This is a genomic window from Streptomyces sp. NPDC021100 (assembly GCF_044333095.1).
Lineage (GTDB): Bacteria > Actinomycetota > Actinomycetes > Streptomycetales > Streptomycetaceae > Streptomyces.
On the sequence record NZ_JBIRQH010000003.1, the window covers coordinates 1 to 424,127 of the forward strand.

The 424,127-nt window shown below is 72.2% G+C and carries 385 protein-coding genes, 14 tRNA genes, 1 rRNA gene, 12 pseudogenes and 1 riboswitch; of the genes and pseudogenes, 199 read left to right on the top strand and 213 right to left on the bottom strand.

The window, feature by feature from the left end:
• Together ACH4PU_RS06520 and ACH4PU_RS06525 are read right to left on the bottom strand one after the other, a co-directional pair.
• Positions 1-173 (bottom strand): 16S ribosomal RNA (locus ACH4PU_RS06520); the annotation flags it as partial.
• A 607-nt stretch (positions 174-780) separates the two neighbouring features.
• On the bottom strand, positions 781-1,329 hold the full coding sequence (locus ACH4PU_RS06525) for a MarR family winged helix-turn-helix transcriptional regulator (protein WP_185944422.1): 549 nt from the start codon (positions 1,327-1,329) through the stop codon (positions 781-783).
• A gap of 151 nt (positions 1,330-1,480) precedes the next feature.
• Here ACH4PU_RS06525 and ACH4PU_RS06530 point away from each other — a divergent pair, with 151 nt between their 5' ends.
• Positions 1,481-2,782, top strand: coding sequence for an MFS transporter (locus tag ACH4PU_RS06530; RefSeq protein ID WP_398267025.1), 1,302 nt, complete (start codon positions 1,481-1,483; stop codon positions 2,780-2,782).
• Positions 2,783-2,926: 144 nt separating this feature from the next.
• Here ACH4PU_RS06530 and ACH4PU_RS06535 read toward each other — a convergent pair whose 3' ends face one another.
• Together ACH4PU_RS06535 and ACH4PU_RS06540 are read right to left on the bottom strand one after the other, a co-directional pair.
• A complete protein-coding gene (locus ACH4PU_RS06535; protein ID WP_398267028.1) occupies positions 2,927-4,663 on the bottom strand; it encodes a SpoIIE family protein phosphatase in 1,737 nt (578 codons plus the stop codon).
• Positions 4,664-4,938: 275 nt separating this feature from the next.
• Complete coding sequence (locus ACH4PU_RS06540; protein ID WP_398267031.1) at positions 4,939-6,282, bottom strand: NAD(P)/FAD-dependent oxidoreductase; 1,344 nt, start codon at positions 6,280-6,282, stop codon at positions 4,939-4,941.
• A 380-nt stretch (positions 6,283-6,662) separates the two neighbouring features.
• On the opposite strand from ACH4PU_RS06540, the gene ACH4PU_RS06545 reads away from it, so the two are divergent.
• Together ACH4PU_RS06545 and ACH4PU_RS06550 are read left to right on the top strand one after the other, a co-directional pair.
• Positions 6,663-7,418: a TetR/AcrR family transcriptional regulator gene (locus ACH4PU_RS06545; protein ID WP_398267034.1), complete on the top strand. Its 756-nt coding sequence runs from the start codon at positions 6,663-6,665 to the stop codon at positions 7,416-7,418.
• 966 nt (positions 7,419-8,384) lie between these two features.
• Complete coding sequence (locus ACH4PU_RS06550) at positions 8,385-10,346, top strand: sigma-70 family RNA polymerase sigma factor (protein WP_398267037.1); 1,962 nt, start codon at positions 8,385-8,387, stop codon at positions 10,344-10,346.
• 442 nt (positions 10,347-10,788) lie between these two features.
• Here ACH4PU_RS06550 and ACH4PU_RS06555 read toward each other — a convergent pair whose 3' ends face one another.
• On the bottom strand, positions 10,789-12,972 hold the full coding sequence (locus tag ACH4PU_RS06555; protein ID WP_398267040.1) for an asparagine synthase-related protein: 2,184 nt from the start codon (positions 12,970-12,972) through the stop codon (positions 10,789-10,791).
• A 762-nt stretch (positions 12,973-13,734) separates the two neighbouring features.
• Between ACH4PU_RS06555 and ACH4PU_RS06560 the strand changes: the two genes are divergently transcribed.
• From ACH4PU_RS06560 to ACH4PU_RS06575, 4 genes are all read left to right on the top strand, one after another.
• Positions 13,735-15,186 carry an MFS transporter gene (locus ACH4PU_RS06560; protein ID WP_398267043.1) on the top strand — a complete coding sequence of 484 codons (1,452 nt, stop codon included), beginning with the start codon at positions 13,735-13,737 and terminating at the stop codon, positions 15,184-15,186.
• Between the two features lie 292 nt (positions 15,187-15,478).
• On the top strand, positions 15,479-16,687 hold the full coding sequence (gene lhgO, locus ACH4PU_RS06565) for an L-2-hydroxyglutarate oxidase (RefSeq protein ID WP_398267046.1): 1,209 nt from the start codon (positions 15,479-15,481) through the stop codon (positions 16,685-16,687).
• A 300-nt stretch (positions 16,688-16,987) separates the two neighbouring features.
• Entirely contained in the window at positions 16,988-17,710 is a 723-nt protein-coding gene (gene trmB / locus ACH4PU_RS06570) for a tRNA (guanosine(46)-N7)-methyltransferase TrmB (RefSeq protein ID WP_398268449.1), read from the top strand.
• A gap of 134 nt (positions 17,711-17,844) precedes the next feature.
• Entirely contained in the window at positions 17,845-19,293 is a 1,449-nt protein-coding gene (locus tag ACH4PU_RS06575) for a PrsW family glutamic-type intramembrane protease (protein WP_398267049.1), read from the top strand.
• 76 nt (positions 19,294-19,369) lie between these two features.
• Here the strand turns inward: ACH4PU_RS06575 and ACH4PU_RS06580 are convergent, their stop codons facing one another.
• Positions 19,370-20,602 (bottom strand): MFS transporter, encoded by a 1,233-nt coding sequence (locus tag ACH4PU_RS06580; RefSeq protein ID WP_398267052.1) that lies wholly within the window; start codon positions 20,600-20,602, stop codon positions 19,370-19,372.
• Positions 20,603-20,675: 73 nt separating this feature from the next.
• On the opposite strand from ACH4PU_RS06580, the gene ACH4PU_RS06585 reads away from it, so the two are divergent.
• Positions 20,676-21,653 (top strand): helix-turn-helix domain-containing protein, encoded by a 978-nt coding sequence (locus tag ACH4PU_RS06585; protein ID WP_398267055.1) that lies wholly within the window; start codon positions 20,676-20,678, stop codon positions 21,651-21,653.
• Positions 21,654-21,825: 172 nt separating this feature from the next.
• Positions 21,826-22,137 carry a hypothetical protein gene (locus ACH4PU_RS06590; protein WP_398268452.1) on the top strand — a complete coding sequence of 104 codons (312 nt, stop codon included), beginning with the start codon at positions 21,826-21,828 and terminating at the stop codon, positions 22,135-22,137.
• Between the two features lie 128 nt (positions 22,138-22,265).
• Here ACH4PU_RS06590 and ACH4PU_RS06595 read toward each other — a convergent pair whose 3' ends face one another.
• From ACH4PU_RS06595 to ACH4PU_RS06625, 7 genes are all read right to left on the bottom strand, one after another.
• Positions 22,266-23,222 (bottom strand): aldo/keto reductase, encoded by a 957-nt coding sequence (locus ACH4PU_RS06595; protein ID WP_398267057.1) that lies wholly within the window; start codon positions 23,220-23,222, stop codon positions 22,266-22,268.
• Positions 23,223-23,287: 65 nt separating this feature from the next.
• Positions 23,288-24,865, bottom strand: a complete 1,578-nt coding sequence (locus ACH4PU_RS06600; protein WP_398267060.1) for an MFS transporter — start codon at positions 24,863-24,865, stop codon at positions 23,288-23,290.
• A gap of 157 nt (positions 24,866-25,022) precedes the next feature.
• Positions 25,023-26,534, bottom strand: a complete 1,512-nt coding sequence (locus ACH4PU_RS06605; RefSeq protein ID WP_398267063.1) for a peptidoglycan DD-metalloendopeptidase family protein — start codon at positions 26,532-26,534, stop codon at positions 25,023-25,025.
• A gap of 346 nt (positions 26,535-26,880) precedes the next feature.
• A complete protein-coding gene (locus tag ACH4PU_RS06610; protein WP_398267066.1) occupies positions 26,881-28,065 on the bottom strand; it encodes a PP2C family protein-serine/threonine phosphatase in 1,185 nt (394 codons plus the stop codon).
• 172 nt (positions 28,066-28,237) lie between these two features.
• Positions 28,238-29,809 carry a DEAD/DEAH box helicase gene (locus tag ACH4PU_RS06615; RefSeq protein WP_398267069.1) on the bottom strand — a complete coding sequence of 524 codons (1,572 nt, stop codon included), beginning with the start codon at positions 29,807-29,809 and terminating at the stop codon, positions 28,238-28,240.
• Between the two features lie 452 nt (positions 29,810-30,261).
• On the bottom strand, positions 30,262-30,465 hold the full coding sequence (locus ACH4PU_RS06620; protein ID WP_109282060.1) for a cold-shock protein: 204 nt from the start codon (positions 30,463-30,465) through the stop codon (positions 30,262-30,264).
• A 230-nt stretch (positions 30,466-30,695) separates the two neighbouring features.
• Complete coding sequence (locus ACH4PU_RS06625) at positions 30,696-31,496, bottom strand: DUF6227 family protein (RefSeq protein WP_398267073.1); 801 nt, start codon at positions 31,494-31,496, stop codon at positions 30,696-30,698.
• A gap of 216 nt (positions 31,497-31,712) precedes the next feature.
• On the opposite strand from ACH4PU_RS06625, the gene ACH4PU_RS06630 reads away from it, so the two are divergent.
• Positions 31,713-32,042: a nuclear transport factor 2 family protein gene (locus tag ACH4PU_RS06630; RefSeq protein WP_398267076.1), complete on the top strand. Its 330-nt coding sequence runs from the start codon at positions 31,713-31,715 to the stop codon at positions 32,040-32,042.
• Between the two features lie 258 nt (positions 32,043-32,300).
• A complete protein-coding gene (locus ACH4PU_RS06635) occupies positions 32,301-32,672 on the top strand; it encodes a winged helix-turn-helix domain-containing protein (protein WP_398267079.1) in 372 nt (123 codons plus the stop codon).
• A 257-nt stretch (positions 32,673-32,929) separates the two neighbouring features.
• Here the strand turns inward: ACH4PU_RS06635 and ACH4PU_RS06640 are convergent.
• From ACH4PU_RS06640 to ACH4PU_RS06655, 4 genes are all read right to left on the bottom strand, one after another.
• Positions 32,930-33,005, bottom strand: a tRNA-Lys gene (locus tag ACH4PU_RS06640).
• A 159-nt stretch (positions 33,006-33,164) separates the two neighbouring features.
• A complete protein-coding gene (locus ACH4PU_RS06645; RefSeq protein WP_398267082.1) occupies positions 33,165-35,417 on the bottom strand; it encodes a DEAD/DEAH box helicase in 2,253 nt (750 codons plus the stop codon).
• Positions 35,418-35,657: 240 nt separating this feature from the next.
• Positions 35,658-36,218: a hypothetical protein gene (locus ACH4PU_RS06650; RefSeq protein ID WP_398267085.1), complete on the bottom strand. Its 561-nt coding sequence runs from the start codon at positions 36,216-36,218 to the stop codon at positions 35,658-35,660.
• A 230-nt stretch (positions 36,219-36,448) separates the two neighbouring features.
• Positions 36,449-36,799, bottom strand: coding sequence for a metallopeptidase family protein (locus ACH4PU_RS06655; RefSeq protein WP_004947857.1), 351 nt, complete (start codon positions 36,797-36,799; stop codon positions 36,449-36,451).
• Positions 36,800-36,971: 172 nt separating this feature from the next.
• On the opposite strand from ACH4PU_RS06655, the gene ACH4PU_RS06660 reads away from it, so the two are divergent.
• The 6 genes from ACH4PU_RS06660 to ACH4PU_RS06685 all read left to right on the top strand — a co-directional run bounded on the left by ACH4PU_RS06660 (position 36,972) and on the right by ACH4PU_RS06685 (position 41,929).
• A tRNA-Glu gene (locus ACH4PU_RS06660) sits at positions 36,972-37,044 on the top strand.
• Between the two features lie 39 nt (positions 37,045-37,083).
• Positions 37,084-37,158, top strand: a tRNA-Asp gene (locus tag ACH4PU_RS06665).
• A gap of 24 nt (positions 37,159-37,182) precedes the next feature.
• A tRNA-Phe gene (locus tag ACH4PU_RS06670) sits at positions 37,183-37,256 on the top strand.
• A 135-nt stretch (positions 37,257-37,391) separates the two neighbouring features.
• Complete coding sequence (hrpA, locus tag ACH4PU_RS06675; protein WP_398267088.1) at positions 37,392-41,330, top strand: ATP-dependent RNA helicase HrpA; 3,939 nt, start codon at positions 37,392-37,394, stop codon at positions 41,328-41,330.
• Between the two features lie 105 nt (positions 41,331-41,435).
• Positions 41,436-41,510 (top strand) — tRNA-Asp (locus tag ACH4PU_RS06680).
• Positions 41,511-41,719: 209 nt separating this feature from the next.
• Positions 41,720-41,929 (top strand): DUF6274 family protein, encoded by a 210-nt coding sequence (locus ACH4PU_RS06685; RefSeq protein ID WP_398267091.1) that lies wholly within the window; start codon positions 41,720-41,722, stop codon positions 41,927-41,929.
• A gap of 499 nt (positions 41,930-42,428) precedes the next feature.
• Here ACH4PU_RS06685 and bldC read toward each other — a convergent pair whose 3' ends face one another.
• Entirely contained in the window at positions 42,429-42,635 is a 207-nt protein-coding gene (gene bldC / locus ACH4PU_RS06690) for a developmental transcriptional regulator BldC (protein WP_003980577.1), read from the bottom strand.
• 475 nt (positions 42,636-43,110) lie between these two features.
• Positions 43,111-43,980 carry a hypothetical protein gene (locus ACH4PU_RS06695; protein ID WP_185944398.1) on the bottom strand — a complete coding sequence of 290 codons (870 nt, stop codon included), beginning with the start codon at positions 43,978-43,980 and terminating at the stop codon, positions 43,111-43,113.
• A 202-nt stretch (positions 43,981-44,182) separates the two neighbouring features.
• Between ACH4PU_RS06695 and ACH4PU_RS06700 the strand changes: the two genes are divergently transcribed.
• Entirely contained in the window at positions 44,183-45,325 is a 1,143-nt protein-coding gene (locus ACH4PU_RS06700) for a Leu/Phe/Val dehydrogenase (protein ID WP_398267096.1), read from the top strand.
• Positions 45,326-45,693: 368 nt separating this feature from the next.
• Positions 45,694-45,948, top strand: a complete 255-nt coding sequence (locus tag ACH4PU_RS06705) for a DUF3073 domain-containing protein (RefSeq protein WP_004947845.1) — start codon at positions 45,694-45,696, stop codon at positions 45,946-45,948.
• A gap of 76 nt (positions 45,949-46,024) precedes the next feature.
• Here the strand turns inward: ACH4PU_RS06705 and purM are convergent, their stop codons facing one another.
• From purM to ACH4PU_RS06725, 4 genes are all read right to left on the bottom strand, one after another.
• Positions 46,025-47,125: a phosphoribosylformylglycinamidine cyclo-ligase gene (gene purM, locus ACH4PU_RS06710; RefSeq protein WP_398267100.1), complete on the bottom strand. Its 1,101-nt coding sequence runs from the start codon at positions 47,123-47,125 to the stop codon at positions 46,025-46,027.
• Positions 47,126-47,151: 26 nt separating this feature from the next.
• Positions 47,152-48,669, bottom strand: a complete 1,518-nt coding sequence (gene purF, locus ACH4PU_RS06715) for an amidophosphoribosyltransferase (protein ID WP_185944395.1) — start codon at positions 48,667-48,669, stop codon at positions 47,152-47,154.
• A gap of 114 nt (positions 48,670-48,783) precedes the next feature.
• Complete coding sequence (locus ACH4PU_RS06720) at positions 48,784-49,617, bottom strand: sterol carrier family protein (RefSeq protein WP_398267104.1); 834 nt, start codon at positions 49,615-49,617, stop codon at positions 48,784-48,786.
• Between the two features lie 36 nt (positions 49,618-49,653).
• The gene (locus ACH4PU_RS06725) at positions 49,654-50,316 is read right to left on the bottom strand and encodes a TetR/AcrR family transcriptional regulator (protein ID WP_398267107.1); all 663 of its coding nucleotides are present in this window, start codon (positions 50,314-50,316) and stop codon (positions 49,654-49,656) included.
• Between the two features lie 79 nt (positions 50,317-50,395).
• Between ACH4PU_RS06725 and ACH4PU_RS06730 the strand changes: the two genes are divergently transcribed.
• Positions 50,396-51,901 (top strand): MFS transporter, encoded by a 1,506-nt coding sequence (locus tag ACH4PU_RS06730; protein ID WP_398267110.1) that lies wholly within the window; start codon positions 50,396-50,398, stop codon positions 51,899-51,901.
• A gap of 139 nt (positions 51,902-52,040) precedes the next feature.
• Here the strand turns inward: ACH4PU_RS06730 and purL are convergent, their stop codons facing one another.
• The 3 genes from purL to purS are packed head-to-tail and all read right to left on the bottom strand — an operon-like array spanning position 52,041 to position 55,233.
• Positions 52,041-54,302: a phosphoribosylformylglycinamidine synthase subunit PurL gene (purL, locus tag ACH4PU_RS06735; protein WP_398267113.1), complete on the bottom strand. Its 2,262-nt coding sequence runs from the start codon at positions 54,300-54,302 to the stop codon at positions 52,041-52,043.
• Positions 54,302-54,982, bottom strand: coding sequence for a phosphoribosylformylglycinamidine synthase subunit PurQ (gene purQ / locus ACH4PU_RS06740; protein WP_398267116.1), 681 nt, complete (start codon positions 54,980-54,982; stop codon positions 54,302-54,304). Before purQ ends, purL begins: the two co-directional genes overlap by 1 nt.
• A complete protein-coding gene (gene purS, locus ACH4PU_RS06745) occupies positions 54,979-55,233 on the bottom strand; it encodes a phosphoribosylformylglycinamidine synthase subunit PurS (RefSeq protein WP_004947817.1) in 255 nt (84 codons plus the stop codon). Before purS ends, purQ begins: the two co-directional genes overlap by 4 nt.
• A gap of 317 nt (positions 55,234-55,550) precedes the next feature.
• On the opposite strand from purS, the gene ACH4PU_RS06750 reads away from it, so the two are divergent.
• From ACH4PU_RS06750 to ACH4PU_RS06785, 8 genes are all read left to right on the top strand, one after another.
• The gene (locus ACH4PU_RS06750) at positions 55,551-55,868 is read left to right on the top strand and encodes an Lsr2 family protein (protein WP_185944390.1); all 318 of its coding nucleotides are present in this window, start codon (positions 55,551-55,553) and stop codon (positions 55,866-55,868) included.
• Positions 55,869-56,092: 224 nt separating this feature from the next.
• Positions 56,093-56,164, top strand: a tRNA-Gly gene (locus tag ACH4PU_RS06755).
• Positions 56,165-56,208: 44 nt separating this feature from the next.
• A tRNA-Gly gene (locus tag ACH4PU_RS06760) sits at positions 56,209-56,283 on the top strand.
• Between the two features lie 41 nt (positions 56,284-56,324).
• Positions 56,325-56,396: transfer RNA gene (locus ACH4PU_RS06765), tRNA-Gly, on the top strand.
• Positions 56,397-56,474: 78 nt separating this feature from the next.
• A tRNA-Gly gene (locus ACH4PU_RS06770) sits at positions 56,475-56,550 on the top strand.
• Between the two features lie 36 nt (positions 56,551-56,586).
• A complete protein-coding gene (locus ACH4PU_RS06775) occupies positions 56,587-58,077 on the top strand; it encodes a sensor histidine kinase (RefSeq protein ID WP_398267121.1) in 1,491 nt (496 codons plus the stop codon).
• Complete coding sequence (locus ACH4PU_RS06780) at positions 58,074-58,679, top strand: DNA-binding response regulator (RefSeq protein ID WP_398267124.1); 606 nt, start codon at positions 58,074-58,076, stop codon at positions 58,677-58,679. Before ACH4PU_RS06775 ends, ACH4PU_RS06780 begins: the two co-directional genes overlap by 4 nt.
• Positions 58,680-58,713: 34 nt before the next feature.
• Positions 58,714-58,786: transfer RNA gene (locus ACH4PU_RS06785), tRNA-Gly, on the top strand.
• A gap of 53 nt (positions 58,787-58,839) precedes the next feature.
• Here ACH4PU_RS06785 and ACH4PU_RS06790 read toward each other — a convergent pair.
• The 6 genes from ACH4PU_RS06790 to purD all read right to left on the bottom strand — a co-directional run bounded on the left by ACH4PU_RS06790 (position 58,840) and on the right by purD (position 67,451).
• The gene (locus tag ACH4PU_RS06790) at positions 58,840-60,231 is read right to left on the bottom strand and encodes an ATP-binding protein (RefSeq protein WP_398267127.1); all 1,392 of its coding nucleotides are present in this window, start codon (positions 60,229-60,231) and stop codon (positions 58,840-58,842) included.
• Positions 60,228-60,965 (bottom strand): response regulator transcription factor, encoded by a 738-nt coding sequence (locus ACH4PU_RS06795; RefSeq protein WP_398267130.1) that lies wholly within the window; start codon positions 60,963-60,965, stop codon positions 60,228-60,230. Before ACH4PU_RS06795 ends, ACH4PU_RS06790 begins: the two co-directional genes overlap by 4 nt.
• Positions 60,966-61,076: 111 nt before the next feature.
• Complete coding sequence (locus ACH4PU_RS06800) at positions 61,077-61,979, bottom strand: phosphoribosylaminoimidazolesuccinocarboxamide synthase (RefSeq protein ID WP_398267133.1); 903 nt, start codon at positions 61,977-61,979, stop codon at positions 61,077-61,079.
• Positions 61,980-62,047: 68 nt separating this feature from the next.
• Entirely contained in the window at positions 62,048-63,409 is a 1,362-nt protein-coding gene (locus ACH4PU_RS06805) for a N,N-dimethylformamidase beta subunit family domain-containing protein (RefSeq protein WP_398268455.1), read from the bottom strand.
• Positions 63,410-64,087: 678 nt separating this feature from the next.
• Entirely contained in the window at positions 64,088-65,782 is a 1,695-nt protein-coding gene (locus ACH4PU_RS06810) for a hypothetical protein (protein ID WP_398268458.1), read from the bottom strand.
• A gap of 427 nt (positions 65,783-66,209) precedes the next feature.
• A complete protein-coding gene (purD, locus tag ACH4PU_RS06815) occupies positions 66,210-67,451 on the bottom strand; it encodes a phosphoribosylamine--glycine ligase (RefSeq protein WP_398268461.1) in 1,242 nt (413 codons plus the stop codon).
• Between the two features lie 295 nt (positions 67,452-67,746).
• Here purD and ACH4PU_RS06820 point away from each other — a divergent pair, with 295 nt between their 5' ends.
• Entirely contained in the window at positions 67,747-68,463 is a 717-nt protein-coding gene (locus tag ACH4PU_RS06820; protein WP_185944428.1) for an SLATT domain-containing protein, read from the top strand.
• A gap of 84 nt (positions 68,464-68,547) precedes the next feature.
• Here ACH4PU_RS06820 and ACH4PU_RS06825 read toward each other — a convergent pair whose 3' ends face one another.
• The 4 genes from ACH4PU_RS06825 to ACH4PU_RS06840 all read right to left on the bottom strand — a co-directional run bounded on the left by ACH4PU_RS06825 (position 68,548) and on the right by ACH4PU_RS06840 (position 74,121).
• Positions 68,548-69,198, bottom strand: coding sequence for a hypothetical protein (locus tag ACH4PU_RS06825; protein ID WP_185944384.1), 651 nt, complete (start codon positions 69,196-69,198; stop codon positions 68,548-68,550).
• Between the two features lie 146 nt (positions 69,199-69,344).
• Positions 69,345-71,816 (bottom strand): dolichyl-phosphate beta-glucosyltransferase, encoded by a 2,472-nt coding sequence (locus ACH4PU_RS06830; protein WP_398267136.1) that lies wholly within the window; start codon positions 71,814-71,816, stop codon positions 69,345-69,347.
• A gap of 157 nt (positions 71,817-71,973) precedes the next feature.
• Positions 71,974-72,645, bottom strand: a complete 672-nt coding sequence (locus ACH4PU_RS06835) for a GntR family transcriptional regulator (RefSeq protein ID WP_398267139.1) — start codon at positions 72,643-72,645, stop codon at positions 71,974-71,976.
• Positions 72,646-72,765: 120 nt separating this feature from the next.
• The gene (locus ACH4PU_RS06840) at positions 72,766-74,121 is read right to left on the bottom strand and encodes an aspartate aminotransferase family protein (protein WP_398267142.1); all 1,356 of its coding nucleotides are present in this window, start codon (positions 74,119-74,121) and stop codon (positions 72,766-72,768) included.
• A 429-nt stretch (positions 74,122-74,550) separates the two neighbouring features.
• On the opposite strand from ACH4PU_RS06840, the gene ACH4PU_RS06845 reads away from it, so the two are divergent.
• Positions 74,551-74,754, top strand: a complete 204-nt coding sequence (locus tag ACH4PU_RS06845) for a cold-shock protein (RefSeq protein ID WP_185944380.1) — start codon at positions 74,551-74,553, stop codon at positions 74,752-74,754.
• Between the two features lie 131 nt (positions 74,755-74,885).
• A complete protein-coding gene (locus ACH4PU_RS06850) occupies positions 74,886-76,688 on the top strand; it encodes a serine/threonine-protein kinase (protein ID WP_398267145.1) in 1,803 nt (600 codons plus the stop codon).
• A 79-nt stretch (positions 76,689-76,767) separates the two neighbouring features.
• Here ACH4PU_RS06850 and ACH4PU_RS06855 read toward each other — a convergent pair whose 3' ends face one another.
• Positions 76,768-78,054, bottom strand: a complete 1,287-nt coding sequence (locus ACH4PU_RS06855; protein WP_398267148.1) for an adenylosuccinate synthase — start codon at positions 78,052-78,054, stop codon at positions 76,768-76,770.
• 176 nt (positions 78,055-78,230) lie between these two features.
• Between ACH4PU_RS06855 and ACH4PU_RS06860 the strand changes: the two genes are divergently transcribed.
• Complete coding sequence (locus ACH4PU_RS06860; RefSeq protein ID WP_398267151.1) at positions 78,231-79,073, top strand: diacylglycerol kinase; 843 nt, start codon at positions 78,231-78,233, stop codon at positions 79,071-79,073.
• Between the two features lie 203 nt (positions 79,074-79,276).
• Here the strand turns inward: ACH4PU_RS06860 and ACH4PU_RS06865 are convergent, their stop codons facing one another.
• The 13 genes from ACH4PU_RS06865 to ACH4PU_RS06925 all read right to left on the bottom strand — a co-directional run bounded on the left by ACH4PU_RS06865 (position 79,277) and on the right by ACH4PU_RS06925 (position 91,297).
• Entirely contained in the window at positions 79,277-79,936 is a 660-nt protein-coding gene (locus ACH4PU_RS06865) for a response regulator (RefSeq protein ID WP_398267154.1), read from the bottom strand.
• The gene (locus ACH4PU_RS06870) at positions 79,933-81,246 is read right to left on the bottom strand and encodes a sensor histidine kinase (protein WP_398267157.1); all 1,314 of its coding nucleotides are present in this window, start codon (positions 81,244-81,246) and stop codon (positions 79,933-79,935) included. Before ACH4PU_RS06870 ends, ACH4PU_RS06865 begins: the two co-directional genes overlap by 4 nt.
• 24 nt (positions 81,247-81,270) lie before the next feature.
• The gene (locus tag ACH4PU_RS06875; RefSeq protein WP_398267160.1) at positions 81,271-82,059 is read right to left on the bottom strand and encodes an alpha/beta hydrolase; all 789 of its coding nucleotides are present in this window, start codon (positions 82,057-82,059) and stop codon (positions 81,271-81,273) included.
• The gene (kynU, locus tag ACH4PU_RS06880; protein WP_398267162.1) at positions 82,056-83,249 is read right to left on the bottom strand and encodes a kynureninase; all 1,194 of its coding nucleotides are present in this window, start codon (positions 83,247-83,249) and stop codon (positions 82,056-82,058) included. Before kynU ends, ACH4PU_RS06875 begins: the two co-directional genes overlap by 4 nt.
• The gene (locus tag ACH4PU_RS06885; RefSeq protein ID WP_398267165.1) at positions 83,242-84,063 is read right to left on the bottom strand and encodes a tryptophan 2,3-dioxygenase; all 822 of its coding nucleotides are present in this window, start codon (positions 84,061-84,063) and stop codon (positions 83,242-83,244) included. The genes kynU and ACH4PU_RS06885 overlap by 8 nt, the downstream gene beginning before the upstream one ends.
• A gap of 248 nt (positions 84,064-84,311) precedes the next feature.
• Positions 84,312-84,725 (bottom strand): DUF3151 domain-containing protein, encoded by a 414-nt coding sequence (locus ACH4PU_RS06890; RefSeq protein WP_398267168.1) that lies wholly within the window; start codon positions 84,723-84,725, stop codon positions 84,312-84,314.
• Positions 84,726-84,769: 44 nt separating this feature from the next.
• Positions 84,770-86,248: an MFS transporter gene (locus ACH4PU_RS06895; RefSeq protein WP_398268465.1), complete on the bottom strand. Its 1,479-nt coding sequence runs from the start codon at positions 86,246-86,248 to the stop codon at positions 84,770-84,772.
• Positions 86,249-86,418: 170 nt separating this feature from the next.
• Positions 86,419-87,441: a class II fructose-bisphosphate aldolase gene (gene fbaA, locus ACH4PU_RS06900; protein WP_398267171.1), complete on the bottom strand. Its 1,023-nt coding sequence runs from the start codon at positions 87,439-87,441 to the stop codon at positions 86,419-86,421.
• A 204-nt stretch (positions 87,442-87,645) separates the two neighbouring features.
• Positions 87,646-88,182 (bottom strand): orotate phosphoribosyltransferase, encoded by a 537-nt coding sequence (pyrE, locus tag ACH4PU_RS06905; protein ID WP_398267174.1) that lies wholly within the window; start codon positions 88,180-88,182, stop codon positions 87,646-87,648.
• A gap of 10 nt (positions 88,183-88,192) precedes the next feature.
• Complete coding sequence (locus ACH4PU_RS06910; protein ID WP_185944369.1) at positions 88,193-88,993, bottom strand: aldose 1-epimerase; 801 nt, start codon at positions 88,991-88,993, stop codon at positions 88,193-88,195.
• 109 nt (positions 88,994-89,102) lie between these two features.
• Positions 89,103-89,876 carry an SRPBCC domain-containing protein gene (locus tag ACH4PU_RS06915; protein ID WP_398267177.1) on the bottom strand — a complete coding sequence of 258 codons (774 nt, stop codon included), beginning with the start codon at positions 89,874-89,876 and terminating at the stop codon, positions 89,103-89,105.
• 87 nt (positions 89,877-89,963) lie between these two features.
• Positions 89,964-90,614, bottom strand: coding sequence for an NAD(P)-dependent oxidoreductase (locus tag ACH4PU_RS06920; RefSeq protein WP_398267180.1), 651 nt, complete (start codon positions 90,612-90,614; stop codon positions 89,964-89,966).
• A gap of 38 nt (positions 90,615-90,652) precedes the next feature.
• Complete coding sequence (locus tag ACH4PU_RS06925; RefSeq protein WP_398268468.1) at positions 90,653-91,297, bottom strand: DsbA family protein; 645 nt, start codon at positions 91,295-91,297, stop codon at positions 90,653-90,655.
• A 109-nt stretch (positions 91,298-91,406) separates the two neighbouring features.
• Here ACH4PU_RS06925 and ACH4PU_RS06930 point away from each other — a divergent pair, with 109 nt between their 5' ends.
• The gene (locus ACH4PU_RS06930) at positions 91,407-92,327 is read left to right on the top strand and encodes a helix-turn-helix domain-containing protein (RefSeq protein WP_398267183.1); all 921 of its coding nucleotides are present in this window, start codon (positions 91,407-91,409) and stop codon (positions 92,325-92,327) included.
• Between the two features lie 154 nt (positions 92,328-92,481).
• Here the strand turns inward: ACH4PU_RS06930 and ACH4PU_RS06935 are convergent, their stop codons facing one another.
• From ACH4PU_RS06935 to ACH4PU_RS06945, 3 genes are all read right to left on the bottom strand, one after another.
• The gene (locus ACH4PU_RS06935) at positions 92,482-94,023 is read right to left on the bottom strand and encodes a polyamine aminopropyltransferase (protein ID WP_398267186.1); all 1,542 of its coding nucleotides are present in this window, start codon (positions 94,021-94,023) and stop codon (positions 92,482-92,484) included.
• Positions 94,024-94,093: 70 nt separating this feature from the next.
• Complete coding sequence (locus ACH4PU_RS06940; protein ID WP_398267189.1) at positions 94,094-94,681, bottom strand: DUF2617 family protein; 588 nt, start codon at positions 94,679-94,681, stop codon at positions 94,094-94,096.
• Positions 94,682-95,070: 389 nt separating this feature from the next.
• Entirely contained in the window at positions 95,071-96,360 is a 1,290-nt protein-coding gene (locus ACH4PU_RS06945) for an aminotransferase class I/II-fold pyridoxal phosphate-dependent enzyme (RefSeq protein WP_398267192.1), read from the bottom strand.
• 306 nt (positions 96,361-96,666) lie between these two features.
• On the opposite strand from ACH4PU_RS06945, the gene ACH4PU_RS06950 reads away from it, so the two are divergent.
• Positions 96,667-97,875 carry a hypothetical protein gene (locus ACH4PU_RS06950; RefSeq protein WP_398267195.1) on the top strand — a complete coding sequence of 403 codons (1,209 nt, stop codon included), beginning with the start codon at positions 96,667-96,669 and terminating at the stop codon, positions 97,873-97,875.
• A gap of 26 nt (positions 97,876-97,901) precedes the next feature.
• Here ACH4PU_RS06950 and ACH4PU_RS06955 read toward each other — a convergent pair whose 3' ends face one another.
• Entirely contained in the window at positions 97,902-98,450 is a 549-nt protein-coding gene (locus ACH4PU_RS06955) for a YbjN domain-containing protein (protein WP_185944362.1), read from the bottom strand.
• A 146-nt stretch (positions 98,451-98,596) separates the two neighbouring features.
• The gene (gene clpB / locus ACH4PU_RS06960) at positions 98,597-101,218 is read right to left on the bottom strand and encodes an ATP-dependent chaperone ClpB (protein ID WP_398267199.1); all 2,622 of its coding nucleotides are present in this window, start codon (positions 101,216-101,218) and stop codon (positions 98,597-98,599) included.
• A gap of 228 nt (positions 101,219-101,446) precedes the next feature.
• Between clpB and ACH4PU_RS06965 the strand changes: the two genes are divergently transcribed.
• The 3 genes from ACH4PU_RS06965 to ACH4PU_RS06975 all read left to right on the top strand — a co-directional run bounded on the left by ACH4PU_RS06965 (position 101,447) and on the right by ACH4PU_RS06975 (position 103,011).
• On the top strand, positions 101,447-102,001 hold the full coding sequence (locus ACH4PU_RS06965; protein WP_398267202.1) for a Uma2 family endonuclease: 555 nt from the start codon (positions 101,447-101,449) through the stop codon (positions 101,999-102,001).
• Positions 102,002-102,026: 25 nt separating this feature from the next.
• Complete coding sequence (locus ACH4PU_RS06970) at positions 102,027-102,443, top strand: pyridoxamine 5'-phosphate oxidase family protein (RefSeq protein ID WP_398267205.1); 417 nt, start codon at positions 102,027-102,029, stop codon at positions 102,441-102,443.
• Positions 102,444-102,534: 91 nt separating this feature from the next.
• Positions 102,535-103,011, top strand: coding sequence for a GNAT family N-acetyltransferase (locus tag ACH4PU_RS06975; RefSeq protein WP_398267208.1), 477 nt, complete (start codon positions 102,535-102,537; stop codon positions 103,009-103,011).
• 1,148 nt (positions 103,012-104,159) lie between these two features.
• On the opposite strand, the gene ACH4PU_RS06980 is transcribed toward ACH4PU_RS06975, so the two are convergent.
• From ACH4PU_RS06980 to dnaK, 4 genes are read right to left on the bottom strand one after another with little or no spacing between them, the layout of a single operon-like run.
• On the bottom strand, positions 104,160-104,630 hold the full coding sequence (locus tag ACH4PU_RS06980; RefSeq protein WP_185944354.1) for a heat shock protein transcriptional repressor HspR: 471 nt from the start codon (positions 104,628-104,630) through the stop codon (positions 104,160-104,162).
• A 5-nt stretch (positions 104,631-104,635) separates the two neighbouring features.
• On the bottom strand, positions 104,636-105,808 hold the full coding sequence (dnaJ, locus tag ACH4PU_RS06985) for a molecular chaperone DnaJ (protein WP_398267212.1): 1,173 nt from the start codon (positions 105,806-105,808) through the stop codon (positions 104,636-104,638).
• Between the two features lie 51 nt (positions 105,809-105,859).
• Positions 105,860-106,495, bottom strand: coding sequence for a nucleotide exchange factor GrpE (gene grpE, locus ACH4PU_RS06990; protein ID WP_004945730.1), 636 nt, complete (start codon positions 106,493-106,495; stop codon positions 105,860-105,862).
• Positions 106,492-108,357 carry a molecular chaperone DnaK gene (gene dnaK, locus ACH4PU_RS06995; protein WP_398267216.1) on the bottom strand — a complete coding sequence of 622 codons (1,866 nt, stop codon included), beginning with the start codon at positions 108,355-108,357 and terminating at the stop codon, positions 106,492-106,494. The genes grpE and dnaK overlap by 4 nt, the downstream gene beginning before the upstream one ends.
• A 276-nt stretch (positions 108,358-108,633) precedes the next feature.
• Here dnaK and ACH4PU_RS07000 point away from each other — a divergent pair, with 276 nt between their 5' ends.
• The 5 genes from ACH4PU_RS07000 to ACH4PU_RS07020 all read left to right on the top strand — a co-directional run bounded on the left by ACH4PU_RS07000 (position 108,634) and on the right by ACH4PU_RS07020 (position 114,221).
• Positions 108,634-110,904 (top strand): 4Fe-4S dicluster domain-containing protein, encoded by a 2,271-nt coding sequence (locus ACH4PU_RS07000; RefSeq protein WP_398267219.1) that lies wholly within the window; start codon positions 108,634-108,636, stop codon positions 110,902-110,904.
• A 118-nt stretch (positions 110,905-111,022) separates the two neighbouring features.
• Positions 111,023-111,577, top strand: coding sequence for a Uma2 family endonuclease (locus tag ACH4PU_RS07005; protein ID WP_398267222.1), 555 nt, complete (start codon positions 111,023-111,025; stop codon positions 111,575-111,577).
• A 52-nt stretch (positions 111,578-111,629) separates the two neighbouring features.
• Positions 111,630-112,130: a MarR family winged helix-turn-helix transcriptional regulator gene (locus ACH4PU_RS07010; protein WP_398267225.1), complete on the top strand. Its 501-nt coding sequence runs from the start codon at positions 111,630-111,632 to the stop codon at positions 112,128-112,130.
• 106 nt (positions 112,131-112,236) lie between these two features.
• Positions 112,237-112,827 carry a hypothetical protein gene (locus ACH4PU_RS07015; RefSeq protein WP_398267228.1) on the top strand — a complete coding sequence of 197 codons (591 nt, stop codon included), beginning with the start codon at positions 112,237-112,239 and terminating at the stop codon, positions 112,825-112,827.
• Positions 112,828-113,030: 203 nt separating this feature from the next.
• A complete protein-coding gene (locus tag ACH4PU_RS07020) occupies positions 113,031-114,221 on the top strand; it encodes a Yip1 family protein (protein WP_398267231.1) in 1,191 nt (396 codons plus the stop codon).
• Positions 114,222-114,299: 78 nt separating this feature from the next.
• On the opposite strand, the pseudogene ACH4PU_RS07025 reads toward ACH4PU_RS07020, so the two are convergent.
• Positions 114,300-114,593, bottom strand: a pseudogene (locus ACH4PU_RS07025) (phosphoribosyltransferase); the annotation flags it as partial.
• Positions 114,594-114,629: 36 nt separating this feature from the next.
• Here ACH4PU_RS07025 and ACH4PU_RS07030 point away from each other — a divergent pair.
• The gene (locus ACH4PU_RS07030; RefSeq protein WP_398267234.1) at positions 114,630-116,372 is read left to right on the top strand and encodes a recombinase family protein; all 1,743 of its coding nucleotides are present in this window, start codon (positions 114,630-114,632) and stop codon (positions 116,370-116,372) included.
• A 57-nt stretch (positions 116,373-116,429) separates the two neighbouring features.
• On the opposite strand, the gene ACH4PU_RS07035 is transcribed toward ACH4PU_RS07030, so the two are convergent.
• Both ACH4PU_RS07035 and ACH4PU_RS07040 read right to left on the bottom strand, forming a co-directional pair.
• Positions 116,430-116,633, bottom strand: a complete 204-nt coding sequence (locus ACH4PU_RS07035; RefSeq protein ID WP_398267237.1) for a hypothetical protein — start codon at positions 116,631-116,633, stop codon at positions 116,430-116,432.
• A 101-nt stretch (positions 116,634-116,734) separates the two neighbouring features.
• Complete coding sequence (locus ACH4PU_RS07040; protein ID WP_398267240.1) at positions 116,735-117,193, bottom strand: hypothetical protein; 459 nt, start codon at positions 117,191-117,193, stop codon at positions 116,735-116,737.
• Positions 117,194-117,404: 211 nt separating this feature from the next.
• Here ACH4PU_RS07040 and ACH4PU_RS07045 point away from each other — a divergent pair, with 211 nt between their 5' ends.
• The 34 genes from ACH4PU_RS07045 (at position 117,405) to ACH4PU_RS07210 (ending at position 144,015) form a co-directional block, all read left to right on the top strand.
• Entirely contained in the window at positions 117,405-117,554 is a 150-nt protein-coding gene (locus ACH4PU_RS07045) for a hypothetical protein (protein WP_398267243.1), read from the top strand.
• 14 nt (positions 117,555-117,568) lie between these two features.
• Positions 117,569-117,847: a hypothetical protein gene (locus tag ACH4PU_RS07050; protein WP_398267246.1), complete on the top strand. Its 279-nt coding sequence runs from the start codon at positions 117,569-117,571 to the stop codon at positions 117,845-117,847.
• On the top strand, positions 117,844-118,881 hold the full coding sequence (locus ACH4PU_RS07055; RefSeq protein ID WP_398267249.1) for a YqaJ viral recombinase family protein: 1,038 nt from the start codon (positions 117,844-117,846) through the stop codon (positions 118,879-118,881). The genes ACH4PU_RS07050 and ACH4PU_RS07055 overlap by 4 nt, the downstream gene beginning before the upstream one ends.
• Entirely contained in the window at positions 118,878-119,780 is a 903-nt protein-coding gene (locus ACH4PU_RS07060; RefSeq protein ID WP_398267252.1) for a recombinase RecT, read from the top strand. Before ACH4PU_RS07055 ends, ACH4PU_RS07060 begins: the two co-directional genes overlap by 4 nt.
• A 186-nt stretch (positions 119,781-119,966) precedes the next feature.
• Positions 119,967-120,914: a mucin-2 gene (locus tag ACH4PU_RS07065; RefSeq protein WP_398267255.1), complete on the top strand. Its 948-nt coding sequence runs from the start codon at positions 119,967-119,969 to the stop codon at positions 120,912-120,914.
• Positions 120,911-121,723, top strand: coding sequence for a hypothetical protein (locus ACH4PU_RS07070; RefSeq protein WP_398267258.1), 813 nt, complete (start codon positions 120,911-120,913; stop codon positions 121,721-121,723). The genes ACH4PU_RS07065 and ACH4PU_RS07070 overlap by 4 nt, the downstream gene beginning before the upstream one ends.
• The gene (locus tag ACH4PU_RS07075; protein WP_386563531.1) at positions 121,720-121,962 is read left to right on the top strand and encodes a hypothetical protein; all 243 of its coding nucleotides are present in this window, start codon (positions 121,720-121,722) and stop codon (positions 121,960-121,962) included. The genes ACH4PU_RS07070 and ACH4PU_RS07075 overlap by 4 nt, the downstream gene beginning before the upstream one ends.
• Entirely contained in the window at positions 121,959-122,150 is a 192-nt protein-coding gene (locus ACH4PU_RS07080) for a hypothetical protein (protein WP_398267261.1), read from the top strand. The genes ACH4PU_RS07075 and ACH4PU_RS07080 overlap by 4 nt, the downstream gene beginning before the upstream one ends.
• The gene (locus ACH4PU_RS07085) at positions 122,147-122,512 is read left to right on the top strand and encodes a hypothetical protein (protein ID WP_398267264.1); all 366 of its coding nucleotides are present in this window, start codon (positions 122,147-122,149) and stop codon (positions 122,510-122,512) included. The genes ACH4PU_RS07080 and ACH4PU_RS07085 overlap by 4 nt, the downstream gene beginning before the upstream one ends.
• Positions 122,509-123,291 (top strand): hypothetical protein, encoded by a 783-nt coding sequence (locus tag ACH4PU_RS07090; RefSeq protein WP_398267267.1) that lies wholly within the window; start codon positions 122,509-122,511, stop codon positions 123,289-123,291. Before ACH4PU_RS07085 ends, ACH4PU_RS07090 begins: the two co-directional genes overlap by 4 nt.
• A gap of 107 nt (positions 123,292-123,398) precedes the next feature.
• Positions 123,399-123,848, top strand: coding sequence for a helix-turn-helix domain-containing protein (locus ACH4PU_RS07095; RefSeq protein ID WP_398267270.1), 450 nt, complete (start codon positions 123,399-123,401; stop codon positions 123,846-123,848).
• The gene (locus ACH4PU_RS07100; RefSeq protein WP_398267273.1) at positions 123,848-125,080 is read left to right on the top strand and encodes a PBSX family phage terminase large subunit; all 1,233 of its coding nucleotides are present in this window, start codon (positions 123,848-123,850) and stop codon (positions 125,078-125,080) included. Before ACH4PU_RS07095 ends, ACH4PU_RS07100 begins: the two co-directional genes overlap by 1 nt.
• Before the next feature lie 68 nt (positions 125,081-125,148).
• Complete coding sequence (locus ACH4PU_RS07105; RefSeq protein WP_398267276.1) at positions 125,149-125,598, top strand: HNH endonuclease signature motif containing protein; 450 nt, start codon at positions 125,149-125,151, stop codon at positions 125,596-125,598.
• A complete protein-coding gene (locus ACH4PU_RS07110; RefSeq protein WP_398267279.1) occupies positions 125,585-127,057 on the top strand; it encodes a phage portal protein in 1,473 nt (490 codons plus the stop codon). The genes ACH4PU_RS07105 and ACH4PU_RS07110 overlap by 14 nt, the downstream gene beginning before the upstream one ends.
• 17 nt (positions 127,058-127,074) lie before the next feature.
• Positions 127,075-129,330 (top strand): phage minor capsid protein, encoded by a 2,256-nt coding sequence (locus ACH4PU_RS07115; RefSeq protein ID WP_398267282.1) that lies wholly within the window; start codon positions 127,075-127,077, stop codon positions 129,328-129,330.
• A 3-nt stretch (positions 129,331-129,333) separates the two neighbouring features.
• Positions 129,334-129,510: an Rmf/CrpP family protein gene (locus ACH4PU_RS07120; RefSeq protein WP_398267284.1), complete on the top strand. Its 177-nt coding sequence runs from the start codon at positions 129,334-129,336 to the stop codon at positions 129,508-129,510.
• A gap of 80 nt (positions 129,511-129,590) precedes the next feature.
• Positions 129,591-130,292: a hypothetical protein gene (locus ACH4PU_RS07125; protein ID WP_398267287.1), complete on the top strand. Its 702-nt coding sequence runs from the start codon at positions 129,591-129,593 to the stop codon at positions 130,290-130,292.
• A gap of 17 nt (positions 130,293-130,309) precedes the next feature.
• Positions 130,310-131,320 (top strand): major capsid protein, encoded by a 1,011-nt coding sequence (locus ACH4PU_RS07130; RefSeq protein WP_398267290.1) that lies wholly within the window; start codon positions 130,310-130,312, stop codon positions 131,318-131,320.
• Complete coding sequence (locus tag ACH4PU_RS07135; RefSeq protein ID WP_398267293.1) at positions 131,320-131,568, top strand: hypothetical protein; 249 nt, start codon at positions 131,320-131,322, stop codon at positions 131,566-131,568. The genes ACH4PU_RS07130 and ACH4PU_RS07135 overlap by 1 nt, the downstream gene beginning before the upstream one ends.
• 2 nt (positions 131,569-131,570) lie before the next feature.
• Positions 131,571-131,966, top strand: a complete 396-nt coding sequence (locus ACH4PU_RS07140; protein WP_398267296.1) for a hypothetical protein — start codon at positions 131,571-131,573, stop codon at positions 131,964-131,966.
• Entirely contained in the window at positions 131,960-132,283 is a 324-nt protein-coding gene (locus ACH4PU_RS07145) for a hypothetical protein (RefSeq protein ID WP_398267299.1), read from the top strand. Before ACH4PU_RS07140 ends, ACH4PU_RS07145 begins: the two co-directional genes overlap by 7 nt.
• The gene (locus ACH4PU_RS07150; protein WP_398267302.1) at positions 132,280-132,627 is read left to right on the top strand and encodes a hypothetical protein; all 348 of its coding nucleotides are present in this window, start codon (positions 132,280-132,282) and stop codon (positions 132,625-132,627) included. The genes ACH4PU_RS07145 and ACH4PU_RS07150 overlap by 4 nt, the downstream gene beginning before the upstream one ends.
• Positions 132,624-133,055: a minor capsid protein gene (locus ACH4PU_RS07155; protein WP_398267305.1), complete on the top strand. Its 432-nt coding sequence runs from the start codon at positions 132,624-132,626 to the stop codon at positions 133,053-133,055. Before ACH4PU_RS07150 ends, ACH4PU_RS07155 begins: the two co-directional genes overlap by 4 nt.
• Positions 133,056-133,066: 11 nt before the next feature.
• Complete coding sequence (locus tag ACH4PU_RS07160) at positions 133,067-133,591, top strand: phage tail tube protein (protein ID WP_398267308.1); 525 nt, start codon at positions 133,067-133,069, stop codon at positions 133,589-133,591.
• Positions 133,591-134,079 carry a hypothetical protein gene (locus ACH4PU_RS07165; RefSeq protein ID WP_398267311.1) on the top strand — a complete coding sequence of 163 codons (489 nt, stop codon included), beginning with the start codon at positions 133,591-133,593 and terminating at the stop codon, positions 134,077-134,079. Before ACH4PU_RS07160 ends, ACH4PU_RS07165 begins: the two co-directional genes overlap by 1 nt.
• A 233-nt stretch (positions 134,080-134,312) precedes the next feature.
• Positions 134,313-136,724, top strand: a complete 2,412-nt coding sequence (locus ACH4PU_RS07170) for a phage tail tape measure protein (protein WP_398268471.1) — start codon at positions 134,313-134,315, stop codon at positions 136,722-136,724.
• A gap of 4 nt (positions 136,725-136,728) precedes the next feature.
• A complete protein-coding gene (locus tag ACH4PU_RS07175; RefSeq protein ID WP_398267314.1) occupies positions 136,729-137,634 on the top strand; it encodes a phage distal tail protein in 906 nt (301 codons plus the stop codon).
• A 13-nt stretch (positions 137,635-137,647) separates the two neighbouring features.
• Positions 137,648-138,631, top strand: a complete 984-nt coding sequence (locus tag ACH4PU_RS07180; RefSeq protein ID WP_398267317.1) for a hypothetical protein — start codon at positions 137,648-137,650, stop codon at positions 138,629-138,631.
• Between the two features lie 12 nt (positions 138,632-138,643).
• Positions 138,644-139,750 carry a hypothetical protein gene (locus ACH4PU_RS07185; RefSeq protein ID WP_398267320.1) on the top strand — a complete coding sequence of 369 codons (1,107 nt, stop codon included), beginning with the start codon at positions 138,644-138,646 and terminating at the stop codon, positions 139,748-139,750.
• Positions 139,750-140,649 carry a hypothetical protein gene (locus tag ACH4PU_RS07190; protein WP_398267323.1) on the top strand — a complete coding sequence of 300 codons (900 nt, stop codon included), beginning with the start codon at positions 139,750-139,752 and terminating at the stop codon, positions 140,647-140,649. The genes ACH4PU_RS07185 and ACH4PU_RS07190 overlap by 1 nt, the downstream gene beginning before the upstream one ends.
• A 37-nt stretch (positions 140,650-140,686) precedes the next feature.
• Positions 140,687-142,456 (top strand): phage tail protein, encoded by a 1,770-nt coding sequence (locus ACH4PU_RS07195; RefSeq protein ID WP_398267326.1) that lies wholly within the window; start codon positions 140,687-140,689, stop codon positions 142,454-142,456.
• A gap of 72 nt (positions 142,457-142,528) precedes the next feature.
• Positions 142,529-143,422 carry a peptidoglycan-binding protein gene (locus tag ACH4PU_RS07200; RefSeq protein WP_398267329.1) on the top strand — a complete coding sequence of 298 codons (894 nt, stop codon included), beginning with the start codon at positions 142,529-142,531 and terminating at the stop codon, positions 143,420-143,422.
• A 78-nt stretch (positions 143,423-143,500) separates the two neighbouring features.
• The gene (locus ACH4PU_RS07205) at positions 143,501-143,764 is read left to right on the top strand and encodes a hypothetical protein (protein ID WP_382637637.1); all 264 of its coding nucleotides are present in this window, start codon (positions 143,501-143,503) and stop codon (positions 143,762-143,764) included.
• Complete coding sequence (locus tag ACH4PU_RS07210; RefSeq protein WP_398267332.1) at positions 143,761-144,015, top strand: hypothetical protein; 255 nt, start codon at positions 143,761-143,763, stop codon at positions 144,013-144,015. Before ACH4PU_RS07205 ends, ACH4PU_RS07210 begins: the two co-directional genes overlap by 4 nt.
• 129 nt (positions 144,016-144,144) lie before the next feature.
• Here ACH4PU_RS07210 and ACH4PU_RS07215 read toward each other — a convergent pair whose 3' ends face one another.
• A complete protein-coding gene (locus ACH4PU_RS07215) occupies positions 144,145-144,477 on the bottom strand; it encodes a hypothetical protein (RefSeq protein ID WP_398267334.1) in 333 nt (110 codons plus the stop codon).
• Positions 144,474-144,905: an ATP-binding protein gene (locus ACH4PU_RS07220; RefSeq protein WP_398267337.1), complete on the bottom strand. Its 432-nt coding sequence runs from the start codon at positions 144,903-144,905 to the stop codon at positions 144,474-144,476. The genes ACH4PU_RS07215 and ACH4PU_RS07220 overlap by 4 nt, the downstream gene beginning before the upstream one ends.
• Before the next feature lie 247 nt (positions 144,906-145,152).
• Between ACH4PU_RS07220 and ACH4PU_RS07225 the strand changes: the two genes are divergently transcribed.
• The 6 genes from ACH4PU_RS07225 to ACH4PU_RS07250 all read left to right on the top strand — a co-directional run bounded on the left by ACH4PU_RS07225 (position 145,153) and on the right by ACH4PU_RS07250 (position 150,384).
• Positions 145,153-146,007 (top strand): helix-turn-helix domain-containing protein, encoded by an 855-nt coding sequence (locus tag ACH4PU_RS07225; protein ID WP_398267340.1) that lies wholly within the window; start codon positions 145,153-145,155, stop codon positions 146,005-146,007.
• A gap of 10 nt (positions 146,008-146,017) precedes the next feature.
• Positions 146,018-146,221 carry a DUF397 domain-containing protein gene (locus ACH4PU_RS07230; RefSeq protein WP_398267344.1) on the top strand — a complete coding sequence of 68 codons (204 nt, stop codon included), beginning with the start codon at positions 146,018-146,020 and terminating at the stop codon, positions 146,219-146,221.
• A gap of 768 nt (positions 146,222-146,989) precedes the next feature.
• A complete protein-coding gene (locus tag ACH4PU_RS07235) occupies positions 146,990-147,832 on the top strand; it encodes a hypothetical protein (protein ID WP_398267347.1) in 843 nt (280 codons plus the stop codon).
• Positions 147,792-149,288 carry a B12-binding domain-containing radical SAM protein gene (locus tag ACH4PU_RS07240; RefSeq protein ID WP_398267350.1) on the top strand — a complete coding sequence of 499 codons (1,497 nt, stop codon included), beginning with the start codon at positions 147,792-147,794 and terminating at the stop codon, positions 149,286-149,288. Before ACH4PU_RS07235 ends, ACH4PU_RS07240 begins: the two co-directional genes overlap by 41 nt.
• On the top strand, positions 149,285-149,941 hold the full coding sequence (gene tmk, locus ACH4PU_RS07245; RefSeq protein ID WP_398267353.1) for a dTMP kinase: 657 nt from the start codon (positions 149,285-149,287) through the stop codon (positions 149,939-149,941). Before ACH4PU_RS07240 ends, tmk begins: the two co-directional genes overlap by 4 nt.
• Positions 149,938-150,384 (top strand): NUDIX domain-containing protein, encoded by a 447-nt coding sequence (locus ACH4PU_RS07250; protein WP_398267356.1) that lies wholly within the window; start codon positions 149,938-149,940, stop codon positions 150,382-150,384. Before tmk ends, ACH4PU_RS07250 begins: the two co-directional genes overlap by 4 nt.
• Positions 150,385-150,458: 74 nt before the next feature.
• Here the strand turns inward: ACH4PU_RS07250 and ACH4PU_RS07255 are convergent, their stop codons facing one another.
• From ACH4PU_RS07255 to ACH4PU_RS07270, 4 genes and pseudogenes are all read right to left on the bottom strand, one after another.
• On the bottom strand, positions 150,459-150,956 hold the full coding sequence (locus ACH4PU_RS07255; protein ID WP_360633485.1) for a phosphoribosyltransferase: 498 nt from the start codon (positions 150,954-150,956) through the stop codon (positions 150,459-150,461).
• A 211-nt stretch (positions 150,957-151,167) separates the two neighbouring features.
• Positions 151,168-151,392 (bottom strand): annotated as a pseudogene (locus ACH4PU_RS07260) (phosphoribosyltransferase); the annotation flags it as partial.
• 48 nt (positions 151,393-151,440) lie between these two features.
• Positions 151,441-152,016 (bottom strand): dCTP deaminase, encoded by a 576-nt coding sequence (gene dcd, locus ACH4PU_RS07265; RefSeq protein ID WP_004947512.1) that lies wholly within the window; start codon positions 152,014-152,016, stop codon positions 151,441-151,443.
• Between the two features lie 84 nt (positions 152,017-152,100).
• On the bottom strand, positions 152,101-152,265 hold the full coding sequence (locus ACH4PU_RS07270; RefSeq protein WP_004947509.1) for a hypothetical protein: 165 nt from the start codon (positions 152,263-152,265) through the stop codon (positions 152,101-152,103).
• Between the two features lie 258 nt (positions 152,266-152,523).
• Here ACH4PU_RS07270 and ACH4PU_RS07275 point away from each other — a divergent pair.
• A tRNA-Gly gene (locus tag ACH4PU_RS07275) sits at positions 152,524-152,597 on the top strand.
• 51 nt (positions 152,598-152,648) lie between these two features.
• Here the strand turns inward: ACH4PU_RS07275 and ACH4PU_RS07280 are convergent.
• The 4 genes from ACH4PU_RS07280 to ACH4PU_RS07295 are packed head-to-tail and all read right to left on the bottom strand — an operon-like array spanning position 152,649 to position 155,689.
• Positions 152,649-153,812 (bottom strand): tyrosine-type recombinase/integrase, encoded by a 1,164-nt coding sequence (locus tag ACH4PU_RS07280; protein ID WP_398267362.1) that lies wholly within the window; start codon positions 153,810-153,812, stop codon positions 152,649-152,651.
• On the bottom strand, positions 153,812-154,015 hold the full coding sequence (locus tag ACH4PU_RS07285) for an excisionase family DNA-binding protein (protein WP_398267365.1): 204 nt from the start codon (positions 154,013-154,015) through the stop codon (positions 153,812-153,814). The genes ACH4PU_RS07280 and ACH4PU_RS07285 overlap by 1 nt, the downstream gene beginning before the upstream one ends.
• Entirely contained in the window at positions 154,008-155,441 is a 1,434-nt protein-coding gene (gene repSA / locus ACH4PU_RS07290; RefSeq protein WP_398267368.1) for a replication initiator protein RepSA, read from the bottom strand. Before repSA ends, ACH4PU_RS07285 begins: the two co-directional genes overlap by 8 nt.
• A complete protein-coding gene (locus tag ACH4PU_RS07295) occupies positions 155,438-155,689 on the bottom strand; it encodes a hypothetical protein (RefSeq protein WP_398267371.1) in 252 nt (83 codons plus the stop codon). The genes repSA and ACH4PU_RS07295 overlap by 4 nt, the downstream gene beginning before the upstream one ends.
• Before the next feature lie 247 nt (positions 155,690-155,936).
• On the opposite strand from ACH4PU_RS07295, the gene ACH4PU_RS07300 reads away from it, so the two are divergent.
• Both ACH4PU_RS07300 and ACH4PU_RS07305 read left to right on the top strand, forming a co-directional pair.
• Positions 155,937-156,710 (top strand): GntR family transcriptional regulator, encoded by a 774-nt coding sequence (locus tag ACH4PU_RS07300; RefSeq protein WP_398267374.1) that lies wholly within the window; start codon positions 155,937-155,939, stop codon positions 156,708-156,710.
• A 14-nt stretch (positions 156,711-156,724) separates the two neighbouring features.
• Positions 156,725-157,237: a GNAT family N-acetyltransferase gene (locus tag ACH4PU_RS07305; protein ID WP_398267377.1), complete on the top strand. Its 513-nt coding sequence runs from the start codon at positions 156,725-156,727 to the stop codon at positions 157,235-157,237.
• Between the two features lie 592 nt (positions 157,238-157,829).
• On the opposite strand, the pseudogene ACH4PU_RS07310 reads toward ACH4PU_RS07305, so the two are convergent.
• From ACH4PU_RS07310 to ACH4PU_RS07370, 13 genes and pseudogenes are all read right to left on the bottom strand, one after another.
• Positions 157,830-159,002 (bottom strand): annotated as a pseudogene (locus ACH4PU_RS07310) (tyrosine-type recombinase/integrase).
• The gene (locus ACH4PU_RS07315; protein ID WP_398267380.1) at positions 159,002-159,211 is read right to left on the bottom strand and encodes an excisionase family DNA-binding protein; all 210 of its coding nucleotides are present in this window, start codon (positions 159,209-159,211) and stop codon (positions 159,002-159,004) included. The pseudogene ACH4PU_RS07310 and the gene ACH4PU_RS07315 overlap by 1 nt, the downstream one beginning before the upstream one ends.
• Positions 159,212-159,264: 53 nt before the next feature.
• Entirely contained in the window at positions 159,265-160,272 is a 1,008-nt protein-coding gene (locus tag ACH4PU_RS07320) for an AAA family ATPase (RefSeq protein WP_398267383.1), read from the bottom strand.
• Positions 160,269-161,159 (bottom strand): bifunctional DNA primase/polymerase, encoded by an 891-nt coding sequence (locus tag ACH4PU_RS07325; RefSeq protein WP_398267386.1) that lies wholly within the window; start codon positions 161,157-161,159, stop codon positions 160,269-160,271. Before ACH4PU_RS07325 ends, ACH4PU_RS07320 begins: the two co-directional genes overlap by 4 nt.
• 91 nt (positions 161,160-161,250) lie before the next feature.
• Complete coding sequence (locus ACH4PU_RS07330) at positions 161,251-161,595, bottom strand: hypothetical protein (RefSeq protein ID WP_398267389.1); 345 nt, start codon at positions 161,593-161,595, stop codon at positions 161,251-161,253.
• Positions 161,592-162,212 (bottom strand): hypothetical protein, encoded by a 621-nt coding sequence (locus ACH4PU_RS07335; protein ID WP_398267392.1) that lies wholly within the window; start codon positions 162,210-162,212, stop codon positions 161,592-161,594. Before ACH4PU_RS07335 ends, ACH4PU_RS07330 begins: the two co-directional genes overlap by 4 nt.
• A gap of 112 nt (positions 162,213-162,324) precedes the next feature.
• Complete coding sequence (locus ACH4PU_RS07340) at positions 162,325-162,561, bottom strand: hypothetical protein (RefSeq protein ID WP_398267395.1); 237 nt, start codon at positions 162,559-162,561, stop codon at positions 162,325-162,327.
• A 25-nt stretch (positions 162,562-162,586) separates the two neighbouring features.
• Positions 162,587-162,781, bottom strand: a complete 195-nt coding sequence (locus ACH4PU_RS07345; RefSeq protein ID WP_185944337.1) for a hypothetical protein — start codon at positions 162,779-162,781, stop codon at positions 162,587-162,589.
• A gap of 17 nt (positions 162,782-162,798) precedes the next feature.
• A complete protein-coding gene (locus ACH4PU_RS07350; RefSeq protein ID WP_398267398.1) occupies positions 162,799-163,050 on the bottom strand; it encodes a hypothetical protein in 252 nt (83 codons plus the stop codon).
• Between the two features lie 139 nt (positions 163,051-163,189).
• Positions 163,190-165,268, bottom strand: coding sequence for a cell division protein FtsK (locus tag ACH4PU_RS07355; RefSeq protein WP_398268474.1), 2,079 nt, complete (start codon positions 165,266-165,268; stop codon positions 163,190-163,192).
• A gap of 131 nt (positions 165,269-165,399) precedes the next feature.
• Positions 165,400-166,662, bottom strand: a complete 1,263-nt coding sequence (locus ACH4PU_RS07360) for a hypothetical protein (protein WP_398267401.1) — start codon at positions 166,660-166,662, stop codon at positions 165,400-165,402.
• Entirely contained in the window at positions 166,632-166,937 is a 306-nt protein-coding gene (locus tag ACH4PU_RS07365; RefSeq protein ID WP_398267404.1) for a hypothetical protein, read from the bottom strand. The genes ACH4PU_RS07360 and ACH4PU_RS07365 overlap by 31 nt, the downstream gene beginning before the upstream one ends.
• An 88-nt stretch (positions 166,938-167,025) precedes the next feature.
• Positions 167,026-167,409 carry a hypothetical protein gene (locus tag ACH4PU_RS07370; RefSeq protein ID WP_398267407.1) on the bottom strand — a complete coding sequence of 128 codons (384 nt, stop codon included), beginning with the start codon at positions 167,407-167,409 and terminating at the stop codon, positions 167,026-167,028.
• A gap of 332 nt (positions 167,410-167,741) precedes the next feature.
• Between ACH4PU_RS07370 and ACH4PU_RS07375 the strand changes: the two genes are divergently transcribed.
• Both ACH4PU_RS07375 and ACH4PU_RS07380 read left to right on the top strand, forming a co-directional pair.
• Positions 167,742-168,530, top strand: coding sequence for a GntR family transcriptional regulator (locus ACH4PU_RS07375; protein WP_398267410.1), 789 nt, complete (start codon positions 167,742-167,744; stop codon positions 168,528-168,530).
• Positions 168,524-169,291 carry a glycosyltransferase family 2 protein gene (locus ACH4PU_RS07380; protein WP_398267413.1) on the top strand — a complete coding sequence of 256 codons (768 nt, stop codon included), beginning with the start codon at positions 168,524-168,526 and terminating at the stop codon, positions 169,289-169,291. The genes ACH4PU_RS07375 and ACH4PU_RS07380 overlap by 7 nt, the downstream gene beginning before the upstream one ends.
• Here the strand turns inward: ACH4PU_RS07380 and ACH4PU_RS07385 are convergent.
• Positions 169,281-170,021 carry a GntR family transcriptional regulator gene (locus ACH4PU_RS07385; RefSeq protein ID WP_398267416.1) on the bottom strand — a complete coding sequence of 247 codons (741 nt, stop codon included), beginning with the start codon at positions 170,019-170,021 and terminating at the stop codon, positions 169,281-169,283. The two genes, ACH4PU_RS07380 and ACH4PU_RS07385, sit on opposite strands and share 11 nt — an antisense overlap.
• 80 nt (positions 170,022-170,101) lie before the next feature.
• Here ACH4PU_RS07385 and ACH4PU_RS07390 point away from each other — a divergent pair, with 80 nt between their 5' ends.
• The 6 genes from ACH4PU_RS07390 to ACH4PU_RS07415 all read left to right on the top strand — a co-directional run bounded on the left by ACH4PU_RS07390 (position 170,102) and on the right by ACH4PU_RS07415 (position 174,230).
• Positions 170,102-170,389, top strand: coding sequence for a hypothetical protein (locus ACH4PU_RS07390; RefSeq protein WP_398267419.1), 288 nt, complete (start codon positions 170,102-170,104; stop codon positions 170,387-170,389).
• A 416-nt stretch (positions 170,390-170,805) separates the two neighbouring features.
• Positions 170,806-171,012 carry a hypothetical protein gene (locus ACH4PU_RS07395; RefSeq protein ID WP_398267422.1) on the top strand — a complete coding sequence of 69 codons (207 nt, stop codon included), beginning with the start codon at positions 170,806-170,808 and terminating at the stop codon, positions 171,010-171,012.
• Entirely contained in the window at positions 171,009-171,785 is a 777-nt protein-coding gene (locus tag ACH4PU_RS07400) for a GntR family transcriptional regulator (RefSeq protein WP_398267425.1), read from the top strand. The genes ACH4PU_RS07395 and ACH4PU_RS07400 overlap by 4 nt, the downstream gene beginning before the upstream one ends.
• The gene (locus tag ACH4PU_RS07405) at positions 171,769-172,341 is read left to right on the top strand and encodes a hypothetical protein (protein ID WP_398267428.1); all 573 of its coding nucleotides are present in this window, start codon (positions 171,769-171,771) and stop codon (positions 172,339-172,341) included. The genes ACH4PU_RS07400 and ACH4PU_RS07405 overlap by 17 nt, the downstream gene beginning before the upstream one ends.
• A gap of 408 nt (positions 172,342-172,749) precedes the next feature.
• Positions 172,750-173,481, top strand: a complete 732-nt coding sequence (locus tag ACH4PU_RS07410) for an FkbM family methyltransferase (protein WP_398267431.1) — start codon at positions 172,750-172,752, stop codon at positions 173,479-173,481.
• Between the two features lie 194 nt (positions 173,482-173,675).
• Positions 173,676-174,230 (top strand): hypothetical protein, encoded by a 555-nt coding sequence (locus ACH4PU_RS07415; RefSeq protein ID WP_398267434.1) that lies wholly within the window; start codon positions 173,676-173,678, stop codon positions 174,228-174,230.
• A 116-nt stretch (positions 174,231-174,346) separates the two neighbouring features.
• Here ACH4PU_RS07415 and ACH4PU_RS07420 read toward each other — a convergent pair whose 3' ends face one another.
• The 4 genes and pseudogenes from ACH4PU_RS07420 to ACH4PU_RS07435 form a co-directional block, all read right to left on the bottom strand.
• Positions 174,347-175,432 (bottom strand): hypothetical protein, encoded by a 1,086-nt coding sequence (locus tag ACH4PU_RS07420; RefSeq protein ID WP_398267436.1) that lies wholly within the window; start codon positions 175,430-175,432, stop codon positions 174,347-174,349.
• A 7-nt stretch (positions 175,433-175,439) separates the two neighbouring features.
• On the bottom strand, positions 175,440-175,769 hold the full coding sequence (locus ACH4PU_RS07425; RefSeq protein WP_398268521.1) for a hypothetical protein: 330 nt from the start codon (positions 175,767-175,769) through the stop codon (positions 175,440-175,442).
• A 66-nt stretch (positions 175,770-175,835) separates the two neighbouring features.
• Positions 175,836-176,261 (bottom strand): annotated as a pseudogene (locus tag ACH4PU_RS07430) (DUF4365 domain-containing protein); the annotation flags it as partial.
• A gap of 544 nt (positions 176,262-176,805) precedes the next feature.
• A complete protein-coding gene (locus ACH4PU_RS07435) occupies positions 176,806-177,180 on the bottom strand; it encodes a hypothetical protein (RefSeq protein WP_398267439.1) in 375 nt (124 codons plus the stop codon).
• A gap of 108 nt (positions 177,181-177,288) precedes the next feature.
• On the opposite strand from ACH4PU_RS07435, the pseudogene ACH4PU_RS07440 reads away from it, so the two are divergent.
• The 3 genes and pseudogenes from ACH4PU_RS07440 to ACH4PU_RS07450 all read left to right on the top strand — a co-directional run.
• Positions 177,289-177,611 (top strand): annotated as a pseudogene (locus ACH4PU_RS07440) (5-methyltetrahydropteroyltriglutamate--homocysteine methyltransferase); the annotation flags it as partial.
• Between the two features lie 147 nt (positions 177,612-177,758).
• The gene (locus ACH4PU_RS07445) at positions 177,759-178,346 is read left to right on the top strand and encodes a DUF2975 domain-containing protein (RefSeq protein ID WP_398267442.1); all 588 of its coding nucleotides are present in this window, start codon (positions 177,759-177,761) and stop codon (positions 178,344-178,346) included.
• A 25-nt stretch (positions 178,347-178,371) separates the two neighbouring features.
• Entirely contained in the window at positions 178,372-178,605 is a 234-nt protein-coding gene (locus ACH4PU_RS07450) for a helix-turn-helix domain-containing protein (protein ID WP_398267445.1), read from the top strand.
• 32 nt (positions 178,606-178,637) lie between these two features.
• On the opposite strand, the gene ACH4PU_RS07455 is transcribed toward ACH4PU_RS07450, so the two are convergent.
• From ACH4PU_RS07455 to ACH4PU_RS07465, 3 genes are read right to left on the bottom strand one after another with little or no spacing between them, the layout of a single operon-like run.
• Positions 178,638-179,279 carry a response regulator gene (locus ACH4PU_RS07455; protein ID WP_398267448.1) on the bottom strand — a complete coding sequence of 214 codons (642 nt, stop codon included), beginning with the start codon at positions 179,277-179,279 and terminating at the stop codon, positions 178,638-178,640.
• Positions 179,276-180,565: a sensor histidine kinase gene (locus ACH4PU_RS07460; RefSeq protein WP_398267451.1), complete on the bottom strand. Its 1,290-nt coding sequence runs from the start codon at positions 180,563-180,565 to the stop codon at positions 179,276-179,278. Before ACH4PU_RS07460 ends, ACH4PU_RS07455 begins: the two co-directional genes overlap by 4 nt.
• A gap of 5 nt (positions 180,566-180,570) precedes the next feature.
• The gene (locus ACH4PU_RS07465) at positions 180,571-182,775 is read right to left on the bottom strand and encodes an MMPL family transporter (protein ID WP_398267454.1); all 2,205 of its coding nucleotides are present in this window, start codon (positions 182,773-182,775) and stop codon (positions 180,571-180,573) included.
• 101 nt (positions 182,776-182,876) lie between these two features.
• Here ACH4PU_RS07465 and ACH4PU_RS07470 point away from each other — a divergent pair.
• Positions 182,877-183,034: pseudogene (locus tag ACH4PU_RS07470) on the top strand (heme-binding protein); the annotation flags it as partial.
• Between the two features lie 214 nt (positions 183,035-183,248).
• Here the strand turns inward: ACH4PU_RS07470 and ACH4PU_RS07475 are convergent.
• The gene (locus ACH4PU_RS07475) at positions 183,249-183,452 is read right to left on the bottom strand and encodes a cold-shock protein (protein ID WP_010986199.1); all 204 of its coding nucleotides are present in this window, start codon (positions 183,450-183,452) and stop codon (positions 183,249-183,251) included.
• Between the two features lie 569 nt (positions 183,453-184,021).
• Between ACH4PU_RS07475 and ACH4PU_RS07480 the strand changes: the two genes are divergently transcribed.
• Entirely contained in the window at positions 184,022-184,360 is a 339-nt protein-coding gene (locus tag ACH4PU_RS07480) for a MerR family transcriptional regulator (RefSeq protein WP_398267457.1), read from the top strand.
• A gap of 174 nt (positions 184,361-184,534) precedes the next feature.
• Here ACH4PU_RS07480 and ACH4PU_RS07485 read toward each other — a convergent pair whose 3' ends face one another.
• A complete protein-coding gene (locus ACH4PU_RS07485; RefSeq protein WP_398267460.1) occupies positions 184,535-185,062 on the bottom strand; it encodes a DUF4232 domain-containing protein in 528 nt (175 codons plus the stop codon).
• Between the two features lie 384 nt (positions 185,063-185,446).
• Between ACH4PU_RS07485 and ACH4PU_RS07490 the strand changes: the two genes are divergently transcribed.
• Complete coding sequence (locus ACH4PU_RS07490; RefSeq protein ID WP_398267463.1) at positions 185,447-187,222, top strand: helix-turn-helix domain-containing protein; 1,776 nt, start codon at positions 185,447-185,449, stop codon at positions 187,220-187,222.
• Between the two features lie 32 nt (positions 187,223-187,254).
• Here ACH4PU_RS07490 and ACH4PU_RS07495 read toward each other — a convergent pair whose 3' ends face one another.
• From ACH4PU_RS07495 to ACH4PU_RS07520, 6 genes are all read right to left on the bottom strand, one after another.
• Positions 187,255-188,061, bottom strand: a complete 807-nt coding sequence (locus ACH4PU_RS07495; RefSeq protein ID WP_398267466.1) for a nucleotidyl transferase AbiEii/AbiGii toxin family protein — start codon at positions 188,059-188,061, stop codon at positions 187,255-187,257.
• 67 nt (positions 188,062-188,128) lie between these two features.
• On the bottom strand, positions 188,129-188,950 hold the full coding sequence (locus ACH4PU_RS07500; protein WP_398267470.1) for an SDR family NAD(P)-dependent oxidoreductase: 822 nt from the start codon (positions 188,948-188,950) through the stop codon (positions 188,129-188,131).
• Between the two features lie 62 nt (positions 188,951-189,012).
• Positions 189,013-190,482 carry an MFS transporter gene (locus ACH4PU_RS07505; protein ID WP_398267473.1) on the bottom strand — a complete coding sequence of 490 codons (1,470 nt, stop codon included), beginning with the start codon at positions 190,480-190,482 and terminating at the stop codon, positions 189,013-189,015.
• Between the two features lie 146 nt (positions 190,483-190,628).
• Positions 190,629-191,030, bottom strand: a complete 402-nt coding sequence (locus tag ACH4PU_RS07510; protein ID WP_398267476.1) for a rodlin — start codon at positions 191,028-191,030, stop codon at positions 190,629-190,631.
• Positions 191,031-191,278: 248 nt separating this feature from the next.
• Entirely contained in the window at positions 191,279-191,683 is a 405-nt protein-coding gene (locus ACH4PU_RS07515; RefSeq protein ID WP_398267479.1) for a rodlin, read from the bottom strand.
• A gap of 279 nt (positions 191,684-191,962) precedes the next feature.
• Positions 191,963-192,199, bottom strand: a complete 237-nt coding sequence (locus ACH4PU_RS07520) for an acyl-CoA carboxylase subunit epsilon (protein ID WP_351505912.1) — start codon at positions 192,197-192,199, stop codon at positions 191,963-191,965.
• A 509-nt stretch (positions 192,200-192,708) separates the two neighbouring features.
• On the opposite strand from ACH4PU_RS07520, the gene ACH4PU_RS07525 reads away from it, so the two are divergent.
• Complete coding sequence (locus ACH4PU_RS07525; protein ID WP_398267484.1) at positions 192,709-193,299, top strand: TetR/AcrR family transcriptional regulator; 591 nt, start codon at positions 192,709-192,711, stop codon at positions 193,297-193,299.
• A gap of 119 nt (positions 193,300-193,418) precedes the next feature.
• Here ACH4PU_RS07525 and ACH4PU_RS07530 read toward each other — a convergent pair whose 3' ends face one another.
• The gene (locus tag ACH4PU_RS07530; RefSeq protein WP_398267487.1) at positions 193,419-194,120 is read right to left on the bottom strand and encodes a ScbR family autoregulator-binding transcription factor; all 702 of its coding nucleotides are present in this window, start codon (positions 194,118-194,120) and stop codon (positions 193,419-193,421) included.
• A gap of 957 nt (positions 194,121-195,077) precedes the next feature.
• Here ACH4PU_RS07530 and ACH4PU_RS07535 point away from each other — a divergent pair.
• On the top strand, positions 195,078-196,151 hold the full coding sequence (locus ACH4PU_RS07535) for an alpha/beta hydrolase (protein ID WP_398267490.1): 1,074 nt from the start codon (positions 195,078-195,080) through the stop codon (positions 196,149-196,151).
• A gap of 66 nt (positions 196,152-196,217) precedes the next feature.
• On the opposite strand, the gene ACH4PU_RS07540 is transcribed toward ACH4PU_RS07535, so the two are convergent.
• On the bottom strand, positions 196,218-197,615 hold the full coding sequence (locus ACH4PU_RS07540; RefSeq protein WP_398267493.1) for an alpha/beta hydrolase: 1,398 nt from the start codon (positions 197,613-197,615) through the stop codon (positions 196,218-196,220).
• 316 nt (positions 197,616-197,931) lie between these two features.
• Here ACH4PU_RS07540 and ACH4PU_RS07545 point away from each other — a divergent pair, with 316 nt between their 5' ends.
• From ACH4PU_RS07545 to ACH4PU_RS07565, 5 genes are all read left to right on the top strand, one after another.
• Positions 197,932-199,299, top strand: a complete 1,368-nt coding sequence (locus tag ACH4PU_RS07545; RefSeq protein ID WP_398267496.1) for a carotenoid oxygenase family protein — start codon at positions 197,932-197,934, stop codon at positions 199,297-199,299.
• A 174-nt stretch (positions 199,300-199,473) separates the two neighbouring features.
• A complete protein-coding gene (locus ACH4PU_RS07550) occupies positions 199,474-200,733 on the top strand; it encodes a VWA domain-containing protein (protein ID WP_398267499.1) in 1,260 nt (419 codons plus the stop codon).
• A 215-nt stretch (positions 200,734-200,948) separates the two neighbouring features.
• Positions 200,949-201,272 (top strand): hypothetical protein, encoded by a 324-nt coding sequence (locus ACH4PU_RS07555; RefSeq protein ID WP_398267502.1) that lies wholly within the window; start codon positions 200,949-200,951, stop codon positions 201,270-201,272.
• Positions 201,273-201,447: 175 nt separating this feature from the next.
• Positions 201,448-203,166, top strand: coding sequence for a methionine--tRNA ligase (metG, locus tag ACH4PU_RS07560; protein ID WP_398267505.1), 1,719 nt, complete (start codon positions 201,448-201,450; stop codon positions 203,164-203,166).
• A 162-nt stretch (positions 203,167-203,328) separates the two neighbouring features.
• A complete protein-coding gene (locus ACH4PU_RS07565; RefSeq protein WP_398267508.1) occupies positions 203,329-203,703 on the top strand; it encodes a DNA-binding response regulator in 375 nt (124 codons plus the stop codon).
• A 141-nt stretch (positions 203,704-203,844) separates the two neighbouring features.
• Here ACH4PU_RS07565 and aspS read toward each other — a convergent pair whose 3' ends face one another.
• Positions 203,845-205,611 carry an aspartate--tRNA ligase gene (gene aspS, locus ACH4PU_RS07570; RefSeq protein WP_398267511.1) on the bottom strand — a complete coding sequence of 589 codons (1,767 nt, stop codon included), beginning with the start codon at positions 205,609-205,611 and terminating at the stop codon, positions 203,845-203,847.
• Between the two features lie 151 nt (positions 205,612-205,762).
• Here aspS and ACH4PU_RS07575 point away from each other — a divergent pair, with 151 nt between their 5' ends.
• On the top strand, positions 205,763-207,907 hold the full coding sequence (locus ACH4PU_RS07575) for a SpoIIE family protein phosphatase (protein WP_398267514.1): 2,145 nt from the start codon (positions 205,763-205,765) through the stop codon (positions 207,905-207,907).
• A 231-nt stretch (positions 207,908-208,138) separates the two neighbouring features.
• Here the strand turns inward: ACH4PU_RS07575 and ACH4PU_RS07580 are convergent, their stop codons facing one another.
• Positions 208,139-209,086 carry a pirin family protein gene (locus ACH4PU_RS07580; protein ID WP_398267517.1) on the bottom strand — a complete coding sequence of 316 codons (948 nt, stop codon included), beginning with the start codon at positions 209,084-209,086 and terminating at the stop codon, positions 208,139-208,141.
• Positions 209,087-209,196: 110 nt separating this feature from the next.
• Here ACH4PU_RS07580 and ACH4PU_RS07585 point away from each other — a divergent pair, with 110 nt between their 5' ends.
• Positions 209,197-210,195, top strand: coding sequence for a trypsin-like serine peptidase (locus ACH4PU_RS07585; RefSeq protein WP_398267520.1), 999 nt, complete (start codon positions 209,197-209,199; stop codon positions 210,193-210,195).
• Positions 210,196-210,421: 226 nt separating this feature from the next.
• Here the strand turns inward: ACH4PU_RS07585 and ACH4PU_RS07590 are convergent, their stop codons facing one another.
• Positions 210,422-210,874, bottom strand: a complete 453-nt coding sequence (locus ACH4PU_RS07590; protein WP_185940286.1) for an SseB family protein — start codon at positions 210,872-210,874, stop codon at positions 210,422-210,424.
• 142 nt (positions 210,875-211,016) lie between these two features.
• Here ACH4PU_RS07590 and ACH4PU_RS07595 point away from each other — a divergent pair, with 142 nt between their 5' ends.
• The 4 genes from ACH4PU_RS07595 to ACH4PU_RS07610 all read left to right on the top strand — a co-directional run bounded on the left by ACH4PU_RS07595 (position 211,017) and on the right by ACH4PU_RS07610 (position 215,422).
• Positions 211,017-212,843, top strand: coding sequence for an acyl-CoA dehydrogenase (locus ACH4PU_RS07595; RefSeq protein ID WP_398268477.1), 1,827 nt, complete (start codon positions 211,017-211,019; stop codon positions 212,841-212,843).
• A 107-nt stretch (positions 212,844-212,950) separates the two neighbouring features.
• A complete protein-coding gene (locus ACH4PU_RS07600) occupies positions 212,951-214,240 on the top strand; it encodes a M18 family aminopeptidase (protein WP_398267524.1) in 1,290 nt (429 codons plus the stop codon).
• 93 nt (positions 214,241-214,333) lie between these two features.
• A complete protein-coding gene (locus tag ACH4PU_RS07605) occupies positions 214,334-214,942 on the top strand; it encodes a DUF4232 domain-containing protein (RefSeq protein ID WP_398267527.1) in 609 nt (202 codons plus the stop codon).
• A gap of 255 nt (positions 214,943-215,197) precedes the next feature.
• Positions 215,198-215,422 carry a DUF6458 family protein gene (locus ACH4PU_RS07610; protein WP_398267529.1) on the top strand — a complete coding sequence of 75 codons (225 nt, stop codon included), beginning with the start codon at positions 215,198-215,200 and terminating at the stop codon, positions 215,420-215,422.
• 15 nt (positions 215,423-215,437) lie between these two features.
• Here the strand turns inward: ACH4PU_RS07610 and ACH4PU_RS07615 are convergent, their stop codons facing one another.
• The 3 genes from ACH4PU_RS07615 to ACH4PU_RS07625 form a co-directional block, all read right to left on the bottom strand.
• On the bottom strand, positions 215,438-217,267 hold the full coding sequence (locus tag ACH4PU_RS07615; protein WP_398267532.1) for an NHL domain-containing thioredoxin family protein: 1,830 nt from the start codon (positions 217,265-217,267) through the stop codon (positions 215,438-215,440).
• A gap of 170 nt (positions 217,268-217,437) precedes the next feature.
• Positions 217,438-217,626 (bottom strand): hypothetical protein, encoded by a 189-nt coding sequence (locus tag ACH4PU_RS07620; protein ID WP_398267535.1) that lies wholly within the window; start codon positions 217,624-217,626, stop codon positions 217,438-217,440.
• 3 nt (positions 217,627-217,629) lie between these two features.
• Complete coding sequence (locus ACH4PU_RS07625) at positions 217,630-217,764, bottom strand: hypothetical protein (RefSeq protein ID WP_398267538.1); 135 nt, start codon at positions 217,762-217,764, stop codon at positions 217,630-217,632.
• A gap of 452 nt (positions 217,765-218,216) precedes the next feature.
• On the opposite strand from ACH4PU_RS07625, the pseudogene ACH4PU_RS07630 reads away from it, so the two are divergent.
• A pseudogene (locus tag ACH4PU_RS07630) lies at positions 218,217-218,417 on the top strand (helix-turn-helix transcriptional regulator); the annotation flags it as partial.
• A 120-nt stretch (positions 218,418-218,537) separates the two neighbouring features.
• The gene (locus tag ACH4PU_RS07635; RefSeq protein WP_398268480.1) at positions 218,538-219,464 is read left to right on the top strand and encodes a transcriptional regulator; all 927 of its coding nucleotides are present in this window, start codon (positions 218,538-218,540) and stop codon (positions 219,462-219,464) included.
• 158 nt (positions 219,465-219,622) lie between these two features.
• On the opposite strand, the gene ACH4PU_RS07640 is transcribed toward ACH4PU_RS07635, so the two are convergent.
• From ACH4PU_RS07640 to ACH4PU_RS07650, 3 genes are read right to left on the bottom strand one after another with little or no spacing between them, the layout of a single operon-like run.
• On the bottom strand, positions 219,623-219,799 hold the full coding sequence (locus ACH4PU_RS07640; RefSeq protein ID WP_398267541.1) for a hypothetical protein: 177 nt from the start codon (positions 219,797-219,799) through the stop codon (positions 219,623-219,625).
• Positions 219,796-220,011 carry a hypothetical protein gene (locus tag ACH4PU_RS07645; RefSeq protein WP_398267544.1) on the bottom strand — a complete coding sequence of 72 codons (216 nt, stop codon included), beginning with the start codon at positions 220,009-220,011 and terminating at the stop codon, positions 219,796-219,798. The genes ACH4PU_RS07640 and ACH4PU_RS07645 overlap by 4 nt, the downstream gene beginning before the upstream one ends.
• Positions 220,004-220,174 (bottom strand): hypothetical protein, encoded by a 171-nt coding sequence (locus ACH4PU_RS07650; RefSeq protein ID WP_398267547.1) that lies wholly within the window; start codon positions 220,172-220,174, stop codon positions 220,004-220,006. The genes ACH4PU_RS07645 and ACH4PU_RS07650 overlap by 8 nt, the downstream gene beginning before the upstream one ends.
• Before the next feature lie 219 nt (positions 220,175-220,393).
• Here ACH4PU_RS07650 and ACH4PU_RS07655 point away from each other — a divergent pair, with 219 nt between their 5' ends.
• A complete protein-coding gene (locus tag ACH4PU_RS07655) occupies positions 220,394-221,500 on the top strand; it encodes a helix-turn-helix domain-containing protein (RefSeq protein WP_398267550.1) in 1,107 nt (368 codons plus the stop codon).
• Positions 221,497-222,003: an NUDIX hydrolase gene (locus tag ACH4PU_RS07660; RefSeq protein ID WP_398267553.1), complete on the top strand. Its 507-nt coding sequence runs from the start codon at positions 221,497-221,499 to the stop codon at positions 222,001-222,003. Before ACH4PU_RS07655 ends, ACH4PU_RS07660 begins: the two co-directional genes overlap by 4 nt.
• 21 nt (positions 222,004-222,024) lie before the next feature.
• Here the strand turns inward: ACH4PU_RS07660 and ACH4PU_RS07665 are convergent, their stop codons facing one another.
• Positions 222,025-222,804: a carbon-nitrogen family hydrolase gene (locus ACH4PU_RS07665; protein ID WP_398267556.1), complete on the bottom strand. Its 780-nt coding sequence runs from the start codon at positions 222,802-222,804 to the stop codon at positions 222,025-222,027.
• 130 nt (positions 222,805-222,934) lie between these two features.
• Between ACH4PU_RS07665 and ACH4PU_RS07670 the strand changes: the two genes are divergently transcribed.
• Complete coding sequence (locus ACH4PU_RS07670; protein ID WP_398267559.1) at positions 222,935-223,765, top strand: maleylpyruvate isomerase family mycothiol-dependent enzyme; 831 nt, start codon at positions 222,935-222,937, stop codon at positions 223,763-223,765.
• Between the two features lie 23 nt (positions 223,766-223,788).
• On the opposite strand, the gene ACH4PU_RS07675 is transcribed toward ACH4PU_RS07670, so the two are convergent.
• The 6 genes from ACH4PU_RS07675 to pdhA (ACH4PU_RS07700) form a co-directional block, all read right to left on the bottom strand.
• Positions 223,789-225,090, bottom strand: coding sequence for a nitrate/nitrite transporter (locus ACH4PU_RS07675; protein ID WP_398267562.1), 1,302 nt, complete (start codon positions 225,088-225,090; stop codon positions 223,789-223,791).
• Positions 225,087-225,764, bottom strand: a complete 678-nt coding sequence (locus ACH4PU_RS07680) for a GntR family transcriptional regulator (RefSeq protein WP_398267566.1) — start codon at positions 225,762-225,764, stop codon at positions 225,087-225,089. The genes ACH4PU_RS07675 and ACH4PU_RS07680 overlap by 4 nt, the downstream gene beginning before the upstream one ends.
• Positions 225,765-225,905: 141 nt before the next feature.
• Positions 225,906-226,736, bottom strand: coding sequence for a helix-turn-helix transcriptional regulator (locus ACH4PU_RS07685; RefSeq protein ID WP_398267569.1), 831 nt, complete (start codon positions 226,734-226,736; stop codon positions 225,906-225,908).
• A 273-nt stretch (positions 226,737-227,009) separates the two neighbouring features.
• Positions 227,010-228,494 carry a dihydrolipoamide acetyltransferase family protein gene (locus tag ACH4PU_RS07690; RefSeq protein WP_398267571.1) on the bottom strand — a complete coding sequence of 495 codons (1,485 nt, stop codon included), beginning with the start codon at positions 228,492-228,494 and terminating at the stop codon, positions 227,010-227,012.
• A 21-nt stretch (positions 228,495-228,515) separates the two neighbouring features.
• On the bottom strand, positions 228,516-229,496 hold the full coding sequence (locus tag ACH4PU_RS07695) for an alpha-ketoacid dehydrogenase subunit beta (protein WP_398267574.1): 981 nt from the start codon (positions 229,494-229,496) through the stop codon (positions 228,516-228,518).
• Positions 229,496-230,647 carry a pyruvate dehydrogenase (acetyl-transferring) E1 component subunit alpha gene (pdhA, locus tag ACH4PU_RS07700; RefSeq protein ID WP_398267577.1) on the bottom strand — a complete coding sequence of 384 codons (1,152 nt, stop codon included), beginning with the start codon at positions 230,645-230,647 and terminating at the stop codon, positions 229,496-229,498. Before pdhA (ACH4PU_RS07700) ends, ACH4PU_RS07695 begins: the two co-directional genes overlap by 1 nt.
• A 370-nt stretch (positions 230,648-231,017) precedes the next feature.
• Between pdhA (ACH4PU_RS07700) and ACH4PU_RS07705 the strand changes: the two genes are divergently transcribed.
• From ACH4PU_RS07705 to ACH4PU_RS07720, 4 genes and pseudogenes are all read left to right on the top strand, one after another.
• Positions 231,018-231,677 (top strand): response regulator, encoded by a 660-nt coding sequence (locus tag ACH4PU_RS07705; protein WP_398267580.1) that lies wholly within the window; start codon positions 231,018-231,020, stop codon positions 231,675-231,677.
• A gap of 123 nt (positions 231,678-231,800) precedes the next feature.
• Positions 231,801-232,256: a pyridoxamine 5'-phosphate oxidase family protein gene (locus tag ACH4PU_RS07710; RefSeq protein ID WP_398267583.1), complete on the top strand. Its 456-nt coding sequence runs from the start codon at positions 231,801-231,803 to the stop codon at positions 232,254-232,256.
• 15 nt (positions 232,257-232,271) lie between these two features.
• A pseudogene (locus ACH4PU_RS07715) lies at positions 232,272-232,727 on the top strand (phosphotransferase); the annotation flags it as partial.
• Positions 232,728-233,186: 459 nt separating this feature from the next.
• Positions 233,187-233,753 (top strand): annotated as a pseudogene (locus ACH4PU_RS07720) (phosphotransferase); the annotation flags it as partial.
• Between the two features lie 53 nt (positions 233,754-233,806).
• Here the strand turns inward: ACH4PU_RS07720 and ACH4PU_RS07725 are convergent.
• Positions 233,807-235,510, bottom strand: coding sequence for a protein kinase (locus ACH4PU_RS07725; protein WP_398267586.1), 1,704 nt, complete (start codon positions 235,508-235,510; stop codon positions 233,807-233,809).
• A 371-nt stretch (positions 235,511-235,881) separates the two neighbouring features.
• Here ACH4PU_RS07725 and ACH4PU_RS07730 point away from each other — a divergent pair, with 371 nt between their 5' ends.
• Positions 235,882-237,612, top strand: coding sequence for a protein kinase (locus ACH4PU_RS07730; protein ID WP_398267589.1), 1,731 nt, complete (start codon positions 235,882-235,884; stop codon positions 237,610-237,612).
• An 81-nt stretch (positions 237,613-237,693) separates the two neighbouring features.
• Here ACH4PU_RS07730 and ACH4PU_RS07735 read toward each other — a convergent pair whose 3' ends face one another.
• Together ACH4PU_RS07735 and ACH4PU_RS07740 are read right to left on the bottom strand one after the other, a co-directional pair.
• Complete coding sequence (locus tag ACH4PU_RS07735; protein ID WP_185940311.1) at positions 237,694-238,257, bottom strand: bacterial proteasome activator family protein; 564 nt, start codon at positions 238,255-238,257, stop codon at positions 237,694-237,696.
• 1,020 nt (positions 238,258-239,277) lie between these two features.
• Positions 239,278-240,258: an NAD(P)H-quinone oxidoreductase gene (locus tag ACH4PU_RS07740; RefSeq protein ID WP_398267592.1), complete on the bottom strand. Its 981-nt coding sequence runs from the start codon at positions 240,256-240,258 to the stop codon at positions 239,278-239,280.
• A 165-nt stretch (positions 240,259-240,423) separates the two neighbouring features.
• Here ACH4PU_RS07740 and ACH4PU_RS07745 point away from each other — a divergent pair, with 165 nt between their 5' ends.
• Positions 240,424-241,605 carry a potassium channel family protein gene (locus ACH4PU_RS07745; RefSeq protein WP_398267595.1) on the top strand — a complete coding sequence of 394 codons (1,182 nt, stop codon included), beginning with the start codon at positions 240,424-240,426 and terminating at the stop codon, positions 241,603-241,605.
• A 12-nt stretch (positions 241,606-241,617) separates the two neighbouring features.
• Here the strand turns inward: ACH4PU_RS07745 and ACH4PU_RS07750 are convergent.
• The 7 genes and pseudogenes from ACH4PU_RS07750 to pdhA (ACH4PU_RS07780) all read right to left on the bottom strand — a co-directional run bounded on the left by ACH4PU_RS07750 (position 241,618) and on the right by pdhA (ACH4PU_RS07780) (position 250,152).
• Positions 241,618-242,191 (bottom strand): annotated as a pseudogene (locus tag ACH4PU_RS07750) (Uma2 family endonuclease).
• A gap of 182 nt (positions 242,192-242,373) precedes the next feature.
• Positions 242,374-243,000: a hypothetical protein gene (locus ACH4PU_RS07755; protein ID WP_398267598.1), complete on the bottom strand. Its 627-nt coding sequence runs from the start codon at positions 242,998-243,000 to the stop codon at positions 242,374-242,376.
• 51 nt (positions 243,001-243,051) lie between these two features.
• The gene (locus ACH4PU_RS07760; protein WP_398268483.1) at positions 243,052-244,575 is read right to left on the bottom strand and encodes a molybdopterin molybdotransferase MoeA; all 1,524 of its coding nucleotides are present in this window, start codon (positions 244,573-244,575) and stop codon (positions 243,052-243,054) included.
• 1,013 nt (positions 244,576-245,588) lie between these two features.
• Positions 245,589-246,461 (bottom strand): NTP transferase domain-containing protein, encoded by an 873-nt coding sequence (locus ACH4PU_RS07765; RefSeq protein ID WP_398267601.1) that lies wholly within the window; start codon positions 246,459-246,461, stop codon positions 245,589-245,591.
• Between the two features lie 87 nt (positions 246,462-246,548).
• Positions 246,549-247,886 (bottom strand): dihydrolipoamide acetyltransferase family protein, encoded by a 1,338-nt coding sequence (locus ACH4PU_RS07770; protein ID WP_398267604.1) that lies wholly within the window; start codon positions 247,884-247,886, stop codon positions 246,549-246,551.
• The gene (locus ACH4PU_RS07775) at positions 247,886-248,986 is read right to left on the bottom strand and encodes an alpha-ketoacid dehydrogenase subunit beta (RefSeq protein ID WP_398267607.1); all 1,101 of its coding nucleotides are present in this window, start codon (positions 248,984-248,986) and stop codon (positions 247,886-247,888) included. Before ACH4PU_RS07775 ends, ACH4PU_RS07770 begins: the two co-directional genes overlap by 1 nt.
• Positions 248,983-250,152 carry a pyruvate dehydrogenase (acetyl-transferring) E1 component subunit alpha gene (gene pdhA / locus ACH4PU_RS07780; RefSeq protein WP_398267610.1) on the bottom strand — a complete coding sequence of 390 codons (1,170 nt, stop codon included), beginning with the start codon at positions 250,150-250,152 and terminating at the stop codon, positions 248,983-248,985. The genes ACH4PU_RS07775 and pdhA (ACH4PU_RS07780) overlap by 4 nt, the downstream gene beginning before the upstream one ends.
• Before the next feature lie 181 nt (positions 250,153-250,333).
• Between pdhA (ACH4PU_RS07780) and ACH4PU_RS07785 the strand changes: the two genes are divergently transcribed.
• Positions 250,334-250,828, top strand: coding sequence for an Lrp/AsnC family transcriptional regulator (locus ACH4PU_RS07785; RefSeq protein WP_398267613.1), 495 nt, complete (start codon positions 250,334-250,336; stop codon positions 250,826-250,828).
• 116 nt (positions 250,829-250,944) lie between these two features.
• On the opposite strand, the gene ACH4PU_RS07790 is transcribed toward ACH4PU_RS07785, so the two are convergent.
• Together ACH4PU_RS07790 and ACH4PU_RS07795 are read right to left on the bottom strand one after the other, a co-directional pair.
• Positions 250,945-251,535 carry a TetR/AcrR family transcriptional regulator gene (locus tag ACH4PU_RS07790; protein ID WP_351504068.1) on the bottom strand — a complete coding sequence of 197 codons (591 nt, stop codon included), beginning with the start codon at positions 251,533-251,535 and terminating at the stop codon, positions 250,945-250,947.
• Complete coding sequence (locus ACH4PU_RS07795; RefSeq protein ID WP_398267617.1) at positions 251,532-253,058, bottom strand: 3-hydroxyacyl-CoA dehydrogenase; 1,527 nt, start codon at positions 253,056-253,058, stop codon at positions 251,532-251,534. The genes ACH4PU_RS07790 and ACH4PU_RS07795 overlap by 4 nt, the downstream gene beginning before the upstream one ends.
• Before the next feature lie 233 nt (positions 253,059-253,291).
• On the opposite strand from ACH4PU_RS07795, the gene paaN reads away from it, so the two are divergent.
• Positions 253,292-254,989, top strand: a complete 1,698-nt coding sequence (gene paaN / locus ACH4PU_RS07800; RefSeq protein WP_398267620.1) for a phenylacetic acid degradation protein PaaN — start codon at positions 253,292-253,294, stop codon at positions 254,987-254,989.
• Between the two features lie 37 nt (positions 254,990-255,026).
• On the opposite strand, the gene ACH4PU_RS07805 is transcribed toward paaN, so the two are convergent.
• The 3 genes from ACH4PU_RS07805 to ACH4PU_RS07815 all read right to left on the bottom strand — a co-directional run bounded on the left by ACH4PU_RS07805 (position 255,027) and on the right by ACH4PU_RS07815 (position 257,863).
• Positions 255,027-255,788, bottom strand: a complete 762-nt coding sequence (locus tag ACH4PU_RS07805; RefSeq protein WP_398267623.1) for a TrmH family RNA methyltransferase — start codon at positions 255,786-255,788, stop codon at positions 255,027-255,029.
• Positions 255,789-255,869: 81 nt separating this feature from the next.
• Positions 255,870-257,174: an HTTM domain-containing protein gene (locus tag ACH4PU_RS07810; protein ID WP_398267626.1), complete on the bottom strand. Its 1,305-nt coding sequence runs from the start codon at positions 257,172-257,174 to the stop codon at positions 255,870-255,872.
• Positions 257,171-257,863 carry a DUF5819 family protein gene (locus ACH4PU_RS07815; RefSeq protein ID WP_398267629.1) on the bottom strand — a complete coding sequence of 231 codons (693 nt, stop codon included), beginning with the start codon at positions 257,861-257,863 and terminating at the stop codon, positions 257,171-257,173. Before ACH4PU_RS07815 ends, ACH4PU_RS07810 begins: the two co-directional genes overlap by 4 nt.
• Positions 257,864-258,247: 384 nt before the next feature.
• Between ACH4PU_RS07815 and paaA the strand changes: the two genes are divergently transcribed.
• The 5 genes from paaA to ACH4PU_RS07840 are packed head-to-tail and all read left to right on the top strand — an operon-like array spanning position 258,248 to position 261,918.
• The gene (gene paaA, locus ACH4PU_RS07820) at positions 258,248-259,285 is read left to right on the top strand and encodes a 1,2-phenylacetyl-CoA epoxidase subunit PaaA (protein ID WP_398267632.1); all 1,038 of its coding nucleotides are present in this window, start codon (positions 258,248-258,250) and stop codon (positions 259,283-259,285) included.
• On the top strand, positions 259,282-259,569 hold the full coding sequence (gene paaB / locus ACH4PU_RS07825) for a 1,2-phenylacetyl-CoA epoxidase subunit PaaB (protein WP_004939950.1): 288 nt from the start codon (positions 259,282-259,284) through the stop codon (positions 259,567-259,569). Before paaA ends, paaB begins: the two co-directional genes overlap by 4 nt.
• Complete coding sequence (paaC, locus tag ACH4PU_RS07830) at positions 259,566-260,312, top strand: 1,2-phenylacetyl-CoA epoxidase subunit PaaC (RefSeq protein WP_398267636.1); 747 nt, start codon at positions 259,566-259,568, stop codon at positions 260,310-260,312. Before paaB ends, paaC begins: the two co-directional genes overlap by 4 nt.
• Positions 260,306-260,836 carry a 1,2-phenylacetyl-CoA epoxidase subunit PaaD gene (gene paaD, locus ACH4PU_RS07835; protein WP_398267639.1) on the top strand — a complete coding sequence of 177 codons (531 nt, stop codon included), beginning with the start codon at positions 260,306-260,308 and terminating at the stop codon, positions 260,834-260,836. Before paaC ends, paaD begins: the two co-directional genes overlap by 7 nt.
• Positions 260,836-261,918, top strand: coding sequence for a 2Fe-2S iron-sulfur cluster-binding protein (locus ACH4PU_RS07840; protein ID WP_398267642.1), 1,083 nt, complete (start codon positions 260,836-260,838; stop codon positions 261,916-261,918). The genes paaD and ACH4PU_RS07840 overlap by 1 nt, the downstream gene beginning before the upstream one ends.
• A 272-nt stretch (positions 261,919-262,190) precedes the next feature.
• Here the strand turns inward: ACH4PU_RS07840 and ACH4PU_RS07845 are convergent, their stop codons facing one another.
• The 3 genes from ACH4PU_RS07845 to ACH4PU_RS07855 all read right to left on the bottom strand — a co-directional run bounded on the left by ACH4PU_RS07845 (position 262,191) and on the right by ACH4PU_RS07855 (position 264,490).
• On the bottom strand, positions 262,191-262,538 hold the full coding sequence (locus ACH4PU_RS07845) for a rhodanese-like domain-containing protein (protein WP_185940329.1): 348 nt from the start codon (positions 262,536-262,538) through the stop codon (positions 262,191-262,193).
• 81 nt (positions 262,539-262,619) lie between these two features.
• Positions 262,620-263,420 carry a hypothetical protein gene (locus ACH4PU_RS07850; RefSeq protein WP_351504173.1) on the bottom strand — a complete coding sequence of 267 codons (801 nt, stop codon included), beginning with the start codon at positions 263,418-263,420 and terminating at the stop codon, positions 262,620-262,622.
• A gap of 38 nt (positions 263,421-263,458) precedes the next feature.
• Entirely contained in the window at positions 263,459-264,490 is a 1,032-nt protein-coding gene (locus ACH4PU_RS07855; RefSeq protein ID WP_398267645.1) for a hypothetical protein, read from the bottom strand.
• A gap of 93 nt (positions 264,491-264,583) precedes the next feature.
• Between ACH4PU_RS07855 and ACH4PU_RS07860 the strand changes: the two genes are divergently transcribed.
• A complete protein-coding gene (locus tag ACH4PU_RS07860; RefSeq protein WP_398267648.1) occupies positions 264,584-265,018 on the top strand; it encodes a MarR family winged helix-turn-helix transcriptional regulator in 435 nt (144 codons plus the stop codon).
• 149 nt (positions 265,019-265,167) lie between these two features.
• Here ACH4PU_RS07860 and ACH4PU_RS07865 read toward each other — a convergent pair.
• Positions 265,168-265,251, bottom strand: a tRNA-Leu gene (locus ACH4PU_RS07865).
• Positions 265,252-265,714: 463 nt separating this feature from the next.
• Between ACH4PU_RS07865 and ACH4PU_RS07870 the strand changes: the two genes are divergently transcribed.
• From ACH4PU_RS07870 to pknB, 6 genes are all read left to right on the top strand, one after another.
• Positions 265,715-266,584 carry an FhaA domain-containing protein gene (locus tag ACH4PU_RS07870; RefSeq protein WP_398267651.1) on the top strand — a complete coding sequence of 290 codons (870 nt, stop codon included), beginning with the start codon at positions 265,715-265,717 and terminating at the stop codon, positions 266,582-266,584.
• 10 nt (positions 266,585-266,594) lie between these two features.
• Positions 266,595-267,137 carry an FHA domain-containing protein gene (locus ACH4PU_RS07875; protein WP_185940333.1) on the top strand — a complete coding sequence of 181 codons (543 nt, stop codon included), beginning with the start codon at positions 266,595-266,597 and terminating at the stop codon, positions 267,135-267,137.
• A 21-nt stretch (positions 267,138-267,158) separates the two neighbouring features.
• Complete coding sequence (locus ACH4PU_RS07880; RefSeq protein ID WP_398267655.1) at positions 267,159-268,772, top strand: Stp1/IreP family PP2C-type Ser/Thr phosphatase; 1,614 nt, start codon at positions 267,159-267,161, stop codon at positions 268,770-268,772.
• A 38-nt stretch (positions 268,773-268,810) separates the two neighbouring features.
• Entirely contained in the window at positions 268,811-270,226 is a 1,416-nt protein-coding gene (locus ACH4PU_RS07885) for an FtsW/RodA/SpoVE family cell cycle protein (RefSeq protein WP_398267658.1), read from the top strand.
• On the top strand, positions 270,223-271,680 hold the full coding sequence (locus ACH4PU_RS07890) for a peptidoglycan D,D-transpeptidase FtsI family protein (RefSeq protein ID WP_398267661.1): 1,458 nt from the start codon (positions 270,223-270,225) through the stop codon (positions 271,678-271,680). The genes ACH4PU_RS07885 and ACH4PU_RS07890 overlap by 4 nt, the downstream gene beginning before the upstream one ends.
• A 155-nt stretch (positions 271,681-271,835) precedes the next feature.
• Positions 271,836-273,902, top strand: a complete 2,067-nt coding sequence (gene pknB, locus ACH4PU_RS07895; protein WP_398267663.1) for a Stk1 family PASTA domain-containing Ser/Thr kinase — start codon at positions 271,836-271,838, stop codon at positions 273,900-273,902.
• 72 nt (positions 273,903-273,974) lie between these two features.
• On the opposite strand, the gene ACH4PU_RS07900 is transcribed toward pknB, so the two are convergent.
• The 5 genes from ACH4PU_RS07900 to ACH4PU_RS07920 form a co-directional block, all read right to left on the bottom strand.
• Positions 273,975-274,697 carry a class E sortase gene (locus ACH4PU_RS07900; protein ID WP_185940337.1) on the bottom strand — a complete coding sequence of 241 codons (723 nt, stop codon included), beginning with the start codon at positions 274,695-274,697 and terminating at the stop codon, positions 273,975-273,977.
• A gap of 32 nt (positions 274,698-274,729) precedes the next feature.
• On the bottom strand, positions 274,730-275,989 hold the full coding sequence (locus tag ACH4PU_RS07905; RefSeq protein ID WP_398267666.1) for a class E sortase: 1,260 nt from the start codon (positions 275,987-275,989) through the stop codon (positions 274,730-274,732).
• On the bottom strand, positions 275,986-276,624 hold the full coding sequence (locus ACH4PU_RS07910) for an aminodeoxychorismate/anthranilate synthase component II (protein WP_398267669.1): 639 nt from the start codon (positions 276,622-276,624) through the stop codon (positions 275,986-275,988). Before ACH4PU_RS07910 ends, ACH4PU_RS07905 begins: the two co-directional genes overlap by 4 nt.
• Positions 276,625-276,628: 4 nt before the next feature.
• Positions 276,629-276,817, bottom strand: coding sequence for a hypothetical protein (locus tag ACH4PU_RS07915; protein WP_185940340.1), 189 nt, complete (start codon positions 276,815-276,817; stop codon positions 276,629-276,631).
• Between the two features lie 121 nt (positions 276,818-276,938).
• Positions 276,939-277,721: a DUF881 domain-containing protein gene (locus ACH4PU_RS07920; protein WP_398267672.1), complete on the bottom strand. Its 783-nt coding sequence runs from the start codon at positions 277,719-277,721 to the stop codon at positions 276,939-276,941.
• A gap of 136 nt (positions 277,722-277,857) precedes the next feature.
• Between ACH4PU_RS07920 and crgA the strand changes: the two genes are divergently transcribed.
• Positions 277,858-278,112 (top strand): cell division protein CrgA, encoded by a 255-nt coding sequence (crgA, locus tag ACH4PU_RS07925; RefSeq protein WP_004939905.1) that lies wholly within the window; start codon positions 277,858-277,860, stop codon positions 278,110-278,112.
• A 318-nt stretch (positions 278,113-278,430) separates the two neighbouring features.
• Here crgA and ACH4PU_RS07930 read toward each other — a convergent pair whose 3' ends face one another.
• Positions 278,431-279,291 carry a rhomboid family intramembrane serine protease gene (locus tag ACH4PU_RS07930; protein WP_398267676.1) on the bottom strand — a complete coding sequence of 287 codons (861 nt, stop codon included), beginning with the start codon at positions 279,289-279,291 and terminating at the stop codon, positions 278,431-278,433.
• A gap of 109 nt (positions 279,292-279,400) precedes the next feature.
• On the bottom strand, positions 279,401-279,928 hold the full coding sequence (locus tag ACH4PU_RS07935) for a peptidylprolyl isomerase (RefSeq protein WP_398267679.1): 528 nt from the start codon (positions 279,926-279,928) through the stop codon (positions 279,401-279,403).
• Positions 279,929-280,155: 227 nt separating this feature from the next.
• On the opposite strand from ACH4PU_RS07935, the gene ACH4PU_RS07940 reads away from it, so the two are divergent.
• Positions 280,156-280,842: a DUF5324 family protein gene (locus tag ACH4PU_RS07940; RefSeq protein WP_398267682.1), complete on the top strand. Its 687-nt coding sequence runs from the start codon at positions 280,156-280,158 to the stop codon at positions 280,840-280,842.
• 79 nt (positions 280,843-280,921) lie between these two features.
• On the opposite strand, the gene ACH4PU_RS07945 is transcribed toward ACH4PU_RS07940, so the two are convergent.
• Positions 280,922-280,994 (bottom strand) — tRNA-Ala (locus tag ACH4PU_RS07945).
• 117 nt (positions 280,995-281,111) lie between these two features.
• Between ACH4PU_RS07945 and ACH4PU_RS07950 the strand changes: the two genes are divergently transcribed.
• Both ACH4PU_RS07950 and ACH4PU_RS07955 read left to right on the top strand, forming a co-directional pair.
• Positions 281,112-281,657, top strand: a complete 546-nt coding sequence (locus tag ACH4PU_RS07950) for a DNA-binding protein (RefSeq protein WP_171164647.1) — start codon at positions 281,112-281,114, stop codon at positions 281,655-281,657.
• A gap of 9 nt (positions 281,658-281,666) precedes the next feature.
• The gene (locus ACH4PU_RS07955) at positions 281,667-282,836 is read left to right on the top strand and encodes a serine/threonine-protein kinase (RefSeq protein WP_398267685.1); all 1,170 of its coding nucleotides are present in this window, start codon (positions 281,667-281,669) and stop codon (positions 282,834-282,836) included.
• 115 nt (positions 282,837-282,951) lie between these two features.
• Here ACH4PU_RS07955 and ACH4PU_RS07960 read toward each other — a convergent pair whose 3' ends face one another.
• From ACH4PU_RS07960 to dnaA, 10 genes are all read right to left on the bottom strand, one after another.
• Positions 282,952-283,086, bottom strand: coding sequence for a DLW-39 family protein (locus ACH4PU_RS07960; protein ID WP_003958712.1), 135 nt, complete (start codon positions 283,084-283,086; stop codon positions 282,952-282,954).
• A gap of 183 nt (positions 283,087-283,269) precedes the next feature.
• A tRNA-Ile gene (locus ACH4PU_RS07965) sits at positions 283,270-283,343 on the bottom strand.
• 84 nt (positions 283,344-283,427) lie between these two features.
• Positions 283,428-284,171: a DUF3566 domain-containing protein gene (locus tag ACH4PU_RS07970; protein ID WP_398267688.1), complete on the bottom strand. Its 744-nt coding sequence runs from the start codon at positions 284,169-284,171 to the stop codon at positions 283,428-283,430.
• A gap of 3 nt (positions 284,172-284,174) precedes the next feature.
• Positions 284,175-286,808 (bottom strand): DNA gyrase subunit A, encoded by a 2,634-nt coding sequence (gene gyrA / locus ACH4PU_RS07975; protein ID WP_398267691.1) that lies wholly within the window; start codon positions 286,806-286,808, stop codon positions 284,175-284,177.
• 46 nt (positions 286,809-286,854) lie between these two features.
• Positions 286,855-288,921 (bottom strand): DNA topoisomerase (ATP-hydrolyzing) subunit B, encoded by a 2,067-nt coding sequence (gene gyrB / locus ACH4PU_RS07980; RefSeq protein WP_398267694.1) that lies wholly within the window; start codon positions 288,919-288,921, stop codon positions 286,855-286,857.
• Between the two features lie 344 nt (positions 288,922-289,265).
• Positions 289,266-289,814, bottom strand: a complete 549-nt coding sequence (locus ACH4PU_RS07985) for a DUF721 domain-containing protein (protein ID WP_398267696.1) — start codon at positions 289,812-289,814, stop codon at positions 289,266-289,268.
• Complete coding sequence (gene recF, locus ACH4PU_RS07990) at positions 289,811-290,944, bottom strand: DNA replication/repair protein RecF (RefSeq protein ID WP_398267700.1); 1,134 nt, start codon at positions 290,942-290,944, stop codon at positions 289,811-289,813. The genes ACH4PU_RS07985 and recF overlap by 4 nt, the downstream gene beginning before the upstream one ends.
• A 35-nt stretch (positions 290,945-290,979) precedes the next feature.
• A complete protein-coding gene (gene gnd, locus ACH4PU_RS07995) occupies positions 290,980-291,855 on the bottom strand; it encodes a phosphogluconate dehydrogenase (NAD(+)-dependent, decarboxylating) (RefSeq protein ID WP_185940350.1) in 876 nt (291 codons plus the stop codon).
• Between the two features lie 276 nt (positions 291,856-292,131).
• Positions 292,132-293,262, bottom strand: a complete 1,131-nt coding sequence (gene dnaN, locus ACH4PU_RS08000) for a DNA polymerase III subunit beta (RefSeq protein ID WP_004939840.1) — start codon at positions 293,260-293,262, stop codon at positions 292,132-292,134.
• Positions 293,263-294,110: 848 nt separating this feature from the next.
• Positions 294,111-295,931, bottom strand: coding sequence for a chromosomal replication initiator protein DnaA (dnaA, locus tag ACH4PU_RS08005; RefSeq protein WP_398267705.1), 1,821 nt, complete (start codon positions 295,929-295,931; stop codon positions 294,111-294,113).
• A 447-nt stretch (positions 295,932-296,378) separates the two neighbouring features.
• On the opposite strand from dnaA, the gene rpmH reads away from it, so the two are divergent.
• From rpmH to ACH4PU_RS08050, 9 genes and pseudogenes are all read left to right on the top strand, one after another.
• Positions 296,379-296,516, top strand: a complete 138-nt coding sequence (rpmH, locus tag ACH4PU_RS08010; RefSeq protein ID WP_003949374.1) for a 50S ribosomal protein L34 — start codon at positions 296,379-296,381, stop codon at positions 296,514-296,516.
• 24 nt (positions 296,517-296,540) lie between these two features.
• Positions 296,541-296,906, top strand: a pseudogene (gene rnpA / locus ACH4PU_RS08015) (ribonuclease P protein component); the annotation flags it as partial.
• A gap of 71 nt (positions 296,907-296,977) precedes the next feature.
• A complete protein-coding gene (yidD, locus tag ACH4PU_RS08020) occupies positions 296,978-297,295 on the top strand; it encodes a membrane protein insertion efficiency factor YidD (protein ID WP_004939828.1) in 318 nt (105 codons plus the stop codon).
• Positions 297,296-297,298: 3 nt separating this feature from the next.
• Complete coding sequence (gene yidC, locus ACH4PU_RS08025; RefSeq protein ID WP_398267712.1) at positions 297,299-298,435, top strand: membrane protein insertase YidC; 1,137 nt, start codon at positions 297,299-297,301, stop codon at positions 298,433-298,435.
• Positions 298,436-298,504: 69 nt separating this feature from the next.
• Entirely contained in the window at positions 298,505-298,972 is a 468-nt protein-coding gene (locus tag ACH4PU_RS08030) for a R3H domain-containing nucleic acid-binding protein (RefSeq protein ID WP_221902454.1), read from the top strand.
• A gap of 169 nt (positions 298,973-299,141) precedes the next feature.
• Positions 299,142-299,858: a 16S rRNA (guanine(527)-N(7))-methyltransferase RsmG gene (gene rsmG / locus ACH4PU_RS08035; RefSeq protein ID WP_185940354.1), complete on the top strand. Its 717-nt coding sequence runs from the start codon at positions 299,142-299,144 to the stop codon at positions 299,856-299,858.
• A 267-nt stretch (positions 299,859-300,125) separates the two neighbouring features.
• Positions 300,126-301,208, top strand: a complete 1,083-nt coding sequence (locus ACH4PU_RS08040) for a ParA family protein (protein WP_398267716.1) — start codon at positions 300,126-300,128, stop codon at positions 301,206-301,208.
• Positions 301,205-302,311, top strand: coding sequence for a ParB/RepB/Spo0J family partition protein (locus ACH4PU_RS08045; protein WP_398267719.1), 1,107 nt, complete (start codon positions 301,205-301,207; stop codon positions 302,309-302,311). The genes ACH4PU_RS08040 and ACH4PU_RS08045 overlap by 4 nt, the downstream gene beginning before the upstream one ends.
• 329 nt (positions 302,312-302,640) lie before the next feature.
• Complete coding sequence (locus ACH4PU_RS08050; protein ID WP_398267722.1) at positions 302,641-303,258, top strand: GNAT family N-acetyltransferase; 618 nt, start codon at positions 302,641-302,643, stop codon at positions 303,256-303,258.
• 67 nt (positions 303,259-303,325) lie between these two features.
• On the opposite strand, the gene trxA is transcribed toward ACH4PU_RS08050, so the two are convergent.
• The 7 genes from trxA to ACH4PU_RS08085 all read right to left on the bottom strand — a co-directional run bounded on the left by trxA (position 303,326) and on the right by ACH4PU_RS08085 (position 312,958).
• On the bottom strand, positions 303,326-303,655 hold the full coding sequence (gene trxA / locus ACH4PU_RS08055; RefSeq protein ID WP_398267725.1) for a thioredoxin: 330 nt from the start codon (positions 303,653-303,655) through the stop codon (positions 303,326-303,328).
• 38 nt (positions 303,656-303,693) lie between these two features.
• Positions 303,694-304,662 (bottom strand): thioredoxin-disulfide reductase, encoded by a 969-nt coding sequence (gene trxB, locus ACH4PU_RS08060; protein WP_398267728.1) that lies wholly within the window; start codon positions 304,660-304,662, stop codon positions 303,694-303,696.
• 119 nt (positions 304,663-304,781) lie between these two features.
• Positions 304,782-305,708, bottom strand: a complete 927-nt coding sequence (locus ACH4PU_RS08065) for a zf-HC2 domain-containing protein (RefSeq protein WP_398267731.1) — start codon at positions 305,706-305,708, stop codon at positions 304,782-304,784.
• Positions 305,705-306,418, bottom strand: coding sequence for an RNA polymerase sigma factor SigM (gene sigM, locus ACH4PU_RS08070; protein WP_398267734.1), 714 nt, complete (start codon positions 306,416-306,418; stop codon positions 305,705-305,707). Before sigM ends, ACH4PU_RS08065 begins: the two co-directional genes overlap by 4 nt.
• Before the next feature lie 94 nt (positions 306,419-306,512).
• A complete protein-coding gene (locus ACH4PU_RS08075) occupies positions 306,513-308,225 on the bottom strand; it encodes a serine/threonine protein kinase (protein ID WP_398267737.1) in 1,713 nt (570 codons plus the stop codon).
• 109 nt (positions 308,226-308,334) lie between these two features.
• Entirely contained in the window at positions 308,335-310,593 is a 2,259-nt protein-coding gene (gene murJ, locus ACH4PU_RS08080) for a murein biosynthesis integral membrane protein MurJ (protein WP_398267740.1), read from the bottom strand.
• Between the two features lie 46 nt (positions 310,594-310,639).
• Positions 310,640-312,958, bottom strand: coding sequence for a DUF6049 family protein (locus ACH4PU_RS08085; protein WP_398267743.1), 2,319 nt, complete (start codon positions 312,956-312,958; stop codon positions 310,640-310,642).
• 235 nt (positions 312,959-313,193) lie between these two features.
• Between ACH4PU_RS08085 and ACH4PU_RS08090 the strand changes: the two genes are divergently transcribed.
• Positions 313,194-314,636 carry a CCA tRNA nucleotidyltransferase gene (locus ACH4PU_RS08090; protein WP_398268487.1) on the top strand — a complete coding sequence of 481 codons (1,443 nt, stop codon included), beginning with the start codon at positions 313,194-313,196 and terminating at the stop codon, positions 314,634-314,636.
• 19 nt (positions 314,637-314,655) lie between these two features.
• Here the strand turns inward: ACH4PU_RS08090 and ACH4PU_RS08095 are convergent, their stop codons facing one another.
• The 3 genes from ACH4PU_RS08095 to ACH4PU_RS08105 all read right to left on the bottom strand — a co-directional run bounded on the left by ACH4PU_RS08095 (position 314,656) and on the right by ACH4PU_RS08105 (position 317,781).
• Positions 314,656-315,987, bottom strand: coding sequence for an MFS transporter (locus ACH4PU_RS08095; RefSeq protein WP_398267746.1), 1,332 nt, complete (start codon positions 315,985-315,987; stop codon positions 314,656-314,658).
• Positions 315,988-316,055: 68 nt separating this feature from the next.
• On the bottom strand, positions 316,056-317,138 hold the full coding sequence (locus ACH4PU_RS08100; RefSeq protein ID WP_398267749.1) for an inositol-3-phosphate synthase: 1,083 nt from the start codon (positions 317,136-317,138) through the stop codon (positions 316,056-316,058).
• Between the two features lie 49 nt (positions 317,139-317,187).
• Positions 317,188-317,781 (bottom strand): PadR family transcriptional regulator, encoded by a 594-nt coding sequence (locus ACH4PU_RS08105; protein WP_004950660.1) that lies wholly within the window; start codon positions 317,779-317,781, stop codon positions 317,188-317,190.
• A gap of 385 nt (positions 317,782-318,166) precedes the next feature.
• Between ACH4PU_RS08105 and ACH4PU_RS08110 the strand changes: the two genes are divergently transcribed.
• Entirely contained in the window at positions 318,167-320,824 is a 2,658-nt protein-coding gene (locus ACH4PU_RS08110) for a transglycosylase domain-containing protein (protein ID WP_398267753.1), read from the top strand.
• A gap of 144 nt (positions 320,825-320,968) precedes the next feature.
• A complete protein-coding gene (locus tag ACH4PU_RS08115; protein WP_398267755.1) occupies positions 320,969-322,459 on the top strand; it encodes a glycosyltransferase family 87 protein in 1,491 nt (496 codons plus the stop codon).
• Between the two features lie 47 nt (positions 322,460-322,506).
• Here the strand turns inward: ACH4PU_RS08115 and ACH4PU_RS08120 are convergent, their stop codons facing one another.
• The 3 genes from ACH4PU_RS08120 to ACH4PU_RS08130 all read right to left on the bottom strand — a co-directional run bounded on the left by ACH4PU_RS08120 (position 322,507) and on the right by ACH4PU_RS08130 (position 325,142).
• Positions 322,507-323,538 (bottom strand): alanine racemase, encoded by a 1,032-nt coding sequence (locus tag ACH4PU_RS08120; protein WP_398267758.1) that lies wholly within the window; start codon positions 323,536-323,538, stop codon positions 322,507-322,509.
• A gap of 45 nt (positions 323,539-323,583) precedes the next feature.
• The gene (locus ACH4PU_RS08125; RefSeq protein ID WP_398267761.1) at positions 323,584-324,702 is read right to left on the bottom strand and encodes a lipid II:glycine glycyltransferase FemX; all 1,119 of its coding nucleotides are present in this window, start codon (positions 324,700-324,702) and stop codon (positions 323,584-323,586) included.
• A gap of 101 nt (positions 324,703-324,803) precedes the next feature.
• Positions 324,804-325,142 carry a hypothetical protein gene (locus tag ACH4PU_RS08130; RefSeq protein WP_051072700.1) on the bottom strand — a complete coding sequence of 113 codons (339 nt, stop codon included), beginning with the start codon at positions 325,140-325,142 and terminating at the stop codon, positions 324,804-324,806.
• Positions 325,143-325,445: 303 nt separating this feature from the next.
• Between ACH4PU_RS08130 and rpsF the strand changes: the two genes are divergently transcribed.
• From rpsF to rplI, 4 genes are all read left to right on the top strand, one after another.
• The gene (gene rpsF, locus ACH4PU_RS08135) at positions 325,446-325,736 is read left to right on the top strand and encodes a 30S ribosomal protein S6 (RefSeq protein ID WP_030366820.1); all 291 of its coding nucleotides are present in this window, start codon (positions 325,446-325,448) and stop codon (positions 325,734-325,736) included.
• Between the two features lie 81 nt (positions 325,737-325,817).
• The gene (locus ACH4PU_RS08140; protein ID WP_398267766.1) at positions 325,818-326,402 is read left to right on the top strand and encodes a single-stranded DNA-binding protein; all 585 of its coding nucleotides are present in this window, start codon (positions 325,818-325,820) and stop codon (positions 326,400-326,402) included.
• 101 nt (positions 326,403-326,503) lie between these two features.
• A complete protein-coding gene (rpsR, locus tag ACH4PU_RS08145) occupies positions 326,504-326,740 on the top strand; it encodes a 30S ribosomal protein S18 (RefSeq protein WP_004950692.1) in 237 nt (78 codons plus the stop codon).
• 18 nt (positions 326,741-326,758) lie between these two features.
• On the top strand, positions 326,759-327,205 hold the full coding sequence (gene rplI, locus ACH4PU_RS08150) for a 50S ribosomal protein L9 (protein ID WP_398267769.1): 447 nt from the start codon (positions 326,759-326,761) through the stop codon (positions 327,203-327,205).
• 93 nt (positions 327,206-327,298) lie between these two features.
• Here rplI and ACH4PU_RS08155 read toward each other — a convergent pair whose 3' ends face one another.
• Entirely contained in the window at positions 327,299-328,639 is a 1,341-nt protein-coding gene (locus ACH4PU_RS08155; RefSeq protein WP_398267772.1) for an MATE family efflux transporter, read from the bottom strand.
• A 504-nt stretch (positions 328,640-329,143) separates the two neighbouring features.
• On the opposite strand from ACH4PU_RS08155, the gene dnaB reads away from it, so the two are divergent.
• Entirely contained in the window at positions 329,144-330,649 is a 1,506-nt protein-coding gene (dnaB, locus tag ACH4PU_RS08160) for a replicative DNA helicase (RefSeq protein WP_398267775.1), read from the top strand.
• 244 nt (positions 330,650-330,893) lie between these two features.
• Here dnaB and ACH4PU_RS08165 read toward each other — a convergent pair whose 3' ends face one another.
• From ACH4PU_RS08165 to ACH4PU_RS08175, 3 genes and pseudogenes are all read right to left on the bottom strand, one after another.
• Entirely contained in the window at positions 330,894-331,907 is a 1,014-nt protein-coding gene (locus ACH4PU_RS08165) for an NADPH:quinone reductase (RefSeq protein WP_037664631.1), read from the bottom strand.
• A gap of 262 nt (positions 331,908-332,169) precedes the next feature.
• Positions 332,170-333,285: an FAD-dependent oxidoreductase gene (locus tag ACH4PU_RS08170; RefSeq protein WP_398267779.1), complete on the bottom strand. Its 1,116-nt coding sequence runs from the start codon at positions 333,283-333,285 to the stop codon at positions 332,170-332,172.
• Positions 333,286-333,376: 91 nt separating this feature from the next.
• Positions 333,377-334,269, bottom strand: a pseudogene (locus ACH4PU_RS08175) (NADP-dependent oxidoreductase).
• 121 nt (positions 334,270-334,390) lie between these two features.
• On the opposite strand from ACH4PU_RS08175, the gene ACH4PU_RS08180 reads away from it, so the two are divergent.
• Together ACH4PU_RS08180 and ACH4PU_RS08185 are read left to right on the top strand one after the other, a co-directional pair.
• Positions 334,391-334,969, top strand: coding sequence for a TetR/AcrR family transcriptional regulator (locus ACH4PU_RS08180; RefSeq protein ID WP_398267782.1), 579 nt, complete (start codon positions 334,391-334,393; stop codon positions 334,967-334,969).
• Between the two features lie 188 nt (positions 334,970-335,157).
• Positions 335,158-335,943, top strand: a complete 786-nt coding sequence (locus ACH4PU_RS08185) for an oxidoreductase (RefSeq protein ID WP_398267785.1) — start codon at positions 335,158-335,160, stop codon at positions 335,941-335,943.
• A gap of 58 nt (positions 335,944-336,001) precedes the next feature.
• On the opposite strand, the gene ACH4PU_RS08190 is transcribed toward ACH4PU_RS08185, so the two are convergent.
• Positions 336,002-336,646, bottom strand: coding sequence for an NAD(P)-dependent oxidoreductase (locus ACH4PU_RS08190; RefSeq protein ID WP_398267788.1), 645 nt, complete (start codon positions 336,644-336,646; stop codon positions 336,002-336,004).
• Between the two features lie 63 nt (positions 336,647-336,709).
• Positions 336,710-337,597 carry an EamA family transporter gene (locus ACH4PU_RS08195; RefSeq protein ID WP_185940380.1) on the bottom strand — a complete coding sequence of 296 codons (888 nt, stop codon included), beginning with the start codon at positions 337,595-337,597 and terminating at the stop codon, positions 336,710-336,712.
• A gap of 87 nt (positions 337,598-337,684) precedes the next feature.
• Here ACH4PU_RS08195 and ACH4PU_RS08200 point away from each other — a divergent pair, with 87 nt between their 5' ends.
• Positions 337,685-338,200: a MarR family winged helix-turn-helix transcriptional regulator gene (locus ACH4PU_RS08200; RefSeq protein WP_398267793.1), complete on the top strand. Its 516-nt coding sequence runs from the start codon at positions 337,685-337,687 to the stop codon at positions 338,198-338,200.
• Positions 338,201-338,329: 129 nt separating this feature from the next.
• On the top strand, positions 338,330-339,520 hold the full coding sequence (locus tag ACH4PU_RS08205) for a MerR family transcriptional regulator (protein ID WP_398267797.1): 1,191 nt from the start codon (positions 338,330-338,332) through the stop codon (positions 339,518-339,520).
• A 19-nt stretch (positions 339,521-339,539) separates the two neighbouring features.
• Here the strand turns inward: ACH4PU_RS08205 and ACH4PU_RS08210 are convergent, their stop codons facing one another.
• Positions 339,540-339,917 carry a cupin domain-containing protein gene (locus tag ACH4PU_RS08210; protein ID WP_398267801.1) on the bottom strand — a complete coding sequence of 126 codons (378 nt, stop codon included), beginning with the start codon at positions 339,915-339,917 and terminating at the stop codon, positions 339,540-339,542.
• 185 nt (positions 339,918-340,102) lie between these two features.
• On the opposite strand from ACH4PU_RS08210, the gene ACH4PU_RS08215 reads away from it, so the two are divergent.
• The gene (locus ACH4PU_RS08215; protein ID WP_398268490.1) at positions 340,103-340,525 is read left to right on the top strand and encodes a MarR family winged helix-turn-helix transcriptional regulator; all 423 of its coding nucleotides are present in this window, start codon (positions 340,103-340,105) and stop codon (positions 340,523-340,525) included.
• 11 nt (positions 340,526-340,536) lie between these two features.
• Here ACH4PU_RS08215 and ACH4PU_RS08220 read toward each other — a convergent pair whose 3' ends face one another.
• Together ACH4PU_RS08220 and ACH4PU_RS08225 are read right to left on the bottom strand one after the other, a co-directional pair.
• On the bottom strand, positions 340,537-340,896 hold the full coding sequence (locus tag ACH4PU_RS08220) for a thioredoxin family protein (RefSeq protein ID WP_398267804.1): 360 nt from the start codon (positions 340,894-340,896) through the stop codon (positions 340,537-340,539).
• Complete coding sequence (locus ACH4PU_RS08225) at positions 340,893-341,408, bottom strand: MerR family transcriptional regulator (protein WP_398267807.1); 516 nt, start codon at positions 341,406-341,408, stop codon at positions 340,893-340,895. The genes ACH4PU_RS08220 and ACH4PU_RS08225 overlap by 4 nt, the downstream gene beginning before the upstream one ends.
• Before the next feature lie 101 nt (positions 341,409-341,509).
• On the opposite strand from ACH4PU_RS08225, the gene ACH4PU_RS08230 reads away from it, so the two are divergent.
• The 4 genes from ACH4PU_RS08230 (at position 341,510) to ACH4PU_RS08245 (ending at position 346,095) form a co-directional block, all read left to right on the top strand.
• A complete protein-coding gene (locus ACH4PU_RS08230; protein WP_398267810.1) occupies positions 341,510-342,931 on the top strand; it encodes a serine hydrolase domain-containing protein in 1,422 nt (473 codons plus the stop codon).
• A gap of 212 nt (positions 342,932-343,143) precedes the next feature.
• The gene (locus ACH4PU_RS08235) at positions 343,144-344,271 is read left to right on the top strand and encodes a pyridoxal-phosphate-dependent aminotransferase family protein (protein ID WP_398267813.1); all 1,128 of its coding nucleotides are present in this window, start codon (positions 343,144-343,146) and stop codon (positions 344,269-344,271) included.
• Positions 344,272-344,398: 127 nt separating this feature from the next.
• Positions 344,399-345,337 carry an ATP-binding cassette domain-containing protein gene (locus tag ACH4PU_RS08240; protein ID WP_398267816.1) on the top strand — a complete coding sequence of 313 codons (939 nt, stop codon included), beginning with the start codon at positions 344,399-344,401 and terminating at the stop codon, positions 345,335-345,337.
• Positions 345,334-346,095, top strand: coding sequence for an ABC transporter permease (locus ACH4PU_RS08245; protein ID WP_398267819.1), 762 nt, complete (start codon positions 345,334-345,336; stop codon positions 346,093-346,095). The genes ACH4PU_RS08240 and ACH4PU_RS08245 overlap by 4 nt, the downstream gene beginning before the upstream one ends.
• Before the next feature lie 49 nt (positions 346,096-346,144).
• On the opposite strand, the gene ACH4PU_RS08250 is transcribed toward ACH4PU_RS08245, so the two are convergent.
• Positions 346,145-349,348 (bottom strand): BTAD domain-containing putative transcriptional regulator, encoded by a 3,204-nt coding sequence (locus tag ACH4PU_RS08250; RefSeq protein ID WP_398267822.1) that lies wholly within the window; start codon positions 349,346-349,348, stop codon positions 346,145-346,147.
• Positions 349,349-349,478: 130 nt separating this feature from the next.
• Here ACH4PU_RS08250 and ACH4PU_RS08255 point away from each other — a divergent pair, with 130 nt between their 5' ends.
• Positions 349,479-350,258, top strand: a complete 780-nt coding sequence (locus ACH4PU_RS08255) for a TetR/AcrR family transcriptional regulator (RefSeq protein ID WP_398267825.1) — start codon at positions 349,479-349,481, stop codon at positions 350,256-350,258.
• A 46-nt stretch (positions 350,259-350,304) separates the two neighbouring features.
• Here ACH4PU_RS08255 and ACH4PU_RS08260 read toward each other — a convergent pair whose 3' ends face one another.
• Positions 350,305-350,757: a GNAT family N-acetyltransferase gene (locus ACH4PU_RS08260; protein WP_398267828.1), complete on the bottom strand. Its 453-nt coding sequence runs from the start codon at positions 350,755-350,757 to the stop codon at positions 350,305-350,307.
• A gap of 126 nt (positions 350,758-350,883) precedes the next feature.
• Complete coding sequence (locus ACH4PU_RS08265) at positions 350,884-351,345, bottom strand: MarR family winged helix-turn-helix transcriptional regulator (protein WP_398267831.1); 462 nt, start codon at positions 351,343-351,345, stop codon at positions 350,884-350,886.
• A gap of 355 nt (positions 351,346-351,700) precedes the next feature.
• Between ACH4PU_RS08265 and ACH4PU_RS08270 the strand changes: the two genes are divergently transcribed.
• The 4 genes from ACH4PU_RS08270 to ACH4PU_RS08285 all read left to right on the top strand — a co-directional run bounded on the left by ACH4PU_RS08270 (position 351,701) and on the right by ACH4PU_RS08285 (position 356,598).
• A complete protein-coding gene (locus tag ACH4PU_RS08270; protein WP_398267834.1) occupies positions 351,701-352,930 on the top strand; it encodes an MFS transporter in 1,230 nt (409 codons plus the stop codon).
• A 76-nt stretch (positions 352,931-353,006) separates the two neighbouring features.
• Positions 353,007-353,645, top strand: a complete 639-nt coding sequence (locus ACH4PU_RS08275; protein WP_398267837.1) for an HAD family hydrolase — start codon at positions 353,007-353,009, stop codon at positions 353,643-353,645.
• A 281-nt stretch (positions 353,646-353,926) separates the two neighbouring features.
• Positions 353,927-355,879 (top strand): globin domain-containing protein, encoded by a 1,953-nt coding sequence (locus tag ACH4PU_RS08280; RefSeq protein WP_398267840.1) that lies wholly within the window; start codon positions 353,927-353,929, stop codon positions 355,877-355,879.
• Positions 355,879-356,598, top strand: a complete 720-nt coding sequence (locus ACH4PU_RS08285) for a pyridoxamine 5'-phosphate oxidase family protein (RefSeq protein ID WP_398267843.1) — start codon at positions 355,879-355,881, stop codon at positions 356,596-356,598. The genes ACH4PU_RS08280 and ACH4PU_RS08285 overlap by 1 nt, the downstream gene beginning before the upstream one ends.
• A 21-nt stretch (positions 356,599-356,619) precedes the next feature.
• Here the strand turns inward: ACH4PU_RS08285 and ACH4PU_RS08290 are convergent, their stop codons facing one another.
• Both ACH4PU_RS08290 and ACH4PU_RS08295 read right to left on the bottom strand, forming a co-directional pair.
• Positions 356,620-357,144, bottom strand: coding sequence for an NUDIX domain-containing protein (locus tag ACH4PU_RS08290; protein WP_398267846.1), 525 nt, complete (start codon positions 357,142-357,144; stop codon positions 356,620-356,622).
• Positions 357,145-357,186: 42 nt separating this feature from the next.
• A complete protein-coding gene (locus ACH4PU_RS08295) occupies positions 357,187-358,083 on the bottom strand; it encodes a LysR family transcriptional regulator (protein ID WP_398267849.1) in 897 nt (298 codons plus the stop codon).
• A 449-nt stretch (positions 358,084-358,532) separates the two neighbouring features.
• Between ACH4PU_RS08295 and ACH4PU_RS08300 the strand changes: the two genes are divergently transcribed.
• Positions 358,533-358,799, top strand: a complete 267-nt coding sequence (locus tag ACH4PU_RS08300) for a hypothetical protein (RefSeq protein ID WP_351507663.1) — start codon at positions 358,533-358,535, stop codon at positions 358,797-358,799.
• Between the two features lie 78 nt (positions 358,800-358,877).
• Here the strand turns inward: ACH4PU_RS08300 and ACH4PU_RS08305 are convergent, their stop codons facing one another.
• Complete coding sequence (locus ACH4PU_RS08305; RefSeq protein WP_398267853.1) at positions 358,878-359,258, bottom strand: phage holin family protein; 381 nt, start codon at positions 359,256-359,258, stop codon at positions 358,878-358,880.
• Positions 359,259-359,339: 81 nt separating this feature from the next.
• Between ACH4PU_RS08305 and ACH4PU_RS08310 the strand changes: the two genes are divergently transcribed.
• The 3 genes from ACH4PU_RS08310 to ACH4PU_RS08320 all read left to right on the top strand — a co-directional run bounded on the left by ACH4PU_RS08310 (position 359,340) and on the right by ACH4PU_RS08320 (position 361,267).
• A complete protein-coding gene (locus tag ACH4PU_RS08310) occupies positions 359,340-359,657 on the top strand; it encodes a cupin domain-containing protein (protein WP_398267856.1) in 318 nt (105 codons plus the stop codon).
• A 357-nt stretch (positions 359,658-360,014) separates the two neighbouring features.
• Positions 360,015-360,236 (top strand): DUF5326 family protein, encoded by a 222-nt coding sequence (locus ACH4PU_RS08315; protein WP_185940397.1) that lies wholly within the window; start codon positions 360,015-360,017, stop codon positions 360,234-360,236.
• A 584-nt stretch (positions 360,237-360,820) separates the two neighbouring features.
• Complete coding sequence (locus ACH4PU_RS08320) at positions 360,821-361,267, top strand: SsgA family sporulation/cell division regulator (protein ID WP_004948386.1); 447 nt, start codon at positions 360,821-360,823, stop codon at positions 361,265-361,267.
• On the opposite strand, the gene ACH4PU_RS08325 is transcribed toward ACH4PU_RS08320, so the two are convergent.
• From ACH4PU_RS08325 to ACH4PU_RS08335, 3 genes are all read right to left on the bottom strand, one after another.
• Positions 361,264-363,036: an SPFH domain-containing protein gene (locus ACH4PU_RS08325; RefSeq protein ID WP_398267860.1), complete on the bottom strand. Its 1,773-nt coding sequence runs from the start codon at positions 363,034-363,036 to the stop codon at positions 361,264-361,266. The genes ACH4PU_RS08320 and ACH4PU_RS08325 overlap by 4 nt on opposite strands.
• Before the next feature lie 76 nt (positions 363,037-363,112).
• A complete protein-coding gene (locus ACH4PU_RS08330) occupies positions 363,113-363,313 on the bottom strand; it encodes a hypothetical protein (RefSeq protein WP_185940399.1) in 201 nt (66 codons plus the stop codon).
• Positions 363,314-363,396: 83 nt separating this feature from the next.
• Positions 363,397-364,890 (bottom strand): YibE/F family protein, encoded by a 1,494-nt coding sequence (locus ACH4PU_RS08335; protein ID WP_398267864.1) that lies wholly within the window; start codon positions 364,888-364,890, stop codon positions 363,397-363,399.
• A gap of 61 nt (positions 364,891-364,951) precedes the next feature.
• Positions 364,952-365,086: riboswitch (TPP riboswitch) on the top strand.
• Between ACH4PU_RS08335 and thiC the strand changes: the two genes are divergently transcribed.
• Complete coding sequence (thiC, locus tag ACH4PU_RS08340) at positions 365,081-366,892, top strand: phosphomethylpyrimidine synthase ThiC (protein ID WP_398267867.1); 1,812 nt, start codon at positions 365,081-365,083, stop codon at positions 366,890-366,892. Its footprint overlaps the riboswitch before it by 6 nt.
• A gap of 104 nt (positions 366,893-366,996) precedes the next feature.
• Positions 366,997-368,319 carry a VWA domain-containing protein gene (locus ACH4PU_RS08345; protein WP_398267870.1) on the top strand — a complete coding sequence of 441 codons (1,323 nt, stop codon included), beginning with the start codon at positions 366,997-366,999 and terminating at the stop codon, positions 368,317-368,319.
• A gap of 13 nt (positions 368,320-368,332) precedes the next feature.
• On the opposite strand, the gene ACH4PU_RS08350 is transcribed toward ACH4PU_RS08345, so the two are convergent.
• The 3 genes from ACH4PU_RS08350 to ACH4PU_RS08360 form a co-directional block, all read right to left on the bottom strand.
• Positions 368,333-369,214, bottom strand: a complete 882-nt coding sequence (locus tag ACH4PU_RS08350) for a hypothetical protein (RefSeq protein WP_398267873.1) — start codon at positions 369,212-369,214, stop codon at positions 368,333-368,335.
• A gap of 181 nt (positions 369,215-369,395) precedes the next feature.
• Complete coding sequence (locus tag ACH4PU_RS08355; protein WP_398267876.1) at positions 369,396-370,577, bottom strand: metallophosphoesterase; 1,182 nt, start codon at positions 370,575-370,577, stop codon at positions 369,396-369,398.
• A 437-nt stretch (positions 370,578-371,014) separates the two neighbouring features.
• The gene (locus tag ACH4PU_RS08360; protein WP_398267879.1) at positions 371,015-372,127 is read right to left on the bottom strand and encodes a LacI family DNA-binding transcriptional regulator; all 1,113 of its coding nucleotides are present in this window, start codon (positions 372,125-372,127) and stop codon (positions 371,015-371,017) included.
• 419 nt (positions 372,128-372,546) lie between these two features.
• Here ACH4PU_RS08360 and hisC point away from each other — a divergent pair, with 419 nt between their 5' ends.
• The 7 genes from hisC (at position 372,547) to ACH4PU_RS08395 (ending at position 385,915) form a co-directional block, all read left to right on the top strand.
• A complete protein-coding gene (hisC, locus tag ACH4PU_RS08365; protein WP_398267882.1) occupies positions 372,547-373,662 on the top strand; it encodes a histidinol-phosphate transaminase in 1,116 nt (371 codons plus the stop codon).
• Between the two features lie 352 nt (positions 373,663-374,014).
• Positions 374,015-375,616 (top strand): cytochrome ubiquinol oxidase subunit I, encoded by a 1,602-nt coding sequence (locus ACH4PU_RS08370; protein ID WP_398267885.1) that lies wholly within the window; start codon positions 374,015-374,017, stop codon positions 375,614-375,616.
• 29 nt (positions 375,617-375,645) lie between these two features.
• Positions 375,646-376,647: a cytochrome d ubiquinol oxidase subunit II gene (gene cydB / locus ACH4PU_RS08375; protein WP_398267888.1), complete on the top strand. Its 1,002-nt coding sequence runs from the start codon at positions 375,646-375,648 to the stop codon at positions 376,645-376,647.
• A 22-nt stretch (positions 376,648-376,669) separates the two neighbouring features.
• Positions 376,670-380,269, top strand: a complete 3,600-nt coding sequence (cydD, locus tag ACH4PU_RS08380) for a thiol reductant ABC exporter subunit CydD (RefSeq protein WP_398267891.1) — start codon at positions 376,670-376,672, stop codon at positions 380,267-380,269.
• A gap of 93 nt (positions 380,270-380,362) precedes the next feature.
• Positions 380,363-382,036, top strand: a complete 1,674-nt coding sequence (locus ACH4PU_RS08385) for a GAF domain-containing sensor histidine kinase (RefSeq protein WP_398268493.1) — start codon at positions 380,363-380,365, stop codon at positions 382,034-382,036.
• 221 nt (positions 382,037-382,257) lie between these two features.
• Positions 382,258-383,571, top strand: coding sequence for a M23 family metallopeptidase (locus ACH4PU_RS08390; protein ID WP_398267894.1), 1,314 nt, complete (start codon positions 382,258-382,260; stop codon positions 383,569-383,571).
• Positions 383,572-384,172: 601 nt separating this feature from the next.
• Positions 384,173-385,915, top strand: coding sequence for a mycolysin (locus ACH4PU_RS08395; RefSeq protein ID WP_398267897.1), 1,743 nt, complete (start codon positions 384,173-384,175; stop codon positions 385,913-385,915).
• A 30-nt stretch (positions 385,916-385,945) separates the two neighbouring features.
• Here ACH4PU_RS08395 and ACH4PU_RS08400 read toward each other — a convergent pair whose 3' ends face one another.
• On the bottom strand, positions 385,946-386,851 hold the full coding sequence (locus ACH4PU_RS08400) for a Cof-type HAD-IIB family hydrolase (RefSeq protein ID WP_398267900.1): 906 nt from the start codon (positions 386,849-386,851) through the stop codon (positions 385,946-385,948).
• A gap of 147 nt (positions 386,852-386,998) precedes the next feature.
• Here ACH4PU_RS08400 and ACH4PU_RS08405 point away from each other — a divergent pair, with 147 nt between their 5' ends.
• The 3 genes from ACH4PU_RS08405 (at position 386,999) to ACH4PU_RS08415 (ending at position 389,671) form a co-directional block, all read left to right on the top strand.
• Positions 386,999-387,901, top strand: a complete 903-nt coding sequence (locus tag ACH4PU_RS08405; RefSeq protein WP_398267903.1) for an LLM class flavin-dependent oxidoreductase — start codon at positions 386,999-387,001, stop codon at positions 387,899-387,901.
• Between the two features lie 258 nt (positions 387,902-388,159).
• Complete coding sequence (gene htpX / locus ACH4PU_RS08410; protein WP_398267906.1) at positions 388,160-389,077, top strand: zinc metalloprotease HtpX; 918 nt, start codon at positions 388,160-388,162, stop codon at positions 389,075-389,077.
• A gap of 9 nt (positions 389,078-389,086) precedes the next feature.
• A complete protein-coding gene (locus ACH4PU_RS08415; RefSeq protein ID WP_398267909.1) occupies positions 389,087-389,671 on the top strand; it encodes a hypothetical protein in 585 nt (194 codons plus the stop codon).
• Between the two features lie 5 nt (positions 389,672-389,676).
• On the opposite strand, the gene ACH4PU_RS08420 is transcribed toward ACH4PU_RS08415, so the two are convergent.
• The 4 genes from ACH4PU_RS08420 to ACH4PU_RS08435 form a co-directional block, all read right to left on the bottom strand.
• Positions 389,677-390,642: a MerR family transcriptional regulator gene (locus tag ACH4PU_RS08420; RefSeq protein ID WP_398267912.1), complete on the bottom strand. Its 966-nt coding sequence runs from the start codon at positions 390,640-390,642 to the stop codon at positions 389,677-389,679.
• Between the two features lie 31 nt (positions 390,643-390,673).
• On the bottom strand, positions 390,674-391,576 hold the full coding sequence (locus ACH4PU_RS08425; RefSeq protein WP_398267915.1) for a metal-dependent hydrolase: 903 nt from the start codon (positions 391,574-391,576) through the stop codon (positions 390,674-390,676).
• Positions 391,577-391,658: 82 nt separating this feature from the next.
• Positions 391,659-393,491 carry an SDR family oxidoreductase gene (locus ACH4PU_RS08430; RefSeq protein WP_398267918.1) on the bottom strand — a complete coding sequence of 611 codons (1,833 nt, stop codon included), beginning with the start codon at positions 393,489-393,491 and terminating at the stop codon, positions 391,659-391,661.
• A complete protein-coding gene (locus tag ACH4PU_RS08435) occupies positions 393,488-394,363 on the bottom strand; it encodes a M24 family metallopeptidase (protein ID WP_398267921.1) in 876 nt (291 codons plus the stop codon). The genes ACH4PU_RS08430 and ACH4PU_RS08435 overlap by 4 nt, the downstream gene beginning before the upstream one ends.
• Positions 394,364-394,566: 203 nt before the next feature.
• Here ACH4PU_RS08435 and ACH4PU_RS08440 point away from each other — a divergent pair, with 203 nt between their 5' ends.
• The 4 genes from ACH4PU_RS08440 to ACH4PU_RS08455 are packed head-to-tail and all read left to right on the top strand — an operon-like array spanning position 394,567 to position 398,204.
• Positions 394,567-395,598, top strand: coding sequence for an ABC transporter ATP-binding protein (locus tag ACH4PU_RS08440; RefSeq protein WP_398267924.1), 1,032 nt, complete (start codon positions 394,567-394,569; stop codon positions 395,596-395,598).
• The gene (locus ACH4PU_RS08445) at positions 395,588-396,487 is read left to right on the top strand and encodes an ABC transporter permease (protein ID WP_398267927.1); all 900 of its coding nucleotides are present in this window, start codon (positions 395,588-395,590) and stop codon (positions 396,485-396,487) included. Before ACH4PU_RS08440 ends, ACH4PU_RS08445 begins: the two co-directional genes overlap by 11 nt.
• Before the next feature lie 49 nt (positions 396,488-396,536).
• Entirely contained in the window at positions 396,537-397,448 is a 912-nt protein-coding gene (locus ACH4PU_RS08450) for an ABC transporter ATP-binding protein (protein ID WP_398267930.1), read from the top strand.
• Between the two features lie 27 nt (positions 397,449-397,475).
• On the top strand, positions 397,476-398,204 hold the full coding sequence (locus tag ACH4PU_RS08455; protein WP_398267933.1) for an ABC transporter permease subunit: 729 nt from the start codon (positions 397,476-397,478) through the stop codon (positions 398,202-398,204).
• Between the two features lie 208 nt (positions 398,205-398,412).
• Here the strand turns inward: ACH4PU_RS08455 and ACH4PU_RS08460 are convergent, their stop codons facing one another.
• From ACH4PU_RS08460 to ACH4PU_RS08480, 5 genes are all read right to left on the bottom strand, one after another.
• Positions 398,413-399,360: an aminoglycoside phosphotransferase family protein gene (locus tag ACH4PU_RS08460; protein ID WP_398267936.1), complete on the bottom strand. Its 948-nt coding sequence runs from the start codon at positions 399,358-399,360 to the stop codon at positions 398,413-398,415.
• 51 nt (positions 399,361-399,411) lie between these two features.
• On the bottom strand, positions 399,412-400,674 hold the full coding sequence (locus ACH4PU_RS08465) for a CynX/NimT family MFS transporter (protein ID WP_398267939.1): 1,263 nt from the start codon (positions 400,672-400,674) through the stop codon (positions 399,412-399,414).
• 58 nt (positions 400,675-400,732) lie between these two features.
• Positions 400,733-401,449, bottom strand: coding sequence for a FadR/GntR family transcriptional regulator (locus ACH4PU_RS08470; protein WP_398267942.1), 717 nt, complete (start codon positions 401,447-401,449; stop codon positions 400,733-400,735).
• A gap of 227 nt (positions 401,450-401,676) precedes the next feature.
• Complete coding sequence (locus ACH4PU_RS08475; RefSeq protein ID WP_398267945.1) at positions 401,677-404,760, bottom strand: AAA family ATPase; 3,084 nt, start codon at positions 404,758-404,760, stop codon at positions 401,677-401,679.
• A gap of 56 nt (positions 404,761-404,816) precedes the next feature.
• Positions 404,817-405,389, bottom strand: a complete 573-nt coding sequence (locus ACH4PU_RS08480; RefSeq protein WP_398267948.1) for an NADPH-dependent FMN reductase — start codon at positions 405,387-405,389, stop codon at positions 404,817-404,819.
• 248 nt (positions 405,390-405,637) lie between these two features.
• Between ACH4PU_RS08480 and ACH4PU_RS08485 the strand changes: the two genes are divergently transcribed.
• On the top strand, positions 405,638-407,173 hold the full coding sequence (locus tag ACH4PU_RS08485) for an MFS transporter (RefSeq protein WP_398267951.1): 1,536 nt from the start codon (positions 405,638-405,640) through the stop codon (positions 407,171-407,173).
• A 110-nt stretch (positions 407,174-407,283) separates the two neighbouring features.
• Here the strand turns inward: ACH4PU_RS08485 and ACH4PU_RS08490 are convergent, their stop codons facing one another.
• Positions 407,284-407,475 (bottom strand): hypothetical protein, encoded by a 192-nt coding sequence (locus ACH4PU_RS08490; RefSeq protein WP_398267954.1) that lies wholly within the window; start codon positions 407,473-407,475, stop codon positions 407,284-407,286.
• Between the two features lie 77 nt (positions 407,476-407,552).
• The gene (locus ACH4PU_RS08495; RefSeq protein ID WP_398267957.1) at positions 407,553-407,915 is read right to left on the bottom strand and encodes a hypothetical protein; all 363 of its coding nucleotides are present in this window, start codon (positions 407,913-407,915) and stop codon (positions 407,553-407,555) included.
• A gap of 166 nt (positions 407,916-408,081) precedes the next feature.
• On the opposite strand from ACH4PU_RS08495, the gene ACH4PU_RS08500 reads away from it, so the two are divergent.
• Positions 408,082-408,837 carry a rhomboid-like protein gene (locus tag ACH4PU_RS08500; RefSeq protein WP_398267960.1) on the top strand — a complete coding sequence of 252 codons (756 nt, stop codon included), beginning with the start codon at positions 408,082-408,084 and terminating at the stop codon, positions 408,835-408,837.
• A 142-nt stretch (positions 408,838-408,979) separates the two neighbouring features.
• Here ACH4PU_RS08500 and ACH4PU_RS08505 read toward each other — a convergent pair whose 3' ends face one another.
• From ACH4PU_RS08505 to ACH4PU_RS08545, 9 genes are all read right to left on the bottom strand, one after another.
• Positions 408,980-409,792, bottom strand: a complete 813-nt coding sequence (locus ACH4PU_RS08505; RefSeq protein ID WP_398267963.1) for an HAD family hydrolase — start codon at positions 409,790-409,792, stop codon at positions 408,980-408,982.
• Positions 409,789-411,066: a serine--tRNA ligase gene (serS, locus tag ACH4PU_RS08510; protein ID WP_398267966.1), complete on the bottom strand. Its 1,278-nt coding sequence runs from the start codon at positions 411,064-411,066 to the stop codon at positions 409,789-409,791. Before serS ends, ACH4PU_RS08505 begins: the two co-directional genes overlap by 4 nt.
• A 628-nt stretch (positions 411,067-411,694) precedes the next feature.
• Entirely contained in the window at positions 411,695-412,645 is a 951-nt protein-coding gene (gene pheA / locus ACH4PU_RS08515) for a prephenate dehydratase (RefSeq protein WP_185940731.1), read from the bottom strand.
• A 260-nt stretch (positions 412,646-412,905) separates the two neighbouring features.
• Positions 412,906-414,237 carry an iron uptake transporter deferrochelatase/peroxidase subunit gene (gene efeB, locus ACH4PU_RS08520; protein WP_398267969.1) on the bottom strand — a complete coding sequence of 444 codons (1,332 nt, stop codon included), beginning with the start codon at positions 414,235-414,237 and terminating at the stop codon, positions 412,906-412,908.
• A gap of 36 nt (positions 414,238-414,273) precedes the next feature.
• On the bottom strand, positions 414,274-416,196 hold the full coding sequence (locus ACH4PU_RS08525; protein ID WP_398267972.1) for a copper resistance protein CopC: 1,923 nt from the start codon (positions 416,194-416,196) through the stop codon (positions 414,274-414,276).
• Positions 416,197-416,202: 6 nt separating this feature from the next.
• Complete coding sequence (locus ACH4PU_RS08530) at positions 416,203-416,667, bottom strand: copper chaperone PCu(A)C (RefSeq protein ID WP_398267975.1); 465 nt, start codon at positions 416,665-416,667, stop codon at positions 416,203-416,205.
• A complete protein-coding gene (locus ACH4PU_RS08535; protein WP_398267978.1) occupies positions 416,667-417,329 on the bottom strand; it encodes an SCO family protein in 663 nt (220 codons plus the stop codon). The genes ACH4PU_RS08530 and ACH4PU_RS08535 overlap by 1 nt, the downstream gene beginning before the upstream one ends.
• A gap of 80 nt (positions 417,330-417,409) precedes the next feature.
• Complete coding sequence (locus ACH4PU_RS08540; RefSeq protein ID WP_398267981.1) at positions 417,410-418,171, bottom strand: YcnI family protein; 762 nt, start codon at positions 418,169-418,171, stop codon at positions 417,410-417,412.
• A gap of 98 nt (positions 418,172-418,269) precedes the next feature.
• A complete protein-coding gene (locus ACH4PU_RS08545) occupies positions 418,270-419,055 on the bottom strand; it encodes a hypothetical protein (RefSeq protein WP_398267984.1) in 786 nt (261 codons plus the stop codon).
• 177 nt (positions 419,056-419,232) lie between these two features.
• Between ACH4PU_RS08545 and ACH4PU_RS08550 the strand changes: the two genes are divergently transcribed.
• Entirely contained in the window at positions 419,233-419,736 is a 504-nt protein-coding gene (locus tag ACH4PU_RS08550) for an ATP-binding protein (RefSeq protein ID WP_398267987.1), read from the top strand.
• A gap of 190 nt (positions 419,737-419,926) precedes the next feature.
• On the opposite strand, the gene ACH4PU_RS08555 is transcribed toward ACH4PU_RS08550, so the two are convergent.
• Positions 419,927-421,114: an RNA polymerase sigma factor gene (locus ACH4PU_RS08555; RefSeq protein ID WP_398268497.1), complete on the bottom strand. Its 1,188-nt coding sequence runs from the start codon at positions 421,112-421,114 to the stop codon at positions 419,927-419,929.
• Positions 421,114-421,527 (bottom strand): YciI family protein, encoded by a 414-nt coding sequence (locus ACH4PU_RS08560; RefSeq protein WP_398268500.1) that lies wholly within the window; start codon positions 421,525-421,527, stop codon positions 421,114-421,116. The genes ACH4PU_RS08555 and ACH4PU_RS08560 overlap by 1 nt, the downstream gene beginning before the upstream one ends.
• A gap of 298 nt (positions 421,528-421,825) precedes the next feature.
• Between ACH4PU_RS08560 and ACH4PU_RS08565 the strand changes: the two genes are divergently transcribed.
• From ACH4PU_RS08565 to ACH4PU_RS08575, 3 genes are all read left to right on the top strand, one after another.
• A complete protein-coding gene (locus ACH4PU_RS08565; protein ID WP_398267990.1) occupies positions 421,826-422,212 on the top strand; it encodes a type VII secretion target in 387 nt (128 codons plus the stop codon).
• A 3-nt stretch (positions 422,213-422,215) separates the two neighbouring features.
• Positions 422,216-423,529 (top strand): amidase domain-containing protein, encoded by a 1,314-nt coding sequence (locus ACH4PU_RS08570; RefSeq protein WP_398267993.1) that lies wholly within the window; start codon positions 422,216-422,218, stop codon positions 423,527-423,529.
• A gap of 83 nt (positions 423,530-423,612) precedes the next feature.
• On the top strand, positions 423,613-423,966 hold the full coding sequence (locus ACH4PU_RS08575; protein WP_398267996.1) for a hypothetical protein: 354 nt from the start codon (positions 423,613-423,615) through the stop codon (positions 423,964-423,966).
• Positions 423,967-424,127 lie beyond the last annotated feature (161 nt).

Consider the following 424,127-nt stretch of genomic DNA (forward strand, 5'->3'; position numbering starts at 1 on the left):
ATCCGGTATTAGACCCCGTTTCCAGGGCTTGTCCCAGAGTGCAGGGCAGATTGCCCACGTGTTACTCACCCGTTCGCCACTAATCCCCTCCCGAAAGAGGTTCATCGTTCGACTTGCATGTGTTAAGCACGCCGCCAGCGTTCGTCCTGAGCCAGGATCAAACTCTCCGTGAATGTGTACCCGTAATCGGGTTCAACACTCGCGTTGAGCGGAACAACCGAGCGGAATAAGCCCGGTCGTTCACAGCGTCCTCGCTGTGTTTTTCAAAGGAACCTCATCCAGGACCACAAGGATCCGTGGACGGGGTTGTTTTATAGTCTGGCGTTGACTTTTGGCACGCTGTTGAGTTCTCAAGGAACGGACGCTTCCTTTGTACTCACCCGAGAGACTCTCTCAGGCTTTCCTCCGGGCGCTTCCCTTCGGTGTTTCCAACCTTACCAGATCCTTTTCCGTTCCGTTTCCGGCCCGGATTTGAAATCCGATCCCCGTTGGAGGGGGTTTCCCGCCGTGGAGCGGCTATTTGTTACTGCCGCGCCTTCCGGCGTGATCACTACTTTAGCGGATTTCCCCGGCGGCGCCTAATCGGCGCCTGGGTCTCAAACCGAACCGAATTCCGGCATGCCGAAATCAATCCCGTTCAAGGGCCGTGCAGTAGTGGATCCCGCCGAGCTGGCGTGAAGTGCCGCCGTGAAAAGCCCTTCGGCTTCGCGGCAGCTCGGAGTACATTACGGATCCGCCGACCCGGTGTCAACCCTCGCGCTGCCGTGCGCCACGGACGGGTCAGTCGAGGTCCCTGAGGCGCCCGCCGGCGTCCGGCTGGGCCGTTTCGACGCGGCGGAGGAGGCGGATCAGGAGCTCGCCGAGCTTGCCGCGGTCCTCGCAGGAGAGGTCCTGGAGGAGTTCCTCCTCGAAGACGGAGGCGAGCCGCATGGCCTCCAGCCACTTCTCCCGGCCGTCCTCCGTGATGCCGACGATGACGCGGACCCGGTTGCTGCCGTCGCGCTCCCGGGTGACGAGGCCCTCCGCGACCATGCGGTCGATGCGGTGGGTCATGGCCGCCGGGGTCAGGCCCAGCCGCTTCGCCAGGTCGCCCGGGCCCAGGCGGTAGGGGTGGCCGGCGAGGACCAGCGCCTTGAGGACCTCCCACTCCGCGTTGCTGATGCCCAGCTCGGCGGTCTGCCGCCCGTAGGCGACGTTCATACGCCGGTTGAGCCGGCTGAGGGCCGAGACGACCTTCTCCACCTGCGGATCGAGGTCCTGGAACTCGCGCTGGTAAGCGGCGATCTGCTCTTCGAGGCTCGGCTCGGCGGAGCCGGGGGTGTCGGCCATGTGCCGCAGTATGACAGACCCCTTGCCGTTAAAGCCCTTTGATGTGTACTCTTTAGCTTCGAAGTTTAGCTCTGAAGTCTTCAGGTCTGGACTGTTGCCGTACGCGGCACGGTCCGGGCCATTTTCGTGATCAAGGCAAAGGAAGGTGAGTGTGACCACCGCGATGGGCGCGGCACTGCGCCGGATCCAGCTGGGCAACGCGCTGAGTGCGTTCGGCAACGGCTTCACGGTCCCGTTCCTGTTCATCTATGTGTCGCAGGTACGGAACCTCGGGGCGAGTACGGCCGGTGTCGTGCTGGCGACGTTCGCCGTGGCCGCGTTGTTCGTACTGCCCTTCGTCGGGCGGATGATCGACCGGCGGGGCCCCGTGCCCGTCGCCGTCGCGGGTACGGTGTCGGCCGCCGTCGGCTCCATGGGTCTCGGTCTGGCCGACAGCGAGTTCCTGGTGGTCGCGGCCGCCGCCGCGCTCGGTGCCGGCATCGCGGTGGTGCAGCCGTCGCTGGCCACGATGATCGTCTGGTGTTCCACGACGACCACCCGGTCGCGGGCGTTCGCCACCCAGTTCTTCCTGAACAACCTCGGTCTCGGCGTCGGTGGCCTGCTGGGCGGCCAGCTGGTGGACACCTCCGACCCGTCGAGCTTCGTCCGGCTGTTCGCGATCGAGGCCGTGATGTTCCTGGTGCTGGGCGCCACCATCGCGACCGTGCGGCTGCCGAAGGCGCCGCGGGTCGAGGTCGCCGTCCCGACGGACGGCTCCGCGCGGAACGGGTGGCGGGCACTGCTCGCCGACCGGGCGATGGTGCAGCTGTGCGTGCTGGGCTTCGTGATGTTCTTCGCCTGCTACGGGCAGTTCGAGTCGGGCCTGTCCGCGTTCGCCGTGGAGGTCACGCGGATCTCGCCCGCGACGCTCGGCATGGCTCTCGCGGCGAACACGATGGCGATCGTGCTGACGCAGTTCGTGGTGCTGCGGCTGGTCGAGCGGCGGCGGCGGAGCCGGGTCATCGCCCTGGTCGGTCTCATATGGACGGTGGCCTGGGTGGCGGCCGGGGTCTCCGGTCTCGTACCGGGGGCGCACGCGGTCGCGACCACGCTGCTGATCTCGACGTACGCCCTCTTCGGCATCGGCGAGTCGATGCTGGCGCCGACGATGGCCCCGCTGGTCGCGGATCTGGCCGCGCCGGGGCTCGTGGGGCAGTACAACTCGGCCTTCGCCCTGGTGAAGCAGCTGGCGCTGGCCGCGGGGCCGGCCGCCGGCGGGCTGATGGCCGGTTCGGGTCTCTACGCGCCGTACATCGTGCTGCTGATCGCCTGCTCGCTGGGCATCTCCGTGCTGGCCCTGCGGCTGGGACGCCGGCTCACGCCCGCGCAGGAGAACCCGCTGCGGGCCCAGGAACAGCGCACGGTGGCCGCGCGCGTCGTTCCGCAGGAGGAGGGGGCCACGGTCGGCGCCTGACGGCCGACGCGGTACGAACGGCGGAGTACGGACGGTGGAGCGGTGCGGCGGAGCGGTGGGCTCCGGCCGCACCGCTCCGCCGTTTTCATCGTTGTCCGGCCGGCTCGTGTGTGTCGTCCCGGTGGCCGTCGGCGGCCGGCGCGGTCACACGTGCGCGTGCTTCGTGGGCAGGGCGAATTCGCACCAGACCGCCTTGCCGCCGCCGGGGGTGCGGCGCGAGCCCCAGGACGAGGCGATGGTGGCGATGATCGAGATGCCGCGGCCGGCCTCGTCGGCCGGTTCGGCGCGGCGGCGGCGCGGGAGGTGGTCGTCGCCGTCGGTGACCTCGATGATCAGGCGGCGGTCGGTGCGGCGCAGGCGCAGCTTCATCGGGGGCGTGCCGTGTTGGAGGGAGTTGGCGACGAGTTCGCTGGCGGCGAGGACGCCCAGGTCGCGCAGGTCCGGTGGGAAGCGCCAGCTGGCGAGGACGCCGGAGGCGAAGGCGCGGGCGCGGGGTGCGGCCTCGACGCCGCCGAGCAGTTCGAGCGCCGCGTTGTGGAACAGCTCGGCGTCGTGGCCGGTGCGGGCGGGGTGCTGGAGGACGAGGACGGCGACGTCGTCGTCGTGCTCCTCGGTGATGCCGAGGGCGCGGATGAGGCGGTCGCACATCACCTGGGGCGTGCCCGTGGCGCCGGCGAAGGCGCGTTCGAGGGCGGCGACGCCGTCGTCGATGTCCTCGTCGCGGCGTTCGACCAGGCCGTCGGTGTAGAGGACGGCGCTGCAGCCGGGGCCGAGCGGGACGCTGCCCGAGGTGTGCAGCCAGCCGCCGGTGCCGAGGGGCGGGCCGGTGGGTTCGGCGGCGCGGTGGACGGTGCCCTCCGGGTCGCGGACGAGGATGGGCAGGTGGCCGGCGGAGGCGTAGACCAGGCGGCCCTCGTTGGGGTCGTGGACGGCGTAGACGCAGGTCGCGATCTGGGTGGCGTCGATCTCGGCGGCCAGGCCGTCGAGGAGCTGGAGGACCTCGTGGGGCGGCAGGTCGAGGCGGGCGTAGGCGCGGACGGCGGTGCGGAGCTGGCCCATGACGGCCGCGGCGCGCACTCCGCGGCCCATGACGTCGCCGATGACCAGGGCGGTGCGGCCGGCGCCGAGGGTGATGACGTCGTACCAGTCCCCGCCGACGGCGGTGTCCTGGCCGCCGGGCTGGTAGGTGGCGGCGACCCGGAGGTCGTCGGGTTGTTCGAGCTCCTGGGGGAGCAGGCTGCGCTGGAGGGTGACGGCGGCCTCGCGCTGGCGGCGTTCGCTGGTGCGCAGCCGTTCGGCGGCCTCGACCTGGTCGGTGACGTCGGCGGCGAAGATCAGGACGCCGGGCTGCGGCGGGCCGCCGCCGGGGACGCCGACGCGCAGTGGGGTGCAGGTGAAGGTGTAGTAGCCGTGCCGGGGGCGGGTGGTGGTGCCGTCCGGGTCGGCGGGGGTGTCGGGGGTGGTGCTGACGCGGCGGGATTTCACGGTGCGGGGTTTGCCGCTGCGCAGTACCTGGTCCATGAGGGCGAGGAGGCCGAGCTCTTCCAGCTCGGTGAGGGCCTCGCGGGCGGGGGCGCCGGGGGTGCGGGGGCCGAAGAGGGCGGCGTAGGCGTCGTTGACGTAGGCGATGCGGTGATCGGGGCCGTGGACGACGGCGACGAGGGCCGGGACCTGGCCGAGGACGTCGTGGACGGACAGTCCGTCGAGGGTGGCGACGGGGCCGTCGGGCGCGGAGAGCGGGCCGGAACCGGCGCGGGCGGCGGGGACGGATCCCGTGGCGGGCGTCGCCGCGGCGGGGGCGGCCGGGGCGTTGCGGTCGGCGCGCGTCGCGGCCCGGCGCTGTGTGCCGGGGAGCCGGGCGCTCCAGCGGGTGAAGTTCACTGAGGATTACCTCGCGGAGTCGGTCCGGATCAGCTCGGCGACGCGTGGCGGCCGAGCCGCGCGCCCGGCGCGGGGGCGCGGTGGTCGGTGCGGGGGCCGGCCCCCGGAGGAATGCGGCAAACGTCTGATTCCTTCGAATCCTCGCGATCGTTACTCTTCGGAAGTGCGAACCCACCCATGGTCACACGTCCAGTGTGGCCGACCGGACTGACATCCGTGAGACGTCGGAGCCGTCGGCGGGAGTTCCCCGCTCCGGTACCGGCGTGGCGCGTGCGTCACCCGGCCTCCGGATGGCGGCCGGTGCCGGCGGCGAGTTCGAACTCGGCCCGGGGGTTCTCCAGTGAGCCGAGCGAGACGATCTCGCGCTTGAAGAGGCCGGCGAGGGTCCATTCGGCGAGGACGCGGGCCTTGCGGTTGAAGGTGGGGATGCGGCTGAGGTGGTAGGCGCGGTGCATGAACCAGGCGGGGTAGCCCTTGAGTTTCTGCCCGTAGACCTGGGCGACGCCCTTGTGCAGGCCGAGGGAGGCCACCGAGCCGACGTATTTGTGCCGGTAGTCCGTGAGGGAGTGGCCGCGGAGGGAGCACAGGACGTTGCCGGCGAGGACCTTCGCCTGGCGGACGGCGTGTTGCGCGTTGGGGGCGCATTCGACGCCCGGTTCGTGCGCCGTCAGGTCGGGGACGGCTGCGGCGTCGCCGGCGGCCCAGGCGTGGTCGACCCCTTCGACGCGCAGGTCGGGGCGGCACTTCAGCCGGCCGCGCGCGTTCAGCGGCAGGTCGGTGGCGGCGAGGAGGGGGTGCGGTTTGACGCCCGCGGTCCACACGAGGGTGCGGGCGGGGAGGCGGGAGCCGTCGCTGAGGACCACGACGCGGTTCTCGCAGGAGTCGAGGCGGGTGTCGAGGCGGACGTCGATGTTCCGGCCGCGCAGCACGCGGACGGCGTAGCGGCCCATCACCTCGCCGACCTCCGGGAGGATGCGGCCGGTGGCCTCGACGAGGACGAAGCGCAGGTCGTCCGGGTCGATGTTGTGGTAGTACCGGGCGGCGTAGCGGGCCATGTCCTCCAGTTCGGCCAGGGCCTCCACGCCGGCGTAGCCGCCGCCGACGAAGACGAAGGTGAGGGCGGCGTCGCGGACCTCCGGGTCGCGGGTGGAGGAGGCGATGTCCAGTTGCTCCAGGACGTGGTTCCGCAGGCCGATGGCCTCCTCGACGGTCTTGAAGCCGATGCCGTGCTCGGCGAGGCCGGGGATCGGGAGGGTGCGGGAGACGGAGCCCGGGGCGATGACCAGCTCGTCGTAGTGGACGGTGAGGGCGCCCTCGCCGGACTCCTCGGTGGCGGCCGTCCGGACGGTGGCGGTCCGCGCCGCGTGGTCGAGGGCGGACACCTCGCCGACAAGGAGTCGGCAGCCCTTGAGGACGCTGCGGAGCGGGACGACGACGTGCCGGGGCGAGATGGAGCCGGCCGCGGCCTCGGGGAGGAAAGGCTGGTAGGTCATGTAGGGGTCGGGGCTGACGACCAGGATCTCGGCCTCGCCCTTCCGCAGCTTGCGCTGGAGGTGCAGTGCGGCGTACATGCCCACGTAGCCGCCCCCGACGACCAGAATGCGCGTCGCTTCCTTCACCGCCGGTTCTTTGGCCAAGGCTGTCCCTTCACATCCTCGCGGTCACACGGCTCCCTTCCATGACGCACCGGGTACCGGTGTTTGTCCACAGGGCCGGGCGAAACGTATGACCGGAGGCGTAGCCGGAGGGCGGAGCCTCCGCTTGCCCCGCCCTGGACAAGGTATGCAGGTCAGCGCGGATCCGCCGGGGTGGTGAGGTGGTGCGGAATCAACCGCGGACCGGCGCGTACTCCTATTGGGGGCAGGCTGTGCGGAACTACCCTCTTCTTTCTTGACCTGGGCTCAACTATGTTCGTACTTCGTCGGGGTTCAGGCAGCGGTCTGCTCCGGCAGTCAGGGCGGGGAGTCTCCGGGGGGAGACGTCATAACCGGGGGAACGTATGCACATTCAGGGCTCTCATTGGTCTACCGCTGTCGCACCCTCCGACGGGAACGGCGGCCGTAGTACGCCGCTCCGCGTGGACGCGCAGCGCAATCTCGAACATGTGCTGCGGGCGGCTCGCGAAGTCTTCGGCGAGCTGGGGTACGGAGCGCCGATGGAGGACGTGGCGCGCCGGGCCCGGGTCGGCGTGGGAACGGTCTACCGGCGGTTCCCGAGCAAGGACGTCCTGGTCAGGCGGATAGCCGAGGAAGAGACGGCACGGCTGACCGAGCAGGCGCGGACGGCGCTGGGCCAGGAGGAGGAGCCGTGGTCGGCGCTCTCCCGGTTCCTGCGCACCTCGGTGGCCTCGGGCGCCGGGCGGCTGCTGCCGCCGCAGGTGCTGCGGGTCGGCGTCGAGGGCGAGTCCGCCCCGGAGCCGGTGGCGCCGCCGCAGGCCCGGGTGCCGCAGCAGCGGCAGCCGGGGGCGGCCGGGGGCCAGCTCCACGAGCTGCGCCTCGTCGAGCAGCGACCGGTACCGGTGCCCGAGGGGCAGCGGGACGGCTCGGGCGCGGCGGCGCTGCTGGAGGTCGTCGGGCGCCTGGTGGACCGGGCGCGGGCGGCGGGCGAGCTGCGCCCGGACGTGACCGTCGCGGACGTGCTGCTGGTCATCGCCACGGCGGCGCCTTCGCTGCCGGACGCGGCGCAGCAGGCGGCGGCGTCCTCGCGGCTGCTCGACATCCTGCTGGAGGGGCTGCGGTCGCGGCCGGCGGCTTGACCGGGCTGACCGCCTGACGGCTTGACGGCGGGCGCGCGGTGGCCGGCTGAGGGCGGTCGTCCGTCGCCGGTCGTCCGATGGCGGCCTTCCGGTGACAGCTGTCCGACGGCGGATCGGGGGGATCGGTGGGGCGTGCTTCGGCTCGTTCCGGCCCATCCGGTTGTTCCAGCCGGACGGGCCGGGGCGTTCGCGGTGTGCCGGTCCGGTCCTTGCCGGACGTGGTGGGTCGTGACGGGCGGTCGTATCCCTGTGCATCTGGAGGTGACACCGGAAGCGGCGCCCGAAAGCCGCACCCGAAAGGAGGGTGGGCCTTCGGAAGGTTGTTCCCGTTCGAGTGACTCCGAGTCACTTCGAGAGCGATGGAAAACCGGTTAAGGCGTGGGTATTTCCACGCTCCGGTGTGCGAACGCTCCTCGGACGAGTGGTTGCCGTTCGCGCGTCTGCCATCGCCGTGTGCGTCTGTGCCACGCTGACCCCTGTTTTGTTCGGTGTCCGGCGTGCACGGGAGCTTCCGCTATGGGTCGTGACGGGCGGGAAGAGCCGTACGGGAACGAGGAGTCGGGCGCCTCGGCGTCGCACCGGACGCCGTCCGGGGTGCCCGGGCAGGGCGGTCCGCACAGCCGTGGCCGAGGGCGGCGCGGAGGCTCCCGGGCGAGCGTTCCCCAGCAGCGCGGCAGCGCGTGGGGCGGCGCGTTCGACGCGGCCATCGCCCACCCCACCGCCGGCAGGCCGCTCCCGCGGCCGTCGGCTCCGGCGGCGCTGCCCGGGCCCGCTCGTGACGACGCCGGCGGACCCGACGCCGCCGCCCGTCCTGACGGTGCGTCCGATGCGGACGGCGTACCCGACACATCCGGTGCGCCCTCCGCGCCGGATGCGGTGGAAGCCGTCCCGGACGGTGCCGGAAGCGGGCCCCGAGCCGGACGCGGGCCCCGGGCCGGAACCGACGACGACCGCGCACCTGACGGAGTGCACGCCGGCGGCGCCCGGGACGCGGGGGGCGCCGAGGGCGGTTCGGCGCTCTCGGACACGGAGTTGGTGGCCCGGCTGCGGGACGGTGAGGACGTGGGCGGGGAGGCGTACGCCCTGCTCTACCGGCGGCACGCCGCCGCGGTCCGCGGCTACGCCCGGACCTGCTGCCGCGACGTCCACACCGCGGAGGACCTCACCAACGAGGTGTTCGCCGCCACGCTGCAGGCGGTGCGCCGGGGCGGGGGGCCCGACACGGCCGTGCGCGCCTACCTGCTCACCACCGTGCGGCGGGTCGCCGCCGCCTGGGCGCGAACGGCCAGGCGGGAGCGGCTCGTCGATGACTTCGCGGTGTTCGCCGTGTCCTCGGCCGGAGCTTCGGTAGATCCGGAGGACACGCCCGTCGACCCGGGCGCGGACGTGCGCGCGATGCGGCAGGCCGAGACGTCCCTCGCCGTGCAGGCGTTCCGCAGCCTGCCCGAGCGGTGGCAGATGGTGCTCTGGCACACCACCGTCGAGGAGGAGTCGCCCAGCCAGGTGGCGCCGCTGCTGGGGCTGAGCCCCAACGCCACCGCCGTACTCGCGCACCGGGCCCGCGAGGGGCTGCGGCAGGCGTATCTGCAGGCGCACGTCAGCGCGTCGTTGACGTCCGCGGGGAGTTGCGCGCAGTACGCCGACCGGCTCGGGGCCTACGCGCGCGGCGGGCTGCGGACGCGGGCCGAACGGGGGCTGAGCAAGCACCTGTCGGAGTGCGCCCGGTGCCGTACCGCGGCGCTGGAGCTGGCGGACGTCAACGCGCGGCTGCGGGCGGTGCTGCCGGTGGCGCTCGTCGGATGGTTCACCGCCGGCGCCTCGGTCAAGGCCGTCGCCGGGCTGGCGGCCGGGGCGGGAGCGGGAGCCGCGGTGAGCGGCGGGGCGGCGGGCGGTGGCGCGGCGGGCGGTGGTGCCGCTTCGGCGGCCGCCGGTTCGGCCGGTTCCGGTGGCGGTGCCGCGGTGGGCGAGGGTTTGGGGGCGCCCGCGAAGGTGGCACTCGGGGTGGGGGCGGCCGTCGTCGCCGCGGGTGTGGCCCTCGCCTGCGTCCTGGCGGGCGGTTCCGGCGAGTCGCCCGGGAAACCGCGGGCCCTGCGGTCGGCCCCGCCACCCGTCGTACCGTCCCGCACGCCTCGCCCGTCCCCTCCGGCCCACTCCGCACCGCCCGTGGTGAAGGCGCAGCAGGCCGCCGCTTCCCCGGCGCGTACGTCGGCGAAACCCACGCCCGCCCCCTCGCCCTCGTCTGCCCACCGGACGACGCCCGCTCCCCCGCCCCGGCCCGCGCCGCCGTCCGTTTCCCCGCCGCCGAAACCGTCGCCGAAACCGTCGCCCGTCCCGCCGCCACCCCTGCCCGCCCGTGCCGTCTACCGGCTCGACGACCTGGACTTCGACGTGTTCGGCGACGGGCACGAGCCGCACGTGCGGATCGACGAGGGCAGTCTGGTGTGGCAGCGGGACGGCCTGCGGATCGGGGGCGTCGCCTACCGCCACGGGGTGAGCGTCGGGCCGGCGTCGTCCGTCGCCATCGACCTGAACCGCTCCTGTACCGCCTTCGACGCGGTGGTGGGCGTCGACGATCTGTCGCTCGGGCGCCCTGCGCTGCGGTTCTCGGTGCTCGCGGACGGGGAGTCCGTGTGGCGGTCCGGCGTCGTCCGCGGGGACGGTCCGGCCGTGCCCGTCCACGCGGCGCTGACCGGGCGGCGGACACTGCGGCTGGTGGTACGGACGGTGGCGCCGGCGGAGGACGTGGTGCCGGCGCCGGAGGGCCCGGCCGAGGCCGTCGGTGACGGGCCGGGCCGGTGGTGGGACCGGTGGCCGGACGGCCGTCCGGGCGGCGCCGGCGCGGCACCGGCGGCCCGGCGGGCGGCGCTCGCACCGGTCGCCGGGCCGGCGCTCGCGGACTGGGCAGCGGCCCGGATCACCTGCTCGTAGCGCCGGGGCCTGCCGGGGGCCGGGGGTGGCGGACGCCTGCCGTGCGGGCGCGCTGGGCGGCCGGGCAGTCCGAGCGTGCCGAGCAGTCCGGCCGGGCACCCTCACGGCCGCAGGTCCGACACCCCCCTGCCGGGCGACGGCTCACGGCACCCGCTTACGACACCGACCGCCGCAGAGGGCACTCCCGTGTCATCCGACGGCGCGGTGGGCACGGCACGCACCGCAGCTGCCCGGCATGACGGCTGTCGGCGTGTCGGGGGGGTGGACGCCCGGTGCTCGGTGCGGTGGCTGTCGTCGTGGGACGCCCCGGACCCGCCCTTTCGCCGTGTCCGCGGGAGAGCCCGCGTTCCCGCATCGCGGTTTCGCCGCGACGTCCCCGAACTCCCCCAGAGGGGGCACCCCCAACGGGCTGAACAGCCCGTTGGTACGGCGCCGCCACGCGTTACAGGCTCGGCCGCGGCACCACTCCCCCCGCCACCGCCCGCATGCGCGGCGCCGCCGGGCCCGTCCAGCAGGTGCCGCGGCGGGACAGCAGACGGCGGAGCCAGAGCTCCGTGGCGACCAGTTCGGCGAGGCCGTCGAGGGGCAGGGGCGCGCCCTCGGCCGCCGAGCGGAGGGCGTCGCGGACGACGCCGGCCTCGATCAGGCCCGCGTCCGCGAGCAGGGGCGCGTCGAAGAGGCGGAGGAGGAGGGCCGCGTACGCGCGCAGGCCGGCTCGGGCCGCCGCCGCGTGGGCCGCGTGGGTGGGTGCGCCCCAGCCGGGCGGCAGTTCGCGGATGCCCGCCCCCGCGAGGACGGAGCGCAGGACGGTGGCGCGCGCCCCGGGTTGTACGCGGAGCGCTTGGGGCAGCGCGCGGCAGGCCCGTACGACCTGGTTGTCGAGGAAGGGGGCGTGCAGGCGCTGGCCGCGGATCTCCGCGGCCTGTTCGAGGACGCGGAGATCCGCCGCGTGCCGGGCGAGGGCGGCGGCGGCGCGGCGTTCTCCCGGGCGCTGTGCCGCGCCGGTCGGCCGGACGGCGGCGGCCTGGAGCCGGACCGACACCTCCGCGAGCGCCGCTCCGGTGAGCCAGCGGGCGGCGGGGCCGGGCCGGCACCAGGTGAGCGCGGCGAGGGAGGCGTCCACGGCTCCGGCCGCGCCGGTGAGGTGTTCGGCCGTGGCGAAGTCCGGTGCCAGGAAGCGGGCCGCGGCGCCCTCCAGCCCTTCCCGGTAGGAGGTGCGGGCCAGCCGGCGCGCCGCGCGGTAGACGGTGAAGGGGACGGACGCCGAGAACCCGGCGATCGCCGTCGGACCCGGGCCGTCCGCGCGGGCCAGGGCGGAGACCGGGCGGAGGAGGTGGCGGCGGCGCCGGCCCAGCAGGAGGTCGGCGAGGCGTGCCGGGTGGGCGTCGAGGACCTGGCGGGCGCCGTGTCCGGTGAAGTGGTCGGCGCTGCCGGCCGCGAGCCGGTGGCGGTGGCGGGTGGCGGTGACGAGGGCGGGGGACGGTTCGTCCGTGAGCGGGCCGTCGAGCAGGTCGGCGTAGGGCAGGGCTTCTTCGGCCGCGGCGACGACGACGTGGTGGAGGCGGGGGTCGGCGGCGAGCGCGCGGGCGCGTTCGAGTTCGGCCTCGCGGGCTCCGCCCTGGTCGGCCACCAGGTCGTTGAAGGTGACGACGAGGAGTCGTTCGCCCGCGCCGGTGCCGTGGCCGAGGGGGGTGCCGGGTGCGCCGGGGAGACCCGCGGCGAGCAGGGCCAGGGTGGCGGAGGCGCTGCCTCCGGAGAGGTCGGCGCCGATGCCGGGGACGGGACCGCCGCGAGCGGCGCGGCGGAACGCGGGGCCCATGCCGGGTACGGGTCCGGGGTCGGGCGCGGGGGTGCGGGGGAAGCCGTTCGGGGCGTGGCGGGGGGCGGCGAGGCGGGTACGCACCGCTTCCACGAGGGCGTCGCGGACGCCGTCGACGGCCTGGGCCGCGTCGGGTTCGGGGGCGGCGACGACGAGGGAGGCCGACGGCTCGTAGCTCGTGACGTCGCGTGCGCCGTCGCGCACCACCAGCGCGTGCCCGGGCGGGACGCGCCGTACGCCGGTGTAGGGCGTGCTGTCGCCCAGCGCTTCCGTGGAGTCGGGGCAGGCGAGGAGGGCGGCGAGGTGGCCGATGTCGAGCTCGGCCTCGACGAGGTCGGCGAGGGGCAGGGCGGCGGTGGCGTAGGCGGTGCCGCCGGCCCACGCGGCGTGGAAGACGGGCCGGGCGCCGGCCAGGTCGCCGGTGACGGTGACGCGGCGGCCGATCTGGGCGACGGCGGTGTAGCTGCCGGGCCAGGCGGTCAGCGGGCGGAGGGCGCCGCCGCGGGTGGCGAGGAGGCCGGTGCGCAGCTGGTGGTCGTCTGCTCCGCAGCGGCCGAGGACGGCGAGGCGGGCGACGGGCGGCGCGGCGGTGCGGCCGGTGGCGTCGGGGTGGGGGCCGGCGGGGCGGGTGCCGTTGGGGTGCGGTCCGGCGTGGACGACGCGTACCTCGTCGGGCCGCCAGTCGCCGACCGCCCACAGCGGATCGGGGTCCTCCCACAGGAGCCGGGCGCCCACGGGCTGGACCGCGGGCGCGGCGGGGACGCCGGGCCGGGAGCCGGCGCGGCTCCACCCCACCAACCAGCGCATCGCCGCCTCCACAGGCTGTGGACAACCATCGGGTAGCAGTCATCATGCACAGCGGGACGGGCGGCGCGACATCGATCGGGCCACTCGGACCGGCCGACAGGGGCCCAACTGACGGGAAACCGGGACGGAATGGCGGCCGACGACGTCACACCGTGGCGCATGCGCACCCCATGCTGCCACGACCGCACCGGACTTGGCCGTTCCGGGCTGCGGTCCGGCCATGCGGCTCCGTCGGCGTACGGCGGGTTTCGGCCGTTTCCCGCGCGCCCCGCGCGCGGTACGGGCGGCGCACTCCCACCGCGCGTTTCCGCTCGCGAACACCACTGAGACCTACCCTCGGGGGTTACCCTCCGTACCGTGAACTCCGCGCCCCGAAAGGGGCGTTCACTCTCGTACGGGCCCTCGCCATCGGGGCGCGCCGTGGAGTCCGCGCAGCCCGGGAGGCACGAGCCGTACCCCCCGGGCCGGTCCGCCGCCCGCGGGGAATGGGGCGACGGCTTCCCCCAGCCCACTGGATCCAGTACAGCGGGCCAACCCACGCAGAACCATGGAACCGCCCCGGCGATGGCGTATACAAGGCGCACAGCAGGCGCACGGCCACACTCTGCCGGAGCACGTGCCCCTCCGTGCACGCGCATGCGGACCAGAATCTCGCCATCCGGGACAACGCCCCTTAACGGTCGGGATGTGGGGAACTACGCTGGGTTTACGAATGCCCCGCGCCTATGCCGGGGCGGGCATCGTTGTTGCCGAGGGGTGCGCATGTCCAGGGAGCCACGCGGACCGAACGAGAAGCTGGGCACGGTCCTCGCTCTCGCGGGGATCAGCAACGCCGGTCTGGCGCGGAGGGTCAACGACCTTGGTGCGCAGCGGGGATTGACGCTTCGGTACGACAAGACGTCGGTCGCCCGGTGGGTCAGCAAGGGCATGGTGCCGCAGGGCGCCGCGCCCCATCTGATCGCCGCCGCGATAGCGGGCAAGCTGGGCCGGCCGGTGCCGCTGCACGAGATCGGCCTCGCCGAGTCCGATCCGGCGCCGGAGGTCGGCCTCGCGTTCCCGCGCGATGTCGGCCAGGCGGTCCGGTCGGCGACGGAGCTGTACCGGCTGGATTCCGCCGGTCGCCGCGGGGGCGGCGGGATCTGGCAGAGTCTCGCGGGTTCGTTTTCCGTCAGCGCGTACTCCACGCCCGCCTCGCGCTGGCTGATCACGCCCGCCGACAGTTCGGTGGCGCGCGAGCCGCAGCAGGCGGCCCGGGAGCGCGACGCCGGCGCGGTGCCCGACTGCGGTCTGCCGCAGCGCGTCGGCCACAGCGACGTGGCCAAGCTGCGGGAGGCGGCGGAGGACGCGCGCCGCTGGGACTCCAAGTACGGCGGCGGGGACTGGCGTTCGTCCATGGTGCCGGAGTGCCTGCGCGTCGACGCGGCGCCGCTGCTGCTGGGGGCGTACAGCGACGACGTGGGGCGCGCGCTGTTCGGCGCGACCGCCGAACTCACCCGGCTCGCCGGGTGGATGGCCTTCGACACCGGGCAGCAGGAGGCGGCGCAGCGCTACTACATCCAGGCGCTGCGGCTGGCCCGCGCGGCGGCCGACGTGCCGCTGGGCGGCTACGTACTGGCCTCGATGAGCCTCCAGGCCACCTACCGCGGCTACGCGGACGAGGGCGTGGACCTGGCCCAGGCCGCGCTGGAGCGCAACCGCGGCCTGGCCACCGCGCGGACGATGAGCTTCTTCCGGCTCGTCGAGGCGCGGGCGCAGGCGAAGGCCGGCGACCAGCCGGCCTGCGGGGCGGCGCTCAAGGCGGCCGAGGGCTGGCTGGAGCGGGCCCGGTCGGGCGACCCGGACCCGTCCTGGCTGGACTTCTACACGCAGGAGCGGTTCGCCGCCGACGCCGCCGAGTGCTACCGCGACCTGGGCATGCCGCGGCAGGTCCAGCGCTTCACCGAGCAGGCGCTGTCCCGGCCCACCGAGGAGTTCGTGCGCTCGCACGGGCTGCGGCTGGTGGTGTCGGCGGTCGCGGAGCTGGAGTCCGGCAACCTCGACGCGGCGTGCGCGGCCGGGGTGCGGGCGGTGGAGGTGGCGGGGCGGATCTCGTCGGCGCGGACGACGGAGTACGTACGGGACCTGCTGCACCGGCTGGAGCCGTACGGGAACGAGCCGCGGGTGGTGGAGCTGCGGGAGCGGGCGCGGCCGTTATTGGTGGCCACGACGGCGTGAGGGCGGGGCGGGCGGGGTGGGCTTGGCGGCTTGGCGGGCTTGGCTGCGATCATCCCGGGGCCGTCTCCTCCCGTTCGCCGGACGTTGCGGCGGTGTTCGTCCGGGGGCGGTGGCGGCTGCCCGCGCGCCCCTCGCGTGGCGCCGCCGGCTCCACCCGGAAAGATCCTTTCCGTCTTTCCCCTGGTCCGACGATGTTTCGGCCCGTTGTCAGTGGCGCACGTCATGATAGGAGCCGTTGAGTCGGCCGCAGCGGAGACGGCCGGTGGGTGCGGGAGGGCGGGGAGGTGAGCCCATGGGGGCGTACGACTGCGACGTGCTGGTGATCGGCGGCGGCATCGTGGGCCTGTCGACGGCCTACGCGGTCACGCGCGCCGCGCCGGGTACGAGCGTGGTCGTGCTGGAGAAGGAACCCGGCCCCGCGCGGCACCAGACGGGGCGCAACAGCGGGGTGATCCACAGCGGGATCTACTACCGGCCGGGCTCACTGAAGGCCGGGTTCGCGGTGCGGGGCGCGGCGGAGATGGTGAAGTTCTGCACGGAGCACGGCCTGCCGCACGAGGTCACGGGGAAGCTGATCGTGGCGACGGAGCGGGCCGAACTGCCGCGGCTGCACGCCCTGGTGCAGCGCGGGCGGCAGCACGGCATTCCCGTTCGCGAACTCGGCCCGGCCCAGATAGCCGAGTTCGAGCCGGACGTACGGGGGGTGGGCGCGATCCACGTCGGCACCACGGGCGTCTGCGACTTCGGCGCGGTCGCCGCGCACCTGGCCCGGCTCGCCGAGGACGCGGGGGCCTCGGTGCGGTACGGCGCGGAGGTACGGGTCGTGGGGCGGCGCGGCGCGGCGGTCGCCGTGCGGACGGCGGACGGCACGGTGGTACGGGCCCGCGCCCTGGTCAACTGCGCGGGCCTGCACAGCGATCGGGTGGCCCGGCTCGCGGGCGACGACCCCGGGGTGCGGATCGTCCCGTTCCGCGGGGAGTACTACGCGCTGACGCCGACCGCGGCGGCGCGGGTGCGCGGCCTGGTCTACCCGGTGCCGGATCCCGCCTTCCCGTTCCTGGGCGTCCACCTCACGCGGGGCGTCGACGGCGGGGTGCACGTGGGGCCGAACGCGGTGCCCGCCCTGGCGCGGGAGGGGTACGCGTGGCGGACCGTACGGCCGGCGGAGCTCGCCGCCACCGTGGCGTTCCCCGGCACGTGGCGGCTGGCGCGCCGGCACTGGCGGTACGGGGCGGCCGAGGCGCGGCGCTCGTTGTCGAAGGCGGCCTTCACCGCGGCCGTCCGCCGGCTCCTGCCGGGCGTCACGGAGGACGATCTGATACCCGCGCCGTCCGGGGTGCGCGCCCAGGCGGTGCTGCGGGACGGCACCCTGGCGGACGACTTCCTGTTCGCCGGCTCGCCGCGGATGGTGCACGTCCTGAACGCGCCGTCGCCGGCGGCGACGGCCTCGCTGCCGATCGGGCGGGAGGTGGCGCGGAGGGTGCTGGCGGAGCTGCGGTGAGCGGTCGGACGGCCGGGGGTTCCGCATGGGGGCTCGGCTGACATGTACGGAACCAGCCGGTGCGGGCCTCGCCCGTACTATGGAAGAACTGTGTCCGAGAAGTCCGTGAACCCCGCCCGCCACGCCGTCTCCGCCGCGCCCGCGGCCGAGGACGCCCTGGCCGCCGCCCCGGCCGATGTCTCCGTAGATACCTCTGTCGATGCCTCCGTCGCGGAGCCGACGTGCGAGTCGACCGTCGAAGCCGCCACTGTCCCGGCTCCGGCCGGTGACGGTGCTCGCGCCCGTGCCCGCCGGGAGCCGATGTTCCCCGACGGCCCCGCCCCGGACCCGGCCGGTTCGCACCACGAGCGGCGCATCCGCTCGTTCCAGCCACGCCGCAGCCGGGTCACGACCGGGCAGGGCGAGGCGCTGCGCCGGCTCTGGCCGGCGTGGGGTCTGGACATCGACGGCCTGCGCCGGATCGACCTGGGCGAGCTCTTCGGCGACCCGGGACTGCCGGTGGTCCTGGAGATCGGCTTCGGCATGGGCGAGGCCACGGCGGAGATGGCCGCGGCGGACCCCGGCACGGGCATCCTCGCCTGCGACGTCCACACCCCGGGCCAGGGCAACCTGCTCGCGCTCGCGGAGCGGCGGGGCCTGAAGAACGTCCGGGTCGCCAACGGTGACGCGATCATCCTGCTCCGCGAGATGCTGGCGCCCGACGCGCTGGCCGGCATGCGCGTGTACTTCCCGGACCCGTGGCCCAAGAAGCGGCACCACAAGCGCCGGCTGATCCAGCCCGAGTTCCTGGCCCTGGCGGCGACGCGGCTGGCGCCGGGCGCGCTGCTGCACTGCGCGACGGACTGGGAGCCGTACGCGGAGCAGATGCTGGAGGTACTGACCGCCAGCCCGGACTTCGAGAACACCCAGGCGGACGGCGGCTTCGCCCCGCGCCCGGACTTCCGTCCGCTGACCCGCTTCGAGGGCCAGGGGCTGGAGAAGGGGCACGCGGTGCGCGACCTCCTCTTCCGCCGCCGCGGCTAGCGGAGAGCGGACGCGGGGGCGGGGGGAGCGAGAGGCGGGGAGCTCGGGGCCCTGGGAAGCCGGGAGCCCGGGAAGCCGAGAGCCCGGGAAGCAAATCGCTCCGCCCGCGCCGCCGCCTTGGCTAGGGTCGTCCAGTGCATGAGTCCCAGCCTCACCCGCCCCAGCCCGCCGATCCGGGGCCGATACCCGCGCCCGGGGCCCCCGGGGCGCCCGGGATCCCGCCGGCCTTCGGCGCCCTGCCCGCTCCGGCGCGCTGGCACTACCGGCCGCGTCGTGCCCTCTGGGACAACAAGGCGGTCCGCGCGGGCACGGTCGTCCTCCTCCTGGCCCTCTGCGGCCTGCTGATCCTCGCCCTCGTCCGGGAGCAGACCGGAACCCGGGGCTTCCTGGTGGGGCTGGGCCTGGCGGTGCTGCCGGTACCGCTGCTCATCGCCGCGTTCCGCTGGATGGACCGCGTCGAGCCGAAGCCCTGGAAGAACCTGGTCTTCGCGTTCGCGTGGGGCGCCTGCGCGGCCACCCTGGTGGCGCTCATCGCCAACAGCTACGCGACCGAGTGGATCATGAACAGCGTCGACGTGGCCCACCGCGAGGACGCCGGCACGTTCGGTGCCACGTTCGTCGCGCCCGTGGTCGAGGAAAGCGCGAAGGGCGCGGCCCTCCTGCTCCTCTTCCTCTTCCGGCGCCGCGACTTCAACGGCATCGTGGACGGCGTCGTCGTCGCCGGCATCACCGCCACCGGCTTCGCGTTCACCGAGAACATCCTCTACCTGGGCAACGCCTACGCATCCGACCAGAGCTTCGGCGCCTCGGGCTTCTCGACGACGGCGGCCACGTTCTTCGTCCGCGTCCTGATGTCCCCGTTCGCCCACCCCCTCTTCACCTCCATGACGGGCCTGGGCTTCGGCATAGCCGCCGGCCTCCCCACCCGCCGCCGCGTCCTGCGCGCCCTGGTCCCCGTCGCGGGCCTGCTCACGGCGATGGTCCTGCACGGCGTCTGGAACGGCTCGGCGTCCCTCCCCGGACTGGGCTTCCTGGCCGTCTACTCGCTCTTCATGCTCCCGGTCTTCGGCACCCTCACCTGGCTGACCATCTGGTCCCGCCAAACCGAACTCCGCACCGTCCGCACCCACCTCCCCGAGTACCAGGCGGCCGGCTGGCTCACCCCGCCGGAGCCCCTGGCCCTCTCCTCCATGCGCGCCCGCGGCATCGCCCGCGCCGTGGCCAAACGCACCGCAGGCCGGGACGCCGCCCGCACGGTCGCCGAGTACATCTCCTTCGCTACGTCCCTGGCCTTCCTCCGCCAACGCGCCTACGCGGGCCGCCTCACCCCGGACTTCACCGCCCGCGAACAGGAACTCCTCCACCACCTCTGGCAACGCAAACACATCGCCCAACCGGCCTTGGAACGCGCCGCGTTGTCAGTGCCCCGCCCGATGCCCGGCCCCGTGGGGGCGTACCCCGGCCCGATCACGCCCGGCCCGTACGGCGCCGCGCCCGGATACGGGATCGGGCCCGCGTACCGGCCGACCGGCACGGCCCACGCCCCGGGGGCCTACGGGCAGTGGCCACCACGCTCGTCCTGACCACCTGCCGAACCGCTCGTATGGGGCGGAACACCCGGTGGGCGGGGATGACACGGCCGCCTCGCGTCCGCTTCCCCTACGCCTCGGCCGGCGCCCCGGTCGGCCGCCCCTGCTCCTGGGGGGTCTGCTCCCCCATCCCCGTCCGCCGGCCGATCGCCGGGGTCAGGGCGCCGACGCCGAGGGCTGCTGCCGTGCCTGCCACCGCGCTGAACCACCAGATGGTGGCCGGGCCCGTGGTGGCGTAGAGGGTGGTGCCGAGGGAGAGGGCGGTGAAGCGGGCGGTGCCCCAGGTCCACTGGTAGGCGCCCTGGTAGCGGCCGCGGGCGTGGTCGGGGGCGAGGGCGGCGACGATGGAGCCGGCCACGCCGCCGATGGTGGATTCACCGATGGACCAGAGGACGACCGTGGCGGCGTAGGCCCAGGGGGTGTGGGCGACGCCGGTGAGGGCGACGCCGAGGGCGATGAGGATGCTGCCGGCCACGTAGACGGGGATCTGGCGGAAGCGGGCCAGGACGGTGATGGCGACCGGCTGGAGGGCGACGACCAGGGCGGCGTTGAGGGTGGACATCAGGCCGAGGGTGGTCGTGGAGAGGCCGTCGTCGCGGATGGCGAGGGGGAGGGCGACCTCGGTGAAGGTGTAGATGACGAGGGCGATGTAGAAGAGGGGGAGCAGGGCGCGCATCAGCGGGTCGCGGAGGACGACTCCGTAGCCCATGCCGCCGGCCGCGTCGCGGGGGGTGCGCTCGGCGCGGCCCGCCGGGAGGAAGGACGCGGCGATCACCGCGTAGGTGAGGGTGCTCACCACGTCGACGGTGAAGAGGAGCCAGTAGCCCCGGGCCGCCAGGAAGCCGCCCAGCATGCCGGCGACCGCGGTGCCGATGTTGACGGCCCAGTGGAACAGGGAGAACGCCGCCCGGCGGCGGTCGGCGGTGACCTGGTCCGCGAGGAGGGCGCTCGCGGCCGGGCCGACCATGCTGCCGGCGCCGCTGAGCAGGACGGCGGCGAGGGAGAGGGTGACGGTGTCGGGGGCGGTGAAGAGGAGGCCCTGGCCCGCCGCGGTGCCGACGAGGCCGGCGATCATCGTGGAGCGGCGGCCCACCCGGTCGGCCAGCAGGCCGCCGAGGGCCGGGCCGATCAGGTTGCCGGCGCCCAGGGCACCGAGCACGTAGGGGATCTGTTCGGTGGGGATGCCGCGGGAGCCGAGGAAGAAGACGAGGAAGGGGGTGACGAGGTAGCCGAGTCTGTTGACGACCGTGCCGGTGAAGACGATCCAGGCGGCGCGGGGAAGACCGCTGAAGGTGGAGAGCATGCCCCGACCTTCGCCCGGTGCCCGCGCGACCTCCATTGATTAAGCTCAGGCCGAATGCAACCGGACGACGGGGGTGTCCGTGCTCTCCGAACTCGCCTTTTCCGCCGACGATCTGGCGCTCACCCGCTTCGCGGTCTCACCGATGTGGGAGGTGGTCGCCGGCTTCCGGCTGCTCGTGTCGCGGGCCGCCCACCCCGTCCACCGCCCCTGGACCGACCAGGTCCGGAGCCGGGTCGACGACGCCGGGCTGACGGCCGGGTGGCTGGCCGACCTCATCCCGCCGCAGAACTACCTCTGCGACTTCCTCACCCCGTTCCCGGCCGAGTCGGCGCCGTCCCTCGACGTCGAACTGGCCGCCATCCGGGCCACACCCGCCGCGTTCGTCCGCCATGACATCGGCAAACTCACCCGGGACTCCGCGCGGATCCGAGCGCTGCGCGCCGATCCGGAACGGTGGCTGCCGCAGATCACGGAGGAGATCGAGACCTTCTGGGAACTCGCCCTCGCCCCCTACTGGGCAAAGATCCGCGCGGTTCTGGACGCGGAGGTCTTCCACCGCGCCCGCCAGGTCGCCGAATACGGGACCGCGCGCCTCTTCAACGACCTTCACGCGACGGTGAGCTGGGATGACAGCACCCTCCGGCTGGTCCGCCGGTGCTGTGTCCTGTCCCGGCAGACCGCGGGCCCGGGGCTGCTGCTCGTCCCGTCCGTGTTCGCCGCCGGCGTCCTGACCTGGATGCGGCTCCCCGACCCACCGCAGCTCGCCTACCCCGCCCGCGGCACCGGCACCCTGTGGGAACGGCGACCGCCGGCCCGGGCCGAGGCCATCGCCGCGGTCCTCGGCCGCTCCCGGACCCGGCTGCTGACCGAGCTCGCGGCCCCCGCCTCCACCACCGAACTGGCCGGCCGCACCGGCATCTCCGCCGCCGGCGTCTCCCAGCACCTGGCGGCGCTGCGCGGGGCGGGCATGGTCAGCGCGCACCGCGCCGGACGGTCCGTCCTCTACGCCCGGACGGCCGTCGCCGAGACACTGCTCTCGGCGACGGGGTGAGGCCGTGCCCTGGCGGCCACGCGGGGTGCGCAGGGTACGGAAGGGCGCCTTCCGGCCGCTCGCCGACGGGGCGCGCACACCGGCGGGTTAGTGTCGGGAGAGACGTGCGCGTCTCCAGATGTCTTTGGTGCGGAACGATGCGGAGGTTGCCGGCATGGCAGTGATGAGTGCAGTGACACGGGTTCCGGCGTCCGTGGTGGCCGCGGCCGGGCTCGTCGGCGGGTACGGCGTGGCCCGGCTGACCAAGAAGCGGCCGCTCGGCGGGATCGCCCTCGGCGCGGCCGGCGTGGCCGCGGCCCGCCGGTGGACCGGCACGGTGGGGTCCGGCAAGGCCGCCGCTCTGACCGGGCTGTACGTGGCCGCGTTCGCCGGCTCCCACCCGCTGGCCAAGAAGGTCGGTGCCTGGCCGTCCGTCCTGGGCGTGGCCGGCGCGGTCGCGCTCGCCGCCTGGGGCGTGGAGCGCGGGGCGGCGCGCGAGGGCTGACGGCGCGGGGACGGGCATGGGGGCGAGAACGGGCGCGGGGACGAGGCTACGCGCGAGCGCCGAGCACTCGCGCGGGCGCGCCCGCCCCTGAGCGCGCCCCCGCCGCGCCCCGCACCCCGCCCCGTCCGCTACGCCGACGCCTCCGTCAGCCTCGCCAGCTCCTCCTCCGTCAGCCGCAGATCCGCCAGCGCCAGCAGCGGCGGCAGCTGCTCGACGGTCCGGGCGCTCGCCAGCGGGGTGGCGACCGTCGGCCGGCTCGCCAGCCAGGCCAGGGCCACCGTGGCGACCTCCGCGTCGTGCGCGGCGGCGATCTCGTCGAGGGCGGCCAGCACCCGCAGGCCGCGTTCGGTCTTCAGGTGCCTGGCGGCGCCCTCCGCGCGGGCGCTGTCGACGGCCGCGTCCGGCCGGTACTTGCCGGTCAGGAAGCCGGACGCCAGGGCGTAGTACGGGACGGCGGCGAGGCCGTGCCGGGCGGCGACCTCGGCGAGCGGGCCCTCGTAGCTGTCGCGCGCGACGAGGTTGTACTCGGGCTGGATCGCGACGTACTTGGCGAGCCCGGCGGAGTCGCTGAACTCCAGGGCGCGGGCGAGCCGTTCGGGAGTGACGTTGGAGGCCGCGATCTCGCGGACCTTGCCCTCCTTCACCAGCCCGTCGAGCGTGGCGATGTAGTCCTCGACCGGCAGCGACGGGTCGTCGTAGTGCGTGTAGTACAGGTCGATGTAATCGGTGCGCAGCCGGCGCAGGGAGCTCTCGATGCCCTCCTTGATGACGGCCGCGGAGAGGCCCGGCCGCTCCGGGTAGCCCGCGCCGACCTTGGTGGCCACCACGACGTCGTCGCGGTTGCGGCGGGAGGCCATCCAGTCGCCGATGATGGTCTCGGACTCGCCCCCGGAGTTGCCGGGGACCCAGGCCGAGTAGGCGTCCGCGGTGTCGATGAAGTTGCCGCCGGCCGCGGTGTAGGCGTCCAGGACGGCGAACGACCGGTCCTTGTCGGCCGTCCAGCCGAAAACGTTGCCGCCGAGGGCGAGCGGGTGGACGGAGAGGCTGCCGATCTTCCGGGTGTGCTGACGGTGCTTGTCGGTCATGTCTTATTCCAGCGTGCCGCGTCCGGAGCGTATTCCTCCGCTGACTCTTGTACGCGCTGCCCCCGCTACTCCTCCGACACCGGCGCCGGCGCCGGCTCCCCGCCCGTCCCGGCCCTGAGGGTGCTGCTCCAGCGCGCAGATGAAGGCGGCGAAGACGATGAGGGCGACGAAGAGGACGAAGACGAAGTCTGCGAGGGCGGCAGCGGTTCGGGCTGGACGGAGAGCGGGGTGGCGATGTCCTCCAGGGAGCGGCCCTCGGCGCGTACCGCCAGGAAGGCGGCGGTCACCCCGGCCAGGCACATCAAGGTCGCGCCGATCTGGAAGGCCAGCACCGCGTCGCTCACCACACCCGTGGTCGTCAGCTGGGCGAAGAGCAGGGGGCCGCTGATGCCGCCGGCCGCCGTGCCCACCGCGTAGAAGAAGGCGATGGCCATGGCCCGCGTCTCCGTCGGGAACACCTCGGAGACGGTGAGATAGGCGCTGCTCGCGCCGGCGGAGGCGAAGAAGAGGACGACGCACCAGCAGGCGGTCAGGGTGTTCGCGGTCAGGTGGCCGGCGTCGAAGAGCCAGGCGGTGACGAAGAGCAGCGCTCCGGACAGCAGGAACGTGGACGAGATCATCACGCGCCGGCCGATGGTGTCGAACAGTTTGCCGAGGAAAAGCGGACCGAGGAAATTGCCCAGCGCCATGACCGCGAAGAAGTATCCGGTCCGCGCGGTGGCGACGCCGAAGAACTTGGTGAGGATCTCCCCGAATCCGAAGGTGATGGCGTTGTAGAGGAACGCCTGGCCGATGAAGAGGACAAGGCCGAGAACGGCGCGCCGCCGGTAGTCCGTGAAGACCGTCCGGGCGATGGCCCGGAATCCCGTGCGCTTGCGCTGGCGAATGGTGATCCGCCCGGCGGCCGGGGCGAGCTTGATGCCCTTGTCCGCCTCGATGCGCCGCTCGATGGCGTCGACCAGCCGTTCGGCCTCCTCCGCCTTTCCGTGGATGAACAGCCAGCGGGGGCTTTCCGGAACCTGGCGGCGGACGAGCAGGATGACGAGGCCGAGCACCACACCCAGCCCGAACGTCAGCCGCCAGCCGATGTCCTTGGGAAAGATCCGGGTGTCCAGGAGGACGATCGACAGCAGCGATCCGGCGATGGCGCCCAGCCAGAAGCTGCCGTTGATGACGAGGTCGACGCGGCCCCGGTAGCGGGCCGGGATCAGCTCGTCGACGGCCGAGTTGATGGCCGCGTACTCGCCGCCGATGCCGAAGCCGGTGAGGAAGCGGAAGGCGAAGAACCACCAGGACGAGTACGAGAACGCCGTCAGGGCCGTCGCCCCCAGGTAGACCGCGAGGGTCACCATGAACAGCCTTTTACGGCCGAACCGGTCGGTCAGCCGGCCGAAGAACAGGGCCCCCAGGCAGGCACCCGTCACATAGAGGGCGGCGGCCACACCGGTCACCTGGGCCCCGGTGATGGGCAGTCCGCTCCCCCGCTCGGAGAGGCGTCCCGCGATGTTGCCGACGACCGTGACCTCCAGGCCGTCGAGGATCCAGACCGTGCCCAGCCCGATCACCACAGTCCAGTGCCACCGGGACCAGGGCAGCCGGTCCAGGCGCGCGGGCACAGAAGTGCTGATGGTCGCGGTCGTCACACAATCTGAGTTCCCGATCGCACTCGGAACATTCGCGGCAAATTTCCGGATTGGAGTGCGGGGGGACGATCACGGCGCACGGCCGGACCTTCGAGCCCCGGGCCCGCGCGGGCGGCGCCCGCCACCACCGCGGACCCGGGGGACCGGCGCCCGCGGCCTACGGGCGCAGGCCCTTCGACCGCAGCCAGTGCAGCGGATCGACGGGGTGCCCGCCGTGCGGCCGGACCTCCAGGTGCAGGTGCGCCCCGGTGACGTTGCCCGTCGCCCCGACACGGCCGATGACCTGCCCGGCGGCGACCTTGCCCTTCGTCCTGACGATGGACGACAGGTGGCAGAACCACACCTCCGTCCCGTCGTCGAGGCGCAGCACGATGCGGTAGCCGTACGAGCCGGCCCAGCCGGCGTGGGTGATCGTGCCCCCGTGCACCGCCTTGACCGGGGTGCCCGTGGGGGCGGCGAAATCCGTGCCGGTGTGCCGGTGGGACCACATGCCGCCGGCCTGGCCGAAGCGGGCGGTGATCCGGTACGAGGAGACCGGCAGGACGTAGCCGCGCTTGGCCCGCGCGGCGGTGATCCGCTCGGCGGCGCGCCGCGCCTCGGCCTGGGCCTGGCCCGTGGCCTTGACCACCGAGGCCTGGGCACCGCCCGCGGCGTCGGCCCGGGCCTTCGGCGCGTTCCCCGCGGCGTGCGGCCGGCCGGCGTGCGCCGCGCTGTCGGCACGCTGCGACGCCGTGGGGTGCGCGGTGGCGGCACGGGCGGTCGCGGCGTGCGCCGCCTGCACCGCGCCGCGGGCCTTCCGGTCCGCTGTGGCCTTCGCCGCCGCCATCCGCTGGGCGTCCGCGGCGGCCCGCTCCTGCGCCTCGTGCGTCTCCGGCGCCTTGTGCGTCTCCTGCGTCTCGTGCGCCTTCTGCACCTCGTGCGTCGCCTCGGCACCGGCGGACTGCCGCTGGTGATCGGCCTGCTGGAGGATGCGGGCGCGCAGCGCCTCACCGGCGTCGGACGTGTCGAACGTGTCCGATGTGTCGGAAGCGGCAGGAGCATCGACGGCACCGGCCTGGTGCGCGCCCGCCTGCCGCGCGTCGGACTCGACGTGCGCCGGGGCGACGGCCTCCGGGACGCCGCCCTCGTCGTCGTCCCCGTCGTCGATCAGGTACGGGCCCGCGCCCGGCAGATGGGAGACGTCCGGCACGGATATGGCCGCCGGGCGCTCCTGCGCGCTGGCCATGCCGCCGGCGCCGACCGCGGCGATCACGCCGACGCCGAGCACCGCGCCGCTGCGGGCCATGGAGCCGCCGCGCTGCTTGGGGACCCGGTGCCGGCCGCGGGCCGGAGGCTCGTACTCCGTACCGGGCCCGGGCTCGGCCGGATTCACGGATTCCGCGTCCATACCGCCGTCCATCGCACTCGGCCCGGCCTCTCCTTGCGGGGCAATGCCGTCGTAGGAGCCGGCAGTACCGAATACGTCGTAGGCGTCATAGGGAGCGGAAGAGCCGGGCGATTCGAAAGAGCCGTACGAGTCGTACGAGCCGTAGGGACCCTGAGCTTCGAGCGGGCCGTCGACGCCGCCGGGAGGGGGCGGGACGGGGGAGGAGCCGGGTTCGTCCCCGTAGGGGGACTCCGCCCAGGAGCCGTGCGAACCGTCTCCGCCTGCGGACCTGTTGGACGCCACGGGGGCGCTCTCCTTTCCTTCCCTCTCGCCTGCCGCGTCAGCGGTGGAAGTCCCCGGGACGTTCGGGCACCGGGAGGGTGCGGAGCAGGCCGGAGAAGGTCGTCCCCTACAGGCCGGGCGCGGCCCGGTGCGATCCCGAGGGCTGATGGTTCCCCGGTTCCCTCTCGTGCCCACGGGCCCGTACCCACGGGATTCGGCGAAAGCGCGCGGTGCCGCTTTGTGCGGCGGTATGAGGAACGCGCTGCGTTATCGAACGTTAATAGACAGGACTGGTTGTTTCCAAGCCGAAAGCGTGAATCCACGGGCCCGTTGGCAAGATCTGCCGGCGATATCCACTGATGGTGTGTCACTCGTTATGCAGCGTGGCGGCGGCGGTGCGGCGCGGGACGGGCGGGTGGTGGTGCTCGACGCGCCGGACGGCCAGCAGGGCCATGTCGTCGTCACCGTGACCGTCCGTGTGCCGGTCGACGTCGGCCACGAGGTGGTCGAGCAGGGCGTCCGGGCTCCGGAACCGCCGTCCCGCGAGCCGCCGCAGGGGGTCGTAGAAGGCGCCCGCCGCGTCCCGCGCCTCCGTCACCCCGTCGGTGAACAGCAGCAGCGTCGCCCCCGGCGGGAACGGGTGCTCCTCCACCCGGTCCGGCCCCTCCCCCGAGTCCCCCAACTCCGCCATGCCCAGCGGCAGTGCGTGCGCGCCCGGCGGGACCTCGGCCACCGTGCCGTCCGGATGCGCCAGCAGCGGGGGCGGGTGGCCGCGGTTCACCAGCCGGACGACCGGGGCGTCGCCGTGCGGCACCTCCGCCAGGACGGCGGTGGTGAAGCCCTCGAACTGGTCGATGCCGGCCCGCCGGCCGCCCTCCCGCCGCAGCGCGCGCTCCAGCCGCAGCGCGACCCCGTCCAGCGTCGGCTCCCCCTCCGCCGCCTCGCGGAACGCGCCGATCAGCACGGCCACCGCCTCCACGGCACCCAGTCCCTTGCCGCGCACGTCGCCGACGATCAGCCGGATGCCGTGTGGGGTGTCCTGGACGGCGTACAGGTCTCCGCCGATCCGGGCGTCGGCCTGCGCCGCCACGTACCGGGCCGCGACGCGCAGCCCGTCGAGTCGGGCCGGCGGGGCGGGCAGGACGGCCCGCTGCGCGGCCTCGGCGATGCCGCGGGCGGAGCGGAGGCGGCTGTCGCTGCGGCGCACCACGCGGTTGATGCCCAGGGCGAGGAGCGAGACGGTCAGCACGGTGACGTTCTCGGTGACCGATTCGCCGGTGCTCGGGGAGCCGCGGTGGACGGTGATGTCCACGGACGCCACCACGGCGATCACCGCCGCCACGGCGGTGGCCCGGGCGGAGAGCAGGGAGGCGGCGACGAGCGGGGCCGCGGAGAAGAAGGGGGCGGAGTTGTAGTTGGGAGGGGTGAGGAAGGAAAAGACCTCACCCGCGACGAGCAGCACGGCGGGCAGCCAGCAGGCGGCCCGCCACAGCACGTTCGGGGCCGCGTCCGCCGGGTGCTCCGGGCGCTCCGGCCTCTCTCGCTTCCCCACCGTGCGCTCCCTGACCCGGCCGGCACCCGACCCGGCCGGCCTCCGCTGCTCCTCCCAGCGTCGGGGCCGGGAGGGGTCACGTCCATCGGAGGGGGGCCGTGCGGGGGGGGGGCGTACGGCGGAGAGGGTTCGTGCCGGGGGGCGGCGTACAGCGGGTGGGCCCCGCCGGTCCTCAGCCCGCCGACGGCCGCCGCGTACGGCCTCCGCCGCGGGGCGCCGGGGCGGCGCCGTCCGGGCGGGGGCGGCGACGGGGGCCGCGCGCGCCGGTGGTGCCCTGCTCGGTGCCCGCCTCCGGGCCCGCGCCGGAGCGGCCACGGCCGCGGCCACGCCCGCGCCCCGAGCGCGAGGAGGACGAGGAGCCGGACGAGGACGAACCCGGGGACGACTTGCGGGCCGGGGCCGGCGGAGGCGGCGGCGGAGCGATCACCACGGGCACGCCGCTGGGCTCACGCGCCCCGGTGACCCGGCTGACCTCGGCGTCCGCGGGCTGCACCCGGGACACCTGCGGCGAGATCTTGGCGTTCGCCATCATCCGGGTCATCTCGCGGCGCTGCTCCGGCAGCACCAGGGTGACCACCGTGCCGGACTCCCCCGCGCGGGCCGTGCGGCCGCCGCGGTGCAGGTAGTCCTTGTGGTCCACGGGCGGATCGATGTTGACGACCAGGTCCAGGCCGTCGATGTGGATGCCGCGGGCCGCGACGTTGGTCGCGATCAGCGCGGTGACCTGGTCGGTGCGGAACTGCTCCAGGGTCCGGTTGCGCTGCGGCTGACTCTTGCCGCCGTGCAGCGCCGCCGCGCGGACGCCCTGCGACAGCAGCCGCTTGGTCAGCCGGTCGGCACCGCGCTTGGTGTCCACGAACATGATCACGCGCCCCTCGCGGGCGGCGATCCGGGTCACCGTGTCCTTCTTCGTGGTCTCGTCCGCGAGGTGGAACAGGTGGTGCTCCATCGTCACGACCGCGCCCGCCGAGGGGTCCACCGAGTGGGTGACGGGGTCGGTGAGGAAGCGGCGGACGAGCCGGTCGACGTTGCGGTCGAGCGTCGCGGAGAACAGCATCCGCTGGCCGCCCGGCGCGACCTGCTCCAGCAGCCGGGTGACCTGGGGCAGGAAGCCCATGTCGGCCATCTGGTCGGCCTCGTCCAGGACGGTGATCGCCACGTCGGCCAGGGAGCAGTCGCCCCGCTGGATCAGGTCGGCCAGCCGGCCCGGCGTGGCCACGAGCACCTCGGCGCCGCGGGCGAGCTGGTTGGCCTGGCGGCCGATGGACATGCCGCCGACCACGGTGGCCGTCCGCAGGTTCACGGCCGTGGCGTACGGGGCGAGCGAGTCGGTGACCTGCTGGGCCAGCTCGCGGGTGGGGACGAGGACCAGCGCGAGCGGCCGTCGGTGGTCGGCGCGCCGGCCGGCGGTCCGGGCCAGCAGGGCCAGCCCGAAGGCCAGCGTCTTGCCGGAGCCGGTGCGGCCGCGGCCGAGCACGTCGCGGCCCGCGAGCGAGTTGGGGAGGGTGGCGGCCTGGATCGGGAAGGGCGCGGTGACACCCTCGCGGGTCAGGGTGGACAGCAGCCCGGCGGGCAGGCCGAGCTCGTCGAAGGCCTCCACCGGCGGCAGCGCGGGCGTCGTGCTGACCGGGGTCTCGAACTCCGCCGGACCGTCGGCGGGCGGGGCCGGCCTGCGGCGCGCCGACTGGCCGCCGCGCGTACCGGTGGAGCGGGGCGGACGGGCGGGGCGGGCGGAGCGTGACATGCGGGACCTTCCCTGGTGGTGGCCTGAGGTGAAGCGGGTGCGGATGGGACGTGGCCGACGGGGTCCGGACGGGCCGGCTCCGGCCGCGCGGACGAGCGGTGTCGCCGACGAGCGGTGTGGCCGACGGCCGGATACCGACAACGATCGGATACCGACAACGGCCCGGGTGCCGACAGCGACCGGGTGCCGGCGACAACCCCGGTGCCGGCAACGACCGGGTATCGGCGGCGGCCGCATCGGCGACGGCCGCGTCGGCTCTGCCCGCCGTATCGCCGTATCGACAATGGGGCCCGCACCCAGTGGTGCGGGCCCCATGGCCTCGTGCGTCGGGCTACACCCCGCGTGCCGAGGGCCGTCCGCCACCGGGACGGGGCCGTTCGTCACGCGGGCGTCGCCCGTGCGTCGAGAATCGTCCGCCGATGGCCGGAGCCGTCGGACAGTGACGACAGTCGTCAGATGGTGACGATGTTCTCCGCCTGCAGGCCCTTCTGGCCCTGCGTGACGTCGAAGGACACCTTCTGGCCCTCGAGGAGCTCACGGAAGCCGCTGGAGGCGATGTTCGAGTAGTGGGCGAAGACGTCCGGGCCGCCGCCGTCCTGCTCGATGAAGCCGAAGCCCTTCTCCGAGTTGAACCACTTCACGGTGCCAGTAGCCATGTCTATCTCCTTAGGAATGGGATGGCCCCACGCCGGAATAGACCGGCAAAACAAAAATGCGCCTTCGGCTACATGGCCGAGGCGCACACGAGTTCATGGGTACCACAACTGCAACTTCGTCGACAGTAGCACACGGCGAACGGGCCGCGCTGTGACCCCGGTCTCACCGGACACCGGCAGGGGCGGGCGGCCCTGAACCGCCCGCCCTGCCGCTTCCACCGCACCACGCCTTATAACTCGACCCCCAGCGCCCGCGCGTGCCGGTCCGCCGCCACTTCCGCCTCCGCTTCGTCCAGGTACACCTCGCACACCAGCCGCCCGTCGGACGTCATGTTGTGCTCCAGCTCCCAGAGCGAGACCTCGCCTCCGCCCTCCAGCAGGAACGCGTGCTCGTAGAACCGGCACCAGGTGGCGTCCCGGTCGGGACCGCGCCGTCGCGGCTTGGTGATCAGCGCGATGTGGTGGCCCAGGGCGCCCCGCAGGATCTCGCCGACCACCTCGCCCGGTCCGTCCGGGTTCTCGGCCCGGCGCAGCAGCCGCCGGGCGTGGTCGGGAGACGCCTCGGAGACGTACTCGCGGCGGGGCCGCACCGGGCCCATGGCGAGCAGCAGCTCCTCGGCCAGCCAGGCAGGCAGCTCCTCGTCCTCCGCGCCGGGGCCGATGCCGCCGCCGATCCGCTCGTGGACCCGCCGCTCGGCCTCGTCGAGGGCGTCCTCGCGGGCGTACAGCTCGTACAGCAGCTCCCCGCTCGGCCCGGTGTCGTGCTCCAGCTCGTACAGCAGCAGGCTGCTGCCGTCCGCGAGGAGGAAGACGTGCCGGTACGTGTTGCACCGCAGCGGACGGTCGCCGTCGTTGCGCTGCCGGTACGAGCGGAGCTCGGCCTGGTGCATCAGCGCGGTGCGCAGCCGCTCCAGCAGCGGCTCGCCGATCTCGAACCCGTTCTGCGCGCGTGCGAGCAGTCCGGCGACGTGCTCGGCGGGCGTCGGGCCACCACCCCGGTTCGCTCCCCCGCCCGTGCGCATCTGCTCCATGCCCCTCGACCTCCCGGCCTTCTCCTGCCCACCCCGCGCACTTACGGTAGCGGCGCGAACACGGGGCAGGGGCGGGTTCGCCGCATCCGCCGGGGCGCCCGTTTGACCGGCGAACGCGCGCCCCTCGGGCCCCCGGCCTACAGTCGAAGGCGTGTGCCGGGCGCCGTGCGGGGCCCGTGGCACCGTCCACCGGGACCCGACGCGCAGGAGGCCGCCGTGACCGCCGCCCCGCCCCCCGAGGAACTCAGCGAGCCGGTCGTCCGCGCGCTCGTCGTCGCCATGCGCGACGGCGACCGGGACGCCTTCTACGCCGCCTTCGCCGCCGATGCCGAGCTCACCGACGACGGCGCCCTCCAGGACCTGCGCTCCTGGGCGGAGCGCGAGGTGTTCGAGGCGCGCGGGCGGCTGGAGGTGGCGGAGGAGCGGCAGCACGGGCGGTATCTGCTCGGCCGCTTCCGCTCGGACCGGGCGGATCTGCACGGAACGTACTGGCACTTCCAGATCACCGACGGACGGATCACCCGGCTCGACGTCGGCCAGGGCTGAGAGGCCCGGCCGACGGACCCGAGAGCATCGACGGACCCGAGAGCATCGACGGACCCGAGAGCATCGGCAGACCCGAGAGCATCGGCAGACCGGAAAGCACCGGCGGACCGGTGGGCGCAGGCGGACCCGGAGAGCACAGGACCCGCCAAGCGTGAGGATGTTGTGCACACGGCCGGCGCCGAGGCAACCCGCGCCCCGGCCCCCTCTTCTTACCGCCGGTGGGAGGCGGCCGCCTCCCGGGGTCAGAGGAGGACCGAGATGCCCCCGTACGAGACGCCCCTGTGCTCCCCGCGGACCCTCAGCCGTCCACCGCGCCCCGCCGGCCACCGGGTCGCCCTGGACTACCGGCGGCGCACGGCCGTCGTCGACGGCCGGGAACTGCGGCTCACCGGCCGGGAGTTCGAGCTCCTCGCGCATCTGGTCGGCCGCCCGCACCAGGTGCACACCCGGCGCCAGCTGCTGGCCTCGGTCTGGGGGCCGACCTGCGTCGGCGGCGGGCGCACCGTGGACGTCCACATCGCCCGGCTGCGCGGCAAGTTGGGGCCGGGATACCGCGAGACGATCGTGACGGTGCGGCACGTCGGATACGCGTACGACCCGCCACGCGCGGCGGCGACCGAGGTCCCGTGAGCCGGGCGACCCGGCGCGGGGACGAAGTCGGTAAATCACCGACTGCCGCCGCGGAAGCGCGGGGCCTGTGCCGTGAATCACTCCCGGCCGCCGCGGAGAGCATTCGGACGGCGGCCCTCCGGAAGCCCGTCCGTCTCACCGCCGCCGCCTTTGCCCGATCGTCGGCATTTCGGCCGGACATCGGACGGGACGGCGATCCCCGCCGGCCCCAATAACGCCACGAAGCCCAGGTCAGATGTCTCTGACCTGGGCTCCCGTGGTAGGCCGTGTGGGACTCGAACCCACAACCAATGGATTAAAAGTCCACTGCTCTGCCAATTGAGCTAACGGCCCGCACCCCGCAGCATAGCCCGGCAGGGCGCCGGATCCCGAGTCGTTATCCCCGGCACTTTTCCGGAAGGGCTCCAGGAAGGAGCCCTTCCGCTACCGGGGCGCCGTACGGGCCCTCAGTTCCGCTGGTGGGAAGGGTGCTTGCCCTTCCCGTCAGCGTGATCAGCCGTTGCGCTTCCAGCGCGGCTTGTCGGCACGGCGGTCGAACGACGAGCCGGCGCCGCGGTGGTCGTCACGGCGGCCGTAGGGGCGGTCACCGCCGCCGGAACGGAAGCCGGAGGACGGACGGTCGTCGCGGCGGTCGCGGTTGAACGGGCGGTCGCCGCCACCGGAGCGGAAGCCACCGGACGGGCGGTCGCCGCCGGAGCGGAAGCCGGAGGACGGACGGTCGTCGCGGCGGAAGCCACCGGAGTGCCGGTCGTCGCGACGGTCGCGGTTGAACGGACGGTCGTCACGGCGCTCGTCGCGGCGGAACCCGCCACGGTCGCCCCCGCGGTCCTCGCGGTCGTCACGGCGGAAGCCACCCGACGGGCGGTCGTCACGACGGAAGCCGGAGGACGGACGGTCGTCGCGACGCTCGTCGCGGCGGAAGCCACCGGACGGGCGGTCGTCACGGCGGAAACCGGAGGACGGACGGTCGTCACGACGGAAGCCGGAGGACGGACGGTCGTCACGACGCTCGTCGCGGCGGAAGCCACCCGACGGGCGGTCGTCACGACGCTCGTCACGACGGAAGCCGCCACGGTCGCCCCCGCGGTCGTCGCGGCGGAACCCGCCACGGTCGCCGCCCCGCTCCTCGCGGTCGTCACGGCGGAAACCGCCCGAGCGGCGCTCGAAGTTGCCCCGCTCGTCGCGGCGCTCGGTCTGCGCGGGCACGGCGGCGGCAGCGGCCTCCTCCGCGATCCGGACGGCCTCGGCGGCAGCCTCCTCGGCGGCGGCGGCCACGGCGGCCTCCGGGTCCTCACCGCGCTCGCGGGCGGCGCGGGCCAGCAGGCGGTCGGCCTCCTCGCGCAGCTCGGTGGCGCGGCGCTGGGCGCGCTCCAGCTGGCGGTTGAGGTCGGCCAGGTCGCGCTCCGCCTGCTTGGCGGCGTTCGCGGCCGAGTCGGCCTGCACCTCGGTGAGCGAGCGGGCGCCGGTGATCTCGGCGACCTCGGGGTCGAAGGCGCCGGCGCCGCCGACGATGTGGCGCGAGGCGTCCACGCCCGCGTCCTCCATCAGGCGGAAGATCTGCCGGCGCTGGTGCGGCAGGGCCAGCGAGACGACCGTGCCGGACTGGCCGGCGCGGGCCGTACGGCCGGAGCGGTGCAGGTAGTCCTTGTGGTCGCCGGCCGGGTCCACGTTGAGGACCAGGTCGATGCCGTCCACGTGGATGCCTCGGGCGGCCACGTCGGTGGCGACCAGGCAGTTGACGCGGCCGCCCTTGAAGTCCTCCAGGACGCGGGTACGGGCGCCCTGGGTCATGCCGCCGTGCAGCGCGTCCGCGCGGACACCGGCGTCGAGCAGCTGCTCGGCGACGCGGTCGGCGCCCATCTGGGTGCGGACGAAGATGATGGTGCGGCCCTTGCGGGCGGCGATGGCGGCGGTGACCGGCGCCTTGTCCTTCGGCTTCACGACGAGGACGTGGTGGGTCATCGTGGTGACCGCACCGGCGGACGGGTCCACCTCGTGCGTGACTGGGTCGACCAGGTAGCGCTTGACCAGGGTGTCGATCTCGTTCTCCAGCGTCGCGGAGAACAGCAGGCGCTGGCCGCCGGACGGCACCAGGTCGAGGATCTCGGTGACCTCGGGCAGGAAGCCCATGTCGGCCATCTGGTCGGCCTCGTCGAGGACGGCGACCTTGACCTTGTCGAGGGAGGCGGCGCCGCGGTTGATGATGTCGCGCAGGCGGCCCGGGGTGGCGACGAGGATGTCGACGCCGCGCTCCAGGGCGTAGATCTGGTTGCCCATGGACGTACCGCCGCAGACGACCTTCATCTTCAGGCCGAGGACGTCGCCGTAGGGCTGGAGGGCGTCGGCGACCTGCATCGCCAGCTCGCGGGTCGGGGTGAGGATCAGACCGCGCGGACGCTTCTTCTCGGTGTGGCCGCCCGCGAGGATCGACAGCAGCGGCAGACCGAACGAGAGGGTCTTGCCGGAGCCGGTACGGCCGCGGCCCAGGATGTCCTTGCCGGCCAGGGCGTCCGGGATGGTCGCCGCCTGGATCGGGAAGGGGGTGGTGACACCGTTCTGGGCGAGCTTGCGGACGATCGCCTCGTCCAGGCCCAGGTCGGCGAAGGTGATCGTCGGCTCGTCGGCCTCGGGGGCCTCTGCGGCGACGTCGGTCGCGGGGGCCTCGGTGGCCTCGGCGATCTCGGGGGACTCGACGATCGTCTCGTCGGCCTCGGGCATGACGGTCTGGTCAGTGGAAATGGACATGCGAAATGCGAAACCTTCCGGAGTTTCGGCACGCGCCCAAGCTCCGTGTCGGCTTCACAAATGACCGCCTCGATGCGGTCAGCCACGGCAAGGTAAGGAACGCGCCACACGGCGCGCATCTGACAGGCGCCGGGCAAATGGGATCAAACGATCTACCACCATACGCACTCGACACCACCGAGCGCAACCCCGCCCTCCCCGCCGCTCCCGTGACCCGCCCCACAGCGCTCATCGGACCGCCTAAGCGACCGGCCCGGCCTGCGGCGTCGGGTGCGGGGCCGGCGAGTCGGTGACGGGCGCGGGCGGCGACGGCGGAACCGGCGGGTCCGGGTTGGGTGCCGGCCGGCTGGGCGGCGCGGGCGAGGCGGGCGGCTTCGCGGGGGCGGGGGACGCGCCCGGCGCCGGGGGTTTCTTCCGGTCGCCCGGCTTGGCGGGCTTGCCCTGTGGCGAGGGCGCCGCCGGCCCCCCGTCCGCGCCGGCGGACGGAGCGGCGCTCGACGACCCGTCGCGCGCGTCCTTGGTCCCCGGGCTCCCGCCGGCGCCCCGCACGCCCTTGGCGTCCGCCCGCTCCGGCCGGCCGTCCGGCGCCGTCTTCCCGCCGTCCGGCCGGGCCCCGGCCTCCCGCTGCCGCCCGGACGCGGAGGGCGCCGGCCGGCCGGGCTCGCTCACGCTCATGCAGCCGCCGAGGGCCAGGGTCGCCACGGCCACCGCCGCGAGGCGGGTGGCGGCCGACCGCCGCCGGCCGGACGCAGGGTGCACCCGGCCCGCGGGGGGTTCGGAGTGCACGGGAATCGCGCGCATGGGAGGGACCGCCTTCGGGACTCGCGGGGACAGGCTCCCTGCCCAACTGGCCCCACACCGCGCAGGACACGCGCCCCGCCGCACCGGCCCGAGACGGAACGCCCGCCTCCGGCCGCGCACCCGCCGGGATCGGCGAAGAACACCACGGGCCGGGACGCACGACGCGCCTCCCGGACGCCCCTCGCGTCCCGGCCGGCCGCGCGGGCGGCCGCGCCCGCGGCCGCCCGGCCTCAGCCGTACCCGAGCGCGTGCAGCCGCTCGTCGTCGATGCCGAAGTGGTGCGCCACCTCGTGCACCACGGTGACCTCCACCTCCGCCACGACCTCCTCCCGCGTCGCGCACATGCGCAGCGTGGGACCGCGGTAGACGGTGATCCGGTCGGGCAGCACCCCCGCGTACCACTCGCCGCGCTCCGTCAGCGGCGTCCCCTCGTAGAGCCCGAGCAGCTCCGGGTCGTCCGCCGGGGGCTCGTCCTCGACGAACACGGCGACGTTGTCCATCAGCCGCGTCAGCTCCGGCGGGATCCGGTCCAGCCCCTCGGCGACCAGCTCCTCGAACTCCTCGCGCGTCATCTCTAGCACGCTCGCCATTGTCCGCCACGGAGGGCCGCGGCGCGGGGCGCGCGGGGCCTTCTCCGGCCGCCGCGACCCCCGCCGCCCTTGGCCTCGGCAAACCGTTTTGGCGTTCGCTCCCGACATCCCATATGCTTCTCACGTCCCCGAGGCGCCGCAAAGCGCCCAGGTGGGCCATTCAGCCCTCATCGTCTAGTGGCCCAGGACGCCGCCCTTTCAAGGCGGTAGCACGGGTTCGAATCCCGTTGGGGGCACGCTGTACCGTGTGCGAGACTAGTGCTCGCACATAGCAAGGTCCTGTGGAGCAGTTTGGAGTGCTCGCCACCCTGTCAAGGTGGAGGCCGCGGGTTCAAATCCCGTCAGGACCGCTGCAAGCATCTCGGTGCTTGCGTGGCTGGGTAGCTCAGTTGGTACGAGCGTCCGCCTGAAAAGCGGAAGGTCGCCGGTTCGACCCCGGCCCCAGCCACTGTGAGGCCCCCGTCTTCGGACGGGGGCCTCGGTGTTTGAGGTGCCCCGGTCCTCCCAGAGAGCACCCCCACGCCGCGGCCGCCCCTAAATGCGTTCGCCGCTTCGTCCCGCCTGGTGCGATCCTGGGGTCCGTATGTCTACGCAGCCTGCCCTCACCCCTGCCGGCCTCGCCGCGCGCCTGTCCGAGCTGTCCCTGCGCGATGCGCAGCGGCTGGGCCGCAGGCTGGACGGTGCCCGCCGGATCCGCAAGCCCGAGGCCCGGGAGGCGGTCCTCACCGAGATCGACGCCGAGATCGGCCAGGCCGAGGAGCGCGTGGCGCGCCGCGCGGCCCGGGTGCCGGCCGTCACGTACCCCGAGCAGCTCCCGGTCAGCCAGAAGAAGGACGCGATCCTGGAGGCGATACGCGACCACCAGGTCGTCATCGTCGCGGGTGAGACCGGTTCCGGCAAGACCACGCAGATCCCCAAGATCTGCCTGGAGCTGGGCCGGGGCGTCCGCGGGCTGATCGGGCACACCCAGCCCCGCCGGCTCGCCGCCCGTACGGTGGCGGAGCGGGTCGCGGAGGAGCTGCGCACGCCGCTGGGCGAGGCCGTCGGCTGGAAGGTCCGGTTCACCGACCAGGTCGGGCCGGACACCATGGTCAAGCTGATGACCGACGGCATCCTGCTGGCGGAGATCCAGACCGACCGCGAGCTGCGCCAGTACGACACGATCATCATCGACGAGGCCCACGAGCGCAGCCTCAACATCGACTTCATCCTGGGCTACCTCGCCCAGCTGCTCCCCCGCCGCCCCGACCTCAAGGTCGTGATCACCTCGGCGACGATCGACCCGGAGCGCTTCTCCCGGCACTTCGGTGACGCTCCGATCATCGAGGTCAGCGGGCGGACGTACCCGGTCGAGGTGCGCTACCGGCCGCTGCTGGAGGAGCAGTCCGAGGACTCCGACCGCGACCAGATCACGGCGATCTGCGACGCGGTGGACGAGCTCCAGCGGGAGGGCGACGGCGACATCCTGGTCTTCCTCTCCGGTGAGCGGGAGATCCGGGACACGGCGGACGCGCTGGAGAAGAAGAAACTCAGGTTCACCGAAATCCTGCCGCTGTACGCGCGCCTCTCCCACGCCGAGCAGCACCGCGTCTTCCAGCGCCACACCGGCCGTCGCATCGTCCTGGCCACCAACGTCGCCGAGACGTCCCTCACCGTCCCCGGCATCAAGTACGTCATCGACCCCGGCTTCGCCCGGATCTCGCGCTACAGCCACCGCACCAAGGTGCAGCGGCTGCCGATCGAGCCGGTCTCCCAGGCCAGCGCCAACCAGCGCAAGGGCCGCTGCGGCCGGACGAGCGACGGCGTCTGCATCCGGCTGTACTCGGAGGACGACTTCCTCTCCCGGCCGGAGTTCACGGACGCGGAGATCCTGCGGACGAACCTCGCCTCCGTCATCCTCCAGATGACCGCCGCCGGGCTCGGGGACATCGAGAAGTTCCCGTTCATCGACCCGCCGGACCGGCGCAACATCAAGGACGGCGTCGACCTGCTCCAGGAGCTGGGCGCGCTCGACCCGCAACAGAAGGATCCCAAGAAGCGCCTGACGCCCCTCGGCCGGAAGCTGTCGCAGCTCCCCGTGGACCCGCGCCTCGCCCGCATGGTGCTGGAAGCGGACCGGAACGGCTGTGTCCGCGAGGTGATGGTGATCGCCGCCGCGCTGTCCATCCAGGACCCGCGCGAGCGGCCGTCGGAGAAGCAGCAGCAGGCGGACCAGCAGCACGCCCGCTTCAAGGACGAGACGAGCGACTTCCTCGCCTTCCTCAACCTCTGGCGCTACGTGCGCGAGCAGCAGAAGGCGCTGTCGTCCTCGGCGTTCCGGCGCATGTGCAAGTCGGAGTTCCTGAACTACCTGCGGATACGCGAGTGGCAGGACATCTACACGCAGCTGCGCACGGTCGCGAAGTCGATGGGCGTGCACCTGAACGACGAGGACGCGGTCCCGGAGCGGGTCCACCAGTCGCTGCTCGCGGGTCTGCTCTCGCACCTCGGACTCAAGGACACCGAGAAGAACGAGTACCTCGGCGCCCGCAGCGCCAAGTTCGCGGTCTTCCCCGGCTCGGCCCTCTTCAAGAAGCCGCCGCGCTGGATCATGTCGGCGGAGCTGGTGGAGACCTCCCGGCTGTGGGCCCGGGTGAACGCCCGGATCGAGCCGGAGTGGATCGAACCGCTCGCCCAGCACCTGGTGAAGCGCACCTACAGCGAGCCGCACTGGGAGCAGAAGCAGGCGGCCGTCATGGCGTACGAGCGGGTGACGCTCTACGGCGTGCCGATCGTGGCGCAGCGCAAGGTCAACTACGGCCGGATCGACCCGGAGACCAGCCGCGAGCTGTTCATCCGCAACGCGCTGGTCGAGGGCGACTGGAAGACGCACCACCAGTTCTTCCACGACAACCGCAAGCTCCTCGGCGAGGTCGAGGAGCTGGAGCACCGGGCGCGCCGCCGGGACATCCTGGTGGACGACGAGACGCTGTTCGACTTCTACGACCAGCGGCTGCCCGAACACGTGGTGTCCGGCGCGCACTTCGACTCCTGGTGGAAGCACAAGCGGCGTGAGGAGCCGGGGCTGCTCGACTTCGAGCACTCCATGCTGATCAACGAGAACGCCGAGGCGGTCACCAAGGACGACTATCCGGACTCCTGGCGGCAGGGCCGGCTGAAGTTCCGGGTGACGTACCAGTTCGAGCCGGGGGCGGACGCGGACGGCGTGACGGTCCACATCCCGCTCCAGGTGCTCAACCAGGTCTCCCCGGAGGGCTTCGACTGGCAGATCCCGGGCCTGCGCGAGGACCTGGTGACCGAGCTGATCCGCTCGCTGCCGAAGCCGCTGCGCCGCAACTGCGTGCCGGCACCGAACTACGCGCGGCGCTTCCTGGACGGCACGGTCCCCGTGCAGGAGCCGCTGACGACCGTGCTCGCCCGCGAGCTGCACCGGATGACCGCCGTCCGGATCGAGGCCGACGACTTCGACCCGAGCCGCGTCCCCGACCACCTGAAGATCACCTTCCGGATCGTCGACGAGCGCAAGCGCAAGATCGCCGAGGACAAGGACCTGGAGGCGCTGCGCACCCGGTTGAAGCCGAAGACGCAGGCGGCCATCACCAAGGCCTTCGAGAAGGCCACGACGGCCTCCGGGAGCGCCGCCGGGCCCGAGCAGCGGTCCGGGCTCACCCAGTGGACGATCGGGGCCCTGCCGCGCACCTTCGAGACCCGGCGCGCGGGGCAGCCCGTCAAGGCGTACCCGGCGCTGGTCGACGAGGGCGCCTCGGTGGCCGTCCGCCTCTTCGACACCGAGGAGGAGCAGCGGCAGGCCATGTGGCGCGGCACCCGCCGCCTCATCCTGCTCAACCTGCCCTCCAACCCCGCCAAGTTCGCCCAGGACAAGCTGAGCAACCAGCAGAAGCTCGCCCTGTCCCGGAACCCGCACGGCTCCGTCCAGGCCCTCTTCGAGGACTGCGTGGCCGGTGCGGCGGACAAGCTGATCGCCGGGCACGGCGGGCCCGCCTGGGACGAGGAGGGCTTCCGGAAGCTCTTCGACGCGGTCCGGGCGGACATCGTCGACGTGACGCTGGACACCATCCGCAAGGTGCAGGAGGTGCTGGCCGCCTGGCAGGCGTGCGAGCGCCGGCTGAAGGCCACCACCAGTCCCGTGCTGCTCACGTCCCTCACGGACATCAAGCAGCAGCTCGCGGAGCTGGTGAAGCCCGGCTTCGTGACCGCCCACGGCGTCCGCCGGCTGCCCGACCTGCTGCGCTACCTGGTGGCCGTGGACCGGCGGCTGACCCAGCTGCCCACCAACGCGGAACGGGACCGGGCGCGGCTGGCCAAGGTCAAGGAGATGCAGGACGAGCACGCGTGGCTGCTGGAGCAGTTCCCGAAGGGGCGTCCGGTGCCCCAGGAGGCCCTGGACATCCGCTGGATGATCGAGGAGCTGCGGGTGAGCTACTTCGCGCACGCGCTCGGCACGGCGTTCCCGGTCTCGGACAAGCGCATCGTGAAGGCCATCGACGCCCTCGCGCCCTGACCCCGGGAGAGCATCGGGACGGCCTCGGGAAGGCGAGTTCGACCGCACCCCCTGACCTGCTGTAGAGTCTTGCCACGCAGCACCGCGAAGGCGGGAAAGCAGCAAGGTCCTGTGGAGCAGTTTGGAGTGCTCGCCACCCTGTCAAGGTGGAGGCCGCGGGTTCAAATCCCGTCAGGACCGCATCGGAAGAGGCCCGTTCTCCGCGAGGAGAGCGGGCCTCTTCGTTCGCCGTGATCCACCAGGGTCCGTCGCGCACGGCCTGCCGGATGGCCGAAACGCGCCCCTCCCCCGCCCTGCCGGCGGATGGCCGAGGGCACCCGCCCGCCGCACCCCGCTCCTTGACGGCGACACGTGCCAGGGGTACGCAGTCAGTGGGAGGTGCGCGCCCGATGACCACGACCAGCCCGACCGCGAGGACCCGGCACGAGACCGGGGCGCTGCTGCGAGCCCACCTCTCGGCGTCCGTCCGCTACCGCCATCTGACCCGTCACTGCGCAGTCTGCCACCGGCTCCTGCGGCTGGCCCTGGAGACCGCGCCCGGTGGCCCCGCGGGCGCCCAGGGCGGCCCGGAGGGGTCCGGGGAGGGCCCGGCGGCATGACGGACGGCGTGGGTCCCCGAAACGGCGGACGACCGGCCGTACGGTACGGACGTAGGACCGGCGGCGGCGCACCGCGGCCGGCCTTTCCCGGGAACAGACGGGACGGTCGGCTTCTCTATACCGGCCGGTGACGGGCGGCAACCTCGGGATGCTGTGACGGGAGTCACCGAAAGAGTTACGGAGATGACGGAACTCACGCCCCGGTCATCACCGGTCAATTTAATATGTGCAATTGCACCGACTGCTCAACCATTCCCGAATGGGAGCCGGCGGTACACCCGGGGGTTCCGCGGCACGGCACGGATCCGGGAGCGGACACAAAAAAGACCGCGCTGGACCCGGCGGAGCCCAGCGCGATCGACGACGTCACCCGTTCCGGGCGCGGATCCCTGTTGGGGGCAGGTCTCCGCAGTCGTGTGGTGCCTGGTGGAACGTGTGGAGCTGAGGGTGGGCGGTCACCGGGTTGGGGGCCCCGGAAAACGCCCGGTCATACGGTGGTTCAGGACTCGCTGCGCTGCTGCGGGATGCCTGCCAGCAGCGCCCGGACCTCCGCCTCGCGGTAACGGCGGTGGCCTCCGAGCGTACGGATCGACGTGAGCTTGCCTGCCTTCGCCCACCGCGTGACCGTCTTCGGGTCCACGCGGAACATCGTGGCAACCTCAGCCGGGGTCAACAGCGGCTCGGCATCAGGGGTGCGAGCGGTCATGAGCGGCCTCCTCGGGAGAACCGAGTTCAGGATCGGTTCTTTCCTCTAAATTCTGCACCTTGACCCGCGTTGCCCGAAATGGCGGACGCGGGCCGAGTCGGTTATAGGACGAACGGCTTGTCCTCGGCACTACAACTACACCATCTGTCCAGCCACGTCGGCCAAACCGATGGAATTGCCCTCTCAGGTGTTCAACCTCGACGGAAGCCGATGGACCATGCCATAGCGGACAGTCACGCCACCGTGACGATCAGTCACAGCGGGATCAGGGGTCACCAGACCCGCCAAGGAGTGCAATACCGATCCATCCACCCTTACTCGGACGGAAGGAGTCCTTCCCGGACTCCTTGTCCTATTTTGCCACGAGGGTGGGTGATGGGCGCAAGACCTGACGTAAGTGCGTTAGATCACGGTTGCGGCAATTGGCCGGATCAGGACCTAGGTCCTGGAATCGCCAAACTCCCGCCCTCATTGCTCAGTTCGCGAACTGACGGTCCCGCACCGCGCGCCAACGCTCCGTCAGCCGCTCGTACGCCTCGCCCGCCCGGACGCCGTCCCCGGCCCGGAGCGCGGCCAGCCCCTCCGCCGTGTCCGCCGCGGAGCGGTCGTCGGCGAGCCGTGCCTCCGGCACCATATGCACCAGCCCGCCGTAGTCCAGCTCCACCAGGGACCGCGGATGGAACTCTTCCAGCCATCTGCCCACGTCCACCAGGCCGTCGATCAAGGGGCCCTCCTCGATGGCGTCCCGCAGCGTGCGCAGTCCGCGGGCCACCCGCCGCCGGGCCTCCACCATCGCCGTCCGGTAGCGGAGCACCAGCCCCTCCCGCACCGGGCCGCCCGGGCCGCCGGCCGTCTCCGACGCCTTGCCGTACTCGCGTTCCTCGTCGGAGAAGAGTACGAACCAGCGCAGCGGCACCTGCCAGGTGGCCGTCCTGATCCACGGCCGGGCGTCGGGGTTGCGCTCCAGCCAGCGGGCGTAGTCCGCTTCGGCCTGGCGCCGCACCACCGGCGGCAGGACGGCGTCGAGCACCGGCGCGGGGAACCGCTCGGCGAGCTCCTCCAGGGCCAGCCAGCCGCGCAGCCGGGTGCGCCAGGGGCAGACGCAGACGACGCCGTCCCGGACGGTCACGAAGGCGTCGCCGCTCTCGTGCACCGGCACCGCCACCGGCGGGGTGGGCAGCAAGTCGGCGAGCGAGCGGCGGAGTTCGTCCTGCGCGGTGGGGAGCGTCGCGCGCCGGGCGTACTCCTCCCAGTACCGGCGCTCGGCCCGCGGGAACGCGCTCAGCGGCTCGTAGACCCGCAGATAGGCCGCGTACGGGACGGTCACCGACGACGCCAGACCCACGCTCGCTCCCTCAAGCAGCAGGACACCTCGGGGGGCCGTGCGGACCTCCCCGTACGGAGCGAATCGTCCCACGGGACGGGGGCCCGGGAGAGTGATCCTCGGCACCGGACCCTTACGCGGGGCCGGCAGGCCCTACCCTCGTGCCAACCGGCCCTCCTCCACCCCCGGGAGGGCGAAGCGCGAGACATATGGAGTCACCACCGTGACTGACGTACGTCCCACCACCCCGGCCGAGTCCGAGAGCGTGCTGCACACCCTGTTCGGCTCCGAACTCGGCGGGCACGAGCAGGTCGTGCTCTGCCAGGACCGCGAGACCGGCCTCAAGGCCGTGATCGCCCTCCACTCCACCGCCCTGGGCCCGGCGCTCGGCGGTACCCGCTTCCACCCCTACGCCTCCGAGGAGGAGGCCGTCCGCGACGCCCTCAACCTCGCGCGCGGCATGTCGTACAAGAACGCGCTGGCGGGTCTGGAGCACGGCGGCGGGAAGGCCGTGATCATCGGCGACCCGGACACGATCAAGACCGAACAACTCCTGCTCGCCTACGGCCGTTTCGTGGCCTCCCTCGGCGGCCGCTATGTCACCGCGTGCGACGTCGGCACGTACGTGCGGGACATGGACGTCGTCGCCCGGGAGTGCCGCTGGACCACCGGCCGCTCCCCCGAGAACGGCGGCGCCGGCGACTCGTCCGTGCTCACCGCGTTCGGCGTCTTCCAGGGCATGCGGGCCGCGGCGCGCACCCAGTGGGGCGAGCCCACGCTGCGCGGCCGGCGGGTCGGCGTCGCCGGAGTCGGCAAGGTCGGGCGCTACCTGGTGCGGCATCTGGTCGAGGACGGCGCGGAGGTCGTCGTCACCGATGTCAAGCAGGCCGCCGTCGAGGCGATCATCGAGAAGTTCCCACAGGTCACGGCCGTTTCGGACGTGGACGTGCTCGTTCGTGACTCCAGAGCCCCGCTCGACGTCTACGCCCCCTGCGCCCTCGGCGGCGCCCTCGACGACGAGACGGTCGCGGCCCTCACGGCGACCGTCGTCTGCGGCGCGGCCAACAACCAGCTCGCCCACCCGGGGGTCGAGAAGGACCTCGCCGACCGCGGCATCCTCTACGCCCCCGACTACGTGGTGAACGCCGGCGGCGTCATCCAGGTCGCCGAGGAGCTCAAGGGCTTCGACTTCGACCGGGCGAAGGCCAAGGCGGCCAAGATCTACGACACCACGCTGGCCATATTCGAGCGGGCGGCGGCGGACGGCATCCCGCCCGCCGCGGCGGCCGACCGGCTCGCCGAGCAGCGGATGGCGGAGGCGCGCGGAAGCCGGACGGCCGGGGTGCCGCGCCAGGTACGGCAGTGACGGCCGGGACGCGAGGGAGATAGCCGGCGCCCGGCCCGTCCGCTCGGGTGGTCGGGGCCCGCACAGTGGTCCCGACAGAGCGGCCCGCCGGGGGCGGTGGGGGACGACAAGCGAGACATCGCTCACCACCCCTCGGCGGGTCGCCGGGCGGGACGGGTTAAAATCGCAGCTGACCAGCGGGGACGGGGCGCCCCTAAGGTTGTGCTCCGTGGCACGTCATGCGGGCGACGTACCGTATGGCCGCGGAAGCAGGTACCGTTGAAGTCCTACAGGCCGGATTCCTCTGCGGGAATCCGCTCTGACTCATGACAGTGAACGCGTGTCAAGACTCTGGGGCCGTCGAGCCCCGTAATTGAGGGGGTCGAGCCATGGGGCGCGGCCGGGCCAAGGCCAAGCAGACAAAGGTCGCCCGCCAGCTGAAGTACAACAGCGGTGGGACCGACCTCTCACGCCTGGCCAACGAGCTGGGCGCATCGCCGGTAAAGCAGCCGCCTAACGGTGAGCCGCTCGACGATGAGCTGGACGACGACCCGTACGCTCAGTACGCGGCGCGTTACAACGACGAGGACGACGAGGACGAGCAGCACTCGTCCGGTCAGTCCGCCTACCGTCGCCGCGCTTGACGCGATAACGCGATAGCTTTCTCCGACCCGGTCCGGGGCCCCGCCCCGGACCGGGTTCTGTGCTGCCCGGGCCCGGTCAGGCCGTGCGGCCACCGTCGGTACCGCCGTCGCCGTAGTCACCGGTCAGCACCGCGGCCTCGGCACGGTCGCCACGCCCGGTGATCTCGCCGGCGACCCAGGACTCGACGCCCCGGTCGGCCAGCGTGGTCAGGGCGGCGTCGACCGACTCCGCGGGTACGACGGCCATCATGCCGACGCCCATGTTGAGGGTCTTCTCCAGTTCCAGGCGCTCGACCCCGCCCACCTCCCCGACCAGGGTGAACACCGGGTCCGGCGTCCAGGTGGCGCGGTCGACCTCCGCGTGCAGGTGGTCCGGGATCACCCGGGCGAGGTTGTTGGCGAGCCCGCCGCCGGTGATGTGCGAGAAGGCGTGCACCTCGGTCGTCCGGGTGAGCGCCAGGCAGTCCAGCGAGTAGATCCGGGTCGGCTCCAGCAGCTCCTCGCCGAGGGTGCGGCCGAGCTCGGGGACCTCGCGGTCCAGCGACCAGCCGGCCCGGTCGAGGAGCACATGGCGTACCAGCGAGTACCCGTTCGAGTGAAGTCCGGAGGAGGCCATCGCGATGACGACGTCACCCTCGCGGACCCGCTCCGCGCCGAGCAGCCGGTCGGCCTCGACGACTCCGGTGCCGGCGCCGGCCACGTCGAACTCGTCCGCGCCGAGCAGCCCGGGGTGCTCGGCGGTCTCGCCGCCGACCAGCGCGCAGCCGGCGAGGGTGCAGCCCTCGGCGATGCCCTTGACGATCGCGGCGACCCGCTCGGGGTGGACCTTGCCGACGCAGATGTAGTCGGTCATGAACAGCGGCTCGGCACCGCAGACCACGAGGTCGTCGACGACCATGCCGACCAGGTCGTGGCCGATGGTGTCGTAGACGCCCATGCGGCGGGCGATGTCCACCTTGGTACCGACGCCGTCGGTGGCGGAGGCGAGGAGGGGGCGCTCGTAGCGCTTGAGGGCGCTGGCGTCGAAGAGGCCGGCGAAGCCGCCGAGGCCGCCGACGACCTCGGGACGGGTGGCCTTCTTCACCCATTCCTTCATGAGTTCGACGGCGCGGTCGCCCGCCTCGATGTCGACGCCCGCGCTTGCGTAGCTGGCACCAGTGGTCTCTGCAGAGGGCATTGCTCTCGAGATCTTTCGTGTCGTTCTTACGGGCGGCGCAGGGCGTCCGCGGCGTCGTGGCCGCCTGCGAGCTCGGTCTCCAGCAGGTGCTTGCCGAGCAGCTCGGGGTCGGGCAGGTCCATCGGATACTCGCCGTCGAAGCAGGCGCGGCAGAGGTTCGCCTTGGGGATGGCGGTCGCCTCGATCATGCCGTCGATGGAGATGTACGCCAGGGAGTCGGCGCCGAGGGACTTGCCGATCTCGTCGACCGTCATGCCGTTGGCGATCAGCTCGGCGCGGGTGGCGAAGTCGATGCCGAAGAAGCAGGGCCACTTGATCGGCGGGGACGAGATCCGGATGTGGACCTCGGCGGCGCCGGCCTCGCGGAGCATCCGGACGAGGGCGCGCTGGGTGTTCCCGCGGACGATGGAGTCGTCCACGACGACCAGGCGCTTGCCGCGGATGACCTCCTTCAGCGGGTTGAGCTTCAGCCGGATGCCGAGCTGGCGGATGGTCTGGCTGGGCTGGATGAAGGTCCGGCCGACGTAGCTGTTCTTGACCAGGCCCGCGCTGTAGGGGATCCCGCTGGCCTCGGCGTAGCCGACGGCGGCCGGGGTGCCGGACTCCGGGGTCGCTATCACCAGGTCGGCCTCGGCCGGGGCCTCGGCGGCGAGCCGGCGGCCCATCTCCACCCGGGAGAGGTAGACGTTGCGGCCCGCGATGTCGGTGTCGGGGCGCGCGAGGTAGACGTACTCGAAGACGCAGCCCTTGGGGCGGGCCTCGGCGAACCGGCTGGTCCGGACACCGTTCTCGTCGATGGCGACGAGCTCGCCCGGCTCGACCTCGCGGACGAAGGCCGCGCCGACGATGTCCAGGGCGGCGGTCTCGGAGGCGACCACCCAGCCACGCTCCAGCCGGCCGAGGACCAGCGGGCGGATGCCCTGCGGGTCGCGGGCGGCGTAGAGGGTGTGCTCGTCCATGAAGACGAGCGAGAAGGCGCCCTGGACGGCGGGGAGGACCTTGGCGGCCGACTCCTCGACGGTCAGCGGCTTGCCGTCGTCGTCGGTCTGGCCGGCGAGCAGGGCGGTGACCAGGTCCGTGTCGTTGGTCGCGGCGACCTGGGTGGCCCGGCCGCCGTCACGCGGCAGCGCGGCGACCATCTCGGCCAGCTCGGCCGTGTTGACCAGGTTGCCGTTGTGACCGAGAGCGATGGAGCCGTGCGCGGTCGCGCGGAAGGTCGGCTGGGCGTTCTCCCACACCGAGGCCCCGGTGGTGGAGTACCGGGCGTGGCCCACGGCGATATGGCCGCTCAGTGAGCCGAGGGAGGTCTCGTCGAAGACCTGGGAGACCAGGCCCATGTCCTTGAAGACCAGGATCTGGGAGCCGTTGCTCACCGCGATGCCCGCGGACTCCTGTCCACGGTGCTGCAGCGCATACAGCCCGAAATAGGTGAGTTTGGCGACCTCTTCACCCGGAGCCCAGACACCGAAGACGCCGCAAGCGTCCTGGGGGCCCTTCTCGCCGGGGAGCAGGTCGTGGTTGAGTCGTCCGTCACCACGAGGCACACCTCGAGTCTATGGCAGGGACGAGGTTCATCCGAACCGGGGACGACCGGGGATGGCTCACACCACGGACAGCAACGCCCCGTCACACGGCCCCGGATCGGGACACACGCGCGCTCAGCCGAACAAAGGGAGTTGTCCGGACAGATCGGCCCGTTCGCCGCTCGCGGTGACCAGCGCGTCCTCGACGGCGGCGGCCCAGTCGGCACGGCCGGAGGCCAGCCGGATCCAGGTCAGCGGGTCGGTCTCGACGACGTTCGGCGGGGTGCCGCGGGTGTGCCGGGGGCCCTCGACGCACTGGACGACGGCGAAGGGCGGAATCCTGACCTCCACCGAGCCGCCGGGCGCCGCGCCGGCCAGCGCGTCGGCGAGCATCCGGGTGACGGTGGCCAGGGCCTGCCGGTCGTGGGCGAAGGGCACGCCGGTGGCCGCGGCGAGGTCGTCGGCGTGGACGACGGCCTCCAGCAGGCGGGTGAGCGTGTAGTCCGCGACGGTCATGGGGCCGAGCACGGTGGCGAGCGGAGCGGCGGGGTCGGCGGCGGCGACGGCGGCGGAGAGCCGGCCGGCGGCCTCGTCCAACCGGGCCGCCGAGGCGGCCGGTTCGTCGCCCAGGGCGCGGGCGGCGGCCGGCGCGGCGGCGGCGACGGGCTCGGCCCCGGACCGCATGGCGGCCAGGTAACCCCGCAGGTCCACGCGGGGTTCGGCGGGGCCGGGCGCGGGCTGGGCGAGCCGGACGGGCAGGGACTCCAGGGCGAGGGCGAGGTGCGCGATCAGATCGCGGACGGTCCAGTCGCCCAGCCGGGTGGGCGCCGCCAGCGACGCGGTGGCGCCGGGGCCCGCGCAGAGGCCGGCCACCGCCCGGCGCAGGGCGGTCAACTGGCCGTCCAGGGCGGCCCGGACCTTGGCGGGGTCGTAGGTGCGGGGCTTCGGCTTGCGCTGCGCGGCGGTCATGGGGCGAGCGTAACCAGGGGGGCCTCGGCGACGTTCTCAGCCCGCCGTGTCCGGCCGTACCGCTCCGTAGTCGCCGAGGCCGAACTCCAGCGAGTCGAAGGCCCGTTCCGCCAGCGCCCTGGCGTCGTCGGCGAAGGAGGCGGCGGGCTCCCCGGCCAGCAGGCGGCGGTGGTTGAGGGCCACGAGGGAGTAGCGGAGGCCGATGAGCTGCCCGGCGACGATGTGGGCCGTCTCGTGGTCGCCCGGGGCGGCGCTCGCCGCCAGTTCCTCGGCGAGCAGCCGCTCGCTGCGGTGGGCGATCTCCCGCGCGCGGGCGAGCAGGACGGGGGTCTCGATGATCAGACGGCGCATCCGCAGGACGAACGGTTCGTCGCTCATCCCGACCGCCGGTTCGAACGCGTCGACGGCGGCGAGGAACTGCCGGCGGACCGCGTGGACCACGGACTCGCCGGGCGCGCGCTCGCGGACCGCGCGGGCGACGTCGTCGACGTGGTCCTCCAGGGCGCCGACGAGGATGTCCTCTTTGCTGCCGCAGTAGTTGAAGACCGTCATCTTCGAGACCTCCGCGGCGGCGGCGATCTCAGCCACGGAGACCTTGTCGTAGCCGCGCTCCTCGAAGAGGTCGACGGCGACCCGCATCAGCTTGCGGCGGGTCTGGAGCTTCTTGCGTTCCCGCAGTCCCGGCTGCTCTTGCGTCATAGCAGGACTGTACCAGGATGAAATTTAGGCCGGGAAAAAGAATTGACCGGATACATGTTCATGGTCCAGGCTGTGCCGCATGACCGCACCCATGACCGCCGCCCGGCGGCGCGTCGGCTTCGGCGTCTGCCTCGTGACGATGCTGCTGGCCGTGCTCGACCAGAACATCGTCTCGGCCGTCACCGTCCCCATCGCCCGGGACCTCGACCCCGTCCACGGCATCGACCGCATCCCGTGGCTCATCACCGCGTTCGCCCTCGCCGCCACCGCCGCCCTGCCGCTCTACGGCAAGCTCTGCGACACCCTCGGAGCCAAGCGGGTCTTCCTGGGCGCGGTCGCGGTCTTCCTCGTCGGCTCGGCGCTGTGCGGCGCGGCCGGCTCGATGGAGTGGCTCATCGCCTTCCGGGCCCTCCAGGGCATCGGCGGCGGCGGGCTGATGAGCGTCACCATGGTCGTCATCGCCCAGCTGAAGGACCCCGCGAAGAAGGGCGCCGGCAAGGGCTCCGCCGTCGGCGGCCTCGTCGCCGGGGCCGGCATGGCACTCGGCCCGCTGCTCGGCGCGTACCTCGCCGACCACGCGGACTGGCGCTGGATCTTCTACGTCAATCTGCCCGTCGGAATCGCCGTGCTGGCCGTCTCCGCGGTGGTCCTGGACCTCCCCGCGCCCGGCGCCCGGCACCGCGTCGACTACCTCGGGGCCGCGCTGGCCGCCGCCTTCTCCACCGCGCTGCTGCTGGTCACCGAGTGGGGCGGCCGGGAGTACGCCTGGGCTTCACCGGTCGTGCTCGGGCTGATCGGCGCGGCGGCGGTGCTGCTGGCGCTGTTCCTGTGGCGGCAGGCCACGGCGGCCGAACCGGTGCTGCCGCTCGGGCTGTTCCGGGTGCGGACGGTGCGGCTGGCGTTCGCGGTGCAGGCCCTGTCCGGGGTGGCGATGATGGGCTCAATCGTTTACGTGATGCTGTATCTGCAGGTCGCCCGGGGGGTCGAGCCGACCGCGGCCAGTCTCTTCATGCTGCCCCTGGCTTTCGGCCTGACCGCCGTCGGCCTGCTGACCGCCCGGCTGGACCGGTCGCCGCGTACGACGGTGATCTCCGGGGCGGTGTGCGCCGGTGTCGCCATGGGGCTGCTGGCGCTGTCCGGCACGGGTACGGACCTGTGGGCCGTGCGCGGTGAGATGCTGCTGCTGGGCGTCGGGTTCGGGCAGCTCCTCGGTCAGCTGATCGTGATGGTGCAGCAGGCGGTGCCGCTTCGGCAGCTTGGTGTGGCGACTACCGGGATTCGCTTCTTCCAGACGCTCGGCGGTGCGCTGGGCACCGCCTTCTTCGGGACGGTCCTGGCGCGGGTGTACGCGGCCGAGGGGCCGGGTGGGGCCACGAGCGGGATCGCGGGCCTGCGCGGGGGCGAACGCGCCGACGCTGTCGCGGCGTTCACGTCCGGAGTGGATGTGGTGTTCCTGTGCGCGGCGGGGGCGATAGTGCTCGCGTTGTTGCTGGCGTTGCGGTTGCCGAAGGGTGCGGGCGTCGCGGAGGCGAGCCCCGGTCCCACCCCTTCGCCGATTCCCGAGGCCGCGCCCCAGACCCCCTGAAAGCGGCTTCGCCGCTTGTCCTCAAACGCCGGACGGGCTGACTTCAGCCCGTCCGGCGTTTGAGGGCGCTGCGCGCAGCGCGGCTCGGGGGTCCGGGGGCGGAGCCCCCGGTTTCGGGAAGGGGCGGGGCTGGGGACTCCTACCCGAACAGCCCCGGCAGCGTCGCCTCGTGCGCCTCGCGCAGCTCCGCCAGCGGCAGCTCGAAGTGGCCCTGGACCTCCAGGGACTCGCCGTCGACGACGCCGACGCGCGTCGCCGGCAGGCCCCGCGCCCCGCACATGTCCGTGAAGCGGAGCTCCTCGCTGCGCGGCACGGAGACGACCGCCCGTCCCGCCGACTCCGAGAAGAGGAAGGTGAACGCGTCGAGGCCGTCCGGGACGACCAGGCGCGCGCCCTTCCCGCCGCGCAGGCAGGACTCCACGACCGCCTGGACGAGGCCGCCGTCCGACAGGTCGTGCGCCGCGTCCACCATCCCGTCGCGGGATGCCGAGATCAGGATCTCGGCGAGGAGCTTCTCCCGGGCCAGGTCCACGGCCGGCGGCAGGCCGCCGAGGTGGTCGTGGATCACCTGGGACCAGGCGGAGCCGCCCAGTTCGTCCTTGGTGTCGCCCAGGAGGTAGAGGAGCTGGCCCTCCTCGGCGAAGGCCATCGGCGTGCGGCGGGCGACGTCGTCGATGACGCCCAGCACGGCGACCACCGGGGTCGGGTGGATGGCCGTCTCGCCGGTCTGGTTGTAGAGGGAGACGTTGCCGCCGGTGACCGGCGTGCCGAGCTCCAGGCAGCCGTCCGCGAGGCCGCGCGTGGCCTCGGCGAACTGCCACATGACGCCCGGGTCCTCCGGGGAGCCGAAGTTGAGGCAGTTGGAGATCGCCAGCGGGCGGGCGCCGGTGGCGGCCACGTTGCGGTACGACTCGGCCAGCGCCAGCTGCGCGCCCGCGTACGGGTCGAGCTTGGCGTAGCGGCCGTTGCCGTCTGTGGCGACGGCGACGCCGAGGCCGGTCTCCTCGTCGATCCGGACCATGCCGGAGTCCTCGGGCTGCGCCAGCACCGTGTTGCCCTGGACGAAGCGGTCGTACTGGCCGGTGATCCAGGACTTGGACGCCTGGTTCGGGGACGCGACGACCTTGAGGACCTGCGCGCGCAGCTCCTCGGCCGTCTCCGGCCGGGGCAGCTTGGCCGCGTCGTCGGCCTGGAGGGCGTCCTGCCACTCGGGGCGCGCGTACGGGCGCTCGTAGACCGGGCCCTCGTGGGCGACGGTGCGCGGCGGGACGTCGACGATCTGCTCGCCGTGCCAGAAGATCTCCAGCCGCTCGCCGTCGGTGACCTCACCGATGACGGTGGCGATGACGTCCCACTTCTCGCAGATCTCCAGGAAGCGGTCGATCTTGCCGGGCTCGACGATCGCGCACATGCGCTCCTGGGACTCGCTCATGAGGATCTCCTCGGGCGAGAGCGTCGCGTCGCGCAGCGGCACGGTGTCCAGCTCGACGCGCATGCCACCGGAACCGGCGCTGGCCAGCTCGCTGGTGGCGCAGGAGAGGCCGGCGCCGCCGAGGTCCTGGATGCCCTCGACGAGGTCCTCGCGGAAGAGCTCCAGGGTGCACTCGATGAGGAGCTTCTCCTGGAAGGGGTCGCCGACCTGGACGGCGGGGCGATTGGCCGACGCCCCTTCGGGACTGTCAGCGTCGAAGGTCTCCGACGCGAGGACGGAGACGCCGCCGATGCCGTCGCCGCCGGTGCGGGCGCCGTAGAGGACGACCTTGTTGCCGGTGCCGGACGCCTTGGCGAGGTGGATGTCCTCGTGCTTCATCACGCCCACGCAGAGCGCGTTGACCAGCGGGTTGCCCTGGTAGCAGGGGTCGAAGACGACCTCGCCGCCGATGTTGGGCAGGCCCAGGCAGTTGCCGTAGCCGCCGATGCCCGCGACGACGCCCGGCAGGACGCGCTTGGTGTCGGGGTGGTCGGCGGCGCCGAAGCGCAGCGGGTCCATCACGGCGACCGGGCGGGCGCCCATGGCGAGGATGTCGCGGACGATGCCGCCGATGCCGGTGGCCGCGCCCTGGTAGGGCTCGATGTACGAGGGGTGGTTGTGCGACTCCACCTTGAAGGTGACCGCGTAGCCCTGGCCCACGTCGACGACGCCGGCGTTCTCGCCGATGCCGACGAGGAGGGCGTCGTTCTCGGGCGCCTTCTCGCCGAACTGGCGGAGGTGCACCTTGCTGCTCTTGTACGAGCAGTGCTCGGACCACATCACGGAGTACATGGCGAGCTCGGCGCCGGTGGGCCGGCGGCCGAGGATGGCGCGGATGCGCTCGTACTCGTCCTGCTTGAGACCGAGTTCGGACCAGGGCTGCTCGACGTCGGGGGTCTCGTTGGCGTGCTTGACGGTGTCGAGAGTCATCAGGCGTTGACCAGCTTCTTGAGGATCGACGTGAAGAAACCGAGGCCGTCGGTGCGGCCCGTGCCGATCAGCGGCTCGACCGCGTGCTCGGGGTGCGGCATCAGGCCGACGACGTTGCCGGCGGCGTTGGTGATGCCGGCGATGTCGCGGAGCGAGCCGTTGGGGTTGCCGTCCAGGTAGCGGAAGACCACCCGGCCCTCGGCCTCAAGCTCGTCCAGGGTCCGCTCGTCGGCCACGTAGCGGCCGTCGATGTTCTTGAGCGGGACGGAGATCTCCTGGCCCACCGCGTAGTCGGCCGTCCAGGCGGTGTCCGCGTTCTCGACGCGGAGCTTCTGGTCACGGCAGATGAAGTGCAGGTGGTTGTTGCGGAGCATCGCGCCGGGCAGCAGGTGGGTCTCGGTGAGGACCTGGAAGCCGTTGCAGATGCCGAGGACGGGCAGGCCGCCCTTCGCCTGCTCGATGACGGTCTCCATCACCGGCGAGAAGCGGGAGATGGCGCCGGCCCGCAGGTAGTCGCCGTAGGAGAAACCGCCGGGCAGGACGACCGCGTCGACCTGGTGGAGGTCCTTGTCGCGGTGCCAGAGGGCTACGGGCTCCAGGCCTGCGATGCGGACGGCGCGCTGGGTGTCGCGGTCGTCGAGGGTGCCGGGGAAGGTGACGACCCCTACGCGTGCCGTCACGAGCCGGCCTGCTCGACTCGAACGGTGAAGTCCTCGATCACGGTGTTGGCGAGAAACGTTTCCGCCATCTCGTGGATCCGGGCGAGGGCGGCGTCGTCGACCGGGCCCTCCACCTCGAGTTCAAAGCGCTTGCCCTGACGGACGTCGGCGATCCCCTCGAAGCCCAGGCGTGGCAGCGCGCGCTGCACCGCCTGCCCCTGCGGGTCGAGGATCTCCGGCTTGAGCATGACGTCGACTACGACGCGTGCCACTGGCACTCCCGGTGGTGTGGTGCGTGAGCTGAAGCGGTGAGGCCAGCGTACCGCCCTCGAAAATCTACGCGGGTAGATATCACGGGCGCTCCGAGCGCTTTACCGCACCCTCTCCCCCGGGTCCCGTCGAAAAAATCCGGGAAAAACCCCGGAAGACCACACGGTTCCCATTGCACCCGGGCGGGCGGACGGAATTAACTGGGCCCCGTCAGGCAATACCCTTTGCGGAACCTCGGAAAAGGCATTGCCCGAGAACCACCTAAACCCATGCATCGCCGCAGGTCAGCGCGGCGGTACAGGCTGAAAGGACCCATTCCGTGGCGCAGCGTGTGGTAGTGACGCTCTTTGATGACATCGACGGGGGCGAGGCCGCGGAGACCGTCACCTTCGGCATCGACGGCAAGTCGTACGAGATCGACCTCAGCACCGCCAATGCGAAGAAACTCCGGCACGCGCTGGAGCCTTACCTGGACGCCGGCCGGAAGCGCTCCCGTTCCGGGAAGGCGTACCGCCGCACCTCCGTCGAGCCGGACCCGGCGGCCGTCCGGGCCTGGGCCCGCTCGCACGGCATGGACGTGCCGCCGCGGGGCCGGATCCCGAAGAAGGTCTACGAGGCGTTCGAGGCCGCGAACTGACGAGCGGGGGAGCTTGGCGGCCCGGGGTGGCGCGGCCGGCGCCGCCCCCTGCCGGGCATCCCCCGCAGGGGTGAGCCGCGCCCCCGCCCCCGGGCCGGGCGCCCGGATCCGGCCACCCCTCAGATTCCGGCCCCCGCACCGGATTTGCATTCCCCCCCGCATGATCCGCTAGAGTCTGGAACACGCCGAGGGGCGAGACCGAAAGGCCGAACCCCACGAGACGCGCGGGTGTAGCTCAGTAGTAGAGCGCCCCCTTTCCAAGGGGGAGGCGCAGTGTGCGATCCCTGTCACCCGCTCTCGCCGTTCATCGGTCCGCTTCGGTGGTCCGATGGGTGGACGCGCGGGTGTAGCTCAGTAGTAGAGCGCCCTCTTTCCAAGAGGGAGGCGCAGTGTGCGATTCCTGTCACCCGCTCCAGCCGTTCACCGGCCCACGTTCGTGGTCCGGAGGATGGTCTCGCGGGTGTAGCTCAGTAGTAGAGCGCCCCCTTTCCAAGGGGGAGGCGCAGTGTGCGATCCCTGTCACCCGCTCTCATCGCTCGTCCCGACCACTCCGGTGGATCAGGTAGAGTGGTGTTCGCACCGCCCGGTGAAGCCGGTCGGGAGCATGCGGACGTAGCTCAGTTGGTAGAGCGCAACCTTGCCAAGGTTGAGGTCGCGAGTTCGAGCCTCGTCGTCCGCTCCAGAGAAAGACCCCGGTCCCCGTGGCCGGGGTTTTTTCATGCCCGACGACAGGGGGTCGATCATGGGGGCCGCGGGGGCCAGGGGCGTCACAGGGGTACGGACGCGCGTCGGCGGCTGGCGGGGGCGCAGCAGGATCGCCCAGGTCGACAGCTACATGCGCTGGACGCTGTATCTGCTGCCGGGCCTCTTCCCGCTCACCCCCACCCTCGCCCTCTTCGGTGGCTCCGGCGGCTTCCGGACCGGTGACCTCGTCCTCCTGTTCTTCGGCTGGGCGCAGTGCGGTGCGGGCGCGGTCCTGTTCCGGCGGGCGCTGGAGCACTACCGGATGCGGCACCCCGCGCCCTGGCGGTGGATCGCCCTCTCCGGCGCACTCCTCTTCCTCTCCGTGGTGCAGCTGGTCGCCCTGGTGCGGGCGGACGGGCCGGAGCACCTCACGTCGCGGCCGATGGTGCTGATGGGCGGGGCGCTGGTCTTCTTCGGCGCGCTCAGCCTGGTGGCGCCCCGGGTGCGGACGTACCTGTGGTGGTGCCTGCTGGGCGGCATCGCGGCGGCCGTCGCCATCCTGCCCTTCGGCGGGCGGGCCGCCGGCGCGGCGATCACCATGGTGATGGTCTGGCTCGCCGCCCTGTGGTCACTGGCCACCGTGCGCACCACGGGCTGGATGCTGGCGGTGATGTGGGAGGCGGAGAACGCCCGGACCGTCCAGGCGCGGCTGGCCGTCGCGGAGGAACGGCTGCGCTTCGGCCGGGACATGCACGACGTCCTCGGCCGCAACCTCACGGTGATCGCCCTCAAGAGCGAGCTCGCGGCCGAGCTGGCCCACCGCGGCTCACCGGCCGCGCTGGAGCAGATGGCCGAGGTGCAGCGCATCGCGCGGGACGCGCAGCGTGACATGCGCGAGCTGGTGCGCGGCTACCGGCAGGCGGACCTGCACACGGAACTCGTCGGCGCGCGCGGCGTGCTGGGCGCGGCGGGGATCGCCTGCCGCATCGAGGACGCCTCGGGGGACGCGCTGCCGGACGCGGTGCAGTCCGTCCTGGCGTGGGTGGTGCGCGAGGGCACGACGAACGTGCTGCGGCACGCGGAGGCGCGGCGCTGCGCGGTACGGCTGCGGGTCGGCGGGGCCTCGGCGGTGCTGGTGATGGAGAACGACGGGGCCTCGGGCGACCGGTGCGACTCGGGTGGTTCCGGGCTGGCGGGGCTGCGGGAGCGGGTGACGGCGCTCGGCGGCACGTTGGAGGCCGGGCACCGGGGTCGGGGGATGTTCCGGCTGACGGTGGAGGTGCCGCTGGCGGCGGTGGAGGTGCCGCCGGTGGTGGAGGAGGGGTCCGCGGAGGACGTCGTGGGAGCGGACGTTGCGGGTGCGGGCGTCGCGCGAGCGGGCGTCGCGACAGGGGCCGGCGCCCCGGCGGCCGGTGTCCCTGTGACCGTCGACGGCGGGCCGGACGCGTCGGTCGTCGGGAGATCCGGCGGAGAAGGGCCGCCGGAGCCCGCCGCCCTCACCCGGGACCGAGGAGGGAACTCGTGATCACCCTGCTGCTCGCCGACGACGAACACCTCATCCGGGGCGCGCTCGCCGCCCTGCTGGGTCTGGAGGACGATCTCCGGGTGGTGGCGGAGGCCGCCTCGGGGACGGAGGCGATCGCCATGGCGCGGGCGCACCGGCCCGACGTGGCGGTGCTGGATCTCCAGATGCCGGGGGCGGACGGTGTGACGGTGGCCACAACCCTGCGGGCCGAAGTCCCCGGCTGCCGCAGCATGATCGTGACGGGGCACGGCCGGCCCGGGCATCTGAAGCGGGCGCTGGAGGCGGGGGTCCGGGGGTTCGTCCCGAAGACCGTCTCGGCCCGGCGGCTCGCCGAGATCATCCGTACCGTGCACGCGGGAAGCCGTTATGTCGACCCGGAGTTGGCGGCCGACGCGATCAGCGCCGGTGATTCGCCGCTGACCGCGCGGGAGGCCGAGCTGCTGGAGCTGGCGGAGGACGGGGCCCCGATCGCGGAGATCGCGGAGCGGGCCCGGCTGACGCCGGGGACGGTCCGGAACTACCTCTCCGCGGCCGCGGCGAAGCTGGGTGCCGAGAACCGGCACGCGGCGGCGCGCATCGCACGGTCTCAGGGTTGGCTATAGTGGTACCCGCACCGCACGGAAACGCGCGGGGCGTGCGGACGTAGCTCAGTTGGTAGAGCGCAACCTTGCCAAGGTTGAGGTCGCGAGTTCGAGCCTCGTCGTCCGCTCAGAGTGAAGGCCCCGGTCCTGGTGACCGGGGCCTTCGTCGTGTGTCCGCGGTTCACTCCACGGCCGGGAAGCGCAGGCGGAAGAGGGCGCCCGGGCCGCTCTCCGGCCGTTCCGCCGCGAGTTCCGCGCCGTGGGCGCGGGCGATCTGCCGGGCCATGGCCAGGCCGAGCCCGGAGCCGGGCAAGGCGCGGGCCTGCCGGGAGCGGTAGAAGCGGTCGAAGACGTACGGCCGGTCCTCGTCGGAGATGCCCGGCCCGTGGTCGCGGACGGTGAGGTCGACCGCGTCCGGACGCCGGTCCAGACGGACCTCGACGGTGGCGCCGGGCGGGCTGAACTTGGCGGCGTTGTCCAGCAGGTTGGACAGCAGCCGGGCGAGCCGGGCGGGGACGCCCGGCACGGTGACGTCCGTCACGTTCCCGGTGCGCAGGGTGAAGGGCGTGGCCGGCCAGTGACCGCGCGCGGCGGTCACACAGCTCTCCGTGAGCAGGTCGAGCCGCACCCGCTCGACGAGTTGGCGCGGTTCCTCGTCGCGGGCCAGCTCGATCAGGTCGTTGACGAGGCCGGTCACCTCGCGGAGCTGGCGGCCCAGGGCGCCGGCCGCGCGGTCGCGCTGGGCGGGGGTGAGCCGTTCGGCGCGGGCGAGGAGTTCGGCGTTGGTGCGGAGGGCGGTGAGCGGGGTGCGCAGCTCGTGCGAGGCGTCGGCGACGAGGCGGCGCTGGGCGGCGACCGCGTCCTCCAGCTCGGCCAGCATGGTGTTGAAGCTGGTGGCGAGCCGGGTGATCTCGTCCCGCGAGTCCTGGGGCCGCGCCTCGTCCGGCGGCAGGGCGATCCGGTGGGCCGGGTCGCGGGTGGCGGCGATGCGTTCGGCGGTGGCGGTGAGCCGGGTCACCGGGCGCAGGGCGGTCCGCGACGCGGCGTAGCCGAGGCCGGCCGCCAGCAGCACCCCTCCCCCGCCGACCGCGCCGAGCAGCAGTCCGGCCTGTTCGACGCCCTTGTCGACGGTGTCCGAGCGGACCGCCACCTGCAGGGCGCGGCCGTGACCGAGCGGGGTGGTGAGCATCCGCAGCGAGCGGCCTTCGCGGACAATGTCGCTGTAGTGGGCGCCGAGTGTGCCCGCGGCGATGCGGCGGGTGGCGCCCGTGACGGGCAGCACCAGGTCGCGCTGGCCGGGCGCGGCCGGGTCGGCGGGGACGACCTGGGCGCAGGCGGGCGCGGCCAGCCAGGCGCACTCGGCGTAGAGCACGCCGGTGCCGCTGGTGCGCGCCTGTTGGGCGAGGGTGCCGGACTGCTGCTTGAGCTGGAGGTCGAGCTGGTTCCTGATCTCGTAGCGGATCACCACGTACGCGGCGGCCAGCACGCCCAGCGCGACGAGGGCCACGGCGGCGGAGGTGACGACGGCCAGGCGGGTGCGCAGCGGGCGGCGGCGGAACACTCTGGCGATCACTGGTCGGCCAGCCGGTAGCCGATGCCGTGCACGGTGTGCAGCAGGCGGGGCGCGCCGGCCGCCTCCAGTTTGCGGCGCAGGTAACCGATGTAGACGGAGAGGGAGTTGGACTCGGGGCCGAAGTCGGCGCCCCAGACGTGCTGCTGGATGGTGTCGCGGGGCAGCACCTGGCCGGGGTGGCGGAGGAACAGTTCCAGCAGGGTGAACTCGGTGCGGGTGAACTCCAGGGGCGTTCCGCCGCGCTCGCCGGTGCGGGTGGCGGGGTCGACGGTGAGGTCGGCGTACCCGAGCCGGCCGGGCGCGTCCCCGGGCCCGTCGGCCGCGCCGGACGGGCCGGGGGCGGCACGGCGCAGCAGGGCGCGCAGCCGGGCCAGCAGCTCGTCGAGGGCGAACGGTTTGACGAGGTAGTCGTCCGCTCCGGCGTCCAGGCCCGCGACCCGGTCGGAGACGGCGTCGCGGGCGGTGAGGACGAGGATGGGCGTGCGGTCGCCGAGTTCGCGCAGCCGGCGGCAGACGGCGAGGCCGTCGAGGACGGGCATGGCGAGGTCGAGGACGATCGCGGCGGGCGGGGCGGCGGCCACGGCGGACAGGGCCGCGAGCCCGTCGGCGGCGTCGCGGACGTCGTAGCCCTCGACGGCGAGGCCGTCGACGACGGCGGCGCGGACGTCGGGGTCGTCGTCGACGACGAGCACGGTGGGGCCCGGGGGACTGACGGGAGGGACAGGAGCGGCCATGGTGTCCCACTGTGGCAGAGGGAGTCTGAGAGACCTCTTAGGACTCTGCTGTAGTGACCGGTCCGGGCGGGCCCGGATGAGCCCGCCCGCGTCCTTCGGCCCGTCAGCCCGTCACGTCCAGCGGGTGAGCGTCAGCCGCTCGTACGCCTCCACGTAGCGGGAGCGCGTCTGCTCGACGACGTCCTCCGGCAGCGGGGGCGGCGGCAGTTGGCCGTGCCGGTCCCAGCCGGCGGCGGGCGAGGTCAGCCAGTCGCGGATGTACTGCTTGTCGAACGACGGCTGCGGGCGGCCCGGCTGCCACTGGTCCGCAGGCCAGAAGCGGGAGGAGTCCGGGGTCAGGACCTCGTCGGCGAGGATCAGCTCGCCGTCCTCGGCCCGGCCGAACTCGAACTTGGTGTCCGCCAGGACGATGCCGCGGTCGCGGGCGATGGCGCGGGCGCGGGCGTAGACGGCGAGGGTGATCTGGCGGAGTTCGGCGGCCGTCTCGGCGCCGACGCGCCGGGCCACCTCCTCGTAGGCCACGTTCTCGTCGTGCTCGCCGACCTCCGCCTTGGTGGCGGGGGTGAAGATCGGCGAGGGGAGTTCGGCGCCGTCGGTCAGGCCCTCGGGGAGGGCGAGGCCGCAGACGGTGCGGGTCTCCTCGTACTCGCGCAGCCCGGAGCCGGCGAGGTGGCCGCGGGCCACGCACTCGACGGGGAGCATGTCGAGGGAGCGGCAGACGAGGGTCCGGCCGGCCCAGTCGGCGGGGGCGCCGGGCGGCAGCTCGGTGGAGAGGACGTGGTGCGGGACGAGGTCGGTGAGGCGGTCGAACCACCAGAGGGAGAGCTGGGTGAGGATGCGGCCCTTGTCGGGGATCTCGGTGGGCAGCACCCAGTCGTAGGCGGACATGCGGTCGCTGGCGACCATCACCAGCCGGCCCTCCGCGTCGCGGTAGAGGTCGCGCACCTTGCCGGTGTGCAGATGCACAAGGCCCGGCACCTCTACGGGTTCGGGCTTCTCGACGAATCCGGACACGCGTCCTCCTGGTGGTTTGTCCAAACGCCTCGATTCTGCCGTATACGCCTGCCCGGCCGGAGCGGGGGTCAGGCCCGTTTGCAGATGTGGTCCAGGAGGTTGGCGGTGGCGCGCTGGACGCGTGGGTCCGCATGGCCGGGACGGTCCAGGGCCGGGGCCCAGCCGGAGGTGCCGGAGGCGAAGACCAGAGCGCCGCCGGGCGCCCGATACAGGGAGGTCTCCTGGTGGCGGCGGGCCCCGTCGGCGTCGCGGTACGGGGAGTGGGCCAGCAGGATGCGTTCGGTGTGCGGGGGGAGGGCGGTGCGCGGGTGGTAGCGGTCGGCGTCGCCCGCGACCAGGCCGGGCAGCTCGTCGCCCTCGGCGGCGCCCGTGCACTCCCACAGCCAGTGGTCGGTGTTGCGGACGACGAGGGGGGCGGGGCGGGGGACGCGGCCGGCGTGCTGGATGCCGAGCAGCTGCTGCTCGGGGGCGGTGTCGCGCCAGGGCGCGGCCCGGCTCCCGGAGCGCTGCCTGCGGCAGGTCAGCAGCCGGTCGGGGCCGGCCGGCGAGGGCGCGGTCACGACCTGCCGGGCCAGGGCGCCGGCACCGAGGAAGACGAGCGAGGTGCCGGCGTCGCGGGCGGCCTCGACGGCGCGGCGGAGCGGGGCGGTCCAGTACCGGTCCGGGCCGGGGAAGACCAGGCCGCGGTAGCGGGTGGGGTCGACGCGGCCGGCGTGCAGGTCGGTGGCGTGGGCGTAGCCGAGGTCGTAGCCGTAGCGCTCGGCCCAGCGGATGACGTCGTAGACGGGCCCGGCGTCGGGCGGCAGGCCGGTGCCCGCGTACGGGCGGTCGGCGCTGACCGTGACGGCCGCGTCCGCCTCCCCGAGCAGCCGCCCGCGCTCGTCCCAGGCGTGCCGCAGCCCGGCACCGGTGCGGCCGTCCTCGGGGTAGACGTTGTGCGCCTGCCAGGTGAGGTCGGGGAGGACGAGCAGCAGGTCGGCGGCCATGCCGTCGCGGACGGTGAACGGGACGTGCGCCCGCTCCCCGTCCGCCGTGGCGAGGACGGCGACGTACGCGCCCGGCGGCCAGTGCGGCGGCACGTCCAGCCGCCAGGACAGCCACCAGTGGTGGCAGGCCACGGCTCGCCCCGCCACCAGCGGCGGCGGCTGGGTCAGCCCGTCCAGCGGCGGGCTGACGGCCATCCGCGCGGCGCCGTGGCCCGCGTAGTGGCCGACCCGGTACACCTCGACGGTGAACGGGCGCGGCGGCTCCACGGAGACCCGGAACGCCACGGACTCGCCGGGGGCGACGGCGGCGTCGGAGGTGAAGCCGCGGATGGGGCGGTGGACGTCGTCGGCGGCGGTGTACCAGGGCCGGGGGCCCGCCGTCGTGGAGCCGGCCAGCCAGGCGAGCGGGGGCTCGGGGAAGGGATCGGCCGCGGCGCGGGCCATCGCGGCGGACTCCCAGGCGCGGCGGCCGACGCGGCCCGCGTCGGCCGGGCGGGGCGCGGCGGGCTCCCGGGCGTCCGGGACTCGGGCGTCCGGCTCCCGGGCGTCCGGGACCGGACCGGAGTCGGCCACTGCGGTCCGACCGGGCACGGCTGATTCCCGGGCGTCAGCGGCCCGGTCAACAAGGCCCCGGTCGGCAGGGCCCCGGTCGGCAGGGCCCCGGTCGGCAGGGCCCCGGTCGGCAGGGCCGCGCCGCGGCGACGGCCCCGGGTCCTTCCGGCCCGCCCCACCCCGGCCTGGCAGCTCCCGATTCCCCTGGTCGCTCCGGCCGCCTTGGCCACGCCGGCGCGGGACGGCGCGGTCGGCACGCGCCCCGGCCGTCTCGGACGGAAACGCCGAGGGCCTCCGGGTCCCCCTGTCCGCCCCGCCCGGCGGGACGCGGCCCGCACCGGCCCGGCTGCCGTCCGGCGCCGGGGACTCCGCGGCCTCCGGGACCGGCCCGGAGTCGGCCGGGTGGGGCGGGAGTGGTTCCCGGGCTGTTCGGCCGGGGGTGGTGTCAGGGGCTCGGTTCCAGGGGCGCCTGCGGGACCCGTCGGCCTCCCGGGCGGCGCGGCCCCGGTGGTCTTCCCGGTCGTCCGGGCCGTTCGCGCCCCCCTCGTCCACGCCGTCCCCCTCGCGTCCTCAGCCCAGCCGTACGGGTTTTTCCGGGCGGACCCCGACCTCGCCCAGCCAGGCGCGCAGGGGTTCGCCGTCGCCGTCCTCGACCAGGGAGAGGACGGTGCGGGCCAGGTCGGCGCGGCGGGTGCCGCCGACGAGGAGGGCGGGGCCGTCGAGCCAGTCCAGGCCGGGGGTGGCGCCCGCGGTGTCGACGGCGGCGCAGCAGATCATCGCCGTCACGTGGTCGGTGAGCAGCTCGCGACCGCTGCGCGGGGGCTGGAGCGGGAACAGCGGGGCGAGGCCGTCCAGGCCCGGTTCACAGGTGGCCGGCGGGGTCTCGGGGCCGGCACCGGCCTCCCGGGCGAGCTCGGCGCTGAGCCGGTGGCCCAGCCGCTCCCCCACGCCCGGGCCCGCCGGGCCGGTGAGGCGGTCGAGGACGCGGTCCACGGTGGGCGGGACGGGTGGGGCGGGCGGGACGGGGGTGGCGGGCCCTTCCTGGGCGGGTGACAGGGCGGGCGCGGTGCCGGGGGCCGTGACGTCGTCGAGGACGTCCTCCAGGACGCGGTGCAGCCGGGCGGCCTCCACCCGCCATTTGCGGTCCACGACCTCCTCCGGGTACTGGCTCCAGCTCACCGGGGACCAGTCGGGGCCCGGCTCCGGGGGCCCGCCGTGGAACAGCCGGGCGGCCAGCAGGGAGGCGGCCTCGTCGATGACGCCCGGCTCCTCCAGGAGGTCGCAGGCGGGCCGCTCGCCCAGGCGGGAGGCGAAGCCCTCCGCGAGCCGGTCCCGGCGGGACAGCTCGGTGAGCGCCGAGACGACGCCCGCGTCCAGCCGTGACGGCCAGCGGCCCATCCGCCAGGCGGGCAGCGCGACCCGGTTGAGCAGCCGGTCCCAGCCCGCATAGGCCAGGCCGACCTGCTCCTGGGCGACGACCCGCAGCCCGTAGTCGACGGTCTGGGCGCGCTCGGACGCCGCCGCCGCGACGCCGCGTTCCATCTCGGCGGCGTGCTCGCGGCAGGAGCGCAGCAGGAGGCGGGCCGCCCAGCCCACGAAGGCCAGCAGCGGGCGGCCCGCGGCGACCGCGACGGCCGCGTCGAGGCCGCGCACGAAGCGGCGGGCGGCCGCTATGTCCGGATGGGCGGCCGGGCCCGTGCCCGCCACCACCGGGGCCAGCAGGGCGCGCAGCTCGGCGACGCGCATCCACCACAGGAACGGCGAGCCGATCACCAGGACCGGCGCGGCGGCCGTCCGGCGGCGGGGCAGCGCGCCGGTGCGTCCGGCTCCGGGGACGGCGGCCCGGTGCGCCGGGTGGGTGCGGTCCTCCAGCCAGCTGTCGCAGTCCGGGGTGAGCGCTATGGCCGAGGGGGCCGGGACGTCCATCCGGTCCGCGAGGTCGCGCACCAGGCGGTAGAGGTCCGGGGCGGTCTCCTCGGGGATCGGCACGGTGGGGCTGAGCGCGGGCCGGGCCCGGGCCACCACGGCGGCGACGACGCCGGCGACGGCCAGCGCGGCGAGGGCCGCGACGACGACGGCGGGACGGGCCGCGTCCCCGACGCTGCCGTCCGGGATCCGGCCCATGAGCGTGCCGGCCAGCAGCACCACCGCGGCTGCCGCGGGCAGCAGGGCGACGGCGAGCGCGGTGCTGCGGACGCGCAGGACCGCCAGGGCCCTGAGGCGCGCGGTGTGCGCGCCGGCTTCCGTACCTGCCACGAGACCGATCACCCCCAGTCGCCTGTAGTGCTCCGTCCGCCAGTTACCACCCCCCACTGTGGCACCGGCCTCTGACATCGCAATGCCGGTGGGCCAGTTGCCGGACGTTCGGCGGTCGGCCTGCGCGGCACCCTAGTGGGGCGTGGGGCGTTCGTCAGCCGGTTGGCGGATCGGTCACTCGATGGAATGGCTTTGCCCAAGGGTTCGGGCGTGGGGTGGGGCGCCTGCGGCGGGCTGGTGCCCCGGTCCCTCCCCTTCGCCGTTTCCTGGGGCTGCGCCCCAGACCCCCTCTTTTCGCGGCTTCGCCGCTCGTCCTCAAGCGCCGGACGGGCTGAAATATCAGCCCGTCCGGCGATTGAGGACAACCGCGCGGAGCGCGGTTTCGGGGTGCGGGGGCTGGCCCCCGCAAGAAACGGTGAAGGGGCGGGCCGGGGGCCTACTCCTTGCCCGCCGCGATGTCCGTCCGGTACTGCGCCCCGCGCATCCGCACCCGCGCCACCGCCTCGTAAGCCCGCTCCCGCGCCGCGGGAATCCCGGCCCCCGTGGCCGTCACGGACAGCACCCGCCCCCCGGCGCTGACCACGGCGCCCGAAGCGTCGCGCGACGTCCCCGCGTGCAGGACGTACGCGCCGTCCACGGCGTCCGCCTCGTCCAGGCCCTCGATGGCGTCGCCCGTACGCGGCGTCCCCGGGTAGTTGTGCGACGCGACGACGACGGTGACGGCCGCGTCATCGGCCCATCGCAGGGCCGGGAACGAGGCGAGCGTGCCGGTCGCGGCAGCGTGCAGCAGCCCCGACAGCGGCGTCTTCAACCGCGCGAGCACGACCTGCGTCTCCGGGTCCCCGAAGCGCGCGTTGAACTCGATCACCCGCACCCCGCGCGAGGTGATCGCCAGCCCCGCGTAGAGCAGGCCGGAGAACGGCGTGCCGCGCCGCCGCAGCTCGTCGACGGTCGGCTGGAGGACGGTCCGCAGGACCTCGTCCACCAGGCCGGGGTCGGCCCAGGGCAGCGGGGAGTAGGCGCCCATGCCGCCGGTGTTCGGCCCCTGGTCGCCGTCGAGGGCGCGCTTGAAGTCCTGCGCGGGCTGGAGCGGGACGACCGTCTCGCCGTCGGTGACGGCGAACAGCGACACCTCCGGCCCGTCCAGGAACTCCTCGATGACGACCTGGTCGCAGGCGAGCGCGTGGGCGCGGGCCACGTCGACGTCGGGGGTGACGACGACGCCCTTGCCGGCCGCGAGGCCGTCGTCCTTGACGACGTAGGGGGCACCGAACGCGTCGAGCGCGGTGTCGATCTCGGCGGGGGTGGTGCAGACGTAGCTGCGGGCGGTGGGCACGTTCGCCGAGGCCATGACGGACTTGGCGAACGCCTTGGAGCCCTCCAGCCGCGCCGCCTCGGCGGACGGCCCGAAGGCGGGGATGCCGCGCGCGCGGACGGCGTCGGCGACCCCGGCGACCAGCGGGGCCTCCGGGCCGACGACGACGAGGTCGGCTTCGAGGGAGGCGGCCAGTTCCGCCACCGCCGCGCCGTCGAGGGCGTCGACCGGGTGCACCTGAGCGGTCTCGGCGATGCCGGCGTTGCCGGGAGCGCAGTGCAGGGCGGTGACGTCGGGGTCGAGGGACAGGGAGCGGCACAGGGCGTGTTCGCGGGCGCCGCCGCCGATGACGAGGACCTTCACGGGTGTCACCCTATTGCCTTCCGGAACGATCAACGCCGTGCGTCCCGGCTCCCCCACCTCTCCCGTCAGACCTCGTCAGAACGTTTCGCCGCACCCGCCCCGTCACGTCCACACAGGCCACCCACTCTTTCGGGTGAGGGGGATATCGCCCCCTATACCCGATTCCCTGGCACTTACGGGCGGCAAAGGAGCGATCCGGTGCACAAGGCCAACCGTTCGGCGGTAGGAAAGAGGCGGTGACAGGGGTACGGAGCAGCAGCGGTGTAGAGGGAGTGCAGGGGTGAGCCAGCCTGAGATGCAGCCCGAGGGGCTCCCCAAGGAGCAGGACGGGAGGCACCGGGGAGATCTGCGCGGCCGGACCTTCCCGCTCGGCGACTGGGGGGAGCCCGCTCAGCGACTCGACGAGCTGTACCGGTGGGTGGAGAGCGGCGCGCTCCTCCTGGCCGACTGGTATCTCGCCGACCGCGCCTGGAAACGCCGTTGGGCCCGCGCCCTGCGGGTGGCCGCCGCGGTCTTCGCCGTGGTCGGCGCCGCGCTGCCGCTGCTGGAGCTGACGAAGGCCATCCGCACCGGCTCCACCTGGGCGTTCCTCGCCCTGCTGGGCGCCGTCGCGTGTGTCGCCTGCGACCGCTACTTCGGGCTGACGACGGGCTGGATGCGCGCGGTGTCCACGGCGCAGGCGGTGCAACGGCGGCTTGAAGCGCTGCAGTTCGACTGGGCGTCGGAGTGTGTGCGCGAGGTGCTGGGCCCGACCGAGGGGACGGCGAGCGAGGCGGCCGAGCGCTGCCTGACGGTGCTGCGCCGCTTCTCCGAGGACGTCTCGGAGCTCGTCCGCGCCGAAACCGCCGACTGGATGGTGGAGTTCCGGGCCGGTCCGGCGCCCCTGCTGACGCAGTCGCTGGTCGCGTGGGGGCCGCGCGGGGAGAACGGCGGGCCCGTCGGCCGGTTCCCGCTGCCGCCCGGCTCCCGGCCGAACATGCCCCGGCAGCGCCCGCCGGAGTCGCCCCGCTGAGGACGCGGACGAGAACGAGGACGAGAACGGTCCGGCCCGGTACGCCCGTACCGGGCCGGACCGTTTCCGCGGAAGCCCGGCCGGTCAGCTGAACACGATCATCGAGCCCTGCCCCAGGCTGCGCGTGACCGCCGCGTGCAGCCCCAGCCAGACGTGCCGTTCCCGGGCGAACGGGCTGTCGTCCGCCGGCCCCGGCGCGGCCCGTTCGTCCAGGGTCGTGGGCTGCCGGGGGGCGGCGGGCGCGGCCGGCGGGTTGCCGGGGTCGATGCCGAGCACCGGTGCCACGCTGAGGAGTTCGCGTAGCAGACCATGGCTGGATCCCAACGGTCCGCCGCCCTCCAGCAGTTCGTCACTCGTCAGCGGATGCGCGAAGTCGACGGGCACATAGGCGCCCGCGTGGTCGTAGTGCCACACCAGGTGCGACTGCTGGGCCGTGGTCTCGAACATCTCCAGCAACTGCTCGTAGTCCCCGCCGAGTTCGTCGACCGGGGTGACGGTCAGCCCGCACAGGTTCAGCAGATGGGCGCGGCGCAGGAAGTGGAGCGCGTCGTAGTCGAAGCCCGCGACCGGGGCCACGTCCCCGGACAGGCCCGGCATATAGCCGAAGACGGGGACGGGGGGCAGTCCGGCCGCGCCGAGGGCCCGGTCGTAGACGGCGATCTCTTCGGCGAAGGGGTTGTCGGGGCTGTGGCACAGCACGTCGACGAGGGGGACAAGCCAGAGGTCACATGCCACGTGAGCTCACTCTCTGTTCGCCTTCAGTGCGATGGTCGGGCCAGGGTAGTGCCGCTGAGCTGGTTGTCACACAGGGGCGACGGACATGGAGGAGCGGGTTCCGTCCGGTTTCGGGCACGTCCGGATCCCCTCGGGGACACCCGGGTTCACACCCCGTCCCGCACGTCCCACACCCAGACGCCGCCCACCCGCTCCGGCGCCCGCCCGGTCAGCCGTTGCAGGGTCTCCCGCAGCGGAGCCCCCTGGTCCTGCGGCGGCAGGACGATGGCGTCGGCCCGCCAGGTGGCCAGGTCCCGGCCGAAGGCGCGCCGCGTCCGCTCGTCGACGTCCGCCGTCCGGCCGGTCTCGCGGACCTTCTTCAGCAGCTCGGACGTGACCGTGGGCACCGGGCCGTAGATGCCGCGCCGGTCCGGTCCGTAGGGCCCGTTGAAGTAGCCGCCGGGCAGGGCGAAGCCGAAGTCCGCCCGCACCTGCCAGTCCAGCGCCGCGACCTGCCCCGGGTCGGGCACGGGTACGGGCACCAGCGTCCGGCCGGGCCGGACGTGGTCCCGCCAGTGCCCGTCCGCGACGAACGCCGGCACCGGCGCGCGCTCGACGGTCCGGTACGGCGTCGGCAGCAGCGGCACCAGCGCCGCGGCCAGCGCCGCCCAGGCCAGCAGCCGGCGGCTCTGCTCGCGATCGCCGCGCGGCCGGCGGGCCGCCGCCCGGTCGCAGGCCAGGGCGAGGAGGATGCCGAGGGCCGGGACGCAGACCATGGCGGTACGGGACTCGATGACGGACTCGAACAGCGGCAGCTCGCCCACGACCCGCCAGGGTCCGGGCAGCGTGTGGACCGTGCCCGGCAGCGGGATGTCCCGGCCGAGCGACAGCACGGCGGCGGCGAGGGCGGTGAACCCCAGGGCGCGCACCAGCGGCCGCCGCCGCATCCGGACGACGAGGACGGTCGCGAGCAGCACCAGCGGCCAGCCGAAGAACGCGTTCTCCTCGGTCCGGTTGAGGGACAGGGCCGCCGCCTTGTGCTCGTCCCCGGCCAGCGACCGGGTCGCGAACTCCAGCAGCGCCATCGGGTTGTTGCCGACCGATCCGTGGAGCACGCTGTGGTAGCTCTGCGCCCCGAAGAACTGCCGGTACAACGGCACCGCCAGCAGCGGCACCGCCACCGCCGCCGCGACGCCCAGCCCGCGCAGCAGCGGCCCGGCGGCCGCCCGCGCCGCCGCGGGCGCGGCGACCGCGTACCCGAAGGCGAAGAGGAGCAGCCCGGTCACGGCCAGCAGCAGCACCTCCTCGCCGAGGAAGACCTGGTAGACGAGGAGCAGGCCGAGGATCACGCCGTCGCGCCGGATCCGCCGGCCCTCGCAGAGCCGCAGCGCCCGCTCGATGATCAGCGGGATGACGAAGAGCACGGCGAAGTTGGGGTGCGCGGTGCCGTGCGAGACCATCGGCGGCGCGAAGGCGCAGAACCCGCCGCCCAGCGCCGCCGCCCACCGGGCGCGGACGAAGCGTTTCGCCAGCAGCCGGTACCAGGCCCAGGCCGTGGCGGCCACCCCGCCGGTGAGCACCACCGCCCAGGTGACGTGCGGGCCCAGGGCCAGCGTCAGGGGCGCGAGGGGGACGGAGACGCCGAGCATGGCCGTGTTGGCCATGAGGTTGACGCCGTAGGGATGGTTCTGGAGGTCGGTGAAGAACGGATCGCGCAGGTGGGCGACGTTGTCCGCGGTGACCGCGAAGAACCACTCCCACTGCTGCTGGTCGGAGGCGGAGTCGACGAGGTACGCCGCGTTCGGCGCGGCCCACAGCCCGCCGTACAGGAAGAGGGCGAGCAGCAGGTAGAGGCCGGCGATGGCGGGCCCGGCCGGGTGGACCGCCCGGATCCGCAGCCGGACCAGGTCGCCGAGGACGGCGGCGTACGCCGGCGCGCGCACCTTGGAGCCGGGCCGGTGGTCCCAGCGGACCGGCACCTCGGCGACCGCCCAGCCGCGCTGGCGGAAGAAGCGCAGGATCTCGACGTCGAACGCCCAGCCGTTCAGCCGGGACGCGGCGAACGCGATCCGCGCCCGGTCGCCCTCGAAGAGCTTGAACCCGCACTGGGTGTCCCGCACCCCGGGCGCGGCCAGGGCGCGGATGACGCCGGCGCCCGCCCGGCCCAGGGCCTCGCGCAGGGCGTGCTGGCGGATGCCTATGCGCGATCCCGGCAGCGCCCGGGAGCCGACGGCCGCGGCGGCGCCCTCGTCCAGCCGGGCGGTCAGGAGCGGCAGTTCCGCGATGGGCGCGGCCAGGTCGGCGTCGGTGACCAGGACGCGCCGGCCGCGCGAGGCCAGCACGCCGGTGCGGACGGCGTGCCCCTTCCCGCGGTTGGCGGGCGAGCCGAGCAGCCGGACGCGGGGGTCCTCGGCGGCGGCGGCCCGGACCACGTCGGCCGTGCCGTCCGTCGACCCGTCGTCGACGACGATCAGTTCCCAGGTGTCCGGCCCCTCCGCGTCGAGGTGGGCCCGGATCGCCTTGAGGCTGGGTGCGAGGCGGTCTTCCTCGTTGTAGGCCGGGACGACCACGGACAGGCCGACGGAGCCGGCGGCGGGGGGTCCGTCGGCGGGCGGCGGCGGAGGGTTCTGGGACGTCATGTTTTCCAGACGTGTCCGGGTGATCGTTGGGTTGCACACCCGGATGCGATCGGCCCGGAAAAGTGACCGAAAATACTCGTCATGCCGGGCGCTTCGCCCGGGAGTGTCCGAAATTCGCCCCTACGTCGGCTCGCGTCTCCCGCTCCGCCCGCGCCCCTCATCCCGTCAACGACCTGATCAGCGTCAGCGCGTGCGTGTTGTACCCCGTGATGATCCGCTGCACCGCCCGCCCCTCCTGCCGGGCCAGTGCCTCCACCATCTCGACGTGCCCGCACCACAGCCGTCCGCGCAGGTCGCCGACCCGGCGCAGCAGCGGCACCATGAAGACCCAGCACTGCACCCGCACCCGGTCCAGGAAGTCGGAGATGTAGGGGTTGCCGACGAGGGCCGCGAACTCCCGCCAGAAACGCAGGTCGTAGCCGATGAGGATGTCGAGGTCCCCGGCGTTCGCGGCCCGGGACGCCTCCTCGGCGCGCCGCCGGACGGAGGCCAGTACGGCCGGGGTCGCGGCGCCCAGGGCCTGCTCGGTGGCGTGCCGGAACATCCCCTCCAGCATCATCGTGCGCGCCTCGACCATGGCGAGGAAGTCCGCGTACGAGAACTCCCGCACCCGGTAGCCCTTGTGCAGCTCGACGTGGAGCAGGCCCTGGGAGCACAGGTCGAGCAGCGCCTCGCGGACGGGGGTGGCCGAGACCCCGTAGCTCTCGGCTATCTCCTTGACGGTGAACTGCCGTCCCGCCGGGAGCCGGCCCGCGATGACCTCCTCGCGCAGGGCGTCGGCGATCTGTGAGCGCAGCGTCGTGCGCTTGACAGCGTCGCTGCCGGGCATGGTGTCCGTCTCCCCTTCCGTGACCGCGCGCCGGCGCGCGAACGGCCCTCGCAACAAGATAGGCGAGGGCCGCCGGGGAGCGTACCGGCCCGTCCGTGCCCGGAGGGGTCCCGGTGCCCGTCAGCCGGTGTGCGCGTCGGCCACGGTGAGCGCCTCGTCCAGCAGGGCGAGGCCGTCCTTGGCCTCCGTCTCGGTGACGGTGCACGGCGGGACGGCGTGCGTCCGGTTCATGTTGACGAACGGCCACAGCCCCGCCGCGCGGCAGGCGGCGGTGAAGGCGGCCATCGGGGCGTTGTCCTCCCCGGAGGCGTTGTACGGCACCAGGGGCTCCCGGGTGGCGCGGTCGCGGACCAGCTCCAGCGCCCAGAAGACGCCGGTGCCGCGCACCTCGCCGACCGACGGGTGGCGCTCGGCGAGCTCGCGCAGTCCGGGGCCGAGGACCTCCTCGCCGATCCGGGCGGCGTTCTCGACGATGCCCTCCTCGGCCATCGCCCCGATCGTCGCCACGGCGGCGGCGCAGGCCAGCGGGTGCCCGGAGTAGGTGAGGCCGCCCGGGTAGGGGCGCCGGTCGAAGGTCGCGGCGATCTCGGCGGAGATCGCGACGCCGCCGAGCGGGACGTAACCGGAGTTGACGCCCTTGGCGAAGGTCAGCAGGTCCGGGACGACGTCCCAGTGGTCGGCGGCGAACCAGCGGCCGGTGCGGCCGAAGCCGGCCATCACCTCGTCCAGGACCATGACGACGCCGTACTTGTCGCACAGCTTCCGCACCCCGGGCAGATAGCCGGGCGGCGGCACCATGATCCCCGCCGTGCCGGGCACGGTCTCCAGGACGATCGCCGCGACGGTCTGCGGCCCCTCGAAGACCAGCACGTCCTCCAGGTGCCGCAGGGCCCGCTCGCACTCCTGCTCCTCGGTCTCCGCGTGGAACGGGGAGCGGTAGAGGAAGGGGGCCCAGAAGTGCACCACGCCGGCGGAGGCGGTGTCGGAGGGCCAACGGCGCGGGTCGCCGGTGAGGTTGATCGCGGCGGCGGTCGCGCCGTGGTACGAGCGGTAGGCGCTGAACACCTTGGACCGCCCGGTGTGCAGCCGGGCCATGCGGACGGCGTTCTCGACGGCCTCCGCGCCGCCGTTGGTGAAGAAGATCTTGTCGAGGTTGCCGGGCGTCCGCTCGGCGATCAGCCGGGCCGCCTCCCCGCGGACGTCCACGGCGAAGCCGGGCGCGATCGTGCACAGCCGCGCGGCCTGCTCCCGGACGGCCGCGACGACCTTGGGGTGCTGGTGGCCGATGTTGGTGTTGACGAGCTGGGAGGAGAAGTCGAGATAGCGGTTGCCGTCGTGGTCCCAGAAGTACGAGCCGTCGGCGCCCGCGACGGCGAGCGGGTCGATGAGGGCCTGGGCGGACCAGGAGTGGAAGACGTGGGCGCGGTCGGTGGCCTTGACGGCGGCACCTCGGGACGGATCGGGCTGCGTGCTCACGGGCGGCGACCTCGGCGGTTCGGCGGTTCTCTGGCGGAGCTCCCATGCGATGCCGGCCATGGGGCTGTCCTGCGCTGACGCGGGCCCAGCGTACGGTCCCGGCCCGTCCGGAGGCACCGGCACACTGTCCGGAACACGGCACGCGCGGCGACACACTGCCGGATCCGCGCACCCCGTACGGGGCCGCCGCGGCCCCGCGAATCACCGCGCCGGAAATCCCGATTCGCCTCGGTTTCGCATGCTACGTTCGTCGCGAGTTGCAGTGGTGGTACCCATATGACATGTGCGCCCGACGGTCTGTGACCTCGGGCGCATTTCTCTTTCCGGACCCCGGCCTCCCCGGCCCTCCGGAACACCCTCCCAGCCCCCGTCCCCCCGGAATTCCGCGCCGTGCGGAAATCCCGCGCACCCACCTATCGAGGAGTCACCTTGGCTACCGGCATCGTGAAATGGTTCAACTCGGAGAAGGGCTTCGGCTTCATCCAGCAGGACGGCGGCGGCGCCGACGTCTTCGCGCACTACTCCAACATCTCGACCACCGGCTTCCGGGAACTGACGGAGGGCCAGAAGGTCACCTTCGACATCACCCAGGGCCACAAGGGCCCGCAGGCGGAGAACATCATCCCCGCCTGAACCGGCCGCACCCGGAACAGAGGGCCGGAGCCCCGCACTTTCCCGCGCGGGGCTCCGGCCCTCTTGCCGTACGACTATCCTCCGGCTCTGGAACAACGGGGGAAATCACGGGGGGAAGGAGTGCTGACGGCATGGATGCCCTGTCGCCCGAAGACCCACGCACACTCGGCGCCTACCGGCTGCTCCGCCGGCTCGGCGCGGGCGGCATGGGCCGGGTCTATCTGGCCCGCTCGGACCGCGGCCGTACGGTCGCGGTCAAACTCGTCCAGCCGGAGCTGGCCGGTCGGGAGGAGTTCCGCGACCGCTTCCGGCGCGAGGTGCGGGCGGCCCGCCGGGTGGGAGGGGAGTGGACCGCCCCCGTCCTGGACGCCGACACCGAGGCGGCGGTGCCCTGGGTCGCCACCGGCTACATCGCCGGGCCCTCCCTGCGGCAGGTGATCGGACGGGACTTCGGGCCGCTGCCCGAGCGTTCCGTCCGGATCCTGGCGGCGGGGCTCGCCCGCGCGCTCCAGGCCATCCACGCCGCGGGCATCGTCCACCGCGACCTCAAGCCGTCCAACGTGCTGATCACGCTCGACGGGCCGCGCGTCATCGACTTCGGCATCGCGCGCGCCCTGGAGACCGTCACCGACGGGGACGGCCTCACCCGCACCGGCGCCGCCGTGGGCTCCCCCGGCTTCATGTCGCCCGAGCAGGTGCGCGGCCGCGAGGTGACACCGGCCAGCGACGTGTTCTGCATGGGCTCGGTGCTCGCCTACGCGGCGACCGGGCGGATGCCCTTCGGGACGTCCGACAGCGGCGTCCACGCCCTGATGTTCCGGGTCGCGGAGGAGGAGCCGGACCTCGCCGGCGTTCCGGAGCCGCTGCTGCCGCTGATCACCGACTGTCTGGCCAAGGACCCCGCCGCCCGGCCCACCACCGAGCAGGTGCTGGAGCGCACCGGTGCCCGCGAGGAGCTGGCCGACCTGCGGTCCGCCGAGCCGTGGCTGCCGGCCGGGCTCGTCGCCCAGCTCGGGCGGCACGCGGTGGGGCTGCTGGACGCCGAGGACCCGGTGGAGGCCGATACGCCGCCGGGTCCCATATCCGCTGCCGGAATACCCACTGCCGGAACGCCCTCCGCCGGGACACCCGCGTCCGAGCGGCCCACGGACGTCGTCCCCCTCACGCCGGGGACGCCGCCGTCCGCGTACCCGCCGGTGGACCCCGCGACCACGACGGCCGCCACCACGTCCGTCGGCCACCCCGGCGGCTCCGGTGCCCATCCGCCGCCGCCCGGCTACGGGTACCCGCACCACCACCCCGGCCCGTACGGCCCGCCGCCCGCCGCGTACCCGCCGGCCCCGGCGCCGGCGTCCCGGTCCCGGAAGCCGCTGGCGCTCGTCGCCATCGCGGCGGCGGGACTGCTGGCGGGCGCCGGAACGGTGTACGTGGTGAAGCACCAGTCCGGGGACAAGGCGTCGCCCGCCCCGACCGCGGCCCCGCGGAGCGGCGGCGACGCCAAGCCCGGCTCCAACGCCGGCAGCACCCCGCCGACGCCCTCCACCAGCCCGTCCGCGACGCCGACGGCCACCGGGGTGGAGCGGTACAAGGGCACCTGGCAGTCGGAGTTCGGCACCGCCGGGCACCGCAGCAGGCGCGTCCTCTCCGTCCGGCCGGGCGTCTCCGGCGCCCTGGTCGAGATCACCGGCGACGGCACCCTGGACGACGGAACGAGCTACCGCTGCGTCTGGGAGGCGTCCGTGACCGGCGGCGCCAACGCCACCGCCCCCGGCCCCCTGGCCCTCGGCCCGTCCACCGTCACCAGCGCCCAGCCCGCGTCCGCCTGCCAGCCGGGCTCCCCCTCGGAGCTGGTCCTGCTGCCGGACGGCCGGATGCGCCGCGACTTCGTCGACTCGGGGACGAAGGACGCCTCGCTGGTCTACTCCAAGCAGTGACAACGCTCCGAGCAGTGGGAACGGGGAGCGCCCCGGTGGCCGTGACGGCCACCGGGGCGCTCCCCGTACTGCGCTCCCGTTACGACAGGAACGAGTTGATCTCGATCGTCTCGGTGCGGCCCGGGCCGACGCCGATGGCGGAGATCGGGGCGCCGGACATCTCCTCCAGCGCCTTCACGTACGCCTGCGCGTTCTTCGGCAGGTCGGAGAAGGTCTTGGCCTTGCTGATGTCCTCGGACCAGCCCGGCAGCATCTCGTAGACCGGCTTCGCGTGGTGGAAGTCGGTCTGGCTGTAGGGCAGCTCCTCGACGCGCTTGCCGTCGATCTCGTACGCGACGCAGACCGGGATCTGCTCCCAGCCGGTGAGCACGTCGAGCTTGGTGAGGAAGAAGTCCGTGAGGCCGTTGACGCGGGTCGCGTAGCGGGCGATCACCGCGTCGAACCAGCCGCAGCGGCGGTCGCGGCCGGTGGTGACACCGCGCTCGCCGCCGATGGTGCGGAGCTTCTCGCCGTCCTCGTCGAACAGCTCGGTCGGGAACGGACCGGCGCCCACGCGGGTGGTGTACGCCTTGAGGATGCCGATCACCCGGTTGATCTTCGTGGGGCCGACGCCCGCACCCGTGCAGGCGCCGCCCGCGGTCGGGTTCGAGGAGGTCACGAAGGGGTACGTGCCGTGGTCGACGTCCAGCAGGGTGCCCTGGCCGCCCTCGAAGAGGACGACCTTGCCCTCGTCGATGGCGTTGTTCAGGATCAGCGTGGTGTCGGCCACGAACGGCTTGATCTGGTCCGCGTAGCCGAGCATCTCCTCGACGATGCGGGCCGGCTCGATCGCGCGGCGGTTGTAGAGCTTCGCCAGGATCTGGTTCTTGAAGTCGAGGGCCGCCTCGACCTTCTGGGTCAGGATCGACTCGTCGTAGAGGTCCTGGACCCGGATGCCCACGCGGTTGATCTTGTCGGCGTAGGTCGGGCCGATGCCGCGGCCGGTGGTGCCGATCTTCCGCTTCCCGAGGAAGCGTTCGGTCACCTTGTCGACCGTGGTGTGGTACGGCGTGATCAGGTGCGCGTTGCCGCTGACCAGGAGCTTCGACGTGTCGACGCCGCGCTCGTTCAGTCCGCTCAGCTCGGAGAGCAGGACCGCCGGGTCGACGACGACGCCGTTGCCGATGACCGGGGTGCACCCCGGCGAGAGGATCCCGGAGGGGAGGAGATGCAGCGCGTATTTCTGGTCACCGACGACCACCGTGTGACCGGCGTTGTTGCCGCCTTGGTAACGCACCACATAGTCCACGGAGCCACCGAGCAGGTCGGTGGCCTTTCCCTTGCCCTCGTCACCCCACTGAGCACCGAGCAGCACAAGTGCGGGCACAGGCGTACACCCCTTCCGGGCGGGGCATGTCCAACGTGCGACGGGTGGCGTGAGCCCATGTTTCAGGGCGTCCACCACCGCGAGAGCCGTCGAACCGGTGCCCCGGATAGACGAAGCCCCTGGCGCAACAGCGACAGGGGCTCTTGCACCGAGAGGTTACCTGAGGAAGGACGAACGTGTCGGCTGCAGACCCGACTGGACAGCAGCTGCTGATCGTCGTCGACCCGGTCGCACGGCGCGTGGACGGTGAATCCGTGCGGATCGCCAAGGACGTGCTGACGGCCGGGTCGATGGCCAGAATCTGCCTCCCGGACGGCCCCGGCGAGGTCGCCCGGGCCGTCGCCCGGCGCGGCCGGCGGCGGACGGTCGTCGTCGGCGACGACCGCGCCTTACTGCGGGTCGTCGGGCTGCTGCACCGGGAGCGGGAGCTGATGGACGCGTCCCTCGCCTGGGTGCCCGTCGGCCCGCTGCCCGCCCTGTCGGTCGCCCGCGCGCTGGGCGTCCCCCTGGGCGCCGTGGCGGCGGCCAGGGCGGTCCTGGACGGCGTCGAACGGCGGCTGGGCCTGCTGGCCGACGAGGACGACGGCGTGGTCCTCGGCGGGCTCTGGGCGCCCGCGGAACGGCCGCGGACCCGGACCGGCTACACGGCGGCGCCCCGCCCCGCGGACCGCCCGTGGTGGTCCCCCGCCGCGCGGACGGCCCGCACCGCCCTGGCCCTGCTCTCCCGCCCGGCGGCCCGGCCCATGACCGGCCCGCGGCTGCGGGTGGAGGCGGACGGGGTACTGCTGGCCGACGAGGACCGGCCGCTGGAGCGGGTGGCCGTCACGGCGGCCGGTGGGCTGGCGGAGGTGTCCGTGCACCCGCAGGGCGCTGTGGCTCCGCTGCGGTGCCGCGCCCGGACGGTCACCCTCTCCGGCCCCGACTTCCGTTACCGGGCCGACGAGCGGCTGCGGGGGCCGGTGGGGGAGCGGACGTGGACGGCGCTGGGGGAGGCTTGGCGGTTGGTGTTGCCGGGGTGAGGAGCCCCAGCCCCGCCCTTTCACCGTTTCTTGCAGGAGGGCCCGCACCCCGGCATCGCGGCTTCGCCGCGAGGTCCTCAAACGCCGGACGGGCTGAATCAGCCCGTCCGGCGTTTGAGGACAAGGGGGTCTGGGGGCGCAGCCCCCAGGAATCGGCGAAGGGGCGGGCCTGGGGCTCAGCCCGCCGCAGGCGCCCCCGCCCGCTACCCACCCGGCGTGATCAGCCCCGCCTCGTACGCGAACACCGCGGCCTGCGTCCGGTCCCGCAACCCCAGCTTCACCAGGATCCGGCTCACATGCGTCTTCACCGTCGACTCGGCCACCACCAGGTACTCCGCGATCTCCGCGTTCGACCGCCCCTGGGCGACCAGCACCAGCACCTCCGTCTCCCGCTCCGTGAGCTCCCCGATCCGCTCCTGCGTCGGCTGCCGCGGCGTGCCGAGCCGTGAGAACTCGTGGATGAGCCGCTTCGTCACCGTGGGCGCGAGCAGCGCCTCGCCGGCGGCGACGACGCGGACGCCGTCGGCGAGCTGCCGGGCGGAGGCGTCCTTGAGCAGGAAGCCGCTCGCCCCGGCGCGCAGCGCCTGGTAGACGTACTCGTCGAGGTCGAAGGTGGTGAGGACCAGCACCTTCGCGTCCGCGTCGGCGGCGACGATCTCCCGGGTGGCGTCGATCCCGTTGAGCCCGGGCATCCGGATGTCCATGAGGACGACGTCGGGGCGCAGCTCCGCGACACGCTCCAGCGCCTGGCGCCCGTCCACGGCCTCGCCGACGACCTCGATGTCGGTCTGGGCGTTGAGCAGGACGGAGAAGCCCTCGCGGACCATCATCTGGTCGTCGACGATCAGCACCCTGATGCTCACGCGGCGGCCTCCGCCCGGACGTCGACGGGCAGGAAGGCGCTGACCTCGTAGCCACCGTCCGCCGTCGGCTCCGCCGTCATCTCCCCGCCGAGCATCCCGACGCGCTCGCGCATGCCGAGGACGCCGTGGCCGGCGCCGGGCGACGGCTTGGCGGTCCGGTCGGGCGGCCCGTTGACGACGCGCAGGCCGAGCCCGCCGAGGACGTACGCGACCTCGACGCGCGCCGTGGAGCCGGGCGCGTGCCGCAGGACGTTGCTCAGCGCCTCCTGGACGATCCGGTACGCCGAGAGCTCCACGCCCTGCGGCAGCGGCCGCACCGCGCCCGTGACGACGTGCTCGACGGTGAGCCCGGCCTGCCGGACGTTGGCCAGCAGCCCGTCCAGCGCGTCCAGGGTCGGCTGCGGGGCCTCCGGGGCGTCGAAGACGTCCGAGCTGTCGGAGCGGATGACGCCGAGGACCCGGCGCAGCTCGGTGAGGGCGGCCACGGCGTTCTCCCGGATGGTGGCGAACGCGGCGGCCAGCTCGGGCGGGGTGTCCTGGACGCGGTAGGGGGCCGCCTCGGCCTGGATGGCGACGACGGACATGTGGTGCGCGACGACGTCGTGCAGCTCGCGGGCGATGGTCGTGCGCTCCTCCAGGACGGTCCGCCGGGACCGCTCGACCTCGGTGACGGCCGTCTGGACGGCCACCTGCTCCCGGGATTCCCGCAGCACGCGGAACGCGAGGACCGCGAAGAGCAGGACGCCCGAGATGACGAGGTACTCGAAGAGCGAGGGGCCGGCGATCACCGGGTGGATCACGGTCAGGAAGACCCCGATGCCCGCCGTCGCCAGCCACATCTCGCCGGCCACCCGCGGCCGGCTGCGCATCGCGACGAGCAGCATGACCAGGGCGTGGACGGCGAACGGGATCGACATCGACAGGCCGGACCCCATGACGGCGACGCTCGACAGGAAGATCACGGCGACCGAGCACCACCACGCGCCGATCGGCCGGACCAGGGTCAGCAGGATGGGCACCCCGACGAGCAGCGAGGTCATCGGCGTCCCGCCCTGCACCAGCGCCTGGAGCATCAGGAACAAGGTGAACGCCACCAGCGCGGCGTGCGGCAGCCACCGGACGTAGCGGCGGGTCGCGCGCGGCACCATGGCGAGGAGCCGGCTGCCGTCCGCGAGCGGTGCCAGCGGCCGGAAGGCGAAGGCGTCGGCGAAGAGGTCGCGGTGGATGCCGTCGAGGGCGCTCTTCAGCACGAGCAGCTCACTGCGGAGGGTCGTCCCGGGGGAATGGTTCACGCGTTCCACCGTAAGCATCCGGACGGCGTACGTCGTCCCCGTTCATGGGGATCCGTCGGCGTCCGTCTCAAGTACTACGCGGCCGGTGCCGGGCCCCGGCCGGACGCTCGACTCCACCAGCGCCAGCAGCGCGTCGCAGGCCGGGGTGCCGGGGGTCACCGGCGCGTAATGCCCGACGCCGGGCAGGACGCGCAGCCCGGCCGTGCCCAGCAGCCGGGCGGCGACGGCGTAGCGGTGGGACAGCTCCACCGGTACCTCGGGGTCGGCCGAGCCGTGCAGCAGCGCGACGGGGACGCGGGGCCGCAGCAGCGCCGGGTCGGCCTCCGTCGCCGGACGGTCGCCGAGCAGCGCGTCGACGGCGCCGCCGCCGGTCCCCAGCTCCCGGGCCCGGGCCAGGTCGGCGACGGCGGCGACGGCCACCACCGCGTCCACCCCCGTGTCCTCCCGCGCGGCGGCGCACAGCGCGAGGTGGCCGCCGGCCGAGTGGCCGACGAGGACGTGCGGCCAGGAGCTCGGTGGTCCGACGGCGAGCGCGGACCGCACATCCTCGAAGGTGGCGGGCCAGCCGCCCCCGCCGCCGACCCGCCGGTACTCGGCGAGGACGGTGTCGAACCCGCGCGCGGCCAGCGCGGCCGCGAGCGGGGCCAGGTGCCGCCGGTCGCAGGCGGCGCGCCAGAAACCGCCGTGCAGCAGGGTGACGCGGACGCCGTTGGGGACGGGGGTGGTGGGCAGGTAGTGGTCGACGAGCTGGTCGGGGTGCGGGCCGTAGGCGGTGGTGGCGTCGGGCGGGACGTACGGGAGCCCGAACAGCGCCTCTTCCTCGCCCTTCACAGCACCTCCGCGAGGGTCCGCGCCGCCCGCTCGGCCTCCGCGAAGGTGGTGTACAGCGGCGCGAAGCCGAACCGGAGCACGTCCGGGCGGCGGAAGTCGCCGACGACGCCGCGCCGCACCAGCGCGGCCATGACGTCCTCCGCGCCCGACGGGCAGCGCAGCGACACCTGGCTGCCGCGCTCGGCGTGCGCGGCGGGGGTGACGGGCTCCACCCGGCCGGGCGGGACGAGCGCGGCCACGCGGCGCAGGAAGAAGTCGGTGAGCGCGAGGCTCTTGGCGCGGACGGCGGCGAGGTCGACGCCGTCCCAGACGTCCAGCGCGGCGTCCAGGGCCAGCAGGGAGAGGATCTCGGGCGTCCCGGTCCGGCCGCGCGCCGCGCCGTCGGCCGGCCGGAAGGCGGGATCCATGGAGAACGGGTCGGCGTGCGAGTTCCAGCCGGGGAGCGGGGAGTCGAAGCGGTCCTGGTGGTCGCGGCGGACGTAGAGGAACGCGGGCGAACCGGGGCCGCCGTTCAGGTACTTGTACGTGCAGCCGACCGCGAGGTCCACGCCGTGCTCGTCCAGCCCGACGGGCAGCGCGCCCGCGCTGTGGCACACGTCCCAGACGGCGAGCGCGCCCGCGGCATGCAGGGCGGCGGTGGTGCCGGGCAGATCGTGGAGCCGGCCGGTGCGATAGTCGACGTGGTTGACCAGGGCGGCGGCGGTCCGCGGACCGGCCGCGGCGGCGAGGTCGGGGGCCGGGACGGCGCGGATCCGGTGGCCCGTCAGCCGGGCGGCGGACGCGGCGATGTAGCCGTCGGTCGGGAACGTGGCGGCGTCGACGAGGATCTCGTCGCGGCCGTCCCCCGCCAGGCGGACGGCGGCCACCACGGCCTTGAAGACGTTGACGCTGGTCGAGTCGCCCACCACCACCTGCCCGGGCGCGGCCCCGACCAGCCGTCCGATCCGGTCGCCGACGCGCTCGGGCGCGGCCCACCAGCCGGACTCCTCCCAGGAACGGATCCGCAGCCGCCCCCACTCGCGGCGGACGACGTCGGCGAGGCGGGGGGCGACGGTACGCGGCAGGGCGCCGAGCGAGTTGCCGTCGAGGTAGACGGTGTCGTCGTCGAGCTCGAACGCGGCGCGCTTCGACCGCAGTTCGTCAGCGGCGTCCAGGCGGGCGGCCTCCGGGGTGCCGTCGGCGTCAGACACGGCCGCGCGCCGTCCACAGCTCCGGGAACACCGTCTTCGAGGCCCGCTTCTCCAGCCAGGCGACGCCCGACGAGCCGCCGGTGCCCGGCTTGGCGCCCATCGCCCGCCGGGTGGCGACCAGATGGTCGTTGCGCCAGCGCCACACCCGCTCGGCGATCTCGGTCAGCCGCTCGCCGAGCCGGTACGCGTCGCCGCCCTGGTCGTCGGCGTAGACGCGCCGCCACACCTCCTCCACGCCCGGATCGGGCTCGTAGCGCGCCGCCACGTCCCGGTCGAGCACCGCGCGGGGCACCGGGTGGCCGTGCCGGGCGAGCCAGCGCAACGCCTCGTCGTACAGCGACGGTTCGTGCAGCGCCTTCTCCAGCCGGGCGTGGACGCGCGGCACGTTGCGGTAGGGCACCAGCAGGGACGTGGTCTTCTCGCCGAGCAGGAACTCCACCCGGCGGTACATGGCCGACTGGAACCCGGACGCCTCGCCGAGCGCCGGCCGGAACCGGTTGAACTGGGCGGGCGTCAGCCGGGCGATGGGCTCCCAGGACGCGTTGAGCGACCCCAGCTCGTGCACCGAACGCTCCAATGCGGCGAGCGCCGTGGGCAGGTCGTCCCGGCGCAGCGCGCGGGCGGCGGTCTCCCACTCGTGGACGAGGAGCGTGAACCACAGCTCCATCACCTGGGTGGTGACGAGGAACGCGAGCTCTCCCGGATCGTCGGTGACCGGGTGCTGGAGGGTGGAGAGGACCTCGGCGCGGACGTAGTCCTCGTAGGGCGTCGTGGCCTCGAACTCGAGGGAGGGGGGCGTGGGCGGCTGCGGCATCGTGGGCTCCTCGGCGCTGCATGCGGCTTCCGGGTAGCGGTCCGCCCCTTTCCGTCGCGTTGGAGCCCCGGTCCCCTGTTCGCATCATGCGTCCCTGGGGGCGCGCCCGCAAGGGGTGTGCCGGACGGGCTGATTCAGCCCGTCCGGCGCTTGAGGACGAGCGGCGGAGCCGCGATCGGGGGGGCTGGGGGCTAGCCCCCGGGAAACGGAGAAAGGGAGGGACCGGGGCACCGGCCCGCCGCAGGCGCTCAGCCCAGCGTGTTGGCGGCAGTCGGCGAGCTGTCCCGCAGGAACGCCGAGCACCGCTCGTACTCCTCCTGCTCCCCGATCGCCTGCGCGGCCCGCGCCAGCGCGTGCAGCGCCCGCAGGAAGCCCCGGTTGGGCTCGTGCTCGAACGGCACCGGCCCGTGCCCCTTCCACCCGCTGCGGCGCAGCGCGTCGAGGCCGCGGTGGTAGCCGGTGCGGGCATAGGCGTACGACTCGACGACCCGGCCGGCCTCGAACGCCTCGTCGGCGAGCTGCGCCCAGGCGAGCGAGGAGGCGGGGTACTTGGCGGCGACCTCGGAGGGCGCGGCGCCGGAGGCGAGCAGTTCGCGCGGCTCGGGGTCGTCGGGCAGGTGGGTCGGGGGCGGTCCCCCGAGGAGGTTCTGGTGAATGGCCATGGGCTCCAGTCTGCACTGTCGCCGCGGGGGCGCCAGGAGAGGCGTCACCCCGGCTCCGGCGGCTCCGACGGGCGGCGGGATCCGTTCTCCCCGGGATCCAGCGGAGGCGAGGTCACTCCGCAGTGAAAGTCGCACTCCGGGTGGCAGCCGCCGCGACGCGGCTCGCGGATCGTCGTCCAGGCCAGGACCGCGCCCACCACCAGCGACCCTGCGCACCAGGCCATCGCCCGCCGGAAGGCGCTCCCGAAGGCGCCGGGGTCGCGGTACGCCTCGGGGCCCATCCCGGCGAGCAGCGGCAGCGCCGCCACCGCGACCAGGCCGGCGGCCCGGGCGGCGGCGTTGTTGATGCCGCTGGCCAGGCCGGCCCGGCCGACGTCGACCGAGGCCAGGACGGTGGCGGTGAGCGGGGCGACGAGGAGGGTCATGCCGAGGCCCAGGACGACGAGGGCGGGCAGCACGTCCCGCCAGTAGACGGCGCCCGCTCCGGCCCGGGTCATCAGCAGCATGCCCGCCGCGCACAGCAGCGGCCCGGCGGTGAGCGGCAGCCGGGGGCCGATCGCCTGCCCGAACCGGCCCGCGCGGGAGGAGAGCAGCAGCATCAGGACGGTGGTGGGCAGCAGCGCGGTGCCGGCGGCCAGCGCGGACCAGCCGGCGACGATCTGGAGCTGGAGCACGGAGAGGAAGAAGAAGCCGCTGAAGGCCGCGTAAACGCAGACGGTGACGGCGTTGACCGCCGAGAACGTCCGGATCGCGAAGATGCCCGGCGGCAGCATCGGGTCGGCGAGGCGCCCCTCGACGTACACGAAGAGGACGCCGAGCAGCACTCCGGCGACGGCCGGGCCGATGACCCAGGGGGACGCTCCCCGGTGGGGGGCGGCGATCAGGGCGTAGGTGACCAGGGCGAGGGCCAGGGCGCCGAGGGCGGCGCCGGCCGCGTCGAAACGCCCGCGGGCCGTGGGGTCCCGGGTCTCGGGGACGTGGCGGAGGGCCACCGGGACGCAGACGGCCGCGACCGGCAGGTTGATCAGGAAGACCCAGCGCCAGCCGGGCCCGTCCACCAGCCAGCCGCCCACGAACGGGCCGATCGCGGAGGCCACGCCGCCCAGGCCGGACCAGGCGCCGACGGCGGCGGCCCGGTCGTCGGGCCGGAACACGGACTGGAGGAGGGCGAGGGAGCCGGGGGTGAGCAGGGCCCCGCCGACGCCCTGGAGCGCGCGGGCGGCGATCAGCACCCCGGCGTTCGGGGCGATCCCGCAGAGCAGGGAGGCGAGCGCGAACCACACCACGCCGACGACGAACACCCGGCGCCGCCCGAACCGGTCGCCGAGCGATCCGCCGAGGAGGATCAGACCGGCGAGGGTGAGCATGTAGGCGTTCACCGTCCACTGGAGGACGGCCAGGTCGGCGCCCAGATCCGCGCCGATGTGCGGCAGGGCGACGTTGACGACGGTGCTGTCCAGCATCGCCATGCCGGACCCGAGGACGGCCGTGAGCAGCACGAACCGTCCGGTGGCCGTGCCCATCCGGATCCCGGGGCCGGTGTCCGCGGCCGGTGCTCCGGGCGCGGTGGCCGCTTGCCGTTCCGCCGGGGGCCGCTCGGATTCGCTCATGCTTCCGATGGTCCCCCGAGGCGCCTGGGGAGGCCACGCGAAAGGGCCCGGCGACCGCCGGGCCCTTTGCCGTGGCTCTGCGACTACTTGAGCTTGGTGCCCGTCGAACGCAGGTCGGCGCACGCCTTGGTGACGCGCTCGGCCATGCTCGCCTCGGCCAGCTTGCCCCAGGTGCGCGGGTCGTAGGTCTTCTTGTTGCCGACCTCGCCGTCGACCTTCAGGACGCCGTCGTAGTTCTTGAACATGTGGGCCGCCACCGGGCGGGTGAAGGCGTACTGGGTGTCGGTGTCGAGGTTCATCTTCACGACGCCGTTCTCCAGCGCGGTGCGGATCTCCTCCTCGGTGGAGCCCGAGCCGCCGTGGAAGACGAAGTCGAACGGGTCCTGCTTGCCGTGCTTGGCGGCGATGCCGTCCTGGAGCTCGCGGAGCAACTCGGGGCGGAGGACGACGTTGCCCGGCTTGTAGACGCCGTGGACGTTGCCGAAGGAGGCGGCCAGCAGGTAGCGGCCCTTCTCGCCCAGGCCCAGCGCCTCGGCGGTCTTCTCGACGTCGGCGACGGTGGTGTAGAGCTCGTCGTTGATCTCGTGGGTGACGCCGTCCTCCTCGCCACCGGTCGGGGTGATCTCGACCTCGAGGATGATCTTCGCCTTGACGGCCTCGGCGAGCAGCTCCTTGGCGATGGCCAGGTTCTCGTCGAGCTTCTCGGCGGAGCCGTCCCACATGTGGGACTGGAACAACGGGTTCTGCCCGGCGGCCACGCGCTCCTGGGAGATCTTCAGCAGCGGGCGGACGTAGCCGTCCAGCTTGTCCTTGGGGCAGTGGTCGGTGTGCAGGGCGATGTTGACCGGGTACTTCTTGGCCACGACGTGCGCGAACTCGGCCAGCGCGACGGCGCCGGAGACCATGTCCTTGCTGTACTGGCCGCCCAGGAACTCCGCACCACCGGTGGAAATCTGGATGATGCCGTCGCTCTCCGCCTCGGCGAAACCGCGCAGCGCGGCGTGCAGCGTCTGCGTCGAGGTCACGTTGATGGCCGGGTAGGCGAACTTGCCTGCCTTCGCCCGGTCGAGCATCTCGTTGTAGACCTCGGGAGTTGCGATGGGCATCTGTCCGCTCCTTGTGATGTGCGGGTGAAGCTACGGATGGGCCCTGACCTAGGGGCGACGTTCATCGTCGTCCCCATCTTCCCAGACTCCCCGATTCGCTCCACACGGTGCGTCCCGGCCAGGCCATGGCCGCATACGCCGACGGGTGCGTGGTTTCACGTGAAACCACGCACCCGTCATCGACACCCTTGGGGAAACCGCAGGTCAGCCCAGTTCGAGGTCCCCGAGCTGGTAACCGGTGACGTACCGCAGGCCGGCGTCGGCGATGGCCTGGGCGGCCCCGCGGTCGACGATCGTCGCCACGGCGACGACCTCGGCGCCCGCCTCGCGGGCCGCCTCCACGGCGGTCAGCGGCGAGCCGCCGGTGGTGGAGGTGTCCTCGACGACGAGCACCCGGCGGCCCTTGATGTCCGGGCCCTCGATGCGGCGCTGCATGCCGTGCGTCTTCTGCGCCTTGCGGACGACGAAGGCGTCCAGCTTCCGGCCGCGCGCGGCGGCGGCGTGCAGCATCGAGGTGGCGACCGGGTCGGCGCCCAGGGTCAGCCCGCCCACGGCGTCGTACTCCAGGTCGGCGGTGGCGTCCAGCATCACCTGGCCGACCAGCGGGGCGGCCTCGGCGTCGAGGGTGATCCGGCGCAGGTCGATGTAGTAGTCGGCCTCCTTGCCGGAGGAGAGGGTCACCTTGCCGTGGACCACGGCCTTGTCCTTGATCTGCTGCAGCAGGGCGTCACGCGCGTTCATGGGCATGAGCCTATGCCAGGCTCCGCCAGCTCCACGTGGTGGAGATCTCCAGCGGGTCGATGGGGGTGACCAGGCGGGGCATGGTGTTCAGCCCGTTGGGTGGTCCGGACTGCGGCTCGACGCAGACGGCCTCGTCCTGCTCGTCGTAGACGACGACCCACTCGGCGCGGCTGGTGATCTTGAGCTCCAGGACCCCGGGCCAGGTCAGGGTCACCGCGACGCCGTCCGGCATGCCGAAGCAGTCGTCCCACGGGCCGGGGAGCGGGTCGATCCGCCGGCCGGTCGGCAGGTGGTCGTCGCCGCGCTCCTCCTGCCAGGCGGGGGCGAAGTCCAGCTCGGCGTCGCCGCCGGTGCCGAGGTTGCGCAGGAACCAGGGGTGCCAGCCGGCCTGCGCCGGGAACGAGTCCGAGGCCGCCTCGACGCCCATGGTGAGCGTCAGCGAGTCCTCGGCCAGCTCCACCAACTGGGTGACGCGGCCGGGGTACGGCCAGGGGGCTGCGAGGTCGTAGGTGAACGCGGCGAAGGAGTCCTCGGCCCGGGAGACTCGCCAGGCCGTGTCGCGGCCGGTGCCGTGCAGCGCGTGCGGGTGCGGGAGGTGGTTCAGTGGCATCTGGTGCGTCTCGCCGCCGTTGCGGAACCGGCCTTGGGCGATCCGCCCGCACCACGGGACCATGGGGAAGGAGCCGTACTTCGGTCCCTGGCGGAGGAGTTCGGTCCCGTCGATCCTGAGGCTGGAGAGGCGGCAGCCGTTCTCCTGGTCCACGGTCACCGCGGCCTTGCCTGCGGTCAGTGTCGTCTGAGCGTTGGTCACCCTCCCGACGATAGGCGCGCTCCGGCGCACGCACGCGGCGGCGTCCCGCCCGGGACGCCGCCCTCGGGTCACCGCCCCCGGTCACCGCCTGCGGGTCACGGCCCTCCGGTCACCGTCTGCGGCGCAGCACCCGGCCGACGACCACGGCGGAGGCGAGGGCGACGGCCGCCGCCGGGGCCGCCCAGCGCAGGGCCGCCCGGCCGGACGTGGTCTCGGGCGCGGGGACCGGTGCGTACCGGCCGCGCGGCGGGGCGTGGTCGACCTCCTCGGCGCTGCGGCCGATCATCGTCCGGCGGGCGTGGGCCGCCTCGGCCGGCGGCTCGTCGTCCGGCAGGACCTCGGCGGGCAGCACCTCGGAAGCGGGGACGAACGCCTCGTCGTCCAGGGGCGGCAGCTCGTCGCGGAGCGCCGCGTCCCGGACGTCCTGGGCCAGTTCCTCGGCGAGCGCGGTGGCGAAGCGGTCCAGCAGCCGGCGGGCCGTGCCCTCGGCCGTCCGGGTGTCGAACTCGGCCAGCCGGCCGGCCCGGGAGACCGTTCCGGAGCAGGCCACCCGGGTGCCGCCGGGGGCCTCCTCGGGCAGGGCGCTCAGGGTGAGCGACACGGACGCCGAGCCGCGGGCCTCGGTGCCCTCGGCGGACAGCTCGTACGCGCCGTCGTGCTCGGTCAGCCGCAGCGACCCCCGGTAGGTGATCGTCGACCCGCCGATGCGCAGCCGCAGCCGGCCGGCCACCGTGATGCCGGTGTTCGCCGGCGCGCCGCCCGCGTCGTCCGCCCCGCCCTCGTCCTGCTGGAGGCCCGGGACGCACCGGACCACCCGGGCGGGGTCGGCCAGGGCCCGCCGGACGTCACCGACGGGGAACGGAACGAAAACCTCGTGCTCCATGGCAAGCGAGCCTACCCACCGGGTCCTTCACCAGGGACTCCCCGGTCGAATCCGATCGAACTTTCCGGTGGGCACGGCTTCGTGAGGTCAGTCGGCGACCGTGAAGCGCTCGCCGATGTGCCGCGGCTTCTCGATCTCGTCGACGAGGGCGACGGCGTAGTCCTCCGCCGAGATGCGGCTCTTGCCGTTCTCGTCCACGACCAGGTCGTCCAGGCCGGTGCGGTAGGCGCCGGTGCGCTCGCCGGGCTCGATCAGGCCGGCCGGGCTGAGGTTGGTCCAGCGCACGTCGGTGACCGTGCGGTAGAAGTCCAGGGCGTCACCGTGGGCGTGCATGATCTGGAGCAGGAACTCGGGCAGCCCCTCCGCGTCCCAGACCTGCTTGCCGTCCGGCGTGCGCAGCGAGCCGGCGCCGCCGACCGCGATCAGCCGGGGTGCCGCGTCGCCGAGCGTACGCAGGCCGGCGACCAGGGACTCCGCGGCGGGCTTGATGGTGGCGACGTGGCCCGGGCCGTCGCCGCCGCCGACCGCGCTGACGACGACGTCCTGGCCCTGGGCCGCGGCGGCGACGGACTGCGGGTCGAGCACGTCACCGGTGGTGACCGTGAGGTTGGCGTGCTGCTCGGTGAGCTTGGCGGGGTCGCGGACGACGGCCGTCACCTGGTGTCCGCGGTCGAGGGCCTCGCGCAGCACGCGGCTGCCGATCGTTCCGTTGGCGCCGAAGAGGGCGATCTTCGCCATGGGGTTCTCCTGAGGGGTTTGGTGGGGTTCGAGAGGGATTACGCGCCGGTTCCATGCTCGTCGAGAGCACGGGTGAGCGCCTGCGCGGAGGTCGCGGGGCCGCCGAGCCGGCGGACGCCGCCGTCGGCGGTGTGCAGCAGCAGGGTGGGGAAGCTGTCGACGCCCAGCCGCCGGACCTCGCGGAAGCCGGCCAGCGCCTCCTGCCGGACGTCGGGACGGGCGTAGGCGGCGGCCGCCGCGTCCGCGTCCAGGCCGGCCTCGGCGGCGACGGCCTTGAGGGTGGCGGGGTCGGACAGGCTGCGCCCGTCGCGGTACCAGGCGCCCTGGAGCGCCCCCGCCAGTTCGAGCGTCCGCTCGGGCGCCTGCCGGGCCAGCGCGGCCAGCGCCGTCGCCGCGTCGGCGGAGTCGAGCACGGTCGTGCCCTCCGCCACCGCCCGGGAGTACGCCGCGCCGAAGACCGCGCCCGTCAGCTCGGCGATCCGGGCGTCCGACTGCGGGATGTACGAGGCGTACGCGCCTACCGGCTGTGCCCGGGCGCCGGTGAACAGGCCGCCGCTCAGCACCCGCAGGTCGAGCCGGTCGGCGTTCACGGCCGCGAACTCGCGGACGGTGGGGCCGTAGCCGTAGCACCAGCCGCAGTAGGCGTCGAATGCGTAGGTGACGGTCTGCCGGGGCCGTGCCATGGCGTTCACCTCGTTCTCCTCTGAGTAGTTGTCCGTGAAATCACTGTGGTGACTGATGACAACGCTACGAGGGCTGTGTCAGCCCGGCCAGGTACGCTCGGGTCCTGTCATGGTGAAAAAGCGACACGAGTGCACGGACGCCATCGGCGGCACCAGCCAGGCCGACGGCATCGTCGAGCTCACCTACCGGCCGCCGCCGGGCACACCGCAGGGCATCGAGGTGATGACCGTCGCCGAGCTGCGCGCCCGGGCGCCCGAGGGACTGCTGCCCCGGCCGCAGCGGCTGGACTTCCACCAGCTCGTGGTCGTCGACTCGGGCGCCACCTCGCACACCGTGGACTTCACGGGCTACTGGCTGACCGAGGGCTCGGTGCTCTGGGTGCGCCCCGGCCAGGTGCAGAGCTTCGGGGACGCGGCCCGGATCGAGGGCACGGTGATCCTCGCCCAGCCGAACTCCCTGCCGCCCGGCTCACCCGTCGCGGCGCTGGCCGACGACCCGTTCCACCCCGTGCTGTGGCAGCCCGTCGGCACCGACCGCGAGGCGGTGACCTGCGCGGTACGCCATCTCGCGGCCGACTTCCGCACCGGCGCCGGGCTCCCCGCCGACGTACACGCCGACGTCCTGCGCCACCTGCTGTCCGTGCTGGTCCTGCGACTGGCGCACCTCACCGCGCCGGTGGGCAGCCGGGTCCCGGCACCGGCGGACGCGTTCCTCCGCTTCCGCGCCGCGGTGGAACGCGACTTCGCCACGACCCACCGGGTCGCCGACTACGCCCGCGCCCTCGGCTACGCGCCCCGCACCCTCTCCCGCGCCACCCTGGCCGCGGCCGGGGTGGGCGCCAAGGAGTTCATCGACCGGCGGGTGGTGCTGGAGGCCAAGCGGCTGCTGGCCCACAGCGACCTGGCGGTCGTCCGGGTCGGGGAACGCCTGGGCTTCGAGGACGCCGCGAACTTCTCGAAGTTCTTCCAGCAGCGGGCCGGGGTGACCCCGGGAGCCTTCCGCGAGACGGCCCGCGGGGCGGGGCGGTAGGGGGCGCCGGGGGTCGGGGGCGGGTTCGACGGCGGGGGCCGGACGCCACGGGCCGGGCGCGGCGCCGGAGGACGAGGCCGGGCACGACGCGCGTCGTAGGGCCACCGGGCGCGGCCCCCGGCCACGGCGCGCCACCGCCGAGCCCCGGCCACACTCACTCCTCGTACCGCGGACGCATCAGCGTCGACGGCGGCTCCGCCGCGCCCGGCGGCCGTACGACGGGCCGGGCGCCCGCGGCGGACGCCTCGGGCAGCCCCGCGGGCGGTCCCTCGCCCCGATCCGGCCCGCGTCCCGGAGCGCTCTCCTCCGCCCGGCCGGCCAGCAGGAACCCCCACTCCTCGTCCGCCGTCCCGGCCCGGTACGCCTCGGTGGCCAGGCCGACCGACCGCAGGGTCGCGTCCACCGTCCAGAAGTCGTGCGCGTTCCCTGACACGCGCCCGGCGTGCACCACCAGGCGCCCGCCGGGTGCGAGGCGCCGCGCGGCCAGCCCGTAGAACTCCTGCGAGTACAACTTGGCGCCCCCGGGCCCGTCCGGCCCCGGCAGGTCGCAGACCTCCACGTCGTAGGGGTCCTCGTCGGTCGCGGCGCGCCGCAGCCAGGCGAAGGGGTCGGCGTGCGCGACGGTGACCCGGGGGTCGGCGTAGGCGTCCCGGTTGAGGCGGCGCAGGCCGGGGTCGGTGCGGGCCAGCCGCACCACCGCCGCGTCCGGCTCGACGACCGTAGCCGCCGCCACCCCGGGCCGCCGCAGCACCTCGCGCAGGGCGAGCCCGTCACCGCCGCCGAGCACCAGGACGCGCCGGTGGGGGCCGGCCGTCGCGGGCCGTACCAGAGCCTCCTGGTAGCGGGAGGAGCCGCCGGCGGCACGCAGCCGCCCGTTGAGGAAGAGGGAGAGCGGACGTCCGCCGCGGCCGCCCCCGGTGAGGACGACCTCCTGGAGCTCGGTGTGGAGGGCGACCCGGACGTCCCCGCCGTACACCGCGTGCCGGGCGGCCCGCTCGAACGGCCCCGTGAGGGCCGAGCAGAGCGCGAGCAGGGCCAGGACCAGCGCGTTGGCCGCCGTCACGGCCCGGCGGGCGCGGGCGCTCAGGTCGCCCCGGAACACCGAGAGCACCAGCGCCCCGCCCGCCACGGCGTTGATCGCGCCGGTCACCAGCGCCCCGGTCAACTGGCCGAGCATCGGCAGCAGCAGGAACGGGAAGGCGAGCCCGCCGACGAGGGCGCCCACGTAGTCGGCGGCGAAGAGGTCGGCGACCGCGCCGCCCGCGTCCTGCCGCCGGACGCGCTGGATGAGGGTCATCAGCAGCGGCACCTCGGCCCCGATGAGCACCCCGATGACCAGGGAGAACACCACCAGGGCGGGCCACGCGCGGCCGTACCAGGCGAAGCAGGCGTACAACGCCATCGCCGACAGCCCGCCGGCCAGGGCCAGTACCGCCTCCACGGCCGCGAAGCCGAGCGCGGCGCGCCGCCGCAGCCGTTTGGCCAGCAGCGATCCCACGCCCATGGCGAAGACCATCACCGACAGCACGACGGACGCCTGGGTGACGGAATCGCCGATGAGGTACGAGGCCAGGGCGACCAGTTCCAGCTCGTACACCAGGCCGCAGGCGGCGCAGACGAAGACCGTGATCAGCACGAGCAGACGGCCGAGCCCGGCCGGTACGGGCAAGCGTGCGGGTACCGGTCGGTAGATCATGCCGGAACGCTACGTCACGATCCGGCCACACCACGTCACCCACACGAGTTCAATGCGGGGGTCGCACGAGCTAGTTGAGGGACGGGCCATTCGCCAGGGGGCTCGCGCCAGGGCGGGGGGCGGCGCCCCGCGCACCCACCGGTGTGACGCAGTCGGCGCGCACGCCCACCCGGGTACGGGTGACGACCAGCCGCCCCTCCTGCGGGTACGCGTGCCAGGTGCGCCAGCTCACCTGGCCGTCCCGGCGCTGGGCGAGCAGGGCGGTGAAGGCGTGCGGGTCGCCCGGAAACGTTCCGGCGAGCCCCTGGGGGTGCTCGGCGACCAGCGCCAGCAGCTCCTGCGCGCGCCCGGCGAAGGAGCACCGGGTCAAGGTCTCGACGCGGGCCGCGAATTCGTACTCCCAGCAGCCGACACGCTTGGCGACGCCCAGGGGCAACGGGGTGCTGCTGCCGGGTATGCAGGCGACCGTCTCCGAACAGCTACCGCTGTCCTCCTCCAGAAGGACCTGGTGGGAGGCGCCGAGCAGGCGCAACTGCACGGACGACGCGTCGAGTTGGAGATCCAGTACGGCCAGCGCCGGCAGCGGTTCCCGGCCCAGGCACCAGGCCAGGTCGGCCGCGCGGGTGTCGGTGTAGCCGGTCTTGAGGGTGGTGAGCATGGGTCGGCTCCGCGAGCGAACAGTGGGGGGATGGCCGGCCCACCCGAGGAGGACCAGATCTTCGAGGCGCCGGCTCATGCCCGCTTTGGAGGCTCCCGGATCCGGCGGAGGCGATTCCGAGAATCCCAGGAGTTTTCTCTGAACGTGGCTCTGATCGAAAGGAAATCATGAAGCCAACGGCGCCCACAGCATTTTTACCCATCATCGTCGATTTTCCATCCACGCGTGGGCCGTACAGCTCACATGTTCAACGAAACAACGCCCGGCGGCAGTTGTCGCCGCCGGACGCATATGCGGTCAAGCATGGGCCACTTGCAAATCCCCAGATCAAACGCCCTTTGCCAGGGGTTTCCCGGCGGGTTTACCCGCCCGGGGCGCACACTCCGGGCTCATCGCGACCCGGCGGACGCCGCCCGCTCCAGCCGTTCCACGGCGTCGAGAACGGCTTCCTCGCGCTTGCAGAACGAGAATCGCACCAGATGGGACGGGGCGCCCGGGCGCACAAAGAAGGCGGATGTCGGAATGGCCACCACCCCGGCGCGCAAAGGGAGTTCACGGCAGAATCGCACGCCGTCCCCATGCCCCCACGCGCGGATGTCCGCCTGGACGAAATACCCGGCGTCCGCCCGGTACGGGCGCAACCCGGCGCGCGTCAGTCCGTCGCTCAGCAGATCCCGGTTGCGCCCCAGCGTCCGCCGCAGCTCCGCCGCCCACTCCTCCACGCCCCCCAGCGCCCGGGCGAGCGCATCCTGGAAGGGCGCGCCCGAGGTGTAGGTGAGGAACTGCTTCACTCCCGCCACCGCCGCCACCAGCGGCGCGGGCCCGCAGACCCAGCCGACCTTCCAGCCCGTCACGCCGAACGTCTTGCCGGCCGACGAGACGGTCAGCGTCCGCTCCCGCATCCCGGGCAGCGCGGCGATCGTCCGGTGGACGGGCCCGTTCCCCTCTGCTCCTTCCTCACACCCCTCACCGACCCCTCCTTCACCGAACACCAGGTGCTCGTACACCTCGTCCGTCACGACCGTCAGCCCGTGCTCGCGGCACACCGCGGCGACGGCCTCCAGTTCCGCCGGCGTGAACACCTTGCCCGTCGGGTTGTGCGGCGTGTTCAGCACCAGCACCCGGGTCCGCGGGGTGACGGCGGCCCGCAGCGCGTCCGCGTCCAGGACGAAGGCGTCCCCTTCCGTGACCAGCGGCACGGGCACGAGCTTCGCGCCCGCGAAGCGGGCCACCGCCGCGTAGGCGTCGTAGCAGGGGTCGAAGGCCAGCACCTCGTCCCCCGGGTCGCACAGCCCCAGCAGCGCCCCGGCGAGCGCCTCGGTGGCGCCCGTCGTCACCAGCACCTCGCCCAGCGGGTCGTACTCCAGCCCGTACCGCCGCCGCTGGTGCGCGGCGACCGCCTCGCGCAGCGCGGGCGTGCCGTGCGCCGGCGGGTACTGGTTGGCCCCGGCCAGCACCGCCGCCGCGACGTCCTCCAGCAGCGCGCGCGGGCTGCCCAGCTCCGGCACGCCCTGCCCCAGGTTGACCGCCCCGGTGCTCCGGGCCAGCTCGGTCATCTCCGTGAACACCGACGTACCGAGTCCCGTGAGCCGTGCCGCCGGCCCCCGCGTCCCGTTCCCCGTGCCGCTCGGCGCGCCGCCGTGCGCCTCGCTGTGCGCTCCACCGTGTTCCGCGCTCATCCGCGCCCCTCCCGGTCGTCCTCCGGACTGTCCGTGACCCGGACCACCCTAGGGGGACGCGAACACCCGTGCCCGGGTACCGGGCGCCGCCGTCCCGGTGCGCCAGCCGGGTGGAAGCCGCGCCCCCTACGGGCGTGACGCGCCACGCGCGCGAGGCCCCGGACGCATGGTCGGTATGCCGCACGTTCCGTACCGTCCGTACCGGCGCCGTCCCCGGCGCCCCGTCCGGTCCCGCCGCCCGGCCCGTCCCCGCGGGGCCCGGCCGCGCCTCCCCGGCCGGCCCGGGAGGTGCCCCGAGGAGGTCCCGTGTCCGCCGACACCGCCGTGCCCGTCCGTGCCCCGGAGCCGCGCCGCGCCCCCGCCGGCGGCGCGGCCCGGCGCCGGGAACGGGTACGCGAGGCGCTGCGCCGTGCCCTGCCCGCGCTCGTGCTCTACGCCGCGGCCCGGCTGGCCGGCGTGGCCACGATGGCCTCCTGGGCCTGGTCCACCGGCCGCCACCCGCGCACCCTGCTCGGCCACTCCTGGGACGCGATCTGGTACGCGGGCATCGCCGAGGACGGCTACGGGCTGATCCTCCCGTCCCCCACCAGCCACTCGGTCATCTACAGCGACTACGCGTTCTTCCCGCTCTTCCCCGGCCTGGTGCACGCGCTGACGGCGCTGATCCCGATCTCGATCGTCTCCGCGCAGCTCGTCGTCGCCTGGACCGCCGCGGCCTGCGCGGCCTGGGGGATCTACGCCGTCGGCGAGCGGCTGTACGGGCGGCGGGCGGCCACCTGGCTGGTGCTCCTCTGGGGGCTGCTGCCGCACTCCATCGTGCAGACGATGGGCTACACGGAATCCCTGATGACCGCCCTCGCCGCGTGGGCGCTCTACGCCGTCGTCACCCGCCGGCACCTCTGGGCGGGGGCGCTCGCGCTGGTCGCCGGGCTCTCCCGGCCCAACGCCGTCGCCGTCGCCGCCGCCGTCGGCTGCGCCACCCTGGCCGTCCTGCGCCGGGAACCGCGCTCCCGCGCCGACTGGCGGCTGTGGACCGGCCTCGCGCTCGCCCCGCTGGGGTGGGCCGGTTACGTACTGTGGGCCGGCTACCGCTCGGGGTTCGGCCCGCTGGGCTACTTCACCGTGCAGCGGCGGTGGGGGTCGCGGTTCGACTTCGGCGCCGACGCGTTCCGGTTCGTCCGGCACCTGTTCACCGGCCGCGACGGGATGGCGTACTACGGCTCCCTGGGCGTCCTGGTCGTCGCGCTGGTCGCGCTCGTCTTCCTCGTGCTGGAACGGCCGCCCGCCCCGCTGCTCGCCTACACCCTGGTGCTGTGCGTGATCGCCCTCGGCGGCTCCAGCTACTTCGCGTCCAAGCCGCGCTTCCTGCTGCCCGCCTTCCCGCTGCTGATCCCGCTGGCCCTGGGCATGACGAGAGCCCGGTCGCGCACCGTCGCGGTGACGGTCGGCGCGCTGGCCGGGCTCTCGTTCGTGTACGGGACCTACCTGGTGACGGCGGCCCGGCTGCCCATGTAGGCCCCGGGCCGGCGTCGTCCGGAGGATCAGGCGTCGGCGTCGGGCTTGTCGCCGCCGTCGCCGTCGCCGGACTCCAGGTCCTCCTCCAGACCCAGCTGCTCCACCAGCCAGCGGTCGAACTCGACCGAGGCGCGGACCCAGCTGACGGTGCTGGACACGAAGTGCTCCAGCGACACCCCGACGCCGATCAGCATCTGGGCCTCGCCGATGAGGCGGACCGTGCCGTCGTCGTTGGTGTGCGTGTAGACCTTCGGCCACAGAGTGCGGCGGTTCCAGTCGTCGATGACCTCGAGCAGCTTGCCCTTGTCGTCGATGCCGTGCGGCCGGTCGTAGAACGTCCGCACGGAGAAGACCTGCTGCTCCTCCTCACCGCGGAACATGAAATACGTACGGAACTGCTCCCACGGAGCCGCGAGGTCACCCTCGTCGTCCACGAGGTACTTCAGCTCCATCTGCTCCAGGAGCTGCTTGACCAGGTCCTGGTCGGGGATGACGGGACCGGCCGGGCCCGTCTCTTCGGGCTGCGGCTCGGGCTGGCCCCCGAAATTCGGAATCGAGGACGGGTCGATGCTCACCGTGGATTTCCCTTCGTACGGTTGCGGCCATCCTCCCCCACACCAGCCCCTGCCCCGCAACCCCTGGCGCATGCGTCGCTCACCGACCACGCGCCAGGGGGTGCGTTCCCGGGCCGTCCGGAGTCCGGTCCGGCGGGCCGCCGCCGTTACGACGCCGCTCGCACCGACAGGCCGTCCCCGTCCGGGACCCGCTCGACGCGGACCGTGTCGCCGTCCCGCACCTCGCCGGCGAGGATCGCGCGCGCCAGCCGGTCGCCGATCGCGGTCTGCACCAGCCGGCGCAGCGGCCGGGCGCCGTAGGTGAGGTCGGGCGCCTCGTCCGGGCCCTCGTGGCCGAGCGCGGCCAGCCAGCGCAGCGCGGACTCGTCGACGTCCAGGGTGAGCCGCCGGTCGGCGAGCCGCCGCTGGAGCTGGTCGATCTGGATCCGGGCGATCCGCTCCAACTGGCCGGTGCCCAGCGGGTGGAACACCACGATGTCGTCGAGCCGGTTGAGGAACTCCGGGCGGAACGCGGTCCGGACCGTCTCCAGCACCTTCTCCCTCTTCTGCTCCTCCTTCAGCAGCGGGTCGACCAGGAACGTCGAGCCCAGGTTGGAGGTGAGGATGAGGATGGCGTTGCGGAAGTCGACCGTCCGCCCCTGGCCGTCGGTGAGCCGACCGTCGTCCAGCACCTGGAGCAGGATGTCGAAGACCTCGTGGTGGGCCTTCTCCACCTCGTCCAGCAGCACCACGGTGTACGGCCGGCGCCGCACCGCCTCGGTGAGCTGGCCGCCCTCCTCGTAGCCGACGTAGCCGGGGGGCGCGCCGACCAGCCGGGCGACCGAGTGCTTCTCGCCGTACTCGCTCATGTCGATGCGGACCATCGCCCGCTCGTCGTCGAACAGGAAGTCCGCGAGCGCCTTGGCCAGCTCGGTCTTGCCGACGCCGGTCGGGCCGAGGAAGAGGAACGAACCGGTGGGCCGGTCGGGGTCGGCGATCCCGGCGCGCGAGCGGCGCACCGCGTCGGAGACCGCCCGGACGGCCTCCTCCTGGCCGATCAGCCGCTTGCCCAGCTCCTCCTCCATGCGCAGCAGCTTCTGGGTCTCGCCCTCCAGCAGCCGGCCCGCCGGGATGCCCGTCCAGGCCGCCACCACCTCGGCGATGTCGTCGGGGCCGACCTCCTCCTTGACCATGAGGTCCCGGGAGGCCGCCTCCTGCTCGGCCTCGGCCTCCGCGGCCTCCTCCAGCTCCCGCTCGACGGCCGGGATCTCGCCGTAGAGCAGCTTGGACGCGGTGTCGAAGTCACCGTCGCGCTGAGCGCGCTCGGCCTGCCCGCGCAGGTCGTCGAGGCGCTCCTTCAGCTCGCCGACGCGGTTGAGGGACTGCTTCTCCTTCTCCCAGCGCGCGGTGAGCCCGCGCAGCTCCTCCTCCTTGTCGGCGAGGTCGCGGCGCAGCTTGGCCAGCCGCTCCTTGCTCGCCTCGTCCGTCTCGTTGCGGAGCGCCAGCTCCTCCATCTTGAGCCGGTCGACGGCCCGCTGGAGCTCGTCGATCTCCATCGGCGAGGAGTCGATCTCCATCCGCAGCCGAGAGGCGGCCTCGTCGACCAGGTCGATCGCCTTGTCCGGCAGGAACCGGGAGGTGATGTAGCGGTCGGAGAGGGTGGCGGCGGCGACCAGCGCCGCGTCCGCGATCTGCACCTTGTGGTGCGCCTCGTAGCGGCCCTTGAGCCCGCGCAGGATCGCGATGGAGTCCTCCACCGACGGCTCGGCGACCAGCACCTGCTGGAAGCGCCGCTCCAGGGCCGGGTCCTTCTCGATCCGCTCCCGGTACTCGTCCAGCGTCGTCGCGCCGACCATGCGGAGCTCGCCGCGGGCGAGCATCGGCTTGAGCATGTTGCCCGCGTCCATCGCCGAGTCCCCGCCGGCGCCCGCGCCGACGACGGTGTGCAGCTCGTCGATGAAGGTGATGATCCGGCCCTCGCTGGCCTTGATCTCCGCCAGGACGGTCTTCAGCCGCTCCTCGAACTCACCGCGGTACTTGGCGCCGGCCACCATCGCGCCCAGGTCCAGCGAGACCAGCCGCTTGTCCTTCAGCGACTCCGGGACGTCGCCTTTCACTATCCGCTGCGCCAGCCCCTCCACGACGGCCGTCTTGCCGACGCCCGGCTCGCCGATGAGCACCGGGTTGTTCTTGGTGCGGCGGGAGAGCACCTGCACCACGCGGCGGATCTCGTGGTCCCGCCCGATGACCGGGTCGAGCTTGCCGTCCCGCGCGGCCGCGGTGAAGTCCGTGCCGAACTTCTCCAGCGCCTTGTACGTGCCCTCGGGATCGGCCGTCGTCACCCGCTGCCCGCCGCGCGCCTTCTCGAACGCGTCGAGCAGCCGCTTGGCGGAGGCCCGCTGCTGCTCCAGCAGCTCGGCGACCCGGCCGCCCTTGGCTGCCAGCCCGATCAGCAGGTGCTCGGTGGAGATGTACTCGTCCCCCAGGTCGCGGGCCCGCTCCCCGGCGTCCACCAGCACCGCCTGCAGCTCCCGGGTGGGCTGCGGGGGCGCCACGGTCGACCCCTGCACGCTCGGCAGCCCGGCCAGCACCCGCTCGGCCCCGCCGCGCAGCACCGCGGCGTCCGCCTCCACGGCGGCCAGCAGGTCGAGCAGGTTCTCGTTCTCCTGCCCGGCCAGCAGGGCCAGCAGCAGGTGGGCGGGGGTCATATCGGCATGCCCGGCCGACACGGCCCGCTCATGGGCGGCGCTCAGCGCCTCACGGCTCTTGTTGGTCAGCTCGGCATCCACGACGGGGAGCTCCTCCTCGGGTTCGCTTTCGCTTCTGGGTCCTGCTTGAGGCAACGTGCGATAAGTTGAGTCTATTCCACTCAACCCACGCACCGGTAGTCCGGCCGGGCACTCCCCCTTGCGAGTGAACCGGTACGACGAACGGCCCGCCACCGGGGGCGGGGCGCGATGCTGGCGTTCGACCACGGGGAGGTGCAGCATGACGGCTATGGCACAAGACCAAGGCTTATGACGCCGGAAGAGACCCTCCTGGACTACTTCCTGACCATGGAGACCCCTGAGGGGTTCCGGGCGGAGTTCATCGAGGGGGAGATCGTCGTGTCACCGGCGCCGGACGGCGACCACGAGGACGCCATCGAGCTGATCGTCGCGCAGATGTACGACCACGCGAAGGTCCGCATGCAGTACTCGGGAAACAAGGGTCTGAAGTCGCCCCGAGGGGGCTCCTGCCCGAAGAACTACGCCATCCCCGACGCCGCATTCGCCCCACGGGAACGACGCCTCTTCCGTGGCGCGCCGACCTGGATGTCCCCGGACGGCATCGCCACGGTCGCGGAAGTGACCAGCAGCAAGCCGGAACGCGACCGCGTCGCCAAGCGCCACTGCTACGCCCGCGCCGGCATCCCCCTCTATCTCCTCGTGGACCGCGACGAGAGCACCGTGACCCTCTTCGCCGAACCGGTGAGGGAGGACTACGCGGAGGTTCACAGCATCCCCTTCGGCAAGGCCCTCCCCCTCCCCGCCCCCTTCGACTTCGATCTCGACACCACCGACTTCCTCTGATTCCCGGACCACTACCCTGGCGGCCATGGCCCACGACCTCCGCAACCTGCCGGACGCCTACGTCGCGTTCTGGCGCGAGCGCCATTTCCCGACCCTCACCACCCTCCGCCGGGACGGCAGCCCGCACGTCGTGCCGGTCGGCGCCACGTTCGACCCGGAGACGTCCATAGCCCGGGTGATCACCCGCAAGCAGAGCGCCAAGGTCTCCAACGTCCTCGCGGCCGGCCCGGACGGCCTCCGCGTCGCGCTCTGCCAGGTCGCTCCGGGCGGGCTGTGGGCCACCCTGGAGGGCACGGCCGTCGTCCGGACGGAGCCGGACGCCGTCGCCGACGCGGTCGCCCGCTACGCGGAGCGCTACGAGCGGACCCCCGAGCCCAGCCCCGACCGCGTCCTGATCGAGATCACGGTGACGCGGGCCATGGGTTCGGTGCGGCTCGTATGAGAGACCACGGAGAGCGCGGAAGCGGCGCGGCGGCCCACGGAGGAGCGGAACCCGAGTGACGCCTCCGACCCCGCTGCCTAGGATGCCGCGCATGATCCCCGTGCACTGCGAACCGGTCACCGTGGACACCTACGAGGCAGTCATCGCCCTGGACGTGGGGCCCGGCCAACGGGAGTTCGTCGCCCCCAACGTCCGCTCGCTGGCCGACGCCTGGGCGTACCCGACGGCCGACCCGCTCGCCCTGCTGCACGGCTCCGAGCTGATCGGCTTCGCCCTGCTGTACCCGTCCGAGGACATCCCCGGGACCGTCTCGCTCTCCCGCTACATGATCGACCAACGCTTCCAGGGACAGCGGCTCGGCCACGCCGGCCTGGCCGCCGTCCTCGACCGAGCCCGCACGGCGGGGCACACCCGTATGCGCCTCAGCGTCGTACCGGGCAACCACGTCGCCTTCCGGCTCTACCGGGCGGCCGGCTTCGGCGAGACGGGCGACCTGGACGACGGCGAGATCGTGCTCGCCCGCGACCTCACGCCGGAGGACGCGACGTCCCGCCGGTCCCCCGCCTGACGTCCGGCGAAGCAGTCCTCCGGGAACGACCCGTCGCCGCCGTCCCGATCCGGACGGCGAGGGGACGCCCATCGGCTGCCCTCCAGCACCCGGCCGACCGTCCGCACCAGCGATACCGGCCGGTGACACATCGTCGGCTGTGAACCGGAGCACCCGCCGCACCTCGGGGCAGCGCGTCAGCTCGTTGTAGCGGGCGATGTCCCGCTGGTGCCGGGCCCGGCCGCCGTGCCAGGCGTAGCCCTCGATCTCCACGACCAGCCCCCGCTCCCTGAAGAAGAAGTCCGGGTACACCCGGCGTCCGCCGGGGAGCAGCAACTCGGCCTGGGGTTCCGGGTACAGGCCCGCGTCGTTCATCCGCAGCCGGGCGATCGTCTCCGCCGGGGAGCCCGCCCGCTCGTCGGCGAGGGCCAGCCAGTCCAGCGCCCGTCTCCCGCCGCGCATCCCCGCGCCGTCCCGCACCGCGTCCCGGACGGCGTCGAGAACGGTCAGCGGTCCGCGCGAGCCCCGTTCTCCGCCCGGCCGGCGGCTCACCGCGGACTCCACCGCCACCAGCGCGTCGTCCCGCGGCCCCGCGCGTAAGAGGTCGGCCAGGGTGCGGGGGACCGTCGTCACCGTGAGCCCCGCGCTGCGCGTCACCTCGTCCGGGCGCAGCGGAAGGCGGTGCACTCCCCGCCCGCCGGCCGGAGCGGTGAACTCCGGTCTCTCCACGCGCCGTTCGACACCGTGCACCAGGGCTGCCGCCCAGTGGCTGACCACGAGTTCCGGCCGGGCCAGCTGCTGTGCCCAGAGATGCGCCGTCAATCCGGCCGACCGCCCCGGCGCCGCGAAAGCGCCCGGACGCACCGCCTGCCAGCCCTCCTTCCTGAGCCGGCGCCGCAGCCCGCACCGCGACCAGCCCAGCCCCTCCGCCTGGGACAGGGCCACGACCCCGTCCTGTGTCTCCGCCAACGCGGTCACCGCCGCGAACTTCCGTGCTCCACCGCTCTTTTCCGCGCTCATGCTCACTGAGTGTGACGGCCTCCGGCGGCCTCCGCCACGCCTGTGGAAAACCCCCTGTGGAGAATCATTTCCCCAACGCGAGAGGCCCGCCCCCTCATCGGGGACGGGCCTCTCGGACGACGAACGGATCAGCGGTCAACGCGCGTTGATCAGCGATCCCGCTTCGGCGGATGCCAGACGACCAGCGCGCTCGTCTGCTGCATCTCCTGGTACGGGACCAGGTCCCGCCGGTACGACGCGTGCACCGCCGCCTCGCGCTGCTGCATCGCCGCGGCGGCGCCGTCGACGACCGCCTGGAGCTCGGCGACCCGGGCCGACAGCGCGGCGACCTGGTTCTCCAGTTCGATGATGCGCTTGATGCCGGCCAGGTTGATGCCCTCGTCCTGCGACAACTGCTGCACCTGGCGGAGCAGTTCGATGTCGCGGGCCGAGTAGCGGCGGCCGCGCCCGGCCGTGCGGTCGGGCGAGACCAGGCCGAGGCGGTCGTACTGGCGCAGGGTCTGCGGGTGCAGGCCCGAGAGCTGAGCCGCGACCGAGATGACGTACACGGGCGACTCATCGGTCAGCTCGTACGGCTGAGCGGGTTCGAAGCGCCGACGGGTGCGGCCGTCGCCGTTCATCACGGTCACTCTCCCTTCGCCGCCCGGAACAGCTCCGCGCGCGGGTCCTCACCCGCCGTGGCGTCGCGGAAGGTTTCCAGGGCGTCCCTGGCCTTGTCGTCGAGATCCTTGGGAACCACGACCTCCACGGTGACCAGCAGGTCGCCGCGGGTGCCGTCCTTGCGCACCGCGCCCTTGCCGCGGGCCCGCATGGTGCGCCCGTTGGGCGTGCCCGGCGGGATCCGCAGGGTGACCGGCGGGCCGCCGAGCGTGGGCACCTTCACCTCGCCGCCGAGCGCCGCCTCCGGGAAGGAGACGGGCACGGTGACGGTGAGGTTGTCGCCCTTGCGTCCGAAGACCGGGTGGGAGCCGACGTGCACCACGACGTACAGGTCGCCGTTGGGTCCGCCGCGCTCGCCCGGCGCTCCCTTGCCGCGCAGCCGGATCCGCTGGCCGTCGGAGACGCCCGCCGGGATCCGGACCTGCATGGTGCGGGAGGACGTGGCCCGGCCGCTGCCCTTGCAGACGTCGCAGGGGTTCTCGGGGATCAGCCCGCGGCCCTTGCAGTCGGGGCAGGGGTCGGTCAGCGAGAAGCCGCCGCCGGAGCCGCGCGACACCTGGCCGGTGCCCACGCAGGTCGGGCAGACCCGCGGGGTGCCGGCCTTGTCGCCGGTGCCGGAGCACGCCTTGCAGGCCGCCGAGGAGGACATCCGCAGCGGGACCGTGGCCCCGTCCACCGCCTCGGTGAAGCTGAGCGTCACCTCGGACTCGATGTCCTGGCCGCGGCGCGGCTGGGTGCGCGTGGTGCCGCCGCCGCGGTTGAAGAGGCCGCCGAAGACGTCGCCCAGCCCGCCGCCGAAGCCGCCGGCCCCCGCCCCGCCCTGGGCGCCCCCGAAGAGGTCGCCCAGGTCGAAGTTGAAGGAGCCGCCGGCGCCTCCCGGACCGGGCCGGAAGCCACCGTTGCCGAACAGCGCCCGCGCCTCGTCGTACTCCTTGCGGCGCTTGGGATCCGCGAGGACGTCGTACGCCTCGGAGATCTCCTTGAACCGCTCCTCGGCCGAGGCGTCGCCCTTGTTGGCGTCCGGGTGGAACTCGCGGGCGAGCTTCCGGTACGCCTTCTTGATGTCGGCCTCGGCCGCGTCCTTGGGCACGCCGAGGACCTTGTAGTAGTCCTTCTCCACGAAGTCCTTGGTGCTCATCCCCGGCGTCCCTCCTCCCGGTGCGTGCGGTCAGTGCCGTGCTTCATCGCGTCAGCCCTCGTCCGGGCCACCGCTCTCCTCGTCCGACTCGCCCTCGGCCTTGCCCTGGGCGCCCGGCTGCGGCTCGGCGACCGCGACCCGCGCGGGGCGGATCGTGCGCTCGCCGATGCGATACCCCGGCTGCAGGATCTGCACGCACGTCGTCTCGGTGACGTCCGGCGCGTAGCTGTGCATCAGGGCTTCGTGGACCAGCGGGTCGAAGGGCTCGCCCTCCTTGCCGAACTGCTGGAGGCCCATCTTCGCCACGACCGTCTCCAGCGATTCGGCGACGGACTTGAAGCCGCCGACGAGCTCGCCGTGATCACGGGCGCGGCCGATGTCGTCGAGCGTGGGGAGCAGTTCGGACAGGAGGTTCGCGACGGCGACCTCCTTGACCTGCACCCGGTCGCGCTCGACGCGCCGGCGGTAGTTCTGGTATTCCGCCTGGAGCCGCTGGAGGTCCGCGGTGCGCTCGTTGAGCGCGGCCTGCGCCTGGTCCAGCTGCGCCTGGAGGCCTACCTCGACCAGCTCCTCCCCGGCCGGGGCCGGGCCCGCCTTGTCGGCGGGACCGGCGCCCTTCTCGTCGGCCGAGTCGTCGGAGGGAGTGCCTTCAGGCTTTTCGTCGAAGCCCGGGGTCTCCTCCGTCACGCCGACGCACCGCCCTTCGGCTTGTCCTCGTCCACGATCTCGGCGTCGACGACGTCGTCCTCGGCCTTGGCCTGCTGGCCCGCACCGGCACCGGCGGCACCCTCGGCGCCCGGGGCGCCCTGGGCGGCCTGCGCGTCGGCGTACATGGCCTGGCCGAGCTTCTGGCTGACCGCGGCGACCTTCTCGGACGCGGTGCGGATCTCCGCGACGTCCTCGCCCTTCAGCTTCTCCTTCAGCTCGGTCACCGCGGTCTCGACCTCGGCCTTGACCTCGCCGGGGACCTTGTCCTCGTTGTCCTTGAGGAACTTCTCCGTCTGGTAGACGAGCTGCTCGGCCTGGTTGCGGGTCTCGGCGGCCTCGCGGCGCTTGTGGTCCTCCTCCGCGTACTTCTCGGCCTCCTCGCGCATCCGGTCGACCTCGTCCTTCGGCAGCGAGGAGCCGCCGGTGACGGTCATCTTCTGCTCCTTGCCCGTGCCGAGGTCCTTCGCGGCCACGTGCATGATGCCGTTGGCGTCGATGTCGAAGGTGACCTCGATCTGCGGGACGCCGCGCGGCGCCGGGGGCAGACCGGTGAGCTCGAACATGCCGAGCTTCTTGTTGTACGCCGCGATCTCGCGCTCGCCCTGGTAGACCTGGATCTGCACGGACGGCTGGTTGTCCTCGGCCGTCGTGAAGATCTCGGAGCGCTTGGTCGGGATCGTGGTGTTGCGCTCGATCAGCTTGGTCATGATGCCGCCCTTGGTCTCGATGCCGAGGGACAGCGGGGTGACGTCGAGCAGCAGGACGTCCTTGACCTCACCCTTGAGGACACCGGCCTGGAGCGAGGCGCCGATGGCGACGACCTCGTCCGGGTTGACGCCCTTGTTGGCCTCGCGGCCGCCGGTCAGCTCCTTGACGAGCTCGGCGACGGCGGGCATCCGGGTGGAGCCGCCGACCAGGACCACGTGGTCGATCTCGGAGAGGGCGATGCCCGCGTCCTTGATGACGTTGTGGAACGGGGTCTTGCAGCGCTCCAGGAGGTCTGCGGTGAGCTGCTGGAACTGGGCGCGGGTGAGCTTCTCGTCCAGGTGCAGCGGGCCCTCGGCGGAGGCCGTGATGTAGGGCAGGTTGATCGTGGTCTCGGTGGACGAGGACAGCTCGATCTTGGCCTTCTCGGCGGCCTCGCGGAGGCGCTGGAGGGCCATCTTGTCCTTGGACAGGTCGACGCCGTGACCGTTCTGGAACTGCTTGACCAGGTAGTCGACGACGCGCTGGTCCCAGTCGTCACCACCGAGGTGGTTGTCGCCGTTGGTGGCCTTCACCTCGACGACGCCGTCGCCGATCTCCAGCAGCGAGACGTCGAAGGTGCCGCCACCGAGGTCGAAGACGAGAATGGTCTGGTCGTCCTTGTCGAGGCCGTAGGCCAGCGCGGCGGCCGTCGGCTCGTTGACGATGCGCAGGACGTTGAGGCCCGCGATCTCGCCGGCCTCCTTGGTGGCCTGGCGCTCGGAGTCGTTGAAGTACGCCGGGACGGTGATGACCGCGTCCGTGACCTTCTCACCCAGGTACGCCTCGGCGTCCCGCTTCAGCTTCTGCAGGATGAAGGCGCTCATCTGCTGCGGGTTGAAGTCCTTGCCGTCCAGGTTGATCTTCCAGTCGGTGCCCATGTGGCGCTTGACCGACCGGACGGTCCTGTCGACGTTGGTGACGGCCTGGCGCTTGGCGACCTCGCCGACCAGGACCTCGCCGTTCTTCGCGAAGGCGACGACGGACGGCGTGGTCCTGGCGCCCTCGGCGTTGGTGATGACGGTGGGCTCACCGCCTTCGAGAACACTGACGACGGAGTTCGTCGTACCCAGGTCGATGCCGACCGCACGTGCCATGTCGATTCCTCCAGCTGACTTGAGTGGAACAGACTCAAGGGTGCAACACGGATGGCGGACTGTCAACGGAGCTGAGTCGACCGGGCTCAACTCTTATGCGTCCCTTATTCGTGGGTCCGGCCGGCGCCGTCGCTCCGCGGCCGCTGAGGGTCGCCTGCGCGACGCAGATCACCGGCGGTGCGGGTATATCGCACGCGCGAGAGTGAGTAGTCTCGTACGGACTGGATAAGTTACCGAGTAGTAATCCCGCTTTCGCAGGTCCGAGGAGCCCCAACCATGCAACTCGCCGCGATCATCGTGTCGCTGGTCCTCATCGCGGTCGGCTTCGCGCTGCTCGGCCGTGCCGTCCTGCAGATCTACCAGCACATGCGACTGGGCCAGCCGGTGCCCAAGGGCACCCGCACCGACGACCCGGTGGGACGCACGGTCACGGTGGCGAAGGAGTTCCTGGGCCACACCCGCATGAACCGGTGGGGCCTCGTCGGCGTCGCCCACTGGGGCGTCGCGCTGGGCTTCTTCTCCCTCCTGATCACCATCGTGAACGCCGTCGGGCAGCTCTTCAAGGCCGACTGGCTGCTGCCCTTCATCGGCGAGTGGCTGCCCTACGAGCTCTGGGTCGAGTTCTTCGCCACGACGACCACGCTGGGCATCCTCGCCCTGATCGTCGTCCGGCAGCTGAGCAAGCCGGGCAAGCCGGGACGCAAGTCCCGCTTCGCGGGCTCCAACTTCGGCCAGGCGTACTTCGTCGAGGCCGTCATCCTCATCGTCGGCTGCTCGATCGTGACGCTGCGCGGCCTGGAGGGCGCCCAGCACGGGGTCGAGAGCTACGAGGCCGGCTACTTCGCCTCGTACCCGCTGGTCGCGGCCTTCCGGGGGCTGAGCACCGAGACGCTGCAGAACCTCACCTACCTGGTCGCCATGATCAAGATCGCGACGTCCTTCATCTGGATGATCACGATCTCCCTCAAGACCGACATGGGCGTGGCCTGGCACCGTTTCCTGGCCTTCCCCAACATCTGGTTCAAGCGCGAGTCCAGCGGTGACGTCGCCCTCGGCGCGCTGCAGCCGATGACGAGCGCGGGCAAGCCGATCGACTTCGAGGACCCGGGCGAGGACGACCAGTTCGGCGTCTCCCAGATCGAGCACTTCTCCTGGAAGGGCCTGCTCGACTTCGACACCTGCACCGAGTGCGGCCGCTGCCAGTCGCAGTGCCCCGCCTGGAACACCGGCAAGCCGCTCTCCCCGAAGCTGCTCATCATGTCGCTGCGCGACCACGCGCATGCCAAGGCGCCGTACCTGCTCGCGGGCGGCGGCAAGGACATGGAAGGCAACGAGAAGGCCACCGAGGAGCAGCTCAAGGACGTCCCGGCCGCCGCCCTCGCCGAGGCCGAGCGCCCGCTCATCGGCACCCTCGAGGAGAACGGCGTCATCGACCCCGACGTCCTGTGGTCCTGCACCACCTGCGGCGCCTGCGTCGAGCAGTGCCCGGTGGACATCGAGCACGTCGACCACATCGTCGACATGCGCCGCTACCAGGTGATGATCGAGTCCTCGTTCCCGTCCGAGGCAGGCACGATGCTCAAGAACCTGGAGAAGAAGGGCAACCCCTGGGGCCTCGCCAAGAAGCAGCGCCTGGCGTGGACCAAGGAGGTCGACTTCGAGGTCCCGGTCGTCGGCAAGGACATCGAGGACCTCACCGAGGTCGACTACCTGTACTGGGTCGGCTGCGCCGGCGCCCTGGAGGACCGCGCCAAGAAGACCACCAAGGCGTTCGCGGAGCTGCTACACATGGCGGGCGTGAAGTTCGCCATCATGGGCGGCGACGAGGCGTGCACCGGTGACTCCGCGCGCCGCCTGGGCAACGAGTTCCTCTTCCAGCAGCTCGGTCAGCAGAACGTCGAGATGCTCAACATGGCCTTCGGCGAGGATGCGGAGGAGGGCGTCAAGGTCGAGAAGTCGAAGAAGAAGATCGTCGCGACCTGCCCGCACTGCTTCAATACGATCGCCAACGAGTACCCGCAGCTCGGCGGCGAGTACGAGGTCATCCACCACACGCAGCTGCTCCAGCACCTCGTGGACGAGGGGAAGCTGGTCCCCGTCACCCCGGTCGAGGGTCTGATCACCTATCACGACCCCTGCTACCTGGGCCGCCACAACAAGGTCTACACGCCGCCGCGCGAGATCATCGCCAAGGTGCCGGGCCTGCGGAACGAGGAGATGCACCGCCACAAGGAGCGCGGCTTCTGCTGCGGCGCCGGCGGCGCGCGCATGTGGATGGAGGAGCGCATCGGCAAGCGCATCAACAACGAGCGCGTGGACGAGGCGCTGTCCCTCAACCCGGACATCGTCTCCACCGCCTGCCCGTTCTGTCTCGTCATGCTCACCGACTCGGTGAACGGCAAGAAGAACGACGGCAAGGCCAAGGAGTCCATCCAGGTCGTGGACGTCGCCCAGCTGCTGCTGGAGTCGGTGAAGACGCCGGTGGAGCCGGAGGGCGACGGCGAGACGGCCGCCGCGCCGGAACCGGACCCGGAGCCGGTGAAGTAGCGCCTGTCGTACGGTGACGACGGCCGGGCCCCGCGGACTTCGCGGGGCCCGGCCGTTGTCAGTGGGGCGTGGGACGATGACTCCGTCAGCGCTCGCCCGGACCGAGCAGGAGATAGTCATGGACTACGCCCGCATGCGCGCCATCGCCGACGAGCTGTCCGCCCTGCCCGACGCGGGCAAGGTCGAGATCTCGGACGGCACCATCGTCATGATGACGAGCCCGTCCGGCACGCACGAGCTCGTGGCCATGCGGCTGCGCCGGCAGCTCGACCGGCAGCTCCCGGACGATCTCGTGGCCCACACCGGCGGAGACGTGGAGGACCCGGAGCTCGGCATCCTCCGTCGGCCGGACCTCGTCGTCCTGCCCGAGCCGGCCATGGACACACCCGGCCCGTTCCACCCCAGGGATCTGGAGCTCGCCGCCGAAGTCGTCTCCCCGTCCAACCATGCGAACGACTACGCGCAGAAGGCGCGCGACTATCCGGCTCTGGGCATCCCCCTCTACCTGCTGATCGACCCGCGCAAGGGCACCGTGATGGTCATGTCCGATCCCGGGCCGGGATCCGACGGGCAGCGGTGCTACCGCGGTCGTCACGAGTACGCGTTCGGGGAGAAGGTCCCCGTGGGCGAGTGGACCGTCGACACCTCCGAATTTCCGCGTTACCACTCGTAACGCGTGCCACTCCCTTGATCTCAACCTCGGTCGAGGTTCTAGCGTCACGTTCATGACGCCGCATCAGCCCATCAGCCCGCGCCCCGCCGACCCCGCCGTCCCCGACGACTTCGCCGCCCTCGCCGCCCAGCCCATCGGCTACTGGAGCGGCGTGGCCCACGACGCCGTCATCCGGCACATCCGCGACGGGATGGCCGGTATCGACGTCACCCAGCCGCAGTGGTGGATCCTCAACCAGGTCGCGGGCGCCGGCTCCGCCGGACGGACCCGCGACGAGCTCGTGGCACGGCTCGCCGGCACGATCGGCGTCGCGCCGGAGGAGATCGCACGGGCGGCCGACAGCCTGCTCGCCCGCGGCTGGCTGACCGCCGACGGTCCGGACGCGCTCCGGTTGACGGACGCCGGGCGGGCCGCCAAGGCCCGTACCAAGGAGCTGGTCGACCGGATGCGGACGGAGATCCACGAGGGCATCACGGACGAGGAGTACGTGGGGGCGCTGCGGGTGCTCCGGCGGATGATCGACAACGTCGCGGCGGCACGCGGCGCGGCGTGAGCGGGGCAGGAGCGGGGGCGGCTGCTCCGAACCGCCTCGATTCCCGCCGTCTTCCGAGTACGCGTACTCAGGACACGGCCACTTCCGGGCGGGAACACTCGTTCCCATGACCGTTCACCCGCGCCTCCGGCGCCTCGCACCGCCCCTGACGGCCCTGCTCTGCGCGGCCGGTGCCCTCACCGCGTGCGGCGGCGGGAGCACGGACGACGCGGCGGGCGTGCCCGATCCGGCGTCCCCTCCGGCCGCCTCGGCACCGCCGACGCCTTCCGCGGCCGCCCCGACGACGGAACCCCCGGCTCCGGTCACCCCCGGGGACGGCGTTCCCAGGGACGGCGTCCCCGGCGACGCCCCGCCGCACTACGCCGAGAACCACGCTTACCGGGCCACCGCCCCGCTCTCCGCCGCGCAGCGGCACGAGGGCGACTCCCAGGCGGCCCGCGTCCGTGGCGCCCTGGGGAGGCTGCGGACGGCGAGGACCACCGGGCCGCGGGCCGTCGGCCCGGCGCTGTGGGACCTCGGCTACCGGCCGGACGCCCTGACCCTCACCCCGCTCGGCGAGGGGACCGCCTACACGGTCGCCCTCCCCGAGGTCTGCGTGGAGGGGACGGTCGACCGGTCGCGGGTCCGGGCGGAGGTCCACGGCCACTACGTGGAGGGCGGCGGCGACGGCTGCACGGAACCGCGCGGCGGGCACTGAAGGACGTCCGGAGTCCACCCGGCGCGACGCTTCCGAGGCTCCGCCCCAACCCGTCCCGAACCCGTACCGCAGCCCCGTAAACCCCTGCTTCCCCTACTTCCCCCGGGCCTCTCCCCTAGGGGATGTCACAGCTCAGCAGCAAGGAAGCCCCTGCGCCCCCACCCCCGCACCACCGCTCCCCGGGAGCGGGTACGTTCGAAGGCGTGGCTGGATTCAGGATGGGACGCGGACGGGACTCGGAAGAGGGCAACGCCGCACGACAAGCAGGACACCCCGGGCAGCAGGCGCCGTACGGGGGCGCCCCGTACGGCGGTCCGGGCGGCGGTGCCCCCTACGGGCCCGGCCCGGCCGGCGCGCCGGGCGCGCCCGGCGCGCCCGGCGCGGCGCCCGGGCACGCCCCCGGCGCCCCCGGCGGCGGCTGGGACGGGCGGCAGTGGCAGGGCGGGCCGGCCGCCGGCGGGGACGAGCCGGAGTACTTCGGCGGCGAGCCGTCGCACCAGCGGCCCCCGCAGGGCCCGGGGCCGTCCTACGGCGGGCAGCAGACCTACGGGGGACCGGCCTACGGCGGGCACGGCGGACCCGGCGCCCCGGGCGGCCACCCCTACCCGGGGCAGGGCCGGAATCAGGGCCAGGGTCACGGTCAGGGCCACCGCCCCCCGCAGCCGTACCCCCAGCAGGGCAGCACCCAGCAGTTCGGCCTCGGGGAGGCCCCGGACGCGTACCCGCCCCAGGGCGGCAACGCCCCCTACGGGGACGGCTCCCACGACGGCGGATACGACGACAGGCACGGCGAGGGCGGGTACGGCGACGACGGCTACGGCGACGCCCAGACCTACAACGGCCCCCCGCCCGGCCCCAAGCTGCACTGGAAGGACCTGCTGACCGGCCTGGTGCTGCGCCCGTCCGCCACCTTCTGGCGGATGCGCGACCACCCGATGTGGATCCCCGCGCTGCTCGTCACCTTCATCTACGGCCTGCTCGCGGTCTTCGGTTTCGACAAGGCCCGCTCGGACGTGCTCAACGCGACGTTCGCCAACAGCATCCCGCTGGTCCTGATCGCCGGTGTGATCGTCCTCGTCTCCGGGCTGATCCTCGGCGCGGTGACCCACACCCTGGCCCGGCAGCTGGGCGGCGACGGGCTGTGGCAGCCGACCATCGGCCTGTCCATGCTCATCATGTCGATCACGGACGCCCCGCGGCTGGTCCTCGCGGTGTTCCTGGGCGGCGACAACCCGGTCGTGCAGCTGCTCGGCTGGGCCACCTGGCTGCTGGCCGGCTACCTCTTCACCTCGATGGTGAGCAAGTCGCACGACCTGCCCTGGCCGAAGGCGCTGGGCGCGTCGGCGATCCAGCTGGTCGCCCTGCTGTCGATCATCAAGCTGGGCACGCTGTAACCGCGCCGCCCGGCCCACGCGAAGGCCCCGGCTCCTCGTACAGGAGCCGGGGCCTTCGCGGCGGAACGGGTCATCGCCTCACGCGTCGAGGACCTGGCCCTCACGCCGCACGACCGGCGGCTCGACGCTCCACGGGAAGTTGATCCACTCGTCGGTGCGCTTCCAGACGTACTCGCACTTCACCAGCGAGTGCGACTTCTCGTAGATCACCGCGCTGCGGACCTCGGCGACGTGCTCCAGGCAGAAGTCGTGGACGAGCTTGAGCGTCTTGCCGGTGTCCGCGACGTCGTCCGCGATCAGGACCTTCTTGTTGGAGAAGTCGATCGCGTTCGGGACGGGCGACAGCATGACCGGCATCTCGAGAGTAATCCCGTGCAAGACCCAGTCTTGAAGTGTGAGGGTGGGTCCATGACAACGTCTGTTGTTGCTGGTCAGCGCGAGGAAGCTCGCGCGGTGGTTCTTCCTGGGGAGCGGGGCGAGGGTCCTCGTCCTCTCTCCGGTTTGCGCGGTGGTAGGTACGCACGCAAGAGCGCGTACCGCGGCAAGTCCGCGCGCCGAGGGTTCTCGGTGCGTGAGCAGCTCACTGCCACGCAGGGTGACGCCGACCGTCTCGGCGTGGGCATCGTCGAGGACTTCATCGACGATGACCGTTCGGCTTCTCGCTTCCGCGACCGCGAGCGCGAAGAGTTCGAACGAATGATCGAGTGGATCGAGGGTGGAAAGCTCGACATCGTGTTCGCGTGGGGGTCGAGCCGGCTCCAGCGCGACCTAGAGGTTTACACGCGCCTGCGTAACACCTGTGCGAAGTACGGCGTTCTGTGGTGCTACGGCGGCAAGGTCTACGACCTGTCGAACAAGGACGACCGTTTCCGCACGGGCCTCGACGCGCTGATCGGCGAGCGCGAGGTCGACGAGCTGCGCGACAACGTGAAACGAACGCTGCGCTCGAACGCGGTGCTCGGCCGGCCGCACGGGACCTCGGCATACGGGTATCGGCGGGTGTACGACCCTCGGACGGGCGCGTTCGTGCGAGAGGAAGCGGACCCGACCAAGGCATCTGTCGTGCTGGAAATCTGCAAGCGGGTCGCGAACGCGGAGCCGTACAAGACGATCGCCAAAGACTTGCATGGGCGGGGAATCCAGCCCCCGGCGCTGCGGTGGTCTAAGGGCATGGTCACGCGGTTGTCGCTTGACCGGCCCTCGGACCCGGCGCACGAGGCGTTGTGGCGTGAGGCGGTCGAGCGACTCGCGCAGGGCGAGGAACCGCTGTCGATCGCGCAGGACTTCAACGAGCGCGACGAACCGCTGATCGCGGCCGTGTGGCACGGCGCCACGATCAAGGACATCGCCATGGATGTGCGGTACACCGGGGCTCGGCGGCATAACGGCCAGGTGACCAACGAAGAAGCGTGGCCACGGATCGTGCCCCCGCACATTCACGCTAAGTGCGTGGCGCTCGACAAGGCCAAGGGGAGGAAGGCAAGCAACTCGCGCCCGGGGGTCGCTAAGTACCTCTTGTCGTCGATCATGTGCTGCTCGGAGTGCAAGCACCCTGTCGTATCGGACCCGACCGAGTACGGCATGAACTACCAGTGCAAGACGCCTGGCAAGGATGGAGCCAAGGGGTACCACGTGAGCGGCAAGCAGGCGCCCATCGACGAGTACGTGCTCGCCGAGTTGTTCGACTGGCTCGCCTCGCCGGCGTTCGTGAAGGCGTACACCGAGGGCGACCGGGAGCTGCAAGAACGAGTCGCGAACGCTCAGGCCGAGGCCGAGCTGCTGTCTGCGCGGCTGGAAGAGTTCCGCGACAAGGCGGCCGAGGGTGAGCTGTCGCCTGATGGGCTCGCCGCGATGGAAGCGCGGTTGCTGCCGAAGATCAAGAAGGCGGAGGAGGTAGCGAGGGCTCTGCGGGCGCCGGAGGTGGTTGCGGATCTGGCGGGTGCTTCCCGTAAGGAGATCGAGAAGGCGTGGGCAAACCTGCACGTGGCGCAGCGGCGTGTGATCGTCGAGTCGCTGCTGACGGTCACCCTGCACCCTGTCGGTAAGGGCCGGCACAGCAGGGCGGGGGTGCCGATCTCGTCGTACGTGACGGTTACCCGGAAGGTGCTGCGGCCGGATATCGACCGAGCGTCGCTCGCCGCGGCGGCGTAGCAGCGGACGCAGCGAGGGCCCCGCGGGATCGTTCCTGCGGGGCCCTGTCGTTCTCGGTCAGGTCGAGCTCGCTCTGCCGTCCTCGACCTCGGCCGCTTCACCCTGGCGCATGGGGGGAAGGGCGTTCAGGACGCCCTCTAGAGCTATGGCGCCGGTGTCGGTGATGTGGCTCTCGTCGATCAGGATGTGTCGATCGTCAGCGTCGGCGACGCCGGCGGCTGGCGTGTGTTTGTCGAGTTGGGTACGGCGGACGCGGAACAAGGTGTGCCCCCCCTTGTGGCATGGCGGAACCTCGCACTCGAACATATGCCCGAGGCAAAGGCTCATTCACACTACCGCCCATATCGCCGCAGGTCACGCGACTAGGACCCTCCGTCACGACCCCCCGAGGGCAGGATTCGCAGGTCGCCCAAACCCAGCTCTTTCAGGCGTTCTTGAAGAACGGGCAGATCCTCCGGATTTGTTCCTTCCGCATAGGCAACGACCACGGTCGTGCCCGGCCTGTTGGTCTTGAGGGTGGCGACATCCAACTCTGTCCACTCCCTTGATGCGGCCAACTGGACTCGCCCACGGTCGATGCCGAGGCCAGCGGCGAGGGCTCGCAGCAGCCACGGTTCACCACGTCGATACCCCTCGCCCTTGGCGATCTTGGGCAGCGTGGTGTGCGGGATGCCTCTACCGGTCTCGGGATCGACGGAGCGGGCCGCGATGTCGCGCAGCGGCTCGGCCTTGATGGCGGCTTGCACGATGTCGCGCAGCAGCTCGGCCGGCTTGTCTCCCTCGGCCGCGGGGGCGCCTATGGCGGCGTCGCTCTCCGGCACGGTTTTCTCATCTCCGTTCTTGTCGCGAAACGCGAACAGTCTTATCTAACCAGCCATTAGGCCGGGTTGCCCACATCGGAACCTCGTTGACGTCGCCTTTTTGCCATGTCTAGCCTGTAGCTGTTCGGAAACACGAACAGGCAAACCGCTCAAAGCGGATACCCCCGGGGGTAGGTCTGTTCGCGTTCAGCAACAGATGGGAGGGGGACCCATGAGTGATCAGACGACCGCGCCGACGCCGAGCGAGGCGCCCGACAACGGCCGGCCGAGCGCCGAGCAGATCGACCTCATTCGCCGAATCCTTGCCCCTCACGTTCACCGGGCGCGCGCCGAGCGTGCCGAGCAGCAGACCGCAGCGTGAGGAGAGGACAGGACATGTCGAACGTCGATTTCATCGGCCCGCCGCCGAACAAGCGGAAGAACACTAAGCACGCCGTCGCCGCCTCGGCGTTGCGCGAGCACCCGAAGCAGTGGGGGGTCGTGCAGCGCGCGGCGACCGGCAAGCGCGCCGCTGCCGCGGCGCAGGCGATTCGTCGCGCACGGCTGAGTGCCTACGCTCCGGCCGGATCGTACGAGGCCGCTGCGCGGACCGTGGTTGTCGCGGGAGTGCCCGAGCACCGGGTGTACGTCCGGTACGTGGGCGGGGAACAGTGACCGCCCTTGTGACGCCGACCGGTGTCGTCGTCGCTCCGCCAGGGTTGGATCACGATGCGTGGCTCGCCGCCCGGCGCGCCGGCGTCGGCGGCTCGGACGTCGCCGCGGTGCTCGGGATGAGCAAGTACACGTCGCCGATCGAGCTGTACCTCGACAAGGTCGGCGAGCTTGGCGAGGTGCCGCGCTCGCCGGAATTGGAAGAGGCTGCGTTCTGGGGCCACCGGCACGAGCCGACGGTCGCGCGGGTCTTCGCCGAGCGGACCGGGTTCGGTGTGGTCGAGGGTCCGGGGATGCTCGCGCATGTCGAGCGTCCATGGATGCTGGCCAACGTCGACCGGTTCGTGATCGAGCAGGACTCGGCGCCGTCGAGCCTGCTGGAGATCAAGACCCGCAGCGCGTTCCAGCTCGACGAGTGGCTGCTCGGCGTGCCGGACGGTCCCGCTCTGCAAACGCACTGGTACCTCGCCGTCACCGGGTACGAGCACGCCCACGTCGCCGCCCTGCTTGGCGGAAACCGGCTGGTCATTCACCGTGTGACCCGCGACGAGACCCTCGTCGAGCACCTCGTCGAGATCGTCGGGGAGTTCTGGCAGAACGTGCTCGACCGGGTGCCGCCGGCCGTCGACGGTTCCGAGGCGACCGCGGCTCTGCTCGGGCACCTGCACCAGGGGCGCCCGAACGCCGTGACGGTCGCCGATCCGGGCGACGTGCTGCCGCTTCTGGAGCGGCGGCGCGAGCTCAAGGCGCGGGAGCAGCGCACCGCCGACGAACTGCGGGAGATCGAGAACCGGTTGAAGTACCTCGCCGGCGGGGCCGAGATCGTCAAGGTGCAGGGGTCCGTCGCCTACACCTTCCGGCAGAACGGCCCGCTCTCGCAGAAACGATTCACCGCCGCGCACCCCGACCTCGCGCAGCAGTACACGCACCGCGTCGACGCGCTCGATACCGCGCGCCTCGCCGCCGAGCGCCCCGACGAGTTCCGGGCGCACCGCGCCCGACGCCTCGTCGTCCCGAAAGAGAGCACCGCAGCATGAGCAGCAACCTTGCCGAGCGCGTCGCGAACCGCACCGCGCAGACCCGTACGCCCGCCGTTCCCGCGGCCCGCGGACCGCAACCGGGCACCTCTCTTGCGCAGTTCGTGCAGCAGATGCGCCCCGAGATCGAGCGCGCTCTGCCCGCACACATGGGCGGCGCCGACCGCATCGCCCGTATCGCGCTTACGGAGCTGCGCAGGGTCGAGCACCTCGCCGAGTGCAGCCGCGAGTCGTTCGCCGGCGCGCTGATGACCTGTTCTGCCCTCGGTCTGGAGCCGGGCGGCGTTTCGGGCGAGGCGTACCTGCTGCCGTTCTGGAACAAGAAGATCCGCGGCTACGAGGTACAGCTCGTCATCGGCTATCAGGGCATGATCCGGCTGTACTGGCAGCACCCGCTCGCCGCCGGCCTCGACACGCACACCGTGCACGAGGGCGACGAGTTCGAGTACGAGTACGGTCTCGACCCCAAGCTGCGGCACGTCCCCGCGCGCGGCTCGGCCAAGGGCCCGGCAACGCATTACTACGCCGTTGCCCGACTGGCCAACGGTGGCAGCGCGTTCGTCGTGCTGGACGTCGACGACGTCGAGGCGATCCGCAAGCGCAGTAAGGCCAAGGACTTTGGGCCGTGGTCCACGGACTACGACGCGATGGCCCGGAAGACGTGCGTACGGCAGCTCTTCAAGATGCTGCCGAAGTCTGCGGAGCTCGCGCGTGCCGTGGCCCATGACGGGACCGTGCGGCGGGATGCGTCCCCGGAGGGGCTCGACGCGCCCGGGGAGTTCATCGAGGGCGAGATCGTCGAGCAGACGCCCGTGCAGGGTGGCGAGCAGACCTCGGTCGAGGACGTGCCCGCGCAGTTCGCCGGGTGGCCCGAGGCCGCCGAGGCGATCGCGCAGTGACCCCGGGGCCGGTCATCGACTACCGGTGCCGGCACTGGAGCGGGGCGGGGCGTCGCTACTGCGGCGCCCCGGGCGCCCGCCGCTACCTGCCCGGTTACCGCTGCCCGTCGCACACACCCGCCGCCCTCGCCGGCCGGCCCGAACCGGGCACCCCACCCCCCGCAGATCAGGAAGGAGTCACCCGCCGTGGCGTGGTTCAAGATCGACGACAGCTCGCACATGCACCCGAAGATCGTCAAGGCAGGTAACGCCGCCCTCGGTCTGTGGGTGAGGGCGGGCGCCTACTCCGCGCAGCACCTCACCGAGGGCACCGTGCCCGCCGTGGTCGCCCGGCAGTACGGGACCGCCCCGCAGGCCCGGAAGTTGGTCGCGGTCGGGTTGTGGCACGAGCACGGGCACACCTGCCCGCGCTGCCCGCAGCCTCCCGTCGGCGACTTCATGGTGCACGACTTCTTCGAGGGCGGGCGGAACAGCACCCGGGCGCAGGTCGAGGCCAACCGGGCCGCCGCTGCGGAGCGCAAGGCAAAGAGCCGCACGCGAAACGAGGCCCGAACCGGCGGCGAATCGTCCGCGGAACGTGCGCGAAACGAGCGCGGACCGACGCCGAATCAGACCCGAAACGCACCCCCGTTTCAGAAGGAACCCGCAGGTCAAGAGGGGATGTCACACCGTGACACCGTCGATAGCGTCACAAGCCCCCTAGCCAACACCAAGCCTTACCCCTCTACTTCCTTCGGAAGTAGAGGGGAACAAGCTAGCCCCGACGGACCCCGGATCGCCGAACCCGTACGGCCCCTCGTCGACGCCATGAGCGCCGCCGGAATGGTCGTCTCCTGGGAACTTTCCTCCGCCGAGTGGCTGCTGCTGCACGCCCTGATCGAGCGGTGCGGCGTATCCGTCCTCGTCGACCACGCCGGCGGTGCGTGGCAGGCCGCCCGCACCCGCCCGCGCTCCGCCCGCTACTTCGTCTCGGGTTGGCGCTCCCTGCCGACGCCGCCCCCGCGCGCCCCCGGGGCCGGCCCGAACGTCGTCCCGCTCAACCCCGGCGCCGCCCGCCCCTCCACCACCGATCAGCGCGTACGCGCCGGCCTCGACCTCGCCGCCCAACTCCGAGAACAGGAGAACGCCCAATGACACCCGCAGACGCCGCCGAAGTCCTCGCCCTGTGCGCCGCGTTCGACCTGCGCACCATCGGCGAGGCGGACGCCCGAGCATGGGCCTACGCCCTGCGCGACCTCCCCCTCGACGACGACACCCGTCGCGCGGTCGCCGACCACTACGGCGTAACCGAGAAGCGGGCAACCCCCGCGGACGTGCGCAGGATTCGCGCCCGTATCCGCGAGGCCCGGATCGGCGCCGCGCACCCGGTCTACGACGGCAACCCGACCGAGACCGGAGCGCAGTTCACCGAACGCCGTCGCGCGCAACTCGCCGCCGCGGCCGATGGACACCTGCCGGCGCGGTCGATCACGCAGGCACTCGACGCCGCCCCGCCGGCCGCCGTCCTCGCTCTGACCGCGGGAGTCGGCCGCCCCGTCGACGACGAGCCGCGCCCGTACATCACGCCCGAGCAGCGCGCCGAGATCCGTTCGACTCTGCCCAACCAACGGGCCGCACTGCCCGCCCTCGCCGTCGCGTGCCCTGTCGAGACATGCCGAGCGGCACCTCGCCGCCTGTGCAAGCGGGGCGCAGGGATCGAGCTGCGGACCAACGTCCACGGCCGCCGCCGCGACGCGCACGCCGTTCAGTTCGCCACCTGCCCCGAGTGCGACGCCGGCCCCGGCCAGCACTGCACCGCACCCGAGCCGCACCCCGCCCGCATCCGGGCGACGTCGGTCGAGGACGACGAGGCCGAGCACGACCGCCTCGCTCGCCTCATGTCCACCCCGCCCACACCGCGAGAGAACCGCGCCCGCCACACCGCCGGAGGAATACGCCGATGACCCCGCCCGCCGCCCGCGCCTCGATCGCCGCCCACCTGACCGACGTACTCGACGTGCACCCCCACCTCGCCACGCTGACCGCCGCTTCCCTGCTCGACCGCCTCGCTATCGACGGATGGGAGATCAACAGCAACCACCACGCGCGACCGGTCGCGCCTCGCGCGCGGGAGCCGCGCGCTCGGCGCTCCCTCGTCCGGCTGTTCCGCCGTGCCCGTACGGACGGAGACAGAACCGCATGACCTCGGTCCTGCTCGCCCTCGTCGCCGCGCTCGCCCTCGCCCTCGTCGCCGCCCTCGTCGGTTCCCTGCGGCTCGACGGCCGCCTCGACCGCGAGGCGCGCGCCCTCGTCCGTCGCCCTTGCCCAACCCACTGCACCGCCTGCTCGTCGGCCGCCCGCCGAGCCTCGAACGGAGACACGCCCGCATGACGCTGCACGCCCGCACCCGTACCGACTCCCGCCGCGGCCGAGTCCTCGTTCGCGAGGTCACCCGCGAGGCCCGTCGCGAGCGCTTCCGGCTGTTCCTCGCCCGCGCCGACCGAGGCGTGCTGACCCCCGAGGACTGCGCGGCCCTGCGCGCCGACATCGAGGCCGAGGTCGCCGAGAGCGACACCCACCGCCGCAGCGCCGGCGGACAGCAGGCAGCAGCGATGCGTCTGCACACCCGGATCGAGGCCGCCGAGCAGGCCCTCGTCGAGACCGAGGCGGACCGCGACCGCGCGCTCGCCGAGGTCGAGGCCCTGCGCGAGCAGCTCGTCGACCGCCAGCACGTGACGGAGGGGGACCGATGAACCAGACCCGAGCCATCGATCAGACCGTCGCCGCCCTGCGCCTCGTGCGCGAGAAGTGGGGCGCGCTGCTCGCCGCCGTCGAGGCGCCGCCCACCCCGGCCGACTGGCCCCCGAGGGAGACGACCGCGTTCCTCGACAAGGTCGCCGCCGACGGGCCCCTGCTCGTCGCCGACCGGGCGCCGTACGCCCTGCGCGCGCACCCGGCGCCGCTGAACCTTGACGCTCACGATGCCGTGGTCGCCGTCGAGACCATGCTGTTCGACCTCGCCGACACGTGCGCCGCTGTTGCGCAGGAACACACTCCCCTCGACGAGCTGCACCGCTGGAACTACCGCACGCAGCACGGGCCCGGATCGCGGGCGCAGGGCGCGCACTGGGCGAGCGTGTTCGTCGAGGGGCGCGTGCTCGGCGAGCAGACCGACGGGCCCGACCCGCTGTTCGCTCCCCTGCCCGGGTGGGCGCTGCACGAGGCGCACCGCGTCGCGCGGCAGTGCGCCGACGGCGTACTGCGCACCCTGCGCCATGACGAGCGGGGAGCGGCCGGCCGGTACCCGTGCCCGTGGTGCGCGGCCCCCCTCACCCTGTACTCGGCCTCGGGGGACGTGCAGCGCATCACGTGCTCGGGTGGCCCGGAGTGCCCGGCGCCGGCCCGCCTCGACCTCGACGGACACCGGGTGTGGGAGCGGTCCGACATGGGCCCCCTGCTTGCCCGGTTCGCCGCCTCGATGGAGTCGGGAGAGATCGTCACCGAACAGGCTTGCGCCGTTATCAGTTCGTGACCTAATGTTGGGGGCGTCTCCGGCGTGCCCGGAAACCCCCCGATCCCGTACGCCCCGCCGCGCCCCCCTGCGGCGGGGCGTACTCATGTCCGCCGGGAGGTGAGCACGTGGCCGAGCCGATCCGCGAGCGCGACCGCGAGCAGGTGCGCCGCCTCCACGCCGAGGGCAAGAGCCGCAACGAGATCGCCCGACTCACCGGGCGCAGCGCAGCGACCGTAAGCAAGATCGCAAAGGCCGAGGGGCTCACCTTCGCAGGGGGCGCCCGCGTCGCCGCCGCGACCGAGGCCCGACGAGCAGACGCTGCCGCACGTCGCGAGCAGCTCGCCGACGAGGCCCTCGACGGCGCCCTCGGGCAAGTCGCCCGCACGGCCGGCGCCGAGTCGGCCCGCGATGCCCGCGACCACGCAACGGCCGCCCGCGCCCTCACCGAAGTGCACGCCCGCGTCGCCGAGCTCGCCCGCCACAGCAGCACCGGGAGCAGCGGCGGCTCGATGCTCGACCGCCTCGCCGATGCCCTGCTCGGGCCGCCGGCCGGAGGTGATCACGAGGGGGTGTAATGACCGCCCTCGCCCCGCTCTCCCCGAAACAGGTCGCCTCGATCCGGGGCGCCACCCGCCGTATCAACATCTGGCACGGCAGCGTCAGGTCGGGAAAGACGATCGCGAGTCTCGTCTGCTTCCTGCTCATGATCCGCCGCGCCCCCGCCTCGGGCCTGATCGTGATCTGCGGCAGGTCGCTCCAGACGATCGAGCGGAACTGTCTCGACGTCCTCGCCGACCGGAACCTGTTCGGCGATGTGGCGGCCGAGGTCCACCACACCCGCGGCGCCACCACGGCCGTGATTCTGGGGCGCGTCGTACACCTCGTCGGGGCCTCGGACGCGCGCGCCGAGGGACGCCTGCGCGGCATGACCGCCTCGCTCGCCTACTGCGACGAGGTCACGCTACTGCCGGCCGCGTTCTTCCGGCAGTTGCTCGCCCGCCTGTCGGTGCCCGGGGCGAAGCTGATCGGCACCACGAACCCCGACTCGCCGCAGCACTGGCTGCGCCGCGACTACCTCGACCGCGCTGGCGAGCTCGACCTCGCCGCCTTTCACTTCCGCCTCGCCGACAACCCGAGTCTTTCCGAGGCGTACGTCGCCGCGCTCGCCGCCGAGTTCACCGGCCTTTGGCGCCGGCGCATGATCCTCGGCGAGTGGGTCGTCGCCGAGGGCGCGATCTTCGACGCCTACGACGAGGCACAGCACGTCGTCGACGAGCTACCCGCGATGCGCCGCCATTGGGTCGGCGTCGACTACGGCACCGCGAACCCTTTCTCGGCGCTGCTGCTCGGCCTCGGCGACGACGACCGCCTGTACGTGGTGAGCGAATGGCGCCACGACTCCCGCACCGCGCACCGCCAGATGACCGACGCGCAGTACAGCCGCGCCGTCCGCGACTGGCTCGCCGCGATGGACGTCGTCCCCGAGTGGACGTTCCTCGACCCGAGCGCCGCCTCGTACTCACATCAGCTTTGGGCCGACGGACACCCCGGGGTCACCCGTGCGGTGAACGACGTGATCGACGGCATCCGGTCCGTATCGGTCGCACTCGCCGCCGACCTGCTGCGCATCCATCGCTCGTGCGAGGGGCTGCTCGGCGAGCTGCCCAACTACGTGTGGTCGGAGCAGGCAGCAGCGACCGGTGAAGACAAGCCGGTGAAGAAAGACGATCACAGCGTCGACGCACTGCGCTACGTGATCCATTCGACGGCGCACGAGTGGCGCCCCCTGCTGGCCCACGCCGCATAACCCGACCAACCACGGCCCCCGCCGCCGAGTTGGCGCGGGGGCTTTGCCATGCCCAAGGGGGGCCGCCCATGCGTGCCGACTGGACCGACCGATTCCTCGCCCGAGTCACCGACACCCCGGCCGGCTGCTGGCAGTGGACCGGCTACCTCATGCCCAACGGATACGCCCGATTCAGCATCGACGGCGAGCGCCAGTACGCGCACCGTGCGGCGTACGAGGCACTTGTCGCGCCGGTACCCGAGGGTCTTGTGATCGACCACCTGTGCCGCAACCGCGGGTGCGTGAACCCCGCCCATCTGGAACCGGTCACGCAGCGAGTCAACGTGCTGCGGGGCGAGTCGCATGTCGCCGCTCGCGCCCGTCAGACCGAGTGCATCCACGGCCACCCGTTCGACGAGGCCAACACCTACCGCGTAGCCAACGGCACCCGCCGGTGCCGCACGTGCCGCACGGCCGCGCGTGCCCGCGCCCGTGCGCGCGCTCGGAGCAGGACGGGGGTGGACTGTGCCGCTGCCTGACAACAACGCCCCTTGGCCCCCGCCGCACCTCGCAAAGACCCTCGCCGAGATCCGCATCGATGATGCTTGGTACTCCGGTGATCACGCCAAGCTGACCGCCGCCTACCGAACCGAGCCGACCCGCAGGGACGGCACGGCCCGCCTGTGGGGCCGCCGCCGCGCCCCGCAGCCCGGCAAGCGCGACACGCGCCTGCACATCCCGCTCGCCGGCGACATCGCCACGACAAGCGCCGATCTGCTGTTCAGCGAGCCGCCCACGTTCACCGTGACAGACCGCGCCACGCAGGATCGGCTCGACGAGTTGACCGACGCCGACGGCATCGCGAACACCCTGCTCGAATCCGCCGAGATCGCCGCCGCCCTCGGCGGCGTGTACCTGCGCGTCACGTGGGATCACGAGCTCGTCGGCCGGCCGCTGCTCACCACCGTGCACCCCGACGCCGCGGTGCCCGAGTTCTCGTTCGGGCTGCTGCGCGCCGTCACGTTCTGGCACGAGCTCGCCGCGGACGGAGCGACCGTGCTCCGCCACCTCGAACGGCACGAACCCGGTCGCATCCTGCACGCCCTCTACCAGGGCAGCGCCGACAACCTCGGCCGACGCGTACCGCTGACCGAGCACCCGGCGGTCGCACCGCTCGCCGACGCGCTCGGCCCCGATGGCGAGTCGATCGAGACCGGGATCGGCCAACTGACGGCCGCCTACGTCCGCAACATCGGACCGAACCGCAAGCACCGCGGCTCGCCCCTCGGCCGTTCGGACTACGCCGCTCCGTTGTACGACTTGTTCGACGCGCTCGATACGACATGGACCTCGTGGATTCGCGACATCCGCCTCGCGCGCGCCCGCCTGATCATCCCTGACGCCTACCTGCGCGACCACGGCCCCGGCCGCGGCGCCTCGTTCGACGACGACCGGGAAATCTGGCAGTTGCTGAACATCCCGCCCACCGAGCAGGGCGGCATCACCCTGAGTCAGTTCGCGATCAGGGTCGAGGAGCACGAGAGGAGCGCCGAAGCAGCCACCCGGCAAGCCGTCCGGTCCGCCGGCTACAGCGCGCAGACCTTCGGCATCGGCGATCAGGTCGCCGCGACCGCGACCGAGGTCAAGGCGCGTGAGCGCAAGAGCATGACCACCAGGGGTAAGAAGACGCGGTACTACTCGCCGCCCCTCGGCGACATGCTGCACGTCGTGCTGCTGCTCGATCAGCGCATGTTCACCCCGGGCATCACGCCCGAGCGCCCCCGGACCGTGTTCGGGGACACCGTCGCCGAGGACGTCGCCACGCTCGCGCAGACCTTGAGCCTGTTCCAGCAGGCGCAGGCCGTAAGCGTCGACACCAAAGTGCGGATGATCCACCCCGAGTGGGACGAGGCCGCGGTGCAGGCCGAGGTCGGCCGCATCCTCACCGAGACCGGGCAGGCTGTGCCCGACCCCATGCAGGCCGGCGCCCTCGTCTGACCATGTGAGGGGGTGCGATGCCGATCCACCCCGGCATGGTCGAGGATCTCTCGGCCGGCGTCCGCGACCTCTACGCGGACGCCGAGCAGCGGCTGCTCTCGATCGTGGCCCGCCAGTTGGCCGACGGATTCGAGGCCCCGGGGTGGGCGACCAACAAACTGCGGGACGTGCAGGCACTGCGCCGCGGCGCGCAAGGTGTCGTCGACGCCCTCGCCGAGGCGACGCGGTTGGAGGTGTTCGACGTCGTCGCAGAGGCGTACAACGTCGGCGCCCGCTCCGGCCTCGCCGAGCTCGGAGCGCTGCACGATGCCGACCTGCGGCGGATCGCCGAAACCACTCCGAACACGAGGGCGGTCGATCGGCTCGCCGCCGAGACCGTCGATCTCGTCACGGCCACGCACCGCGGGATTCTCCGGGGCGTCGAGGACGGGTACCGGCAGGTGATCGCCGAGGTGTCGGCGACCCCCCTCCTCGGGATCGACACCCGCAGGCAGGCCACCCAATCCGCGATGGAGCGATTCAGTGACCGGGGCCTGCGAACGTTCGTCGACCGCGGCGGGCGCGCGTGGCAAATGACGAGCTATGCCGAGATGGCCGTACGGACGGCGACGGGAAGGGCCGCGGTCGAGGCGCACGGCGACAAGCTGCGCGCCGCCGGCCTCGACCTCGTGATCGTCAGCAACGCCCCGCACGAGTGCCCCATCTGCAAGCCGTTCGAGGGCAAGGTATTGAGCCTCGGCGGACCGGGCGGCGCCCGCACGGTCGAGGTCGAGCACGCCGTCGAGGACGGGCGCACCATGCAGGTGCACATCGCGGGCAGCGTTGACGAGGCGCGGCAGCGCGGTTTCCAGCACCCCAATTGCAGGCACAGTGTCGCCGCGTACTTGCCCGGGGTGACCCGGGCGCCCGTCGAGGCGTCCGAGGACCCCGACGGGTACGAGGCGACACAGCGACAGCGTGCAATCGAGCGCGGGATCAGGAAGTACAAGAACCGGGCCGCCGCGGCGACGAGCCCCGAGGCCCGTCGGGCGGCCGAGGCCAAGGTGAGGCAGTGGCAGGCCAAGCAGCGCGCCCACCTCGCCGAGCACCCCGAGCTCATCCGCCGACGGGAGCGCGAGCAGCCCGGCGCCGGCAACCTTCCGAGCACCGCACCGCGCCCGCCGCAGGATGCGATCGAGGCGGCGCGCGTCCGCTCCGGCGACGAGCGCACCCTGCCCGAGATGACCGACGAGCAGCTCGGCGCCGCGATCCGGCCCGGCGTTCTCGATCAGCGCGACCTCGACCGCATCCGGGGCGAGGCCGGCCGGCGCGACGAGCAGGTGCTGCTCGACCGCATCCGGCCGCAGGGCCGGCTCGTCGAGTCCCTCGCCGAGTTCAGCGACGACGAGCTCGCCGCCGTCGCCGGCCGCCTCGGCGACGACGACATGCTGCGGATCATGGGCGAGATGGACCGGCGCGACATCGACGCCGCCATGCCCGGTATCCGCCGCGACCTCGTCGGCATGTCCGAGCGGGACCTCGCCGCCCGCGCCCGCAACGTTCCCGAGGACGTAGCGGCGATCGGCGCCGAGATCCACCGCCGGCGCGCGCTCGCAGAGCTGTTCCCCGCCGGCCGCCTCGCCGGCGACCTTTCCGCCCTCGGCGACGACCTGCTCGTGTGGGGGGTGCGCTACGCCTCTCCGGAGGATGCCGCCCGGATCGCCGCCGAGATCGACCGCCGGTACCCCGTCCCGCCGCCGCTCGCCCCGACGGGCGCGCGGGTCGCCGACACCCTCGCCACCCGGGCCGCGCTCGACGAGGCCATGCAGCCCGTGCGCCTCGACGACCCGGCGCCGGCCGACCCCAACGAATGGGGCGCCTACGGCCGCGACCTCGAACGGGGGCCGGACGGGACCGAGCACATGTCGGCCGCCGAACGGTGGGCGTATGAGCGGGAACTCGAAGCGCGGGCGGCGCGCGAGGCGTACAGCCGCGAGGAGATTCGCGAGATGTACCGCGAGCACGTCTATTTGCAGGTGCTCGCCGCCGAGGACTACACCCGCGGTTTCATGCTGAACCGCAAGGCGCGCGCCGCCGGCGTCGACCCGTTCTCGCTGTTCAGCGGCCCCGCTCACGTCGCCTACGCGAGGGCGAGTGAGGACCTGATTCGTTTCTGGGAAGAGGTCTCACCCCGCGTCACGCTGACCGAGTTCACCGAGCAGGTGACCGGCGTCAAGAACGCCGCGGCCGAGATCGCCCGCGCAGCGCGTGAGGACCAACGCCGCAAGTTCTAGGGGGTGATCGTGGGATTCCGCGAGGACGCCGTGCGCGCTCGCGAGGCCGGCGCCGCCGCGGCGGTCGCCGGCCGAGCGGCGACTGACTGCCCGCACCGCGGCGACGAGCCGCTGCTGCGCTCCGCATGGGTGCGCGGCTACGTCGCCGCCGAGCAGCAGCTCGCGCCGCCCGACCAGTAGCCACTCTCACCCCTGCCTAGGGCCGCCGATCCGGCGGCCCTTTTTTCATGCCCGCACGAGCCCCGGAGGGCCGACCCACCATGCCCGAGAACATCCTCGACGGCGCCCTGCCCATTCATCCCCGTACGGGCGAGAGCGCCCTCGGCTTCCGTCGTGACGGACGCCCGATCTGGCCCATCAAGGGAGGCTCTGGCGAGGGCGGCGAGGGCGGTACGCCGCCCGCCGCAGACCCTGCCGGCGCGCCGAACGCCGACCCTTCCGCGCCGCCCGCCGGACCGCCGGCCGCCGAGCAGCAGCTCGCCGAGGCGACGACCCGCGCGGAGCAGGCCGCGGCCGAGCGCGACGAGCTGCGCGCCGCCCTCGACGCCGTGACCCGCGCGCTCAACCCCAACGGGGGCGAGGCCGAACAGGACCCGGCCAAGCTCGCCGCCGCGGTCGCCGAGCGCGACAGGCTGCTCGCCGACCACGCGACAGAGCTGCGGTCGGCGCGCGTCGAGCTCGCCGTCGCCCGCGCCGCGGCCGACGCGGGCGCGCGCGGCGACCGCCTGCTCAACAGCCGCTCTTTCCTCGCCTCGGTCGCCGACCTCGACCCGACCGCGGCCGAGTTCGACACCAAGCTCACGGCCGCAATTACCGCCGCAGTCACGGCCGACCCCGACCTCTACCGCGCAGCGCCCGCAGGGCCGCCCCGCGGCGGCGCCGAGTTCCACGGCGCCCCGGCCGGCGAGCGCCGCGCCGCCACGCTGCACGACGCCGTCGCCGCCCGCATGAGCGGCGCCTAACCCCTAGGAGAAACGCTTTGCCTACCTCCCTCGCCGAGGCGCGGAACAACGCGCAGGACGACGTCGACGTGCAGGTGATCGACGAGTTCCGCAAGTCGAGCGACATCCTCGACCGCCTCACCTTCGACAACGTCGTGTCGCCGACCGGCGGCGACACCCTCACCTACGGATACCGGCGGCTCATCTCGCAGCGCTCGGCAGACTTCCGCGCGCTGAACACCGAGTACGTGCCGACCGAAGTCCAGACGCAGCGCTACACGGTCGACCTCGTGCCGCTCGGCGGCTCGTTCCAGATCGACCGGGTGATTGCCCGTATCGGGCCGGCCGCCTCGGGCGCCGTCACCCTCAACATGCAGCAGCTCATCAAGGCATCGCGTGCGAAGTTCGCCGATGCCGTGATCAACGGCGACAAGGGCGTCGAGACCAACGGGTTCGACGGTCTCTCGAAGATTCTCACCGGCAGCTCGACCGAGTACCTGCCGCTGAACAACGGGGTCACGGCCGGCTTCCTCGACTGGACCACGATCAACGACAAGGCCGCGGCGCTCGCCGCGCAGACCCACATCGACAACTGGCTCGCCGCCATGGATGACGCCCCCGATGTGATCTACGGCAACCGCAAGACGCTGAGTCTCTTCAAGCGGATTGCGGCATGGACCGAGCAGCTCGACAAGAGCACCGATGCTTTCGGCCGCCCGGTCACCGCGTACAACGGCATTCCCCTGGTGGACCTCAAGAGCAAGGCGGGCAGCAATGCCGACGTGATCGGCCTCGTGACCCGCGACCCTGACGGCGCCGGCGGGGGCGGGAACGTGACCGGCCTCGGTGACCTCTACGCCGTCCGGTACGGGCTCGACGGATTCCACGGCGCCTCGGTCGGGGGCGGCGCCCCGCTCGTCTCGACGTGGCTCCCGGAGTTCGACCGGGCCGGCGCCGTCAAGACCGGCGAAGTCGAAATGGGGCCCGTCGCTCCGGTCCTCAAGGCGACCAAGGCCGCCGCGGTCCTGCGCAACATCAAGAGCGCGTGATGCCCATGATCGTGCGCATCACAGCCCCTGTCGCCGACTTCACCGGCGACGGCCCCGGCGGCATCCCGTTCGTGGATGGCACCGCGACCACCGGCGACCCGGCAGTGATCGGCTATTGCCAGGGGGCCGGTTACACGGTCGAGCCCCTCGGCGACGATCCGCCGGATACCGAGAACAGCAGCGAGCAGGACGGCCCGGCCGACACCACGTCGACGGGCCGTTCTGCTGCCCGCAGCAAGAGGGGGTGATCGTGGCCCGCCAGCCCTACGCGACCCCTGAGCAGCTCGCCGCATGGACCGGGCGACCGGCCCCGGCGGACGCCGAGCGACTCCTCGCACGGGCCGGCGAGGACGTCGACAGTGCCCTGCTCACCGCGATCTATCCCGTGGACGAGGACGGCGACCCCCTCGACCCCGAGGTGCGCACCGCCCTCGCCAACGCCACTTGCGCGCAGGTCGAGTTCCAGCTCGCCGGCGGCGACGACGGGACCGGCGCCGGCGGACAGTGGGACTCGGTCAGCATCGGCCCCGTCAGCCTGTCGGGGCGCAGCTCGCGCACTGCGGCGGCCGGCGTCGAGCTCGCCCCGCGCGCCGACCGGGCGCTGCGCCGCGCGGGACTGACCCCGGGGCGGGTGATCGGATGGTGACCCGAGTTCCCGAGGTGCTGCTGCGCCACCGCATCACGATCGAGCCGTACCTCGGCGACGGCGCGTACGGGCCGCGCTACGGCGCACCCGTTCCCGAGGTGCCCTCGCTCGTCTCCCCGTCGGCCCGCATGGTGCGCGCACCCGACGGGCGCGAGGTCGCCAGTAGCGCGCAGATCATCACCGCGCCCGGCCTCGACTGCCCGCCCGGATCGCGGGTCACCCTGCCCGACGGCCGGATCACGACGGCGCTCTCGATCACGCACCACACCGCCCCGGGCCTACCGGTCCCGGCCTGCTCGGAGGTGATGTGCGAATGAGCCGCGCCCGACTGCGCTGGACCGGCGACGCCGCCACCGCGGCGATCAAGCAGGCCGCCGCCCGTGGGCTGCTGCTCAGTGCCGAGCATGTGCTCGGCGCGAGCAGGCAGCGCGTGCCGATCGCCGAGGGCACCCTCGAACGCTCCGGCGCGACCTCGGTCGACGAGGCCACCATGACGGCCGCCGTGTCGTACGACACCCCGTACGCCGCGCGGGTTCACGAGGACATGACCGCCCGGCATTCCCCCGGCCGCTCGGCGAAGTACGTCGAGAGCGTGCTGCCCGAGACCGCCGGCACCGTGCAGGAACTGATCGCCGCGCAGATCCGGCGCGCGCTGCGATGACCTACACCGTCGACCTGCTCGACGGTCTCGCCCGCCTGCTGCACTCCGCCGGCGTCGGCATCTACCGCCCCGACGGCGTGTACGCCGCGGGCGAGACCGCGATCACCATCGCCGCTCTTCCCCCCGCTCCCGACCGCGTGATCTGCCTCGCCGCCTACCCGGTCACCGACTCCCCCGTGCTCACCGACACCACCACCGGCGTGCAGGTGCGTACCCGCGCGGGGGCCGACCCCCGCGAGGTCGACGCGCTCGACGACCAGGTGCACGAGGTGCTGCACGGCAGCGGCCCGCACCTACTCGGCTCGGTCCGGGCGCAGCTCGTCTTTCGCGTCTCGGCCGCCCCGATCGGCGCCGACTCGGCCGGCCGCTGGGAGCGCTCCGCCAACTTCCACGTTCGCGCCCACCGGGCGCACCCCAACCTCGAATAGGAGGCGCCCACTTGAGTACCCCGACGCCCCCGGCCGAGACCGTAACCGCGCTCGCCCGCAGGTACCGGCTTGAGCTGGACATGGGCACCACACCCGGTACCCCGCTTTGGACCCTCGTCCCCGGCGTCACCGAGTTCACGCCGAAGGTGGAGCCCACGCAGCAGGAGGTGACGACCTACGACGCCGAGGGCTGGAGCGAGCAGGCCGTGACCATGCTCGCGTGGAGCATCGAGGCCACGATCGCCCACCGCGCCCACCCGGTGACCGGCAAGTTCAACGCCGCGCAGGAAGCCCTGCGTAAGGCATCCCGTAGCTTCGGCGCAAAGTCGTACGTGAGCGTCCGCTACTACGACCGCAACGGCGCCGATGACGCGCAGCAGGGTCTCGCGCTGGTGACGTGGGAGCCGGACGGGGGCGGCCCGGATGAGGTCGACACGATCAAGGTCACGCTTACCGGGTCCGGCCCGCTCGCCGAGATCACCAACCCCGCGGCCGGCGGGGGAACGCTCGCGGCCAAGACGGGGGGTGGGGCGTAGTGGCGTTCGAGGAACTCGGGGAGCTGCTCGACGAGTCGATCGAGCTTCCTGTCGCCGGCCGCCTCTACAAGGTGCCCGCGCCGTCGGCTGAGATCGGCCTGCGGACACAGGCACTCATCCACGCCGCCGCGGTCGCCGCGGACGGCGGACGGGCCGACGAGCAAGTGCTCGGCGACGCCGCCGAGCGCGACCTGTACCGCGACGTCCTCGGGCCGGCGCACGACGAGATGATCGCCGACGGCGTGAAGTGGCCGACGCTCAAACACTGCGCGATCACCGCCATGGTGTGGATCGCGCAGGACAAGGCCGCGGCCGAACGCTACTGGGGCGCGGCCGGCGACCCTTCTCGTTTGGCCCCGAACCGGGCGGCCCGCCGCAGCCAGTCGGGTGCGGCGAGCTCGACCCCGTCTCGGGGCTCTACGAGTGGTACGAGTACCCGCCCGGCACCCGCCCGCGGCGCGGGCAAGAAGGGCCGCAAGCGTCACTGACGTGGGCGGCGATCCTTGGCGAGTGGCCGCTCGTCGAGGCTGATCTGCATGAGGTCTACGGCATCGACGTAGGCGACCCCGGGCTGCTACAGGCCCGGTCCTGGCGATGGCTGCGCGTGCGCATCCTCGCTCTTCTCTCGGCCGAGTCTCGCCTCGCCCGGGTGCTCACCCCTCCGCCCGACTCCTCCCCGACGGGAGGTGCACCCGCCAGGAGGTGAGTCCCCGTGGCCCTCATGGTGGGCGAGCTCGCCGCCACAATCACGATCGACGATGCCGGCGCAGATGCAGGTATGGCGCGCGCCCGCGCTGCGGTGCAGGCGGGCGGCGACCAGATCGCCGCCGCGGCCGATCAGGCGGGGCAGGAAGCGGGCGACCGCCTCGGCGACGGTCTCGCCGAGGGCGCGGCCGACGGCGGCGACCGGGCGGCCGGCGGTATCGGTACCGCGCTGAAAGGTTTCGCCGCCGCCGCGGTGGGCGGGGCGATCGGTACCGCGCTCATGGGCGGCATCGCCGAAGCGATGGACCGCGGCAAGGTCGCCGGCCGGTTGCAGGCGCAGCTCGGCACGTCGGGCCCGGTGGCCAAGGAATACGGCAAGGTCGCCGGACAGCTCTACTCGGGCGCGATCGTCGAGTCGGTCGCCGACGGCGCCGACATCCTGAAAGGGATCGCGCAGCAGGGTCTCTTGCCTCCCGAGGCGACGCAGGGCCAGATCAAGACCATGGCGACGCAGGTCGCCGATACCGCCTCGGTCCTGGGCGAGGACGTCGGGAAGGTCTCGCGCGCGGTCGGCGTGATGCTGAAATCCGGCATCGCGAAGAACGCCGAAGAGGCGATGGACGTCCTTGTAAAGGGCAGCCAGAACGGCGTCAATTCGGCCGAGGATCTCCTCGACACATTCGCCGAATATCCCACGCAGTTCCGCGACTTGGGGCTCGATGCGCAGACCGCAATGGGCCTCATGCAGCAGGGTCTGCAAGGGGGCGCGCGCGACGCCGACACCGTCGCGGACGCCCTGAAAGAGTTCGCGATCCGCTCAAAGGACATGAGCAAGACGTCCGTTGACGCCTTCACGTCGATCGGACTCAACGCCGACAAGATGGCGTCCACGTTCACCAAGGGTGGACCGGAAGCCTCGAAAGCCCTCGGGGAAGTCCTCACCCGCATCAAGGCGATTAAGGACCCCGCCGAGCGGAATGCGACCGCGGTCGCGCTTTTCGGAACCAAGGCCGAGGATCTACAGCAAGCCCTTTTTAAGCTCGACCCGAAAACCGCTGTCGCCGCTCTCGGTAACGTCAAGGGCGCGACGGACGCAGCGGGCGATGCGATGCGCGACAATGCCGCGACCAAATTCGAGGCATTCAAGCGAGCGGCGATCGACAAAGTCGTAACCGTCCTCGGAAGCAACGTTGTACCCGCCCTCGAAAAGGCCGCCGATTTCATCGGCGAGGGTGGCCTCGGCGGCGCGCTGCGCGCGTCCGTGGGGTGGTTCTCCGAGCACTCGACGGCGCTCTCGATCGCCGCCGGCGTGATCACGCTCCTGATGCTGCCGACGCTCGTCGCGCTCGGCGTTACCGCATGGACGACGACGACAGCAGTCGTCACCGGATGGGCCACTCAGACCGCGGCCGGCGTAGCCGCTGCAGCCCGGTTTGTGCTGGTCAACGCCATGATGTTGGCGGGTTGGGTGGCGCAGGGAGTGAGCGCCGGCGCCGCCGCGCTGCGGGTGGTCGGCGCATGGGTGCTCATGGGTACGCAGTCCATGATTCAGGGCGCGCGCATGGCTGCTGCCTGGCTACTGGCGATGGGCCCCGTCGGGCTGATCATCGCCGCCGTAGTCGGCATCGTCGCGCTTGTCGTTGCCAACTGGGACACGATCAAGAGCGCCACGTCGGCCGCTTGGGATTGGGTGTGGGGAAAGCTCAAATGGGTTGGAGAAACGATTCTCCAATTCTTTTTGAATTGGACCCTAGTCGGCTTGATTATCAAGCACTGGGATTCCATCAAGAGCGGGACCGTATCCGCGTGGAATGCAACCGTGGATTGGGTACGCGGCATCCCGGGCCGGATCGTCGACTTCTTCCTTAATTGGACGCTCGTCGGACTGATCATCAAGCATTGGGATTCGATCAAGATAGGCACCGTGCGCAAGGCCGGTGAAATGCTCGATTGGGTCCGTGGCTTGCCCGGAATGATCGCCGGATACTTCGGCAATTTCGGCTCGATGCTGTACGACAAGGGCCGTGATCTGATCACGGGCCTGTGGAACGGCATCAAGGGCATGGGTAGTTGGCTGCGCTCGACTCTCATGTCTTGGGCCAAGAATTTGATTCCGGGGCCGATCGCAAAGGCACTCGGAATTCACTCTCCGTCGCGCCTCATGCGAGACAAGATCGGCAAGTTCATTCCGGCGGGAATCGTCGAGGGCATCAAGGCCGGTGCTCCCGCGATCGACCGCACGATGCGCAATCTCGTCTCGGTCCCCGCCGGCCCGCAGTTCGCCACCGCGGGCGCGCCCGCCAACGGCGGCAGCGCGGGCGGGGGTTGGGGCGGTCCGGCAGTCCACATCGAGAACTGGGTCGCCGGCGAGGCCACCGCCGATCAGACCGCGGTCGCACTCGCGTGGCACGCCAAGGCAAGGGGGTGACGAGTTGGCCCCTGGTGATCTCGTCACCCTCCCCGGACACGTGCAGATCGGCGACCTGCTGCTCGGCCCCCGCACCGGCTACGGGTGGCAGACCTTGACCGGGTGGGAGGAGACACCCGCGTACGACTCGGGGACCGTCAACCGGTCCGACGCGCACGGCGCCTATCCGGGCCGGCTGCTCGCTCAGCCGCGGACGATCACCCTCGATGGTGTGGTGATCCGCACGGACCCCGGCCACATGGGCGCCGCGGTCCGTGCTCTTTCCGCGGCGACTGCGCTGCGGGACGACGAGCAGCCGCTCGTGATCCGCCTCGACAACTCCCCGCCGCTGCTGTCGTGGGTGCGGTGCATCCGACGGGTAGTGCCGGTGGGGACGGGCGGGTACGCGATCGGCGTCGTGACGGGGGCCGCAGCTCAGTTCGAGGCGACCGACCCCCGCCGGTACAGCGTGGCCGAGCAGCAGGCGACCGCGAACCTGCCACGGGCCGAGCCTGGTCTCGACTGGCATCTCGCCCCCGGCCCCGAGGGGGTGACGTACCCGCTCGACTTCGGCGCCCCGGGCAGCACGGGGTCGCTGCGCGCCGTCAACGAGGGCGACGCGCCGGCACACCCCACCCTGTTGATCCGCGGCCCGGTCTCCCGTCCCTCGATCACCAACATCACTACGGGCGAGCTCGTCGAGTACGACCTCGACCTCGCCCCCGACGACGAGCTGCTCGTCGATACCCGCGACGGCACGGTGACGCTGAACGGCACCGCGAGCCGCCTCTACACCGCGACCGCGCGCAGCAGCCCCGAGAACCTGTTCACCCTGCCCCCGGGGTCGACCTCCCTTCTCTTCCGCGCGGCCCCTGGCTCGACCGACCCCCGCGCCTTGGCCGAGATCCGGTGGCGCTCCGCCTACTGGTAAAGGAGGACACGACGTGACCGTGCGCGCCGGATGGCTGCTCCCCGCCGGGCAGACCCGTGAAGACACTCGCCTCGTACCGCTCGGCGCCATGGCGCCCGAGTCCGCGATGGCCACCCGCGACGGCGTGATCGCCGGCGGTACGGCGCTGAACGCCAGCGGGTCCGGGCCCATGCAGGTACAGATCGGCGTCGGCCGCGCCGTCGTACAGGGCACCGACGCACAAGGCGCCTACCCCGTGGCGATCACCGCCCCCGAGACCCTCACGATCGCCGACGGAAACGCGCTGAACCCGCGGATCGACGCGGTGGTGCTGCGCGTGTACGACTCGCTGTACGACCTCGGCGACCAGACCCTCGCTCGCCTCGAAGTCCTGCAAGGCCAGCCCAACGCCAACCCGAGCGCGCCCTCGCTCCCCTCGGCCGCACTGCGACTGTGGGAAGTCACCGTGCCCGCCGGAGTGTCCGCCGGCACCGGCGGGATCACGTGGGCGTCGGCGCTGAACGACAAGCGCCGGTACACCTCGGCGTACGGCGGGATCATCCCGCGCGGGTACGGACTCTCTTTCTCCGGGGCCTACCCGGGCCAATACCGCGACAACGGGAGTGGCCTCGATCGCTGGGACGGCTCGGCGTGGCAGACCCTCGACCCCGTGATCGGCTGGACAGCCCTCACCCTGGCCACGGGCTACACCAACAACGGCAACTCGCAGGGGAACGTCAGGTACCGGCGGATCATGCTCGGCGGCGTGCCGCACCTGCAACTGCGCGGCGGCGTCTCGTGGACCGCGTCAGGCAACCCGCCCAACACGGGGAACCTGCTCGCCTCGATGCTGCCGACGAACTGCCGGCCCGCGGCCCTCACCTCCGTAGCGATCGCCGGCGGCGGCGCAGCGATCAAGCTCGATGCCCAGACGAACGGACAACTCCGCCTGATCTCCACCACGGGACTGACGACGTGGGCCGCGCTCGGCGGAGTGCAGTACCCGCTCGACGCGTAAGGGGGGTGATCCTTGATCGCCCCCACCTACCGGGCCGTACTGTGCGACGTCCGCACCGACCAAGTGCTCGACGTCCTGCCCGTCACCGACGTCTCGTTCGACGACTACATAGGCAAGATCGGCTCGGCCTCGGTCACCATCCCCCTGCCAAACCGCGCCATCGCCGCTCGCGCCCGCGCCGCCGTCGAACCGGGCCGTACGGCCCTGTGGATCGAGCGCGGACGGGAAATCTGGTGGGGCGGCATCCTGTGGACCGCGAACCTCACCAGCAACAACCGGGGGTTTCTCGCCCTACAGGTGCAGGCCGGCGGGTGGGCGTCCTACCTCGACCACCGCGCCGTACTCGACACCCAACTCGCCGAGCAGGTCGACCAGTTCGACATCGTGCGCGGACTGATCGACTACTCGGCCAGTCTGCCCGGCGGCGATATCGGCATCGAGGCGGACCGCGAGCAGCTCTCGGGCGTCAAGCGTGACCGGGTGTTTCGCCGCTACGACGTCCCGCGCATCCGTGAACTGATCGACCAACTCGCCGCCGTCGAGGGCGGATTCGAGTGGAGGATCGCGAGCTACCGCGATCCGAACACCGGCCGGCGGATCAAAGAGCTGCAACTCGGCTCCCCCGTGATCCGCACCGGGGCGAGCGACATCATCCTCGACCACCCGGGCCCGATCACCTCGTACGGCTGGCCCGTCGATGCCACCGTGCAGGCGAATACGTGGCAGTCCCGCGGCGCATCCGACAACCGCAACCAGACGAAAGAGTCCCTGCCGCTGATGAGCGAGCCGCTCGTCGACGACGACATGCTCAGGGCCGGATGGCCGCGGCTGGACGGGACCTCGGACTATTCGACGATCACCGAGCAGCAGACCCTCGACGCCCACGCTCGCGCCGATCTCGCCGCCGCGCTGCACCCGCAGACGATCCCCGAGGTGACGGTCGCGCTCGATCGCACGCCGCTCTCGCCGGCCCTGCTCGGGGCCACCATCCGCGTGCGTATCCGTGACCTGTGGTGGGCCGAGGGGCTCGACCGCAGGTATCGCGTCGTCGGCCTCGCGATCTCACCCGCACTCCGCGGGCGGCCCGAAACCGCCCGCCTGTTCCTGGAGGCCGCCTAGTGGCAGCGATCCCCCTCGACCTGCTCGACCGCATCCGCGCTCTCGAACGCGAGGTGCGCACCCTCGCCGGCCGCGCGAACATCCGCCCCGCGCTCGATCAGATCCTGCACGGCGACATCACCATCGGCGAGGGCGGACAGCTCATCGCCCAGACGCCCGAGGGAACCGCGACGTTCAAGGTCGGCCAGACCCCCCAAGGTGACTGGGGCGTGTTCATCCGCCGCGCCACCGGAACGCGAGCGCTCACGGTCGGCGACGACATCCTCGAAGAGGATCAGATGATCCGCATCTGGAGCCGCGACAAGGAACGCCCGACACCCATCCTCATGGATGACGCGTTTAGCGACCGGTTCCTCGGCCGCCCCATGCTGCCGATACAGCTCCACCCCACCGAGCGACAGAACACCGCACTCACCACCTATCAACCGGCGTGGTGGGGCTCGGGGCCGGCAACGCACGCGGTCGCCGAACTCGAACTCTTCACCTACGCCAACACCGGCGGCGGACAGGTCAAGGTCACCATGGCGCCCGAGGGGGGAACCGCCGTCACGGTCGCCGAGTACGACTGTGCCCCCGGCCAGTGGACCAACAAGTTCATTCAGCAGCCCATGCATGACGTGGAGTTCATGCAGTGGGTCACGTGGACGGTCGAACACCGCAACAAGGAACCGAACCGCGACGTCGAGACGCGGCTCTATTCGGCCCTCTACCGCCACACCTACACGCCCGACGAGGCCCCCCGCGTGCCGACCCGCCCCCCGACGGCCACGGCCACCGCGCAGCAGGGCACCGGCCCCGCGGCGACCGAGGCACCGCCGGCCGAGGCACCGCCGGCCGAGGCCAAGCGGCGGCCCGACCCGGTGCGCGCCCCATCGGGACTGCGCACGATCGACGACTAAGGAGGGTCCCGCCCTGCTGCCCCCGTCCATACCCACCGTGACCGTGAGAGCACGGTTCCTCGCCCCCGACGGCACGCCGCTGTCGGGGGCGCTCGTCTTCCGCGCACCCGCGACGCTCACGTTTCCCGCGGCCGATGTCATCCTCGGCGGCCCGGTAACCGTCCAGCTCGACGCGCAGGGAGGTATCGAGGTCACCCTGCCCGCGACCGACGCCCCCGACATGGACCCCTCGGGGTGGGCGTACATCGTGACCGAGCAGCTCTCGGGAATCCCCGTGGGCCGCTCGTACAACATCGTGTTGCCCCGGGCGCAGCCCGAGGTCGACCTCGCCGACATCGCCCCGACCGACCCCTCGAAACCGAACTACGTAGGTGTACCGGGCCCCAAGGGGGACGCTGGCCCAACCGGGGCGCCCGGATCGCGGATCTACAGCGGCACCGCCGCCCCCGGGACCGCCCTCGGCGTCGATGGCGACCTCTACGTGCGGTACGAGACGACGACGTTCCTCGGCGTCACCTCGACGACCGTCTCGACGTGGCAGCGCTCCGCCGGAGCGTGGGCGCAGATCGGCGGCGATGTCCGCGGCGCCGCGTGGTACCTGAACAACACGACCACCCCGAGCACGAACACCAAACCGGGCGACCTGCTGCTGCGCACCGATACCGGCGATCTCTGGCAGCGCACCGCCTCGGGTTGGGGAAGCGTCCTCGGCAACTTGAAGGGACCGAAGGGAGACACCGGAGCAACCGGGCCGACCGGAGCAACCGGCGCGGCCGGCGTCGTCCAGTCCGTGAACGGCAAGAGCGCCGCATCGGTCACCCTCACCGCGGCCGATGTCGGCGCCCTCGCCACCACCGCGGCCGGCGCCGCGAACGGCATCGCACAGCTCGACGCGACTGGCAAGGTCCCCGCCGCGCAGCTCCCCGCGTCCGGCGGCGCGGTCGCCTCGGTCAACGGCAAGACCGGCGCCGTCGTGCTCACCGCGACGGACGTCGGCGCGCTCGACCAGGGCACGGCCGATGCGCGGTACGTCCAGCCCGCAGCGATCCCCGTTCAGTCCGTCGCGGGCAAAACCGGCGCCGTGACGCTCGCCGCCGGCGACGTCGGCGCCGAGGCCGCGGGTACCGCGGTGCTGCTCACAGGAACGCAGACCGTCGCAGGGAGTAAGACATTTTCGAGCGTGCCGAGCAGCTCGGCCTCGCCGACCACCTCGAACCACCTCGCCCGCAAGTCGTACGTTGACGGGCTCGGGGGAGGGACTTGGCTCCCGAGTGACCTCGGGTTCGTCGGTTGGACGTTCGACCCCGCGCTCACCAACTCGGGGCAGAACCTGCTCGCCGGATACGTCTACCTGTGCGGGATCAACTTGCGCGCAGCGACCACGATCAACAGTCTCGTCTTCTACAGCTGCGGGTACGCCGGCGGCACGCTGAACGCGAGCAGCTTCGCCGGCCTCTACACCTCGGCCGGCGCCCGCGTCGGCCTCACCGCGGCGCTGAACGGCACGTTCACCGCGAACGAGGGCGCGACCGTGGTCTGCCCGCTCACCGCGGCCTACTCCGCGGCGGCCGGGAACTACTGGGTCGCCATCGTCACCAACGGCCAGACCGCGAGCCCCTATAACGGGCCCGTACTCGCCCGCGGCGCCAACCTCGGCACCTCGCCGGCCGGCGCCGCCGCCATGCCGAGCGGATTCCGCCGGCACGCACGGCTCACCGCGACCGGGCAAACCGCCCTGCCCGCCTCTTTCACCCCGGCGTCCGCTCTCACCTACGACGCGAACGCGCTGTGGGCCGCCGTCGCCTGACCGAGTCGGCCCTCGAAACCTCAGCCCCGTGCCTGCTGGCCGGGGCTTTCTTCATGTCTGGAGACACCCCATATGGCAGTTCCGTTCAGTCCTGATCGACTCGTCGCGATCCTGCGCGCCGAGGGCGTGCGCGTCGTCGAGGTCGACGAGTGGCGTACCCACAACCGCAACCACCGCGGGCCGTTCGGCCCGATCAACGGCGTGATGATCCACCACACCGTTTCGAGCGGCACCGACTCGTCGGTGCGGCTCTGCTACGACGGGTACGACGAGCTGCCCGGCCCGCTCTGTCACGGCGTGATCGCTAAGGATGGCGTGGTCTACCTGATCAGCTCGGGCCGCGCGAACCACGCCGGCGGGGGCGACGGGCGGGTGCTCGCCGCGGTCGTCGCCGAGCAGTCCCTGCCCGAGACGACCAAACACGAGGGCTCGGCCGGCGCCCTCGACGGAAACGCCCACTTCTACGGGTTCGAGTGCATCAACCTCGGCGACGGCCGCGACCCGTGGCCCGACGAGCAGCTCGACGCGATCGAACGGACCTCGGCCGCGATCTGCCGCGCGTACGGGTGGTCGGCCGCATCGGTCATCGGCCACAAGGAGTGGAGCGACTGGAAGTCGGACCCGCGCGGGTGGTCCATGGACGACATGCGCGAGCGGATCGACCGCCGCCTCGGCCGCGCACCCGAGCAGCCCAAGCCCACCGAGCCGCCGGCCGGGCAGTTCGCGCCGTTCCCCGGCACCGGCTGGTTCAAGCAGAACCCTCGCTCGCCGCTCATCACCGCGATGGGGCGCCGCCTCGTCGCGGTCGGGTGCAGCCGCTACTCGCAGGGACCGGGCCCGCAGTGGACCGAGTCCGACCGCCAGTCGTACGCCGCGTGGCAGCGCCACCTCGGCTACTCCGGCGACGACGCCGACGGGTGGCCGGGCCCGTCCTCGTGGGCCGCGCTCAAGGTCCCCAAGGTCTGAGCACTCCCCCCGCGCCCGCCCGCACGCCGTGGGCGGGCGCCCTTTCCCCAAGCTGTGGACAGAAGAGAGGTACACCCCATGACCGATGCGACTCGCCGCACCGTCCGTACCGTGGTGCAGACCGTGCTCGCCCTCGCGGCCGGACTCCCCCTGATCATCGACGCCTCGGGTATCCCGCAGACCGCGGCCGGCGTCGGTCTCGCGCTCGCCGTTGCGGGTGGCGTTACCCGCGTGATGGCCCTGCCGGTCGTCGAGGCCCTGCTGCCCGCGTGGCTGCGGACCGGCCCGGACCGCGACGCCGAGCTGCTCGCCCTCGACCGCCGCCCGGACGGCCGCCCGTGACCGACCCCTCTCCGTCCGACGTCGCCCTCGAACTCGAAAGGCTGCGGGGGGTCGTCGAGGCAGGATTCGCCCGCCTCGACGGACAGCTCGCCCTCGTAGTGCAACGCGGCGATCAGGTCGACCGGCAGCTCGCCGACCATGAGGCGCGGCTCGACGCACTCGAAAAGAGCCGGTGGCCACTGCCGAGCATTCTCGCCCTCGTGGCCGTTCTCGGTTTCGCTCTCACCCTTTGGCAGACCGCCACCCGCTGAACGCAGCGCCCCCGCTACCGGCCTCGTGCCGGTAGCGGGGGCGCTCTTTGTCGTTGTCCGAACGGGCGAGAGGGCCCTCGGCGGTGCACTCGCCGAGGGCTCCCTCGTTGGGGTCACCGTGCACGCGATCTACGCGACCGCGCGCACGGGAGGTGCTCCCCTGCCACCGCCGCCCGCCCCCGCGTGGGAGGCACATTCCGGGCGGGCGGCGGGGTCTGTGATGTAGAGGGGGCGGCGGTGTGCGCCCCGTCGGCGCTTCCCGCCGGCGGGTTCGGCAACGCGGACGACGATGGGCGACTGCCAGCAGTAGCAGCGGTAACTCTCGCCCGGGTGGGTCGGCGGGTCCACGAGCCATCGTCGGGCGCTCGGCATGGATGCCCACACCGCTGTGAGCCCGAGCAGGGCGACGGTCCCCGAGATGATGATCGCGAGCAGGACGAGCGGGTTCTCGAAGGTGCTCACGCCGCCTCCCCGTACGCGAGGGTGAACTGCACTCGCTTGCCGATGTCAGTCGGGACGGTTCGCAGGTCGCTGGTGTGCGCCCGGATCAAGGTCAGACCCCGCCCGTGATCCTCGCGCCACGAGGGGAGCGGCCGGGGCGGCGGAAGCCACGCGGGCCGATCATCGTCTACCCACACGGTGACGGACGTCGAGCCGACGACAACCTCGACCGTGATGCGGTCGACCCGGGTGTGCAGGCAGGCATTCGTTACTGCCTCGGAGGCGCACAGGCGCGCCTGATCGACGATCTCGCCGTGCCCGAAGGCCACCAGGAGCATGGCGAGCCAGTCTCGGACGATCTTCGGTGTGGTCGCGGCGCGGGGCGCCGTCATGCGGTAGCTGCCCCCGTCCTCGGGCGGACGGACAGCGGGTAAGGCGTTTGTGGTCATCTCGTCGTCTCCCAACGCGGTTGAGCTCGCGCTGCCCGCCATGCGTGGCGATGGCCGCTCCCGGGTGACTGCACGTCAAGGCGCGTGTCAGCGGCTGCACTTCGGTCTTACTGGCGTGCGACGCGGTGCTGCCAGGACCATAGGGTAAAAGGTTGGACCGGTACAACCCTGTACCCCCAAGAACCTCTGCGGGTGGACCCGTGACGCCGCAACCGGCAAACTCAGGTAGGACAAGGGGAAGGGACACATGCCGCCGAGGGACAATCCGACCGCCCGACAGATCCGCTTGGGCTCTGAGCTGCGGAAGCTCCGCGAACGGGCCGGCCTGACCGCACGAGACGCCGGCGGGTTGCTCTCCACCGACGCAGCCAGGATCAGCAACATCGAGGCGGGCCGCCTCGGCATCAGCGAGGAGCGCATTCGCCGGTTGTTCACGTTCTACCAATGCGACGACGACGCGCTGCTCTCCGCCCTGTGCGTCATCGCTGGAGAGCGGCGAGGTACGCACTGGTGGGACGAATACCGCGGGATTCTTGCCCCCGGGTTCCTCGATATCGCCGAACTCGAACACCACTCCCCGAAGCTCCGATGCCTGCAACCGATGACGTTCCCTGGCGTCTTGCAGACCGAGGAGTACGCGCGAGCGCTGTTCGCCGGCGTCATCCCCCAGGTACCAAGGGACGAGGTAGACGCCCGAGTCGAGCACCGCATGAAGCGCCGCGCGATTTTCGACCGCGACACGCCGCCGCGGTTCGAGGCGATCGTGCACGAGGCTGCACTGCGAATGCGGGTCGGCGGTCGGAAGGTGGCCCGAGCGCAGCTTGAACACCTGCTGCAAGCGTCCGAGCAGGAATGGATCACGCTCCGGGTGATCCCCTTCACGGCCGACGACTTCATCGAGGTCACACAGACCGTGATGTACGCGGCCGGCGCGGTCCCGCAGCTCGACACCGTCCATATCGACACACCTTTCGGCGGTCGCTTCTTGGACACAGCCGCGGACCTCGACCGGTACAGAGCCCTGCTCGACTTCGCCGAGCAGACCTCACTCGACCCCGACGAGTCGCGCAGCTTCATTCACCACATCGCAAGAGAACTGTGAGAGATCAGGAATGAACAGCGAATTCACTTGGCAGAAGTCGAGCTTTTCCGGAGGCGGCGGCGAGCAGTGCCTGCACGTCGCCGCAGGGCCCGACGGTGCGATCCTGCTCTGCGAGAGCGACGAGCCGACGAACATCATCACCACGTCACCCGAGAAGCTCGCAGCGTTCATCAAGGGCGTGAAGAACGGCGAGTTCGACCACTTCGTCAACTAGGGACGCCTGCTCGCTCGGCGCCGCCGCGTCGACAACCCCCCACCTGACCAGGGCCGGGGGGTTTTTGCATATGCCAGTCTGCATGTTTGTACCGGTCCACCCTTGCAACCCTCATCTGCGTGGCGCTACGGTCTCCCTGCGTTACCACGGTGAGGCGGATTCACTACCCCACACCGTGCCTGACGTGCCCTAACTCTGCCTGCCGTTAGGCACGTTGGGCGAGGGTCTCCCCAGTGTTGCACCATGCCTGCCGTTCCAACCATGGCCCGGCAGCGAGCAGCCAAGACGCCGCGGCAGGGAGGTACGAATGCAGGCATTACCCCCTCACCCCGCTTACGTGGGTGCAAGGTTGCAAGCGGGAGCGCGCCACGGCCCGGCCGCCGCCGTGAGCGTCATAGCGCAAGGATTCCTGCTCACCACCGTGCGGCACTCATCACAGACCAGGTACGACGCCCAACCGGTCAAGCCGCCCCGCGCCCACCCCACCGCGTCTGGGGCGATACGAGCGATGCGGATCGAGATCCGCTCGGCGCATGTGTTCGGCATGACTCCCAGGGAAACAGCGCGGGCGGTCGAGTGGGCGGAATCCGGGTGGCTCTACGCCCTCGGACTTCTCAACTCGGGTCACCACGCCGGGTTCACCGTGGTATTCGGGAGCGGGACCGTCGCCGAATGGACGGTGCGCCCCTTGCGGTACCTCGAACTGCGAACGGCTGACGACCTCTCTCGCCATGTCGAACGCTCCCATCCTCGACCGGAATTGAGCTCATGAGTACGACGATCATCACGGAACACCCGGCGTGGCTGACCACCGACGAGGGCGAGCGTGCCCGCCTCGTCGAGCACCAGGGCGCCGCGTGGCTCGCCACCTGGAGCGACAAGGCCCGACACCTGGCTCTGTGGCCTCTCATGGGTGACGCCGCCGCCGAGCAGCCCCCCGTCGCCTACACCTCGTCGATCGAGCTGCCGGCCGCGCCCGACGGCGCCGAGCCGCTGCTCGACGAGCTCGTGTCTCTCGGCACCGTGGCTCGGCTCAACAATCCCTCGCTGTGGGACGCGATCGTTACCGCACTGCTGCGGCAGGTCGTGACCGCAGGGCAGGCCCGGAAGCGGCACCACAGCCTCTACGCCGCGTACGGGCGCAGCTTCACCACGGCCGCCGGCGAGCTCGCCCTCGTCCCGACCCCCGAGACCCTGCTGCAACTCTCCGACGAGGGGTACGCCGCCGTGGGGTGCAAGTTCAACACCAGCGCCCTGCGCGCCGCCGCCGAGGCATACCTCGATTGCGGCGAGAAGTGGGCGACCCTCGACGCCGAGAGCCTGATCAAAGAGCTCGTCGAGGTCCCCCGTATCGGCCCGTGGACGGCGGCAGCAGCCGCGGCCGACTACACGGGCGATTTCTCGATCTACCCGCACGGCGACCTCGCCGTGCGCACGTGGGCCGGCAAAGCGGCTCCCGGGCTCACCTTCCCGAGTTCCGACCGCGAGTTCGAGGCGCTTTGGCGCCGATGGGCGCCGTCCCGGTCCCACCTGCACGCCCTGACCCTGTTCACACTCACCTGGGGGAGCCATGACCTTAACGGCCACGGAGGACAACCGCACCGCCCCTGATCTGATCGCCGGCGCCGACCCCGACCGGGTGCTCGACGCCCTATTCGTGAACGCTCCGCTCCGCGACTACACGCTGCGGCCCCGCATGAACGACTACACCCTGCCGGTGCTCGGCATGGCGTACATCGCTACGTACGCGCAGCAGGCCGGGTTCAACGTCGGCGTACTGGACGCCGAGGCTCACGGGCTCGGCATCGACGCGACCGCCCGCCTAATCAACAAGGTACGGCCCCGATGGGTGGGCATGAACCTGCTCGCCCCCACGTACGAGATGTCGGCCCGGATCGCCGCCGAGATCGACGACGGGATCGCCCTCATGGTCGGCGGACACCACGCCAAGGCCATGCCCGGCCGCATCCTCGCCGACCCCCGAATGCGCGCCCTGCGCGCCCTGGTGATCGGCGAGGGCGAGACCCGCGTCGCCGCGCTGCTCGCCGACGAACGCCGTCGCGCCGACCTGCCCGGGGTCATGTGGCGCGACCGCATCCTCGGCACGCACGCCGCCGGGATCGCGCAGGGTGACACGGCTAAATGGCTGAGCCCCGATATCGACGCCCTGCCGCTGGTGAACCGCGAGTTCCTGCCCCAAGACCCGTACATCGCGGACGACGGCCGGACCGAGGCGAACATCGTCGGTGCGCGGGGGTGCCCTTACGACTGCACGTTCTGCGGCGCCGCGGTCTCGGCAAACCCTGACGTCAAGATCAGGACCCGCACACCCGAGGGCATCGTCGCCGAGCTCGACCACCTGCACGACACTTACGGGACCACCGCATACCGATTCGTCGACGACCTGTTCCTCGGCGCCAAACGCGTGATCGTCCCCCAGATGGAAGCCTTCACCCGCCACAAGATCGGCGACCGGTACGTGTGGGACGCAACGGGCCGTATCAACGTTCTCGACCGCCTCGACGACACCATGCTCGACACACTCAAGACCAACGGGCTGCGCGAGGTCGCCCTCGGCATCGAGTCGGGCAGCGACCGCGTGCTCGCCGGCATGGACAAGCGAATCACGGCCGAGATGACCGAGCGCGTCGCCGGCCGCCTGCTCGAACGCGGCATCGGCGTGAAGGGCTATTTCATCCTCGGCTACCCCGGGGAGGAGCAGGAAGACCTCGACGCCACCGTGCGCCACATTCACAATCTGTGGACGATCGCCGACCGGCAAACAGGCGCCCGATTCCGAGCGTCCGTGTTCGAGTTCCGGCCCTACCCCGGTACTCCGGTCTGGAACACGCTCACCGAGGCCGGACACGACCCCGACGCCCTGCTCGCGTACTCCGACGTCGACCTCACCGCGGACGGCGCCAACGAGTCCATGCGCGCCCGCGACGAGTTCAATTTCACCGTGGGCATCCAGTTCGGCACGGTCCCCCTCCCCAAGCTGCGCGCAACCCTCGCCAAGCTCACCCGCGAGCAGCACGACCGCAACCGGATGGGGATCGCAGCATGAGCCCGCACGCCGGCGTGTTCCTCTCCCTCGACGGACCGAGCGGGGTCGGCAAATCCACCACGGCCGCCGAGCTCGGCCGCCTGCTCGCGCACCAGGGCGCCACGGTCCACCGGACGACCGAACCCTCGACGAGTGAGCTCGGCGAGTTCACCCGAGCCAAGGCGAACCACATCCACGGACGGGCCCTCGCCTGCCTCGTCGCCGCGAACCGGTACGAGCACATCGACGTCGAGCTCGCTCCGCTCCTCAAGGACGGCTGCACCGTCGTCTGCGACCGGTACCTCGCGTCGAGTCTCGTACTCCAGCGGCTCGACGGCGTACCCGAACCGTTCGTGCTCGCACTGAACCGGCACGTCCTACTGCCCGACCTCGCCGTAATCCTCACCGCAGACCCCGAGAGCATCGCGGCCCGCATCGCCAAGCGCGGGAAGCGCCACCGTTTCCACGACGACCCCAACGGCCCGGCCCGCGAGTTCGAGCTCTACCGCGAGGCAGCACAGACCTTGATGACCCTCGGCGTCGAGGTGCTCGTGCTCGACACCACCGACGCCACCCCTACGGACGTAGCGAAGCGAATCGCCGACGCCGTACCCCCGCCCAGGGGTAGCGTCGAAAGTCCCAACCGGCCCGACGACCCCACGGTGAACTCATGAACGCGGCAGCACCTGCAACCCCCGTGATCGACACGCACGTGATCCTGCGCGACGGCGACAAGATCCTGCTGTCGCAGCGCGGCGGACCGTACGGCTACGGCCGGTGGCACGCCCCCTCGGGCAAGCTCGACGCCGGCGAGCCGCTCACCGTGGGCGCGGCGCGCGAGCTGCGCGAGGAAACCGGCGTCAAGGTCGATCCTGCGCACCTGCGGCTCGTGCACATCGTGCACCACAAGCAGAGCCCCGAGGTCGAGCGGATCGGTCTCTTCTTCGAGGCCACCGAGTGGGACGGCGAGCCGGTGAACCGCGAGCCCGAGAAGTGCCTCGATCTGCGGTGGTGGACCGTTCACGAGCTGCCCGAGGACATCATCGAGTACCCCGCCGCCGGCCTGTTCGGCTACCTGCGAGGCGACGCACAGGCCCTCACCGAACACGGCTGGTAGGTCCGGAACGCACTCCGCCCGCCGAGCGCAGTACGCGCTCGGCGGGCGGAGTCGTGTTCAGCGGCGAGCGCCGGTCAGGCGTCGAGCACCTGACCCTCGCGCTTGACGACCGGCGGCTCGGTCGACCACGGGAACTCGATCCAGTCGTCGGTCTTCTTCCACACGTACTCGCACTTCACGAGGCTGTGCGACTTTTCGTAGATCACGGCCGAGCGGACCTCGGCGACGTGGCCGAGGCAAAAGTCGTGCACGAGCTTGAGCGTCTTGCCCGTGTCGGCGACGTCGTCGGCGATCAGCACCTTTTTATCGGTGAAATCGATCGCTTCCGGCACAGGGGCCAACATAACGGGCATTTCAAGAGTGGTGCCCACTCCTGTGTAAAATTCAACATTCACGAGGTGAATGTTTTTGCAGTCGAGCGCGTACGCCAGACCACCCGCCACGAACACGCCGCCGCGGGCGATGCTCAGGATGATGTCGGGCTCGTACCCATCGTCGGCGATCGTCTGCGCGAGCTCGCGCACCGCCCGGCCAAAGCCCTCGTAGTTCAGCGTTTCGCGTACGTCAGTCACAGCGTTCAGTGTCCTTCGCAGCCCTCAGAGCCGCACTCGGGGTGATTCAGATACGGCCGGCCGGACGGCGAGCGCCGGCACATCGAGCAGCGGCAGCAGGGCGACGCGTGGACCTGCGGGAAACCCCGCCACGCACCCGACCGTGTGATTTACTCGGGACAACCAACGTCATCCCGAGTTCGCCCCGGTGATGGCTACACCGGGCCTTGCGCGGCATCTCCAGCGTCGAACCCACACCGGTGTAGAACTCGACGTTCACCAGGTGGATGTTCTTGCAGTCCAGCGCGTAGGCGAGGCCGCCGGCGACGAAGACGCCGCCGCGCGCGATGGACAGGATGATGTCGGGCTCGTAGCCGTCGTCCGCGACGGTCTGGGCCAGCTCCCGGATGGCCTGCCCGAAGATCGGGTAGGTCAGGTTCTCGCGGATGTCACTCACTTGCTCTTCGCCCTGTTCCCTGGTCGTCGGACCTGCGCGACTGCGCGGTCAGACCTGCGTGCGATGGAAATTCTGGAAGGACCGCGACGGCGTCGGACCGCGCTGGCCCTGGTAGCGGGAACCGTGCTTCGCGGACCCGTACGGGTGCTCGACCGGCGACGTCAGCCGGAACATGCACAGCTGCCCGATCTTCATGCCCGGCCAGAGCTTGATCGGGAGCGTCGCCATGTTCGACAGCTCCAGCGTCACATGGCCGGAGAACCCCGGGTCGATGAAACCCGCGGTCGAGTGCGTCAGCAGGCCGAGCCGGCCCAGGCTGGACTTGCCCTCCAGCCGCGAGGCGATGTCCCCGGGCAGCGTGATGACCTCGTACGTCGAGGCCAGCACGAACTCGCCGGGGTGCAGGATGAACGCCTCGTCCCCCTCCGGCACCACCTCACGGGTGAGGTCCGCCTGCTCCACGGCGGGGTCGATGTGCGGGTACCGGTGGTTCTCGAACACCCGGAAGTAACGGTCGAGGCGCACATCGATACTCGACGGCTGCACCATCGATGCGTCGTACGGATCGATCCGCACCCGGCCGGCGTCGATCTCGGTCCGGATGTCCTTGTCTGAGAGAAGCACGGGTCGAGGATACGCGGAGAAGAAGGACGACGCGGGCCCGGTCCTGACCGGACCGGGCCCGCGTTGCCGCTCAGCGCGCGGCGATCACCGCTTCTGCTGCCCCACCGGCACCGAGTGCCGCAGCCGCGCGCAGCGCGGACAGCGCAGCAGACGGCCGGGACCGATCCGGCCGGGACCGAGGTTCTGCATCGGGAACGAAGCGGTGCTGAACACGTGCCCCTCGGCACAACGGACGACGGTGCGCTCCATCGAGTCCCTTTCCCCATGGACGTGAAAGACAAAAGCCACATTAGGGGATGTATGGGACGCGCTCGCGCGCGGCACTCCCACCACCCCCAGGGCCGACCACCGCGCCCCACGGTACGCCCCAACTCCCGCACCCCACGCCCCCGTCCTCACCCCTTCCACACCACCCCCGCAAACGAAAAAGCCCCCTGCGGCACGTGCGCCGAGGGGCTCGAATGGGGTACAGTGTGCGACGATGCGACGCCCTGATGGGGCGTCCTCGCGGGCGTAGTTTAATGGTAGAACATGAGCTTCCCAAGCTCAGAGCGCGAGTTCGATTCTCGTCGCCCGCTCCATACGAAAGGCCCAGGTCACCGACCTGGGCCTTGTTCGTTGTCTGGACCACACTAGGCGTTCCGTGCCCGATGCGTGCCCGATCGCTTCTGATCACGGACCGCCGTGGCTTTCAGTCGCTCGGCGCGGACGTGCGCGTCGATACCGTCGGCCACTACCTGCTGCCGCTCCATGTCCGAGTGCTGATAGATCAGCGCGGCGCGCTCCGAGGACTGGCCGGCGCGCACCATCGTGTCCTTGAGCGTCGCGCCCGATCGTGTCGAGAGTGTATGCCCGGTGTGCCGCAGATCGTAGAACCGGAAGTCGTCCGGCAGCCCCACCGCCGCCCGCGCCTTACGCCACTTCCGCCCGAACGTGGACCTCCGGAACGGCTTGCCTCGCTCCCCTACGAACAACAGACCGTCCGCTTCCTTCTCCGCGTACCAGGCGAGATGCCGCACCAGGTCGACCGCCATGAACTTCGGCAGGACGAGGAAGCGCTTCCCGGCGGCCGACTTGGTGTCGCCCGGTGCGCGACGGCCGGTGGTGAGTTCCGGTTCGGCTGTGCGTATCCACACCCCGACGTTTTCCACGTCCACATCCCTACGGCGCAGCGCGGCCTGTTCCTCCGGTCGAGCAGGGCCGTACGCGGCGATGTAGACCATCAACCGCCAGCGCGGCCCCATGGCGTCAGCCAAGGCGTCCACCTGCTCAACCGTTGCGGTAGGCCGTTCCTTCGCCGACTCCTTCCCACCCCCCTTGATGCGGCACGGGTTCCGGCGGATCAATTCGTCCTCCACCGCCGTTTCCATGACCGCCTTCAACAAGCGGTACGCCTTGGCCACAGTCGTAGCGGCCCCGGTCGTCTTCAACCGTTCGGCACGCCACGTCCGCACCCGTGGAGGGGTGATCTCGTCAAGGTTCATGCCCTCGAACGTCGGCAAGATGTGGAGCCGCAGCAGTCGGCGGTACAGCTCGTCCGTGGTCGGCGCGAGCCCGCGTTCTTCGACCCATTGCAGGGCGTAGACCTTGAAGTCCACCGCCCCCGCATCAGGGTCCTGCCAGTCACCCGCGCGGATCTCACTCTGGCGGTCCGCAAGCCAGTCATCCGCCTCCCGCTTCGTGCGGAAAGTACGGGGCGCCGGCCGGTCGATACCGTCGGGCCCCAAGTAGCGCGCCTGATACCGCCCGGACGGGAGCTTGCGAACCCGACCGAACGAACGCTTCTTCCCTGCCATCAGGCCACACCCCGCAGACGCCTGACTGCAGGCGCAACCGTGTGCGCCGCGATGAAGGATTCGACAACCCGCTCAGGGATGCGCACGTGCCGACCGATCTTGACGTACTCGATCCGCCGTTCCTCGATGAGCCGCCGGGGAAACCGGACCGACGTCCCCAACCGGTCGGCAACCTCTTCCACGGTCAGCAGGCGATCAGACATGCCACCACTCCCCCTCTTCGTCCGGTGCAGACCAGTCGGCAAGTGCTTCGCGGGCGGTTTCGCGGTTGGCCCGGATTTCGCGTGCGAGTTGTGCGGCGAGCCAGGACTCGCCGGGGGTGTGCCCCTGCCCGGCGTAGGTCCAGTGCGCGAGGACGAACGTGGCCCCCTCCGTGTCGTCGAGGTCCTCAGGGAGCCCTCGTTCGCGGCGTTCCTGGCGGGCGCGGTAGTCGGCGCGGACCTGACGACGTTCGCCGAGGGTGGTGGAGTAGGCCCGCGACTTGGTCATGAAGTGCCCGCGAAAGCCGAGCATGTGAGCCCAGCGCCACAGCAAGCGACCGGGATAGGCGTCGTCCAGGTACCGGCATGCCTCAATCAGCCGCCGCGTGTGCGTGGGCAGGGGCAAGCCGTCGAGTTCGGCCAGTTCCCCGATCCGGCGGTCTACGGTCTCGGTCGTCTCGGCCGCCTTGGTGGCGTACTTGGCCACGTAGGAGGCGACCGCACCATCGGTCAGTTCAACACCCTCCAGGCCGCCGATGGCTTGCACATCCACCTGGGCACCCCACCGCAGGACCCGGGCCGGGAACCCCTCGGCCGCAGGGACGGGCACGGCGACGCGGGCGGCAGCCGCTTTGATCGACGCGTCCAGGAGGGCGACCGTGGCCCACGCCGGCGGGCAGCTGTCGGCACCGTCGGGACCGTCCAGGCGGATGACCGCATGAAAGTGCACCGCCCCGCGCTTTTGGAACTCAGCCACCTTCCCGAAGGAGACCCGGCACACCTCCCGCAGAGCCGACTGGGACAGGCCCGCACGGGCGGCGATCTCCCGCCGCAGGTAGATCGTGAAGCGGCGCCACAGGTCTCCGGCATGGTTGTTCCACAGCACCGCCCCGGCATAGTCGTAGCGGTCAGAATCCAGTGCCGTGCCAAGTGCCGGATCGCCCTCCGCATGCTGGGTCCCGCAGCGGCAGCGGCCGGAGGCGGGCCGGTTGTGGACCGGACCGAAGGAGGGAGCCGTCAGCGTGGCGAAGACCCCGGGATGCTGGCGGATCTGCCGGGAGATGCCCATGCGGGGGTCGCCGGTGATCCCCGCGCGGATCAGGTGGTAGACGTCCCCGGCATAGGTCCAGGCGCACGAGGGGCAGCGGGAGGCCCGGCGGTTGCCGCAGGCGACCCGGAGCATGCCGCCCGGCTCACGCTCGGTGCTGTAGGAGTACAAGACGTCCCCGGTCCGTGCGTCGCGGGTGACGGTCTGGCCCATGAGGCGGATCGGCTGGGCACAACCGCCGGTGCGGCGGACCTGTTCTTGCCAGCGGTCGAAGCCCGGCGAGTTCGCGACCCGGAGCAAGTCGACCATGGTCATGGGGTCGGTGCCCAAGGAGGCCGCAGCATCAGCCGCAGCCTCCAGGGGAACGGGGAATACCGTCATGCGGCACCCACCAGCAACTTAGCGACGGCCTTCGCACGGGCAGGCGAGTGCACCGAGCACGGACGGAAGAACGGCGTGTCGTCGTTGAGAGGAAGGTCAACGACCCAGCCGGTGAAGCCGCCGTCAAGGGGATAGCCCTCGATGTGGCAGGCGCACAGCGGCCTTTGACCCTCACTGAAGGTCGTGCAGTAGCACGGGACGAGAGCGCCGACGAAGCCCGTCAGCGAACCATCAACGTCCAGGTCCACGAGCGTCCCAGCGCAAGACGGACAGTCGCTCGGGGCGACCGAGACCGCAGGCTGAGGGCGCGAAGCAACCAAGGTTCCAGGCATGATGGAGACTCCCTTCGAGGGAGCCGGGGTGGTGACTGCTTGGCGGTAGGACACCACTCCGGCGCGTCCAACTGGCTTGAGCCAGTGCTGGCTTAAGCCAGTTTGGAGGACGAGGACTCCGCGCGTCAAGGCACTGGCTTGAGCCAGTTGCTATGCTGCATGTATGAGCACACCCGGGACCTCCCCACAGCCGCCAGCGAGCAGGCGCATTGCGGAGGCTCTGCGCACTGCCATCGAGTCCGGGCAGCTTTCGCCCGGGGACAAATTGCCCTCGGAGCGGGCTCTGGCGGAGCAGTACAGCGCCGCCAGGAACACCGCTCGGGAGGCGATCCGACTCCTGGCCGAGCAAGGGCTGGTGACGGCACGCCACGGGCGCGGAGTGTTCGTGCGGGAGCCCCGACGACTCTTCCGGTTTGGCAGCGATCGTTATTCGCTAAAAAATCGTGAGACCGGCCTTACGCCGTTTCGACTCGAAGCCCAGAGGCAGGGCAAAGTCGCTCGCATTGACGTCGTGAGTATCGCTCAGGAAGTCCCACCGCGTGATGTCGCCGAACGACTGAACGTCTCTGCCAGCGAAGCAAGTGTGATCCATCGGGAAAACCACTACTTCGCTGATGACGAACCCGTTCAGATCGTCTCGACCTATCTCCGATGGGACGAGGCTCAAGGGACCTTGCTCATGCAGCCGAAGACCGGAAAGGACGGGATCTACGGTCGACTTGAAGAGCTGGGCCACGTCATGACCCGCGTACGCGACGAGATTAGTGCTCGGATGCCAACGCCCGAAGAGGCTTCCGTACTCGACCTCCTGCCTGGCGTCCCGGTTCTTGAAGTCCTTCATACGAGCTTGGACCAAGAGGGAGTTCCATTCGAAGTCTCTCGGTACGTGCACCGCGCGGACCAAACCGGATTGCTGTACGAACTGCCCGTCGAGTAAACGAGGAGCCCGATATGGCAAGCACCATAGTCCGCCCCTTCGAAGACGCGGACCTTCCCGGCGCAGCAGCAGCCTTGGTCGAAGTACACGCCACCGATGGGTACCCGGTTGAAGGGGTTGACCAGCCTGAGCGTTGGTTGCGATCAGCGGATGTCCTTGCCGCATGGGTAGCGGAGGTGAACGGCAAGATCGTTGGTCACATCTCGGTAATGCGCCCCAACGACGAAGGCGCCGTCTCCATGTGGACCGAGCAGAACGGCGCCAGCAAAGAGCAAGTTGCAGTACTAGCCCGGCTCTTCGTACTCGCGGAAGCGCGAGGGCGCTCCACCGGTGAACGTCTAATCCGAGTGGCAACCGACTATGCGCACCGCCAAGGGCTCCGCCTGGTGGGCGACGTGATGACCAAGGACGAGGCAGCCATCCGGTTGTACAAACGGCTCGGCTTTCGGATCATCGGAACAACGATGCACACCTACGGAAACGGCGAACAGACTTCGGCTCTCTGCCTCGTCGCCCCAACTCCATGACCAGGTAACCGGTTACAGGTTTCTCTACCTCATCAAGGCCCCGCCGCGCACGGCGCGGCGCGCGGACCCGCTCGCTCGGGCTCGCCCGGCCTGCCTACGGCGCCGGGCAGCCCGGCGGCGGACCCGCGCCACGATAGGGCGGGGCCGAGGAAGACTTTGCCCGTTGCTGATCAGCGGGGCCCCTCCGGAAGCAAGAAGGGGGGCCGAGGGGCGCTTCGCTGCGGTGAGGGCAGTAGCCCTCTCCATTGGCACAAGTGTAATGGCCCCCCTTCATGCTCCCGCCCCGCAGATCACCAACGGGCAAACTCTTCCCCAACCCCTCACGCAGTCCGCCGGCTTACCGTCGCCGTAATCGCAGGCATCAGAATCCCGTGCCCGTGGCGTGCCCGGTGCACCGGGAAGTAACGGTGAACGACGGGGTAAGTGGCAGCTCCACCAGACCCACATCCACGGCTTATCCGCAGGTCAGGACCGAGAAGCCACGAGATCGCCCGCGATTCCCAAGCTCAGAGCGCGAGTTCGATTCTCGTCGCCCGCTCTTGCAAGAAGCCCCAGGCCAGCGGCCTGGGGCTTCTTCGTTGTCTGGACCACGCTAGGCGTCTTGCACCAGATCCGCACCAGAAGGTGCGTCCCGCTCGGCGGCGGCGGCCTTCTCCCGCTCCGCTCTGACCCGGGCGTCTATCCCGTCGGCCACCTCACGCTGCCGCTCGGTCTCCGAGTGCTGATAGATCATCGCTGCCCGCTCGGACGACTGGCCGGCGCGGACCATCGTGTCCTTGAGCGTCGCACCGGAACGGGTCGAGAGCGTGTGCCCGGTGTGGCGCAGGTCGTAGAAGCGGAAGTCGTCCGGCAGGCCGACCGCGGCCCGTGCTTTCCGCCACTTCCGCCCGAAGGTCGAGCGCCGGAAGGGGGCGCCCTTCTCCCCGACGAAGAGCAGGCCGTTCGAATCCTTCTCCGCGAACTAGTTCAGGTGGCGTACGACATCCTTGCGCATGAACTCCGGCAGGACGATGAACCTCTTGCCCGCCTCGGACTTCGTCTCACCGACCGCCCGCCGCCCGGTGCACAGCTCCGGCGCGGCACGGCGGACCCACAGCCCCAGGGGTTCGAGGCTGACGTCAGGCCGCCGCGCCTCTGCCTGCTCCTCAGGGCGCGCGGGACCGTAGGCGCCGAGCTAGACCATGAGCCGCCAGCGAGGGCCCACGGCATCCGCGAGGGCGTCCACCTGCGCGACGGTCGCGGTCGGACGCTCCTTCGCACGCTCCCGGCCGGCGCCTCGAATCCGGCACGGGTTCCGGCGGATCAGCTCGCCCTCGGTCGCCGTCTCAAGGATCGCCTTCAAGAGGCGGTACGCCTTGGCAACCGTCGTCGGAGCCCCGGTGGTGGTCAGGCGCTCCGTCCTCCAGGTACGCACGCGCGGCGGCGTGATCTCGTCCAGGTCCCACACGCCGAACGTCGGGGCCAGGTGCAGCCGGAGCAGCCGCCGGTACAACTCTTCCGTGGTCGGCGACAGGCCCCGCTCCGCGATCCATTGCGACGCGTACACCGTGAAGTTGACGGCGCCGGCGTTCGGGTCCTGCCAGTTGCCCCGGGTGAGGTCCGCCTCGATCTGGGACAGCCAGATCTCCGCGTCGGTCTTCGTCGCGAAGGTGTCCGGCGACCGATGCTCCTCACCGTCCGGTGCCCGGTAACTGGCTGTCCACCGACCCGACCGGTACTGACGCACGGCACCGAACCGACGGCGCTTCCCTTGGTTGTTGCCCATCAGGCGGCCCTCCCGTAGCGCGGACGGCGGTGGATGGGCTGGACGGTGTTGTTCTCGATGAAGGCCACCAGGGCGCTTTCCGGGATGCGGACGTGCCTGCCGACCTTGACGAAGGTCACCCGCCGCTCGGCGATCAGGCGGCGCGGGAACCGCTCGGTCGTGCCAAGCCATTCGGCTACCTCTGCAACAGTCAGCAGGCGTTCCGCCACCTTGTGGCTCTCCTTCCGCTCTTGTGCTGTGACACTGTGACTGCTGTGACTCGTCACGCCTGTCCCCCATCCACCGACGGCACGGCGTATCCGCCGTTGTCACGGATCAGTTGGACGTCGTTGGTCATCCGGGAGCAGGTCTGCCGGACGAGGGCGGGGTCGAGGCCGGTGCCCTCGGCGATCTGCTTGGGCTTGGCGCCCGGGTGGTCGCGGACGTAGCGGAGGACGGTGGCGCGGGTGTCGCCGATGGTGTGGGCGGCGGCCGGGCCTTCGAGGAGTTGCCAGGCGCCGGCCTCGGCGTGGAAGCGGAGGGCGTACTCGGCCTCGTCGACGTCGCGGCCGGTGACGTGGAGGACGCCGTCGGCCTGGCCGCGGGAGCGCTTGAGGACGAGGGTGGCGTCGGCGGCGCCCGCCAGGCCGTTGGTGCCGGAGACCTCGGCGAGGAAGTCGTCGGAGCCGGCCTTGCGGACGTGGTGGACCAGGACCATGGCGATGCCGTAGTGGTCCGCGATCCGCTTCGCGTGGCCGACCGCGGCGTAGTCGGCGTCATAGGCCGAGGTGCCCGGCGCGGACGGGCCGCGCATCTTCGCGAAGACGTCCACGATCACCATCCGGGCGTCCGGGTTGCGCTCCACCCACTGAGCGATGGCCTCGTTGCCGCCCTGCGGGAGGGGCGGGCAGGAGGTGGCCAGCGTCAGCGCGGCCGGCGCCGGCTCGCCGCCGAGGATCTTCCGCATGCGCGTCTGGAGCCGGCGCGGGGTGTCCTCCAGGGCGAGGTAGAGCACCGGGCCGCCCTCCACCGGGACGGTGTCCATTGCCTGGCCGCCGGCGGCGACGGAGAGGGCCAGGCCCAGGGACAGCCAGGACTTACCGACCTTCGGCGGACCGGCGAGGAGGTTCACGCCCTCGGAGATGATCCCGGGCACCGCCCAGCGCGGCTCGGGGAACTCCGCCGCCATCAGCTCGTCCGCCGTCCAGGCGGTACGGATGCGCTGCTGGGCGGGTTGGAGGGGCTGCGGCTCCGCGTGGGTGGAGTAGAGGTGCGGCTGGGGCTCGGTCATGCCGCCCTCCTCGCCACGGTCCGCGGGCGGCGGGCGCCGGCCTTCAGACCCGAGGCGATCGTGCGTCGGGCCTCGCGGTCGCTCTGGCCGACGCGGAGCGCGGCCACCACCAGCCACTCAGTCACGTCGGCAGCGCTCAGTTCTCCCCCGGCCACGAGCTGCCCGAGGGCGACGGCCGCGAGGTAGAGGGCGTTGTTGTGGCCGTGTGCCGGAGAGTTGGCGACCTTGGCCAGCTCGCCGTTCACGGCCGCCTTGAGGTAGCCGCTGCGGCGGTCGGAGCCGAGCGACACGGTCACCGGCTTCTGCGGGGGCAGGCTCGCCGGTCGGAGCAGGTCGAGCAGCCAGTGCGGCAGCGGGGCCGGGGTGACGTCGATGACGCGGGTGTACGGCTTGCCGTTGACGGTGCTGCCAGCCCCGACGACGCAGCCGCCCGCCGCCCGGGTGTCGATCTTCCATCCGAGCGTGCCCGCGGTGTTGCGCAGCTCGACGCCCTGCGGCGCGGCGAAGTAGAGGTGGGTTCCACCGCCGGCCGTCCGGACGGTGTGGGTGTCGGCGGGGAACGGCTGCCCGTGCTCCGCCGCGAGGTGGGACAGCGCGTCCGCGCCGGTGGTCACCCTCGGCGGCGTTCCGGCGGGCGGCAGGTCCTGGCCGTGCTTGGGCACGTCCAGGTCGATCACGACCAGCTTCGACGGGCCGGTGGCGATGCCGACGTTGAAGGGGGACGCGGTCCAGCAGCGGGAGATGCGCGTGACATCGGTCGTCGCCCGCCGCTCCCACGCTCGCACCGCCGGGCACTTGCCGCCGTGCCGGATCGGGAAGACCCTCCAGCCGCGCTCGGCCGCCGCAAGAGCGGCGTCCAGCAGCGGGCGAGAGCTGTTGTGAGGCATGCTGGTGACACCTCCTGTGTCTTGGTTGGGATGGGAGGCCGGGGCAGCGGGCGTCCTTGACCCGTCGACCGCTGCCCCGGGATTCGCAGACCTACGAACGGCTCCAGGCCAGGTAGGCGCGGCGGACGTACTCGCGGTGGTCGTCCGCGGTGACCAGTTCGAAGCCCCTCAGACTCAGCCCCTCGTGCGTGGCGTCGTAGCGCACCAGCTGGAGCGCCGCGTCGGCGGCGGCCTCAATCGCCGGCGCCGCCACCTCCGGGGCGTAGCTCGCCGCCTCTTTGAGCGCGATGCGGTCGAACACGGCGGCCTTGCGGAGCCAGAACTCACGGTCCGCCTGCGAGCCTCGCTGCCTCGCCACCCAGCCGATCTCGGTGATGATGCTGGGGGCGTCCGCGTACGCGGTGGCGGGGCCGGGGGTGGGCGCTTCCGTGGTCACCAGGTCTCCTCGTCGTTCCTGCTCGTGGTCATGAGGGCGAAGTGGAGGGCGCTCTCGGCCTGCTCGCCGAAGGCGTACGCGGCGTCGGCGAGCCCCACCACGAACTCGTCCGCCCCGCAGCGCGGCTCCTCCCGAGCCGCGTCGGCCTCGTCCTGGCGCTGCAGGAGCACACGACGCAGCTCGACGAGTCGGGGGCCGCCGTTCCACCCGCCCAGAAGGCCGGTCGGGTCGGGGAGGCCAGTGGCCGGCAGCGTGTACTGGCCCTTCTCGCGCTGCAGTTCGGCGCGGTGCGGGCGTTCGCCCCGGAGTACGGCCAGCGCCGCCGCAGCCGCACCATGGGCATAGGCGAGGGCGGTGTTCTCGTACAGCCGCTTCGTGCAGTTCTCCAACTGCCGGTAGGCGTTGCCCAACTGGTACACGGCGGCGTCGTGCGGGCGGAAGAAGGGGTTCTCGGGAACGTTCAGCTCACCGTTGACGGGGAGCAAGCGGTGCTGGTCGACGCTCCAGGCGGCGACGCGGGCCGCGTCGTTGGCCATGCGCAGTTCCCTAGCCGCCGCGCCGAGGGCGAAGACGCTCTCGGTCAGGCTCTGGAACCAGGCAACAGCAGGCTTGGTCACGAATGGTCCTCCCTGCTCGTTCGGGCCGGGCTGTCCGGTCCTCCGCACGGCCTCACCTCCGAACTTCGGACGAAGGGGAGTTGAGGCCGCACGGGGGCCCGTCAGACAGGCGTCAGCGGAGGGCGTACCGGCTGGTGTCGCCCTCGTCGGCCGCCTCCAGCAGGGCGCGGAGGTCGCCGCCGGCCGCGGCGAGGCGGTGCTCGATCGCCTGCCAGGACTCGGGGTCGATGGCCATCAGGGCGGCGATGGCGACCGGTCCCTTACCGCGTTCGAGGGCGTTGAGGACGTCGCGGAGTTCCGCGGCGGCCATCAGGGAGACGCGAGGGACGGTGGTCCGGCACTCGCACATGGTTGTCTCCTTGTCGGTTGGTCGGTCACTTGCCGAAGTCGCGGACCGCGCCGCTCAGGGCGGTCATGATCTGGTCGATGGAGCCGGCCGCGCCGGTCCGGGAGAGGTAGAAGCCGAAGAGGACGGCCACCACGGCGGCGCCGATGCCCAGGGCCTTGAAGCGGAGGAGCAGGGCCAGGAGCACGCCGAACAGCGCGAGGGCCGAGATCGACACGAACACGGTGGGCTCCTTCGGAGTCAGCGGGTGCCGTCGCGGTGGACCCGCGAGGCGAGGTTGTAGAGGTGGCGGCCGACGCGGACGCGCTTGCCGTAGCCGCGGCAGCGGCGGCAGTCGCGGCCGCGGGTGATCCGGCCGCGGCGGTTCTTCCGGACCTGGAAGCCGAAGCCGCGGCACTTCCGGCAGGTGCCGAGGGGACTGACGGCGCAGAGCGCGGCGTAACACAACGTGATGAGGAGCAGGGCGGGTATAGCGGAGAGGGTGGAGCTCATCAGGGGCCTCCCGGGCCGGTTCAGGGGCGTGCTCGGGGAGGGCCGCTAACCGCTAGCGGCCAGGTCACAGCAGGTTCTGGGTGCTAGCGGGGCCGCTAACGTTAGCGGGGTGCGCTGCTAGCGCCGGCGGCCCCGGCGGTCATCCCGCTTCCGGCCTTCCGTCACGGTCGGCGATGGTTTCGGCGATGTCGGCGCGGACGATGCCGCGCCGGTTGACGACCTTGCCGTTGAGGCGCCGGCCGATCTGCACGGTCTCGATCCCGAAGGGCTTGAGCGCGGCGGTCAGCTGCTCGGCTGCCCAGCCGGCGTAGACGTCGGGTCGCAGCTCCTCCAGGCGCCCGACGACCGTCTCGTTCCAGACCTTCGGTTCGTTCGCGGGGACGACGGCGAGAATGTCGCGAAGGAGGTCGAAGGCGGCGACGGCTTCGGCGACGGGGTCGACGCCGAGGGCGTGGCCGGTGAGGGTGCCCGCCGCTTCCCGCAGCGCGAATGCGCGGGCCACCACCGCGTCGGCCACCGGGGCGTCGACGTACGCCGCGGCGACGATCCGGGCGTCGGCGCCTTCGCCGACGAAGTAGTGGATGCCCTTGTCACCCCACGCGAACATCGTCGCCCGAACGCCCCGCTTGTACGCGGAGGTGCCCAGCACCATGTCGTTCTCCATCTGCCCCATGACCTTGAGGCACCACCGGTTGGAGGCGTTCGCCGAGATGCCGGTGGGCAGGGACCGCGCGTCGGGCCGCTGGGTGGCGAGGAGGAGGGTGATGCCGAGAGCGGGCCCCCGCTTCACGAGGTCCGTGCAGATCTCCTCGAACTCCTTGCCGTGCTTGGGGTGCTCGAACCACACCTGGCACTCGTCCGCGCCGATCACGATCGGGTGCAGGCCCAGGGACTTGTTGTCGGCGAGCTCGCTGGTGACCTTGGACTCGGGGCAGAGGTCCCGCGGCAGGTTGCGGATCACCTTCGCCCGGCGGCGCAGTTCCTCCCGGATGCCGCGGAGCACTGCCAGGGCGTAATCGATGTCCTCGTCCTCGTCGCCGGCGCGGTAGCTGTGGGCGACGCGCTCCAGCGGGCCGAGGTCACCGGTTCCCTTGAGGTCGAACGCGTGCAGGGTGGCGCGCGGGTCCAGGGCGGCGACGAGCAGGAGCAGCCGGAGGAGGAACGTCTTTCCCATGCGCGGGATGGCGCCGATGATCCCCGAGATGTACATGAGGGTGACGTCGACCCAGCGGCCGCGCTGGTCCGTGCCGTAGGGAGCCGGCTTGAACAGGTCGACGGCGCCGCCCTTCAGCAGCGGCCACGCCGGCTTCTCGGCCTTCGACATGTCCTGGTCGCCGACCCACAGCACGAGCCGGCCGGTGTGCTCCTCGGGCACGGCCTCCGGCCAGACGCAGCCGAGCGGCCGGCGGAGACCCGACGCGAGCCGGTCGCGGCGGTCGATCACGTCCGTGACGGTCACGCCGTACGGGAGGTCGCCCTCGGCGCGCCAGCCCGGGCCGTCCCGTGTGATGGGGGCCGTGAAGACGAAGCCGTCCTGGCCCTTGCTCTGCGCCTGGCCGATGGCCGAGATGCCCAGAGCGCCGAGGGCCCGCAGCACGATGTCACTGGTGAGCTTCTGCGTCTTCGGCGTCTCCACGGCGCGGGTGATCACGGGGGCATCCGCCGGGGTGCCGAAGTGGCCGAGCGCCAGCGCCAGGGCGCCGAGGGAGACGGCCTGGAGCCAACCGGGGGCCAGCACGTACAAGGCCAGCGCGGCCCCGAGACCGACGAGCGACGCCAGGACGGCGACGAGCGTCCGCAGCCGCACCCGGCCGTCCCGCTGCCTGCAGAGCTTGAGGTACTCGCCGACGTCCTCTCGCCGCACCGCGGCGCGGCGGACCGGCTCCCCTTCGGTGTCGGACACCCACCGCATCGTCCCGCCGACGAAGCGGGCGGCGCCGCGCGGTGCCTGCAGGGTGAGGCGCGCGGCGTACACCGGGGAACGCCACAGGTGGTACGCGGTGACGTGACCGTAGTGGCCGGCGGCCCAGGTCGCGGCGGTCTTCAGCTCCGCCCGGTCGCGCATCCACGACGGGACGATCGGGCGGCGCTTGGCGCCGGTGATCCGTGCCATGAAGCCGGGAGCCGCCGGGGCCGGACCGTCGACCATGACCATGGTGTCGGGGTCCTGCGTGACCGCCTGGGAACGGGCGGCGCGGACGTCGTTGAGGTGGTGCACCGTTCCCTCGTCGCCGGTGCGCTGGTCTCGACCGTCGTCCTCGTGTCGCACTGACAGTCCTTCCTCGTGGGGCCCGGCGCAGCCCGTCAAAGGGCATGGCCGGACCGGGATTTCCGCGTGCAGGAGGGGAATCAGGAATCGGCCGCGTCGGGCAGGGCTTCCCCCTGGCCGTTCACCAGGGCGAGCTGTCCGGCCCCTGGCAGCCGCCCGCGCTCGGTGTCGAGCCTCACGAAGACGCCGTGCACGTAACTGGGCGCGCGGGTGGCCCGCTTCGCCGTCTCGCGGACGCTGAGGCCGGCGGTCCAACCGTTCTCGATGACCGCTTGAGCGTCGGCGGTGCTCAACTTCGCGGTCGGCTCGTCTCCTGCGGGGCCCTCGGGGCGTTCAGGTGAACGGTCCGAGCCGTTCACCCCCTGATCAGCGGAGACTTCCGTGGTTCGGGGCAGATGCGGGTACCCCTGCCGGCGGATCGCTTCCGTCGCCTGGCGCATCTGGTCGCGCACCTGAGCGGCCAGGGCGGATGCGGCGGGGTCCGGAGCGGAGTCGGCCCACGGCGAGGGGAGTTCGACGGTGGCAAGCCCGGCCGCGTGCCGCCGGGCGGCGAGCTGTTCGAGCAGCCGGCGCCGCTGTTCGGCGTCGACGCCCACGGACGCCCGCGCCACCGCCACCGCGAGCCGCCGGTTGAGCCGCCGGCCGCGCCGAGTCGCGCGCTTCTCCGGTGCCGTGTCGGCCAGGCGGGCGGCGAGTGCGACCGCCCGCGCGGTGGCCCGGTCGCGGGTGATCTGCGCCGCGTCGCGGTTCCGCTCGGCGACGCCGAGGTGCGAGAGGAGCCGTTCCCGCAGTTCCTTGCCCAGCACCGCGACAAGACCTTGGGACTTCGCTTCCGGGCGGCGGTGGCGGAGCTCGATGCCCATCGCCAGGTGCCACAGCATCGCGGCCATGACCGGCCCGACGAAGGCCCGCACGGTTCCGCCGACCGCGCCGGATTCGGCGTACGCCGGGATGACCTGCACGCCGGTGATCACCCAGACGAGCAGTCCGGGGGCGCCGGGCGCTCCGGTGGGCCCGTTCAGGTTCTGCCGGGCCATGAGCGCGGTGGCGAAGAGGGCGAGCTCCGCGGCCGCGAACATCGCCGCCCGCTCGGCCGCGCTCCCCATGTCGAGGTAGTCGGCGGCGAACCGCCAGCTGGTGTCGGCGCTGTAGGCCGTGCAGCCGGCGGCGGCCAGCGCGGCCACGACCACAGCGACCGAACCGCGCTTCCGGCCGGCGCGCCGACCGCGCAGCCCCCGCCACATCAGCCAGACGGCCGGGACGGCGGCCGCGGAGCCGGCGGCGGGAGCCCAGGAGGGCAGGGACGCGATCATCACGCCGCCCTCTTGGCCCAGTTCGGCCACGCGTCGATCTTCACCCTCCACAGCGCGGTGCTGTTGAGGTGGGTGGCGTACAAGGCGTCCTCCGCCGCGACCTCGTCCGTCTCACCCAGCTCCAGGAGTTCCGTGAGGACGGACTCGGCCACCGCCAGGCGGGCCGCCCGCTCCTCGGCGGTCTCGCCCGGGACGCCGTGGAAAAGCTCCCTGAAACCCTCCAGGGACGGCCGGCTCCCGGAGAACGCCCGGCCCTGTACCCGTAAAACCTCGTTGCCCTGCTGGTCTTCTACGTACGAACGCATCGTCTCTCCTGCGCCGTCGGTGGGATGGAGAGCCGGGCGGTGAGCCTCCGTTGACCCGTCGATCACCGCGCCGGCCCGAGTTGGGCTATCAGACGCGGAACCGCCGGGGACGCACGAGGCGGAGCACGACCCCGTAGAGGTACGACACGGCCATGTAGCCGCCGAGGCTCGTCAGGCCGACGACGAGCCAGTCCGCGCCGAGCCCGTAGACGGTGTTGCCGCCGAGGTACGCGACGAGCAGGGCGAGGACGAAGGCGGTCGCGGTTCCCACGGCCCGCCTGGTCGTCATCGGCTCGGACCGGCGGGCCACCATCTCGACGTCCTTCGGCTCGACAAGCCGGACGCCGCCGGTGACCTGCAGGGCCACGAGGTTGCCGGTCGCCTGGGCGGCGATGCCGGACACCGTGCCGAGCGTCTTGCTGTCGCGGTCACGGACGACGTCACCGATCGAGAGCTTGATCGCGCGCTTCATCTGGGTCCCCCCATGGGATCAGAGGCCGGAAACCGGAGGGCGGTACGTGCCGCACCGGTGCGGTTCCACCGCGGCTCGCCGGCTGGAACACCGGGGGGACGCGCCCCTCCGGCACCGCCGCCGCTGGTGACGGCCCCGAAGGGGATCACTCGTCGCCCTGATGCGCGAGCCGCGAAGCAGCCGTCACCAAGGCGGAGCAACTCATCAGGAGGTCTTGAAGACAACTCCTCTTTATGAGTTGCGTTGACTATGGCGGACGCCCACCGACTCGTCAAGACCTCTTGATGACTCGTATGCTGAGGGCCATCGCACGACGGGATGGGTGAGCACCAATGGCCAAGGCGTACGAGCGCATCGCGGACGACCTCCGCCAGTCCATCCGCGCAGGTGAACTCGTCCCCGGCGACCGGCTGCCCTCAGAGGCGAAACTCGCCGAGCGCTACCGTCGAAGCGTCCCGACCGTCCGGGACGCGCTCCGCCTCCTCCAGGCCGAGGGGCTGATCGACAAGGAGCACGGCCGGGGCAACTTCGTCCGGCGCCCGCGCACGTTGGTGCAGCGCTCGAACCTCCGCCATCAGTGGGAGAAGGACCGGGTCCGCGAGCCGGAGGAGAAGCGCGCGGAGACCGGAGCCACCGAGCACGACACCGGCCTGGAGCTCCCCGACCTGGAGTTCCAGGCGGCGTACCGCGAGATCCCGGCCGACAAGGAGCTCGCGGAGGCGTTCGGCGTCTCCGAGGGGACGACCCTCCTGGAACGCACCTACCGCACCCGCTACCGGGCCGAGAGCGCTCCCTTCACCCTCGTGACCTCCTACCTCGTCCGCGACATGGTGGCGGCGAACCCGGCCTTGCTGGACGCGGCGAACGAGCCCTGGCCGGGCGGTACCCAGAACCAGCTGTTCACGGTGGGCATCGAGCTCGGGCGCATGGAGGAACGCGTCACGGCACGCCCCCCGACCGCGGAGGAAGCGGAGGAACTCGACCTCCCGCCCGGGACCGCCGTCCTGGTCCTCCGGAAGACGTCGATCGACGTCGACGATCGCCCCGTTGAGATCTCCGACGTCGTCCTGCCCGGCGACCGCACGGAAATGCTCTTCACCACTCCCCTGGAAAGGTGGTGACCGCCGTGCGCCGGCTCGTCATCATTACGGCCGTCCACGAGCCCGCCGCTCCCTACCTGGCGGACGCCTACAAGTCGCTGTGCGCGCAGGAGCTCCCGGACGGCTGGGAGTGGCACTGGGTGGTCCAGGAGGACGGCACGAGCGACGCGGTGGCCCCGCACATACCGGACGACCCTCGCGTCACCTTCAAGCAGGGCCGACCGGGCGGTCCGGGCGTCGCCCGGATGATGGCCCTGGCGCACGCGGACGGCGAGTACGTCAAGGTGCTCGACGCCGACGACCAGTTGACGCCGGGCGCCCTGGCCCGCGACCTGGCCGTGCTCGAAGGCGACCCCACCCTCGGGTGGACGACGTCCCGCGTGCTGGACCTACTCCCCGACGGCTCGACGTTCGGCTTCGACCAGGACCCGGACGAGGGGCCGATCGAGCGCGGCGAGGTGCTGGAACACTGGCAGGCGCACAACTACCGGGCCCAGGTCCACCCGGCGACCCTGTTCATCCGCCACGATCTGCTGCTGGCTCTCGGCGGCTGGATGGCCCTGCCGGCGTCCGAGGACACCGGGCTCCTGCTCGCCCTCAACAGCGTGGCCCGCGGCTACTTCACACGCGAAGTCGGCCTGCTCTACCGCAAGTGGCCCGGACAGGCCACGAGCCAGGCGACCCACACCGACGCCGGCGAACGCGACGCCCGCATGGCCGTCATCGAGGCCCGCGCCCGGGCCCTGTCGTACTCGAACTGGCGCTACCCGATCACGGGTTGACCGGCACCTCGTACACGATCTCGCCGACCGACACCGGGACGACGATGTCGGCGGTCTCCACCGGCCGCCCGTCGTCGCCGTAGTACGTCCGCCGGACGCGGGTGACGAGGGAACCGCGCTGCACGCCGAGGAGGTTCGCCTCCTCGGCGGTGGCCTGCCCCGCCTCCACCGCTTCCTCGGCGTGGCTGACGGTGATCCCGATCTCGGCCATGCGGGCGGGCACACCCTTGCCCGCCAGCGGCCCGCCCTCGGGCAGCACGACGATCGTGCCGCCGGTGAGGGAGTAGGGCTCCCAGCTAGTCATGAGCTGGGCGGGCCGGCCGTCGCCCATGAACTCGTAGGCGGTGCGCACGCACAACTCGCCGACGTCGACCGCCAGGCGGGCCGCGATGGGTCCCGGAGCCGGCACCTTCGCCTCGCTGTGACTTTCCCAGGTGGCTCGTGGGCCGAGCCCGAAGCCGTCACCGGGTTGCCCGTCCCGCCACCCCGAGCGCAGTAGACGCGCCCGCTCCCGCGGCTTCGCCACGTAGGTGCCCGAGCCCGCGCGCCCCTCAAGAACGCCCTGGGAGATCAGGAGTTCCTGTGCCCGGCGGACGACGTTCTCGCCGACACCGCATTCCTGGGCAATCTGGGCGCGGGACGGAAGACGCGTCCCGGGCGTCCACTCCTGATCCGCGATCCGCTGCCGAAGCACGTCGGCGATGCGGAGGTAAGGCGGCTGCTCACGCATGTTGGAAATCTAGTCCACTAGCTCTAACCTAGTTAACCAGCATCACACCGTGTAACTTTGCTGTGACGGAGGACCGCCTTGTGCCCTCACCCGAAGCTCGTGCCGAAGCGCTCGTACGCCGCTTCGCCGCAGCCGGCCTCACACCCCGCAAGAGGGACCGCGGCAACCACACGCTCATCGAGATGAAGGTCCCGGACTCGGCGTCGCACTCGCGCCAGTCCTGGCAGGAACTCCTGACGCTGCTCGGAACGGCCGACTGGTTCGGCCTCGCCAGCAGCCCGCGCGGCCTCGTCGCCTGGGCCGCCGTCCTCAAGAACCCCCGTCCGGCGGCGAAGACCGCCCGGGGCCCCCACCGCGATCAGCCATAAGGAGCTGACAGGTGCTCGAACGACTTCGCGCCGCCTTCGCACGGACGCGGCAACGGCTGTTACCGCCGTCCAGCTCCACCGGACTCCGGGCCACCGCGCGGCCGGTCCGGCCGAGGAGCAGGGAAACGCTCCGGCGGGTCTCCCGCCGCGAGAACCGTCTCAGGTTGCGACCGCCCTCGCGCGGCCCTGCACGCGGGAGACCGTCCTCGCCCGTCCCATGCTGCCGACCACGCTCGGCGGCGCCCAGCCCTGGTCGAAGCGCTACCGGGCCACGTTGCTGGCGGCCCGGTGCGACAACGCGCCGGAGGCATGCCGATGACGCCGCCCAACCATCAGTCAGCCGCCTGGCTGCACCGCTTCTTCGCCTGCGTGCTTGTCCTCCACGGCAAGGCACGCAGCATCGAGGGAGGCGCCACGTGAACACCGTGTACACGCTCCTGGAAGTCACTGCGGCGACAGTACGGCGCGGAGACCTCATAGAGATCGGCCGTAAGCAGTTCAAGGTGCGGAACCTCGTCGACGTGCCTGGTGGCGGCAGGCGCGTCTATTTCGGCTCCGGTGAAGCCTTCGTCTTCCGCCGGGGGACCCGTTTGTTCGCGATGCGCGCCTTGAGGAAGTGGTGACGTTGCCCCTTCGCTACCAGGCAATCGTCGATGAACTGCGCCACCGCATCCGCTCCGGTACCTACAGGATCGGCGAACGCCTCCCTTCGGAGGAGGCCCTCGCTGCGGCTTTCGACGTCGGCAGGCCCACGCTCCGGGACGCGTTGGAGGTGCTCCAGGCCGAGGGCCTCCTGAAGAGGCGCCACGGCAGCGGGACCTACGTGACCCGCCCGAGGCCACCCATCCGGTACTCCCCTGGCGACCACACGGAGCAGGCGGACACCGCCGCCCAACGCGTAGTCCGTACGACCCTCAGCGCCACCAACATCAAGGCCAGCGCGGAGCTCTCCGTCCTCTTGGGAGTGTCACCAGGCTCCTCGGTGGCCAAGTACCGATACCTCAACCGGGAGGGGGAGACCCCGCACAGCGTGGCCCACGTCTACGTACCCCAATCCGTGGCGTACAGGGACCTGCGGGAAATCCAAGTGGTCCGCTCCCCGTGGGGGGAGGACGTCCGGCAGCTTCTCGTCAAGGCCGGCGTGCAGGTGGAGGCCAGCGCACAACGCCTGACGGCCCGCCTCGCGACGACGGAAGAAGCGAACCTCTTGCAGATCACCATCAGGACGCCGGTTCTGTCCATCGAACGCGTCTCCACCGACGCCACGGGCCGGGTGGTGGAGGCCGCGCACCTGGTGCTCCGCGGCGAACGGTCCGAGGCCATGTTCACCACGCTCGTGCCCATTCCGGATGAGGAGGCGACCGATGACGGAACCAGCGATGTCGATGCCGATTAGGGCCAACTCGCCGAGGGACCACGGCGCCGGGGCCGAACTCCGGCTGCTGCCCTGGGCCGGGTTCGAGAACAAGCCGCTCTACCTGGTGGGGGGCGACCACGGCAGCTTCCTCGGGCGTATGGCCGACATGGTCGAGGAGGAGCAACTGGCCTTGGCGGACGCCCTGCTGAACCACGTGGAGGAGATGACGAACCGTCCCGATGGCGGACCGAAGGAGATGCACTACATCGTCAGCCCCTTGGCGATGGCGTTGCGCGATGTCCTCCGGGTGGCTGTCAGCCGGGGAGTGCGCCTCACTGCCCGAACACACGAGGGACAGGAGGGAAGGCCGTCGCTCGCTCCTGCGGACGAGGAGCACTGGGAGGTGACGGCTCACGCCGCAGGTCCCGACCGCTTCCGGGGAACGTGCGAGGACTGCGGCGAGGAGCAGCCGGGGAGTACTCCGAGCGCCAGGCGCGCCTACTCCTGGTTCGTGCGGCACGCCGCATCGACGGGTGACAGCACCTTCACGGTGATGGCGTCCGAGACCTTCACCCTCAGCCCCACAGGCAGGTAGGAACGGACCACGACGGGCGGGCCGACTCCCCACGGAGTCGGCCCGCCCGGCTTGTGCGGCCGCGTGCCGGTGCCGCGGCACGGAAGCCGGCCTGGTGCCCCGTGCCCCCCGCTTCTTGCACCGACCGGCCCCTGTCTCTGAACGGCTTGGCACCGTACGGTCGCGCGCATGGCCCCTTCCTCAGGAAAGCGCCGTCCACCGTCCGAGACCCACTTGATTCCGCCGCCGTGGCGACCTTTGCTGACAGCAGCTCGCTGCTACGTGCGGTACGGCCCGGGCACCACGCTGAAGCGAGCGCTCCTACGGGAATGGCTCGACGTCGGCCTCCGAAAAAACCCGGCCACGACCAAGACGGTCACCACCCGATACGGATGTCGCGTCCGAATCCGCACGACGGAGGACCTCATCATGAGGTCGCTCTACACGTCCGGGTGCTGGGAGCCGGTGATTTCCGCCTTCATCGCTTCACGGTTGCAGCCGGGTGACGGCTTCCTCGATATCGGGGCGAACGTCGGCTACTACACCACCATGGCCTCACGGCTCGTCGGCCGGAACGGCGTCGTGGTGGCCATCGAGCCGGCGCCGGCGCTCCACGCCGAACTGCAGGCGAACGCCGCCCTGAACCACTGCGAGAACGTCCGTCCCGTCCGCGCTGCCATCACCACTTCCCGGGGCGACGTAATCCTCTACGTCCCCCACACGGGCAACCTCGGCGCCACGACCATGGTCAAGCCGGAGCACCACGAGAACCGGCTGACCGTCCCCGGCCTCCCCCTGGCGGACGCCGTCTCGACCGCGGAGCTCGAACGGGCCCGGATCATCAAGGTGGACGTGGAGGGAGCCGAGGGCACGGTCCTGGACAGCCTCGCCGAACTCCTGCATCTCCAACGCCCGGACTGCGAGATCGTCGCCGAGATCAGCCCGGCCCGCCTGGCGGCCGGCGGACGCACTGTCGACGACGTCCTGACCCCGTTCCTCCACCACGGCCTGCACCCGTACAGCCTCGTGAACTCGTACATGCCGGAGGACTACCCGGTGATGCTGAGCCGTCCGACCGCCCCTGTCCGAATCCGAAAACCGATCACTGCCCAGACAGACGTCGTGCTGTCACCCGTCGACGCGGACGTGCTGCCTCTATGAGGACGTGAGCAGCTGAAACAGCCGGGGGGGTGTCACACCGGTCACCCTGTCACAGTCACCCGTCCCGGGCTTTGGCCACCTCACGCACGCCAACCCCTCCCGTGTTCCAGCCGTTTGTCACCCCTGACCCAACCCACCGCCGTGTTCCTGCGATCCTCAAAGTCGTCCGGACGACTTGCCAGGGGGCCAGCACGGTGGAGTTCAGCGAACAGCTTGTGACGATCGCTGCCGTGCTCCTGGGCGCGGTGACCACTCACCTGGCCAACCAGAGGATGGAGAAGCAGCGGCACCGCCAGTCTCTTCAAACCCGCTGGGACGCCAAGAAGCTGGATGCCTACGCGAACTACATCGACCAGATGCGCTCCTGCATCTTCCTCGCGGTCCACCTGCACCACCACCGCGAGGGGATACGCCCCAGCGACCAACCGGAGCAGGAGCTCCGAGCGCAGATGTCCGAGGCCAGCCGCCTCCGCGGCCGCGCCTTCGAGCGCGTCACGCTCCTGGGCGGCGACGACGTCGTCGAAGCGGCCCACGACCTCAACGCCATCGCCCTCAAAATCGACTGGCAGGCCACAGGCGAAACCACCGGCACCCTGGACGAGTGGCGCAACCTCCACCGCGCCACCTTCAGAGCCATCAACGCGTTCCACGAGGCAGCCCGCGAAGACCTCGGCGTCCAGGGCCGCGTCACCGGCGACAGCCACCCGGAGCGGGACCTCCTACTGCCGCCGTCAAGCGGAGAAGAATGACACCTCTAATAAGCTGCACCCGTCAGCCGAGGGTAGGAGCGAGGACTGACTGAGGCATGGCCCTGATGCCGGCTTGCCCAGTCTCCCAAAAATGACCCCTGAATAGAATTCGATAGCTAGGAAAGCGCTGGCGGGCATGCTTGAGCAACAGAGATGGGGCTGCAATCTTGCACTTCTCCGTTCAGCACTTCGACCAGGAAGTGGGAAGAAATGCGCATGTCATACAAGACCTGACCGTCCATCCTCACTTCACCATCGGCATCTATCTCATAAGTTGAGACATCGAGATCAACCAGGAATTCCACGGTGCACTCCACCACCACATTACCGCACCCTGAAGCCCCTCCGCGCTTCTCAGCGCCTCTTTCAATCCCTCCCCTCAAATCATGAGCCCCTAGAACCTTGCGCACACAACGAACCTCCACATCGTGAACATGGACATCGCCGCCGTAAACACCTGACTGCAGCAGACGTCGGTCAACTTCAACCACACCAAGATTAAAATCTGGGGCAGTGTAGCCGTAATGGCACACATTCGAGTCGTGCTCGACGATCAAATCAGTGAAGTGTGCTGTGATCAGGCGCGCCAGTCCTTCCGGGCAATCGATGTACCGAAGGAGAGAGCGACGCAGGTCATAAACACTCATCATCAAAGGAGGTTCCACCAACAGCCCTCTACAGGCTGCCACCACATCAGCATCCCTACTCAAAAGAATGAGGTCCTCGAAGGAACCCCCAGCCTTCGATAGAACATCTCTCAGCCAGGCAGAATCAGACCCACCGGCCTTAACCCCTTCTTTCCTGCGTCCGGGCCCATCCAACAATATCTGGTCCCTCAAGCCATCCCGCGCAGCTTCCCCCGAGAGACGCACTATCACAACTCCCGGAATAGCCAATAGGTCGGCCTCTAGACGCCACAGCATTTCATCCTTGCCAGGCCACGCCACGGGCTTACCAGGGATTCCCGCTATGCGCAAATTACGCAGCGCAGCGTTGGAGGACCGGCGAGCCTTTTCCACTTCCCCGTCAAGATGCTCCACCCATTCCCATATAACTGGCTCAGGAATCCATACCTCTATGCCATATCGAGTTGCTAGTTCCGCTGTTAGGCGTACGACATTCACATCGGGGCGCCCGCCGCTAAGAGCGTTGGCATCAAACACGACAGCGCGTAATGTTTTGCTGACCAGCGACTGGTCCATAATTCCCCTAAGACAGCATCTCGCCAAAGTAAATCTCACGGATCATATCCGCCAGTTGCAGAAGAAGAACTGAAGGCAGGCCATTCCCGGCACAATTGTCCCAAGCCAGACCCAAAAGGGCCGCAAACAGGGATCCATTGATCGCCGAAATACCAGCCGCCTCATGCCACTCCGACGCAAATGTCAGGATTTCATCCAGAAACTGCTTGGTTATATCGCCTTCTCGCGTAAAGGCGCCGATATCAATCCCGAAATCAACGAGAAGCGAGACCACGACAGATCGATGGAACTCGATGTATTCAAGAGGCTGCGGATCCTCCTCCACCGCCTCATCCATGCAAGAGAGGGCATGACGAAGACTGCGATCCGCGTGGTCAATCCGCGCCAACCACGCCAGGTGGTCAACCGCGCTCCGATCAAAGGCTCTCGCCCGAGAGAACTCCAGCTTCAATTTTCCCGCTTCAGCGTCCTTTAGCTGTACATGGTCGTACCGTCCTCCAGGAATTGCGTACCATCCGCAGCAATTCACGACATCCCACAGGACAACAACCACGAGATCTGCGCTTCGCGACCACCGAAGAATCTGATCGGCCTTGAGGAATACAGATGGCAGAGCCTTAGCGCCATTACCGAACTCTCGCCTGGTCCCTTTCACTTGAACCCAAATCCTGCAAGGATCAACTCGCCCATTAAGGCAGGTCTGAACCAGAAGGTCTTCGCCGTAATCTTCTCGAATCTCATCAACGGCGTGGCCGAGTTCCAACCAAAGTGCCCGAACAGCAGTCTCAGCACGCGCGCCTGTCTGGTGTTGCGATGGCCGCTTCGGCACAGATCCCCCCAGCGCTCGCTCCGCGACAGCACCTGTACATGAGGGTATCGAAACGGCTCAGGCTGGGATGGTTGAAATGCCCCGGTCGGGGTCGGTTGGGCGGCACAGAACAGTCTCGCCCCACCTGACCTGGGTCGAACGGCTGCGGCTATGGTCCTCAACTGGCGCCACCACAAGCCCGTAGACGTGTCAGCCGGCCTAGGCAGGGAGAGTGCCGAGCGCGTGAGCCGCACGAGATGTGCACCAGAACGGGGGGTTACCTGCAGACAACGGCGGTCAAGCTTGCCGCTCTGACGGCACGTCACCGCTATCGCTTATACAGGTTACATCCAGGATCGGGTCAATCCGCCCGTGATTCCCAAGCTCAGAGCGCGAGTTCGATTCTCGTCGCCCGCTCTTTTCGAGAAGCCCCGGACCGATGGTCCGGGGCTTCTTCCTGTTCCGGCTCTCCGAACCCTTTCCCCGTCCGATCGTTGTCATAGGTATGACGGTACGACGGCGGGCGGGGAGGGAGCCGGCCTCTGGCGGCTTCGGAGCTTCCGCACTACCGGACCGCGTTCTCGTTCCCGGGCGGACGCCGAGGCGCACGCGCCACCCCACGGCTACCCCACCGGCACCCCGCCGTGCAGCGCCTCGCCCATCGGGGAATTCTCGCCGGTGACGTGGGAGCGGATCGACGCGATGTAGTCGGCACGGCGGACAACACGGCCGGTGCCTCGGGGGGGGCGAGGACCGCGAACGCCGCCGCGGCGTTGCCGGCCGGATTGTTCAGCGCCGTGCGGAGGGCCGTGAACGCGGCGAGGCCGAGGGTGCCGCCCCCGCCGGTGTCGGCGAGGTCGAAGAGGGCGCCGAGGACCGGAGCGCAGACGGTGTCGAACGCCTCGGCGCCCGCCCAGGCCGTGTACTCGTCGGACGTCATCCGCCCGTCGCCGTCGGCGTCCGTCGACGCCCACGCCCGCGCGTGCCGAGCGTGCGCGCGGTGACGACGTGGGGGTCGTCCTCCTCGCGCCCCGCCGCCAGGGCCGCGGCCGGCGCCTTCTGCCTCCAGCTCGCGAGCGAGCGCGACCCGGAGAAGGTCCTGGCCGTCCTCGCGGCCATCTCCCGGAGCACGCCCAGGTGTTCATCGGCGTGACCGATCCGGTCGACCCGCGCGTCGAGACCCCCGAGGAGGTCCGCGACCGCGTCCTGACCGCCGCCCGCCACGTGCCCGCCGACCACCTCGGCACCTGTGACGACTGCGGTTTCTCGCCCTTCGCCGACGACACCTCCACCTCCCGGGGCACCGCCTTCACCAAGGTCCGGGCACGCGTCGAGGGCACCGCGCCGGCCGCGCGCGAACTGCTGGGCTGAGCCCGCGAGGGCATCCGGTCTTCGCCGCGCCTCCGGGACAACGGCCCGGGAGCGCGCTCCCGCTCGCCCTCCGCCCACCCTCCGACTTGTCGATTATCGATATGCCACCTACGCTACGGCTTATCGAAAATCGATGGGGTGGATGAGATGAACACGCGACTCACGAGGGCCCTGGCCTCGGTGACCTTCGCGCTGGCGGCGCTCTGCGGGCTCACCTTCCTCGGTGTGGGGGTGACCCACCTGCTCGACGACGGGGCGGTCTGCGCGGAGACGGGCTTCTGGGCCAACGCCCCGCTGGCGGCGGACGGCCTGCCGGTCGGCCACGGCGTGACGGCCTCCAGCAGTGCCGCGCGGCTCTGCCAGGACGGCCCCTCCACAGGGCAGCGCGCCGCCGACCTGGGGAGCGGACTGCCCTGGCAGCTGTTCGGCTCCCTCGCGCTGCTGCTGTTCTCCCGGCTGCTCAAGGCCGTCGTGGAACGGGGGCCGTTCACCGACACGGTGGCGCGTCGGCTCTCCGTCCTCGGCTGGACCGTCGCCGTGGGCACGCCCCTGGCCGGACTGGTCGCCGGCTGGTCCCACTCCTGGCTCGTCGCCAGCATGGCGCCCATCGTGGGCTCCGGGCCGACGGTCTCCGGGCCACAGGTCCTCGTCCTCGCCGGTCTCGCGGCCGTCATCATGGGGAGGATCATGCGCGAGGGCGTGCGCATGCGAGAGGATCTCGAAGGGACCATCTGATGCCCGAACCGGAAGCGGCCGTCTGATGGCCGAAGAGGAACTCCACGCGATCCGGATCCACTTGGACCGGCTCCTGGCCGAGCGCGGGATGACGCTCACCGAGCTGTCCGCGCACGTGGGCATCACCGTCGTCAACCTGTCCGTGCTCAAGAACGGGCGGGCCAAGGCCATCCGCTTCTCGACCCTGTCGAAGATCTGCGAGGTCCTCCGGTGCCAGCCGGGGGACCTGATCAGCCACGACCCCGCCGGAACCGCCTGAGGCCCCGGGGGGCGTGACCACCCCGTCCCGCGCTACGAGGGCCGGCGGAGCAGGCCGCGTTCCATGGCGACGACCACGGCACGCGTCCTGTCGTTCACGTCGAGCTTGGCGAAGAGCCGCAGCAGGTGCGTCTTCACCGTGGCCTCCGCGATGACCAGCCGGGCGCCGATCTCGGCGTTGGTGAGCCCGTCGGCGACCGCGTTCAGCACGTCCACCTCCCGTGCCGTCAACGGCACCTCCGCGGGCTGCCGCATCCGGGCGACGAGCTTCGCGGCCACGCGCGGGGCGAGGACGGTCTCGCCGCGCGACGCCGAGTGGATCGCGTCGACGAGTTGGTCGCGGGTGGTGTCCTTGAGCAGGTAGCCGATGGCACCGGCCTCCACCCCGCGTTCGATCTCGGCGTCGGTGTCGTACGTCGTCAGGATCAGGACCCGGGTCCGTGGATGCCGGGCGACGATCTCGGTGGTGGTGGCGACGCCGTCGAGGACGGGCATCCGCAGGTCGACCAGGGCGACGTCGGGCTCGTACCGGTCGACGAGGTCGAGCGCCTGACGACCGTCGGCGGCCTCGCCGATGATCTCGATGCTGGGCTCCGAGGCGAGCAGGGCGACGACGCCCGCGCGCATGACCGCGTGGTCGTCCACCACGACGACGCGGAGCTTCCCGCTCGTCATGCCGCCACCCCGCTCTCCGTGGGATCCACGGGATCCACCGGATCCATGGGCTCCAAGGGAATCACCGCCAGGACGCGCGTGCCCTCGCCGACCGAGCTGGTGACGGTGAGCCGGCCGCCCAGCTCGGCGAGCCGTTTGCGCATCCCGTCGAGCCCGAACCCCCGCGACCGGCCGACCACGAAGCCGCGCCCGTCGTCGGTGATCTCCAGCTCGACGCCGAACGGCTGCCGCGCGAGGACGACGCCGACCGTGGAGGCCGCCGCGTGCTTGCGGACGTTGGCCAGCGACTCCTGCGTACACCGCAGCAGCGCGATCCTGGTGGGCTGGTCGCACACGATGTCGGCCAGGTCGGCGTCGACCGTGAGCCCGGTGTCCTCGGTGAACCGGTCCAGCGTCCGGCGCAGGGTCCGGGCCACCGAGCCCGCGGCCACCTGGCTCGGCTGGGCCGAGCCGACCAGCACGCGCGCCTCGGCGAGGTTCTCGCGCGCCGTGCTCTCGATCGAACGCAGCTGCTGGGCGCTCCGCTCCGTATCGGTGTCGAGGCCTGCCCGCGCGGCTTCCGCGAGGACGACGATCGACGCGAACCCCTGTGCCAGCGTGTCGTGAATCTCCCGCGCCATGCGCTCCCGTTCCTCCGTGGCGCCCTGGCGCTGGTACGCCTCGGACAGTTTGAGTTGTGTCTCCTCCAATTCGGCGATCAGCCGGCCCCGTTCGCGGCTCTGCTCGACGACGGAGTGCACCCACAGGCCCATCAGGACGCTGGCGGCGACCACGACGAGCGTGGAGACGAGGGTCTCGCTGAGGAACTCCGCGCTCCAGCCCTGCCGCAGCCAACTCCCGGTGAGCGACGAGACGGTGGCGAGCCCGGTGAAGACCACGGAGGTGCGCGGGGTCCTGCCGAAGAGCCAGAAGTGCGGCAGCGCCACGATGAACAGCGCCGCGTAGCCGCTCCGCAGGTAGGAGAGGCCGCCGATGCCGAGGACGAGCATCCACAGGTAGGTGTGCGGCCGGAGCACGGGGTTGTCCGGGAACCGGTCGAGGACCGTGTAGCCGATCACGATGCAGCCGAGCAGCGCCAGCACCCCGTACCGCGTCCCGCCGCCGCGGTCCGTCAGGACGAGCCCGACGGCCATCGCGCCGAACAGCACCTGGCAGACGGTGTTCCACTGGCCGAGCGTCCTGACCCGGAACGGGTCGGCGGGAAGGCCGGGGACCGGGCCGTGAGCGGGATCCTCACCGTTGCCGGCCCCCGCGCCACGGCTGCCGATCCTCGACCAGAGATTCATGGGGATCAACGTACGTCGATCGGTACGTCGACCGGTACGACGACGGCCGCCCCACCCCGCGGCGGAGCCTCCTGTGCCCGCCGCATCCCGCGCGAAGGCCACCAGCTCGCCTTGCCGAGCAGCAGCATGACCGACGGCAGGATCATGATCCGGATGACGAACGCGTCGAGCAGGACGGCCGCCGCCAGGACGAAGCCGATCTGCTTCATCTCGATCAGGTGCAGGAAGACGAAGCTGGCGAAGACCGTCACCATCACCACCGCGGCACTGGTGACCACGCTCGCCGAGCTGCCGATGCCGTCGAGCACCGCCTTGCGGGTGGGCACACCACGCAGTGTGGCCTCCCTGATCCGGCTCACCACGAACACCTGGTAGTCCATGGAGAGTCCGAAGAGGATCACGAACAGGAACAGCGGCACCCGCGATCCGATCGTCCCGGTGGAGTGGAAGTCCAGCAGCCCCTCGGCCCACTCACCCTGGAACACCAGCACCAGCAGTCCCAGCGCCGCCGCGGCGGACAGCAGGTTGAGGACGACGCCGACCAGCCCGAGCACCACCGAGCGGAACGCCGGCAACGTCATGACGAAGGTGACGGCCAGCAGCGCCCCGATGACCAGCGGCAGTCTGTCCCTCTGGTGTGCCGGGTAGTCGGCGTACCGCGCGACGTCCCCGGTCACCCCCGTCTCGGCGCCCGGGATCCGGCCGACCGTCCCGGGCACGTAGTCGTCCCGGAGGTGGGCGAGCGACTCCCGCGCCTCGTCCGAGTCGCCCAGGTGGGGAACGGACAGGCTCAGCACGCTGATCCGGTGGTCGGCCGAGGTCCCGAGCCGCGGCTCACCGGTGAACAGCCGGTCGGCCCGCGCGCGCCGGCCCAGCTCCCGCAGCTTCTCCGCCACCTCGCCGGCACGGTCCGCCTCCGCGCGGACGACGACCTGGTGGGTGACCCGCAGCTCGGGGAACGCCTCGTTCAGCCGGTCGTAGGTCCGCATGGCGGGGATGGCGCGCGAGTGGGTGTCCTGGCTCATCTCGGTCAGCTTCAGCCCGGCCACCGGGGCGGCGAGGGCGAGCATGGCCAGCGTCGAGACGCCCAGGGTGATCGCGGGGTGCTTGCTCGCGGGCCGCATCAGGACGGTCCACACCCGGCCGGTACCGGACGTCCGCGCCCAGCGGGACGGGCGCGTCCTGCGCGCCGCGCGGCGCTGGGCCCGGTGCCCGATCTTGACGAGCAGGGCGGGCAGCACGGTCAGCGAACTGGCCACGGCGACCAGGACGACGAGGACCGTTCCGGTGGCCAGCGAGGAGAAGATGACGTCGGAGGCCAGGTACAGCGTCGCCGTGGAGACGACGACCGCGAGCCCCGCGACCACGACCGCCCGCCCCGACGTCGCGGCGGCCAGCTCCACCAGCGCCTCGGGCCCGATCCGGCCGCCGGAACGCTCGCGTTCCTCCCGCTCCCGCTTGAGGTAGAAGAGGGTGTAGTCGACGCCGACCGCGAGGCCGATGAGCAGAATGACGTTGTTGCCGACCCCCGCGTCGGGAGAGACGTGCGAGGCGATCATCGACAGCCCCATCGCCGCGGCGATCGACGAGAGCGCCAGCAGCACGGGCACCAGCGCCGTGATCAGCGAACCGAACGCGATCAGCAGCGTGATCAGGGTGACCGGCAGGGTGATCTTCTCGGAGAGCGCCAGGTCACTGTCCCGCTGGCCGTCGGCGCCCTTGCCGACGGAGGGGTGCCCGGTCTCCTCCACCAGCAGCCGCGGGTTGCCCCTCTGCACGGCCTCCGTCTGCTCCCGCAGCGGATCGACGTGCTTCTGGGCGCCCAGTTCCGAGCCCTTCATGGTCACTTCGACCACGAGCGCCCGGCCGCTCTTCGCGGCGCGCGGGGCGGCGACCTTCTCGACCTCGGGCAGCTTCGCCATCCGCGCCACGACGTCCCGCGCGGCGGCGTCGGCGGCCGCCCGGTCCAGAGCGCCGGCCCTGGCCGATATCAACACCTGCTCTGTGGGCTTGCGTTCCAGATGGCCCTCGGCCGCCATCGCCTCGGCACGGCCGGCCTCGCCGACCCGGTAGTCCTCCGTGGTCGCGCTGTTCGTCCCGACCGCGATGCCGACGCCCAGGCACAGCACCACGAACGCCAGCCATCCGGCGATCGCGCGCCAGGGGTGCAGAGCGCTCCATCGAGCGGCGCGCACAGGTAGCTCTTTCATACGGAAGAGCCTGGTCGAACGGGGTCCGCCCGCGACAGCACCGCCCGGTTGTACTTCCCGTCCACCGGACGGTGGACCCCGGTGGTGGGGATGTCCCCACCAACCTCAAGGACACCCCCGGTACCCTCTTCCTGCCGGGCGGCGCGCCCGCCCGGTCGAAGGGCACGCCGGTCGCCGCCATCGGGGTGGCGGGGGCGCCCAGCGGCGACCTCGACGACAAGTACGCCCGGGGGCCGGTGTCGCGGCGCTGGGCGGCTGAGCGTACGCCCGCTCGTAAACTCCGGTGAAAGCGGCGCGAAACCGGCGGATGTGCGAATGCCGCGCGTCCGCTCGGTAACGGCCGGGCGTCTGGAGAATACGGCGGCGCGGCCCGCCCGCCGTATCACCGACGCCCCTACGCGAAAGCGCCGGAAAACAGCGAAACGCCGGTCCCCGCATCCGAGGATGCGGGGACCGGCGTCGAAGGTTCGCGATCAGGCGGGAACGATGTTCTCCGCCTGCGGGCCCTTCTGGCCCTGGGTCACGTCGAAGGTGACCTTCTGGCCCTCCTGGAGCTCACGGAAGCCCTGGGTGGCGATGTTCGAGTAGTGGGCGAACACGTCGGCGCCGCCGCCGTCCTGCTCGATGAAGCCGAAGCCCTTTTCCGCGTTGAACCACTTGACGGTGCCGGTAGCCATGATGTTTCTCCCTCAGGGAATGCTCTGGACCCGCACTGCGCGAGCCTCGCGTCGCCGCGATGATTTCCCCGTACGGAGAGACCCGGTCACGCCGAGCGCCCGCTCCGGCCGGAGAGCCGGGAGGCGCGTCTGGGTTTTCGGGAACCACAACTGCAACTGACATCGACGGTAGCACGGCACACCCCGCCCTGCGGAGGGAATTTTCCACCCGTCGGGAACGGCGGGAAAAAAGCGTGGGCGGCCCTTTTCGGGATTCTGCGACGGCGGAATGAGAAATGCGTATCGCATTACGCGGCATACGGTCGCCACCCCCGCCTGCTCACCGGCCCCGCCCGTCCCGCCGGTCGCCCGGACGGGCACCGAAAGCTATCGTGGCGACGACAGACATGCCTCCCGGCCCCTCCGTTCGATAGGGTCCGCGCGTGGCGCGACGCCGTCCGGCAGGCGCACCCCGCCGAACAGGCGGCGGCCGGCCGGCACCGTTCACCGGGCCGACGGCGATGACCCACCCGTGGGGCCCGGGCACGCACAGGCCCGACGCCCCTCCGAGGCCCCGACGAAGGGTGTGCATGGCTCCGGAGGCCCGTCTGAACGCCGCCGACAACCTCGACGACGACGATTACCCCGCCTACACGATGGGGCGCGCCGCGGAGATGCTCGGCACCACCCCCGCGTTCCTCCGCGCGCTCGGTGAGGCGCGGCTCATCACCCCGCTGCGGTCGGGCGGCGGCCACCGCCGCTACTCGCGCCGGCAGCTGCGCGTCGCCGCCCGTGCCCGCGAGCTCGTCGACCAGGGAACGCCGATCGAGGCGGCCTGCCGCATCATCACTCTGGAGGACCGGCTGGAAGAGGCCCTCCGCGTCAACCAGGAACTCCGGCGGAGCGGAAGCCGGCCGGACGCGAGCTGACGGGACGAACCCGGGCTGACGGGACGGACTCCGCGGCCCGCCCCGTGTCCCCGTGCCCGGCCGCGCCGATCGACGGCCGGGCACGAGAGCCCACGCCCGCGCCCGCGAGTCCGCTCGTCCGGCGGCGGTCGACACACCCCCGCCGCGCCGACGGGACCCTGTGAGGGCCCCGGGTCACCAGACGAGCGCGTCGGCGGGGTCCGTCTGCCAGTAGGTGACGGCGACCGAGTCGTCGATCCACGTACCGGCGGGCAGCGCGACCCTCGCCGACTCCCCGGCCGGACCGGACCCGTTGTCGAGGGCGACCCGGACAGCACGAGCCCAACGGCCGTGGCCGGAGCTCCCGTCGGCCGCGGAGAGCGCTGTTCCGGCGTACGCGGACTCGCCCGGCGCGAGGGTGACCACCGCCTGCGGCTTGCTGTCCTCCACGACGCCGGTCACCGACTGGTCGTCGTCGAAGCCGAGGTACGGGTGGGCGTAGGCATTGCACTTGGTCTTGCCGGTGTCGGTGAGGGTGAGGAGCTGGTGGTTGACCGGCCGGGGCACGTTCCGCACGGTCACCGTGGCATGGGCCACGGAACACGCGGCGGTCACGGGCGTCGCCGCCGGACGGGCCGCCGGCGCGGCCTGGCTCGTCCCGGCGGCGAGTGCGAGGGTGGTGACCTCGAGGAGAGAGGAGGCGGCGAGGCGCGAAGTACGCATGAGGGGACTCCTGTTGCCGAAGTGGACGTTCTTATCGGTCACCGCCGCGTCGTCATACCCCGGGCCCGGCAGCGCCTTTCCCGGATGACGCGCTCACAGGTGACCCGGGAGCGCCACGACCATCAGGACGGACGCGGCCGGCACTCTCAGGGCCACGACGTCGACGAGTTCGAGACGGAGGCGGAATCCGATCCGCGCGGCAGCTCCTGTTCCGACCGCGCCCGGCGGTGCGTTCGGGCCGCGGTCCGCGCCGACAGCCTGTGCCGTGGCGCGTTCCGGCGGCAAGGCGTGTCGCGCGCTTGGGGAAGCCGGAACGGCTGCATATAGTCCGACCTGGGAAGATGCCGCGCCCTGGAACGCGGATATGGGACGGGAAGAGCCTGTATGTCCGAGGGGATAGCCGAGTTCGCGGCCCGTTTACGGGAGCTGAAGGGCCGTTCGGGACAGAGTTACGGAGCCCTGGCCAAGCGGCTGCACATGAGCACGTCCACCCTCCACCGGTACTGCCACGGTGTCGCCGTGCCCACGGAGTACGCCCCCGTCGAGCGCTTCGCGCGGCTCTGCGGCGCCGCCCCGGACGAGCTCGTCGAGCTGCACCGCCGCTGGATCATCGCGGACGACGCCCGGCGCCGGAAGGCGCAGTCGCCCGCGGACGCGGCGCCGCACGGCGACGCGGGCGAGTCCGGTGGCGCGGACCGGCACCCCGAGGCGGAGACGCCCCCGGACGCGCAGGTGGCGCAGACATCCCGGCAGGCACAGACACCGCGGCAGGCAGAGACACCGCAAAAGGCCCAGGCACCGCAGGAGACTCAGGCGCCCGGGGAGACGCGGGCGGACCGGCGGGCCGCCGCCGACGCCGGCCCGGTCGCGTCCCCGGAGCCGGCAGCGACCGCCGGGGAGCCCGCCGAAACCCCGGCCGCGGCCCCCGCCCCGGCGGCCACACCCCCGGAGGGACCGAAACCGGCCGTTTCCGAAACGGCACCCGAAACGGAACCCGCATCCACGCCGGACGCCGCCCCCGACGAAGAAGCCACCGCCCCGGCCGTGCCGAAACCTTCCGCTCCGGGCCGGGTCCGGCAGGCGATCGGAGCCCGTGGCCCGAGAACGGCCTCCGCACGGCCGGCCACCGCCCGGAGCGGCTCCCGGAAGCGCGTCCGGCGCGCCCTGATCGCGGCGGCCGTGGCCGTCGCGGTCCCGGCGGCCGTCGTCGCCAGCTACGCCGCCACCAAACCCGGCTCCCGCGCGGACGCGAGCGCCGGCGGAACGCCGACGGGCGGGCCGGACCGGGCCCTCTCGGCCGACCGACGCCCCGGGGGACCGGGCTACGCTCCCACCCCGCCGGTCCCGGGCCTGTCCGGGCTGTCCAGTCCGGGCGCCACTGCCGTCCCGTCCACCCCTCCCTTCGCGGGCGGCGCCCCCGTCCCGGGCGGCCCGCAGGGCGACCCGTCGGACACCGCGCGCGAGCCCGCGGCCCCCGGGCCGACGCTCCCCGGGACCGGCACACCCGCCCCCGACGCGCCCTCCGGGACGCCCCTGACGGTGACCACCAGCCCGTACACCGTGATCGACCGGTGCGACCAGGTGTTCGTCACGGGCCGCACCCCGGCCGAAGTGCCCCCGCCCCCGCCGGACGGGAACGCGCGGGGCTGGGTGAGCGCGCTGCGCGCGGTGCCCGGCGGGCGGATGCAGATCGAACTGGCCGTCCAGGGCACGTCCCGGCAGGCGGTCGTGCTGCGCGCGCTCCATGTGCGCGTCGTGGGACGCACGGCGCCGCTGGCCTGGTCGGCCTATGTGATGGCGGACGGCTGCGGCAGCGGTGTCACACCGGCCACGCTCGACATCGACCTGGACCGCGACAACCCGCTCGCCCGGCCGGTGGCCGGCCGGCAGGGGGACATCCGCATCCCGGCGACGGACTTCCCGTACAAGACGTCCGCCACCGACCCCCAGGTCCTGGACGTGGTCGCCCACACCACCGGCCACGACGTGCAGTGGTACCTGGAACTGGAGTGGAGCAGCGGCGACCGGCACGGCACCCTGCGCATCGACGACCGCGGCCGGCCCTTCCGCACCACCGCGATCAAGGACCGCCCCCAGTACCTCTACCGGTCGGACACCGACGTCTGGGAGGCCCTGCCGGACTACGCGCGCAGGGAGTGACAGGCGTCCGGATCCGTCCGGCGCCCGAGGACCTACTCCTCCGGGGGCTCCTCCTCGTACGGAGTCTCCTCCGCGAGCCGCTCGCCGATGTCGTCGGCCCAGAACTGCGCCCAGCGCCGCACCGCCTCCGTGCCCGCCTCGTCCAGCCCGCAGGCGCTGAACTCGGCGTCACCGCGCCAGTCCAGCCCCTCCAGCCGGGCCTTCAGATCGGCGAGGTCGAAGGGGTCTCGGGCGTGCCGGCGCCCGAGTTCCTCCAGTTCGACGCGCGACCAGCGGTCCGACGCGGCGTGGACGTCGACGAGGTCGCGCGCGAGCCCCCGGTCGGCCAGCGCCCGGACCTTCGTCCCCACCACGTCCTCCACCGCGAGGACGCGTACGGCTCCGCTGCGGGCCGGCGGGCGCCACAGCGTCTCCTTGGCGATCCCGACCTCGCACTCCTCGTCGTTCAGGGAGTCCGTGACGACGAACCGCGCGGCGAGCGGCTCCGCCGCCGCGTCCCGCACCCGCCACCCGCGGGCCTCCAGCCCGGTGCGCACCGTCGCCAGGACGTCGGGCATGGGCGTCTGGGTGTCGGTGGCGAAGTCGAGACCGGGGCCGGCCCCGGGGTGACGTTCCCCGGGGCGGCCGGATCCCCGCGACAGGCCGTGGAACCGCGCCGCGAGCCCGCCGGCCAGGACGAGCGGGAACGCGGCGCCCACGTCGGAGACGTCGTCGAGCAGCCGCCGCCGCGTCCCGGCGAGGAGCGCGCCGAGGCGCGGGTCCTCCACCCGGTCGGACGGCGTGGACGGCACGGAGGGCACGGACGGCGTCGGGGGCGTGGGCGGCGAGTTCGTCATCACCCGGATTATCCGGCCGCACACCGCGAGCCGCGAGCCGCGGCGCCTCCCTGCTCGTCCCCACTCGTCCCTACGCGCTCGCGCCCCCGTCCACCACCAGGTCGTGTCCGACCACGAACGCCGCGTCGTCCGAGGCCAGCCACGCCACCGCGGCGGTGATCTCCCCGATCTCCGCGACCCGTCCGATCGGCACCACGGCCCGTACCCGCGCGTCGCGCTCCTCGACCGTCTCGCCGGGACGGAAGGACATCGGCGTGTCCGTGCCGCCCGGGCTCACGGCGTTGATGCGCACGCCCTCGGCTATGTACTCGCGCGCGGCGGTCCGGGTGAGGACCGACACCGCGGCCTTGGACGCGGCATAGGCGCCCAGGCCCGGCCGGCGGGCGTGGAAGCCGATGTTGGAGGCGGAGTTGACGATGGCACCGCCGCCGTGGGCGCGCATGTGCTCGATCTCGTACTTCATCGAGAGCCAGACGCCGGTGGTGTTGACCGCGAGGACGGACGCCCACGCGTCCTCGTCCTGTTCGGCCACCGGAGCCGGCCTGCCGAAGACGCCGGCGTTGTTGAAGGCGATGTGCAGGCCGCCGTGGCGTTCCACGGCCGTGGCCACCATGGCCGCCGCGTCGGCGGCGCGGGTGACGTCCGCGACCACGGCGGAGCCCCGGCCTCCGGCGGCCTCGATCAGCCGGACGGTCTCCTCCAGGTCGGCCGGGGTGGGCCCGGCCACGACCACGGTGGCGCCACCGCGGGCGAAGGTCAGCGCGGCCTGCCGGCCGATGTTCCTCCCGCCGCCGGTCACCAACGCCACCTTCCCGGCGAACCGTTCGGGATCGGCGGGCGTGCGGGAGGGACGGGCGGTGGGTGCCGTAGCAGGCAGGGACGGATGGCTCATGACGCATACTCCTCGGTTTCCGGTGGTGGAACGGTGCTGGTGGTCCATGCGGCGGAGGGGGATCAGGGGACGGGACCGGCCCCACCGCCTCCCCCGCCGTCGCGCTCCCCGTCCGGCCCGCCCCGCCGCAGCGCGTACGCGACGAGCGCCGCCCCGCCCGCGCACACCGCCGCGGCCACCGTCAGCCCGTACCCGTACCCGGCCGACACGGCTTCGGCCGCGGCCGTTCCGCCGTCCCGCAGGCGGTCCGCGCGGGTGGCCGCGAGGGTCACCAGGACGGCCAGGCCGACCGTCGGCCCGACCTCCATGACGGTGTTGACGACGCCGCCGGCGAGCCCGGCCCGGTCGTCCCGCACCCCCTCCAGGGCGGCGACCGTCGCCCCGGAGAAGACGCAGGCGATGCCGACGGGGAGGAGGAGCAGCCCGGCCAGGGTGCCGCCGAGGTACGGCGTGTCCGCGCCGAGCCGGCCGAGCAGCAGCAACCCGCCCGCGCAGAGCACGAGTCCGCCCGCCGTGACGAACCGCGCCCCCCGGTTCCGGACGGCCCACGCCGCGAGCGGGCCCGCCGCCAACTGCGCCGCACCGAAGGGCAGGAAGGCCGCGGAGGTCAGCAACGGCGTGGCGGAGCGCACCTCCTGGAAGTACAGGGAGAGGAAGAAGAAGATCGCGGACATCGCGGCGGAGCCGACCAGAATCGCTCCCAGGGCCGCCGCCCGCCGCCGCGACATCAGGAACCCCAGCGGCAACAACGGCTCCCGGACTCTCAGTTCCACCACGACGAAGGCGACGAGCAGCAACAGCCCGGCGACGACCGGAACCCACACCCGCGGCGCGCCCCACGCCCGTTCGCCCGCCTCGACCAGGCCGTGACTCAGCACCGACAGCCCGGCCGTCACCAGGACGGCCCCCGGCACGTCCAGCCGGACCCGGACCGGCGCCGGGCCCGCGGGCAGCACGCGCGGCGCGGCGAGGACGACGCACAGCGAGACGGCGGCCGGGACGGCGAACGTCCACCGCCAGGACGTCCAGGTGGTCACGGCGCCCGAGAACAGCGTGCCCGCCGTCGCCCCGAAGCCGCCCAGCCCGCCCCAGACGGCCAGGGCGCGGGCACGCCGCGCCGCGTCCGGGTACAGGGACCGGACGAGCGTCATGGCGGAGGGCGCCGCGAGGGCCGCGCCGGCGCCCTGGGCGAACCGGGTCGCCAGGAGCGTGCCGAAACCGGGGGCGAAGGCCGACGCCGCGGAGGCCGCCCCGAAGACCGCGACGCCGGCGACGAGCAGCCGGCGGCGCCCGTAGAGGTCGGCCAGCCGGCCGCCGAGCAGCAGCAGGCCGCTGAAGGACAGCCCGTAGGCGGCGCTGACCAGGGTCAGCCCGGCCCCGGAGAGACCCAGGTCGCGCTGGACGGCCGGCAGGGCCGGGGAGAGCATCGTGATGGCGAGGATCAGGACGACCTGGACGGCGCCCAGCAGGACGAACGCGGGCGCGGTGGCACGAAGTGGTCCCGCGGCGCGTGCGGCGGCTGACGAGGGCATGCGAGAACTGTCGGCCGGAGCCCGGCGGGGTCCTAGCCGTGCCGGGAGAGTACGTCAGGTGCGCGCCGGGCCCCCAGGGTGCGCCCCGCATGCGCGGAAGCCGCCCCCGGGAGGGCCGGGGGCGGCTTCGCCGTGATGCCGACGGGTCAGTGCGAGCGGTTGTGGTCGGCGTTGAACGACAGGATCGCGACGTTGTCCAGGAAGTGGGACAGCGGGTCGTCGCCGTCGTTGATCGTCGAGTTCTCGGTGCACATCTGCTGCTGCTGCGAGGACAGGATCGGAATGTCCTGCAGGCCGATGTTCACCAGGCCGACGACGTCCTGGAGGTTCAGCCTTCCGATGGCGATACACGGCTTGTTGAACGAGCCGTTGATGAGACCCATCTGGGGGCTCATATAACCGCCGGTGTAAGTGTTTCCGTACATCTGGACGGCCTGGTTGCCATTGGCGACGTCCTGGCTGCGGGGTCCGTCTGCCAGGGCGGGGCCGACGGAGCCGCCGACTGCCGACGCCGTCAGGGCGGCCGTGGCCACTACCTTCTTGATCACAATGGTTCCTTCGCTCTGGTCGATTAAACGAGCGCTACTTGCCTAACTCGGCGCAGTGGGGGAAGTTTCGGGCTTCATTCATTCGGGCCTCCGTCATTCGGCCCACGGCCGGCGCCGCGGTACGCGGCTTTTCCCCCTGCGCCCGGCTCGTTTCCACCGGAACCCGAGCCGTACCGCCGCCCGGAAAACGGAAACCCCCTGCCGCGGGGCCCGCACACCCGCAGCAGGGGGGAATCCCGTGCTCGTTCTTACCAGAGCCGGCCGTTGGCCGAGCCGTTGCCCGAGATGATCGGGATGTCGTCGAGCAGGTGCGACAGCGGGTCATCGCCGTCGTTGATGGACGAGTTGTCGGTGCACTGCTGCTCCTGCTCCGACGAGAGGATCGGGATGTCCTGGAGCCCGATGTTGATGAGGGCCACGATGTTCTGGATGTTGGCCCGGCCCAAGCCGATGCACGGCTTGTTCAGCGTGCCCTGGATCAGGCTCATCTGCGGGCTTTCCTTGCCCCCGGTCTTGGTGTTGCCGTAACCGGTCTTCGCGCCGTTCGCGTTGGCGATGTCCTGCGAGTCGTGACCCACGGCCATCGCGGGGCCGCTGATGGCTCCGACCGTGGAGACCGTCAGTGCGGTCGTGGCGAGTACCTTCTTGAGCACGTCCATAGCCTTTCGATCGTGTAGCGCCCCCACTGAGAAAGCGATCTGGATAACTTCGACCGGAAGGAGAGGTTCCGGGGTTTCACTCATTCGAGCCAGTGAGCGCACGGGGTCGGAAGGGTAAAGAGGCGGGACGCTTCCGGTACGAAAAGAGGCTGGTCTTCGCGGACGCTTTCCGGGCATCCCTTCCGGGCATCCGTCACGATTTCCCGGGTGCCTGACGATGTGATTTCCGTGATGCGGGGAAACGCGGGGAGGGGGGAATGGGGCGTGCGCCGGTCAGGCCCAGCCCTGCCAGCTCGTGGGGGCGGTGAATCCCGTCGGACGCCAGCGGGCCGGGGTGCACGACAGGCCGTACTCGGAGATCTCGGGGGCGGGTCCCGCCCCGAGGACGGCCTCGGGCTCGGGGCCGGCGTCGCAGCCCGTGGCGGCGCAGGCCAGGAGCACGGTGGTCACGGCGGCGAGTTCCTCCTCGCCCGCGACGCCCTTCTCGACCCTCACGAACATGTCGGTCATAGCCGTTCCACTTCCTCGGCGCAGCGGACGTCCGTGCGGCGACGCCGCGAGTGTCCGGTTCTTCCACCGTGCTCCCACCGGCGGCGGGGAGGAACCCCGGTACCTCCGAACGGGTGACGGCGGGAGCGCCGGGCGGTTCGCGCATCCGGATGAACCGTTCCGCCGGCCGTCCGCCGCCGGACCGGGTCCGGGCCACCGGCGGCCCGCCCGAAGAACGGCCGAAGAGCGGCCACAGAGCCGCCGAGGCGCGCCCTTCAGCGGTCCGCGAGGCCGGTCCGGGCGGCCGCGGTCCGCGGCCGCGGTCCCGGACGGAGGGGGCGCGCGGCCCGGCGCCGTCCCGCCGCGGGCGGCGCCGGCGCACCCATGGGCGGCCGTCCGCAGGGTAGGAGGCCCGGGAGCCGATGGTTTCCTGAGCCATGATCTCTCTCCTTGCGGGCGGACGCCGCCGCGGGGAGACGCTCCGACGACGGAAGTACGGGCACAGCGGAACGAAGGAGAGCAGGGACCACATGGGCAGCACCCCCCACACGCGCAGGAGCGACACCCGTGAGCGCATCCAGCGGACCGCGCTCGACCTCTTCGTCACCCGGGGCTACGAGAAAACCTCCCTGCGGGAGATCGCCGAGCGGCTCGGAGTCACCAAGGCGGCGCTGTACTACCACTTCAAGACGAAGGAGGACATCCTCGTCGCCATCTCGGACCAGGTGGGGGCGCCCGTGGACGAGCTGATCGCCTGGGGCGAGGGCCGGCCGTCCACGCTGGAGACGAAGCGCGAACTCCTGTGCCGCTACAGCGAGAAGCTGCGGGAGGCGGTGCCGGTGTTCCGCATCCTGCAGGAGAACCAGGCGTCGCTGCGGACGCTGGACATCGGGGCCCGGCTCAGAGAGCGGGTCACCCGGCTCTCCCGGCTGATCCACTCGGGCGCCGACGACCTGGCCACCCGGGTGCGCTGCGCCAGCGCCCTGCTCACCGTCCACTTCGGGGCCCTGGCCCTGGACGACCTGGCGGGCGACCCCGAGGAGCGGCGGCTCGCCGCGCTGACCGTCGCCCTGGAGATCCTGGACACGACGGCCCCCGGCCCGGCCGCGGCGACCGCCTGACGTCCCGTACCGGGGGCCGGCCGCGTATGCGCCCCTTACGGCCCGGGGTGGCCGGGCCGTAAGGGGCGGGGACCCGTAGGGGGCATGCGCCCCTTACGGGTCCGGGATCCGGGATCCGGTCAGCCGACCCCGACGGGGGCAGGGGTCGGTGCCGGCCCGGTGGTCTCGTCCGCGCGGAGCCGCTCGGCCTCGGCCAGGGCCCGGGCGCCCCGGCCGGGGGCGATGTCGAGGCGGGCCAGCACGGAGGGCACGGCGACGCTCGGCATCACGTGCTCGTACAGCGAGATGGCGCGGCGTTCCAGGTCGGCGCGGCCGGTCACGACCTGGGACATGATGTTGATGCCGGCGTAGGCGCCGACGATCAGCTCCGCCGTGTCGGCGGGCACCACGTGCGGCAGCACCTCGCCGCGCTCCTTGCCCTCGGCGAGGACACGGCTGTGCACCTGGCTCCAGCCGTGGAACGGGCCGCTGCGGTTGAGCGAGGTCGAGCCGTGCTCCAGGGTGAGCCGGACGCTGCCGCGCAGCAGCGGATCCGTCCGGAGGCGGTGGGCGAAGACCAGCCCCATGTCGACGAGTTGCTGCATCCTCGACGTCACCAGCGGCTCGGGGATGGCCGGCGACTCGGTCAGCTGGGCGTCTATGACGGCCAGGGCGAGGTCTTCCTTGGAGGCGAAGTGGAAGTAGAGCGCGCCCTTCGTCACCTCGGCCCGCGTCAGGATCTCGGTGATGGTCGCCGCGTCGTAACCCCGTTCGTCGAACACCGCCGCGGCCGCTTCCAGGATCGTCCGGCGCGTTCTGATCGCGCGGTCCTGCTTTGCCACGGTCTGCCTCCGAATCGATAGCCCGCCCACCGCGCGGCCGACGACGGGGCGGCGCATGACCGTGTCGTCCGACGCCTTGACGCGCTCCCCGAAGCAAACCGACGCGTACGTATCGTAAGTCGCCCGGCAAGCGCGGACCCGCCCGGGGAGTTCGCGGAACGAGCCTACGCAGCCGAGGTCGCCCGGCGCGACGGTGAACCGGCCATGTACGGCGGCCCGCGGCCGGTGCCGGAGCATGAAGAACCGCCGGACACCGACCGGTTGGTATGGAACCGCGCCGCGTCCGCGACCGGCGGCGGCGCTACGACCCCGGGCTCGGCCTCGGCCGGGCGCGATGACGGCCCGTCGCGGCTCCCGGCGCGCGTGGGCCGAAGTCCACGCGCGGCACGGCGGATTGCGACGGGCCGGAGATGATGCGGTCGCTACGGAAGGGAGTTCGAGGCCGGCAGCGGTGGCGCGGGGGGGGTGCGGCCGGCCGGCCCGCGGTGGCGGGACGGGCGTCCGGACCGGGGTGCGGCCCGACGGCCGGCGCCGAGGAGCGGAACGGGTGTTCGGATCCGAGGTATGGAGTCGCGCGTCGAAGTCGAGGGTCAGGGCTGAATGTTGCCGATCATGTAGCAAACGATCGCGATCACTATGAGGGCCAGAACGACAACGGTCTTTCTTTCCTTGCGCGTCATGGATTCCATCACGCCTCCCAGACAACAGCCGGTGATTCGGACCGCCCTGACCAGGAAACTACTCGTGATGGGAGGGCGACACTACGGATGCATCGAAAGTCTGAGCTGGACTTGAGGTTGCCCCTCCGGTTGCCCGTGCGCCGGACATATGACCGTTTGGACCACCGGACCCATCCGGGTTCTCGTCCTCCGTTCCGCCCGATACCCGCACGTTCTGTCGTTATGGTCTGCCGTGCCGTCGCCTGTCGGCGGCCCGACCGAGGGAGATCACAGCGGGATGACTCTCAGCCTCACCGGAACCGCCTTCTTCGCCCTGCTCGTCGCCTTCACGGTGCTGTCCGTCCTGGCCACGCTGCTGTTCTGGGCGAGGATCCCGGGCCCCGGAGCGGTGCGCTGGGCGGCCCGCGTGCTGTTGATCGTCGCATGCCAGCTCACCGCGATCTGCACGGTGGCCACCTGGATCAACACGAGTTACGGCCTCTACGCGTCGTGGGACGACCTGCTGGGCCGCACGGACGGAGCCGGGCCCATCGCCATGCAGGGGCCGCCCGCCGAGCACGCCCAGTTCGCCGAGGACGACCACGGCATGCGGGAGACGTACTTCCACGGCACCCGGTCCGCCCTGTCGGGGCAGGTCCTGGTGTGGACGCCGCCGGAGTACGACGACCCCCGCTACCGCCGCGCCACGTTCCCCGTCGTGATGCTGCTGCACGGGGTGCCGGGGACGCCGCAGTCGTGGATCGACCAGGGCCGGATGCCCCGGTCCTACCGGAAGCTGCTCGCCGAGGGGCGGACCCGCCCGTTCATCCTCGCCGTGCCGGTCATCAACCCCGGCGGGCGGGACACCGACTGCTCCGACGCGTCCGGGCGGAAGGTCGCGACATGGCTCGCCCGGGACGTCCCCGAGCTCGTCCGGCGGCACTTCCGGGCGGCGCCGCAGCCCGGGTCGTGGGGGCTGCTGGGGATCTCCACCGGCGGCTTCTGCGCGGCGAAGCTGCCGCTGCAGTTCCCCCGGGTCTTCGCCGCCGGCGCGGCCCTCGACCCCGACCCGCTCAACGGTGACGGCGGGGCCCTCGCCGACCCCGCCCTGCGGCAGCGCAACAGCCCCACCTGGCTCGTCGGTCACACGAAGGCCGATGTGTCCCTCTTCCTCGCGACCTCGCGCCAGGACCGCGACAGTCCGCCCGCCTACATCGAGGAGTTCCAGCGGGAGGCGGCGAGCAGCCGGGTGCGGCTGAAGACGATGCTGCTCGACAAGGGGGGCCACAACTACCGCACCTGGTCGGCGCTCTACCCGGAGGCCTTCGCCTGGCTCGCCCAGCAGCTGCCGGGCGGCCCGCCGGCGCGCTGATGCCGGGGCGGGCCGGGGCTGGGGCGGGCACGGCGTGCGGCGTACGCCGTGGCGGTGGCGAGGACGTCAGTCCCGCTCGCCCTCCTCGTCGCCCGGCCGGTCGTCGCCCTGCCCCCGCGGGGCGGCGTCTCCGTCGGCCTTCCCGTCGTCGGCGTTTCCGGCACCGGCCTTGTCGTCGGCCTTCACCTCGGCGTCCTTGCCGCCGGCCTTCCCGGCGTCCTCCTGCTTCTTCTCCTCCTGCTTCTTCTCCTCCTGCTTCTTCTCCTCGCCCGGCTTCTTCCCGCCCTCCGTGTCCTGCGGGAACGTGAGCTCCTTGCTCATCCACTCCATCACCGGCCCGATCTCCCGGCGCCAGGTGGAGAACTGGTGGCTGCCCTCGGGCAGGACGATCGTCGCGGTGCGGAGCTTCTTCTCGTTGGCCAGGCGCAGGAACTCCTCGGTGTCGTGGAAGTTCTTCTCGCCCTTGCGGCTGGTCGCGAGGAGCAGGGAGACGGGCGGGGTCGGGAGGTTGCGGAGGCGCCACATCAGGTCGTGCTCGCGCTTGCGCTGCTTGCCCTTCTCGCCGCCGCCGAAGAGGTCGCCGGTGGCGATGTCGTTCTTGACCGAGAGGTCCCCGGAGAGGGAGGCGGCCACCGGGTAGACGTCAGGGGCACGCATCGCGAGCTGGAGGGCGCAGGTGCCGCCGGTGGAGTAGCCCATGATGCCCCAGCCGGTGGCGTCCTGGCCGACGCGGTAGGTGCTGCGCAGCGCGTCGGGGAGGTCCTTGGTGAGGAAGGTCTCGGCCTGCGGGCCGTCCGGCACGTCGACGCACTCGGTGTCGCGGGGCTGGGCGATGGTCGGGCTGATCATCACGATGACCGTAGGGGCCATCTTCTTCTCCTCCAGGAGGCGGGCCGCGTTCAGCGGGACCTGGAGGTTGCGGGCGAGGCTGACCCGGCCGCCCGGGTAGCCGCTGACGACGACCATCACGGGGAAGTGGGCGCGCTCGTACTGCTTCTGGAAGTACTCGGGCGGCAGGTAGACGTACGCGGAGTTGACGGCCAGGGTCCGCTTGCCGATGACGCGGACCGAGCGGACGGCGCCCACCTTGTCCTCGGGGCCCTTGGGGTACCCGGCGAACTTCTCGACCTTCTCACCGCCGGTGGGCTGGATCAGGCCGTCCTTCGTCTCGCTGACCGAGGCGCGGGGGCCGGTCCCGCTGTTCATCTGCGTCACGTTGACGGGGGCCTTGTCGACGCGGCCCAGCAGCTGGTTCCAGGTGCCGAAGAAGCCGACGCTGGAGTTGACCACCAGCAGCACCGCGGCCATGATCGACAGCTGCGTGAGCAGGATGGCGCCGAGCCGGCCGAAGACGGGCAGCGGTCCCCGCCCGGAGAGCCGCGGCCAGATCCACACCATGAGAGCCACACACAACACGGCGGCGAACGCCACCGTGTACATCAGCGACCTGCTGGTCAGGCCCATGCGGTGCTCACTCCCTGCCTCCGATTTCCGTGGGTACTCACGTTCGGTTCCGCCGGTTCATCGGATAAGAGGCGAGAAAGGGGCGGCAGGGTTGCCCTGCCCCCCGTTTCTTCCTCGGCCCTTCCCTGCCCGTTTCCTGCCCGTTTCCCGTTCGAGTCCCCGGCTTCCCCGGTGGTTCCCGCGAGGGAAGGGACGCCCCGACAGCCCCGGACACCTGCCCGGGACACCGGCGCGGTCTGGCCGAACGCGGCCTTCCGCCGGATGGTGGAGAAAGGTTCCGCGGGGGCGGACCGGGACACCGGTGGAGGTGGAGGGCATGCCGAACGACGCCGCCAGGGCGGTCACCTCGGGGGCGAACCCCTGGCTCAGTGGCTTGTTCGAGCCGGTGCGCGAGGAGATCACGGCCCTCGACCTCCCGGTGACCGGCCGGCTGCCGGACGCGCTGCGCGGCCGCTACCTGCGCAACGGGCCGAACCCGCTCCAGGTGGACGATCCGGGCTCCCACCACTGGTTCTCCGGGGAGGGCATGGTGCACGGCGTCCGGCTGCGGGACGGGCGGGCCGCCTGGTACCGCAACCGCTGGGTGCGCTCCGACGCGGTGGCCCGGCGGCTGGGCGAGAAGGTGCTGCACGGGCCCCGGCACCTGGTGGACTTCGCGCCCAACACCCACGTCCGCCGGTTCGCCGGGCATCTGCTGACCCTGGTCGAGGGCGGGGCGCTCCCCTACGAGCTGGACTCCGAGCTGGACACGGTGGGCCCGTTCGACTTCCACGGGACGCTGCCCGGCGGGCTGGCCGCGCACACGGTCCTCGACCCGGCCACCGGCGAGCTGCACGCCCTCGCCTACTGCCCGGCCTGGCCGTACGTGCAGTACCTGGTCGCCGGGACGGACGGCCGGATCCGCCGGCACGTCGAGGTGCCGGTGACGGGCCGGCCGATGATGCACGACTTCTCGCTCACCGAGCACCACGTCCTGCTCTACGACCTGCCGGTCGCTTTCACCCTCGGCCCCGGCCTCTCGGTGACCGCCTTCGGCTGGGACCCGGACCGCCCGGCCCGGCTCGGGGTGCTCCCCCGGGAGGGGACCGCCCGGGACGTGCGCTGGCTGGAGCTGGAGCCGTGCTTCGTCTACCACGCCATGAACGCCTACGAGCGGGACGGGCTGATCACCGTCCATCTCGCCCGCTACGAGCGGCTGTTCGACGGCACCCGCAAGGGTCTGGACAAGCAGCCCGCCCACCTGGAGCGCTGGACCGTGGACCCGGCCGCGCGGACCGTCCGGCGGCTCCGGCTGGACGACCGCGCGGTGGAGTTCCCGCGGATCGACCCGCGCCGGCCGACCCGGGAGCACCGCTACGGGTACGCGGTGCGCGAGCCGCTGGGCGAGGACCGGGCCGGGTTCGGCGTCGGGCTGCTCAAGTACGACCTGGAGCGCGGGACATGCGACGAGTACCCCGTCCCGCCGGGCGGCGACGTCGGCGAGGGCGTGTTCGTCCCGGCGGCGCCCGGGGCGGCGGAGGACGACGGGTGGGTGCTGGCCTACGCCTTCGATCCGGAGCGCGGGGCCACCGACCTGCTGGTGCTGGCCGCCCAGGACCTGGCGGCGGGGCCGGTCGCCCGGGTACACCTGCCGGTGCGGGTGCCGGTCGGGGCGCACGGCGATTGGATCCCGGATCCGGGGTAGACGAAGGGCAGCGCTCCGGTGGCTGGACAAGGACCCGGCGCACGGGGCCGGCCCCGGCTCCGGACCCGGTGCAATCGGGACCAGCGAGGAGCACGTTACTGACGAGGCGTTAGAGCTAGCCTTACCGGAGTCGCACAGTAGGTACATTCCAGACAAAGGTAAGGATTTCTCCTCATGGGAATTCGCAGCCTGCTGCGGAACGCGTTCGGCCGGTCGAAGACGGGTGACGACGGAAGGCCGGGCCTCCCCCAGCAGAGCACCGCCCCCGCGCCGGAGCCGGCCCCGGCCGCAGCCACGGCGTCGGCCCCAGCCGCCACGACGTCCGCGGCCCGTACGGCCTCCAAGGCCCCCAAGGGCTCCAAGGTCCCGGCGTCCGTCCCCGCCCAGACCACCACCGACCGGGTCCCCGACCCCGGCCCGCTGCACCCCGTCCCCGGGCCGCCCACCCCGGGCCCGCGCCCCGATCCGGTGCCGGACCCGGAGCCCGCCCCGACGCCGATGCCCGAGCCCAAGCCCGTACCGCAGCCGGAGCCCGTACCGACCCCGGACCCCAACCCGGTGCCCGAGCCGGCGCCGGGCCCCGAGCCGGAGCCTTCGCCGGCGATGACGGCGGCGGCCGCGGCCCCGGCGGCCGTGGCGGCGCCGGTCGCGCCCACCGCCCCGGCCGCCGCCCCGGGCCCCGCCCCCGCCGACGGCGAGCGCGGTTCCGCCATCAGCCTGGAGAAGGTCGAGAAGTCCGCCCCCGGCCTGGTCAGCCTCTACAAATCGGCGGGCGTCTCGCTGCGCAAACGCGGCCTCGCCGGGCAGCGGGCCGCCGTCTACCTCGTTCTCGACCGCTCCGGCTCGATGCGCGAGTACTACAAGGACGGCAGCGTGCAGCGCCTCGCCGAGCAGGTGCTCGGCCTCTCGGCGCACCTCGACGACGACGGGATCGTGCCCGTCGTCTTCTTCTCCACCGAGGTCGACGGCGTCGCCGAGCTCGACCTCACCGACTACGCGGGCCGCATCCAGGAACTGCACTCCTCCCTCGGGCACATGGGCCGCACCAACTACCACCTCGCCATGCGCGAAGTGATCAAGCACTACAAGAAGTCCGGCGCCACCGACCCGGCGTTCGTCGTCTTCCAGACGGACGGTGGCCCCTACAGCAAGTCCGCCGCCGAGAAGGCCCTCTGCGAGGCCGCGAAGCTGCCGATCTACTGGCAGTTCGTGGCCTTCGGCGACCCCGAGGGCAAGGGCTTCGACTTCCTGCGCAAGCTGGACGCGCTGCCCGTGCCGGAGCGCCGCGCGGTGGACAACGCGGGCTTCTTCCACGCGGGCCGCGACCCCAAGGGCCTCGCCGACGACCTGCTCTACGAAGAGCTGACGGCCGGCTTCCCCGCCTGGCTGGAGGAGGCCCGCGAGGCCCGCGTCATCCGGCAGCGCACCCGCTGATCCCCGGCCCCGACGCCCCTCGCCCCCGCAGGACCCACCCGGGAGCCGTCCCAGCCGGACGGGGACGGCTCCCGGAGCCGGGGAATCCGGCAATTGGGGCGACAGAGAGTAACCACCTCACCGATCGCACCGCGTAAGCATGACGCCCGGACAGATCACCCTCCGTACTCCGCCTCTCGCCGATCAGAAGCCGTTGAAGTGGGCATCGTAGGAATGTGAACGATGAATTCCCCCTCGGCAGCTACGTCGTCGACACCCGCACCGGCCGGCTCGGGCAGGTCATGGACACCCATGCCGGTTACGTTCAGCTACGGCCGCCGCGCGGTGGGATCGAGTGGTCCTGCCCGCCGTCGGCCATCCGGTTCCCGTCCGACGCCGAGGCGGAGGCCCAGGTTCCGGCGCAGTCCCAGGCCGGTGCGGCGGGCCGCGGACGGATCGGTGGCCGGACCGGCGGACGGACCGGTGGCCGGCCGGGTGACCGGTCCGGCGGCGGGGCGGACGCGGGCGGCAACGCCGGGGAGCGCGGCCGGAGTCGGTGAGCCCGCGCCGCGCCTCCCGCCCCGGCCCCCCAGGCGGCGCGCTCCGCCCGCGCGCCCGACACGGGACCGTCAATAATGCCGCGCTGCCGCCGCCTGGCACTCGGATACGCTAAAGGTGCCTGTGGACACAGGGTCACAGGCTCCGTACCCGAGCACCGACCAGGGAGCAGCCGGCATGGCTCGACACCTCATCACCAGCGCCCTTCCGTACATCAACGGGATCAAGCACCTGGGCAACATGGTGGGGTCCATGCTCCCGGCGGACGTGTACGCGCGCTACCTGCGCCAGACCGGGCGCGAGACGCTCTACATCTGCGCCACCGACGAGCACGGCACCCCGGCCGAACTGGCCGCGAAGGAGGCCGGCCTGCCGGTGGACGCGTACTGCGCCCAGCAGCACGAGGCGCAGAAGGCGATCTACGACGGCTTCGGCCTCTCCTTCGACTACTTCGGCCGCAGCTCGTCCGCGCAGAACCGCGAGATCACCCAGCACTTCGCGCGGCAGCTGCAGAAGAACGGGTTCATCGAGGAGCGCGCGATCCGCCAGGTGTACTCGCTGGCGGACGAGCGCTTCCTGCCCGACCGCTACATCGTGGGCACCTGCCCGCACTGCGGCTACGACAAGGCGCGCGGCGACCAGTGCGAGAATTGCACGCGCGTGCTGGACCCCACGGACCTGATCGACGCCCGTTCGGCGATCAGCGGCAGCAGCGACCTGGAGGTGCGGGAGACCAAGCACCTGTTCCTGCTCCAGTCCAAGCTCCAGGGCGAGGTCGAGGCGTGGATCGACGAGCAGGGCAAGGACTGGCCGGTCCTCGCCTCGTCGATCGCCCGCAAGTGGCTGACCGAGGGCCTGCACGACCGGGCCATCACCCGCGACCTGGACTGGGGCGTCCCGGTCCCGGCCGACACCTGGCCGGAGCTGGCGGCCGAGGGCAAGGTCTTCTACGTCTGGTTCGACGCTCCGGTCGAGTACATCGGCGCCACCAAGGAGTGGGCCGACGAGCTGCCGGCGGAGCGCGACTGGAAGTCGTGGTGGTACGAGGCGACGGACGTCCGCTACACCCAGTTCATGGGCAAGGACAACGTCCCGTTCCACACGGTGATGTTCCCGGCGACGGAGATCGGCACCCGCGAGCCGTGGAAGCGGGTCGACTACGTCAAGGCCTTCAACTGGCTGAACTACTACGGCGGCAAGTTCTCCACCTCGCAGCGGCGCGGCGTCTTCACGCACGACGCACTGGAGATCCTGCCGGCCGACTACTGGCGCTACTTCATGATGGCCAACGCCCCCGAGTCGGACGACACCTCGTTCAGCTGGGAGCTGTTCTCCGCGACGGTCAACAAGGACCTGGCCGACGTGCTGGGCAACTTCGTCAACCGCGTCCTGTCCTTCTCCCGCAAGCGGTTCGGCGACGAGGTGCCGGCCGGCAGCGAGGCGGGCGCGGCCGAGACGGAGCTGGGCCGGGAGGTCGCGCGGCTGCTCGCCGAGTACGAGGGCCACATGGAGGAGATGCAGTTCCGCAAGGCGGCGCAGGCGCTGCGCGCCCTGTGGAGCGCGGGCAACTCCTACCTGGAGACCAAGGCCCCCTGGCTGGAGATCAAGACCGACCCGGACGCGGCGGCGCTGACGCTGCGCACGGCGATGAACCTGATCCACCTGTACTCGGTGGTCTCCGAGCCGTTCATCCCGGCGACGGCCGCCGCGATGCGCTCGGCGTTCGCGCTCACCGGCGACGACCGGACCTGGGTGACGCAGGACGAGGCCCGCTCGCTGTCGTCCGTCCCGGCCGGTACGCCGTTCACCGTGCCGCCGGTGCTCTTCGCGAAGATCACGGAGGAGGACCTGGAGTCCTACCGCGAGCGCTTCGGCGGGGGCGACGAGGCGGCCTGATCCGCTCCTCGCACCCTTACGCGCAGGGCCCGGGACCTCAGGTTCCGGGCCCTGTCCCGTACCCGGTCGACGCGCGTTGATCGTTCGGCAATCGTTCGTTGAGCGGGGCGCGCCAGGCTGTGAGGTGTTGGCCGTGGGGGAGACCGAAGGAAGACCGGACCAGTGTTGGATGACCGAATCACCGTGAGCGTGCACGCCTCCGACGAGGTGGGCCGCGCCCGCCTCGTCCGCGGCCTGCGGACCCTGCCCGCCCTCCGGGTCGTGAGGAACGGCGCGGCGGTGCAGATCCTGCTGCTCGGGCGGCACGACCGCGACGCCGCGGGCGAGCTGCGCCGGCGGAGCGCCGGAAGCTGGGCGCCGCTGCTGGTGGTGGCCGACGGGCTCGGCGACGCGGAGCTGATGGCGGTGTGGGAGTACGGCGCGCGGACCGTCCTCCCGATGCACCGGGTCACCCCGCGGCGGCTGGGCCGGGCGGTGCACGCCGCGGCCGGCTGCTGTCCGCCGGAACCGCTGCCGGATCTCGGTGTGCTGGTGTGAGCCGGCCGACGGCTCCCCACGGGGGTGGGGGCCGCCCCGGGCACCCCGGACACCGGAGCGCCGGTACCGGAAGGACAACACGGAAGGGCCCGGCACATCGGCGCCGGGCCCCTCGTCGTACCTCAGCCGGACGGCCCCCGGTTACTTCACCGTCGGCGGCTTGCGCAGCGACAGGTGGAGTTCCTTCAGCCGGGAGTCGTCGACCTCGCTCGGGGCGCCCATCAGCAGGTCCTGGGCGTTGCCGTTGAGCGGGAAGGCGATGGTCTCGCGGATGTTGGGCTCGTCGGCCAGCAGCATCACGATGCGGTCGACGCCCGGGGCGATGCCGCCGTGCGGCGGGGCGCCGAACTTGAACGCGCGGAGCATGCCGCCGAACTCGCGCTCGACCTCCTCCTGCGAGTAGCCGGCGATCCCGAACGCCTTGTACATGACCTCGGGCTCGTGGTTCCGGATGGCGCCGGAGGAGAGCTCGACGCCGTTGCAGACGATGTCGTACTGCCAGGCGAGGATGTCCAGCGGGTCCATCGTCTCCAGGGCCTCGAGGCCGCCCTGGGGCATGGAGAACGGGTTGTGGGAGAACTCGATCTTGCCGGTCTCCTCGTCCTTCTCGAACATCGGGAAGTCGACGATCCAGCAGAACCGGAAGACGTTCTCCTCGAACTGGCCGGCGCGCTTGGCGGCCTCGACGCGGACCGCGCCCATGATCTTGGAGACCTCGTCGAACTCGCCGGCGCCGAAGAAGACGGCGTGGCCGGCGGCCAGGCCGAGCCGCTCGGTGAGGACCTTGACGTTCTCCTCGGTGAGGAACTTGGCGATCGGGCCGGACAGCGTCCCGTCCTCGCCCACGCGGACCCAGGCCAGGCCCTTGGCACCCTGCTCGACGGCGAACTCGCCGAGACCGTCGAAGAACTTGCGCGGCTGGTCCTGCACGGACGGCACCGCGAGGGCGCGCACGTGCTTGCCGGCGAACGCCTTGAACTCCGAGCCCGCGAAGACATCGGAGATGTCCACCAGTTCCAGCTTGGCCCGCAGGTCCGGCTTGTCGGAGCCGTACTTGAGCATCGCCTCGCGGAACGGGATGCGCGGGAACGGCGAGGTGACGTGGCGGCCGTTGCCGAACTCCTCGAAGAGCTCGGTCATGACCTTCTCGATCACCTGGAAGACGTCCTCCTGCTCGACGAAGGACATCTCCATGTCGAGCTGGTAGAACTCGCCCGGCGAGCGGTCGGCGCGGGCGTCCTCGTCGCGGAAGCAGGGCGCGATCTGGAAGTAGCGGTCGAAGCCCGCGATCATCAGCAGCTGCTTGAACTGCTGCGGCGCCTGCGGCAGCGCGTAGAACTTGCCGGCGTGCAGCCGGGACGGCACCAGGAAGTCGCGCGCGCCCTCGGGGGAGGTGGCGGACAGGATCGGGGTGGCCAGCTCGTTGAAGCCCTGCGCGGTCATCTTCTCGCGGATGGCGCGGATGACGGCGCCGCGCAGCATGATGTTGCGGTGCATGCGCTCGCGGCGCAGGTCGAGGAAGCGGTACTCCAGGCGGCGCTCCTCGTTGACGCCGTCCTCGGTGTTGATCGTGAAGGGCAGCGGCTCGGCGGCGCCGAGCACCTCGACCTCGGTGACCTCGACCTCGATCTCGCCGGTGGGCAGGTCGGGGTTGACGTTCTCGGCGCCGCGGCTCATGACCCGGCCGTCGATACGGACGACGGTCTCCTTGGTGAGCCGGCCCAGCGCCTCGTTGGCGGGGGTGCCGGGGCGGGCGACGAGCTGCACGAGACCGTGGTGGTCGCGGAGATCGATGAAGAGGATGCCGCCCAGGTCGCGCCGATTGTGCAGCCAGCCACTCAGCCGCACGTCGGTGTCGACGTCAGCCGCACGGAGCTCGCCGCAGGTGTGGGACCGGTAACGATGCATCGTTCATCCAAGTCGTGGTCGAAGGCGTGGTTCGAGGGGCGCGCTGCACTGGCTCGCCGCACTGGGTTAGCGTGCATACAGCACTGAGCAAGGGTACTGCCCCACCCGCCATCGGTGGTCTGCACCGAGCGAACCCGCATAAAGTGGGGCAATGCGCACCGAGGATGTGCTGGCCGCCGTAGCGACCGGCCTGTGGCACTGGGACGGGGCCACGGGACGCGTCACCTTCGACGCCGAGGCGGCCCGGCTGCTGGGGCTGCCCGCCGAACGGACGGAGCTGTCCGAGTCCGCCGCGCGCGCCCGGTTCCACGCGGTGGACTGGGTGGAGTTCCAGGGCATCGTCAGCGTGGCCGTCGCGGAGGACGCGCTCGCCGAGGCCCGGATCCGGGTGGTGGACGAGGCCGGCCGGGTACGCCGCACGGTCCGCGCCCGCACCCGGCAGTCGGCCCACGGCGGCCCCCGGTCGCTCGTCGGCATCCTGGAAGAGGTCCCGGCGCCGCACCCCGGCACCTCGCCCGCCCGGACGACCGTCACCGGCGACTGGCGCCGCAACCGGGAGGCGTTCCTGCTGGACGCGGGCCGGGCGCTGGCCGAGGCCCGGTCCACCGCCGAGGTGCTGCGGGTGGCGGCGGGCCTGTCGATGCCGGGGTTCGAGCCGTCGGCGCTGGCGGTCTTCGGCACCGACGGCGGCCGGGTGACGCTGATCGGCCACCACGGCTACGCGCTGGAGGACGTCTCGGCGTTCCTGGAGATACCGCTGGACGGCAACCACCCGGCGCCCGAGGTCGTCCGCACCGGCCGGGCGATCTACATCCCCTCCCCCGAGGAGTACGCCCGCCGCTTCCCGAAGGTCTGGCCGCTCGTGGCCCGGTTCGGCCGGCGGTCCTGGGCCTTCCTGCCGCTGATCAACGCCGGGCAGACGATCGGCGCCTGGATGGCCGGTTTCAGCGTGCCGGTGGCCTTCACCCCGGACGAGCGGTCGGTGCTCACCACGGTCGCCCGGATGCTGGCGCAGGCGCTGAGCCGGGCGAGCGTCCACGAGTCGGAGAAGGAGCTCTCCGTCGGCCTCCAGCGCTCGATGATGCCGACCGTCCAGCCGGACATCCCCGGGATGACCGTGGCGGCCCGCTACGTGCCGACCGGCGGCGGGCTGGAGGTGGGCGGCGACTGGTACGACATGATCCCGCTGCCCTCCGGCCGGCTCGCGCTGGTCATCGGGGACGTCCAGGGGCACGACGTCCGGGCCGCCGGGCTGATGGGCCAGCTCCGCATCGCGCTGCGCGCCTACGCCTCCGAGGGGCACCACCCGGACGCCGTCCTCTCCCGCGCCTCCCGCTTCCTGTCCGGCATCAACGACAGCGGTCTGTCCGGCGTCGACGACGGCGTTCCCCAGGACCCGCGCTTCGCCACCTGCCTCTACATCGAGGTGGACCCGGCGACCGGGATCCTGGTCATCGCCCGGGCCGGCCACCCGGACCCGGCGATCCGGACGGGCGACGGCACGATGCTCGTCCGCTCGACCGCGGGCGGCCTGCCGCTGGGCATCGACCCGGACACCGACTACCCCACCACCCGGCTGCTCCTGGAACCCGGCGAGACCATGCTGGTCTGCACCGACGGCCTGATCGAGACCGGCGGCCACGACCTGGAGACCGGCTGGTCGCGGCTGCGGGAGGTCATCGAGGGCGAGCCGGCGGCGGACGACCCGGAGTTCCTGGAGACCCTGGCGGACGCCCTCGTCCAGGCCGTCCACGGCCCGTCCTCGCACTACACGACCGGTCCGCTGGTGGACCGGCGGGAGGACGACATCGCGCTGCTCCTGCTCCGCCGCGAGGCACCGGCCCCCGCCGCCGCGCGGGCCGCGGAGCCGCCGCCGCGGCGGACGGTGATGAGCATCGCCCAGGCCGAGCCGGAGCGCATCGCGGAGGCCCGGCAGCAGGTGCGGGACCTGATGCACGACTGGCCGGACCCGGACCAGACCGACTCGGCGGTGCTCATGGTCTCCGAGATGCTCACCAACGTGCTGGTGCACACGGACGGGGACGCGCTGCTGAGGGCGTCCGTATCCGGGGAGCACGGGCGCCGGCGGGTGCGGGTGGACGTCGCGGACACCAGCGACGAGCTGCCGCACCGGCGCCACCCCGGCGAGATGGCCTCGTCGGGGCGCGGGCTGGTGCTGATGGAGCTGCTCGCCGGGGCCTGGGGGGTGGACCCGCGGGGCGAGGGCAAGAACATCTGGTTCGAGCTGTACGAGGCGGGGCGGCCGTCGCCGGACGAGCTGGCGGCGATCACCTGACACGCCGGAGCGGGGGGCGGTGGGGGCTCACCCCCTGAACCGGGTGAGCCCCCACCGCGTCCGGAGCGCCCCCCCGGGTGGACCCGGAGGGGCCGGGCCCGCGTGGGAGGGGCGGGCCCGATTTCTTCCCCCGCGCCGGGTGAGGGGAACACCGACCACCTTCACTCGTTGGAGTGATTCACCGGATGAATGGACCGGTCATCGCGTTCGACGACGACGGCGGTCGCGGGGTCAGGACGCCGGGACCGTCCCCAGCCGCCCGGCCTTGAAGTCGTCGAAGGCCTGGGCGAGTTCGGCGTGGGTGTTCATGACGAACGGGCCGTAGTGCATCATCGGCTCGCGCAGCGGCAGCCCGCCGAGCAGCACCACCTCGAACCGCTCGCTCCGGGAGTCCTGGGCGTCCCCGGCCTGGACCACCAGCGCGTCCCCGGCCCCGAAGACCACCGTCTGCCCGCTGCGGAACGGCCGCCGCTCGGTACCGGCCGTGCCGTGCCCGGCCAGCCCGTAGGCCAGCGCGTTGAAGTCGGGCCGCCAGGGCAGCACCAGGCGGGCGCCGGGGCTGAGCGAGGCGTGGATCATCGTTATCGGGGTGTGCGTGGCGCCCGGGCCGGCGTGGCCCGCGACATCCCCGGCGATCAGCCGGACCAGCGCGCCGCCGTCCTCCGATGCGAGCAGCTTGACGTTGCCGCCGCGGATGTCCTGATACTTCGGCGCGATCATCTTGTCCTTGCGGGGCAGGTTGACCCACAGCTGGAGGCCGTGGAACAGCCCGCCGGAGACCACCAGTTCCTCGGGCGGCGTCTCGATGTGCAGCAGCCCGGAGCCGGCGGTCATCCACTGGGTGTCGCCGTCGGTGATCACGCCACCGCCGCCGTGCGAGTCCTGGTGCACGAAGGTGCCGTCGATGATGTACGTGACCGTCTCGAAGCCGCGGTGCGGGTGCCAGGGGGTGCCCTTCGGCTCCCCGGCCGCGTAGTCCACCTCGCCCATCTGGTCCATCATGATGAACGGGTCGAGGTGCCGGTAGTCGATGCCGGCGAAGGCCCGGCGGACCGGGAAGCCCTCGCCCTCGAACCCGGCGGGCGCGGTGGACACCGCCAGCACCGGGCGGGCCGCCGGGCCCACGGGTGCCGTCACGCGCGGCAGGGTCAGCGGGTTCTCCGCAGTTACAGCAGGCATGTCGCCCTCCTTCGGACGTTCCGTCCCCCGGGTTGCCTCCAATTTAGTTGAAGAGTGAACAACCTGCAAGGAGTGGGTGTTCCCGGCCTGTCTCCTGGGACACTTGATCAATGCGTGCCAGATCCGCCCGGACCGGAACGGGCCCCGGACCCCGGCCCGGCCCCGGCAAGGCCGGGTACACCGTCCTCTTCGCCACCGTGCTGGCCCTGGCCCTGCTGGGCGTACTCGTGGCGACCCGCGGCGCGGCCACCGACGGGCCGCTGGCCGCCGGCGAGTCCTCGGGGCACTACGCCGAGCCGGAGGGCGTGGGGGACGCGGCCGCGGACGCCATGGCCTCGGCGGTACGGACCGAGCCCGGTGCGCCGGGGCGGGGCGCGGCGCGGGCGGCGGACCGGGGCGCGGGCCGCGGGACGGACCGAGGGGCGCGTACCGATCCCCTGCCACCCTCCAGCCCCCTGGAAGCGGCCCCCCGGGACCCCTCGCCCGCCATCGGGCCCCTCTTCTACACCGACCAGGACGAGCCCGGCCACGGCTGCACCGCGAGCGTCGTCCACAGCCGGAAGGGGGACCTGCTGGTCACCGCCGCGCACTGCGTGTACACCGACGGCTTCCACACCGACGTCGCCTTCGCCCCCGGCTACCACGACGGCGAGGCGCCCTACGGCGTCTGGGTGCCGACGTCGATCGACGTCGACCCCGAGTGGATGACCGCCCGGGACGAGGACCACGACGTCGCGTTCCTGCGGGTGCGCCAAGTAGGCACCGGCACACGGGTGGAGGACGTCACGGGCGCCGAGCGCATCGCCTTCCACCCGGCGGTGGACCGCCCGGCCCGGGTCCTCGGCTACCCGGGCGAGGGCGAGCGGCCGCTGGCCTGCCAGAGCGTGGTGCGGCGGGAGAGCGCTTCGCAGCTGCGGTTCGACTGCGCGGGGCTGCCCGGGGGGACGAGCGGGAGTCCGCTGCTCACGGATGTGGACGCGGGCTCGGGGCTGGGGACGGTGGTGGGCGTCTTGGGCGGCAAGGACGAGGGCGGGGACGACGAGACGTCGTACAGCTCGTACTTCGGGGACGCGGCGGAGCGGCTGTATCGGCGGGCGACCGCCGGGTGAGGGTGCCCCGGCCCCTCCCCCAGAGGGGGCACCCCCATTCACCGTTTCTGCGGGGGCAAGCCCCCGCACCCCCTGAAACCGCGCTCCGCGCGGTTGTCCTCAAACGCCGGACGGGCTGGATAGTCAGCCCGTCCGGCGTTTGAGGACGAGCGGCGGAGCCGCGACAAGCGGGGTCTGGGGCGGCAGCCCCAGGAAGCGGCGAAAGGGTGGGACCGGGGCGAACCCCCTACCCGTACATCCGCCGCATCGCGAAGTCCACCATCTGCTCGACCGCCTTCGCGTCGAACACCATCCGGTGGTCCCCCTCCATGTCGAGCACGAACCCGTACCCCGTCGGCAGCAGATCGATCACCTCCGCCCCCGTGATGACGAAGTACTTCGACTCCTTGCCCGCGTAGCGCCGCAGCTCCTTCAGGGAGGTGAACATCGGGATCACCGGGTGCTGGGTGTTGTGCAGGGCGAGGAAGCCGGGGTTCTCGCCGCGGGGGCAGTAGACCTTGGAGTTGGCGAAGATCACCTGGAAGTCCTCGGCGGACATCGAGCCGGTGGTGAAGGCCCGTACCGCGTCGGCGAGCGACGGCGGGGACGGCTCGGGGTAGAGCGGCTGCTCGCCGTAGCCGCCGGGCTGCTGCGGCGGCGCGTAGCCCTGTTGTCCCACGTTCTGGTCGTAGCCGTACATGGGCCAAAGCGTAACCAGTCACAGTTGGCCCAACAGGGGTTGCTTCTTATTACCGGTGGGTAGCATCATGCAGATTACCGATCGGTACGCACTCGGTAAGCACGAGGAACGCCCTCCCGTCACCCCTTACGGAGCCGTTGTCATGGGCCACTACAAGTCGAATCTCCGCGACATCGAGTTCAACCTCTTCGAGGTGCTCGGCCGCGACAAGCTGTACGGCACCGGCCCGTTCGCGGAGATGGACGTCGAGACCGCCAAGGACATCCTGTCGGAGATCGCCCGCCTCTCGGAGAACGAGCTGGCCGCGTCCTACGCCGACACCGACCGGAACCCGCCGGTCTTCGACCCCGAGACCAACACCGCGCCCGTCCCGGACACCTTCAAGAAGAGCTACCAGGCGTACATGGACGCCGAGTGGTGGCGCCTGGGCATCCCGGAGGAGATCGGCGGCACGGTCGCGCCGCGCAGCCTCCTGTGGGGCTTCGCGGAGACGATCCTGGGCTCCAACCCGGCCGTCTGGATGTACTCCTCCGGCCCGGCCTTCGCCGGCGTGCTGTTCGCGGAGGGCACCGAGCAGCAGAAGCACATCGCGAAGATCGCGGTCGAGAAGCAGTGGGGCTCGACCATGGTCCTCACCGAGCCGGACGCCGGTTCGGACGTGGGCGCCGGCCGCACCAAGGCCGTGCAGCAGGAGGACGGCTCCTGGCACATCACGGGCGTGAAGCGCTTCATCACCTCGGGTGAGCACGACATGGCCGACAACATCCTCCACTACGTGCTGGCCCGCCCCGAGGGCGCCGGTCCGGGCACCAAGGGCCTGTCCCTCTTCCTCGTGCCCAAGTACGAGTTCGACTTCGAGACCGGTGAGCTCGGCGCCCGCAACGGCGTCTACGCCACCAACGTCGAGCACAAGATGGGCCTCAAGGCGTCCAACACCTGCGAGATGACCTTCGGCGACAAGCACCCCGCCAAGGGCTGGCTCATCGGCGAGAAGCACGACGGCATCCGCCAGATGTTCATGATCATCGAGTTCGCGCGGATGATGGTCGGCACGAAGGCCATCGCCACCCTCTCCACCGGCTACCTCAACGCCCTGGAGTACGCCAAGGAGCGCGTGCAGGGCCCGGACCTGGCCAACTTCACCGACAAGAAGGCCCCGAAGGTCACCATCACGCATCACCCGGACGTGCGCCGCTCGCTGATGACGCAGAAGGCGTACGCGGAGGGCATGCGCGCCCTCGTCCTCTACACGGCCGCCGTCCAGGACGAGATCCTGGTCAAGGAGGCCGCCGGCGAGGACACCAAGGCGCTGAACGGCCTCAACGACCTGCTGCTGCCGATCGTCAAGGGCTACGGCTCCGAGAAGTCCTACGAGCAGCTGGCGCAGTCGCTCCAGACGTTCGGCGGCTCCGGGTACCTCCAGGAGTACCCGATCGAGCAGTACATCCGCGACGCCAAGATCGACACCCTCTACGAGGGCACCACCGCCATCCAGGGCCAGGACTTCTTCTTCCGGAAGATCGTCCGCGACCAGGGCCAGGCGCTGACCACCCTCTCCGAGGAGATCAAGAAGTTCCTCGCCGAGGCCGCCGGCGGCGAGGAGCTGGCCGCCGCCCGCGAGCAGCTCGCCAAGGCCGCCGGTGAGCTGGAGGCCATCGTCGGCACCATGCTGACCGACCTCGCCGCCACCGAGAAGGACGTCAAGTCCATCTACAAGGTCGGCCTCAACACCACCCGCCTGCTGATGGCCTCCGGTGACGTCGTCGTCGGCTACCTGCTCCTCCGCGGCGCGGCCGTCGCCGCCGAGAAGCTGCCGGCCGCCGCCGCCAAGGACAAGGCGTTCTACACCGGCAAGATCGCCGCCGCGAAGTTCTTCGCCGCGAACGTCCTGCCGGGCGTCTCGGTCGAGCGCGCCCTCGCCGAGGCCGTCGACCAGTCGCTGATGGAGCTGGACGAGGCCGCGTTCTAACCGGTCCGACGGCCCCTCGCCTCTTGACGCACGAGGCCCGCTCCACGCCGGAGCGGGCCTCCGCGCGTTCCCGCCGCACTCCTTGCCGCGCTCCTTATCCTGAGGCCATGAGCACTGCGCACCGCTTCGACCGCGGCCACACCGACGACCTCATGTCCTTCCTGGCGGCGAGCCCCTCGCCGTACCACGCGGTGGCCAACGCCGCGGCCCGGCTGGAGAAGGCGGGTTTCCGGCAGCTCGCGGAGACCGACGCGTGGGACGCGTCGGCGGGCGGCAAGTTCGTCATCCGCGGTGGTGCGCTCATCGCCTGGTACGTGCCCGAGGGCGCGACGGCCGCCACCCCCTTCCGCATCATCGGCGCGCACACCGACTCCCCCAACCTGCGCGTCAAGCCGCGGCCCGACACCGGCGCGCACGGCTGGCGCCAGATCGCCGTCGAGATCTACGGCGGCACCCTGCTCAACACCTGGCTCGACCGCGACCTGGGCCTCTCCGGGCGGATCACGCTGCGCGGCGGCGAGCACCGGCTCGTCCACGTCGACCGCGCGCTGCTGCGCGTCCCGCAGCTCGCCATCCATCTGGACCGCGCCGTCAACGACGGCCTGACGCTGGACCGGCAGCGGCACATGACCCCGCTGTGGGGCCTGGGCGACGTCCGCGAGGGCGACCTCGTCCGCTTCGTCGCCGAGGAGGCGGGCGTCGGCGCCGACGAGATCACCGGCTGGGACCTGATGACGCACAGCGTCGAACCCCCGGCGTACCTCGGCCGCGACCGCGAACTCCTCGCCGGGCCGCGGATGGACAACCTCGTCTCCGTCCACGCCGGCACCGCCGCCCTGGCCGCCGCCGTCGCCTCCGAGTCGCTGCCGTACATCCCCGTCCTCGCCGCGTTCGACCACGAGGAGAACGGCAGCCAGTCCGACACCGGCGCCGAGGGCCCGCTGCTCGGAAACGTCCTGGAGCGCTCGGTGTTCGCGCGCGGCGGGGCGTACGAGGACCGGGCGCGCGCCTTCGCCGGCACCATCTGCTTCTCCTCCGACACCGGCCACGCCGTGCACCCCAACTACGCGGAGCGGCACGAGCCCGGCCACCACCCCGTCGCCAACGGCGGCCCCATCCTGAAGACCAACGCCAACCAGCGCTACGCGACGGACGGCGGCGGGCGGGCCGCGTTCACGGAGGCGTGCGAACGGGCCGGCGTGCCCTGGCAGCACTTCGTCTCCAACAACTCCGTCCCCTGCGGCAGCACGATCGGCCCGATCACCGCCGCCCGGCACGGCATCGCCACCGTCGACATAGGCATCGCTATCCTCTCCATGCACTCCGCCCGCGAACTCTGCGGCGCGGACGACCCGCATCTGCTCGCCTCGGTGCTCACCGCCTTCGTGGCGGGCTGACACCCCGTCGGGGCCCTGGCTTCGAACCGGCGGTTCCCGCAGGCGGGTTGGGCGGCGCACCACCGATCCACCACATCCCACCCGGGGGAACCCATGACCCACCGCCTCCTGCGGACCACCGCCGTCGCCCTCACCGCCGCGGCCGCCCTGACGCTCACCGCCTGCGGCGGGGGCGGTGGCGGCGGCAAGGGTGACGGTGACGGCAAGAGCGACCAGTCGGCGGCGACGGCTTCCGACGCGCCGCCCGGCGCCGCGGGCGAGGACAGCGCGGGCAAGGGCGCCAAGAAGGGCGACGCCTGCGCGCCGGCCGACGTGAAGGTCGAGGCCCGGCCGGCGAAGAAGCCGGCGGGCGCGCTGCTCCTCGTCGCCACCGCGAAGAAGGAGTGCACCGCCTACGGCTTCCCCTTCCTCCGCTTCGACAAGGACCAGGCGACCGCCGACATGGACGCCGCCAGCAAGCCGAAGGAGCCCGTACGGCTGGCTGCCGGGAAGGCCGCGTACGCCGGCGTCCGGCCCACCTCCCCCGACGGCGGGACGGCCCGCGAGGCCAAGGAACTGTCCGTCGGCCTCCAGGCGGCGAACGGGGACCCGGTGGAGGGCGGCGAGATCCCGGCCGCGCTGCCGGGCGGGAAGCTGCGGATCGACGACTCGGTGCGGACGTCGTACTGGGTGGCGAGTGAGGCGGCCGCGCTGGGCAAGTGAGGGTGACGCGCCCTCAGCCCCCAGGTCCCCGCACCGCGGCTTCGCCGCTCGTCCTCAAACGCCGGACGGGCTGAATAGGGCGCCCACTCCAGCCCGTCCGGCGTTTGAGGACAACCGCGCGGAGCGCGGTTTCGGGGGCGCGGGGGCGCAGCCCCCGCACGAAACGGTGAAAGGGCGGGACCGGGGCACATCCCCGCCCCACCCGGGGGTAGGCGCGTCGATGAACGGCCGACCGCTCCCGGAAGGAGACACCCCATGGGCATGGGATGGTGCATCGGCCTGATCGCGACAGGAGCGATCCTGACCTTCGCGGTCGACTGGCACATGGAAGGCGTCAACCTCACCCTCGCCGGCCTGATCCTCATGGCCGCCGGCCTCATCGGCCTCAACGCGTACGTCGCCATCTTCAAGCGCCGCCGCACGCAGCCGCCCCCGCCGGCGGCGCCGGTGGTCGAGGAGGACCACCGGTTCGTCCGCTGACCCCCGGCCGGGCAATCAGGCGTCGAGCCCGGCCAGGACCAGCGGCAGCCGGTCCGCCCCGCCGGGGACGACCCGGACCGGAACACCCCAGTCCTGCTGGTGCACATGGCAGGCGGGGTACTCGTTGGCAGGGTCGTCGTCGCAGGACGCGGCCATCGCCGAGACGTGCAGCACGCCCTCCCCGGCGCCGTCCGCGAGGACGACGCGCCGGGCGAGGTCGGTGCCCGCGCCGGCGCCCTCGGCGAGCAGCTCCGGCGGCGTGGCGCTGATCAGCAGCCGCGTGGACGGCCCGTACCGGGTGTCCAGCTTCTGGCCGGCCGGCGCGTGGAAGACGACGTCGAGCAGCAGTTCGCCGGGGGCGACCTCGGTCGCCTCGCGCCGGGTGCGGTGGGCGACGGACTCGACGCGTACCGCCTCCTCCGGCAGCCGCAGCCGCGTCAGCCGGTGCCGGGCGGACTCCACGACGACGATGTCGTCGCCGTCGAGGACCGCGTCGGAGGGCTCGCGCAGGTCGGTCGCCAGGGTGGTGACCTGGCCGGTCGCCGGGTCGTAGCGGCGGAGGGCGTGGTTGTAGGTGTCCGCGACGGCGACCGAGCCGTCGGGCAGCGCGGTGACGCCGAGCGGGTGCTGGAACAGGGCCTGGGCCGCGTCGCCGTCCCGGTGCCCGAAGTCGAACAGGCCGGTGCCGACGGCGGTGCGGACCGCGAAGCCGTCCCCGTCCCCGGCGCGCTCGACGTAACGCAGCGCGGACGTCTCCGAGTCGGCGACCCACAGCCGGTCCTCCGCGGCGGCCAGCCCGGACGGCTGGGCGAACCACGCCTCCGCGGCGGGCCCGTCGACCAGGCCCTCGTTGGTGGTGCCGGCCGCGACGCCGACGGTGCCGGTGGCCGGGTCGTAGGCCCAGAGCTGGTGGACGCCGGCCATGGCGATCCAGAGCCGGTCCGCGAACCAGGCCAGGTCCCACGGCGAGGACAGGGCGACCTCGCGCGCCGGCCCGGCGGTGTCCGCGCCCTGCCACCACTGGCGGCCGGTGCCGGCCAGGGTGCCGACCTCGTGGGTCTCCGGGTCGTAGACGCGCAGCGCGTGGTTGACGGTGTCGGCGACGGCCACCCGCCCGTCGGGCAGCAGCGCGAGCCCCTGCGGCTCGCTGAACCGTGCCGGGCTGTCGCTGAACCCGCGCTCCCCGGTCCCGATCCGCCGGACGACGGTCTCGCCGTCCGCGGCGAGCTCGACGAGCTGGTGCCGGGTGGTGTCCGAGACCAGGTAGCCGCCCCCGGGCAGGGCCAGCGCCTTCCCCGGGAAGCGCAGCTCGCCCGCGACCGGCTCGGGGGCCACGTAGGGGGTGTCCCCGCGCCGCAGCGTCCCCTTCGCCTCGTGCTCCGCCTCCAACTCGGTGACCAGCGCCTCCAGGGCGTGCGCGTGCCCCTCGCCCGCGTGCTGCGCCACGACGTACCCCTCGGGGTCGACGACGACGAGCGTGGGCCAGGCCCGGACGGCGTACTGCTTCCAGGTGACGAGCTCGGGGTCGTCCAGGACGGGGTGGTGGACCCCGTACCGCTCGACGGCGTCGACGACGGCCTGGTGCTCGGCCTCGTGCACGAACTTCGGCGAGTGCACTCCGATGATCACCGTGGTGTCCCGGTGCTTCTCCTCCAGCTCCCGGAGCTCGTCCAGGACGTGCAGGCAGTTCACACAGCAGAACGTCCAGAAGTCCAGGATCACGATCCGGCCGCGCAGCGCGGCCAGGGACAGCTCCTCGCCCCCCGTGTTCAGCCAGCCACCCGCACCGACGAGCTCGGGGGCGCGGACACGGGGGCGGCGGGGGGCGGGCGAAGCGGCGTTCATGACACCAGGGTGCCATCCGCTTGTGAACGCGGGATCACAGGCACCTGACGCGGCCGGGCGGTCGGCCCGCCCCTCAGACGCGGGAGCGCCCGGCGACGTCGTGACGTCATGGGCTCATGGCACCAGCCCGCCCCCCAGGCGCGGGAGCGCCCGTGCGCGGCCGCCGGGACTCAGCCGGGGCCGATCCCGGCCTGCGCCTTGATGGTCGCCACGGCGTCACCGGTGAGCCACCGGAGCGGCACGACGGTCCAGCGGTCGCCCTTGCGCATGATCACGGCGTTGCCGTCCCTGGTGCGCCCGATGTGCACGAACCCGTGGTCGCGTCGCAGGTCTTTCGCCAGGTGCTCGCCGTGGATCATGCGCTACTTCCCTTCGCGCTCCTCGTCGTCGGCCAGACTGCTGTAGACGCTACCGTTCTGGGAGACTTGTGTATCGGGGTCGGTGACCTGGTCACGGTTTCCGTCCGGGTCCCAGCTGTCGTGCTTCTCCTCGCTCATGGACACGTACTCCTTTCGGGTCGGTGCTGTGTGGGCACAAGGGGGCCTCATGCCGTTGTGCGGTGTCGGCGCTCCACCGGGTCTCGACCGCCGCACGGAAACCGGAGCCGTCACGCCGGCCTGTGCGGGACCCGCGCGAGGTGTTCTCTCCACCCCTTGCGGTAGTCGGCAGCCTCGCGGCGAATGGCGTCGGCTTCGTCCTGAAAGCCTTGGACACGGGCCCATTGGGCGCGTCCCAGCGCGCCGTTGACAGCGCTGCGGTACCGGCCGCAGATCCCGCACTCGTCCCGGGTCGGATACATGGGCGGGCCACTGGTGTGCGGCACGGCCGGTGCGCGTTCCAGGGCGGCCGGTGGGGCATTTCCTCGCTTGGCCATGCCGGTGATCCTCCTGCCGGAGCAGTGTGCCGACTAGCGGCCCCGTGTAGGCCGGGTATCGGCCAGACTGAAGGCATGACGGGAAGCGTCGCGGCCAACATCAGGCGGTTCCGTGAACAGCGCGGATGGAGTCAGGCGCGGTTGGCACGCGAGGTATGCCGCATCGCCGGTGTTCTGGGGCAGCCGGTCGGGCGGCAGGAAGTCAGCAGGTGGGAAACGGGAAAGCGGACACCCCGCGAGTGGTTGCCCTTTATCTCCGCGGCTCTTGGGGTGCCTGTGGAAGCGCTCCGGGCGTCGCGCGAGCCCGTTGAGCCGCCCCCGCCGTCGCTGACCGACTACTTGCCCGAGGGCGATCCGCTCGCCCCGCTCGGCGCTCGTGAAGGGCGACGCGTCGGTGTGACCACCGTGGCCGACCTGCAGCGGCGCGTCCACGGGCTCAGGCTCGCCGACGATGTGATCTCCGGGGGCGACTTGCTGCGCCCCGCACTGCGCGAGTTCGGCGCCGCCGTACGGCTGTTCAGGGAAGGGAACCACACGGAGGCCGTGGGCCGATCGCTGCTGCGGGTCATCGGGGAGTTGGCACAGATCGCCGGATGGATCGCGAGTGACGCCGGCCGGCACGCGGAAGCCGAGCGGATCTACCGGCTGGGGTTGTCGGCAGCGCATACGGCGGAGGACACGACGCTGGCGGGCAACGTGTTGGGCTCGCTGGCCTACCAGCACACGAACACGGGCGACGCGCGGGAAGGGCTCGGCATGGCCCGCGCGGCCCTGGAGAACGCCCACTGCGCACCTCCACGAGCGCGCGCCCTGTACCTGGACCGTGTGGCATGGGCGCACGCCAAGGCCGGGGAGGACCAGGCGGCCATAAGGGCCGTCAACGAAGCGGGCGAAGCACTGGCGGACCATGGCGGAGAGGACGAACCCGGCTATCTCTACTGGGTGGACGCCGGGGAGCTGCGGATCATGGAAGCCCGCGTCTACACGGAGCTGCGCCGTCCGCTTCGAGCCGTCCCGGTGCTCCGCGACGTCCTCGGCCGCTACGACGCGACACACACGCGGGAACTCGCGCTCTACCTGTCGTGGCTGGCCGTCGCCCTGACCGACGCCAACGAGCCGGAGGAAGCGGCGGAGACGGCGGAGCGGGTCATGATGCTGTCCGCGAGCCTGGCCAGCGACAGGACGGCGCGGCGCACCGAGGTCGTACTCTCGCGTCTGGAGCGGTTCCGCGAGGTCCCGGAGGTGCGCTCTCTCCTCGACAGTGCCGGGGCCCTCCCGGGCGGAGGCGCGGCACGACGGTCCAGCGGTCGCCCTTGCGCATGATCACGGCGTTGCCGTCCCTGGTGCGCCCGATGTGCACGAACCCGTGGTCGCATCGCAGGTCTTTCGCCAGGTGCTCGCCGTGGATCATGCGCTACTTCCCTTCGCGCTCCTCGTCGTCGGCCATGCTGCCGTAGACGTCTCGTCGGCCCCCGGCTTCATCAGCGCCACCGCTCGTGAGGCATCCGAAGGTGGTCCTCCCGGTTGGTCCGGTAGTTACCCAGCTCTTTCGCCAGGCGCGCACGCTCCCACCGGTCCGGGGCGTCGCGCGCCCGTCGCTCCGTCCTGGCGATCACGTCGTCCCACCAGGCGCACCCTTCGCAGACTCCGTCGCTCATCGGCGCCCCTCCCGGTTCTGCTGGATCACCCGGGCGCGCAGCCGGTCCATGGCGTCGGCCCGGCGGTACCTCGCCGGGCGCCACGTGCGTCCGCCCGCCACGGGCCGGAGGGTGAGCCGCCGGGTGTCGCAGTCCCAGCCGACCACCACGCCGAGCTCGTCCCGGTCCGTGTCCAAGACCAGTTCGAGCGGCTGGGGGATCCAGTCAGCCACGGTGCGCCTCCACGTGCTTCAGGCTGTCCCGGCGCAGCAGCTCCGCGCGGGCCCAGTCGCCCGAGCGTTCTGCGGCGCGCCGGGGGTCGGTGATCCGGGTGCACTCGGCGCACGGAGCGTGCGGGTTGGGAACGAGGGCTCCCCCGGATGACATGTGCGTCACGCGTCGCCCCCTCGGGTGATCACGCCAGGCCTGGCCATGGCTGTCCCCCTCTTCGGGTAGTCCGCGTCCCGGGCCGTCACCCGAGCCCGCGGTTCCTGCTTCCGGCTCTCAAGATCTCGCCACGTGCGCTACGCGCGCAGGGGCATCGATAGGGGCAAGTACGGCTCGAACACCGGTTCTTGGGCCCCGAGGGGGCAGCCATGAGGGCAGGATGGGTCCATGGCCATCGGCGCATTGATCAGAGACCTGCGTGAGGCGCGAGGCTGGTCCCAAGGACGGCTGGCGGACGAGATCAACAGCGCCTTCGGAACGGCGTTGGGCCGGGAGTACGTCAGCCGTTGGGAACGTTCCAAGGTGTCCCCCGGGGCGTTCTACCTCCGATGCCTGTCGGCCGTCCTGGACGTTCCCCTAGCAGCGCTCGAGGGCGAAATGAGACGTCGTACGTTCCTCTCCGATGCGGCGGCCACCGCCATAGCGCCGATTGTCGCTTCGGATTTGCTGAGCGCCGGGTTCGCGGCCAGGCTCCATGGCGGCCCTGCCGTCGAAGAGTGGGAAAGCCGGCTGGACGCCTACGGCACGGACTACATGAGTCTGGGTGCGTCGGATATCCAACGGCGGGTGGCCGGCGCATTGGTCTCGGTGCAGCAGCAGTTGGACGAACCGAGGCTGTGGGGCGTTGCCGCGCGGCTCATGACGCTCTATGCCAAGACGTTTCCCGGCTCCGACGGGTCCAAGGCGGTTCAGTGGTACCGCATGGCAGCGGAAGCGGCGGACCGGTCGGGCGATGACGAATCCCGGATCTGGGTACGGGGGCGCGCCGCCATCGCCCTGGGGTACGAGGGCGCCGCGCTCGGGGTCGCCGACGTACTGGCCGATCAAGCCATCGCGATATCGGGGCGCCCTTCGCTCGGTGTCCTCAACGCCGTCATGGGAAAAGCGCACGCGGCAGCGATCCGAGGGGACCGGGCAACGACGCTCCGCTTGGCGGACCAGGGCCGGCGCATCTTCGACAAGGCGGGCTCACACGAGCAGACCAGCGATTACGCCGTGCCCTGGTGGCGTATGAACGTCTTCCTGTCCCTTCTCCTGGCCCGTCTGGGAGACGAGCGGGGAGCCATGTCGGCCCAGGAATCGGCGCGCCGCGAACTGCCCGCGGAACTGCCGCGATTCGCTACGCACCTCGAAATGCACCAGGGGCTCATGCTCGCACGGTCCGGGGATCCCTCCGGCGGAGCCGCCTATGCCCGAACGGCTCTGAACGCACTGCCACCGGAAAAGCACTCCCTCACGCTGCGGCTGCTCATGTCGGAGATCGAAAAGGCATGACGGCCGACGGACCGGGAAACCGTACTCAGCCGGAGACACGCACCGAGTACTACGACGATCCGCACGCGCCGGAGCCGAACAGCATGGTCGTAGCCGCCTCCGCGGTCGTCACGGACGGCCAAGGCCGCATCCTGCTGCAGCGGCGCCGCGACAGCGGCCTCTGGGCGCTTCCGGGCGGCGGCATGGAGCTCGGCGACTCGCTGCCCGGGGCCGCCGTGCGGGAGGTCAAGGAGGAGACCGGGTTCGATGTGGAGATCACCGGGCTCGTCGGGACGTACACCGATCCCCGGCACGTCATCGCGTACGGCGACGGAGAAGTGAGGCGGCAGTTCAACGTCTGCTTCACCGCGCGGATCACGGGTGGGGAACCGGCGGTCTCGGAGGAGAGCACGGAGCTTCGTTTCGTGCGGCCGGACGAGCTGGACGCGCTTCCCATGCACCACACCCAGCGGCTGCGGCTCCGGCACTTCCTGGAGAGGCGCTCCGCGCCGTACTTGGGATAGGCACCCGGGACGAGGGCCGCGCTACCGCCCCAGCACCCGGTTCCGCAGCGCCGGGAACTCCTCGCGCGTCGTCGCCACCCGGTCCATGTCCAGGTCGGCCGTGAGCACCTGCTCGTCCGGGCCGGCCTCGGCGAGGACCTCGCCCCAGGGGTCGATCACGAGGCTGTGGCCCGCCTGCCGTACGCCCGCGTGGGTGCCCGCCGTGCCGCAGGCCAGGACGTACGCCTGGTCCTCGACGGCGCGGGCGCGGGCCAGCAGGGTCCAGTGGGCGCGGCGGCGTTCGGGCCAGCCGGCCGGGACGACGAGGGTCTGGGCGCCGGCGTCGACGAGGGCCCGGAAGAGTTCGGGGAAGCGGAGGTCGTAGCAGGTGGCGAGGCCGAGGACGGTCTCCGGGAGGGGGGCGGTGACGATGTCGTGGCCCGCGCTCAGCAGGACGGCCTCGCCCTTGTCGAAGCCGAAGAGGTGGATCTTGCGGTAGGTGCGGGCGAGCGTGCCGTCGGGGGCGAAGAGGAGGGAGGTGTTGAACAGGGCTCCGTCCGGGTCCCGTTCGAGGATCGAGCCCGCGTGCAGCCAGACCCCGGCGTCCCGCGCGGCGGCCGACATCGCCGTCGCCGTGGGGCCGTTGAGCGGCTCGGAGCCGGTGGCGAAGGAGTCGAAGGCGAAGGCGCCGACCGTCCAGAGTTCGGGCAGGACCACCAGGTCGCGGCCCCGCTGGGCGCGGACGAGGCCGGCCGCGCGCTGCCGCCGGGCGTCCGTCGTCTCGGCCGGGTCCACGGCGAGCTGGATCAGGGAGACGCGCACAGTACCACCACTCTCGGCCCGGGAAACCTCTGCCGTGCTGCCCGTGCGCAGCGTAACTTAACTGCTGAGACCCAGACAGCACTTGCCCCGTAACCATGCCGCCGAACGCACGCACCGCACGAGGGATCACGTGACCGTCCACCCCAGTCTGCAGCCCGCCATCGACGCCTGGACCCATTCCATCGAAGCGATCAACGAGTTGGTGAAACCGCTCGCCGAGGGCGACTGGAACCGGCCCACGGAGTGCCCGGGATGGTCGGTGCGGGACGTCGTCTCGCACGTCATCGGGGTGGAGAGCGAGATGCTGGGCGAGCCCCGGCCGATCCACACGCTGCCCCGGGACCTGTTCCACGTCACCGACGAGTTCTCGCGGTACGTGGAGGTGCAGGTCGACGTCCGGCGCTGCCACACCGCGCTGGAGATGACGTCCGAGCTGGAGTTGACGATCATCCGGCGGTCGCGGCAGCTGCGGAACGAGACGCGCTCGCCGGGGACGCCGGTGCGCTGGCCGCTGGGCGCGGGGCCGGAGCGGACGCTCGAACACCAGCTGACCATGCGGGCCTTCGACGTGTGGGTGCACGAGCAGGACCTGCGGCGGGCGCTGGGCGTGCCGGGCAACCTGGACGCGCCCGGCGCCCTGGTCGCCCGTGACGTGCTGCTGGCCGGGCTGCCGAAGGTGGTGGCCAAGGACGCGGGGGCGCCGCCCGGCAGCGCGGTGGCCGTGGACGTGCACGGGCCGGTGGAGTTCCTGCGGACCGTCCGGGTCGACGCGGACGGGCGCGGCACGCTCGACTCCAGCGTGTCGCTCGGGCCCGCGGTGACGCTCGCCATGGACTGGGAGACGTACCTCCGGCTGGCCTGCGGGCGGGTCCGCCCTGAGGGGGTGCCCGGCCGGGTCTCGGCGGAGGGTGATCTCCGGCTGGCGGAGGCGATCCTGCGGGCGTTCGCGGTGACGCCCTAAGGCGCTCACGGGTCCCGCACCCGTCACACCGGTACGTGCACCGTCTCCACCCGTGACGCCACCACCCGTTCCCGCTCCCGCCGCCTGACCCGGTCGCGCAGCCGCAGGATCTGGGCCAGGCCCACCGCCTGGACGGCGAAGAAGGTGGCGAAGGCGGCCCGGTAGTCGTCGTCGGTCGCGTCGAGGATGACGCCGATGGCCAGCAGGGTGGTGATGGACGCGGTGAAGCCGCCCATGTTGACGATGCCGGACGCCGTGCCCTGCCGCTCCGGCGGGTTGGCGGGCCGGGCGAAGTCGAAGCCGATCATGGAGGCCGGGCCGCAGGCGCCGAGGACCGCGCAGAGGGTGATCAGCAGCCACATGGGCGCGTGCGGTCCGGGCCAGGCCAGGGTGGCCGCCCAGAGGAGCGCGGTCGCGCCGATCGTGCCGAGGACGAGCGGCAGCCGGGCGGCGTGGTGCCGGGCGACGATCTGGCCGTAGACCAGGCCGACGGCCATGTTCACCAGGACGACGAGGGTGAGCAGCCGGCCCGCGGTCTCCCGGCTCAGACCCTCGGCCTCGACGAGGAACGGCATGCCCCACAGCAGCAGGAAGACGATGGCCGGGAACTGCGTGGTGAAGTGCGCCCACATGCCCAGCCGGGTGCCGGGCTCCCGCCAGGCGCGGCCGATCTGCTGCCGGACGTAGCCGGCGCCCGGGTGCGGGGCGGGGGCCGGTGCGTACCCCTCCGGGTGGTCCCGGAGGAAGACCAGGAGCAGGACGAGGACGACGACGCCGGCCGCCGCGCTGCTCCCGAAGGTCGCGGTCCAGCCGCGGGAGTGCAGCAGCGGGGCGAGGACGAGGGTCGAGACGAGGTTGCCGGCCATCCCGAACAGGGCCGCCACCTGGGCGACCATCGGCCCGTGCCGGACGGGGAACCAGCGGGCGCCGAGCCGCAGGACGCTGATGAACGTCATCGCGTCACCGCAGCCGAGGAGGGCACGGGCGGCGAGGGCCATCGCGTAGGAGTGGGAGAGCGCGAAGCAGAGCTGCCCGGCGGTGAAGAGGACGGCGCCGAGGGCGAGCACCTTCTTGGTGCCCATGCGGTCGACCATCAGGCCGACGGGTATCTGCATGCCCGCGTAGACGAGCAGCTGGAGTATGGAGAACGTGGACAGGGCCGAGGCGTTGATGTGGAACCGCTCGGCCGCGTCGATCCCGGCCACGCCGAGGCTGGTGCGGAAGACGATGGCGACGAAGTAGACGCCGACCCCGACGCCCCAGACCGCCGCCGCCCGCCGGCCGCCCGGTGGGTCCCCGGGCAGGCCCGGGCAGGGGGCGGTCATCGGTCGTTTCCCTGGGCGAGGGTGCGCACCCAGCTGACGTGCCGGTCGACGACGGCGATGGCCGCGGGGGCGTCGCCGGCCCGCAGGGCCTCCAGGATCTCGGCGTGTTCGGCGATGTTCTTGGCGATGCGGTCCGGGTGGGCGTGCATCGCGGCGACGCCCATCCGGAGCTGGCGGTCGCGCAGCTGGTCGTAGAGGCGGGACAGGATCTGGTTCCCGGCACTGCGGACGATCTCCGCGTGGAAGGCGCGGTCGCTGACCGAGACGGCGGCCAGGTCGCCCTCGGCGGCCTGCCGGCGCATGTCCGCGAGCAGTTCCTCCAACCGGGTGATGAGGGCCGGTGGCGCGGGTACGGCCTTGGCCGCCGCGTGCTTCTCCACCAGCAGCCGGGTCTCCACCACATCCGCGATCTCCTGGGCGGACACGGCCAGCACGAGCGCCCCCTTCTTCGGGTAGAGCTTGAGCAGTCCCTCGCCCTCCAGCCGCAGCAGCGCCTCCCGTACGGGTGTCCGGGAGACGCCTACGGCCTCCGCGAGACCGCCCTCCGTGAGCAGCGTCCCACCGGCGTACCGCCGGTGCAGGACGCCGTCCTTGACATGGGCGTAGACGCGGTCGGCCGCGGCGGGCCGGCCCGCGGACGCCACTGCGGGGGTCACAGCGGGGGTGGGAGGCATGCACACAGCATAGATACAAGACAGATGCCTTGATGAGGGGCTGTCCGCGATATGGACGGGGCGTGGTACGGACCGCGTCGACACCGGCACCCCCGCCTCGGCCGGGCAGGACGGACGCCTCAGTCCGGCAGGACGGACGCCTCAGTCGGGCAGCGGTGTGATGAAGACGAAGCGCAGATCCGGGCGCTGTATCGGCAGCAGCACATGGCTGGTCACCCGGATCTCGGCGTAGTCGTGGTACGGCAGCCGGAGGCGGAAGACGTGGCCGTCGCGGTGCTCGACGACGTCGTGTTCCTCGGCCCAGATGCGGCGGCAGTCCGCGTCGGAGTCGAGGACCTCGCGGACCAGGGCCCGCAGTCCGGCGTCGCCCGGGTTGCTGTTGGCGGCGACGCGGAGCATGGCGAGGTAGGCGCGGGCGCAGTTGTTCTCCCAGTCGAGCATCTGCTCGCGGGCCTCGGGGTGCAGCAGGGCCCACCGCATCAGGTTGGCTCCCGGACGGAGCACCCAGGGGAACCACTCGCCCATCAGGCGGTTGGCGGCGACGACGTTCCAGGCGTTGTCGGAGAGGTAGGCGGGGTACGACGTCTGCTGGACGAGCAGGTTCCGGACGCCCTGGGGGAGTTCACCGGCCGGGCACGGGGAGCCGGGCGGGCGCCGGCCGCAGACGGCGAGGAAGAGCGTCAGCGTCTCCGCCTCGCTCAGCCGCAGCGCCGCGGCGACCCGGAGCAGGAAGTTCTCGGAGAAGTCCTGACGGCGGCCGGCCTCCAGGGCGCGGTACCAGCCCTCGCTGACGCCGGTGAGCCGGGCGACGTGCCGCTGCGAAAGCAGACGGCCCGGTCGGGGATGGACGCCGCGCAACTCGGGGACGGTCCGGGCGTCGACCCGGGTCCGCCAAGCGCGGAGCAGGCGGCTGATGGATTCGCCGTCCTCCGCGGGATCCGGAACGCCTCCGTCCGCGCTCGCGCCGGTCAAGGGGAGCCTCCGATTCCGACACTGCAAGTGTCGGTCAATCTTAAGTAAATTGCCCCACACGGGCCATTCCACCCTGCCGATGGAATGGTTCGAGGCCGCTCTGCCGTGAGAACGGAGGGCCCGGACGGCGTCCGCTCCTCACCGGAGGGGGGTGAGGAATGGACGCGTCCGGGCCCTTCGTCGTATCCGGTGACGGAAGCCACCCCGCGGCGCGGAACCGGCACCCCGGTACGGAAGACGTACGCTGTGCCGCCCGCCCCGGGGCCGGCCCCGTCAGCCCCAGGTGAGCAGCCGCTTCGGGTGCTCCAGGACCGCCGCGATGTCGGCCAGCACCCGCGAGCCGAGCTCCCCGTCCACCAGGCGGTGGTCGAAGGAGAGCGCGAGCGTGGTCACGTGCCGGGGCTTGACCTTGCCCTTGTGCACCCAGGGCTGGAGCTTGATCGCGCCGAACGCCAGGATCGCCGACTCGCCCGGGTTGAGGATGGGCGTCCCGGTGTCCACCCCGAACACGCCGACGTTGGTGATGGTGACCGTGCCGCCGGACATCTCCGCCGGGCTGGTCTTCCCCTCGCGCGCCGTGCTCACCAGGTCGGAGAGCGCCCGCGACAGCTCGGGGAGCGTCTTGGCCTGCGCCTCCTTGATGTTGGGCACGATCAGCCCGCGCGGCGTCGCCGCGGCGATGCCCAGGTTGACGTAGTCCTTGCGGACGATCTCCTGGTTCTCCTCGTCCCAGGAGGCGTTGACGTCCGGGTTGCGGCGGATCGCCACCAGGAACGCCTTGGCCACCAGCAGCAGCGGGTTGACCCGCAGCCCGGCCATGTCCGGGTCGTCCTTCAGCCGCTGGACGAGCTTCATCGTGCGGGTGACGTCGACGGTGACGAACTCCGTGACGTGCGGCGCGGTGAAGGCGCTGGCCACCATCGCCTGCGCGGTCGCCTTGCGGACGCCCTTGACCGGGATCCGGGTCTCCCGGGCGGCCCACGCGCCGGCGGCCGGGGCCTCGGCCGGAGCGGCGGCGACGGGCGCCTCCGTCACCGGCGGGACCACGCTCGCCTGGTGGGCGGCGTGCACGTCCTCGCGGGTCACGATGCCGTCCGGCCCGGTCGGGCTGACGGCGGCGAGGTCGATGCCGAGGTCCTTGGCCAGCTTCCGGACGGGCGGCTTGGCCAGCGGACGGGCGTTCCCCGCGACGGCGGGGGCGCCGGTGACGGCAGGGGCTGCGGGGGCCTCAGGGACAACGACGGGCGCCGCGTGCCCGTTCAGCTCCGCCTGGACCGCCGCGCCGACCGACGACGCCTCGGGCCGGGCCTTGCGCGGCCGCCGCTTGGTGGACGACGGCGCCGCGCCGTACCCCACCAGGACGGCCTGCCGGCCCTGCCCCTGGCCCTCGCCCTCCGGCGCGGCCGCCGTCTCGGCGTGCGCGGCGGGCTCGGCCGGGGCGCCGGCGGTGGTCGGGTCGATCACGCCGGCCGGGGTCACCGGCCCCTCACCGGGCCGGGTGTCGACCGAGATGATCGCCGTACCGACGTCGACCGTCACGCCCTCCTCGAAGCGCAGCTCGTGCACCACGCCGTCGAAGGGGATGGGCAGTTCGACGGCGGCCTTGGCCGTCTCGACCTCGCAGACCACCTGGCCGTCGGAGACGGTGTCCCCCACCGCCACGTACCACTTGAGGATCTCGGCCTCGGTGAGGCCCTCGCCCACGTCGGGCATCTTGAACTCGCGGAAGCGCTGGTCGCTCGCTGTGCTCGCAGTCATCGTCACGACTCTCCTCAGCCCTCAGTACGCAAGCGCGCGGTCTACGGCGTCGAGCACCCGGTCCAGTCCCGGAAGGTACTCGTCCTCCAGCCGCGACGGGGGGTAGGGGGCGTGGTAGCCGCCGACCCGCAGGACGGGGGCCTCCAGGTGGTAGAAGCAGCGCTCGGTGATCCGGGCCGCGATCTCGGCGCCGGAGCCGAAGAAGACCGGGGCCTCGTGGACGACCACGAGCCGGCGGGTGCGCTCCACGGACGCCTGGACGGCGTCGAAGTCGATCGGGGAGATCGACCGCAGGTCGAGCACCTCCAGGTTCTTGCCCTCCTCGGCGGCGGCCGCGGCCGCCTCCAGACAGGTCTTGACCATCGGCCCGTAGGCGACGAGCGTCAGGTCCGTGCCCTGGCGCACCGTACGGGCGGTGTGCAGCGGGCCGGGGATCGCGTCGGTGTCGACCTCGGAGCGGTCGTGGTAGCGGCGCTTGGGCTCGAAGTAGATCACCGGGTCGTCGCTCTGGATGGCCTGCTGGAGCATCCAGTACGCGTCGGAGGCGTTCGACGGCGACACGATCTTCAGGCCGGCGACGTGCGCGAACAGCGACTCCGGGGACTCGCTGTGGTGCTCGACGGCACCGATGGCACCGCCGTAGGGGATGCGGACGACGACCGGCATCTTGATCTTGCCGAGCGCGCGGGCGTGCATCTTGGCCAGCTGGGTGACGATCTGGTCGTACGCCGGGAAGACGAACCCGTCGAACTGGATCTCCACGACCGGCCGGTAGCCGCGCAGGGCCAGGCCGATGGCGGTACCGACGATGCCGGACTCGGCGAGCGGGGTGTCGATGACCCGCTCCTCGCCGAAGTCCTTCTGCAGGCCGTCGGTGACGCGGAAGACGCCGCCGAGCTTGCCGACGTCCTCGCCCATGATGACGACCTTGGGGTCGTTCTCCAGGGCGGTGCGCAGGGAGGCGTTGATCGCCTTGGCGATGGAGAGCTTCTCGGTGGCCATTACTTGCTCTCCTCGTCGGCGAACGAAGCCTGGTAGGCGATGAATTGTTCGCGTTCCTCGTCGACCAGCGCGTGGCCGTCCGCGTAGATGTTCTCGAAGATGGCCGTGCTGTCCGGGTCGGGCATGGCGCGCACGGTCTCGCGGACGCGCTTGGCCAGCGCGTCGCTCTCGGCCTCCAGGGCGGCGAAGAACTCCTCGTCGGCCAGGCCCTCGCGCTCCAGGTGGCGGCGGAGCCGCAGGATCGGGTCCTTGGCCTCCCACAGCTCCCGCTCCTCGTCGCGGCGGTAGCGGGTGGGGTCGTCGGAGGTGGTGTGGGCGCCCATGCGGTAGGTGAACGCCTCGACGAAGGTGGGGCCCTGGCCGGTGCGGGCGCGCTCCAGCGCGGCCCGGGTGACGGCGAGGCAGGCCAGCACGTCGTTGCCGTCGACGCGGACGCCGGGGAAGCCGTAGCCCTGGGCGCGGCGGTAGAGGGGCACGCGGGTCTGCTTCTCGGTGGGCTCGGAGATGGCCCACTGGTTGTTCTGGCAGAAGAAGACCACGGGGGCGTTGTAGACGGCGGCGAAGGTGAACGACTCGGCCACGTCGCCCTGGCTGGTCGCGCCGTCGCCGAAGTAGGCGACGACGGCGGAGTCGGCGCCGTCCTTGGTGATGCCCATGGCGTAGCCGGTGGCGTGCAGCGCCTGCGAGCCGATGACGATCGTGTAGAGGTGGAAGTTGTTCTCGTTGGGGTCCCAGCCGCCGTTGTTGACGCCGCGGAACATCCCCAGGAGGTTGGTCGGGTCGACGCCCCGGCACCAGGCGACACCGTGCTCGCGGTAGGTCGGGAAGACGTAGTCGTCGTCGCGGGTGGCCCGGCCGGAGCCGATCTGGGCGGCCTCCTGGCCCAGCAGGGAAGCCCACAGGCCCAGTTCGCCCTGGCGCTGGAGGGTGGTCGCCTCGGCGTCGAAGCGGCGGGTCAGCACCATGTCGCGGTAGAGGCCGCGCAGTTCCTCGGGCGTCACGTCGATGGCGTAGTCCGGGTGCTCGACCCGCTCGCCCTCGGGCGTCAGCAGCTGTACGAGCTCCGGCTCGCCCGCCCCGGCGGCCGGCTTCTTCGCTCCGGCGCGTTTGCCGCCCCGCGGCTTGCGCGCGGCGGTGCTGTCCACGGTCACGTGTGCTCCTCCGTCTGTCCGGCCCCCGGGGTCGCCGGTGGCCGTAGGGGGTCCCCCCGCCGTGGGGCTGGGGGATGCTCGCCCGCTTCCCGACGGCACACGGGGTGGGTGTGCCGAGGCCGAACCGGGCGTGACAGGTGTCCCGCCGAATGGCCTGCAATAAGCACGTTACCCAGTACTCCGCATTCCTGCGAAACCCTCTCTGACCTGCGATTTTGCTTGGATTTCCAAGTAAATCGAGAAAGGGCCGACAAAGCACTGGTCACAGCGTTGCGAGCCGTCCCCGCCGAGGCAGGGTTACCGCCGGAACGACGGCACGTTATCCCGGAGGACAAGAGCAGGGGAAGACTCGATGTGTGAGACTGACACTGTGCGCGAACAAGGAAAAATCACGGTATTTCTGCTCGACGACCACGAAGTCGTGCGGCGCGGCGTTCACGAGATGCTCTCCACGGAGGAGGACATCGAGGTCGTCGGAGAGGCCGGTACCGCCGCGGACGCACTGGTGCGCATTCCCGCCACCCGGCCCGACGTCGCCGTTCTGGACGTTCGCCTTCCGGATGGCAGCGGGGTCGAGGTCTGCCGTGAGATTCGTTCGCTCGACGCGGGAATCAAGTGCCTCATGCTGACGTCGTTCGCCGACGACGAGGCGCTTTTCGACGCGATCATGGCCGGGGCCTCGGGTTATGTACTGAAGGCGATTCGCGGCAATGAGCTGCTCTCCGCCGTCCGGGACGTGGCGGCCGGGAAGTCGCTGCTCGATCCGGTGGCGACCGCGCGGGTGCTGGAACGGCTGCGCGACGGCAAGAGCCCGCGCGGCGACGACCGGCTGGCCTCACTGACGGAACAGGAACGGCGGATCCTCGACCTGATCGGGGAGGGGCTGACGAACCGCGTGATCGGCGAGCGGCTGCACCTGGCGGAGAAGACCATCAAGAATTACGTCTCCAGCCTGCTCTCCAAGCTGGGCATGGAACGGCGTTCGCAGGCCGCGGCCTACGTCGCGCGTCTGCAGGCGGAGAAGCGCTGAGGGGAGGGGGCTTTACAGCTCCGGGGGATCCCGTACGGGGTGCCCGTTTAGGGACCAACGTCCCGGCCGCGACGGGGCGGGTGGCTCTACGTGTACCGGGCGTGACGGTGCAGAGTAAGGCGCATGCCTGCACCGGTACCGCCGGCCGCCCCGCCGGCCACAGACGAACACCGAGCGCTCGACCTGCTCGGACGCGCCCCCTACGGGCACCTCTCGGTGACCCTGCGCGCCCTCCCGTTCGTCATCACCACCCGGCACATCGTGTCCGACGGGCGCGTGCTGGTCCGGCTGCACGGCGGCTACGGCTACAGCCGGGCCTGCGACGGCAGCGTCATCGCCTACAACGCCGACAACTTCGGCGGGCGGGAGGAGGGCGACGAGGACGTCTGGCACGTCCAATTCGTGGGCACCGCGCGGCGGTTCACCCCCGGACCGGCGGAGCTGCTGCGCTTCGGGCCGGCCCCGCGGGCGGCGGACAACGCACCCTTTCTTCCCGAATACCTGTGCATAGAACCGCAGTTCATCACCCTGCACCACCTCGAAGGCGTACCCGCGCGACAGGCCGCGCACTCGTCGTGAACTAACATTTGGGGCGTGCCGCGCTCACTTGTCCCCCCTGTCGCACCTCCCGACGGCGGCACCCTGCGCACCCTGCTACGCCGCTACCGGCACGCCGGCGAACCCCTCGCCTGCGAACCGCTCACCGAGGGCCTGCTCAACCACGGGTACCGCCTCTCCACCAGCCGGGGCCACTTCTTCCTCAAGCACCACCTCGACGGCGACCGGGCCGCCATCGCCCGGCAGCACGCGGCGACGCAGCGGCTCGGCGCCCTCGGCCTGCCGGTCGCCCCGCCGGTGGCGGCGGAGGACGGATCGACCGTCGCGGTCCTGGGCGGCCGCTGCTACGCGCTGCACCCCTGGGTCGAGGGGCGGCACCGGGACGGCGGCGAGCTCACCACCGCGCAGTCGCGCGGTCTGGGCGCGCTGCTCGGCACCGTCCACGTCAGCCTGGAGACGGTGATGCGGGAGGTCGCCGGGCCGGGGGGTGCCGGAACGTGGGATTCCGCCGCCGGTGCGGACGGCCGGGTGGCGGGCACCGGGGCCGGCGTCCGGGCGGCGGGGTTCGGCGCGGCGCCGGGCGCGGGTGCGGGCGTGGCGTCGTACGCCGGGGCGGGCGGCGGCGCGGGCGCGCGGAACGGGACGCTGACGGCCACGCGGGCGGGAACCAGCGCGCGGCGCGGTGGCGGCCCGGGGATCCGGCTCGGTGCGGGCCTTCCCTACGGGTCGGGAACGGTCCTCGTACCCGGCTCGGCAGAGGCCACCGTCGGGGCCGCGGCGGGCAGCGGGCTCCTCATCGCCCCGGGAAGGCGCCCGGCGGGCCTCAGGGACGCGCCTCCCGGGGCGACGGCGTGCCGGGCCCCCGAGAGCGCCCCTGAGGGCCCTCAGGGCGCCCCCAGGGGCGCGGCGCACGCCCCCGACCCGCGCGGCAACGCCGACACCCTGGACGTGGCCGCCGACCCCGAGGACACGTACGCGCTCATCGAGGAACTGCTGGTCCTGGTCCGCCGGGGCCCCCGCGACTCCTTCGACGAACTCGCCGAGCACCGCCTCGTCGAACGCCGGTCCCTGCTGGAGCGGCACGCCCACCGCCGCCCGCCCCCGGCCGCGACCCCGGCGCGCGGCTGGGTGCACGGCGACTTCCACCCGCTCAACCTGCTGTACCGGGACGCCGAACCCGCCGCGATCGTCGACTGGGACCGCCTCGGCGTCCGCCCCCGCGCGGAGGAGGCCGTCCGCGCCGCCGTGATCTTCTTCCTGCGCCCCGACGGCACCCTCGACTTCGCGAAGATACGCCCGTACGCCCGCGCCTACCGCCGCACCACCGGCGCCGGCCCGGAGGAGCTCGCGGCGGCCGTGCACCGCGTGTGGTGGGAGCGCCTCAACGACTTCTGGATGCTCCGCTGGCGCTACCAGCTCGGCGACCACCGCGCCGACCCCGGCTTCCCGGCGTCGGCGGCGCTGGCGGTGTGGTGGACGGGCGCGTACGAGGACGTCCGGGACGCGTTCACGGACTGAGGCGGGCCGCTGGATACGGGACGAGACGGGGCCCGTGGCCCCGCCTCGTGGTGTCAGGGGGTCGTGCTGCCCTCTGTGGTGTTGCTCCCCTGGGACGCGCCCTGGCTGGTGCCCTGGCTGGTCCCCTGCGAGGTGCCCTGGCTGGTGCCCTGGCTCGTCCCCTGGGACGTGCCTTGACTGGTGCCCTGACTGGTCCCCTGCGAGGTGCCCTGGGACGTACCCTGACTGGTCCCCTGCGAAGTGCCCTGGGATGTACCGGGTTTGTTGTCCCCGGTCGGCTTGTTGCCGGTCGGCTCACCCGAGGGTTGCTGGGTCGGATCCGTGGTGGGCGCCTTCGTGTACCGGTGCCTCGTCCCGCCGGTGCCGCCGGAGCTGTCGTTCTCGTCGGAACCGCCGCCCGTCGTTCCGGTCCCGGGGTCGGGCTCGGACGACTTCTCGTGCTTGGGGGTCGAGGAGGAACCGGTGGGCTCGGGGGTCTGGGACGCGGAGTGGCTTGGTTTCTTGGTCGGGCCCGTGTCCTCGCCCTTCCCCTCGCTCTTGTTCCCCGTCATCGCGTACGCCGCCACCGCGATCACCACCGCCGCCACCAACGCGACGATGGCGATGATCTTGCCGCGGCCGCTCCCGCCGCCCCGCCCGTGCCCGCCCGGCTCGTAATCGTCGTCACCGGACCCGCCCATGCCCTGGGGCAGGATCCGCTGCGGCGAGGTGTCGCCGTGCTGCGGGCGCTGCATGGCCGTGGTCTGGCCCAGGCCGACGCCGCCCAGGACCTGGGTGGCCGCGGCGGCCGGGATCTGGCCGGTGTCCCAGGAGCCGGTGTGGCCGCCGGCCTCGTGCAGCATCTGGAGGCTGTACTGGACCAGCCCACGCATCTCCTCGGCGCTCTGGAAGCGGTCGTCCGGGTCCTTGGCCAGGGAGCGCATGACGAGCCCGTCGAGCTCCGGCGGGACGGAGTCCAGCACCTGGGACGGCGGGACCGGGTTGTCCTGAACGTGTTGGTAGACGACCGAAAGCGGGGTCTCGCCGGTGAACGGCGGGCGCAGCGCCAGCAGTTCGTACAGCATGCAGCCGGTCGCGTAGAGGTCGGAGCGGGCGTCGACGGTCTTGCCGAGGGCCTGCTCGGGCGACAGGTACTGCGGGGTGCCCATGACCATGCCGGTCTGGGTCATGGTGGACGCGGCGCCGTGCAGGGCGCGGGCGATGCCGAAGTCCATGACCTTGACGGCGCCGTTGTTGGTGATGATGACGTTGGCGGGCTTGATGTCGCGGTGCACGATGCCGTGCTGGTGGCTGTAGGCCAGCGCGTCGAGCACCCCGGAGACGATGATCAGCGCCTGCTCGGGCGGCGGTGCCTCCGCGTTGAGCAACAGGTCGCGGATGGTGCGGCCTTCCACCAGCTCCATGACGATGTACGGCACGGTCTGGCGGCCGACGATGTCCTCGCCGGAGTCGTAGACGGCGACGACGGCGTGGTGGTTCAGCCCGGCGACGGACTGTGCCTCGCGGGTGAAGCGGGCCTTGGAGACCGGGTCCTCGGCCAGGTCGGCGCGGAGCAGCTTGACGGCCACGGTGCGGCCGAGGCGCACGTCCTCGGCGGCGAAGACCTCGGCCATGCCGCCGCGGCCCAGCCGGTGGGTGAGGCGGTAGCGGCCGTCGCCGACCATGCCGCCGTTACCCCACATTTCCGGCACATCGGGCATTCCGCCCCCGTTGGCGTCAGGGTCGGACGGACCCTGGGCGCTCTGCGTCTGTGCCATCAGTCCTCGCCGTCGTGTCTGGCCGCTCGCGGGGGCCAAGCCTTGGGGCAGTGCTCACGCTGCTGAGCCGTACGCGGAGCAATGCAGTCTTCCGATAAGGCACGCTACAGGTTCCGCGACGCGCGCCGGTCGGGGATGGACGGGCAATCAAACCCGCAGCGGCCCGGGCAAGGCAAATTCCGTGACGGCTTGTCGCGCATCCGGTCACGGAACGGGCACGCGGCTTGACGTGCCCCTGGCCTGCGGCACACTTGGCCGGGATACGTGTCCGGCCGGATGGGATCCGGCCGGATCCAACCTATGAGCCGGGCCCGGCCCGGGTGTCGCGTCACCGACCCGACGCCGGTCGGCGCCGAGGGGGAAGCAACACCATGAGCCAGGACGGCGCACAGGGCGGCTACGCGGGACGGGCCGTCGGCGGCGGCCGCTACCAGCTGCGCGACCTGCTCGGCGAGGGCGGCATGGCTTCCGTGCACCTCGCGTACGACTCCGTGCTCGACCGCCAGGTCGCCGTCAAGACCCTCCACACGGAACTCGGCCGGGAGTCGTCGTTCCGGGAGCGGTTCCGCCGCGAGGCCCAGGCCGTGGCCAAGCTCACGCACACCAACATCGTCTCCGTCTTCGACACCGGCGAGGACGCGCTCGACGGCACGACGATGCCGTACATCGTCATGGAGTACATCGAGGGTCGGCCCCTGCGGTCCGTCCTCGACGCGGACGTCGCGCAGTACGGCGCGATGCCGACGGCCAAGGCGCTGAAGATCACGGCCGATGTGCTGGCGGCGCTCGAGGTCAGCCATGAGATGGGCCTGGTCCACCGGGACATCAAGCCCGGCAACGTGATGATGACCAAGCGTGATGTGGTCAAGGTCATGGACTTCGGCATCGCCCGCGCCATGCAGTCGGGGGTCACCTCGATGACGCAGACGGGCATGGTCGTCGGCACCCCGCAGTACCTCTCCCCCGAGCAGGCCCTGGGCCGCGGCGTGGACGCGCGCTCCGACCTGTATTCGGTCGGCATCATGCTCTTCGAGCTGCTGACCGGCCGGCTGCCCTTCGACGCGGACTCGCCGCTGGCCATCGCGTACGCGCACGTCCAGGAGGAGCCGGTCGCGCCCTCCACGATCAACCGCTCGATCCCGCCGGCGGTGGACGCCCTGGTGGCCCGGGCGCTGAAGAAGAACCCGAACGAGCGCTTCCCGAGCGCCGCCGCCATGCGGGACGAGTGCGCGCGGGTCGCCGGTACGGCACGGACGGCCGGCTCGCCGGTGATCTCCGGGAACGCGCCCGCGCCGGGCAGCGGCGCCGGTGTCTCCTCGGCGGTCTTCCCGCCGGTGGACCAGCAGGCGGTGCCCGGCCCGGGCATCCAGTCCGTCCAGACGCCGTACCAGGCGCCGCCGCAGCAGAACCCGTACGGGTCGTACGGGGCGGGCTACGGAGCTCCTCAGGGTCCGGGCCAGCCGCCCGCCCCTTCCCCGGCGTATCAGACGCCCCCGCCGTACCAGGGCGCCCACACGCCCCCGCCCGGCGGCATGCCCGCGCCCTCCGTCGGCGGTGGCGGCGGGAACGGGAGCGGTGGCAGGGGCAACAAGCCGGTCATCATCGGCTCGGCCATCGTCGCCGCGCTGGCGGTCATCGCCGTGATCACCGTCGTCGCCCTCAAGAACAACAAGGACGACGGCCCGGCCAAGGCGGACGAGCCGGTCGTCCGGGTCACCCAGTCCGCAGCCCCGGCCCCGGTGGGCGGCTCGTCCGGCGGCTCCAACGGCTCGACGAGCGGCGGCACCGGGGGCGGCGGTGTGGGCAGCAAGCACGTCGAGGGCGACAAGGCCAAGGTCATCGAGACCGAGAAGTGCACGCAGGCACGCCCCAGCTTCCTGGACAAGACGAAGACGAGCATGCCGGACGTCAGCTTCGTCTACATCGACTCGGTGAAGAAGTGCTTCCAGGACGCCGGCTGGAAGTACCGCGAGGACAAGCAGAACGAGAACGTGTTCGGCAAGGGCACGGTCGTGATGCAGAACCCCCAGAAGGGTGATCCCTTCGACCCGAAGACCACCACGATCGTCCTCACGGTCTCGACGGGCGACCCGGCTTCCTGACGGCGAAAAGCCGGGGGCCGGCCGCCGCTGTACGGCAACCGGCCCCCGGCGTACGCCCCTTGGCCTTCAGGTCCCTGACGATTACAGGTACGGACCCGAGCGCGCCCCCTGCTGGCCCCGCCCGCCGCCTTCGCCGTCGTCGTCGCCGATGCCGGCCGGGAGGGCGCGGCGCATCTGCTCCAACTGGGCGCGGGCGGCCATCTGCTGGGCGAACAGCGCCGTCTGGATGCCGTGGAAGAGCCCTTCGAGCCAGCCGACGAGCTGGGCCTGGGCGATGCGGAGTTCGGCCTCGGTGGGGATGTTGTCGTCGGTGAACGGGAGCGACAGGCGCTCCAGTTCCTCCACGAGCTCGGGGGCGAGCCCGTCTTCCAGCTCCTTGACGGAGCTGTGGTGGATCTCCTTGAGCCGGACCCGGCTCGCCTCGTCCAGAGGCGCGGCGCGTACTTCCTCCAGCAACTGCTTGATCATGCTTCCGATGCGCATGACCTTCGCGGGCTGTTCGACCTGCTCCGTCACGGGGACCTCGCGCGACTCGTCGTCACCCGCCCCGCCGCCGGGGCTGGTGCTGCCGAGAGCCATGCCATCCGGGCCTACGACCAGGATGTGCGGGCTCTCCTGCGACCGTTCGTTCCTCGGCATATCCATGCCGCCATTCTCTCGCACAGATGATTTCCCCCTGGTGATGCCCCCGTACGCGTCTGATCCACCGGGGTGCGCGGTGCGGTGGTGCCCGGCCGGACGGACCGGCGCGTGCGCCGGTCAGCGCCGCCGCAGGCGCAGGGCGAGGAACCCCAGGCCCAGGCCGGTGAGGGTCATGCCGGTCCCCAGGGGCAGGACCCGCATCACGGGTTCCTCGTCCGGGGCGGTCCCGCCGTTCCGGCTGCCGGCGCGGGCGGGCGCGGGCCGTACCGGGGGTTCCGGGACGATCTGTGCCGGGGTCCAGGCGGGTTCCGGGTCGGCGCCGGTGTCGGGGGCGGGGGACCCGTAGGGGTCCTGCTCCGGCCCGGAAGGGTTCTCGGGGCCCCCAGGGGCGCGTCCGGGGTGCGGGCGCCCCTGACCCGCGACGGTTCCCGCGAGGCGCCCGGCGTCGGTGGCGGGAGGGGTGGAGGGATGCGCGGCAAGGGGTGCGGGTGGCGTGAGAGGTAGTGGCGAGGCGAGGGGCAGTAGGGGAGTCAGGGGCAGTGGTGAAGCCAGGGGCTGGAGAGGCGCTGGCGACGAGAGCGCTGGGAGGGAAGGCAGCGGCGCAAGAGGAACGGGTGGCACCAGAGGTGCCGGCGGAGCCAGGGGGGCCGACGGAGCCACGGCCGGCCGCGCCAGAGGCGTGGGAGGCGCCAGGGACAGGGACGGCAGGGGCGGGACGCCGTCGGCCCGCGCCGCATCGAACGGCCCGGCGAGGGCGGCCGTCAGCGTCAGGCCGGCCAGGACGGCCAGGCGCCCGGCCCTCCGGGACGCCCGGGACGGCGGGGCCACCCGGCACGTCCGGGGCACCCAGGACGTACCCGGCCGGACGGTCACGGCCCGGAGCGTTCCGGCGATCACTGCGATCACCCGTCCACCGTCACACGCCCGCCCGGCCCGGGCACGCCGGGCGGCCGGACGGGTGACGGCCCGGCCGCCCGCCGACGCGGGCCGCGCGGACCCGCGCCGACCGGCCCGGGGCTCCCCTCAGCCCGTGGTGAGCAGCACCTTCCCCACGTGGGAGCTGTCCTCGACGATCCGGTGTGCCCCGGCCGCGTCCCGCAGCGGCATCGTCCGGTCGACGACGGGACGGACCCGGCCGCCGGAGACGAGGGGCCAGACGTGTTCGCGGACGGCCGCCATGATGGCCGCCTTCTCGGCGAGCGGCCGGGAGCGGAGGGCGGTCGCCATGACGGCGGCCCGCTTCGTCAGCAGCTTGCCGAGGTCGAGTTCGGCCTTCCGGCCGCCCTGCAGGCCGATGATGACGAGGCGGCCGTTGACGGCCAGGACGTCCACGTTCCGGTCCAGGTACTTGGCGCCCATGATGTCGAGGACGACGTCGGCCCCGGCCCCGCCGGTCACCTTGTGCATCTCCTCGACGAAGTCCTGCTCCCGGTAGTCGACGAGGATGTCGGCGCCGAGCTCGCGGCAGCGCTCCAGCTTCTCCCGGCTTCCGGCGGTGACCGCGACCCGCGCGCCGACCGCCTTGGCGAGCTGGACGGCCATGGTGCCGATGCCGCTGCCGCCGCCGTGCACGAGCAGGGTCTCGCCGGGCCGCAGGTGGGCGAGCATGAACACGTTCGACCAGACGGTCGCGGTGACCTCGGGCAGGGCGGCGGCGGTCACGACGTCCAGGCCGTCGGGCACGGGCAGCAGCTGGCCGACGGGGACGGCGACCTTCTCCGCGTACCCGCCGCCGGCGAGCAGCGCGCAGACCTCGTCGCCGACCGCCCAGCCGCTCACCCCGGGGCCGAGGGCCGCGATCCGGCCGGAGCACTCCAGTCCGGGGTACGGGGACGCGCCGGGCGGCGGGTCGTAGAACCCCTGCCGCTGCATCAGGTCGGCGCGGTTGACGGCCGTCGCGGCGACCTCGACCAGCACCTCCCCCTCACCGGGCACGGGGTCGGGTACCTCGGACCAGACCAGGGCGTCGGGTCCGCCGGGCTCGGGAATGGTGATCGCATACATGGCGCGAGGCTACTCCCCGCCCGTCGAACCCCCTAGGGACCCGCAGGGGAAGCGACGACGCGGCCCCCGCGACCCGTAAGGGGCCGCCGAGACCCGTAGCGGCCGCTCCGAGACCCGTAAGAGCCGCTACGGACCCCCCGAGCCCGCATAAGGGATCATGGACGGGTGCCGAACCCCTCGTCCTCCGCGCCCCGGAACCGGATGACCGGCGGCAACCACGCCCACCACGCCCATTCCCCGGAGCCCCCGGCCGTCCCGGACCACCACAGGGGCGGCGGGCTGCTCCTCAAGTCGCTCTGGCGCCGCACCCGCGCCGAGGCCGAGGACGCGGAGGCGGGCCGCTCCATCGTGCTGCCCGTCCAGCGGGTGACCGCACCCTTGCAACAGGTGCTGCGGCGCCTGGTGATGGCGCTGATGGTGCTGGTGCTGACGACGCTCGTGGTGTGGCTGGACCGCGACGGCTACCACGACAACGCGGACGGCCCGGTCGGCTTCGTCGACGCCGCGTACTACGCGACCGTCACCCTCTCGACCACCGGCTACGGCGACATCACGCCGGTGAGCGACGCGGCCCGGCTGACGAACATCTTCGTCGTCACCCCGCTGCGCGTGCTGTTCCTGATCATCCTGGTCGGCACCACGCTGGAAGTGCTGACCGAGCGGACGCGTCACCAGGTCCGCATACACCGTTGGAGGTCCCGGATGCGCGACCACACCGTCGTCATCGGCTACGGCACCAAGGGCCGGCACACCATCGAGACGCTGGTCGGCCAGGGCCGCCCGAAGGACCGGATCGTCGTCGTCGACCCGCAGAAGAAGGCCGTGGACGCCGCCGCCTGCGACGGGATCGTGGGGGTCGTCGGCGACGGCACCCGCTCCGACACCCTGCTCCGCGCCGAACTCCAGAACGCCTCCCACGTGGTGATCACCACGGAACGGGACGACACCGCCGCCCTCGTCACCCTGACGGCCCGTCAGCTCAACAAGCGGGCGACGATCGTCGTCGCCGTCCGCGAGGACGAGAACGTGCCGCTGTTGCGGCAGAGCGGCGCCAACACGGTGGTGACGAGCTCCAGTTCGGCGGGCCGCATGCTCGGCATGTCGATGGTCAGCCCGTACGTCGGCACGGTGCTGGAGGACCTGCTGACCTACGGCACCGGCCTGGACGTCGCCGAGCGCCCGGTCACCAAGGCGGAGGCGGGCCGGTCACCCCGCGACTGCGCCGACCTCGTCGTCGCCGTCGTCCGCGGCCACCGCCTCCTGAACTTCACCGACCCCGAGGCGACACCCCTCCGCCTCACGGACCGCGTGATCACCATCCGGCAGGCGTCGGGGGCGGCCGAGTAGCGCGCGAGGGGGTCAGTCGGCGAAGTCCTTGAGCTTCTCCGTGTCCGGGGCGAACCCGACCGGAGCCGGGAGTTCGATCTTCCCCCCGAAGGGCTGATTGACGACGTTCCGGTACTTGCCGCCCTCGGGCTCCGAAAAGACGTACACCAGGTGGTCGTCCCGGTCGATCAGCAGGTAGACAGGGATGCCCGCGGCGGCGTAACCGTCCGGTTTGTCGAGCCGGTCACGGGCGTTCGCGTCCGAGTCGCCGGACGTCACCTCCACCGTCATCAGCACCCCCTCCGGACCCGCCCACTCCCCCTGCCCCAGGAAGTACTCCTCAGGCGCCAGTACTCCGCCGGGCCCGGCCCTTGCGGTACTGCTCCACCTTCAATCCCTGCTCGGGGTAGAGCCAGGCTTCCGGGACGTGCTGCATGCACTGCTTCTGGAGCCACCTGATGATTTCGCCGTGATTACCGTTCGGCACCGGCTTGACCCCGACCTTCCCCTTGATGAACTCCAGACGCACGGTCTCAGGAGCGTTGTGCGCGAGCTGCTCGAACTCTTCGACATACATCTGAGGCCGGTCGGCGGGGATGGGGATCATGGAATCGCCTCCTCGCCTCCGTGGTGCCCCGGCGAGCGGTGACGCGTGAGGCATCGCGGCGGTGGGCAAGCCTCCTCTCGCTCCGACGGTCGACTATCGCCGCACGCCAGACCGAGGAAACCCACAGTCACAAATCAACTGCATAGCGCGATTGCTCTGTGGTAAGGCGCCTTGGCCCGCCGCTAACGCTTCACCCCGTGAGCACCCCGCAGCCACGCGTCGAGGGTGGTGAAGTCCCCCTCGGTGAGGCCCCTTACGGGATCGACCCGGTGGAGAAGGGCCTCTGCGGGGTGGTGGGCGCGGACCCAGCGGTCGTCGGCGGGGCCGATCTCGTCGTCGACCCAGGCGAACCGGCGCCCGTCCGCCCACTCGACGAGAGCCCGGGTCTTCCAGTGGACGCCGCCTCGCCGCCAGGGCCCGCCCGGTGCGCCGGACTCCTCCGGTGCGTCAGGCTCGTCCAGTGCGTCGGCCCCGTCCAGTGCGTCGGGCTCGTCCATCGGGTCGGGCCAGACCACGACGCGAAGTGGGGGCAGGCCGAGCCACGGACTGAGGCAGTCGTTGGCGTCGGACATCCACGTCGTCGCCCACACCAGTTCGCAGGGCAGGGCCGCGAGCCGGGGTCCGAGGGCGGGGTCGACCCTGGCGATCAGGGGGTTGCCCCCGTCGCCCGGCGACCCCGGGGCGAGCCAGGGGCTGCGGTACGTCGGGTAGCCGCCCGGGAGTTGCCGGCTCGTCGCGCCGAAGGGGATGAGGGGGCCGTCGACGTCGAGGAAGAGGAGGGGCGGGCGGGCGTCCATCGTGCCGGTCATGTCCGGAACCTAGCGGGCGGGCGGCCGGGGTGGCCGTCGCGCCCCCGGCCGTCAGCAGACGCCGCCGCCGGTGGCCGTCCACGGCAGGTCCAGGAGGGCCACCCGGCCCCGCGCCGTGTTCCCGCCCGGCGGGATCACCGCGATGGCGTCGGCCGCGGCCAGGCCGCGCAGCATCGCCGGGCCGTGGAAGCGCAGCGGGCGCGCCCCGTCGCCGCCGCGCAGCACGACCGGCACCAGGCGGGTGTCGGACGGGTGGCTCGGTACGGGTCCGGTGAGCACGGCACGGCGCAGGGACGGCGCGGCGCGGCCGGAGAGGCCGCGGAGCAGGGGTTCGGCGAGGGTGAGCAGGCCCGCGACCGCCGCCAGCGGGTTGCCGGGCAGGCCGACGAGATGCCGCTCGGGGGTGAGGCGGGCGAGCAGCATGGGGTGCCCGGGGCGGACGGCGACGCCGTCGACCAGCAGTTCCGCGTCGAGGCGGCGCAGGGTGGGGTGCAGGTGGTCGCGCGGGCCGGACGCCGTACCGCCGGTGGTGATCACCAGGTCGGCGTCGGTCGCGGCGAGCGCGTCGTGCAGCGCGTCGGCGTCGTCGCCCAGGCGCACGGTGCCGACCGCCTCGGCCCCCAGGGAACGCAGCCAGGGGGCGAGCATCGGCCCGAGCGCGTCCCTGATGCGGCCGTCCTCCGGCAGCCCCTCGTGGACGAGTTCGTCCCCGAGGACGACGATCAGCACGCGCGGCCGGGCGGTCACGGGCAGCTCGTCGTGGCCCGCGGCGGCGGCCAGGCCGAGGACGGCCGGGGTGATCAGCGTGCCCGCGGGCAGGAGTTCGTCGTCGCGGCGGCATTCCTGGCCGCGCGGGCGGATGTCCTGGCCCTGGGCGGTCCGACGGGTGGCGTGCAGTTCGTCGCCGCTCGTCCGGCCGTGTTCGGTGCGCAGCACGGCCGTGGCACCGGCCGGTATGCGGGCGCCCGTCGCGATCGGCACGGCGTGTCCGTCGCGCAGCGCCTCGTCACCGGTGTGGCCCGCGAGGATGCCCTGGCCCGCGTCCTCCGGCAGGCGCCATGGCCCCGGGCCCGCGACCGCCCAGCCGTCCATCGCCGAGGTGTCGAACGACGGCAGGTCCGTCAGCGCGGTGAGCGGCGCGGCGAGCGTCCGGCCGACCGCGTCCGCCAGGGGCGCGGCCAGGGCGGGCAGGGGCTCGGCCGCCCCGGCCGCGACGCCACCGGCCGTGGCCCAGGGCAGGGGACGGCGGGGGGTCGCTGTCAGGGGGCGGCCGTGGCGGGGGTGCCGACGGGGTTCGTGCTCGCTCGCGTCCGTCGTCCCGCGGGCGGCGTCCGCGTCTCCGCCGGCCTTGTCGTCTCCGGCGGTCTTCGCGTCTGCGCCGGCCTTCTCGGCTGCGGCGGTCTTCGCGGCTCCGCGCGCCTTCTCGCCTCCGCCGGCCTTCTCGGCTGCGTCGGCGGGGCGGGCTCCGGCCGCGTTCCCCTTGCCTTTCGCGGTATCCGCTCCGTCCCCGTCCCCGTTCCCGTTCCTGTGCCCGGTCGCGCCCGTGCCGTCGGCGGGTGCCGGTGACGGCGAAATCCGCACCGCCTTACGGTGCTTGGCGGACTTGCGCGTTCCACCCTGCCCCTGACGGGTCCCGGCCGGCCCGGCAGCGGCCGGTTCTCCTCCGACGGTCCCGCTGCCGTCACCGTGATCGGGCCGGCGTTCCCCGTCATCCGTGCCGACGGTCACGTCACAGACCGACCGCCAGACATCGGTCAACTCCTCGTGGTCGCCGGCCTCGCCGGCACGTTGCCGCCGCCTGCCGCGCCGCGGGCCCTCGCCGTCGTTCCCGGCCCCGGGCGCCGTCGCGTCCACCGGGGCCTCCGGGCGGCGTCCCGGCCCGTCGTCTCCCCCGGCGCGCGGGGAGCCGCCGGAGACGGCGGCGTCCCGCACGGACCGCCAGATGTCCGTCAGCCCCTCGCCCGCGTCGGCATCCGGTTCCGGTTCACCGGCTCCGCCGGAGCCGTTCCGCACCGGCGCGGACGCCGGCCCGGAGCGCGGACCGTCATCACCGGTGCCGCCGGTCATGTCGCGGATCGACCGCCACACGTCCGTCAGGACCTCGGCGCCGCGGTGCCCGCCGTCGGGCTCGCGGCCGGGCGGGCCGGACGGGGTGCTTCCGGCCGGACACGCCCCCACCCCTATGGCGCCCCGGGCGCGGGACGGCTCGTCGGCGCCGGCCACCTCGCGGATCGACCGCCAGACGTCCGTCAACGCCTCACCGGCCCCCGGCCGTTCCCCAGGGGCCCCGAAAGCCCCAGGAGCCCCGGAGATCCCGAAGACCCCGGGAGTCCCGGGGGGAACACGCGCATCACGCGCGCCCGGCACGGCCGCTCCCCTGGCACCGGGCGCGACACCGCTCGTACCGCCATCGAACACATCCCCGACAGGGGCGCCCGCACCCGCTTCCGGCTCCTCGAAGGGCAGGTACCCGCCCTCGACCGGCGCCACCTGCCGTTCCTGATCGCCGTGTTCGCCGGAGAGCAGGGCCAGGGCCTCGTCCGTGGCGCGGTCCAGCGCCGCCGCGTCCGCCTCTCGGTCCCGGCCCCTCATGAGGGGGGACCCGCGGGGGTGCCGGCCGGGGAGCCGTCCTGTTCGGCCGCCCACCGTTCCGCCAGGGCGGCGGCCTCACGGGCGGCCTGGGCGACCGCTTCGGGGGCGCCGCCGCGCAGCGCGGCGGCATAACCGACGAGGAAGGTGGTCAGGGGGGCGGCGGGGCGGGCCACGCCGTGCGCGGCGTCACGGGCCAGGTCGAGCAGGAGCGCTCTGTCGACGTCGAGTTCCATACCGAGTTCGGCCTTGACCGCGGCGATCCATTCATCCAGCACGGTCCCATCGTCCCTGATCCTGGCGCGGGCCGCGCCGATGTCGTCCCAGGTGTCGCAGTCGAACGACGCTTCGTGGTGCGGCAGCCGTCTCAGGGACAGCCCCTGGGTGAGCAGCCGTACGGGAAGTCCCGTAAGGGTCCCGTGCTCGGTCGCCAGCAGGGCCAGTTCCCGGCGGACCGGTTCCGCGCGGTACGCGGCGACGAGCGGCTGGTCGTGCCCGTCGGCGTCGGCGAGGAGCGCCCCTTCGGTGCCGGCCGACGCGGCCGCCTCCAGCAGGTTCCGTACCGTCGCGGCGTCGAGGAAGGGCAGGTCGGCCGAGAGGGCGAGGACGACCTCCGCCGAGGTGTGGCGCAGCCCGGCGGACAGGGCGGCCAGCGGGCCGCCGCCGGGCGGCTGTTCGCGGGCCCAGGTGACCGGCCGGACCGTGGCCCGGCGCGGCCCGACGACGACGGTGGTACGGGCGGCGGCGCACGCGCCGAGCACGCGGTCGAGCAGGGCGCGCCCGCCGACGCGCAGGCCGGGTTTGTCCGCCCCGCCCAGCCGCCGGGCGGCCCCTCCGGCGAGTACGACCGCGTCGAAAACCGTGTCCGTCACCCCCGCAGTATGCGCCCGCCGGGAGACGGCCGTACGCCGGAGGGCGACGCCTCGCCCCCGGAGCGAGCGGACGCGGAGCGAGCGGGCTCAGAGCGAGCGGAGGAGCAGGGCGGGCCGCTCCACGCAGTCGGCGACGTACCGGAGGAATCCGCCGGCCGTTCCCCCGTCGCACACCCGGTGGTCGAAGGTGAAGGAGAGCTGGACCACGTGGCGTACGGCCAGTTCGCCGTCGTGCACCCAGGGTTTGGGGACGATCCGGCCGACGCCCAGCATGGCCGCCTCGGGGTGGTTGATGATCGGTGTGGAGCCGTCGACGCCGAAGACCCCGTAGTTGTTGAGGGTGAACGTGCCGCCGGTCAGCTCCGCCGGGCTCAGCCGGCCCGCGCGGGCGGCCTCGGTGAGGCGGGCGATCTCCTCCTGGAGGGAGGCCGCGCTGCGCGTGTGCGCGTCCTTGACGACCGGGACGACCAGGCCGCGTTCGGTCTGGGCGGCGAACCCCAGGTGCACGGCCGGCAGCCGGACGATCTCCCGGGCCTCGGTGTCCACCGTCGCGTTGAGCTCCGGAAACTCGGCGAGCGCGGCGGTGCAGACGCGGGCCAGGAGGGCGAGGAGGGAGATCTTGGTGCGGCCGGGCCCGTCGTTCATGGCCCGGCGGGCGGCGAGCAGTTCGGTCGCGTCGGCGTCCACCCAGCAGGTGGCGTCCGGGATCTCGCGCCGGCTGCGGCTCAGCTTCTCGGCGACGGTCCCGCGCAGTCCGCGCAGGGGGACGCGCTCGCCGGACGCGCGCTCCGGCGCGGGCGTTGACGCGGGCGCCGGGGCGGGCGCCGGTGCGGTGGCGCGTTCGACGTCCGCGCGCAGGATGAGCCCCTCGGGCCCGGTGCCGCGCAGGCTCGCGAGATCCACTCCCCGTTCCCGGGCCAGCCGCCGGACGAGCGGCGATATCACGGCCACGGTCGCGGGCGCCGGGGCCGCGCCGCCGTCCACGACCGCGCCGTCCACGAGCACACTGTTCGTGATCGCACCGTGCACAGGCGCCGCCTCCACCGGCTCCGGCGCGCGCCGGCCCGGCGGCCGGATCCGCGCCCGGCGGGCGGCCGGCGCCTGGGTCCCGTACCCGACGAGGACGTTCCCCGACCCCTCGTCGCCCGACCCCGCGTCGCCCGTGACCTCGTCGGCCGACTCGCCCACCGCCACCGTCAACAAGGGGGCCCCTACAGGCAGTTCCGCCCCCTCGTCACCGAAGCGCGCCGTGACGACACCCCCGTAGGGGCACGGCACCTCGACCATCGCCTTGGCCGTCTCCACCTCCACGACCGGCTGGTCCACGGCGACGACGTCACCGACGTCCACGAGCCAGCGGATCACCTGCGCCTCGGTGAGCCCTTCCCCGAGGTCGGGCAGCGCGAATTCCTTCACGACGGCCATCAGCGCGCACCCCCCTGCGTACCCGGGACTCCACGCGCCCCCAAGGCGCTCCCCCGGGACTCCCCGGAGTCGCTCCCCGGAGCGGTCCAGTCCGCCTCCCACTGCAACCGCGCGACCGCGTCCAGCACCCGGTCCACGCCCGGCAGATGGTGCTTCTCCAGCATCGGCGGCGGGTACGGGATGTCGAAGCCGGTCACCCGCAGCACCGGCGCCTCCAGGTGGTGGAAGCAGCGTTCGGTGATCCGGGCGGCGAGCTCCCCGCCGGGGCCGCCGAACCCGGTCGCCTCATGCACCACGACCGCCCGTCCGGTGCGCCGGACGGAGGCGCAGACGGTCTCCTCGTCGAGCGGGACCAGCGAGCGCAGGTCGACGACCTCCAGGTCCCAGCCCTCCGCCGTGGCGGCCTCGGCCGCCTCCAGGCAGACGGGCAGGGACGGCCCGTAGGTGATCAGCGTCGCCGAGGTGCCGCGCCGGCGGACCACGGCGGTGCCGATCCCGGGCACCTCCTCGGGCCGGTCCGGCTCCCAGCCGGCCTTCGACCAGTACAGCCGCTTGGGCTCCAGGAAGACGACCGGGTCGTCGGAGGCGATGGCGGCGCGCAGCAGCCCGTAGGCGTCGGCCACGGTGGCGGGCGTGACGACGTGCAGACCAGGGGTGGCCATGTACAGCGCCTCGGACGAGTCGCTGTGGTGCTCGACGCCCCCGATGCCGCCCCCGTAGGGGACGCGGACGGTGATCGGCATGGGGAGGGCGCCGCGGGTGCGGTTGCGCATCCGGGAGACGTGGCTGATGAGCTGCTCGAGCGCCGGGTAGGCGAACGCGTCGAACTGCATCTCGACCACCGGGCGCAGCCCGTACATCGCCATGCCGACGGCCGCGCCCAGGATGCCGGCCTCGGCCAGCGGCGTGTCGGTGCAACGGTCCTCGCCGAACTCCTTCGCCAGCCCGTCGGTGATCCGGAAGACGCCGCCCAGGGTGCCGACGTCCTCCCCGAGGACGTGCACCGCCGGGTCGTCGGCCATGGCGTCGCGCAGGGCCCGGTTGAGGGCCTGGCTCATCGTCGCGGGCTTGCGGCCCGTCGCGGCGACCGCGGTGGTCATCGGTCCGTTCCTTCCCGCCCGCCGCCGTGCGCGGAGCCGTCGGCGGCACCGGCCGCCGCGAGCTCGGCGCGCAGCAGCTCGGCCTGTTCGCGCAGGCGCGCGGTGCGCCGGGCGTAGACGTGGTCGAAGAGCTCCATCGGATCCGGCTCGGGATCCTCGTTCATGCGTTCACGCAGGTCGGCGGCCATGCGCTCGGCGGTCTCACGGACGGCGGCGAGGCCGTCGGCGTCCACCAGGTCGCGCCGGACCAGCTCCCGTTCCACCAGCTCGACGGGGTCGTGCGAGCGCCAGGCGGCGACCTCGGCGTCGCTGCGGTACCGCGTGGCGTCGTCGGCGTTGGTGTGGGCGTCGAGGCGGTAGGTGACGGCCTCGACGAGGGTGGGACCGCCGCCCGCGCGGGCCCGCCTGACGGCCTCGGCGAGCACCTCCAGCACGGCCGGCGCGTCGTTGCCGTCGACCAGCCGGCCGGGCATGCCGTAGCCGACGGCCTTGTGGGCGAGGGACGGCGCGGCGGTCTGTTTGGACAGCGGTACGGAGATCGCGAAGCCGTTGTTCTGCACCAGGAAGACGACGGGAGCCCGCCAGACCGCGGCGAAGTTCAGCGCCTCGTGGAAGTCGCCCTCGCTGGTGCCGCCGTCGCCGACCATGGCGAGGGCGACGACGTCGTCCCCCTTGAGCCGCGCGGCGTGCGCCAGCCCCACGGCGTGCGGGAGTTGGGTGGCGAGCGGGGTGGCCAGCGGGGCGACGCGGTGCTCGTGCGGGTCGTAGCCGGTGTGCCAGTCGCCGCGCAGCAGGGTGAGGGCCTGGACGGGGTCGAGGCCGCGGGTGACGGCGGCGAGGGTGTCGCGGTAGCTGGGGAAGAGCCAGTCGCGGTCCTCCAGGGCGAGGGCCGCCGCGATCTCGCACGCCTCCTGGCCCGTCGAGGACGGGTAGACGGCCAGCCGGCCCTGCCGGGTGAGCGCGGTGGCCTGGGTGTTGTAGCGGCGCCCGCGCACCAGGTGGCCGTGGAGCAGCCGGAGCAGCTCGGGGTCCAGCGCGTCCGCGGCGGGGGTGCCCAGCAGCCGGTACGGCTCCTCGTCGGGCAGCAGCGGAGCGGGATCGGTGCGGGGCTGCCAGGCGGGGGGCGGGGTCGGCCGGTAGGCACCGGGCTGCTCCAGGACCGTCATGACGAGCACCTCCTCTGGGGGCAGGCGTGAGGCAGGCGTGACCGGAAAGCGCCCTGCACTCTCCCTACCGATTGTTCGGTTGCCGGTGCATTTTGGCTACAGGCGGCCCGGGCCTGTGGACAAACGGTTCTCCACAGCCTGAGATATGAACAGCGCGTCCACCCAGGGGAGGCATGGCGGTATGCCGGACGAACAGATGGCCAAAACGAGCCCCAGAACGCCCGCACGACCGCTCGACGAGATCGACCGCTCGATCCTGCACATGCTCCAGACCGACGGACGGGCGTCGATACGCTCCGTGGCCGAGCGGGTGCACGTCTCCCGTGCCAACGCCTACGCGCGGATCAACCGCCTGATCGACGACGGGGTGATCCGGGGCTTCGGGGCACGCATCGACCAGGAGCGGGCCGGGCAGGGCGCGTCCGCGTACATCACGCTGAAGATCGTGCAGAACTCCTGGCGCACCGTGCGCGAGAAGCTCCGGGTGCTGCCGGGGGCCGCGCACATCGCCCTGGTGAGCGGGGACTTCGACGTCCTGCTGCTGGTCCACACCAGGGACAACCGTGCCCTCCGCGAGCTCGTGCTCACCCGGATCCAGGCCATAGAGGAGGTGCTGAGCACCCGCACTCTGCTGGTCTTCGAGGAGCAGGACCTCAAGGAGGGCGTGGACGGATGAGACGTTCAGGGCGGCCGGGCACGGCGTCCGGGCGGCCGGGCGCGGGGCACGGCGTCCGGGCGGCCGCGCGCGCCCGCCTCAGTGCACCCGCCTCAGTGCGCCGCCGGCGCCCCGCCTCAGTGCGCCCGCAGCCCCGCGAACGCCGTGTTGATCACCGCGTCGGCGACCTCCTCGCTGGTGGCCGCGTTGCCGCGCTGCGGCCGGTACCACTCCACCACGGAGTTGATCATTCCGAAGAGGAGCCGGGTGGCCAGCCGGACGTCCACGTCGGCCCGCAGGTCGCCGTCGGCCGCGGCCTCCTTGAGGAGGGCCGCGACCCGGTGGTCGAACTCGCGCCGGCGCTCCATCGCCCAGCGCTCCGTGTCGGTGTTGCCGCGCACGCGCAGCAGCAGCGTCACATAGGGCAGTTCGGCGATCAGCACCTCGACCGTGCGGCGGGTGACGTGTTCCAGCCGGTCCACGGCGGGCCCGGTGGTGGCGCCCGGCTCGTCCAGGACGGCGAACAGCCCGTCCAGCGCACGGCTTATGGCGCGCCGCAGCAGCTCCTCCTTGCTCCTGACGTGGTGGTAGATCGAGGACTTGGAGATTCCCGCGGCGCGCGACAGGTGCTCCATGGAGGTGCCGTCGTAGCCGCGCTCGTTGAACACCGCGACGGCGACCGCGAGCAGCGAATCCGGCGTGTAGGTGTCGCGCTTGGGCATGGTCATGATGGAAGCAGGCTCTCCTTGACGGCGGCGGCCGCTCGGCGGCGCAGCGGCTGGGACGGGGCGTAGCGACCGCCCGGGTACTCGTACTCCATGTTCGCCAGGAAGCGGCGGACCCAGGCGGCACCCAGCTCCCGGCCCCACTCCAGCGGTCCGCGCGGGTAGTTCACGCCGAGCCGCATGGCGGTGTCGACGTCCTCCGGCCCGGCGACGCCCCGGCCGGCGGCGTCCTCGGCGAGGTCGACGAGCAGGGCGACGGTCCGCGCGACGATCAGGCCGGGCGCGTCCGCCACGACGCTGACCTTCTTGCCGAGCGCCTGGAACAGGCCCACGGCGGCCCGCAGATCGTCCTCTGACGTGCCGGCGGAGGCGGCGAGGGCGACACGGGCGCAGGAGCGGTAGTCCAGGGCCAGGTCGAAGCGGACGGCCGGCTCCCCGGCGTCGCCCGTGGCGGAACGGCCGTCGGTGAGGGCCAGCCGGGCGCCGCCCGGCAGCGCGAAGTACCCGTCACCGTCGGCGTCCCCTCGCGTCAGGGCTATGCCCGCGGCGACGATCAGCTCCGGCAGGACGGCCGCGGCGGGGGGCGGGGCGCCGTGCAGGATGAGCGCGGCGGGCGCCTTCTCGGGGGCCGCGGTGTGCGGTTCCGGCCGGGCGGCGCCCTCGGCGTGGTCGTACCAGCCCCGCCCGCTCTTCCGCCCCAGCAGTCCCGCCTCCACCAGGCGCCGCTGGGCGAGGGAGGGCGTGAGCTTCGGGTGGTGGAAGAAGGCTTCGTACACCGAACGGGTGACGGCCTCGTTCACGTCCTGCCCGATGAGGTCGGTCAGTTCGAACGGGCCCATGGCGAATCCGCCGCTCTCGCGCAGCACCGCGTCGATGGTGGCGGGATCCGCGGCCCGCTCCTCCAGGAGCCGGAACGCCTCGGCGTAGAAGGGCCGGGCGAGCCGGTTGACGATGAAGCCGGGGGTGTCGGCGCAGCGTACGGGCGTCTTGCCCCAGGCCGCGGCGGTGGCGTACGCGCGGTCGGCGGCGGCGGGGTCGGTGGCGTGCCCCCGGACGACCTCGACCAGCGGCAGCAGCGGCGCCGGGTTGAAGAAGTGCAGGCCCACGAGGCGTCCGGGGCGGCGCAGCGCTCCGGCGACGGCCGTCACGGGCAGGGACGAGGTGTTGGTGGCGAGCAGGCAGTCGTCGCCGACGACCTCCTCCAGCTCGCGGAACAGCCGCTGCTTGACGTCCAGCCGCTCGACGACGGCCTCGACGACGAGCGCGGAGCCCGCGAGCCCGGCGGGCTCGGCGACGGGGCGCAGCCGGGCGACGGCCGCGTCCCGGGCGTCCGCCGGCAGCCGGCCCTTGGCCACGAGGCGGTCCAGCCGGGCGGCGACGGACCGCGCGGCGTCCTCCGCGCGACCCGGGAGGGCGTCGTACAGCCGCACGGGATGGCCCGCGACCAGGGCGACCTGGGCGATGCCCTGGCCCATGGTGCCCGCGCCCACGACGGACACGGTCTGCTCCGGCTCGATTGCGGTCATGGCAGTGATCCTCCCCGATGAGGTGGTCCCGGATTCGCCGGGCCCCCTTGTCCCGACCGATCGTTCGGTTAATGTATCTGGCGGGTACGACAACGGCACCCGGCCGTACGGATCCGGCACCACCGCTTCACCTGGTTCCACTGCTTTCCCAGCTTTCACCGCGCTCGCAGCAGCGCTGTTCCCAGGTCCACCGCCACCGCATCCATGCCCGTCCGACGAGGAGTTGGTCAACCGTGACCGCCGGACTCACCATCGACCAGTTGGCCGAGAAGCACTCCGCCACGCTCGACACGGCCCTCGACGTCATCCGCACCCGCGCCTACTGGTCCCCGCACCCCGAGCACCCCAAGGCGTACGGCCCCGACCAGGACGGCGGCCTGGACGCCGCCGCCGGCCAGGCGGCCTTCGACGCCCTCCGGGACCGGCGCTTCGAGCTCGACCAGCCCGGCACGGACGGCTGGACGGGCTCCGAGGTCTCCCCCTACGGCCCGCGGCTCGGCGTCGAGTACCCCCACGCCGACCTCTCCGTGCTGCTCCCGGCCATGCGGTCCGCGATGCGCCCCTGGCGCGACGCGGGCCCCCGCCACCGGGCGCTGGTGTGTCTGGAGATCCTCAAGCGGATCAGCGCCCGGACGCACGAGATGGCGCACGCGGTCATGCACACCAGCGGCCAGGCGTTCATGATGGCGTTCCAGGCCGGCGGCCCGCACGCCCAGGACCGCGGCCTGGAGGCCGTCGCCTACGCGTACGCCGCGCAGGCCGAGGCGGAGCGGACGGCCGAGTGGGTCAAGCCGCAGGGCAAACGCGACCCGCTGAAACTGGCCAAGGAGTTCACCGCGGTGCCGCGCGGCATCGCCCTCGTCATCGGCTGCAACACCTTCCCCACCTGGAACGGCTACCCCGGCCTCTTCGCCTCGCTCGCCACCGGCAACCCCGTGCTGGTCAAACCCCACCCGCGCGCGGTCCTGCCGCTCGCGCTGACCGTGCGCGTCGCCCGCGAGGTGCTGCGCGAGGCCGGCTTCTCCCCCGACCTCGTCGCGCTCGCCGCCGAGCGGGACGGCGAGGGCGTCGCCAAGGCGCTGGCCGTCCACCCGGACGTCCGGATCATCGACTACACCGGCTCCACGGCGTTCGGCGACTGGCTGGGGGCCAACGCCAGGCAGGCGCAGGTCTTCACGGAGAAGGCCGGCGTCAACACCGTGATCGTCGACTCCACCGACGACTACAAGGGGATGCTGGGCAACCTCGCCTTCTCGCTCTCCCTCTACAGCGGCCAGATGTGCACCACCCCGCAGAACCTGCTGATCCCGCGCGGCGGCATCGGCACGGACGCCGGCCACAAGACGTACGACGAGGTGGTGGCCGACCTGGCGGAGGCCGTCGGCGCGCTCCTGGGCGACGACGCCCGGGCCAACGCCCTGCTCGGCGCCATCGTCAACGACCAGGTCAAGGAGCGCGTCGAGGCGGCCGGCCGGCTCGGCGAGGTGGCACTCGCCTCCCGCACGGTGGCCAACCCCGACTTCCCCGACGCGACCGTCCGCACCCCGGTGATCGTCAAACTCGACGGCGCGAAGCCGGACGCCGAGGCCGCCTACTTCTCCGAGTGCTTCGGCCCGGTGTCGTTCGCGGTGGCCGTGGACTCCACGGCGGAGGCGGTGGAGCTGCTGCGCCGCACGGTGCGGGAGAAGGGCGCGATGACGGTCGGCGCGTACACCACCTCGGCGGAGGCCGAGCGGCTGATCGAGGAGGCGTGCCTGGAGGAGTGCGCACAGCTCTCGCTGAACCTCACCGGTGGCGTCTACGTCAACCAGACCGCCGCGTTCTCCGACTACCACGGCTCGGGCGGCAACCCGGCGGCCAACGCGGCGCTGTGCGACGCGGCGTTCGTGGCGAGCCGGTTCCGCACGGTGGAGGTGCGGCGGCAGGCGTGACCCCGCGGCGGGCTCGCCGGCGGGCCGACGCGGCCCGTCAGCCCGCCGCCTTCGGACCGCCCCAGTGGAACAGCGTCATCCCGACGCTCGTGGCGAGGTTGTAGCTCGACACCTGCGGGCGCATCGGCAGCGAGACCAGCCGGTCCGCCCGCGCCCGCACCTCGTCCGAAATGCCGTGGCGTTCGGATCCGAAGGCGAGGACGGCGTCGTCCGGCAGGACGACGGTCCTGACGTCCTCGCCCTCCGGGTCGAGCGCGAACAGCGGCCCCGGGGGCAGGATGTCGGTCTTCACCCGCTCCACGGCCGTGGCGTAGTGCAGCCCCGCGCCCGCACGGACGGCGTTCTGGTGCCACGGGTCGAGGTCCCCGGTGGTGACGACGCCGGTCGCGCCGAAGCCGGCGGCCAGCCGGACGACCGCGCCGACGTTCCCGAGGTTGCGCGGGTTGTCGAGGAGCACGACGGGCGCGGGGCGGGGGCGGCGGGCCAGCGCGGCGAGGTTGTCCTCGCGGGCGGGCCGGGCGGCCAGCGCGGCGACCTCGGTGGTGTGGCCCCGGGGCACCAGCCCGCGCAGGACGTCCCGGTCCACCTCCGTCAGCAGCCCGCGCAGCGCATCGGTCACGTCGTCGGCGAGCCCGTCGGCCAGCGCCAGGACGGCGGCGGCGTCGGTGGTGAGCACCGGGCCGACCCGGGCCCCGAAGCGCAGGGCGTGCTTGATGGCGTGGAATCCGTCGAGCAGCACGGCACCGGGGGCCAGCTCGCCCCACTGCCGCACGGCGATACCGGTCGCGTCCTCGGTCATGGGCTCAGCCTACGGCGCTGACCTGGGAAGTCGGGGAGCTGAGGCGAGCAGGCCGTTGGGGAAGGGCCCGCTCGCCGTCGCTCAGCCGGTCTTCGAACGGGCCGGGTCCGCTTCGATCACCTCATCCCTCACCCGGGCTTCGGACGCTCGGTCCGCCGCCTTCCGGTTCCACTGGGCCGGGATCTCGCGCCGGTTGAACCGGACGAGCGTGTTCCAGCCCCGTGTCGCCGTCCGCCCCACGGCTCCGCCCGCGCACACCAGGAAGGCGGTCGGCAGGAACACGGCGTCCGCGAAGATCATCACCAGGGAGAAGAAGGGCAGTCCCAGCAGGACCGCGATCCCCAGGTGCTCCGCGATCATCACCACCACCAGGGCGTTCTTCACCCGGCGGTTGATCAGTGTGAGGGGGAAGGCCGCCTGGACCGCCACCGTCCCATAGCTGAGCAGCAGCACGACGACGCCGCTGGCGGCCAGGGCGTGCGACAGGCCCGGCCAGGGGGAGAAGTAGTCGAGGTGCAGGGGGTAGTAGAGCGCGGTGCCGTCCTGCCAGAGCGAGCCCTGCACCTTGTACCAGCCGGCCGCCCCGTAGATCAGGCAGACCTCGGCGAGTATCACCAGCAGGGCGGCGTTGTGCATCAGGTGCCCGAACGCGGCCATCACCGCGCGCGGTTCGGTGCCGCCGTACCGCCGCACGGCCCACCAGAGCCCGTGCCCGCACCACAGGGACCACAGCACCGTGGCCCAGCCGATGCCCGGGACCGGCCCGTGAGCCGCCCAGGCGAGCCGGGTGCCGGCGTCCGTCGTCGCCAGTGCCAGCGCGAGGCCGCAGAGCGTCCACAGCACGACCCCGGTGACGTCCCGGTCCCGGCCGGGATCCCGTTCCGCGTCCGGCCCGGCCGCCGCCCGGCGCCGGGCGCGCCGGGCGTCGAGCGACCACACCTGACCGCAGCGGGTGAACACCGTGTAGATCGCCATCAGGTGCAGGACGTTGTCCCCGCCGTCGCCGACGAAGACGCTGCGGTTCTGCAGCGACAGCAGGCCGATCATGTAGAGGACGGACATGGTCCTGGTCCGCCAGCCGAGCATCAGCAGCAGGGCCGACACCATCGCCATGAGGTAGACCAGCTCGAACCACCAGCCGCTGTCGGACCACATGAGCACCGTGAAGGAGCCGTTGTCGTCCGTCAGCCGCCGGGCGAGGTCCCAGCTCCAGGCGGCGTCCGGGCCGTACAGCTCATGGCGGTTGACCCACTCGCGGGCCAGGAAGAACAGCCAGGTGAAGGAGAACCCGATCCGGATCAGGGCGGTCTGGTACGGGCCGAGGGAGCGGCCCGTGACCCGGGCGTAGGCCGTCGAGCAGGCGGTACGTACGGAGGAGAGGCTCACCAGGACCGCACCGCCTTCAGGTCCTCGGCGCTGACCTGCCACCAGGCGAGCTCACGCCGGACGGGGTCGCCGGTCTGGCCCTTGCTCCAGGGCGGCGGCGCGACGTTCGAGGTCACCGAGCGGAGCTGGACGCGCTCCAGCTCGCCCGCCTCACGGTCGAGACCGATCCGGGAGACGGCGAGCCGGCGCAGGTACTCCTCCGCGAGCGGGCTCCGCTTCCCCAGCGGCCGGCCCTGTTCGTCGTGCCAGGAGAGGTAGAAGTCCCAGGCCCGGCGGAGCTGGTTCTGCCGCGCGTGGCTCGGGAGGGGGTTGTGGTGGATGGCGGCACCGTCCTGGGCGGAGAGGTCGGTCCACGGGGTGACCGTGACCTTGCCGTCCGGGGCGCGCACCTGGGCACGGACCTGGACGTGGATGTTCTGCTGGAGCGGATTGGGCGCGAAGAACTTCCAGTTCTGCTCGAACTCGGGCAGGACGTAGTCCGCGATGGTCGAGGCGTGCTGCTTGCTGACCGTGTTCGGCGGCGCCACATGCAGGAACATCATGCCGAGATGGACCGCCGTCACCAGGGCGACGACCAGGGCACCGAGCGCGATGACGCAGCGGGCGGGCCGGGACAGCCCGGCGGGGGCGGCCGGAGCCGCCCGTTCACCGGCGCCGTCCTTCCGCTCGCGTCCGTCGTCCGTGTCCATGTACGCCCCGTTTTCCGCTCGTCCGATCGCGCGCGGACGCCTTCCGCGCACCCGAACGGTACCGACCCGACCGCGGCCGACACAGCGGCCATAAGACCTCGGTCCCGCCGACCGGCCCGCCGCCGGGGCCCCCGGCCCTTCGAGCCGTCGGCCCGTGGGGAGCCGATCGCCCATCCCGTAAGGGTTTCGCGCCCCCCGAGACGCTTCGGCGCGGTTGTCCACAGGCGGTCACAGCCGGTTATCCACAGGCTTGACACCGCTCGGGAGCCACCTCACCATTGAACCGAACGATCGGTCGGTAGGGCGCCGAGCATTCCCCACCCAGGCGCCGCCGCTCGTGCGTTCACGCGTTCACATCGGACGAGGGGGCAGAGGGGCATCGACATGACCACGACGGCACCGGAAACGGTGGACACGGCGGCTCTGGAGGCGGTGTTCGACGCCGCGGTGGCGGCGGACGAGCGCATCGAGCCGCGCGACTGGATGCCCGACGCCTACCGCGCCACCCTCATCCGGCAGATAGCCCAGCACGCCCACTCCGAGATCATCGGCATGCAGCCCGAGGCCAACTGGATCACCCGGGCCCCGTCGCTGCGCCGCAAGGCCATCCTCATGGCCAAGGTCCAGGACGAGGCCGGCCACGGCCTCTACCTCTACAGCGCCGCCGAGACCCTGGGCGTCGGCCGCGACGAGCTGCTGGACAAGCTGCACACCGGCCGCCAGCGCTACTCCTCGATCTTCAACTACCCCACACTCACCTGGGCCGACGTCGGTGCCATCGGCTGGCTGGTGGACGGCGCGGCCATCACCAACCAGGTCCCCCTCTGCCGCTGCTCCTACGGCCCCTACGCACGCGCCATGATCCGCGTCTGCAAGGAGGAGTCGTTCCACCAGCGCCAGGGCTACGAGCTGCTGCTCGCCCTCAGCCGTGGCACGGAAGCGCAGCACGCCATGGCCCAGGACGCGGTGAACCGCTGGTGGTGGCCGTCGCTGATGATGTTCGGCCCGCCGGACGGCGAATCCCCGCACTCCGCCCAGTCCATGACCTGGAAGATCAAACGGCACTCCAACGACGAGTTGCGCCGGCGCTTCGTCGACATCTGCGTCCCGCAGGCCGAGTCCCTGGGCCTCACCCTCCCCGACCCCGACCTGCGATGGAACGAGGAGACCGGGCACTACGACTTCGGCCCGATCGACTGGGACGAGTTCAACGAGGTCCTGCGCGGCAACGGCCCCTGCAACGAGCAGCGGCTCGCCCGCCGCCGCGAGGCCCACGAGGAGGGCGCCTGGGTACGGGAGGCCGCCGCCGCGTACGCCGCCAAGCACGCCCCCGGCCCCCGCCCCGGCGGCACCCCGCACAGCACCCCCGAGCGCGGGACCGCCGCGTCCGGCCCCACCGAGCACCCGGAGGCGATGGCATGACCGGCACCGACTGGCCGCTGTGGGAAGTGTTCGTCCGCAGCAGGCGCGGCCTCTCGCACACCCACGCCGGCAGCCTGCACGCCCCGGACGCGCGGATGGCCTTGCGCAACGCCCGCGACCTGTACACCCGGCGGTCCGAGGGCGTCTCGATCTGGGTCGTGCCCTCCGACGCCATCACCGCCTCCTCGCCGGACGAGAAGGACCCCTTCTTCGAGCCGGCCGGCGACAAGGCGTACCGCCACCCGACGTTCTACGAGATCCCCGAAGGGGTGCGGCACCTGTGACCACCACGACCACCCGCGCCTCCACCGGATCCGTGCCCGTCACGGCCGCTCTCGCGCTCGGCGACGACGCCCTGGTCCTCGCACACCGGCTGGGGGAGTGGGCGGGCCGCGCCCCCGTCCTGGAGGAGGAGGTCGCGCTCGCCAACATCGCCCTCGACCTGCTCGGCCAGGCCCGCACCCTGCTCTCGCTCGTCGGCGACGAGAACGAACTGGCCTACCTCCGCGAGGAGCGCGCCTTCCGCAACGTCCAGCTCGTCGAACGGCCCAACGGGGACTTCGCCCACACCATCGCCCGGCAGCTCTACTTCTCCGCCTACCAGCACCTGCTCTACACCCGGCTCGCCGAGGGCGACGGGCCGTTCGCCCCGCTGGCGGCGAAGGCCGTCAAGGAGGTCGCCTACCACCTCGACCACGCCGAGCACTGGACCCTGCGGCTCGGTGACGGCACGGCCGAGAGCCACGAGCGGATGCGCCGCGCGACGGAGGCCCTGTGGCGGTACACGGGCGAGCTGTTCGCGCCCGTGGAGGGCCTCGACGGCGTCGATCCGGCCGCCCTCCGCGAGGCGTGGACGGAACGCGTCGGCGACACCCTGCGACGGGCCACCCTGGAGCTGCCCAGCGGCCCGGCAGCGGTCGCCTGGGCCGCGGGTGCCGGACGCCAGGGCGTCCACACCGAGCCCTTCGGCCGCATGCTCGCCGAGATGCAGCACCTGCACCGCAGCCACCCGGGGGCGTCATGGTGACCGGATCCGCGCCCCCACCCCGGGCCGCCGAGAGCCTGACGTCCCTGGAGGAGCGGCTGCGCGCGCTGGCCGGCGCCGTCCCCGACCCCGAGCTGCCCGTCATCTCGCTGGAGGAGCTCGGCGTTCTGCGCGGCCTGCGCGTCACCGCCCCCGGCCGGGTGGAGGTGGACCTCACCCCCACCTACACCGGCTGTCCCGCCGTCGAGGCCATGTCCGCCGACATAGAGCGCGTCCTGCACGCCGAAGGGGTCGCCGACGTCGAGGTCCGCACCGTGCTCTCGCCGCCCTGGACCACCGACGCGATCAGCGCCGAGGGCCGGCGCAAGCTCGCCGAGCACGGCGTCGCCCCGCCCCGCCCCTCCGGCCCCGGCGGCCCCGTGCCCGTACAGCTCGCCATTCGCTGCCCACACTGCGGCTCCACGGACACCACGCTGCTCAGCCGCTTCTCCTCGACCGCCTGCAAGGCCCTGCGCCGCTGCGAGGCGTGCCGCGAACCGTTCGACCACTTCAAGGAGTTGCACTGATGGCAGCGGCCCGCCACGGCACCTTCCACCGCCTGCGGGTGGCGTCCGTCGAACCGCTCACCGACGACGCGGTCGCCGTGACCTTCGCCGTCCCCGAGGAGCTCCGGGACGCCTTCCGCCACGCCCCCGGGCAGCACCTGACCGTGCGGCACACCGCCCAGGGCGCCGAGATACGCCGCACCTACTCCGTCTGCGGGCGGGCTCCCGGCCCCGAGGGGCCGAGCACCCTGCGGGTGGGCGTGCGGCTGGTCGACGGCGGCGCGTTCTCCACCTACGCGTTCAAGGAGCTGCGGGCGGGGGACGAGCTGGAGGTGATGACGCCGGCGGGGCGGTTCGTCCTGGAGCCGCGCCCCGGGCACTTCGCCGCGGTCGTCGGGGGCAGCGGGATCACTCCCGTCCTGTCCATCGCGACGACCCTGCTCGCCCGTGAGCCGGCGGCCCGCTTCACGCTCCTGCGCAGCGACCGCACCACGGCCTCCACGATGTTCCTGGAGGAGGTCGCCGACCTCAAGGACCGCTACCCCGGCCGGCTCCAGGTCGTCCAGACCCTCTCCCGGGAGGAGCAGCAGGCCGGCCCGGCCTCCGGGCGGCTCGACGAGCGGCGGCTGACCGGCCTGCTGCCCGCGCTGCTCCCCGTCGGTGCGGTGGACGGCTGGTTCCTGTGCGGCCCGCACGGGCTGGTCCTGTCCGCCGAGCGCGCCCTGCACGGCCTGGGAGTGCCCCGGGACCGCGTCCACCAGGAGATCTTCCACGTCGAGGACGGCCCGGCCGCTCCGGCCCCGCCCCGGTCCGCCGCCGCGCCCACCCGCGGCACGGTCACGGCCACACTGGACGGCCGCGGCGGCCGCTGGCCCGTCCGCGAGGACGAGTCCCTGCTGGAGGCCGTCCTGCGCAACCGCCCCGACGCGCCCTACGCCTGCAAGGGCGGCGTCTGCGGCACCTGCCGGGCGTTCCTGGTCTCCGGCGAGGTGCGGATGGAGCGGAACTTCGCCCTGGAGGACGACGAGCTGGCGGCGGGATACGTCCTGGCCTGCCAGTCGCGGCCGGCGACGGAGGAGGTGGAGCTGGACTTCGACCGCTGACCGTCGAACCCGGCACGCGGCGCGAGGCGGCCGACTCCGGCTCCGCGACTCCCGCCGCCGGCGCCGGTCCCGGCCGCGCCACCACCCCCTCGATCAGCGATGTGGGCAGCGGGTAGCGATGCGGGGGCAGCGGATAGGGAGGCGGTCTCAAAACGGCGACAGCGGCCGACGACGGCTCACCACTCGCGCCCCGGCCCCACGCCCACGCTTCCCGCTTCGGCTCCGCGCCGGCTCCTGCTCCGGCCGCGGACTCCGTGGCGCCGGCGCCCGCCTCAGATCACCGCGCCGGGGCCCCCGCCGGACGCGACGACCGGACGGCCCGCGGCCTCCCATGCCTGCATGCCACCGCCGACGTTCACCGCGTCCATGCCCTGCTGCACCAGATAGGCGGTGACCTGGGCCGAGCGGCCGCCCGAGCGGCAGATCACGTTGATCCGGCCGGCGTCGGGCGCCTGCTCCGTGAGCTCGCCGAAGCGCGCGGTGAACTCGCTCATCGGGATGTGCAGGGCGGCCTCGGCGTGCCCGGCCTCCCACTCGTCGGCCTCGCGTACGTCCAGCAGGAAGTCGTCCGCCGCGAGCGCGCCGACCTCGACCGTGGGAACCCCGGAACCAAACATCATGGGCCCGACGCTACCCGACCGCCGGACCCCTCGGTCGCCCCAGTCGTCCCAGTCGCCCCGGTCACCCGGAGCCGCCGCCCGCTACCCGACCAGCGAGGCCAGCCGGGTCTCGCGCTCGGCGATCTGCGCCAGCAGCCCGCCCGCGATCTCGTCGAGCAGCCCGTCGGGGTCCTCCGGCGCCATCTTGATCATGGCGCCGATCGCCGAGGACTCCAGCTCGGCGGCCAGCTCGGCCAGCAGTTCCTTGCGACGGGCCAGCCACTCCAGCCGCGCGTAGAGCTCCTCGGCGCGGTCCGGGCGCCGCTGCCCGGGGACGGGCCCGGCGGCCCACTCCTCGGCCAGCTCGCGCAGCCGCTCCTCGTCACCCGCCGCGTACGCCTCGTTGACCCGGACGACGAACTCCTCGCGCCGCCGCCGCTCCCCTTCCTCCGTGGCCAGGTCGGGGTGGGCCCGGCGGACGAGGTCGCGGTACGCCTTGCGAGCCGCGTCGCTGGGCCGGACGCGCTCCGGTGGCCGGACCCGCTGCCCGGTGAGCATGGCGGTCGCCTCGGGCGACAGCCCGTCGGAGTCCATCCAGCCGCCCAGCAGCTCCTCGACGTCCGGCATCGGCTGCACCAGCGCCCGCGCCTCGCGCGCCCGCCGCAGGTCGTCCGGGTCGCCGGAGCGGGCGGCGACGGCCTCGGCGATGCGCGCCTCCAGCTCGTCCAGCCGCCCGTACAGCGGGCCGAGCCGCTGGTGGTGGAGCCGGGAGAAGTTCTCCACCTCCACCCGGAACGTCTCCACCGCGATCTCGAACTCGATCAGCGCCTGCTCGGCGGCCCGCACGGCCCGCTCCAGCCGCTCGGTGCCCGGTTCGGCCGGCACATCGGTCTCCGGATTCATCACCCGCCCAGCCTACGAGCTCCGGCCCCCCTCCCGCCTCAGACGCCGACGGCTTCCTCCATCTCCTCCTCGGCCTCGGCCCGGGCCGCCTCGGCCGCCCGCACCCCGCGCCGGCGTTCCACCGCCCAGGCGGCCCCCAGCACCACGAGCCCCACGGCCAGCCAGACCAGCAGCGTGGTCACGTGGCCGCCCAGCCCGGAGTGGCCGAAGTAGACGAGGCTGCGGGTGCCCTCCACAAAGCCCGCGCCGTTCCAGAAGCCGTGCAGCCCGGCGAAGAACCCGTTCTGCAGCTCGGGTCGGAAGACCCCGCCGGCGCTGGTGAAGTTCAGCATGACGAACAGCACCATCACCCCGAGCGTGGTCCACCGCTTGAGGAAGGTGTGCAGCCCGGTACCGACGAAGAGCACACCCGCCGAGTACAGCCACGACAGGCCCCACAGCCCCCACAGCCCGTGGTCCACCAGGTTGAAGACGGGCCCCGCCAGCACCACGCCGATCACGCTGACCACGAGCGACGTCGCGGCGGCCAGCACGGCCCGTATCCGCAGCGCCAGCGCCCCACCGGCCCCGCCGATCACCGCGACGGAGGCGTACGAGCCGATGCTGAGCGCGACCAGCAGGAAGAAGATGCCCTGCCCGGTCGGGTCGCCCTCGGAGGGCGGCACCACGTCCGTCACCTTCAGCGGGGCGTTCTGCCGGGCGGCGACGGGCGTGAACACCTTCTGCACCGCCGACGCCGTGGTGTCCGAGCCGGCCGAGGCGATCAGCAGTTCCGGCGCCCGCCGGTCGGGGACGTAGGCGCCGAAGACGTCCTGGTCCTTCAGCTCCCGGACGGCCTCCGCGCGGTCGGCGACGGTGTGGACGGACAGCTTGTCGCCGGCCCGCTCCCCGATCGCGCCGGCCAGTCGCTCCGCGCTCGGTCCGGAGCCGACGACCGCCACCGGCAGTTCGTGCGGCGTCGGGTCGGCGAAGGCGCCGAGGTAGGCGAGCCCCATGCCGACGCACATCAGCAGCGGCGTGAGCAGATGGGTCAGTACATGCCGGAGCGCGGCGCGCGTCGCGGGCCTCATGGGCACCCCTCTCCAGGATGATCAAGATGGTTGGCTTATACAACTTTCACTTTCAGTTGTACTATACAACCAAGCGGGCAGGAAGGGACTTCCGTGGCACATCGAGCCGATCACCTCGACACCATCCAGCGGGAACTGACCGCCTTCGCACGCCGCGCCCGCGCCGCCGCTGCCCGGCTGCACCCCGAGCTGTCGCTGGTCTCGTACACCCTGCTCGCCCACCTCCAGGACCAGCGGGGCTGCCGGGCCACCGACCTCGCCGCGCACTACCTGCTCGACAAGTCCACGGTCAGCCGGCAGGTGGCGGGTCTGGAGCGGCTGGGCCTCGTCGAGCGCCGCGCCGACCCCGACGACCAGCGGGTGCAGGTCCTGCACCTCACCGACCGCGGCACCGAGGTCCTGGACCAGGTCGCGGCCAGCCGCCGCACCGCCTTCGAAAACCGCCTCGCCGACTGGGACGAGGCCGACCTCGCCCGTTTCGCCGGTTACCTGCTGCGCTACAACGCCTCGGGGGCGGAAGGGGATTGATCAACCCACCGGACGGGCGGTCCCGCCGAGAGAGCTGAGAGATACGGCACAGGGACGCCCCCGGCCCACAGCGAGCGGACGCCGGATGAACGCCAGGGCAAACAGAAGAACGGGCCCCGTCGTTTTCACGACGAGGCCCGTTCTCACGGTGCGCGAGGGGGGAGTTGAACCCCCACGCCCTTTCGGGCACTGGAACCTGAATCCAGCGCGTCTGCCTATTCCGCCACCCGCGCATTGGGTGTGTCTTCCGGCTTCTGCTCTCTCCCCGGACTTTCGTCCGGTTCGCGGCGTGTCCGCCTTCCGACATGCAGAACATTAGCACGCTCCGGAGGGTGCCTTCACACCCGTTGTCCACCGGCCGCCCCCCGACCGCCCCCGGCCGGTCACCGGGGTACCGGCGGGGACCCCGCCGGTTGCGGGACACTGGCCTCCGGGCGCCTCTACGATCCCCCGTGGAGGATCCCGGCAGGACCCGGAGGATCCGGGCAGGACCCGGAGGATCCGGGCAGGACCCGGGGGATCCCGCAGGACCGCACGGAACGCGGAGGGAAACACGGCACGGGCGCGAGGGCGACACTCGTCACTCCTGGCGCCGAAGGGGAACCAGCCGTTTTCCCGGCGCGTGGATACGATCAGTAAGCAGTATCAGGAACGGCACCGGGCATCACAGGCGTCACCGAGGGAAGGAGGTGCCCCGTGGGAGTACTGAAGCGCTTCGAGCAGCGACTCGAAGGTCTCGTGAACGGCACCTTTGCCAAGGTGTTCAAGTCCGAGGTCCAGCCCGTGGAGATCGCGGGCGCACTCCAGCGGGAGTGCGACAACAACGCCACCATCTGGAACCGTGACCGCACGGTCGTTCCCAACGACTTCATCGTGGAGCTGAGCGGCCCGGACTACGAGCGGCTGAGCCCCTACTCCGGCCAGTTGGGCGACGAGCTGGCCGGCATGGTCCGCGACTACGCGAAGCAGCAGCGGTACACCTTCATGGGGACCATCCAGGTCCACCTGGAGAAGGCGGACGACCTCGACACCGGTCTGTACCGCGTCCGCAGCCGCACCCTCGCGGCCAGCGAGTCCCAGGAACCCCAGGCGCAGCAGGGCCACCAGGCCCCCCACGCTCCGTACGGCGGCGGCGCTCCCCGCGGCGGCGGCCCCTCCCCCGCCACCCAGGGCGGCGGCTACCCGCCGCAGCCTTCCGGCGCCCCGCCCATGCCGTCGTCCCCGCCGCCCGGCGCGGCCCGTCCCCAGCCCCGCGCGGGCGGGCCGGGAGCCGGCGCGGCGGAGCGGACGCGGCGCTGGATCGAGATCAACGGTGCCCGGCACCAGATCTCCCGTCAGACCCTGGTGCTGGGCCGCAGTACCGAGGCCGACGTCCGCATCGACGACCCCGGCGTCTCCCGCAGGCACTGCGAGATCCGGGTCGGCACCCCCGCGACCATCCAGGACCTGGGGTCGACCAACGGCATCGTCGTGGACGGGCAGCACACCACGCGCGCTACGCTCCGCGACGGCTCACGGATCGTCGTGGGCAGCACCACCATCGTTTATCGGCAAGCCGAAGGGTGAAGCGGGGGCAATGTCAGAGCTGACCCTCACGGTCATGCGGTTGGGTTTCCTCGCCGTACTGTGGCTGTTCGTCATCGTGGCCGTGCAGGTCATTCGCAGTGATCTGTTCGGCACGCGGGTGACCGCGCGCGGCTCGCGCCGCGGCGGCGACGGACGTCCGGCGCAGCGGGCGGCCCAGCAGGCCACCCCGCCGCCGCAGCGCCAGCAGTCCGGCGGGCGTCGGGGCGCGGGCCGTGCCGAGAGCCGCGGCCGCCGCGGCGCCCCCACCAAGCTGGTGATCTCGGAGGGCACGCTCACCGGCACCACGGTGGCCCTGCAGGGCCAGACCATCACCCTCGGCCGCGCCCACGACTCGACGATCGTGCTGGATGACGACTACGCCTCCAGCCGGCATGCCAGGATCTATCCCGACCGCGACGGCCGCTGGATCGTCGAGGACCTCGGGTCGACCAACGGCACCTATCTCGACCGGACCCGGTTGACCACCCCGACCCCGATCCCGCTCGGCGCGCCGATCCGCATCGGCAAGACCGTCATCGAGCTGCGGAAGTAGTAGGACCATGACGACCGGAGGGTGGGCAGCGAGGTGGGCAAGGGGCTGTACCTGGAGCCGACGGGCGAGGTGCGCATGAGTCTGACACTGCGTTTCGCCGCCGGATCGCACAAGGGCATGATCCGGGAAGGCAACGAGGACTCCGGTTACGCCGGCCCCCGCCTGCTCGCCATCGCCGACGGCATGGGCGGCCAGGCCGCGGGCGAGGTGGCCAGCTCCGAGGTGATCTCCACCCTGGTGACGCTGGACGACGACGTCCCGGGTTCCGACCTGCTCACCTCGCTCGGCACCGCCGTCCACCGCGCCAACGAGCAGTTGCGCGTGATGGTCGAGGAGGACCCGCAGTTGGAGGGCATGGGCACCACGCTCACCGCCCTGCTGTGGACGGGCCAGCGGCTCGGCCTCGTGCACGTCGGCGACTCCCGCGCCTACCTGCTGCGCGACGGCGTCCTCACCCAGATCACCCAGGACCACACCTGGGTGCAGCGGCTGGTGGACGAGGGCCGGATCACCGAGGAGGAGGCCACCACCCATCCGCAGCGCTCGCTGCTGATGCGCGCGCTGGGCAGTGGCGACCACGTCGAGCCGGACCTGTCCATCCGCGAGGTGCGGGCCGGCGACCGCTATCTGATCTGCTCCGACGGCCTCTCCGGCGTGGTCAGCCACGAGACGATCGAGGAGCGGCTGGCGAGCTACCAGGGCCCGCAGGAGACGGTCCAGGAGCTGATCGAGCTGGCCCTGCGCGGTGGCGGCCCGGACAACGTGACGGTGATCGTCGCGGACGTCCTGGACGTGGACGGCGGGGACACCCTCGCCGCGCAGCAGCACAGCGACACCCCGGTGGTCGTCGGCGCGGTCGCCGAGAACCAGTTCCCCACGGGGGACCACGGCGCCATGCAGACCCCGGCCGGCCGGGCGTCCGAGCTGGGCCGCACCCCGCCGCCGGAGCCGGCGGGCGGCGGTTTCGGCCCGCCCGGCAGCGGTCCGGGCGGCGACGCGGCCCCGGCCGGCGAGTTCGGCGCCTTCCACGACGACTACGACGAGAGCGGCGTGGAGACCGGCAAGCCCCGCCGGCGCGGGGGCTGGGTCAAGCGCTCCCTGATCATCGCGGTGGTGCTCGGCGTCGTCGGCGGCGGCCTGTACGGCGGCTACCAGTGGACGCAGACGCAGTACTACCTGGCGGCCAAGGACAACACCCATGTCGCCCTCTACCAGGGCATCGACCAGGACCTCGCCTGGATCAGCCTCAGCAAGCTGTACCAGGACCACCCCGAGATCGAACTCAAGTACCTCCCCGTCGACCAGCGCGGCCGGGTGGAGGACACGATCGCGGTGAGCAGCCGTTCGCAGGCGGAGCAGAAGGTCAAGGACCTCGGCACGCTGGCGAGCGCCTGCAAGAAGAAGGACGAGCAGCAGAAGGCCGAGCGCCGGCAGCGCGAGAGCCAGAAGCCCGAGACGGCCAAGCCCGACGCCGGCAAGCCCGACGCCGGGAAGCCGACGGGCAAGCCCACCACCCCGGCGGCCGGTGCGGGTTCCGGCCTCGCCCTCCAGGCCGCACCGACCCCGGCGCCCGGTCCCACCCTCAGCGAGGAAGAGCAGAAAGTGGCAGCGCAGTGCAACGGCTCCCAGCAGTAAGGCTGTAGGGGGCCAGCGACGTGTCAGCCATCTCACCCATGCCGAACACCAACACCACCACCGTCAGCACGGCGGGCCAGCCGAGCCGGCGCAACACCGAGTTGCTGCTGCTCGCCTTCGCCGTCATCCTCCCCTGTTTCGCGTACGCCAACGTGGGCCTGGCGCTGGACGGCGAGATGCCCTCCGGCATGCTCGGCTACGGCATGGGCCTCGGCCTGCTCGCCGGTGTCGGCCATCTCGTGGTGCGGAAGTTCGCGCCGTACGCCGACCCGCTGCTGCTGCCGCTGGCCACGGTCCTCAACGGGCTGGGGCTGGTCATCATCTGGCGGCTGGACCAGTCCAAGCGCCTCCAGGCGTCCAAGACGTTCGCGCCGGCCGCCACCAACCAGCTGCTGTTCTCGGCGCTGGGCATCGCGCTGTTCGTGGCCGTGGTGATCTTCCTCAAGGACCACCGGGTCCTCCAGCGCTACACGTACATCTCGATGGCCGTGGCGCTGGCCCTGCTGATCTCCCCGCTGTTCTTCCCCGCGAAGTTCGGCGCCCGCATCTGGATCACCGTTCCCGGTCTGGGCAGCCTGCAGCCGGGTGAGTTCGCCAAGATCGTGCTGGCGGTGTTCTTCGCCGGCTATCTGATGGTCAAACGGGACGCACTGGCCCTGGCCAGCCGCCGGTTCATGGGCATGTACCTGCCGCGCGGCCGGGACCTGGGCCCGATCCTGGCCGTCTGGGCCTTCAGCATCCTGGTCCTGGTCTTCGAGACGGACCTCGGTACCTCGCTGCTGTTCTTCGGCATGTTCATCGTGATGCTCTACGTCGCGACCGAGCGCACCAGCTGGATCGTCTTCGGTCTGCTGATGTCGGCGGCGGGCGCGGTGGGCGTGGCCTCGTTCGAGTCCCATGTGCAGCAGCGTGTCCAGGCGTGGCTCGACCCCATGCACGAGTACACCCTGAGCTTCAAGACGGGTGTGGGTGTCCACTCCGGGCAGTCGATGCAGGCCCTGTGGGCCTTCGGCTCGGGCGGGGTCTCCGGCACCGGCTGGGGCCAGGGCAACTCCGACCTGATCGGCTTCGCCGCCAACTCCGACTTCATCCTCGCCACGGTCGGCGAGGAGCTCGGTCTGGCCGGTCTGATGGCCGTTCTGCTGATCTACGGCCTGATCGTGGAGCGCGGTGTGCGCACCTCACTCGCCGCCCGCGACCCGTTCGGCAAGCTGCTGGCCATCGGGCTCGCCGGCGCGTTCGCCATCCAGGTGTTCGTGGTGGCCGGCGGTGTCACCGGACTGATCCCGCTGACCGGTATGACGATGCCGTTCATGGCCCAGGGCGGATCCTCGGTGATCGCCAACTGGGCGCTGATCGCCATCCTCCTCAAGATCAGTGACGCGGCGCGCCGCCCGGCCCCGACGCCCGCGAGCAACCCCGACGCCGAGATGACCCAGGTGGTCCGACCGTGAACAAGCCCGTGCGCCGGATCGCGATCTTCTGCGGAATCCTCATCCTCGCGCTGATGATCCGCGGCAACTGGCTCCAGTTCGTCAAGGCCGACGAGCTCAAGAACGACAAGCACAACATGCGGGTCAACATCGCCCGCTACAGCCAGCCCCGCGGCAACATCATCGTCGACGGCCAGGAGATCACCGGCTCCAAGGAAGTCAACGGGATCAACTACAAGTACAAGCGCACGTACAAGAACGGCGAGATGTGGGCGCCGGTGACCGGCTACAGCTCGCAGGTCTACAAGCCCACCCTGCTGGAGGGCGTCGAGGACAAGATCCTCACCGGTGACGACGACCGGCTGTTCTTCAACCGGACGATCGACATGATCACCGGCAAGGGCAAGAAGGGCGGTGACGTGATCACCACCCTCAACGCCAAGGCCCAGGAGGCCGCTTTCAAGGGGCTGGGCAACAAGAAGGGCGCCGTCGCCGCCATCGACCCGCGCACCGGCAAGATCCTGGCGCTCGCCTCCACCCCGTCGTACGACCCCTCGCGGATCGCCGGGGCCAACGACGGCGACGCCTGGACGAAGCTCAACGACGACAAGAACAAGCCGATGCTCAACCGGGCGCTGCGGGAGACCTACCCGCCCGGTTCGACGTTCAAGGTCGTCACCGCCGCCGCGGCCCTGGAGAACGGCCTCTACAAGGACGTCGACGAGAAGACGAACTCGCCCAAGGGCTGGACGCTGCCCGACACGCGGAACCTGCCGCTGCCCAACGAGACGCCGATGCCCTGCGACAACGTCTCGATGCGCGCGGCCCTCCAGTGGTCCTGCAACAGCGTCTTCGGCAAGATCAGCGCCGATCTCGGCAACAAGAAGATGATCGAGCAGGCGAACAAGTTCGGTTTCAACAACGACGACCTGCAGATCCCGGTCGGCGTCACCAAGAGCGTCTACCCCCCGGACAACCGCCCGCAGAACGCCATGGCCGGCATCGGCCAGGCGTCCAACCGCGCCACCCCGCTCCAGATGGCCATGGTCGCCGCCGCCGTCGCCAACAACGGCAAGCTCATGGAGCCGTACATGGTGGACAAGCTGCGCGCGCCCAACCTGAACGTCATCGAGACGCACCAGCCGAAGGAGCTGAGCCGGCCGCTCAGCCCGGAGCACGCCCAGACGCTGCAGAGCGCGATGGAGACGGTCGTCGAGGAGGGCACCGGCACCGAGGCCAAGATCGACAACGTCAAGGTCGGCGGCAAGACGGGTACCGCCCAGCACGGTGTGGACAACAGCGGCAACCCCTACGCGTGGTTCCTCTCCTACGCCAAGAAGGGGGACGGCTCGCCCGTGGCCGTCGCGGTCGTCATCGAGGGCTCGAACACGATGCGCGACGACATCGCGGGCGGCAAGCTGGCCGCGCCGATCGCCAAGAACGTCATGGAGGCGGTGCTCAACTCCTCCAAGTGAGCCCCGGCACGCACCGGCGTCGCGCGCCGGTACCAGGTACGTATCGGGTGCCGGTCACGCCCGGGTGCCGTACGGGACGCCGGGTACGGTAAGCGCGGACAGCACACCGCCGGACCCACGTCGGTGCGGTCGGGAAGAACGGAAGGGCTGGAGCTATGGAAGAGCCGCGTCGCCTCGGCGGCCGGTACGAGCTGGGCTCGGTGCTCGGCCGTGGTGGCATGGCCGAGGTCTACCTCGCCCACGACACCCGGCTCGGCCGCACCGTCGCCGTGAAGACGCTCCGGGTGGACCTCGCCCGGGACCCGTCCTTCCAGGCCCGGTTCCGCCGTGAGGCCCAGTCGGCCGCCTCGCTGAACCACCCGTCCATCGTCGCGGTCTACGACACGGGCGAGGACTACGTGGACGGGGTCTCGATCCCGTACATCGTCATGGAGTACGTGGATGGGTCCACCCTCCGCGAGCTGCTCCACTCCGGCCGCAAGCTGCTGCCCGAACGTTCGCTCGAAATGACGATCGGGGTGCTCCAGGCGCTGGAGTACTCCCACCGCGCGGGCATCGTCCACCGCGACATCAAGCCCGCCAACGTCATGCTGACCCGCACCGGCCAGGTCAAGGTCATGGACTTCGGCATCGCCCGCGCGATGGGCGACGCCGGCATGACGATGACGCAGACGGCCGCCGTGATCGGCACCGCCCAGTACCTCTCCCCGGAGCAGGCCAAGGGCGAGCAGGTGGACGCCCGCTCCGACCTGTACTCGACGGGCTGCCTCCTCTACGAACTGCTCACCGTCCGGCCGCCGTTCATCGGCGACTCGCCGGTCGCGGTCGCGTACCAGCACGTCCGCGAGGAGCCCAACCCGCCGAGCGCCTTCGACCCCGAGATCACGCCCGAGATGGACGCCATCGTCCTGAAGGCGCTGGTCAAGGACCCGGACTACCGCTACCAGTCGGCCGACGAGATGCGCGCCGACATCGAGGCCGCCCTGGAGGGCCGCCCGGTGGCCGCCGCGGCCGGCTACGGCGCCATGGGCGCGGTCGGCTACGGCGGCGAGGACCAGCCGACGGCCATGCTCGGCCGGCACGACCCGAACGCCGCCGGACAGACGTCCATGCTGCCGCCCGTACGGGACGGCGGGGGCTACGGAGGCGGCGGGTACGGCGGTTACGACGACGGCGGGGAAGGCACCGGCCACGGCGGCAACGGCCGGAAGAAGAGCAGCCTCTCGACGATCCTCCTGGTGGTCGCGGGCATTCTGGTCCTCGTCGGCGCGATCTTCATCGGGAAGTCGCTGTTCAGCGGCGACGGCAAGAGCGGTGACGTCACCGTGCCCAACCTGATCGGCGAGAAGCTCGACTCCGCGCAGAAACAGGGCGAGAACGTCGAGCTCAAGGTCGTCGACAGCGGCAAGGCGGTCAACTGCGACGCCGACAAGGGCAAGGTCTGCGAGCAGAACCCCAAGCCCGGCGCCAAGGTCGCGCGGAACAGCGAGGTCACGGTCTCGCTGTCCAAGGGCCCGGCCAAGGTCGACGTCCCCAACGTCCTCCACATCCAGTTCGACAAGGCGAAGAAGCAGCTGGAGGACAGGGGCTTCACGGTCCACCGCAGGGAGGAGCAGACCGACGAGGCCACGGCCGGCACCGTCATCAAGCAGAACCCCGACGCCAACGAGCAGGCCGAGAAGGGCGCGGAGGTCACCCTCACCGTCGCCACGGCCGTTCCGGAGAAGACCGTTCCGCCGGTGGTGGGCCAGCAGTTCGACGCGGCCAAGAAGCAGCTCGAGGACAACGGGTTCGAGGTGTCGCGGAAGGACGTCGACTCCGGCGACCCGGCCGGCCAGGTGACCGCCCAGTCCCCGCAGGGCAACACGCGGGCCGCGCCCGGTTCGACGGTCGAGCTGTCGGTCTCCAAGGGCCCGCAGGACATCGACGTCCCCAACCTGGCCAACCTGCCCCTCAAGGACGCCAAGAAGGCCCTGGAGGACGCCGGGCTCAAGGTCGGCACCATCATGGGCCCGAACGACGACAAGGCCGTCGTGCAGACGTCCATGCCGCTCCCCGGCGGCAAGGCGAAGAAGGGCACGGCGGTCAACCTGGTCACCCGTGCGGGCACTCCCGGCACGGACATCGGCGGCGCCAACCAGGGCGGCGACAACCAGGGGAACCCCGGCGGCAACGACCAGGGCGGCCCCTTCGGCGGCTTCCTCGAAGGCCGCCGGCACTGACCCGTAGGGCACACAGGAGCCCCGGTACCGCCTTCTCAAGGAGGGCGGTACCGGGGCTCCGTGCTTCCGGGCTCAGCCCCGGAGTTCCTTCGGCGGCGTCCGCTTCTCGTCGACCTTCTCCGTCCGCGTCAGCTCCGCCCAGACGACGTAGCGGTAGTCGGAGGTGTAGATCGGCGTACAGGTCGTCAGCGTCAGGTAGCGGCCCGGCACGGTCTTCCCGGACTCCCGTGGCACCGGGTCGAGGACCTTCACGTTGAACCGCGAGGTCTGCTTGAGCTCCTTGTAGACCGTGTAGACGTACCAGGTGTCCCGGGTCTCGAAGACGACCGGGTCACCGTCCTTGATCTTGTGGATGTTGTGGAACTTGGCGCCGTGCCCGTCCCGGTGCGCCGCCAGCGTGAGGTTGCCCTGGCCCTCCCAAGGGAGGGTGGCCTTCACCGGCTTGCGGTAGTAGCCGGCCACGCCCTCGTTCAGCACCGAGCTGCCCGTGCCGGGCTTCACCAGCACCTCGCCCTTGCCCATGGCGGGCACGTGCAGGAAGCCGACCCCGTCCTTGGTGTCCAGGGCGCCCGGCCCCTTCCGCGCCCAGTTCTCGCGCACCTGGGCGCCCTGCCGCTTCGCCTCGCGGTCGGCTATCACGTTCGTCCACCACAGCGAGTAGACGACGAACAGCGCCAGCAGCACGCCGGCGGTGATCAGCAGTTCGCCGATCACGCCGACGGTGGCGGCTATCCGGCCCCGGGTACGGCCGCGCCGCGGTGGCGCGCCGTCGGTCAGCTCCTCGGTCTCTGCCACAGCCCGCCCGTACCCCGTTCCCCTGCCGTCCGTCAGTCGACGAGCGCGTCCGGCTTGCCCTTCGCGCGCGGGCGCTCGTCCACCATCTTGCCCCACACGATCATCCGGTACGTACTGGTGAATTCGGGGGTGCAGGTGGTCAGGGTGATGTACCGACCCGGTCCCGTGAAGCCCGAACCCTGCGGCACCGGGCGGATGACCCCGACGTTCGCCGGTGACGTCTGGTCCAGCCGGCTCGTCATCTCATAGGTGTAGAAGGCGCTCTTCGTCTCCACCACGATCTTGTCACCGGGCTGCAGCCGGTTGACGTAGCGGAACGGTTCGCCGTGGGTGTTGCGGTGGCCCGCGAGCGCGAAGTTGCCCTGCCGGTCCCAGGGCATCGCGGTCTTCAGCGGCCCCTTGCCGTAGTGCCCGACCATGCCGCGGTCCAGGACCTTGTGCTTCCCGGTGCCCTCGGCGATCGGGGCCTTCACGTCGAGCTTGGGGATGTAGATGATGGCGAAGCCCTCGCCGGGCGAGAACGCGCCCGCGTCCCGGTCCTTGCCGCCGTCCCGCGCCCAGCTCCTGCGGAGGTCCTTCGCCGCGCCGCCGGCCTGCTGCTGGGCGATGACGTTGGTCCACCACAGCTGGTAGGCGACGAACAGCAGCATCACCACACCGATGGTGATGAACACTTCGCCCAGCAGCCGGCTGACGACCACCCCGAGGCCGTCCTTGCGCGCCCGTTCCGCCCGCCGGGCCGCGCGGCGCCGCTCCGCCCGCCCGCCGGCCGGGGGAGCCGTGACCGACGGGGCCGGAGGAGCCGCCGTCCGGCGCAGCGGCATCGTCGCGTCGTCCTCGGCCGGCGGGGGCAGGGCACCGCCATGGGACTGCGGGGGGACGCCCACCGGGACTTCGGGCGGGAGGGGCCGGGAGACGGTCTGACGCGGCGTCTCAGGGGGAAAGGGCCGGGCGACGAGCCGTCCGGCGTTCTCGGGCGGCAGCGGCCGGGAGACGCCCGGGGACCAGGCGGCGGGCCCGGGCGCCGACGGCCAGGGCGCGGCGGCCCGCTCGCCCGGCACGTACTCGTACGGGTCGTCGGCCGGAACGTTCCGCCCGTGCCCGTACGGGCCGCCGGACGCCCCGTCCCGGTACGGGCCGGTGGACGACGCGTCCCCATACGGGCCGTCGGCCGGCTCGCCCGGCCCGTACCCGTACGGGTCCGCGGGCGGCCGGGGGCCCGCCGGCGGGGGCGCGTACCGCTCCGGCGGCGGCGCCCCCCAGGGGTCCCGCTCGGGGCGGAGCCCGTTCACTCTCCGGCCTTGCCCACCACCGGGGCGAGCCCGGCCGACCGTTCCACCGCCCCCGTGTCACCGCAGGAGACGAGCCAGTTGGCGAGCATCCGGTGCCCCCACTCGGTGAGCACCGACTCGGGATGGAACTGCACGCCCTCGACGGGGAGATCGCGGTGGCGCAGGCCCATGGCGACGCCGCTCTCCGTCCAGGCAGTCATCTCCAGCTCGTCCGGCCAGCTCTCCCGCGCGACGGCGAGGGAGTGGTAGCGGGTGGCGGTGAACGGCGAGGGCAGCCCCTGGAAGACACCGGCGCCCTGGTGGCTCACGGACGAGGTCTTGCCGTGCAGCAGCTCGGGCGCCCGGCCGACCACCCCGCCGTACGCGACGGCCATGGACTGCATGCCCAGGCAGACGCCGAACACGGGCACTCCGGTGGCCGCGCAGTGCCGCACCATGTCGACGCAGACTCCGGCCTGTTCGGGCGCTCCGGGGCCGGGCGAGAGCAGCACCCCGTCGAACCCGTCCTGCGCGTGTGCCGGTTCGACCTCGTCGTTGCGGCGCACCTCGCACTCGGCGCCGAGCTGGTAGAGGTACTGGACCAGGTTGAAGACGAAGCTGTCGTAGTTGTCCACGACGAGGATGCGCGCGCTCATCGCGTCACCGCCATTCCGTTGCCGGTGTCGGCAGGCTGTCGTTCACCGTCACGTCGTTGAACGGCAGCAGCGGTTCGGCCCAGGGGAAGACGTACTGGAAGAGGACGTAGACGACGGCCAGCACGAGGACCACGGAGATCAGGGCCTTCACCCACGCGTTGCCCGGCAGATGACGCCAGATCCAGACGTACATGCTGTCCCTACTTGCCGACGGGGATGGTCTTTGCCGGACCAGAGTAAGGGGCCGCACCCGTGCGCGGGGCGCAGCCGGGCAAACCCCGGCGCGGAGTTCCCGCCGGGCGCGCGGGGGCCCGTCAGCCGGCCGGCTTGGCGTAGTGCAGCTCCACCGCGCCGGTGTAGCCGGGGAGGGTGACCTTGTCGTGCTGGTCGACCTTCCAGCCGAGGCCGTAGGCGGCGACGTACTGCTGGTAGTTCTGGATGGTGGGCGACGTGTCCAGGGCCTTGCGCAGCCGGCCGCGGTCACCGACAGCGGTGATCTTGTAGGGCGGGGAGTAGACGCGGCCCTGGAGGATCAGGGTGTTGCCGACGCAGCGGACGGCGCTGGTCGAGATCAGCCGCTGGTCCATCACCTCGATGCCCTGGGCGCCGCCCTGCCAGAGGGCGTTGACGACGGCCTGGAGGTCCTGCTGGTGGATGACCAGGTCGTTGGGCTGGGGCTGCGGGACGCCGGGGATCTTGGCGGTGGCGTTGGGCGGGGCGTCGGTCAGGGTGACCGTCAGGCCGGTGCCGCCGATCTCCCGGGTGCCGGCGGCGTCGCCCAGGGCGGCCAGCCGACGGGCCTCGGCGGTGTCGCCGCCGGAGTCGCGGCCGGCGAGGGAGTCGACCTCGGCGCGCAGTCCGGCGGCGCTCCGCTCCAGTTCGCCGTTGCCCTTGCTGCGCTGCTGGATGAGGTCGGAGAGCCGGAGCATGGAGGCGTCGGTGCGGATGTCGGTGCCCTTGGCGGTGTTGAAGCTCATCCAGAAGATGAGGCCGGCGAGGGCGAAGACCGCGGCCGTCAGCAGCCGTACCGGCCGGAATCGCCGGGGAGGGCGGTGGCCGGGCGCTGCGTCGCTGGTGGAGACGGCAGAATTGCTCAACGTACCCTTGTCCTCTCCGACGCCGCTGAAGCACTACGCTAACGGACGCCCGGGGGGAGGAAGCGCTCCCCGACGCGGCCGACCAGCCCTTGTACCCCCAGCGCGGTTACGCAGCGCATCGACAGGAGAGTTCCTCGTGCCGAAGTCACGGATCCGCAAGAAGGAAGACTTCACGCCTCCGCCGGCGAAGCAGCAGAGCATCAAGCTGAACAGCGGGCGGCGGTGGGTGGCTCCGCTCATGCTGGCGCTGTTCCTGATCGGGCTCGCGTGGATCGTCGTCTTCTACGTGACGGGCAGCGACATGCCCATCGAGTCCCTGCACAACTGGAACATCGTGGTCGGCTTCGGCTTCATCGCGGCAGGGTTCGTGGTCTCCACCCAGTGGAAGTAGCGGGTCGGAAGCGGGGGGCCGGAGTGACGGCCCGACCCGGTTATCCACACCCTCATCCACAGTGGGGAAAAACTCAGAAGATCTGTGGATAACTTCCTCGGCGTTGACGCCGGTGTGACTGTTCGCGACCCCTGTGGATCGTCGGCCACATCGGCGTCCGTCGTCATATCCGCAGGTCGGAGGCGGTTCGCCCAGGACCGGAGGCGGCTTTCCCACCGTCCTGCACACCGGTCGGCGGATGCTGTGGACAACTTCCGGCCCACTGATGTGGGTGACAGGCGCGGGTGACGGTCCGGGGCCGGAACCCCGGAGAGCCCCCTAGGTCAGCTCGGCCGTCCTGACGACCACCGTCACCAGGATCGCCACCAGCGCGGCCCCGCAGGTCAGCCACTGCACCAGCGCCCGCCGCGCGCGGGGCGCGTGCACCATGCCGTACGCCACCAGGGCCCCCACCACCAGGCCGCCGACGTGCGCTTCCTTGGCGATGTTGTTCCAGGTGAAGGTGAAGATCAGGTTGAGCACGAGCAGCGCCATCACCGGCCGCATGTCGTACTTCAGCCGGCGCATCAGCACGGCGGTGGCGCCCAGCAGGCCGAAGATCGCGCCCGAGGCGCCGTACGACCGCCCGCCCGGGTCGACCATCAGATAGGTGAGCGCGCTGCCGCCGAGCCCCGACAGCAGGTAGAGCGCCAGGTACCGGGCCCGGCCGAAGGCGGCCTCCAGCGGGGGTCCCAGCCACCAGAGCGACAGCATGTTGAAGCCGATGTGCATCACCGACTCGTGCAGGAACAGCGAGGTCAGCAGCCGGTACCACTGGCCCTCGGCGACGCCCTCGCCGTCCTGGAACGGGTCGCGCCCGATCAGTTCCAGAGTGCCGACGACGTCCTGCCCCTTGACCATCACCGCGATCCAGATCGCGATGTTGATGCCCAGCAGCACCTTGGTCACCAGAAAGGGGTCACCGGGGCGTTCGACGGAGCCCCCGGCCGTACGCGGGGCGGTGTCCTGCCGGTCGTCCCCCCGGCCGGGGCCGGAGCCGCCGCCCGAGCACTCGGGGCAGTGAAAGCCGACCGAGGCGTTGACCATGCAGTCGGGACAGATCGGCCGTTCGCAGCGCGTACAGCGGATGCCCGTCTCGCGGTCCGGATGCCGGTAGCAGCAGACGGCCTGGTCGTTCATGCTCTCCCCTCGCCCCTGTGGCGGTCCCGGGCACCGCCGTTGCCGAGCAGGGCCCCGACCGTCTTACGGACGGGCGGGGCGCCGGGTTCCCTGCGTACGCGAACGGTCCTCAGCGGGACTCGATCACGACGCTCTCGATGACGACGTCCTGGACCGGACGGTCGGTGCGCGGGTTGGTCTGGGTGCCCGCGATGGCGTCCACGACCTTCTTGCTCGCGTCGTTGCTGACCTCGCCGAAGATGGTGTGCTTGCCGGTCAGCCACGCGGTCGGGGACACGGTGATGAAGAACTGCGAGCCGTTGGTGCCCGGGCCGGCGTTGGCCATGGCCAGCAGGTACGGCTTGTTGAACGCCAGGTCGGGGTGGAACTCGTCCTTGAACTCGTACCCCGGGCCGCCGGTGCCGTTGCCCAGCGGGTCACCGCCCTGGATCATGAAGCCGCTGATGACGCGGTGGAACACCGTGCCGTCGTACAGCTTGTCCGTGGACTTCTTGCCGGTCGCCGGGTGGACCCACTCGCGCTCGCCCTTCGCGAGCTCGACGAAGTTCTTGACCGTCGTCGGGGCGTGATTCGGCAGGAGCCGGATCTCGATGTCCCCCTGGTTGGTCTTCAGGGTCGCGTAGAGCTGCTCGGCCACGATCTACCTTCCATAGTCTGCACTGACAGCCACCGATCCTCGCACGGACCGGCGTCCGGCGAGTAACGCCCAAAGCCCCGCGCGCGGCGGCGAACCATGGCATTGTCGAGCCGGAGGCCCGTTGACCCGGATGCCCCTCCGAACCTGCCGGACCGCCCCTGGACAGGCATGATTTCCCACTGGGTGGAAAGGCGACAGTCCAGTACGCCACCGAGGAGGAGGTTCTCGTGACCCGCAAGGACAGCGTGCGCGCCGCGACCAGCACCGCCAAGGACAGCGTGCGCCACGCGGCCGAAGTGGTGGCGCCCTACGCCGGCACGGCCAAGGAAGCCGCCGTGCACTATGCGCACGAAGCCCGCGTCCGGCTCGCCCCCAAGGTGGCCGAGGCCGCCCACCAGGCGCGTTCCCAGTACGACGCGCACCTGCAGCCCCGGATCGACCACGCTCTCGAGGTGCTGCCGCCCAAGGTCAACCAGGCTGCCGCCCGGGCCCGCGCCGCCGCCGAGCCCGTCCGCGACGAGGCCGTCTCCCGCGGCACCGCCGCGCTCGCCGTGCTGCGCGGCCAGGTCCCGGCGCAGGACGTGGAGCGCCTGGGCCGCAAGCGCTCCCGCCGCGGCCGGGCCGGTCGGGTGGCGAAGCGGCTGGCCTTCGCGGGCCTGCTGGTGGGCGGCGCCGTCGCGGCCTGGCGGTGGTGGGACAAGCAGGCCAACCCGGACTGGCTGGTCGAGCCCCCGGCCGCCACCGAGATCGCCGACCGCCCCCACCTCACCTCCGTCGACGGCAGCGGCGACCGCTCCCCCCTCGACCCGGAGGTCCAGGCCAAGCAGGCCGAGGCGGAAGCGGCGTCCGCCGAGAACGAGAAGGCCGCCGAGGACCGGGCGGGCGACGGGAAGAAGGAGGACGACCCCTCCTGAGGCTCCGGCCCCCGGTCCCGCCCCGGACGTCAAAAAATCCCCTCCGACCGCGTCGACGCAGGTCGGAGGGGATTTTGCGTGGAGCCTAGGGGAGTCGAACCCCTGACATCTGCCATGCAAAGACAGCGCTCTACCAACTGAGCTAAGGCCCCTCGGAGCACCAGGGTACCCGGTGCCGGCAGCAGGGCCGACCAGGTATCGCCGCGTCCCGCCACTCTCCGTAGGATGCACCGCAAGATTCGCGGCAGCGAAGCGAAGGGGAGAGCGAGATGGACGCAGCACAGCAGGAAGCCACCGCCCGCGCACGAGAGCTGCAGCGGAGCTGGTACGGGGAGCCGCTGGGGGCGCTCTTCCGCCGGCTGATCGACGATCTCGGTCTCAACCAGGCGCGTCTGGCGTCCGTGCTGGGCCTTTCGGCGCCCATGCTCTCGCAGTTGATGAGCGGTCAGCGCGCGAAGATCGGCAACCCGGCGGTGGTACAGCGCGTCCAGGCCCTCCAGGAGCTCTCCCACCAGGTGGCCGACGGCAGTGTGAGCGCCGCGGAGGCCGCGGAGCGGATGGAGGAGGTCAAGCGGAGCTCCGGCGGCTCGGTCCTCAACTCCACGCAGACCACGGCCAGCAGCGGCGCTCCGACCGTCAAGCGGGTGGTGCGCGAGATCCAGTCGCTGCTGCGCTCGGTGGCCGCCGCCGGCGACATCATCGACGCGGCCGGCACGCTCGCCCCCACCCACCCCGAACTGGCCGAGTTCCTGCGCGTCTACGGCGCCGGCCGGACCGCCGAGGCGGTCGCCCACTACGAGGCCCACCAGAGCTGACCCGCCGCGATGGGGGAGGTTCTCGCCGGGCGCTACGAGCTGGTGGACCCCATCGGACGCGGTGGGGTGGGGGAGGTCTGGCGGGTCTGGGACCGGGTACGGCGGCGGTACGCGGCGGCGAAGGTGCTCAAGCAGAGCCACGCCCACACCCTGCTGCTGCGCTTCGTCCGCGAGCAGGCACTGCGCATCGACCATCCGCACGTGCTGGCACCGATCAGCTGGGGCGCCGACGACGACCGGGTGCTGTTCACCATGGACGTGGTGCACGGCGGCTCGGTCGCCCATCTCATCGGCGACTACGGGCCGTTGCCGGCGCGATTCTGCTGCGCGCTGCTGGACCAGTTGCTGGACGCGCTCACCGCGGTGCACGCGGAAGGCGTGGTGCACCGGGACATCAAACCCGCGAATCTGCTTTTGGAGGCGACCGGAACCGGTCCCCCGCATTTACGGCTCTCCGATTTCGGCTGTGCGATGCGGAAGGGCGAACCGCGGCTCACCGAGACCAACTATGTGATGGGAACCCCGGGTTACTTCGCGCCCGAGCAAATGGCGGGCGAGGAACCGGACTTCCCCGCCGATCTGTTCGCCGTCGGACTCGTCGCGCTGTATCTGCTGACCGGACGGAAACCGGACGCCGGCGCCCTCGTCGGCCGGTTCCTCGCGGAGGGCGCGCCCTCCGTGCCGCCGGCCCCCGACGAGGTCCCGGCGGCGCTGTGGGACGTCCTGGCCCGGCTGCTGGCCCCCGACCCGGTACTGCGCTTCCGGAGCGCCGCCGAGGCCCGTACGGCCCTGGCCGCGGCCGTACCGCTGCTGCCCCCGCCGGCCGCCGGGGAGGAGCCGGTCGAGGTCTTCGACCAGATCGGCCCGCTGCCTCCCGGTTTCGGCCCCGAGGGCCCCGAGGGCCCCCGAGGTCCCCACGGCCGGAGCCGCCCCGACGGCTCCCGGCCGACGCCCCCTCACGGCCCCTTGGGCGCCCCGCCACGGCCCGTACCGCCCCCGATGCCGCCCACGCCCCCGCAGCCCGTCGCACTCCCCCTGACGGCGGTCCCCGACGGCCCTGGACGCCGTCGGGCGCGCTCCCGGCGGCCGGCGCCCCCGGCGCGCTCCACGGCCGTCGCGGTGCTGGTGCTGGCGTTGCTGTGCCTCGCGGTGGGGATCTGGGCCCTCTCCCGCACCTGATCCGGGCACTTCACAACTGCAATCATTTTATTCGCGATAGCGAATCCAGGTGCCGGTGAAAACAACGGAGCCCCGGCCGTCGTACCGGCCGGGGCTCCGCGTAGAACTCGTCGTCTCACACACCCGAACCTGCGGGCACGGAGTCGGTCGCCTCCGTCCACAGATCCTGCTCGGCGCGATCCGCCTGGATCTGGCGGTACACGAGGAGCCCGCCGATGGCGGCCAGTGCGACCAGGAGCAGCTTCTTCACCGCGCGACCTCGTCTTTCCTTGACGTAAGGGGACTCTGGTGGCCGATGATACACACCGGCCGATACCGATCGGTGACCTGTATCGGACCTTTGTCGTACCGTCCCGGCGCTCACGGACGACTTGTCCGGAAAAGCCGATCGGCCCGGCCGGAGATTTCTCTCCGTCCGGGCCGATCGGGCCGGTGGGGCTAACAGGACTTGAACCTGTGGCCTCTTCCTTATCAGGGAAGCGCTCTAACCGTCTGAGCTATAGCCCCGCGCTGCACCGAAAGATTAGCGCACTTGGGGCCCAGTCCCAAAATCGCCCGGCCTCCCCACCTCGCCGGGCCGTTCCGCGAAGGCTATTCGTCCTCGGCGAGGGTGAGCTCGACGCCGCCCACGAAGGACGCCGAGAGGTTGTAGACGAAGGCGATGAGGGTCGCCAGGGCGGTCGCCAGGACCACCTCGATGACCGCGATCACGACGGTGAACATCAGGACCCGCGGCAGCGACAGGAACGACTGGAGGTCGAACCCGCCGCCCTCACCCGAGGTGGCGTCGCTGATGGTGCCGCCGACGGCCGAGAAGACGCCCATGGCGTCCAGGACCAGCCACAGCACCGTGACCGCCACGATCGTGCAGACGGCCAGGGCGAGCGACAGCAGGAAGCTGACCTTCATCACCGACCACGGGTCGGCCTTGGCCACCCGCAGCCGCGCGGAGCGGGTGCGGGGCGCCGCGGCGGCCGGCGCCGCCTGGGCGGGCACCTGCCGGGACGCGGACGGGGCCGTGGCGGTCCCCGCGGGCTTGCTCATGCTCTTGGTGCCCCCCTTGGCGGCGCCCCCGGCGCCCTTGCCGGCCTTGGACGCGGTGCGCTCGGCCGGCGGCTCGTAGGCCTTCGGCGGGTGGTACGGCTTCGGGCCCTTGGTCTCCGTCATGGAGTCCCCCCTGTCGGCGGCGGTGGTGTCGCTCCCACCCGGGGAGTCTGCCCCGTCCGCGTCGGCGCCACGGGCACCGTCCTTGCCGACCGCGGTGCTCGACGAAGCACCGGCACCGCGTCGCTTGGCGTCCGCACCGCTTGCCGCGGTGCCCGTGGCTCGACTCACGACCTACTCCTCGGTGTCCTCGACCGCAGGCTCCGTGCCTCCGGCCACCTCGGGCCCCCCGCCCCCGGCCTCGGCCGACGTGTCCTCGTCGACCTCCTCGGCCTCTCGGCCGGCCTCGGCGTTCCTCGCGATGCCCACGACGGCGTCGCGCTTGCCCAAATTGATCAGTTGGACGCCCATGGTGTCACGCCCGGTTTCCCGCACTTCGTTGACCCGGGTCCGGATGACACCACCGCTGAGGGTGATCGCGAGGATCTCGTCCGTCTCCTCGACGACCAGGGCGCCGACCAGCGATCCCCGGTCCTCGACGATCTTCGCGGCCTTGATTCCGAGGCCACCGCGGCCCTGGACGCGGTACTCGTCCACGGGCGTGCGCTTGGCGTAGCCGCCGTCGGTCGCGGTGAAGACGAACGTGCCCGGACGGACGACGTTCATCGACAGCAGCTCGTCACCCTCGCGGAAGCTCATGCCCTTGACGCCGGAGGTGGCCCGGCCCATCGGGCGGAGCGAGTCGTCCGTGGCGGTGAACCGGATGGACTGCGCCTTCTTGCTGATCAGCAGCAGGTCGTCGTCGGCCGACACCAGCTCGGCGCCGATCAGCTCGTCCTCGCGGCCGTCGTCCATCGCCCGGAGGTTGATGGCGATGACGCCGCCGGAGCGCGGGGAGTCGTAGTCCTTGAGCGAGGTCTTCTTCACCAGGCCCGACTTGGTGGCCAGCACCAGGTAGGGCGCCGCGTCGTAGTCGCGGATGGCGAGGATCTGCGCGATCTGCTCGTCCGGCTGGAAGGCGAGCAGGTTGGCCACGTGCTGGCCGCGCGCGTCCCGGCCGGCGTCCGGCAGCTCGTACGCCTTGGCCCGGTAGACCCGGCCCTTGTTGGTGAAGAAGAGCAGCCAGTGGTGGGTGGTGGAGACGAAGAAGTGGTCGACGATGTCGTCCTGCTTCAGCTTGGTGCCCCGCACGCCCTTGCCGCCGCGCTTCTGCGAGCGGTAGTCCTCGGTCTTCGTGCGCTTGACGTAGCCACCGTTGGTGATGGTGACGACGATGTCCTCCTCGGCGATCAGGTCCTCGATGGACATGTCGCCTTCGAAGGGCACCAGCTTGGAGCGCCGGTCGTCGCCGAACTTCTCGACGATCGCCGTCAGTTCGTCGCTGATGATGCCGCGCTGGCGCTCCGGGGAAGCCAGGATCGCGTTGTACTGGTTGATCTTCGCCTGGAGTTCGTCGTGCTCCGCGACGATCTTCTGCCGCTCCAGGGCCGCCAGCCGGCGGAGCTGCATCTCCAGGATCGCGTTGGCCTGGATCTCGTCGATCGACAGCAGGCCCATCAGGCCCTCGCGGGCGACGTCGACCGTGTCGCTGCGCCGGATCAGCGCGATGACCTCGTCGATCGCGTCCAGCGCCTTGAGCAGGCCGCGCAGGATGTGGGCGCGCTCCTCGGCCTTGCGCAGCCGGAAGCGGGTGCGCCGGACGATGACCTCGATCTGGTGGGCGACCCAGTTGCGGATGAACGCGTCCAGCGACAGGGTCCGCGGTACCCCGTCGACCAGGGCGAGCATGTTCGCGCCGAAGTTGGTCTGGAGGTCGGTGTGCTTGTAGAGGTTGTTGAGGACGACCTTGGCGACGGCGTCCCGCTTGAGGACGATCACCAGGCGCTGACCGGTCCGGGACGAGGTCTCGTCGCGGACGTCCGCGATGCCGCCGATCTTGCCGTCCTTCACCAGGTCGGCGATCTTCTGCGCGAGGTTGTCCGGGTTGACCTGGTAGGGCAGCTCGGTGACCACCAGGCACTGGCGGTTGTGGATCTCCTCGACCTCGACCACCGCGCGCATGGTGATCGAGCCGCGGCCGGTGCGGTACGCCTCCTCGATGCCCTTGCGGCCGACCACGAGGGCGCCGGTCGGGAAGTCGGGGCCCTTGATCCGGTCGACGAGCGCGTCGAGCAGCTCCTCGGGGGTGGCCTCCGGGTTGGCCAGGTACCACTGGGCACCCTCGGCGACCTCGCGCAGGTTGTGCGGCGGGATGTTGGTCGCCATGCCGACCGCGATACCGGCGGAACCGTTCACCAGCAGGTTGGGGAAGCGCGACGGCAGGACCGTCGGCTCCTGGTTCCGGCCGTCGTAGTTGTCCTGGAAGTCGACGGTCTCCTCGTCGATGTCCCGGACCATCTCCATGGACAGCGGCGCCATCTTGCACTCGGTGTACCGCATGGCCGCCGCCGGGTCGTTGCCCGGCGAGCCGAAGTTGCCGTTGGAGTCGACCAGCGGCATCCGCATCGACCACGGCTGGGCCAGCCGGACCAGCGCGTCGTAGATGGAGGCGTCACCGTGCGGGTGGTACGTACCCATGACGTCGCCGACGACGCGGGCGCACTTGTAGAAGCCCTTCTCGGGCCGGTACCCGCCGTCGTACATCGCGTAGAGCACGCGCCGGTGCACCGGCTTGAGGCCGTCCCGCACGTCGGGCAGCGCACGCGAGACGATGACGCTCATCGCGTAGTCGAGGTAGGAGCGCTGCATCTCCGTTTCGAGCCCGACGGGCTCGACGCGCATCCCGACGCCCTCGATGGTGGCGGGCTGCCCCTCGGGCGTGGTGCCGTCCGGGGTCACGGGCGTGTCAGGGGTCATCTCGTCGGCCATTGGTGTTCAAAGTCCTTTCGAGCCGCGGCTGTTCGTGCAGGCCGACTCAGATGTCGAGGAAGCGGACGTCCTTGGCGTTGCGCTGGATGAACGAGCGCCGTGCCTCGACGTCCTCGCCCATGAGCACCGAGAACAGGTCGTCCGCCTGCGCCGCGTCGTCCAGGGTGACCTGACCGAGCACCCGGTGGTCGATGTCCATCGTGGTGACGCGCAGCTCCTCGGCGTTCATCTCGCCGAGACCCTTGAAGCGCTGGACCGAGTCGTCCCTGATGCGCTTGCCGTTCTCGCGGCCGAGCTGGATCAGCGCGTCGCGCTCGCGGTCCGAGTACGCGTACTCGAAGTCGTCCCGGCCCCACTTGATCTTGTACAGCGGGGGGCGCGACAGGTAGACGTGACCGGCCTCGACCAGCGGGCGCATGAAGCGGAAGAGGAAGGTCAGCAGCAGGGTGTTGATGTGCTGGCCGTCGACGTCGGCGTCCGCCATCAGGATGATCTTGTGATAGCGGAGCTTGTCGATGTCGAAGTCCTCGTGCACGCCGGTGCCGAACGCGGAGATCAGCGCCTGGATCTCCTGGTTCTGGAGGATCTTGTCGATCCGGGCCTTCTCGACGTTGAGGATCTTGCCGCGGATCGGGAGGATCGCCTGGTACTCGGGGTTCCGGCCGGACTTGGCCGAGCCGCCGGCGGAGTCGCCCTCGACGATGAAGATCTCGCACTTGGCCGGGTCGTTCGACTGGCAGTCCGACAGCTTGCCGGGCAGCGAGGCGGTCTCCAGCAGGCCCTTGCGGCGGGTCAGGTCGCGCGCCTTGCGGGCGGCGACGCGGGCCGTGGCGGCCTGGATCGACTTGCGGATGATGTCCGCGGCCTCGATCGGGTTGCGGTCCAGCCAGTCGGTGAGGTGCTCGTAGACCGCCTTCTGGACGAAGGTCTTCGCCTCCGTGTTGCCCAGCTTGGTCTTGGTCTGGCCCTCGAACTGCGGCTCGCTCAGCTTGACCGAGATGATCGCGGTCAGACCCTCGCGGATGTCGTCGCCCGTGAGGTTGTCGTCCTTCTCGCGGAGCAGCTTCTTGTCGCGCGCGTACTTGTTGATCAGCGAGGTCAGCGCCGCCCGGAAGCCCTCCTCGTGCGTGCCGCCCTCATGGGTGTGGATGATGTTGGCGAAGCTGTAGACGCCCTCGGTGTACTGGCTGTTCCACTGCATCGCGATCTCGAGGGAGAGCTGCCGCTCCTTGTCCTCGGCCTCGAGTGAGATCACCGTGGGGTGGATCAGCTCGCCCTTGCGCGAGTTGAGGTAGCGGACGAAGTCCGAGATGCCGCCCTCGTAGTGGTAGCGGACGGTGAGCGGCTTGCCCTCCTCGTCCACGTGGTCCGGGCGCTCGTCGGTGAGGGCGATGGTCAGGCCCTTGTTGAGGAACGCCATCTCCTGGAAGCGCCGCGACAGCGTCTCGAAGGAGTAGTCGGTGGTCTCGAAGATGTCGCCGTCGGCCCAGAAGGTGACTGAGGTGCCGGTCTCGTCCGTCGCCTCGTTCTTCTGCAACGGGGCGGTGGGGACGCCGAGCTTGTAGTCCTGCGTCCAGCGGAAGCCGTCCGTCTTGACCTCGACGGCGACGCGCGAGGACAGCGCGTTGACGACGGAGACGCCGACGCCGTGCAGACCGCCGGAGACCGCGTAGCCGCCGCCGCCGAACTTGCCGCCCGCGTGCAGGACGGTCAGCACGACCTCCACGGCCGGCTTGCCCTCGGAGGGGACGATGCCGACGGGGATGCCGCGGCCGTTGTCGATCACGCGGACGCCGCCGTCCGGCAGGATCGTGACGTCGATGGTGTCGGCGTGGCCGGCCAGGGCCTCGTCGACGGAGTTGTCGACGACCTCGTACACCAGGTGGTGCAGACCGCGCTCACCGGTGGAGCCGATGTACATGCCCGGCCGCTTGCGGACCGCGTCCAGACCCTCCAGCACGGTGATCGCGCTGGCGTCGTACGACGCACCTCCGCCCGGAGCTCCGGACGAGGCGTCCTCCGGCACAGGAGTGGCGCCTTCCTCGGGGGAAGGGGTGGTGTTCTCGTTGGGGTTGCCGGAATCGGCCACGAAGCGCCCTTTCTGGCACAGCACAGACCTTCTCCTGCCTGTGCGGCGGGGCGCCGTCGGTCGGGAGACCGGGAGGGCAGGCGGGAGCGACTGCGTCGTTCGACTTGTTTCCGCGAAGCGCGCGGGATTACCACCAGTCTACCGGTAGCGCCGACATGAATGGGGGTTTGGCGGCGTCTGAGTCCGCATGTGCCGCCCTGAACCGGCATCAGCCGACTCCCTATATGCGCCCCGGGGCTCCAAGAGGCTCACAGCGGCACTCAGCGCTTCGGGTTGTCAACCGCCCGCTACCACGCTCGGGGGACACCTGTCGTCCCCCTTCTCCCAATACGCCCCACGGCTCTCCCGGGCACCGGGAGCGCCCCGGCTCACCCGTAGGTGTCGCCCGGTCCCGTGCTCCCCGGCGCGCGCAGCGCTCCGTACCGGCGCGACGGCCCGCCCGGGCCCAGCACCTTGATCAGCCGGACGGTGCCCTGGCCCAGGTCGTCGTTGAGGCGGGCCACCAGCGTCGGGGCCAGCAGCCGGAGCTGGGTCGCCCACGTCGTCGAATCGCACCGCACGGTCAGCACCCGCGCGTCCTCGTCGTAGCCCTGCGGCTCGCAGTGCAGCGCCACGTTCTCGCCGACGATCTGCGGCCAGCGGCCGGTCACCCCGCCGACCGCCGCAGGCGTCTCCCAGCCGCGCTCGGTGATCAGGCGGTTGATGGCCGCGCCCAGCGGCAGCGGATCGCGGCCGTCGGCGCGCGCGCCGGAGCGCAGGCCGCCGCGGCGCGCCTGCTTCTTCTGCTGCACGGCCGCGCCCCGCGCCCGCGCCTGCTCCTTGGCCGCGCGCAGCGCGACCCGCGCCAGGTCCACGCCGGACGGCTCCGGGACCCTGCGCGCCGGGGAGTGCTCGGTCAGAGGGGAGTGCTCGGTCATACCCGCTCGACCGTCCCCTCGGAGACCGCGTACCGCGCGCCCGTCAGGACGCCCGGGACGTCGTCGTCCACCGCGGCCGTCACCAGCACCTGCTCGCCGTCGGCGACCAGCTCCGCCAGCCGCTCCCGGCGGCGGGTGTCCAGCTCGGCGAAGACGTCGTCGAGGACGAGCACCGGCTCGTTGCCCTCCGCCTTGAGCAGCTCGTACGAGGCCAGCCGCAGCGCCAGCGCGTACGACCAGGACTCGCCGTGGCTCGCGTACCCCTTGGCGGGCAGCTGCCCCAGCCGCAGCACGAGGTCGTCGCGATGCGGGCCGACGAGGGTCACCCCGCGCTCCATCTCCTGCTTGCGCGCCTCGCCCAGCGCGGTCAGCAGCACCTCGTACAGCTCCTCGCGGGTGTGCGCACCATCCGGGCCGCCGGCCCCGACCGGGCCGCGGTAGTCGAAGGCGAGCGGGCCGCCGCCCGGCGCCAGCCGCTCGTACGCGGCGTCGGCCAGCGGCAGCAGCGCGGCGATCAGGTCCAGGCGGTGCGCCAGCAGTTCGGCGCCGGCGCGGGCCAGGTGCTGGTCCCAGATGTCCAGGGTGGAGACGTCCATCGTCCGGCCGGCGTGCCGACGGGCCAGCACGGCGGACTTCAGCAGGGTGTTGCGCTGCTTCAGGACGCGCTCGTAGTCCGAGCGCACGCCCGCCATCCGCGGGGAACGGGCGGTGACCAGCTCGTCGAGGAACCGGCGGCGCTCCCCGGGGTCGCCCTTGACCAGGGCCAGGTCCTCGGGGGCGAACAGCACCGTGCGCACGATGCCCAGTACGTCCCGGGGCCGGACCTGGGACGAGCGGTTGATCCGGGCCCGATTGGCCTTGCCCGGGTTGAGCTCCAGCTCGATGAGCTGCTGCCGCTCGCCCTGGACGACGGCGGCGCGGATGAACGCCCGGTCCGCGCCGAGGCGGACCAGCGGGGCGTCGGAGGAGACCCGGTGGCTGCCGAGGGTCGCCAGATAGCCGACCGCCTCGACGAGGTTGGTCTTTCCCTGGCCGTTGGGTCCCACGAAAGCCGTGACGCCCGGGTCGAGCGGGACCTCGACCCGGGCGTACGAGCGGAAGTCGGCGAGCGAGAGATGCGAAACGTGCATGGGTGCGCGCCGAGCCTCCTGATTCGCGTGGGGTGTTACTTGCTCTCGACCGCGTGGCCGCCGAACTGGTTGCGCAGCGCGGCGATCATCTTCATCTGCGGCGAGTCGTCCTGGCGGGACGCGAAGCGGGCGAAGAGGGAGGCGGTGATCGCGGGGAGCGGGACCGCGTTGTCGATGGCGGCCTCGACCGTCCAGCGGCCCTCGCCCGAGTCGGACGCGTAGCCGCGCAGCTTGTCGAGGTGCTCGTCGTCGTCCAGGGCCTTGACGGCGAGGTCGAGCAGCCAGGAGCGGATGACCGTGCCCTCCTGCCAGGAGCGGAAGATCTCGCGCACGTCGGTGACGGAGTCGACCGCCTCCAGCAGCTCCCAGCCCTCGGCGAACGCCTGCATCATGGCGTACTCGATGCCGTTGTGGACCATCTTCGCGAAGTGGCCCGCGCCGACCTTGCCGGCGTGCACGGAGCCGAACTCGCCCTCGGGCTTCAGCGCGTCGAAGACCGGCTGCACCTTCGCGACGTGCTCGGCGTCGCCGCCGTACATCAGCGCGTAACCGTTCTCCAGGCCCCAGACGCCGCCGGAGACACCGCAGTCGACGAAGCCGATGCCCTTGGCGGCCAGCTCCTCGGCGTGCTTCTCGTCGTCCGTCCAGCGGGAGTTGCCGCCGTCCACGACGACGTCGCCAGGCGACAGCAGCTCGCCGAGCTCGTCGATGGTGGACTGGGTCGCCGCGCCGGCGGGGACCATGACCCACACGACCCGGGGACCCTTCAGGGAATCCACAAGCTCCTGGAGGCTGTGGACATCCGCGAGGTCCGCATTGCGGTCGTATCCGATGACGGTGTGGCCTGCGCGGCGGATGCGCTCGCGCATGTTGCCGCCCATCTTGCCGAGACCGACGAGACCGAGCTCCATCAGTGATCCTCTATGCCGTAGTCGTAGCGGTTTACCCGGATCCGAGCCTACGCCCGGGGGTCCGTGCACACCTGTCGGGACCGAGCGCTCAAACGGTGGGGCGGGTACCCGTCCGCGGTGCGTCCATGCGGCGCTCCGTCCCCCGTCCGCTGGTCCGTACGGGGGACGTCGGTGCCCGTCCGCAGCGCGCCCGCCGGACGGCCGCACCGGCATGCCGCGGCCTTGCGAGAGGTGACCCTCGCGCACCCGGCCCGCCGGGGGCATCGGGCCGGAGCGTCAGCCCGAGAGCCGCACCGGCATGATCAGGTACTTGTACGCCTCGTCCGCCTCCGCGTCGACCGCGGGCTTGCCGCTGAGCAGCGCCGGCTTCGTCGAGGTGGTGAAGGAGAGCTGGGCGACCGGGGAGTCGATCGCGGACAGACCCTCCAGCAGGAAGCCGGGGTTGAAGGCGATGGAGATGTCGTCGCCCTCCAGCCGGGCGTCGACCCTTTCCACAGCCTGTGCGTCGTCGCTGGAGCCGGCCTCCAGGATCAGCACGCCCTGCTCGAAGCTCAGCCGGACCGGGGTGTTGCGCTCGGCGACCAGGGCCACGCGCTTGACGGCCTCGACGAAGGGGGCCGTCTCGATCACGGCGACCGAGTTGAACTCGGTCGGGAAGAGGGTGCGGTACTTCGGCAGGTCGCCTTCCAGCAGCCGCGTCGTGGTGCGGCGGCCGGCGCCCTCGAAGCCGATGAGGCCCTCGCCCGCGCCGGAGCCGGAGAGCGCCAGCGAGACGGAGTCGCCGCCGCTGAGGGACTTGGCGGTGTCCAGCAGCGTCTTGGCGGGGACCAGGGCGACGGCGGAGACGTCGGGGGTCTCCGGCTTCCACATGAACTCGCGGACGGCGAAGCGGTAGCGGTCGGTCGAGGCCAGGGTGACGGTGTCGCCCTCGATCTCGATGCGCACACCGGTGAGCACCGGCAGGGTGTCGTCACGGCCGGCGGCGATGGCGACCTGGGCGGCGGCGGACGCGAAGACCTCGGCCGGGACGGTGCCGGTGGCGGTGGGCATCTGGGGCAGCGCCGGGTACTCCTCCACAGGCAGGGTGTGGAGTGTGAATCGCGAGGAGCCGCAGACCACGGTGGCGCGGACGCCGTCGGTGGAGATCTCCACAGGCCTGTTGGGAAGTGCGCGGCAGATGTCGGCGAGGAGCCGGCCGGAGACGAGGACGGTGCCGTCCTCTTCCACATCGGCCTCGACGGAGACGCGGGCCGAGACCTCGTAGTCGAAGCCGGAGAGGCTGAGCGAGCCGTCCTCGGCCTTCAGCAGCAGTCCCGCGAGGACCGGCACCGGCGGACGGGCCGGGAGGCTGCGGGCCGCCCAGGCCACTGCCTCCGCGAGTACATCGCGCTCCACCCGGATCTTCACCGGAACCGCCTCCTGCTTGTTGCTGGCTGGCCCTGCTGGGCTGTCTTCATCGGCTTCGTCGGCTTCCAAGCCGGAGACCAGTCTGACGTACGCCGCTGACAGCCGGCGCTGCTCGGGGTCAAGTCGGACCGGACGGCGTGGCGCGGCCTCGGGCCGAGTTGTGCACAGGGCCCACTTCGAAACGAGTTCCCAGCTTGATCTCAGTGGTCGTAGTAGTAGGGCCTGTGGAAACCGTGGAAAACTTCCTTTGCCCTGGTCAGGCCGGATTTTTTGTCCACTGCCCCTGTGGGCGGCCACGGTGGAAAACCGGGGGTCTCTGTGGAGAAACAGAAGTTCTGCACAGGCGGTGCACAGGCAGGGCGCACTTCTCCCCAGGCTCGTCCCCAGCTTTACCCAGGTTCCCCACAGCCCAACCCGGCAGCTTGGTGTGACGCCTTTCACTCGGCGCGGTGAGCCCGGGCGTTTCGTTGCCGAACAGTGGACAACCCTGGGGAAAGGCTGTGCACAACGCCCCTCTTCCTGTGGGCGGCCGGTGGACAACCGGCGCGGCCGCTGTGGGCGAACTCGTCATCCACAGGCTGTGGACTTCGGTTCCCCACACTTCCACACCCTGCTGACCTCCCCTGATGAGCTGTCAACAGGCCCGGCTGTGGACATCATCTGGATAACTTCCCAGTCCCCAGGATGTGGACGGCCCTCGGGGGCGGATTCTGTGGAGAACGGGGTGACGGGGGTCCCTATTCGAACGACATGGCCGTGAGGCGACGCCGTGCGGAACGGCGAAGGGCGCCCCGGGAACCGTCCCGGAGCGCCCTGGGAGGCGTCCTCGCGCGCTCGGCGCGCCCCTGTCAGCCGTTCTTGATGCGGTTGGTCAGCTCGGTCACCTGGTTGTAGATGGACCGCCGTTCGGCCATCAGCGCGCGGATCTTGCGGTCCGCGTGCATCACGGTCGTGTGGTCGCGGCCGCCGAACTGCGCGCCGATCTTCGGCAGGGACAGGTCCGTGAGCTCACGGCAGAGGTACATGGCGATCTGGCGCGCCGTCACCAGCACCCGGCTGCGCGAGGCGCCGCACAGATCCTCCACGGTGTGCCCGAAGTAGTCGGCCGTGGCGGCCATGATGGCCGGCGCGGTGATCTCCGGCGAGGCGTCCTCGCCGCCCGGGATCAGGTCCTTGAGGACGATCTCGGTGAGGCCCAGGTCGACAGGCTGCCGGTTGAGGCTGGCGAACGCCGTGACGCGGATGAGGGCGCCCTCCAGCTCGCGGATGTTCCGCGAGATCCGGGAGGCGATGAACTCCAGCACCTCCGGCGGCGCGTTGAGCTGCTCCTGGACCGCCTTCTTCCGCAGGATCGCGATCCGGGTCTCCAGCTCGGGCGGCTGGACGTCGGTGATCAGGCCCCACTCGAACCGGTTGCGCAGCCGGTCCTCCAGGGTCACCAGCTGCTTGGGCGGCCGGTCCGAGGAGAGCACGATCTGCTTGTTGGCGTTGTGCAGGGTGTTGAAGGTGTGGAAGAACTCCTCCTGCGTCGACTCCTTGCTCGCGAGGAACTGGATGTCGTCGACCAGCAGGATGTCCATGTCGCGGTAGCGCTTGCGGAACGCGTCCGCCTTGCCGTCGCGGATGGAGTTGATGAACTCGTTGGTGAACTCCTCGGAGCTCACGTACCGCACCCGCGTCCCCGGGTAGAGGCTCCGCGCGTAGTGCCCGATGGCGTGCAGCAGATGCGTCTTGCCGAGCCCCGACTCCCCGTAGATGAAGAGGGGGTTGTACGCCTTCGCCGGCGCCTCGGCGACCGCCACGGCCGCCGCGTGCGCGAAGCGGTTGGACGCGCCGATGACGAAGGTGTCGAAGAGGTACTTGGGGTTCAGCCGGGCGGTCGGCTCCCCCGGGCCCGACCCGGAGGACTTCCCCGCGCCCGGTGCGCCCGAGCCGCCGGGCACCGGCCGGTCGCCCTGGCCGGCGCCGCGGCCGTGGGCATGGGCGTCCGGGAGCTCGCGCTGCTGCTCGTAGGGCCGCTCGGTGCCGGCCGGCCGGTAGCCGCCGGGGTCACGCTGCTGCTCGTAGCCGGGCGGGGTGTGCTGCGGCGAGGCATAGGGGTCGCGCTCGTTCTCGGCGAAGCCGAGCCGCGGCTGCTGCCAGCCGTAGTCGCCCCGGTCCGGCGTACGGCCCCCGGGACCGCCGGGGCCCGTGTGCCGCGGCCAGGAGCCGGGCTCGCCGCGGGACTGCTGGTAGTCGGGGTAGGCGGGCCGGACCGTCGGCAGGTCGTCGCCGGCGCCGCGGCCGTAACCGTCGCGGCCGTCGTAGCCCGGGCGTCCGTCGTACCCCTCGTACGTGTCACGGCCCTGGCCGTTGTGCGAACGCTCTTCGTGCGCGGGCTGCTGCGGCGCGGCCGGCTCGCCGACGGAGTTGTCGACGGTGATCGCGATGCGGATGGGCCGGCCGCACTCCCGGCTGAGGGCGTCGCTGACGACCGGGGCCAGCCGCCCCTCCAGTACGCCCTTGGCGAACTCGTTGGGGACGGCGAGCAGCGCCGTGTCCGCGACCAGGGCCAGCGGCTGACAGCGCTTGATCCAGTGCTCGTCCTTGCTCTCGACTCTTCCCTCACCGAGGAGCTGCTCCAGCACGCGCGGCCACACTGCGGCAAGATCGGCAGGCAGGTCAGCCACAGGGCACGCTCTCTCGGTCAGCGGGGGCGCCCTCCGGTCCCACGAATGTGTGGTTCTCGGGACGGGCGGGAAGGATTCGGAGTTCAGCCACGGTAGTCAGGCCGTGGCACGTCGTTCAAGTCGTTGTCCACAGGGTGTGTACAAATGTGCCATGGGGCCGTCCGTGGCGCCTCATCCGGGCACGGCTGGTACTTCCGGGGCCACCGGGAGGCTACGGTTAATGCTGGTGCGCTGCCGGTTTGACCGGATGGCGTAACGGCGCGTACCGTGACCAGGTCGAGTTGTCGATGGCTGCTGCCGCCTGCCTCCGATGGGCAAGGGTCGCACTTCTCCCATGTGGGGTGTGATCGTGAAGCGGTGCCTTGCGTATTGCGAGCTTCCTCGTGGGCGCACGGTGACAGCCAGGCGATGTCCCGCCATCACACGATTCATTTCTGGAGTCCCCGAGTGAGCAAGCGCACCTTCCAGCCGAACAACCGCCGTCGTGCGAAGACCCACGGCTTCCGCCTGCGCATGCGCACCCGTGCCGGCCGCGCGATCCTCGCGTCCCGCCGTGGCAAGGGTCGCGCCCGCCTGTCGGCCTGAGCAGCCTGACTCAAGGTCCATGACGTGCTGCCTTCCGAGTCTCGGCTGAGGCGGCGCGAGGACTTCGCGACCGCGGTTCGACGAGGACGCAGGGCCGGGCGCCCACTCCTCGTCGTCCACCTCCGCACCGAAACGGACCCGCACGCGCCTGGGGGAACTGTCCCCCCGGCACGTGCGGGTTTCGTCGTGAGCAAGGCGGTGGGCGGCGCGGTGGTCCGCAACCGTGTCAAACGCCGGCTGCGCCACCTCGTGCGTGACCGGCTCGAAGCGCTGCCCGCCGGTAGCCTGGTGGTGGTGCGAGCCCTGCCGGGCGCGGGCGAAGCCGATCACGGTCAGCTTGCCCGCGATCTCGATACCGCATTGCAGCGGCTGTTGGGAGGGGCGCCGCGAAGCTGCAATCCCCCGGGTACCGATACCCCGGTTCCCCGGAACCCCGGCCATGACCCGGGAGGGAGTGCACGGTGAAGTACCCGCTGCTGTGGTTGATCAAGCTGTACCAGTGGACCATCAGTCCGCTGCTCGGCCCGGTCTGCAAGTACTACCCGTCGTGCTCGCACTACGGCTACACGGCCATCCAGGTGCATGGCGCGATCAAGGGGACGGTGCTGACGGCCTGGCGCATCCTGCGCTGTAACCCGTGGTCGCTCGGTGGCGTCGACCACGTACCTCCCCGGAAGCGTCCGGTCTGGCACCAGCGGCTGAGGAGCCGACTGGGCGGACACCCCGTAGCCGGGGCCGCCGCACAGCCCGAGACTCAGCCCAACGCCCAAGGAGCCTGATACGTGGACACGGTCCTCAAGCCCCTTTATTACGCAGTTTCCTGGATCATCGTCCAGTTCCACTCGTTCTTCAGTCTGATCTTCGACAAGAACAGCGGCTGGGCGTGGGGTCTGTCGATCGTCTCGCTGGTGGTGCTGATCCGCATCTGCCTGATCCCGCTCTTCGTGAAGCAGATCAAGGCGACCCGGAACATGCAGGCGCTCCAGCCGAAGATGAAGGCGATCCAGGAGCGCTACAAGAGCGACCGGCAGCGCCAGTCCGAAGAGATGATGAAGCTCTACAAGGAGACGGGTACCAACCCGCTCTCGAGCTGTCTCCCGATCCTGGCCCAGTCGCCGTTCTTCATCTCGCTGTACCAGGTCCTCAACCACATCGCGCAGGGCAAGACGGTCGGGTTCATCAACCAGGACCTGCTGGCCAGCGCCCGTGAGGCCCATATCTTCGGTGCTCCGCTGTCCGTGAAGTTCATGGACAGCGCGAGCAAGATCGAGAAGCTCGGTTCCACCGTCACCGACGTTCGCATCGTCACGGTGGTCATGATCGTCCTGATGTCGCTGTCGCAGTTCTACACGCAGCGCCAGCTGATGACGAAGAACGTCGACCTCACGGTCAAGACGCCCTTCATGCAGCAGCAGAAGATGCTGATGTACGTCTTCCCGATCATGTTCGCCGTCTTCGGTATCAACTTCCCGGTCGGTGTCCTCGTCTACTGGCTGACCACGAACGTCTGGACCATGGGTCAGCAGATGTTCATCATCCGCCGCAACCCCACCCCGGGCAGCCTCGCCTACAAGCAGCGCCAGGAGCGCCTGCGGGCCAAGGGCCAGCTCAAGGAGGACCCGGCCGAGGTCGAGGCCAAGCAGGCCGCCGAGGCCGCCCGCGCCGCCCGTCAGCAGCCCAAGCGGCAGCCGAAGGCCAAGCGCACCGCCGCCCCGGCCGCCGGGCAGCAGCCGGCCGGCCGTCCGCAGGCCCGTACCAAGGCCTCTTCGGGCAACGGTGCCGCCTCCTCGGAAAACGGTGCCAAGGAGCAGTCCGAGGACGCCAAGCCCAAGCAGGGCGGGGGCTCGTCCCGCGGTGCCAAGTCCGGGCAGCGCAAGGGCGGCCCGCAGCGGCCCAAGCACCCGTCGTCCAAGAAGTAACGAAGGAGTCCCACCGTGACGGACACCCAGGACCAGACCCGTGCGGACGCCGCCGAGGGCACCGACCCGATGACCCGCCTGGAGCAGGAGGGCGAGATCGCGGCGGACTACCTGGAGGGTCTGCTCGACATCGCCGACCTGGACGGTGACATCGACATGGACGTCGAGGCCGACCGGGCGTCCGTGTCGATCATCAGCGACTCCACCAGCCGGGATCTGCAGAAGCTGGTGGGCCGCGACGGCGAGGTGCTGGAAGCGCTCCAGGAGCTCACGCGGCTCGCGGTGAACCGGGAGACCGGCGACCGCAGTCGGCTGATGCTCGACATCGCCGGGTTCCGGGCCCGCAAGCGCGAGGAGCTCGCCAAGCTGGGTGCCCAGGCCGTCGCGGACGCGAAGCAGAGCGGCAAGCCGGTCAAGCTCGACCCGATGACGCCGTTCGAGCGGAAGGTCGTCCACGACGCGGTGGCCGCCGCCGGTCTGCGCAGCGAGTCCGAGGGCGAGGAGCCCCAGCGCCGCGTGGTCGTCCTGCCGGTGTGACCTGCTCCCGTTTCCCGGTAGCTTCGGCCCCGTCTGTGCGCAGACGGGGCCGATCCTTGTCAGCCTGACATCGGACTCCGGTGCATGGAGTCCCACCGATTCGTCGATACGCAGAGTCGTCGATACGCAGAGTCGTCAATAAAGACGTGGTACGGAAGGACGGTTCACTGTGGAAGAGGCAGCGGAGCTCCCCCCGGCGCCCCCGGAGGCACGGGCGGTTTTCGGTGACCGCTTTCAGGACGCCGTCCGCTACGCCGAACTGCTCGCCGACGCGGGCGTCCGGCGTGGGCTGATCGGCCCGCGGGAGGTTCCCCGGCTCTGGGAGCGGCACCTGCTGAACTGCGCGGTGCTCTCCGAGGCCGTCCCCGAGGACGTCTCCGTGTGCGACGTGGGCTCGGGCGCCGGCCTGCCGGGCATTCCGCTGGCCCTGGTCCGCCCCGACCTCCAGATCACCCTGCTGGAGCCGCTGCTGCGGCGGACGACCTTCCTGTCCGAGGTCGTCGAGCTGCTCGGCCTGGACCACGTCACGGTCGTCCGGGGGCGTGCCGAGGAGGTCCTGGGCAAGCTTCAGCCGGTGCACGTGGTGACGGCGCGTGCCGTGGCCCCGCTGGACCGGCTGGCGGGCTGGGGCGTTCCCCTGCTGCGCCCCTACGGCGAGATGCTGGCCCTCAAGGGCGACACCGCCGAGGAGGAGCTGAAGGGGGCCCGTGCCGCGCTCAGCAAGCTGGGCGTCGAGCGGACCTCGGTGCTCCAGGTCGGCGAAGGGGTGGTGGACCCGCCGTCCACGCTGGTGCGGGTCGAGGTCGGGGAGAGCCCCGGCGGCGTCCGCTTCGCGGCGAAGCGCGCCAAGGCCGCCCGGGTGAGCCGGACGCGTCGCCGCCGCTGACTACTCCGGTCGGCGGCACCGGGAGTGCTCCATACAAGCTGCCTAAACTATGCGTCACGGAGTGTCGTGACGCGGTAGCCAAAGGTCGCGGGCATCGTGTTTCACGTGAAACATCGCTCGTTGCTGCAAGGGATCATCGGTCGTGGCCGTGCGGCCGCGGCTCGCGACCGCCGGCCGGCCGACGCTGTGGAACCTCCTCCGGTATCCACAGGAACGGCGGATTCATCCACAGGAGAGTGGGCCTCACTGGTTCGTACCCGGCGAACCATGGCAGGCTCTCCCCATCGCGAGCCTGATGTCGAGGAGAGTGAATCCTTGCGGTCCGACGCCAATATCGCGGGGCCGATGGCCGACCCGGTCCCCGGTCCCCGCCCCGCCGACTCCGAGCCGGTGCCTGGCCCTCTGGGTGCCGCCGAGGTCGTTTCACGTGAAACCCGGATGCCGCGGCCCGACCAGACCCGGGTCATGGTGGTGGCGAACCAGAAGGGTGGCGTCGGCAAGACGACGACCACCGTGAACCTGGCGGCCTCCCTGGCGCTGCACGGCAACCGTGTGCTCGTCGTGGACCTGGACCCACAGGGCAACGCCTCCACCGCGCTCGGCATCGACCACCACGCCGATGTGCCGTCCATCTACGACGTCCTGGTGGACCAGAGGAAGCTCTCCGACGTCGTGCAGCCGGTACGGGACGTGGAGGGCCTCTTCTGTGCACCGGCCACCATCGACCTGGCCGGTGCCGAGATCGAGCTGGTCTCCCTCGTGGCCCGGGAGAGCCGGCTGGACCGGGCCATCAAGGCCTATGAGCAGCCGCTGGACTACATCCTCATCGACTGCCCGCCCTCGCTGGGGCTGCTGACGGTCAACGCGCTGGTCGCGGGCGCCGAGGTGCTGATCCCGATCCAGTGCGAGTACTACGCGCTCGAGGGCCTGGGCCAGCTGCTGCGGAACGTCGAGCTCGTACGCGGCCACCTCAACCCGAAGCTGCATGTGTCGACGATCCTGCTGACCATGTACGACGGACGCACCCGGCTCGCCTCCCAGGTCGCCGACGAGGTGCGCAGCCACTTCGGCCAGGAGGTGCTGAGGACCAGCATCCCGCGCTCGGTCCGCATCTCCGAGGCCCCCAGCTATGGGCAGACGGTGCTCACCTATGACCCGGGGTCCAGCGGCGCATTGTCGTACATGGAGGCGGCGCGCGAGATCGCGCTGCGGGGCATCGGTGTGCATTACGACGACAGCGGGGCCCATACCGTGGGCCATCAGCCGGTGGGTCACCAGCCTGTGGGTCACCAGCCGGTGGGCCATCAGCAACAGCAGGACCAGCACAGCATGTCGGAGGGGCTGCAGTGAGTGAACGACGTAGAGGACTGGGCCGTGGGCTCGGGGCGCTGATCCCGGCGGCGCCGAAGGGGGCGGAGATCGGCACCCCCACGGTGGGGCCCGGTGCCACGTCTCCCACTGCGGTGCCGCTGCTGACCGCCGAGCGGTCGCACGCGCCGGCCGGCGTGACGCCTCTTGAAGGCGGAGTGTCCGTGGCGGAGCCGGCGGATGTCCGGAAGCCCGAGCCGGAGCCCGAGGTCACGGAGACGGTGGCGGGGGCCCACTTCGCCGAGCTGCCCCTGGACACCATCACGCCCAACCCCCGGCAGCCCCGGGAGGTCTTCGACGAGGACGCCCTGGCGGAGCTGGTCACCTCGATCCGCGAGGTGGGCCTGCTGCAGCCGGTGGTCGTCCGGCAACTGGCGCCGGAGCGGTACGAGCTCATCATGGGCGAGCGCCGCTGGCGCGCGTGCCGTGAGGCCGGCCTGGAGAGCATCCCGGCGATCGTCCGGGCGACGGAGGACGAGAAGCTCCTCTTGGACGCTCTCCTGGAGAACCTCCACCGGGCGCAGCTCAACCCGTTGGAGGAGGCCGCAGCCTACGACCAGTTGCTCAAGGACTTCTCCTGCACGCATGACGAGCTGGCGGACCGTATCGGGCGGTCGCGCTCGCAGGTCTCCAACACGCTGCGGCTCCTGAAGCTCTCGCCCGAGGTGCAGCTCCGGCTCGCTTCGGGGGTGCTGTCGGCCGGGCACGGCCGGGCGCTGCTCGCCGTGGACGACGTCGAGGAGCAGGAGAAGCTCGCCCGCCGCATTGTGCAGGAGGGCCTCTCCGTACGGTCGGTGGAAGAGATCGTCCAGCTGATGGGGTCCCGGACGAAGAAGTCGGCGAAGGCCAAGGGGCCGAGGGCCGGCGCCCGGGTGTCCCCGGCCCTCAGCGACCTGGCATCACGCCTCTCCGACCGTTTCGAGACGCGGGTCAAGGTCGACCTCGGGCAGAAAAAGGGCAAGATCGTCGTCGAGTTCGCGTCGATCGAGGACCTTGAGCGGATCCTCAGCACGCTTGCCCCGGGCGAGGGCGGTGTGCTGGAGCAGAAGCTGTCGGACGGAAACACCGAGGACGCGGACGAGTAAATCTGCGGCTGGATTCACCCCAGGGCGGGGTGTGTTCCACGGGAAACGCGATGTTTCACGTGGAACACACCCCGCCCCTTTGCCTTTGTCGGCTGTCGGGCCAAACGCCTGGTGGATACGATGCGTTGAGGTATGGCACCACCACGTCGGACATGCGGACGCAGTTGACGGAGGAACGAGGCCATGCGAACGGTGAGCCGGACCGGACTGGTGGCGACGGGCCTGGGCCTGGGCGCGGTCGGCGGATTCGTCGGCGGCCTGCTCAGGGAGCGCAGTGCGCTGGGCGCCGCCCGCGGCGCGGCACGGGTAGGAAGTGAGGAACTGGCTCCATGGGGCGTCGCCTCGTACCGCTCACTCTGGACAATCTGCCGGACCTTCCCAAGCGCTGCCGGGCGTGTGTGTTCTGGGAGCTTGACCCCGTCAGCGGCGAGGCCGCGCTGAGGGCGGGCCGTTCCGAGCTGGAGAAGGAGGCGTGGATCTCCGCCGTCCTCCTGGAGTGGGGATCCTGTGGCCGGGTCGTCTATGTGGACGACGAGCCGGCGGGGTTCGTCCTCTACGCTCCACCGGCCTATGTGCCCCGGGCGACAGCGTTTCCCACGAGTCCCGTGGCCGCCGATGCCGTCCAGCTCATGACGGCCTGGCTGGCACCGAAGTTCCAGGGCCAGGGCCTGGGCCGGGTCATGGTGCAGACGGTCGCCAAGGATGTGCTGAGGCGCGGGTTCAAGGCGATCGAGGCGTTCGGGGACGCACGGTGGAAGGAACCCGCGTGTGTCCTCCCGGCCGATCACCTGCTGGCGGTCGGTTTCAAGACGGTGCGTCACCACCCGCGGTACCCCCGGCTCCGGCTTGAGCTGCGGTCCGCGCTGTCCTGGAAAGAAGATGTGGAGCTGGCGCTGGACCGGCTGCTGGGCGCCGTACAGAAGGAACCGGCGCTACGGCCTTTGTAGGGGAAGCAGAACGGGGTCCGTCTCCCGAAGGAGACGGACCCCGTTTCACGTGAAACCGTGCTGCCGATTACTTTGCGGCGATGAAGACGTCCAGGTCGCGCACGAGAGCGGCCTTCGGCTTGGCACCCACGATGGTCTTGACGACCTCGCCGCCCTGGTAGACGTTGAGGGTCGGGATCGACATGACGCCGTACTTGGCGGCGGTGCCCGGGTTCTCGTCGATGTTCAGCTTGACGATCTCGAGCTTGTCACCGTGCTCGGCGGCAATGGCCTCGAGCGAGGGGGCGATCTGGCGGCAGGGGCCGCACCACTCGGCCCAGAAGTCCACCAGCACGGGCTTGTCGCTCTTGAGGACGTCCTCGTCGAAGGACGCGTCGGTCACGGCCTTGAGAGCCATTGCGGTCTCCTTGGTTGTTCTTTGTGGGGGAAAAGGGGTCAGGCGCTCTGCTCGGGCTCGCGGACGTTCTCGCCGTCGCCGAGGGCGGCGAGGTAGCGCTCCGCGTCCAGGGCGGCGGAGCAGCCGGTGCCCGCGGCGGTGATCGCCTGGCGGTAGGTGTGGTCCACGACGTCACCGGCGGCGAAGACGCCCGTGAGGTTGGTGCGGGTGGAGGGCGAGTCGACCTTGAGGTAACCCTCGTCGTCCAGCTCCAGCTGGCCCTTGAGGAGCTCGGTGCGGGGGTCGTGACCGATGGCGATGAAGAGGCCGGTCACCGGCAGCTCCGAGGTCTCGCCGGTCTTGACGTTGCGCAGGGTCAGCCCGGAGAGCTTGGCGTCACCGTGGATCTCGGCGACCTCGCTGTCCCAGACGAAGGAGATCTTCGGGTCGGCGAAGGCTCGCTCCTGCATGGCCTTGCTGGCCCGCAGCGCCTCACGACGGTGGATGACGGTGACCGACTTCGCGAAGCGCGACAGGAAGGTGGCCTCCTCCATCGCGGTGTCGCCACCGCCGACCACGGCGATGTCCTGGTCCTTGAAGAAGAACCCGTCGCAGGTGGCGCACCAGGACACACCGCGCCCGGAGAGCTCGTCCTCACGCGGCAGGCCGAGCTTGCGGTGCTGGGAGCCGGTGGTCACGATCACGGCCTTGGCCCGGTGGACGGTGCCGGCGGAATCGGTGACGGTCTTGATCTCCTCGGTGAGGTCGACGGCCGTGACGTCGTCCGGGATCAGCTCGGCGCCGAAGCGCTCGGCCTGGGCCCGCATGTTGTCCATGAGGTCCGGGCCCATGATGCCGTCGCGGAAGCCGGGGAAGTTCTCGACCTCGGTGGTGTTCATCAGCGCACCACCGGCGGTCACGGCGCCCTCGAACACCAGCGGCTTCAGCGAAGCACGGGCGGTGTAGAGCGCGGCCGTGTAGCCCGCGGGCCCGGAGCCAATAATGATCACGTTGCGGACGTCGCTCACGGGTGTCTTCCTTGTCTCTGCCGACTGCTGACTGGGTCCTTGCTGGGTCTCACCCCACCCAACGGATCCTACGGGGCGAGCATTCCCCCCAGGGACATCGCAGCGGCCGGGGAGACGGCTTACGAACGCGAGACCGTCTCGCGCGCCAACACCTTTCCGGGGGTTCCGGAGGAGGTGACGACACAGTCCGCCGCGACGACATAGACGTCAACGAGCGCGGCATCACGGGAGTGCGGGTAGATCACCAGGTAGGTGTCCGTTCCGGTGAAGCGCTCCTGGCGCACTGCGAGGGCGCGATCCGCGCGGCCGATGCCCTGGCTCACACAGTACGGAGCAGTGCCGTTCGAAGAGCCCTGGTAGGTCTCGGTGCCGTCCTGTGCGCGCATGCCGCGCGTCTCGGCCGGCTTGAGGTTCGACAGCGCGTCGTGAACCCGCGTCCTCAGCTCGGCCACGGCCACCGCAGACGCATCCGCTTGTGGTGTGGCATGGTCGCCTCCGTCGTCGCCTGAGCCCTGGATGAGGAAGGTACTCACGCCGATGGCGGCTGCGGCGCAGGCCGTGCCCAGAAGGGTGCGGCGCCAGCGGCGGCCGCGGGCGGGCGATGGGCGGCCTGGGCCGACGGCGCCTCGGGGACGCCCGGCGGGCCGTTCGCCTGCCGGTGTTTCACGTGAAACCAGGCGCTCCATGTCGTGGGAGCCAGGATCGAATGATGTTTCACGTGAAACAGGACCGGCGATCCCTGTCGTCGTCGTTTCACGTGAAACGGTCGCGACCGCCTCCTGGGGCGCCGTCGCGTCGAGCAGCGCTTCGGCGGCGAGAGCCGCGTCGATCCGGCCGGCGACGTCCGTCGGCATCCTTGCGGGGCCGGGCAGCGTGCCCAGCAGCTCGCGAATCTCGTCGAGGGAGGCCCGGACGTCGTCACAGACCGCGCAGTCGGCCAGATGCTCTCGCAGGTCCGCGCTGCGTGCGGGTGAGAGCACGCCCTCGGCGAGCGCGGAGATCTCGGAGACCTCCGGGTGCTCGTCCGTGTCGGTCGTCGAGGTCACGCTCGCCCACCTCCGCCCTTCACTGGGTTCACGTCACTCCGTCCAGCCGGTGGTGGGACGGACGTCCCCTGCGACCGGTTCCTTTCCCTCTCGGTACGAGGGCTACCCCTGCCGCCGGGGTGCAGATGGGTGAGCAAGGGCAGCAGTCTCGCCCGTGCTCTGGCGCACCGGCTCTTCACCGTGCCCACGGGAACATTCAATACGGCCGCCGCCTCGGCGACGGGATAACCCTGCATATCGACCAGGACGAGGACGGCCCGCTGATCGGGCGGCAGGGTCGCGAGAGCTCTCAGCAGCTCTCTGTGGAGATCGCTTCGCTCGGCCGGCTCGGCCGCCGACTCGTGGGGCTCGAGGAGGTGCTCAAGCTTCTCGGTCTCGGCGAGCGGTGACGTACGACGCGCGGCGGCTTTGCGGGCCCGGTCCAGGCAGGCGTTTACGGTGATGCGGTGCAGCCAGGTGGTGACGGCCGACTGGCCACGGAAGGTGTGGGCGGCGCGGTAGGCGGAGACGAGGGCGTCCTGCACGGCGTCGGCCGCTTCCTCACGGTCGCCGAGGGTCCGGAGGGCCACGGCCCAGAGCCGGTCGCGGTGGCGCCGGACGAGTTCGCTGAAGGCATCGGGGTCCCCGGCGACGTGCAGCGCGAGCAGCTCGCTGTCACTGCCGGCCGTCGGCGTCCGCTGCTGCCGTCCGTCCTCTGCGATGGCACTCACCCCGCCCTGAGAGCGCTGTCCCGCGCGCGATCTGTTGTTGGGACCAACTTAGAGAGGTGGGGGATTGGCTGGGTAGGGGCCAGGGGTCTCTCGGTCAGCGGCCGCGGAAGCGGACTTCGGTGATGCCCTGTTTGTGGCCGGCCTGGCTCCACTCTTCCTTCGGGGCGTTGGGCATGGCCGTGATCCACACCAGGACGTAGCGCGTATTGGCGGGTTTTTTGAGGGAGAGCTGTGCGTTGACACCGTTTTCGTTGACCTCGGACAGTTTCTTCAGGCTGCTCGGCGGGCCGGAGGGCGTCAGACCGTCGGACGCGTACAACGCGATCGTGGTCCCGCCGTCGTGGAGCATGTCGATCTCCGCCTTGGTGACCTGCTCTTCCTTACCGAGGTCGTAGACGATGCCGACGCCGTCCTTGTAGGAGTTGGGCGCCAGTTGGTCCTTGAAGGAACGCGACCGCCAAGCCGTCCCGTTCTGCTTGTCGTAGGTGTTCGACACCTGCTCCGGATGCTGGAGCTTTCCGTCCGTTGCGTACTCCTGCGCGTTACGGATCTTCAGCAGATGGCTGGTGATCTTCTTCTTGGCCTCGTTGTCCGACAGCTGCGACTGCTGGGGGTCGTCTTCCGAGTCCGTGTGCTTCAGCAGGGTGTCCGCGAGCTGCCAGCTGCCCAGGCCCAGCGCGGCGATGAGGAGCGAGGAGACGATCCACTTGATGGCGGTGCCGGTACGGCTCTGCAGCGGAGGCGGCGGGGTGACGGGAGCGGAGTGGACGGCCTGGGGGCCGTAGGCGCCACCTGCCTGGAGGCGGGGGTAGGCCGGCGTGGCGGAGAACGGCGTCTCAGGGGGGCGGATCCGCGGCATGGCCGAGACGGCCTTGGCGAGTTCCTCCGGTGTGGTGCAGGGCGGCTCCTGGCGGGACGCGGTGGCGCCGTCATTGACGAGCGCGCGCATCGCCAGCTGGGAGAGCCCCCGGTGGACACCGGCCCGCACCTGGTCGGGCGGGATGAGACCGACGTCCTTGGGCAGGCCGGCCAGGCCGTGGGCGTCGCCCTCGTAGGGCCAGCGCTGCGTGAGGGCGGCGTACAGGAGGGCGCCGATGGCCTCGGTGTCGGTGCGCTGGGGAGTGTCGGAGGTGATGCCGCGGAGCGCCGCCATCACGGCCAGGCCGCGGATGCGGTACTGCCCGGAACCGGTGCGCAGCACGCAGCCGGGGCCCAGGCGCAGATGGGAGAGCCCCTCGCGGTGGGCGGCGGCCATGGCCTGCGACACCTGGCTGACCAGCTGATAGGCATCGAACGCCGCCATGGGCCCGGAGGCCAGTACGGAGGTCAGTTCGGTGGCGTCGGGCAGCCACTCGTGGACGACGTAGACGAGGGCGTTCTCCTCGACGGCGTCGAGGACCTGGACGAAGCGCGGGTCGCCCAGCAGCGCGGCGGAGCGGGCTGCCGCGAGCACCGTGCGGGCCCGCGGATGTTCGGCGGGCAGAAGGTGGACGCCGACGGCCCGGCGCAGCTTCTCGTCGACAGCACGCCAGCTGCTGAATCCCTCCAGACGGGTGACGCACTCCTCCAGGCGGTACCTTCCGGCGAGCTTGTGACCGCTGTGCAGGTCGGGCGCGCGGTCACCGCGCGGGGCCTTTCCGCCTGTCGCGCGCTCGGTGCCCGGGGGCGCACCGGCGCTGCTCTCCTCGGTGTTCCCGGCCTCCGTACCGTCGGCCGTGGCCTTGTCCGCCTTGGCGGTCAGCGACGGTTCGTCCTGCGCGTCGCTGCTGTCTGCCACGTCGACGGCAGCCGTGCTCCGTTCCGCCACCGTCGCTCCTGCCTCCCCGTCCGTTGCACCCTGTCCGCAGCCAAGACAATTGTGCCCACACTCCGTCGCCCTGCACGACACGCGACGACGGGTGATGGTTGTGCTCCGGTCAGCGTCCCAGACGCCCGCGGACCATGCCGACCATGGCGTTGACCTCTTCCACCCGCATGCGTTTGGCGGCGATGTAGAAGACGCCGAGCAGCATCACGCCGCCGCCGATCAGGGCGGCGAGCGAGCCGAGGACGCCGCTGCCCAGGACCTGGCCGATGCCGTAGGCGATGGCGCCGCCGATGAGCGTCGCGGGGACGCACGCGCCGATGAGGCGGGCGTACGTACGCACCACGCGGGTGCCGTCCAGATCGCCGCCGAGCCGGTTGCGCAGCCTGCGCCATGCGACTCCCACACCGACGGCGTAGGCGAGACCGTAGGAGACGCCCATGCCGACCACGACCCAGCGGGCGGGCAGCAGGAAGTAGCTGAGCGCCGCGCCCGCGGCGTTGACCGCGGCGACGATGACCGTGTTGTAGAAGGGTGTGCGGGTGTCCTCGTAGGCGTAGAAGGCGCGGAGGACGACGTACTGCACAGAGAAGGGGATCAGGCCGAGGCTGAAGCCCATGAGGGCGTAGCCGAAGAAGCGGGCTCCTTCGATACCGCCGGACCCGAAGAGGAGCGTGCAGATCGGGATGCCGAGGGCCAGGAAGGCGAAGGCGATGGGCACGATCGCCACGGCCGAGGAGCGCAGACCCTGAGAGATGTCGTCCCGGACGGCGCTGGTGTCACCGTCGACGGCCGAGCGCGACAGGCGCGGCAGCATCGCCGCCATGATCGAGACGGTGAGGATGGCCTGCGGCATGTTCCAGATCAGCTGGGCGTTGATGTAGGCGATGATGCCGGTGCCGTCCTGCTTGCTGTCAGCCCCGGCGGCGGTGGCGAGCTGGGTGACGACCAGGTTGCCCGCCTGGTTGGCGAGCACGAACAGCACGGTCCACTTGGCCAGCTTCGCGGCCTTGCCGAGGCCGTGGCCGCGCCAGTCGAAGCGGGGGCGGATCTTGAAGCCCGCGGCCCTGAGGTAGGGGATCATCGCCAGGGCCTGGACGACCAGGCCCAGGAGGGTGCCGACGCCCAGGAGCCTTACGCCTTCCGGCGGGATCGTGTGCTCACTGAGATGCGAGCTCCCCGCCGTTCCGTACACCCAGAGGAACAGCCCGAAGGTGGCGATGACGACGACGTTGTTGAGGACGGGCGTCCACATCATCGCGCCGAAGCGGCCGCGGGCGTTGAGGATCTGCCCCATCACCACGTGCACACCCATGAAGAAGATGGTGGGCATGCAGTAGCGGACGAAGGTCACCGTCACCGAGTTGGCGTCGGGCTTGTTGGCGAAGTCGTTGGACATCAGGGGGACGAGGTATTGCGCCCCCAGCACGGTGATCAGGGTGAGTGCGCCGAGGATCACCGCGACCAGGGTCAGCAGCCGGTTCGCGTAGGCGTCTCCGCCGTCGGCGTCTTCCTTCATGGAGCGCACGAGCTGCGGGATGAAGACCGAGTTGAGGCCGCCGCCGATGGTCAGGAAGAAGATCATGGCGGGGAGCTGGTTCGCCACCGTGTAGGTGTCGCCCAGTACGCCGGCACCCAGGGCGGCGACGATCAGCGCCTGCTTCACAAAGCCCAGGAGCCGGGACGCCATCGTGCCCGCCGCCATCAGGGCGCTCGACTTCAGCAGGCCCGCCGCCTTGCCGCCCTTCGCCGCCGGCGCCGCGGGAGCGGGCTCCGGCTCCACCAGGGGCTCGGCCGCGGGGGGCTCCACCGCGGGCACCATCGGCTGGGTGTGTTCCATCGAGGACGCCGCCGGGTGCGGCCCGGGCGTCGGGACCGGCCGGTCCTGTGGCCGCTGCGGCTCGTAGGGCTGCTGCTGGTCCCGGTAGAGGTGGGCGAAGGCGTCGCGCTGGGGCGGCGTGGGCGTCGTCCGGTCGGGGAAACCGCTCACGCTGCCGATGAGCTGGGTCGCGTCGTCGTCACCGGCGGCCGGGGGAGTCTGTGCCTGGGGCGCGGGCGGCCACGCCTGTTGCTGCGGGTACAAGGGGGCGGGCGGCGGGGGGACCTGCGGGCCGCCCTGGGGCTGCCCGTAGCGCTGCTGGCCATAGAGAGGCGGCCCGCCCTGGTGGAAACCGCCCTGCTGCGCCGCGTCGTCGTCGGCCGGTGCATGGCCGGGGTACGGCTCGGCGGGGTAGGGGTCCCCCAGGTACGGGTCCGGGGCGTACGGGCCCGGCTGCGGCGGCTCCTGGGCGCCGGGCGGCGTCGGCGGGTACTGGTCCCGCCGGTCACCTCCCGCGCCCCGGCCGCGGTCACCGTCGTACGGCGCGTTCATCCCTAGCCCACCTCATCCGTCCGCGGCCGACCGGCCCCACGACACGTCAACGTTCCACTTTCTCACCCGGCCGGGAGGGTTCACCGCTCCCTGTTCCGTCGTCCGCCGCCGGGTCACCCGGGCGCTCGGGCTCGCCGCCGCCGTTGCCGCCGCCGTCCGAGGGGCCCTCGCCATCGGTCTCCGGACCGTTCCCGGCGCCGTCACGGCTGCCCGAACGCTTGCGCTTCAGGTAGATGCGGAGTCCTGCGAGGACGAGGAGGAGGACACCACCGGCGATGACCAGCAGAACCATAGGGGTGATGGACGTGACATGCACAATGAAGCCCATGTCTTCGCCCACCTGCTGGCCGTCCGCAGTGTAGAGGCGGGCATACACCTTGACCGGACCGTTGGCGTAGGCCCGGGTCTCGAATTTCACCGACTGGCTGTGCCCGCCGTCGATCTTCACCAGCTGCTTGTCCGTGACCTTCAGACGGTTCGGCTGGGTCGATTCCAGTTGCAGGTACAGGTGGTCGATGCCCTGGAACAGGCCGTTCTTCACGGTCACCGGGATCGTGGCGCTGCGGCCGGAGAGGGTCGCGTCGGACTTCTTCACCAACTTGACCGTGTCTTGCAGGGTGGCGAGGTACGACTCCACGGCCGCCCGGAAGTCGGACGCGCCCGCCGGATCGCCGCGCCAGGAGGTGGACATCTCGCGCATGATCGCGCTGCCGAAGGGGATGACCACCCGGTCCGCGGAGGTCAGGATCGTCTTGAAGGACGACAGATTGTCCTGGGTCTTCTGGATCTCCGTGAACGCCTCGGAGGGCAGTTCCTGGGCGCGGAGGGCCTCCGGGTAAGAGCCGGGGCCCGGGACCCGGCGGCCGGCGGCGGGGTCCGGCTTGGCTTTGGCCGCGTCGCTCAGACGGTCGAGCGGCTGGGTCCAGCGCCCGGCGGACAGCCCGCCCAGCGCCTTCGCCATCGCCTGGGCCTGGCTGGTGGTCGGCATGCGCTGCGGGGCGACGACGATGCTGCGCTCGTTCTCCGGCGCCTGCTTGTTGATCATCAGGCTCTGGGCGAGGAACCGCTGCACGGCGAGCGAGGCGTCGCCCGCGTGGGTCATATCGCCCTCGAAGGCCGTGGAGAGGCGCGCGTCGGCGACGATGGCCGTGTACCCCCCGCCGATCTGGCGGGCCGCCGTGGGGGCGTAGGGGGAGCCGTCGGGCTCCCGGAGGCTGTCGCTGCGGGTGATGATGTTGTGGGCGCCGGCCGAGGTGCCGACCTCGACGATGGAGCGGTCGATGGCCCCGTCGACCGGCCAGGCGAAGTCCGTGCGCGGCTTCACTTGGAGGATGGTGTCCACGGTCGTGGCCGCGAGCTCGGTGGCCGACTGGAGGTGGCTGAGGTCGCGGCCACGGTGCGCCAGCGAGGCGATGTCCGGGTCTCCGAAGGGCAGGGCGACGACCTCCTTGTCGTTCACCGCCGTCTGGAGCTGGCTGAGCCACTGCTTGGCGACCGCCTGGCCCCGGCCGGGGATGTTCTTCCCGCCCGGTCCGGCCACCTGGTAGCTCTTGGTCATCGCCTCGACGGTGGCCAGCAGGTCGGGGTCGATCACCCAGGTGACGTGCAGGTCCCGGCCCAGGGCCACCAACTGCTGGAGGCGGCCGCCCGGGGCCAGCTCCGCGGCGAGGTCGTCGTTGGGGAAGATCGGCGTCTGCTGCTGGTCCGACTCGGTGCGGGCCGTGAGGTGGGTGCTGGAGATCAGCGGCCAGAGGAAGGTGATCTTGGTCTTCTTGCCGTCGGCGGCGGACGGCTGCCACGGCAGCAGGGTGCGGCGGATGCCGAGCACCCGCTCGTACTGCTGGTCGCTGGTCTGGCCGGAGAACGAGACGCCCAGCGGGTAGACACCGTCCCGGTCCAGGCTGAGGTCCTTCGCGGGGACGGTCAGCGTGAACTCTCGGGAGATGCCCGGCTGGAGCTTTCCGATCTTCTGCGTGTGGCCGTTCAGCTCGGGGCCGTCGTTGCCTGGGGAGAAGGGGGTCCGGTCGCCGATGTCGTCGATCTCGCTGCGCGTCGAGAGGAGCCCTCCCACCCGCAGCCCGATGTGTCCCGCGCTGACCGTGGACCGGCCCTTGTTGGTGACCGTCCCCGAAATCGTGATCTTGTCGCTCTGGGTGGGGGCGACCGGAGTCAAGGAGTCGATGGAGACCGCGACCGTCCGGGAGCCCGTGCTGTCGGCGCGCGCCGTGGGTGCGGTGGAGACCTCGGTGACGCCCAGGAGCACCAGGAGTACGGCGAGAAGGGGCAGGACCGACCGGACCCGGTGGAAAGCGGCAGGAGGCGTCGTCCCCCGGAACGTCTCCTGGAACTCTGCCGCCTCGGCCACGCGCTCGCCCGTCCCTCGTCGTCGTCAGTGGTCGTCGGATGTGCGTCCACGAATGGTAACGAGGCGCGCTGTGCCGAAGTGCTGCGGACCGGAGCGCAAGATCACCGGAGCGGGTCGATGCCCAGGCTGTGGCGGTTTATGACGGTCCTCACACAGCTCCGCCGATAGAGGACGGCTATCGGCGTCCGGCCACGTACCCTTTCCTGTTGTGCCGAACGCCAACAACAGCCACTCCATGCCGACGAACGAACTGAACCAGGTGCAGCGCCGCGCCGTGAGCGAGCTCCTGCGGGTGTCCCCCGTGGCCGACGACCTCGCTCAGCGCTTCCGCGCCGCCGGTTTCACCCTCGCCCTGGTCGGCGGCTCGGTACGGGACGCGTTGCTCGGCCGGCTCGGCAACGATCTGGACTTCACCACCGACGCCCGTCCGGATGACGTCCTGAAGATCGTCCGGCCGTGGGCGGACACGGTCTGGGAGGTCGGCATCGCCTTCGGCACCGTCGGCTGCCGCAAGTCCGGCTTCGATCTTGAAATCACGACTTATCGGTCGGAGGCGTACGACCGGACCTCCCGCAAGCCGGAGGTCTCCTACGGCGACTCCATCGAGGAGGACCTGGTCCGCCGCGACTTCACCGTGAACGCCATGGCCGTGGCGCTCCCGGAGAAGGAGTTCATCGACCCGCACAACGGCCTGGAAGACCTCGCCGCCCGGGTCCTGCGGACGCCCGGCACCCCGGAGGAGTCCTTCTCCGACGACCCGCTGCGCATGATGCGGGCCGCTCGCTTCGCCGCCCAGCTCGACTTCGAGGTGGCGCCCGAGGTGGTCACCGCGATGGAGGAGATGGCCGGGCGGCTGGAGATCGTCTCCGTCGAGCGGGTCCGGGACGAGCTCAACAAGCTCGTCCTTTCCGACCACCCGCGCAAGGGCCTCCGACTGATGGTCGACACGGGACTGGCCGCCCTGGTCCTGCCGGAGCTTCCGGCCCTGCGGCTGGAGCGCGACGAGCACCACCGCCACAAGGACGTCTACGAGCACAGCCTCACCGTCCTCGATCAGGCCATCGATCTGGAGGCGCCGCGAGACGAGCCGGGCGGCGGTCCCGACCTGACGCTGCGGCTGGCGGCGCTGCTGCACGACATCGGCAAGCCGAGGACGCGTCGGTTCGAGAAGGACGGCCGGGTCTCCTTCCACCACCACGAGGTGGTCGGCGCGAAGATGACCAAGTCCCGGATGACCAAGCTCAAGTACCCCAACGAGCTGGTGAAGGACGTCTCGCGCCTCGTCGAGCTGCACCTGCGCTTCCACGGCTACGGCACCGGCGAGTGGACGGACTCCGCCGTCCGCCGGTACGTCCGCGACGCCGGGCCCCTGCTCGACCGGCTGCACAAGCTCACCCGCTCCGACTGCACGACGCGCAACAAGCGCAAGGCGCAGGCGCTCTCCCAGGCGTACGACGGGCTGGAGCGACGCATCGCCGAGCTTCAAAAGAAGGAGCAGCTCGACGCCATCCGCCCGGACCTGGACGGCAACGACATCATGCGGATCCTGGACATCGCTCCGGGGCCCCAGGTCGGCAAGGCCTACCAGCACATGCTGGAGCTGCGGCTGGAGAACGGTCCCATGGAGCACGACGAGGCCGTCGCCGCGCTGAAGGAATGGTGGGCCGCGCAGGGCTGACCGTTCCGTCGGCGATGTTTCACGTGAAACTCCCGGCGTCGTCGGTGGGCCCGGGATCGCTCTCGGGCGTCGATGTTTCACGTGAAACCCGAACCCGGGCCGCCAGGGCGGCGGCCGTCGCCGCGTAGAGCACGGCGACGGTGACGACCAGGGGCACGGACCGGCCGTCGTGCGGCAGCATCAGGGCCGCCACGGCCGCGGCTCCCACGAAGGCGACATTGAACAGGACGTCGTAGAGGGAGAACACCCGGCCGCGGAACGCGTCGTCCACCGATGCCTGGACGACCGTGTCCGTCGAGATCTTGGCGCCTTGAGTGATGAGCCCCAGGACGAAGGCGGCGATCAGCATCGGGGCCGGCTCGAAAGGGAGGCCCAGAGCTGGTTCGAGGACGGTGGCGGTGGCGGCGCAGACGACCATCCAGCCGAGTCGGCCGAACCTGCCGACGGCCCAGGGGGTGATGAGCGCCGCCGCGAAGAAGCCGGCCCCCGACACCCCGACCGCGAGCCCCAGCAGGGCGAGTCCGGCGGAGTCCGTGTCCGTCCAGGCGTAGCGGCACAGCATCAGTAGGGTGACGGTCAGAGCGCCGTAGCAGAAGCGCATCAGCGTCATCGCGGCGAGCGCCCGTGCGGCGGACCGGCGGTGGGCCAGATGGCGGAGCCCGGCCGTCAGACCACGGACGGTCATTCCGATGGCCGTACGCAGGGTGGTCGGCGTTCCGTCGGTGTCCGGGCCCAGCAGGCCGGGCGGCATACGCAGGGCGCTGAGGCCCGCGCAGAGGTAGAGCAGGGCGCCGACCAGGACCACCAGGGCGTCGGAGGCGCTCCCCTTGGGGGCGGCGAGCCGGACCGCGAAGGCGATTCCGCCGCCGGCGGTGGCAGCGAGGGTGCCGGCGGTGGGCGAGACCGAGTTGGCCATCACCAGCCGCTCCCGGCTGTCGACCACATGCGGCAGAGAGGCGGAAAGGCCGGACAGAACGAAGCGGTTGACGGCCGTCACCGAGAGGGCCGAGGCGTAGAAGAGCCAGTCGGGTACCGCGGCGAGGATGAGTACGGCGGTGCCGACGGCCAGGACCGAGCGGACCAGGTTGCCGTGGAGCAGCACCTGGCGGCGGCGCCAGCGGTCGAGCAGGACGCCGGTGAAGGGTCCCAGCAGCGAGTAGGGCAGCAGCAGGACGGCCATCGCCGAGGCGATGGCGGCGGGGGACGCCTGTTTCTCGGGGGAGAACACCACATAGGCGGCGAGCGCGACCTGGTAGACGCCGTCCGCGGCCTGGGAGAGCAGCCGTACGGTCAGCAGGCGGCGGAAATCGCGCAGTCGGAGCAGGACGCGGAGATCACGCACAACGGGCATGCCGCACAGCCTCACACACGGGACAGGCCCTCGGGGGGATTCCCTCCGAGGGCCTGAACGGGGTGGGGTCAGCGCTCGACTTCACCCTTGATGAACTTCTCGACCTGGTCGCGCGCCTTGTCGTCGAAGTACTGCACCGGCGGGGACTTCATGAAGTACGAGGAGGCCGACAGGATTGGGCCGCCGATGCCGCGGTCCTTGGCGATCTTCGCGGCGCGGAGGGCGTCGATGATGACACCGGCGGAGTTCGGGGAGTCCCAGACCTCCAGCTTGTACTCCAGGTTCAGCGGGACGTCGCCGAAGGCGCGGCCCTCGAGGCGGACGTAGGCCCACTTGCGGTCGTCCAGCCAGGCCACGTAGTCGGACGGGCCGATGTGGACGTTCTTCTCGCCGAGATCCCGGTCGGGGATCTGGGAGGTGACGGCCTGGGTCTTGGAGATCTTCTTGGACTCCAGGCGCTCGCGCTCGAGCATGTTCTTGAAGTCCATGTTGCCGCCGACGTTCAGCTGCATCGTGCGGTCCAGGATGACGCCCCGGTCCTCGAACAGCTTGGCCATCACGCGGTGCGTGATGGTGGCGCCGACCTGGGACTTGATGTCGTCGCCGACGATCGGGACACCGGCCTCGGTGAACTTGTCCGCCCACTCCTTGGTGCCGGCGATGAAGACCGGGAGGGCGTTGACGAAGGCGACCTTGGCGTCGATGGCGCACTGCGCGTAGAACTTGGCGGCGTCCTCGGAGCCCACCGGCAGGTAGCAGACGAGCACGTCGACCTGGCGGTCCTTGAGGACCTGGACCACGTCTACGGGGGCCTCGGGGGACTCCTCGATGGTCTGGCGGTAGTACTTGCCGAGACCGTCCAGGGTGTGGCCGCGCTGCACGGTCACACCGGTGGCGGGCACGTCGCAGATCTTGATCGTGTTGTTCTCGCTGGCGCCGATGGCGTCCGCGAGGTCGAGACCGACCTTCTTGGCGTCCACGTCGAACGCGGCCACGAACTCGACGTCGCGCACGTGGTAGTCGCCGAACTGCACGTGCATCAGACCCGGCACGCGGCCGTTCGGGTCGGCGTCCTTGTAGTACTCGACGCCCTGCACCAGCGAGGCGGCGCAGTTGCCCACGCCGACGATGGCTACGCGAACCGAACCCATTCCGGTTGCTCCCTGTTCGTTCTCGACGAAGCCCTGCTGTGTGCAGGGCTCACTGGTCCGGACCGGTGCGTCTGTCACGCCCGGCCCGCTCGCTCTCGATCAGCTCGTTCAGCCAGCGGACTTCGCGCTCCACCGACTCCATGCCGTGCCGCTGGAGTTCGAGGGTGTAGCTGTCCAGCCGCTCGCGCTCGCGGGAACGGGCGAGAGAGGCACGCATCTTCTCCAGCCGTTCCTCGAGCCGGCTGCGGCGGCCTTCCAGTACCCGCATCCGTACGTCCCGCGAGGTCTGTCCGAAGAACGCGAAGCGGGCGGCGAAGTGCTCGTCCTCCCACGCGTCCGGACCGGTGTGCGCGAGCAATTCCTCGAAGTGCTCTTTTCCCTCTGCCGTCAGCCGGTAGACGATCTTCGCCCGCCGTCCGGCCAGGGACGCCGCCTTGGCGTCGTCGGGAGCGCTCCCTTGCTCCTCCACCAGCCAGCCGTTCGCCACCAGGGACTTCAGGCAGGGGTAGAGGGTGCCGTAGCTGAACGCCCTGAACACCCCGAGCGAGGTATTCAGACGTTTCCGCAGCTCGTAGCCGTGCATGGGGGACTCGCGGAGCAGGCCGAGGACGGCGAACTCGAGGATGCCGGAGCGTCTGCTCATGTTTCGCCTCCTTGTCCCCCACAGCCTAGTCCTTTGCTCCCGTGTCTTTACTGGTCACTTATGCCGAGCTGATGTATCGACTCGATACATCCAGACGATAGAACGCGCCTCCTGAGTCGACAAGAGGAGGAACGGTGAACGAGGTCACATCACCGGTTCGTGGGACACGAGCGGCCTGAATTGGAGTGAACATCCCCAGTAGTCGCGATTTGACCGTGCGTACTCTGTGCGCCATGCAGACCACTGGGAACCGGGTGACGCGACATGACGTCCTCGACCCGGATGCAGTGCGCCCGGCCGTTCAGGGGGCCGGATCGCACCGGGGGGAACGCAAGCCACCTGCCGCTTCCAGGCGATAGCGCCTGCCCGAGGAAGTAGTCGTTCGATGAGCGAGCATCGCCGTAAGCCGCCCCAGCCGCAGGGCGGCGGACGAGCCGCGGCCCGGCGGGCGGCGCAGCAGCCGACGCCCGGCCGCCGCGCCGCATCACGCGGCGGCCCCGCCCTGCCCGGCCGTGGGCTGGCCGAGGAGCCCCGGTCGGGGGGCCGCGCCGAAGCCCGGCGGGCGGACCGGCGCGGGGCCGGGTCCGGCGGGCGCAGACGCCCGCCCGGCGGCACGGGACCGGGCCGGTCCCGGCGGGACGGCGGCAGGCCGGGGAAGAAGCGGTTCATCGACTATCCCCGGGCCGGCCGCGACGGCTGGCGGCGGTGGATCCCTTCCTGGCGCCTGGTCACCGGGTCGATCGCGTCGTTCATCGGGCTGATCGTGGGCACGGTGGGCGTGGCCCTGGCCGTGGTGCAGGTCCCCAGCGCCCAGCTGGCCTCGAAGGTGCAGAAGAACGTCTACTACTGGTCCGACGGCAAGCAGATGGTCGTGGCCGGCGGCGGCAGCATCAACCGGCAGATCGTGCCGATCTCCCAGATCCCGATGTCCATGCAGAACGCGGTGATCTCCGCCGAGAACGCCAGCTTCTACAAGGACTGGGGCGTGGACCCGATGGGCATCGCCCGCGCGGTCGTGAAGATGGCGCAGGGCGGTGAGACGCAGAGCGGTTCGACGATCACCCAGCAGTTCGTCAAGAACACGTACCTGAGCCAGGAGCAGACGCTCAAGCGCAAGGCCACCGAGCTGCTGATCTCGGTCAAGGTCGGGGCCACCCAGGACAAGCACGACATCCTCGCCGGCTACCTCAACACCGCCTACTACGGCCGGGGGGCCTACGGGATCCAGGCGGCGGCGCGCGCGTACTACGACAAGGACTGCGCGGACCTGACGCCGAGCGAGAGCGCCTACCTGGCGGCGACGCTGAACGGGCCGAACCTGTACGACCCGTACGGGGGCCAGGGGCCGGCGGCGACGCCGGAGAAGAACACCAAGCGGGCCACGGACCGCTGGAAGTGGACGCTGGACCGCGAGGTCCAGGTCGGTCACATGCAGGCCGCCGAGCGGGACAAGTGGGTCGGCCAGGGCTTCCCGCAGCCGCAGAAGCCGAAGCCCGCGACCAATCGCGCGGGGCAGATCGGCTACCTCACCGATCTCGCCGACAACTACATCACCAACCACTCCACGATCAGCAAGGGCGAGCTGGACAAGGGCGGTTATCAGATCTACACCACCTTCGACCGGAAGAAGATCAACGCCCTGGCGAAGTCGGTCGAGGACGTGCGCAAGGCGAACCTCAAGCCCGATGTGCGGGACGTCGACAAGTACGTCCAGTTCGGCGGGGCGTCGGTCGAGCCGGGGACCGGGAAGATCATGGCCATCTACGGCGGCGAGAACGCCCTGACCCACTTCACCAACAACGCGGACTACACCGGCGTCCAGGTGGGATCGACGTTCAAGCCGTTCGTGCTGGCGGCGGCCATGACACACGGGAAGCGGAACCCGGCCCTCGGGGCGCAGCAGAGCGACACCCAGCGCACGCTCGTCTCCCCGGAGAGCATCTACAACGGTGACAACAAGCTGACCCTGCGGATGTACAACGGGACCGTCTGGCACGACCAGGACGGCCAGGAGTGGCACCAGAAGAACGACGGTGACGAGGACAAGGGCCTGATCAGCCTCCGGACGGCCATGCAGTTCTCCGTGAACACCCCCTACATCCAGCTGGGCATGGACGTGGGCACGGACCTGGTCCGGGAGGCGGCACTGGCCGCGGGCCTGGACAAGGAGCAGCTGGCCTCGATCACCCCGACCTTCTCGCTGGGCACCTCCGCTCCGAGCGCGATCCGGCTGGCGGGCGCCTACGCGACCTTCGCGGACAGCGGCCGGCAGATCGACCCGTACTCCGTCGAGAAGGTGGAGAAGAACGGCAAGCCGGTCTACCAGCACGAGAAGAAGAGCAACCAGGCGTTCAGCGCCAACGTCGCGAACAACGTCACCGACGTGCTGAAGACGGTCGTCGAGGCGGGCACCGGTACGGCGGCCAAACTGGGCGGGCGGCCGGTGGCGGGCAAGACGGGGACGACGGACGGGAACCGCTCGGCGTGGTTCGCGGGGTACACCCCGCAGCTCTCCACGGCCATCGGGATGTACCGCGTCGATCCGAACGCCAAGAACCAGCAGTTCCTGTCGATGCGCGGGGTGGGCGGCAAGGCCACCATCCACGGTGCCTCGTTCCCGGCCGAGATCTGGGCCGACTACATGGGCAAGGCGCTCAAGGGCGCTCCCATCCGGCAGTTCGACCCGCCGCAGCCCATCGGCGAGAAGATCTTCGGCGACGGGGCCAGTCCGTCCCCGGCACCCGCGCCGTCTTCCTCACCGTCCGCGGCGCCTTCGGAGTCGGCGCCCGCCTCCCCGTCCGCCCCGCCGTCCCCGACGCCGCGTCCCACCCGGACCTGCGGGCTGCTCGACCCGCGGTGCCGGCTCGGCGACCACGGGCACAAGGACGACGGCGGGCCCGGCGGCGGCCCCGCGGGGGCCACGGGCGGCGAGCCCGGCGGGCCGGGCGGCCAGGAGGGCGACCCCGGTGGCGGCGACGACCAGATGCCACCGGGCCAGAGCCGGCGGCAGGGCGGCGGCCTCTTCGGCGGGCCGTTCGGCTGATTCACCACCGCTGAGGGCGCGCTGAGAGCTCCGGGGTCGTTCCGTTCACTCGGAACGGCCCCGAGGTTTTCCACAGGCGGGGGCTTGCCCCCAGGTTGTCCACAGCCTCCAGCGGGCCCGGGGGACGTACGGCAGGATGGGCGCATGAGGAGCGTGCGGGACGACCGGATGGTGCGGCCCACCCAGGAGGACGAGGTCGCCGCGGCCGGCAGCGAGCTGATCGGCGGGCCGGCCGGGCGGCGAGCGCTGCCCGGCGGCTGGCGGACGCCGGTGCGGGTGGTCGTGCTGGTGATGATCGGCATGTTCGCGCTCGGCATGGTGCAGAAGGTCCCCTGCTACGACCACGGCTGGTTCTTCGGCGCCACCACCCAGTACACCCACGCCTGTTACTCCGACATCCCGCACCTGTTCACGGGCCGCGGCTTCGACCAGGGGCTGATCCCGTACCTGGACGAGATCCCGCGCTCCATGGGCGACATGGACTACCTGGAGTACCCGGTCCTGACCGGGGCCTTCATGGAGGTCGCCGCGCTGCTGACGCCGGGCGGCGGCGCTCAGCACCGGGCCCAGCTCTACTGGTTCGTGAACTCCGGGATGTTGCTGGTCTGCGCCGTGGTGATCGCCTTCTGCGTGGCCCGGACGCACCGGCGGCGGCCCTGGGACGGGCTGCTGGTGGCCCTCGCGCCGGCCTTCGCGCTGACCGCCACCATCAACTGGGACCTGCTCGCGGTCGCCCTGACCTCGGTGGCGCTGCTCGCCTGGTCGCGGGGGCGCACCGGTACGGCGGGGGCGTTCATCGGGCTGGCGGCGGCGGCCAAGCTGTATCCGGTGCTGCTGCTGTGGCCGCTGCTCCTGCTGTGCTGGCGGGCGGGGCGGTGGCGGGAGTTCCGGGCCGTGCTCTCGTCGGCGGTCGTCGCCTGGCTGGTGGTGAACGTGCCGCTGATGCTGGTCGTCGACGGGCCGATGGCGCCGATCCGGGCCGGCTGGGCGAAGTTCTACACCTTCAGCCATGACCGGCCGGTCGACTACGGGTCGTTGTGGCTGCTCGTCTCCCAGCGCACGGGGGACCCGATGGACGACGTCAACACCTACGCCATGGTGCTGATGGTTCTCGGTTCGCTGGCGATCGGCGCGCTGTGCCTCTACGCGCCGCGCCGCCCCCGCCTCGCCCAGCTGGTCTTCCTGGAGATCGCGCTGTTCGTCGTCGCCAACAAGGTCTACTCGCCGCAGTACGTGCTGTGGCTGATCCCGCTGGCGGTCCTGGCCCGGCCGCGGTGGCGGGACTTCCTGGTCTGGCAGACGTGCGAGGTGCTCTACTTCCTCGGCATCTGGTTCCACCTGGCGTACACGGGCGACGGCGACAAGCACCAGGGGCTGCCGCAGGACGGCTACCAACTCGCGCTGGTGCTGCACCTGCTGGGGACGCTGTACCTGTGCGCGCTGGTCGTGCGCGACGTCCTCAGGCCCGACCGGGACGTGATCCGGCGGGACGGCTCGGACGACCCGTCCGGCGGTCCGCTCGACCGGGCGCCGGACATACGCGTCCTGGGCCGGACGCGTCCGCGGGAGTGGCAGGACGAGCGTCCGGAGACCTTGCGGGTCCAATGGGGCTCCGGGAGCGGCGGCACTGTCTAGCCACCGCTCCGGGGCCGGTCACACGGGGAGATCAACCGGGGGGGGGCTCAGTGATCGAGTATCCGGTCGAACTGGGTGGTGGTGTGCCGCAGGTGGGCCACCAGTTCGTCGCCGACCTGCGGCGCGGGGGCGTCGTTGGGCACGAAGAGGATCGACACCTGCATGTGCGGGGGCTCGGCGAACCAGCGCTGCTTGCCCGCCCAGACGAAGGGCGACAGGTTGCGGTTCATGGTGGCCAGGCCCGCGCGGGCGACGCCCTTGGCACGCGGCATCATGCCGTGCAGCGCCTTGGGCGCCTCCAGGCCGACGCCGTGCGAGGTGCCGCCGGCCACGACGACCAGGTAGCCGTCGCCGGCCGTCTTCTGCTGGCGGTAGCCGAAGCGGTCGCCCTTGGCGACGGGCGTGACGTCCAGGACCGCGCCGCGGTACTGGGTGGCGTCGTGGTCGCCCAGCCACAGCCGGGTGCCGATCCGGGCCCGGAAGCGGGTCTGCGGGTACATCTGCTGGAGCCGGGCCAGGTCGTCGGACTTCAGGTGGCTGACGAACATGGTGTGCAGCGGCAGGTGGGCGGCGCGCAGCCGCTCCATCCACGCCGAGACCTCGTCGACGCCGGTGGTGCCGTCGGCGCGGTCCAGGGGCAGGTGTATCGCGAAGCCCTCCAGGCGCACGTCCTCGATGGCGGCGTGCAGCTTGGGCAGGTCCTCCTCGCTGATGCCGTGCCGCTTCATGCTGCTCATGACCTCGATGACGACGCGCGCGCCGACCAGGCCGCGCACCCCCTCGACCGAGGAGACCGAGCGGATCGCCCGGTCGGGCAGCGGCACCGGCTCCTCGCCGAGCCGGAAGGGGGTGAGCACCAGCAGGTCACCGCCGAACAGGTCCTTGGCACGGGCCGCTTCGTAGGTGGTGCCGACGGCGAGGGTGTCCGCGCCGAAGCGGATGACCTCCTCGGCGAGGCGTTCGTGGCCGAAGCCGTAGCCGTTGCCCTTGCAGACCGGGACGATGCCCGGGAACTGCTGGAGGACGGACTGCTGGTGTGCCCGCCAGCGCTGGGTGTCGACGTAGAGCGTGAGCGCCATGGCCGGTCCCGGAACCTTTCCCTGAGTGTGGATGGAGCTGTCGGATCAGCGGCGCGACATGTAGATGTCGAGGGCCTTGTGCAGCAGCTTGTTGAGCGGGAAGTCCCACTCGCCGAGGTACTCGGCCGCCTGTCCGCCCGTGCCGACCTTGAACTGGATGAGGCCGAAGAGGTGGTCGCTCTCGTCCAGCGAGTCGCCGATGCCGCGGAGGTCGTAGACGCTGGCGCCGAGCGCGTAGGCGTCGCGCAGCATCCGCCACTGCATGGCGTTGGACGGCCGGACCTCGCGCTTGTGGTTGGCGGAGGCGCCGTAGGAGTACCAGACGTGCCCGCCGACGATCAGCATCGTCGCCGCGGCGACGGCCTCGCCCTCGTGGATAGCGAAGTAGAGCCGCATGCGGTTGGGGTCCTCGGTGTTGAGGGCGGTCCACATGCGCTGGAAGTAACTCAGCGGGCGCGGGCGGAACTTGTCGCGCTCCGCGGTGATCTCGTAGAGGTGCTGCCAGGTGGCCAGGTCCTCGTAGCCGCCCTGGACGACCTCGACGCCGGCCTTCTCGGCCTTCTTGATGTTGCGGCGCCACAGCTGGTTGAAGCCCTTGTGAACGTCCTCCAGCGAGCGGTTCTCCAGCGGCACCTGGAAGACGTAGCGCGGCTGGACGTCGCCGAAGCCGGCCCCGCCGTCCTCGCCCTGCTGCCAGCCCATGCGGCGCAGCTTGTCGGAGACCTCGAAGGCGCGCGGCTCGATGAACGTGGGCTCGACGTCGCGCAGGCGCTTGGCGTCCGGGTCGGCGATGCCGGCCTTGATCGCGTTGGCGTCCCAGCGGCGGATGACGACGGGCGGGCCCATCTTCACCGAGAACGCGCCCTGCTTCTTGAGGTGGGCCAGCATCGGCTGGAGCCAGTCCTCGAGGTTCGGGGCGTACCAGTTGATCACCGGGCCCTCGGGCAGGTAGGCCAGGTAGCGCTTGATCTTCGGGAGCTGGCGGTAGAGCACCAGGCCCGCGCCGACCATCTGGCCGGTCTTGTCGAACCAGCCCAGGCTCTCCGAGCGCCACTCGGCCTTGACATCCGCCCAGGCCGGCACCTGCATGTGACTGGCAGCGCGCAGGCTCTGGATATATGCCAGATGCTGCTGTCGGCTGATGGTCCTCAGGGTCAGGCTCATGCGGGGCGCTCCTCGGCAGGTGTGTCCCCAGGGTCGGGGCTCCGGCTCTCGCGCCGAAGCCTACTGCGACCGGGGAGCGCCCCGTTTGGGCGTACGGTCCGCTATCCGATCACACCTCCGAAGAGGCCGCCGTGGGCCATGCCCAGGAAGAAGCCGATGGCGGACGCGCCCAGGCCGATGATCAGCAGGAAGCGCTCGCCCGTGGTGGCGGAGATGAACTGGCCCCACGCCCCGGTGAGGATCCCCACCAGGCCGCTCCAGGAGCTGAGCAGGTGGAGGTTGGACCAGGCGGAGGAGACGATGGCCAGCAGGCCCAGCACGACCGTCGCCGCGACCAGGGTGTTCTCGCGTGGATGCGGCTTTCCGTCGCTGTTGAGCACCGTGTTGATGAACGAGCGGGGGTTCCTCGATGTGGGAGTCCGGCGGACTGCCTGTGTCATGGGTCTACCTCCTGAAGGCAGGCGGCGCGGTGTAGCGCCGGTCACACCCGGTGCGTCCAGAGTGAAGGGGCGGGCGGCCGGATTTCAACCGGACGCCGTGGTGCGGGTACTCTGGACGGTCTGCATCGGTATCTGCCCGGACCCGGCTTCCGTCCCGGGGGCGACCCAGGGACTTCCCGCTGATCGTCCGTGCGGTTGGCATCGGCCTCGGTGTCAGTGTCAGCCGATACCGTTGTTCACGCATCACGACCCTCCTGCCACGGATCGACCGTGGCCGCTGAGTCCAAAGGAGGTGGGTTCCACATGCGTCACTACGAGGTGATGGTCATCCTCGACCCCGATCTGGAGGAGCGCGCTGTCTCTCCCCTGATCGAGAACTTCCTCTCCGTCGTCCGTGAGGGCAACGGAAAGGTCGAGAAGGTCGACACCTGGGGCCGTCGTCGTCTCGCTTACGAGATCAAGAAGAAGCCCGAGGGCATCTACTCGGTCATCGACCTGCAGGCCACGCCTGCGGTCGTCAAGGAGCTCGACCGCCAGATGAACCTGAACGAGTCGGTCCTCCGGACCAAGGTCCTCCGTCCCGAGACCCACTGAACCCCTTCGGTTCAGAGGTAATCGGGCTGTATCGCAACGAGTAGCAAGCAGCCAGCAGCACACCCGCCGAGAGGTTCATCCATGGCAGGCGAGACCGTCATCACGGTCGTCGGCAATCTCGTCGACGACCCCGAGCTGCGCTTCACCCCGTCCGGTGCGGCGGTCGCGAAGTTCCGCGTCGCGTCCACTCCCCGCACCTTCGACCGCCAGACCAACGAATGGAAGGACGGCGAGAGCCTCTTCCTGACGTGCTCGGTGTGGCGGCAGGCGGCGGAGAACGTCGCCGAGTCGCTCCAGCGAGGCATGCGCGTCATCGTGCAGGGCCGGCTGAAGCAGCGGTCCTACGAGGACCGCGAGGGCGTCAAGCGCACGGTCTACGAGCTCGACGTCGAAGAGGTCGGCGCCAGCCTGAAGAACGCGACGGCGAAGGTCACCAAGACCACGGGTCGTGGTGGCCAGGGTGGCTACGGCGGCGGCAACGGCGGCGGCCAGGGTGGCGGCGGCTGGGGCTCCGGTCCCAGCGGTCCGCAGGGCGGCGGGGCTCCCGCCGACGACCCCTGGGCGACCGGCGCTCCGTCCGGCGGCCAGCAGGGCGGCGGCGGAGGTGGCTGGGGCGGCGGCTCCGGCAACTCCGGCGGCGGCTACTCCGACGAACCGCCCTTCTAGGCCCTTCGGGGTCTGGAGCCAGGCCCTCCGGGGCCCGGGCCGTCCTCCGTGGCGGTCCGTGGGCGACAGCAAAAACTTCTTGATCACACTGGAGAGAGACAATGGCTAAGCCGCCTCCGCGCAAGCCCAAGAAGAAGGTCTGCGCTTTCTGCAAGGACAAGACCGCTTACGTGGACTACAAGGACACGAACATGCTGCGGAAGTTCATTTCCGACCGCGGCAAGATCCGTGCCCGCCGCGTGACCGGCAACTGCACCCAGCACCAGCGTGACGTCGCCACGGCCGTGAAGAACAGCCGTGAGATGGCGCTGCTGCCCTACACCTCGTCCGCGCGATAAGGGAAGGGTGACCGAAAAATGAAGATCATCCTCACCCACGAGGTCTCCGGCCTCGGCACCGCCGGTGACGTCGTCGACGTCAAGGACGGCTACGCCCGCAACTACCTGGTCCCGCGCGGTTTCGCGATCCGCTGGACCAAGGGCGGCGAGAAGGACGTGGCGCAGATCCGCCGCGCCCGCAAGATCCGCGAGATCGCCACGATCGAGCAGGCCAACGAGGTCAAGGGTCAGCTGGAGGGTGTCAAGGTCCGCCTGGCCACCCGCGCCGGCGAGGCCGGCCGCCTGTTCGGCTCCGTGACCCCCGCCGACATCGCTGCCGCGATCAAGGCTTCCGGTGGTCCCGAGGTCGACAAGCGCCGTGTCGAGGTGGGCTCGCCCATCAAGACCCTGGGTGCCCACCAGGTGTCCGTGCGTCTGCACGCCGACGTCGTCGCCAAGCTCGGCGTCGAGGTCGTCGCCGCGTAAGCGGAACGCCGCTCCCTCGCGGGGTGGCGTGAGGAAGGGCCGTACCCCTCGGGGTGCGGCCCTTCCGGCGTTCGGGAGGACGCCCTGTGCGTCTCAGGCCCGTACCGCTCCGGTGACGAGCCAGCGGCCGGAGCGGACACGCAGCCACAGCGTGCCCATCCGTACCGCCATCATCAGAGCCATCGCCCACCACAGGGCCGTGAGGCCGCCGCCCAGCGGCGGGACGAGCAGAGCGACGGGTGCGAAGACCGCGAGTACCACCAGCATCGCCCGGGCGAGGTACGGTCCGTCCCCGGCGCCCATCAGCACCCCGTCCAGGACGAAGACGACCCCGGCGACCGGCTGGCTGAGGGCGGCCACCAGGAGGGCGGGCAGCAGGGTCCGCCGTACGTCCGGGTCGGCGGTGAACAGCGGGGTGAACAGCGGCCGGGAGGCCACCACCAGGATCCCGAGGACGACGCCCGTGCCGATCCCCCACTGGACCATCCGCCGGCAGGCGGCCCGGGCGCCGTCGGTGTCGCCCGCGCCCAGGTACCGCCCGATGATCGACTGGCCGGCGATGGCGATGGCGTCGAGGGCGAAGGCCAGCAGGTTCCACAGGGAGAGCACGATCTGGTGGGCGGCCACCTGCCGGTCGCCCAGCCGGGCCGCGACCGCCGTGGCGATCAGCATGACGGCGCGCAGGGCCAGGGTGCGGACGAGCAGCGGGACGCCGGCCCGGGCGCAGGCGCGGATGCCGGCGGCGTCCGGGCGCAGCGAGGCGCCGTGCCGCCGGGCGCCCCGGACCACGACGACGAGGTAGGCGCCGGCCATGCCGTTCTGGGCGACGACGGTGCCCCAGGCCGAGCCGGCGATGCCCCAGCCCGCTCCGTAGACGAAGGCGAGGTTGAGTACGGCGTTGGCGGCGAAGCCGGCGACGGCCACGTACAGCGGGGTGCGGGTGTTCTGCAGGCCGCGCAGGACGCCGGTGGCGGCGAGGACGGCGAGCATGGCAGGAACGCCCAGGGCGCTGACGCGCAGGTAGGTGACGGCGTGCGGGGCGGCGTCCGCGGAGGCGCCGAAGGCGTCGACGAGGGCGGGGGCGCCGGGGAGGACGGCGAGGGCGATGACGGTGCCGAGCAGCAGGGCGAGCCAGATGCCGTCCATGCCTTGCCGGATGGCGCCCGGGAGGTCGCCGGCGCCGACCCGGCGGGAGACGGCCGCGGTGGTGGCGTAGGCGAGGAAGACGCAGACGCCGACGGCGGTGGTGAGGAGCGGGGCGGCGATGGCGAGGCCGGCGAGGCGGTCGGTGCCCAGGTGGCCCACGATGGCGGTGTCGGCCATGAGGAACAGGGGTTCTGCGACGAGTGCGCCGAAGGCGGGCACGGCCAGGGCGAGTATCTCGCGGTCGTGTCGCCGGGCGGGGCGCGGTTCGCGCGCGAGGGCGTCGCTCATGCGTTCCATTCAATCTTCCACAGGTAATGAGTGCAACTAGTAATTGTCTGTTACCTTGAGCGTCGGGGTGTGATCTTCTCTGCGCCGTTTGTCGCGATCCGGCCCCGGCGGGAGAACTTTTTCTCCTCAACAGCCGGTGGATGGGAAAAGCGCAGGTCAGAGGCGTTCGGTTGGATCCGGTGTGGGGTTGTCCACAGCGGTTTCCCCCGGCTCGTGCACAGGATCGGGGGGGTTCTCCACAGGATGGGGGCCGTCATCCACACCTCCTGTGGATAACCAGATTGGCTGACGGTGCCCGCGGCCCTACCGTGGACCGGCGCCCGCCGTCCGTTCCCGTCCCGTCCCGCGCCTCCGGACCACCCCGTCCGGCACCGCGCGGAGCGTCGGAAACCGCGTCGAACCCGATGTGCCGGAACCGGAGTCGGGCGTCCTGTTTGTCGGTGCCGTGCCGTAAGAAAGAGGTGCACGGCGAGGTCCGCGCCGCGGACGGGAGGAGGTGGCGGGGTGAGCGTCCACGAGCCCATGGACGGCCCGTGGGGCGATGAGGGGCCGGGCGACCGGCTGCCGTTCCCCCGCTCCCGCAGGACCGACGGCAAGGGCCGTGGCGAGCGGCGCGACGGGGACGAGGGCGGCGACTGGCAGGGCTCGCAGAGCGACCGGGGCTCTCAGGGGTCCCAAGGAAGCGGTTTCGAGCGCGTCCCGCCGCAGGACCTGGACGCCGAGCAGTCGGTGCTGGGCGGCATGCTGCTGTCCAAGGACGCCATCGCCGACGTCGTCGAGGTCCTCAAGGGCCACGACTTCTACCGGCCCGCCCACGAGACCGTCTACCAGGCCATCCTCGACCTCTACGCGAAGGGCGAGCCGGCCGACCCGATCACCGTGGCCGCCGAGCTCACCAAGCGCGGCGAGATCGCCCGCGTCGGCGGCGCGGCCTATCTGCACACCCTGGTCCAGACGGTCCCCACCGCCGCCAACGCCGAGTACTACGCCGAGATCGTCCATGAACGGGCGGTCCTGCGGCGGCTGGTCGAGGCGGGCACCCGCATCACCCAGATGGGTTATGCGGCCGACGGTGACGTGGACGACATCGTCAACAGTGCGCAGGCCGAGATCTACGCGGTCACCGAGCAGCGGACCAGCGAGGACTACCTGCCGCTGGGCGACATCATGGAGGGCGCGCTCGACGAGATCGAGGCGATCGGCTCGCGCAGCGGCCAGATGTCCGGCGTCCCCACCGGCTTCACCGACCTCGACGCGCTGACCAACGGCCTCCACCCCGGCCAGATGATCGTCATCGCGGCCCGTCCCGCGATGGGCAAGTCGACCCTGGCGCTGGACTTCGCCCGGGCCTGCTCCATCAAGCACAACATGCCGAGCGTGATCTTCTCGCTCGAAATGGGGCGCAACGAGATCGCGATGCGCCTGCTGTCCGCCGAGGCACGGGTGGCGCTGCACCACATGCGCTCCGGCGCCATGACGGACGAGGACTGGACGCGGCTCGCCCGCCGGATGCCGGACGTCTCCCAGGCCCCGCTGTTCATCGACGACTCGCCGAACCTGTCGATGATGGAGATCCGGGCCAAGTGCCGCCGCCTGAAGCAGCGTCAGGACCTCAAGCTGGTCATCATCGACTACCTCCAGCTGATGCAGTCCGGCGGTTCCCGGCGGGCCGAGAGCCGCCAGCAGGAGGTCTCGGACATGTCCCGAAACCTCAAGCTCCTCGCCAAGGAGCTGGAGCTCCCGGTGATCGCCCTGTCCCAGCTGAACCGTGGCCCCGAGCAGCGCACCGACAAGAAGCCGATGGTCTCCGACCTCCGTGAGTCCGGCTCCATCGAGCAGGACGCCGACATGGTCATCCTGCTGCACCGCGAGGACGCCTACGAGAAGGAGTCCCCGCGCGCGGGCGAGGCCGACATCATCGTCGGCAAGCACCGAAACGGCCCCACGGCGACGATCACCGTGGCCTTCCAGGGCCACTACTCGCGGTTCGTGGACATGGCGCAGACCTGACGGGCGGCGCTGTAGGGTCTCAAATTTCGTGTCGGAATCTCACGGACGATGTCGGATCTGAGCCGGATCCGACACTGAGATGAGACCCACTGGTCGCGACCATCGTTCGTTTGAGTGAAGGCGTGCCCCCGGCGGTGTGCCGCCGGGGGCGAACCGGCCTTGCAAATCCGTAGCAGAGGCGTCGCTCCCGCCTGCTGCCCCATAGCGGACACTTTCGAAGACGTCCGCGGTTGGCCGCGGACGGTCACGGGATGTCGAGCAGGACCTTCCCGACGACGCCCTGCTCGAGCGCGGTATGGGCGTCAGCGGCGTGCTTCAACGCGAAGCGGTGCAACGGCAGTCCGGCCTCCTCACCCACGCGCAGCGCGCTCGCGTCAACGGCCGCGGCGACGTCGGTGAGCGCCTGTTGCTTCGCCGCAGGCGGCACGGTGTAGACGAAGACGCTCTGCCAGCGCAGGTTCGCCGGCAGCGAGGAGAGCACGGGGATGGACAGTTGTTCGTCCTCGCCGCCCGAGTAGTAGGCCACCACAGCCCCCGGCGCGGCCACTGCGATGTCGAGAGCGGCGTTGGCACCCGGTGCGACCTCCACGACGATGTCGACCCCCTCCGGGGCGAAGGCCAGGATCTCCGCGACCGCGTCCTGCGTGCGGTAGTCGACCACCCGGTGGGCGCCGGCTGCACGCGCCAGCGTGGCCTTGGCGGGGCTGCTGACCGTGGTGGCCACCCGCGCCCCGGCCCAGCGGGCGAGCTGGATGGCGGCGTTACCGACCGCGCCGGCGCCGCCTGCCACCAGCACGGTCGCGCCCCGCAGAGTGCCGGGTGCGATACGCCCCGGTCCACCGTCGTGAACGGTCAGCGCGCGGTGGGCAGTCAGGGCTGGGATGCCCAGGGCGGCGCCGAGTTCGAAGGGGGCGTGGTCGGGCAGCTGGACGGCGTGCCGGTCGGGGACGAGCGTGTACTGCTGTGCCGTTCCCCAGGGCCGCTCCCACGCGGCCTCCCAGATCCACACCCGCTGCCCGATCCGCGCCGGATCCACCTGCGGACCGACGGCGTCGATCACCCCGGCACCGTCCTGGTGGGGCACCTGCTCGGTCATGCCCGGCGGCAGCGCGCGTCGGCGGCTGCGCCAGTCGGTCGGGTTGAGGCCCGAGACGTGCACCCGGACTCGTACCTCGCCGGGGCCGGGTTCGGGAACCGGACGCTCGACGAGCTGCAGAACCTCAGGGTCACCGGCAGCTGTCCGCAGAACGGACTTCATCTCTCACTGTCCTTCGCTCGCCCCCTGGGACGCAGTTGACTGCTCCCGGCGCCCCTGCACGGGGCACCCCTCCTGAACCCCCTCACAAGAGTGGGGTATTCCGAGAGGTCGGCAATCTCCGCTGATCGAGCCTCAGCCTGAGGAAATGACACGCGCCTGAGACAGCAGCCAAGCGACACCGTCTGAGACAAAGAGCAGAACCCCAGGTCACAGCGTCGTCACCTGACAGTGAAGCTGAGAACCTACAGGCGCCGGTGGGGCCTCACCCGCCGGGCTGCCCGTCCCGGGTGAAGAAAACGATCAGCTCCTGGGGGCTGGGGTTGCGGGCGGACACGGCGGCGGCCTCGGTGCCGCGGGGGAACAGGGTCCGCTCGTACGCGGTGAGGGCGGTCTCGGCGTCGTCGGGGTGTGCGGCGAGGGCCTTGCCGAGTTCGGCGCCGTCGAGCATGGCCAGGTTGGCGCCTTCCCCGTTGGGGACGGAGAGGTGGGCGGCGTCGCCCAGCAGGGTCACGCCCGGCACCCGGTCCCAGCGGTGCCCGGCCGGCAGGTCGTACAGGGGGCGCAGGACCGGGGCGGTGTCGCCGGCGGTGATCAGGGCGGTGAGTTCCGGGGCCCAGCCGGCGTACTCCTTCGCGAGGCGCGCGATGACTGTGGCGGGTGCGGCGGGGGCGAATCGGTTCCGCGGGCCGGGCGCGGTGACGTACGCGCGGAGGGTCCCGCCTTTCTCCCGGTGGGCCACCAGCCACCTCCCGTCCCGGTCGGGGTCGAGCGCGACGAGCGTCCCGCCGCCGACCGCCTTGGCGGTGGCCGGATGACGGGTGTCGGCGTCGTGCAGGCAGGTCTCGACGACGGACCGGCCGACGTATTCCGGCACGGCCTCCGAGAGCAGCGGACGGACGCGTGACCAGGCGCCGTCCGCTCCCACCAGGAGGCTCGCGACGGTGGTGGTGCCGTCGGCGAAGGCCACCTCGTGACGGCCCCCGGACAGGGCGCGGACGGCGGTGGCCTTACGGCCCCAGCGGACGGTGCCGGAGGGGAGCGCGTCGAGCAGGAGCCGTCGCAGCTCGCCGCGTTGTACCTCGGGGCTTCCGCCCGTGCCGTCGTCGCCCTTCTCGAACAGGATGGTGCCGTTCCGGTCGAGGAGGCGTATCGCTTGCCGGCCGGGCAGGACGAGAGCGCGGAACGCGTCCGTCAACTCGGCCGCTTCCAGGGCGAGTCGGCCGCTGTGGTCGTGGATGTCGAGCATCCCGCCCTGCGGGCGCGCCGTGGGGGAGGGTTCCGCCTCGTGGACCGTGGCCGGGATGCCGTGGAGGTACAGGACGCGGGCCAGGACGAGGCCGCCGAGGCCGGCGCCGATGATCGTGACGGGAGTGCGCATGGGGCTCCTTGGGGGCAGGGGGCGGCTCACCGGGCCGTGCGGCCGCGCGGCCGCACGGTGGGTGTCGGGCGGTGGGTGTCGGGCGAGGGGGTCAGATGATCAGGACGCGGCGGCCGCGCGCATGGCCGGCCCGGCTGTCGACGTGCGCGGTGGCGGCGTCCGCGAGCGCGTACGTCTTCTCGACCGGGATGTGGAGCCTTCCGCGGGAGATGATTCGACGGCCTCGGCGAGGGCCCGCGGTACGTCGCCCGTCACGCCGGAGAACCGGGCCCCGTGGTCCGGCGCGCCGAGGTCGGCGATGGAGACGACCTTCCGCGGGTCCCCGGTCAGTTCGACGAGCTCGCGGATCACGCCCGAGCCGGCCAGGTCGAGCGCCGCGTCGACGCGGCCGAGCCGCCGGACCCGGTCGGTCCAGCCCTCGTCGTAGGTCGTGGCGAGAGCGCCCAGGCCGCGCACGTAGTCCTGGTTCGCGGCCCCGGCCGTGCCGATCACCGTGATGCCGCGGTCGCGGGCGATCTGCAGCACCGCCGATCCGACGCCCCCTGACGCGCCGCTGACCAGCAGCGTCCCTCCGGGCCGCACACCGGACTCGCGGATGACGCGCAGCGCGGTCTCCACGACGGAGGGGTAGCCGGCGGCCTCCTCGAAGGTCAGGCCCTCGGGCATCCGGGCCCAGGCCGACAGCACGGCGTACTCGGCGTAAGTGCCGGAGCCCCGCCCGAACACGAGGTCGCCGACCTCCACCCCTTCGACGCCCTCACCGACCTCGTCCACCACTCCGGCGGCGTCCTGGCCCACCCCGGCGGGCAGTTCGACCGGACGGGTCTTCTGGAACTGGCCTTCCCGGATCCTCCAGTCGACGGGGTTCACGCCCGCCGCCCGCACGGCGACGCGTAGGTGTCCGGGGCCCGCGTGGGGCTCCTCGGTGTCGATGAGGCGGAGCACGTCGGGACCGCCGAACTCGGCGAAGCTCACTTTCTTCATACCGGGGAACGTAGCACTAACGGTTAGGATTTTGGAACGGTTAGTTTTTCGCGGACCGGGCGGAGTGGGTACGGAACGTAGTTATTGACCTGCGGGTCAAGAACGCGGTAGCTTATCGATCATGGGAAGGCCGAAGCAGTTCGATCCGGACCTCGCCGTCGAGCGGGCCATGGAGGTGTTCTGGAGCAAGGGGTACGCCGCCACCACGCCCCAGGATCTGGTCGACGCGCTCGGCATCGGCAAGGGCAGCCTCTACAACGCCTTCGGCAGCAAACGGGAGTTGTTCGAGCGGGCGCTGTGCCGGTACCGCGACGGCCAGGCGCTCGCGCTCGTCGAGTTGCTGGAGGCTGACGGTCCGGTCAAGGAGCTGCTGCGCCGGACGCTGCGTCTGCTCGCCGAGATGGATCTCTCCGACCCCGTCCGCCGCGGCTGTATGGCCGTCAACACGGCGGCGGAACTGGGCGGCAGGGACGAAGAGGCCGTCGCACTCGTCCGGCGCATGTTCGACCGCACCGAGGACGCTTTCCGTGCCCTGATCGAGAAGGGGCAGCGGACGGGGGAGATCGCTGCCGGCCGGGACGCCCGGGACGTCGGGAGCCTGCTGTTGAGCACGGTGATCGGTCTGCGGCTCATGGCCCGGGTCGCGGACGGGCCGGAACGGCTGGACCGCGTGATCAACGCCGTGATCGACGGACTCTGATCGAACCTGGCGAGTTCTGGCGGACGCCGACGGGCTCCGACGGGCTCTGACGCCGCGGTTTCCGATGCGTCCGCTCGCTCCGCCGCGCCCCGCCCTGCTCCACCCCGCACTCCGGCCACCCGGCGGATCGCCCGTCGGCCTCCCCTGCCCTCTTTTTGTACCTTCAATTCCAGAATGATGAGGAAATCATGGATCTCCACCTCACCGGCAAGACCGCCGTCGTCACCGGCGCGAGCCGCGGCATCGGCCTGGCCACCGTCCGTTCGCTGGTCGCCGAGGGCGTACGCGTGGTCGGAGCGGCCCGGACGATCACTCCTGAGCTCCGTGAGACGGGCGCCGTGGCGGTCTCCGCCGACCTGGGCACACCCGAGGGCGTACGGACTCTGGAGGAGCGGGCCCTCACCGCCCTCGGCGGCATCGACCTGCTGGTCAACAACGTCGGCGCCGGCGACGACGTCGAGCCGGGCGGCTTCCTCGACGTCGACGACGACCGGTGGCGGGCCGTCTTCGACCTCAACCTCATGAGTGCCGTACGCGTCTCACGGTTCGCCCTCCCCAGCCTCGTCGAGCGCCGCGGGACGATCGTCAACGTCTCGTCGGTCAACTCCCGCCTCCCCTCGGCCGGTCCCATCGCGTACAGCGCGGCGAAGGCGGCGCTCACCGCGTTCGGGAAGTCCCTCAACGAGGAGTTCGGACCGCAGGGCGTGCGCGTCAACACCGTGTCCCCCGGCGTCGTCCGGACCAGCATCTGGGCCGGGCCGGAGAGCTTCGGCGGGAAGGTGGCGGAGGCCGCCGGGGTCGAGGACTACGACGCCTTCCTCCGGGGCCTGCCGGAGGCGTTCGCCATCACCACCGGGCGGATCACCGAGCCGGAGGAGGTCGCGGCGCTGATCACGTTCCTGCTGTCCGACGTGGCGGGCAACGTCTCCGGCGCGGACTACGTGATCGACGGCGGGACGGTCAAGGTGCTGTGAACCGCGAGAGCCGGCTCGCGGGCGGTCGGTACGCCACGGTGAGCCGGCTCCTGAGCGGTCAGTACGCCACGGTGAACCGCGCCCCGCGGTGCCTCGGCCGCTCCGCCTCGTCCAGCAGGGCGACCGCGAAGTCCTGGTACGAGATCGCCGAGTTGCCGTCGGCGTCGACCAGCAGTTCGTCGGTGCCCGAGCGGTAGCGGCCCGTCCGTTCGCCGTCCTCCAGCAGGGCCGGCGGGCTGACGTACGTCCACTCGACGTCGGGGCCGGCGGCGCGGACGAGGGCGAACTGCTCCGTGCTCGCCTGGGCGATCGGCCGCCAGGCGTCGGGCACCCAAGCGGGGTCGTCGAGGACGGTACGGCCGTCGCCGCCCGGCACGGTCAGGCTGCCCGCGCCGCCGACGACCAGCAGCCGGGCGCCGGTTCCGGCGACGCCGGTGAGGAGCGCCTTGGTGGCGGTGACCAGGTCGTGTTCGCGGCCCGGCGCGGGCCGGACCGCGCTCACCACGATGTCCTGGCCGGCCGCCAGCCGTGCCACGTCGCCCGGATCGGCGGCGTCGCCGGTGCGGTGTGCGGCCGCCGCGGGCAGCCGGTCGAAGCGGGCCGCGTCCCGGACCACGGCGGTGACCTGGTGGCCGCGGGCCAGCGCCTCGGCCGCGATGGTGCTTCCCGCGTTGCCTGCCGCGCCGAAGATGGTGATGCGCATGGTCGTTCTCCTTGTGAATGCCGTTGAGGACGTTGAAGACGGTGAAGGCGGTGCAGAAGGGGATCAGCGGGTCGGGGCGGCGGCCTCGCGCCGGGCCGCCGACGGGCGGAGCTGGGCGGCGACGAGGGAGCCGAGGACGATCAGGCCGCCCAGCGACTGGAGGGCGGTGAGCCGCTCGCCGACGGCGATCAGGCCGATGGCCGTGGCGACGAGCGGGCTCAGCAGGCCGAGGAACGTCACGTCCGTGGCGGGCAGTTCGCGCAGGCCGCGGAACCACAGGGCGTAGGCGAGCGCGGTCCCGACGGCGGAGAGGTAGGCGTACCCCGCCAGGTTCCCGGCGGTCAGGCCGGCCGGAGGGAGGCCCTCGACGAGCAGGGCGACCGGGACGAGGAGCACGCCGCCGGCCACCAGTTGCCAGCCGGTGGTGGCGAGGAGGGGCGCCGGGGACGGCCAGCGCTTGCTGAGCACCACGCCCGTCGCCATGAGGAGGGCTCCGCCCAGGGCGGCGGCGACCCCGACCCCGTCCAGCCGCGCCTCGGCCCGGAGGACCAGCAGGCCGACGCCCGCGACGCCCGCGATTCCGGCGACGAGGGTGCGGGTGGTGAGCCGCTTGCCGAGGAGGCCGGTGGAGAGGAGGGCGGCTATCAGCGGCTGTACGGAGCCGACGGTGGCCGCGACGCCGCCGGGGAGGCGGTAGGCGGCGACGAAGAGGAGGGCGAAGAAGGCGCCGATGTTGAGCGTTCCGAGGACGAGCGCGCGCCACCACCAGTCGCCGCGCGGCAGCCGCCGGGTGAGCGCCACCAGGAACAGGCCGGCGGGCAGCGCCCGCAGGACCGCCGCCAGCAGCGGGCGGCCCGGGGGCAGCCATTCGGTGGTGACGTAGTAGGTGGTGCCCCAGAGGGCCGGCGCGAGCGCGGTGAGGAGGAGGACACGCAGTCGTTTGCTTAGCACGAAGGTAAATTAGCTCATCGCTAAGCTAAATTGATCGCCGGCGAGGGGTGATCTACCTCACCGCTAAGGCATTGCTAGGGTGGATGCGTGGCAGATCACGTCGACCTCGTGCTGGAACAGTGGGCCGCCCAGCGGCCCGACCTGGACGTCTCGCCCATGGCCGTGTTCGGCAGGCTGAGCCGGCTCACGCGGGTGGTCGACGCCGAGCTGGGGCGGACCTTCGCCGCTCACGGCCTCGACAGGGCCTCGTTCGACGTCCTCGCCACCCTGCGCCGCAGCGCGCCCCCGCACCGTCTGACGCCGACCGAGCTGATGCGGGCCGGAATGGTGACCTCCGGCGCGATCAGCCAGCGCCTCGACCGCCTGGAGGGGCGCGGCCTGGTGATCCGCACGCCCAACGAGGAGGACGGGCGGGGCGTCCGCGTCTCCCTGACGGACGAGGGGCGCGAGCTCATCGACCGGGCGCTGCCGGAACACCTCGCGACCGAACGGCGTTTGCTGGGGCCGCTGTCGGAGGAGAAGCGGGACCGGTTCGTCGAGACGTTGCGGGAACTCTTGGAGGAACTCGAGGGGCCGGCCGGACCGGTGGGGGCGGCGCGCTGACACAACTCGTCGCGGGCCGACGGGGCTTGCCGCGCCGGCTGAGTCGTCTGAGGGCTTGGGCCCGGGGGCGCCCCGGGCCTCTGCGCCGGCCTTGACCTTCAAGCCGCTCGAAGGCCGAGGATCCCCCACATGCATCCCACGGACACCCCGCGTCACTCGGAAGGCGATCCCGCGTCCCCCTCGCCTGAGCCGCCTGAGTTCCTTGAGCCCCCTGAGTCCCCCGAGCCCCTCCTGAGTATCGGAGCCTTCGCCCGCAGGGTCGGGCTGGCCCCCAGCGCCCTGCGCTTCTACGACGACTGCGGCCTGCTGCGCCCCGCCCACGTCGACGCCGCCACCGGCTACCGCTCCTACCGCCCGGACCAGGAGCGCCGCGCCCGGCTCGTCCGCCGGCTCAGAGACGCCGGCCTGCCGCTCGTCGACGCGGTGTCCGTGCTGGACGGCCCTCCGGACCAGGCCGCACGGATCCTCCGCGACCACCTGCGGACCACCCGCGCCGCCGCCGCGGCGGCCCGGACGGCGGTCGAGGACCTGCTGGGCACCCTGCCCACGGCCGGTGGCAGGGTGTCGGCGCGGCTGGGCGGCCCCGAACTGGCCGCGGCCGTACGGCAGGTGGCGCCCGCCGCCGCCGAGGGGTCCGGCCGGGAGGCGTTCCCGGCGCTGGGCCGGGTGCTGCTGGAGCTGGAGGGGGACGAGGTACGGCTGGTGGCCACCGACCGCTACCGCCTCGCCGTCCGGGTGCTGCGCGCGGAGGACGCCGACGACTGGGCCGGCCCCCGCCGCCACGTCCTCGTCGACGTCCCCGGCCTGCGACGGGCGGCGTCCTGGGCGCTGCGGTGGCCGGAGGTGACCGTGGTGCTCGACGGGCACGGCCTCAGGCTGCGCGCCGGCGACGAGACCCGGACCGTGGCCCCTTACACGGAAGGGGAGTTCCCCGCGTACCGGCCGATCCTGGACGAGCTGCCGGTCCCCCGGCACCGGGTGATCGTGGACCGCGCCGGCCTGTGCGGCGCGCTCGGTGCCGACCGGGTGGCCGGCGCCGGTCCCGTACTGCTGCGGGCGGAGGGGGACGAACTCGTCGTCACCGGCGACGGCGCCGACGGCGTCACCCTGCGCGCCGTGTGTACCGGGCCGCCGCTGCGCGTCGCCTTCGATCCGGCGGTGCTCCTGGCGGCCCTGGACGCGGGTGTCGGCCCCGACGCGCTGCTGGAGATCGCGTCGCCCACGGGCCCGGTCGTCGTGCGCTCGGCCGACCAGGGGAGCTTCACGACCCTCGTCATGCCGGTCCGCGACACCGCCGCCGCTCCGGACCGGCAGGGGTAAGCCGGCGGCGGTGGGGCGCTCAGGAGGCCCAGGGGAGCGCGCGCGAGCCCGGCTGGCCCGGTATGGACACCTGCCCGTCGGCGCGCATGGCGACGAGCGCCTCGGCGCCCGCGTCGTCCGCCGCGCGCACCTGGCGCACCACGCCGGGCGGCAGGACGGCCGCGCCGCCCGCGCGCACGGTCTCGGTGGTCCCGTCGGCGGTGAAGGAGAGTGCGCCGCTGAGCACCGTCCACACCTGCTCGCGGTCCATGGAGTGCTCCGGGCCCGCGGCGCCCGCCTCCATCCGCACGCGCCACGTGCTGAGTTCGGTGCTGCCCGCGCTGGGGGCGGCGAGGTGGGTCATGACGGCGTTGGGGGTGAAGGTCGTGCGGTCGACGGACGGGGTGATGACGTGCATCGTCGCTCCAAGGGCGGCTGCGGGATCGGCGGGCGTCGACGCGGAGTAAAGCTGCTTTACTCGCGCCGGACGCGAATGAGTAAAGCAGCTTTACTTTCCTGTGTCAGCATGTTTCCGTGACCGACGACCCGATCAGCCGTGCCGACGACCCCTTCCCCGGCCTCGAACTCACCTTCCTGCTCGGCATGGGCTTCCAGCTCCTGCTGGGGGAGTTCAACGCGCGCTTGGCGGAGGCCGGTTACGGTGACCTGCGGCCCGTGCACGGCATGGTGTTCCAGATCCTGCGCGGCGGGGGCGCCACCGCCAGTGAGCTGGCGGAACGGCTGGGGATGACGAAGCAGGCGGCCGGACAGCTCGTCGACCAGCTGGAGCGGGCGGGGTACGTCCGCAGGGAGGCGCACCCGGCGGGCGGGCGGCGGAGGCTCGTCGTCCTCACCGAGGCGGCCCATGCCCACCTGGCCGTCGCCGGGCGGGTCATGCACCGGCTGGAGGCCGAGCTCGGCGACCGGCCCGGCGGTCCTCACCTGCCCGTCCTTCACGCCGAACTCGCCCGGCTGGTCCGTGCCGTGGGCGGTGACGAACCGCCGCCCCTGCGGCCCGTGTGGTGAGCCCGTGCCCGTCAGCTGGGGGCGATCCAGGGCAGCTCGGCGGCGAGGTCCTGCCGCAGGCGGCGCAGGGGGCGGGCGCCGACCAGAGTCAGGACGGGCTCGCCGGCCCGGAACAGCGTCAGGGTCGGGGCCGACAGCACGCGGTGGGCCGCCGCCGTCGCGGGGTTGAAGTCCACGTCGAGCGAGACGACCTTCAGCCGGCCCGCCTCGGCCGCCGCCAGTTCGGCGAGGACCGGGGCGATCTGCCGGCAGGGGCCGCACCAGTCGGCGGTGAACTCCACGAGGACGGGCAGGTCGGAGGCGAGGACCTCGGCGGGAAAGGTGGCGTCGGTGACGGGAGTTACCGGGGTGGTGGCGGTGGTTGTGGTCATGAGAAGCCGTTCCTCCGTGAGGGAAGAGTAGTGAGGGATTCCGTGGGGGTGGGGAAGGGATCGTTCAGGCCCGCCCGGCGTCCCCCCGCGTCGCCCGGCGTGAGCGCGCAGCGCGGCGGCGGGCCGCCCGGGACGTCGGCCTCCGCTTGCAGCGCGGCGCGTTCCCGCCGGGCGCGGGCCAGTTGTGCGCTCACCTCGGCGCGGACCTGGGCCAGCCGCTCGATGCACTCGTCCAGCTCGGCGAGTTTGCGCCGGTAGACCTCCAGGGACGCCGGACAGGAGTCGCCCGCGGGGTGGCCGGCGCGCAGGCACTCGACGAACGGGCGGGTGTCCTCCAGGCCGAAGCCGAAGTCCTGGAGCGTACGGATCTGGCGCAGGAGCCGCAGGTCGGCCTCGTCGTAGTCGCGGTACCCGTTGCCCGCGCGGCGGGCGGGCAGGAGGCCGAGCGACTCGTAGTGCCGCAGGGCGCGCGTGCTGATGCCGGCCTGTTCGGCCAGTTCCCCTATCCGCATGGACCGACCGTAAACGTTGACGCGGACGTCAAGGCCAGCGTCGGGCACGGGGGAAGACGAAAATCTCCTTCCGTCCCGGAGGGACTGTTTAGGCTGCGGAAATGACCAGGGATCACGAGAACACCACGAGCCCTTCCGGCATCACGGAGACCGACCGTTTCGCAGACCTGCTGCCCGCGACCCGCCGGGCGCTCCTGCACCACGTGGCCACCACCCAGGTCCAGGGCCGGGCCCCGTCCCTGGTGGCGGCCCTGGTCCGGGACGGGCGGCCGGTGTGGGCCGCGGGCCGGGGGACGGTGGACGGGTGTGATCCGGATCCGGAGGCGACCCAGTACCGCATCGGGTCGATCACCAAGGCCCTGATCGCCGTGCTCGTCCTGCGCCTGCGCGACGAGGGCCTGCTCGACCTGGGCGACCCGCTCGGCCGTCACCTGGACACGCCGGCCGGCGGGGAGGCGACGGTCGCCCAACTCCTCGCGCACGGCTCCGGCCTGGCCGCGGAGTCGCGCGGCCCGTGGTGGGAGCGGACGGACGGGGAACTGCGCCCGACGCCGGAGGACCTGTTCGGCGAGCGCCCGCAGCGGCACCGGGCGGGGGAGCTGTACCACTACTCCAACACCGGTTACGCCTTGCTCGGCGCGCTCGTCGAGAAGCTGCGGGGCGAGCCCTGGTACCCGGTCCTGCGCCGCGAGGTGCTGCTGCCGCTGGGCATGGAGCGGACGACGTACGGACCGGAGGCCCCCCACGCGGAGGGCTGGGCCGTGCACCCCTGGGCGGACGTCGTCCTTCCGGAACCGGCCGCGGAGACCGGCCTGATGGCGCCGGCGGGGCAGCTCTGGTCGACCGCCGCCGACCTGGGCCGGTTCGCCGCCTTCCTGATGGAGGGCGACGAGCGGGTGCTCTCCGCGGCGACCCTGGCGGAGATGCGGCGGCCCGCGGCCGAGCCGCAGAACGCGGACTGGAGCGCGTCCTACGGCCTCGGTCTCCAGCTGATCCGGATGGACGGCCGGGTCCTGGTCGGCCACGCCGGTTCCATGCCGGGCTTCGTCGGGGCCGTCCTCGCCTCCCCGGAGGAGGGCGTGGCGGCAGCCACCCTCGCCAACCAGACGTCCATGCCGGAGGTCGTGTCGCTCGCCGCCCGGCTCGTGCTGACCACCGCCGAGACGGAGCCCCGCATTCCGGAGCCGTGGCGCCCGGACGCCGACCCGGACCTCGCGCTGCTGGAGCTCACCGGCCCCTGGTACTGGGGGCCCCGGGCCATGGCCCTCCGACTGGGACCGGGCCGGACGCTCGACCTGGCGCCGCTCGCCGGCGGGGGCGTGCGCGCCTCGCGGTTCCGGCCGGAGGAGGACGGGACGTGGACCGGACTCGACCACTACTTCACGGGCGAGACGCTCCGGGTCGTCCGGCGGGCGGACGGCACGGTGAGCCACCTGGACATCGGCTCCTTCGTCTTCACCAGGGAGCCGTACGCGCCGGAGGACGCCGTTCCGGGCGGGGTGGCGGAGGACGGCTGGCGCTGAACGGCTGACCGGCCGCATGGCCGCACGGCCACCGGCTCGGAAAGGGGCTGGGCGGCCCGCGCCGATGGCTCGGTACGCCCCGGACGGCCCGCGCCCGCGGCCCGTTACGGCCTGCGCCGACGGCCTGGTACGCCCCGGGGCGGCCCGGCGTAGGGTCTGGGCAGAGACCGGCGGGCGCCGCGACCCGGCGCCACCACATCCTGGAAGGCACCGTGACCGCGAACACCGCACCGGACCTGCTCGACCTCGCGCCGCTGGGCGCGGACCACTTCGCCCGCATCGAGGACAAGATCGCCGCGCTGATGCGCACCCGCGAGACCGTCGTCACCATGCAGGGCGAGGCGCTGCTGCCGCTGGAGGCGTGCATCCGCTCGGCCGTGCGCCCCGGCAGCACCGCCCTCAACGTGATCACCGGGCCGTACGGCGAGACGTTCGGCGGGTGGCTGCGGTCCTGCGGCGCCGACGTGGTCACGGTGTCGGCGTCGTTCAGCGGCGCGGTGAGTCCGGAGCGGATCGCCGACGCGCTGCGCGCCCACCCGGAGATCGACTTCGTCAGCCTGGTGCACGCCGAGGCGGCCACCGGCAACACCAACCCGGTCGCCGAGATCGGCCGCGTGGTGCGGAAGCACGGCGCGCTGCTGATGCTGGACGCCGTCGCCTCCGTCGCCGCCGAGCCGCTGCTCACCGACGAGTGGGGCGTGGACCTGTGCGTCATCGGCGGGCAGAAGGCGATGGCCGGTCCGGCGGGCGTGTCCACGGTGTCGGTCAGCGCCCGCGCGTGGGAGCGGATCGCGGCCAACGAGCAGGCGCCCCGGCGCTCGTACCTGTCCCTGCTGGACTGGAAGGAGCGCTGGATCGACGGAGGGCGCGCGGTACTGCCGCACGCCCCCGCCCAGTTGGAGATGCTTGCCCTGGAGCAGGCGGCCGACCGGATCGCGGCCGACGGCCTGGACGCGGTGATCGGCCGCCACCTGGCCGCCCGGGGCGCCACCCGCACCGGCGTCCGCGCGCTGGGCGGGCTCACCCCGTACGTCATCCGGCCCGAGCACGCGGCGCCCGCCGCGACCACGCTGCGCGCGCCCGAGGGCGTCGACGCGCGGGAGATCGTCGCGGCGGCCCTGGCGGCCGACCCGTCCGTACCGCTCCAGGCGGGCGGTGGCGCGCTCGCCAAGGAGATGATCCGGGTGAACCACTACGGGACGGCCGCCGCCCGCGCCACCGTCCTGGACTCCCTGGCGGCCCTCGCGGCGGGCCTGCGGACGCTCGGCGTCCTGGTCGCGGACGACGACGAGGTGCTGGCCGCGGCGGGGGCGGAGTGGGACGGCCTCGTCCGGGGCTGACGTCCGGATGGTGAAGCGGCCGGTGCGCGGCGTGCGCGCCGGCCGCTTCGCTGTCCGGAGACACGTGTCAGGGCCCGTGTCAGGGGCGTGACAGCCGCGTGTCAGGGCCGGCCGCGACGGTAGGGGCATGAACGGTTCGGCGATCGCGGTCTCGGGACTGCGCAAGACATACGGTGATCAAGTCGTCCTCGACGGCATCGGCTTCGACGTCCCCGCGGGGTCGGTCTTCTCCCTGCTCGGCCCGAACGGCGCGGGCAAGACGACGACCGTCAACATCCTGACGACGCTGGCGAGGGCTGACGCCGGAACGGTGCGCGTCGCCGGGCACGACGTCGCGACCGGGACCAGGGCCGTCCGCGCGGCCATCGGTGTCACCGGGCAGTTCGCGGCGGTGGACGAGCTGCTCACCGGCCGGGAGAACCTCCGGCTGATGGCCGACCTGAAGCGCGTCCGCTCCGCCGGCCGGGTGGTCGCGGGGCTGCTGGAGCGGTTCGACCTGGTGGAGTCGGCGGACAAGCCGGCGGCGGCGTACTCCGGCGGCATGCGCCGGAAGCTGGACCTGGCGATGACGCTGGTCGGCACCCCTCGGATCATCTTCCTGGACGAGCCGACGACGGGCCTCGACCCGCGCAGCCGCCGCACGATGTGGGACATCGTCCGCGCGCTGGTGGCCGACGGCACCACCATCTTCCTCACCACCCAGTACCTGGAGGAGGCCGACGAACTCGCCGACCGCGTCGCGGTGCTGAGCGGCGGTGCGATCGCCGCCGAGGGCAGCCCCGACGAACTGAAGCGGCTGGTCTCCGGCGGGTACGTGCGGCTGCGGTTCACCGACCCGGCCGCGTACCGGTCCGCCGCCGGTGCGCTGCGCGAGGTGACCGCGGACGACGAGACGCTGTCCCTGCGGATCCCCAGCGACGGCAGCCAGCGCGAACTCCGCGCCCTCCTCGACTGGCTCGACGCGTCCGGCGTCCAGGCCGACGAACTGACCGTCCACACCCCCGACCTCGACGACGTCTTCCTCTCCCTCACCGACCACGCTCACAAGGAGGCGATCGCGCCGTGACCACGCTCCCCGCGCCCCTGGCCGACTCGTTGATCATGCTGCGCCGCAACCTCAAGCACACGGTGCGGAATCCCGTCACGGTGTTCCAGGCGCTCCTCTTCCCCATCGTCATCATGCTGATGTTCGTCAAGGTGCTCGGCGGCGGCTTCGCCGTCGGCGAGAAGTACATCGACTACGTGACGCCGGGCCTGCTCGTCATGGCCGTCAGCTACGGGCTGGGGACCACGGCGGCGGCCGTCAACTCCGATATGACGAAGGGCGTCATCAACCGGTTCAAGGTCATGGACGTCTCCCGGGGCGCCGTACTGACCGGGCACGTCGTCATCACCGCGCTGCGCTGCCTCGTCGCCTGCGCGGCCATCGTCGGGGTCGCCTTCGCGATGGGCTTCGACCCGGGGGCGGGCGCCCTCGACTGGCTCGGCGTGGTGGGGATGATCCTGCTGCTCGGCGTCTCGGCCGGCTGGCTGACCGTCGCCCTGGGACTCGCCGCGAAGACCGTGGAGTCGGCGGGCATGGCCACCGTTCCGCTGATCATGCTGCCGTTCCTGAGCAGCGCGTTCGTGCCCGCGGACACGATGGGGACCGGCGTGCGGCAGTTCGTGGAGTACCAGCCCTTCACCCCGATCATCGAGACGCTGCGCGGGCTCCTGGCAGGACACCCGTCGGGCGGCGACGCGGCCGCGGCGGTGGCCTGGTGCGTGGGGTTCGCGGTGCTGGGGTACGCGTGGGCGGTCGCGACGTTCAAGAAGCGGGCGTGACGCAGCCCGTCCGGCGTTTGAGGGCCGGGGGCACCCGAGGGGTGCGCCTCTACGACAGCACCACCCTCACCAGCCGCTCCCAGTCCCCCTCCGCCCCCTCCCGAGCCGCCCCCGCGAAGGCCGCCTCACCGAGGCGCCCCCGCGCCACCCGCTCGATCCGGATCGCGTCCGGGTGGGAGCGGTCCGGCAGCCCCCGTACGGCCGCGCTCGCCCCGAGCAGCCGCACCGCCTGCGCGGGTTCGCCGCGGCGCAGCGCCAGGTCGGCGACCCCGACGAGCACCTGCGCGATCAGCGGCGCGTGCCCTGCCTCGGCCGCCGCCGCGCAGGCCGCCGCGCGGTGCGAACGGGACTCCTCGACGTCGTCGGTGAGGTAGGCGAGCAGATCGTGGCGTCCCGCGCGGACGTTCGGCTGCTCCGCCTCGTCGCCCCAGAGGGCCGTCGCGACGCCGAGCTGCCGGCGGGCCTCCTCGGTGTCGCCCCGCCAGCGGGCGAGTTCGGCCCGTACCAGGGCCAAGTCGATCAGCGCGTCCGGCCAGGTGACCCGCTCCGCGCGGCGCGTCGCCTCGGCGAGGGCCGCGGCGCTCGCCGCCTCGTCGCCGAGCAGCCGGTACAGGCGGGCCTGCCGGGCCCGCATCCGGATGACGTCCTCGGTGGCGCCGACCTCGGCGACGGCCGCGATCGCCTGCTCGTAGTGCTCGCACGCGGCGGCGAACTCGCCGCGTACCGCGATCCGTTCCGCCAGTTCGGTCAGGGCGATCGAGATCCCGTACCGCTCGCCCAGCGCCCGGAACTCGGCCACCGCGCCCTCCAGGTACGCGTCCGCCTCCCGCCCGCCGTGGCCGAGCATGGCCCGCATCTTGCCCAGGTGCCAGCGGCCCAGGGCGCGTACCCAGGGATCCTCGTCGTCGAGCAGCGGCTCGAACGCGGACAGGGCCGAGCCGGGCGCCCGCAGCATGCGCTCCAGCGGATCGACGAGCCTCAGCAGCGGGTAGCGGTGCCGCCGGTTCCGGCTGAGCCGGTGCACCTCGCGGATCCAGTGCTCCGCGTGGTGCTCGTCGCCCTGACCGCCGCTGACGAACAGCACCACCAGCCCGTACGCCATCGCCCGGACGTCGTCATCCGCCGTACCGGGCGCCGCGGCGGCGGCCGTGACCAGCTCGTGGCCCTCGGCCTTGTGCCCGCTGAGCCACCAGTACCAGCCCGCCCCCGCCGCGAGCCGCATCGCCGCCTGCGCCTCGCCGGCCGCGAGCGCGCCGCGCAGCGCCGCGACGATGTCGTCGTGCTCGGCGTCGAGCGTGGCCAGCCAGTCGAGCTGCTCGGCGCGGCGCAGGTGGGCGTCGGCGGTCTCGGTGAGCTCGGTGAAGTACGCCAGGTGCGCCCGGCGTGCCGCTTCCGTCTCGCCCGCCTCCGCCAGGCGCTGCGCGGCGTACTCCTTGATCGTGCCGAGCATGCGGTAGCGCGGGGCGCCGTCGTCCGCGGCGACCAGCAGGGACTTCTCGGTCAGGGTGGTGAGCAGGTCGAGGACGTCGTCGCGCGTGACGCCGTCCGCTTCGCTCGCGCAGACGTGTTCGGCCGCCTCCAGGCTCGCGCCGCCGGAGAACACCGCCAGCCTGCGCAGGACCGCCCGTTCGGCGTCGGTGAGCAGCTCCCAGCTCCAGTCGACGACCGCCCGCAGCGTGCGGTGGCGCGGCAGCGCGGTCCGGCTGCCGCCGGTCAGCAGGCGGAAGCGGTCGTCGAGGCGGGCGGCGAGCTGGTCGACGGAGAGCGTCCGGAGGCGGGCCGCGGCCAGTTCGATCGCCAGCGGCATCCCGTCCAGCGCCCGGCAGACGCGCGCCAAGGTCGTCAGGGTGCGGTCGTCGGCCGTGAGGTCCCGGCGCACCGCCCCGGCCCGGTCGCGCAGCAGCCGGACGGCGGGGGACGACGCGATCACGCCCGGCTCCGCGTCCGCCTTCGGCAGGGCCAGCGGTTCGACGGGCCACAGCGCCTCGCCGGTGATGCCCAGCGGCTCCCGGCTGGTCGCCAGGATGCGCAGCCGCCGGCACTCGCCGAGCAGCCGGTGGGCGAAGACCGCCGCGGACTCGATGACGTGCTCGCAGTTGTCCAGGATCAGCAGGGCCTCGCGGTCCCGGACGGCGGCGACGAGCCGGTCCGCGGGCTCGGCGTTCGGGGCGCCGCCGAGGAGGGCGTCCCGGAGACCGAGCCCGGCGAGCGCCGAGTGCGCCACGTCGGCGACGTCGCCGTCCGGGCCGAGGGCGGCGAGCTCGACCAGCCAGACGCCGTCCGGCAGTTCGCCGAGCAGCGTCCGCGCGGTCTCCGCGGCCAGCCGGGTCTTGCCCGAGCCGCCCGGGCCGAGCACGGTGGTGAGCCGGTGCCCGGCGACGAGCTCCCGGACGGCGGCGATGTCGGCGTCCCGGCCGACGAAGGTGGTCAGCTCGGCGCGCAGGTTGGTCTTCGGGGGCTCCTCGCGGCGCACCACCTCGCCCCGCAGCAGCGCGACGTGCAGCGCGGCCAGTTCCGGGGAGGGGTCGGCGCCCAGCGCGTCGGCCAGGGCCTCCCGCGCCCGCTCGTACACCAGCAGCGCCTCGCTGTCGCGGCCGGCGGCGGCGAGGGCGCGCATCAGGGCGGCGGCGAACCGTTCCCGCAGCGGGTGCGCGGCCACCAGGTCGGTCAGCTCCCGGACCGACTCCGCGCCGCGCCCGAGGACGATCTCCGCGTCGAACCGGTCCTCCAGGGCGGCCAGGCGCAGCGCCTCCAGCCGGCCGGCGGCGGCGTCGAACGCGGCGCTGTCCCGCAGGGGGACGTCCTGCAGGGCGGCGCCGCGCCACAGGCCGAGGGCCTCGCTCAGCAGCCGGGCCCGTTCGGAGGCGTCCGCCGTACGGGCCTCCGCCGTGCGCCCGTCCGCTGTGCGGGGCGGTTTCGTACGGGTGTGCGCGGCGGTGACGAGGCGTTCGAACCGCACGGCGTCGACGGCGTCGGGGTCCACGGCCAGCCGGTAGCCGTCCGTCCGGCCTTCGACCGCGTCGCCGTCCGGCAGCGCCTTCCGCAGCCGGGAGGCCAGGCGCTGCAGGGCGTTCGCCGCGTCGGCGGGCGGGTTCTCCCCCCAGATCCAGTCGACGAGCGACGCCTTCGGGACCACCCGGCCCGGTGTGAGCGCGAGGGCGGCGAGCAGCGCGCGCAGCCGCGCGCCCGGCACGTCGACCAAGTCGCCGTCGTTCGCGCGTACCTCGAACGGACCCAGCATCCCGATCTGCACGCGCTGATTTTGCCATGGGCGTCCGGCGGGCTCGCCGGGCCCGATCCGCCTCGGCCGCCCACTCGATCCGCCGCGTTAGAATCGGAACTCTCATCCCGCTTCCGTCCCGCTCCTTCTCGAGGCCCTCACCATGTCGCGGAATCCCGCTCCGACGCCCTCCGGCAGCCGGCCGGGCCCGCTCCGGGCGGACGCGCGCCGCAACCGCCAGCTGGTGCTCCAGGCGGCCCGATCCGCCTTCCAGGAGGCCGGGTTGAGCGTCCCGCTGGGGGAGATCGCGCGCCGGGCCGGGGTCGGTACGGGCACCGTGTACCGGCATTTCCCTTCCAAGGAAGCGCTGTTCAGGGCGACGGTCGTGGACCGTGTACGGCTCTTCACGGACACCGCACGGGAGTTGGCCGACGCGGCCGACCCCGGCCCGGTGTTCTTCCGGTACCTGGCGTCGGTGGTCCGGCTGTCGGCGCGGAACAAGGGCCTCTGTGACGCCCTGGAGGCGAGCGCGGAGGGCCGGTTCGACCCGTCGCCGGGCGTGGAGCGGGACTTCCGCGAGGCGCTGTCCGTCCTGCTGCACCGGGCCCAACTGGCCGGTGCCGTACGGCGGGACGTCACGCTGGACGACGTGCTGGTCCTGCTGCTCGGCTGCCTCTCGATGGAGCAGCGGCGGGGCTCCCACGGCGAGCCGGGGCGGATGACGGCCCTGATGTGCGACGCTCTGCGGCCGGGCCGGAACGTGACGAAACTCCCCGTCCAGGCGCCACCACGGCGTAACGAAACGGGTTGCCCGGTGTGCGGGACCGCGCTGCCCGCCGCCCGCACCGGACGGCCCGCCCGGTACTGCGGCGGGGCGTGCCGGCAGAAGGCGCACCGGCGGCGGGCGGGGCAGCGGGTGCGGGGGCGGGAGGGGGAGCTGTAGAGCCCGCGGACCCTGCGGACCCGCGGACCCGCCGGGTCCGGAGGGCTCAGAGGTGGTACTTGAACCCGAGGTGCGACGCCTCGAAGCCGAGCCGCTCGTAGAAGCGGTGCGCCTCCACCCGGGTCGCGTCCGAGGTGAGCTGGAGCAGCACGCACCCCTGGCGGCGGGCTTCCTCGATGGCCCACCGCATGAACCGGCCCCCGATGCCGTTCCCCCGCTCGTCGGCGTGGACGCGGACCGCCTCGACGAGCGCGCGCTTGGAGCCGCGCCGGGAGAGGCCGGGGATGACGGTGAGCTGGAGCGTGCCTATGGTGCGGCCGTCCCGGACGGCGACGGTCAGGTGCTGATGGGGGTCGGCGTCCAGGGTGCGGAACGCCTCCAGGTAGGGGGTCAGGTCGTCGGGTGACTCCCGTCGGGAGCCGAGCGGGTCGTCGGCCAGCATGGCCACGATGGCGGGGATGTCGTCGACGGTCGCGCGCCGGAACTCGATGTCGCTCATGATCGCGACCTTATGTGCCGGCATGGCGTCGCCACGAGGGTCGGGGCGAGGGCGCGAGGGCTGTCGCGGGGGTTGTCACGGGGGGGGGCGCCATGGAGATGGTCACGAGGGTCGGCACAAGGGCCGTCACGAGACCGGAGCGAGCGACTCCACCGCGGCGACGAGCGGGGCGAGTTCGGGCCGGGCGGCGGCCTCCCGGAGCGCTGCGCGCAGGGCGGTGTCATTGGTCGGACGGGCCTCGGCCAGCAGCGCGAGCCCTGCCTCGGTGACGTCCGTGTAGATGCCGCGGCGGTCGGTGAGACACAGGTAGCGGGTGAGCAGGCCGCGGTCCTCCAGCCGGTTGACCAGGCGCGTCGTGGCGCTCTGGCTGAGCACCACCGCGTCGGCGACCTCGTTCATGCGCAGGTGACCGCCCTCACCGCTGTGCTGCCGACTGAGCACGTCCATGACGGAGAACTCCCGGACGCTCAGGCCGTGCGCGGCCTGGAGCGCACGCTCGATGTGCGCCTCGATCCGGCCGTGCAGCGCGGAGAGGGCACACCAGCCCTGGGCCAGGCCGGCCAGTGCGGGGTCCAGCGTGCGAGTCATGGGGCCCTCCTTCGTTCGGTCGTCCGTCGGGCGGCGACGCTGCACACGGGTGCGGGGGCGGCCTCCGGGCCGTCATCACCAGGATACCGCCCCAGCGCAATAGTCGGCGCTTGCAAGTAACAGGCGTCTGCAATTATTGTGGACGCCGGTTGGGGCTGCGCGCATGGACCGGCGGGCACCCCGGCCGTACCCACGGACGCCGGGCCGGAACGGCCTGCCCGGTCCGGCGCCCGTAGCGGCGGACCGGGGCGCGCGCCGCATGCACGCCCGTCCCCGCGCTCCGGGCCGACGACGCCCCGGACGGACCCCCGCGTTCCCGCCCCTCCGAGAGCCTCCCCGACCCAAGGACCCCCTCATGCCCCTCGCCCTGCTGGCGCTCGCCATAGGCGCCTTCGGTATCGGCACCACCGAATTCGTGACCTCGGGCCTGCTTCCCGAGGTGGCGGAGGAATTCCACGTCTCCGTCCCCACCGCCGGCTGGCTCACCACCGGCTACGCGCTCGGCGTCGTCATCGGCGCCCCGATCCTCGCGATCCTCGGGAGCCGCGTCTCCCGCAAGAAGATGCTGATCTCCCTGATGGGCCTGTTCACCGCGGGCAACGCGCTGTCCGCCGTGGCCCCGGTCTTCGGCGTGATGCTCGCCGGCCGGATCGTGGCCTCCCTCGCGCACGGCGCGTTCTTCGGCATCGGCGCGATCGTCGCCGCGGGGCTCGTCGCCCCGCGGAAGAAGGCGGGCGCCATCTCGATGATGTTCTCGGGGCTGACGGTCTCCAACATCGTCGGCGTCCCGTTCGGGACCCTGCTCGGCCAGAGCGCGGGCTGGCGCGTCACCTTCGCCGCCATCGCCGTCCTCGGACTGCTCGCCATGCTGGGCATCGCCACCCTCGTGCCGCGGCTGCCCCACCCCGAGCGCACCCCGGTCTCCGGCGAGCTCGCCGCCTTCCGCAACCCGCAGGTGCTGCTCGCCATGGCCATGACCGTCCTCGGCTTCGGCGGCGTCTTCACCCTCAGCACCTACATGGCGCCCGTCCTCACGGACGTCGTCGGGTACGCGCCGTCCTCCGTGACCTGGCTGCTGGTCCTCTTCGGCTTCGGGATGTTCGGCGGCAACCTCATCGGCGGCCGGTTCGCCGACCGCGCCCTGATGCCCATGCTCTTCACGGCCCTCGGCGGACTCACCCTGGCCCTCGCTCTGCTGCCGCTCGCCGCGGAGAACAAGGTCACCACGGCCATCGCCCTGCCGCTGATCGGCGGGTTCGGCTTCGCGACCGTGCCGCCGCTCCAGAAGCGGGTGCTCGACCAGGCCGCCGCCGCCCCGACCCTGGCCTCCGCCGGCAACATCGGCGCCTTCAACCTGGGCAACGCCATCGCCGCCTGGCTCGGCGGCCTGATCATCTCCGCCGGGTTCGGCTACACGACGCCGACCTGGGCCGGCGCGGCGATGACCGCCGGTGCCCTGGTGCTCGCCCTCGTCTCGGCGGGCCTGGAGCGGCGGACGACGGACGCGAGCCGCGTCGCCGGCCGGACGGTCGGGGACTCCTCCGACGTCTCCGACGCCCGGACGGCCGTGGCGGCAGGACGCTGACGGGGCGGGGCAGGGCGGGGCGCCCCGGGGGATATTCCCTCGGAGGGCGCCCCGCCGCCTGCCTACGCTTCCCGCCATGAGCAGACTGCACTTGTTCGACCTCGACGGCACTCTCGTGCACGGCTCCGCGGCGGCGATCGAGATATCCCGGCAACTCGGCTGCGAACGGGAGATCGACGCGCTGGAACGGGACTTCTTCGACGGGCTGATCGACCCGGCCGGCTTCGCGGCGGCCGCCTGCGCGTTGTGGGGCGAGGCGCTGACGGACGCCGTGGTGGCCGCGGCCTTCGAGAACGCGCCCTGGCTGGAAGGGATCAAGGACGTCTGGGCGGACATCGAGGCCCGGGGCGAGCGCTGCGCGGTCATCTCGCTGTCTCCCCAGTTCTTCGTGGAACGCCTCACCGGCTGGGGCGCCCACGCCACCCGCGGTTCACGGTGGCCGGCGATCCCGTTCCGTGAACCGGTGGATCCGGCGGGCATCCTCAGCGCCGAGGCGAAGGTGCGGATCGCGGACGAGCTCTGCGCCGCGTACGGGCTCACGCGCGCCGACTGCGTCGCGTACGGCGACTCGATGTCCGACGCCCGGCTCTTCGCCGCCGTCCCCGTGTCCGTCGCCGTGAACGCCGACCACCACGTCCGTGACGTCGCCTCGCTCGCGTACAACGGCCTTGACCTCAGGGAGGCTTACGCGCTGGTCGGGGACGGGCGCGGGTAACCGCGGCCGGCCAGGCCGCCGGGTGCCGCCCGTGCGTCGCGCACCCGGCGCCGTGCGTCGCCCATTCGTCGTCCAACCGTCGCCCAACCGTCCGTTCGAACCGGGAACCATAACCGCAATCGACCGCCCGCCGCGCGGAGTTCCGCGAAACGGCCGGAGCCCGGGCGCGGGCTGGCATGCTACCCGGCACCGAACACCCCATCACCCCAAGGGGATCGCGGGCACCGCCCGGCTCGGCCGGGCGGCGCGGACCGACGAGAGATGGTCGAGGCGAGAGACGAATGGACGCTCCGAGCCGCCCGTCGCCCGAAGGCGGCGCACCCGGCAGGCGAGGCGACTGGGGCTGGTTCACCCCACCCGGCAGCCCCTCGACGACCCACCGCCCGGAGCACGGGGAACCCCCACTTCCGGGCAACTCCCCTGCCCCGGCCAACTCCTCCGCCCCGGCCAACTCCTCCGCGCATGGTGGCTCCCCCGCGCCGGCCAACTCGCCCGCCCCGGGCGTTTCCCCCGCCCCGGACGGCTCTCGCCGCCCCGACGCCACCACCGCCATCCGCGGCGCCTTACGCGCCGGCCGCCGCCGGGCCACCCCCGAGCCGGGCGGCCCGGGCGGCCCGGACGGACACGGCCGCACCGCCTCCGACGGTCGGCACCGCGACGTACGGCCCGCCCAGGGGACTCCGGGCGGACACGGCCGCACCATTCCCGGCCATCCGCACCGCGAAGGTGGTCCTGCCCCCGACGCTCCGGGCGGACACGACCGGGCCGCCCCTGACGGTCCGCACCGCGACGGCGGGAAGGACGCCCGGAGCGTGCGCGACGGTGCCGGTGCCGGTGCTGTCGGCGCAGATGGGGTCCGGCCCGGCCGGGCCGACGCGTCCGGCGCCCGGCCCGGGTCGTCTGCCGGACACTTCCACGACGTCGGCCCCGGCGGAGGTACCGGCCAGGGCGCCGGCACCGGACGCCGGACGGCGGCGGACGACGGCCCGCAACGCCCCGGCGGGCACCCGCAACCGCACCCCCACGACCGGCTTCCCCCTGCACCGCCCGAGCTGCCGCCCGCCACGGCCACCCCGCCGCCCGCCACGGCCGGCCGCGCCGACGCCGCCCCCGACGGCGAACTCATCCGCCGCACCCTGGCCGAGATCGAGCCGATCGCCGACACGGTCGTCTCGCACTTCTACGCGCTGCTCTTCCTCCACCACCCCCCACTGCGTGACCTGTTCCCCCCGGCCATGGACGCCCAACGCGACCGCCTCTTCAAGGCCCTGCTCACGGCGGCCCGTTACGTCGACGACGTGGCGGCCCTCACCGCGTACCTCTCCCCGCTGGGGCGCGGGCACCGCAAGTACGGCACCCGGCCCGAGCACTACCCCGCCGTGGGCGAGAGCCTCATCGGCGCTCTCGCCCGCTATGCCACCCGCACCTGGGGTCCGGCGACGGAGGCCGCCTGGGTGCGGGTCTACACGGTGATCTCCCAGATCATGATCGACGCCGCCGCCGAGGACGAACCGGGCTCACCCCCCTGGTGGCACGCGGAGATCGTCGGGCACGAACTCCGCACACCGGACATCGCCGTGCTCACCCTGCGCCCCGACCAGCCGTACCCCTTCCTCGCCGGCCAGTACACCAGCGTCGAAACCCCCTGGTGGCCGCGTGTGTGGCGGCACTACTCCTTCTCCTCCGCCCCCCGTCCGGACGGACTGCTCTCCCTCCACGTCAAGGCCGTCCCCGCCGGCTGGGTGTCCGGTGCGCTGGTCCATCGCGCCCGCCCCGGGGACGTCCTGCGACTCGGTCCTCCCGCCGGTTCCATGATTGTGGACCACACCACTGACAACGGGCTGTTGTGCCTCGGCGGCGGCACCGGCATCGCCCCGATCAAGGCGCTCGTCGAGGACGTCGCGGAGCACGGCGGCCGCCGGCCCGTCGAGGTGTTCTACGGCGCCCGGCACGACGGCGGCCTCTACGACATGGACACCATGCGGGAACTGGAACGCACCCACCCCTGGCTGTCCGTACGCCCGGTGGTGTCCGACGGCCCGACGAGCGCCCTCAGCGGCCAACTCCCGCACGTGGTGCGCGCGTACGGGCCGTGGAACGCGTACGACGCCTACCTCTCCGGGCCGCCGGCGATGATCCGCAGCGGTCTGGACACCCTGGTGGGGGCCGGCATCCCGACCCACCGAATACGCCATGACGGGATCGACGGACTTCTTGCGGAGGCGAGAGGCTGATGCGGACGGACGAGCGGGCGGCGACGGACGAGCTCGTGGTGACGGGCGAGCTCCCGGTGGTGAACAAGCTCGTGGTGGCGGACGCGCCGGTGCTGCCGGAACCACCTGCTCCGCGCCCGGGCAGTGCGGGGGAGCACGCCCTGCAGAAGCGGTTCGGCACCGTCGACCGCGCCGACCGCTTCTACGCCGAGCAGACGCTCGCCCACGTCAACTCCGCCATGCGGGAGTTCCTGGCCCGGCAGGAGATGTTCTTCCTGGCGACCGCCGACGCGAGCGGCGCCTGCGACAACAGCTTCCGGGCCGGGCCGCCCGGATTCCTCAGGGCGCTGGACGAGCGCACCCTCGCCTACCCCGAGTACCGGGGCAACGGGGTCCTCGCGAGCCTGGGCAACATCGAGGAGAACCCCCGGGTCGGCATTCTGCTCGTCGACTTCTTCCGCGACCGCGTCGGCCTCCACGTCAACGGGCGCGCCAGGGTCGTCGAGGACGCCGAGATGCGGACCGCCCACCCCGGCCTGCCGGTTGAGGACGCGCCCGGCCGCCGTACGCCGGTCTGGGTGGAGGTCACCGTGGAGGAGGCGTACGTGCACTGCGGCAAGTACATCCCCTGGCTGAGCCGGGTCGGCGACGGGCGGCTCGGCGAGGACGGGGCCGGTCCGGCGGTCGGCGGCCGCCGGAGGGGCGGCGACTACTTCGGGGCCGCCGCCGGCCGTCCCTGAGGGGCGAGTGGGGGTGGGGCGCTATCCGAGATCGTCGGCGAGCAGCGCCCGTACCCCCTCGACGTTCTCGCGCAGATAGGCGCGGAGCGAAGGCGGCACGACCTCCACCGAGGCGATGCCCTCGCGGGTGAACGGCACCCGGACCACCTCGTAGGTGCCGCGCGGTTCGTCGACCTCGGGGCCGTGCCGCAGGGCGAGGTCCATCGAGGCCAGGCGGCAGACGAAGAAGTGCTGGACCTTGACGCCGCCGGGCACGGTCCGGTCTTCCGGGTCGGCGGGGTCGGGGACGTGGAGGACGGTGTCGACGAACGCGGGCACGACGTCGACGACCTTCGCGCCCAGTTCCTCGTCGACCTCCCGGTGCAGGGCGGCGATCACGGTCTCGTCACCGGCTTCGACGCCCCCGCCCGGAGTGATCCAGTAGGGGGCCTCCCCGGGCTTGGTGCGCTTGATGAGGATGAGGTGCAGCTCGCCGGAGCCCGAGCCCGGCTCGTCTGCCAGCAGGATGGCGCGGGCGGTGCGTTTGACCACCGGTCGTACGGTCATAAGCGACATCTGCCGCGTCAAGGCCGTCGCGAAACCCCTTGCTCACCAGGAAACGGCGGCGCGCAGCAGCCACTCGTGTGCCCGGGCCAGATGCGGGTGGGCCAGGGTGCCGGTCCGGACGACGAGGAAGTACGTGCGCAGCGGCGGCACCGGCGGGTTGAGCAGGGCGACGACCTCTCCGGTGTCCAGCGCGTCCTCGCACAGATAGCGGGGGAGGACCGCGATGCCCGCCCCCGCGACGACGCAGGACAGCACCGCCCGGAGATCGGGGGCGATGACGGCGCCGGTGGCGACGGGCTTGCTGTCGAAGACGGCGGACCAGTAGCGGCTGACGAACGGCAGGCTCTCGTCCACCTCCACCACCGGCAGGTGTTGCAGGACGGCCACCCCCTTGTCGCGGACGACGGCCGCGCCGCCGAGCCGGGCCGCCCAGCGCGGTGCCGCGATCAGGACGTGCTCCTCGTCGCACAGCGGCGTGGCGGTCAGCAGCCGGCCCCGGGGGCGGGACGTGGTGACGGCGAGCTCGTGGTGGCCGGCGGCCAGCCCTTCGAAGAGCGGTTCCGACATGCCCTGGGCGGCGCGCACGGTGAGCCCCTGGATGATCAGCGGGCTCAGTGCGGGCAGCACGCGCAGCGCGGTGAACTCCGGCGGGCCCGCCAGGTGGAGGGTGCGGTGCGGCCACTGCTCGTCGAGCCCCGATTCGGTGATCTCCAGCAGGGCGTCGACGTGTGGCACGATCCGGTGCGCCAGTTCGTCGCCGAGCGTCGTGGGGGTGACGCCGCGCGCCTGGCGGAGGAAGAGGGGATGGCCGAGTTGGCGTTCCAGCGTGCGGATGTGCCCGGTGACCGCCGGCTGGGAGAGGCCCAGGAGGGCGGCGGCGCGGGTGAAGGAGCCCGCCCGGTGGACGGTGACGAAGGTGCGCAACAGGGTCAGATCCATGCTGTCTCCCCGGGAGGTCCGCCACCGACCGTAGAGGAACTATAAATAAGTCGATAGGGCTGTGTCGTCGGGGTGATTGGACACTGACGTAGGGTCAACTAGCCTTGGTCGCGCGGTTCTTCTTCACGCGGACCGCGGCGGCTCAAGCCATGAGGGGGGAGGCTTGAGCCGCCTTCGCGCTGCCGCGGGCCTGGTTCACGGTGTCCGGGCCGGCCGGGCTCCGAGTCGTCACGTCGCCAAATCACGTGCCGCCGCCTCGGTTTACCCCTGTCACTTTGTCGACGATGGAGGCGTTCCGGCGTCGGCCGCCCGGTTGTCTTGTCGATGTTTCCCCGGGCCGCCGCCCTCCCCTGACCCGGTCCCGCCCGGTCCGGCCGTGCACGCGCGGGACGCGACGCGTCGTGCTGACAAGGTGTGCGTCGGGGTGCGCCCATGGCAGTCTGGGGCGCATGGATGAGTTCTCCGCCGGCGCGTCCCCGAACCCTCCGTACCCATGGCGGTCACCGGCCCTGCCCGGTGAACCGCCGTACTACACCACGGACACGTGCGCCGGCTGCGGCGCCATCGTGCACGGCATCCACGGCCGCTGGACCTGCGCCGCCTGCGGGGCGTGCAGCCCGTACCAGGAGCCTCCGGAGGGCTGGTCCACGGAGATCACCCCGGAGGAGCTGGCCGCCAACACGGTCGGGTACGACCCGCCGCCGGCCGGCCGGTGATGCGACTTCCGCCCACCACTCCGCCCCCCCCGCCCTTTCGTACGTGCAGCATCGGTCATCGTCGCGGTGCTTGCCGCGTCAGTCCTTGTCGTCCGGCAGGATCACATGCATCGCCCAGGCCACGATCGAAATGATCACGCCGCCCACCAGCGCCGGTCCGAAGCCCCCCACGTGGAACGCGAGATCGAACTTCCCGGCCAGCCAACTGGTCAGCAGCAGCATCAACGCGTTGATCACCAGAGTGATCAGGCCGAGCGTGAGGATGAAGAGCGGGAACGACAGCAGTTTGACGACCGGCTTGACGAAAAAGTTGACCAGGCCGAACAGGAGCGCCACGACGAGCAGCGTGATCGCCTTGGCGGCGGTCGTCTCACCGGCCAGGGTGATGCCCTTGAGCAGCCAGATCGCCACTGCGAGGGCCGCCGCATTGGCGATCGTCTTGACTACGAAATTCTTCATACGTGAGATCGTGGCAGACGGGACCGACAGGTGGGATCGGCGATCGGCGGCATGGCCGGCGCCCGGAGGAGGAGACGGCGAATGAAGGCGTTCCGGCTGGATGAGCTGGAGGCGGAGCGGGCCGCGAACGAAGGGGCGTACCTGCAGTTCCTCAAGGAACGGAACATGTCGGTCGGCCTCTACGCGCTCGACGCGGGGGACGTGGACCCGCAGGGCCCGCACGGCCAGGACGAGGTGTACGTGGTGGTGAGCGGCCGGGCGTCGATCACCGTGGGGGACGAGACGACGGAGGTCGCCCGGGGCAGCGTCGTCTACGTTCCGGCCGGGGTGACGCACCGGTTCCACCACATCAGCGAGGACCTTCGGGTCCTGGTCGTCTTCTCCCCGCCGGAGAGCTGACCCGGCCCGTCGCCCGGGGATCCGACCCGGCCCTGTCGTCCGGGAGCCGGTCGTCGGCGCGGGAGCGGGTCCGGGCCGGGTCCGCGGGAGCCGGCCCGGCCGAGGGCCCGCGGGTCCCGGGATCTCAGGGTCGCCGGCGCCCATCCCGTAGGGGAAGGTTCAGGGATGTACGGGGGTCGCGGCGGCCCCGTTCGCACCCCGGTCCGCCCTAGCATCGAAGCAGGCCGGGGCGACCGCTCCGGACGGCCGGTGACACCGGTGGCACACGACCCGCCCGCCGCTCGCGCCGCGGACGGCGGAGTGGCACAGGCGGCCGTGATCCGACAACGACGCGCAAAGCGGAGAGCAGGGAACGACATGGGTCAGAAGGGGATACTCGCAGGACTGCCGTGGTGGGTGAAGTGGATCGCCCTGCCGGTGCTCGTGTGCGTGGTGTTCGGCAGCCTGATCATCAGCGTGCTGGGGATCGTCATCGACGTCCTGTTCAAGGCGCTGCTGCTGGTCGCGCTGATCGGTGGCCTGGTCTTCGTCGTCAAGAAGTTCACAGGGTCCTCGTCGTCGAAGGGCGGCGACTGGTAGGCCCGTCGCGCCGGCGAATTCGTCAACTCAACGAATCGGAACGCGGGGAGTAACTTCGGCCGTCAGCCGGTACGGCCGGTTCACCCCGGCACCGAGTGTGCGAGGAGGGGCGGGATTTCCGCCCCTCCGGCATGTCCCGGCACGATTCCAACCGGTTTGCGCGGGACAGGAGTAGGGCGGGCCCGGCCCGCCCGTTTCCCCGTCGCCCCAGCGTCGTTCCCCCGTCTTCCGCCGTCGCGCCGTCGGCCGCGCCCGCCGCCGGTACGCCGCCCGTCAGCCGCCTGGCCGCTGCTCATCAGGTGCCCGTCAGGTGCCCGTCCACCGTCCCGCCTCGGCGGTGGGCGCCTCCGCACTTTGGCCAGTTCTCTGCTTATGTCCGCCCGGAATCCGGCGGAACGACTCCATGCCGTAGTCGAGTCGCTACTCTCCAGAGTCGAAGAGCCGTAAGCTCCCTCTCAATCTCTATCGGTAACTGAAAAATCACTCCTTGTGATCCGCAGGGCGTTGTTGTCAGACTATGGCGTCATGAGTAGGGCCATGAGGATCCAATCCCGGCCAAACCGACAAAGACGGGGCATTGGGCGATGCGCGACACAGTTCAGGCAGAAGTGATCATGACGTTCCTCGTCTCCGAGGAGCTGTCCTTCCGTATCCCGGTGGAGCTGGCCTATGACAGCAGCGATCCCTACGCGGTGAAGTTCACCTTTCACCTGCCCGGCGACGCCCCGGTGACCTGGGCTTTCGCAAGGGAGTTGCTGCTCGACGGGTTGAGCCAGCCCTCCGGCGAAGGCGATGTGCACATCGCCCCCGCCTCCGCGCAGCACCTCTCGGACGTGTTCATCCGTCTGCAAGTGGGCGGCGAAGGCGCGCTGTTCCGGGCCGGGGCGGCGCCCCTCGTGGCCTTCCTGGACCGGACGGACCGCGTCGCCCCGCTGGGCGAGGAGCGCTCGGTCGCCGATTTCGACTACGACCTGGCCGCGGCGCTCGAGAGCATCCTCGCCGGCAACACCGAGGGGCAGAACGCCGGTTAACGTGCCGGTGCGCCGCCACCGCCCCCGGCCGGGCCCCCGGCGGGCCGCTCGACCGGCACCCGCTCGGTGCGCGGGACGGGACCGCCCGGCGCGGCGGCCGTACCCCGGTCGGGGAGCCCGGCCCCGCCGTCGTCGGCGCCCCCTGCGGCCCCCGGTGCCCGGCCGCCCCTTCCGCCGGGTCCGCTGGTTCCACTGGCCCCGCGGGTGCCGTCGATGCCGCCGGCGCCAGGGCCGCCGTCGAGACCGCCGCTCATGGACGACAGGAGCTGCCGCGCCAGGCCCAGGCCCGTACCGCCCAGGGTCAGCGCCTTGGCGAACGCCTCCGACAGGCCGTCCGCGCCGTTCAGCACCACCATGTGATCCACGCTTCCGAACGCCTGGGCGCCGGCCCCGACGATCTCGGGCCACTTCTCGGCCAGTTGCTGGGCGACCACCGCGTCCTGGTTCTCCGCCAGCGCCGCCGCCCTCGCCTTGATCGCCTCCGCCTCCGCCAGCCCCTTGGCCCGGGCCGCCTCCGCGTCCGCGAGGCCCCGGGCCCTGGCCGCCTCGGCCTCCGCCAGCCCGCGCGCCCGGGTGGCCTCCGCCTCGGCGAGCCCCTGCGCCTTGGCCGCCTCGGCCCCCGCCAGGCCCTGGGCCTTGGCCGCCTCGGCCTCGGCCACGCCCTGCGCCTGCCCGGACGCGGCCTCCGCCTCACCGGTGGCCCGCGTCGAGGCCGCCTCGGCCAGGCCGCGCGCCTTGGTGGCCTCCGCCTCGGCCGCGGCCTCCGTCTTCACGCGCGTCGCGTCGGCCGCGGCGGCCAGCTCCGTCTCCCGGGCCAGCGCCTGCGCCGCCGAGATCCGGGCGTCCCGCTCGGCCTCCGCCAGGGTGCGCGTCTTGTACGCGGCGGCGTCGGCCGGCTTCCGGACGTCCGCCTGGAGCTGCTGCTCCCGGCGCCGCGCCGCCAGCTCCGCCACCCGCGTCTCCTGGACCACGACCTCCTGCTGTGCCGCCGCCTCGGCCAGCGGACCGGCCTGCCGCGCCTTGGCCGCGGCGCCGTCCCGCTCGGCCTGGTAGCCGGCCTGGAGTATCTCGCTGTCCCGGGTGGCCTCGGCCATCCGCGCGGCCGCTGCCTGCTCGGCCTCGGTGGCCAGCCGGTCCGCCTCGGCCTGGGCGATCCGGGCGTCCCGGTGCACGGCCGCGGCGTGCGGCGCGGAGAGGTTCTTGATGTAGCCGGTCGGGTCCTGGATCTCGTGGATCTGCAGGGAGTCGATGATCAGGCCGAGCTTCTCCATCTCGGTGCCGGAGGCCGCCCGGGTCTCGCCCGTCAGCCGCTCCCGGTCGCGGATCATGTCCTCCACGGTCAGCCCGCCGACGATCGACCGCAGGTGTCCGGCGAACACGTTGTGCACCCGCTCGGACATGAACTTCTGCTGGTCCAGGAAGCGGCGGGCGGCGTTGGCGATCGAGACGAAGTCGTCGCCGACCTTGAAGATGACCACGCCATGGACCTTGAGCGGTATGCCCTGGTTCGTCACGCAATCCACGTTCAACTGCGCCTCGTTGAGGTCCAGGGACAGCTTGCGCACCACCTGCACCCCGGGCAGCACCAGCGTGCCCCGCCCGGTGACGATCCGGAAGCCCATCCCCTCCCCGAGGCCCTCCGTGCGGTGCTTCGAGCCGGAGATGACCAGCGCCTCGTTGGGCTCCGCGACGCGCCACATCAACTTGAACAGCCCTACCGCGAGGGCGACGGCCACCACGACGGCCCCCGCCACGATCCCGATGAACATGTCCCGTTTCCCCCTTTTGCGTTGCGGCCCGGTGGGCGCGTCGTGACCCGTCGGGCGCTGGTCACCGTCGGGCGGGTCACCCGTAGGCGGATGTCACATAGACCGTGCGGGGCGGCTGGTACTCCACGACCACCACGAGCGTCCCCCGCGTGATGCGCTCGCCCGGTTCCACCGCGTACGCCAGGAACGCCTCGGCGCCCCCGCGCACACGGAGCATCACCTCGCCGACCAGCCCGGGGCCGATCGCCCCCGTCACCCGGCCCGTCTCCCCGATCACGGCACCCCCCGTCCGGCCACCCCACCGACAAACACCTGCGAGCGGGCGCCCGCCGGCGCCCGTACCGCCCGGGCCCCGCCGCGCTAGCGCTTCGCCCGGCGGCGCCGGCCGCCACCGGACCGCGCACCGGTGCCGCCCCCGGGCCCGGTGTCCGCTCCCTCACCCTCAGTGTGCCGGTCGGCACTGACAACGAGCGCCGCCAGCAGTGTCGTCACCGGCACCGAGAGCACGAGCCCGATGCTGCCGACCAGCGTCCGTACGATCTCCTCCGCGACGATCTCGCTCGTGGCCACCGTTCCCACGCCGCTGTCGGCGATCGAGAACAACAGGAGCAACGGCAGTGACGCACCGGCGTACGCCATCACGAGCGTGTTGACGACAGAGGCGATATGGTCCCGCCCGATGCGCATCGCCGCACCGTACAATTTGCGCCAACTCGCCGAGGGATCCGCCTCCTTCAGCTCCCACACCGCCGAGGTCTGCGTGACCGTCACGTCGTCGAGGACGCCCAGCGAGCCGATGATGATCCCCGCCAGCAGCAGGCCCTGGGTCTCGATGCCCGGGAAGAGCCCGTGGACGAGTGCGGTCTGGTCGTCGGTGTTCCCCGTCAGCCGCGCCCAGTCGATGAACCACGACCCCAGCAGCCCGATGACCAGCAGCGAGGTGAGCGTCCCCAGGACCGCCACCGACGTGCGGGCGTTGAGGCCGTGGCACAGGTACAGCGCGATCAGCATGATCGCGCTGCCGCCGACCACCGCGACCAGCAGTGGGTCCGAACCCTGGAGCACCGCGGGGAGGATGAACAGCGTCAGCACGCCGAAGCTGATGACGAGGGCCACCAGTGCGAAGACGCCGCGCAGCCGTCCGATGGCCACCACCGCCACGGCGAACAGCCCGGCCAGCAGGCCGACCGGGAGGTCGCGGTCCACGTCCATGACCGAGTAGCGCAGGTTCTCGGGGGCCTTGGGGGCGTAGGCGAGGATGACCCGCTGCCCCACCGTGTACTGCCGGGACGCCCCGGGGTGCACGATCTCGGTGAACGTACGGCCCTTGTCGGGCCCCGAGGAGACTTCGATGACGGCCGACCGGCAAGGGCCTTCGGCCGGGGCCGGACCACCCGGCGCCCCTGCTCCCTGCGGCGGCGGAGCCTGACCGCCCCCCGGCGCCCCGGCGGCTCCCGCGCCCCCGGCGCACGCCACCTCCTCCTGTTTCACCACCCGCCCCGACTCCGTATGCCGGTCCAGCCCGAGCCCGCTGTGCGAGTGCGGCGGCGCGCCCCCCGGCCACAGCACCACCAGCCCCACCAGCACCGCCGCCGTGAACGGGATCAGCACCGCCGCGATCACCTTGCGCAGCCGGTGGGAGACGGGAGCGGCGGGGCCGTGGCTGTGACTGTGGCCATGATGGCCATGCCCGTGACCGTGCTGGCCATGACCGTGCCCCGCGTCCACCCCGAACCCGAACCCCTTCCGCCGCCTCCGCGCCCGTCCCCGCCCCCGCCCCCGCCCGCGACCATGGCCGGATCCATGCGGGGACGAGGGCGGCCGGGGCGGGGGAACGGCGTCGCTGGCGGTCATCGCCCGATCATCGCAAGCCCCTCTGGCACTCCGGCGCCGGAAGGCGCTAGCGTTGTGTCACCTTTGCAATCGCGGGAGCTCGGAGCACCGGGCTGAGAGGGCGCTGACCTCCGTACGAACGGTACGGAAGCCGCTGCGTCGACCGCTGAACCTGTTACCGGGTAATGCCGGCGTAGGGAGTTACGGTCATATGACCTCGCAGGACGCACGCACGTCTGCCGACCCGTCCACCACGCGACCGACGGCCGAGGCCACGGAACGCACCGGACAGATCGGACGGATCGGCTGGCACAAGGACTACGTCACCGGCTCCCGCCCCGACCTCCGGGTCCCGGTGCGCCGGGTGCACCTGACCAACGGACAGGACGTACAGCTGTACGACACCTCGGGCCCCTACACGGACCCGGACGTCACCACGGACGTCCGCCGGGGCCTGCCGCCGCTGCGCGAGAACTGGATCATCGGCCGCGGTGACACCGAGGAGTACGCGGGCCGCCCGATGCGCCCGGAGGACGACGGCATCAAGCACACGTCGCCGCGCGGCGGCCTGAAGAACCTCGACGCGGTCTTCCCCGGCCGCCCCCGCCAGCCCCGCAGGGGCCGGTCCGGCACCGCCGTGACGCAGCTCGCCTACGCGCGCCGCGGTGAGATCACCGAGGAGATGGAGTACGTCGCCCTCCGGGAGAACGTCTCCCCGGAGACCGTCCGCGAGGAGATCGCGGCCGGCCGGGCCGTCCTCCCGGCCAATGTGAACCACCCGGAGATCGAGCCGATGATCATCGGCAAGAAGTTCCTGGTCAAGGTGAACGCCAACATCGGCAACTCGGCCGTCACCTCCTCCATCGAGGAGGAGGTCGAGAAGATGACCTGGGCCACCCGCTGGGGCGCCGACACGGTGATGGACCTCTCCACCGGCCGCAACATCCACACCACCCGCGAGTGGGTGCTGCGCAACTCCCCCGTCCCCATCGGCACCGTGCCGCTCTACCAGGCGCTGGAGAAGGTGGACGGCAAGGCCGAGGAGCTCAGCTGGGAGATCTACAAGGACACGGTCATCGAGCAGGCCGAGCAGGGCGTGGACTACATGACCGTCCACGCCGGCGTACTCCTGCGCTACGTCCCGCTGACCGCGCGCCGGAAGACCGGCATCGTCTCCCGGGGCGGTTCGATCATGGCCGCCTGGTGCCTGGCGCACCACAAGGAATCGTTCCTCTACGAGAACTTCGAGGAGCTCTGCGAGATCCTCGCGGCCTACGACGTCACGTACTCCCTCGGTGACGGGCTCCGCCCGGGTTCGATCGCGGACGCGAACGACGAGGCGCAATTCGCCGAACTGCGCACGCTGGGCGAGCTCAATGCGATCGCGAAGCGGCACAACGTCCAGACGATGATCGAGGGCCCGGGCCATGTCCCGATGCACAAGATCAAGGAGAACATCGACCTCCAGCAGGAGATCTGCGAGGAGGCGCCGTTCTACACCCTCGGCCCCCTGACGACGGACGTCGCGCCCGCGTACGACCACATCACGTCGGGCATCGGCGCCGCGATGATCGCCTGGTGGGGCACGGCGATGCTCTGCTACGTCACCCCCAAGGAGCACCTGGGGCTGCCGGACCGCGACGACGTCAAGACCGGCGTCATCACGTACAAGATCGCCGCACACGCCGCCGACCTGGCCAAGGGCCACCCCGGCGCCCAGGAATGGGACGACGCGCTCTCCGACGCGCGGTTCGAGTTCCGCTGGGAGGACCAGTTCAACCTGGCCCTCGACCCGGACACCGCCCGCGCCTTCCACGACGAGACGCTGCCCGCCGAACCGGCGAAGACCGCGCACTTCTGCTCCATGTGCGGGCCCAAGTTCTGCTCGATGAAGATCTCTCAGGACATCCGCCGCGAGCACGGCGGTGACCTGGGCGCTACGGACATCGAGGCGGGGATGCGGGCCAAGTCGGAGGAGTTCGCCGCGTCCGGGAACAGGGTGTACCTTCCGCTCGCCGACTGACGGCGGGTGCGCCGGCCGGTGACGGGACCGGGGGAGCTCCGCTCGTGGGGCTGCCCCGGGCCGGCGGATTGTCCGGTTCCGTTGTTCGCCGTGAGACTGGCCGGATGAATGACATATCCCTGGGCAAGGGCGCCAACCGCGTGGTGCCCGTGACCGCTGTGCACGCCGTGCTCAGCTGGAAAGCCGTGCCGGGAGCGCCGGACGTCGATGCCACCGCCCTGCTCCTCACCGCCGGCGGAACGGTGCGCGGCGACGGCGACTTCGTCTTCTACAACCAGCCGCGGCACGCCTCGGGCGCCGTCGCGCACCGCGGAAAGCGGACGGAGGCGGAGGGGCTGGTCACCGATACCGTCCTGGTCGACCGGAGCGGTCTGGAGGCCGACGTCGAACGGGTCGTCCTCTGCGCCGCGGCGGACGGGGGGACGTTCGGCGAGGTGAGCGGGCTGACGCTGGAGCTGCTGGACGCCGTGACGGGTGCGGTGCTGGCCCGGTACGAGATGTCCGTCGGGCCGGAAACCGCGCTCGTGTGCGGGGAGTTGTATGTGCGGGACGGCCGCTGGAAGTTCCGTGCGGTCGGCCAGGGGTACGACACCGGGCTGGCCGGACTCGCCACCGACTTCGGCGTGGTGGTGGCGGGGGAAGCGGCGCCGGTGGCTCCCGTCGAGGAGTCTCTCCCCCTCGAACTGCGCGAACGGCTGGAGCTGCGCAAAGAACAGGTGTCCGTCAGCCTCAGGAAGCGGGGCGCCGACGGACTTCGGGCGCGCGTGATCCTGGTGCTCGACGCGTCCGGTTCGATGAGCGAGCTGTACGACGACGGTGTGGTCGCCGGTGTGGTGGAGCGGATGGCGGCCGTCGCCGCGCAGTTGGACGACGACGGCACGCTGGAGGCGTGGGTCTTCGCCGACCGCCCGGCCCGGCTGCCCGATCTGCGGCCGGCCGACCTGCCGGAGTGGATCTCCCTGCATGTGCGGCTCGACGACCCCTGGGAGCACGGGCTGGAGGAGCGCCGCGCCGGGCAGACCGACATGGGCCGCATCGGCTGGGGGAACAACGAGCCGAAAGTGATCGCCAAGGTCCGGAAGGACGTCCGGACGAACCCGTCCGCCGACCCGACCCTCGTCCTGTTCTTCTCCGACGGCGGTGTGTACGAGGACGAGCGGATCGAAGGGCAGCTCCGGGCCGCCGTGAAGGAGCCCGTCTTCTGGCAGTTCGTGGGGCTCGGGCGGGCCGACTACGGGGTGCTGGAACGGTTCGACACCCTGCCGGACCGTTCCCTCGACAACGTCGGGTTCTTCGCCGTGGACGACATCACCACCGTTTCCGACCAGGAGCTCTACGACCGGCTGCTGTCCCAGTTCCCCGCCTGGGTCGCCGCGGCCCGGCAGGCCGGTGTCCTCGGACCGGACGCCTCCCGTCCCGCGCCGTGAGCCGACACGGGCCTCACTCCCGGCCGTTGGGCTTCCCGAGCTCCGGACCGGTGTAGTCCGGGCTGGTGAAGCGGGGCCGGAGGTGGGGACCCGGCTGCTCCTCGTGGCTGGAGAAGCCCGGGCTGGAGAAGCCCAGCCGCGAGGTGCGGCCCCGCTCCTCCCGCGGTCCCGGCACGTACGAGGAGTCGGGCGCCACGGGTGCGTCGGCCAGGGCCTGGCGCAGGAAGGGCAGGAGGCCGCGGTGCAGCAGGGCTTCGTGCCAGGCGTCCCGGGCCCGGTCGGCGTCCAGTTCGAGCCGGGGGACACGGGAGGGGCCGGCGGCGGACTTCACGGTTCCGGGGGCGCCCGGACGTCCGTTGCGCAACGCCATGAGCAGCAGTGCGCCCATGGCGATCAGCGCGCCGGCGGCCGTGAGGCCGGCGAACCACCAGCCCGCCGTCACCATCGGCCGGGCCACCGAGCTCTCGGTCCCGATCACCTCGAGCACATAGCCGATGAGGAGGAACAGGAAGGCGGCTATCCCGGCGAGGACCGGTGCCAGGACGGTGAGCACCGCCCCCGCGCCCGCCCCGGAGGCGCCCGGGCCGTCGGAGCCGGTGCCCTCCTGCCGGCCGCGTCCGCGGGAACCGGCCGCGGCGGAACGGTGGTGCGTTCTGCGCAGTTCCTCGCGCGCCCTGACGTAATTCCGGTATTCCGGCAGCGCGCTCGCCGAAATGGCGGTCATGGCCCGGACGGCCGAAGTCCGCAGCTGTTCGGTGTCGAGTCGCCGTCCTTCCGCGGCGATCAGTGCGCTGATCTCCGGATCCCGGTCCGCCGAGCGCAGTGCCAGGTCCAGGACCCGCTCGAATTCCGGGCGGTCCTCGGCCAGCAGATGCGGAGCGCTGTTCATGTGCATCCCCCGATGCTCCGTAGGAAGCCCTTGGCGCCGACGGCGCCTGCATGGGGCGGAAACGGAGGAGAGCCTGCTACGGATAAGCCGATGGTAGAGCCGCACCGGCGCGGGGTGACAGTGCGTTTCGCGAATTCCCCCGCGGCGGTGGGAATCCCAACCTGCCCATGAACCGGTCGGATAATCCTCAGTCCGCGAGCGGCAGTTGCACCACCAGCAGCTTTCCGGCCATGGTGACGCCGCCGTCCATGGCGAGGGCCAGACCGTCCGCGTACAGGTGCGGGCCCTCCACGACGGGGGTGCTGTCCTCGCCGTCGGAGTCCTCGCCGGGCACGTCGCCGAGGAGGTACGGGATGGGGCTGTGGCCGTGCACCACGCGGCTGCCGCCGTAGGTCTCCAGCAGTTCGCGGGCGGCCGTGGAGCCGGCCTCGTCGCGGAAGGCGAAGCGCTTGGTGAACTTGCGGAACAGGTCCCAGCACTCGTCGGGGTCGTTGCGCTGGAGGGCCTCGGTCACCGCGTCGTTGACGGCCTCGATCGAGTCGCCGTACTCCAGGTAGGCGGTGGTGTCGGAGTGGACGAGCAGGTGGCCGTCCTCCTCCGCCATCGCGTCGAGCCGCGACATCCACTGGAGGTGGTGGTCCTCCAGCCGCTCCATGTCGGTGCGCTGGCCGCCGTTGAGCAGCCAGGCGGCCTGGAACGAGGCCGTTCCGGCGCCCGAGTTGACGGGGGTGTCGCCGAACCGCTTGGCGCCGATGAGCAGCAGCTCGTGGTTGCCCATGAGCGCCTTGCAGTAGCCGCCGGCCGCCGCGGCCTCGGCGGAGAGCCGCATGACCAGGTCGATGACGCCGACGCCGTCGGGGCCCCGGTCGGTGAAGTCGCCGAGGAACCACAGACGGGTGTTGCCGGCCGCCCAGTTGCCGTGCGCGTCGACGATGCCCTGGGCGGCGAGCGCCGCGTACAGCTCGTCCAGGTAGCCGTGGACGTCGCCGACGACGTACAGCGGGCCCGGGCCGCCCGGGACGGGGTGCTGCTGCGGGGCGGTGATCGGGGTGAGCTCGACGGTCGGGACGTCGTGGGGCGCCTCGCCGTACGGCCGGGGCTGCCGGGGCTCGATGACCGGCAGGTCGCGCGCGGTGGGCGTGTAGCCGTCGAGGAGCCCGGGGTCGTCCGTGGCCGGGTGGTGGCCTTGATCGTTTCCGAGGTGGTGCCCGTGGTCCTCCGCGGGGTGCTCCCCGAGGTGGTGCCCGTGGTCCTCCCCGAGGTGCGGAGGGGGCAGCGGATGGGTGTATCCGGGCAGGGCGTACCCCGGGTAGGGCGACATCGCCTCCGCGGTCCGTCCCGCAGGTCCCTGTCCGGCCCCCTGAGCCATCGACCCCTCCACCGTCGCGCCGCAGTGCACCTTGTGGACCCTGCCTGGTCATGGCGGCCCGTGGTGTCGTGCGCCCATCATAGGAATGACCGTCGCGGCTTGTGACGCACCAGGGGCCGTCAATCGGGGACGGAACCCGGGAGGGCCGGTGTTTTGCCGGGTATTGGCGGTTTTGCTCCCCCTTGTCGAGGTGCTCGTGTGTGGTGGCCCATAGGAGGAGTGCGGTTGACGGGGGGTGGGTGGGGGTCCCCGGTCCCGCCCCTTCACCGTTTCTTGCGGGGGCGAGCCCCCGCACCCCCGAAGCGTGCTGCACGCTCCCCAGAGGGGGTGCCCCCAGTCCTCAAACGCCGGACGGGCTGACAAGTCAGCCCGTCCGGCGTTTGAGGACTGGGGGCGAAGCCGCGATCACGGGGGTCTGGGGCGCAGCCCCAGGAAGATCAGCCCCCGCCCGGCCCCCGCGGCGCGCCCACCGTGCCGCGCGGCGGGCGGCGCTCCGACGAGGTCCGGATGATCAGCTCGGTGGATATGACCTGCTCCACCGGCCGCCCGTGGTCCAGCCCTTCGATCGCGTCGATCAGCAGCTGCACCACCGCCGTGCCGATCCGCCGCGGCTTGAGCGACAGGGTGGTGATCGGCGGCTCGGTGGTGGCGTAGACCGTGGACTCGCTGCAGCAGACGAGCAGCAGGTCGTCGGGGACGCGCAGGCCGTAGCGGCGGGCGGCGGCCAGCAGGTCGGTGCCGTTGGGGTCGAAGAGGCCGTACACCGCGTCGGGGCGGTCCGGGCGGGCGAGCAGCCGGTCGGCCGCGACCGCGCCGGCGCACGGGTCGTGCGCGGGGTACTCCTCGTACACCGGGTCCTGTCCGCTCCGCTCGCACCAGTCCAGGTAGGCGTGGGTGGAGAGGCGGGTGTACGTGTCGGTGGACGTGCCGGTGAGCAGCCCGATGCGGCGGGCGCCGGCGGCGGCGAGGTGGTCCAGGATGCCCAGGACGGCGGCCTCGTGGTCGTTGTCCACCCAGGCCGTCACGGGCAGCGTGCCGGCGGGGCGGCCGTCGGAGACGACGGGGATGCCCTGCCGGACCAGCTCCGAGACGACGGGGTCGTGGTCGGACGGGTCGATCACCACCGTGCCGTCCAGGGCCACGTTGGACCAGACGTCGTGGCGCGACGTCGCCGGGAGGATCACCAGGGCGTAGCCGCGGGCGAGCGCGGCGGAGGTGGCGGCCCTGGCCATCTCGGCGAAGTAGGCGAACTCGGTGAAGGTGAAAGGTTCATCCCCGTAGGTGGTCACGGTCAGACCGATGAGGCCCGATTTGCCCGTGCGGAGGGTGCGGGCGGCCGCGGACGGCCGGTAGCCGAGCCGGTCGGCCACCTCGCGGACGTGGCGGCGGGTCGCGTCCGGCAGCCGGCCCTTGCCGTTGAGCGCGTCGGAGACGGTCGTGATCGAGACACCGGCGGCGGCGGCCACATCACGGATGCCCGCCCGTCCCTGCCGGGTGCCTCGCCGGGCGGTCTCCGTCCGGCTCACCTGGTGCTTCCCTGCTGCTGTCATGGCGAGCCGATAGTAGGGCTCGGCCGGTGCCCGGTCGGGGGCCCACATTTTGGAGTTGACAGGTACGTTTCTGCATGCCGGAACCTGCTCAATGACCATGGAAGTACAGGCGGTTGTCCCGGCTCACAGTGAACCGTTGGCCCCTGGCATATCTACGTCTGATGAAGGTGCCAGGTCTCGAAGAGGTCTCAACTCACCTTCACGGGGGACGCGCGCCAGGGCGCTCGCCACGGCGCACGCCAGTCGGACTGGCGCGCCCGGAAGTCTGGACGCCACCCGGGGCAATCCTCATAAGGTGTGCAGTATTCACGTGCACGCGGCGGTGCCACGTGGGTGCCGCCGGCCTGTGCGCCGGTCTACGCGCCCCCGTGACCGCGTGTGTCACGTGTTCTGACAAGTGCGGATTCCCGGGTGGCCGGATGCGCACGGGATGCGGAGGAGGACCCGCGGTGACCGAGAAGACCCCCAGGCTGCGTCCGGCCCTGGACGATGTCCCCACCTACAAGCCCGGCCGCCCGGCCGCGAAGGACGGACCGGTCGCCTACAAGCTGTCCGCCAACGAGAACCCGTACCCGCCGCTGCCCGGCGTGCTGGAGGGCGCGGTGGCGGCCGTCGGGCAGCTCAACCGCTACCCGGACATGGCGTGCGCGGGGCTGATGGCCGAACTCGCGGACCGTTTCGACGTGCCGATCTCCCACCTGGCGACCGGCACCGGCTCGGTGGGCGTCGCCCAGCAGCTCGTCCAGGCCACGGCCGGCCCCGGCGATGAAGTGATCTTCCCCTGGCGCTCGTTCGAGGCGTACCCGATCGTCGTCCAGGTGGCCGGCGCGACCCCGGTGCCGGTGCCGCTGACCGCGGACGACCGGCACGACCTGGACGCGATGGCCGCCGCGATCACCGAGCGGACCCGGCTGATCTTCGTCTGCAACCCCAACAACCCCACCGGAACGGTGGTGCACACCGCGGAGCTGGAAGCCTTCCTGGACCGGGTGCCCTCCGACGTCCTGGTGGTGCTGGACGAGGCGTACATCGAGTTCATCCGGGACGCGGACGTGCCCAACGGCATCGACCTCTACCGGAACCGGCCCAACGTCTGCGTGCTGCGGACCTTCTCGAAGGCGTACGGGCTGGCCGGGCTGCGGGTCGGCTTCGCCATCGCGCACGAGCCGGTCGCGGCGGCGCTGCGGAAGACCGCGGTGCCGTTCGGTGTGCTGCAGGTGGCGCAGGAGGCCGCCATCCTCTCGCTGCGCAGCGAGAAGGAGCTGTGGGAGCGGGTGGACGCGCTGGTGGCCGAGCGGACCCGGGTGGTCGAGGGGCTGCTGGCGCAGGGGTGGCCGCTGTCGGACACCCAGGCGAACTTCGTCTGGCTGCGGCTGGGCGAGCACACCGAGGCGTTCGCGGCGGCCTGTGAGCGGGCGGGCGTGATCGTGCGGCCGTTCGCGCCGGACGGGGTGCGGATCACGATCGGCGAGACCGACGCCAACACGATCTTCCTGAGGGTGGCGGGGGAGTTCCGCAAGGAGATGTCGCTCTAGGAGATGTGCTTCTAGGACGGCGATCGCATTCGACGGACGAAGCGCCGCGGACCCCCTCGGGGGTGCGCGGCGCTTTCGTGTGTCCCCTGTGGTCCTTGAGTCTTCTGAGACCTCTGAGGCGAGATCCGCAGTGTGGGGAGCTCCCGGCGCCGATCGCAAGGGCCGAAGGGGGTACCCCCGTTGCTTGTCCGAAAATCCCATGCGCCATAATTGCTTGTGAATGTGAACGCGTTCACAAGCTCGTCCTTTATGTGGCCTTTCACCCGGTCATAGCGGGACGAAACACCGGCGGGGAGCGTCGGTGAAGCGTCGGTACAGGGTGCCGGCGACGTAAGACGCAAGGAGGGACCGAGTGAATCTGGCTCTGGCGCCGGAGACGCTGGCGCGCTGGCAGTTCGGCATCACGACCGTCTATCACTTCCTCTTCGTGCCCCTCACGATCAGCCTGGCGGCGATCACCGCGGGCCTGGAGACGGCCTGGGTCCGTACGGGCAAGGAGAAGTACTTCCACGCCACCAAGTTCTGGGGGAAGCTCTTCCTGATCAACATCGCGATGGGGGTGGTCACCGGCATCGTGCAGGAGTTCCAGTTCGGCATGAACTGGTCGGACTACTCCCGCTTCGTCGGTGACGTCTTCGGGGCGCCGCTCGCGATGGAGGCGCTGCTGGCGTTCTTCTTCGAGTCCACCTTCATCGGGCTGTGGATCTTCGGCTGGGACAAGCTGCCCAAGAAGATCCACTGCGCCTGCATCTGGATCGTCGCCCTCGGCACGGTCCTGTCCTCGTACTTCATCCTGGCCGCCAACTCCTGGATGCAGCACCCGATCGGCTACGCGGTCGACAAGGCGACCGGGAAGGCGCGGCTCACCGACATCTGGGCCGTGCTCACCCAGAACACCACCCTGGTGGTGGTCTTCCACACCCTGACCGCCGCGTTCCTCACCGGTGCCGCGTTCATCGTCGGCATCTCCTCGTTCCACCTGTGGCGCGCCAAGCGCAAGCGGCTCAAGGGCGAGGAGCTGGGCGAGAAGCAGCGGAAGCAGCTGCCCGCGATGCTCGCCTCGCTCCGCGTCGGCCTCGTCGTGGCCGTGATCGCCGGCATGGGCACCGCGATCAGCGGTGACGAGCTCGGCAAGGTCATGTTCGAGCAGCAGCCGATGAAGATGGCCGCCGCCGAGGCCCTGTGGGAGAGTCAGTCGCCCGCGCCCTTCTCGGTCTTCGCCGTCGGCGATGTGTCCAAGGGGCACAACAGCGTCGAGATCGAGATACCCGGTCTGCTCTCCTTCCTCGCCCACAACAACTTCACCGAGACCGTCCCCGGCATCAAGGACACCGCCGCCAAGGAGGCGGCGCTCTACGGCGGCAGTCCGGACGACTACATCCCCAGCATCTTCATGACCTTCTGGGGCTTCCGCCTCATGATCGGGTTCGGGATGACGTCCTTCGCCGCCGGTCTCGTCGGACTCTGGACCACGCGCAAGAAGTTCTGGCTGGCCCCCGAGTACCGCTCCGGCGAGGACGAGATCCCGCGGCTGATGCTCACCAAGCGCCGTGAGATGAACCCCTTCCTCACCAAGTGGTCCTGGCGGATCGGCATCCTGACCATGGGCTTCCCGCTGATCGCCAACTCCTTCGGCTGGATCTTCACCGAGATGGGCCGCCAGCCCTGGGCCGTCTACGGCCTGATGAAGACCGGCGACGCGGTGTCGCCGGGCGTCGGCCAGGGCGAGGTGCTCACCTCCGTGGTGGTCTTCACCGCGCTGTACGCGGTGCTCGCCGTGGTCGAGGTCAAGCTCCTCACCAAGTACGCCAAGGCCGGGCCCGACACGGACGAGAAGCCCCCGGCCAAGGACCCCCGGCTGCGGTTCCCGTCCGGCGGGCCGGGCGCGGGCGGGTCCGCGGCGGCGGCCGAGGCCGCCGAGGAAGCCGACAAGCCGATGACCTTCGCCTACTGACGCGGCCGGCGGAGAACGGAGAACCGACCATGCACCTCCACGACTTCTGGTTCCTGCTGATCGCCGTCCTGTGGACGGGGTACTTCTTCCTCGAAGGCTTCGACTTCGGCATCGGCGTGCTCACCAAGGCGCTGGCCAGGGACCGCACCGAACGGCGCGTCCTGATCAACACCATCGGTCCGGTGTGGGACGCCAACGAGGTGTGGCTGATCACCGCGGCGGGCGCCACCTTCGCGGCCTTCCCCGACTGGTACGCCACCCTCTTCAGCGGCTTCTACCTGCCGCTGCTCGCCGTCCTGGTCTGCCTGATCGTGCGCGGCGTCGCCTTCGAGTACCGCCACAAGCGCACCGGTGAGCGCTGGCAGCGCAACTGGGAACACGCCATCTTCTGGTGCTCGTTGATCCCCGCCTTCCTCTGGGGTGTCGCCTTCGCCAACATCGTGCGCGGGGTGCCGATCGGGCCCGACAAGAACTTCACGGGCGGCCTGCTCGACCTCCTGAGCCCTTACGCCCTGCTCGGCGGCCTCCTCACGCTCGTCCTCTTCACCTTCCACGGGGCGCTGTTCGCCGCGCTGAAGACGGTCGGCGACATCCGGCACCGGGCGCGGACCTTCGCCGGCGTCTCCGGCCTGGCCGCGGGCGCCCTCGCGGTGGCCTTCCTGGCCTGGACCCAGGCCGAGTCGGGCAACGGCCGCAGCCTGCCCGCGCTCGTCGTGGCCGTGGCGGCCCTGGCCGCCGCGCTGGTGATGAACCGGCTCGGCCGGGAGGGCTGGGCGTTCGCCCTGTCCGGCCTGGCCGTCGTGGCCGCCTTCGCCATGATCTTCCTCGCCCTCTTCCCGGACGTCATGCCCTCCTCCACCGACGCCCGGTGGAGCCTCACCGTCACCAACGCCGCCTCCAGCCCCTACACGTTGAAGATCATGACCTGGGTCGCGGGCTTCATGACGCCCGTGGTGGTGGCCTACCAGGCGTGGACGTACTGGGTGTTCCGCAAGCGGATCGGCACCCAGCACATCCCCGCGGCGCACTAGAGCACCAGAGGACCGGCAGCCCATGAAGCCCGTCGACCCCCGCCTCCTCCGCCACGCGTCCGCCACCCGCCGCTTCCTGGCCGCCTCCGTGCTGCTCGGACTCGTCGGGGCGGGCCTGGTCATCGCCCAGGCCATGCTGATCGCGGACACCGTCACGGGCGCCTTCCGGCACGGCCGCTCGCCCGGTGACCTGGCCGTACCCCTCGCCCTGCTGGCCGCCACCGCGGCCGGCCGGGCCCTGGTCGCCTGGCTCACCGAGCTCGCCGCGCACCGGGCGAGCGCCGCCGTCAAGTCCCGGCTGCGCACCCGGCTGCTCGATCACGCCGCCCGGCTCGGCCCCGGCGCGGTGAACACCGGCGAGCTGACCACCCTGGCCACCCGGGGCGTCGACGCGCTCGACGACTACTTCGCCCGCTACCTCCCCCAGCTCGGCCTCGCGGCCGTGGTGCCCGTCGCCGTCGTCGCCCGTATCGCGGGCGCCGACTGGCTCTCGGCCCTGATCATCGTCCTCACCCTCCCCCTCGTCCCGCTGTTCATGGTCCTCATCGGCTGGGTCACCCAGTCCCGGATGGACCGCCAGTGGCGGCTGCTGGAGCGGCTCTCCGGACACTTCCTCGACGTCGTCGCCGGGCTCCCCACCCTCAAGGTCTTCGGCCGGGCCAAGGCCCAGGCCGCGTCGATCCGCGCGATCACCTCCGACTACCGGCGCGCGACCCTGCGCACCCTGCGCATCGCCTTCCTCTCCTCCTTCGCCCTGGAACTGCTGTCCACCCTCTCGGTCGCCCTGGTCGCCGTCGGCATCGGCATGCGGCTCGTCCACGGCGAACTCGACCTCTACACCGGTCTGGTGGTGCTCGTCCTCGCCCCCGAGGCGTACCTCCCGCTGCGCCAGGTGGGCACCCACTACCACGCGGCGGCGGAGGGCCTGGCCGCCGCGGACCGGGTCTTCGCCGTCCTGGAGACCGCGCCGCCCGTGGCGGGCACCCGGCCCGCGCCCGACGCCCGCGGCGCCGTGCTCACCGTCGACCGGCTGGTGGTCCGGCACCCCGGCCGGGAACGGCCTTCCCTGGCCGAGACCACGTTCGAGGTGCGGCCCGGCGAGACGGTGGCCCTGACGGGCCCCAGCGGCGTCGGCAAGTCGACCCTGCTGAACGTGCTCCTCGGCTTCGCCCGCCCCACGAGCGGGCGGGTGTCGGTCGGCGGTACGGATCTGTCATCGCTCTCCCCCGAAAGCTGGCGGGACCAGGTGGCCTGGGTCCCGCAACGGCCTCATCTCTTCGCCGGCACGGTCGCCGAGAACGTCCGGCTGGCGCGGCCGGACGCCACCGACGCACAGGTGCGCGAAGCACTCCGTGCGGCCGGTGCCCTCGACTTCGTCTCCATGCTGCACCACGGCACTGACACTCGCCTCGGCGAGGACGGTGCCGGCCTGTCGGCCGGCCAGCGTCAACGCCTCGCGCTGGCACGGGCGTTCCTCGCCGACCGGCCCGTCCTGCTCCTCGACGAGCCGACCGCGAACCTCGACGGCGAGACGGAGGCGGCCGTCGTCGAGGCCGTCCGCCGCCTCGCCGCCGGCCGGACCGTGCTCCTGGTCGTCCACCGGCCCGCGCTGCTGGCGGTGGCGGACCGGGTGGTGCGGCTGGAACGCGACGGCGCGGAGGGGGAGGGTGAGGGCCAGGCGGTCTCCGAGCGTCAGGCGGTCTCCCAGGGGTCGACCGCCTACGAGGAGCAGACCGCCTACAAGGCCTCGATCGCCCGCGAGGGACGGACCGTCCGCGAGGAGCCGGCGAAAAACGTTTCTCCGCCCACGTCCCCGCCCCCATCCCTGCTCCAGACGACAGCCCCCTCCCCAGCCCCCTCCCCCCTCGCCCGAGTCCGCGCCGAAGGCCGCCCCTTCCGGTCCCGCTTCCTCCTCGCCCTGCTCCTCGGCAGCCTGGCCCTCGGCAGCGCGACCGGCCTGATGGCGGTCTCCGGCTGGCTGATCTCGCGCGCCTCCCAACAACCGCCCGTTCTCTACCTGATGGTCGCCGTCACCGCGACCCGCACCTTCGGCATCGGCCGTTCCGTCTTCCGTTACGCCGAGCGCCTGGTCTCGCACGACGCCGTGCTGCGCGCCCTCGCCGGCCTGCGGGTCTCCGTCTACCGGCGGCTGGAGCGGCTGGCCCCCGCCGGGCTGCGGGACGTCCGCCGCGGCGATCTGCTGTCCCGGCTGGTCTCCGACGTGGACGCGCTCCAGGACTACTTCCTGCGCTGGCTGCTGCCCCTCGGCTCGGCCGTGCTCGTCGGAGCGGCCTCCGTGGGGCTCACCGCCTGGCTGCTGCCGGAGGCGGGCGCGGTGCTCGCCGCCGGCCTGCTGACGGCGGGGGCCGCCGTGCCGCTGCTGTCGGCCGCCGTGGCGCGCCGCGCGGAGCGGCGGCTGGCGCCGGCACGCGGAGAGCTGTCCTCGCATGTGGTCGACCTGCTGGCCGGTACGGCCGAACTGACGGTCGCGGGCGCCCTGCCCGCCCGGCTGGCGCGACTGCGCCGGGCGGACGGCGTCCTCACGGGCATCGCCCGCCGGGCCTCCGCCGCCACCGCGCTCGGCGCCGGGCTGACGGCCCTGGCCTGCGGTCTCACCGTGGCGGGCGCGGCCTGGGCGGGTGTGGCGGCCGTGCACGACGGCCGGCTGGACGGCGTCCGGCTGGCCGTCGTCGTCCTGCTGCCGCTCGCCGCGTTCGAGGCGGTGACGGGGCTGCCGCTCGCCGTACAGCACCGGCAGCGCGTCCGCCGGTCCGCGGAGCGGGTGTACGAGGTCCTGGACGCGCCGGAACCCGTACGGGACGGTACGGAACCGGCCCCTCCGTCCCCCTTCCCGCTGCGGCTGACCGGGCTCACCGCGGCGTACCCCGGCAGCTCCGCCCCCGCCCTGCGGGGCGTCGGCCTGGAGCTGACCGCCGGGCGGCGGGTGGCCGTCGTCGGCCGGTCGGGGGCGGGCAAGACGACGCTCGCCCAGGTGCTGCTGCGCTTCCTGGACGCCGCCGACGGCACGTACACCCTCGCGGGCCGGGACGCGTCGCGGATGGACGGCGACGGCGTGCGGCGGCTGGTGGGGTTGTGCGCCCAGGACGCGCACGTCTTCGACAGCTCTCTCCGCGAGAACCTGCGCCTCGCACGCCCCGGCGCAAGCGACGCACAGCTGCGCCGGGCGCTGGCCGACGCGCGCCTGCTGGAGTGGGTCGACTCCCTGCCTCAGGGACTCGACACGCCGGTCGGCGAGCACGGCGCCCGGCTCTCCGGCGGGCAGCGGCAGCGGCTGGCGCTGGCCCGGGCGCTGCTCGCCGACTTCCCCGTGCTGGTGCTGGACGAGCCGGCCGAACACCTCGACCTGGCGACGGCCGACGCGCTCACCGCCGACCTGCTGGCGGCGACGGAGGGCCGCACCACGCTGCTGATCACGCACCGGCTGGCGGGGCTGGAGACGGTGGACGAGGTGATCGTCCTGGACGGCGGCCGGATCGTGGAGCGGGGCGGGTACCGGGAACTGGCGGAGGCGGACGGAACGTTCCGTTCGATGCTGGAGCGGGAACGGGCCGAGCACGACATGGTGCATCCGCCGCTTTCTCTGGCAAAAGGTACTTATTAGGCTCTGCCTATGCCCGCCACCGAGGACCCCGCCGAGGACTCCGCCACCGAGGAACCCCTCGGCACCCCGCCCCCGACCCCGCCGTTCGGGCCGATGGACCCGGTGGCCGTCGCCACGGAGGCCACCCGCGGCCTCCAGGGCATGTCCACCGAGCTCACCGGCCGGGTCCCGCAGCTGCTGGAGGCCATGCGGTCGGTGGGCACGGGCCTGGAACTGCACTCCACCCTCGACCGGATCGCCCGGACCGCCGCCGAACTCGCCGGCGCCCGCTACGCGGCCATCGCCGTCAACGGCGCGGCCGACCCGTCGGGCGAGGGCCTGGCCGACTTCGTCACCTACGGCGTCCCCGACGCGGACACCGCCGATCAGGACGTTCGCGACGGCGAACCCTCCGCCGACCGCGAGGTGCTCGACGCCCTGCTGCGCCACGCCGGCCGCCGGACGGCGGAGGGTTCCCCGGACGGCGCGCCGGGCGACGTCCTCGGCGTCCCGATCCGCGTACAGGGGGAGGTGTTCGGCAACCTCTACCTGGCCGGGAAGCTCGGCGGCGGCGTGTTCGGCGTCGCCGACCTGCACATGGTGAAGATCCTTGCCACGGAGGCCGGCATCGCGATCGGGAACGCGCGGGTCTATGAACAGGGCCGGCAGCGGATGCGCTGGATCGACGGCTCGGTCGCCGTCACCACCGCGCTGCTCTCCGGCGGCGACGCCGAGGACGCCCTCGCCGTCGTCGCCGAACAGGCCCGCCGGCTCGCGGAGGCGGACGCGGGGATCGTGCTGCTGCCGGACGGCGAGGGCGGGCTGGAGATAGTGGTCGTCTCCGCCGACGACCCGACGGGACTGCTGGGGACGGTGATGCCGCCGCATAGCCCTGTGGTGTCCCAGCTCCTCGCCGGGGAGCCGGTATTCATCGACGACTCCGCCACCGACCCCCGCATGATCACGGCGGTGGCGCCGCGCTTCGGCCCGAGCATGCTGCTTCCGCTGCGGAGCGGCGGGCGGGTGCTCGGCACCCTGGCCATCCCGCGCCGCCGGGGCGCCCGGCGGTACACGGCCACCGAACGCACCCTGGCCGCCCAGTTCGCCGCCCAGGCCGCGCTCGCGCTCGTCCTGGCCGAGGCGCAGCGCGACCGGGAGCGGCTCGCGGTCTACGAGGACCGCGACCGGATCGCCCGTGACCTGCACGATCTCGTCATCCAGCGGCTGTTCGCCACCGGCCTGCTGCTGGAGAGCGCGCAGCGCAGGGCCGTGGTGCCGGAGGTGCGGACGACCGTGGGGCAGGCCGTGGACGAGCTGGACCGGACCATCCAGGAGATCCGGACGGCGATCTTCGCCCTCCAGCAGGGCCCGGCCGAGGCACCCGCCGGACTGCGGACCCGCGTCCTGCGGGAGATCGGCACGGCCGCCGTCCCGCTGGGCTTCCAGCCGTCCGTGAACTTCGTCGGCCCGGTGGACGCGCTGGTCGGCGAGGGCACGGGCAAGAACCTCATCGCCGCGCTGCGGGAAGCGCTGTCCAACGCCTTCCGGCACGCGCACGCCTCGCGCATCGAGGTCGTCGTCGACGCGACGGCCCGGCTGCCGGACGGCCGCGACGCCGTCCGCCTCACCGTCGCCGACGACGGCATCGGCCTCCCGGAGGGCGGCCGGCGCAGCGGCCTGCGCAACCTCGCCAAGCGGGCGGAGTCACTGGGGGGCTCGTGCGTGTGCGGGCCGGGGCTGGGCGAGGAGGGCGGGGGGACGCGGGTGGTGTGGGAGGCGCCGCTTTAGGGAGGGGCGGCCGGGGTGGGGCTTGCGCGCGGGGTACGGCCGCGCCTCCCTCCGGCTCGCCGGCCGCTGTTCCGTGCGGCGGGCGCGGTACGGCGGGGCCGGACCAGCGGCGCCGTCGACGCTGCCGAGCCCGTCCGGGCCCGTCCGAGCCCGTCCGGGCGTCGCCTGAACGGTCCCCCTGCGGAAGCGGAGATACCGGATCCCGGGTCACGATCGCGTCCATGCGCCGACTTCAGCGTTCCCATACCGGCGGCGGCCGGCAGCCTTCCCCCGTCGGTGGTGGCCGGAAGTCGTCCCCGGCCGGCGGTGATCGGGCGCCTTCCCCCGCCGAGGGCGACCGGAAGCCGTCCCCCACCGTCGGCGGCCGGCAGCCGTCCGGAACCTGCGGTGGCGGCCGGCCGCGGTCCCGTCCCGGTGGCGGCCGCGGTGACGACGGCGAACGGCCGCGCCCGCGCCGCGCCGGGCGCCGTCTCCGCCGTGACGGCTGTCTGGTCCTCTGCGCGCTGGCCGTCACGGTGTCGCCGGTGCTCGGCTCCCGGCCGCCCGACTCGTACGCGGCCCCGGGCCGGCTCGCCCGCGCCACTTCGGACGTGTACCGGCTGACCAGGGAGGAAGCCCGGGTCAGGGAGCGTTACGAGCGCACGGAGCCGGCCGCGCGGGAGCGGCGGCGGGAGGCGGACCGGCTCGTGGAACGGCTGAACGGCCTCCGGTTCGTCTCCGGGGTGCTGCGGGAGGACGCCGGCGCCGCCGCCCGGGCGCAGTACCGCACCGGCGGCTTCACCGCCCGGGAGAGCCCCCGGCTGCTGGACGACCCGCTGGAACTGCTCTCCGTCCAGGAGGACGACACCGGACGCCGCGAGTGGCTCGCCCGGCGGCTCGGTGAGACGGACGACCGGAGCCGGGCGCTCGCCGCCGAGGCGCGGGCGACGGCGCTGGCCTGGCAGGCGCTGGACCGGGACGCCGCCCACCTGCGGACCACCCTCGACGCCATGGCCGACCGGCTGACCGAAGCCCGCGGCCGGCTCGACGCGCTGGCCGCCGCCGAGGTCGCCGAGGGCCGTTGCCGGACGGCCGACCGCGACGCGCTCGAACCGGACGAGGGCGAACGGCCGGGCGGCGACCCGTCCCGCCACGGCTGGACGCGCCCGGTACTCGACTACCGGCTCTCCGCCGGCTACGGCGGCTCCGGCGCGAACTGGTCCGGAACGCACACCGGCCAGGACTTCGCCGTACCCACCGGCACACCCGTGCGCTCGGTCGGGCCGGGCACGGTGGTCTCCGCCGGCTGCGGCGGCGCTTTCGGCATCAGCCTGGTCATCCGGCATCCGGGGGGCTGGTACTCGCAGTACGCGCACCTGGCCGCGCCGTTCGTGGCGCCGGGGCGGCGGGTGCGGCCGGGGGAGTGGATCGGGCTGTCGGGGACGACGGGGAATTCCACCGGGCCCCATCTGCACTTCGAGGTGCGGACGACGCCGGAGTTCGGGTCCGCGGTGGATCCGGTGGAGTGGTTGCGGCGGCGGGGGGTTGGGGTCTGAGGGGCCCCCGGTCCCTCCCCTTCGCCGATTCCTGGGGCTGCGCCCCAGACCCCCTTTTCGCGGCTTCGCCGCTCGTCCTCAAACTCCCCCAGAGGGGGGACCCCCAACGGGCTGAATAGGGCGCCCACTCCAGCCCGTCCGGCGTTTGAGGACAACCGCGCGCAGCGCGGTTTCGGGGGTGCGGGGGCTCGCCCCCGCAGGAAACGGTGAAAGGGAGGGACCGGGGCATCCCTCCGCCGAAGGCGGCACCGCCCCGCCCGTAGACCGACGGTTACCAACCGTAGTCGGATCTCATGGTTCGGACGATGCTCCGGAACCCGCGCCCGTCGGCTCCAGTCATCCGACGGAACGTCAAACTGGCTGCTCAAGGCCCTGATTGAGGCCGAAAATCAACCTCCGCTTATCACATTGCCATGCTCAGGCCATGGTGTATGGTTCCGACCGCTGTCACCCAGAGTGCTGCTTTGGCCAGTGGTCCCCTCGCCGGACGATCACGCCCGCACCCCGGAGGGCAGTGCGCGACTCCCCCACAGCGGCGCCCGCGTGACCCCGGATCCGATCGGCCGGAACCGGATCTCGCACGCCGCGGAAAGGTTTGCTCATGTCCGGAAAACGGGCCCTGAAGAGACGTGTCCTGAGACCCGTCCCGCTGACCGCCCTCGCGGGCGTCGGTGCCTGCCTGGCCGTCGCCGCCGTCGTACCGTCCGCGTTCGCCTCGGGCACCACGAGTGCCGCGAGCGTCGCGAGCCGTTCGGCCGCCGCCCCGAGCGGCACGTGCACGATCCGCTCCGCGGACAAGCGCGCGGAGGCACCGCTCAGTTGCCTCGGCGTAACAGCCGCCCTCGACCACCTGCCGGCCGTCGGCGAGCAGGCCACCCTCACCGTGGACGTCAAGGCCCAGACGAGCGTCAAGAACGCCGGGCTGTCCGTCCAACTACCGCCCGGGCTGCGAATATCCGACAAGGATGCCGGGCTCGCCGCCCCCACCTCGGACGCCTTCGGCCAGCGCACCGGCCGGAAGCTCGCCCTGGCCCCCGGCACCCGCACCGTGAAGCTCAAGGTCAAGGCCGTCGCCGCCGGGCCCGCGCAAATCCAGGCGGACATCAGCGACATCGACCATCCGGACCCGCGCCGCTCCGGACACGACTCGGTCGAACTGACCGTCGGCGCCACCAAGAACTCCACCGACAAGGGCGTCGCGGTCTCCAAGGGCCGCGCGGCAAAGGTTCCCAGCCCCGGGGCCGGTACCCGCAAGCCGCGCCAGGTCGCCCCGAAGTCCCCCGCCCCCGCCCGCTCCTCGGCGGCCCCCGCCCCGTCCGCGCGGGCCCAGGTCTGCGTCGGCGGCACCTTCCGCAACCGCTTCCAGTCCGCCGAGGGCGGCGACTGGAACGCCAAGGCCAGCCGGGACGAACCGGTCAGCAACGCCAACGTCATCCTGTGGGGCAAGCCGACCGCCGGCGGCGGCACGCGCCAGCTCGCCACGGGGATGACCGGCAACGGCGACGGCAAGTTCAACCTCTGCTACACCCCGAGCACCTCCGTCACCTCGGCCGCCTGGGTGGAGTTCCGGACGCAGGCCGGTCGGATGTGGTCGGTGGTGGACGCCAACGGCGGTCTCTACGCGACCTCTTCGTACGCGCTGAACAACATCTCGGGCAGCACCAGCCTGGGCAACGTGTACGCCAACGCCGGGCAGAGCCGGGCGTGGCACGTCCTGGACACCCTCAACAAGCTCTGGTGGAACCGCGGTTCCACGACCGACTGCTGGGCCTCCAGTGAGCAGGGCGGCCGCTGCTCCCCGATCACCGTCCAGTGGTACCCCGGCTCCACCGACGGCACGTACTGGAACGGCGGCGAGGACAAGATCCACCTCGCGGACAACGACCCGGACTCCGAGCACACCACCGTCCACGAAGCGGGCCACGCCCTCCAGGGCAAGCTCTACCGGGGCTGGTGGCCGCAGGTGAGCAACTGCTCGCCCCACTACGTCGATCGCACCTCCTCCACCAGCTGCGCCTGGACCGAGGGCTACGCCAACGCGGTGGCGTTCCACACCTTCGGCGACACCACCTACTACTGGGGCAACGGCGCTTCGCTGGACCTCGCCAACGACCGCTCCACCCGCGGCATCGACCAGGGCGACGCCTGCGAGGCCCGCGTCGCGACCACGCTGGTCGACCTGTGGTCCCAGGTCGACGGCGGCTGGACGAAGAGCAACACCATGATGTCCCGGGACACGCAGTCCAGCTTCCGCGAGTACTTCGTCACCGACCGGCCCGCCTACGGCCTGGACACGGGCGCGACGGCGCGCGGCATCATCTGGAAGCACACCATCTGGTACTGACCGGCATGCGGTGAGCGCCGAGTGCGGCGCTCACCGGCACGCCACCCGCACGATCCGCTCGATCACCGCCGCCACTCCGTCCTCGTTGTTGGCGGCGGTGCGGTGCGTCGTGGCGGCCAGGACCTCGGGGTGGGCGTTGGCCATGGCGTAGGAGGTGCCGGCCCAGCCGAGCATCTCCAGGTCGTTGGGCATGTCGCCGAAGGCCACCACCTCCTCGGGCGTGATGCCGTGGTCCGCGCAGTAGCCGGCGAGGGTGCTGGCCTTGCTGACGCCGAGGCCGCTGACCTCCAGCAGCGCGGTGGGGCTGGAGCGGGTGATCGAACCGTGTTCGCCGGCCGCGGTGCGGGCCAGGGCGAGGAACGCGTCGGGGGCGAGCTCCGGGTGGTGGGCGAGCAGCTTGAGGATGGGCCCGCTGGGCTCCCCGCTCTCTCCCCCCTCACGCGTGCCGGAGCCCTCGGCCAGGAACTCCTCCGCCGGGCCGACCGTCGCGTCCGGGTCGAGCTGGTACGGCGGGTACTCCCGCTCGTAGTGGAAGCCCGTGGTGCACTCGACGGCGAACGAGGTGCCCGGCACGGCGGCGCGCACCAGCCGTACGACGGCCAGGGCGTCCGCCCGTTCCAGCGGTCTGACCTCGACGAACCGGCCGCCGCCCCGGAGGTCCACGACGGCGGCGCCGTTCGCGCAGATCGCCAGGCCGTGACCGTGCACATGCGCGCTCGCGACGTCCATCCAGCGTGCCGGGCGGCCGGTGACGAAGAAGACCTCGATTCCGGCCGCCTCGGCGGCGGCCAGCGCGGCCACGGTCCGCTCGGACACCGTCTTGTCGTCCCGCAGCAGGGTGCCGTCGAGGTCGGTGGCGATCAGCCGGGGTATCGGGGCGGTCCGGCCGGCGGCCGGGGTCTCGGGCTGCTCGGTAGCTGAAGTCACGGTTCCCATTGTCGGATACCGGACGCTTCGCGGCGCACGGGTGTGCGCGGTGGCGCGCCGTTGAGCCAGGGCCCCGGGGGACTGTGGTGCCTGTGTGGCCTGTATCAACCAGTGGGACGTGGTCCGAGCGGGGAGGCGAGACGTAGGCTCCGAAGCATGAGTCTGCGCCTGAGCACCGTGATCCTCCCCGTCGACCGCTGGCACCAGGGAGGGCGCGCGAAGTGGCAGCGCGCCGAGGAGCTCGGCTTCCACACGGCGTACACCTACGACCACCTCTCGTGGCGCGCCTTCCGCGACGGCCCGTGGTTCGGTGCCCTGCCCACCCTCACCGCCGCCGCCACGGCGACCGAGCGGCTCCGCCTGGGCACCCTCGTGACCTCGCCGAACTTCCGCCACCCGGTGACGCTCGCCAAGGAGCTGATCTCCCTCGACGACGTCTCCGGCGGCCGGATCACCCTGGGCATCGGCGCGGGCGGCAACGGCTTCGACGCGACCGCGCTCGGGCAGGAGGCGTGGACGCCGAAGGAGCGGGCGGACCGGTTCGCCGAGTTCGTACCGCTGCTCGACCGCCTGCTCACCGAGGGTGCCGTCACCCACGAGGGCGCCTTCTACTCGGCCGTCGAGGCCCGGAACGTCCCCGGCTGCGCGCAGTCCCCCCGGCTGCCCTTCGCCGTCGCGGCGACCGGCCCGCGCGGACTGAAGCTGGCGGCACGGTACGGGCAGGCGTGGGTGACCACGGGCGACCCGAAGCTGTACGAGTCGGGCACGCCCGCCCAGTCGGACGCGGCGCTGCGCGCGCAGGCGGCGAAGCTCGGGGCGGCGTGCGAGGAGATCGGCCGGAAGCCCGCCGAGCTGGACAGGATCCTCCTCACCGGCTTCACCCCGGACCGCTCCTCGATGCTCGACTCGGTCGACGCCTTCGTGGACTTCGCGGGCCGGCAGCGGGAGGTTGGTTTCACCGAGATCGTGCTGCACTGGCCGATCCCCGACTCCGACTTCGCCGCCGACCAGGCCGTCTTCGAGCGCATCGTGACCGAGGGGCCGGCGCAGCTCGGCTGAGCACCGGCCGGCCGCTGACGGTGGGTGGCTGGCGACGGCCGGCAGCGGCGTACCGCGGTGTGCGCGCCGTGTGCCCGGAGCTACCCCTCGTATCCGACCGAGTTCGGAGCGTCCGGTCGGGCGCAAGAGGCGAGGCGAGAGGGAGAATCGTGACAGAAGGGTCTTTTCCGGCGTGACGGAGGCGCCGGCGCGGTCGTGCGCGCCGGCCTGGTGGAGGAGCCTCCCCCCGGGCGCCGGCGCGAGGACTGGGAGGCCGCCGTGCGGAAGACGACGCGAGCCACACGATTCGCCCCCGACCGCGGGCTGACCACCCGCATGGTGGGCACGATGTTCTTCATCGGGCTGCTGTACGTGGTGGTCGTCGGCGTGCTGGTCGTGCTGCTGCGCGGGGCGTGGCCGATCGTGCTGATCCTGGCCGGCGGGCTGTTCGTCGCCCAGTTCTGGTTCAGCGACCGGATCGCCGAGTTCGGGATGGGGGCGCGCGAGGTGACCCCGCGCGAGGCCCCCGAGCTGCACGGCGCGGTCGACCGGCTGTGCGCCCTGGCAGACATGCCCAAGCCGCGGGTGGCCGTCGCCGACACCGACGTGCCGAACGCCTTCGCCACCGGCCGCAACCGGAACAACGCCCTGGTCTGCGCCACGACCGGGCTGCTGCGCCGGCTGGAGCCCGAGGAACTGGAGGGCGTCCTGGCGCACGAGCTCAGCCATGTCGCGCACCGCGACGTCGCGGTGATGACCATCGCCTCCTTCCTGGGCGTCCTGGCCGGGATCATCACCCGCGTCGGCCTGTGGGGCGGCCTGCGCAGGGTGGGCGGACGGGACGCCAACACGGCCCTCCTGATGGTGGTCGTCCCGCTGGTCAGCGCCGTCGTCTACGCCGTGAGCTTCCTGCTCACCCGGATGCTGTCGCGCTACCGCGAGCTGTCCGCCGACCGGGCCGCCGCCCTGCTGACCGGCCGGCCGTCGGCGCTCGCGTCCGCGCTCACCAAGGTCACCGGGCAGCTCGCCCGGATCCCCACCCGCGACCTGCGGCAGGCCGAGCCGTTCAACGCCTTCTGGTTCGCCCCGGCCCTCTCCCGCGAGACCCTGAGCGGTCTGCTCTCCTCGCACCCCCCGCTGGAACGGCGGCTGGACCAGCTCGGCAGGATCGCGGCGGCCCTCGGACGGGCGGGGTGACGGCGACCCATGGGCCTCCTGGACGTGATCCTCGGGCGGAGCAAGCCCGTCCGCCCCGACCTCGACCGCCTCTTCGCCCTGCCGTCCGCCGCACTCACGCTCCGGGCCGGCGCCGGGCTGGAGCCGACCGGGCGCGGCTCGGTCTGCTTCGCCAGCGTGGAGGGCGGGGCCTTCGACGCGCTGCGCGAGGACGTCCGGCGGCTGCTCGACGCGGACACCGCGCGCGGCGGGACGCCCGTCGAGTTCCTGCGGGACCCCTACGGGTACACCTGGCTGCTCGCCCAGGAGCCGGCCGACGATGTCCCGGCCCTGGTCAACGACCTGCACGCGGTGAACACACTGCTGGAGGACGCCGGGTTCGGGCCCCAGCTGCTCTGCTCGCTGCTGGGCTTCCGGGACGGGCGCGGCCGTCCGCTCGCCCTCGTCTACCTCTACAAGCGCGGCACGTTCTACCCGTTCGCGCCCGTCGAGGGCGCCCAGGAGCGACGCGATCACGAACTGGAGCTGCAGACGCGAGCGCTGCTCGCCGACGACCTGCGGATCGAGGACGATCTGAGCCGCTGGTTCCCCGTGTGGGGCGCGCCGGGTCTGTAGCGGGTCTATGCCTGGTCTGCTCGGTCTGCTCGGTCTGCTCGGTCTGCCCGGTCCCCCCGATGCCGCTCGGCCAGGCCGTCCATCGCCCGCGCCCGCACCTCCCGTTCCGCCGCCGCGGCCACGAAGGCGCTCACGCCGTCCGGGCCGACCAGGTCCCGTACGGCGTCCACGGTGGCGGCGGGCAGCTCCACCGCGGCCCTCGCCTCGTCCGCCGCCACGGCGGGCGTGCCGCCGTTGACCTCCCCGAGGTGCCGGCGCAGGTTGCGCACGGCCAGCAGCCGCATCGCCCGGGCGAGTTCGGCGTCCACGGTCTGCTGGGCGAGCGGCCGCAGCCGGCGCACGAGGGCGGCGGCCCGGTCCGCCTCCTCCTCGGACGGCGCGTGATCCAGGTACGGCCGGAAGACGTGCTCGGTGGTGAAGTCGAGGAAGCGGCCGGCGAGGTGCTCGACCTGGGCGCGTACCTCCCGCAGGTGGGTGAGGATGGCCCGCAGGGGGACGCCGGCGGCGTGGAGTTCGACGGCGACGGCGAGCAGCTGCGGGCTCGGGACCAGGAAGGCGTCCGGGGCGCCCGGGACCGGTTCGAGGACGCCCAGCTCCACGGCGTCCTCGACGGCGGAGCCGTCCGGCACGCCCCCGAACCGTTCGACCAGGTCGGCGCGGGTGACCCGGCCGGTCCGCTCGTCCGACCACGGCCCGTCCACCTCCGCGACGAGCCCGAGGATCCCGCCGAGTCCCCGCCCGGCGTCCCAGGCGTCGAGCAGTTCCTTGATGCTGGCGAGGGTGTAGCCGCGTTCGAGCAGGTCACCGATCCGCCGGAGCCGCTCCAGGTGGGCGTCGCCGTAGACGTTCGCCCGGCCGCGCCGCTCGGGCCTGGGGAGGAGGCCCCGGTCCTGGTAGGCGCGGATCGTGCGGACCGTGGCGCCGCTGAGATGGGCCAGGTCCTCGATCCGGTACGCCGGCGGTTCGCTCACGGGGTACTCCTCACAGACACCGACCGTCACTCTACGACGCGACCGCGCCGCCCGGCGCCCGCCCCCGGCCCGCCGCCGGCGAGGCCGCCAGGTAGGCGACGGCCCTGCTCAACGACCCCTCCTGGGACGGGTGGTAGGAGCGTCTGAGGTAGCGCGGTATGGCCGCGCCCAGCTCGCTCCAGGTGGGCAGCAGCCCCTTGTCGACGGCCCGCTTGTGGTGCCGCAGCGTGTAGCGGAGCCGCTTGGCGAGCCGGGGGTCGTGCCGGATCAGGTAGGCCGCGCCGCGTCCCCACAGGTACGTCAGGATGGGCGCGGTGATCACCATGCCGAGCACGCGGCGGGCGTAGCGGCCGGGCTCGTCGCCGCCGCAGTGCTGGTACATGTCGAAGGCCACCGACCGGTGTTCGACCTCCTCGGCGCCGTGCCAGCGCAGCAGGTCGAGCATCACCGGGTCGGGCCGGGCGGCGTCGAGCGTGTCGGCCCGCAGCACCCAGTCGCCGAGGACGGCGGTGAACTGCTCCACCGCCGCGATCACCGACAGCCGGAACCGCAGCCACTCCCGCTCGGAGAGCGGCAGCCCGAACGGCGGCCGCTCGCCGAGCAGCACGTCGAAGAGGAAGTCGACCTGCCTGGTGTACGGGCCGGTGTCCAGCTTCTGGTGGGCCAGGTGGTCGAGGACGTAGGAGTGCTGGACGCTGTGGGTGGCCTCCTGGCCCATGAACCCCTTGACGTCCTTCAGTAGTTCGGGGTCTCCGACCAGCGGCAGGGCCTCCTTGAAGACCTTGACGAACCACCGCTCGCCCGCGGGCAGCAGCAGGTGCAGCACGTTGATGACGTGGGTGGCCGTCGGCTCGTCGGGGATCCAGTGCAGCGGCGTCTCGCGCCAGTCGAAGGAGACGCGCCGGGGGGTTATGGGGTGGTGGTCGGTGGTCATGCGGGGGTCCTCCTCCGAGGGCTGAGAGGGCTGCGGGGGCCGCGGGGGCCGCGGGGGCCGCGAAAGCTTCCGGGTGTCCGGCTCAGAGCCGGGGTTCGGCGCGTGCGACGACCCGCCGCAGGCGGGGCGCGAAGCGGCCGAGGAGGCGGAGACCGTGCGCCTCGGGGGTGACGGGGACGACGGGCAGGTCGTCGTGGACGGCCCGCAGGATCGCGTCCGCGACCCGCTCCGGCGGGTAGTTGCGCCGCCCGTACAGCCGGGTGGTCCGCTCCCGCAGCCGCCGCTGCTCCTCCTCCGGGACGCCGGTGAAGAGGGTGGCGGACGTGATGCCCGTGGCGACGAAGCCGGGGCAGACGGCGGTGACGCCGATGTCCCGGTCGCCGAGCTCGGCGCGCAGGCACTCGGAGAGCATCAGCACCGCCGCCTTGGAGGTGCTGTAGGCGGACAGCGTCCGGGAGGGCTGGAAGGCGGCGGCGGACGCGGTGTTGACGATGTGGCCGCCCTCGCCGCGCTCGGCCATCTGCCGGCCGAAGAGGCGGCAGCCGTGCAGGACGCCCCACAGGTTGACGTCCAGGGTCTTCCGCCACGCCTCCGGCGGCGTGTCGAGGAACGGCCCGGCGACGCCGATCCCCGCGTTGTTGACGAGGACGTCCACGACGCCGTGGGCCTCGGCCGTGCGGGCGGCCAGCTTCTCCATCGCCGCCTCGTCGGAGACGTCGACGCACTCGGCCCAGGCCCCGGGCGCGCCGAGCAGCCGGGCGAGCTCGGCGGTGCGCGCCGCGCCCTCCGCGTCCCGGTCCACCGCGACGATCCGGGCGCCCGCCTCGGCGAAGGCGAAGGCGGTGGCCCGGCCGATGCCGCTCGCGGCACCCGTCACCAGGACGAGCCGGCCGGCGAAGCGCTGCGCGTACCGCTCCGGCCGGGTCTTGCCGGCCCCGGGAAGGGGCCGCCGGACGGGGGCGGTCGACGGGCCGTCCGCCTGCCGGACGACGAAATCGGTGATCCAGTCGGCCAGTTGCCCGGGCCGCGTGCGCGGCACCCAGTGACCCGCGCGCACGGTGCGCCGCACCAGGCCGGGCGCCCAGCGCTCCAGGCCGTCGTAGAGCCGCGCGGAGAGGAACGCGTCGCCGGTGGGCGTGATCAGCTGCACGGGGGCGTGCGCGTACGCGTCGGGGCGCGGGCGGCGCGTCCGCTCCCGGACGTTGTCGCGGTAGAGCCAGGCGCCGTGCGCGGCGTCGGTGGGCAGGGACGCGGTCGGGTACGGGCCCTTCGGCACCTTCTCCGACCGCTCCAGGACGTCCGGCCACCGCCGGCCGAGCGGCCCGCGCCAGGCGGCCTCCGGCAGGACGGGCGTGTGCAGCGCGTACACGTACCAGGACCGGGCGCCCTGCCCGAGCAACTGGGCGGCGCGGCGCGGGGTGGGCCGGGCGGCGCGTTCCTTGATCCAGTGACCGAAGTGGTCGAGCGAGGGTCCGGAGATGGAGGTGAAGGAGGCGACGCGTCCCTCGGTGCGGCGGACGGTGGCGAACTCCCAGCCCTGGACGGATCCCCAGTCGTGCCCGACCAGGTGCACGGGGGCGTCAGGGCTCACCGCGTCCACGACGGCGAGGAAGTCGGCGGTCAGTTTTTCCAGGGTGAAGCCGCCGCGCAGCGGGCTGGGCGCCGTCGACCGGCCGCAGCCGCGGACGTCGTAGAGCACGACGTGGAAACGTTTCTTCAGGCGCTGTGCGACCGGTGCCCAGACCTCCTTGCTGTCCGGGTAGCCGTGGAGGAGGACGACGGTGGGGTCGGCGGCGTCGCCCAGTTCGGCGACGCAGAGCTCGACCCCGGCCGACCGCACCCTCCGCTCCCGCGCCCCGTCGAGTTCCGTGGCGTCGAACTCCGTGCCGCCGTGCTCCGCGCCGAAGGCGTTCATCGTCCGGTTCCCTTCTGTCCGTCCCGTATCACTGCTGCCTGTCGCCGCCGGCGGACATGTGGAAGATCGTCGTCCAGCCAGAACGCGCTCTCCTCCGGATCCCGCGAGTCGGTCACCACCAGCAACTCCTCGAACTTCACGCCCGTCCCGCGGAATCCGAGGTGCGGCTCGACCGCCCACAGCCCGGGGGTGGGCGGGTGGTCGGAGAAGCGGTACGGGCTCCAGAGCGGCGACCAGCCCTCCCGGTGGCCGTGGAGGGCGTCGGAGGCCAGCCCCTTCAGCGCCTGGGTGCCGAAGCCGAGGACCCGCGGCGACCGGCGCCGGTCGCGGACCCGGCCGACCTTGTGGGCGATCACCCCGAAGGGGTAGGCGCGGTGCCGGTTGGCGTAGCCCTGGCGCATCATGAGCCGGTCGACGTCCTCGTAGACCGTGCGCAGCGGGCGGCGCTCGCGGACGCCGCGCAGGACGAGGTCGCGGTGGTCGAGGAGGTCGTCGAGCATCCGGGCGTGCAGCGGGTCCGGGCCGAGGCAGCCGGAGTAGCCGACGTCGGCGGTGAAGCCCCGGTACACCGGCGCCAGGTCCAGGACGAACGGCATCCCGGGCGCCAGCCGCCGCCCCGACGGGAAGAACTGGGTGGGCACCCGGAAGCCGGTGAAGGCCGTGCGGTCGCCGAACCAGGCGAAGGGCAGGTGGAACCAGTCGCGCACCCCGCGCCGCCGCAGCCACTCCCGTTGCAGCCGGGCGGCGTCGCGCTCGGTCATCCCGGGAGCGAGCTGCGCGGCGACGGCCTCGGCGCAGGCGTAGGCGAGGCGCTGCACCTCCCGGAAGCCGGCCAGGTCCTGTGTGACGTGCGGTGACGCTCCGGTCTTCATGGCGCAACCGTCCCTGCCGGTGCGGAAGTTGACATCGATGAATGTGACAATATTCGGAGGCGGCGTCAAGGGGTGGGGCACAAGGTGCCCCCGGCACCTCGATGCGTGCCCCTGATGTCCGGTTCCGTACTTCCGGCCCATCCCCTACGGGACGGTCAGACCCGAGGACTACACCGAAGCCGTCATCGAGACTGACGCCCGATGTGGTCCGCGCCACTACCGTCGATGACGTGACAGTGATCGCCACCGAAAGCCTCAGCAAGCGGTACCCCAAGGTGACCGCGCTCGACCGGCTCTCCGTCGACATCACTCCGGGCGTGACCGGTCTGGTGGGTGCCAACGGGGCCGGCAAGTCGACGCTGATCAAGATCCTGCTGGGTCTCTCCCCGGCCACCGAGGGCCGCGCGCAGGTGCTGGGCCTGGACGTGGCCACCGAGGGCGCGGCCATCCGGGAGCGGGTCGGCTACATGCCGGAGCACGACTGCCTGCCGCCCGACGTCTCGGCCACCGAGTTCGTCGTGCACATGGCGCGGATGTCCGGACTGCCGCTGTCCGCCGCCCGCGAGCGCACCGCGGACACCCTGCGCCACGTGGGCCTCTACGAGGAGCGCTACCGCCCGATGGGCGGCTACTCCACGGGCATGAAACAGCGGGTGAAGCTGGCCCAGGCCCTCGTCCACGACCCGCGCCTGGTGCTGCTGGACGAGCCGACGAACGGCCTCGACCCGGTCGGCCGCGACGAGATGCTGGCCCTCATCCGCCGGGTGCACACCGACTTCGGCATCTCGGTGCTGGTCACCTCCCACCTGCTCGGCGAGCTGGAGCGCACCTGCGACCACGTCGTCGTCATCGACGGCGGCCGGCTGCTGCGCTCCTCCGCCACCAGCGACTTCACCCAGGCCACCGGCTCCCTCGCGGTCGAGGTCACCGACACCGACGCCCATCCGGACGGCACGTCCGCCCTCGGCACGGCCCTCGCGGCCGCCGGGCTCGCGGTCCGGGCGGCCGGCGGCGAGGGCGGGTACGGGGTGGCGGGCGGCGGGCACGTCCTGCTCGTCGACCTCGCCGGCGACGAGACGTACGACGTCGTGCGCGACGCCGTGGCCGGGCTCGGGCTGGGCCTGGTGCGGATGGAGCAGCGCAGGCACCGCATCGCGGAGGTGTTCCAGGCGGACGCCGACGACAGGACGAATGACCGCAGCGCGCAGAAACGGGGCACCACCCATGCCGCCTGAGACCACGGCCACGCCCACCCAGGACGTGATCCACAACATCGGCTACCGGCCGTACACCGGCCCCCGCCTGGGCCGCGGCTACGCCCGCCGCGCGCTCTGGTCGCAGAGCCTGCGCGGCGCGTACGGGCTGGGCCGCTCGGCCAAGTCCAAGGTGCTGCCGATGACGCTGTTCGCCGTGATGTGCGCGCCGGCCGCGATCATCGTCGCGGTCGCGATCACCACGAAGATGGACAAGCTGCCGGTGGAGTACACGCGGTACGCGATCCTCCTCCAGGCCGTCGTGGGCCTCTACCTCGCCTCCCAGGCACCGCAGGCGGTCTCCCGGGACCTGCGCTTCCGGACGGTCCCGCTCTACTTCTCCCGCCCGGTGGAACGCGTCGACTACGTGCTCGCCAAGTACGCCGCGCTCGCCTCGGCGGTGTTCCTGCTCACCGCGGCGCCCCTGCTGATCCTCTACGTGGGCGCCCTGCTCGCGAAGCTCGACTTCGCCGCCCAGACGAAAGCCTTCGCCCAAGGACTGGTCTCCGTGGCCCTGCTGTCCCTCCTCTTCGCCGGCCTCGGCCTGGTCGTCGCCGCGCTCACACCGCGCCGCGGCTTCGGCGTCGCCGCCGTGATCGCCGTCCTGACCATCTCCTACGGTGCCGTGAGCACCGTCCAGGGCATCGCCTACGCCCGGGACAACACCGACGTCATCGGCTGGCTGGGCCTGTTCTCGCCGATCACCCTGATCGACGGCGTGCAGACGGCGTTCCTCGACGCCACCTCCAGCTTCCCCGGCTCGCACGGCCCGGGCACCGGCGCGGGAGCCGTCTACCTGCTCGCCGTCCTGGCGCTGATCGCCGGCTCGTACGCCGTCCTCATGCGCCGCTACCGGAAGGCGGGCCTGTGACCTCCCACCCGTCGCCCGGCCACCAACCCTCAAGGAATGGGCTGCGCCCATGAGTGTCATCCAGATCGACAACGTCTCCCGCTGGTTCGGCAACGTGGTCGCCGTCAACGACGTCTCCATGACCATCGGCCCCGGCGTCACCGGCCTGCTCGGCCCCAACGGCGCCGGAAAATCCACGCTCATCAACATGATGGGCGGCTTCCTCGCCCCCTCCACCGGCACGGTCACCCTCGACTCCGCGGTCATCTGGGGCAACGAGCAGATCTACCGGCACATCGGCGTCGTCCCCGAGCGTGAGGCGATGTACGACTTCCTCACCGGGCTGGAGTTCGTCCGCGCCAACGCCGAGCTCCACGGACTGCCCGCCGCGGCGGCTCAACGGGCGCTGGCCACGGTCGAGATGGAGTACGCCCAGGACCGGAAGATCTCCACGTACAGCAAGGGCATGCGACAGCGCGTCAAGATGGCGTCCGCCCTGGTCCACGACCCGTCCGTGCTGCTCCTCGACGAGCCGTTCAACGGCATGGACCCCCGCCAGCGCATGCAACTCATGGACCTGCTGCGACGGATGGGGGCCGAGGGGCGCTCGGTGCTGTTCTCCTCGCACATCCTGGAGGAGGTCGAGCAGCTCGCGGCGCACATCGAGGTCGTGGTGGCCGGACGGCACGCCGCGTCCGGCGACTTCCGCAAGATCCGCCGGCTGATGACCAACCGGCCGCACCGCTACCTCGTCCGCTCCAGCGACGACCGCGCCCTGGCCGCCGCCCTCATCGCCGACCCGTCGACGTCCGGCATCGAGGTGGACGTCCAGGAGGGCGCGCTGCGCGTCCAGGCCGTGGACTTCGGCCGGTTCACCACCCTGCTCCCGGCCGTGGCCCGCGCGCACGGCATCCGCCTCCTCACGGTCTCGCCCTCCGACGAGTCCCTGGAATCGGTCTTCTCGTACCTCGTCGCGGCCTGACCATCCTTGAAAGGAGGCGCCGACCCCATGCACTCCCTCTACCACCCGACCGTCGCCCGGCTCACCTACCGGGGACTCCTCGGCCGCCGCAGGGCCGCCGTCCTCTTCACCCTCCCCGCCCTGCTGCTGATCATCTCTGCGGCGGTCCGCCTGCTGACCGGCGCCGACGACGACACGGCCACCAAGGTCCTGGGCGGCTTCGCGCTGGCCACCATGGTCCCGCTGATCGGCGTCATCGCCGGAACGGGCGCCATCGGCCCGGAGATCGACGACGGCTCGGTCGTCTACCTCCTCGCCAAGCCGGTGAAGCGGCCGACGATCATCTTCACCAAACTCCTCGTGGCGACCGGCGTCACCGTCGTCTTCTCGGCCGTCCCGACCCTGATCGCCGGCCTGCTCCTGAACGGCGACAGCCAGCGGATCGCTCTCGCGTACACCGTCGCCGCGGCCGTCGCCTCGGTCGCCTACAGCGCGTTGTTCCTGCTGCTGGGAACGGTGACCCGGCACGCGGTGGTCGCGGGCCTCGTCTACGCCCTGATCTGGGAATCCCTCTTCGGCAGCCTCGTCCCCGGGGCGCGCACGCTCAGTGTCCAGCAGTGGGCGCTGTCCCTGGCCGAGCGGATCGCGGCGCCCGGCGCCGTCTCCTCGGACGTGGGCCTGCCGGTGGCGGTGGTACTCCTCGCGGGGGTGACGGTCGCGGCCACGTGGTACGCGGGGGAGAAGCTGCGGAAGCTGACGCTGGCGGGGGAGGAGTAGGGGGCCACGGTCCCTCCCCCTGAAGGGATCCCCCCCCCCACTTCGGACGGGCTGACCAGTCAGCCCGTCCGGCGTTCGGGGACTGGGGGCACCCCCCTTCGGGGGAGCGTGCAGCGCGCTTCGGGGGTGCGGGGGGCGGAGCTCCTGCGAGAAGCCGGGGGCACCTCCCAGCGGTGGCCGGGGGAGAAAGGGCGGGACTGGGGCGCTCTCACACGTGCGGTGTCAACGCCCGGGCCACCGTGACCTGTTCCTCCTCCAGCCGGGACCCCCCGTCCTCGACGGTCCACAGCGAGTTCTGGAGCGCACGCGCCAGCGTCCACCGCGCCGCCCGGCTCCGGTCCAGGCTCAGCACGTCCGTCATCAGGTCGAACCGCCGCCGTACCGCGCGCTCCACGTCCCCGGTGGCGACCAGGTCCTCCCACCGGTTGTCGAACGCGGGCATCAGATCGAAGCAGGGGTCGCCGACGAGCGGCACGGGGTCGATCGCCAGCCAGGCCCCGCGCCCGGCGGCGTCCGAGCCCGGCAGCGGGGCCAGCACGTTCTCGTAGTGCAGGTCCCAGTGCAGCAGCCGGTCACCGGGCTCCCCGGCCACCTCCCGCACGGCCTCGGCGCACCCGGCGAGCCACCGCCGCTCGTCCTCGTCGACGAGGGCGGCCAGAGCCTGCGGCACGGCGTCGAGCATCTCCCGCACCACATCCCGCAGGTGCCGCAAGCCGTCCGGGGCGGGCACGGTATGCAGCTGGGCCAGCAACCCGGTGAGCGCCAGCAGAGCGGCCTCGGCGTCCGGCACGTCGACCAACGAGCGGGTGGCGTCGAGCCGTTCGAGCAGCAGGGTGCTCGTCGCGGGATCGTCTTCCAGGAGCCGGACCGCGCCCCGCCCGGACCAGGCGCGCAGCGCCAGCGGCTCGCCGGCCCGTTCCTCGTCGACGGGCTGGAGCTTGAGCGCCGCCGGGGTGCCGTCCTCCCGGCGTACGGGCAGGACCAGCGCCACGTAGCCGTGGGCCGGCTCCCCGTCGGGCCGCAGGTTCCAGCGGTCCAGGAAGCCGGCCGCGAGGGCGGGCAGCCCGGCGATCCATTCGGCGGCGTGCTCCGGGTTGTGTTCCTCGTGGTGCTCGGCGAGCTGCGGGGGGACGGTGATCGGGGGCGGGGTGGCCACGGGGCGCACGCTCCTCACGGGTGACAACGGGTCTCACCCACCCCCAACGTCTCAGATCTTCCGATCGCGCCCGGCTCCGAGACCCAGGAACACCAGAGCCAGGCAGGCGGCGAGCAGCACGCCGATCGGCAAGTCCCAGCCACCCGTGGCCTGATGGACCGCGCCGACGGCGAACGGGCCGACGGACGCGAGCAGATAGCCCCACGTCTGGGCCATGCCGGAGAGCCGGGCCGCGGTGTGCGCGTCACGGCTGCGCAGCACCATCAGCGTCAGCGCCAGGCCCAGCGTGCCGCCCTGGGCGACGCCCATCATGGTCGCCCACAGCCAGGCGCCCGCGACGGGCGCGAGCAGCAGGCCGGTCGTGCCGCCGGCCATCAGCAGGACGACGCCGACGGCCAGCAGGCGCTGGTCGCGCAGCCGCCCGGCGAGGACGGGCACGACGAACGAACCGGCCATCTGCACCAGGGTGTAGAAGGCGTAGACGAGGCCCGCCTCGCCCTTGTCCATGCCGTGGTCGGTGAAGACGGTCGGCATCCAGGCGATGCACACGTACGCGACCAGCGACTGGGTGCCCATGAGCAGGGTGACCTGCCAGGCCAGCCCCGAGCGCAGCAGGTTCGGGCCCTCGGCGGCGGTCCCGCCGGGCGCGGGGGCGGTGACGTGGTGGCCGCCGCGCCGGGCGATCAGCGCCTGCGGGATCCACACCACGACGGCGACGGCGGCGAGCAGCGCCCAGGAGGCGAGCGAGCCGCGCCAGCCGCCGAGGGCGTTCTCCAGCGGGACCGCGCAGGCGGCCGAGACGGTGGCGCCGAGGATCATCGCCGTCGAGTAGAGGGCGGTCATGCTCGCGGCCCGGTCCGGGAAGTCCCGCTTGATCAGGCCGGGCATCAGGACGTTGAGGAAGGCGATCGCCGTGCCGACCAGCGCGCCGCCCACGAACAGCGCCACCACCGGCGGCGCGACGCGCACCAGGATGCCGCCGCAGAGCAGGACGAGCGCGGCGCACAGCACCGGCTCGGTGCCGAAGCGCCGGGCCAGCCGCGGGGCGGCGATCGAACCGAGCCCCATGAAGACCAGCGGAATGGTCGTGACCAGGCTGCTCGCGGTCGCGTTCAGACCGAAGTGGTCGTTGATCTCGCCGACGAGCGGGGAGACGCCGGCGAGGGCGGCCCGCATGTTCAGCGACGCCAGGACGATGCCCGCGAGGACCAGCGCGGGGTGCGCCCGCAGGGTGCGGACGGCGGCGGGGGCGGGGGCCGCCGAGGAGGGTTCCTCGGCGGCTATGAGGGGTGTCTGGGGCCTCGATTCGGACATGTGCGTGCCTTTCGGTGGAGCTCGGGGGTGGCTGGTGTGGCGGGTGTGACGGGAGCCGTCACGGCCGCCGGTCGGCCAGCAGTGCCTCGACCGCCTGCTTGGGGCGTTCGAGCAGGGCCCGCGCGGCACGGTCGGCCGCGTCCGGGTCACCGGAGGCGATGGCCTCCATGAGGGCGCGGTGGTCGCCGTGGAGGACGCGCGGCATGTCCCGGTCGCCGAGCGCCGTGAGCAGCGCCTCGCGCACGGAACTGCTGAACCAGGTGTACGTCGCGGTCAGCGCGGTGTTGTGCGCCGCCTCCACGACGGCCTTGTGGAACTCGATGTCGTGGTGCGCGTACAGCTCCACGTTGTCGGCGTCCGGCTGCCCGTGGGCGTCCTCCAGCTCCGTCTGGGCGTCCAGGGCGGCGCGCATCCGCTCCAGATCGGCGGGCTCGTGCCGGGTGGCGGCCAGCCGGGCGGCCTCCGCCTCCAGCGCGATCCGCAGCTCCAGGACGTCGCGTACGCCGGCGCGCTGCACGCCCCGCATGATCTCCGCCGGGTCGGCGGTGGACACGACGAACGTCCCCTCGCCCTGCCGGGAGCGCAGCATCCCCGCGTGCACCAGGACGCGGACGGCCTCGCGGACGGTGTTCCGTCCGACCTGGAGCTGCTCGGCGAGGGCGTGCTCGGTGGGGATGCGCTCGCCCACCGTCCACTCGCCGGCTGCCACCTGGGTGCGGAGCTGCTCCACGACGGTGTCGACGAGGGACTGGCGTCCTGCTGCTTGTAGTGCCACGGCCGCCTCCGGCTGGGGTTCGTCTACGGTTTACCGGTATCCCGGTTGCCCAGTCATCCTACAACCTGAGGATCCCCCGGCCCCAAGCCGCGCTCCGCGCGGTTGTCCCAAGCGCCGGAGGGGCGGGAATCAGCCCGTCCGGCGCTTGAGGACGAGCGGCGAAGCCGCGAAAAGGGGGTCTGGGGCGCAGCCCCATGAATCGGCGAAGGGGAGGGACCGGGGCAACCTCACAACCCCAGCCGCGCCAGCTCCCTCCGCGAGCTGATCCCGAGCTTCGGGTAGACGTTCGACAAGTGATACCCGGCCGTCCGCGGACTGATGAACAGCCGCGCCCCGATGTCGCGATTGCTCAGACCCTCCGCCGCCAGCCGCGCCACCTGCGCCTCCTGCGGTGTGAGCCGGTCGAGCAGACCGGGCGCGGCGGCCGGTGCGCCCAGGCTCTCCCCGGTGGCGCGCAACTCCGCCCGGGCCCGCCCCGCCCAGGGAACGGCGCCCAGCCGGTCGAAGACGTCGAGCGCGGACCGCAGCAGGGGGCGGGCCTCGGACGTCTGCCGCCGCCGGCGCAGGTGCTCGCCGTAGAGCAGCTCGGTACGGGCCCGCTCGAAGCCGGAACCCCCCTCGCGGTGCAGCCGCACGGCATGGGCGAAGTGCTCTCCCGCCACGGCCGGCTCGGGGGAGAGCAGCGCCCGGCAGCGTTCGGCGACCGCCTCCGTCCACGGCCGCGGGTAGGCCGCCGCGTGCCGTTCGTACCAGGTCAGGGCCGACCGCCCGCCGTCCGGGCGGTCCAGGCGGGCCGCGGCCTCGACGAGGTCGGGCAGGCTGCCGATGACGCCCTGCCGGTCGGGTCCGGAGGCGACGGCGGAGAGCCGGTCGAAGGCCGCCTCGGTGCGGCCGAGGCCCAGGTCGAGCAGGGCGAGGGCGCAGGCGGCGTGCACCGTGCCGGGGGCCACGCCCCGCGCCAGGGCCTCGGCGGTCAGCTCGCGGCAGCCCTCCTCGTCGCCCCGGACGGCGGCGAGCTGGGCGAGGACGGTCGCCAGGTGGACGCGGACGCGGGCGTGCCCGGTGTCCTCGGCGACGCGCATCCCCTCGGTGGCCGTGGCCAGCGCCTCCCGGTGCAGGCCGAGGAGCAGCTGGATCCGGGCGAGGAGCATCTGCACCAGGGCCAGGGTGCCGATCGCGCCGCTCTCCCGGCACCGCCGCTCCAGCGCGACGGCCAGGTCCCGCGCGGCCGGCAGGTCGCCCGCGAACAGGTGCCACCAGCCGAGGCGCACCGCCTCCCGCAGGTCCGCCGCCGACTCCCCGTCGGCGCCGATGAGCTGCCGGACGGCGTCGGCGGCGGCGCCCGGGTCGCCGGGACCGCAGCGGTGCTGTCCGGCGGCGAGCCGGGCGAGCGCGGCGATCCGCCCGGCCTCGGACAGACCCAGCTCGGCCGCCTGCGCGGCGGTGCGGTCGAGGGCGTCCTGGTCACCGGCGTGCCAGGCGGCCTGCGCGGCCTGGAAGAGCAGCGGCCCGACGAGCTCGGCGGCGGGGCCGGCGAGTTGGGTGGCAGGGGCGGCGAGTTGGGCGGCGGATCCGACGGGTGCAGGGACGGTCCTGGCGGGATCCGAGGCGCGCCCGTCGGGGCCCGGGACTCCCCCGGCGGGGTCCGAGGCGCGCCCGTCGAGGTCCGAGGCGACCCCGGCGAGGTCCGAGGCGACCCCGGCGAGTTCAGGGGCGCATCCGTCGGGGTCCGAGGCGACCCGGTCGGGGCCCGGGGCAACCCCGTCAGGGTCCGAGGCGCGCCCGTCGAGGCCCGGAACGCCCCCGGTGGAGCCCGAGGCGCCCCCGGCGGAGCCAGGAACGCCCCCGACGAGGCCAGGAACGCCCCCGACGAGACCCGGGACGACCCCGACCAGGCCCGGGACGACCCCGGCGAGCAGGGCGTACGCGTCCCGGGAGCGGCCCTGTTCGTCGAGTGCCTCGGCCTTGATCCGTACGGCGTCGGCCAGCGCGCCGGGACCGTCCGCCAGTGCCATGGCCCGGCCCGCGAGCTCCTCCGCGTGGGCCGGCCGCCCGGCGTCCGCGGCGGCCCGTGCGGCGGCCGTGAGCCGGCGGCTTCGCGCGGCGGCGTCCGGGGTGAGCTCGGCCGCCCGCTCGTACGCCGCCGCGACGGCGCGCGAACTGCCGCGCGCGCGGGCGCGTTCGGCGCTCTCCTCCAGCAGCCGGGCGGTCTCCGGATCCGGTCCGGTGCCCGCGGCGGCGAGGTGCCAGGCCCGCTGGTCCGCCTGGTCCGGGCGGCCGGCGAGCGCGTCGGCCAGCGCGCGGTGCGCGGCGAGCCGGCGGCTCGCGGGCGCGTCCTGGTAGACGGCGGTCCGCACGAGGGGGTGCCGGAAGGCGAGCCGGCCGTCCGCGAGGCCCAGCAGCCGGGCGCGTTCGGCCGGTTCGAGGTCGTCCAGGGAGGCGTCGAAACGTTCCGCCGCGCCGAGGACCGTCGCGAGGTCGGCGCCGCCGGCCGCGGCGGCGACGAGGAGCAGGGCCCGGGTGGGTTCCGGCAGCGCCGTGACGGCCGTGGTGAACGCGCGCAGCAGCCTGCTGTGCGGGGGCAGCGCGGCCATGCCGTACGGCGAGGTGTACCGTTCCGCCTCGCCCTGGACGGTGGGGAGTTCGCGCAGGGCGAGGGGGTTGCCCGCGGCCTCCTTGAGGACGAGTTCGCGCGCGTGCCGGGGCAGCCCGGCGGCCGACTCGTCCAGCAGTGCCCCGGCGGACTCCGCGTCCAGCCCGCCCAGCCGCAGCTCCGGGACGCCGGGGGCGGGGAAGGCGGGCGCGTCGTCCTCACGGACGGCCAGCAGGACGGCGATGGGCTCGGCGCCGAGCCGCCGGACGGCGAACAGCAGGGCGTCCGCCGACTCCCGGTCCACCCAGTGCGCGTCGTCGACGACGCACAGCAACGGCCGTTCCTCCGCGAGGCCGTCGAGGAGGGTGAGCACCGCGAGGCCGACGAGGAAACGGTCGCCCCCCGTGCCGTCGGAGGCCATGCCGAAGGCGGAACGCAGCGCCTCCGCCTGGGCCGCGGGCAGCCCGGCGACGCGGTCGAGCACTCCGGACAGCATCAAGTGCAGCCCGGCGTACGGAAGTTCGCCCTCCGCCTCGACGCCGGTGCCGCTCAGCACCCGCATCCCGGCCTCCCGCGCGGCGCGGGCGGCGTGGTCGAGGAGCACGGACTTGCCGATGCCGGCCTCGCCGCGGAGCAGCAGGGCGCCGCTGCGCCCCTGGCGGGCGTCGGCGAGGAGCCGGTCGAGCGCGTGGAGTTCACCGGAGCGTCCATGAAGCATGACGGTCACAGTAACCGCTGGTCAGAGCCGTGCGAAGGGGAAGCGACGGGGGAGTGTCAGGCCGCGTAGGGCACCTCGTCGCGGGCCTGCCGCAGGGCGCGGCCCCACCAGACGAGCTGGTCGAGCATCCGCTTGGCCGCGCCGTTGACCACGGCCGCGTCCAGCGGCTCGCCCTCCTGGTCGAAGCGCTCCCAGGCCATGTGGAAGCTGACCGTGTCCCGGACGGTGACGGCGTGCAGCTCGGCGAAGACCTGCCGCAGGTGCTCCACGGCGCGCAGGCCGCCGCTCACCCCGCCGTAGGAGACGAAGGCGACGGGCTTGGCCTGCCACTGCGGGAAGTGCCAGTCGATGGCGGCCTTGAGGGAGGCGGGGTACGAGTGGTTGTACTCGGGCGTGATCACCACGAAGGCGTCGGCGGCGGCGAGCCGCGGGGTGACCGCGGCGACCTCGGGGGTGGGCTCGCCGGACAGGGTGTTCGGAATGCCGGCGTCCGCCAGGTCGATCACGTCCACGTCGAACCCGGCGTGAGCGCCGGCCTCACGGACGAACCAGTCGGCCACGGTCGGGCCGAACCGGCCCTCGCGGGTGGAACCGACGATGACGGCGAGGCGGAGGGGAGCGGTGTTCATGGCGGTACTTCCTTGTGGAGGCGAAGGACGGGAACGCACGGGCCGGCGGCCCCCGTCGAGGGACGGCGGGGGACCGCCCCCCGGACGGGAGCGGCCGGCCCGTCCGGCTGACGTCGAGAACGCTACGAGCCCGGCCCCTGCCCCCACATCTGTCGGATGACCAGGTCTCGATGACCGGGTGACCGGGTCGCCGAACCCGGTCGCCCGGCAGATGTGGCGGCCGGGCCCGTGGACCTAGCGTCACCGCCATGAAAGCCGCCGTCATGAAAGCCGCCACCGCGAACACCACCGCCCCGACCACCCCCACCCCGGTCACCCCCGCCCCGACCCCCACCCCCGAGGGCCCCCGCCGCCCGGCCGTGACCCTGGCGCTGGTCCTGCTCGGGATGCTGACCCTGGCCATGTCGATGTCCGGCACCACCGTGGCGCTCCCGGACATCGGCGCGGACCTCGGGGCGTCCGGCGCGAGCCTGCAGTGGGCGGTCACCGGCTACTTCCTGACGGCGTCCAGCTTCATGCTGGTCACCGGCGCGCTCTCCGACCTCCTCGGCCGCCGCCGCGTCTACCGCGCCGGAGCCGCCCTGTTCACCGCCGGCCTGCTGCTGAGCGCCACCGCCACCGACGTCCTGGTGCTGGACGCGGCCCGCGCGGTCGCCGGCCTCGGCGCCGCCGGGGTGATGGCGAGCGGCGGCGCGCTGCTGGCCACCACCTTCTCCGGAACCGCCCGCACCAAGGCGTACGCCGCCCTCGGCACCACCGGCGGCATCGGCCTGGCCGCCGGCCCGACGATCTCCGGGGCCCTGGTCGGCGGCCTCGGCTGGCGCGCCGGCTTCCTGGTCTTCGCCGCGGTGGGCGCGGTGCTGCTGGCCGGCACCTTCCTCGTCGTCGAGTCACGGGCGGCCGTCCGGCCGCGCCTGGACGTGCCCGGTGCCGTGACCTTCATCGCCGCGCTCGCCCTGGTGATGACCGGCGTCACCCAGGGCCCGCAGAACGGTTGGACGCACCCGCTGGTGCTGGCCGCCTTCGGCGCCGGCGCGCTCCTGCTCGTCCTCTTCGCGGTCCTCCAGCGCCGCTCGGCCCACCCCGTCCTCGACCTGACCCTGGTCCGCGACCGCCGCTACCTCGCCTGGACGCTCGCCGGACTGACCGGAGCCGTCGGCTTCGCCGGCTCGCTGACCTACCTGCCCACCTACTTCCAGGGCGTGAACGGCGTCCCGGCGGGCGAGGCCGGTACGACGATGCTGCTGCTGACCGCCCCCGTCCTCGTCGCGCCGCTGGTCAGCGGGCAGTTGGTGAACCGGGGCGTGCCCGCCCGTCTGGTGATCACCGTCGCCATCGCGCTGGTCGCCGCCGGCAACGCCTGGCTGACCGTCCTCGCCCCGGGCGGCGGCATCGCCCCGCTGGCCGGTCCGCTGCTGACGATCGGCACCGGCACCGGACTGGCCAACGGCATCATCGACGGCCAGGCCATGAGCCTCGTCGACCCGGAGCGCTCCGGCACGGCGGCGGGCTTCCTCAACACCGTCCGCGGCGGCGGCCAGGCCATGATGATCGCCGCGCTGGGCGCGGTGATGCTCAGCCTCCTCCAGAGCCGCCTCGGCTCCGCCGGCCTCGCCGCCCGCGTCGCCTCCGGCCACCTCACCGGCCCGGACCACGCCCATCTCGCCCAGCAGTTCACCGGTGTCTGGCACACGGTCCTCTGGGGCATCGCCGGCCTCACCGCCCTCCTCTGCGTCACGGTGACCACCCTGCTCCGCGCCCCGCGGCCGGCCACCACGCGGTGAGCCCCTCCCCCCACCCGGACCCGGCACCGCGAACGGGCCCGGAAGGCACACGCCTCCCGGGCCCGCGATCCTGTGCGGCGGAAGGGGTACGGCTCTCGCCGAGCGCCCCGCTACAGCGCGTCGAACGGGGGTACGACGCGCACGATGAAGATCGGCGGATCACGTGGTGCCACCAGAAAGTAAAAACCAGCCACCAGCGGCGTCCATGCGGCGGAGGCCACCGGGACGGGCCCGTCGCCGAGATCGCTGACGTCGATACCCGTACAGGCGAGGTCGACGAGCCGGCCGGCCAGTCGCTCCACCTCCGCCACCACGCGCGCGGGGATTCCACTCGCGACACGGCCGTGGCCGGGGTCGTACTCCCAGCGCCAGTCCCCGCTCACCGGGGCGGCAGACCGATGGCCGCGTGGGCTCCGTCCAGAATCCGCCCGATCGCGGAGGCAGCCGCCCGTGCCTGGGCGGCATCGCCCGACTGCGCGGCGTCTTCCCGGCGGCGGAGGTCTGCGGCGAGGTCGGGCCGGCGCTGGATGTGAACATAAACCGCCCACTGGGCGATGAAGCGCTGGAGCGGCGCCGGGTCGGAGCCTTGCCGGGACTGGTCCGCGGCTTGGCCGAGTTCCCTGGTGAAAGCCGGCAGTGCGGCAGGCGCGATCTGGCTGACGGCCTGCCGCAGCGCGGTGACTGTGGCAGGGGGTTGTGGGATGAGCGGTTGCCCGGCGGCGGCGGAGGTGGTCACGGTCATGGGCGCGAGTCTGATCCCGGCCTCAGCGTATCGGGCACGAGGGTGTTTCCCGCCGCTCGAAGGAGTGAGGAAGAAGCGGTTCGGCGTCCCCGGTCACCCGGCTCGGCCCCGCGGTGCCCGAGGCCGTCCGCTGTCCGGGCCGCGGCCCCTCGACTACCGTCGAATGATGGAACAGGAGGAACCCGAGGCACCCGGGGGAGGCCGTCCGTCGGTTGCGGCCCGGGCGCGCCGGTACGGGCGGGAGACCGTCCGGGCCCGGGACGCCGTCCTCGCCGCCGTCCGCTCCTGGGTCCGCGGCTCTCCCGGCACCCACATCTGGCTGCTCGTCATCGGCGTCACCAGCCTCGTCATCGCGGCGGCCAGCGAGGGACTGGAGACCTTCCTCCTCCACCGCACCAGCAGCAACATCCACGAGCTGAACAAGCACCCGCTCCAGTCCCTGCTCATCAGCGGCTTCTGGATCGAGACGCCCTCGTCGTTCCTGCTCTACGCCGTCCTCTTCGAGCTGGTCCACGCCAACGTGGAGCGCTGGGCCGGGACCTGGCGGTGGCTGTTCACCGTCGGTGTCGCACACATCGCGGCCACCCTGATCAGCCAGGAGGTGCTGCTCGTCGCCATCGAGCACCATGCGGCGCCGCGTGCGATGCGGCACGTGGTGGACATCGGGGTGTCGTACGGGCTGGCCGCGGCGGCCGGGCTGCTCACGTACCGGTTTCCGCGGCCCTGGCGGTGGGGGTGGCTGGTGGCGCTGGTTCTGTTCTTCGCGACGCCGCTGGTCGCCGGTGGCACCTTCACCGATGTCGGGCACGCCATCGCGGTGGCCGTCGGCCTCGCATGCGGGCTGCTTGTACGCGGCCGGCCGACGTGGGACGGTACGGCGCCGGCTCGCGCCGTCCGGGCCCTGCGTGGCAGCGGGGGGTGAGCGGGGCTCCGCGCGGTTCCAGCCCGTCCGGCGTTTGAGGACCTCGCGGCGGAGCCGCGATGCGGGGGGGCTGGGGGCTCGCCCCCAGGAATCGGCGAAGGGGTGGGACCGGGGCACCACCCGCCGCAGGCGTACCCCCGCCTCACCCGAAGAGCCGCTCCACAACGACGGCAATACCGTCCGCGTCATTCCCCGCCGTCACCTCATCGGCGACAGCCTTGAGCTCCGCATGCGCGCCCGCCATGGCCACGCCGTACCCCGCCCAGGAGAACATCGGCACATCGTTCGGCATGTCGCCGAAGGCGATCGTCTCCGCGGCCTTCACCCCGAGCCGCCGCGCGGCCAGCGACAGCCCGGTCGCCTTGCTCAGCCCGAGCGGGAGCAGCTCGACGATGCCCTCACCGGCCATCGTGACGTCCACGAGCCCGCCCGCGGCGGCCCGGGCGGCCTCCGCGAGGGCGTCGTCGTCGAGCCGCGGGTGCTGGAGGTAGAGCTTGTTGAGCGGCTCGGCCCACAGTTCCGCCTGGTCGGTGACCGGGACGGGCGGGCGCGGCCCTTCCTGGAGCCGGTAGCCGGCGGTGACCAGCAGGTCGCCGTCGAGGCCGTCCCGGGAGGCGGCGAGGTGCAGCGGGCCGGTCTCCGCCTCGATCTTCTCCACGGCGAGGGCGGCCACCTGCCGGTCCAGGGTCACCGACGTGAGCAGCCGGTGCTCGCCCGCGTGGTAGACCTGCGCGCCCTGTCCGCACACCGCGAGGCCCCGGTAGTCCAGCGCGTCGAGTATGTGCTTCGTCCACGCGACCGGGCGGCCGGTGACGACGATGTGCGCGGCCCCGGCCGCCGCCGCGCGGGCGAGGGCGGCGCGGGTGCGCTCGGAGACGGTCTCGTCGGACCGCAGCAGCGTGCCGTCGAGGTCGGTGGCGACGAGACGGTACGGGGGCGGGGGCGGGGACGTCACTTGGCGACCGGCTCCAGGACCTCGCGTCCGCCCAGGTACGGCCGGAGCACCTCGGGCACCCGGACCGTGCCGTCGGCCTGCTGGTGGTTCTCCAGCAGCGCGACGATCGTGCGCGGCACCGCGCACAGCGTGCCGTTCAGCGTGGCGAGCGGGCGGACGTTCTTGCCGTCGCGCATCCGCACGGACAGCCGGCGGGCCTGGAACTCGTCGCAGTTGGACGTCGAGGTCAGCTCGCGGTACTTGCCCTGGGTGGGGATCCACGCCTCGCAGTCGAACTTGCGGGAGGCCGAGGCGCCGAGGTCACCGGTGGCCGTGTCGATCACCTGGAACGGCAGCTCCAGGCTGGTCAGCCACTGCTTCTCCCACTCCAGCAGCCGGGCGTGCTCGGCCTCGGCCTCCTCCGGGGCGATGTACGAGAACATCTCCACCTTGTCGAACTGGTGGACGCGGAAGATGCCCCGGGTGTCCTTGCCGTACGTACCGGCCTCGCGGCGGAAGCAGGGCGAGAAGCCGGCGTACCGCAGCGGGAGCTGCGAAGCGTCGATGATCTCGTCCATGTGGTAGGCGGCGAGCGGCACCTCGGACGTACCGACGAGGTAGAGCTCGTCCTTGTCCAGGTGGTAGACGTCCTGCGCGGCCTGGCCCAGGAAGCCGGTGCCCTCCATGGCGCGCGGCTTGACCAGCGCGGGGGTGAGCATCGGGGTGAAGCCGGCCGCGGTGGCCTGCGCGATGGCGGCGTTGACGAGGGCGAGCTCCAGGAGCGCGCCGACGCCGGTGAGGTAGTAGAAGCGCGAGCCGGACACCTTGGCGCCGCGCTCGACGTCGATCGCACCGAGCGTCTGGCCGAGCTCCAGGTGGTCCTTGGGCTCGAAGCCCTCGGCGGCGAAGTCGCGGGGGGTGCCGACGGTCTCCAGGACGACGAAGTCGTCCTCGCCGCCGCGCGGTACGTCGGGGTGGACGAGGTTGCCGATGCCCAGCAGGAGGCGCTGGGCCTCCGCCGCGGCCTCGTCCTGCTCGGCGTCGGCGGCCTTGACGGCCGCGGACAGCTCGCCGGCCTTCTTCAGCAGCCCGGCCTTCTCGTCGCCGGTGGCCTTGGGGATCAGCTTGCCGAGCGCCTTCTGCTCGGCGCGGAGTTCGTCGAAGCGGACGCCGGACGACCTGCGCCGCTCGTCGGCGGAGAGCAGCGCGTCGACGATGTCGACGTCCTCTCCACGGGCGCGCTGGGAGGCGCGCACACGGTCGGGGTCCTCACGAAGCAGGCGAAGGTCAATCACCCCCCCAGGCTACCGTTGACCGTCACGATCACTCGACGCGATATTCCTCTTCGGGAGGTTTTGCCCCATTCCGGGTGGTTTTCCCGGCTTTCCGAGGCCGGGTGCGGGCCGGAGGAGAAAGGGTGGAAAACCCTGGGGGCACACGGGGTGAATTCGGTGATCCGCCGCGAAATGGCGAGAGGTCGACGAATCGTCCCATGGTGGCGGGAAGGCGTCCGCGGGCCTTTGGTTGTCCACAGGAGTGGGTGATTCCGGTTTGTTGTCCACAGGGTGTGCGCGAAATCTGTGGACGCCGGAAGCGGATCTTCCGGCTGTTTTCGTTATCGGCCACGGTTTGGCGGCTTTCTGGCGGATAAACCTTGGCCCAACACTCTTTCGAGTGGAGATTTCCCGCTCTTAAGGGTTGTTCGAGGCTTTTCGGCTGACCCCGCGATGGTGGACGATCCCACCAGTCGACGGCCGGTCCTGTGGACGATCCGGTGGATTGCTAGAGAGATTTGTCGACGTTGACCGATTCGTACCGCCCGGTCGGGCCTCGCTCTGTCGACTTATCCCCAGGAGTGGACCGCCCTGTGGATAACTCTGTGGACGATCCGACGGCGTACCTCGGGGCAGGGCTCGGGCGGGCTCAGGCCCGCCCGTCCTGGCAGCGCGCCAGCCACTCCGCCGCCGCCACGAAATCGGCGTCCGACGTCCCCGGCCGCGGCGCACCCCCGGCCGGCGCCCCCGGCTCGCCGCCGTCCGCGCTCGCGCGCGGATACGACCCGAGGAACCGGACGTTCGGGCAGATCCGCTTCAGTCCCATCAGCGTCTCGGCCACCCGCCGGTCGGTGATGTGCCCCTCGCAGTCGATGGAGAAGCAGTACCGCCCCATGCCCTCGCCCGTCGGCCGCGACTCGATCCACGTCAGGTTGACGCCCCGCGCCGAGAACTCCTGCAGCAGTTCCATCAGCGCACCCGGGTGGTCGTCCCGCAGCCATACGACCATGGACGTCCGGTCGGCGCCCGTCCGGGCCGCCGGCCGCGCCGGCCGTCCCGCCAGCACGAACCGCGTCTCCGCGTTCCGCGCGTCGTGGATGTCGGTGACCAGCGGCTCCAGGCCGTACGTCGCGGCGGCGAACTCCCCGGCGAACGCCGCGTCGTAGCGGCCCTCCCGCACCAGCCGTGCCCCGTCAGCGTTGGACGCCGCCGACTCCCAGCGCGCGTCCGGCAGTTGCGCCGCGAGCCACTTGCGCACCTGCGGCTGGGCGACCGGGTGCCCGGTCACCGTCTTGATGTCGGAGAGCTTCGTCCCCGGGCGGACGAGCAGGGCGAACGCGATCCGCAGCAGCACCTCGCGGTAAATCATCAGCGGGGCGCCGGTGGCCAGTTCGTCCAGGGTCGCGGTGACGCCGCCCTCCACCGAGTTCTCGATGGGCACCAGCGCCGCCGCCGCCTCGCCGCCGCGCACGGCGTCCAGCGCGGCCGGGACGGAGACCTTGGGCACGAGCTCACGCGTCGCCGCCTCCGGGAGGGTGCGCAGCGCGGCCTCGGTGAAGGTGCCTTCGGGACCGAGGTAGGTGTAGCGGCTGGCCGACATCACGCGGTACTCCTCCGAACGGTCCGCTGCGGAGAGCGGGCTGCCGCCACGATACCGAGCGGGGCGGGAGCGGTCCCCTGCCCACCAGGGGACCCCTCATCCACCAGGGGACCCCTCATCCACCAGGGGTTCCCTGCCCATCAAGAGACCCCCGCCCATCAGGAGATCCCCATCCACCAGGAGATCCCCGCTCATCAGGAGCCTCCTGCCAACCAGGAGACCCCCGCCCTTCCGCGGCCCCCGCTCACTACCAGCCCCGGCTACCCCTCCAGCAGCCGCTGCCCCACGTACTCGCCCTCGGCGCAGCCGCCCGGCACCGCGAACAGCCCGCTCGCCTCGTGCCGCAGGAAGCGTGACAGCCCGTCCCCCCGGTCCAGCTTCCGCTGCACCGGCACGAACCCCTTCATCGGGTCCGCCTGCCAGGCGACGAACAGCAGCCCGGCGTCCGGGGCGCCGTCGTCGCGGAAGCCGTCGTGGTACGAGAAGGCGCGGCGCAGCATCGTCGCGCCGCGGTTGGCGGAGGGCGCGGCGACGCGGACGTGGGCGTCGCCGGCGATGGCCAGCGCGCCGTCCGGCCCGATCTTCTCCAGGTCGACGGGGGTCGTCTCACTGCCGCCGGACAGCGGGGCGCCGTCCGACTTGCGGCGGCCTATCACCCGCTCCTGCCGCTCCAGCGGCAGGTTGTCCCAGGTGTCCAGCAGCATCCGGATGCGCCGCACGACCGCGTACGACCCGCCCGCCATCCAGGCGTCGGGGCCCTTGCGGTCGCGCGGGACGAAGATCTTCTCCTCGAAGCCGGCGTCCGTGGGCTTGGGGTTGTTGGTGCCGTCGACCTGGCCCATCAGGTTGCGCTGGGTCATCGGGCGCGGGGTGGCACCGGGGGTGCGGTTGAAGCCGCTCATCTCCCAGCGCGGCCGGACGGCGTCGCCGGCCTGCTTGCGGAGCAGCCGCAGCGCGTGGAACGCCACGAGCGCGTCGTCGGCGCCGATCTGCACCCAGAGGTCGCCGTCGCCGCGCTTGGGGTCGAGGGCGTCCTGGGTGAAGGCGGGCAGCGGTTCGAGGGCGGCGGGCCGCCGGTCGGCCAGGCCCGTGCGGTCGAAGAAGGTGCGGCCGAAGCCGAAGGTGACGGTCAGCGAGGACGGTCCGGCGTCCAGCGCGATGCCGGTGTCGTCGCCCTTCGGCGCCCGCCCCTCCGCCAGTTCGGCCGCCGTCGCCGACCAGCGTCTGAGCAGGGCGGCGGCGGCCTTGCGGTCCGCGCCCGGCGCGAGGTCGAAGGCCAGCAGGTGGCCGTGGGCCTGCGCGGGGTCGGCGATGCCCGCCTGGTGGTCGCCGTGGAAGGGGACGGACGCGGAGCCGACGCCGGACAGCGGGTCCGGGTCCTTGCGGACCGCCTCCGCGACCGAGGCGCCGCCCAGCCCGCCGACGACGAGCCCGCCGGCCCCCACCGCGCCGGCGGTGCCGAGCAGCCGCCGCCGGGACAGCCCGTCCGGCTTGCCCTGGGGATCCGCCTTCTCGCCGGCCTTGCCGGCTCTGGCGGCCTTGGCGGTCTTGCCGGTCCGCTGCGTCTTGGTCTTGCCGGAAGTCTCAGCCATCAGCCTCAGCCATCTCAGCCATCACAGTCTCAGCCATCAGTCGATCTTCACGTCGTGGATCTCGGTGACCTGGTCGATCTCGGAGGTCCGTACGGTCAGGGTGAGCTGCCACCGACCCGCCATGGGCAGCTGGAATCCGGAGGCACGCGACCGGCCGGCCGACAGGCGCTTCAGCGGCGCCCGCAGCGGGCCGATGCCCTTCTCCTTTTCGGTGAACGAAACCGCCACCTCGGGGACGTCCGCCGGCCGCCCGGCGGGGTCCGTGAGCGTGACGTCGACGGTGTTGGCGCCGGAGCGCCCCGGGGCGACGGTGATACGGGCCGTGCCGCGCCCGTCCTTCCCCCCGGTGTCGTACGTGATCTTCGCCTCGACCGGCCCGGCGGCGGACGCCGACGGCCCGCCGGCCGCGCGGCCGGCCCTCTCCTGCTCGGTCTCGGCCCGGCCGGGCTGGGTGGTGGTGAGGACGGTGGTGACGGCGAGCACCACCACGGCCACCGCCGCCTCGGCGAGCACGGTACGGCGCAGGCCGGACCGGCCCTCGTCCGCGGCGCGCTCCCGGCGCCCGGCGGCCTTGGCCATCGCGGCCCGCTGCCGGGCGAGTTGGGCCGCCCGCTCGGGCGACGCGCCGGCGGCCCCTTTCCCACCGGACTTCTCGCCGGACTTCTCGCCGAACTTCTCGCCGGGCTTCCCGGCTACGGCCTTGGGCCGCGGCCCGCGGCCCGGCGCCCGGTCGGTGAGCCGCGCCGTCCAGCGCCGCGAGAACGCCGCCAGGACGACCAGCACCCCCACCAGCCCCACCTTGACCAGCAGCCACCGCCCGTACTCCGTACCGGTCAGCGCGGCCCAGCCGCCGACCTGCCGCCACGCCTGGTAGATCCCGGTGGCGACCAGGACGCAGACGGCGGTGAAGGCCAGCCGGGAGAACCGGCGGGCCGCGCCGCCGGGCAGCGGCTCCTCCGCCCCCAGCGCGGCGAGCAGCGCGGCCAGTCCGCCGAGCCACACACCGACGCCGAGCAGGTGGAGGACGTCGACGGGCATGGCCACCCAGGGCTGGAGGCCGGCCGAGGCGTGCTCGGCCGCCGCCCAGGTCGCCGCGAGCCCCGCGGCCACCAGCCCGCCGCCGGCGCCCAGCCCCCAGGCGTACGCCCGGCGCCCGCCGCCCGGCCGGGCGCGTTCACCGGAAGCCCCCGGCCCGGCGTACTCGCCGAAGACCACGGCCAGCACCACCGCCGCCGCGCTGAGCAGCAGCAGCCGGGTCAGCAGGGCCGCGCCCGGCCGGCTCGACAGCGCGTCCCCGAGCAGCGACAGGTCGAGGACGGCACCGGGCCCCCGGCCGCTCGTGTACGCGCCGCGCAGCACCAGCAGCGCCGCCGTCGCCAGGAACAGCGCCACCCAGCCGCCGACCGCGACCCGCCGCACCCCGCGCCCGGTGTGGCACACGGCGGCGAACACACAGCCGCCGACGAGCAGCGCGAAGCCCGCGTACGCGGCGTACCGGGCGGTGTCGTAGAGCGTCCCGACCACCGGGTCCGTCCCCTTGACCGCCGCCTTCACCGTGGTCGCCGAGGGTGCGCCGACGGAGAAGGTGAAGGCCCCGGCCACCGGGTGACTGTCGGCGGAGACCGCCTGCCAGGCCACGGTGTACGTCCCGTTCGCGATCCCGGCCCGCAGGGTGACGGCCGCTGTCTCCGACCGGCCGTCGACGTGCGCGGGCCGCCCGTCGTCGACGCGTGCGCCCTTGGGGTCGAGGACCCGCACCGAGTCGGCGCCGAGCAGCACTCCCTCGGAGAAGGTCAGCCGGACCTGGCGCGGCGCCTCCGGCACCACCGAGCCCTGGCGGGGGTCGGTGGCGGTGAGCGCGGCGTGCGCCGACGCGGTGCCGGCGGCTGTCAGGACGCAGAGCAGGGCTGCGGCGAGCGCGCCCAGCAGGCCGCCGAACCGGCGAACGGTGGTGCTCATGCCGCGTCAGTCCTCGGGCCGGTACGACGCGTCCTCGACCGGCACCTGGATCTTCACCGGCGCGGACGTGGCGAAGTGCAGCGTGAACTCGATCTTCTCGCCCACCTTGGGCCGGTGGTCGAGCTTGCCCAGCATCAGGTGGCTGCCGCCGTGCGCGAGGGACAGGCTGCCCTTCGCCGGGACGTCCAGCTTCTCGGCGTGCTTCATCCGCGAGCCGTCGGTGGTGTGCAGGGTGACGTCGCGGGAGAGCGGGGTGGTGACCTCGGTGAGCTGGTCGGTCGAGTCGCCGTCGTTCTTGACGGTGAAGTACGCCGCGGCCATGTCGTCCATGGCCGGCCGGGGCATGTAGGCGCCGCTGACGGACAGTTCGGGGCGGTCGGAGGAACCGGTTCCGGTGCTGGCGATGGCCACCAGCGCGCCGGCCAGCAGCAGCGGGACGGCCGCCACCGCGGCGAGGGCGGACTTGCGCATCAGGGGTTCTCCCCCTTGACGATCTTCGGGAGCCCCTTGGCGTACTGGTCCGCGGTGGTCTCGGCCGTGTAGAGCCAGTGGCCCTTGTCGTCCTTGGGCGAGAAGCCGACGACCTGGGCGCCGTGGCTGACGGTGACCGAGCCGTCCTTCTCCTTCTTCGGCTTGTCGACCAGGATGCCCAGCGGCTTGGCCGCCGCCTGGATGGTGTCGAACGAGCCGGTCAGGCCGACGATGTCCTGCCCGCCCTGGGCGTCCAGCCACTTCCGCATCCGGGCCGGGGTGTCCCGCTCGGGGTCGGTGGTGACGAAGACGATCCGCAGCTTCTCGCGGTCGGCCTGCGGCAGCTTCTTGGCGGCGGCGGCCATGTCGGAGACCACGGTCGAGCAGACGTCGGGGCAGTAGGTGTAGCCGAAGTAGAGCAGCACGGGCCGGCCCGCGGTCTCCTTGACGAGCTGGTACTGCTTCTCGGAGGTGTCCTTCAGGACCAGGTCCGGCTTGGCCTTGGCGTCGTCCAGCGTGATCGGGGACTTCTTCGGCTCGACGCCGGACACGTCGGCGATCGGCTTGTCCTCCGCCTTGTCGTCGGAACCGCCGCAGGCCGACAGGGTGAGCGCGGCGGCGAGGGCCAGCACCGTGCTCGCGGTCTTGGTACGCATGCGCATGGAGTGCTTCTCCAGGTGTGGGTTCGGGGATGGGGGCCGGCGGCCGCCCGGTGCGGCGCCGGCCCTGGCCGTTCCGTGCGTCAGGCCGCCGGGCGGCGGCGTCCGGCGAGCACGCCGAAGGCGGCGCCCGCCACACCGACGACGATGCCGACGACGCCGAGGACGCGGGCGGTCGTGTCGGTGGAGTCGCCGTCACCGTCGCCGGAGTCGACGGCCGCGGTCGCGGTGCCCTGGTTGTTCTTGCCGTCGTCCGCGGGCTTCCCGGCGGCCGGCTTGTCGACGAGCTTCAGGACGGGGGCGGGGTGCTCGGGCTCCTCGCCGCCCGGCTTCGACGGGTCGATCCAGCGCACCACGTCGTCGTCGGAGTACGTCTGGAGCGCCTTGAAGACCAGCTGGTCGGCGTCGGTGGGCAACTGCCCGACCGACAGCGGGAACTGCTGGAAGTTCCCGGGCTCGATCTTGCCGCCGGTCCACACGACCTTGCTGACGGCCTCGTCGATGGACTTGCCGTGCATCCGCACCGGCTTGTCCAGCTTGGTCTTCTCGACCTTCACGTCCCAGCCCGGCACCGCCTGTGGCATCACGGAGACGAGTGGGTGCTGGGGATCGAGGGCCAGCTCGACCTTGACCGTCGAGGCGTTGTCCTTCTCGTTCGGCACCTTGATCGAGATCGTGCTGTAGCCGCCCTTCTCGGCGGTCCCGGGCTGGACGCTGACGTGCGCCGAGGCGGGCCCGGCGAGGAACAGCACCCCGGCCGCGGCGGCGGTGCCGACGGCGGCGAGACGGCCGATGCGGGTGCCGATCCGGGTGCGGGCAGCGGTCATCGTGGTCTTGGTGTTCATGCGGAAACACTCCCTGTGCAGGAGGGGGCGGATGAGGTGGCACGCGTACGGCCGCCACGCTTCCGCCCTCCCGCCGTACGGCGGAGTGCGACGCGTGCTCAGGCCGCGAGGGCGTACCGCGGCGGGCCCCGCCTGACCACGACGTGCTGGAGCTCCGGCTCGCGCGCCGGACGCTCGTCGTCCCCGCCCGTCCGCCGCGCGCGGACCACCGGCTGCCGGAGGACACCGGCCAGGTAGGCGCGGACGAGCCCCGCCGCCGCGCGCAGCGCGCGGACCAGCGCGGCCTCCACGACGACGCGCGCGGGCCGCTCCGAGAGCCGCACCAGGCGCCACAGCGCCGCCTCGCCGCGCCACAGCAGCCAGCCGACGGCCAAAGCCGCGAGCAGATGGCCGAGCAGCATCGTCGGCGAGGGCATCAGGACGTGCGCGACGGCGTCCCACGGGCCGTCGCCGCCGTGGACGTTTTCCGTGACCGGGGCCGGGGCGCCGAGCCCGGCGTCGGTGAGGATCCGGCGCGCCTCGGCCGCGGAGGCCGGGGGCCGCTGGTTGCACAGCAGCCGGCCGGCGAAGGAGACCAGGGGCCCGTCGTGACCGGTGCGCGGGGACGCCTCGGGGCCGCGCTGGCCCACGGCGAACAGCGCATGCAGCGCCACCTGGCCCACCGCCAGGCAGGCCGCGATCCCCGGCAGCGAGCGCTCCCGCCCGGCCAGCGGCGCGACGAGCCCGAACACCACCGCGAAGCCCGCCGCCAGCGTCCACACCGGGACGGGCGCGCAGGACGCCAGCGCGTGCCCGGCCGCGGACAGCAGAACGCAGACCGCGGTGAACACCGCGGCCCGGAGCAGTCGCAGATCGGCGCCGGCGCGCGCGACGGGGTGAGGCATGGCCGCGCCATCATCCCACCGGACGCACGCCCTCCCCACGGCAGGGTCCACCGCATACCCCAATGCGCCGTCCCGTCGCATCCGCCGAATGAGCGGACTCACACGCCCGGCAGGCTTACCACGTGTCGCGCACGGCTATAGGTATCGGTATGTCGAGCCGCGGCCAGGAGGCTGAGCATGAGCATCTGGTGGTCACTCCATTTGCGGCGCGAGGCTGCGAGCGTTCCGCTCGCCCGGCGGCTGCTGGTCGGTGCGATGGAGACGGCCGGGGTCGACCCCGAGACGGCCTACGACCTGGCGGTGGCCCTCAGCGAGGCGTGTGCCAACGCCGTCGAGCACGGCGGTGACGCGTCCACCGGCTACCGGGTGACGGCCCGCATCGACGGGGACACCTGCCGCATCGAGGTCACCGACTCGGGCCCGGGCTTCGCCCCCTCCGAGGGCTCCGCGAGTCCTACGAGCCCCACGGGCCTCAGGGCGCCCCGCCGCCTCCCGCACCGCGCCGAAGCGCGAACCCCTGCTCCCGCTCCCGCCCACGACGAGCACGGCCGGGGCCTGTTCCTCATCGAGTCCCTCACCGACCACGTCCACGTCCGCAACCGCCCGGGGCGGCAGGGGGCGGTCGTCACCTTCGACAAGATCCTCAAATGGCGCGAGGACGCGCTGCTGAAGGCGTCCTGACCGCTGTCCTGGCCGCTGCCTGGCTCGCTGGGAGCCGTACGGGCGGGGGCGCCGACCCCATCGAACCGGCGGGCGCGCGACGGTCGACGCAGGCCGCGCACCGCGGAGCGGAGACGGATCCGTACATCCGGGGCGCACGCCGGATGCGGGCGGCGCCGCGCCGCGTGCCCGGGGGAGAGGGGCCCGGGCGTCAGCGACCCCGGCGGCGGGCGTTGAGCCGGGCGGCCCGGCGCGTCAGGTGGTCGCGCTCGGCGAGGGTGGGCGCCTTGAGGGCCGCCTCGGCGTAGAGCCGGGCCGCCGTCGTCAGGTCGCCGTCGCGCTCGTGGAGGTACGCCGCCACCGCGGTGTACCGGGGGATGGGGTCTCCCCTGCTCGAGCGAAGCCGAGAGCTCGGGGAAGAGGCGTCCAGCGCCGCGAGCGCCGCCAGGCCGGCGCGCGGCCCGTCGGCCTCCCCGACGGCCACCGCGCGGTTGAGCCGGACGACCGGGCTGTCGGTCAGGCGCACGAGCTCGTCGTACCACTCGACGATCTGCGGCCAGTCGGTCTCCCCGGCGGTGGGCGCGTCCGCGTGCAGCGCGGCGATGGCGGCCTGGGCCTGGAACTCGCCCAGCCGGTCGCGGGCCAGGGCCGCCCGCAGGATCCCGACGCCCTCGGTGATCAGCGCGGTGTCCCACCGGCCGCGGTCCTGCTCGGCGAGCGGCACCAGACTCCCGTCGGGCGCGGTCCGGGCGGCGCGCCGGGCGTGGTGGAGCAGCATGAGGGCCAGCAGCCCGGCCACTTCCGGATGGTCGACGACGGCCGCGAGCTGCCGGGTGAGCCGGATCGCCTCGGCGGCGAGGTCGACGTCGCCGGAGTAGCCCTCGTTGAAGACCAGGTAGAGGACGCGCAGCACGGTGGCGACGTCACCGGGCCGGTCGAAGCGCACGCCGGAGACCGTGCGCTTGGCGCGGCTGATCCTCTGCGCCATCGTCGCCTCGGGCACCAGATAGGCGCGGGCGATCTGCCGCGTGGTCAGTCCGCCGACGGCGCGCAGCGTGAGCGCGACCGCGGACGACGGCGTCAGCGACGGGTGCGCGCACAGGAAGTAGAGCCGGAGCGTGTCGTCCACCGCGGGCGCGGGCCCGGGCGGCGGTTCCTCCTCGACGCGGTCCTCCCGCCGCCGCCGGGCGGCGTCCGCCCGGGTCGCGTCGAGGAACTTCCGCCACGCCACGGTGACCAGCCACCCCTGCGGATCCCGCGGAGGATCGTCCGGCCACACCCGGAGCGCCTCGACCAGCGCGTCCTGCACGGCGTCCTCGGCCGCCGCGAAGTCGGCTCCGCGGCGGACGAGGACGGCGAGGATGCGCGGGGTGAGGCTCCTGAGCAGGGCCTCGTCCATCAATGGCACTCGGTGATGGTGGGCTCCGCCGCCATAAACGGTCGCACCTCCAGCCACTCGTGAATCGGCTTCCCGCCGGCCCCCGGCGCGGCCGACAACTCCCCGGCCAGCTCGACGGCCCGCTCGTGGCTGTCGACGTCGATGATCATCCAGCCGGCGATCAGATCCTTGGTCTCGGCGAACGGCCCGTCGGTCACCGGCGGCCGCCCCTCCCCGTCGTAACGGACCCACTCCCCCTCGGGCGCGAGCGCGTTCCCGTCGACGAACTCCCCGGTCTCCTCCAGCCGAGCCGCGAAGTCGTGCATGAACCGCACGTGCGCCGAGATCTCCTCCGGCGTCCACTGATCCATGGGCACGTTGTTCACCGGAGCCGGGGCGCCGCGGTAGTGCTTCAGCAGCAGGTACTTGGCCATCGTGGGTTCTCCCTCGGTGCTGGTGCGGCCCATTGTGGCCGCGTTCATACCGGGGACGGAGCCGGACGCGGGATCTCGACATGGGCGGCCAGAGTTTTTTCGGGGGATCTGGCGGGCGGCTTCGGGCGGCCGCCCGGCCTGACCGGAAGCACTCCACGCAAGCCTGCTTGGTATCGGCGGTCCCTGGCGGACGACCGGTTCCCGTAACCCTCTCAACGCTTCGTTGATCTTCACATACAGTGCGTGATGTGGCCCTCAACGTCTTCTGAGCAAGCTGAACGGCGGGGGTCCGCACCTCATGTCCCAAGACACACAGGGATCCGGGCTCACTCCTTCCGAGCCTGACCCTCGGGGGGAATCCGTGGATATAAGCATCGAGACGGGCTACGTGCGGCAAGGCGCGGGAGGAACCGGATCCGCCGCGCACTCGGCGCTGGAGAACCTCCGCCGGTCTCTCGACTCGAGTGGCACCGCTGCGGACGGGGGCCACGGTTGGGCGTCTGCAACGGCCTTGAGGCAATGCGCGGCCGCTTGGGAAAACCACATGGTCGACTTGGCCCGGCAGATGTACACCATGGCGGACCACCTTCACGGCTCGGCGAACGCCTACGACGCCACTGATGGACAGGCGACAGAGGCTCTGTCCAGGCTTCATCACGGGCTCTCGGAATTCGAGAGGAGATGAGGCATGGTCTCCTACCAAGACCTGCACGATTGCCGCGTCCACCAGTGGAAGAAGGCGGCTGACGACTGGGTCGCACTCTCCAGGCGTTCCGAAACCGCTGCCGAGGACATCCGCGCACAAGGCAAGAAGCCGCTCGACGAACATTGGGCCGACGCCACGGGCAAGAAGGCGGGGAAGCGTCTGGAGGACATCGCCAATCGCCTTGAGGCGGGCGGCGACATCACCAAGGGCGTGGCCATGGTGCTCGACGGTCTGACCCACTCGATGGAGTGGGCCCAGCGCACACTGCACCATGCGGTCGAGCTTGCGAATGAGTACGGGTTGCATATCCAGGACGGCCGTGCCGTCGGCCTCTTTACCGGTGTCGGAGCCCCTGCCGCGGGCCCCGATGTGCCCCAGGATGTGCGCGACGCCTGCACCAAGGAGTCGGCACACGTAGCCGAGGTCAACGGCCTCATCGAAGAAGCACTGCGCCAGGCCGCGCAGGCGGACGAGAAGGCGGCCGGGGAGCTGGTCAAGCTCGCGAAGGCGGTCGGTGTCAGCAATACCAGTGAGGCGCACAACGAGATAGAGGTCGAGACCTCCCACGTCGAACTCGACATGCTCAAGGGAGATATACCGGACGGCAAGAACCCCCAACTCGTCCGCGCCTGGTGGAGCGGGCTGACGTCAAAGCAACAGCAGGACCTGATGCGGGCGGTGCCCGTGACCCTCGCGGACCTCGGCGGTCTGCCAAAGGGCGTCTACGCGGAACTACAGGGACGCGATGGCAAGATCGACCGGGTAGAGATGGTGCGGTACGCCTTGGACCACTGGGACAAGAAAGACGACCTGGACTACGGAGACGCCCAGGGCAACTGCACCAACTTCGTTTCGTCGGCGCTGGAAGCCGGTGGCATGGAGGAAAAGGTCGACGACTGGTGGGGCCTGCAGGGCAGCAACACCTGGGGCCGACAAAAAGATGCCACTGGTTTCGACTGGGTGGACAAGAGGGTTTTCCACTCCGACTCATGGGCCCGGGCCGAAGCTCTGCAGAACTTCCTCCTGCGCAACGGGAGTGAGGAAGTCTCCAGGTCAGAGGCGCGTCCCGGCGACATCGTCTTCTACGAACAGGTGGCCCCTGGCACCAGCACCGACCAGGGAGAGACCCACCACGCCGCCGTAGTCACCGCGGTGACGCCTGACGGCGATATCAAACTCACCCAGCACACCAGCAACTTGCAGAACGTGAGCCTGGACAGCCGGCTGCATGTCGCCGACAGGAACGACGGGGAGCAGCGCATCCGCATCGTTCGGCCGAAACCGGATTGGTACTGATGACTAGTTCTTCCGCTCCCGGGACATCCGAGGCTCGGCCGCGCAAACGTCCGGTTGCTCCCGGCGCGGCGATCTCTGCGCTGTTGGTACCCGTCATGACCGTGGCGGGCGTCGTCAGCTGCCTGAAGGTGCAGGACATCCAGAACGACTGGTCCTGGCAGCAGCAGCGCTCGTGCCGGCACACACCCTTTCCCGTGGCGGAGTACGTCGCAGCATGGCTGGGGGTGGCTCTCGGAGTGGCAGCCGTGGTCGTCTGTGTGCTGGTAGCCAGGCGGATCCACCGTCGTGACGACGTTCCGTTCTGGCGAAGGTGGCATGGGCTGCTCGCCTTTGTGTGCGCCTGCCCCAACCTGGTGGCGATCCCGATGGAGCTGATCATGTTGTACGAGGCGTACACCACCGCCGGATCGGGCGTGTTCCTGGGAGACTGCGGGTAAGGGCCGCAGCTCCCGTCGTGATGGGAATGCTCACGCCAAGCCGTAGTCACGGCGGTGGGGGGGGGGGGGGGGGGGGCCCCCCCCCCCCCCCCCCCCCCCCCCCCCCCCCCCCCCCCCCCCCCCCCCCCCCCCCCCCCCCCCCCCCCCCCCGCGGCCGCCGG

Excerpts from the sequence above, each read along its gene's own strand:
- ACH4PU_RS06525 (WP_185944422.1), bottom strand. The coding sequence starts at position 1,329 with ATGGCCGACACCCCCGGCTCCGCCGAGCCGAGCCTCGAAGAGCAGATC.
- ACH4PU_RS06545 (WP_398267034.1), top strand. The coding sequence starts at position 6,663 with ATGCACATTCAGGGCTCTCATTGGTCTACCGCTGTCGCACCCTCCGAC.
- ACH4PU_RS06555 (WP_398267040.1), bottom strand. The coding sequence starts at position 12,972 with ATGCGCTGGTTGGTGGGGTGGAGCCGCGCCGGCTCCCGGCCCGGCGTC.
- ACH4PU_RS06560 (WP_398267043.1), top strand. The coding sequence starts at position 13,735 with ATGTCCAGGGAGCCACGCGGACCGAACGAGAAGCTGGGCACGGTCCTC.
- lhgO (WP_398267046.1), top strand. The coding sequence starts at position 15,479 with ATGGGGGCGTACGACTGCGACGTGCTGGTGATCGGCGGCGGCATCGTG.
- trmB (WP_398268449.1), top strand. The coding sequence starts at position 16,988 with ATGTTCCCCGACGGCCCCGCCCCGGACCCGGCCGGTTCGCACCACGAG.
- ACH4PU_RS06580 (WP_398267052.1), bottom strand. The coding sequence starts at position 20,602 with ATGCTCTCCACCTTCAGCGGTCTTCCCCGCGCCGCCTGGATCGTCTTC.
- ACH4PU_RS06595 (WP_398267057.1), bottom strand. The coding sequence starts at position 23,222 with ATGACCGACAAGCACCGTCAGCACACCCGGAAGATCGGCAGCCTCTCC.
- ACH4PU_RS06615 (WP_398267069.1), bottom strand. The coding sequence starts at position 29,809 with ATGTCACGCTCCGCCCGCCCCGCCCGTCCGCCCCGCTCCACCGGTACG.
- ACH4PU_RS06620 (WP_109282060.1), bottom strand. The coding sequence starts at position 30,465 with ATGGCTACTGGCACCGTGAAGTGGTTCAACTCGGAGAAGGGCTTCGGC.
- ACH4PU_RS06625 (WP_398267073.1), bottom strand. The coding sequence starts at position 31,496 with ATGGAGCAGATGCGCACGGGCGGGGGAGCGAACCGGGGTGGTGGCCCG.
- ACH4PU_RS06635 (WP_398267079.1), top strand. The coding sequence starts at position 32,301 with ATGCCCCCGTACGAGACGCCCCTGTGCTCCCCGCGGACCCTCAGCCGT.
- ACH4PU_RS06645 (WP_398267082.1), bottom strand. The coding sequence starts at position 35,417 with ATGTCCATTTCCACTGACCAGACCGTCATGCCCGAGGCCGACGAGACG.
- ACH4PU_RS06650 (WP_398267085.1), bottom strand. The coding sequence starts at position 36,218 with ATGCGCGCGATTCCCGTGCACTCCGAACCCCCCGCGGGCCGGGTGCAC.
- hrpA (WP_398267088.1), top strand. The coding sequence starts at position 37,392 with ATGTCTACGCAGCCTGCCCTCACCCCTGCCGGCCTCGCCGCGCGCCTG.
- ACH4PU_RS06685 (WP_398267091.1), top strand. The coding sequence starts at position 41,720 with ATGACCACGACCAGCCCGACCGCGAGGACCCGGCACGAGACCGGGGCG.
- bldC (WP_003980577.1), bottom strand. The coding sequence starts at position 42,635 with ATGACCGCTCGCACCCCTGATGCCGAGCCGCTGTTGACCCCGGCTGAG.
- ACH4PU_RS06705 (WP_004947845.1), top strand. The coding sequence starts at position 45,694 with ATGGGGCGCGGCCGGGCCAAGGCCAAGCAGACAAAGGTCGCCCGCCAG.
- purM (WP_398267100.1), bottom strand. The coding sequence starts at position 47,125 with ATGCCCTCTGCAGAGACCACTGGTGCCAGCTACGCAAGCGCGGGCGTC.
- ACH4PU_RS06720 (WP_398267104.1), bottom strand. The coding sequence starts at position 49,617 with ATGACCGCCGCGCAGCGCAAGCCGAAGCCCCGCACCTACGACCCCGCC.
- ACH4PU_RS06725 (WP_398267107.1), bottom strand. The coding sequence starts at position 50,316 with ATGACGCAAGAGCAGCCGGGACTGCGGGAACGCAAGAAGCTCCAGACC.
- ACH4PU_RS06730 (WP_398267110.1), top strand. The coding sequence starts at position 50,396 with ATGACCGCACCCATGACCGCCGCCCGGCGGCGCGTCGGCTTCGGCGTC.
- purL (WP_398267113.1), bottom strand. The coding sequence starts at position 54,302 with ATGACTCTCGACACCGTCAAGCACGCCAACGAGACCCCCGACGTCGAG.
- ACH4PU_RS06775 (WP_398267121.1), top strand. The coding sequence starts at position 56,587 with ATGCCCGACGACAGGGGGTCGATCATGGGGGCCGCGGGGGCCAGGGGC.
- ACH4PU_RS06795 (WP_398267130.1), bottom strand. The coding sequence starts at position 60,965 with ATGGCCGCTCCTGTCCCTCCCGTCAGTCCCCCGGGCCCCACCGTGCTC.
- ACH4PU_RS06805 (WP_398268455.1), bottom strand. The coding sequence starts at position 63,409 with ATGGCCCGCGCCGCGGCCGATCCCTTCCCCGAGCCCCCGCTCGCCTGG.
- ACH4PU_RS06820 (WP_185944428.1), top strand. The coding sequence starts at position 67,747 with ATGCAGCCCGAGGGGCTCCCCAAGGAGCAGGACGGGAGGCACCGGGGA.
- ACH4PU_RS06830 (WP_398267136.1), bottom strand. The coding sequence starts at position 71,816 with ATGACGTCCCAGAACCCTCCGCCGCCGCCCGCCGACGGACCCCCCGCC.
- ACH4PU_RS06835 (WP_398267139.1), bottom strand. The coding sequence starts at position 72,645 with ATGCCCGGCAGCGACGCTGTCAAGCGCACGACGCTGCGCTCACAGATC.
- ACH4PU_RS06850 (WP_398267145.1), top strand. The coding sequence starts at position 74,886 with ATGGATGCCCTGTCGCCCGAAGACCCACGCACACTCGGCGCCTACCGG.
- ACH4PU_RS06870 (WP_398267157.1), bottom strand. The coding sequence starts at position 81,246 with ATGCTTACGGTGGAACGCGTGAACCATTCCCCCGGGACGACCCTCCGC.
- ACH4PU_RS06885 (WP_398267165.1), bottom strand. The coding sequence starts at position 84,063 with ATGCCGCAGCCGCCCACGCCCCCCTCCCTCGAGTTCGAGGCCACGACG.
- ACH4PU_RS06890 (WP_398267168.1), bottom strand. The coding sequence starts at position 84,725 with ATGGCCATTCACCAGAACCTCCTCGGGGGACCGCCCCCGACCCACCTG.
- ACH4PU_RS06895 (WP_398268465.1), bottom strand. The coding sequence starts at position 86,248 with ATGGGCACGGCCACCGGACGGTTCGTGCTGCTCACGGCCGTCCTCGGG.
- fbaA (WP_398267171.1), bottom strand. The coding sequence starts at position 87,441 with ATGCCCATCGCAACTCCCGAGGTCTACAACGAGATGCTCGACCGGGCG.
- pyrE (WP_398267174.1), bottom strand. The coding sequence starts at position 88,182 with ATGAACGCGCGTGACGCCCTGCTGCAGCAGATCAAGGACAAGGCCGTG.
- ACH4PU_RS06915 (WP_398267177.1), bottom strand. The coding sequence starts at position 89,876 with ATGGAGCACGAGGTTTTCGTTCCGTTCCCCGTCGGTGACGTCCGGCGG.
- ACH4PU_RS06920 (WP_398267180.1), bottom strand. The coding sequence starts at position 90,614 with ATGGCGAAGATCGCCCTCTTCGGCGCCAACGGAACGATCGGCAGCCGC.
- ACH4PU_RS06925 (WP_398268468.1), bottom strand. The coding sequence starts at position 91,297 with ATGGCACGGCCCCGGCAGACCGTCACCTACGCATTCGACGCCTACTGC.
- ACH4PU_RS06930 (WP_398267183.1), top strand. The coding sequence starts at position 91,407 with ATGGTGAAAAAGCGACACGAGTGCACGGACGCCATCGGCGGCACCAGC.
- ACH4PU_RS06935 (WP_398267186.1), bottom strand. The coding sequence starts at position 94,023 with ATGATCTACCGACCGGTACCCGCACGCTTGCCCGTACCGGCCGGGCTC.
- ACH4PU_RS06940 (WP_398267189.1), bottom strand. The coding sequence starts at position 94,681 with ATGCTCACCACCCTCAAGACCGGCTACACCGACACCCGCGCGGCCGAC.
- ACH4PU_RS06945 (WP_398267192.1), bottom strand. The coding sequence starts at position 96,360 with ATGAGCGCGGAACACGGTGGAGCGCACAGCGAGGCGCACGGCGGCGCG.
- ACH4PU_RS06965 (WP_398267202.1), top strand. The coding sequence starts at position 101,447 with ATGACGCCGGAAGAGACCCTCCTGGACTACTTCCTGACCATGGAGACC.
- ACH4PU_RS06970 (WP_398267205.1), top strand. The coding sequence starts at position 102,027 with ATGGCCCACGACCTCCGCAACCTGCCGGACGCCTACGTCGCGTTCTGG.
- ACH4PU_RS06975 (WP_398267208.1), top strand. The coding sequence starts at position 102,535 with ATGATCCCCGTGCACTGCGAACCGGTCACCGTGGACACCTACGAGGCA.
- ACH4PU_RS06980 (WP_185944354.1), bottom strand. The coding sequence starts at position 104,630 with ATGAACGGCGACGGCCGCACCCGTCGGCGCTTCGAACCCGCTCAGCCG.
- dnaJ (WP_398267212.1), bottom strand. The coding sequence starts at position 105,808 with ATGAGCACCAAGGACTTCGTGGAGAAGGACTACTACAAGGTCCTCGGC.
- dnaK (WP_398267216.1), bottom strand. The coding sequence starts at position 108,357 with ATGGCACGTGCGGTCGGCATCGACCTGGGTACGACGAACTCCGTCGTC.
- ACH4PU_RS07000 (WP_398267219.1), top strand. The coding sequence starts at position 108,634 with ATGCAACTCGCCGCGATCATCGTGTCGCTGGTCCTCATCGCGGTCGGC.
- ACH4PU_RS07005 (WP_398267222.1), top strand. The coding sequence starts at position 111,023 with ATGGACTACGCCCGCATGCGCGCCATCGCCGACGAGCTGTCCGCCCTG.
- ACH4PU_RS07010 (WP_398267225.1), top strand. The coding sequence starts at position 111,630 with ATGACGCCGCATCAGCCCATCAGCCCGCGCCCCGCCGACCCCGCCGTC.
- ACH4PU_RS07015 (WP_398267228.1), top strand. The coding sequence starts at position 112,237 with ATGACCGTTCACCCGCGCCTCCGGCGCCTCGCACCGCCCCTGACGGCC.
- ACH4PU_RS07030 (WP_398267234.1), top strand. The coding sequence starts at position 114,630 with ATGACAACGTCTGTTGTTGCTGGTCAGCGCGAGGAAGCTCGCGCGGTG.
- ACH4PU_RS07045 (WP_398267243.1), top strand. The coding sequence starts at position 117,405 with ATGAGTGATCAGACGACCGCGCCGACGCCGAGCGAGGCGCCCGACAAC.
- ACH4PU_RS07050 (WP_398267246.1), top strand. The coding sequence starts at position 117,569 with ATGTCGAACGTCGATTTCATCGGCCCGCCGCCGAACAAGCGGAAGAAC.
- ACH4PU_RS07060 (WP_398267252.1), top strand. The coding sequence starts at position 118,878 with ATGAGCAGCAACCTTGCCGAGCGCGTCGCGAACCGCACCGCGCAGACC.
- ACH4PU_RS07070 (WP_398267258.1), top strand. The coding sequence starts at position 120,911 with ATGACACCCGCAGACGCCGCCGAAGTCCTCGCCCTGTGCGCCGCGTTC.
- ACH4PU_RS07075 (WP_386563531.1), top strand. The coding sequence starts at position 121,720 with ATGACCCCGCCCGCCGCCCGCGCCTCGATCGCCGCCCACCTGACCGAC.
- ACH4PU_RS07080 (WP_398267261.1), top strand. The coding sequence starts at position 121,959 with ATGACCTCGGTCCTGCTCGCCCTCGTCGCCGCGCTCGCCCTCGCCCTC.
- ACH4PU_RS07085 (WP_398267264.1), top strand. The coding sequence starts at position 122,147 with ATGACGCTGCACGCCCGCACCCGTACCGACTCCCGCCGCGGCCGAGTC.
- ACH4PU_RS07090 (WP_398267267.1), top strand. The coding sequence starts at position 122,509 with ATGAACCAGACCCGAGCCATCGATCAGACCGTCGCCGCCCTGCGCCTC.
- ACH4PU_RS07100 (WP_398267273.1), top strand. The coding sequence starts at position 123,848 with ATGACCGCCCTCGCCCCGCTCTCCCCGAAACAGGTCGCCTCGATCCGG.
- ACH4PU_RS07105 (WP_398267276.1), top strand. The coding sequence starts at position 125,149 with ATGCGTGCCGACTGGACCGACCGATTCCTCGCCCGAGTCACCGACACC.
- ACH4PU_RS07115 (WP_398267282.1), top strand. The coding sequence starts at position 127,075 with ATGCCGATCCACCCCGGCATGGTCGAGGATCTCTCGGCCGGCGTCCGC.
- ACH4PU_RS07125 (WP_398267287.1), top strand. The coding sequence starts at position 129,591 with ATGCCCGAGAACATCCTCGACGGCGCCCTGCCCATTCATCCCCGTACG.
- ACH4PU_RS07135 (WP_398267293.1), top strand. The coding sequence starts at position 131,320 with ATGCCCATGATCGTGCGCATCACAGCCCCTGTCGCCGACTTCACCGGC.
- ACH4PU_RS07145 (WP_398267299.1), top strand. The coding sequence starts at position 131,960 with ATGGTGACCCGAGTTCCCGAGGTGCTGCTGCGCCACCGCATCACGATC.
- ACH4PU_RS07150 (WP_398267302.1), top strand. The coding sequence starts at position 132,280 with ATGAGCCGCGCCCGACTGCGCTGGACCGGCGACGCCGCCACCGCGGCG.
- ACH4PU_RS07155 (WP_398267305.1), top strand. The coding sequence starts at position 132,624 with ATGACCTACACCGTCGACCTGCTCGACGGTCTCGCCCGCCTGCTGCAC.
- ACH4PU_RS07170 (WP_398268471.1), top strand. The coding sequence starts at position 134,313 with ATGGTGGGCGAGCTCGCCGCCACAATCACGATCGACGATGCCGGCGCA.
- ACH4PU_RS07200 (WP_398267329.1), top strand. The coding sequence starts at position 142,529 with ATGGCAGTTCCGTTCAGTCCTGATCGACTCGTCGCGATCCTGCGCGCC.
- ACH4PU_RS07205 (WP_382637637.1), top strand. The coding sequence starts at position 143,501 with ATGACCGATGCGACTCGCCGCACCGTCCGTACCGTGGTGCAGACCGTG.
- ACH4PU_RS07220 (WP_398267337.1), bottom strand. The coding sequence starts at position 144,905 with ATGACCACAAACGCCTTACCCGCTGTCCGTCCGCCCGAGGACGGGGGC.
- ACH4PU_RS07225 (WP_398267340.1), top strand. The coding sequence starts at position 145,153 with ATGCCGCCGAGGGACAATCCGACCGCCCGACAGATCCGCTTGGGCTCT.
- ACH4PU_RS07230 (WP_398267344.1), top strand. The coding sequence starts at position 146,018 with ATGAACAGCGAATTCACTTGGCAGAAGTCGAGCTTTTCCGGAGGCGGC.
- ACH4PU_RS07235 (WP_398267347.1), top strand. The coding sequence starts at position 146,990 with ATGAGTACGACGATCATCACGGAACACCCGGCGTGGCTGACCACCGAC.
- ACH4PU_RS07240 (WP_398267350.1), top strand. The coding sequence starts at position 147,792 with ATGACCTTAACGGCCACGGAGGACAACCGCACCGCCCCTGATCTGATC.
- tmk (WP_398267353.1), top strand. The coding sequence starts at position 149,285 with ATGAGCCCGCACGCCGGCGTGTTCCTCTCCCTCGACGGACCGAGCGGG.
- ACH4PU_RS07250 (WP_398267356.1), top strand. The coding sequence starts at position 149,938 with ATGAACGCGGCAGCACCTGCAACCCCCGTGATCGACACGCACGTGATC.
- ACH4PU_RS07270 (WP_004947509.1), bottom strand. The coding sequence starts at position 152,265 with ATGGAGCGCACCGTCGTCCGTTGTGCCGAGGGGCACGTGTTCAGCACC.
- ACH4PU_RS07280 (WP_398267362.1), bottom strand. The coding sequence starts at position 153,812 with ATGGCAGGGAAGAAGCGTTCGTTCGGTCGGGTTCGCAAGCTCCCGTCC.
- ACH4PU_RS07285 (WP_398267365.1), bottom strand. The coding sequence starts at position 154,015 with ATGTCTGATCGCCTGCTGACCGTGGAAGAGGTTGCCGACCGGTTGGGG.
- repSA (WP_398267368.1), bottom strand. The coding sequence starts at position 155,441 with ATGACGGTATTCCCCGTTCCCCTGGAGGCTGCGGCTGATGCTGCGGCC.
- ACH4PU_RS07300 (WP_398267374.1), top strand. The coding sequence starts at position 155,937 with ATGAGCACACCCGGGACCTCCCCACAGCCGCCAGCGAGCAGGCGCATT.
- ACH4PU_RS07305 (WP_398267377.1), top strand. The coding sequence starts at position 156,725 with ATGGCAAGCACCATAGTCCGCCCCTTCGAAGACGCGGACCTTCCCGGC.
- ACH4PU_RS07320 (WP_398267383.1), bottom strand. The coding sequence starts at position 160,272 with ATGACCGAGCCCCAGCCGCACCTCTACTCCACCCACGCGGAGCCGCAG.
- ACH4PU_RS07325 (WP_398267386.1), bottom strand. The coding sequence starts at position 161,159 with ATGCCTCACAACAGCTCTCGCCCGCTGCTGGACGCCGCTCTTGCGGCG.
- ACH4PU_RS07340 (WP_398267395.1), bottom strand. The coding sequence starts at position 162,561 with ATGTGCGAGTGCCGGACCACCGTCCCTCGCGTCTCCCTGATGGCCGCC.
- ACH4PU_RS07350 (WP_398267398.1), bottom strand. The coding sequence starts at position 163,050 with ATGAGCTCCACCCTCTCCGCTATACCCGCCCTGCTCCTCATCACGTTG.
- ACH4PU_RS07365 (WP_398267404.1), bottom strand. The coding sequence starts at position 166,937 with ATGCGTTCGTACGTAGAAGACCAGCAGGGCAACGAGGTTTTACGGGTA.
- ACH4PU_RS07370 (WP_398267407.1), bottom strand. The coding sequence starts at position 167,409 with ATGAAGCGCGCGATCAAGCTCTCGATCGGTGACGTCGTCCGTGACCGC.
- ACH4PU_RS07375 (WP_398267410.1), top strand. The coding sequence starts at position 167,742 with ATGGCCAAGGCGTACGAGCGCATCGCGGACGACCTCCGCCAGTCCATC.
- ACH4PU_RS07385 (WP_398267416.1), bottom strand. The coding sequence starts at position 170,021 with ATGCGTGAGCAGCCGCCTTACCTCCGCATCGCCGACGTGCTTCGGCAG.
- ACH4PU_RS07405 (WP_398267428.1), top strand. The coding sequence starts at position 171,769 with ATGTCGATGCCGATTAGGGCCAACTCGCCGAGGGACCACGGCGCCGGG.
- ACH4PU_RS07410 (WP_398267431.1), top strand. The coding sequence starts at position 172,750 with ATGAGGTCGCTCTACACGTCCGGGTGCTGGGAGCCGGTGATTTCCGCC.
- ACH4PU_RS07420 (WP_398267436.1), bottom strand. The coding sequence starts at position 175,432 with ATGGACCAGTCGCTGGTCAGCAAAACATTACGCGCTGTCGTGTTTGAT.
- ACH4PU_RS07425 (WP_398268521.1), bottom strand. The coding sequence starts at position 175,769 with ATGGATGAGGCGGTGGAGGAGGATCCGCAGCCTCTTGAATACATCGAG.
- ACH4PU_RS07435 (WP_398267439.1), bottom strand. The coding sequence starts at position 177,180 with ATGACGTCCGACGAGTACACGGCCTGGGCGGGCGCCGAGGCGTTCGAC.
- ACH4PU_RS07445 (WP_398267442.1), top strand. The coding sequence starts at position 177,759 with ATGAACACGCGACTCACGAGGGCCCTGGCCTCGGTGACCTTCGCGCTG.
- ACH4PU_RS07450 (WP_398267445.1), top strand. The coding sequence starts at position 178,372 with ATGGCCGAAGAGGAACTCCACGCGATCCGGATCCACTTGGACCGGCTC.
- ACH4PU_RS07455 (WP_398267448.1), bottom strand. The coding sequence starts at position 179,279 with ATGACGAGCGGGAAGCTCCGCGTCGTCGTGGTGGACGACCACGCGGTC.
- ACH4PU_RS07460 (WP_398267451.1), bottom strand. The coding sequence starts at position 180,565 with ATGAATCTCTGGTCGAGGATCGGCAGCCGTGGCGCGGGGGCCGGCAAC.
- ACH4PU_RS07465 (WP_398267454.1), bottom strand. The coding sequence starts at position 182,775 with ATGAAAGAGCTACCTGTGCGCGCCGCTCGATGGAGCGCTCTGCACCCC.
- ACH4PU_RS07475 (WP_010986199.1), bottom strand. The coding sequence starts at position 183,452 with ATGGCTACCGGCACCGTCAAGTGGTTCAACGCGGAAAAGGGCTTCGGC.
- ACH4PU_RS07480 (WP_398267457.1), top strand. The coding sequence starts at position 184,022 with ATGGCTCCGGAGGCCCGTCTGAACGCCGCCGACAACCTCGACGACGAC.
- ACH4PU_RS07485 (WP_398267460.1), bottom strand. The coding sequence starts at position 185,062 with ATGCGTACTTCGCGCCTCGCCGCCTCCTCTCTCCTCGAGGTCACCACC.
- ACH4PU_RS07490 (WP_398267463.1), top strand. The coding sequence starts at position 185,447 with ATGTCCGAGGGGATAGCCGAGTTCGCGGCCCGTTTACGGGAGCTGAAG.
- ACH4PU_RS07500 (WP_398267470.1), bottom strand. The coding sequence starts at position 188,950 with ATGAGCCATCCGTCCCTGCCTGCTACGGCACCCACCGCCCGTCCCTCC.
- ACH4PU_RS07505 (WP_398267473.1), bottom strand. The coding sequence starts at position 190,482 with ATGCCCTCGTCAGCCGCCGCACGCGCCGCGGGACCACTTCGTGCCACC.
- ACH4PU_RS07520 (WP_351505912.1), bottom strand. The coding sequence starts at position 192,199 with ATGACCGACATGTTCGTGAGGGTCGAGAAGGGCGTCGCGGGCGAGGAG.
- ACH4PU_RS07525 (WP_398267484.1), top strand. The coding sequence starts at position 192,709 with ATGGGCAGCACCCCCCACACGCGCAGGAGCGACACCCGTGAGCGCATC.
- ACH4PU_RS07535 (WP_398267490.1), top strand. The coding sequence starts at position 195,078 with ATGACTCTCAGCCTCACCGGAACCGCCTTCTTCGCCCTGCTCGTCGCC.
- ACH4PU_RS07540 (WP_398267493.1), bottom strand. The coding sequence starts at position 197,615 with ATGGGCCTGACCAGCAGGTCGCTGATGTACACGGTGGCGTTCGCCGCC.
- ACH4PU_RS07545 (WP_398267496.1), top strand. The coding sequence starts at position 197,932 with ATGCCGAACGACGCCGCCAGGGCGGTCACCTCGGGGGCGAACCCCTGG.
- ACH4PU_RS07550 (WP_398267499.1), top strand. The coding sequence starts at position 199,474 with ATGGGAATTCGCAGCCTGCTGCGGAACGCGTTCGGCCGGTCGAAGACG.
- metG (WP_398267505.1), top strand. The coding sequence starts at position 201,448 with ATGGCTCGACACCTCATCACCAGCGCCCTTCCGTACATCAACGGGATC.
- aspS (WP_398267511.1), bottom strand. The coding sequence starts at position 205,611 with ATGCATCGTTACCGGTCCCACACCTGCGGCGAGCTCCGTGCGGCTGAC.
- ACH4PU_RS07575 (WP_398267514.1), top strand. The coding sequence starts at position 205,763 with ATGCGCACCGAGGATGTGCTGGCCGCCGTAGCGACCGGCCTGTGGCAC.
- ACH4PU_RS07580 (WP_398267517.1), bottom strand. The coding sequence starts at position 209,086 with ATGCCTGCTGTAACTGCGGAGAACCCGCTGACCCTGCCGCGCGTGACG.
- ACH4PU_RS07585 (WP_398267520.1), top strand. The coding sequence starts at position 209,197 with ATGCGTGCCAGATCCGCCCGGACCGGAACGGGCCCCGGACCCCGGCCC.
- ACH4PU_RS07590 (WP_185940286.1), bottom strand. The coding sequence starts at position 210,874 with ATGTACGGCTACGACCAGAACGTGGGACAACAGGGCTACGCGCCGCCG.
- ACH4PU_RS07595 (WP_398268477.1), top strand. The coding sequence starts at position 211,017 with ATGGGCCACTACAAGTCGAATCTCCGCGACATCGAGTTCAACCTCTTC.
- ACH4PU_RS07600 (WP_398267524.1), top strand. The coding sequence starts at position 212,951 with ATGAGCACTGCGCACCGCTTCGACCGCGGCCACACCGACGACCTCATG.
- ACH4PU_RS07605 (WP_398267527.1), top strand. The coding sequence starts at position 214,334 with ATGACCCACCGCCTCCTGCGGACCACCGCCGTCGCCCTCACCGCCGCG.
- ACH4PU_RS07610 (WP_398267529.1), top strand. The coding sequence starts at position 215,198 with ATGGGCATGGGATGGTGCATCGGCCTGATCGCGACAGGAGCGATCCTG.
- ACH4PU_RS07615 (WP_398267532.1), bottom strand. The coding sequence starts at position 217,267 with ATGAACGCCGCTTCGCCCGCCCCCCGCCGCCCCCGTGTCCGCGCCCCC.
- ACH4PU_RS07620 (WP_398267535.1), bottom strand. The coding sequence starts at position 217,626 with ATGATCCACGGCGAGCACCTGGCGAAAGACCTGCGACGCGACCACGGG.
- ACH4PU_RS07625 (WP_398267538.1), bottom strand. The coding sequence starts at position 217,764 with ATGAGCGAGGAGAAGCACGACAGCTGGGACCCGGACGGAAACCGTGAC.
- ACH4PU_RS07640 (WP_398267541.1), bottom strand. The coding sequence starts at position 219,799 with ATGAGCGACGGAGTCTGCGAAGGGTGCGCCTGGTGGGACGACGTGATC.
- ACH4PU_RS07655 (WP_398267550.1), top strand. The coding sequence starts at position 220,394 with ATGGCCATCGGCGCATTGATCAGAGACCTGCGTGAGGCGCGAGGCTGG.
- ACH4PU_RS07660 (WP_398267553.1), top strand. The coding sequence starts at position 221,497 with ATGACGGCCGACGGACCGGGAAACCGTACTCAGCCGGAGACACGCACC.
- ACH4PU_RS07675 (WP_398267562.1), bottom strand. The coding sequence starts at position 225,090 with ATGACCGCCCCCTGCCCGGGCCTGCCCGGGGACCCACCGGGCGGCCGG.
- ACH4PU_RS07680 (WP_398267566.1), bottom strand. The coding sequence starts at position 225,764 with ATGCCTCCCACCCCCGCTGTGACCCCCGCAGTGGCGTCCGCGGGCCGG.
- ACH4PU_RS07690 (WP_398267571.1), bottom strand. The coding sequence starts at position 228,494 with ATGACTGCGAGCACAGCGAGCGACCAGCGCTTCCGCGAGTTCAAGATG.
- ACH4PU_RS07695 (WP_398267574.1), bottom strand. The coding sequence starts at position 229,496 with ATGGCCACCGAGAAGCTCTCCATCGCCAAGGCGATCAACGCCTCCCTG.
- ACH4PU_RS07710 (WP_398267583.1), top strand. The coding sequence starts at position 231,801 with ATGCCTGCACCGGTACCGCCGGCCGCCCCGCCGGCCACAGACGAACAC.
- ACH4PU_RS07725 (WP_398267586.1), bottom strand. The coding sequence starts at position 235,510 with ATGGCACAGACGCAGAGCGCCCAGGGTCCGTCCGACCCTGACGCCAAC.
- ACH4PU_RS07730 (WP_398267589.1), top strand. The coding sequence starts at position 235,882 with ATGAGCCAGGACGGCGCACAGGGCGGCTACGCGGGACGGGCCGTCGGC.
- ACH4PU_RS07735 (WP_185940311.1), bottom strand. The coding sequence starts at position 238,257 with ATGGATATGCCGAGGAACGAACGGTCGCAGGAGAGCCCGCACATCCTG.
- ACH4PU_RS07740 (WP_398267592.1), bottom strand. The coding sequence starts at position 240,258 with ATGTATGCGATCACCATTCCCGAGCCCGGCGGACCCGACGCCCTGGTC.
- ACH4PU_RS07755 (WP_398267598.1), bottom strand. The coding sequence starts at position 243,000 with ATGACCGGCACGATGGACGCCCGCCCGCCCCTCCTCTTCCTCGACGTC.
- ACH4PU_RS07770 (WP_398267604.1), bottom strand. The coding sequence starts at position 247,886 with ATGGCCGTCGTGAAGGAATTCGCGCTGCCCGACCTCGGGGAAGGGCTC.
- ACH4PU_RS07775 (WP_398267607.1), bottom strand. The coding sequence starts at position 248,986 with ATGACCACCGCGGTCGCCGCGACGGGCCGCAAGCCCGCGACGATGAGC.
- pdhA (WP_398267610.1), bottom strand. The coding sequence starts at position 250,152 with ATGACGGTCCTGGAGCAGCCCGGTGCCTACCGGCCGACCCCGCCCCCC.
- ACH4PU_RS07785 (WP_398267613.1), top strand. The coding sequence starts at position 250,334 with ATGCCGGACGAACAGATGGCCAAAACGAGCCCCAGAACGCCCGCACGA.
- ACH4PU_RS07790 (WP_351504068.1), bottom strand. The coding sequence starts at position 251,535 with ATGACCATGCCCAAGCGCGACACCTACACGCCGGATTCGCTGCTCGCG.
- ACH4PU_RS07795 (WP_398267617.1), bottom strand. The coding sequence starts at position 253,058 with ATGACCGCAATCGAGCCGGAGCAGACCGTGTCCGTCGTGGGCGCGGGC.
- ACH4PU_RS07805 (WP_398267623.1), bottom strand. The coding sequence starts at position 255,788 with ATGACCGAGGACGCGACCGGTATCGCCGTGCGGCAGTGGGGCGAGCTG.
- ACH4PU_RS07815 (WP_398267629.1), bottom strand. The coding sequence starts at position 257,863 with ATGGACACGGACGACGGACGCGAGCGGAAGGACGGCGCCGGTGAACGG.
- paaA (WP_398267632.1), top strand. The coding sequence starts at position 258,248 with ATGACCACGACGGCACCGGAAACGGTGGACACGGCGGCTCTGGAGGCG.
- paaB (WP_004939950.1), top strand. The coding sequence starts at position 259,282 with ATGACCGGCACCGACTGGCCGCTGTGGGAAGTGTTCGTCCGCAGCAGG.
- paaD (WP_398267639.1), top strand. The coding sequence starts at position 260,306 with ATGGTGACCGGATCCGCGCCCCCACCCCGGGCCGCCGAGAGCCTGACG.
- ACH4PU_RS07840 (WP_398267642.1), top strand. The coding sequence starts at position 260,836 with ATGGCAGCGGCCCGCCACGGCACCTTCCACCGCCTGCGGGTGGCGTCC.
- ACH4PU_RS07845 (WP_185940329.1), bottom strand. The coding sequence starts at position 262,538 with ATGATGTTTGGTTCCGGGGTTCCCACGGTCGAGGTCGGCGCGCTCGCG.
- ACH4PU_RS07850 (WP_351504173.1), bottom strand. The coding sequence starts at position 263,420 with ATGAATCCGGAGACCGATGTGCCGGCCGAACCGGGCACCGAGCGGCTG.
- ACH4PU_RS07855 (WP_398267645.1), bottom strand. The coding sequence starts at position 264,490 with ATGAGGCCCGCGACGCGCGCCGCGCTCCGGCATGTACTGACCCATCTG.
- ACH4PU_RS07875 (WP_185940333.1), top strand. The coding sequence starts at position 266,595 with ATGTCAGAGCTGACCCTCACGGTCATGCGGTTGGGTTTCCTCGCCGTA.
- ACH4PU_RS07885 (WP_398267658.1), top strand. The coding sequence starts at position 268,811 with ATGCCGAACACCAACACCACCACCGTCAGCACGGCGGGCCAGCCGAGC.
- pknB (WP_398267663.1), top strand. The coding sequence starts at position 271,836 with ATGGAAGAGCCGCGTCGCCTCGGCGGCCGGTACGAGCTGGGCTCGGTG.
- ACH4PU_RS07910 (WP_398267669.1), bottom strand. The coding sequence starts at position 276,624 with ATGAGCGCGCGCATCCTCGTCGTGGACAACTACGACAGCTTCGTCTTC.
- ACH4PU_RS07915 (WP_185940340.1), bottom strand. The coding sequence starts at position 276,817 with ATGTACGTCTGGATCTGGCGTCATCTGCCGGGCAACGCGTGGGTGAAG.
- ACH4PU_RS07930 (WP_398267676.1), bottom strand. The coding sequence starts at position 279,291 with ATGAACGACCAGGCCGTCTGCTGCTACCGGCATCCGGACCGCGAGACG.
- ACH4PU_RS07950 (WP_171164647.1), top strand. The coding sequence starts at position 281,112 with ATGGACGCAGCACAGCAGGAAGCCACCGCCCGCGCACGAGAGCTGCAG.
- ACH4PU_RS07955 (WP_398267685.1), top strand. The coding sequence starts at position 281,667 with ATGGGGGAGGTTCTCGCCGGGCGCTACGAGCTGGTGGACCCCATCGGA.
- gyrA (WP_398267691.1), bottom strand. The coding sequence starts at position 286,808 with ATGGCCGACGAGATGACCCCTGACACGCCCGTGACCCCGGACGGCACC.
- ACH4PU_RS07985 (WP_398267696.1), bottom strand. The coding sequence starts at position 289,814 with ATGACCGAGCACTCCCCTCTGACCGAGCACTCCCCGGCGCGCAGGGTC.
- recF (WP_398267700.1), bottom strand. The coding sequence starts at position 290,944 with ATGCACGTTTCGCATCTCTCGCTCGCCGACTTCCGCTCGTACGCCCGG.
- gnd (WP_185940350.1), bottom strand. The coding sequence starts at position 291,855 with ATGGAGCTCGGTCTCGTCGGTCTCGGCAAGATGGGCGGCAACATGCGC.
- ACH4PU_RS08030 (WP_221902454.1), top strand. The coding sequence starts at position 298,505 with ATGACCCGCCTGGAGCAGGAGGGCGAGATCGCGGCGGACTACCTGGAG.
- ACH4PU_RS08040 (WP_398267716.1), top strand. The coding sequence starts at position 300,126 with ATGGCAGGCTCTCCCCATCGCGAGCCTGATGTCGAGGAGAGTGAATCC.
- ACH4PU_RS08050 (WP_398267722.1), top strand. The coding sequence starts at position 302,641 with ATGGGGCGTCGCCTCGTACCGCTCACTCTGGACAATCTGCCGGACCTT.
- trxA (WP_398267725.1), bottom strand. The coding sequence starts at position 303,655 with ATGGCTCTCAAGGCCGTGACCGACGCGTCCTTCGACGAGGACGTCCTC.
- murJ (WP_398267740.1), bottom strand. The coding sequence starts at position 310,593 with ATGAACGCGCCGTACGACGGTGACCGCGGCCGGGGCGCGGGAGGTGAC.
- ACH4PU_RS08090 (WP_398268487.1), top strand. The coding sequence starts at position 313,194 with ATGCCGACGAACGAACTGAACCAGGTGCAGCGCCGCGCCGTGAGCGAG.
- ACH4PU_RS08095 (WP_398267746.1), bottom strand. The coding sequence starts at position 315,987 with ATGCCCGTTGTGCGTGATCTCCGCGTCCTGCTCCGACTGCGCGATTTC.
- ACH4PU_RS08100 (WP_398267749.1), bottom strand. The coding sequence starts at position 317,138 with ATGGGTTCGGTTCGCGTAGCCATCGTCGGCGTGGGCAACTGCGCCGCC.
- ACH4PU_RS08105 (WP_004950660.1), bottom strand. The coding sequence starts at position 317,781 with ATGAGCAGACGCTCCGGCATCCTCGAGTTCGCCGTCCTCGGCCTGCTC.
- ACH4PU_RS08110 (WP_398267753.1), top strand. The coding sequence starts at position 318,167 with ATGAGCGAGCATCGCCGTAAGCCGCCCCAGCCGCAGGGCGGCGGACGA.
- ACH4PU_RS08115 (WP_398267755.1), top strand. The coding sequence starts at position 320,969 with ATGAGGAGCGTGCGGGACGACCGGATGGTGCGGCCCACCCAGGAGGAC.
- ACH4PU_RS08120 (WP_398267758.1), bottom strand. The coding sequence starts at position 323,538 with ATGGCGCTCACGCTCTACGTCGACACCCAGCGCTGGCGGGCACACCAG.
- ACH4PU_RS08125 (WP_398267761.1), bottom strand. The coding sequence starts at position 324,702 with ATGAGCCTGACCCTGAGGACCATCAGCCGACAGCAGCATCTGGCATAT.
- ACH4PU_RS08130 (WP_051072700.1), bottom strand. The coding sequence starts at position 325,142 with ATGACACAGGCAGTCCGCCGGACTCCCACATCGAGGAACCCCCGCTCG.
- rpsF (WP_030366820.1), top strand. The coding sequence starts at position 325,446 with ATGCGTCACTACGAGGTGATGGTCATCCTCGACCCCGATCTGGAGGAG.
- ACH4PU_RS08140 (WP_398267766.1), top strand. The coding sequence starts at position 325,818 with ATGGCAGGCGAGACCGTCATCACGGTCGTCGGCAATCTCGTCGACGAC.
- rpsR (WP_004950692.1), top strand. The coding sequence starts at position 326,504 with ATGGCTAAGCCGCCTCCGCGCAAGCCCAAGAAGAAGGTCTGCGCTTTC.
- rplI (WP_398267769.1), top strand. The coding sequence starts at position 326,759 with ATGAAGATCATCCTCACCCACGAGGTCTCCGGCCTCGGCACCGCCGGT.
- ACH4PU_RS08155 (WP_398267772.1), bottom strand. The coding sequence starts at position 328,639 with ATGAGCGACGCCCTCGCGCGCGAACCGCGCCCCGCCCGGCGACACGAC.
- ACH4PU_RS08165 (WP_037664631.1), bottom strand. The coding sequence starts at position 331,907 with ATGAAGTCCGTTCTGCGGACAGCTGCCGGTGACCCTGAGGTTCTGCAG.
- ACH4PU_RS08170 (WP_398267779.1), bottom strand. The coding sequence starts at position 333,285 with ATGCGCACTCCCGTCACGATCATCGGCGCCGGCCTCGGCGGCCTCGTC.
- ACH4PU_RS08180 (WP_398267782.1), top strand. The coding sequence starts at position 334,391 with ATGGGAAGGCCGAAGCAGTTCGATCCGGACCTCGCCGTCGAGCGGGCC.
- ACH4PU_RS08185 (WP_398267785.1), top strand. The coding sequence starts at position 335,158 with ATGGATCTCCACCTCACCGGCAAGACCGCCGTCGTCACCGGCGCGAGC.
- ACH4PU_RS08190 (WP_398267788.1), bottom strand. The coding sequence starts at position 336,646 with ATGCGCATCACCATCTTCGGCGCGGCAGGCAACGCGGGAAGCACCATC.
- ACH4PU_RS08205 (WP_398267797.1), top strand. The coding sequence starts at position 338,330 with ATGCATCCCACGGACACCCCGCGTCACTCGGAAGGCGATCCCGCGTCC.
- ACH4PU_RS08210 (WP_398267801.1), bottom strand. The coding sequence starts at position 339,917 with ATGCACGTCATCACCCCGTCCGTCGACCGCACGACCTTCACCCCCAAC.
- ACH4PU_RS08215 (WP_398268490.1), top strand. The coding sequence starts at position 340,103 with ATGGGCTTCCAGCTCCTGCTGGGGGAGTTCAACGCGCGCTTGGCGGAG.
- ACH4PU_RS08220 (WP_398267804.1), bottom strand. The coding sequence starts at position 340,896 with ATGACCACAACCACCGCCACCACCCCGGTAACTCCCGTCACCGACGCC.
- ACH4PU_RS08225 (WP_398267807.1), bottom strand. The coding sequence starts at position 341,408 with ATGCGGATAGGGGAACTGGCCGAACAGGCCGGCATCAGCACGCGCGCC.
- ACH4PU_RS08230 (WP_398267810.1), top strand. The coding sequence starts at position 341,510 with ATGACCAGGGATCACGAGAACACCACGAGCCCTTCCGGCATCACGGAG.
- ACH4PU_RS08240 (WP_398267816.1), top strand. The coding sequence starts at position 344,399 with ATGAACGGTTCGGCGATCGCGGTCTCGGGACTGCGCAAGACATACGGT.
- ACH4PU_RS08255 (WP_398267825.1), top strand. The coding sequence starts at position 349,479 with ATGTCGCGGAATCCCGCTCCGACGCCCTCCGGCAGCCGGCCGGGCCCG.
- ACH4PU_RS08260 (WP_398267828.1), bottom strand. The coding sequence starts at position 350,757 with ATGAGCGACATCGAGTTCCGGCGCGCGACCGTCGACGACATCCCCGCC.
- ACH4PU_RS08265 (WP_398267831.1), bottom strand. The coding sequence starts at position 351,345 with ATGACTCGCACGCTGGACCCCGCACTGGCCGGCCTGGCCCAGGGCTGG.
- ACH4PU_RS08270 (WP_398267834.1), top strand. The coding sequence starts at position 351,701 with ATGCCCCTCGCCCTGCTGGCGCTCGCCATAGGCGCCTTCGGTATCGGC.
- ACH4PU_RS08275 (WP_398267837.1), top strand. The coding sequence starts at position 353,007 with ATGAGCAGACTGCACTTGTTCGACCTCGACGGCACTCTCGTGCACGGC.
- ACH4PU_RS08280 (WP_398267840.1), top strand. The coding sequence starts at position 353,927 with ATGGACGCTCCGAGCCGCCCGTCGCCCGAAGGCGGCGCACCCGGCAGG.
- ACH4PU_RS08285 (WP_398267843.1), top strand. The coding sequence starts at position 355,879 with ATGCGGACGGACGAGCGGGCGGCGACGGACGAGCTCGTGGTGACGGGC.
- ACH4PU_RS08290 (WP_398267846.1), bottom strand. The coding sequence starts at position 357,144 with ATGACCGTACGACCGGTGGTCAAACGCACCGCCCGCGCCATCCTGCTG.
- ACH4PU_RS08295 (WP_398267849.1), bottom strand. The coding sequence starts at position 358,083 with ATGGATCTGACCCTGTTGCGCACCTTCGTCACCGTCCACCGGGCGGGC.
- ACH4PU_RS08300 (WP_351507663.1), top strand. The coding sequence starts at position 358,533 with ATGGATGAGTTCTCCGCCGGCGCGTCCCCGAACCCTCCGTACCCATGG.
- ACH4PU_RS08305 (WP_398267853.1), bottom strand. The coding sequence starts at position 359,258 with ATGAAGAATTTCGTAGTCAAGACGATCGCCAATGCGGCGGCCCTCGCA.
- ACH4PU_RS08310 (WP_398267856.1), top strand. The coding sequence starts at position 359,340 with ATGAAGGCGTTCCGGCTGGATGAGCTGGAGGCGGAGCGGGCCGCGAAC.
- ACH4PU_RS08315 (WP_185940397.1), top strand. The coding sequence starts at position 360,015 with ATGGGTCAGAAGGGGATACTCGCAGGACTGCCGTGGTGGGTGAAGTGG.
- ACH4PU_RS08320 (WP_004948386.1), top strand. The coding sequence starts at position 360,821 with ATGCGCGACACAGTTCAGGCAGAAGTGATCATGACGTTCCTCGTCTCC.
- ACH4PU_RS08325 (WP_398267860.1), bottom strand. The coding sequence starts at position 363,036 with ATGTTCATCGGGATCGTGGCGGGGGCCGTCGTGGTGGCCGTCGCCCTC.
- ACH4PU_RS08335 (WP_398267864.1), bottom strand. The coding sequence starts at position 364,890 with ATGACCGCCAGCGACGCCGTTCCCCCGCCCCGGCCGCCCTCGTCCCCG.
- thiC (WP_398267867.1), top strand. The coding sequence starts at position 365,081 with ATGACCTCGCAGGACGCACGCACGTCTGCCGACCCGTCCACCACGCGA.
- ACH4PU_RS08345 (WP_398267870.1), top strand. The coding sequence starts at position 366,997 with ATGAATGACATATCCCTGGGCAAGGGCGCCAACCGCGTGGTGCCCGTG.
- ACH4PU_RS08350 (WP_398267873.1), bottom strand. The coding sequence starts at position 369,214 with ATGCACATGAACAGCGCTCCGCATCTGCTGGCCGAGGACCGCCCGGAA.
- ACH4PU_RS08355 (WP_398267876.1), bottom strand. The coding sequence starts at position 370,577 with ATGGCTCAGGGGGCCGGACAGGGACCTGCGGGACGGACCGCGGAGGCG.
- ACH4PU_RS08360 (WP_398267879.1), bottom strand. The coding sequence starts at position 372,127 with ATGACAGCAGCAGGGAAGCACCAGGTGAGCCGGACGGAGACCGCCCGG.
- hisC (WP_398267882.1), top strand. The coding sequence starts at position 372,547 with ATGCGCACGGGATGCGGAGGAGGACCCGCGGTGACCGAGAAGACCCCC.
- cydB (WP_398267888.1), top strand. The coding sequence starts at position 375,646 with ATGCACCTCCACGACTTCTGGTTCCTGCTGATCGCCGTCCTGTGGACG.
- cydD (WP_398267891.1), top strand. The coding sequence starts at position 376,670 with ATGAAGCCCGTCGACCCCCGCCTCCTCCGCCACGCGTCCGCCACCCGC.
- ACH4PU_RS08385 (WP_398268493.1), top strand. The coding sequence starts at position 380,363 with ATGGACCCGGTGGCCGTCGCCACGGAGGCCACCCGCGGCCTCCAGGGC.
- ACH4PU_RS08390 (WP_398267894.1), top strand. The coding sequence starts at position 382,258 with ATGCGCCGACTTCAGCGTTCCCATACCGGCGGCGGCCGGCAGCCTTCC.
- ACH4PU_RS08395 (WP_398267897.1), top strand. The coding sequence starts at position 384,173 with ATGTCCGGAAAACGGGCCCTGAAGAGACGTGTCCTGAGACCCGTCCCG.
- ACH4PU_RS08400 (WP_398267900.1), bottom strand. The coding sequence starts at position 386,851 with ATGGGAACCGTGACTTCAGCTACCGAGCAGCCCGAGACCCCGGCCGCC.
- ACH4PU_RS08405 (WP_398267903.1), top strand. The coding sequence starts at position 386,999 with ATGAGTCTGCGCCTGAGCACCGTGATCCTCCCCGTCGACCGCTGGCAC.
- ACH4PU_RS08415 (WP_398267909.1), top strand. The coding sequence starts at position 389,087 with ATGGGCCTCCTGGACGTGATCCTCGGGCGGAGCAAGCCCGTCCGCCCC.
- ACH4PU_RS08425 (WP_398267915.1), bottom strand. The coding sequence starts at position 391,576 with ATGACCACCGACCACCACCCCATAACCCCCCGGCGCGTCTCCTTCGAC.
- ACH4PU_RS08430 (WP_398267918.1), bottom strand. The coding sequence starts at position 393,491 with ATGAACGCCTTCGGCGCGGAGCACGGCGGCACGGAGTTCGACGCCACG.
- ACH4PU_RS08435 (WP_398267921.1), bottom strand. The coding sequence starts at position 394,363 with ATGAAGACCGGAGCGTCACCGCACGTCACACAGGACCTGGCCGGCTTC.
- ACH4PU_RS08445 (WP_398267927.1), top strand. The coding sequence starts at position 395,588 with ATGCCGCCTGAGACCACGGCCACGCCCACCCAGGACGTGATCCACAAC.
- ACH4PU_RS08450 (WP_398267930.1), top strand. The coding sequence starts at position 396,537 with ATGAGTGTCATCCAGATCGACAACGTCTCCCGCTGGTTCGGCAACGTG.
- ACH4PU_RS08455 (WP_398267933.1), top strand. The coding sequence starts at position 397,476 with ATGCACTCCCTCTACCACCCGACCGTCGCCCGGCTCACCTACCGGGGA.
- ACH4PU_RS08465 (WP_398267939.1), bottom strand. The coding sequence starts at position 400,674 with ATGTCCGAATCGAGGCCCCAGACACCCCTCATAGCCGCCGAGGAACCC.
- ACH4PU_RS08475 (WP_398267945.1), bottom strand. The coding sequence starts at position 404,760 with ATGCTTCATGGACGCTCCGGTGAACTCCACGCGCTCGACCGGCTCCTC.
- ACH4PU_RS08480 (WP_398267948.1), bottom strand. The coding sequence starts at position 405,389 with ATGAACACCGCTCCCCTCCGCCTCGCCGTCATCGTCGGTTCCACCCGC.
- ACH4PU_RS08485 (WP_398267951.1), top strand. The coding sequence starts at position 405,638 with ATGAAAGCCGCCGTCATGAAAGCCGCCACCGCGAACACCACCGCCCCG.
- ACH4PU_RS08495 (WP_398267957.1), bottom strand. The coding sequence starts at position 407,915 with ATGACCGTGACCACCTCCGCCGCCGCCGGGCAACCGCTCATCCCACAA.
- ACH4PU_RS08500 (WP_398267960.1), top strand. The coding sequence starts at position 408,082 with ATGGAACAGGAGGAACCCGAGGCACCCGGGGGAGGCCGTCCGTCGGTT.
- pheA (WP_185940731.1), bottom strand. The coding sequence starts at position 412,645 with ATGTCGGCCAGCCGCTACACCTACCTCGGTCCCGAAGGCACCTTCACC.
- efeB (WP_398267969.1), bottom strand. The coding sequence starts at position 414,237 with ATGGCTGAGACTTCCGGCAAGACCAAGACGCAGCGGACCGGCAAGACC.
- ACH4PU_RS08525 (WP_398267972.1), bottom strand. The coding sequence starts at position 416,196 with ATGAGCACCACCGTTCGCCGGTTCGGCGGCCTGCTGGGCGCGCTCGCC.
- ACH4PU_RS08530 (WP_398267975.1), bottom strand. The coding sequence starts at position 416,667 with ATGCGCAAGTCCGCCCTCGCCGCGGTGGCGGCCGTCCCGCTGCTGCTG.
- ACH4PU_RS08535 (WP_398267978.1), bottom strand. The coding sequence starts at position 417,329 with ATGCGCATGCGTACCAAGACCGCGAGCACGGTGCTGGCCCTCGCCGCC.
- ACH4PU_RS08540 (WP_398267981.1), bottom strand. The coding sequence starts at position 418,171 with ATGAACACCAAGACCACGATGACCGCTGCCCGCACCCGGATCGGCACC.
- ACH4PU_RS08545 (WP_398267984.1), bottom strand. The coding sequence starts at position 419,055 with ATGCCTCACCCCGTCGCGCGCGCCGGCGCCGATCTGCGACTGCTCCGG.
- ACH4PU_RS08550 (WP_398267987.1), top strand. The coding sequence starts at position 419,233 with ATGAGCATCTGGTGGTCACTCCATTTGCGGCGCGAGGCTGCGAGCGTT.
- ACH4PU_RS08555 (WP_398268497.1), bottom strand. The coding sequence starts at position 421,114 with ATGGACGAGGCCCTGCTCAGGAGCCTCACCCCGCGCATCCTCGCCGTC.
- ACH4PU_RS08560 (WP_398268500.1), bottom strand. The coding sequence starts at position 421,527 with ATGGCCAAGTACCTGCTGCTGAAGCACTACCGCGGCGCCCCGGCTCCG.
- ACH4PU_RS08565 (WP_398267990.1), top strand. The coding sequence starts at position 421,826 with ATGTCCCAAGACACACAGGGATCCGGGCTCACTCCTTCCGAGCCTGAC.
- ACH4PU_RS08570 (WP_398267993.1), top strand. The coding sequence starts at position 422,216 with ATGGTCTCCTACCAAGACCTGCACGATTGCCGCGTCCACCAGTGGAAG.